This window comes from Dechloromonas sp. CZR5, from assembly GCF_008711155.1.
Taxonomy (GTDB): domain Bacteria; phylum Pseudomonadota; class Gammaproteobacteria; order Burkholderiales; family Rhodocyclaceae; genus Azonexus.
Window position 1 is genome coordinate 618,979 of sequence record NZ_VUYQ01000001.1, and the last position, 424,127, is coordinate 1,043,105.

Genomic DNA, 424,127 nt, shown 5'->3' on the forward strand with positions numbered 1-424,127 from the left:
GTCGGGTATTCAAGGTGCGGAGGAGCCCTCGGTTCTCGCGGATGGCATCAAACAGGCGCTTGCCTCATTGGGGGGGTGAATCAATGCAAACAGCCGCTCGTGGGCTAACGGCCCAATGCATGGAATCCGTCGAACTGGCCAAAAGCTATCTCCTGCTGAACCATGGGCCTGTGACATTGGTTTCCAGCGCGCATGGTGACCGTCGAAATGTCATGGCTGCGTCGTGGGCCATGCCGCTGGATTTCTCGCCACCGAAGGTCGCTGTAGTGATTGATGGTCGCGCATACACTCGGGCGCTTGTTGAAGCCAGTGGCGAGTTTGTACTGTGTATTCCCTCCCGGGCTATCGCCGACCAAGTGCTTGCGGTGGGCAGCCAGAGCGGGCGCGAGGTCGACAAGTTTGCCGCACTCGGTGTCGGGGCCATCCCCGCAAGTCAGGTGCAGGCGCCACTCATTGATGGCTGTGTGGCCTGGCTCGAATGCAAGGTGATACCCGAACCGAACAACGAGAAACGCTACGACCTGTTTCTTGGAGAGGTCGTGGCTGCGTGGGCTGACCCGCGCGCCTTCAAGGATGGACGCTGGGTATTCGAAAGCGAAGACTTGAAGACCATCCATTACATTGCTGGCGGAAACTTCTTTGCTACTGGCGAGGCTTTCGAGGCGACTACGCCGTTGGCAAGCTCTGCCGAGTCGATTGAGTTGGCCTAGAATGCACCTTCCGAATGCCCGGGTCACCGGGCGCAACGCGAATTGAACTATGACTAAGACACTTTCCCTCGTATTGGTGGGCTTCCTGGCAACTGTCGCGACCGAGATGGCAATTGCCGATGACCATCATCACTCGCATCGCTTTTCCAAGGACGTGGATGCCTTTCATGCTGCTCTGGCGCCCATTTGGCACGCCCCGCAGGGCAACGAGCGCCTCCAGTCCGCGTGTGCAAAGGCGGGTGAGATGGAAGGGTTGGCAAAGGGCATTCGTTCGACAGATGCGTCTCGTCTGGTGAGTTCCGTCGTGACGCTGAAAACCAAATGCCAGGGTGACCCAGCGGCGGTAGAGCTTGCTCTTGGCAACGTACACGATGCCTTTCACCAACTTATTGAGCACAAGCCAGCTGGCAAGGCTGGCTGAGAACCGGACTTGGCAAGAGCGTGATCAATATGGAACGCTGCCCGTGGTGCGAAGGTTTCGACCTCTATCGCGCGTATCACGATACCGAGTGGGGCGTCCCGCTCTACGACAATCGAGCCCTGTTCGAGCTGCTCATCCTTGAAGGGGCACAAGCCGGCCTGTCCTGGTCGACTGTGCTGAAGAAGCGTGAACACTATCGAAAGGTGTTCGATGGCTTCGTTCCTGACCTGATTGCCTACTATGGCGATGAGAAAGTCGCAGCGCTGCTGGCTGACCCTGGAATCATCCGCAACCGGGCAAAAATTGCTGCGACCATCCGGAACGCCCAGGCTTACTTGGCGCTACAGGAAGCAGGGCAGTCATTCAGCGACTTTCTCTGGAAATTCGTGGATGGTGCGCCCATCCAAAATACCTGGGGCGCGCTCTCGGAAGTGCCGGCCAGGACGCCCCGTTCGGATGCAATGAGCAAGGCCTTGGGCAGGGCGGGATTCAAGTTTGTCGGCTCGACGATTTGCTATGCCTTCATGCAGGCCTCAGGGATGGTCAATGACCATCTGGTTTCCTGTCCGCGGCACCTGGAAGTTCAGGGGGGGCGCCAAGGCTGATTGTGGTCATGGTGTGATACCTTCCTGCCTCCTTAAATTTTACGAGTAACGCCAATGTCTAAGCCCTCTCGCTCCCGCCGTCTTCGCAAAAAGCTTCACCTCGACGAGTTCCAGGAACTGGGCTTCGATGTCGAAACTGAACTCAAGGCGCCTCTGGAAGGCAATGCCGAGGAAGAACTGTTGATTGCGTTCGTTGAAGGCGTGATCGAGCCGCGTGGCCTTATTTATGGCGGTAGCGTTGATTGTGGTTACGTCTGCAAGGCCGGTGGCGGTTCAGCGACGGAAGAAGACCGTAGTGCGGTGAAGCAATGGCTCGAAGGTCGTTCCGAGTTTAGCTCGGTGACCGTTCGGGAACTCTCCGATGCCTGGTATGCCAGTCTGACTGCTTAATGAGCCGTTCGGCAGCGGGCGACCGGTTTATGCCCGCTGCAATCCCTCGGCGTTAAGCAGGAGGGATGCGTTTATCTGTTTCGCAACGAATCAACTGGCACCGCGCAGCAACACGCAAGGCCACTGGAACAGTTCCGGAAATGCGCCAAAACATCCTCGCCAAGGTCGAAGGAAAATAGACATGCATGAAATCATCTGCCCGCACTGCGGCAAGGCGTTCAAGATCGACGAAGCAGGTTATGCGGATATCCTGAAACAGGTTCGCGATGGCGACTTCGAAAAGCAGTTGCATGAACGTCTTGAGCTAGCCGAGCAGGATAAGCGCAATGCCATTGAGCTGGCCCAAGCCAAGGCTACCGGCGAGTTGCAAAAGGCGGCCTCTGCCAAGGATGCCGAGATCCAGGAACTGAAAGCCAGGCTCGATGCCAGCGAAGTGGAACGGAAACTGGCCGTCAATGAAGCGCTCAGTGCCGCAGAAAAAGACCGGGTAGCGCTAGCCGGTTCTCTGGAGAAGCTGCGGCACGAGAAGGAAACCGCGTCGCAGCTGGCGGAAGCCAAGCTCATGAACGAGCTACAGAAGGCTGCCGCAGCTAAAGACGCCGAGATTCAGGAGCTTAAGGCCAGGCTAGGGGCCGGCGAAGTTGCGAAAAAGCTGGCGATCACCGAGGCTGTTGGCGTGGTTGAGAAGGAGCGCGACGAACTCAAGAATGGACTTGATCGCGCTGCACTCGAAAAGCAGCTTGCCGAGACGGCGCTCAAGGACAAGTACGAAACGCAGCTCAAGGATCGCGACGAGGCCATCGAACGCCTGCGGGACATGAAGGCGAGGTTATCGACCAAGATGATTGGCGAGACCCTTGAACAGCATTGCGAGATCGAGTTCAACCGCCTCCGGGCTACAGCGTTTCCGAAAGCCTATTTCGAGAAGGATAACGACGCCCGGACGGGAAGCAAAGGCGACTACATCTTCCGCGATTTGGATGAAGCGGGCACGGAGATCGTCTCGATCATGTTCGAGATGAAGAACGAGGGTGACGAAACGGCGACCAAGAAGAAAAATGAAGATTTCTTCAAGGAGCTCGACAAGGATCGCACCGAAAAGGGCTGCGAATACGCTGTGCTCGTTTCGCTGCTTGAGCCGGAGAACGAGCTTTACAACGCCGGGATCGTCGACGTGTTTCACCGCTATCCGAAGATGTATGTGGTCCGGCCGCAGTTCTTCATCCCGATCATCACGCTGCTTCGCAATGCGGCCATGAATTCGTTGAAGTACAAGTCGGAGCTGGCATTGGTGAAGGCGCAGAACATCGATATCACCAATTTTGAATCCCAACTTGACGACTTCAAAACCGCATTCGGACGAAACTGGCGCCTGGCATCGGATGGTTTCGAAGAGGCAGTCAAGCGAATCGATGAGGCGATCAAGGACCTCGAAAAAACGAAGGAAGCGCTGCACAAATCCGCCAACAACCTACGCCTCGCCAACGATAAAGCCGAAGACCTGACAGTAAAGCGGCTGACGCGTGGCAATCCGACGATGGCAGCCAAGTTCGCCGAACTTGAGGTGCCCTCGGGAACAGGGCCAGAGGCACCCCAGTAAAGTTCGCATTTGCCCTCTTTCTTTGAAAGAAGAATGGCCGGTCATGATTGCAGACCGGCCATTTTCATTGGAAAGAGCGATGGCAGCTACGGCCGATTTCCTGCCCCATATCTGAAAGCCAGCTACACCCAACGCCAGCCAGGCTCCACCCAGGCCCGCCCGGCCCACAGCTCGCAGGATTGACGCACCAGTTCCTCCAGCGAGCCTTCGCTCGCATAGGTCTGGCGTATCTCGCCGGCGCCGTTTCGTGCCTGTAGAACCTCGGTACGGAGCAGGTTGAGGGCTTCGGTTGCCCCCAGATCGTAGGCGTGCATTTCAATGGCGGCCATGGTGCGGATGATGTCGTCGCCGATGTTGCGTTGTTCGGCAGTGCCGGGAACGACCAGCGTGCCGTCGTATCCGAAGCGGCAGGCCTGAAAGCGGTTGAAGGTGTAGACCAGGTAATCGTCTTCGCGCGGTTCCGTCGGTTTTTCTTCGAGCAGGTAGCGCGCCACTGCCTGGGCGTAGGCGGCGATCTGGGCGGCGCGTTCGACGGTCCGGGGCGTGTCCATCACCCGGAGTTCGATGGTGCCGAATTCGGGCTTGGGGCGGATATCCCAGTAGAAATCCTTCATGCTCTTGACCACCCCGGTGGCAATCATCTTGCGGTAGTAGGCATTGAACTCATCCCAGCTCAATACAAACGGTGCCCGGCCGCTGAGCGGAAAGGCAAAGACGGAATTGAGGCGGGCGGACTGGAATCCGGTATCGATTCCCTGCACGAAGGGCGAGGCGGCCGATAGCGCGATGAGGTGGGGAATGTAGCGGTTGAAGGCGTGCAGCAGCCAGAGCGCCCGGTCCGGGCAGGTGCAGCCGATGTGCACATGCTGGCCGAAGATGGTGAACTGCTTGGCGAGGTAACCGTAGAGCTGCGACAGCTGGTGGAAGCGCGGCGCGTCGAAAATGGCTTGTTTTCCCCAGTGCTGGAAGGGGTGGGTGCCGCCTCCCGAGAGCAGTATGCCCAGGCGGTCGGCCTGATGGACCAATTGGTTGCGGATGCTGCGCAATTGGCCCAAGGCGTCCTGGTAGTCCCGACAGATGCCGGTCGACAGCTCGATCATCGAGTCGGTGATTTCCGGCTTGACGTCGCCCGGGTGCTCGCGGCCAGCCATTTCACGCAGCAGGTCCGGTGCGGCGCCGATCAGGTCGTAATCCTGGCCGCCGACAATCTGCAATTCCAGCTCGATACCGAGGGTCAGCGCTTCCGATTTCGAAAAATCGGGCAGGTTGTTGTCGATCTCGTTATTCACGACGTTCTCCGCTCCATTTGAGGCACAGCGCCACGATGATCGGTCCGGCCAGCTCCATGATCGCGGCGGCGCTCATCGCGACCGGGATCAAAGTGGCTTGCAGTTCGGGGTAGATGTGTCCGAGGTCGGAGGCCGCCACCATGACCGGTCCAGCGGCCGGCGACAGGGCGAGGCCGAGCAGCAGTCCCTGGCGCCAGCTGATGCCGGCCGGGCGGGCGAACAGCAATACGCCGCCCAGCTTGGCCAGGCTGCGCGCCCCGATCAGCAACAGCGCCAGGGCGCCGCCGGTCAGCAGGTGCTCCATCTTGATCTGGATACCGACGACGAGGAAGAGCAGGACGACGAGAACCCCGCTGACCGAGCCGAAATGCTCGGGGAACACCCAGGCCCGGCGCTCACCGTTACGCAGCACGATACCGGCGAACAACATGCAGAGCGTGACTGGCAGGCGCAGCGCCTCGATCAGGCCGATGGTCATCAGGACGATACTGAGCAGGATGATCGAAGCGTATTCGTCGCGCAGCGTCAGCCAGTGGCGCAGCCGGCTGATGGTCATGGCCAGCAGCTTGCCGACGATCAGGCCGGCCCCGAGCAGGTACAGCGGATGCGAAATGGCCAGCACCCAGTCGCCGCTGTAGTGCTGGTGCAGCATGCCCATGGCCAGATGGATGGTGACCACCGAGTAGATGGTATTGAGCGCCGTCAGCACGAGCAGGCGGGTACTCACCTGGCCTTGCGCATTGCTCTCGGTGACCACGCGCATGATCACCGCCGGCGAGGTGGACATGCCGATCGCCGCCAGCAGCGCGGCAGGCTCGGAGGCAATGCCAAGGTAGCGGCTGATCGCGAAGATGGCGGCGAAAGCGGCCAGCGATTCGCCGAAGCTGGTTGCCAGCAGCCAGCGGTTGTGGCGCAGCCAGCGCAGGTCGACGCGGCTCCCCAGCTCGAAAAGCAGGATCGCCAGCGCCACGTTGAGCCCCCAGCGCAGCCATTCGTCGTGTTCGGCGACCAGGCGGTCGCCGGCGACCGTGGCAACCAGCATGCCGACCATCGGGTAGGCCGTGATCCGCGGCAGCCCCAGGTAGCGGCGCACCCACTCGCCGGCCAGCGCGGCCAGGGCCACGGCGAGGGCGATCCAGAGCGGCGAGCTCAGCACGAGGGGCCAGGCGGGCAGGAAGAACGCCAAGGGTTCGTTGATCGACGACATATTGAACGCATCCGGAATCATGCTCGTCTACCGGCGGAGAACATCTTTTCCCGAACGGAGACGATCCGCCCGGACTGGAGGCAAGGCATGAAACGAACGCTGAAGATCGGCCTGTCGGCCCGCCTGTTCCATCCGCGCCCCGGCGCTACCGGGCTGGACAGCAAGACGCTCCAGTACCTTGAGCAATCGGTGGCGCAATGGATCATGGCGCGGGATGTTCTGGTCTTCATGGTCCCCTCCATTACTCAAGATGGGATGCTCGATCGAAGTTCGGTTCGTCTGAGCGATTACGCGCAGCATCTGGACGGACTGGTCTTGCAGGGCGGCGCCGATGTCAATCCGATGGCCTATGGCGAGACCGCACTTCACCCGGAATGGGCCGGAGATCGGACCCGTGACATGTATGAGATGGAATTGCTTTTTGAGTTCCTCGAAAGTCGCAAACCGGTGCTCGGAATTTGTCGCGGCGCCCAGCTCATCAATGTCGCCATGGGCGGTTCGCTGTACCAGGACATCCGGACGCAAGTCCCCGAATCCATCGAGCATGTGGCCGATAGCTACGACCACCATACGCACGAGGTCGTCCTGGAAGAGGGCGGCTGGCTCGAAAAGCAGCTGGGGCAAGCGCCGCAGCGAAAAATCATCTCCATCCACCATCAAGGGATTCGCACCCTGGGACGCGATCTCACCGTCGAGGCCCGCGCCGTCGGCGACGGCATGATCGAGGCGATTCGCGGCACCGGGCGAGGCTTCCTGCTGGGGCTGCAATGGCACCCGGAATTTCGCCGCCCCGGCGACGAGGATGTCCTCGACTGCATGCCGCTGCTGGAACGCTTTCTCGAAGCCTGCCGCGCCGGCCACTGGCTCTAGCGTCCTCTTTTTCCGGCCGCACCCTTGCGGGGAGGGCTGCCCGCGACATGCTCGTTACAAGCCTTGGCGCAGTTGACCTGCGGCAATACGCAGCCACAGGGCAGGCCTATAATCGGATTGACTAATGACCATGTGGTCAGTAACCGATTGGGTGGTTTATGAGCCTCGCGCGTTCCGGACGGGTTGTGTTGGGTGTGGTTGTGGTGGCGCTGCTTGCCGCGGGTGCCGTCTACGTTGTTCAGCATCGTCCGGGCGGCTTGCCGGCCGGTTTTGCGTCGGGCAACGGTCGGCTGGAGGCGGTCGAGGTCGATGTGGCGACCAAGATGGCCGGCCGGTTGGCCGAACTGGGGCCGCGCGAGGGCGATTGGGTCGAGGTCGGGGCGGTGGTCGCCCGGCTGGATGCCGACGATCTGCGTGCCCAGTTGCGGGCGGCCGAGGCGCAGGTAGTGCAGGCCCGGCGGGCGGTGGATGAAACGCGGGCCGGGGCGCGCAAGTCGAAGGCCGATGCCGCGCTGGCCGGCAAGACGCTGCAGCGTTCCGAGGAATTGGTGGGCCGCGGCTTCATTTCGCGCAACAAGCTCGATACCGACCAGACCGGCATGGAAGGGGCGATGGCCGGCATGGCGCAGGCGCAGAGTCGCCTGGCCGGCGCCGATGCGGCGGTGGCGACGGCGCAGGCGCGGGTCGATAGCCTGCAGGCCACGTTGAACGATACGTCGCTGAAGGCGCCGATCTCCGGCCGCGTGCTGTATCGCCTTGCCGAGCCGGGCGAGGTGCTGGCGGCCGGCGGCAAGGCGCTGACGCTGGTCGACCTGTCGGACATGTTCATGACCCTCTATCTGCCGACCGACAAAGCAGGACTGGTGGTGCTGGGTAGCGAGGCGCGGATCGTGCTGGATGCGTTGCCGGGTGAGCCGATTCCGGCGACCGTCAGTTTCGTGGCGCCCAAGGCGCAATTCACGCCGCGCGAGGTGGAGACGCGCACCGAGCGCGAAAAACTGATGTTCCGCATCAAGCTCAAGGCCGATCCGGCCTGGCTGGCGGCGCATCGCGACCTGGCCAAGGGCGGCATGCCGGGTATCGGCGTCGTTCGGCTCGATGCCGGTGCGCCGTGGCCGTCTACGTTGCAGCTCAAGGGGCAGTAATCCGCCATGGACCGTGCACCGGTCGTCCGATTGTCCGGAGTCAGCCAGCGCTACGGCGAGGCCGTGGCGCTGGAGGCCGTCGATATCGCCCTGCCGGCCGGCTGCATGGTCGGCCTGATCGGGCCGGACGGGGTGGGCAAGTCGTCGCTGCTGGCGTTGGTGTCGGGAGCACGGCAGATTCAGCAGGGCAGGGTCGAGGTGCTGGGCGGCGACATCGGCGAGCGGCATTTTCGCGCTTCGGTGCAGCCGCGCATTGCCTACATGCCGCAGGGGCTGGGCAAGAACCTGTATCCGACGCTGTCGGTTTTCGAGAACGTCGATTTCTTCGGCCGGCTGTTCGGGCAGGGTAAAAAGGAACGCACGGCGCGCATCGCCGAGTTGCTGAGCAGCACGGGGCTGGCGCCTTTTCGCGAGCGCCCGGCAGCCAAGCTGTCCGGCGGCATGAAGCAGAAGCTCGGCCTGTGTTGTGCGCTGATCCACGATCCCGACCTGTTGATCCTCGACGAACCGACGACCGGTGTCGATCCCTTGTCGCGTCGTCAGTTCTGGGCGCTGATCGACAGTATTCGCGCCCGCCGTCCGGGCATGAGCGTGCTGGTGGCGACGGCCTACATGGAAGAAGCCGAGCGCTTCGACTGGCTGGTGGCGATGGATGCCGGGCGGGTGATCGGTTGCGGCACGCCGGCCGAACTGCGGGCGCAGACCGGGCAGGCGACGCTCGACGGCGCTTTCATCCGGTTGTTGCCGGAAGCGCGTCGGCAGGCTCACCGCACGCTGAGCATTCCGCCGCGCGTGCCCGACGGTGCGCTGCCGGCCATCGAGGCGGAGGGGCTGGTGCAGCGCTTCGGGGATTTCACTGCTGTTGACCACGTGAGTTTCCGCATCGAGCGTGGCGAGATTTTCGGTTTCCTCGGCTCCAACGGCTGCGGCAAGACGACGACCATGAAGATGCTGACCGGCCTGCTGCCGCCGACCGAAGGCATTGCCCGGCTGTTCGGCAAGGCGGTCGATGCCGGCGATCTGGAAACCCGAAAGCAGGTCGGCTACATGTCGCAGTCCTTCTCGCTGTACGGCGAGTTGAGCGTGGCGGCCAATCTCGACCTGCACGCCCGGCTGTTCCACCTGCCGGACGACCGGCGCGGCCCGCGCGTCGCCGAGATGATGCGGCGTTTCGGGCTGGAACCCTACGCCGATCAGGCAGCGGCGGAGTTGCCGCTGGGCATCCGCCAGCGCCTGTCGCTGGCGGTTGCCGTGGTGCATGAACCGAAGCTGCTGATCCTCGACGAGCCGACTTCCGGCGTCGATCCGGTGGCGCGCGACCAGTTCTGGGCGTTGCTGGTCGAGTTGTCGCGCGAGCAGGGCGTTACCATCTTCATATCGACCCATTTCATGAACGAGGCGGAGCGCTGCGACCGTCTCTCGCTGATGCATGCCGGCAAGGTGCTGGCCAGCGACACGCCGGCCGGCTTGTGCGCGGCGCGCGGCGAGGCGACGCTGGAAGCGGCGTTCATCGGCTATCTGGAAGCGGCGACGGGGGCGAGCCGGGATGCGCCGGAGCCTGTCGGCGCACCGCCTGTCGAAGCGGGAGGCGGGCGCCCGGCGGGGCGGGGCAACGGCGCAGCGCGACCGGGGGGCTTCAGCTTGCGCCGCTTGCTGGGCTATGCCTACCGGGAGGCGCTGGAGCTGCGGCGCGACGTGATCCGGCTCGGCTTCGCGCTGCTCGGTTCGGTGATCATGATGTTCGTGCTCGGCCACGGGCTGTCGTTCGATGTCGAGGGGCTGCGTTTTGCCGTGCTCGACCGCGATCAGAGCCCGGAAAGCCGCGACTACATCGCCCATGTCGCCGGGTCGCGCTACTTCGTGCAGCGTCCGCCGTTGCTCGACGAAGCCGATCTCGACCGGCGCATGAAGAACGGCGAGGTATCGCTGGCCATCGACATCCCGGCCGACTACGGGCGCGACCTGCGGCGCGGCCGCAGCCCGGAGATCGGGGTGGTGGTCGATGGGGCCATGCCTTACCGGGGCGAGACGATGCGCGGCTACATCGAGGGCATGCACCGCGACTACGTGGCGCGCCTGCTGCGCGAACAGCTCGGCGACAGGGCTTCGGCGGCCTTCGACATCGAATCGCGGTATCGCTACAACCAGGATTTCAAGAGCGTCTATGCCATGGTGCCGGCGGTGATTCCGCTACTCATGCTGCTGATACCGGCCATCCTGATGGCGCTGGGCGTCGTTCGCGAAAAAGAGCTGGGGTCGATTACCAATCTGTATGTCACCCCGGTGACGCGCTTCGAATTCCTGGTCGGCAAGCAGTTGCCCTATGTGGCCGTGTGCATGGGCAGCTACCTGCTGATGATGCTGGAGGCGACGCTGGTGTTCGGCGTGCCGGTCAAGGGCAGTCTCGCCGCCATGACGCTCGGGGCCTTGCTCTACGTGACCGCCACCACCGGCCTGGGGCTGTTGATGTCGACCTTTACCCGGACGCAGATCGCCGCCCTGTTCGGCACGGCCATCGTCACCATGCTCCCGACCCTGCAGTTCTCCGGGCTGACCACGCCCGTCGAATCGCTGCAGGGGGGCGGCTACTGGATCGGCCAGTTCTATCCGGCGACCTATTTCATCCTGATCTGTCGCGGCGCCTTCACCAAGGGCCTGGGCTTTGCCGACTTGTGGCCGTCGCTGCTGGCGCTGGCGGCCTTCATCCCGGTGCTGACACTGGTCAGCGTGGCCTTGCTCAAGAAGCAGGAGCGTTGAGATGGGCGGCTTTTCGCTGAGCAACATCTTCCGCCTCGGCCTCAAGGAACTGCGCAGCCTGGCCGCCGACAAGGTGCTGCTCGGCCTGATCGTCTGGGCCTTTTCGGGGGCCATCTACGAAGCGGCGACCGGGGTGTCGCAGCAGCTGAACAACGCGCCGGTGGCGATTGTCGACGAGGATGCCTCGCCGCTGTCGGCCCGCCTTGCCGGGGCGCTTTACCCGCCGTACTTCCGGGCGCCGGAGCTGATTCGCCTCGATCAGGTGGATGCGGCGATGAACAGCAACCGCTACGCCTTCGTGCTGGTCATCCCGGCCAATTTCCAGCGCGATCTGGCGGCCGGCCGCCAACCGGAGATGCAGCTCGTCATCGACGCCACGCTCGTCAGCCAGGCCTTCATCGGCGCCGGCTACATCACCCGCATCGTCAGCGGCGAGGTGGGCGAATACCTGACCGGGCGTCGCGATGCCGCGCCGTCGCCGATCCGCATCGCGACGCGGGCGCGTTTCAATCCCAACCTGACCGGGGTGTGGTTCGGCGGGGTCATGGAGGCGATCAACAACGTCACCATGCTGACCATCATCCTGGTCGGCGCCGCCTTCATTCGCGAGCGCGAACACGGCACCATCGAGCATCTGCTGGTGATGCCGCTCAGGCCGTTCGAGATCATGATGGCCAAGATCTGGGCCAACGGGCTGGCCGTCCTCATCGGCGTGGCGTTCGCGCTCGGCGTGATGGTCCGGCATGTGCTGGCGGTGCCGATAGCCGGATCCCTCGCGCTGTTTCTCGGCGCAGCGACGCTCTACCTGTTCGCGGCGGCGTCGATCGGCATCTTTCTCGGCACCATCGCCCGTTCGATGCCGCAGCTCGGCCTGCTCATCATCATGACCATCGTCCCGCTGCAACTGCTGTCCGGGGGCGTGACGCCGCAGGAGAGCATGCCGGCTGCCATCCAGAACATCATGGCGGCCACGCCGACCACTTATTTCGTGCGCATCGCGCAGGGGATTCTCTATCGCGGCGCCGATCTGGCCGATATCTGGCTGGACATGCTCCTGATGACGGGCGTCGGTGCCGTGTTCTTCAGCATCGCGTTGTTCCGCTTCCGCAAGGCGGTAACCCAGACGCAGATTTGAACGATGTCGGAAATTGTTGATGTGCATCATGGGCGACCGTGGGCAATCGGCCGAACATTGGTCCGGCTTGTTCAACCATATGGGTATGGTCCAAGTCGACATGTTTTTCCTCAGATATATGTTTACGGCGACTGCGGTCGCCGCCTTTTTTGGGACTGCCTGGGCAGCCGATACGGCTGAGCGGCAGTTTGTCAGTCTGGCCGAGTTGTCAGGCGAGCGCATGCACGCCCAGGCGGGGAAACGCATCGAGGTCGATGTCGATCTGAGCGGCCCCGAACTGGAGGTCGAAGTCAGCGGGGAGCGGGCGAGCATCCGCTATCGCATGAGCTTCAACCAGATCGCCGAGGGGTGGAGCTGGCAGCCGCTGGCCGACCCGCAGGTCGAGGACTACTACCGCTTCAAGTTCCTGCCATTGCAGTCGGTGCTGGTCGAGCGCGGGGAGTATGCCGGCGAGGACAAGATCGGCACGACGCAACAGATGGCGGTGCGCTGGCGTTACGACTATTTCCTGGCCTTCGACAATCTCTACGATTTTTATCCGCGCAAGGTCGATGACGATGCGGGGTTCCTGGCCGAGGTGCCGTCAGGCCTGGTCGGGCATGTTGGCCTGCGCGCCAGGGCGACGCTGGTCGAGCCGGTGATCAGCGAAAGCACGACCTTCTGGAAGGCCATCTACAGCCGTCCCGTCGATTTCACGCTGAAGAAGCGCTATCTGGTCGGCCATCTCGACGAAGTCGATTTCGTTGATACCGACAGCGGCAAGGTCCTGTGCCGGATTCTGCCCGGTCAGGGGCGCTGCTCGGTCAATTGAGCAAGGCCGGCGCATCGGCCCAAGCGGATGCGCCGTGCTTGTCTAGCGATAGACGAGGACCGGCACCTTGGAGTGGGTCAGCACCTTGTTGGTTTCGCTGCCGAGCAGGAAGCCGCTGATGCCCTTGCGCCCGTGGGAAGCCATGAAAATCAGGTCGCAGCCCGATTTTTCCGCGGCCTCGATGATCGCTTCGTAGGGCACGTCGCTGGTTGCCGAAGTCTTGCTGCATTCGACGCCTTGTTCGGCGCACAGCGCAGCGACTTCGCCAAGGTATTCGTCGGCCTGCTGGTCGGCGAGCTGGGCGAATTTCTCCGGCGTCGTCGGGTCGATCAGGGCGCCTTCGCCAAAGTAGGCGATCGGGTATTCCGGCTTGGCGAAAAAGACCGTGATCCGCGCGCCGGCTTCCTTGGCGAACGATACGGCGCGCTTGGCCGTGGCCCGCGACAATTCCGATCCATCGGTCGGGACGAAGATATGCTTGAACATACTGTACCTCCTGAGTTGGTCTGTGTGCGGCCAATCCGGCAATCCGATCCGGCAATCGGCCGGGCTTCGGGGAAAACGCCAGAATGACCACCAGCGTTGCATTTCGCCTTGTTGAGGATCATGCTACGCCAAGTCGGGAGGATTTCAAACATGCGTCTTGTATTTCTCGGTGCTGCCGGCGAAGTGACCGGCTCCTGCACGCTGGTCGAAACCGGCGATGTGCGCTTTCTGGTCGATTGCGGCATGTTCCAGGGCGGGCCGGAAGCGCGCCGGAAGAATCAGCGTGCCCTCGATCTCGGTTTCGATGTGCGCGGGATCGATTTCGTGCTGCTGACCCACGCCCACATCGACCATTCCGGCCTTTTGCCCCGCCTGACCATGCTCGGCTATCGCGGGCCGATCTTTGCCACCCGGGCCACCGTCGATCTGCTGGAAGTGCTGCTGCCCGATAGCGCGCACATCCAGGAGAAGGAGGCGGAGTGGCAATTGCGCCACCGGCACCGGCGCGGCAAGGGCGAACGGGGCATTCCCGCCCCCTTGTATTCCGTCGCCCAGGCGCTGGCCTGTCTGAAGCAATTGCAGCCGGTCGACTATGGGCGGGCAGTCAGGGTGGACGACCAGGTCAGCGTCGTTTTTCGCGATGCGGGCCACATCCTCGGTTCGGCCTCGCTGGAGGTGACCGTCAGCGGCGAAGGGAAGCCGCGGCGCCTGGTCTTCTCCGGCGATCTCGGCATGTCCGGCCGGCCGGTGCTGCGCGATCCGGAACCGCCGCCGGCCGAGGCGGACGTGTTGCTGGTCGAATCGACCTATGGCGACCGCCTGCACCGTTCGCTGACCGAAACGGAAGACGAGATCGTCGCCGCCATCGAACGGACGCGGGCAGCCAAGGGCAACCTGATCATTCCCGCGTTTGCGGTCGGGCGAACGCAGGAGATCATCTACATGCTGACCGACCTGGTGCGTCGCAAGCGCCTCTCGCCGCTGAAGATCTACGTCGATTCGCCGATGGCCAATGCGGCGACGCGCATCACCCTGGCGCATCCGAACCTACTCGACCAGGAAACGCGCGAATTGCTGGCCTGGCAGCAGGCGCATCCGGACAAGGTGAGTATCGAGTTCGTTGCCGACGTCGAGCGTTCGAAGTCGCTCAACGACATCCGCAGCGGGGCGGTGATCGTGTCGGCCAGCGGCATGTGCGAAGCAGGGCGTATCAAGTACCACCTGCGCGAAAACCTGCCGCGCAGCGAATGCGCGGTGCTGATCGCCGGCTTCCAGGCCGCCGGAACGCTGGGCCGTCGCCTCGTAGACGGTGCCCGGCTGGTGACCATCTTCGGCACGCAGGTTCCGGTCCGGGCGCGCATCTACACGGTCGGAGGCCTGTCGGCGCATGCCGATCAGGCGGCGCTGCTCGAATGGCTTGCCGGATTCCGCAAGCCACCGGGGCGAACCTTCGTTGTGCACGGCGAGGCGGGGGCCTCGGCGAACTTTGCCAAAGCCATTGGTGAGCGTCTGATGTGGTCGGCAGTTGACCTTCCGCAATCCGGCGCATCGTACACGTTGTAAGATAACTGACTATCAGGTCATTAAGAGGTTTCATCATGTCCGGTAATTCGAATGGCAAGCACAACGCAGTCGATATCCGCAGCGAAAGCCCGATGGAAACGTTGGGCAACGCGGTCAGCAAGGCGATCGATCCCTATGGTGTGACCACCTCGATGCTGGCGGCCCAGATGGCTTGGCTGATGCATCCGCAGGAGCTGGCGCGGGCTGCCAATGCCCTGTCGGGCGATCTGCTGGCCTTGCAGTCGCATGTCATGCGCCGGGCGCTGGGTATCCCGTCTGAGGACGTGATCAAGCCCCACGCCGACGACGCGCGCTTCGCCGATCCGGTGTGGACCGAATCGGCCAGTTGGGACATCGTCAAGGAATGGTATGTCGCCTTCACGCGCCGCCTCGAGGACATGTTCTTCGAGACGCCGGGTCTGTCCGACAAGGAGCGCCGGCGTTCCGCCTTCTGGCTGCGCAATTGGCTGAACATGGTGGCGCCGACCAATTTCTTCTGGCTCAACCCGGTGGCCATGCGTCGTTTCGTCGAAACCAACGGCGAAAGCCTGCGCAAGGGCTGGGAGCATTTTCAGCGCGACCTCAAGGCCAAGAACATCCTGATGGTCGAGCCGGATGCCTTCACGGTCGGCGAGGATCTGGCAAGCACGCCCGGCAAGGTCGTTTTCCGCAACCGGCTGGTCGAACTGATCCACTATGAACCGACGGCCGCCAAGGTGCGGGCGATGCCCATCGTGATCATCACGCCGTGGATCAACAAGTTCTACATCCTCGACCTGACGGCCCGGAAGAGCATGGTCAAGCACCTGACCGACCAGGGCTTCTCGGTGTTCATCACGAGCTGGAAGAATCCCGGTGCCGACATGGCGGATGTCCGCTTCGACGACTACCTGCTCGAAGGCGTCAACGAGGTGGTGCGGGTGGCCGGTGAATTCTGCAAGCAGCCCAAGGTACATCTGGTCGGCTACTGCATCGGCGGTACGCTGGTCAGCACCTACATGGCCTGGGCCAACAAGCGTTTCGGCCGGGACGAGATGCCGGTCGCGCACTGGACGCTGTTCACGACGCTGACCGATTTCGCCCATCCGGGCGACATCGACGTCTTCATCGACGAAGCCTGTATCGGCGCACTGGAGGAGTCGATGGCCAGGAAGGGCTACCTCGACGGCAACGAGATGGCCTCGTCCTTCCGCATGCTGCGTTCCAATTCCCTGATCTGGCATTACTGGGAAGCCAGCTACCTGCTCGGCGAGCCGCTGCCGCCGTTCGACGTGCTGTTCTGGAACATGGATACGACGCGCATGCCGCAGGCGATGCATGCCTACTATCTGCGCGAGTTCTACCTGAACAACAACCTGATCAAGCGCGACAAGCTGACGATTGCCGGCGAATCCATCGACCTGGACTGCATCGTCCAGCCGCTCTATGCCGTGACCGCGGAGGATGACCACATCGCTCCGTGGAAGCAGTGCTATCGCATCCGCAAATACATCAACGTCGAGGCGCCGGTGCGCTTTGTGCTGTCGACGTCCGGACACATCTTAGGCATCGTGAATCCCCCGGCCAAGCCGCCCAAGCGCGCGTACTGGATCGGCGAACCGGCACGTAACGAACATTGGGAACACTGGTTCGAGCGGGCCGATAAGCGCGCGGGGACGTGGTGGGAGGATTGGGTGGCCTGGCTGAGCGAGCGAACCGGCGAACTGGTCGAGCCTTACCCGGCGGCCAATCGGAAGTTCCCGTCCCTCGGCAACGCGCCGGGAACCTATGTGTTCGAAAAGTAGCACTTGACTCCTTTGCGCGGGCTGGTTCTATTTCGTCCGAATTGGTACATTGCCGGCTGACGAAACCCATGTGAGGTATTCATGACAACGGCTCTGGTCTCAGCTGCGCGCAAGGCCCCGCAGGCTGGCGTCGACTTGATGCGCATTGTCCGCATCAACGAAGAAATCAAGTCGGTCGTCAATGTCGCGTTCAAGATCAACATCATGGCGCTCAACGCCATTTTCCTTGCCAAGCGGGCCGGAACGGCGGCCCGCGGCTTCGGCGTGCTGTCGAACGAATTGCGGGTCTTCTCGCAGGATCTGCGGGATTGCATGTCGTCATTGACCGGGCTGGTGCATGCCTGTGTCGACGATGTGTCGCGCATGCTGCAGGATATCCGGCATACCCGCTTGCTGCGCCAGGCAGTGGCGATGTCGTCCAAACCCGAAGTGGCCGCCGTGCTGGCGGCGCGCGAGGTCGAGAACGAGCGGCATGCGCAGAGCCTTTCCGGGCAGCGCCGGCAGCTCAAGCGGGCGCTCGAGGAAGCCTTCAGGATGGTCGAACTGGGCGGCGTGCTGGCCAAGTCGGCAAAGATAGAGGCCGCCTACGGCCAGTCGTTTGCCGTGCCGCTCTCTCAGGTTTCCAGCGAGTTCGATGGCGTCGTCGAGGAAATCCGCGTGTCGCTGGAATCGCTACGCCATTCGGCGTTTTTTGCTACGAAATAACCCAGGGAGGGGGCGTGAAAACAACAAGAACAATCTTTCAGGACGGCGACCACAAGTGGATCGCGATCGTGCGCGATCCGGAGAAGCCGAATCATCTGATCGACACCAACGAATACCTGATTACCCATGGCGGGCAGGGGATGCTGCTCGACCCGGGCGGCGCCGAGGTGTTCCCTGCCGTTTTCTCAGCGCTGTCGGCCGAATTCGACCCCTCGGCGCTGGCCGCTGTCTTCGCTTCGCACCAGGACCCGGATACCTGCTCCTCGCTGGCGCTCTGGCTGGAATTCAATCCCGCCATGCGCTGCCACGTCAGCTGGTTGTGGCGCGGCTTCATCCCGCATTTTGGCGGGAACGCCGATACCTTCGTCAGCATTCCCGACGAAGGTGCCGATATTTCCCTGAGCGGCCTGACCCTGCGCGCGGTGCCGGCGCACTACCTGCACTCGTCGGGAAATTTCCATATTTACGACAAGACCGCCCGGATGCTGTTCTCCGGGGACGTCGGCGCTGCTCTCCTGCCGCCCGGCGAGGATGGCCTGTTCGTCGAGCATTTCGACAAGCACATCCGCCATGCAGAGGGCTTCCATCGCCGCTGGATGGGCTCCAACGAGGCCAAGCGCCGCTGGTGCGAGCGCGTGGCCCAGCTGGATATCGACATGCTCTGCCCGCAGCACGGAGCGATCTACCAGGGTGAAGACGTTCAGCGCTTCATCAACTGGTTCGACGAATTGCAGGTCGGTATCGTTAACGGCTGAATCTTTCCGGATTTGACGGTGGTCAAAGAGCATTCACCGGGCATCCCGTGAGAATGGCTCCGACGGAACCCACAGAGAGAAAAAAACACATGACCACCATACGCAGTTTCATGACCGACGATCATCGCCGTTGCGATGATTTTTTCGCCGAGGCCGAGCAGGCCATCGGCAAGAAGAATATTGCGGCTGCCCGTGCCGCCTTCGAACATTTCCAGTCATCGGTATTGGCGCATTTCGAATGCGAGGAGAAAACCCTCTTCCCGACTTTCGAGGCCAAGACCGGCATGACCATGGGGCCGACCCAAGTGATGCGCATGGAGCACCAGCAAATGCGCGACTTGCTCGACGATGCCCGGAATGCCATCGAATCGGGCGATATGGACGATTATCTCGGCCTTGCCGAAACCTTGCTGATCATGATGCAGCAGCACAACATGAAGGAAGAGAACATTCTCTATCCGATGTGCGACCAGCATCTCTCGGCAGAATTGCCCGCCGTTCTCGAACGGCTGGAAATGGAGCTGCGCGACGAATGAGCCACCCGAAGACCCCGCATGTCGTGGATGCACGCTACATGGAGCCTCCCGGCCCTTTCGTGGCAACCATGGAAATGCTCGATACCCTGAAGGATGGAGAGAAAATGCTGCTCCTGCTCTTTCGCGAGCCGCATCCTCTGTACAAGGTTCTGCGCCAGAACGGTCATGACTACGAAACCGAGCTGATGCCCGATGGCACATTCGAAATCCTGATTTCACGCTGACCGGGCATCGGCTGCTTTCACGCTGCAACGATGCAAGCCTTGCTGTCCTTTGAAAACGCGCCGCCTTTCGCGGCGCCGTTGCGTTTCTTCCTGACCGCGCCGCTGTTCGCCGTCCTGGCCGGCCTGCTGCTGGCCTGGAACGGCCCGCAGCTCATGGCGTCGCGCTGGATGCCCGGCGCCCTGGCGGCCACCCATCTGGTGACGGTGGGTTTCATGCTGCAGGTGATGCTGGGCGCCCTGATCCAGATTTTGCCGGTGGTCGCCGGAGCCAACCTCCGGCACCCGCTGCGCGTGGCCCGCATCGTCCATGTCGGGCTCAGCGGCGGGGGGCTGTTGCTGGCTGGCGGTTTTCTGACAGCCCCTTCCGGAATGCTGGGCGTTGCCGCACTGCTGCTGGGTGCCACCCTGCTGTATTTCTTGGCGGTTTGCATCCAGGCATTGGCGGGTGTGCCGTCGACCAGCCCGACCATCCGGGGTCTCAAGCTGGCGTTGGTCGGGCTTGCCGCCGTGGTCGGGCTCGGCATGGCGATGGCCTTCGCGTTGACCTACGGCTGGTCGGTTCCGCTCACTGCGCTGGCCGACCTCCATGCCGGCTGGGGTTTGGGCGGCTGGGCCGGGGTGTTGCTCGTTGCCATGGCCTATGTCGTCGTGCCGATGTTCCAGTTGACTCCGGGTTACCCGGCGCGGCCGAGCTGGTGGTTCCCGGTGGCCATGCTTATCCTGTTGCTGCTGTGGAGCGGCGGCGTGCTGGGGAATCTGGGCGGATTGGTGCAGTTGAGCCAGGGGCTGGCGGCGGTTGTCGGTATCGCCTTCTGTGTGTTGACGCTGCGCTTGCAGGGAAAACGACGCCGGGCGCGGGCCGATGTCACCTACCGCTACTGGCAGCTTGGCCTGGTGGCAGGCGTGCTCGCCTTGCTGATGCTGTTGATCTCCTCGCTGTGGCCGGCGGCCAGCGAACTGGACGGATGGACGATCGGTTTCGGCATCCTGATCGTCGCCGGGGGTTTCATGCCTTTCATCACCGGCATGCTCTACAAGATTTCCTCGTTTCTCTCCTGGCTGCATCTGCAGAATTTCGGCCAGGCAAAAATACCGGCACCGGCCATGAACAAGATTTTGACGGATACCGATTGTCAGCGGCAGATGGTCGCCTACGTCGCGGCGCTGGCGCTGTTGCTGGCGGCGGTGATCGTGCCGGACTGGCTGGCGCGACCGGCCGGACTGGCGTTTGCGCTGGCCAATGCCTGGCTGTTCTGGAACCTGGCCAGCGCCGTCCGGCGTTATCGTCGGGCGCAGGCCGAGATGGCGGAAAAACTGGCGGCCTTATGAGTTACCTGGCGATCAAGCACCTGCACGTGACCTGTGTCGTGCTCAGCGGCCTGGGGTTCTGCCTGCGCGGCATCTGGATGATGCGCGAATCGCCGTGGGCCAGGCATCGCCTGGCCCGGATACTGCCTCATGTGATCGATACGCTGCTCCTGGGCAGCGCCTTGACCCTGGCCTGGATGAGCGGCCAGTACCCGTTCGTCAGCGGCTGGCTGACTGCCAAGCTGTTCGGGCTCATCGGCTACATCCTGCTCGGCATGATGGCGCTCAGGCGCGGCCGCACCCGTGCGCTACGCATCCGCTTTTTTGTCCTTGCGCTGGGTACCTACGCCTATATCGTTAGCGTTGCGCTGTCGCGCAATCCCCTGGTCCTGTTTTGATTTGAGGGAGCCGCCCCGCCGCCGGGGCGGCTCCCGGCCTACATCCGCCCCAGCTTGCGATACAGGGTATTGCGGCTGATGCCCAGTTGCCGGGCGGCCGACGAGATATTGCCGCCCGCCGCTTCCAGCGCGCGCATCGCCGCCTGCCGGCTGATCGCATCGAGGCTGTTCGAACCGTCGAGCGGTGCGGCAGCCCAGGGGTCGTGGGTCGGGGCAGGGGTTCCCCGGCTGAATGGCGAGGCCTCGAACAATTCCTCGGGGAGGTGGGTTTCGCCGATCAGCGTTTCATCGTCGTCGAGCAGGGCGATGGCGACCCGGATCACGTTGAACAGCTGACGGATGTTGCCCGGCCAGGCATATCCCTCGATGGCCTGCAGCGCACCTTCCGAAAAACGTACCGGTGCGCAGCGCGAGGCAGTTTCGGCGGCGGCCAGCTTGGAGACCAGGGTGCGGATGTCGGTACGCTCGCGCAAGGCGGGCAGGGTGACGCTCATGCCGTTGAGGCGGTAGTAGAGATCCTCGCGGAAGGTGCCGCGGGCGACTTCTTCGCGGAGTTTGCGGTGGGTGGCGCAGACCAGTGAAATGTCGACCTGGATCGAGCGGGTGCTGCCCAGCGGCGTCACGCAGCGCTCCTGAAGGACGCGCAGCAGGCGGGCCTGCAGGTTGAGCGGCATGTCGCCGATTTCGTCGAGAAATAGCGTGCCGCCATGGGCCTGCTGGATCTTGCCCGGTGCGCCTTCCTTGCGGGCGCCGGTGAATGCGCCGCCCTGGTAACCGAACAATTCGGACTCGATCAGCGACTCGGGAATGGAGGCGCAGTTGAGCGCGACGAACGGTGCATCGCGTCGCGGCCCGCTGTTATGGAAGGCTTTGGCGAACATTTCCTTGCCGGCACCGGATTCGCCCTGGATCAGGATAGGGATGTCGCGGTCGAGCATGCGACGGGCGCGGTCGATGGCTGCCTGGAGACGGATGTCGCCGGTGTTCAGGGTGTCGAGCGTCAGCTTGGGCGCGCTGCAGCTCTCCGGCCGGCGGGCGGGGCGCACCGGCGGCAACTCGTCATAGACGCGGCCGGCGACGCTTTGCGGCGGCAATTGCCCGCGCAGCTGGAGATGGAAGGGTTTGCCATTGACGCTGATCTCGCAGGTCGCCTGCGGATTGGAGCGCAGACGATCGACGAGGGCCGCCAGGTTGCTTTCGAAGACCATCGAGAAGTCGCGGCGCACGGCGTCGACCTGGCGGATGCCGAGCAGGTCGAGGCCATTGCGGTTGATGGCCAGTACCTGACCGTCCGGAGAGACGGCGGCCATGCCCTCCCTGGGGCTGCCCAGGTAGTCGGCGCGGCCGTGGAAGCAGACCAGTATGTCGCGGGCGTGAACGGTTTCGAACAGGCGCTTTTCGACGATGGCGGACGACAGCCGGACGAGGCCCAGCGTATGGCGCTGATGGCTGCGGTAGTCGCCGGAGATGTCGAGCACCCCGATCAGCCGGCCGTCCGGTCCGAAGATCGGGCTGGCGCAGCAGGTCAGGAAGCCGTTGTTCTCGAGGAAGTGTTCGCTGCCCAGGACGGCAATCGAGGTTTCCTCGGACAGCGCGGTGCCGATGGCGTTGGTGCCGCGCAGATTCTCGTCCCACGAGGCGCCGGCGAGGATCGCGACGCGGTCGGCGCGGCTGACGAAATCAGGGTCGCCGACCGTTTCCAGCAGCAGGCCGTTCGAGTCGGCCAGGATGACCATGCTGCCCGAGTCGCGAATCTGCTCGAAGACATGTTCCATGATGGAGCGCCCCTGGGTGAGCAGGAGGCGGTTGCGTTCCTGTTCGGTCTTGAGCGCCACGCGATCCATCGCGTCCATGGCCGGAGCGTAGTTCGCGTCGCCCAGGCCGAAGCGGCGGCAGCGCTCCCAGGAACGCAGGATGACCGGGTCGACCAGCCCGTCCGGCAGGTTGCCCTGATCGAAGAATAATTGCCTTGCCTGCCGCAGACGCTGGTCGTGCGCGTCGGGCAGTCGTTGAATTTGTCCCATCTCTCCTCCGGATGCTCCAGATTTTTTTATTGTGTTGTTGCAAAACGTAACAGCTGCACTTTTTATTAGCAATGCGGCGAGCAGTGCGTACCCTCTTTGAGCAAGTGGCGTGCCAGACGTTCATGCTATTGCTCATTTTCTCCGAATTTTCCCGTCAAGGGCGAAATGTCAGGGTTGGCGCGTCGCGACATCGCGCCTGGCACAGGGTTTGCAGAAGGGGAGTCATTACGGCGGTAACCGGACCTCAAATCAAGGAGACAATGTGAAACACGCTTCCCGTACCCTCTGCGCCCTTGTCGCAGCCTTGTCCATCGGCATTGCAGTTCCCCGGGCATTTGCCCATGGCGACGTCGTGCCGCAGGCGGTCGATACGACCGGCCTGAAGAATCTTGGCGCCGACTTCCAGTCGGCCAACCCGTATCGCAAGGACAAGACGGCCATCCGTATCGGCGACTCCGCCTACAACCAGAACTGCGCCCGCTGCCACGGCCTGGGCGCCATTTCCGGGGGCATTGCGCCGGATCTGCGCTACCTGCCGCTTGGCGATGAGGGCGACGAGGTCTTCCTGCCGCGCATCCGCAAGGGTTCGGTTCGTGACGGCCGCGTTTACATGCCGCCGTTCGAAGGAATCCTGTCGCAGGAAGCAATGTGGGCCATCCGGACCTGGCTGGAAACCGTCCATGAAGACTGATCGCCGCCTTTGGCTGAAGGCATGCGCCGCCCTGCCGCTGGCCACCTGCCTGCCGGCAGCGGCGGATGCGCTGGAGTCGGTCCGCCAGCGCGGTCGCCTGCGGGTGGCGGTCTATAACCAGTTTCCGCCGTACTCGATGGCGGGGGGCAAGGGCATCGATGCCGACATTGCCCGGGCGATTGCGGCCAAACTGGGGGTGAGCGCCGAGGTGGTCGGCTACAACGCCGACGAGGACATGAACGACGACCTGCGTAACATGGTCTGGAAGGGGCATTATCTCGGCGCCCAGCCTTCCGACGTGATGATGCATGTGCCGGTCGACGAGTATCTGGCGCGCGCCAACGACAAGGTGCGGATCTTCGGCCCCTACCATCGCGAAACCCTGGCCCTGGCGCGCAATCCGGAGCGCATTCCGAAAGCGCCGTCAGGCTCGGCCGCCGTGGCGCTGGAGGTGTTCACCCGCGAGAAAATCGGTGTCGAGACTACTTCGCTGGCCGACTCCTTCTTGTTGTCGGTGCTCAACGGCCGTCTGCGCGACAACGTCGTGCATTTCAAGACCGTGGCCGAAGCCGCGCAGGCCATGGCCGACGGCCGCGTTTCCGCCGTGCTCGCCCAGCGTGCCGAATTGGAGTCCGCCTTGCAGGGGCAGACCCGGATGCTCATCGATACGCCGCATTTGCCCGAATTGAAGATGGATGGCTGGCTGCTGGGGATGGCCGTCAAGGTCGAGGAGCAGGCGCTGGCGGAGGCCATTGGCGCCGCCCTGGCCGAACTCAAGCGGGACGGCAGCATCGGCGAGATCTTCAAGCGTCACGGCATTTCCCACCAACCGGTCTGAGCGTTCCCATGCGACTTGCTTCCCTTCTTTGCGCGGCCGTGCTGGCCGCCTTCGGCGGTTCGGCCACGGCCGGCCCGCTGGCTTATGTGCCCAACGAAAAATCGGCCACGGTCAGCGTCATCGATACCGCCACCGACCAGCGGCTGCGCGATATTCCGCTCGGCGAGCGGCCGCGCGGCATCGCTGCCGGGGGCGGGCGGCTCTATCTGACCGATGGCAAGACGGGCAGTCTGCTGATCGTCGATGCGGCAGCAGGCAAGCTGCTGAAAACCGTGCGCATCGGCGATTCGCCCGAGGGCGTGAGCCTCTCGCCCGACGGCAGGATGCTGGCGGTGGCCGTCGAGGACGACAACAGCGTTGCCTTGCTCAATGCGAGCGACGGTCGCCCGTCGGCCCGCATCAAGGTCCAGGGGAAGAATCCGGAACATGCGGTGTTCAGTCCCGACGGCCGCTGGCTGTACGTCAGCGCGGAAGAGGCCGAGCAGGTCGATGTGATCGATGTGGCCGGCCGCCAGCAGGTCGCCAGCATCCCGGTCGGCAAGCGCCCGCGCGGGATCGGTTTCCTGCCCGATGGCAGCCGGGCCTACGTCGCCAGCGAACTGGCCGGCAAGGTCTATGTCATTGACGTACGGCAGCGCCGGGTGGTGGCGGAGATTGCGGCCGGACAGTATCCGAACGGGATCGCCATCCATCCCGATGGCCGGCGGGTGTTCGTCTCCAACGGCCGCGATCCTTCGGTGATGGTGATCGACGTGGCCGGCAATGCCGTCGTTGCCACCATCGAGGTCGGCAAGCGCCCCTGGAACATGGCGCTGACGCCCGACGGCAGCAAGCTCTATGTCGCCAACGGCCGTTCCGGTACGGTTTCGGTGATCGATACCGCGGACATGAAGAAAACCGCCGACATCGATGTCGGCGAACTGCCCTGGGGAGTGAGTATCCAATGAGCGCACAACGCTATACCCTGCCGGCGATCCTGCTCCACTGGGGGCAGGCGGTCGTCGTCGTTTGGCTACTCTGGCTGGGGTGGACCATGGTCGACTTGCCCAAGGGGGCGGAACGCAGCGCCGCTTACGGCCTGCACAAGTCGCTCGGCCTCCTGGCCATGGGCCTGGTCATCGTGCGTCTGCTATGGCGCGCGCGGCATCCGGCACCGCCGGCGCTGTCGGTTGGCGGCGAGGGCCGGCTGGCTGCGGCGGTGCATCATCTGCTCTACGTTTTTCTGGTGTTTGCCCCGGTTGCCGGTTACCTGGCGTCGTCCTTCACCCCGTATCCGCTGAAATTCTTCGGCCTTGAGATGCCGAAGCTGGGCTGGCCGGATGAGGGCCTGAACGCGACCTTCAAGCAGGTGCACGTGGTATTCGTATGGAGCGGGGCAGCCTTGATCGCGCTGCACATTGCCGGAGCGCTCAAGCACGCCGTGTGCCGCGACGGCACGATTGCCCGCATGCTGCCCGGCCGGTTGTTCAATAAATGAACAATGTGCTCCATGCTGGAGCAGTGTTGCTCTCACGAAAGTCATAGCGGCGCCGGCCTGGAATGCTCTGGGATAGAAGAAAGCCACCTTCGCGGTGGCTTTCTTTCGACGCTCGTTGGTTATGCATCGTTTGCGCTGGCCGGCCGTGCCGCGACCTGCCGCACGATGTCGATCAGTTCCTCGGGGTCGAAGGGTTTGGCGAGATGGGCTTTCATGCCGGCGGCCAGGCAGCGTTCGCGCTCAACGGCAAAGGCGTGGGCGGTCTGGGCGATGATCGGGATATCGGGGGCCAGCTGGCGGATGATTTCGGTCGCCGCATAGCCGCCCAATCCCGGCATCTGCAGGTCCATCAGGATCAGGTCAAAGCCCCGGGGGCCGGTTTGCCGGACGCAGTCGACCGCTTCCTGGCCGCCTTCGGCCAGGGTTACCCGGGCGCCGGCTACCGAGAGGATTTCTTCGAGAACCAGACGGTTGATCGATTCGTCATCCACGGCCAGGATGGACAGGCCGACCAGTGCCTGCGTGTCGGCTGTCATGGTGTTTTCCGGCTGCCGGGGGCTTTCGGAGGTGAGGTCGTCGGACTGCGTCAGCGGAATACGGAAGATGGTGCGAGTACCCTGCCCGAGGGTGCTGTCGATCGAGATGTCGCCGCCCATCAGCTCGAGCAGGCGTTGGCTGATGACCAGGCCCAGCCCGGTGCCGCCGTATTTCCGGCTGGACGACGAGTCGGCCTGATAGAACGGGGTGAACAGGTTGGCGAGTTGTTTCCGGCTCATGCCGATGCCGGTATCGAGGGTGGTGAATACCAGTTGTCCGTTTTCCTGGCCGACGCTGAGCGCGACGCTGCCGGACTCGGTAAATTTGACGGCGTTCGACAGCACATTGAGCAGTACCTGGCGGATACGCATCTCGTCCCCCATGCAGGCGGCGGGCAGGTCGCTCGCCAGGTCGACGGTCAGCGACAGCCCCTTGGCATGGATGCGATCCTCGAGCAGTTCGACGCTCTGGCGAATGATGGTGTGTATATCGAAACGGGCCAAGTGGACCTGCATCTTGCCGGCTTCGATCTTGGAAAAGTCGAGGATGTCGTTGATCACCCCGAGCAAGCGCTTGCCGGATGCATTGATCTTGGCGAACGCATCCCCGGCTTTCACGGGGTTATCGATATGGCGCATGCCGATGGCGGCAAAGCCCATGACCCCGTTGAGCGGCGTGCGGATTTCATGGCTCATGTTGGCGATGAATTCGCTGCGCGTGCGGGCCAGCTGCTCGGCAGCCCGCAGCGCGCGTTCGCGAGCCTCGTTCGTCGCCTGTTGCTGGCTGGCGTCGATGAAACTGGTGACTGCGCCGACGATTTCGCCGTCCTTGGTCATCGGGTGGGTGGCGTAGATCACCGGTATGGGCTTGCCGTCGGCCCGCCAATACACTTCGTCGGTGACGCGAACCTCGGCGCCGGTGCGCAGCGAGCGGTAGCTCGGGCAATCGTCCGGCGAATAATGGCTGCCGTCACGATGACTGTGATGCAGCAAGGCGTGGGCTGAGCGGCCGACCATCTGCTCGGGGTCGGCGTAGCCGAGAATGGCGCAGGCAGCCGGATTGGCAAAGCGGATGATGCCTTCCGGGTCAATGCCATAAAGTCCGTCGGCGCTGGAGTTCAGGATCATGCTGGCCTTGGCTTCGGTCTCCAGCAGGGCCGCCGTGCGGGCGGCGACAAGCGCTGCCAGGTTGTTGCGGTGCTCCTCGAGTTCCCTTTCCGTGTGCAGGCGTTCCGAAATGTCGCGAAAGACGTTGACCGCACCGATCGTCTTGCCTTCGACGCGCAATGAGGACACCGTGTATTCGACCGGGAAACTGCTGCCGTCCTTGCGCCAGTAGACATCCTCATCGACCGTTCGCGGTATTCCATCGTTCAGCGTGGTGCGTATCGGGCACTCGTCGAGTGGATAGGCGCTGCCATCCGGGCGGTGATGGTGGGTGGCCTCATGCAGCGAAAGACCGATTCCTTCGTCGCTTTCCCAGCCGAGCATGCTGCGGGCGGCCGGATTGATGAAGGTGATCCGGCCCTCCAGGTCAATGCCGCAGATGCCGTCACCGGCTGCGCCGAGGATCAGCTCGCTGCGCTGCTTGGCCGCTTCGGTTTCCTGATGCTGTTGCCGCAGGGCGCCGTTCAGCTGCGACATCTGGCGTTGCGCGCCTGCCTGCCGGTCCAGGCTCCGGCTCAACTCCCAGGCAAGCAGCAGCGTACCGATCATCAGGGCCAGCACGATGGACATCGGCGTCAGCAGTTCGCGGCGCATTTCCTCCATGTAGTCGTCCCGCGCCAGGCCGATCACGAGGTGGATCGGGTAGTCGCCCAGTTTCCTGAACTGGTAGTTGCGCTCGATGCCGTCAATGCCGGAAACGGCCCGGTACTTCGCCTCGCCGACCTCGGATGCCAACAGTTCCCCCAGGCGCTGGGATGGGGTGGTTGCACCGGAGCGGGCGCCGTTGGGGTCGGCCTTGGCATAGCGGGCGATCAGCGTGGTCCGGGTCCACAGGCCGGAGTTGCCGCGCGGCCCGAGGTCGAGTTGCGACAAGCGGTCGACGAAATAGCTGACGGGTATGGCGGCGTAGACGATGCCCCCGAACGAGCCATCCGGTTTGTTGTGGCGGCGGGCCAGGGCGATGATCATCTGGTTGCTGATCTTGCCGAGCATCGGCTCCGAGACGAACAGCCCGGCATGCGGTCCGGCCAACTTGAGATTCAGGAAATGCGGGCGGTCGCTGATGTCTACGGGCACCCGGGGGAGCGGGGCAGACGGACTGGCGGCGACATGCCAAATCCGGCCATCGGCGTCGCTGACCCGCAGGCCGAGCGTTTCCGGGACATGTTTGCCCAACATGGTGAGGAGATCGAGCGGGTGGTCGTCGTGGTTCGTACCTTCCTGCGCATCGCTTTCGATTTCGTCCACCACCGTCGCCAGCGCGAGGTCAATTTTCTGGAAGGTGCCGGCAATGCTGCCCTCCAGGATGCGCGCATAATTTTCGGCCTGACGGTTGGCCTGTTCTTCCGATGCCATCGTCCGGTCGCGCAGCACCCAGATGCCGAACAGCAGCAACGTTGCATTGATCAACAAGATGCCGATCCATAACGAACGGCGGAAACGTGAATCGAATCCCCGCGCGGGGTAATCCTTCTTGTAAGTGGGGCGCTTCACCGTGTCATCCCTTGTCGGCGCGATACGCCATCATTTCGCGCGATCTATCAGAGTATTCTCATTTTATGGTGCGATGTCAGTATGTCATTGATTAAAACCAAAGTCATAGAATGTCTGCATCAATCGGGCGAGGGATGTTGTTTGCCTGCAATGGCGCGGTGTTTCGCACTTCTGGGGCATTGGGAGGCGATGCGAGCGGGCGTTGTGCTTGCCGGTCCGCACGGCTAAAAAAAACCGGGCGCGTGGCCCGGTTTCCGAGGTTTCCCATCCAATGGCTGGTGCCATTCTGCTGGACGAGGGGGCTGTTCTCCCGGAATCTTGAAAGCGGATGCCGGGTTTCCGTCAGTCCAGCGAGAGAATCCACTGGATGGCGGCCTTCAGATCGTCGTCGCCGATCTTGTCGGCGGGGTGCGGGATCATCGGCACTTCGCCCCAGTTGCCCTTGCCGCCTTCGCGGACCTTGCCGAACAGCAGGGCAGGCGCCTTGGCGTCGCCCCTGTATTTGGCGGCGACTTCCTTGTAGGCCGGCCCGACGCGCTTCTGGTCGACGGCGTGGCAGGCCACGCAGCGCGCCTTCTTGACGATGGCTTCCGAGGCCTGGACCGAGGGCGTGGCGATCAGGACGGCCGCTGCGGCCAGGCCGAGCAGCAGCGCGTTTTGCAGTTGCTGGTTCATGAATGTTTCCTTGGATTAAACGAGACCGGCCGCCTGCAGTTCGGCCCATTCGGCATCGGTGAACAGCCGCGAGCGGGTGTGGAAAGCCTTGCCGGTATTGCCTTCGAGCGAGAAGGTGCCGCCTGATCCGTCGATCACGTCGATGATCAGTTGCGTGTGCTTCCAGTACTCGTATTGCGAGGCGCTGATGTAGAAGGGGACGCCGCCGATTTCGCCCAGATGGACATCGTAGGGGCCGATGGTCAGGTCGGTGGGCAGATAGCAGTTGGCGGCGCTGTTGTCGCAGCAGCCGCCGGACTGGTGGAACATCAGTTCAGGTCCGTACTGTTGTTTCAGGAGGGCGATCAGTTCCAGCGTGGCCGGGGTGGCGATGACGCGGTCAACCATGTTCTTCTCCCCAGAATGAATCCGAAAAAGGGGGGCGGTTGCCCGCCCCGTGAATTGCCCGCAAAACAAGGGGCCGTGGAGGAGATGCTCTGAGGCGCCGTCCAGGCGCCGCCATGCCCCGGGATAAGGGCGTGGCAGCCGGGCGGCGCTGGATTGCTTGCTTAGAAGAAGCCCAGCTTGTTCTCGGAGTAGGAGACGAGCAGGTTCTTCGTTTGCTGGTAGTGGTCGAGCATGACCTTGTGGGTCTCGCGGCCGATACCGGATTCCTTGTAGCCGCCGAAGGCAGCATGCGCCGGGTAGGCGTGGTAGCAGTTGGTCCATACGCGGCCGGCCTGGATGGCGCGACCCATGCGGTAGGCGACGTTGCCGTTGCGGCTCCAGACGCCGGCGCCGAGGCCGTAGATGGTGTCGTTGGCGATGGCCAGGGCTTCGGCTTCGTCCTTGAAGGTCGTCACGGCGAGCACCGGCCCGAAGATTTCCTCCTGGAAGATGCGCATCTTGTTGTGGCCCTTGAACAGGGTCGGCTGGATGTAGAAGCCGTCCTCCAGGTCACCGCCCAGGTGGGCGCGGCCGCCACCGATCAGGCACTCGGCACCTTCGTCCTTGCCCAGTTGCAGGTAGGACTGGATCTTGGTCATCTGCTCCTGCGAGGCCTGGGCACCCATCATGGTGTCGGTGTCGAGCGGCGAACCCTGCTTGATCGCGGCGACGCGTTTCAGCGCACGCTCCATGAAGCGGTCGTAGATCGATTCCTGGATCAGCGCGCGGCTCGGGCAGGTACATACTTCGCCCTGGTTGAAGGCGAACAGCACCAGGCCTTCGATGGCCTTGTCGAGGAAGGCGTCATCCTTGTCCATGACGTCGGCGAAGAAGACATTGGGCGACTTGCCGCCCAGTTCCAGTGTGGCCGGGATCAGGTTGTTGGCGGCGGCCTGGGCGATGACGCGGCCGGTCGAGGTCGAGCCGGTGAAGGCGATCTTGGCGATGCGCTTCGAGGTGGCGAGCGGCATGCCGGCTTCGCGGCCGAAACCGTTGACGACGTTGAGCACGCCGGCCGGGAGGATGTCGGCGATCAGTTCCATCATGATCAGGATGGAGATCGGGGTCGATTCGGCCGGCTTGAGCACCACGCAGTTACCGGCGCCGATAGCGGGGGCCAGCTTCCAGGCGGCCATCAGGATCGGGAAGTTCCACGGAATGATCTGGCCGACGACACCGAGCGGCTCGTGGATGTGATAGGCCATGGTGTTTTCGTCGATTTCCGAGATGCCGCCTTCCTGTGCGCGCAGGCAGCCGGCGAAGTAGCGGAAGTGGTCGACGGCGAGCGGGATGTCGGCGTTCAGGGTTTCGCGGATCGGCTTGCCGTTATCAACGGTCTCGGCGTAGGCCAGCAATTCCAGGTTGGCTTCGATGCGGTCGGCGATCTTGAGCAGGATGTTCGAACGGGTCGTCGCGTCGGTCTTGCCCCACTTCGGGAAGGCGGCGTGGGCGGCGTCCAGGGCCAGCTCGATGTCTTCGGCGGAGGAGCGGGCAACCTTGGTGTAGGGCTTGCCGTTGACCGGGGTGACCACGTCGAAGTACTGGCCCTTGACCGGGGCGACCCACTTGCCGCCGATGAAGTTCTCGTAACGATCCTTGTAGGCGATCTTGGCGCCGGCAGTACCGGGGGCTGCATAAATCATGTTTGTCTCCTGTTTTCTGGATGGGAGTTGCGAACGGTTAACTCGAAGCCGGCAGACTTGTCTTGCGGACTGGGGATCTGCGATGACTTGTGCCAGATAAGGCGCATGGGGCATGCCAACCCGCCGGCGCCTGCCGGTGTATATGAAAAATTGCTATTTTTCAGTGGGTTGCACTTTGTTTTCGGCGGACCTTTCGCCCCGGCGTTGTTCGTCGATTGTTGCTCGATGGAGCATTTGTTTCAAAATGGAGCAACAGCCATGAAGCTTGCGTATTTGTTTGTTTTGGCGATTCTGGTTGCGCCCATTGCCGCCCGGTGAGAGCATGTCGCTTGCTCCAAGAGCGGGCGATAACAACAATGAAAAGGATCTGTTCATGAACTGGTCGGGGGCCGGGATTCGCGTCATCCGTGGCAGAGGGCTGAAGCTCCGGTTGTGGATTCTGGCGTTGCTGCCCATGGCGGCCTTGCCGGTACTCGCGGCCTTCCTGATCCTGGTTGGCCATTACTCGGGCGAACGCTTGCTGCAAAATCAGGTGCAGGCCGACCTCGCAGTTACCCATGACCATCTGCACTATATCCAGACTGAAGCGCTGGCTTCGCTGACGTCTCTCGCCAATTCGCCCAGGATCCTTGGCCTGGTGGAAGGCAAGAACAATGACATTTCGCTGAACGAGGTGCTCGCGTCGCGGCAGGAAAACATCGGTTTCGATTTTCTCGCGGTGCTCGATGGCGAAGGCAAGGTCGTTGGCGCCAGCGAAGGATTCCAGGCCGGCGAATCCTATGTCGAGATGCCGCTCGTTCGCGACGCGCTGTCCGGAGGTGGCCGCATTTCGGGACTGGAGGCCGTATCGGCCGATACCCTGAAACGATTGTCCGCTGCGCTTCCTGCACGTGCCCGGCTGGAGGTGTTCGATACACCGCTGGCAACGCCCAGCGCCGTCACTGTTGAATCTCGGGGCCTGCTCGTTGTTGGCGCCGCGTCCATGCCCGAGGGCGCGAGCAAGCATCGATTCGTGGTGGTGGGTGGTTTTCTGCTGAATCGGCACACCCGGTTCGTCGATTACCTGGCGCAGATCGGCTCGGCCGGCCAACTGCGCAGCATGGGGATTTCGGAAACGGTAACCTTGTTCCTTGGCGATGTGCGTATCGCCACGACCGTGCGACGTCAGGATGGCGAGCGGGCGGTAGGGACGCGGGTATCGCAGGCCGTCAAGGAACAGGTGCTCGATCGGGGCGAGCCCTGGTTGAGCCGTGCATTTGTCGTGAACCATTGGGCCGTGACGGCCTACGATTCCATCCTGGATTACTCGGGAAAGCGTATCGGCATGCTCTACGTCGGTATTCCGGAAGCGCCGTTCGTGGACTTCCGCTGGAAGGTGCTCGGGGTGCTGGTCGTGTTGCTTGCCGTGATTTCGTTGCTCGCCACCTTGCTCAGCTGGCGTTTGGCGCACGGCATCATCGAGCCGCTGGGGCGTCTCGAGTCGGCCATGCGGGCCGTCCACAAAGGGGAACTGTCGGTGCGGGTCGGTCCCATGCCGGGAGACAATGAGCTGGGGCGCCTCGGGGCCCTGTTTGATCAGTTGCTCGACACCATCGGACGGCAAACGTCCGATTTGCGCCGCTGGGGCGAGGATCTCGACGAAAAGGTCGCGCAGCGAACCCGCGATCTGGCAGCTGCCAACGAGCAACTCGCCGCCGCCCGCAAGCTGGCCGAAGATGCAAATACCACCAAGAGCGCCTTTCTGGCGACCATGAGCCATGAAATACGCACCCCGCTCAATGCCATTACCGGCATGGTGCACCTGCTGCGCCGCGAATCCCTGCCCGAGACCGTGCGGAACAAGCTGAACGCAGTCGGGATCGCCAGCCAGCATTTGCTCGAAATCATCAGCGCCATTCTCGACTTGTCGAAGATCGAGGCCGGGAAGCTGAGCCTGGAGGTGGTGGCGTTCAACCTTAACGAACTCGTGAGACATATCGTCAGCATTTTTGCCTTGCAGGCGAAAGCCAAGGGACTGGACCTGGTTGCCGACGCGGCGCTCGGCGATGCGCTCGTGCTGGGCGACCCGACCCGGGTCAAGCAGATCGTGATGAACTTCGTTTCCAACGCCATCAAGTTCACCGAGCGGGGCGGCGTCGCCATTCGCCTGCGCACCCTGGATGAAGATGCACAGACGGTGACCGTGCGTGTCGAGGTGCAGGACAGCGGGATCGGGATTGCCGCCGACGTGCAGGGCAGGCTGTTCAACGCTTTCGAGCAGGCGGACAATTCGACGACCCGTCAATATGGTGGAACCGGCCTCGGGCTGACTATATCCAGAAAGCTGGCGGCCTTGATGGGCGGGCAGGTCGGGGTCGATAGCATCCCCGGCGAGGGCAGCGTTTTCTGGTTTGTCGTGTCGCTGCGCAAGGCCGGCGAGGAGGGTGTCGACCTGCCGTGCGGCAGCCTGTCGCAAGTACGTGAAATGCTGGGCGGAACCTATGCCGGAGCCAGGATACTGGTGGTCGACGACGAACCGATCAATCGGGAAATTTCGCAGGAAATCCTCAGCGAAATCGGTTTCGAAGTCGATACGGCCGCCGATGGTGAGGAGGCTGTTTCGCTCGCCACCGGCAAGCCTTACGACCTGATCCTGATGGACATGCAGATGCCCCGCATGGACGGCCTGGAGGCCACGCGGCAAATCCGCAAGTGCCAGCCCGGGCTGGCTTTACCCATCCTGGCCATGACGGCCAACGCCTTTTCCGAGGACAAGGCACGCTGCCTGGAGGCCGGGATGAACGACTTCATCAGCAAGCCGGTCGAACCCGAGCTGCTCTTCAGGCTTCTGCTGAGGTGGCTTGCGGCCGGAAGGGGGGAGTCCGGCGTGTCGGAGAGGAATCACCTGCCAAGGTGATCGGAGCCCCGGAGCAAAGTTGCACTCAAGTGCGGTTTGCTCGGGACAGGGCAGGCAGTAGCCGGCGTCACCTTGCCTCGAGCAGGCGGTTGATATATCCAAGTACCTCCACTGCATCGAGAATGGACATGTGATCCTCATCGAAACCGCGGACGCTGGCAGCCTGATTCTGGGCTTCGGGCCGCAACTGACTGCTCAGCGAAACGGTGCCGTCGCTACTTCCGCTTCCGACCACTGCGTTGTTGCGGTACCCGAAGAGCAAGTGGTGCGCTACCCCGGCCGGTGGCGGTTCGGCAAACAATGTTCGCAAAAAGCGGCTGCTGGGAACCATGCTGCGCCAGACCGGGATGACGGCCGGTGCGTAGTCCACGCCGCTACGCGCCGCTTCATGTCCGCCAAATGGCGAGGAAATGGAGATGAACGATCGCAGGTAGCGGCAGGTATCCGTTCCGGCGCAGGTTTTGAGGTAGCCTCGGCTGACCAGCCCTCCCATGCTGTGGGCGACGATGTGCAGGTCATTGAAGCCATAGCGGTGATGGAGTTCGCTCAACAGGCCGAACATGCCGTCTCCCATGGCGGAGAGTTCGAATCCCGATGGGTAGTACAACACCCAGGGCTGAAATCTGCTGCGATCCAGACTGCCTGCAAGCATGGCAAAGCTGCGAGGCGAGCCGTTGATGCCGTGCACGAACAGGACCGGTGTTTTCCCGGGGGCGTATTCATCGAGGAAATACACCCCGGCATAGCCTTCTTTCATGAAACGCCAGGGCTGCCACAGGCCTATTCCCGCGATGTCGTCGTCGAAGCGTGGATCGCCGAGGTGAGCCGGGGTACCGAGTTGGACATCGATGCTTCCGGAGTCTGCGCCGCGCAGGTCGAACAGATTGCCGAAGGCGGGCAATGGCCGCTCGGCTCGGGGCGTCAGTGTCAGTTTCAGGTTTTCGATCTGGGCGCCGGCACCAAAGCTCTCCGGCAAGCGAAGCCAGGCATGCGGTTCGCTCTCCTGAAACTGAAAGTCGTTGTTGAGATCGTTGAAGGCGAAGAGGTAGCGTGAAACACCCCGGGTGAACAGCGAAAAGGCGCCAGCCCGCTCATAGACACGATAGGTATGGACATGCGCCGAATCGGGTTTCTCGAGCGTAACCAGAACGATGGGGCAGTCCGGGCACGACTCGGACAGTGCCTCGCCCGCGATGCGTCCAAGTTGCGAGCGCGACTCCTGCATGTCCTTGTGCAAGGCAGAGAAGTTCGTGCAGCCTGCCATGCTGAAAAATAGTAGTAAGGCCCACTGCCGAATCACAGTTTCCATCTCCCTTGACGGTTCGTTTCTCGATTCATGGCATGTCGCAAGAATACAGCGCTGCCCGTCGAATCCGTTTTTCCGCAAGAGGAAAGTACGAATGACATTGTCGGCAGTGTGGTATTTTCGTATTCAGCTTGCTTATCAACGCTCGTTGGAGTTAATGACCATGTCCCGACCGCTCAAGGTGCGTGCATGTACAGGCCCCCTCGTCGTCGCTGCGCTGCTTGGCCTCGCCGCCTGCAAGGAAGAGGCGAAGCCGACGGCCCCCCGGGTTCCCGAGGTGGTTGTCGAAACCGTGGTCGCTCAGACCACCCCGCTGACCGTTGATCTGGTTGCCGAAATCAGGGCTTATCGCGAAGTCGATCTCTATCCGCGTGTCTCGGGGCAGATCGTCAGGCAGAATTTCAAGCCGGGCCAGAAAGTTCGCGAGGGCGAGTTGTTGTTCAGTATCGACCCCCGCGCCTACGACGAAGCCATCATTGACGCCCAGGCCAAGCTGGCCGAAGCTGAGGCTGTTCTTGCCCGTGCCCGTCAGGATGTGACGCGCTACGCGCCCCTGCTCCCCGACAATGCCATCCCGCGCCAGACCTACGATCAGGCTGTCGCTTCCGAGCAGCAGAATGCCGCCGTCGTCAAGGCGCGCCGGGCGGCGCTTGAAAAGGTCCGGCTCGACCGTTCGTACGCCGATGTGCGCTCGCCCATCGCCGGCCAGGTCGGCCTGCAGAAAATCGAGGTCGGCGGCTTGGCCAGTGCCGGGCAAACGGTTCTGGCGACGGTGTCCACTCTTGACCCGGTGGTCGCCTATTTCAGCATTCCGGAAGTGGATTACATCGCATTTGCCCGACGTCACCTTTCGGTCAAGAAAGACGGGAAATCGCCCATCGCCTTGCTGCTTGCCGATGGCAGCACCTATGCCCAAAGCGGCACGCTGGATTTTGCCGATCGCGCCCTGGACGCAGCGACGGGCACCCTGACCCTGCGCGCCGTCTTCCCCAATCCCGAGGGGCTGTTGCGGCCAGGCATGAACACACGGGTACGCATCGTGTATGAAGTGGCGCAGAACGCTTTGCTGATACCGCAGAAGGCCGTCACCGAGCTGTTGGGCAAGCGGTTCGCCAGTGTTGTTGGCGCCGGCGACAAGGTCGAGCAGCGGCCGATCAAGACCGGCGCGCGCATTGGAGAAAAATGGTTGGTCGAGGATGGCCTGAAAGCCGGCGAAATCATCGTTGTCGATGGGTTGCAGAAGGCTCAACCGGGCACCGTCGTCAAGCCGCTCGCCGCAACCAGGCCGTAAGGGGGCGCCATGGCCAGGTTTTTCATCTTCAGGCCGGTATTCGCGATTGTCACGGCCATCGTCCTGACGCTGGCCGGCATCATCGCCGGCCTCGGTCTGCCAATTGCCCAGTACCCGCAAATCACCCTGCCCACCATCCGGGTCAGCGCCATTTACCCCGGTGCCAGCGCGGAGGTTGTCGAGCAGGCGCTGGCACAACCCATCGAGGAGCAGGTGAACGGCGTGGAGGGCATGCTCTACATGAGCTCGCGTTCTGCCGGCAACGGTGGCTACAACCTCGACATCACCTTTGGCCTGGGAACCGATGCCGACATCGCTGCCGTGCAGGTCCAGAACCGTGCTTCGCAGGCCAATGCCCGCCTGCCGTCGGAAGCGATTTCAGCCGGCATCACCACCAAGAAGCAGACGCCGGACGTGCTGATGTACGTAGCGCTGGTGTCGCCCAACGGCACCTATGACGAACTGTTCCTGTCGAATTACGCGACGATCAACATCGTCGAGGCGATCAAGCGGATCAAGGGCGTGGGCAATGTCAGCCTGTTCGGTGCCGAATTCGGCATGCGCCTCTGGCTGAGGCCGGACCGGATGGCCAGTCTGGGTGTGACGCCCCACGACGTCTATCGTGCCATCCAGGAGCAGAACGCCCAGGCGCCGGCCGGGCAGGTGGGCCAGATGCCTGCCCCCAAGACCCAGCAGTTCCAGTATGGCATCGAGGTGCGCGGCCGGCTGGCCGAAGTGAGCGAGTTCGAGGAAGTCATCGTGCGGGCCAAACCGGATGGTTCGTTCGTCCGTCTTCGCGATATTGCCCGCGTCGAGCTGGGTGCCAAGGATTACGTCTTCCAGTCGCGCCTGAACGGCCAGCCGGCTGCCGCTTTCTCGGTCAATCTGACGCCGGATGCCAGCGCCATCGAAACGGCCGATCTCATCAATGCCGAGCTGAAGCGGCTGTCGACATCCTTCCCGGCTGATATGCGCTACGACATGGTGCTCGACAACACCGTGTTCGTGAAGGCTTCGCTGGAAGAGGTCAAGCACACCTTCATCGAAGCCCTGGTGCTGGTGCTGGTGGTGGTTTTCCTGTTTCTGCAGAGCGGGCGTGCGACGGTCATCCCGATGCTCGCCGTGCCGGTTTCGCTGGTCGGCACCTTTGCCGCCTTCACCCTGCTCGGCTTCACCATCAACACACTGACCCTGTTCGGCATGGTGCTCGCCATCGGTATCGTCGTCGATGACGCCATCGTGGTGGTCGAGGCGGTCGAGCACCATATGGAGCACAGTGGCCTGAACGCCCGGGATGCGACGCTGCGGGCCATGGAAGAAGTGTCCGGGCCGGTTGTCGCCATCGCCCTCATTCTCGCGGCGGTGTTCGTTCCGGTTGCCTTCCTGGGGGGCATTTCCGGCGTGATGTACAAGCAGTTCGCCATTACCGTCGCCGTATCCACCGGCCTCTCGGCCTTTGTCGCCCTGTCGCTGACACCCGCTTTGTGCGCCCTGATGCTCAAGCCGAAGGACAAGGAAAAACAGGGCAAGAGCCTTGCCGGCCGTTTCTTCTCGGCATTCAACCGCGTTTTCGATCGCATTACCGCGGGCTATGGTCGCAAGGTCCAGGGCATGATCCGGCGCAGCCTGCTGTCGCTGGCCCTGCTCGGCATCCTGATCTTCGCGGCCTTCGGCCTGATGAGTCGGGTGCCCGGCGGCTTCGTGCCGGCGGAGGATCAAGGCTATTTCCTGGGCAGCGTCCAGTTGCCGGCGGCCGCGTCGCTGAACCGGACACAAGCCGTTACCGAGAAGGTCGATGCCATTCTCAAGGGCTACGAGGCGGTCGACAAGCGGCTGATCATCAATGGCTACAACATCCTGAACGGTGCGCCCCAATCCGACAGCGCGCTGTTCGTGACCACGCTCAAGCCCTGGTCGGAGCGCGCCGGCGATTCGCTGAAGACTGTCCTGCTCGGCACCTACATGCAGGGCGTCAAGCTGCCCGATGCCGTCGTGCTCGCCTTCAACCCGCCGCCCATTCCCGGGCTCGGTGCGACCGGCGGCTTCTCGTTCAAGTTGCAGGACCGTTCGGGAGGAACGCCGCAGGATCTGGCCAAGGTGGCCGATGATTTCATGGCGGTCGCCCGCCAGCGTCCGGAAATCGGCAGCATCTACTCCAAGTTCGATCCGCGCACGCCTGCCTTCCGGCTGTCCGTCGACCGCGAAAAGGCCAAGAAGCTGGGTGTTCCGGTGTCGGACATCACCAATGCCCTGCAAACCTTCCTCGGCGGGCTGAATATCAACGACTTCAGCCGTTTTGGCCGCACCTACAAGGTCACCATGCAGGCAGAGCCGGAATATCGCAGCGATATCCAGGGGGTGGGGCTGTTCCATGTGCGCAATGGCGACAACCAGATGATTCCGCTGTCCACCTTCGTCACGCCGATGCCGATCAGTGCGCCGTCGGTCATGGAGCGCTACAACCTGTACCGGACTGCCGAACTCGGCGGCAATCCCGGCCCGGGATACAGTTCGGGCGATGCCATCCGTGCCATGGAAGAGGTGGCGGCAACCACGCTGCCCTCCGGCTACGGCTTCGAATGGTCGGGTATCAGCCGCCAGGAGAAGGAGTCCGCCGGCAAGGCCCCGGTCGTTTTCGGCCTTGCCATCCTCTTCGTGTTTCTTTTCCTCGCCGCCCTGTACGAGAGCTGGGCGGTGCCCTTCGCGGTGCTCTTCGCCGTGCCGCTGGGCGTCTTCGGCGCCATGATCGGGCTGTGGGCGACCGGCCTGAGCAACAACATCTATGCGCAGATCGGCCTGATCCTGCTCATCGGCCTGGCCGCGAAGAACGCCATCCTGATCGTCGAGTTCGCCAAGATGAAGCGCGATGAGGGACTCGATGCCACCAGTGCTGCCATCGAAGCGGCCAAGCTTCGCCTGCGGCCGATCATCATGACTTCCTTTGCCTTCATCCTCGGCGTCGTTCCGCTCATCCTCGCGGCCGGCGCGGGGGCGGCCGCCCGGGTGTCGATGGGCATCACCGTCTTTTCCGGCATGCTCGCCGCCACCTTCCTGGCGATTTTCATGGTGCCGGTGCTGTTTGTCGCCGTCGATCGCTTGGTCAAACGTTTTTCGAAGCCTGTGGCCAACCCGCCGGAGGTGACGCCATGACCTGCAGCCTGCCTTTTGTCGCTGCCCTGATCGGCCTGTTTGCAGCCGGTTGTGCGGTTGGGCCGGATTACCGGCGCCCGGAACTTCCCCTGCCGGAAAAGTATGCCGCCAGCGAACAGTCTGCCGACAAGGCCTCGTTTGCCGACAGCAACTGGCGCGAAGTGTTTACCGACCCGCAACTGCAGGCGCTGATCGACGAAGCGCTGGCGGCAGGGCCGGATGCGCTGCTCGCGGCCGCCCGTTTGCGTGAAGCGGAAGCATTGGCCGGAGTCACCCGGGCGCCGCTGTTCCCGCAGGCATCGCTGAGCCTGAATACGTCGCCGACGGTGCACCGCTCGGGCGAGCAATTTACCTCCAGTTTCATGGGGGGGGCCGGGATCTCATGGGAAATCGACCTGTGGGGACGCTACCGGCGTGCCAGCGAGGCAGCCCAGGCCGAACTGGTGGCCAACGAGGCGGCCCGCGACGGCATGAATGCCTCGCTGGTGGCGCAGGTTGCCCGCGCTTATTTCACGCTGGCGGCCTTGCACGACACCCTCGCGATCACCGAGCGCAGCGCCCGCAACCAGGGCGATGTGCTGGGCCTGATCAAACGTCTCTCGGCTGCCGGCATTGCCTCCGCAGCGGAAGAACGGCAGCAGGAAAGCGCCCTGGCGGCAACCGAAGCGGCCATTCCCACGTTGAAGCGACAGATCGCCGAAACCGAGACGGCAATCGCTCTGCTGCTGGGCCGCCATCCCGGCCGCCTGCCGGTCTCCGGCCCACCTGCACTGGCATTGCCGGGCTTCGTTCCGCCCGGCTTGCCGTCCCGCCTCCTTGAACAGCGCCCGGACATCCGCCAGGCCGAGGCCCGCCTGGTGGCAGCCAACGCCCGCGTCGGCGAGGCCAAGGCCCTGTTCTTCCCGAACCTCTCGCTGACCGCGATGTTCGGCGGCGTGAGCACCAGTTTGGCCGATGTGGTCCATGGCCGTGCGCCGAGTGTCGCCTCGCTCGGTCCCAACCTGCTGATGCCCCTGTTCGCCGGGGGGCGGATCTATTTCAACAAGGCAGCCGCCGAGGCACGACTGGAGCAGGCCCTGATCGGCTACCGCAAGACGATCGACAACGCCTTGGGCGAAGTGGCCAACGGCTTGGCCGCCTACGAGACCAGCAACGAACTGATGGATGTTCAGGCGCGCCGTGTTGTGGCGGCGCGGGAGGCAATGCGTCTTGCCGACCTGCGCTTCCGTTCGGGTACGACCAGCTTCCTCGAGGTTCTCGATGCCCAGCGGCAATTGCTCTCGGCTGAAACGCAGGAGGTGCAGGCGCTTCTCGAACGGCGGCAGGCGCTGATTACGGTCTATCTCGCGCTGGGCGGCGGCTGGCAGTCAACTGCCCGCTAAAGCAAGGGGCGGGCATGGATGCAGTCCATACGCTGGGGAGCATTCGACGGACCCTGTTGCTCAGGCTGCTGGGCGTGTGGCTTGTGGTGATGCCCCTGGCGGCGGGCGTTGGCTACTGGGTTGAGGTCGATAAATTCGAGGAAGGGCTGGTTGCGCTGGCCATGCAGCAGTTGCGCAGTCTCTCTCCCGAAATTCAGGACGGGGCGTCCGCCCATGGCTCGCCGCTAGCGGATCGGACGCGCGACTTTGTCGGCAGGAACTACGTAGTGATCCGCGTCTTCGATGCCCACGGGGCGCTGCTCCGACAAATCGACAATCCGGCCCGGCTTGCCCTGTCGCAGTCGCTCCTGGCGCAGGCCTCGCCGCTTGAAGCGGATGGCCGGCGTCACTTCGATAAACTCGTCGTCGATGGGGTGACGATCATTCGAATCATGATCCGGCTGCCGGATGAAAGCGGTGGCCAGGGTCGGATGCTGGAAGGGGCTTTCGCGCTGGACCCCCTGCAACTCGAACAACAACGCGACAAGCTGTGGCGTTTCCTCGGTGGCATCGTGCTGGTCAGTCTGACGACCGTGCTGGCGATCTATCCGGTCATTCTTGCGTTGAATCGGGGTGTCGTGCGTGCATCACGCGACATCCTGCGCGGTAATGTCGAAACCGCCGCCGTGCTGGGCACCGCCATCGCCAAACGTGATTCGGATACCGGCGCACACAATTACCGGGTCACGCTCTATGCCGTGGCGCTCGCGGAGCGGCTGGGCCTTGATCGTGGTCAGATACGCAACCTGATTCTCGGTGCCTTCCTTCACGATGTCGGAAAGATCGGTATTCCCGATGCCATCCTGCTCAATCCGGGTCAGCTTGACGATGCGGAGTTTTCAGCCATGCAGCGGCATGTCGAGTTGGGACTCGACATCATCGCCGGCTCGCACTGGCTTGCCGCCGCCGGCGAGGTCATCGGCAACCATCATGAAAAGTTCGATGGAAGCGGCTACCCCCGGGGGTTGCGCGGCGAGGAAATCCCGCGGAACGCGCGGATTTTTGCCATTGTCGATGTCTTCGACGCGTTGATGTCGGAGCGCCCCTACAAGGCGCCGCTGAGCCTGGAAACGGCCTTGGGCATCCTTCGTGACGGACGAGGCAGTCATTTTGATGCTGCTTTCGTCGATGTCTTTACCGAGATTGCCGAAGGCATTCATCGCGACATCAGCGGTTTGTCCGAAACGGCGTTGAGCCAGATGCTGGCCGATCAGCTTCCCCATTATTTCTTCCTGCGGGAAGACATGGCGTAATGCGATCGGGTGCGGGCGTAGTCGAGGCGGCGAGAGCCCGTTAAAAAGCCCTCCGGCTTTCGCGGGAGGGCTCTGCTGGTCAGGTCGGCGCAATCAGTTGATGGCGGCCCACTTGCCATCCTTGAACTGGTAGAGGGAAATGCCGCCAAAGCGGTTGTCGCCCTTGGCGTCGAAAGCGATGGTGCCGGTGACGCCCTTGAAATTCACCTTCTGCAGCATCGGCAGGTACTTGGCCGGTTCGATGGAGTTGGCAAGCTTCATGGCTTCGATCAGCGCATTGGCAGCGTCGTAGGCGTACGGGGCATAGAGCTGGATGTCGGTGTTGAAGCGCTGCTTGAAGCGACTCTTGAACTCGGCGCCGCCCGGCATCTTGTCGACCGGCAGGCCGGCCTGGGTGCAATAGACATCGCCCGACATGGCCTGGGCGGCGAGCTTGAGCATTTCGCTGGTGCACACGCCGTCGCCGGCAAGGAAGCGGGCATTGATGCCGAGTTGCTTGATCTGCTTGAGCATCGGCGCGCCCTGAGCATCCATGCCGCCGTAGAAGATGGCGTCGGGCTGTTTGCTCTTGATACGGGTGAGCAGGGCGGTGAAGTCGACGGCCTTGTCGTTGGTGTATTCGCGGGCGATGACCTGCACGCCTTGTTTCTTGAGGTTTTCGGCCAGCGCGTCACCGAGGCCCTGACCGTAGGCGGTGCGGTCGTCGATGATGGCGATCTTCTTGGCGTTGAGCACGGTGGCGGCGTACTTGGCCATCACTTCGCCCTGCTGGAAATCGTTGGCGATGACGCGATAGGCGATCTTCAGGCCTTGTTGGGTGAGTTTCGGGCTGGTGGCGGACGGCGTGATCGCCGGGATGCCGCCCTGCTCATAGACGGCTGCCGCGGGAATGGAGGTTCCCGAGGTGACGTGGCCGACGACGCCCTTGGCGCCGGCGTCGACGACGCGCTGGGCAACGATGGTGGCCTGACGCGGGTCGCCCTGGTCGTCTTCCGACATCAGCTCGAAACGCACCTTCTGGCCGCCGATGGTCACGCCCTTGGCGTTGGCATCGTCCAGCGCCAGGCGGGTGCCGTATTCCTCGTCCTTGCCGACGTGGGCAATGGGGCCGGTCAGCGGGCCGGCGAAGGCGATCTTGGCAACCGTCTGGGCATAGACGGCGGCCGGAGCGGCCAGGGCGCCGATAGCGGCGATGGCGAGAGTGATTTTTTTCATGTCTTGTCCTTGGTGTGTTGTCCGATACCGTCGCGGCGCATGCGTGGTGCACCGGTACAGGGCCTGCGTGTGGTGAGGTGGCGAGAGGAATTGTACTGGAAGCGTCACGGAAGAAAACCGCCGCCCCGAGCCGCCGGCATGCGCTGCTCCATTGGCCGGTTCGACGGGGGTTGGAAATTTGCAATGTTACATAACTGAGAATATCTGTAACTGATTGTGTTGGTTTGTAACTATTCGTAATTATTGATTATGGGGAGACGGCTAGAATCAAATGAAAAATGCACACTCAGGGAGAAAGCTATGTCTATCAAGTCGCGTTTGTTGTTGCTGATCGTAGTGGCCTTGTTGGGACTCGGTTCGCTGGGCGGCGTCGGTTTTGCCGTCAAGCGGATGCTGTCGGGTGCATTGGAGGAAGCGGTCAAGGTTCGTCTGCCTTCCATCGTCGGACTGGAGATGCTCAACGAGGCGCAGACCGACCTGGTCCGCCGTTCGCTGCAAGTCGCGATTTGGGAAAACGATTATGCCCCGCAGGCCAGGCAGCATTTCCGGGAGGCGCTGGGGGCCAAGGGCTCTGCCTGGGAACGTGCGGACAAGGGCTGGCGGCTGTATGAGAGCACCCATCAAACGGCGGAAGAGAGAGTGCTGTGGGAGAGTTTCGTGGCGGCCTGGGCGACATGGAAGGCCGCCGATGCCAAGGTAACGGCGGAAATGCAGGCGCTTGCCGACATCCAGGGGGAGTTGGCGCAAAAGGAGGCTTTCAAGCGTTTTTATGCAGCCTTCCATGCCCAGGAAAAGTCGTACTACATCGCCGAGGAAAAATTGAACAGGGTGATTGAGATCAACGAACACATTGCCCGCCAGGCGGCCGAAGAAGCCGCCAAAACGGAAGGGCAGGCAGGTTGGGCGATCACTTGGGTATTGGCACTCTGTGTCGCCCTGACCGTCGGGCTGGGGGTATGGATTTACCGGAGCATCATGCGTCCCCTGAACGCAATGCAAGAGACCATGAGCAGGGTCGGCAGCGAACTGAATCTGCGCGAACGCGTTGACGCCGGGAGTCGCGATGAGATCGGCCGGACGGCTGAAGCCTTCAATGTGCTGATCGGGCAGCTGCAACATTCGTTCGGGGAGATATTCGAACGAATGGGAGAGGTAAGGCGGGAGGTTTCCCACCTCGCTACCGCCGCGCAGGAGATGTCATTGGCCACCGCACACCAGGCTTCGGCGGCCGCTTCCATGGCTGCTGCGGTAGAGGAAGTGACGGTCAGCATCAATCATGTCTCCGCAAGCGCTGCCGATGCGCTGGCGCTATCGCAGGAAGCCGAGAAGCGCTCCAGCGATGGCATCGCGAATATCGAGCGCTCGGTGGCCGGCATGGGGGAAATCTCCGATGCGGTGGCCGGGGCCTCCAGTGCCATTGCCGCGCTGGGGAAGCAGTCCGACGAGATTTCGGCCGTGGTTCAGGTCATCAAGGATGTTGCGGACCAGACCAACCTGCTGGCGCTGAATGCGGCCATCGAAGCTGCCCGGGCCGGCGAGCAAGGGCGCGGTTTTGCCGTGGTGGCGGATGAAGTGCGCAAACTGGCCGAACGCACCACGCAATCCACCGGCGAGATTGCCGGGATGATATCGGCCGTACAACGGAGCAGTCAGGCAGCCGTTTCCGGCATGCAGCTGGTTGTCGACCAGGTTGCGCAAGAACAGGAGCTGACCCGTTCCGCGGGGACGGAAATTGCCGCCATCGGCGGGGAAACCCAGCGTGCGGCAGGGGCTATTTCCGAAATCAACGAAGCGCTGCGCGAACAAAGCACGGCCAGCAACGAGATTGCCTCGCACGTCGAGTCCGTTGCCCAAATGACCGAGGAAAATCATGCCGCGAGCGAGCGCACGGCCGAAGGTGCGAAGCGCGTCGATCAACTCGCGGAGGTCGTTCTTGCAACGCTCGGGCGATACAAGCTGTGACCGGGTCGTGCTGACGCCCCTTTGCCGGGCGTAGCACCGATCGTGCGATTCGGCGGGCCGGCCGACCCCCGTGCGGGATCGGCCGGTCAAGAGCCTACTCGCGGTAGAAGCCGACGCCGATCAGGCTGCCGTTTTCGCGGCGGATGAAGGTACGCTTGTTCTCCACGGCGTTGGTGACCGGGTTGCGCCAGACGTAATCGACGCTGCCTTCTCCCTTGTCGCGGGCGAGTTCGAGCATCTCCCTGACCAGCGGCTTGCCTTCCACGTCGTGCAGGTCGCCGGCATCGGTTCCAGTCCATTTCGGGTTCATGCCGTGGGCCTCGAACTTGCCGCTCGCCAGATTGACGGCGAAGACATACAGGTCGTCGCGCACGAAGGGGCCGTTCCGGTCGTTGAAACTGGCCAGTGCCTTGGTCATTCCCTGGCGGCGAATCTGGTCGCTGGCGGCGTCGAGCAGCTTGCGCGCATCGTCGGCACTGGAGCGCGGCGCGTAATAGCCGACCCCGATGATGTAGTTGCCTTCACGATGCAGCCAGGCATGTTTCGGTTCGACATGGTTGCTCTTGCGATTGAGCCAGACGTAGCGGATGCGTGCCTCGGCCTGTTTTTCGGTGACCGCGATCATCTCGCGGAAGAGCGGCAGGCCGGCGGCATCGACCGTATCCAGCACGTTCAGGCCGACCAGTTCGACCGGCGCGGCGCCGCTGGCGACGTAGGTTCCCTTGGTATCGATCACGTAAACGTACAGGTCTTTCCTGACGAACGGGCCGCTGCGGTTGTTGAAAGCCTTCCAGGATTTTTCCGGTCCGTTGGCCTGCAGGTATTTGACGGCCTGGTCGAAGAGGGCGCGGGCCTCGCGCGGGGTGGCGTGGTCGGCGGCGAAGGCGACGGCGCTGGCGGCGGCCAGGCTGAGCGCGGCAAGGGTGCGGTGAATGCGGTATTGCATGGGCAGGTCTCCGGTTCTGGATTGGGTTGGTTTGTTCGGTGTTCAGGCGATGCCGGGGCGGTGCATATCCACCAGGCCGTGGCGGGCGGCAAAATGGAGCAGCTTGAAATCGCTGTCGGCATCCAGCTTCTGGCGGATCAGCGACAGGTAGTTGAAGATGGTTTTCGGACTCAGGTGCATGGCGTCGGCAATGTCGCTGGCTGTCTCGCCGTGGGCGAGCAGGCGCAGCACCTCGAACTCGCGCGGAGTCAGCTGGTGCAGCGGAGTCTCGCCATCGATCGCCTCGCCGGCCAGGATGTCGGCGATATCGGCCGAAAAGGCGCGGCGGCCTGCCGCCACGCGGCGGATGGCGTCGATGACCTCGTCCGGCTCGCAATACTTGGTCAGGTAGCCGTGGGCGCCGCTTTTCAGCGCCTGCGTGACGTGGCCGGCGCTGTCGTGCATCGACAGCACCAGGATGCGCAAAGTCGGGAGGCGGGCGAGCATGCCGCGAATCGCCTCGATGCCGCTGCTGCCCTTGAGGCTGAGGTCAACCAGCGCGACATCCGGCAGGGTGCGGATGACCAGCGCGTTGGCTTCGTCGGCGCTGGATGCTTCGCCCACCACCTCGAAACCGGGTTCCGCCGACAGCAAGCGGCGGTAGCCGGTGCGGACCACGGCGTGGTCGTCAATCAATACGATGCGCATCATTCCTTCTCTCCTTTCCTTCCGTTCGCCGTCCCGGCCAGCGCCGGCAATTCGGCCGACAACCGGAGACCGCGGCCCGGCAGGCTGTCCAGCTGCAAGTGCCCACCGGCCATCTCCAGCCTCTCGGTCATGCCGAGCAAGCCGCCGCGCCGAGCCGGACCCGCCTGCGGCAAGCCATCGCCGTCGTCCTCGATGCTCATCCGCAAGCGCTCCGCATCGGCGGCGACAAGGACCGTGCAATGCCGGGCGCCGCTATGGCGGACGACGTTGGTCAGGGCCTCCTGCAATATCCGGTAAAGCGTCAGGGCTGCCGTTTCATCGACTTCCGGCCAGCGTTCCGGTAGTTCCATTGCAAATTCGATGCCGGTTTCGCGATTCCGCCAGCCGTCGAGCAGTTCGCGCAGCATGGCGGCCAGCCCCGAAGCATCAAGGCCGTGCGGGCGCAGGGTCTTGAGCATGGCCCGCAGCTGGCTTCCCGAGTGGCGGATGTCGCGCCGCAGGTCGGCCGCGCATTCGGCAACGGCCGCGGCGTCGAGGCGGGCGGCATGGCGTTCGAGATGGGCCGCGGTGGCGTTGATGGCGGTCAGCGTCTGCCCCATCTCGTCGTGCAGGTCGCGGGCCAGCGTACGGCGTTCCTCCTCCTGCACCGCGATCAGCTGGCGGGCGAGGGCGCGCCGGGCCGCGTGCGCTGTGCGTAGCGCCTCGGCCAACCGTTCGATGGCGCCGGCCACCTGGCGGAATTCACGCAGGGCGAAAGAGGGCAGCGCGGGGTCGAATTCGCCGCTGGCCAGGCGGTGCAGCCCGCTTTCCAGTTCGCGTACCGGACGCAGGGCACGGTCGGCCGCCCACCAGACGGCGAGCAGGGTTGCTCCAGAATAGAGCAACAGGGTGATCAATAAACGAACAGTGTCCCCCAGCCGCTCCTCGATTTCCGACGCCGGGTTGGGGGCGATGATCAGGCGATGTTCGCCGACGCGTATCTCGTGCCCCGGTCCGGCTTCCGGCACCAGGCCGAGCCTTACCAGCAGCGGCGAGGCTTCCTGCGCTGCGGGCGCTCCGGCACTGCGGATGCTCAGGTGCCGCAGGTCGGCGTCGAGCAGCCGCTGCGGCAGGTCGGGGGCGGCGCCGTCGGCGGCGAGCAGCACGTCGACCAGGCGCGACGAGGCCTCGACCTCAGCCCCGATATCGGCGCGCAGGGAGTACAGCTGGACGATCAGTGCCATCGCCAGCAGGCCGCCGAGCAACAGGCCTAGCCAGCCAAGCAGGCGGCGTCGCAGATCCATGGACTCTCCTCGTCGATTGTTTTGGCAATCCATTGCAGGTTCCGTACCCGCGTCCGACGCGGGCGGCCAGAAGCCCGGGAATTTTTCCCGATCGACGGGGGAGGGTCTCCCGGGACGGCGCAGCGAAAGGACTCCTAGACTGGCCTCGCCTGTCGGCAAACGCTGGCAGCCCCCACGGGGACGATACGAACACCTACCTGGAGACAAGGAAAAACATGATGAACACGCACTGCCCTTCCCGCCGGACGCTGCTTGCTGCCCTGGTCACGGCCACGGTCTGCACCTCCGCGTTGGCCGGCAAAACGGTGAGCTGGGAAGACATCCTCAATGACGACAAGAGTACGCAGGATGTCCTCTCCTATGGCCTGGGCCTGAAGGCGCAGCGCCACAGCACCCTGGCCAAGGTCAACACGAAGAACGTCGACAGCCTGGTGCCGGCCTGGAGCTTCTCCTTCGGCGGCGAAAAGCAGCGCGGGCAGGAGGCGCAGGCCCTGGTGCACGACGGCGTCATCTACGTCACCGCCTCTTACTCCCGCATCTTCGCGATCGATGCGCGGACCGGGAAGCGTCTCTGGGAATATGAGGCCCGCCTGCCGGACGACATTCGCCCATGCTGCGACGTGGTCAATCGAGGGGCCGCCATCTATGGCGACAAGATTTACTTCGGCACGCTGGACGCGGCCGTCATCGCCCTCAACAAGGACACCGGCAAGGTGGTTTGGCGCAAGAAATTCGGCGACCACAAGGTCGGTTACACGATGACCGGCGCCCCCTTCGTCGTGAAGGACCAGAAGAGCGGCAAGGTGTTGGTGGTGCATGGTTCGTCGGGCGACGAATTCGGCGTCGTCGGCTGGCTGTTCGCCCGCGATCCGGAAACCGGCGACGAAGTCTGGGCCCGTCCGATGGTCGAAGGCCACATGGGCCGCCTGAACGGCAAGGACAGCACGACGACCGGCGATCCCAAGGCGCCGAGCTGGCCGGATGGGCCGGACGGCAAGAAGGTCGAGGCCTGGCATCACGGCGGCGGCGCGCCGTGGCAGACCGCCAGCTACGATGTGGACAAGAACATGGTGGTCATCGGTTCCGGCAACCCGGCGCCGTGGAATACCTGGCACCGCACCAAGGAAGGCGACGACCCGCGCAACTGGGACAGCCTGTTCACCTCCGGTCAGGCCTATGTCGATGCCAGCACCGGCGAGCTGAAAGGCTTCTTCCAGCACACCCCGAACGACGCCTGGGACTTCTCCGGCAACAACTCGGTCGTCCTCTTCGAGTACAAGGACCCGAAGAGCGGCAAGCTGGTCAAGGCCTCGGCCCACGCCGACCGCAACGGCTTCTTCTTCGTCACCGACCGCGAGAAGCTCTCGGACGGTTCGGGCTACCCGAACAAGCCGACGTCGCTGATCGGTGCCTGGCCGTTCGTCGAGGGCATCACCTGGGCCAAGGGCTTCGACCTCAAGACCGGCAAGCCGATGATCGTCGACGGCCAGCATCCGCCGAAGCCGAAGGAGGGGGCCGACAAGGGCGATTCGATCTTCGTCTCGCCACCCTTCCTCGGCGGCACCAACTGGATGCCGATGAGCTACAGCCCGCAGACCGAGTTGTTCTACATCCCGGCCAACCACTGGGCGATGGACTACTGGACCGAAAAGCTGACCTACAAGGCCGGCTCCGCCTACCTCGGCCAGGGCTTCCGCATCAAGCGGCTATTCGACGACCACGTCGGCACGCTGCGCGCCATCGACCCGAAGACCGGCCGGATCGCCTGGGAGCACAAGGAGAAGTTCCCGCTCTGGGCCGGTACCCTGACCACCGCCGGCGGCCTGGTATTCACCGGCACCTCCGACGGCTACGTCAAGGCCTTCGACGCGAAGAACGGCAAGGAACTGTGGAAGTTCCAGACCGGCTCCGGCGTGGTCTCCGTGCCCATCACCTGGGAAATGGACGGCGAGCAGTACCTCGGCATCCAGTCCGGCTATGGCGGCGCCGTGCCCCTGTGGGGCGGCGACATGGCCGACCTGACCAAGCAGGTGACGCAGGGCGGCTCGATGTGGGTGTTCAAGCTGCCGAAGATGGCCAGGAAATAGCGCTCCCCCGCGCCGCGAGCGACCTTTCCCCGCTCGCGGCGTTCAACCGGCGGGGCCGGTGCTGCATGGACACCGGCCCTGTCACCTCTTCTTCAAGCATCACTTACCGATCGGAAACCGCCCACAATGCGCCGCCTGCTTTTCATTGCCCTGTTGCTCCGACTGCCCATGGCCCTCGCGCAGGAGGGCGGGCCGCCGGTCATCAACGGCTGCGGTATTTGGCCGCACACCCAATGTCGCGGCGTCGACCTCCGCCACGCCAATCTGGCGGGTAAAAACCTCGCTGGAGCCGATTTTTCCGGCGCCAACCTGGCACGTGCCAACTTCACCGGAGCCAATCTGGCCGGGGCAAACTTCGATGGCGCCGACTTGACGGCCGCCAGGCTCGTCAAGGCCGCCGCACCGACGGCCACCTTCCGTGGTGCCCGCCTGGTGGGCGCCGATCTCGAATTCGCCCGCCTGTTCCGCGCCGATTTCAGCGAGGCCGACCTGACCGGTGCCAATCTGGAGGCGGCCAAGGCCAATTTCGCCTGGTTCATCGGCGCCCGGCTGACCAATGCCAATCTGCAGGAAGCCAAGTTCTTCACCGTAAATTTCCGCAAGGCCGACCTGACGGGTACCTTCCGTCGCTTTGCCGTTTTCCACGAAGCCGAATTCGAGGGTTGCACCGGCTGCCCGACCGACTGGTGACCGCCATGAAAAAATTGCTCGTTACTGCAATGGCCGTTCTTTTGGCGGCCTCGGCCTTGGCCGATGAAGTTGCCGTGGCTCCCACCGTGTTGCCCGACGGCCTGCCGCCGCTCGGCGAAACCTGGCGCAGCGAAAACCCTTATCGCGGCAACCCCGAGGCCGTTGCCATCGGCCAGAAAGCCTACAGCCAGGCCTGCGCCCGCTGCCATGGCGCCGACGCCAGCACCAACGCCGCCCCGGCGCCCGATTTGCGCAACCTCAACCGCTTCTGCCGACGGATAAGCGATGCCGAACTGAACGCCGCCTGCATGCGCGACAACGATGCCTACTTCGCCAAGACGGTCCGCAACGGCAAGGTCATCGTCGGCGTCACCCACATGCCGCCCTGGCAGGGCGTGCTCAAGCAGGAACTGGCCTGGGCCATCCAGACCTTCATCGAGTCGAGGAAAACCGGCCGGGAGTGAAACAGGGTTCTTTCCGGGAGCGAGGTTCCCGGCATCCCTCGTGTGCTGGCCCCGCTGGCCGGCAGGCATGGCGGCCATGTTCGTGACGGTTGCGCCGCCGGTTCAGCCGTATTGCCGAATTTCCCCGGCGATCAGGCGGTAGTACCAGAAGGATTCGTCGCTGGCCAGGCGTTCGCCGAAGCGGGCGGGCGACATCCCGGTAACCTTGCGGATCTGGCGTCCCATGTGCGATTGGTCGGCAAAGCCCGCGTCGGCCGCTATGTCCGCGAGGTTTGGCGAGCTGCCGTTGCCGCCGGCAATGCGCCGGATGAACGCCTCTTCGACGCGGGTGAACAACTGCAGGTCGCGATAGCTCTGGCCGGTCCAGTCGCGGACAAGGCGTTGCCAATGGCGCAGGCTGCGCCCAGCGCTGGAGTGGGTGGCCCGGGTTGCCACCGAGCGTACCCAGTCGCCGATATACGGTACCGGGCTGGGCCGGAGCGGCCCCTTCCACAAGGGCTGAATTTCCTTTTCGAGAAGCGCAAATGCGTCGGCGGCGCCGGCCGCAAGGACGGCCTGGCAAGCCTGGAACAGGGCAGTCGGTGCCACCGCTTCCAGAGGCAGGTGCCGGTCCAGGAAGTTTTCCACGGGTTGGCCGATGAGGCGTTTGACGGCTTCCGGATACATGCCGACGGACAGGGCGTGTACAGGCCCCGGGGACCAACTGGCCGCAGGGCCGCGCTGCGGGCCGGACAGGGTGATTCTGGGCAAGGCCGGGCCGAGCGCGAATCGGTTTTCCTGTGCCTCGCCTTCGAGCATGTGCAGCGTGCCTTCGAAAACCCACGAGATCACCGCCATCGGCGTTGCCGGGTAGTAATTGAGGCGTTCCAGGTCGTCCAGCGAACAGCCGCGCGTATCGCGCTCGATGCCGGCCATCAGGCAAGCTCCGAGGGTCGGGGAGGGAACGTGCAGGCGGGAGAGCGGTGTCTTCACGGATGTCGTTTGCGTTCTAGCAGGGTAGCGGCGAGGCGGGCAGGATGGCGCAGATCGAAATCCGCGAGTACATGATCATGAAGACGATAGTTCAGGGACGCCTGTCGCACAAGCTGCGCAGCATGGCGGTGTCGGCCGGTTGCCTGTGCCGCGTGGCGCTGGGACGGGTATTGGGCAGACCGTTGGTGAAGGGATGGCCGTTTCTGTTCGAATACGGCACCCGCTACACGCGTGCCCAGTTCAACCATGCCTTTCGTATCAGCCATGACATCACCGAAAGCCGGGCCTACTTCGACAGCGTCTACGGGATGACCGAAACCTATCCTGACGTTGACGTCCGCGAAACCGGCGACGGCGAGCCACGCGGCACCTGGTTCCTGCCGCAGGTGCGCCACAGCGACGCCACCTTGCTGCACTTTCACGGTGGCGGCTACACCTTCTACGCCGGGGTATCGCGCCATTTCGCCGCCTGCCTGGCCCACACGCTGGGGGTTGCCGTTTTTGCGCCGGATTACCGTTTGACGCCCGAGCATCCGCATCCGGCACAACTCGACGACGGCCTGGCCGCCTACGCCTATGTGCTGGCGCACGGCACGCCCCCTGAAAAGCTGGTGCTGTGCGGCGACTCGGCGGGCGGTCACCTGGCGCTGATGGTGCTGGCGAGACTGCGGGACGCCAATCTGCCGACACCCGCGCTTACCGTGGGCATCAGTCCGTGGACCGATATCGGGCGGCGCGGTGCCAGCCAGTTCGGCAACGATCCGTACGATCTGGTCCAGGGCTACATGACCCTGCAGTTCGCAAAGTGGCTCAAGGGCGGGCAGGCGCTGAGCGACGCCGCCTTGTCGCCGATCGGGCAGGACTATCGATCCCTGGGGCCGATCTACCTGCAGGCCGGGGGGCGGGAAATCCTGGTCGACATGATCCGCGATTTCGCGAGCATGGTCATCGCCCAAGGCGGCAATATCCGTCTCGACGTCTGGCCGCAAATGAATCACGAGTTCCACGCCTACGGCGCCTACCTGCCCGAAAGCCGCGAAGCCCTGGCCTGCCTGCGCCGGGCCATCGCGGCACATGTCGGGAAAAAGGGCCGCTTCGTCCCGAATGAGGGAACGGAGCCCGAGATCTCGCCCCTGCCAGCCGGGGAGGTGAAGAGTGCCGGATTCCGGACGTACCGTACCGAACAAGCGCAAAACGACCTTTAGGCGACCGGCCCAACGCCGGAAAATGTCAACAATCTATGACTGCGCCATGCGGTGCAGCATTACAATCACGGCATATGCGCATGCCAATTGGTGCATTTGCCCTCCGGGGCTAAACCAGCCCCGTATTGCAAGCGCGCCGGGTATCGCTGGGTTAATCGCCGAGGTTTAGGAATGCGTCATCAAAGATATCCAACAATGGCAATCACGACCTGTCCATTATTGGAAATAAATATCCATATTTGGCAACAAATGGCCAGATATGGATATATGAAGGTGTTGTCTACTTCTAGTTAGAACGCATCATGTTCTCGCGGCCCACACGCCTGAACCTCTCCACATGCCACGCTCGTTCCGTGGTTGTATCCAGCCTCACCGCCCAAGGTACCGGCTCACAGCATCAATAAAAAGTTAGTGTCATACGGCCCGCGCCTGAGGGCGCGGTCAGGCTGCTTCTGCTCCACGCCCGGCTCCCGCTCGCTTCATTGCAAAAGCTCCATTGGCAGTCTCAGCCTCGTTGCACACGTTCAAAGAGGCGTCTATTCTTATGGCATGTCGCGTTGTCGCCGTACTACATTCTCAGCCAAGGGGCACACATCAAATGCGTCCTAACATTCCAATCCACCGGACTGTCTGCAAGCGGCGCTTCGCGCCACTCGCAGCCATCCGGTGATTTAGCACGTTAGGCATGCAATCGACAGTCGTAATCTTTAAGAGAAAGATCAAAGATGTCCAAGCGGAAAAAGGAGCCAACGCAGTCGAGCAAGGAAGATATTTTTGGGAAAGCTGCGTTCGATATTGAGCATGCGTTAGGGATGTATGCCTTTAGTTTTTGCACAATCCCTGCCGAGGGGATCTATGACAAACAAGCCCTTGCACCGCTAATGAGCGTCATTGAAACTTGTCACATATACCTTATCGGCTATACGCCGAAGATCGATTTCATTGACGCCCAACAGAAGGGTAGAACGCTAGAACTGAAATTTACGGCACTGGGGAGGGAGCACGTAGTTTCGTATGAACTCCCACCAGAACTATCACTGAAGGCGGACGGCGAACTGCATTACTTGGAAGATGCACATGGTCAGAGATATTGGCCAAACGAACAGGAAATGTCGGCACGGCTTATCTCTGAATCAAAAGCAATCAACTTTGAAGTCAAGTATGTGGGGCAGGCCTATGGCCAAGATGGCTCGAGAAATGCGATAGATCGACTGCTTAAACATGAAACCCTTCAGAAAATCGCTCTGAAGGGAGTTCCCGAAGGTTATAGGCTGTCATTGCTGCTATTAGCAATTCAGCCAAACAATCAGTTGATAACAACGATGAATCCGTTTGCCAAGAACGATGCCGATGGAAGCGCTCGGATTCAGTCTGGATTGGAAAAGCTATTCAATACATCTGAAGAGGAGCGCGTTTCGCTTTATGAAGCAGCTCTTATTAGGTACTTCTATCCAGAGTTCAACAAGGAGTTCAAGGACAGCTTTCCGTCAACAAACTTAAAAATCCTTCAGAATTGTTACAACAAAGATTTCTGTTCTGTAGTGGCAGAGATTTGCTTTGACGAGCTCCCTTTCCGGTTATGGTCACAGACCATCGAGCCCGCCCTCTACCATATTGCTAAGCACAACTTACACAAAGGTGAAGACAGAAGAATGTTTTTTGGGTGTTAAGTTTTCTCCCCGCGGGGATCGTCATATGGGCCATTTGCCTAACCCTCCGCTCCAGAGGGACGCTTCGCCGAAAAGCGGCTCGCGCCCCTGAGCTAGAACGTTATACGTCAGGAGCCCTGTATGTTCGGCCGTAAAGGAATCGAGCTAGAGGAGCCGCCTTTGTCACGTGACGCTGGGGCATTTGAAATATTGCGAGTGTGGGGAGGTGATAACTTGCCCCAGCAGTATTCATTGAAAACAGTCAGGGACGACCCCGGAGCATGGGGCTTAATGCTTGTGGATATTGCTCGGCACGTTGCCAAAGCTTACGGAAATACCGGCGACTTCTCTGAAGAAGCGGCATTGAAACGAATTAAAGAGCTATTTGATGCTGAGTGGGCTTCACCAACCGATACGCCGCTTCAAGTCAAATAAGCATGCTACGTATAACATCTCAATCCACCGGACCGTCAAAAGCTTCGCTTTTGCTGTCCGATGATTTACAACGTTGGGCGTCATAATGATGAAGGCTCTCGCTGTAATCGCTCTATTTGGCTTCAGTTCAGTAGCCACAGCCTGTTATGTGCCACCGCCAGAGCTATTCCGAGACCATGCTGCATTGGTCGATGAAGCGAAGATGATTTTTGTGGCTGAGGCCAAGGCCAGTGGTAACAATCCAAAAATGTGCCAACTTCATATAGTCCGCGCGTTGAAAGGCATCGCCCCTGCCACTCTCCCGATTAATTGCCGTACGCCTTCTAGTAGTGACTGGCTAACCGATTTTTCGGCTCATTCAGATACGGCTTTTTGGCAACGGCGTAGTGGTCGTCTCGGCATAGCTGGCAACTGCACTCTTGTTTCTCCGTCTTTTCAGCTTGGTCACCACTATTTGGTCATTCTTGGCGTAGAGCCTGACACCAAGCAGTTTGAAGAAGTCGCTGGGCCAACAGATCGCTGGCTTATCTTTGTCCAAAATCGTCTGCAGGAATCGAAGCCATGACGCCCAACATCACAATCCACCGGACCTCCGGCAAGCTGCGCTTGCCTCCGTCCGGTGATTTTCAACGTTGGGCCTCTTTAACCTATAGGAGCTGATCGATGGGCGCGAAAACTTGGATGCTCGTACTGGCAAACTTCAATGCACGTGAGGCACTCGCTGCCAAGCCTCCTTTGGATCGGGAGGCAACTCAGAAACTTGCCAATACCCTATTTCCTGGCGAAAAACTCGAACAAATCGGCGATGGTGACCTGTCCTATACATGTCCGCCGGATGATGAAGTGCATATAGGCTGCTTTCCGGGGGTATCAGTCGTCGCGGCCAAAGAATTTGGCATCGATTACCCATCAAAGTTACCTCAGAGGTTTATTGATGCAGGTGGCAACGGAATGGCCACGCTTCACGCGATGCATAGCGTGGTTGATTGGTTTGCGTATGCGACATGGGCAAACGGAAAGCTAGTGCGCTCCCTGAGTCTGTCTCCGGATAGCGGCATCATGGAGGACATCGGACAGCGCCTGCCCTTTGAAGAACCGTTCTGGTCAGGAGGGCATCCAGCTGTTGATGATGACGAAGAAGCGGATGCTTATCCATTCCCGTTTCACCCCCTAGATCTTGGGGAGGCAACTTTGAAAGATCAGTTCGGCTATCAGCTTGAGGGCTATATCGATGCCTCGCTGCTTGAACCTGAGTCAGTTCCGCTAGTTCGCTATAAACGTTCCCGCTCGCCGTGGTGGAAGTTCTGGTGAGAGGCCCAACCCATCATTCCATCGGACCTGCGCGAGAAGCAGCGCAGTCCGCTCACTTCTACGTTGGGGGGCTTAGGGTGCGGCGTCCAAAGCGTGTTGATTTGGTATCCCTGTTGAGCGGAGTGCTGGCAGTCCCGCTTGCTGTTCTTGCCATTCATCTGCGGTCAATTCGGGTTCCTGGTAGTTCCAGAGTTCTCGGTTGGCTGGACAGCCTTGGCTTCGTTAAGCAGCCGCCTCCCGAAGCACCTTCCATTATTGTCATTGATCTTCCGTCTCACGGAATACCCGGTGTTGCCCACAACCGAATCGTAAGCATCAGTGATGTTCCGGAGATGTCCGATGCCGGTCACTTCGCAATAAACGACGAAAATGCAATCTTGTTTCTCGTTGCTCTGAGTGCTGTGCTTGCGCTAATTGCAATGGTTACTGCTATCTGGGCAGAGCATCGGCGAGAACCAACTCTTTACCTCAGTGTGGGCTACATTTGTGGCGCACTTGCAATCGCACAGGTCTGGATGCTGGCCGGCTTCGTGTTCGGGATCATCGGTGTAACTGCAGTGCTTGTCTTGAGGCATCGGCGTGAACACTAAGCGCCCCCCAACCCATCATTCCACCGGACCTGCGCGAAAAGCCGCGCAGTCCGGTGAATTCAAACGTTGGGCAGCATGAACGACATTATTTCTACCTTCATGTCTGCGCTTCAGAAGGAATATCTGAAGAAGCAGGGGTATACGAAAAAGAGATTTACCTACTCTCGCTTGATGGATGGCTATACGGAGCGTGTGCGATTGAGAGGTTCGCCTTGGAACCACCCAGAAAGACCATGGAGCTTCAGCATCGATTTCGGCGTAGAGATTGAGGGACATCCATCAACGGAATTGGAGTTTCCTCACACCCACACTCACGCTGCGCTTGAAAGAATAGTCAAATCAGCAACCGGTGACTACGCGATCCAACATAACCCTAGTTTGAATCTTGCAGCACAAATCATGGATCGTCTCGACCCATTGCGCCAACAAGTCCGAGTGCCTGACCAATCAAAATTGCTAGCTGAGATTGCATCCCATATCGAACAAGCAAGTGAAATGGTAAATGCTGTACGAGATGAGGTGCAGAGGCTTTGCTTGTCAGACAGCTTCGATGACCGGCGCTTCGCAATTGTGAAAGCACTCGCCCGCGAGTCCTCCCAATGATTTGCCTCCTGCCCAACCTTACTGTCGAGCAGACCTGCGCGAAAAACCGCGCAGTCTGCTCACTTCAACGCTAGTCGGTCACATCACCTCTTCCCTTTTCCCAAGAGATCTAAATGCATGTTGAACACCGAATCGTAATCGCTGCCTCCCCCGAAGTAATTTTCCGGATATACGAAGATGTTCAGAACTGGCATACGTGGGACCCGGACACGAAGCAGGCATTTCTTGATGGTCCGTTTCGTGCCGGTAGCCGCGGCCGTATCACGCCTCCCAAGGGTATGACGGTGCCTATGCTTCTTACTCAAGTTGAGCCCGGCAAGTGCTTCACGGTTGAGTCGAAGATTCCCTTGTTTCGCATGCTGTTCGAGCACGAGCTTGTTTCTCAGGAAGGGGCAACGGAGGTCATCCACAGGGTTACATTCTCCGGCCTCCTGTCCTTTGTTCTGGGTCCCATGCTGTCCAGGCAACTGAATTCGGGCCTTCCGGTCACACTAGGCAAGCTAAAGGTTCTCGCAGAGGGCGCTGGTGCTGCCTGATAGTCACTTTCGTCGTTAGGCCTTTCGAAACACAAGGCGCCAAATGTTCACAGACCCGGCCATTGCATACGAGGCGTACGCTCAAGAATTCTTGCGGGCTCGTGATGCATCCACGATTGGCTCTTCGGTTGTCGAGCAATGGGCACGCACGCTGCCAATGGGGGCGGAAGTCATTGAACTTGGTTGTGGCGCCGGGTATCCCGTCACACGAACGCTTCATGCCGCTGGGCTGAAGCTATGGGCCATCGACAGCTCCGTCTCTCTTGTGGCGGAGGTCAATCGACGTTTTCCTTCAGTCCCGGTTCAATGCGAAAAGGTACAAGGCAGCAACTTCTTCAACCGGACTTACCATGAGGCGGTGGCTGTCGTTTGCCATTCGCTCGGGCGGGCGCGCTATGAATCCTGCTTGAATGCCGTGGGCTTGCGTATCGTCGGCACGTTCGTCCACAAGGGGGAAAACAACTACTTTGACGCGGAGCGCACCAGTTGAATATCTGTTGTCTCCAGCCCAATTGTACGTTTAACGTGGATGCTCGGCGGGCCATGCCTTCGGCATTCTTGTGGGTTGCCTTCGTGCTCTCAACCCTTCAAGCTCCGGCCACCCCTGAGCCAACATGTTGTGGATTTTTATGATGCGCCTATTCCTACGCTTGTTACTCCTTGCCTTCTGGGCACAAATCGCACATGCGGACACATTGAGTGAGGCACTCGCCGCCAAAAGTCGCGGGGATTTTGCTGCCGCATACCCTCTTTGGGTAGAGTTGGCAGAGGGAGGAAACGACAAGGCTGCCATCGAGGTGGGGCTAATGCACCATCTGGGGCAGGGAGTCCCGCAGGATTATGCTTTGGCGATGGACTGGTATCTGAAAGCATTCCCCAAGAATGGCGATGCCCTGAACAATATCGGAGTGATGTACCGGGATAGTCTCGGCGTTCAGCAGAACAGAAAAATTGCCCACCTTCTATTCCTGACGGTCCATATGGCAGGCATGGGCAACCAAGCGACTGTTATGCGGGCCAACCGGAATTTGAGGCGGGAGATTTCTGAACTGCCTCTTGCCGAGCGTCAGGAATCGCTTTGCTATACCAGTCAGTATCTGATGGCGTATGTAAAGAGCAAAGGTGGTCTTGAAGGAATTCCGGAGAATCTGCGCGCCTCTCCCGAGCGAAAGAGAATCAAGGAGCTGAACTGGTGGCTTCCTGGGGAAATTGGCGAATACTCATGCCCACCAAATACCTAGCCCATCCTTCGATTGGAGGTGTGCAGAAAGTCGCGCAATCCGGGGGCTGCGACGGAATGCGCTCTACCAATCACTTCAAGCGGCTCTTCGCTGTGACGGGTTCAGCGCAGATGAAAAGGGAGCGTGATGACTGACATGGCAATCGACCGCCTCCCGGGGCACCCAATGCGTTCCAGCCTGCCAATCTGCAGGACTTCCAGCAAGCCGTGGTCGTCCGTGTTCGGTGACTTTCAACCTTGGCGTTCACAATAAGGAATCTCCATGCTTGCCAATTCGCTGTCCCCCTGCATCACCACCGCCAAGGTAGAGGAGTCCCGGGATTTCTACGTGACGCACTTTGGCGCAAAAGTCACTTTCGACTGTGGCTGGTACGTTAATCTCGAATTCGGAAAGGGCGCATCTCTTCAGTTCATGGCGCCCCAGCCCGGTCAGCCTGTGTGCAATCCTGCCGGCTTGACCTATAACTTCAGCGTTTCCGATGTCGATGCCGAGTTTCACGCCCTGACCGCCTCTGGTTTAATTGCCGTCATGCCGCTTGAAGATCATCCCTGGGGAGATCGTGGTTTTGCCGTCCAAGACCCCAACGGCATCGTTCTCTACATTTACTCCGAGCGCGAACCGAGTCCCGAGTTCAAGCCGCACTACAAGTCCTGAGGCCATGCCTGCCGACCGCATCTCAAAACTGCTCGAAGACATACGCCTTCTCGATCCTGAACGCTTCGAGCTTGTGCAGGCCCTGAGGCAGATCATTCTTGACCTGTCCCCATCCATCTCGGAGGAGGTGAAGTACGGCGGTATCCTGTTTGCCGCCACGAAGCCTTTTTGCGGGGTCTTTTCGTACGCAAAGCACGTTTCGCTGGAGTTTGGCGAAGGCGCGTCGCTCCCGGATCAATTCAAGGTACTTGAGGGCGAGGGCAAGTTTCGCCGTCATATCAAGCTGTCATCCGGGCAGGATATTTCCGGAAAGCATGTCCGCGAGTATTTGACTCTGGCCTTCAAGGCATCTTCCCAGCCGTGAGACCCGATCCATCATGACATGGCCCTTTGACCAGGCACCCAATTGCGCAACCTTCGTCACCCGTGGGGTGATAGAGAGCAACAACCCCATCCTGTTTGTTTCCCATGACGAGGATGACCACGGTTGGCAGTTCCATGACACCCTCGACGCACAGGCGGACGATGCACGCATCGTTTGCCTGAGCCATGTTCTGGACATCGACCCGACGATGCGCGATCTCGCCGATCTTCCTCCCGGTTGGGTGGCGTGGCGCCAGGATGAAAACAGTCCGTGGCAGCGAGAGCTTGCACCACCGGAAGTGTATGAGACCTGACATCGTGATCGAGGCCGCTCGCCCCGGCTACCCGCCGTTAGCCGCTCGATTCGCTGCCCTCACTTGCCCCGCCTGCCTCCATTGCTTGCCTGAATCATGAAATGCCTCGTCGTCATTGCGCACCCGAATACCGACAGCCTGTGTCATGCAATGGCTGAGTCCGCGATCTCGGCGCTGAGGGAAAAAGGTCACGAAGTGATTATCGAGGACCTCTATCTTTCCGGGTTCTCTCCCGCCCTCACGCTCGATGAGCGCCAAAGCTACTACCGTCCATCGTTTGCGTCGGCTGCCGTTCAAGAGCAAATCGACCGCCTGCTCTCCGCCGAGGCGTTGGTGCTGGTCTTTCCTACCTGGTGGTTTGGCTTCCCTGCCATATTGAAAGGGTGGTTTGACCGTGTATGGGCTCCCGGAATCGCCTACGATCACGCCACCGATTTCGGCCCAATCAAGCCAAGGCTCGATAATCTCGAAAGGGCTTTGGTGCTGACTTCGCTCGGCTCGCCGTGGTGGGTTGATCGCCTGGTGCTGCGGCAGCCGGTGAAACGTGTCCTGAAGACCGCGCTGTTGGGAACTTGCGCACCGAACTGCCGGCTTGAAATGCAATCGCTTTACAAGGCGGAATCTCTGACGCAACCTCAAGTTCAGTCATTCTGTTCGCGTATCGAGAAAGCCCTTTCGAAATGGTAGTTGTCACCCCTTGTCTACCGGCTGATCGCACGCTCAAAGCGAGATGCCGTAAACGGGGCGTCCCCGGCTTGACCCCCGGAGGAATGCATGCGCCGGGCTGAACTGGGGCTTGCCGCAATTTTGGGGGCGTTGTTTACTGCCTTCAATTTCTTGCCCGGCTCTTGGAGCGATCCGGCCCCCGTTCGCCTTCTTGCCGGAATCTTCGTCGTTGTCACAACCATGTTTTATCTGCACCTCGTCGATGACGACCGTCGTCCCCTGGTCGGCGCATGGCATCGAATCCTTGTCGGCTCGGCGGCGGGCATCACTGTTGCGGCTATCGCAGGTGCTTCGGTCGCGTTGTACGTGCTGCTCGCGCTGGTAGGGGCCATGCTTGGGTACATCGGTTTCCGGTGGCTGAAGCATCTCCCTCTCTAGCCACGCGTAGCCGGATACCGAAGGCATGGCAGCCAAGAAGGGTTACCATGCGGCGTTGCGGCTGATCGTCAGAATCGCAGGCAAGACGGGGAGTTCATGGATCGATGCCAGGTGCTCATGAGCGGGACTGAAATTCTGGAAACAGACGGGGTTGAGACCCTCTACGTACACGGCGCAACCGTCGGCGACCTCGTCGGATTCCTGCACCCGCAGGTTCCCTGGGTCTGGGTCATGGGCCACATGCCGAACACCCGCTTCGAGTGATGGGAAACCGCGCAGCCCATCCGTCAAGGTGGCCCTTCCATACCGGCCGAGTATCGTCTGATTGCGTATGATCTTTTGCTGCCAACCCTACGCTTTCTGGAGCTTTCATCCGAATTCGAGGGGCATGGCATTTCACTCATTCAAAGCCACCATCGCATGCCGAATGCGCTTGATATGGACCGAATTCCGGAAAATCAACGTTTGAAGATACTGCGCAGCAACGGTGCCTTCCTTCGCATCGAGCTTCCGCATGCCGTTGAAACGGCGCAGGTCCAGTGCTTTGAAAAGGCTTACCTGGCCAGTGTTGTCGCCTCACACAAGTCGTTCAGGCGGCCCCCCGAAGGCAGCGCTTGAGTTCGTCGTTGGCTGAGCAAGCTCGGGACGGGGAAATCCCTTTCATTTGCCGGATCGCATTAAACAATATTGGGGGCTGCCATGGGCGCTTGGGGAACGGGTCTATATTCCGATGACACGACGTGCGATGTCCGGGATCGCTACGTCCGGAACTTGAAGGACGGGCGCTCTTCCGACGATTCATGCCAGGAAATCCTGGATCGCTATGGCGATCTCCTTCGGGACACCGAAACCGCCTGCCTGGTTTACTTTGCGCTGGCTGACACGGCATGGCGATATGGCCGCCTCAACGAGGCCGTGAAGGACAAGGTGCTGTCGCTGCTCAAGTCAGGCGGCGACATCGTCGTCTGGGAACGCGATGCCCCCAGCGATGCCGCAGCGCGGCGCAGGACCCTCAGGGAACTGGAAAAACGTCTCGGTACTCCGCAGCCGGCCGCGAAGACGGTCAATGTTTCGCAACCGAAACCCAGGAAGATCCGTACCACTGAACCCATCGGCTCGGTCTTCTCGCTGGCGCTGCCCGGCCAAGGCTTCGCACTTCTCGTCCTGGTGGGATTCATGGAGCTTGAAAAGAGCATCGATCCCGTCTTTTCGGTCATGGCTCGGCGAATCGCTTCGTTGGCGGAATTGCCTGCCCAAATCACGGGTGACGACAAAACCCTGGCGTTTTCGAAGTCGTTTCCCCGCGTGTTCGAGCATGTTGCGATCCTTCCCAAGGATGAGCGAAGGAGCATCCTGTCCGAGCTCGAACGGGTGGAGGTATCCGCCGCGTCGCCTATGCCCTACGAACGGGAGAGTACGGTATGGCTGTCCGTCGGTCGTATGGCCAACGAGATCGATGCCCACCTGGCATCGGTACCGTCTCCCGAAGCGCCGATCGGCGCCCCCCAGGACGAGCCGAGGCCGGCAGCCTAATTAAAAAAACGGCCCGACTGCCGGAGCAGACGGGCCGTGGGGGTGAGGCGCTTGCGCGCCCCGAGGGAGAGCCGGTTTAACCCTTGTGCAGCTTGAAGACCCAGACGGAACCGCCCTGTTCGAGGTAGTTCACGCGCTTGGCGACGTCGCCGCCCCATAGCGGCACGGCGCCGCCCCAGCCGGTGGTCACGGCGATCATCTGCTCGCCGTCCTGTTCCCAGGTGACCGGCGGTGCGACGATGCCGGTGCCGGTCTGGAAGGACCACAGTTCCTTGCCGGTCTTGGCATCGACGCCCTTCAGGAAACCTTCCGGGGTGCCATAGAAAATCAGGCCGCCGGCGGTGGTCAGCACGCCACCCCAGAGCGGGGCGTAGTTCTTGTTTTCCCAGACGATCTTGCCGGTGGCCGGATCGACCGCGCGCAACACGCCGATGTGGTCGTCGTGGATGGCCTTGATGGTAAAGCCGGCGCCGAGGTAGGCCGCGCCCTTCTTGTAGGCGACCGGTTCGTTCCAGATATCCATCGACCACTCGTTGGCCGGCACGTAGAACAGGCCGGTCTGCGGGCTGTAGGCCATCTGTTGCTGGTTCTTGCCGCCGAGGAAGGACGGGGCCGAGAAGACGACCTTGCCCTTCTTGCCATCGGCTTCATCCGCCGGGTTGCCCGGACGGCCGTCCGCCGTGTAGATCGGGCGGCCGGTGTTCATGTCGAAGCCGCTGGCCCAGGTGATCTTCTTGACGAAGGGGAAGGCGTTGAGCAATTTGCCGTTGGTGCGGTCATTCACGAAGAAGAAGCCGTTGCGGTCGGCCTTGCCGCCGGCCTTGACGATCTTGCCGGTCTTCGGGTCCTTGTAGTCGAAGGAGACGAATTCGTTCACGCCGTCGAAGTCCCAGCCGTCGTGCGGGGTGTTCTGGTAGTGCCAGGCGATCTTGCCGGTGTCGGCGTCGATGGCGACGGTGGAGGACGAGAACAGGTTGTCGCCCGGGCGCAGGTGGCTGTTCCACGGGGCCGGGTTGCCGGTGCCGGCGAAGATCAGGTTGGTTTCCGGGTCGTAGGTGGCGCCGTTCCAGGTAGCCGCGCCGCCGGTCTTCCACAGGTCGCCGGTCCAGGTGGCGTTGGTGGTGCCGGAGATGCCGTTCTCGACCTTCTCGCCATCCTTCCAGGCGTAGCCCATGTGGCCTTCGACGGTCGGACGGGTCCAGATCAGCTTGCCGGTCTTCGGGTCGCGCGCATCGATGCGGCCGACGACGCCGAATTCACCGCCGGAAACGCCGGTGATCAGCTTGCCCTTGGCGATGATCGGGGCTGCGGTGGCGGAGTAGCCGGCGGCGTAGTCTTCCAGTTTTTCCTTCCAGACGACCTTGCCGGTGTCCTGGTTCAGGGCGACCAGCTGGGCATCCAGCGTGGCGAAGATGACCAGGTTGTCGTACAGCGCGGCGCCGCGGTTGATCACGTCGCAGCAGGGCATGATGCCGTCCGGCAGGCGGTGCTCGTACTTCCACAGCTTCTTGCCGGTCTTGGCATCCATGGCGAACAGGCGGCTGTAGGAGGCGGTGACGAACATCTTGCCGTTGTGGATGACCGGTTGGGATTCCTGGCCGCGCTGCTTCTCGCCGCCGAAGGACATCGACCAGGCGGGAACCAGGTTCTTGACGGTCTTGGTGTTGATCTGGTTGCTCGGGCTGAAACGCTGGCCCTGGGTGCCGAGGCCGAAGCTGACGACGTCGCCTTTGGTCGTCGCATCGTTCAGGATGTCCGCGTCGGTCACGACGGCGGATGCCTGACCGCCGGCCAGCATCGCTGCGGCGAGCAGGGCGATGGCGCTCCGCTTGAAGGGGGTATGTCTGTGCATGGATTGTCTCCTTGGTTATCCAATTGGTTCCGGCCAGCCGTTTCCGGATGGTCGGAGTGTCCCGCCGGCGTGCCGCCTTCCTTTCCCTGAATCGGCGCACTGGCGGGAGGGGTATCCGCAAAGCCTGTGCCAAGTGAGCGGATATGCCCGAATCGTCCGTTGGCTGGGGAAAGGCGGCCGTTTCGCCGATTTTTGGCGTTGAGCACTTGTGTCTTGGCGCGCTGCTTCAAATGTCACCAGTTGCTCCAAAGTTGCACACCTCGTTTGGGGGGCTGCGCGGCGATTTTTTGCCTGTAGCCCCGGAAGGGCCGTCATTCGGTGCTTTGAGCGTGGCGAGGCGGGATTGGCATGCCGCTTGCACAACAGTTCCGCAAACAGCCCCGTAGGGCGGATTGGAGCGAGACAGAGACATGAAATACCCCCTGACCATTGCGGCCATTGCGCTGGCGGCCCTGATGTCGCCGGCCGAAGCCGCCGCCCTCAAGGACGGTGGCGACCCGCTCGCCTCGGCGCGCTGGACGGACATGGAAAAAACCTTCCTGGCCGGGGCCCCCGTGCTCTTCGATCCGCGCGTCAAGGTGGTCGCCCCGTCGACTGCGGAAAACCCGATGCAGGTGCCGGTGACCGTCGATGCCACGGCGCTGCCGGGGATCGTCGAGGTCGTGGTGTTCGCCGATTTCAACCCCATCGTTCAGGTGCTGCGCTTCTTTCCCGAGGAAGCGCCGGCCTATCTCGGGTTCCGCGTCAAGCTCCAGCAATCTTCCCCGGTGCGGGCCGCCGTGAAGACGAGCGATGGCGTCTGGCATGTCGGCGGCACCTGGGTGAACACCGTCGGCGGGGGCTGCACGGCCCCGTCGGCGGCAGCCGCGTCGCCGGAATGGCAGAAGCGCCTCAACGAGGTGAGCGGCCGCCAGTGGTCGCAGGGGCCGAATGCCGGCCGCGTCCGCCTGCGCATCGTGCATCCCATGGATACCGGCCTGGTGGCCGGTACGCCGGCCTTCCACATCGAGGAAATCAACTTCACCGATACCGCCGGCCGGCGCCTGATGCGCGTGCAGACCTACGAGCCGGTCAGCGAAAACCCGGTGTTCACGCTGCAGCGCGGCGTCGGCGGCGGCGCGCTCGAAGCCAGCGGCCGGGACAACAACGGGAACCTCTTCAAGGCAAGGATAGAGCAATGAAGCGCCTGCTCTGCCTCCTGCTCGTTCTGCTGGCCGGCAGCCTGGCCGCCGACGACTTCGACTATCGGCTCGTGGCGCAGCCGGTGGCCAGGGATGTCTATGTCTTCATCGGCAAGACCGAGGATTTCGACACCATCAACGGCGGCAACATCGTCAACACCGGGTTCATCGTCGGCACCGACGGCATCGTCGTCATCGACAGCGGCCCGTCGCTGCGCTACGGCCAGCAGATGCGCCGGGCCATCGCCCGGGTCAGCGACAAACCGGTGCTGCTGGTCATTAATACCCACCACCATCCCGACCATTTTCTCGGCAACCAGGCCTTTGCCGATGTACCCATCGGCGCACTCGCCGATACGCGGCAAGGCATCGCCCGGGACGGCGACGCTTTTGCCGAAAACCTGTTCCGGATGAGCGGCAACTGGATGAAGGGCACCGAGGTACAGGTGCCGAACCGCACATTGAGTGCCGGCAAGCTGGCGGTGGCCGGTCGTTCGCTGCGCCTGATCGCGCTCGACGGACATACCGGGGCCGATCTTGCGGTCTTCGACGAGCAGAGCGGCACCTTGTTCGCCGGCGACCTCGCGTTCAACGGCCGGGCGCCGACCACGCCGCATGCGCAGGTGGCTCATTGGCTGGCCGCCCTCGATCAGCTGGAAAAACTCACCCGCGAATCCGATTTCTCGGTACTCGTGCCGGGGCACGGCGCCGTCACGCACGATGCCGCGCCGATCCGCCAGACCCGCGACTGGCTGAACTGGCTGACTGCCAGCCTGCGCGAGGCGGCCCGCGCCGGGCTGGATATGAACGAAGTATTGGCCCGCCCCTTGCCGCCGGTCTATGACGGTTTGCCCGTGGGGGCGGCCGAATACCGCCGCTCGGTCGGCCATCTGTTCCCCGCCTTCGAGCAGGATGCTCTGGAGTCCGGCCGGTGAATGCCTGGGAACATCGCCGTTTCCGCGTCATGCTGGGCCTTTCGGCGCTGCTGCATGGCGCGCTGCTGGCGATGGTCGCCGGGCCGCGCCCGCCGAGCCAGCAGCCTGCGCTCATGGCGTCGATCCGCCTGATCGATGCGTCGCCTGCTGCGCCAGCCGCCGCGCCGGCGGCGATTTCCCCGAAAGCCCGGCTGGATGAACCGCGCATCGAACGCACCGTGCCTCCCCATCCGGGCAGGATTGCCAGGCCGGCCACCGCATCCCTCCCGGCACCGGCTGCCGGCCCTGTCGATGCACCGGTCTCCGAGCCGCTTCCGGCGCCGGCCAGCGCGGCCCCGATGGCCGCAGCGGCAGGCGAAGCCACGCGCCCGGCGGCGCCTTCGGCACCCGCCCAGTCCGACATGCTGGCCAGCTACCGCCAGCGTCTGACCGAGCTGTTCGCGCGCGGCTATGAATATCCCCGCATCGCCGCCCTGCGCGGCTGGGAAGGGGAGGTCCGCCTGCGTCTGAAAGTCGCCCGCAAGGGCAACCTGCTCGGTGTGCATCTCGACCGCTCGAGCGGTTTCGCCGTTCTCGACCAGCACGCGCTGGCCCTGCTCGAAGGCCACGGCAACCTGCCGCCCTTCCCGGAGGCGCTCGAGGGCAGCGAAATCCAGGTCATCGTTCCAATCAACTACAAACTCAGAAAAACGACATGAAGAGACAAAACCATCAACCGAAGCTGCTGGCGGTCGCGCTTGCGGCAGCCTTCGCGCCCGCCTGGGCGCAGCAAGCCGTGACCACCGCCCCCGTCGAGATCGTGGGCACCACGCCACTGGCCGGCATAGGGGTGCCGCGCCTGCACCTGCCGACCAATGTCCTGTCGCTGGATGACCGCCGGCTGGAGGAAATCGAGAGCCTGAACATCGCCGAGCAGTTGCAGCGCCAGGCGCCGGCCGTGACGATCAACGAAATCCAGGGCAATCCCTACCAGGCCGACCTCAACTACCGCGGCTTCACCGCCTCGCCGCTGCTTGGCACCGCACAGGGACTGTCGATCTACGTCGACGGCGTGCGCGTCAACGAACCGTTCGGCGATACCGTGAACTGGGACCTGATTCCCCATTCGGCGATTGCCGGCATCGACCTGATCCCCGGTTCGAATCCGGCTTTCGGCCTCAACACCCTGGGCGGGGCGCTGGCCATCCGCACCAAGAGCGGCTTCTCGCATCCCGGCGGCAAGCTCGAACTGTCCGGCGGCAGCTTCGGACGCAGCAATACCGAGCTGGCGTGGGGTGGCAACAACGGCACTGTCGGCTGGTATGCCGCCGGCGACTGGTTCCGCGAGGACGGCTGGCGTGATTACTCGCCCTCCGACGTCAAGCAGTTCTTCGGCAAGCTGTCGTTTCGCAACAGAGCCGGCGAGGCCGACCTGACCCTGACCCAGGCACGCAGCCGGCTGATCGGCAACGGCCTGGTGCCGCAGTCCCTGTTCTCGGAGCGTCGCGCGGCCATCTTCACCCACCCCGACCAGACGCGCAACGACCTCACCCAGCTCGGCCTCAACGGCAAGCTGTGGCTGGGCGACAACCAGAGCCTGAGCGGCAACGTCTATGTTCGCAAGACGCGGACCCGCACGCTGAACGGCGACATGAACGACGACTACGAGAACGACTGGCCGATCGATCCGAATACGCCGAGCGGCGCCCATAACCGGACGCAGACGCGGCAGATCGGCACCGGTGGCGCGGTGCAGTGGAACCTGACGACCAATGCGCACCAGCTGGCGCTCGGTGGCTCGTGGGACCAGGCCCGCATGCGCTTTGCACAGACGCGGCAGCTGGGCTCGCTGAACGATTCGCGCGGCATCGACCAGCTGCTCGTCGAGAACGAGGAAAACCGGCTGTGGGGGACCACCCGCACGGCCAGCCTGTTCGCCACCGATACCTGGTCGATCACCCCCGTACTGCACCTGACGGCCTCGGCGCGCTACAACATGAGCCGGGTCACCACGCACGACGAGCACAACCCGAACCCGCCCAACCTCGACGGCGATCACAGCTACCGCAAGCTCAACCCGGCCCTCGGCCTGAGCTGGCAGGTGCTGCCGGCGCTCAACGCCTACGCCGGCTTCAGTCAGGGCAACCGCATTCCAACCCCCATCGAACTCGGCTGCGCCGACCCGGCCAACCCGTGCACCCTGCCCAACTCGATGGCCGCCGATCCCTACCTGAAGCAGGTCGTCTCGCGCACGCTGGAAGCCGGCCTGCGCGGCAACCTGCCGGGCGCTACCCAGTGGAATGCCGGGGTCTATCGCACATTGAACACCGACGACATCCTGTTCGTCGGCACCTCGACCAGCGCCGGCTACTTCACCAATTTCGGCAAGACGCAGCGCCAGGGCTTCGAACTCGGCCTCAACGGCAGCCTGAGCGCTGTCGACTGGTTCGCCAGCTACAACTGGCTGCACGCCACTTTCCGCTCCAGTGCCTGCCTGCTGGCCGAGAACAACAGCACGCGCGGCACGGCGGCGGAATGCACGGGGGGCGGTCAGGACGACGAAATCTTCGTGAAGAAGGGCAATCGCCTGCCCGGCTTGCCCGAGCACAGCGCCAAGTTCGGCCTGAGCTGGCGGGCGACCGACTGGCTGCGCGTCGGCGGCGACGTGCAGGCTTTCTCCAGCCAATACGTACGCGGTAACGAGAACAACCAGCACCAGGGCGGCACCGCCACCGATGCACTGGGCAATACCCGCACCTTCGACGGTCCGGGCAAGATCGGCGGCTACGCCATCCTGAACCTCAATGCCGAGGCCCGGCTCGGCGGCGGCTGGCAGCTCTTCGCCAAGGTGAACAACCTGTTCGACCGCCGCTATGCCACGGCCGGTGCGCTGGCCGAGAACCCCTTCGTCGCCGGCAGCTTCCAGACCAACCCGGACGACTGGCGTCGCCAGACCTTCGTCGCGCCGGGCGCACCGCGCGCCGCGTGGGTCGGCGTGCGCTACATTTTCGGCGGCAAATGACCATGCCCGGGCCGTTTTCGCTTCCCTCTCCGGGCCAGGCCGGCCTGCACACGCGTGTCGGCCTGGTGCTGAGCGCGCTGGCGGCCAGCCTATTGCTGGTGCTGGGCGGCCTGTGGCTGCACGCCACGCGCAATGCGGTGCATGAAGAAGTCGAGGCGGCGACGCGGGTGTCGGAGCAATGGCTGAGGGTGGTGATCGGCGAATTGCAGGCGTTGCCGCCGGACGTGCGCGGCGAGCGCTTGCTTGCCGTGGCGACGGGCATCGGCCGGGTGCGCGCCAACGTGCTGACGGTGCACGATGCGGGCGGTCAGTTGCGCCATGTCTCGCCGCCATCGCCCTACAAGGCCGGCCGCGAGGCTCCGGGGTGGTTCGCCGACCTGCTCTCCAGCCCGTTGCCGCCGCGTCATTTGAGCATGGACGGTTACCGGCTGAGCCTGCTGCCGGATTCGTCGCGGGCAGTGCTCGACGCCTGGGACGAATTGCAGGGCATGGCCGGCTGGGCCTTGCTGGCGCTACTGGCGCTGTTTGCCGGCGTGCGCCAGGCGCTGGGCCGGGCGCTGCGACCGCTCGATCAGGTCATGCAAGCGCTGGACCGTACCGGGCGCGGCCGTTTCGATACGCGGCTGCCGCAGTTCGCTTCGCCCGAGCTCGGCCGCCTGGCGCGGGCTTTCAACGGCATGGCCGACCGGCTGAAGGCGGCGGTGGACGACAACGTCCGGCTCGAGACGGCGAGGGAAGTGGCCGAGCAAATGCAGGCCCGGGTCGAACTGGAGCGTCGCGCCGAGCGCGAGAGCATCGCCCGCGAACTGCACGACGAGTTGGCGCAAGGCATCACGGCGGTACGCGCGCTGGGCGGCGCCATCGCGCAGCGCACCGCGGAGCAGCCGGCGCTGCACGGTCACGCGCAGAGCATCGTCGCGGTGACCGGCGAGATGCAGAACGGGGTCCGGCGCATCCTGCATCGCCTGCGTTCCAAGCCGGACGATCTGTCCGTGCGCCTGGCACAGTACATCGAGGCCTGGCGCGGGCAGCACGGTATCGCGCTGGACAGCCGGATTTCCCTGCCCGATGGCGCGATTGACGACGAGCTGGCGCAAGGGGTGCTGAGGATCGTGCAAGAAGGGCTGACCAACGTTGTCCGCCATGCGCGAGCCAGCCGGGTCGAACTGACCGTGCTGGCGAACGACGCGGAATGGCGGGTCCGCCTTGCCGACAACGGTTGCGGCGCCGGCCAGGGGCCGTCGGAGCAGGGCGGTTGCGGGCTGGGCTTGCGGGGTATGCGCGAACGGGTCGCCTTGCTGGGCGGCCATCTGGAATTCACCAGCCCGGCAGGGGGCGGCTTCGTTTTCGAGGCGCGTCTGCCGGTCGATGCGAGGAGGGTGGTGTCATGAATCTGCAAGGTGCCCGTGTGCTGCTGGCCGACGACCATGCCATGGTCCGGCTCGGTTTTCGTCTGCTGCTCGAAGGGGCAGGCGCCCAGGTCGTCGCCGAGGCCGACACCGGCGAAAGCGCGGTGCGCCTGTACGCCGAGTGCAATCCCGACGTGACGGTGATGGATGTGTCGATGCCGGGCATCGGTGGCCTGGCGGCGCTGGAGCGGCTGCTGCTGTGGGATGGCAAGGCCCGCGTGCTGATGCTCTCGGCGCATCACGACGACATCGTGCCGGTGCGTGCCCTCAAGCTCGGCGCCCGCGGCTACCTGTGCAAGCGGGCGTCGCCGGAGGAATTCCTGAGGGCGGTCGGCGAGGTGCGCCGGGATCGTCGCTATCTCGATCCCGAATTGGCCCAGGCCGTGGCCCTGGCGCAGCTGTCGGGCTCGGCCAACCCGGTCGGAGCGCTGACCGAGAAGGAACTGGCCGTCTTCCTGAAGCTGGCCGAGGGGCGTTCGGTCAACGACGTGGCGAGTGATTTCTGCCTCAGCCCGAGCACGGTCGGTACGCATCTCTATCACATCAAGCAGAAACTCAACGTGCAGAACGCCGCCGAATTGACGCTGGTTGCCGTGCGCAACGGCCTGATCGAATCCTGAACGGAGCAGCGGTGACCGCCGACTTCTTGTATCCCGAAGTGAAACCGCGCTGCGCGCGGCGCATGGCCGTCGGCGACGGCCATTATCTGTATGTCGAGGAAGTGGGGCCGACGGATGGCTTGCCGGTGCTCTTCCTGCATGGCGGCCCGGGCAGCGGCTGCACCGCGGCGCAACGCCGGCTGTTCGATCCGCAGCGCTTCCGCGCGGTGCTCATCGACCAGCGCGGGGCCGGGCGCAGCCAGCCGCTGGGTGCACTGAACGAGAACACGACCGCCGATCTGGTCGCCGATCTGGAAATCGTGCGCGAGGCGCTGGGCATCCCGATGTGGATCGTCTTCGGCGGCTCGTGGGGCAGCCTGCTGGCGCTGGCCTATGCCCAAATCTATCCGGAGCGCGTGCTCGGGCTGGTCCTGCGCGGCATCTTTCTCGGCTCGCAGGCGGAAATCGCGTCGTATGCCGGCGGCGGGAATCCGGGCGCCCGGCAGGCCTGGCTCGCCTTCTCGCGGGCGTTGGGGATGGCCGCTTCCGGCGACCTCCTGCTGGCTGCCTGCGCAGCACGCGTGCTGGGCGAGGATGCCGGCGAGGCCGAGCGGGCCAGCCGGGCCTGGCTGGATTACGAGCGCGCCTTGCTCGACGAGGCGCCGCTCGGCCGCTTGCCCGATGCCCGGGAGTTGGCCAAGGTACGCATCCAGATGCATTACCTGTCGCGGAACTGCTTCCTGAGTCCGGGCCAGTTGCTGGCCGGTGTCGAACGCCTGCGTCATTTGCCGGCCGCCATCGTGCAGGGCTTGTCCGATCCGGTCTGCCCGCCATATACGGCGCAGGCTCTACATCAGGCCTGGCCGGAAGCGACCTGGTTCCCCGTCGCCCAAGCCGGCCACGGCGGCCTGTCGCCGCCCATCGCCCGGGCCTGCATCAAGGCGCTGGGCTGGGTGGCCGAGTGTGTCGAGGTCGTCGGCTGAGGCGTTTCTAGAAACAGCTCATCCGGCCGCGCCTTTGCGAGCGGCGCATGACGGCCCGCCAGCGGCTGCGCACGTGATAGACCAGCCCGCGCTGTACCTGCCGACTGCGCCGACGCAAGCTCGCCAGGGCCGCATGCAGGCGCTGGTAAGCCGGATGGGCGTGCAGGCGGTAGAAGACGGCCGACTTGAAGCGGGTGATGGCCGCGTAGCTGCGGGCAAACCAGCCGATCTCCAGCAACTGCCGCCTGGTCAGCGTGAAAATGCGGGCGAGCAGGGCCGTTCCGACGATTTTCGCCGCCATGAAGGTGAGTATGCCGAGCAGCGGTGCGCCATGGGCGAGAAAGTACAGGCCGGCCAGCTTGAACGGCAGCAAGGCCACGCCGGGCACCATGAACAGGGCGAGTGCCACGTAGCGCGGCGCGCCGGCAACCCATGCGTCGATCTGGCGCAGCAGCGGCCACCGGGCCAGCCAGGCCATGGCGCCCTGCAACGGCTCCCACAGCCATTCCCAGAACCACAGAATGAAGGCGGCAAGCAGGATGAACGGCGTGGTCAGGGCGCGCTTCAGGCGGTGTTCCATGACGGAAATCTCGAACGGGACGCCATAGTATATGGAGGGCTGCCTTGCCGTTTGTCGGCTTTGCGTGACGGCGCGTGATCGGAAGGGGCTGGTTCCAGTCTTCCATGACCGGAAGCGCTTGGCGAAAGAAAGGGGTTAGCATGGCAGTTTCACGCCATGCCCGGAGTGGGCCGGGCAAATTTTCAGGCAACGTCGGGAACATTGGGGAGAGGTACGGAGTCCGAGATGGCACACGATCACGGCTTCCTGCAAAAATACACATGCTGACTATCGAAATCGTTTCAGACGTCGTTTGCCCCTGGTGCTTCATCGGCTTGCGGCGCGTCGACGCGGCCATCGAACTGGTACGTCGGGATTTTCCGGACGTTCACTGCCGCAAGCGCTGGCTGCCGTTTTTCCTGAACCCGGATACGCCGCCGGAAGGCGAGCCCTACCTGCCTTTCCTGATCGCCAAGTTCGGCAGTCGCGAAAGGGTCGAGGAAATCTTCACCCGGGTTCGCGATGCGGGGCAACCGTATGGCCTGACGTACGCTTTCGAGAAAATTTCTTTGCGCGCCAACACCTTGCAGGCACATCGCCTGATCCATTGGGCGCAGCAGCGGGGCGATGCCGAGTGCCTGGTCGAGCGCCTGTTCGCCGCCCAGTTCCAGCGCGGCGAACATGTCGGCGATGTCGGCCTGCTGGTGGCCATTGCGGGCGAATGCGGTTATCCGGCCGACGAGGTCGCCGCCTACCTTGCTTCCGATGAGGACAGCGAATTGCTGCGTGCCATGGAAGCCGAGATACGGGCGGTGGGCATTCGCCAGGTGCCGACGTTCATCGTCGACCGCCAGCGCGTGGTGGTCGGCGCCGAAGATCCAGCAATACTGGCCGAAGCGATCCGCGAAACCCTGGCCCGGGACTGAATGCCGCACGGGGCTCCCGGCGGCCAGCTCAACGAAAAAGGGCCGACTTGCGTCAGCCCTTCGCCGGTACGTTGCTTTCCGGGTGATCAGAAGGCGTATTTCACCCCAATCTGGATCAGGCGGGGCATGCCGACCTGGATGCCGCGGGTGCGGTCGACGATATAGGTCTTGTCGAACAGGTTCTTGCCGGTGACAAAGGCCGACAGGGACTTGTCGAAACGATAGTCGAGGGCGGCGTTCCAGACGGTGTAGGCCGCAATCTCGCCCTTTTGCCCATCGGCCGTCGGCGCAACCGTGTTCGCAAAATCGGAATACTGGCTGCCCACGTACTGGGCTTCGATCTGCCCCTTGAACGGACCGATGCCATAGCCGAGTGCGGCGGTCAGCGTATGCTCCGGCGCGTAGGCCTGGCGCTTGCCCTGAACGCCGACGACGGCTCCGTTCGCCACGTTGCGGAAGGCTTCGGTCTGCTCCGCCGTGGGCAGCCAGGTGTAGGCCACGCGGCTGAACACGCCATTCGACAAATTGGCATCGGCGGCCAGTTCGAGGCCTTCGAACAGTGCCTTGCCTTGCGAGAGCGGTGTGCTGCCACCGGCAATCGATCCGACGGCGATCAGGTTGTCATACTTGTTGCGGAAGTAGGCGGCCTGGACGGAAACGCCCGGCAGCGGCTGCGTGCGCACCCCGAATTCGAAGTTCAGCGATTTTTCGTAGTCCACATCGGTGACCGTCCCCGTGCCGCCGATCAGGTCTTCCACGCGCGGCGGGGAAAAACCTTTGTGCAGGCTGGTGAATACGGTCAATGTCCGCATCGGGTTCCAGGTTGCGCCTATCCCCGGCGTAAAGGCATGCACGCTGGATTCACCGGTCTGGCCGGTCAGGCGATTGGTGCGCTCGGCCTTGATCGATTCGTAACGGGCGATCGGCGTCACGCTGAACGAGCCGATATCGAAGCGGTTGGCGATAAAGCCGGAATAGGCGCTGGTCTTGCGCAGATTGCTTTCGACCAGCGTGCCGGTCCGCGCCGTCGGGGCGGTGCCGTTGATCTGCCGGCGATCCTGCTCCTCGAAGTGCGCCCGGACGCCGGCCTGGAACTCGCCCAGGCCGTGTGCCACGGTCAGGCGAGGCTCGATACCCCAGGTTTCGTAGGAGCGCAGGCGCCCCTGGGTGGAGTTGCAGGCATCGGGATTGACGGCGACACCGGCCAGCCGCGACGGATTCAATGCCGCACATTGACCGTCCTGGCTGTTGCTTGCCTGACGCCACCAGTCGCGATCGAACTTGGAGTAATACAGGCTGGTGGTCAGTGTGCTGGTGTCGCTGATCAGAAAGTCGTGCGTGGCCGAAAGACCCGTCCGCTCGGCCTCGAAACGATCGTTCTTGAACGGGTTGTAGCGGGCGCCCTGGCGGTCGTATTCGGCCTGTGTCAAACCGGAATAGGTCAGCATCGAGTCTTCCTTGTAGAAGTTCGCGCGCAGCGTGATCGCATTCCGGTCGCCGAGCATGGCACCGTACTTGACATTGAAATCGTCCAGCTTGTGGTTCATGTTGTCCCGGGCGCCGTCGCCTTCCTTGTGCCCGTAATCCAGGCTCAGGCCGCCGCCGCCGACATTCACCTTGCCGTTGACGAAGCCGCGATTGCCGACGACGCCCTGGAGATACCCGCCAAAGTTCTGGCGCGGCGCCGGTGTGATGTAGTTCACCACGCCGCCCACCGTCTGCGGCCCGAACATCAGCGAACTGGCCCCTTTCAGGACTTCGATGCGCTCGTAGCGGTCCACCATCGGATGGTAGTAGCTGGCATTGTCGCCATACGGCGCATAGGCCAGCGGCAACCCATCCTCGAGCAGGGTGATCTTGGTCGAACGGGTCGGATTCAGGCCGCGCATCGCAATGTTGGGGCGCAGGCCGAAACCTTCCTCGTCGCGGGCGTGAACGCCGGGCACCTTGCGCAGCGCCTCGTTCACGGTGAAGACGTGGGCATCCTCCAGCTCTTTCTTGCCGAGAATCTGGCCGGCACCGCCCAGCGTCGGGAGGTTTTCCTCGCCGCCGATGACCTTGACGGTCGCCAGCATTTTTTCAGGGGGGCTTTCCTTGGCATGGGCAGCCGGCAAGCAGGCATAGGCGGCGGCAATCGCCAGCACGAGCGGCGTGGGAGAAAAATTTTTTCTCGACAAGCAGGACTTCATTTTGACTCTCCAGAGACAGTTTTTTTTGATGCTGGCTGGCTGCCTGGAGAACTCGGTGGGTGGCTGGCTTGCGATAGTGTTGGAACAGCAGTCTGAAATTGTAAATGAAAGTAAATCTCATTTCAATTTAGAGGTCTGCATCCGCCTGACTTTTCGGATACCTGCGCGGAAGGGGCGGCTGGCGGCGGCCTCGTCCCTTCCATCGGGTCTTGCCGGATCGCGATGTTCCCCGCTGCCGGTCGCGGTATTCAAGCGCTCGCCCGGGCCGGATCAGGGAACGGGCACGGTTGAAAAAAATGGATACAAATCGTCGCACAAAGACAACGTGAAAAATCGTGCTTTGGCATGAAACTAAAGCCCATCGTGAGCCTCGAGGAGATTCCCATGCACTCTGATGAAATCCGGAAAGCCCATGTCGTGGCAGCTTTCATGATGACCGCGAGGCGTTATTTCGGCCTGGTGCCGGCAGCGCAATCGACGGTGCGCCGGGGCGGTCCCCATGGCCGGCTACGTCCCGTCTTTCGTTCGCTTCTGGTCGTCGGTTCGCTCGGGACTGCACTGGCGCAGCCGGTATTCGCGATGGAAACGATGCGTTCCGCCACGACGCACGGCGCCGCGAAAAAAAGTGCGCCCAAGCGCGAGACCGCATCGCCCGGAGTGCCTGGCGTCCCGGCTCGCACCGAAGACGAATCTTCCCGTGGTTGATTCATTTCAGGAGGAAAACAGAACATGAAAGCATTGAAGATGACGGTTGTCGCGGTCGCCGTTGCGGCCGCGCTGGGTGGTGCCTATTCCTTCGGACAACTGCAGACGGTCGCCAGCGCGCATGCCGTGCCGTCGGCTGCCGTATCGCCGCAGAATGAAGCACAACCGGGCGTTGCGCCGCTTGCACTGCCCGACATGCGCGGCATCGTTGCCGCCAACGCTCCGGCGGTCGTGAATATCAGCGTCAGCGGGACACGCAAGACCGCAGCCGGCATACCCCAGCTTGATCCGGACGATCCGCTCTATCAGTTTTTCCGTCGTTTCGGCGGGCAGGTGCCGCAGGGCAAGACGCCGGTGCAGGGAATGGGGTCTGGATTCATCGTCAGTGCCGACGGCACGATCCTGACCAATGCCCATGTCGTCGAGGACGCCGACGAAGTGACTGTCAAACTGAACGACAAGCGCGAGTTCAAGGCCAAGGTTCTGGGTGCCGACAAGGCCAGCGACGTGGCCGTGTTGAAGATCGACGCCAAGGATCTTCCGTTCGTTCGCATCGGTACGTCGGCGCCGACGAAGGTCGGCGAATGGGTGCTGGCCATCGGCTCGCCCTTCGGTTTCGAGAGCAGTGCCAGCGCGGGCATCGTGTCGGCCAAATCGCGCTCGCTGCCGGACGGAAGCTATGTGCCGTTCATCCAGACCGACGTCGCGGTCAATCCCGGCAACTCGGGCGGCCCGCTGTTCAACATGAACGGCGAGGTGATCGGCATCAACTCGCAGATTTATTCGCGCAGTGGCGGGTATCAGGGCTTGTCCTTCGCCATTCCGATCGAGGTGGCGATGAACGTTGAGCGGCAGATCGTGACCACCGGCAAGGTCCAGCGCGGCAAGCTGGGCATCAGCATCCAGGAGGTCAACCAGGCCTTGGCCGACACTTTCGGTCTTGCCAAGCCGGCCGGCGGCCTGGTTTCTTCCGTGGAAAAGGGCGGCCCGGCAGCCAGGGCCGGGATCGAACCCGGGGACGTGATCATCGGCATCGACGGCAAGGCGGTGAATTCAGCCGGCGATCTGCCGGCGGCCGTGGCCCTGAAAAAACCGGGCGAATCGACCCGCCTGCAGATCTGGCGCAAGGGCAAGGCACAGGATATCGAGATCAAGGTCGGCAGCTTCGGCGAGGAGAAAGTCGCCGCGGCGGAAGCGCCGAGCATCGACAAGGGGCGCCTGGGTGTCGCCGTCCGGCCGCTGACGCCGGATGAAAAACGCCAGGCCGGCGTGACAGCGGGCCTGGTCGTCGAACAGTCCGGCGGCTCTGCCGCGAAGGCTGGCATTCAACCGGGCGACATCATCCTGTCGGTCAACGGCCAGTCGGTCGGTAGCGTCGACCAGCTGCGCACCGCCATTGCCAGCGTGGGCAAGAAGGCGGCCATTCTGGTCGAGCGGGGGGAGTCTCGCATTTTCGTGCCGGTCGATCTCGGCTGAGGGCCGTTTTTTCGTACCGGCGCCCGCTCAGCTACCGTCCTTCTTTTTCAGCCGGTATTGCAACTGCGTCGAGGATGGCGTCGATCAAGGCCGCGGAGGCGCAGGGTTCCTTTTTCCGTTCGAGGCTGCCGGCCTGGGAAATCTGCGCTTCGCTGAAGTCGCTGGCGGCGACGTTGGCGAACAGGTGCTCGAGTTCGATCCAGCCGCCGTTGGGGGCGAGGATGAGGCCGCGCTCGATCATGTTTTCCAGTTCGCGCACGTTGCCCGGCCATTGGTAGGCCTTGATGGCCTGCATGGCCTTGTCGCTGATGCCGAGCAGCTTCTTCTCGTAAAGCGTGCAAAAGCGGGCGAGCATGGCTTCGATGAGCAGGGGGATGTCGGCGATGCGTTCGCGCAGTGGCGGAATCTGGATGGGATAGACGCTGAGCCGGTAATAGAGGTCGGAACGGAAGCGCCCGGCCTTGACTGCGGCCTGCAGGTCAACGTTGGTGGCGGCGACGAGGCGGATGTTGAGCTTGCGCACCCGGTCGTCGCCCAGACGCTCGATCTCGCCCTCCTGCAGCACGCGCAGCAGCTTGGCCTGGGCGGCGAGCGGCAGTTCGCCGATTTCGTCGAGGAACAGCGTGCCGCCGTCGGCCCGCTCGAACTTGCCCATGCGCGAAGTCTGGGCGCCGGTGAAGGCGCCCTTTTCTACGCCGAATAGCTCGGATTCGATCAGGTCGTTGGGCATCGCTGCGCAATTGACCGCCACGAACGGACCCTGCTTGCGGTTGCTCATCTGGTGAAGGGTGCGCGCGAAACGCTCCTTGCCGACACCGGTTTCACCGAGCAGCAGCACGGTAACCTGGGTGCCGGAAGCACGGGTCACCAGATCGTGGGCGTGCTGGAAGCCCTTGGAATTGCCGACCAGCTGCGGTGTCTGCGTCTGTTGCGAGATGGTGGTGCGCAGATAGTCGACCTGGTGGCGCAGTTCCAGCAGGTGATTGAGCATCGAATCGGATTCGAAGTAGCTGGCATGCTGGTCGGCATCGTCCCACTCCTCGAGCGGCTTGCCGACGATGCGGCAGTGATTGTGGCCGCAGGCGACGCATTCGACTTCCTTGAACAGGATGAAACGGCCCATGAAAGCCGAGGTGTAACCCGAGGCGTAGCCGATCTGCGACCAGCACACCGCTTCCTCCGACTGGCCCAGTTCGCGCAGGTGGATGTCCTGTTCCCAGGAGTTCTCCCACAGGAATTCGCCGTAGAAATTGCCGCTGTCGAAATCGAGCTTCATGTCGATTGGCGTGACGCGGACGATGCCTTCCAGCATGTGGAGTTGCGGACCGGTGAAGAAGGCGTCCTGCATCGACTGATGGCCGCGGATGCGCTTGGCCAGTTCGGCATCGCAGACGCCGGCGGCATAACCCATGCGGGTGAGCAGGCGGCGGGCGTGTTCCTTGCCGACCGAGCCGACCAGTTCGCGGCGCAAGGCGCCGAGTGCCGAGGTGTGCATGAGCACCATGCGGTTCTCGGCCAGCCAGATCGTGCCGTCCTTTTCGCAAAACTTGACCAGATTGCGCAGGTCGTTCGATTCCGGGTAACGGATGGTTGTCATCTTGTCTCTCTGTTACGAATGGCCCTCGTTACCGGGGTGATCCGCTTTGTTTTCTGTACGGCTGCCTGCCGGTTGGCTCGAGCAATTTTGCTCCGGTAACCGATAATTTTCTCGAGATTATTTCACGGTTTTGTTTGCCGTGGGGGGCGAAATCGCGCGCCATTCATATGGCATGGCCGCATGCAAAGCGGGGAAGCGGCTGCTTTGTCCGGCGTCTTTCAGGTAACAAAAACAGACAGCCGGCAGTTGATCATTTGATTGCCTTAATCGAAATTTATTCATCAAATCGTAATGATGCAGTGCGGAAAAATGGCTGCTGGTTTTTTGTGATTTCAATAAAAACAGATGCTTAACCCATTGGCACGCTCCTTGATAAAGAGATGGCCGGCAGCGATGGGCGCTGCGCCGCTTTCAGGAGATGGACGATGGGGCAACAAGAAAGGCAGGGGGGGGCGTTCGATGCGGGGCGTCGCTACGTTCGCGTCTGTAATCGTCGTCCGGACGGTTTCATCGAATTCGAGTTCTCGATCGGTGATCCCGAACTGGCGGTCGAGCTGATGTTGCCCGAATCCGCATTTCATGAGTTCTGCTTGGCCAACGAGGTCATCGTGCTCGATCCGGCGACGTCGGATCAGGGCGACTGGGTTTCCCGGTTGAACGATGCCTCGCGCCAGGGATTTGAAGACGCAGTCTGAACACACCATCCCGCTCGCGGGAATAACGAGAGGAGACCTACATGCAGATTGATCTGCGCACCGTGGCCATCAAGCCCTTGCGCCACACCTTCGACCACCTGGTCGAGCGCTTCGGCGACAAGCCGGCCAGCCGTTACCAGGAAGGCAGCTACAACATCCAGCAGGAGCATATCTTCCACTACCGCCCGACCTGGGATGCGGATCGCGTGCTGTTCGACAAGAAGCGCACCAAGATTCAAATGAAAGACTGGTATGCGCTGAAGGACCCGCGCCAGTACTACTACGGCGCCTACACCATCGCCCGGGCTCGCCAGCAGGATGCTGCCGAGTCGAGCTTCGAGATGATCGAGGATCGTGGCCTGGCCGAGCTGATTCCGGCCGATCTGAAGCAGATCGCCCTGGATGTGCTGGTGCCGATGCGCCACGTCGAATGGGGCGGCAACATGGGGAATTCCTACATCACCGCCTACGGCTACGGCACGGTCATTACCCAGCCCTGCCTGTATCACGCGATGGACCACCTGGGCGTCGCGCAGTACCTGACCCGTATCGGCCTGGTGCTGGATGGCCCGGATGCGCTCGATGCCGCCAAGGATGCCTGGATGTCCGGCGCGCTGTGGCAGCCGATGCGTCGCCATGTCGAGAACATGCTGGTACTGGATGACTGGTTCGAGATTTTCGTCGCCCAGAACCTGGTGCTCGAAGGCCTGCTCAACCCGATGCTCTACGACTATCTGGACGCCGAATTCTCGGCCAAGGGCGGCACGGCCATCTCGATGATGACCCGCTTCATGGCCGAATGGTCGACCGAAACGGCCAAGTGGATCGATGCGCAGATCAAGACGGCTGCCGCCGAATCGCCCGAGAACAAGGAGCAGCTCGGTGCCTGGGTCAAGCACTACCGCTCGGCTACCCGCGAGGCGCTGGCACCGATTGCCCGGCGTGCCTTCGGCGACCAGGCCGACGACGTGCTGGCCGATCTCGTATCCGAATTCAACGCCCGCTGCGCCAAGCTCGGCCTGGCGGTCTAGGAGTTTCCATGTCTACCGTATTCATCGCCTTTCAAACCAACGAGGACACACGTCCCATCGTCGAGTCCATCCTCGCCGACAACCCGCATGCGGTGCTCGACGAGCAACCGGCCATGGTCAAGATCAATGCCGAGGGCCAGCTGGTCATCAAGCGCGAATCCATCGAAGAGCGCATCGGCCGCAATTTCGACCTGCAGGAATTGCAGATCAACCTGATCACCCTGTCCGGGAATATCGACGAAGACGACGACCAGTTCACGCTGGCCTGGAAAAACTGAGGAAGGAGACTCTCATGGACATGAAAGCCAACAAGAAAAAGCTGGGCCTGAAGGAAAAATACGCCCATATGACGCGCGGTCTGGATTGGCAGACCACCTACCAACCGATGGACAAGGTGTTCCCGCAGGCCACCTTCGAAGGCATCAAGATTCACGACTGGGAGAAGTGGGAAGACCCCTTCCGTCTGACCATGGACGCCTACTGGAAATACCAGGCCGAGAAGGAGCGCAAGCTCTACGCCGTGCTCGATGCCTTCGCCCAGAACAACGGCCACCTCGGCATTACCGATGCGCGCTACCTGAATGCGGTCAAACTGTTCCTGACCGGCATCTCGCCGCTGGAATACGTCGCCCACCGCGGCTTTGCCGCCGCCGGCCGCAACTTCCCGGGCGTCGGCCCGCGCGTTGCCTGCCTGATGCAGTCGATCGACGAGATTCGTCACGCCCAGACCCAGATTCACGCCCTGTCGAACTACAACAAGTTCTACGAAGGCTTCCACGCCGGTGCGGCCCACCAGATCGAACGCATCTGGTACCTCTCCGTGCCCAAGTCCTTCTTCGACGACGCCTTTTCGGCCGGCCCCTTCGAATGGATGATCGCCATCGGCTTCTCCTTCGAGTACGTGCTGACCAACCTGCTGTTCGTGCCCTTCATGTCCGGTGCCGCCTACAACGGCGACATGGCGACCGTGACCTTCGGCTTCTCGGCGCAGTCCGACGAAGCCCGTCACATGACCCTGGGCCTTGAGTGCATCAAGTTCATGCTCGAGCAGGACCCGGATAACCTGCCCATCGTCCAGAAGTGGATCGACAAGTGGGCCTGGCGCGGCATCCGCGTGCTGACCCTGGTCGGCATGATGATGGACTACATGCTGCCGAAGCGCGTCATGAGCTGGAAGGAAGCCTGGGAAATCTACTTCGAGCAGAACGGCGGCGCCCTGTTCAACGACCTGGCCAAGTACGGCATCAAGGTGCCGGACTGCATCACCCAATGCACGGTCGACAAGGAGCACATCTCCCACCAGGCCTGGTGCACTTTCTACCAGTATGCCCACGCCTCGGCCTTCCACACCTGGCTGCCGAACGCCGAGGAAATGGACTGGCTCTCCGCCAAGTACCCGAATACCTTCGACAAGTACTACCGGCCGCGTTACGAGCAGTGGCGCGAAATGGCCGACAAGGGCGAGCGTTTCTACAACAACACGCTGCCCATGCTGTGCCAGGTCTGCCAGATCCCGATGGTGTTCACCGAGCCGGACGACCCGAGCAAGATCTGCTATCGCGAGTCCGATTACCAGGGCGAGAAGTACCACACCTGTTCGGACGGCTGTAAGCACATCTTCGACGACGAGCCGGAGAAGTACATCCAGGCCTGGCTGCCGGTGCACCAGATCTACCAGGGCAACTGCTGGCCGGAGGGCACCGACCCGACCGCCGAGGGCTTCGACCCGATGGCCAAGGTCCTCGAGTGGTATCACATCGAGAACGGCAAGGACAACCTCGACTACGAAGGCTCAGGCGACCAGGCCAACTTCGCCGCCTGGCGTGGCGCGGCCACCCAGAACACCTGATCGACCACAACCGGCGGAGGGCGATTGCGCCCTCCCGACAAGAATTTAGGAGACGAACATGGCTGTCAAAGCCCTTAGCGAATACAACTTCCCGGCTGCCGATACGCAGGACAAGTTCCACGGCAACCAGCTGCTCTACGTCGGCTGGGACGACCACCTGATGTTCTGTGCGCCGTTTGCCTACTGCATTCCGCCGAGCACCAAGTTCTCGGAGCTGGTCGAGAAGCATCTGCCGCATTCCTTCGGGCCGCACCCGGAATGGGCCAAGGTCGATGTCAGCAAGATCGTCTGGCTCAAGTCGGGGCAGCCCTTCCAGCCCGACATGAACAAGACGCTGGCCGAGCAGGGCCTCGAGCACAAGACCGCGCTGCGCATGCAGACGCCTGGCCTGAACGGCAACGGCACCTACTTCTGATCCGAGGGCGGCATGAGCTACGAACTGACCATCGAACCGCTTGGCCAGACCATTGAAGTCGAGGATGGCCAGACCATCCTCGACGCCGCCCTGCGCGCCGGCATCTATCTGCCCCATGCTTGTTGCCACGGCCTGTGCGCAACCTGCAAGGTGCAGGTGACCGACGGCGAGATCGATCACGGCGAGGCATCGACCTTTGCCCTGATGGACTTCGAGCGCGAGGAGGGCAAGTGCCTGGCCTGCTGCGCCCGACTCGAATCGGACGTGGTGATCGAGGCCGAGATCGAGGACGATCCCGATTCGCTGAACCTGGCGGTCGAGGATTACGAAGGCGAGGTGGTCAGGATCGAATCGTTGACGCCGACGATCAAGGGCATCTGGCTCAAGCTGGACCGGCCGATGAAGTTCCAGGCCGGCCAGTACGTCAATCTGGAAATCGATGCGCTGGGCGGCCAGTCGCGCGCCTTCTCGCTGGCCAATGCGCCGCAGACCGATGATGTCGTCGAGCTGAACGTGCGCATCGTGCCCGGCGGGCAGGTCACGACCTGGCTGCACGAGCAGCTGAAGGTCGGCGACCGGCTCAAGTTCAGCGGCCCGTATGGGCGGTTCTTCGTCAAGAAGTCGGCTAATGTGCCGCTGGTCTTCATGGCCGGCGGCTCAGGCCTGTCCAGCCCGAAGTCGATGATCGAGGACCTGCTCAGCGAAGGCTGCGAATTGCCGATGACCCTCGTCTATGGCCAGCGCAGCCGCGCCGAGCTGTATTACGACGCCGAGTTCCGGGCTTTGGCCGAGAAATACGCGAATTTCACCTACGTGCCCTCGCTTTCCGAGGAGCCGGCGGGTTCCGACTGGGACGGCGCGCGCGGTTTCGTGCATGAAGCGGCCAAGGCGCACTTCGACAACGACTTCCGTGGCCACAAGGCCTACCTGTGCGGTCCGCCGGCGATGATCGAGGCCTGCATCACGGCGCTGATCCAGGGGCGGCTGTTCGAGCGCGACATCTACATGGAGAAATTCTTCTCCGCGGCCGACGCCTCGCAGCAACTGAAAAGCCCGCTGTTCAAGAACATCTGAGCGGGAGACAGAGCGGCCATGATCTATTTCAACGTGTTGATCGAGGAAACCGGCGAAACCTATCGCTGTTCACCGCAGGAGTCGTTGCTGGCCGGCATGGAGCGGCTGGGCAAGAAGGGCATCCCGGTGGGGTGCCGGGGCGGCGGATGCGGCGTGTGCAAGGTGGAGATCACCGCCGGTACCTATTTCAAGCGGGTGATGAGCCGCGACTACGTCAGCGTCGAGGACGAGGCAGCGGGCCGGGTTCTGGCCTGCCGGGTACGGCCGACCAGCGACATCACGCTGAAGGTGCTGGGCAAGATGGCGAAGAACGTCTGCAGCACCCGGCCGGCCTTGCCGGCGGCGGTGTAGGGCGGAGCGGGCGGGAATGGCGACTCAGGCCTGTCGCCTCTCGTTCAGCTGGTCGGCCGGAATCGCCTGGACGGAACGGAAGGTCAGGCGGATGTGTTCGGACAGGATATCGGCGGCCTTGTCGGCGTCGCGGTTCATGGCGGCATGGAGCAGGGCTTCGTGCTCGTTGTGGATGTCGCGCGGAATGGGCTGCAGGTAAAGCGACATGCGCCGATAGCGTTCGGCCTGCTGATAGAGGATGGACAGGAAATGCTTCAACCAGCGCGACGGGCAGGCGGCAATCAGCACCTCGTGGAAGATGCGGTTGCGTTCCTCCCACTCTTCCCGGTCTTCGCTGCCGATGCGTTTTTCCTCGGCCTTGGCCAGACGGTGGAAGGCGGCGAGCAGATTGGCCTCCCAGGCATCGTCGCCCATGGCGATGGACTGGCGCAGGGCGTCGCATTCGAGCATGACGCGGGTCTGGGTGATGTCCTCGAAATCCTCGAGCGACACCGGGGCGACACGAAAGCCTCGCTGCCCCTGGCTGACGACGAGGGCATCGGAGATGAGCAGGGAGAGCGCCTCGCGCAGGGTGCCGGCGCCGACGCCGTAGTTGTCCTTGAGGTGCTCGACGCGGAGCTTCTCGCCTGGTGCCAGGCGGCCTTCGATGATGTCGCGCCGCAAGGCGCGGTAGGCCGATTCGACCAGGGTTTTCGGCTCGGTGGCGAGGATTTCGGCAGGTGGGCTGATGTTCATGATGTTTGAATTGTCGGTAGGCCGCGGTTCCAAAATTCTAACCCGATAAACGAAATTTTCGGGTGAATTTAAAAATCTCGAGAAAATGTATTGACATCGAGATTGCTTGTAAATATCGTTACGTTAAATCGATTGCATGGATTTTTATGCGATCACCCCACTCAAAAAACAGGAGAAGACAAATGGCAATGACTGGCGTACTGCGTCCCGGACACGCTCAAATGCGGGTTCTCGACATCGAAGAAAGCGTTGATTTCTATTCGAAGGTGCTGGGCCTGATCGAAACCGGTCGCGATGCACAGGGCCGCGTTTATTTCAAGACCTGGGAAGAGCGCGATCACAGCAGCGTGATCCTGCGCCAGGCCGATACCGCCGGTATCGATTTCTTCGCCTTCAAGGTGGACAGCGATGCCACGCTGGCCAAGCTGGAGAAGGATCTGAACGCCTACGGCGTCGCCACCAAGCGCATCCCGGCCGGCGAACTGCTGGAAACCGGCGAGCGCGTGCGCTTCACGCTGCCGACCGGCCACGACATCGAGCTGTATGCCCACAAGACCGCCATCGGCAACGAGATGGGCGAACTCAATCCGGAAGCCTGGTGCGCCAGCGCCGAGAAGGGCATCGCCCCGATCCGCCTCGACCACTGCCTGCTCTACGGTCCGGACATCGAGAAGGCCCAGGCCATCCTGCAGGACGTGCTCGGCTTCTACCTCGTCGAGCACATCGCCCTCGATGACAACCAGGACCTGGCCATCTGGCTGTCGTGCTCGACCAAGGCTCACGACATCGCCTTCGTTCGCCATCCGGAGCCGGGCAAGCTGCACCACGTTTCCTTCCTGCTCGAAACCTGGGAGCAGGTGCTGCGCGCCGCCGACATCATGTCGATGAACCGCGTGTCCATCGACATCGGTCCGACCCGTCACGGCGTCACCCGCGGCACGACGATCTACGCTTTCGACCCGAACGGCAATCGCTTTGAAACCTTCTGCGGCGGCAACTATGCCTATCCCGACCAGAAGCCGACCAAGTGGACGATGGATGAAGTCGGCGCCGCCGTGTTCTATCACGACCGCAAGCTGAACGATCGCTTCCTGACGGTGGTGACCTGATGCAAATCGCCGTCAGCACGCCGGGAATCACGGCCGAGGCAGCTTCCACCGCCTGTGCGGCGGCAGTTGCCTTCGCGGCAGCGAAGGGCTGGAAGATCAATGTCGCGGTCGTCGACCGTGGCGGCAATCTGATGGCCTTCCTGCGCCAGCCGGGGGCCTTCATCCACTCCATCGACATCGCCATCAACAAGGCCTACACGTCGGCCAGCTTCGGCTTTCCGACCAAGGCCTGGATGAGCGCCATCGGGCACGACGACGGGATGAAGTTCGGCTTCTCCAACCAGCCGCGGCTGATCGTGTTTGGCGGCGGCCTGCCGGTTCCCGGTGAGGGCGGCGAATGGATCGGCGGCATCGGCGTCTCCGGTGCCTCCGAATCCGAAGACGAGGAATGTGCGCGTGCGGGGCTGGCCGCCATCGGGCTGGCCTGATTCCGGCAGAACAGCAAACCCAACAAGGATAACAAGGGCAATGAAACAAATCCTGAATTTCATCAATGGCAAATTTGTCGCCACCGGCAAGCAGTTCGAGAAGCGCACGCCGCTCGACAACAGCGTGATCGGCATGGTGCACGAAGCCGGCAAGGCCGAGGTCGATGCCGCGGTCAAGGCCGCGCACGAGGCGCTGGAAGGCCCGTGGGGCAAGATGACCGTGGTCGAGCGCACCGACATCCTGAACAAGGTGGCCGACGAGATCAACCGTCGCTTCGACGAGTTCCTCGAAGCCGAATGCGCCGACACCGGCAAGCCGAAGAGCCTCGCCTCGCATATCGACATTCCGCGCGGTGCCGCCAACTTCAAGATTTTCGCCGACGTGATCAAGAATGCGCCGACCGAATTCTTCGAAATGGCCACCCCGGATGGCAAGGGCGCCATCAACTACGCCATGCGCCGCCCGGTCGGCGTGGTCGGCGTGGTCTGCCCGTGGAACCTGCCGCTGCTGCTGATGACCTGGAAGGTCGGCCCGGCACTGGCCTGTGGCAATACGGTCGTCGTCAAGCCGTCGGAAGAAACCCCGTCTACCGCCACGCTGCTTGGCGAGGTCATGAACGCCTGTGGCGTGCCGAAGGGCGTCTATAACGTGGTGCATGGCTTCGGCCCGAATTCGGCCGGCGAATTCCTGACCACCAACCAGGACGTCAACGCCATCACCTTCACCGGCGAAACCCGCACCGGCGCCGCCATCATGAAGGCCGCCGCCGAGGGTGCCCGTCCGGTCTCGCTGGAAATGGGGGGCAAGAACCCGGCCATCGTCTTCGCCGACGCCAACCTCGATGTCGCCATCGAAGCCACGCTGCGTTCCTGTTTCGCCAACTGCGGCCAGGTCTGCCTGGGTACCGAGCGCGTCTATGTCGAACGTCCCTTCTTCGAGACCTTCGTCGCTGCGCTGAAGGCCGGTGCCGAAAAGCTCAAGCTGGGTGTGCCGAGCGACCCGAGCACCAACATGGGGCCGCTGGTCAGCCAGGAGCACCGCGACAAGGTGCTGTCGTACTACAAGAAGGCGGTCGACGAGGGCGCCACGGTCGTTACCGGTGGCGGTATTCCCGAGATGCCGGGGGAACTGGCCAACGGCGCCTGGGTGCAGCCGACCATCTGGACCGGTCTGGACGACAACGCCGCCGTGGTGCGCGAGGAAATCTTCGGACCCTGCACGACGGTCATGCCCTTCGACAGCGAAGACGAAGTGATCAAGCGCGCCAACGACACCACCTACGGCCTGGCCGCGTCGATTTTCACGCAGGACGTCAATCGCGCCCATCGCGTGGCCGGGAAGATCGAAGTCGGCCTGGTCTGGGTGAACAGCTGGTTCCTGCGCGACCTGCGTACCCCGTTCGGCGGTGCCAAGCAGTCGGGTATCGGTCGCGAGGGCGGCGTGCATTCGCTGGAGTTCTACACCGAGCTCAAGAACGTCTGCATCAAGCTGTAAGGCGATCCGGACATTGGCCGCCCGGCGGCCGATTCAACAGAGGAAAGATCACGATGGACAAAGCACAAATTCTCCAACTGGGCGACGAACTGTACGAGGCGCTGGCTGGCGGCAAGACGGTGAGCCCGCTGACCTCGCGCGGTTTCGACATCACCATCGAGGATGCCTATCACATCCAGCAGCAGATGATTGCGCGTCGCCTGGAAAAAGGCGAAAAGATCATCGGCAAGAAGATCGGCGTCACCAGCAAGGCAGTCATGAACATGCTCGGCGTGCATCAGCCGGACTTCGGCTACCTGCTCGACGGCATGGTGTACAACGAGGGCGAGTCGATTGATATGTCGACGCTCATCCAGCCGAAAGCCGAGGGCGAAATCGCCTTCCTGCTCAAGAAGGACCTGCAGGGTCCGGGCGTGACGGCCGCCGATGTGCTGGCCGCCACCGAAGGCGTCATGGCCTGTTTCGAGATCGTCGACTCGCGTATTACCGACTGGAAGATCAAGATCCAGGACACCGTCGCCGACAACGCTTCCTGCGGTGTTTTCGTGCTCGGCGACCAACTGGTCGACATCAGCAAGGTCGACCTCGCCCTGTGCGGCATGGTGCTCGAGAAGAACGGCGAAATCGTCGTCACCGGCGCCGGTGCCGCGACGATGGGCCACCCGGTCAATGCCATGGTCTGGCTGGCCAATACGCTCGGCCAGCTGGGCATCGCCCTGAAGGCCGGCGATATCGTGCTGTCCGGTGCGATGGGGGCGATGGTTCCGGTGGGCAGGGGCGACAACCTGCGGGTCAGCATCGGCGGTATCGGCGGCTGCTCGGTACGCTTCGTCTGAGCGGATCGCCCTATATGGATCTCCGGATTTCCGGCAAGACGGCAGTCGTCAGCGGTTCCACCGCCGGCATCGGCTTCGCCATCGCCAGCGAACTGGCCCGCGAAGGTGCCAGCGTGGTGATCAACGGACGCAGCCAGGCCGGTGTCGATGCGGCGGTGGCCCGCTTGCGTTCGTTGCCCGGCGATGTCCGGGTCCGCGGCGTGGCCGCCGATCTGTCGAGTGCCGCCGGTTGCCAGGTGTTGTTCGACGCCTGTCCGCAGGCCGACATCCTGATCAACAACCTCGGCATCTTCGACCCGAAGCCGTTCGCAGCCATCGCCGACGACGAATGGCTGCGCTTCTTCGACATCAACGTGATGAGCGGCGTCCGTCTGGCGCGCCACTACCTGCCGACCATGCAGGCCGCCAACTGGGGGCGCGTCGTGTTCATTTCCAGCGAGTCCGGCATCAACACGCCGGGCGAGATGGTGCACTACGGCATGACCAAGTCGGCCCAGCTGGCCGTGTCGCGCGGCCTCGCCCAGAGTTGTGCCGGCACCGGCGTCACGGTCAATGCCGTGCTGCCCGGTCCAACCCGTTCGGAAGGCGTCGCCGAGTTCTTCGGCAAGCTGGCTGCCGACTCCGGCATCGGCCTCGATGAAATGGAGCATCGCTTCTTCGCCGAAGCCCGGCCGACCTCAATTATCAAACGCATGATCGATCCGGCCGAAGTCGCCGCGTTGGTCGCCTACGTCTGCAGCGCCCGCGCTGCCGCGACGACCGGCGCCGCGCTGCGCGTCGAGGGCGGCATCGTTTCCACCATTTGTTGAATATCCCCTCAAGGAAAATTCCATGACCCAGAAAATCAAATGCGCACTGATCGGCCCCGGCAACATCGGCACCGACCTGCTCTACAAGCTCAAGCGCAGCCCCTTCCTCGAACCGGTGTGGATGGTCGGTATCGACCCCGAATCCGAAGGTCTCAAGCGCGCCGCCGACATGGGCCTCAAGGTCACCGCCGACGGTGTCGACGGCTTGCTGCCCCACGTACTCGCCGACAATGTCCAGATCGCCTTCGACGCCACCTCGGCCTACGTCCATGCCGAGAACACCCGCAAGCTCAACGCGCTGGGTGTCCTGATGATCGACCTGACGCCGGCCGCCATCGGCCCCTACTGCGTGCCGCCGGTCAACCTCAAGGAGCATGTCGGCAAGCGCGAAATGAACGTCAACATGGTCACCTGCGGCGGCCAGGCCACGATCCCCATGGTTGCCGCGGTTTCCCGCGTCCAGCCGGTTGCCTACGGTGAAATCGTCGCCACGGTGTCGTCCAAGTCGGCCGGTCCGGGCACCCGCAAGAATATCGACGAATTTACCCGTACCACGGCCGGGGCCGTCGAGAAGGTCGGCGGCGCCAAGAAAGGCAAGGCCATCATCATCATCAACCCGGCCGAACCGCCGCTGATCATGCGCGACACCGTGCACTGCCTGACCGAGAGCACCCCGGACCAGGAAAAGATCACCGAATCCATCCACGCCATGATCAAGGAAGTCCAGAAGTACGTCCCGGGCTACCGCCTGGTCAATGGTCCCGTCTTCGATGGCAACCGCGTTTCCGTCTTCATGGAAGTCCAGGGACTGGGCGATTTCCTGCCGACCTACGCCGGCAACCTCGACATCATGACCGCCGCCGGTGCCCGCACCGCCGAAATGTTCGCCGAAGAAATGATCAAGGGCACGCTCACCCTTGAGCCGGTGAAGGCCTAAGGAACAGGAGAAAAACAAATGACTCTCAAAGGCAAGAAAATCACCGTCCACGACATGACCCTGCGTGACGGCATGCACCCCAAGCGTCACCTGATGACGCTGGATCAGATGGTCAGCATCGCCACCGGCCTCGACGAAGCCGGTATTCCCCTGATCGAAGTCACTCACGGCGATGGCCTGGGTGGGTCATCGGTCAATTACGGTTTCCCTGCCCACACCGATGAGGAATACTTGGGTGCAGTGATCCCGAAAATGAAGCAGGCCAAGGTCTCGGCCCTGTTGTTGCCCGGCATCGGCACCGTCGATCACCTGAAGATGGCGCGCGAACTCGGGGTCAACACCATCCGTGTCGCCACCCACTGCACCGAGGCCGACGTCTCCGAGCAGCACATCACCATGGCCCGCAAACTGGACATGGACACGGTCGGCTTCCTGATGATGGCCCACATGAACAGTCCGGAAGGGTTGGTCAAGCAGGCGAAGCTGATGGAATCCTACGGCGCCAACTGCATCTACGTCACCGATTCCGCCGGTCACCTGCTGCCGGAGACCGTCAAGTCCCGCCTGAGCGCGGTGCGTGAAGCCCTGAAGCCGGAAACCGAACTCGGCTTCCACGGCCACCACAACCTGGCCATGGGCGTCGCCAACTCCATCGCCGCCATCGAAGTCGGCGCCAACCGGATCGACGCGGCGGCTGCAGGCCTGGGCGCCGGGGCGGGCAATACGCCGATGGAAGTCTTCATTGCCGTGTGCAGCCTGATGGGCATCGAGACCGGTGTTGATGTGGCGAAGATCACCGATGTGGCCGAAGACCTCGTCGTGCCGATCATGGACTTCCCGATCCGCATCGACCGCGATGCGCTGACCCTCGGCTATGCCGGGGTCTATGGCTCCTTCCTGCTCTTCGCCAAGCGCGCCAGTGCCAAGTACGGCGTGCCGGCCCGCGACATCCTGGTCGAACTGGGGCGTCGCGGCATGGTCGGCGGCCAGGAGGACATGATCGAGGATACCGCCATCACCATGGCGCGCGAACGGGGGCTGCTCGCATGAACCGCACGAGGAAATCCACCATGAGTGTTTTGAAAGCTACTTCCAAATTGGCAACGCATGCGATGGCCTCCCACTCGCGGGCGTGCGCATCCCCGTTCCGGGGCCCCTGCTTACTGCTCGGAGAGGCGGCATGAAACTGAATCAGAAAACCATCGCCGAGCTGGCTGAACTGCTCGAAAACGCCGAGCTGTAGGCCCACGATGTCGTCAAGATCACCGATGCCCATCCCGACATGGACTGGGACGACGCCTACGCCATCCAGAACGAAATCCTGCGTCGCAAGCTGGCGCGCGGCAACCGCGTCGTCGGGCTGAAGTGCGGCCTGACCTCGCGGGCCAAGATGAAGCAGATGGGTGTCGAGACGCCGTGCTTCGGCTTCCTGGTCGACTATTTCACCGTGCCGGATGGCGGCGAGGTGAAGATCGCGGAACTGATCCACCCCAAGGTCGAGCCGGAAATCGCCTTCGTGCTCAACCGGCCGCTCCGGGGACCGGGTTGCCATGTCGGTGCCGTGCTCGCCGCGACTGATTTCGTGATGCCCGGCATCGAGGTCATCGACTCGCGCTACCGCGATTTCAAGTTCGACCTGAAAAGCGTGATCGCCGACAACTGCTCGTCGTCGCGCTATGCGCTGGGCGGCATGGCGGTGCCGGTGGCCGGACTCGACCTGCGCACGCTGGGCGTAGTCATGGAGAAGAACGGGCAGGCCGTCGCTATCGGCGCCGGTGCGGCCGTGCTCGGTCACCCGGCGGCGGCCATCGCCATGCTGGCCAATCATCTCGGCGCCCGTGGCGAAGAGATTCCGGCCGGCACCATGATTCTCTCCGGCGGGGTGACCGAAGCCGTCGCCGTGGAGGCGGGAGACCACGTCAATCTGCGCATCCAGTCCCTGGGAAGCGTCAGCATCAAATTCGCCTGAGGAGATCGCCATGCCCTTTGCACAAATCTACCTGATCGAAGGCCGTAGCGACGAGCAGAAGAAACTGCTCATCGAGAAGGTCAGTGCCGCGATGTCCGAAGCATTGGGGGCGCCGCTGGAAAACACCCGGGTGTGGATACAGGACGTGCCCAAGGTCCAGTGGGGTATCGGCGGCAAGACCGCCAAGGAGCTCGGGCGCTAGGCTGACCGTAGCGGGCCGGGGACGAGCCTCGACCCGCCGGGCGATACCGGGCCGATAGCGGACGGGTATCGGGAAAACGACTGAATGGCAGGGGCGGTATTGGCCGATGCAGGCCATTATTGAGCCAATAAAAAATATCGAGATTTTCTGTAATTAACGGGATCGAATGCAAATCCCGGAATAAGCAGAAAACGGAGCAAATCAAGGGTGTGCCGAAAGCACGGCCGCCCGGTCAGGAGGAGGTTTTATGAGGCGGATTTCTGCCGTACGACCATTGCCGCTGGGTCTGGCGATGATGGGTCTTTGGCTGTCGGCCTGCACGCAGGCGCCGGATATGTCGGGCATTGCCTCGGAACGCGAGCGTTCGGTGAAGCGCTATGACATCAGCCAGGCGATTGCGGCCAACGACAAGGTGATCGTGGTCGGCACGCAAAGCGGTGTCGTGCTGGTTTCCGCCGACAAGGGGGCCACCTGGAGGCGGCAGGCACTGGGCCGGACATCGTTGATCGATATTGCCGTCTGCGCCGACAAGACCTTCGTCGCCATCGACCATTACCACAAGCTGTGGTCGGCCGATGCCGAAGGCAAGGTCTGGCACTCGGTCAAGCTCGAGCAGCCGCGCACGCCGCTGGCCGTGGCTTGCAGCCCGCAGGGCGGCTGGTGGGTGGCCGGCACCAATGCGGTGATCGCCGGCAGTACCGATCAGGGCAAGAGCTGGCAGGTGACCGATCTGGGCGAGGATACCCAGATCACCACCATCCAGTTCGTCAACGACAAGCAGGCGGTGGCGCTGGGCGAGTTCGGCCTGACCGTGCGGTCTGATGACGGCGGCGCGACCTGGAAGAAGGAGCCGAAGATTCCCGGCGACTTTTATCCCTACGCCGCACTGTTCCGCGACGCCCGCGAAGGCTGGGTGAGCGGTATCGCCGGCCAGATGCTGCATACCCGCGATGGCGGCCAGACCTGGCAGAAACAGGTCAATGCCACGCAGGCTGCGCTGAACCGCCTGTTCATGCACGACGGCGTGCCCTACGGCGTCGGCAGCGGCGGCATCGTCGCGCGTCTCGAAGGCGACAGCTGGCGCAACGTGCCTTATCCCGATCCGCTGCCGATGTTCCTCGGCGGCGGCGCTTCCCTGCCCGGCCAGGCGGCCATCGTCATCGGCGGCCCCGGCGGCCTGCTGCGCACCGTCGGCACGGCGAACAACAAATAAACCCGGGAGCAGACAAGAACATGGTTAGCAAACTCCGTCATTCCATTACCCACCGCCTGCATCAGGGGGAGGAGTGGATTTTCCGCAATCCGAAGATCGTGCTGTCGCTGGTCCTCGCCGTGACGCTGCTGTTCGGCATGGCGCTGCCCAAGCTGCGGGTATTCACCGATTTTTCCGACCTGCTGCCGCAGAACCACGGCTATATCAAGGTCTACAACCGCCTGAAGGAGAATTTCGGCGGCGCCAACATGCTGGTGATGTCCATCGAGGTCGAGCAGGGCACCATCTTCAACGATGAAACCCTCAAGCTGATCCACGAGGCGACGCAGGGCGTGGACAACCTGCCGGGCGTCAACCACAACCTGGTTTCCAGCCTGACCCACCGCACGGCGCGCAAGGTCTTCCTCGACGACCAGGGCGGCTTCGCTTCCGAGTCCTACTACGACCCGCTCAAGCCGACCCGCACCGTCGCCGAACTGGAGCAGTTGAAGAAGGATGTCATCGCCAACCCGACCATCTACGGCCTGCTCGTCTCGCCGGACATGAAGGCGGCGCTGATCAAGGCCCAGCTCAACGAGGGTGACATCGATTACCCGACCACCTTTGCGGCGCTGCAGGAAGTGCGCAAGGCGCTGGCCAAGCCGGGGCACCAGATCTACGTCACCGGTAATCCGGTCCTCACCGGCTGGGTCTATACCTACCTGAACCAGATCGTCGAGATCATGGCCTATACCCTGGCCCTGCTGGCGACGCTGCTCATCGTCTATTTCCGTCGTTTCTACGGCATTGCCCTGCCGCTGCTCGGTATCGCGCTGTCGTCGATCTGGGGTCTCGGCTTCATGGCGGCGATGGGCATCAACCTCGAGCCGCTGTCACTGCCGATCCCCTTCCTGATTGCCGCCCGTGCCACGTCGCACGGCGTGCAGCTGGTCGTCCGCTACTACGAGGAACTGGCCATCGTCCATGACGGCAAGAAGGCGGCCCGCAATGCCCTGGATGCCCTGTTCCGTCCGGGATCGCTGGCCATCATCGTCGATGCGGTGGGGATCGCCGTGCTGGTGCTCGGTGCCGCACCGTTCAACCACAAGCTGGGTATCGCGGCTGGTTTCTGGGGTTTCTCGGTCATCTTCACGGTGCACTTCATGGTGCCGCTGGCCCTGACCGTGTTGCCAGCGCCCAAGAAGCACGAAAACGGCAACGAGTGGATGCGCAACTTCCTCGGCAAGACCATGTCGCTGACCGGCGGCACCGAGGGCGGCGCCCGCTCCATCCTGATCCTGACCTTGATCGGCGCCATCGGCGGCAGCTACCTAGTCGGCAAGGTCCAGCTCGGCGAATCCGAGCCGGGTTCGCCGCTGCTGCACCGCGACCACGACTACAACATCTCGACCAAGGCGATCAACACGCGCTTCCCTGGCTCCGAGGAACTGCACGTCGTCGCCCGCACCGACGAGAAGGGCGGTATCAAGCGTCCGGAAGTCATGGCTGCCATCGAACGTTTCCAGGCGCACATGCTGTCCGACCCGCAACTGGGCGGCACCAAAGCCATGCCCGGCGTCGTTCGCGTGGTCAACAAGCTGACCCACAACGACGATCCGCGCTGGATGCAATTGCCCGATACGGCCGATGAAATCGGCGGCCTGATGTTCGCCTACATGGCCTCCAGCCCGATTCCCGGCGCCTTGAAGGAGTTCGTCACGCCCGACGAGGACGAGGCCGACATGGTGTTCTATTACAAGGATCATCAGGCCGACACCATCAACCGCGTCGTCGCGCTGGCCGAGGAGGGCATCAGGCAAATCGAGAAGGACGTGCCGGGCCTGCACATCGAGCTGGGCGGCGGCATCATCGGCGTCACGGCGGCAGGCAACCAGGCGCTGCATACCGATCACATGATCATCATCCCGGCGGTCATGATCCTGGCCTTCGTCATCGTCATGGTCTATTACAGCTCGGTGCACGCCGGCTGGCTGATGATCCTGCCGATGCTGTTCTCGACGCTGATGACCTATGCCTACATGGGGGCGCTCAACATCGGCATCAACGTGAACACGGTGCCGGTCATCGCCGTCGGGGTCGGGGTCGGCATCGACTATGCGGTGTATTTCATGGACCGCATCCGCGAGGAATTCGCCAAGCTGCGCGACATCAAGCAGGCGGTCATCGAGGCGGTCGCCACCACCGGTTCGGCGGTCAGTTTCACGGCCGCCACCCTGATCGCCGGCGTCGTGATGTGGATCTTCATGTCCGACCTGCGTTTCCAGTCGGATGCCGCCGTCCTCCTTTCTTTCATGCTCATCGTCAATGCGATCGCCGCCGTGCTGATCGTGCCGTCGTGGTGCGTGGTCTTCAAGCCGAAGTTCGTGACCGCGGTCCATTACGACGAAGACGGTGTGCTGGAAAACGATTAACAACACTCCGGCTCGACCGGGGGGAACAGCAAGCACTTTTCTGACAACCATTGGGGGTATAAATCCATGGAGACATCCTTGAAAACGGGAAGGCGCCTGTCGTTGCTGGCGGCGGCGCTGACTGCCTCTTTCGCAACGCAGGCGTGGGGCAGCGAACTTCCATCTCTGGGCGAAGATTCCTCGCCCTGGCAGGTCGACCTGACCTACGAAAACCACACGGTCAAACGCGAGCACACCGGTCTGGCCAAGTTCCGCAACACCATGCAGGCCGAGTTCGACAAGCGCGCCGGCAACGGCTGGGGCATCCACGGCATCCTGCGCGGCAGCTGGGACGGCGTGTATCGCATGAACAGCAAGGAGTACGGCAACGATGCCGGCGGGGCGATTACCTCCCAGTCGACCGTCAACGGCAGCCAGGTCACCGTTCCTTGGGGTGTCGGAGCACCGCCGGCGCCACCATTCAACAATCCGCTGGGGGGCATCCTGCAATTCCCGGCCACCTATCCCAACAATCCGAACCAGGGTTTGCGCGTACTGGGTGATCGTTGGCACGGCACTGATGGCGGCGTCGGATTTGCCGTACCCGTTCGTCCCTGCGACGTTGACAGCCGTGGTTGTCGCGACTTCGGGGGCTACGGCAACAAGACCTTGTCCGAACTCGAAATGCCCGAGTTCAACGACCGTCTCGATTTCATCCGCGAACTGTATGCCAAGAAGTCATTCAGTCTTGGTGACGGCAAGGAACTGTTCGTCAAGATCGGTAAGCAGCAGGTCGTCTGGGGGCGTACCGACCTGTTCCGTGTCCTTGACGTGATCAACCCGGTCGACTTCTCCCGCAACAACATCTACGACGAACTGTCGGATATCCGTATCCCGATGTGGATCGCCCAGGCCGAGTACCGAATGGGTGCCAGCGACTGGATGCAGGACCGCAACTTCCAGCTGGTCTGGAACTTCGACAAGTTCCGTCCGAACAACCTGGGCCAGTGCGGCACACCGAACGTGATTCTCGATGCCGGTTGCTTCTTCCGCGGCATGGCCAATCTGTGGGACAACGGCGGGACGGTTGCCAATTTCGCGAACATCGCACCGGGTACCTTGCTCGCCACCAACTTCGGTCCCGGCCAGATTGGCTTGAAGGATGTGCATCTGCCGGAGTGGAGCCTGTCCAATACCCAGTTGGGCGCCAAGTACGAAGGCGTGACCATGAATGGCCTGTCCTTCTCGCTGAATGCACTGACCTATCGTTCGCAACTGCCGTCTCTGCATGGCGGCAAGCGCGCAACGAACTCCTTCACCGGCCAATACCAGAACGCCTGGCCCTACCTGATCTCCTTCGACATGCACTTCCCGCGGGTCAATCTGGTCGGTGGCTCGATGGACTTCCAGCTTCCGGCTGTTGGTGCCGCTGTGCGCATGGAAGCGGCTTATACGCAGGGTGAGGAATTTGCCAACACCATGCGCGAGGAGCTGTATTCCAAGAACGATGTTTTCCGCGCCGTGGTCGGGGTGGACCGCCCAACTTTCATCCCGTTCATCAGCGAAACCTCGGCGACGCTTATCTCGGCCCAATTGTTCTACCAGCACATCTTCAATCACGAGTGGAAGCAGGAGAAATTCGGCCCGGTCGGTATGCCGGACTGGGAAAACAATTTTATCGGCACCTTGTTGATCAAGGGCTTCCTGAGAAATGGAACGGTCAGCCCGCAGATCATCTTCGCGCATGACTTCCGTGCCCAGGCCTCAGCCGTTGCGCCGCAGGTGGAATGGAACTACACCAACGACTTGAAGATCACCATCGGTGCCAACTACAAGATCGCCGACGGACGCGATCACTGGAAGTTCGACGACTGCCGCGCCTGTAATCCGTTTGCCCCCTTCACTGCGCCGAATGGCGATCCCAATCCGAATGCCAGCTATTCGCGCGGCTTTGGCGGCATGGAACCTCTCGGTCGCTTCCGCGCCGGCCCGATCGGTGCCGCGTTCAAGGAAAACGACATTTTCCTGCGTGTTAACTACAAATTCTGATCCAACAGAGGAGACATAGTATGAAAAAGCATTTGATCGCCATGGTGCCGCTGCTTGCGGCCGGCGCGATGGGTATTGCCCAGGCTTCCACCGAAGCCGATGTCGAAAATTCCTTTAACCCGTACAAGGCCGGCCTGCCCAGCTTCCCGGGCCTGACCGCGGGCACCGTGATCAACAAGGCCAATGCCGACCAGTTCAAGGACGTGCTCGGCGCCGGCGTCTACAAGCTGATCAAGGAAGGCCTGTTCGAAATGAAAGTGGGGGCAACCACCCAGTTCACCATCTCGAAGGCCTATATCGACGCCACCAAGGCCAACCTGGGCAAGACCAAGCTGGGCGCCAAGGCGGGTGACAACCTGACCGGCTACGTCGCCGGCCGTCCCTTCCCGGAGGAACCGGACGTCAAGGATCCGCGCGCCGGCGAAAAGCTGGCCTGGAACTACAAATACGGCGTGAACTGGGGTGATGGTGCGATCATTTCGCCGTTCTTCTGGAAGTACAAGAACATGCAGACCGGGCAGGTGGAAAAGACCATCAAGTACGACTTCCACTTCCTGAACTTCATGCACCGCACCAAGGATGCGCCGGTTCCGGAAATCACCCCGAACCCGTCGGGCATCTTCCGCGCCATCTACGTTAAGGCCCACGAGCCGCAGGATCTGAAGAACACCCAGTTGCTGATCCAGCGTTTCGAGGATGACGCCAAGCTCGACGATGCCTATCTCTATCTTGGCTTCCAGCGTCGCGTCCGCCGCCTGGCACAAGGGCAGGTGACCGATTCCTTCCTCGGCTCCGACCTGATGATCGAAGACTTCGAAGGCTATAACGGCCGTGTTTCCGACATGAAGTGGACCTACAAGGGCACCAGGAACGTGCTGTTGCCGATGTGGAACCACAACGAACTGAAGCTGGCATCCGACATGCCGGCCGAGGCCGACGGCTACAAATACGTCGATTTCGCCGGCCAGGGCAAGTGCTTCCATGAAGGCACCTGGCAGCTGCGCAAGGTCTATGTGCTCGAAGCCGCTCCGGTCAACACCAATCACCCGGTCAGCAAGCGCGTCTTCTACATGGATGTCCAGCTGGGCAACCTGAACGGCGCCAACGAAATCTACGACCGCAAGGGCGAGCTGTGGAAGGTGTTCATGGTCGGCAAGTCGCACGCCGACTCCCACCTGCCGGTCAACAAGGGGGCCGGTATCGGTATTGACGATGCCTTCTCGATGGTCGACCTGCAGTCGAAGCACTGCACCACCGGCCAGTTCAAGGGCCAGGTCGATCCAAAGAAGAATCCGCCGGGACTGTTCCAGGTGCAGAACCTGCGCGGCGGCGACTGATCTTTTTTCCTGCACCCGAACGGGTGTCTCTGCGGGCGGGGAGCCCTACTGCGTTGGGTTCTCCACCATCCTTCAGGGGGCTTCGGCCCCCGTTTTTTTGCGCCTTGCACCCGCCGACGGCGCTTCTCGCTCAGGCCTCTGTTTCCCGGTGATCCGCAGGCCCGACCCGCGAAGCAGTGAATATTTCACGCTTCATGCAAAACTTCGTCCAACTATTACTTTTGGACTATTTTTCGTGCCCTCGTGAGCGTATCCTTTGTGTGAGTGCTTTTTGTCATGACAGGGTTCCGCAAGATAATGAAGATATTGCTGGTCGACGATTCGCGCGCCGTTGCCATGGTGACGCGCGCTCGCCTGGAATCCTTCGGTCACGAGGTATGCCACGCCTTCGACGGGCAGTCGGCGATCGAACTGTTTCAGGTCGAGGTGTTCGACCTGATCCTGATGGACATCGAGATGCCGGGCATGAACGGCTTCGAGGCAACCACCCGTATTCGTACCCTGGAAGGCCACGAGCCGTGGGCGTGGACGCCGATCATCTTCGTCACCGCCACCGATACCGACAGCAATCTGGTCACCGCCATCGAGGCCGGTGGCGATGATTTTATTTCGAAGACCGTGTCGGAAGCCGTGCTGCAGGCCAAGATGAAAGCGATGTCGCGGATTGCCGGGCTGCGTACGAGGCTGTCGCTGGCCAATTCGAAGTTGCAGGACCAGGCCAACCGCGACGGCCTGACCGGCCTGCTCAATCGCCGCGCCATGGATTTGCAGGTCGACACGCTGTGGGAGCTGGCAACCCGTGGCGATCGGCCGTTCAGCCTGCTGATGGTCGATGTCGACCATTTCAAGAAATACAACGATCACTACGGCCATCTGGCGGGCGACCATTGCCTGCGTGCCGTTGCCTCCTGTATCGACTGCTGCGTGCGGCAAGCCCATGAAGACCGGACGGCATTCGGCGCCTTTGTCGCCCGTTACGGCGGCGAAGAGTTTGCCGTGGTCATCCCCGATGTTCCGGCCGGGGTCCATGCCGGCCTGGCGGCAAGCCTGGTCGAGGCGGTCCAGGCACTGCGCCTGCCGCACGAGACGAACGGCGATTTCGGCGTGGTAACCATCTCGGTCGGCGGTGCCTGCCTCGAACCGGCTGACGGCGAAATCAGGACGCTGTTCCGCCAGGCCGACGAACTGCTCTACAAGGCCAAGGCGGCCGGCCGAAACCGGGCCGAGGTGCGCTGATTCATCGTTTCGCAGGGTTGGCGGGGCGCCGATAAAGGGGCTGCACTCCTGCTATCGGCGAGCATCACGGCGAGCGGCGTGGGCCGGTATCTCGTTCAGATCGGTACCCAGCACATGCTGGTGCCACCAGTCGAGCAGAAAATCCAGCAACTCCTGCGGCACATTGATACCGAGGGATGCTTGCAAGCAGTGGTTGGCGATGAATTCCTGAAAGCGCACATGTTCCTTGGTGTGATTTGCACTCAAGGCCATGCCCATGGATGCAAGCATCAACTCCTCGTGTACCAGGGTTTCGAACGCGTGAGCGGTTAGTTCGTCCAGGATGTCGGTCATCGCCTCCGTGTTGACGGGCTGGTTTCGATGACGGTACAGGCGGTCGATCAGAACGGCGAGTCGACGGCTATCCGTATGAAGGAAGGGGGGCGGCAGCAGGAAGGGGGTGTCGCGTATGGAACTTTCGCTCATGGCTGCCCGATATTCGTTAAATTTCTTTACTCAACTTGGGGTCTTTACGTACCATTCGCTCGAGATAGTCTTTCCCGTTTTGTTTGCTGTGGTCGTAGAGCCCGCGACGGGGTGTGCCGTCGCTGTCGTAGCGACTCGGCCAGATAGTTTGCGGGGAAACGCCGATGACTTCGGCAAGAATGGCCTGCGCTTTGGGTAAAGGGCGGTGTAGCGCCTCGGCGAAGTAGGTTCGGCTGACTGCATGTCGACGTGCCAGTTCGCGCAGGGTGTAGCCAGCCTTCTCGACGGCTGCCTTGATGTCAGCTTTGTGCCAGTCCGGAAGGGCTGGTTTTTTTGGGTTTTTGAACGTTGTCATGTACACGTTTTGTATTGAAAAATTACGACACTTGAGAATTTCTTGGGTGGCGTTCCGCTTGTTGTGCGGATTTCGTGATTTTTCATGGCTTCGCGTTGGGTTGACATATGAATTATTGCATACTTTTTAAATAACGCTGTATGAAAATGAAATTCGGTGACCGCTTTCGCCTGGTTGTTGGCGAGCATCCATTTGCCTGGGTGCATGCCAGGCATTTTCCGAAGGCGACGATCCAGAGCTTTTTGACGTGCAAGATCCGGCCGCAGAAGGCCAATCTGGACAAGCTGGTCCAAGTGACCGGCATTCCTGAAAGCTGGTGGCTGAGCGGTGAGGGAGAACCTCCCTTGGAGAGGGGGGCGATCTTGCGAGCCGAGGCATTGCGGGCGGACTACGTTGTAGCCGAGACCGGCGGAGCGGTGGGGGAGGCGGCCGTCCTGCCCGAGGAGCTGGCACTCTCGGTGTCATACGCCACGCGCGTGCTACGGGTGGTGCAAGCGGCGTCGTGGTTTCCGGCAGGCTACGACGATGCCAGGATATCGGCCTTGATTACCCGGGCTCTCGGTTTGCTGGCCAGTTGTGCCGCTGGCGATCGGAAGCGCCTGGAGCGCTTGCTCGAGGGCGATACTGCGGTCGAGGCCGCTCTGCGCTTGGCCCTTGCGGCAGAGAGTCTGGAGGAATAGTTTTAATACCGTGTGTGCCAGCTCGCCGCCGAGGAGGTGGGTTACGCTGTGTTGCGGCACTGCGAGCTGACCCTGAACCCGTCGTTTGCGAGCGGGTTGTGAGGGCGGGATGGAGCATCCTCAGTCAGTGCTCGTTGATCGGCGCCCCGCCTTGATCTCGGCGCGTCGCCCCTTCTCCGCCAGCCGCCGCTTGATCGAACCGTTTGTCGGCTTGGTCGGCCGACGTTTGCGCGGTAATACGGCCACGCTATTCACCAGCTGTTCCAGTCGGCGCAGCGCCTCGGTCCGGTTCTTTTCCAGGCTGCGGAATTCCTGCGCCTTGATGATCGCCACGCCGTCCTTGGTGATCCGCTGGTCGCCCGACTTCAATAGACGCGCCTTGATTTCCGGCGGCAGCGATGAGCCCGGAATGTCGAAACGCAGGTGAACGGCATTCGACACCTTGTTGACGTTCTGCCCGCCGGCCCCCTGCGCGCGGATGGCGGTGAATTCGATTTCGGCGGGCGGGATGGCGAAGGTGGTCGGCATGGTGGAGGCTGCGCATCGTACACGCTGGGTGGCGATGCCTCTGTATGGGCGGATGCCTGGTTTATCCGGAGGGAAGTGCCGTGTCGAAACCGGCTATCCGCACGTCGACCGTCATCGACAGTTTGCTCAGCGCCGCCGCCCGGGCGCGGCCTTCGGGGCTGGCACGGTAGAGGTGAGGGGTCATCGCCAGCAGGTCGGCAATCTGCTCCTGGCTGTCGAGCGCCAGCGTGAAGCGCACGGTTTCGACTTGCGGCGCGCGGAAGCCCGGCGGCGCGGCGGTGTCGGACGGGCGCTGCGGCTTTAGCGTCGGGTAGATGATCTCGCGCAGTTCGCGCAGGTGGTCCGGGCCGGCGTCGACCTGGATCAGCCGCCCGCCCGGCTTGAGGGTGCGGGCGAATTCGGTGTAGACCGGGAAGCCGAACAGGCACAGCACGCGGTCGAGGGTGCCGTCGAGTACTGGCAGGCGGGCATTGGTGCCGACCACCCAGTTCGGGTGCGGGTCTTGTTTGGCGGCGGCGAGGACGGCCCATTTGGAGATGTCGAGGCCGAGAATGGCCAGCGACTGTCCCGGTCCGCTCGCGGTGGCGGCCAGCTGGCGCAGGTAGTAGCCTTCGCCGCAGCCGGCGTCGAGACAGGCGGCGTTTGCCGGCAGGTCGGCCAGCGCGGCGCGGGCGACGGCTTCGGCAATCGGCTGGTAATGGCCGGCATTGAGGAAGCGGCGGCGGGCGGCGACCATCTCCTTGCTGTCGCCGGGGTCGAGCGAGCGCTTGTGTTGCACCGGCAGAAGATGCGTGTGTCCTTGGCTGGCGACGTCGAAGCTGTGGCCCGTAGCGCACTTCCACGTACCGCCTTCGCGGTGCAGCGGCGCACCGTCGAGGGGGCAGGCGAGGGCAGTGAAGGGCTGGATGCTCATGGGCTTCGCTGTGCGGGAGGCCGTCAGGCCGCCAGTTTGGCCTCTTCGCGGACGCGCTTGGCTTCGTCGAGCAGGTAGCGCTGGTAGTCCTCGAGGTCGCCGTCGAAGGGGCCGACGCCACCCTTGGAGACCAGCCAGAATTCGTCGCATACCGAGCGGAGCAGGGCGCGGTCGTGGCTGACCAGCATTACCGTGCCTTCGAATTCGTTGAGGGCGACGGCCAGCGCCTCGCGGGTGGCGAGGTCGAGGTGGTTGGTCGGCTCGTCCATCAGCAGCAGGTTGGGGCGTTGCCAGACCAGCATGCACAGCACCAGCCGCGCCTTTTCGCCGCCGCTCATGGTGCCGACGGCCTGCTTGACCATGTCGCCGCCGAAATTGAAGGTGCCGAGGAAATTGCGCAGCTCCTGCTCGCGACCGGGCAGGTTGCGGATGCCGGCGGCCAGCGCCTCCTTGGCCAGGCGCGTCATGTGTTCGAGCGGTGTGTCCTGCGGGCGCAGCACGTCAAGTTCCTGCTGCGCGAAGTAGCCGATGTTCAGGCCCTTGCCGACGGTGACTTCGCCGCTGATCGCCTTCAGGTCGTTGGCGATGGTCTTGACCAGCGTGGACTTGCCCTGGCCGTTGGCGCCGAGGATGCCGATGCGCTGGCCGGCCATGACCGAGCGGTTGATGCCGCGCACGATGACGGTCGGCGGCGTGCCGGCGGGGGCGTCCTCGGGCGGCGGGTAGCCGATGGCGGTATCGACCATCGACAGCATCGGGTTGGGCAGGTTCTGCGGTTCCTGGAATTCGAAGCTGAACTCGGCCTCGGCCAGCACCGGCGCGATCTTTTCCATGCGGTCCAGCGCCTTGACCCGGCTCTGCGCCTGCTTGGCCTTGCTGGCCTTGGCCTTGAAGCGGTTGATGAAGGACTGCAGGTGGGCGATCTTCTCGGCCTGGCGGGCCGCGGTGGCCTGCTGCAGCACGATCTGCTCGGCGCGCATGTCCTCGAACTTGCTGTAGTTGCCGCCGTAGCGCACCAGCTTGGCGTTGTCGATGTGCAGCGTGACGCCGGTGATGGCGTCGAGGAATTCGCGGTCGTGGCTGATCATGACCAGCGTGCCCGGGTAGCGCTTCAACCAGGCTTCGAGCCAGACCAGTGCGTCGAGGTCGAGGTGGTTGGTCGGTTCGTCGAGCAACAGGATGTCGGACGGGCACATCAGCGCCCGGGCCAGCTGCAGGCGCATGCGCCAGCCGCCGGAAAAGCTGTTCACCGGGTTGTGCAGCTCGCTGACCTTGAAGCCGAGGCCGAGGATCAGCGATTGGGCGCGCGCTTCGGCATCGTGTTCGCCGGCATCGTTGAGCGCCATGTAGGCTTCGGCCATGCGCATGCCGTCGTCGCTCGCCTCGGCTGCGGCGACTTCGTTGCGGGCGGCGAGCAGCGGGGTGTCACCGTCGATGACGAAGTCGGTGGCGCTCTGCTCGGTTTCCGGCATGTCCTGCGCCACCTGGCCCATGCGCCATTGCGCGGGAATCGAATAGTCGCCGCCGTCCTCGTGCAGGGTGCCGTTGAGCAGGGCGAACAGGGTTGATTTGCCGGCGCCGTTGCGGCCGACCAGGCCGACCTTTTCGCCGGGGTTGATGGTGACTGATGCCTTGTCGAGCAGTGTCTTGGTACCGCGGCGCAGCGTGACGTTGCGGAGGATGATCATGCGTGAAACTTTCGGGGAGGGTCGGGCCGCCTGGTTGCGTTTCCGACAAGGGGCGAGATTGTATCTGATTGATCTCGCGAATGTTTTTTCTGATGTCCGTTTTGCTTGAAATCGGTCATCGAAACTGCTTCCGGCGGCTTGCCCGCGGCCGGCTTTTCTTCAATCGGCCAGTCGCTCCATCTGGCGTGGCGCCAGACCGACCAGGATCAGTTGCGTTCCCGCATCGCCGTTCCACCACACCGCCACCCAGCCGGTACCGTCGGCGTCGATACGCTCGATGGCGCAGCGGGCGCCGATCAGGTCCATGAACATCTCCAGTCGGTCTTCTTCCAGTTCCGGGTCGGGCGATATGTCGAGGACAAGAACCATGTCACCGACGGCGACGCTGCGGCCATTGACGTCTTTGGTTGTGAATTGCATGGCGGCCTCCTGGCGGGGGCTGTCAGCCGTGTTGCAAAACCGACAGCGGACCGGCGTTTGACCGCAGGTTTGCGACAAACGTGCCACGCCATGTCATTCGGGCGTTGACCGGCGCCCTGCACGATAGCTTCCGTAGCGGCCGGATTTCGGGCCATGGCGCCTCCGGCGGTGCGCCCGGCGGAGCGGGCGCATGCGGAGGGCCATGGGGGGCTATCGACTCGCGCCTTCAGAGATACCTTGCGAACGCGCTCCGCCCTGCATAGCTGGCAGCCCCGCCCAGGGCGCTTTCGATCAACAGCAGGCGGTTGTACTTGGCGACACGGTCGGAGCGCGACAAGGAGCCGGTCTTGATCTGTCCGCAAGCGGTAGCCACGGCCAGGTCGGCGATGGTCACGTCTTCCGACTCGCCGGAGCGGTGCGAAAACACCGCGGCGTAGCCCGCCGTCCTGGCCATCTGCACGGCAGACAGGGTTTCGCTGAGCGTTCCGATCTGGTTGAGCTTGATCAGGATGGCGTTGGCAATCCCTTTGTCGATCCCCTCCTGGAGGATGGTGGGGTTGGTCACGAACAGGTCGTCGCCCACCAGCTGGACACGGCGCCCCAGGCGGTCGGTCAGCATGCCCCAGCCGGCCCAGTCATCCTCGGCCATGCCGTCCTCGATGCTGACGATGGGGTAATTGCCGACCAGATCGGCCAGGTAATGGCTGAATTCGGCGCTGGACATGGCGCGGTCCTCGCCCGCCAGGGCATACCTGCCATCCCGGTAGAACTCGGAGGCGGCGCAGTCCAGCGCCAGGCCGATCTGTGTCCCGGGGTGGTAACCGGCCATGAGAATGGCTTCGACGATGAGGTCCAGCGCCTCGCGAGTGGACTTCACGTTCGGCGCGAAGCCGCCCTCGTCACCGACGGATGTCGGGAAGCCCAGGCTGTCCAGCAGCTTCTTCAGGGTATGGAAAACGGTCGCCCCGGCCCGTAGGGCATCGCCGAAACGCTCGAACCCGTAGGGCACGATCATGCACTCCTGAAAATCGAGCGAATTGTTGGCGTGTGCGCCGCCATTGATGATGTTCATCATGGGCACCGGCAAAACAGGCGGGGCGCTGGTCATGGCGGCATGCAGTTCGAGGCCTCGCGTTGCGGCGTTCGCCTTGGCAACCGCCAGCGATACGGCGAGGATGGCGTTGGCGCCCAGGCGCGACTTGTCGGGCGTGCCGTCGAGTTCGATCAGTTGCCGGTCGATGGCGGCCTGATCCGCCGCTTCCCGGCCGATCAGCGTTTCCCGGATTTCGCCATTGACGTTGGCGACGGCCTGCAGGACGCCCTTGCCCAGATAGCGGGACTTGTCGCCGTCGCGCAGTTCGAGTGCCTCGCGGCGGCCGGTGGAGGCGCCGGAAGGCGAGATTGCGAACCCCCGGTTGCCGTCGGCCAGGACGACCTCGGCCGCGACGGTGGGATTGCCCCGGGAATCCAGCAATTCGTAGCCCCGGATATGCTTGATGCTTGCCATGTATGCCTCGTCAAGAATTCAGTTGATGTGCGCAATGCGCAGCAGGTTGGTCGTTCCCGGCGTGCCGAAGGGCAGGCCGGCGACGATGGCGATGGCCGCGCCGGGCCCGCCGAAACCTTCGGCATGCGCCGTATGGCAGGCGAGATCGCTCATTTCGCGGACATCGAGCACGGTCGGGCAGAGCACCGGATAGACGCTCCACGCCAGCGCCAGCCGGCGTGCCGTGGCCAGTTCCGGCGTCATGCCGATGATCGGCGCCTGCGGGCGCTCGCGTGCCATGCGCAGGGCCGAGTACCCGGAGGTGGTGTAGGCCACCGAGGCGGCGACCGGGAGCGTGCTGACGGCGCAACGCATGGCCGCCCCGATCGCATCGGCCGCGTCCGGGCGGGATGGCGTGCGCGTCGCGTCCAGCCCTTCCCGGTAGTGCGGATCGGCTTCGGTGTGGGCGATGATGCCGCTCATCATGCGTACCGCCTCGACCGGATAGCGCCCGGAGGCCGATTCGGCCGACAGCATGACCGCGTCGGCCCCATCGTAGATCGCGGTCGCCACGTCGGACGCTTCGGCGCGTGTCGGTACCGGCGCCGAAATCATCGATTCCAGCATCTGGGTCGCGACGATGACCGGCTTGCCGGCCTTGCGGCAAGCGCGGACGATGCGTTTCTGGATCGTCGGCACCTGTTCGGGGGGCATTTCGACGCCGAGATCGCCACGGGCGACCATGACCGCATCCGCTGCCTCGACGATGGGGTCGAGGCTGAGAATGGCCATCGGCTTTTCCAGCTTGGCCACGATGCCGGCCTGATCCTGCACGATGGCCTTGATCTCGCTGATGTCCTCGGCGCGCTGGACGAAGGAGAGCGCCACCCAGTCCACGCCGAGCGCCAGGCCGAAGGCAAGATCGGCCTTGTCCTTGGCGGTCAGCGCGGACAGCGGCAGGACGACGCCGGGCACATTGACGCCCTTGCGGTCGGATACCGTGCCGCCGGCGATCACCCTGGTCTGCGCAAAGTCCGGGCCGCACGCCTCGACGCGCAGGCGGACCCTGCCGTCGTCGATGAGCAGATCGGTGCCGGCCTCCAGCGCGGCGAATATTTCGGGATGCGGCAGCGGTGCGCGAGCGGCGTCGCCCGCCGTCGCCGTATCGAGATCGAGCCGGAAAGCGGCGCCTTCTTCGAGCCGCACCGGCCCGGCGGCAAAGGTGCCGAGGCGCAGCTTGGGGCCCTGCAAGTCGACCAGGATGCCGACCGGGCGGCCCAGTTCACGCTCGATGCGGCGGATGAATTCATGGTTGCGCCGGTGATCGTCGTGGCTGCCGTGGCTGAAGTTCAGCCGGAACACGTCGGCTCCGGCTTCGAACAGCGCGCGAATGGTGTCCGGATCCGCACTGGAAGGCCCCAGGGTGGCCACAATCTTGGCATTGCGTTTTCTGTACATGGTCTGTCGCTTGGGTGAATGGCTCAGGCTTCTGCCCGGCCGGTGATCAGAATGGCCCGGAAATCGTTCACATTGGTCAGCGTCGGGCCGGTGATGACGGAGTCGCCCAGGGTGCCGAAAAAGCCGTGGCCGTCGTTGGCGTCGAGGCTCTCTCTGGGGCGCAAGCCTAGCCGCCATGCCCGCTCCAGGCTGTCCGGAGCGAGGAAGGCGCCGGCGATCTCCTCCTGGCCGTCGACGCCATCGGTGTCGCCGGCCAGCGCATAAACCCCCGGCTCGCCATCGAGGGCGATGCCCAAGGAGAGCAGGAACTCGACGTTGCGTCCGCCGCGCCCGTCGCCGCGAACGGTAACCGTGGTTTCGCCGCCGGAGATCAGCACGCACGGGGTCTTGAACGGCAGGTCGTGGCGGGCGACCTGGCGGGCCAGCGCGGCGAGCACCTTGCCGACATCCCGCGCCTCACCCTCGATGCTGTCGCTCAGGACATACGCCGGAATGCCGGCCCGCGATGCCACCTCGGCTGCCCGGGCAAGCGCCATCTGCGGCGCGGCGACGATGCGGGTGATCGCCTGCGCCAGCCGCGGATCGTCCGGCTTGACCGACTCGCCTTCGCCGCTCTCGAGCACCCGGCGCACGCTATCCGGCAGGGCGATGTCGTAACGGCGGACGATGGCGAGCGCATCGGCGCAGGTGGTCGGGTCGCCGACGGTCGGTCCGGAGGCGATGTCGCACGGATTGTCGCCCGGTACGTCGGAAATCAGCAGGGTGACCACCTTGGCCGGATGGCAGGCCGCGGCCAGCCGCCCGCCCTTGACCTTCGACAGGTGGCGGCGTACGCAATTCATCTCGCTGATCGTTGCGCCCGAGGCCAGCAGGGCGCGATTGACCGCCTGCTTGTCGGCCAGCGAGATGCCGTCCAGCGGCAGGGCCAGCAGCGCCGAGCCGCCGCCGGAAATCAGGCAGAGGACGGTGTCGTCGGCAGTCAGGCCGGCGACGCGGTCGAGGATGCGCTGTGCCGCCGCCAGACCGGCTGCGTCGGGTACCGGATGCGCCGCTTCGACGATCTCGATGCGCTGGCAGGGCACGCCGTAACCGTAGCGGGTGACCACCAGGCCGCTCAGCTCGCCCGGCCAGTGTTGTTCGACGGTCCGTGCCATGGCGGCGGAGGCCTTGCCGGCACCGATGACGACCAGCCGTCCCCGGGGCGGTTCAGGCAGATGCTCCGGAATGCAGCGATGGGGCTGGGCCGCTTCGATGGCGGCCTGGAACATCGAGGCCAATAGATCGCGCGGAGGAGTGGCGTGATTCATGACAAAAAACCCTTGAAAGTTTCGATGGCGGCGCAGTGCATGCTCCGCGCCGCCGCTCGTTCAGCGATTGACCACCTTGGCCGGTACGCGCAGCACCAGCATGGCGCCCAGGAAGAGTACACCGGAGAGGACGTAGAGCGCGACTGTGGTGCCGCCGGTGGCGTCCTTGATCCAGCCGACCAGGAAGGGGCTGACGAAACCGGCTATCTGGCCGAGGGAGTTGATCAGCGCCAGGCCGCCGGCTGCGGCGGCGCTGCCCAGGAAGGCGGTCGGCAGCGGCCAGAACATCGGCAGGCCGGCCAGGGCGCCCATGGTGGCGAAAGAGAGGCCGACGAGGGCCAGTGTCGTGTTGCTGCCCGCCTGGGTGGCCAGCATCAGGCCGAACAATCCCATCAGCAGGGGAGCGCTGAGGTGCCAGCGGCGTTCCTTGCGGGCATCGCCGGAGCGGCCGATCCAGATCATGAAGATGCTCGCGCAGAGGTAGGGGATGGCGCTGATCCAGCCGACCATGGCGGGCGTTTGGAAACCGAGCGACTTGACGATGGTGGGCAGCCAGAAGTTGATGGCGTACACGCCCATCTGGATGCAGAAGTAAATCAGGCCGAGCAGCCAGACGTTCTTGTTCTTCAGCACGCTGGCGAAGGTGTCGGACGCCGTGCTGGTTTCCCGGCGCAGCTTCTCGTCCTTTTCCAGTTCGGCGCGGAGCATCGCCTTCTCATCGTCGCTCAGCCATTTTGCCTGGTCGATTCCGTCGTTGAGCAGGAGATAGACGAGGAAGCCAAGCACCACCGTCGGCAGTCCCTGGAGCAGGAACATCCACTGCCAGCCGGCCATGCCGCCCTGGCCGGCGAAGGATTGCATCATCCAGCCCGACAGCGGGCTGCCCAGCACGCCGGAAATCGGGATGGCCGACATGAACAGGCCCATGATGCGACCGCGCCGGGAAGCCGGGAACCAGCTGGTGAAATAGAGGACGATGCCCGGAAAGAAGCCGGCCTCGAATACCCCGGTGATGAAGCGCAGGGTGTAGAACTGCTCCGGTGTCTGGACGAACATCAGCGAGGCCGAGGCGGTGCCCCAGGCGACCATCAGCGTCCCGATCACCTTGCGTGCGCCGAGCTTGTGCAGCAGCAGATTGCTCGGCACGCCGCTGAGGACGTAGCCGATGAAGAAGATGCCGGCGCCCAGCCCGTAGATCGTTTCGCTCCATTTCAGCGCGTCGAGCATCTGCAGCTTGGCGAAGCCGACGTTTACCCGGTCCAGATAATTGAACAGGTAACAGACGAAAATGAACGGAATCAGGTGGAAGGTGACCTTCCGGTAGGCATTTTCCAGGGTGCTCGGATCGCCCCCTCCGGCGACGGACAGCGCGCCGCTTCCAGCAGTAGTCATGTTTGTCTCCTTTTCGATGATGGTGCCCTGAGGCAACGTCATCGTAGAAGGCAGCGTGTTTTTGGGCATTGGGCAAAAACACAAAAATTAAACATCGGTTAATTTATTTATTGTTCAAATGCACTATTCTTGCGGGAAGAATTTCTTGCGAGAAACAAGCATGATGATCGCTCCCGAACTGGCCCAGGAAATCGTCGAACGGGCAATGCAGGTACTGCCGCTCAATGTCAATGTGATGGATGCACGCGGCATCATCATCGCCAGCGGTACCCCTGAAAGAATTGGCGACCTGCATGCCGGCGCCCAGATGGTGCTGGCTCGCGGCGCTGCCGTCGAAATCGACCATGCGGCGACGAGCAGCCTGCCCGGTGCCAGGGCCGGTATCAACCTGCCGCTCTATGGGCGCGGCGAGATTTGCGGCGTGGTCGGCATTACCGGCACGCCGGACGAGGTTCGCCAGTTCGGGCAACTGTTGCGCATCACCGCCGAGATGATCATCGAACAGGCCTTGCTGACCGGCGAACTGCAGCGCGAGCGGCGCTACCGCGAGGAGTTTGTCTTCCAGCTGCTGAAACGCACCGGCGTTTCGCAGGAAAGCATGGCGGCCTGGGCGGCACGGCTAGGCATCGATCTCAGCCAGCCGCACACGGTCACGGTGCTGCACGTTGGCGCCGACGACACCGAGCCCGACCGCCAGCTTCTCGACCTGCAGCGCGCCCAGGGCGAACTGCTGAACCGCTGGGAAGACCTGCCCACCGCTGTGCTTTCCCCGTGCGAACTGGCGATTCTGGAACCTTTCGAGCGCTCGGAGCATCCCGCCGAATGCGCGCGCCAGGCACTGCTTCGCCTGAGCGAGCTGAACGCCCTTGTCGAGCAGCGACTCGAACTCGACTACATGCTGACGTCCGGTGTCGCCTTGCCGGGAATCGCCGGCGCCTCGGCTTCCTACCAGTCCGCCGCGACCACCTTCGCCATTGCCCGGCAGCGCGGCGTCAAGCGCCCTTACGCTTCCTTTTACGAGCATACGCTGCCGGTGCTCCTGGTCGACCTGGACCTGGGCTGGAAAAAGGAACAATTCCTTGCCCCCTTTGCCCGCCTGACCGGCGATGATCCCAAATCGGTCGTGCTGATCCGGACGCTCCGTGCCTGGTTCGCCAACAACCGGCATCCGACACTGACCGCCAAGGCGCTGCATATCCACCGCAACACGCTCGACTACCGGCTGCAGAAAATCGGCGAGATGACCGGCATGAATCTCGATGCCATCGACGACACGCTGTTGCTCTACATCGGCATGCACTTGAGTGCGCCGTGAGGCATCGGCAAGCACGATGTCGGCAGGCCGCTTTGCCGACCCGGCCGGGCTTCCTCGCTGCCCGGTCGAGGCAATCAGCGTAGTTCGTAGCCGAATGACCTGATCACGTCCTGCGCCTTCTGACCCTTCAGGTAAGCGAGCAGCGCGGTGGCGGCCGGCTTGTCCTTGCCCCTGGCGAGGATCACCGCATCCTGCAGGATCGGGTCGTACAGGTTGCCGGGTACCACCCAGCCCGAGCCGGAGCCGAACTGACCGTTCTTGATGACCTGCGAGTAGGCGACGAAGCCCAGCTCGGCGGCGCCGGTGGAAACGAACTGATGCGTCTGTGCGATGTTCTCGCCCTGCACCAGAAGCGGTTTCATGCTGTCGGCAACGCCCAGCTTGCCCATCGTCTGCATGGCGGCGGCGCCGTAGGGCGCGGTTTTCGGGTTGGCGATGGCGAGATGCTTGAAGCCGCCTTTTTTCAGGATGTCGCCGTTGCCGTCGATCAGCCTGGGGTTGGCCGACCACAGCACCAGTTTGCCGATGGCGTAGGTGAAGGGCGTGCCGGCTACACCCAGGCCTTCCTTGACCAGGCGGGCCGGTGTTTCGTTGTCGGCCGAGAGCAGTACCTCGAACGGTGCACCGTTGGCGATCTGGGCGTAGAACTTGCCGGTGGCGCCGAACGAGAGGCTGGCCTTGTGCCCCGTGTCGCGTTCGAAGAGCACGGAGATGACCTGCATCGGGCCGGTGAAGTTGGCGGCAACGGCGACCTGGACTTCGTCGGCATGGGCCGTGGCAATGGCCAGCAAGGAAAGGATCAGGGTGCTCAGGCGTTTCATGGGGCGTTCTCCGGGATAAGGGTCAGGAATACTTGCAGAGGATGACGGCCGACGCCTTGAACACGGCGCAGGCTCGTTCACCGACGGCCAGGCCAAGGCGCTCGACACTGTCATGGGTAACCACGGCGCACACCGACTTGCCGCTCTTCATGGCCAGGGTGACTTCGGAATTCACCGGGCCGTCGTGGATGCGGGTGATTTCGCCCCACAGGTGGTTGCGGGCGCTGGTCTTCACGCTGGGGTCGTTGAGCAGCAGGACGGACGATGACTTGACCAGCGCGTTGATTTCCATGCCGATGGCCAGGCCCAGGCTTTCCGCCGAATCGCCGGTGATGACGGCGACGATTTCGTTGTCGTCGTCGAGCTTGAGGCGCACCTCGAAATCGACCTCTCCCTCGCGCAGGCCGACGATGTGACCGGCGAACTGGTTGCGGGCGCTGGTCTTCATCGACATGCGCTTGAGCAGTTGCCGAAACTGCTTGAAATCGCCGGCCTGGCCATCGTTCATGCTTTCAGTCAGGCGGTCGAGGGCAGCCTGGTATTCGGCTTCCAGCGCCCGGTAAAGGGCGACGATCTTGCGGCCGTAGTCGGTGAGTTGGGTCCCGCCGCCATGCTTGCCGCCGGTCGAGCGGAGCACCAACGGTTGTTCGGCCAGGTTGTTCATCGCATCGACCGCATCCCAGGCCGCCTTGTAGGAGAGCGGCACGGCTTTTGCCGCTTGCGAGATGGAGCCATGCTGGGCTATGGCTTCGAGCAGGCGAATCCGGGTATCGCCGAGAAAGGTGCCGAACTCGGAGTCGACTTCGAGTTTGCCGCGCAGGCGATGCAGGATGGTGTCCATGATCAGGTCCGTTTGTTTATATACGCTACACTATAGCGCAATGCGAACGTCCCGGAAAAACAGGTGGCGCTATGGTTTAAATCGCTGAACGGTATTCGGTACATTATGTTCCAGAGCAAGCCGGAATCGTTGTTCGTATTGGTATATAGCGAAAACCGGGCCACAATGCCCGACAACTCAGGAGAAAAGGAATGAACGTCAGCGCGCGCAACACATTCAGCGGCAAGATCACCGCCTTGACCGACGGTGCGGTCAATGCCGAGGTCGAAATCGGCTTGTCGGGAGGCGACAGGATTGTCGCAATCGTGACGGCAGGCAGCGTCAAATCGCTGGGCCTGGCCGTCGGCAAGGACGCCGTCGCCTACGTCAAGGCCCCTTGGGTCATGCTGCTGGCCGGTCCGCAGAACGTGAGGTTCTCGGCCCGCAACCAGCTGTCCGGCACGGTGAGCAGCGTGCAGAAGGGTGCCGTCAATACCGAAGTCGGCATCCAGTTGCCAGGGGGAGCGACTGTGTATGCCGTGGTGACCAACGAAGCGGTCATGGAGCTCGGCCTCAAGGCAGGGGTGGCGGCGACGGCGCTGATCAAGGCCAGCCACGTGATCCTCGGTGTCCCGGCCTGACGCGACGGCAGCGTTACGCAGGGCGGCCATGTGCCGCCCTTTTTCTGTGTCCGGTGCCGTCATAGCGAATGCAGGAAGGCAATCAGCGCCCGGCGCAGGCTGGCTGGGGCGGCGGCATAGCGCTGGCGCGCTTTCTCCGCTTCGCCGCCGTGCCACAGAATGGCCTCCTCGAAATTTCGTGCCCGGCCGTCGTGCAGGAAACCGACGTCTTCGTTGATCGCGGCCAGTAACCCCAATCCCCACAAAGGCGCGGTGCGCCATTGCCGGCCGCCGGCCAGGTGGTCGGGGCGGCTGTCGGCCAGTCGCGTGCCCATGTCGTGCACCAGCAGGTCGGTATAGGGCGCGAATTCGCGCTGGGCGAGTGCCGGGTATTGCGGGTTGTCGCCGGTGCGCATGTTTGGGCGATGGCAGGCTGCACAGCCGAATCCGGCAAAGGCCACGGCACCGCGGACGACGAGCGGCGAGGTTTCGTCGCGCCGGGGCGGTGGAGCCAGGTGGGCGACGTAGAAGGTGATGTCGTCGAGTTGCGCCGTCGACAGTTCCGGCTGGCCGCCGTTGGGCGCATGCCGGCAGGCCGCCTGCGCCGGGGTGCAGTTTTCGTCGGGGAACAGGTCGGAGGTGATGCTCATGTCGCCGGCAAAGGCGCCGGCAATCTGCTGGCGCAGGTTGGGGGTGTTGGACTTGAGCCCGAAGCGGCCGACGACCGTGGCACCGGTTTGCCGGTCCACGACCCGGTTGACGCTGCCGCGAATGCCGTCGGGTCGGAGTTCCCCGGCCATCGCTTCCAGTGCGCTTGGGGGTACGGCGTCGAGCAGGCCGAGGCCGGCGACGTGGGGCGACACGCGCAGCGAAGCGAGGACCGGCCCCAGCTTGCCGTAGGCGAGTTCGACGAATTTTGTCCGTGGCTCGCGCAATTCGACGCGCGTGCCGTCGGCCAGGCGCACCGTATGTGTGCGCCAGCGTATCTGCATGCGGCCTTCGCCAGGCACGCCGGGGATGCCCTCCTCGTTGAGTTGGTCGCCATAGACCGGGTGAGGTCGCGGGGCTTCCCGGGGCGTGCGGCCGGGGACGGACAGCCGGACGAGCATGGACTGCATGCGTTCGTCCGGGTGGCTCGGCGCGCCGCCGCGCCCGTTCTTGGCGTGGCAGGAGATGCAGGCCAGGCGGTTGTAGAGCGGGCCGAGGCCGTCGACTTCGCCGTCCCTGGCCGGGGCGATGACCCAGCTTTGTCGGAAGAGGCTGCGGCCGCGCAGGAATCGCTCGGTGTCACCTGCCGACAGCCCGGATAGCGGCCGGGTCAGGGTTTCGCGGTCAATGGCCGGCTCCGCCATGGCGGCGGGGATTGTGCCGGCGAGGAGCAGGGCGGCGAGAAGCTGGCTTGCTGATTTCATGCGCCGATCTCATCGAGTTGCAGGCGGGCTTGCGTGCGTCGCTCGCGGCAGGTTTCCCGCCAAGCCAGTTCGAGCGGTGCCAGCGGGCGCTCACCGTTGCCTTCGAGCCGAACGCCGATCTGGCGCTGGATGTCGGGTAGATTGGCGGTTGCCTCATCGATGGGCGGCCGGCCAAGCAGCGCACGGATGGCGCGGGTATCCTTGCCACCAGTTTCGGCCTGGCGGGTACGTTGCCACAGGGCTTGCAGTTCGTCCTGGGGGTCGATCAGCATGTGCTGGAAGATCGCCGCCGTGGTCGTCAGGCGAGGGCGGGCGGCGTCGCTGTCGAATTGCAGGCCGCCCTGGCGGGCCGCGATAAAGGGATCGAAGCTGCCGGCCGGCACCTGGGCGTAGGCGTCCGGGCGAACCGCCAAGCGGCGGATGTCCGGGTGGGCTAGTAGCCGTTGGCCGGTCGGCGACAGTATGAAATCGACGAATGCCGTAGCGCCGCGCGGGTTGGGAGAGTGTCTGGTGACCGCGATATGGGCCGGGTTGAGGCCGGTATGGCGGGGATAGACGAAGCGGATGGGCGCACCGTTGGCGATTGCCGAGTTGACGAAGAAATCGATGGAGATGCCGACGGCGCAGCTGCCATTGGCGATTTCGTCGGTCACGAAGCTCGATCCGCGTTCGATGAAGCGGGCATTGGCGGCAATTTCGCTCCACAGCGTCCAGCCACGCTCCCAGCCCAGGGCCTGGAGCACGATTTCGACGATGGGCGGAGCGAAGCCGACGCGTGCGGGGACCGGCATGGCGATTAGTCCGGCCAGGCGAGGGTCGGCCAGGTCGGCCCAGTCGGCGGGTGTTGGAATGCCTCGGGCGGCGAGCAATTCCGGTGCGATGGCGAAGCCGAAACCGGCGACTTCGGTCGCCGTGTAGAAACCTTCCGCATCGCCGAGGGCGGTGTTGCCGATACGTCGGGGGAGCTGGCTGTGGTTTGCCGGGAGCTTTTGCCAGGCGCCGCTGGCGGCCAGGCGCGCGAAGCTGCGCGGCGAGGCGGACCAATAGATGTCGGCCTTCCCCTGGTCGGGTAGGCTCAGAGTGTCGTAGGCGTCGTTGGGCATGCGCCAGATCACTTGCATCCGGTATTGCGGCCGCTCCTTCTCGAAGGCGGCCTGGATGCGGGAGACGAATTCGTCCGGGTAGCTGGTGATGACGGTGACGGTGCTCGGGGCGGCCATGGCGCCGCGGCTACCGGCCAGGGCCAGGGAGGCCGCGCCGAGGAAAAACAGGCGGCGGGAAGGATCGGCGGGGCGGGTCATGCGCAGGCTCCGGAAAGCGCCGGCGCATGCTTGCGGCGACCGGCTGGGTAGTGCGATAGCCCGGCAAACCAGGCTTCCAGTTCAGGGCGTTCGGGAGGCAGTTCAAACGCTTGCCGGCCAGTGAAGCGCCGCCAGGCCGGCAGATGCCGGGGCGGAACGATGGTTAGTATCGGAATCTGCCGGCTCATCAGGTCGAGCATTTCGGCCGCAAACCCATGGCCATGCGCTTCCAGGGTCGAAAAGCGGTTGAAAATGGCGAGATCGGCGCCATGGATAGGGATGCGTCGCATGACGGCACTGGCCTCGGCGATGCCGCCCGTATCGATGCGGCACGATATCGAGTGGGTGCCGAGAAACCGGCTGATCGGGTAGAGCCGGCCGTCGTCAAGCGCCACCAGGCGGATCTGTTTCGAGCCCTGGGTCTGGTAGATCTCCTGGACCAGTCCACCGATGCGCCATCCCTGGTTGATCTGGGCGATAGCGAAATTGGCGACGACTTCGTCGCAATCCGTCGTCGCGTCGGGGACGACGGCAGCGATGGCGAAACGGGTAGCTCCGGTCATGGGTGTTCCGTCAGAAGCGATAGTTGGCGTTGGCGAACCACATGCGACCCGGATTTGGGAACCCGTAGTCCAATTCATAGTTCTTGTCGGTCAGGTTGGTGACGCCAGCCTCAAGACTCAACTGCGGCAATGGGCGATACACCGTCTTCAGGTTGATGATCGTGTAGCCGTCGATGCGCACGGTATTCGAGGCCCAGCGCCCGGTGTTGTATTCGACGTAGGGAATCACGTCGACCTGCGCCAGCGGCTTGGCGATGGCATAGGCGATGAACTTCTTGTCGGGGATGCCGGTCAGTCGCGTCGACGGGTTGCTGACGTTGTCCATGTTGAGGTAAGTGAAGTTGCCGCCGACCTCCAGCCAGCTCGCCACCGGCGTGCGCAGGCTGAGTTCGATGCCGCTGGTGTGCACCTCGCCGACGTTGCGCATCTGGCACTTGGCGGTGGTCGAACACTGGGCGGCGACGGTGCCGACGAAGACCGACTGGATCTTGTCCGAGATTTCGCTGTAGAACAGCGCCGCTTCGGCCTTGGCGCCGACCCACGGGCTGCCCTGGTAGCCGATTTCGTAGTTGATCGATGCTTCCGGCTGCAGGTTGGGGTTGGTGTCGTAGGTGCCGAGCTTGCCGGAGTAGCGGTCCTTCAGCGTCGGCAGCCGGGTTTTCTGGGCCACCGTTGCGTAGAAACGTGTGTTTGGCGCGAAGTCGTAGAACAGGCCGATCTGGCCGTTGTCCGCCTTCTGCTTGTCGGGCAGGGCGTAGCTGCCGCCGTTGGCTGTGCTCTTGAACACCATTTCCGGCCGCAGTTCGTGATGGGCGTAGCCGACGGAAAGCAGCCATTTTTCGGCCAGCTGGATGTTGTCCTCGGCGGCGATAGAGAACAGAGTGTCCTTGAATTCGGCGCCGAGCACGGCCAGAGCATCGGTTTCCTGGTGGCGGTCGCTACGGTAGTGGGTGACCAGGCGGAGGGTGTTGTTGGCGATGCGCGTCGACTCCAGTTCGACCGAGCCACCGGTGGTCCTGTCGTCGTAGAGGCTGCGGCCAGTGCCGACCGAGCCGCTGCCGGAGGTCTTGAGCACGTTGTAGTTGCCGTTGGTATAGGTGGCCAGCCCGTTCTTGAAGGTGTCCACGTAGAGCCGGGTCTTCAGCGTTTCGTGCTGGCCGAGGGCGGTTTTCGACAGGAAGTAGAGGCTTTCCTTGTCCCAGGATGGCCATTGCCAGTAGCGGGCGCTGGCCGGGATGGTATTCGGTGGCTGGCCTTTCTCGCCATCCTGCTTGACATAGCTCAGTGCGTATTCGTCGGTGGCGTTCGGGGTCAGACCCAGCTTGAGCGACACGCGGCTGTCCTTGCGATAGGAATTGTCGCGATGGCCGCCGTTTTCGCTGGCCGTTGACTGGAAGTCGGAGGACAGCGGGAAGTAGTCGGAGTCGATATAGGAAGCCCCGGCCTGCAGGTACCACAGACCCTGATTGGTACCGACATTCACCGCCGCCTTGCGCTCGTTGCCCGAAGCGAAGCCGATCGTCGCATCGCCTTCCAGCTTTTCGCGCGGCTTGCGCGAGATCAGGTTGATGGCGCCGCCGATGGCGTTCGGGCCGTAGGCAACCGAACTGAAGCCTTTGACCACCTGGATGGCGGCCAGGTCGAAGGTCGAGAACCGATTGAAGTCGACGTAACCGTCGTATGGCACGTAAACCGGAATGCCGTCGATGTAGAGCGGCACCTGGCGCACGTCGTAGCCGCGCACGTTGATCATCTTCTCGTTGCGGGTGCCGTTGGTGACGCTGATGCCGGGCAGCAGGTTGACTGCGTCGGCGACGTTTTCCCGATTGAAAGTCTGCATGTCCTGGCGGGTGACGACTGAGGCGACCTGTTCCTCGCCGACTTCGCCCACTTGCACTTTCCGGGCGCTGACCTGGATGGTACCGAGCTCGAAAGCCGGTCCGGCGGCCAAGCCGCTGCCTGCGCCCAACAGGTTGGTCATGACGGCGGCCAGGGTGGTTCGTCGGGTCGACCGGGATTTGTGGTTCAGCATGGAGTCCTTCCTGACTGTGGCAAATTGGCTGATGACAGTGAATGTGTTGGCTCGCCTTCCGGCAGGATGATTTCGATGTGCTGGTCGGGAAAACGGACGAGCAGTTCAAGTTCGCCACCGAGAGCGGTGACGTGGCGGCGCAGCGTCACCAGATGCATGTCGGCCTGGTTTTCGAGTTGCGCTACCTGCGGCTGGGAAACCCCGAGTCGGACGGCCAGTGCGGCCTGTGACAGGCCGAGCAGGCGGCGCAATCCGCCCAGGCTGACCGACGGAGTCTGATCGGTGCGGCAGGTTGGAGCTGACAGGATGGAGGTCTCGCAGGGTATCGCTCGGCGATGCCGTAATGGTGTGGAAGGTGGGGTGGCGTTCATCGTGGAGTGACCAGAAGAGGTTTCAAGGCTGGGTTTTTTGCTTCTTCCGTGTACCGTCCAGAGACGGAGGGTTGAGCCTTTTGAAGTCTTCCATGGGTCGTTATGTTTATTTGTATATATCGATTTTTGCTGTAATTTCTAATGATCGGTTATTAATTAATGTGTTGCGTTAGGTTATGTATCGATATGTATGTAACTATACAACGATATCGATGGGTTCGCATGGGCGGCATCGTATTTCGGCATTGAGCTTGCATATTCAGGTTGCTTTCCGTACATGAAAGGTCGGGCGCTGGGCAGTCAGGCGTACGCTCGGCGAGGCAATGTCGCCGCCGTCTCATGATTTTCTGTAGGCAACTCAGGCGATCGTTTGGAGGTGAATGACGGGCGAAGCCGGAACAATCGCTCCTGGGGCAGCCGCGCGCCTGCCGAAAAAAATACAGGAGACAACATGAATACCCATCTTTCCGCACGGATTGCCCGGCCCAGCCGGATGGTCGCCCTGCTGGCCGTCACCTTTCCCGGGCTGGCCATGGCCGATGCCGTGGTGAACCTCGACACGGTCGTCGTCACCGGCAGCCGCGTCGAGCACAACAGCTTCGATCTGCCGGCGGCCATCGACGTGGTCGATGCAGCGCGCATCGGCGCCGACCAGGCCCGTGTCAATGTTTCGGAAGCGCTGGCTTCCGTGCCCGGCATCACGGTCCAGAATCGCCAGAACTACGCGCAGGACCTGCAGATTTCCTCGCGCGGTTTCGGCGCCCGCTCGGCGTTCGGCGTGCGCGGCATCCGCCTGGTGTCCGATGGTATCCCGGCCTCGATGCCGGACGGCCAGGGGCAGGCTGCCACCTTCAACCTGGATCGTGCCGAGCGCATCGAGGTCATGCGCGGACCGATGTCGGCCATCTACGGCAACCACGCCGGCGGGGTGATTCAGATGTTCACGCCGGATGGCAAGGGGGCGCCGAGTGTCGAGGGCAGTTTCGCGGCGGGCAGCTATGGCACCTGGAAGACCAATCTGAGCGCCCAGGGCGAGGTCGGCGGCCTCGGCTACGTGATCGACGCGTCGCGCTTTGCCACCGACGGCTATCGCGACCGCAGCGCCGCCGAACGCGACCAGACCCTGGTCAAGCTGACCTACCGGCCGAGCCAGGACGGCAAGCTGACCTTCATCGTCAATACCTTCAGACAGGATGCCCAGGATCCGCAGGGTCTGCAGTGGTCGGAATTCAAGGCCAATCCACGCGGCCTGGCATGGGATGCGGCGCGCAACAACTATCCGGTGCTGGCCTACGATACCCGCAAGAGCATCGACCATACGCAAGGCGGCCTGACCTACGAGCATCGCTTCGGCGACCACAGCGTCCAGCTATCCACTTATGCCGGTCAGCGTTCGACGACGCAGTACCAGTCCATTCCGGTGGGAACCCAGACCTCGTCGGCCCGACAGTCCGGCGGGGTGATCGATTTCGACCGCCAGTTCGCCGGTTTGGCTGGCCGGTGGACCGGGCGTTTCGGCTTGGCCGGCGGCCGCCTGACGACAACGCTCGGGTTCGACTACGAGCAGGCGACCGACGACCGGCAGGGTTACGAGAATTTTGTCGGCAGCGGAACGCCCGCCAACTGCATCGCCAACATCTGCGGCGTCACCGGCCGCCTGCGCCGCAACGAGGAAGATCGCGTCGCGACCTTCGATCAGTATGCCCAGGCCGAGTGGCAGGGCGAGCGCTGGGTGTTCAGCGGCGGCCTGCGTCACAGCAGCATCGCCTTCCGGGTCGATGACCGCTATCGCAGCGGCGTCAATGGCGATGACGGCGGTCGTGTGAGCTACGACAAGACGACGCCGACCGTTGCGGCGATGTATCGGGTCACCGATACGCTCAACATCTACGCCAGCGCGGCGCGCGGATTCGAGGCGCCGACCTTCAACGAAATGTTCTATTCCAGTGGTGGCGGCTCCTTCAATTTCTCGCTCAAGCCGGCGACCAGCACGCACCTCGAAGTCGGTGCCAAGGCCATGCTCGGTACCAACAGCCGCCTTGACGTGGCGCTGTTCGATATCAAGACGCAGGATGAACTGGTCGTGCTGTCCAGCACCGGCGGCCGGACGGCCTACCAGAACGCCGGCAAGACGGAACGGCAGGGCGTGGAAGTGGCACTCGATAGCCGCTGGGGCGAGCAGGTGAGCAGCCGTCTGGCCTACACCTTCCTCGATGCGCACTATGCCGAGAACTTCTCGACGTCCACCGGCATCGTCTCGGCCGGCAGCCGGCTGCCCGGTATCGCCGCCCACAACCTGTTCGGCGAACTGGTGTGGCGGCACAAGCCGAGCGGCTTCCACGCCGCCATCGAAGGTATCGTCCGCGACAAGGTGTACGTCGAAGACAGCAACCTGCGCCAGGCGGCGCCCGGCTACGCCATCGCCAACCTGCGCATCGGCATCGACCGCAAGGTCGGTCCGCTGAGCCTGCGCAGCTTCGTCCGCCTCGACAACGCTTTCGATCGCCAGTACGTCGGTTCGGTCATCGTCGGCGACAGCAACAACCGCTTCTACGAGTCGGCACCGGGTCGCAACTGGCTGGCCGGCGTGAGCGCCCGTTACGCATTCTGATTGTTTCCTTTCCCGGTTCGCCCGGCTGCGTGCCGGGCTTTTTTTTGCCTTTTTTCGTTGTTCCGTTTTGAGTCAGCGGCGGAGCAGGTGTCCAGAAAATGAGCGTCGGCGAAACAGTTCGCACGCCTCCCGCCGATTGTCATTTGCAGCGAAAGTTCAAGGCCCGGTGAGGGTTTCGGGTGTTTTTGGGTGATTTCCGCGATGCCTGGCACAGGCTTCGCAAACAGATGGGCTCCATGCCATCGGATCGGATGGCAGCGGGGGAAACAGCCCGGAGCGCGTCTTCGGGCGGCACATATCAACGAAAACATCTGGAGACTTTTCATGAAGAAAATCCCGTCCGTTCGTCCTTTGGTTCTCGCTCTGCTGGCCTGCGGCAGTACCGGCAGCCACGCCGTCAGCTTCACCCAGAACGATGTCACCATCGACATCAACGGTACCGTCAACGGCTTCTATGTCGTTCGCGATGCCAAGACTACCGACCGCATCACCGGCCAATCGACCACGACGACCAATAGCGAACTGACCAACGGCCTGCTGCCGGGCTGGATCAACTTTGTCGCCACCACCCAGGCCAAGGGCCAGGATATCAAGGCGCACATCAGCTTCGCGCCGGGCATCAACAACAACTCGCAAACGGTTGGCTTGCCGATCGGCAATAACGCCGACGGCGCCGGTACGACCAACCCCTACAGCCAGATCGACACCCGCAACGTCTATTTCCAGTTCGGCAACAGCAGCTGGGGCACCCTGAAATTCGGCCGCGACATCGGCCTGTTCGGCCAGAACATCATCCTCTCCGACATGACGCTGCTCGGCGTCGGTGGTACCAGCAACGCCGGCATTCCGTACAACACCACCTTCGGCATGATCGGCCACGGCTACATGTACACCGGATTCCAGCCGCAGATCACCTATTCGACCCCGAACATGGGCGGCCTGCAGGCGTCGGCCGGTATCTTCCAGCCGAGCAAGTTTGCCGGCGACGAAACCAAGACGCCAGGCTTCCAGGCCAAGATCGACTACGACTGGAAGGGCGCCATGCCGGGCAAGGTGTGGGGCGGCCTGGTGACGCAATCGACCAGTTGCTCGGTGAATCCGTGCACCACCAAGTCGTTTACCGGCACCGGTTATGAAATCGGCGCCAAGGCAGGCATCGGCAATTTCGAAGCCGTTGCCTATGCCTTCAAGGGAACCGGCCTCGGCTTGTCCACCGTCGGTGCCCAGTTCTTCGGCGGCAGCGACGGCAATGGCAACAAGACCGATTCGACCGGTTATTTCCTGCAGGGTACCTACAAGTTCGGCGATACCAAGTTCGGTATCAACTACGGCCAGAACAAGGACAAGGACGGCTACACGCTGACCAGCAGCCGCACCATCAACAGCGTGCTGCGTGCAACGCCGGACAACCAGATCAAGAACCGCGCCGTGACCGTTGGCGTCTATCACTCGCTCAACAAATACATCACCCTGGTGGGCGAATACAACGACGAGCGCATCACCAACGTTCTCGACACCAACTTCGATAACAAGAACCGTACCTTCTCGGTCGGTGGCCTGATCTTCTTCTGATTGTCGTTCCCGAAAGTCCAAGCTTCTTGCGTCAGATGTTTTCCTCGCATCTGTTCAGGGCACCCCTTGGGGTGCCCTTTTTTCTCGTGGCGTTCGCCGTCGCGCTGGCGGTGTTTCCCGGCTCGGCGACGGCGGCGGAAGGCATTGCCGTGACCGAGATCGATGGAAGCGACTTCCAGTCCGCGCACGACGCGCTGGTCGAAGCAATCGAGGCGGAGGGCATGGTGGTTGGTGCCGTCCTTCCTTTCGGGGAGATGCTGGAACGTACCGGGAAGCCGGCGCGGGAACACGACGCAGGGCCATACCGCCGTGCCGAGCTGGTCCAGTTCTGCAGCGCCGCGCTGGCGCATAAGATGGTTCGTGAAGATGCCGCGCAGATCGCCTTCTGCCCGCTGTCCATCGCGATCTACGTGCCGGCAGCCAATCCGTCAGGTGTCGTCATGGCCTATCGCAAGCCGGGGAGCGAGTCGCCAGCCCGGGCGCAGGCCGGCGATCTCTTGGAGCGTCTGGTGACCCGCGCGGCGCGGCTGGCCAGACTGCGCTGGTGATCCGGGGCGCCGGTCAGCGCTGGTGATTCATCAAGGCCTTGAGGCCGCTGACGTTCAGTATCCGGATGTGCTTCTGCTGGACCGCGATGTGGCCTTCTTCCTGGAATTTGGAGAAGGCGCGGGAAACCGTTTCCAGTTTCAGGCCGAGATAGGAGCCGATTTCCTCGCGCGTCATGCGCAGATAGAACTCGGCATGCGAAAAGCCGCGGGAAGTGAAGCGCTGCGACAGATTGAGCAGGAAGGCGGCCAGCCGTTCCTCGGCGCGCATGGTGCCGAGGAGCATCATCACGCCATGGTCGCGGACGATTTCGCGGCTCATGACCTTGTGGAAGTGATGCTGCAGCGTGTGAATTTCCCGCGACAGGACTTCCAGGCGCGAGAAGGGGATGGCGCAGACTTCACTGTCTTCGAGCGCAATGGCGTTGCAGGTGTGATGTTCGGTGCTGATGCCGTCGAGGCCGAGCAGCTCGCCGGCCATCTGGAAACCGGTTACCTGGTCGCGGCCGTCCTCAAGCAGCACGTCGGTCTTGAAGAAGCCGCTGCGGATGGCATAAATGGAATCGAAACCCTCGCCGGCACGGTAGAGATGGTCGCCTCGTTTGATGCGGCGGCGGGTCGATACCAGGTCGTCCAGCCGCTCCAGTTCCTCAAGACTCAGCCCAAGCGGAAGGCATAATTCGCGCAGGTTGCAGTTCGAGCAGGCGGTCTTGATGACGGATAGTGAAACTTCCTGATTCAGCGGGTGTGTTGGGGGCATTGGCAACCTGCGTTGGCTTGATCCATGTCAACCACAGAATGATGCCTGCCGAACATAATCCGGGCAACATTTCGTGGTTTGTATAATGAATTTCACAACTGAAAATCTCGTCTTCGATCCGCAGATCATTCGCCGTTTTGACGTCAACGGCCCTCGCTACACATCCTATCCGACTGCTGATCGTTTCGTCGAAGCATTCGATGCGGAGGCTGCCAAGCTGTGGCTGGGCAAGCGCAACATCGGCGGAATCAGCAGGCCGCTCTCATTATACTTCCACATCCCTTTCTGTAACACTATTTGCTATTACTGTGCCTGCAACAAGATCATCACCAAGGATCACGGGCGCAGCGCCAAGTACCTGAAGTACCTGGCCAGGGAGCTGGATATGCAGGCGGCTGCGCTGGAAGGGCGCGATGGCGAGCATGAGGTGATCCAGTTGCATTGGGGCGGCGGCACGCCCACATTCCTGTCACATTCTGAAATGCGGCAGCTGATGGGTGAGACCCGCAAGCATTTCAAGCTGCTCGACGGCGGCGAGTATTCCATCGAAGTCGACCCGCGCAAGGTCGATTACGAGACCGTTGCGTTGCTCGGCGAACTCGGCTTCAACCGCATGAGCGTCGGTGTCCAGGATTTCGACGAAAAGGTGCAGGTCGCCGTCAATCGCGTGCAAAGCGAGGAAGAAACCGCGCTGGTCATCAACGCGGCGCGCGCCAACGGGTTCAAGTCGGTATCCATCGACCTGATCTACGGCTTGCCGCACCAGACGGTGATGGGTTTCAACCGTACCCTCGAACGTGTGCTGGCCATGGACCCGGATCGCCTGTCGATCTACAACTATGCACATATGCCGAGCCTGTTCAAGCCGCAGCGCCGGATCAACGAAACCGACCTGCCGTCGGCCGATACCAAGATGCAGATTCTGGCCCTGGCGATCAAGAAGCTGACCGAGGCCGGTTACGTCTATATCGGCATGGATCATTTTGCCAAGCCGGACGATGAACTGGCCGTCGCCCAGCGCCAGGGGCGCCTGCACCGCAACTTCCAGGGCTATTCGACCTATGCCGACTGCGACATGCTGTCCTTCGGCATCTCGTCGATCAGCAAGGTCGGGCCGAGCTACTACCAGAACGTCAAGACCGCCGACGAGTACTACGACCGCATCGACGCCAATGTCCTGCCGGTGTTCCGCGGCATCGAGCTGACGGCCGACGACATCCTGCGCCGTTCGATCATCCAGGCGCTGATGTGTCATTTCGAGCTATCCATCGAAAGCATCGAAAGCGCCCACCTGATCGACTTCCGCAAGTATTTCGCGGCCGAGCTGGAGGACATGAAGGAAATGGAGCGTGCCGGCCTGCTCAAGGTCGAGCGTGAATGGATTTCCGTATTGCCGCCGGGGCGCATGCTGGTTCGCGTGATTTCCATGGTATTCGACCGTTACCTGCGTGAAGGGCGGCAGCGGGCGAACTACTCGAAGGTGATCTGATCGCCTGACACGAGACGAACGGGCAGGTTAAACTGCCCGTTTTGCTTTTTAGTCCCGCCGTCCGATGCCTGATACCGGTTTTCTCGCCCTGTTCCTTGTCGGCCTGCTCGGCGGCACGCACTGCGTCGGCATGTGCGGCGGCATCGTCGGCGCCATGTCGATGGGCGGCAAGGCCGGGTGGGGAATGCATTTGGCCTACAATGGCGGGCGCATTCTCTCCTACGCTGCTGCTGGCGCCATCGCCGGAGCACTCGGCGCGGCCAGCATGGGGCTCGAAGGCCAGGTGCCGGCCCGCATGGTGCTCTACTTCATCGCCAACCTGATGCTGGTCGCGCTCGGGCTCTATCTGCTCGGCATCTCCGGCGCGCTGGCCTTCACCGAACGAGCCGGCCAGGGGCTGTGGCGTCGCCTGCAGCCGCTGACCCGGCGTTTCCTGCCGGTACGGAGCATCGCCCAGGCTTTTCCGCTCGGCCTGCTGTGGGGCTGGCTGCCTTGCGGCCTGGTCTATAGCGCCTTGGCCACGGCACTGGCTGCCGGGTCGGCCGGTCGCGGCGCGGCCGCGATGCTGGCTTTCGGGCTGGGTACTCTGCCCAATCTGCTGCTCGCCGGTCTGCTGCTGGCGCGGCTGAACGAATTCGTCAGGCGGCCGGTCGTGCGTACCATCTCCGGGCTGTTGGTGCTAGGCTTCGGGCTATACGGATTCTTCGGCCTGATGCGCTTGTCGGGCTGGATTTAATATAGGTTTCGTCATGAAAATCTTGTTGCCGGCGGATGGTTCGCCATGTTCGCTACGCGCCGTTGACCAGTTGATCGCGACCATCGACTGCTTGCGCGAAGTCCCGGAAATTCACCTGCTGCACGTTCATTTGCCCATCCCCATTGGCCGCGTTCAGGCGCATGTCGGCAAGGACACGCTGCATGCCTATTATCTGGAAGAGGGGCAGGCGCAGTTGCTGGCCGCGCAGCAGAAGCTCGACGCCGCCGGACGTTTTCATACCACGCATATCCATATCGGTCAGCCGCCCGAGGTCATCTGCAAGATGGCCGGCGAACTTGGTTGTGACCTGATCGTGATGGGTACCCATGGGCGCAATCCGCTTGCCGGGCTGGTCATGGGGTCGGTGGCGACGCGCGTGCTGCACCTGGCGCCTTGCCCCGTGCTGCTGGTCAAATGAGTGATACCGAATCGGGCCGGGTCGTCGAGTTTTCCATTGGCGGCATGACCTGTGCCGCCTGCTCGGCGCGCCTGGAAAAGGTGTTGAATCGCCAGGCCGGCATGCAGGCTACGGTCAATCTGGCGGCCGAACGGGCGCGGGTTCGGCTCTCTGGGCAGGCCGACGAGGCCGCCGTGGTGACTGCGGTGGCCAAGGCCGGTTTCGTGGCCCAGGTCGTCGATGCGCAGACCCGCGAGCGGGAAAAGGCCGCCAAGCAGCATGCCTATCAGCGGGAGATCCGGCGTTTCTGGATTGCCGTGCTGCTGACCTTGCCCTTGGTCGGGCAGATGCTTTTCATGTTCGGCGAACACGGTCACGGGAACGAGTTGCCCCGCTGGCTGCAACTGCTGCTGGCGACCCCGGTGCAGTTCTGGATTGGCTGGCGTTTTTACGAGGGAGCCTACAAGGCCCTGCGCGGTGGCGGAGCGAACATGGACGTTCTGGTTGCACTGGGCACCAGCATGGCTTGGGGCTTTTCTGCCGTGGTGACCATTTTCGACTTGCCGCAACACGTCTATTTCGAGGGCGGGGCAGCGGTCATCACGCTGGTCCTGCTCGGCAAGCTGCTCGAAGCACGGGCCAAGGCGCGGACTTCCGAGGCCATCGAGTCGTTGATCCTTCTGCAGCCGAAGACTGCGCGGGTCGAACGGGAAGGACAGTGGGTCGACATGGCCGTCGATGCCTTGATGCCGGGCGATATTTTTCTGGTCAGGCCCGGTGAACGTGTTCCGGTCGACGGCGAGGTGGTCGACGGGGAGTCTCGCGTCGACGAAGCCATGCTGACGGGCGAGAGCATGCCGGTCGGGAAGGGTGCGGGCGACCCGGTTTTCGCCGCCACCTCGAACGGGCAGGGTGCCTTGCGCTGCCGGGCGACCGGGGTCGGGGAGCATACGCTGCTGGCCGGCATCATCCGGATGGTTGGCGAGGCGCAGGGGTCCAAGGCGCCGGTCCAGCGGCTGGCCGACCGGATTTCTGCCATTTTCGTCCCGGTCGTCTGCGCGATTGCCTTGGCGACTTTCGTCGGATGGTGGCTGTATTCGGGCGAGTTTGCCGAGGCGCTGGTCAATGCCGTCGCCGTACTGGTGATTGCATGCCCTTGCGCCCTGGGCCTGGCGACGCCGACGGCGATCATGGTCGGCACCGGCCAGGGTGCAAAGGCCGGCATCCTGGTCAAGAACGTCGAGGCGCTGGAACGGGCCGAGAAAATGAAGGTCTTGGCCGTGGACAAGACGGGAACGCTGACTTGCGGCCTGCCTCAGGTGACGGATAGCGACGCGCGTGGCATGCCGGCCGGCGAAGCGCTGCGCCTGGCGGCGGGATTAGAGCAAAACTCCGAGCATCCCTTGGCGCGCGCCATTCTCGCAGCTGCAGCCGGTGAAGCCATCGAGCCTGTAAGCGGTTTCAGGGCCTGCGCCGGCCAGGGGGTGGAAGGTGTCGTGGCGGGGCGCTCGCTGCGCCTGGGGGCGCCGGAATGGCTGGGGCTCGAGAATGACGGCATGGTCCGCCACTGGCAGCAGGAAGGAAAGACAGTCGTCGTGCTGGCCGAAGGGGTCGAGATACTGGCTATTTTTGCCATCGCGGACGCCTTGCGTCCGACATCGCGGACAGCAATCGAAAGATTGCGTCGACGCGGTATACGCGTGGTCATGCTTACCGGAGACAACCCGAGAACGGCGGCAGCCATTGCAGCGCAGGCCGGCATCGAGGAATTCAGGGCCGGTATCCTGCCCGGCGACAAGGCGAGCGCCGTGAATGAGCTCAAGGCGGGAGGCAATCTGGTCGGCATGGTTGGCGACGGCATCAACGATGCACCTGCCCTGGCCGCGGCCGATGTCAGCTTCGCCACGGGGGCCGGTTCGGATGCGGCCATCGAGGCGGCCGATCTGACCTTGATTCGTAGCGACCTGCTCGGTGTGGATGAAGCGATTTCCTTGTCAGCTATTACTTTGGGCAAGATTCGTCAAAATCTTTTCTTTGCTTTCATTTACAATGTGACCGGAATTCCGCTGGCTGCCTTGGGTTTGCTCAACCCGGTCGTTGCAGGCGCGGCCATGGCGATGAGTTCGGTTTCGGTGGTTTCGAATTCCTTGCTGCTCAAGCGTTGGCGGCCGCGGAACCCAATGGATTACTCGGGGGCGTTCGATGGTCGGCACTGACGATCGTGAGCTTTTCGGGAAAGCGGATGTCGATAGTGGCGAGGAATTGGCAGATAGCACCGTGACGATGAACAATCAAGAAACAATGTTCCGTGATGCGATGGAGGCGGCCCAGGTGGGTATCTTCATCATTCAGGATCAGCGTTTCAAGTTCGTCAATCCTTTCCTGGCAGGCTTGCTGGGCTATTCGGTCGAGGAGATGATCGGCCGGATGGGTCCGCCCGATGTCGTCGCACCCGAATGCCAGGGGCTGGTTTACGAGCAGATGTCGTTGCGTGCGGCGGGTGCTGTCGGGCACGCCTATGAATTGACCGTTGTCCGCAAGGATGGTTCGACATTCCCGGCCACGGTCCAGGGCTCGCCGGCGGTGATTGGCGGTCGTCAGGCTTCGGTTGGAACGATTGTCGACATTTCGATGCAAAAATCCGCCGAGCAGCGCATACGCGAACTGGCCGACTACGATGTGCTGACCGGCCTGCCCAATCGCCGACTGCTGCGTGAGCGCTTCACCCAGCTGCAGGCTGTGGCTGAGCGGGAGGAAGCGGAGCTGGCGCTCATCTTCCTCGATCTCGATCATTTCAAGCGGGTGAACGATTCGCTGGGGCACAGCGTCGGGGACGAGTTGTTGTGCGAAGTCGCGCGTCGCCTGGGCAGTGTGGTTCGCCGCGTCGATACCCTTGCCCGCCTGGGCGGCGATGAATTCATCTTTGCCATGCCTGGCTTCCATACCGCGGCAGCGGCCGATGTCGCGCGACGGCTGATCGATGTCTTCGCCCGGCCTTTCGAGGTGGCCGGACATGAGTTGACCGTGACGCCTTCGCTGGGGATCAGCATTTATCCGCATGACGGTGACGATCTGGAAACCTTGTTACGCAATGCCGATACGGCGATGTACCGCGCCAAGGAGATCGGCCGCAACGCGTTCCAGTTCTACTCGAGCGAGATGAATTCTTCATCGCTGGATCGCCTGTTGATGGAGAGCAATTTGCGCCGCGCGCTGGCGCAGCGGGAATTCGTCCTGCATTACCAGCCGCTGGTCAATCTCGAGAGCGGCCTGATCATTGGCGTCGAGGCACTGATCCGCTGGTTGCATCCGGAATTGGGGGTCATCCTCCCGGATCGCTTCATCCACGTTGCCGAGGAGTCCGGCCTGATCAACCCGATCGGCGACTGGGTGCTGTGCGAGGCTTGCCGTCAGGCCCAGGCATGGCGCGACGAAGGGCTGCCGCCGATCACCATGGCCGTCAATGTGGCACCCGTGCAGTTCCGGCAATCGGGATTCATCGAGGTGGTTGCCGGCGCCCTGGCCACTTCGGGGCTTGCGGCGGGCCGGCTGGAACTGGAACTGACGGAACGTACCGTCATGCACGATGCCGATGCCACCATGGGAACCTTGTCGGCGCTGCATCGCATGGGAGTGGAGTTGTCGCTGGACGATTTTGGTACGGGCTATTCGTCGCTGGCTTATCTGAAGCGGTTTCCGGTCGGCAAGCTGAAGATCGATCGCTCCTTCGTCAATGACCTGGAAACCGATCCGGACGACTGGGCGATTGCCTCGACCATTGTCAGCATGGGGCGCAGCCTGCGCATGACCGTGCTTGCGGAAGGTGTCGAAAAACCCGAGCAATTGGCGTTATTGCGTAAAATGGGATGCGACATGGCGCAGGGCTATTATTTCAGCCGTCCGGTTTCGGCGGAGGGCATGGCCGACATGCTGCGTCGCCAACCCTTCATTCACGAGTAATCCGACTATGGAAAATACGATCATCAAGATCGGTGGCATGAGTTGTCAGGGCTGCGTCAGGAATATCGGCGGCGTGCTGACCGGGCTGCCCGGAGTGGCGTCGGCCGACGTCTCCCTGGAGTTGGCCGAGGCCAGGGTGGCGTTCGATCCGCAGGTCGTGGCGCGTGCCGCGCTGGTGGATGCCATTGAAGACGCCGGCTTTGATGCCGAATAGGTGTTTTTGCCAAAAATAACCAGCTTGACTCGAGAGAACAGCCGTGCCGGATGAATCCGTCAGATTGACCCAGCTTTCCCATGGTGGTGGTTGCGGTTGCAAGATTGCGCCCGCCGTTTTACAGAAGATCCTCGGCGAAATGACGCCCGGCATCGTGCCGCCCCAACTGCTGGTCGGTACGGAGACCAGCGACGATGCGGCGGTCTATCAGATCAATGCGCAGCAGGCGATCGTCGCGACGACCGATTTCTTCATGCCCATCGTCGACGATCCGCGCGATTTCGGGCGAATCGCCGCCACCAACGCCATCTCGGACGTCTACGCCATGGGCGGTACGCCGCTGTTTGCACTGGCGCTGGTCGGCATGCCGGTCAACGTGCTGCCGCTGGAAACCATCGGCAAGATTCTTCAGGGTGGCGAAGATGTCTGCCGTGCGGCCGGTATTCCCATCGCGGGTGGACACACCATCGATTCGGTCGAGCCTATTTACGGGCTGGTTGCCATCGGCCTCGTCAATCCGGCGCACCTGAAGCGCAACTCCGGCGCGAAGGCCGGCGACAAGCTGATTCTGGGCAAGCAGCTCGGGGTTGGTGTTTACAGCGCGGCGCTCAAGAAGGATCGGTTGCGCGCCAGCGATTACGAGGCCATGGTCGAGACGACCACCCAACTCAACACCCCGGGGCCGGTTCTCGCCTGTCTGGACGGGGTGCATGCGGTGACCGATGTCACCGGTTTCGGCCTGGCCGGCCACCTGCTCGAGGTGTGCAAGGGCAGCGGTCTGCGGGCCAGGGTCAATTATGCCGACCTGCCCCTGTTGCCGCGGGCGCGGGAATTCGTCCAGGCCGGCCTGATGACGGGGGCGTCGGGGCGGAACTGGGCGAGCTATGGCGACCGGATACGCCTGGCGGCCGATCTCGAGGCGCCGGCGCAGACCCTGCTGACCGATCCCCAGACCTCGGGTGGCTTGCTGGTGTCCTGTGCGCCGGATACCGTGACCGAAGTGCTTTCAATCTTCCTGCAACATGGCTTTTCGCATGTGTCGGTAATCGGCGGGATGGATGAAGGCGATCCGGGTGTCGACGTAGTCTGATCCCTTTTTCTTCGGCAAATAAACAACGCCTTTTTCGTTTTGACCAAGGCAGACGATGCATCGGGTTGCCTTGGTTTTGTTAATGAGATATATTCTCATTATCGTTATTGATCGTGTTCTGCCGTCCGAGGGGGATATTCTCGTGGCTGATACGTAGACGAACCCAATGTACGGCAAGCCAGCCTTTATGCCAGCCAGCCAATTTTGACTGACTATAAAAAAGGCCTGCACGTGAAAACTCAACACCACCCGGGGCGCAAGGCTCCGCTCGTCCCCAATTTGTCGGGGAAGCCCGTATTGCTTGGCCGCCGGCTGCCGCTGACGGCAGCCGTGACTACGGCACTGCTTGCCATGGGCGGCAATGCCTGGGCCGAGGATGACAAGACCCTGAATGCGGTGACGGTTACCGCGACGCAAGAGCAGCAGGATGGCTATCGCGCCACCAAGACCCGGGTCGGCAAGGTGGTGCAGGACCCGCACGATGTGCCGCAGGCCATCACGACCGTGACCCGCGCCCTGATCGAGGAACAGGAAGCCAATTCGCTGCGCGAGGCGCTGCGCAACGTGTCCGGGCTGAGTTTCAACGCCGCCGAGGGCGGACGTGCCGGCGACAACATGAACCTGCGAGGTTTTTATACCTTCGGCGACATGTATCTCGACGGTATCCGCGATACGGCCCAGTACAACCGCGAGTTGTTCAACCTGGAACAGGTCGATGTGCTGCGCGGCGCGGCCGCCATGCTCTTCGGTCGCGGCCAGGCGGGCGGGGTGATCAACCAGGTCAGCAAGACGCCGATGCTGTACGGCATCAACAAGGTCGGCGTCGGTGTCGGTACCGATGGTTTCCGGGAGGTCAAGGCCGACCTCAATCAGCGGGTCGGCGATACCACGGCCTTCCGGCTCAACGTCATGAACCGCGACGAAGGCAGCGCGCGTACCAATCCGTATACCGGCGTCGAGCCGGAAATTCATCGCATGGGCTTCGCGCCGAGCATTTCCTTCGGGCTGGGCACCAACCACGAAGTCAACCTGAGCCATATGTGGCTGAAGACGCAGGACAGGCCGGACTACGGCATCCCGTTCAGTGGCAAACGCCCGAACGAGGCGATGGCGAAGGCCGGCAACTATTACGGCGTCGCCTCCAGTTTCGACGACAGCGAAACGAACGTCTCGACGCTGAACTACCTGTTCAAGATTTCACCGGATACACAGTGGCGCACCGTGCTGCGCGCTGCCAACTACAAGCGCTCCTATTGGGCGGTGGCAGGGCAGGGCACGCTGACTGCCAACAGCACGCAGCAGCAAGCCAAGACCCGTCAGTTCAATACCGACAACTATGTGCTGCAGAGTGACCTGAATACCGCCTTCACCGTATTCGGCATGAAGAACGAGTTGATCACCGGTGTCGAATACCTGTACGAGGACTCGATCCGCTGGGGCTTGCGCAACCTCGGCACGGCCAACAACCCGCTGTACAGGCCAGGTGAATTCACGACGGCGGCGCCGGCGACCTACAAGGGCGAGACCTATAGTGCCTATGTGCAGGACACCCTCGAGTTCGTACCCGACTGGAAGCTGACGCTCGGCATCCGGCGCGACATCATGAAGTCCGACTATTTCACGACGACGGCCTTCAGCGGCAACTTCGGCGAGAACAGCTACCGTACCGGCCTGTCCTGGCAGCCGACCGCAGCACAACACTACTATGCCGGTTGGAGCGATTCGTTCAGCCCGACAGCCGATCTTTACCAGTTGTCCGGCAGCCAGTACCCGGCGGAGCGCTCGAAGGTCCTCGAAGTTGGCGGCAAGTGGTTGCTGGCCGACGGCAATCTGTCGCTGCGCACCGCGCTGTATCGGGCCAACAAGGATTGGGAGCGCAACACCGATCTCGAATCGACGGCGAGCATCCTGACCCGCAAACGCCGCTCGGACGGTTTCGAGCTTGAGGTTGCCGGCCGCGTTACCGACAACTGGGAAGTGTTCAGCGGCCTGTCCTACATCAACGCCGAAATCCTCGATGTCGCACCGTACAACGCTGCCAATCCCAACCAGAGCGGCAACGTCAACTTCATCGGCCAGTCGCCGCGCAACACGCCGAAGAAGACCTTCAACCTGTGGACGACCTATCGCTTGCCGTACGGTTTCAAGGTTGGCGGGGGCATGGAGTACAAGAGCCGCCGTTACGGCGCGGCGCCTACCGGTACCGCTCCCTTCAACCCGAACTGGGTCGATTCCTACGTGCGTTGGGACGCGATGGTTTCCTACGATCAGCCGAAGTACACGATCAAGTTCAACGTCCAGAACGTTTTCGACAAACTCTATTACGACGCACTGTATGACAGCGGCGGCTTCACCGTGCCCGGCCAGGCCCGCCGTTTCATCCTGAGCACCGAATACAAGTTCTGATCGCGCCGGAGTACCCATTCATGAAAAAACAACTGACCCTGATCGCGCTGGCCGCGCTGGCGAGTTTCGCAGCGCAGGCCCAGGAAAAAGTCCTCAACCTGTATTCCGCACGCCACTACCAGACGGATGAAAAGCTCTACGACAATTTCACCAGGCAGACCGGCATCAAGATCAACCGGATCGATGGCAAGGAAGACGAACTGATGGAGCGCATTCGCAACGAAGGCGCCAACAGTCCGGCCGACGTGTTCATTACCGTCGATGCGGCGCGCCTGGCCAATGCCGAAGCGCTGGGCCTGTTCGCGCCGGTCAAGTCGAAGCTGCTGGAGAGCCGCATTCCGTCCCATCTGCGCACCGATTCCTGGTTTGCCTTCTCGACCCGGGCCCGCGTCATCATCTACAACCGCAATGCGGTCAAGGCCGAGGACGTCGCCACCTACGAGTCGCTGGCGGATCCGAAGCTGAAGGGCAAGCTGTGCAGCCGTTCCGGTTCGCATCCCTACAACCTGTCGCTGGTCGCCTCGCTGATCGCGCATGACGGCGAAGCCACGACCGAGGCGTGGGCCAGGGGCGTGGTTGCCAACTTTGCCCGGGCGCCGAAGGGCGGCGATACCGACCAGATCAAGTCGGTCGCCCTGGGTGAGTGCGGCGTGGCGGTGTCGAATACCTACTATCTGGCTCGCCTGATCCGTTCCGACAAGGTCGACGAGCGGCGCATGATGGAGCGCGTCGGCATCGTCTGGCCCAATCAGGCCAATCACGGCACCCACATCAATATCTCCGGCGCTGGCGTGGTAAAGACCTCGAAGAATGCGGATGCCGCCGTCCGCTTCCTCGAGTACCTGGCCAGCGACGAGGCGCAGCGCTACTTCGCCGATGGCAACAACGAATGGCCGGTGGTGGCCGACGTCGCGACCGGCAATCCGGCGCTCGAGGCGATGGGCAAGTTCAAGGCCGATGCCCTGCCGATCGGATCGCTGGCCAAGAACATCGTGGCGGCCCAGAAGCTGCTCGATCGTGCCGGTTATCGCTAAGGAGAATGCAGATGCCAATCACCATGAGCAGACGCCATTTCGTCAAACTGCTGGGGGCCGGCGGCTTGCTTGCCCAGGCCGGCCTGGCCTGTTCGGCCGATGAAAATCCGCAGTCGGCACTGATTGCCGCCGCCTGGCGCGGGCCGAATCCGGGCGATACGTATTACGCCGGCGTCCTGGCCGCCGACTGGGTGCGGAAGAAACTGGAAATCCGTCACGCGGTGGCGTTGCCGACGCGTCCGCATGGCCTGTATCCGGAGGCGGACGGCAGTTTGCTGGTGGTCGGCGTGCGCCCCGGCGCGTGGCTGATGCGTATCGATGCGGCGGGCGTGGTCAGCCGGCAGATCAATCTGGAGGACGAAGCGTCGTCGGCGCGCCTGAACGGCCATGTCATCCCCAGTTTGAAGGGCGACCAGCTCTACACCACCGAAACCGATTTCAAGACGGGTCGCGGCCGGATCGGCGTGCGCGACCGTGTCACCCTCGGCAAGCTTGCCGAATGGGAAACCCACGGCCTGGAACCGCACCAGTTGCTGCTCGACGGCGACGGCAACCTGATGGTCGCCAATGGCGGCATACCGCGCACGCAGGGAGACAAGAAATACGACCTGCATCGCATGGATTCGTCGCTGGTTCGCCTGGACGGCAGCAGCGGCAAACTGCTGCGCCGCTGGAAGCTGGATGATCCCCGTCTCAGCATGCGGCATCTGGCCTGGAGCCATACCCGCTCCGGCGAGGCGTACCTCGGGGTAGCCATGCAGGCCGAGCACGAGGATTCGGCACAGCGCGCCAACGCGCCGATTCTGGCCGTGCTGGATGGCGACAGCCTTATCGCTCCGGCACGTTCAGGCGACGGGGCCGGCTACGCGGGCGACATCGCCGCCGCGTACAACGGCGGGTTCGCACTATCGAGCAACCAGGCAGGTCTCGCCCAACTCTGGCATCCGGGAGCGCCGGACAAAATGGTGCCCATTGTCGAACTGCAGGAAGCCTATGCATTGACCGAATGGAAAGGCCCTCAACCCGGGGGCGGGGTTCTCCTGGCCACGGGCTTGGGCCTGGTGCGCTGGCATCCGACCGCCAAGGCGTCTTTCCTGGCCTGGCCGAAGCCGATGGCGCTGGATAACCATTGGGCGCTGATCAGCGAGGTTTGATGGGCTCGCAGGGTTTTCCGGACGAAAAAAAAGGAGCCTCTGGCTCCTTTTTTTGGTTATCCGTTGCTTCAGGCGGCCTGGCGGGCAAGCTTTCCCGGCTTGGCCGATCCGCCGTGCACTTCGCGCAGGCAATCGTGGGCGCAGGAGGCGCAGCGGCCGCAGTCGCGGGTGACGCCGAGTTCGCGGCGCAAATCTTTCAGCGTACGGGCACCGCCTTGTGCGGCTTCGCGGATTTGCCTGTCGGTAACAGCCTTGCAAACACAAACGTACATGAACGATCTCCGCTCGCTACGGTAATGAGAACTGTTCCCAGTTTATTTGAATGAGAATGAATGTCAATAACTATTTAGGGCGATGGCTGGTGATTGTGTTTTGACCGTCCCGTTGCGGGCGCCGGGTATCGCATTCGTCAATGCTCGGACTGGCAACGATGGCGATGCTGCATTTTGCGTGGACAAAAAAAGCCGCAACAGTCGTTGCGGCCCTGATGTCGTTGCCGAGGGGGCGAATCAGTCGCCGCCCGGCTCCATGTGTGCCTGCAGGTAGTTCGGCAGGGTCACGTTCTCGATCAGGCTCTGCTGGGTTTCCAGCCAGTCGATGGCCTCCTCGCAGTGTTCCAGCAAATCTTCGAGCAGTTCCCGGCTGACATAGTCCTGCAGTTCCTCGCACAGCGCGATGGCCTCGATCAGCAACGGGCGCTGCGTCTCCCGCTCGTACTTGAGGTCGCCTTGCAGGCATTCGACGACGTTTTCGCCGATCAGCAGCTTGCCGAGGTTCTGGAGGTTGGGCAGGCCTTCGAGGAAAAGGATGCGTTCGATCAGTTCGTCGGCTTCCTTCATGACGCGGATCGACTGCTTGTATTGGTAGTCGTTGAGTTTTTCCAGCCCCCAGCTGCGGAACATGCGGGCATGCAGGAAATACTGGTTGATCGATGTCAGCTCGTTCTTCAGTACCTTGTTGAGTACGTCGATGATTTTCTTGTCGCCTTTCATCGTACGCTCCTCAAGCCGGGTTGCCCGAGCCCATCTGGCTCTGCTGGTAGTTTTCGAGGCCGACCAGATCGATCAGCCGGAGCTGTTTTTCCAGGTAGTAGGCGTGATCCATCTCGGTATCCTCGAGCTGTATGCCGAGCATGTCGCGGGTCACGTAATCCTGGGCTTTTTCGCAGGCGGCCATGGCTTTCTTCAGTTCGCCGACGACCTTGTATTCCACGGCGAGGTCCGATTTGAGCATGTCGGGGACGGTCTTGCCGATCTTCAGGGCTTCCCGCTTGGAGAGGTCCGGCTTGCCTTCGAGGAAGAGGATGCGCTGGATCAGGGCGCGGGCATGCTGGCGCTCATGGTCGGATTCGTGGATGGCCTTGTCGGCCAGCTCCCGCAAACCCATGTCGGCATACATTTCGCCATGGATGAGGTACTGGTCCACGGCAGTCAGTTCGCCGGCCAGCAATGCGTTCAGGATGTCGATGATTTTCTTGTCGCCCTTCATGGCTTTCTCCTTGGGGAATCAGTTTTCCAGAATGGCATAGGGGGTTGTGGAAAGCAAGGCGGGAGAAGCGCCCGTGCTGCCCGAAACGCTAGCGGTCGGCAGCAGCCGGAGGCGTTCGTCCATGCATGACGATGCGGGCCACGAACCAGATCGCCAGCAGGTTCGCAGCGACGGCCACGTAGCCGACCAGCGGATAACCGACGATCTTCCCGCTGCCGTCGAGGCCGGTCAGGAAGCCGGCCAGCGTCGTCGCCAGGCCCATGGCCAGCGACTGCACGGTGCCGTTCAGCGACATGAAGGTGCCGCGCAGCTTGGGCTGGGCCGATGAGGCGATGATCGCCATGGCCGGGATCATGCGTCCCGAGACGAGCACGAAAAAGGTCGTGCTGAAGATCAGCCAGATGCCCAGTGGCAGGGTTCCGGCGTGGGTCACGGCCAGGAGCGGCAGCATCGCCAGCAGGGCGATCCGGCGATAGACCTCGATCTTGCCGTAGCGGTCGGCCCAGTGGCCGATCAGCCGCGCACTGATGAAGGTGGCAGTACCGCCGACCAGATAGACGATGGGAATGTCAGCCTGCGCGATGCCGACGTTGTTCACCGCATAGACGGTGATGTAAGGAATGATCGTGAAGCCGGAAAAGATGATCAGCGCCGAGAAGAGCAGGGCGCGCAGATGGTTGGCGTCGCGCAGCACATTGAAGGTTGCCGACAGCAGGTGGCCGCGCTTTTCCTCGTCCATGTGGTGGCGCAATTCGGGCAGGAAGCGCATGCCGACGACGATGAACAGCACGCTGAGCACGGCGATCAGCGCAAACGGCGCCCGCCAGCCGAGGTGGTTGGCCAGCCATAGCGACAACGGCACGCCGGCAATCGTGGACAGCGAAAAGGCGCTGGACACCACCCCGCTGGCCCGGGCGCGCCGGGAGAAGGGAATGGCGTCGCCGATCATGGTGTGGATCAGCGCGCCCATGATGCCGCCGAAGACGCCGGCCAGACCGCGGGCAATGAGCAGCGTGGCAAAGCCCGGGGCCAGTCCGCAAGCCAGCGTGGCCAGCCCGAACAGCGCAAAGCAGGCCAGCAGGACGCGCTTGCGCTCGAAGAGGTCGATGAAGGTCGCCGCCAGGATGCCGGATACCGCCGCACTGAAGCTGTAGGAGGCGACCAGCAGACCGAACTCGTGGGTGCCGATGCCGAAGGCCTGCATCAGGATCGGGCCGAGCGGCATCATGATCATGAAATCGAGCACGTGGCTGAACTGGATTCCGGCCAGCGTGAGCAGGAAGAAACGTTCGGCACGGGGCGTCAGGGTGGCGGTCATCGACGGATTCGGTGGGCGAAGGGAGCAAGGATACGCGGTGCGGCGCGGCGCGGTACACTGCAGCCCCTTCCGTCACACGAAAACACGAGAAAATCCCCATGCCCACTTTGGTTGACCGCGTTGCCGCACACATCAAGGCGCGATTCCTAGCCGAAAGCTCCGGCCACGACTGGCATCACATCAACCGCGTCTGGCAGCTGACCCGGCGGATCGCCGCGCAGGAAGGCGCGGACAGCGAAATCGCCGAACTCGGCGCGCTGGTGCACGACATTGCCGACTGGAAGTTCCACGGCGGCGACGACAGCGTCGGCCCGCGCGAAGCCGAAAAGCTGCTGCGCAGCGAAGGCGCGAGCGAGGCGGCGATTGCCGCCGTGGTCGACATCGTCGCTACCATTTCCTTCAAAGGTGCCGGCGTCGTCACCGCGATGCGCACGCTGGAAGGGCAATGCGTGCAGGATGCCGACCGCCTCGATGCCATCGGCGCCATCGGCGTCGCCCGCTGCTTTGCCTATGGCGGGCATGCCGGGCGTCTCCTGCACGATCCCGACGAGCCGCCCGTGCTGCACCAGAGCGCAGCCGCCTACAAGGCCTCCAAGGGTGCCAGCCTCAACCACTTCTACGAAAAACTCTTCCTGCTCAAGGACCGGATGAACACACCGACCGGCCGCGCCATGGCGGAGCAGCGCCATCGCTTCATGGAGGAATTCGTGGCGCAGTTTCTCGCCGAGTGGAACGTTGCCGGCTGAGACCGGCGTTGGGCGCTCGCCGGCCCGCCCCCGGGCGAGCAGGGGCAATCGTGATTATTTCGCCACGAAGGTATCCGGCATCTGCAGGGCCACCACTTCGCCGCGTGCCGTCGCCACGCCCTCGGCGTAAACCGTCACCTCGACCACCACCTTGCGGCCCTTGATTTCCTTGACCTGGCCGCGCAGCACCAGTTCCGGACCGAGCGGCGTCGGCTTCAGGTAGCTGACCTGCAGCGAACCGGTCACGAAGCGGAAGGCAGGCAGGCTGTCCATGGCGCGATTCTCGGCACGATACATCGCGGCAGCGGCTGTTCCGGTGCCATGGCAGTCGATCAGCGAGGCGAGCAGCCCGCCATAGACGAAGCCGGGGATCGCCGTATGTTCCGGGTGCGGCTGAAAGCGGGTGACCGTTTCGTCGCCCTCCCAGAAGGTCTTGATCTGGTGGCCGTGTTCGTTGTTGCGGCCGCAGCCGTAGCAATGCGCGAGATTCTCCGGGTAGTAGTCCTGAAAGGCCTGCATGCTGTCTCCTCGTTGTTCTGTGCAAAAAGGCATCGTAGGCGAGGCGCCGCCGGGTGGCTACTGCCGGAGAGGACAGGATTCGTGCAAGTTCCGCCAGCCCCGTATCGCGTGCCGCATGCCTTGGCGGATGCAACGCGAGGGAACGCTTGGCGGGCCGGCCCGTCCAAATACCGGGTCATCGAAATCAAGGAGCATGTCATGCAGGCACCGTTGCATACCCTGAACAACCTGTTCGCCCAACTGGGTCTGCCGAGCGGCGATGCGGCGATTGACGCCTTCATTGCCAGCCATCGTCCATTGGACAACGGCATTGCGCTCTACCGGGCATCCTTCTGGAGTGCCGCGCAGCGGAATTTTCTCAAGGAGGAAATCATCGGGGATGCCGACTGGGCCGCAGTGATCGACGACCTCAACGGACGCCTGCGCTAGGCCGGACGTTTCCGGCAGCCGGGGCTGCCGCTTAGTTGCTGTCGGCGTCGGCCACCAGCTTGCCGCCCGAGGCCATCACCCGCTCGCCGAGCGCCTGCACCATGGCCTGCGCTTCCTCGGCGGCTTCCTGCATCTCCTCGGCGGTCAGCGGCCGGGCCAGCGCTTCCAGTTCGATGCGCTGGATATTCGGGCATTTCTCGACCACTCCGTGCAGGATCGAATCCACCTTCTTCGCTCCCAGGCCGAACAGCACCCTTTCCAGCACGAACAGGCGAACGACGATGATCTCCTCCGGGCTTTCCGCACTGGCTTGTACCGCCTGGATTTCCTTGCGCAGATAGCCGCGGAACTTGAGCGGCGTGATCTCGGCGGGAACCTGCAGGACGGAGGAGCGGAACTGGCCTTGGATCATGATCGGCAAAAGGACGGAAAGCGGCGATTCTCGCAGAAGGACGGGGGAGGGGAAAGCCTGAATGCAGGTCGCTACATCGAAATCGTCCGGCCGGAAGGCGGTAGGCGATAGACCTCCATTTCCGTATCCGGTGCCAGCGAATTCAGGAACAGGCTGAAGAGGGAGATGAACAGGCCGGCGAAGAAGGCCGTCCAGAAGCCGGAAATCGTGAATCCGCGCACCAGTTTGGCGACCAGCAACAGCATCAGCGCGTTGATGACCAGCAGGAAGAAACCGAGCGTCAGGAACGTCAGCGGTAGCGTCAGCACGACCAGGATGGGCCACAGCACGGCATTCGCGAAACCCAGCAGCAGCGCCGACACGATCAGCGCCGACTTGTCCGAGAAGCGGATGCCGTTGAAGACGAGGCTGGCCACCCACAGCGAAAGCGCGGTGATGCCCCACTGGATCAGGAAGCCGGTCAGGTTGGCGAGCATGGTTTTTCCGATTGAGCGAAGCGGTCATTATCGGGCAAGTGCATCGATGTCGGAACGGATGCTCGCCTCGCCATACGGCTTATCGTCAGCCGCCAGGAACTCCATGGCCTGTACACTGCCTTAAGCCCATCTTTTTACGGAACCCAGTCATCAATCATGAAAATTGTCGTCAGAGCCTTCTTCAAAACGCTTCGCATCATCCTGGGCCCCTTCATGCTGTTCGGCGAATTCGTCACCCGGCCGAAGGCCATGTCGCGGCCGGCAGCGAGTCAGGCCGAGGTCGATCGGCAGTGCGCCGGCATCGTTCTCTACCAGTACAAGACCTGCCCGTTCTGCATCAAGGTGCGCCAGGAGATGCGGCGTCTGGCGCTCAACGTGCAAAAGCTGGATGCGCAACAACCGGGCGCCAACCGCAATGATTTGATCAATGGCGGCGGCAAGGCAAAAGTGCCCTGCCTCAAAATTACCGATCCGGCCGGCAATACGCAGTGGCTGTACGAATCCGGCGAGATCATCCAGTACCTGCGCCGCCGTTTTTCCACCGCCTGACACACCCGGCCGATACGGAACGATCCTTCTGTCAGCTAGTTTGAGCAGCAGCCTCGGCTTCTTTCAAGCCAGGCTGCTGTTTCATTCACACTCAAACCGCCGGTTCAGGCAATGCCGTGCTTCGCGTTGTAGTTGGCCAAAGCCTTGGCCAGCTGCCCGGTCGGTTTCGCCGGGTCGCCCAGGCCGAATTCGGCCTGCAGCGAGGTCATGTTGGTGTCGATGTACGCAATGACGCGCGACAGGTTGTCCAGGCGGTTATTGATGAAATTGCCGGCCGAATTCAACAGCTCGGCTGCCTTGGCGAAATGGGCGGTGAATTCGTGCAGCGCACCGATGGCGGCCGACTTGCCGCTCGCCAGCGCCGCATCCAGCCGGGCGTTATCGACGGTTGCCAGCTTGGTCACCGGATCGATGCTCAGGCCCAGTCCGGCCATGCCGCGCAGCCCGTCCTTGGCGCCATGGAACGGGTTGGCAACGCTCTGCTCCAGTTCCCACTGCGCCACCCTGGCCGCCTGCGTGCCGGCGAGCAGACCGCCATCCTTCAGTTCGCTGCCGAAACGCTGCATCCAGGCGTTGTAGGCATCGGCAAAAGCCTGCACGCGGGCGCGGATTTCCTCGCTGCCGGAAGAGGTATCGACGCCGCCCAGCTTGATGGCCTCCTGCTGCAGCGTCGACACGTAGGCCTTCATGTCGCTCATTTCCGACGACTCTGCCTTGTAGGCCACGGCCCGGGCGTTGATGTTCGTCATCATCCGGTAGGCTGACTCCGGGTCGAACAGCGCCATGTTGCGCCCCGTGGCTGAAATGCCATTCGTGCCGCTGACGCCGGCCGCACTACCCAACAGGGCATCCAGCGCCGAATTGCCGGAGGTTTTGCCGGCCCCGAGAATATCGGCAAAATTTGCCCCGCCTGCCGCTTTGCCGGAACCTGACGCGGAGCTAGCCAGCGTATTGAGGGCTTGCGACTGAATGCCGGCCATCTGCAACTTCAGCGCGGACGAGAAATCCACCGCGTCCGCCGAGCCAGCGGCCGGTGCCGCCTTGCCACCCTGGAGCTTCGAGAAATCGAAACCCTTGCTGTTGATTTGATTGATCGACATATCGCCTCCTGCTGTCTGGAAGGCCAAAGGCCTTCGTGATGCTTCATGTCGGGGTGCAAGCAACAATCACACCTGTTGTAGAGGTGGCGTTGGATTGTGTAGTAGGCCAGTAGAGCCTCCCGTCCGGGGCTGCTTGCGGAACAACGAATCCGAAAATCGGTTGGGGAAGGGGGTTAAAAGGAGCGTATGGAGTGGCTATCTGCTTTTCTAAAAAGGTATTTCAAATTCATCGTCAAAGTCGAGTTCTAACTTTTGGGGTTCGGGTAGCGGTGGGGTGTCAGGCGTATCGGCCAGAACCCATTCGATCATCCATTTTTCAAGCTGAGAAATAGTTGCATGGTTCTTGAGCGGCTTTAACCATGCATTTCTTTCGTCGGAGCTCATAATTTGGGCCGAGTATAGAATTGCCCTCCTATCCCACGAAGCATAGTTAAATAACGAGTCTTTTTGTTCTCTTACCCACGCAAGGTTCCGCGTACAAACAGCGGCTCGCGCGAGATAGGTTATCCGCTTATTTGAATGTAACACCTGACGTAAATTTCGGTCTTTTGCAAGGTGTGGGTGTTTGCTAATTAGCCATGAAAACCATTCGTTTGTCCCTGGTGTTTCAAGTAAACGTTGATTTTCTAAGTGTATAATTGTTTTGGTTAATGATTCTGGGTCGCATGTATCTATTATTGAGTCGAGATATAAAGCGACATCGTTGATAACTGGGCGAAAAAAATCGCAATTATCCATAAGTATTTCGGCGATATCTGGAATTCTATGAGCCCTGGCTCTTCGAATAATTGCCCGAGCAACGCCTAAGTCTAAATTTTCAAATTTAAGTATTCTTTGGATAGCATCCGTTAAGCGTTCACCAATGTCTGTGCGGACACTTTCTATAACATCTTCAACTTGAAAGGTGTACGGGTTAATAACTTCGATTTCATGCAGGATATCTAATTTTTCAAGCTGATACTGATTGTTTAGCTCAGATTGGATGAATTCTTCCGAGCCAATGATTTTTGTTTTGTCGCTGACGAGCCCGAGACGATGGTTTTGATGAAGATATAGCGTGAGGTTTTGTAAAATATTATCAAGGTGGAGGGTGGTGTTTGAAAATATTCGAATGTCGTCTACATATCTAACATGGTCGACATTTAAATTCATGATGAACTGATCAACATCAATAAGAGCAGCCTCACTCATAACAATGCTTGCTGCGGGTCCAACTGGGATTCCCTGCGATGCTTTCGAGTTAATCCCAAGCAAGAAATTTTCCACCGATTTTCCAGCATTTTCCGTAGAAGCCATCGATAGTGCGTTACCCAATCGATGAAGATAAATTCTGTTGTAGAAATCTGAAATATCTGTAACTAATACATATTTGTAAATCTTGGCCAGTTCTTCACATCTAATTCTGTAATCAGAAAACCCAGAGCCTTTGACAAAGAATCCTTTTGCGTCTGGAGATATGCGGTATGAGCAAGCAACATTTTCCCGAGCGGGAATTCGATGTTCTTCTATTTTTATCGATAAACTGCGAGCGACAGCTGTGTAACAAATAGCATCAAGTGGGTCCATTTGATGAACTATTCGATATCCGCCGCGTGGTTTCTTCCAGGGAATTGCTAAAGGCGGAACATTTGATGCAAGTTTTGTTTTGTCCATCGCTTTAAAGTCATCCCAGCGATGCCAAATGCACTCGAACTCAAATGGTTTCGGGAAGAAATCGGAGTCGTAGTATGCGGTCAAGTGTCTTCGCGCAAAATCTAAAGACTCATCGGTCAGTAACTCATGTAAAGCCATAAGTGTCGCTTTCTATTGATGCAACTCTTGGTCCAATAAGTTGCGGGCTAGTTCTGCTCGACTATTACCAATTCCCTTGTTGCCCGCGTCATCGCCACATACAACAACCGCGCCCCCTCATCCTTCCGCGCCTCATCCATGTTGCTGCGCTCAACTCCGGGTATCGCCACCAGCGGAAACTCCAGCCCCTTGCAGCTATGCATCGTCAGAAACTTCACGGTGTCTTCCTTTTCGGCGAAGGTAATGTCGTCCTGATAGGTGACGGGGATGCCGGCTTTGCGTAGTGTCGCCAGCACCGGTTTGCCGATGCCGTAGTCTCGGTAAATGACGGCCATGTCGCTCCACGGGGTGCCGGTCTTGTGGGCTTCCTTGAGGTGTCGGGCGATGTAGTCGGCTTCTTCCTGTAGCGTCGGCAGCTTGATGACCAGCGGTTTGGGGCCGTGGCGGCCGGCGCTGATGGGGGCGACGAGGGGGATTCCGTCTTCGTCCGAGGCGCTGGGCTTGAGCAGGTCGCAGGCGATGCCGCTGGCGAGTTCGAGCACTTCCTGCGTGTTGCGGTAGTTGATCTTGAGGATGGTGGTGCGGCCCTGGGCCTGGATGCCGAGGCTCTTGAAGCTGATCTTGCCGCGTTTGTCGCGGCCGTAGATGGATTGGGCGTCGTTGTAGAAACAGCGCAGCCAGTCGTCTTCGAGCTTTTGTTCGAGGCGGTAGGCGAGGCGGCGTTCGCCACCCGTCATGTTCGAAACGCAGGTTCCGATTGCCGGAATCAGTGCAGCCAAGAACTCCCCCTACTGTTTTTGTATGTTCTTGGCGTTTGATTATGTCATGCGTTCATGCTGCATGAGTGTGAAAAACTTGGCGAAAGGCGCTTCAGGTGTGGAAAAGCGCAACTTGCCTGATTTTCGCGGCAATTTGTGCTGCCTTGTTGGCTTGAGCACGGGATTTCGTGCCAGATGTGGGGATGGTCGCGCCGGTTATTGGAAGGTCGCGCGGAAGGCAATAAGGGGGCGGCCCCTTATTGCCCTGAAGGCTGTTGCTGTTAGCGTGCGCGAATCGCCTTGGCTCGCAGTTCGGTGCAGTACGACGTACCGACGAAGCCGTAGGACCAGCGTTCCTGCACCTCGACATCGGTGATGAAATCGCCGCCGGCCTTGGCTTCAAGCTGGCTGTAGGCGGATTCCAGGCGACCATTGATGGCGATCGGGATGAACAACAATAGTTGGAAACCGCAGGCTTCGGCCGTAATGGTGCGGGATTCGCCGGTCGGTACCTTGCCGGATACCGGGCTGCCCAGCATGACGGGCTTGCCGGCACAACCGGCCAGCAGGGCCAGAGCCATCGTCGCGGTGGCAATACGTAGCGTCAGCTTGTTCATTTGACGGCCTCCCCGCTGATGGTGACACAACGGGCGGTGCCGATCAGCCACCAGAACCAGTCTTCTTTCATCGTCACATTGGTGAGCGACTTGGCGCCCGGCACTTTGTTGAGGGCGTCGATATAGGCATTCTCGACCCGGCTGTTCAGGCCCATCGGAATGACGTAATAGGCGGTTGCCACAATGCCCTGGCTGCCGCAGGCCTGGCCGCTGGTCTGGCCCAGGCTCTGGTAGTTATCCGGCGGCGTCGGTGACACCTTGGTAAAACCGGACGCACAGGCACCCAGCAACAGTGCCATCAGCAGCGGCGCTGCGACGGTGACGCATTTTTTGAAATTCATCTTCCCTCCCTGGTTTTCGCAATCGATATGAATACGGAGCTATCAAACGAATGCCGTATTCATACGTGATTGTGCGCGTCAAACGACCGCCAGGCAATCGTTTCCAGTTGTAGCGATGACTTCGGTATGCCGGAATTCAACAGCTTGGTTGCTTTGGCGAAATGGGCGTTGAATACGTGCAGTGCACCGATGGCGGCCGGATACGTTTGTTGCGGCCGAAAAAGTTATGGCCGGGTTTGGCGGAAGCGTTCGAAGCTTGGGTTCATTGGCCGCCTGAACGGGGCTGGATAGGGCTTTCAGCGAAGACCCGGCTAAACATCGGAACCAGCAACTTGTTGCCAGTCTCGCTGAGATGGTCGTCATCGTTATAGATCGGCTGCAAGTCGCGGCTGCCATAACAGCGCTCGGTATCGCACAACTGCTCGGTCGGGTCGAGAATGGTCACGCCGCACAGTCGTCCCGCCTCATCCTGGGCTTTCCATACCCAGTGGTTTCGAGCCAGATATTCTGTCCGGGGAATGGAAACATCCTCGCGAAAACCGAATCCCAGTCGCCGCGACAGAACCTTGGGTACATCAAAACCCATTTCCGGAATCGGGCGAACCAGATAAACCTTGCGCCGTTTTGCCGCATGGCAGGCCGTTTGTACGATAGCGTTGGCATATTCCGCGAAGATCCGCTCATCACGCTGCTCATAAGGTATCGAAAAATAGACGTCGGGCCGCGAAGTTGGCTTGCCGTCTTCATTGGCACCAAACACATTCGCGGCATAACGATTGACAATGACGACGGGCATATCCGCCGGTAGTTCGTCGAGGCGTTCCGCTGCCCACTGAATGAAGCCCTCGCACGAATAGTCATTCTTTTGCCGTGCCTTCGCTTCCGGGATGGCTTTCAGGCCCAGCACATACGTGCAACCGCTATACGACCATTGCACGACACCGGCCTGCTGCCCGCCGGCTGCGGAAAGCGCCGTGACGGTCGCTGACGTGTGACTGTCGCCCAGCGCGAGGACCCGCCATTCTTCGCCGCCCCAGACGCACGATGGGGATTGGCGCCCGCTCATGGTGTGGCATTGATCCCGCCTTGGGTTGACGTTGGATGACGCGGCCGCGACGCTTTCCACTTCCGGTCCAAGCCGTCCTTCGATTCCTTGCGCCAGCCGAACCGCGACAGCCAGCGAGGCAGGAACGGCAACGGCGACGCTGGCAACGCCCCAGAAACGTCGTGGAGACAAGCGGCCCATATAGCGCCTTATGGGCAGCTCGACCCATTGGCAGGAAGCGTGGCCGAGCAGAAAGGTGGCCGCGATCCCTGCCGCGATGGCCAATGGATTGTGCCGCTGTTCGACGAACGCCAGGGCTACCACCATCGGCCAGTGCCATAGGTACAGCGAGTACGAACGATCGCCAAGCCATTGCGCCGATGGGAAGGTGGTCCAGATTGAGCGCTCTCGGTGGGCGCCCAGAATCATCATGGCCCCCAATACCGGAATGGCTGCCCGCCAACCCGGCCACGGAGTGAGGCCATCGAAGAGCAGGATGGAGAGAACGATCAGCACGAACCCGGAGAACTCCAAGACCGCTTTCGCCCGGACTCCCAGCGCCAGATGCCTGGCCAGCAAAAACACCAATCCGCCGGCCAGCATTTCCCAGGCGCGTGCCGGCAGAAGATAGAAGGCGCTGCTCGACGATTCGGCGGTAAGCAGCACCGAGGCAGCGAACGATAGCGCCCCGCCAAACAGGACGACCAACAATTGCGCGCTACGCCCGGGCCGCAAGCGCCATGTAGTGGCCAGGACGATGGGAAGCAGCAGGTAGAACTGCCATTCGACAGACAATGACCACGTGTGCAGAAGCCATTTGTCGTGGGAGGCGACATCGAAGTAGCCCGCCTCGCTCCAGAACTTGATGTTGGAGAAGAAGCCCAGGGCGGAAATGACATGGGTCGCCAGTGTTTTGTAATCCAGCGGCGCCAAAACGAGATAGCCGATCAAAAGCATGACCGTGCATAAAACCAGCAACGCCGGCACGATTCGTCTCACGCGTGCCGCGTAAAACGACAGTACGGAAAATCCGCCGACTTCGAGGCCTTTGATGACAATGGACGTCATCAAGTAGCCGGAAATCACGAAGAACACGTCGACGCCGATGAATCCACCGGAAAATCCGGGTAATCCAAAGTGGTACAGGATGACCGCCATCACGGCCCAGGCCCGCAGACCATTGATATCCGAACGAAACGTCATCGCGACCTTGGTTTCAAATATTCAGTTTGTATGGATTATAAGTTACACGATCCGATCGATATTCAAGCAAGAAGTCGGCTTTTTGCAGGATGAACAAGGCATTCAGTTAGTGCGATCTTCCGCGCCGGGGATGAGCGCATCTGGCCGATTGCAGCCAGATTCCCGGTTACTGTCCGGTTCGTTTCCCCATCGCCTCCCCAATCATCTCGGTAAAACGCCGTGCCGCCGTTGCCGGTATTCCGGGAGCGTAGGCCGCCAGCAGGCGGGCGGGCGGCAAGGAGGGGAGGGAGTGGCCGCCAAACTGGGTGATTTTGGCCATCTCCGGGCCGAGCAGGCTTTCCGGCAGTGCGGTGATGCCGAGGCCGCAGCGGACCGCGTGGCTGAGGCCGGTGACGCTGTGGCCGGTGTAGGCGAGTGACCATGCTTGGCCGGCGCGGGCCAGGGCGGCGCTGATGGCGAGGCGGAAGACGCAGTTTTCGCCGAACAGGGCCAGCGGCCGGCCGGCCTCGTCGGGGGCGCTCAGGCTGTCGCGGTAGGCGCTGCCGGCCATCCACGCCAGCGGTTCCTGCCACAGCACTTCGCTGTCGGCCGGAGCGCTGTCGCCGCAGTGCTTGTAGAGCGCGACGTCGAGCGATCCGGCGGCGAGCGCCTGCTGCAGGGCCTGCGAGGTGTCGGCGTGGAGGGTCAGGCGCAGGCGCGGATAGAGCGTGCGGAAATGCGGCATGACGGCCGGGAAGACGCTTTCCATCAGCTCCTCGGGCAGGCCGATGCGCAGCGTGCCGATTTCGGCGTCCTGGGCGACGGTGGCGTAGGCTTCGTCGTTGAGACGCAGGATTTGCCGGGCGTAGGCGAGGAGCGCCGCGCCTTCGGCTGTCGGGCCTTCGACACGCCCCTGCACCCGTTGCAGCAGGGTTTGCCCGAGAACCTGTTCCAGCCGCTTGATCTGCAGGCTGACGGCCGATTGCGTGCGGCCGAGCTGGGCGGCGGCGGCCGAGAAGCCGGCGCTATCGACGATGCAGGCAAAGGCGCGGAGGGCTTCGATATCGAGATGGCGGCGTGGCATCATTTCTATTCGTTGTTTTGAACCGTTATTAAACAATTTTTGTAATGTAAGGGTAGTCGCTACAGTCTCCTTGACGCAAGTTCATTTCACCTCAAGGAGAACCGCATGCCCTTCATTCGCATTACCCTCGGCAAGGCCGTCAGGCCTTCGCAACAGCAAAGCCTGGCCCGCCGGGCAACCGACCTGATCGCCGCCATACTGCACAAGCGGGCGGAGGTGACAGCGGTTCAGGTGGTGATGGCCGGGGCCGACGCCTGGTGCATCGCCGGCGACGTCGTGCCGGCCGTACAAACGCCGTCGCACGTCCAACTATTCATTACCGAAGGCACCAATACGCCGGCCGAAAAGGCGGAGATGATCGTCGCCCTGCATCGCGTGCTCGAGGAAACCTGCGGGCCATTGCCGGAAGCGAGCTATATCGTCATTCACGAAGTACCTGCCGGTAACTGGGGTTATGGCGGACTGACCCAGGCGGCACGCCAGCAGGTGCGGCAGGGTCTTTGAGGCATGGCGACCCTGGCGATGCGCGGCGCGCCGGCCGATGACCGCTGGTTGGCGGTGGCCTTCGTTACGCTGTCCGGCGCCGGCTTTGTCGGCGCCCGTCTTGGGCTGCCCCATGCCGAACCGTTTGTCTTTCTGGCGCTGCGCTTCGGGATTGCCGCCATCATCCTCGCGGCGATAGCCGTTGCCATCGGCAGGGATGTGCCGCGCGATCCGTGGCAATGGGGGCATATCGTCGCCGCCGGCCTGCTCACCGTGGGCGTTTTCTCGGCCGGCGTGTTCTATAGCATTGCCGGTGGCGTCTCGCCGGCCTTGTCAGCGTTGATCGTTGCCCTGCATCCGATTGTGGTCGCCGTGGCGGCGCCAGCGCTGCTCGGCGAGCAGGTGGGGGCACGGCAGTGGCTGGGCTTGCTGCTCGGGCTGGGCGGCGTGTTTCTGGTCGTCGGGCACGGGCTGGTACTCGATCCGTCCCTCGGCTGGCCGGTCGCCTGTTCCTTCATCGGGTTGTTCGGCATGTCGGCCGGCAACCTGTACCAGAAGGCGCGTTGTGCCGACATGCCCCTGTTTGCCGGCAGTGCGGCGCAGTGCGCCAGCTGTGCGCTGGCCTGTGGTCTGGGTGCGGCGGCGTTCGAAAGCGGGCACATCGCGTGGACCGGTGAGTTCCTCATGGCGGTAGGGTGGATGGCGATCGTCGTCTCGGTCGGCGCGGTCAGCATTCTCTATGTGCTGATCCGGCGCGGCGAGGTCAGCCGGGTGGCCGGGCTGTTCTATCTCATCCCGGTGGTTGCCGCCCTGGCCGCCTGGGCGCTGTTCGGGCATGGCCGTGGCCGGCAGCGGCATGTTGCTGGTGACGCGGCGGCCGGGGTGATTCGGTTTTCCGGCCGCCGATGGCCTTACCAGACGAAGAAGACCAGGCTCCACAAGGTGGCCATCAAGGCCACGGGCAGGGTCATGGCAAGACTGGCAATGCTCTTGCCGAGGAAACCGGCGGCGGAGCGGCGTACCAGTTGCAGCGCCAGCCAGAGCGCTCCGGCGGAGCCCAGGCCGAGCAGCGCGATGCGGAAGGTCGGCAGCCAGCCGAGCCACAGGTGTTCGGCCTTGAGGTGGGTGACGGTCAGCATCGACAGGCCGAGGATGACGCTGGCGGCGGCCATGGGAGCGAGTGCGAGGGCGAAGCGCTGCCAGCTCAGGTGTTCGGTCTTGAGCAGGCGGGCGGCGATGGCGGGGCCGACGAGGAGCAGGCTGCCGAGCAGGAAACCGCCGCCGATCAGGTAAGTCAGGATCAGCGCGCCGTCGAGCCAGGTGAACAGGTCGTTGGCTTCCGGGTAGTGGGTGAGCAGCCACCACGGCACGTCGTTGTCGAGCAGGGCGAAATGGTCGCGTTCGACCAGCCATTCGGCGATGGCCAGCTTCATGTGCAGGAACCACGGGCTGACCGTCCATTGGAAGGCGGCGGTGGCGACGCCGAGTACGCCGTAGACCAGGGTCAGCACGTCCGGCGTCTTGGCCGGGTTGTTGAAATCGAGCACTTCCGAGAAGGGCGAACGCCAGGACAGGGCGATGGCGTCGCGCTGGCCGGCACAGCGGCCGCAGCTATGGCATTCGCCGGCGCTGGTCATGCGCCGGATGTCGACCAGCGGTGCGCAATTGACCGGCTGGACTTCGCCTTCGTAACGATCCCAGGCGGTGCGGTCGACCTTGTAATGCAGCGGGGCAATCTTGGCCAGTACGGCGAAGACGCCGGAGGCCGGGCACAGGTAGCGGCACCAGATGCGCTTCTCGCGGCCGTAGAGCAGGCCGATGACGACGGCGGCGACGGTCGATCCGCCCAGCACCAGCAGGGCGGCCTGCGGGTATTCGTAAACGCTGACCAGCTGGCCGTAGACGGTGGTGCAGATGAAGGCGACAAAGGGCCAGCCAGCCCACTTGAGCCAGCCGGGCAGCGCCTTGCCGCGGCCGTACCGGCTGATCCATTCGGAAACGAAGCCTTCGGGGCAGAACAGGCCGCACCAGACGCGGCCCATGGTCACCGTGGCGATCATCACGCCCGGCCACCACAGGCCCCAGAAGCAGAACTGGGCGAACAGGCGAAGGTTGTCCCAGATGTGGGCGTCTTCCGGCGGCAGCGGCAGGAAGGCCGGAATGATCACCAGCCCGGTATAGACCACGACGACCAGCCATTGCACGGCGATGATCGGGCCACGATGCTTGCGCAGCCACAGGCCGAGGGCTTGCAGCCGGCTGCGCGGCTGGCTCGGGTGAAAAGTCAGGATATGCTCAGCCACGGGAAGTCCTCCGCCAGGCGAACAGCACGACACCCCAGTAGGTGGCCCAGACCAGCAGTTCGGACAGCGACGGACGGGCGCGATAGCCGGAGAAGTCGGCGATCAGCTTGCCGCCCTTGGTGGTGTCGTCGAGCAGCAGCGAGGTATCCCACACCGGGTCGAGCAGCGGCGGCAGGTAGCCGGCGCCGATCAGCCGGTCGAGGGCGGCGACGAGCAGTGCCGAGGCCAGTACCAGCAGCAGGATGGACGACAGGCGCAACAGCAGGGCGATGTTCAGTTTGGCCAGGCTCTTCGCGGTGACCCAGGCGGTCAGCGCGGCGACGGCCAGGCCGGTGACGGTGCCGAAGGCGAGAGCGCTCAGCTCGCCACCCTGGGCCAGGCCGTAGAGGAAGATCACCGTTTCGGCGCCTTCGCGGGCCACGGCCAGCGCCGCCACCACAGCCACCCCGAAGTGGCCGGATTTCTCGGCGGCGGCGGCGAGGTCGGCATGCAGGCGGGCCTTCATGGTTCGGCCGTGCTTGCGCATCCACAGCACCATCTGGGTGATCAGGCCGGCGGCGACGAACAGCGTGGCGGTCTGGAACAGGTCCAGCGCCTCGCCGGTCAGCTCGTCCTGAACGCCGAGCAGCGCCCAGCCGAGCAGGCAGGCGAGACCGACGCCGGCCCCCAGACCGAGGAACAGGGCGCGCTTGCCCTTGCCCGTGTCGTCGTTGGCCTGCAACCAGGCGTAAAGGATGCCGGCGATCAGGAAAGCTTCGAGGCTTTCCCGCCAAACGACAAAAAATGCGTTACCCATGCTGTGCTCCGTATTTGCTGGCTTGGTGGTCGGTTACGAGAAAGACCACGGTTTTCATATGGCTGGCTGCGGATGGCTTATTTGGCGACGATGCGGGCCTGTCCGGTTTCCGGGTGGAAGTCGTCGAAGAACTTGTAGGTCCCCGGCTTGAGCGGGAAGAACACCATGCTGCGGGTGACGCCTGGGGCGAGCACGAGCTCCTTCTTCAATTCCAGGCTCTCGAATTCCGCCGCGCCCGGTCCTTCGTTCTTTATTTCCAGGCGGAAACGGGTGTTGGCGGGAACCTCGACGGCCTCGGGGATGATGTGGCCGTTCTTCATCAGGACCTTGAAGGTCGGCATGTCGTCGGCGACGGCGCAGCCTGCTGCGAACAGCAGGGCCAGCGCGGCGGAATGGAGAGCGTGTTTCATGTCTTCCTCAATAGGAAATGTTGGCGCGGACCGCGAAGACCTTGACCGACTTGGCATCGGCATTCCCGCCACCGTTGGTGACGTACTGGAAGTCCGGCGACAGTTCGAATTGCGGCGACAGGCGGTAGCGGTAATAGATTTCCATCACCTTCTCGGCCCCCTGTGGGGTGAACGCATAGGCCAGCTGGCTCTGGTTGTCGTCCAGCCAGGCCGATTGCGCGCTGGTACGGTAGGCCTTGCCGGCTTGCAGCCAGGCGCCGGCGATACCGATGGCGTCGGCCCCCCGGTTCCAGTAGCCACCCGAGAATTCGGCGCCGACCGTGGCGGCCTGGTTGAAGGACAGCTCGCCCTTGATCATCTTGCCGTAGCGGGCGAAGACGGTGACGCCGTCGCCAATGCGCTGGTCGATGGAGACGCCGATGCCGGTGTGGCGGGCGGTGTCGCCGGTGTATTCGATCCCCTGGCTGCGGTTCCAGCCGTACAGGCGGTAATTGCCGGGCAGGCCGTCGAAGCGCAGCTGTTTTTCCACCTGCGCCATCAGCAACGGCGACGCCAGGCTGTGCTGGTAGTTGGCGCCCTTGCTGCCGGCGCCGAAAACGCCGAACGATACGCGCCACGGTTGCGGCTTGTCGAACCAGTTGAGGTAGGACGCGACGAAGCCCGGCTGGAAGCCGTTGGCATCCACCCCGACTTCGCGGCCGGCATCGAGCAGCGGGTTGTGCAGGAAGACGGAATTCAGGAATTGCTTCGACTCGTCGCCGGCACCCTTGTTCTGGTCGAAGAAGCCGAAGATGTCCATCTTGCCGAAGGTCAGCTCCAGCGTTTCCCGCGAGTAAGGCTTGAAGCCGAACAGCGGCAGGGGAATGGCCGCCTGATACCAGGCCTGGCCGAGGATGGTTACCGAATCGTCCGGGCTGGCGCCGGAGGCGCGGAAGGCAAGTGCGTTCGGGGTGTTGGCGAACAGCCGAAGATTCGAGAAGGGGGCGTTGAGACCGAGGCCCTGGCCCATGCGCAGGTGGGCGAACAGCTTGTGTTCGATGTCGCCGACCGGCTTGAGCGGCAGCTCGACCGAAATGTCGGCCCGGTAGTTCAACTGGCTGGTACCGTTTTCCACGCTATCCGGCAAACCGATGGCCTTCTGGCCGACGGTAGCCAGCGAAGCGCCGACCTTGATGCCTTCGAGGCCTTCGGCGATCTTCTGGGCCTTTCTCATGTTCAGCTGGTCTTTTTCCACCCCCTTCAGGCGCACCGTCAGTTCCGGCTCGTTCTCCGACAGGCGGGGGCTGTCCAGCGCCTGGGCGACCCTGGTGTTCTCGCCCTTCAGCGACTGGACTTCCTTTTCCAGCTCGGCATTGCGGGATTCGAGCTTTTCCATGCGTTCCATGAGCTTTTGCAGCATGGCGGCGTCGGATGCGGCCAGTGCGGGCATGGCCAAGCCCGCCGCGACCAGCGCAGCGGTCAGTTTGGCGAGCTGCATGGCTTAGTACCCGCCCTTCTTGCCGATACCGACATAGGTGAATTCGTATTCGACTTCGATGGGCTTGAACCACGGGCGAACGCCGGTGGCGCGGTCGGTGTGGCGGCCGAAGTGGGCATGCGGGTTGGCCGACGGCGGCAGGACGTTGTACTTCACCTTGTACTTGCCCGGACCGGCCAGTTTCACGTTGTCGCCGTAGTGCGGGCCGTCGTTGGCGACCATGGGCATGAATTCGCCGGCGACCTTGTAGTCGCTGCCGATCTTGGTGACTTCGAACTTGACGACGAGGTAGGGAATCCACGCGCCTTCCTCGAAGCCGTTCGGGTTGTTGGCCAGCGCGTGAATATCGGCCTCGAGGTGGATGTCGGAATCGGACGCCTTGCGCATGTGGCCTTCCGGTTCCATTTCGACCGGTTGCAGGTAAACGGCGGCGATTTCCATACCGGCCCGTTGTTGCGGCACGCCGATCGGGTATTCGATGGCGAGGGCCGGTGCGGACAGCGTGGCGACCAGCGCGAGGCCGGCGATGAGTTTCTTGGCGAATTGCATGACTTGCTCCCTGAACTCCCCTGGCTGGCTGCCTTGAACTCGTCCGCTATCTGATGTGGCGGATCTTCTGCGGGCAATCTGGCTTGAGGATGACTGCGTTGATGAAAATGACTGAAAAATCGTGCTTAGCGTTGCTCGTTACCGGGTTGAGTGACGAAACCGATCTTGGTGAGACCGGCCCGACGAGCTGCGCTCATCGTTTCGGCGACCGTTTCGTAGCGCGTATCCCGGTCGGCCTTGAGGTGCATCTCGACATTGGCGTCCTGGGCCACGGCTTCGCGGAATTTCTGCTCCAGGCCGTTGCGGTCGACCGTGGCGTTGCCGACATAGATCAGGTTCTCGCCGGTGATCGACACCTGCAGCGTCATCGGCTTTTCCGGCGTCGGCGTGCTGGCGGCGCGCGGCAACTCGACCGGGACCGAGTGCGTCATCAACGGCGCGGTGATGATGAAGATGATCAGCAGCACCAGCATCACGTCCACCAGTGGCGTCATGTTGATTTCCGCCGTCGGCATCTGGCTGCCGGTCGAATTGAAGGAACCGATGGCCATGTTATGCGGCCTCCGTGGCGGCACGGGCGCGCATCGGGTGAATCTGGGCGCTGTTGGCGACGAAGGGCTTGCCGACGGTGAAGAAGGCGTGCAGGTCGTGGGCGAAGGCGTCGAGATCGGCCAGCACGACGCGGTTGGCGCGGGTGAAGGCGTTGTAGGCGAAGACGGCGGGCAGCGCGACGGCGAGGCCGGCGGCGGTCATGATCAGCGCCTCGCCGACCGGGCCGGCGACCTTTTCCAGCGCCGCCTGGCCGGACAGGCCGATGGCGACCAGCGCGTGGTAGATGCCCCACACCGTGCCGAACAGACCGACGAAGGGCGCGGTGGCGCCGGTGGTGGCGAGCAGGGTCAGGCCGTTCTCCATGCCGGCCTGGGTGGTGGACAGCTGCTGGCGCAGGGCGCGCTCCATCTGCTCGGCCGGGTCGAAGCGGGACGCCAGGCGGCCGGTGACGGCTTCGCATTCGTGGTTGCAGCAGTTGGCCTGCTCGGCGAGCTGGGCATAGGGGCTGTCTTCGCCGCCCTGGCGCAGCTTTTCGATGCCTTCGGCGACGCTGGTCGCCGCCCAGAAACCGGCAACTGCCTTGGCGGCACGGCGGGTGCGATACCAGTCCCAGGCCTTGGCCAGGATCAGGTACCAACTGGCGATCGACATGGCGGCCAGGACGTAGGCGACGCTATGCGAGACGATGTCGCCGGACGCCCACAGGTGGGCGAAGCCGAAGGCGTTTTGTGCGGTTTCCTGCATGTTATTGCTCCAATTTGAAAATGATCGGGACCAGTACCCAGCTCTGCACGGCGGTGTCGCCGCGCTTGGCGGGAATGAATTTCCAGTTGCGGACGGTCTTCTGTGCCGAATCGTCCAGGCGCTGGCTGCCGGATGAGGTCTTGATCTCGACGTTGTCGGCCGTACCTTGCGCGCTGACCGAGACGCGCAGGATGACCTTGCCTTCTTCGCCCATGCGCCGGGACAGCGGCGGGTAGGGCGGGGCCGGGTTCTTGAGGTAATCGGCATCGAAGCGGGCCTGGACGACGGGCTCGGGAGCCGGTGGGGCGGGCGGCGCGGGTTTGATTTCCGGTGGCGTGGCAACGGGTGCCGTCGGTGCCGGGGCGCTACTTTGCGTGGCTTCGATGACCGGGACCGGCTGGGGGCGTTGCGGTGTCGTTTGCTGGCGTACCGGTTGTGGCTTGACGACCGGCAGCGGCTTGGTTTCGGGCGGTTTTTCCTGCGCTGGCTGGATCAGGTCGACGACCAGCGGCATTTCCATGATCTGCGGTACGACCGTCTTGCTGGCCATGACAATCAGGATGACCCCGATGTGGGCGCCGACAACGATCCCGAGAAGACCGCCGCGGCGGGCTGTGGGTGGGCGGGAGAGGGCGTAACTCATAGGTTTTGCTTCAGTGTCGCCCCATAGCACGGCAAAAAACCCTTGGCTTGCTGGCGTTCGGCTTGCTGGCTGTGGGAACGAGAGGTTTACAACGGAGGGAAACTACTTGGTCAGGATCAGCTTGTTTTCACGAGTCACACGCAGCAGGTAGCGCTGGCCGGCGTGTTCGATTTCAACGGCCGGGGCGCCGCGCATGAGTGTTCCGCTATCGATGCGCGGGCGCTGGGCGCCGGGGAGGCTGGCCAAGGTCGGGGCGGGCGGTTTGGGCTGGTTGTTCATGGCGCTAAAAACAAACGAGAATGGTTTGCATTATTTAGTTAATGAGAATTATTGTCAACAAATGTTTGGGCATTACGAGAGTTGCCGGTATCTCCGGGTTCAACCGGTCGCGGCGCCTGTCGTTTCTTCGCCGCACAGGTCGGCGAGAATCCGCCCGAAACCGGAGACGCCGCCGCGTTTGACGAAGAGGCAGGGCTTGCCGGTCCGCTTGCATTGCTCCTTTACCCGCCAGTAGGCGTTGTGGCTGATGCAGCCGGACTGGCAGATGACCAGGTCGGCTGCCGCCAGCGCGCCGTCGATCCGGTGCAGGCTCTCTTCCAGTCCGCCGTCGTGGTGCAGGAAGCGGCCGCCCTGGCGCTCGACCGCATCGCGGTAGGCATCCATGGCGCCGGAGCGGCCGCCGACACACAGCACGCACTTGCCATCGAGCGATTCGGCGGCGCTTTCTCGCAGCGATGCCGCGTTCGGTATCGGTGGTTTCACGGTATCCACGGGGCGGTCAGCCGTATTTCCCCGTTCGTCAAGCTGGCGGCTCAGACGTTCCAGCATGTCCGCCTGGTCGCGGCATTGGGCGACCAGCGCGCTGGCCCGTGCTTCGGCATCCTCGGCGCGGCGGGCCAGGGCTTGCCGCTGGCGCAGATCGGGAATGCTGTCGCGCAGCTTGGCCAGATCGGCCGACAGGCGGGCAATGCAGGCATCCCGTCCGGCCTGCTCGGCGCGCAGTTCGGTCAGCCGTTCGCCCAGGGCCCGGGTCTCGCTGGCCTTTTCGTTGCGGGCCGCTTCGGCATCCTGGCGCAGGGTGTCGACCTGGCGGCGCAGTTCGGCATTTTCCGCTCGCAGTGCCTGCAGCGCCTTGAGGTCGGTGCGCGTTCCCGTGCCGACCTGATGCTGGATCATGTGGATGTCACCGTAGATTTCGTGCTCCAGCAGGCTGTCGCAGGCCGGGTGTGTCCACGCCGCCCATAGTGCGCCGGGCAGTTCCATGCCGCTGGCCACGGCTTCCTGCCACAGGCGGCGCACGCCTTCTGCTGTTTTGCTGGTGGCAAAGCGGCGAACGGTCAGGGCGTAGCGTTTTTCCAGCGTTTTATGCAGCAGCTCGGCGAGTGCCGTGCGGCTCTCGCAGGCGCCGACGGCGGTCGTGTGCAGCACGAAGTCGCTGGTGTCGCGGGGCAAATGCATGACTTTATTCATCAAGGTGCGCAGCTCGTTCACCGCGAAGCAGGTGCCGACGACCGGGCAGTGGAATTTATGGGGGATATCCCAGAGATGGCGGCGACGGGATGAGTTCACCGTCTCCGGCTGCTCGGCCTGCGGGCGATTGAGAAAGCCGGTATCGATTTCCGGGGCGGGGGCGTTTTTGGCGGCGAACAGGCCGCCGGCGACATGAAACGGGTGATCGGGCATGGTCAGACTCCGGGCAAGGCAATTGGCTGGCTGACCGGGGTTCCCGGGGGGCTGGCTGAGGGATCAGGTGTTGGCGTCTTCGGAGACGCGGGTTTGCAGATGGTCGAGCGCACGAGCCCGCGCCGTGCGCAGGCGTTCGCACTCGCCATGGGCGATACGCAGGCTGCGGTTGAGGCGGCAGACCCGACGGGCGGCATCGATCAGAGCGTCGTTTTCGGCACGCAAGGCCACCAATTGCTGGCCGAGGGCGACGATGGTCTGTCCATTTTCGAGTTCGTCCAGGCGCTGGCGCAATTGCCGCTTTTCCTCGGTCAGGCGATTGATCTCGTTGGTTAGCGTCACGCTTTCGCGAACGCCTTTGATGGCCGCTTGCCGCAGCGCCTGGCGGGCTTCGCGAAGGGCCTTGCGCAGCCGGGTTTCCGCTGCGCCTTCCGGGTCGCTGTCTGCGCCTGAGCGCGCCAGGATGCTGCGATCCTTAAGCGGGGCAAGCATGGCGATTCTCCTGGCAGGACAGGCGAGCGCTGGCTCGTTCGCAGAGCTTGCGGGTGTCATCGTCGATATCGTCTGCATCGCAGATCTGGTCGAGCAGGCGGGCGGCGTTGTGCGCCGAGTGGATGCAGCCGGTTTCTTCGTGCAACAGCAGCAGGCTCAAGGCACCGGCCCATATTTCGCGGGAAGGCATGGCGTGCTCCTCAGGCCGGAAAGGCGATGACCAGCGCTGCGCCGAGCAGCAGGGCGGCAATCGAGACGTGAACGATCAGGCTGTTCATGGCACCTCCAATAGATGAGAACTATTCTCATCATAAAGATTTTTTCTTGGTTTGCAAATGAGAATTGTTACTGTTTGTGACAGGTGGATGCCGATCATTGCGATCATGCTTCTCAACGCTACTCGCCGGCTACCGGGGACTGCCAGGGTATGCCGCGATGATCAAGGCTGCATGCGGCTTTCCGGGTGGTTTCGGCATCTTCAACCCCATCCTGATCTGATCGCCAATCAATCGCCAGTTACCGGTGTTTTCGACGTGTGTAACAGAGTTGAAAAATTGAAAACGAAATGTCGAAAATATAGAAATTTATCAACTTGTCAGGTTTTGGTCAGTAAGCAGCCTCAATATCGGATCAGTATCTATTACTTTAGTAATTGATAATTAGAAGCTGGCAGATTGCTGGCACGAGGTTTAGCTGGAAACATTGATCGAGGAGGCATTATGCTGAAAAACATGGCTATCGGACTGCGCCTGGCGCTGAGTTTCGGTCTGCTGACACTGCTGGTTGCCATTATTGCCGGCGCCGGTATTTATCAAATGTCTCAAATAAATGAAAAATACAATGAGATAGCCAACGTCAATACGCCGGAAAAGGAATTGGCGCTGCGTTTGCGCATCATTCTCGACGGTCGGGCGCTGCTCGGTAACGAGGTGGTACTCGCCCACGATGCCGCCGGTCGGACGGCCGCGATCGAACGGCTGGCCAAATTGCGTGAGGAATTCAGTACGACGCACGATGCCCTGGAAAAGATGTTCAAGGAAACCGGTGGTCTGCCCAAGGAATTCGCGCAGCTGGAAAAGGTGATGGTGGCCAACAAGGAAGCCCGCGCCATGGGCGACAACATGGTCAGCGCCGCAGTCGCCGGCAAGGAGAACGAAGCGCAAAGCATCGCGCTGGTCGTGCGCAAGGATCTGAACAAGGTGCGCGACGAACTCGAGGCACTCTCCAAAATCGAGGACGAGTTGAACGCCGAGGCGATGAAGGAGGCGCTCAGCGCCTACAACACCGCCAAAACCCAGATGAGCACGTTGCTCGTCGTCGCGCTGATCATTGCCGTGGGCGGTGCGCTATTCATCACCCGTTCGATCGTCACGCCGGTTTCCCAGGTGCTGCAGGCCGTCGAATCGATTGCCGCCGGCGACCTGACGGTGACGCTTGACCCGCAAGGCAAGGACGAGATCGCTCGCCTTGAAGCAGGGGTCAAGAGGATGAGCGAAGCCCTGCGCAACGCCATCGGTCAGGTCCGTACCAGCGCCGACCGCGTGGCCTCGACCTCGGGCGAGCTGAGCGGTGCGGCGCAACAGGTGCGCAGCAGTTCCGAAGAACAGTCCGAATCCGCTTCGGCCATGGCTGCAGCCCTCGAACAGATGTCGGCCAGCATCAGCCACGTCGCCAGCCTGTCGGGCGATGCCCGCCAACTGGCCCAGACCGCCAGCGAAGGCGCCACTGCCGGGGCCAACCAGATCGCCGCCCTGATCGCCGAAATCGGCCGCCTGTCGCAAACCATGGAAGAAAGCGCCGCCAGCGCCCATGAACTGGGCAGCGAATCGGAACGCATTTCGACCATTGTCAGCGTCATCAAGGACGTTGCCGACCAGACCAACCTGCTCGCCCTCAATGCCGCCATCGAAGCCGCCCGTGCCGGCGAAATGGGCCGCGGCTTCGCCGTCGTCGCCGACGAAGTGCGCAAGCTGGCCGAGCGTTCCGCCACCTCAGCTCAGGAAATCACCCAGATGGTGAACACCATTCAGGGGCGCAGCCGCAGCATGACCAACAGCATGGAAGCTACCGTGACGCAGATGCGCGAAGGCATGGAAAAGGCCCGCCATGCCGGCGAATCCGTCCGCGAAATCGATGAAGGTGCGCGCCGCGTCACCGGCGTCATCGACGATGTCGCTTCGGCACTCAGCGAACAGTCAAGCGCCAGCCAGGAGCTTGCCAACCGCGTCGAGAACATCGTCCAGATGATCGAGGAAAACCACACCGCCGTCGGCGCCGTCGCCGGTTCGGCCCACGAACTGAGCGGGCTCTCCGACGGTCTGGTCGAAGCCGTTGCGCGCTTCCGCACCGCTTGATCCAGCGACCCGGGCTACCCGCCCGGAAGTCTCCTCTTGCCGCCCTTCGGGGCGGCTTTTTTTTGTGAAGATACAGGCTGCATCGGCCGAACGGCCAAGGACCTCAGTCCGCCGGTATCAAGCTCCTACTTCGATGAAGGAGGAGGCGAGCGGAATGCCGATGCTCATGCGGCCTGGGTCGGAGAGGCGAGCATGGAAAGAGCGACGGCTTCGGCGACCTTGATGCCGTCCACGCCCGCCGACAGGATGCCGCCCGCGTAGCCGGCCCCTTCACCTGCCGGGTAGAGGCCGCGGGTGTTGATGCTCTGGAAATCGGGGCCACGCTTGATGCGGATGGGGGATGAGGTGCGCGTCTCGACGCCGGTGAGTACGGCATCGGCCATGGCGAAGCCCTTGATCTGGCGGTCGAAGGCGGGGATGGCCTCGCGCAGGGCTTCGGTTACGTAGGATGGAACGCAGCTCGCCAGGTCGGTCCAATGGACCCCCGGCTGATAGGACGGTTCGACATTGCCTTGTGCCGTGGATGGACGGCCGGCGAGGAAATCACCGATTTTTTGCGCCGGGGCGCTATAGTCGCCACCGCCGGCGACGAAGGCTGCCGATTCCCAGTGGCGCTGGAAATCCATGCCGATCAGCGGGTACTTCTTGAAATCGCCGGGGAAATCGGCGGGATCGATATTCACGACCAGCGCCGAGTTGGCGTTGCGTTCGGCACGGGAATACTGGCTCATGCCGTTGGTCACGACGCGGCCGGGTTCCGAGGTGGCGGCGACGACCTGGCCGCCGGGGCACATGCAGAAGCTGTAGGCGGCACGCCCGTTCTTGCAGTGGTGCACCAGCTTGTAGTCGGCGGCGCCGAGGATTTCGTTGCCGGCATTGGGACCGAACCGGGCGTGGTCGATCAGCGTTTGCGGGTGTTCGACGCGGAAGCCGATGGCGAAGGGCTTGGCTTCGACGTAGACGCCACAGTCATGGATCATCTGGAAGGTATCGCGGGCGCTGTGGCCGACAGCGAGCACGACGTGGCGGCTCATCAGGCGCTCGCCGCCGGCGAGTTCGACGCCGAAGACCTGCCCATCCTCGCGCAGCAACTTGTCCACCTTGGCCTCGAAGCGGATTTCGCCGCCCAGGTCGACGATGGTCTGGCGGATGTTCTCGACCATCTTGACCAGCCGGAAGGTGCCGACGTGCGGCTTGCTGACGTAGATGATTTCCTCGGGGGCGCCGGCCTTGACGAACTCTTCCAGCACCTTGCGGCCGTAGAAGTTGGGATCTTTGATCTGGCTGTACAGCTTGCCGTCCGAGAACGTGCCGGCACCACCTTCGCCGAACTGGACGTTCGATTCCGGATTCAGCGTGTTCTTGCGCCACAGGCCCCAGGTGTCCTTGGTTCGCTCGCGGACGATCTTGCCGCGCTCCAGCACGATGGGACGAAAACCCATCTGGGCCAGGAGCAGGGCGGCCATGAAGCCGCAAGGGCCCATGCCGATGACGATGGGGCGCTCGGAGAGTCCGGCCGGCGCCTGGGCGACGACCTTGTAGGCCATGTCCGGCGTCGGGCTGACGTTGCGGTCGCCGTGCAGGCGCTTGAAGACGGCCGCTTCGTCGCGCAGGTCGCAATCGAGCGTGTAAATCAGCGAAATCGCCGATTTTTTGCGGGCATCGTAGCCGCGCCGGAAAATGCTGAAGCCCAGCAGCTCGCCATCGGCAACGCCCAGGCGCTGGAGGACGGCCGGGCGCAGGGCGTCTGCGGCATGGTCAAGAGGCAGCTTCAGTTCGGTGATGCGCAGCATGGGTTTTCCTCAGCGGACCTTGAACTGCTTGTGGCAGGACTTGCAGCTGTCGTGCACCGCGTCGTAGGCCTTCTCGATACCGGTCTTGTCGCCGCCCTGGACGGCAGTCTGCAGCTTGTCGGTGGCGGCGATGAAGCCTTGCTTTTCCTTCTCGAAGGCTTCCGGCTGGTTCCACACCTCCGGCGTCGCCTTGGTCGGCGGGTAGTTGGTGTCGGGGCCGAAGTGGCTCCACGGCAGATCGCGCTTGGCGACCAGTTCGGCCGTGAATTTTCCGAAACGCTCGGCGTCGTACGAGCCCTTGCGCAGCATCACGCCCATCGGTTCGAAGGACTTGATGATCTCCTTGAAGGCTTGCTGGCGCTGCTTGACCGGCTGCCCGGGGCGGGTGTCCTCGGGCTCGCCGCAGGCGGCGAGCAGGGTGACGGACAGGATGAGGGCGGCACGTAAGACGGCGGGCATGGGCGGGGGGTGTCGTGAAATCGGGAGGCGACGATTATACGTGCTGCCCGTGGGCCGCAGGAAACGCCCGGTGCTGCCGGCCGTGGCAGCGTTACGTAGTAGCCACAATTTTTCGTTTCAACATGCGGATATAGATTCTGTATTATGAAATGACGGCCTGCCGTGGAGATTGGTGGCGCCATTGAACAGCTTTCCGGAAAGGGTGATTGTGAGTCGTTTTCAGTCAAGGTGGATACGTGCCGGCCTGGTTGGGCTGACAGTTTTGTTCTCGTCGGGTGCCGTTCTTGCCGATATCAAGGTGGTACAGATTGCGCCGCTCAGCGGGCCGCTGGCCGATACGGGCAAGTTGCTCCGGCAGGGAGCCGAACTGGCCTTCCGCGAAGCCAACGACAAGGGGGGTGTGCTCGGCCAGAAAGTCGTGCTCGAATCGCTGGATGACGGCTACAAGGTGGAGGAGACGGTACGTCTGGCCCGCGAGGTCGCCAGAAGGGCGGACAAGCCGGTGGCGCTGCTCGGTCTGGTCGGTACCGGAAACATGGCGGCGCTCCTGAAACAGGGTGTTGTCGACGAGGCGGGCCTGCCCATCGTTGGGGTGCGCACCGGCGCCGTCAATATGCGTCAGCCGGGGCACCCGCTGGTATTCCATCTGCGGGCAAGCTATGAGCTGGAGATGGAGAAGCTGGTCGAAATGGCTTCCGCCATCGGCAGTCGCCAGTTTGGCGTTTTCTATCAGGACGATCCCTTCGGCCATGATGGTCTGGAGTCGGCGCGCAAGGCGCTTGGCAAGCGCAACCTGACCCTGGTGGCGAGCGCCGGGTACGCCAAGAACACGACCCAGGTCGACGCAGCGGTCGATACCCTGCTCAAGGCAAGCACCGTGCAGGCTATCGTGATGGCCTCGAATACCCAGGCCACGGCGGCCTTCGTCCAGGCCTATCGGGCGCGTGGCGGCGTTGCCCAGCTCTATGCGCTATCGGTCAACAACGACCGGGAGATTGTCGAGCGGATCGGTGCCGAACGGGCGCGCGGACTGGGCATCGTCCAGGTGGTGCCGTTTCCGTTTTCCGGGGTGATGCCGCTGGCGCGCGAGTATCAGAAGGCACTGGGCAGGCGGCACCCGGGGGTGCAGCCGACGGTGACCGGGATGGAAGGGTTCATTTATGGCAAGGTGCTGCTCGAGGCGCTCCGGCGGGCCGGCCCGCAACCGACGCGCGAGGCCGTGGTGAAGGCCCTGGAAGGCGTGCCCTTCGAGCTGGGCGGCCATGTCGTCGATTTTTCGGCGCAGAGCCACGAGGGCAGCCAGTTCGTCGAACTGACGATCATTGGTGCCGGCGGCAAACTGATGCGCTGATGGCCGGGCTACCGCAGCCCGGGTCGGTTGCTCAGGTAACGACGTAATCGATGACTTCAGGCACCGTGCTGCGGGGCGTTTCGCCGACCAGTTCGCAGACCGATGTTTCGATGCCGTGGCACATCGAGGCGAGGGCCAAATCGTTCGGTTCGGTGCCGAAGGGTTCCTCGATCTGTTCGCCGATGACATCGAGGGCAAGGAAAGTGTAGGCGATGAACGGCGCGACGACGGCGGTCAGCCAGCCGATCGAGGTGCTGAGACCGATGGGCAGCAGCAGGCAATAGACCATGACCGTCCGGTTCATCAGTACGCGGTAGGTGTACGGAATCGGCGTGTTGGCGATCCGCTCGCAGGCGCCGGAGGCCTCGGTGAGCAGGTTGAGGTTGCGATCCATGGCCAGCAGCTGCAGGTCGCTGATCGCGCCAGTGCGTTGTGCGGCAGCGAGTTCGCGCCCGAGGACGAGGAGCAGTGCGGAAGGCGGGAAGCGGGCGGCGCAGACGTGCTCGACGAGCGCCGGGTCGAGCCGGCTGGCCAGGTCGGCCCGGGGATCGGTGCGCCGCAATTGGTGCTTGAGGGCGTAGGCGAAGGCGGCCAGCGTGCGCGCGATGCGCTGGTGCAACTCGATTTCAGGAGGCGCGAAGCTGACGATTTCGCGGGTCAGCGAGCGCGCGGCGATGAGCAGGGCGCCCCACTGCTTGCGGGCCTCCCAGTAACGCTCGTAGCTGACCGAGTTGCGAAAGCCGAGGAAGATGGCCAGCGCGACCCCCATCAGCGTGAAGGGCGGGATGGAGAGCGCCGAGGCGGCATGCGCGTTCATCCACCAGTCCAGGCTGAGGACGCTGGCGATGGATACCGCCAGGACGAGCAGCAGCCGGGTGGCGATGTACGGGAGTACCGAACCGCGCCAGACGAAGAGCAGGCGGAACCAGTGGAGGTGGGGGCGAACGATCATCGGGCGGGCAAGGGGAAGGGTAAGAAAGGGAAGCGGGGGAGGGTCAGCGCGTTTCGTCCACGACCATGATCAGCCGGGCTTCGATGTCGGCGACGATGCGCGCCGCCTCGCTGTCGCTGCTGCATGCTTCGGCCAGTGCCTGCGGGCGGACGAGGCCGATGCGGGTGGTGCCGTTTTCGGTGAATACCGAGATACGCCAGGGGAGCGCCAGGCCCAGGCGCATGTCGATCGCCAGCAGGTCGGCGGCGTAGCGGTAATGGATGACCTCGTGTACCTGGCAATCCTCGTCGATATCGATTCCCCGCCGCTGCAGGAGTTCGCCGATGTCCTGGCGATGCAGGATGCTGAAACCCAGGCGCTCGACGACCGGCCCCAGGTCGAAGTTGGCTTCGTAGAACGACTTGCTGCTTTCGACGATGTAGAACACGACTTTTCCTTGGATTGGGCTGCGGGCAGCAGGATAGCGGAGGCTTGCCGATCGAACAATCGGCCTCTGGCGCGCTGTTCAGTCGCAGGACGCTGGGCAGCGGTCGACGGCGAGCCGGAAGGCGTTGCGGCCGCCATGCTTGGCAAGGTACAAGGCGCGGTCGGCGTTTTCCAGCAACTGGCAGATATCCTGGCCGTGCGTGGGGTAGATGGCGATACCGATGCTGGCGCTGACCGGGCTGCATATCCCTTCGTAGGGTTCGGCCAGGCGCGTGACGAGGCGCTGGGCGGTTTCCTCGGCGCTATCGCGGTCGGCATCGACGAGCAGGATGGCGAACTCGTCGCCGCCCATGCGGGCCGCCGCGTCCGAGGCCCGGATGGCCGACTCGATACGGCGGGCGACGGCTTCGAGAAGGTGGTCGCCGGCGGGGTGTCCCTCTTCGTCGTTGACCACCTTGAAATTGTCCAGGTCGATGGCGAGTACCGCCAGGTGGCCGTTTTCGCGTTCGGCAACGGCGAGCTCATGCTGGAGGAGTTCGTAGAAGAGGGCGCGGTTGGCCAGTTCGGTCAATGGGTCGTGATAGGCGCGGTGATGGACCTCTGCCATCAGGTGCGAGGCCTGCACGATGGCTTCGCCGACCGCTTCGGCTTCGTAGAGCTGTATCCGCGGCGGGGCGAGCGGCTTGCCGTCGCGCAGGGCAAGCGCCGCATCGTTGAGGTATTCGACTGACGACAGCACGCGGCGGGTGATCACCGCGGCCAGCCAACTGCCGGCAACGATGAAGAACAGCGCGGTCAGGCCGATGCCGGTGAACAGGCGAACCATCTCGGCCTCGATCAGCGACTTGGGGGCGCCGGTGGCGACGCTCCAGTTCCAGCGCGCCGAACGGGCGTATGCCGTGGTTACCTCGGTACCGTCCTCGGTCGTTGTCGACAGGGAGCCGTGCATGTCGTCCTGCAGCCGCTGGCGCAAATCGGGCAGCGCTTTCCGGCCGACGAACTGGTCGGCATCGCGGGAAATCGCAACCAACGTTCCGGCACCGTCGATGACCGCGGCCAGCCAGCCGTCCGGAATCGGCTGACGGTTGAGCAGCTGGTTCAGTTGTTCGGGCAGGAATCCGACGACCAGGGTATAGATGATCGTGCCGTCCCCTCCATAGACCGGTACGCCCAGGGCAATGGCCTGTTTCCCGGCAAGGGGGGTGATGAACAGATCGGTCAGGACGGTTTTTCCGGATTCGAATATCTCCGCCAGTTGCGTCGGATTGCCGCTCTCCGGCAGGGGGGCGCCATAGGGGCGCAGGGTATTGAGGACTTGCCTGCCCTGCTGGTCGATCAGGATGTAGGCGTAGGCCGGCTGGGATTTGATGGCCGCGCTGGCGATTTCATGAAAGCGCTGCAGTTCGCCGCTTTTGAGCGGTTCGGCGGTAGCCAGCACGCGCAGGCCGGATTCCATGGCGGCCAGTTCGCGATCAAGCTCGACGAGGATCTGGCCGGCCAGGCGCTCCGTCTCGCTGGCGACCTGGCGCTTTTCCAGTTGATAGTTGGTCAGGACCAGATAGGAGCTGAGCGCGACGCCGGGCAGCACGCAGATGAGAACCAGGACGAGCAGGCTGGTGCGCAGCGAGACATGGCGCGGCTGGACAGGGGCATGGGTATGCGCCACCCCGCACGGCGCTGTCGTCGTGCTCTCTCTGTCGTGCTGTCTCTCTACCGCTGGCTTTCCGGTCACTGGGCCCTCCTGATGGGAAACCAAAAATGGAGTCACCGAACCGTGTCATCCGCTTGCATTGCCATTGTCAGGCTAGGCTTGGCTGAGATTTACGTCAATCCTGCCAAAAGTAGGAGTCTGGCAATTTTGCATCGTGCGAAAAAAAACGGCCAAGGGTGTAACAAATCCGTATTTCTGCCGACCAATCATTCGAGCGAACCAACCATGCGCTCGCGATATCCCAACCACTACGGAGAAAATCATGAAAAAGCAAAACCTCGTTTCCCTGAGCGTCTGTTCGCTGCTTGCTGCCGCCACCTTCGGTTCGGCTGCTCAGGCTGCCGACAATCCGTTTGCCGCCAAGCAATTGAGCGCAGGCTATCAACTGGCCCAGGCCGACAAGAAAATGGATGGCAAATGCGGCGAGGCCAAGTGCGGCGCCGACCGGAAGGGCGGCATGGAAAAGAAGAAGGACGGTAAGTGCGGCGAAGCAAAATGCGGTGCCGACAAGAAGGGCGCCGACAAGAAGAAGGATGGCAAGTGCGGCGAAGCCAAGTGCGGGGCCGACAAGAAGTAAGCCATGGACAGGGCGGCGCCCGCCAGTTGGGCGGCGTGGCCCGGACAGAGAGACAACAAGGAGTCATCATGAATCATCGCCCCCTCGGTGGCGCAGGACTCGGCTTTCGTCGGGAGCTGATTGACGAGCTCCGGAACGGCGTTCCGGACGGTATCGATTTCTTCGAACTGGCGCCGGAAAACTGGGCCGGCATGGGCGGCCGCTCCGCCAGGGATCTGCGCTATTTCACCGAGCGCCATCCCTTCGTCTGTCATGGTCTTTCCCTGTCGCTGGGCGGGCCGGCGCCGCTGGATGAGGCGCTGCTGCGGCAGATCAGGGCGTTCATGTCCGAGCACGGGATCGGTCTCTATACCGAACACCTGTCCTGGTGCGCCGACGACAGCCATCTCTACGAATTGCTGCCGATTCCGCTCAGCGAGGATGCCGTGCGCTGGACGGCCGGGCGCATCCGCCAGGCCCAGGACATCCTCGGCTGCCGGATCGGCATCGAGAATGCTTCGTACTACGTGGCGCCGCCGGGGGCGGAGATGAGCGAGGCGGAATTCATCTCGGCCATCGTTCGCGAGGCGGATTGCCTGCTGCATCTCGACGTGAACAACATCTACGTCAATAGCCGCAACTTCGGTTTCGATCCCGTGGCCTTCCTGCACGCGCTCCCGCTGGAGCGTACCTGCTACATCCATGTCGCCGGCCACTATGTCGAGGCGGACGGTTTGCTGGTCGATACGCACGGCGCCGAGGTGATCGATCCGGTCTGGTCGCTGCTGGCCGAGACTTATCGGCGTATCGGCAGCGACATTCCCACCTGCCTCGAGCGCGATTTCAACATCCCCGGCCTGCCGCAACTGGCGGCCGAGGTTGGCCAGATTGCCCGTCTGCAGAAGCAGATGCGCGATGCCGAAAGGCAGGTGGCGTGATGCAAGCGGATTTCCAGCAATTTCAGCGGGCCTTCGGGAGCCATCTGCGCGATCCGCATCACGTACCGCGTCCGGCCGGAACGCCGGAACGCCGGGTTGGCGTCTATCGCGAACTGGTATTCAACAACCTGTGCGGTTTCGTCGATAGCTGTTTCCCGGTTTGCCGCCAACTGCTGGGCGATGCGCGCTGGCGTCGCCTGTGCCGTACTTTCCTGCGCGACTGGCCGATGCACTCGCCCTGGTTCCGCGACATTCCCCGTGAATTCGTCAGCTATCTCGGCGACGCCGGCATCGCTCAGCCCTTGCCCCGCTGGCTACCCGAACTGGCGCATTACGAGTGGGTCGAACTGGCGGCGGACGTGATCGACGTGCCATGGCCGGATGCCGATCCGGCGGGTGACCTGATGGAATCTGTCGTGGTGCTGAATCCGGTCTTGATGAATCTGGCCTATTCATGGCCGGTCCACCAGATCGGCGAGGACTATCGCCCGCGCAAGCAACAGCCGACCCATCTGCTGGTCTATCGCGACGGCGACGACAAGGTGCGCTTCTCGGAGATCACGCCGCTTACCGCACACCTGATCGATATCCTGCGCGCGGCCGAAGCACCGACCGGCAGGCAGGCCCTGCTGCGCCTGGCCGACGAACTCGATTACCCCGATCCGCAAAAACTGCTCGTTTTCGGCGCCGGGCTGTTCGGCGACCTGCTGCGCCAAGGTGTCATCCTGGGGAGTCAATCATGAAGCACTGCCTGCTGCGAACACTCAAGACCATCGATCTGCTGGGCTTGTGGATCGGCCTGCTCAGCCTGCGCATCCTGCTCGGCTGGGATTTCTTCGAATCCGGCCTGGAAAAGTTCCACGGCAGCAACTGGTTTGCCGACATCCAGGATCGTTTTCCCTTCCCGTTCAATGTCGTTCCACCGGAAATCAGCTGGCAGATGGCTACCTGGTTTGAGCTGGCGGGCGGTGTCGCGCTGGTCGTCGGCCTGGCTACCCGGTTTTTTTCAATCTCGCTGATCGTCCTGACCGTGGTTGCCATCGCCGCCGTGCATTGGCCGGAGGGGTGGAGCAGTTTCGGCGAGCTGATGCAAGGCTATGTCTTTACCGACAACGGGCAGGGAAATTTCAAGCTTCCGACGCTTTTCATTGGTATGCTGTTGCCGCTGCTGCTGCTCGGCCCCGGTAAATTGTCGATCGATGCCTGGATTCGGCGGCGTTGCAGCGAAAATCCTGCCAATCTCCTGAATACATCGACCTCCCTTGTCCGACAAACTGTTAATCGATGATCAATTCGTCGCAGAAGTCCGCCGCGACATGCTGAAGTTTGCCCAATTGCAACTCCGCGATGCAGCCCTGGCGGAGGACGCCGTGCAGGAGGCGCTCGTCGCCGCCCTGGCCGGGGAGCGCAGTTTTTCCGGGCGCTCCGCCTTGAAAACCTGGGTGTTCTCGATCCTGCGCAACAAGATCGTGGATTTGATCCGCGTGCAGTCGAGAACGACCAACGTATCCGCACTGGGGGACGACGAGGCCGATATGGATGCGACCTTTGAAGCGCTGTTCAAGGACAACGCGCACTGGCGGCCGGAAGCGCGCCCGTTCGGTTGGGGCGACCCGGCCGAAACGCTGCGCGAGGAGCGTTTCTGGGAGGTCTTCGAAACCTGCCTCAATCATCTGCCGGAGAAGACAGCCCGCGTTTTCATGATGCGCGAGTTCCTGGAATTCGAGACGGACGAAGTCTGCCGTGAATTGAGCCTTACCGTCAGCAACTGCAACGTGATCCTGCATCGCGCCCGCAACGGCTTGCGCCGCTGTCTGGAGGGGAGCTGGTTTGCACCTGGGGTCAGCGCATGTTGACCTGCAAGGATGCGACGCGTTTGATGTCGGAGTCACAGGATCGCCCGCTGAGCGTGAGCGAGAAACTGCAACTCGAAGTGCATCTGGCGATGTGTCGCGGTTGCAGCAACTTCCGCGAACAGATGAATTTCCTGCGCTTGGCCTGCCGCCGCTTCATGCAGCGGCGAAATGGAGACGACGACGGTTCGTCGTCGTCCTGACGCAGCCGGGCAGGTCAGCCCAGCGACTTCTCGATCGCTTCCAGCAATTTCTGCGCCCGTTCGCGGTTCTTCGCGATAGCCGCGGCACGCGCATCGACGTCGGCGCTCTCGGCGCGCGATGCTTCCAGCAAGGCCTCATGCGGCGTCATGCCGCCCAGCGCCGCTTCCAGCATGCGTTCGGCTTGTTGGTCGATGTCCTGCTCAGACATGCGTTGCTCTCCCTGCATTTCAATGGCTCGGCTTTTTACCAGAAAAAAGGCCCTGCGGGTAACGCAGGGCCTTTTTTTCGGCTGAGACCTGATCTTAGCGCTTGGTCATTGCGGCGATGTTGGCCTGGGTGGCGTCGGCAAACTGCTTGGCCACGGCATTCATGTTGCCAAAGGCCGAGTTGGCGGCAGCAACGGCGCTCTGGATGGCGGCCACGGCGCCTTCGGAACCGACCGGAGCAGACTTGGCGGCCAGGTCGACCATCTTGGTGACGGACTTCTGGAATTCGCCGAACTGGGCTTCGACCATCTTGGCCAGTTCCTGCTGGGTCTGGCTGGTGATTTCGTAGACCGACTTGCCGTAGGCGACGGCCTTGTCGACGGCCGGCTGGGCCAGCGACTTCTGGGCGGCGAAAGCGGCTTGCGGATCCTTGGCGGTGAGCACGGTCTGGACGCCGGAGGCGGTGTCTTCCAGGGCGCTGCGGGCGGTGTTCAGGTTCAGGGCGGCGATACGCTCGGCAGAGGCGAGGGCGGTATTGGCGACGGCCAGCAGGGAGTCTACGGTGGCCTTGTTGGCGGCGGCGAACTGTTCGGCATTGATGGTCATGGCGGTTCCTAGATGGGGTAATGAATGAAATCAGCGCCAGTATAGAGCACTTTCTGCATAAATTGTGCACTGCAGCAAAATTGCTTTCGGATGGTGCTCAAGGGACGCAAGCCTTGCCTGGAAATACGGCGTCGTCAGCGGGGTCGATTCGCCCCCGTTTGGTGCGTTGCGGCGTCATCGGGCTTTCATGAAGTGCATGGCAGCATCCGAATCGGGACAAACCACGGGTTTCCGGGATGGTTCGCCTTTTGCTTTTTACCAGTCAGTCATTCTGTCCGGAGCCGCAAGTGTCCATTCACGTCGCCCTCAATCACGTCACGCACTATTCCTATGACCGCCTGGTCAATCTGGGTCCGCAGATCATTCGTCTGCGTCCCTGCCCGCATTCCCGGACCCGCATTCTGTCATATTCCCTGAAGATCACGCCGGAAACCCATTTCATCAACTGGCAGCAGGACCCACAGGGCAATTACCTGGCTCGCCTGGTGTTCCCGGAAAAGACTCGCCAGTTCCGTTTCGAAGTCGATCTGGTGGCCGAGATGTCGGTCATCAATCCTTTTGACTTCTTCCTGGAGCCGCATGCCGAGGAGTTTCCCTTCCGGTACGAAGACTGGCAGCGCCACGAACTGACGCCTTATCTGTACAAGGTCGCCGGTGGAGCGCTGTTCGACCAATACGTGGCGGGCATTTCGCGGGAAAAGAAGCGCAGCGTCGATTTCTTGGTCGCGCTGAACGCCCAGGTACAGCGTGACATCGGCTACACCATCCGGATGGAGCCAGGGGTACAGATGCCCGAGGAAACGCTGACCAGGAAGACCGGTTCCTGTCGCGACTCGGCCTGGCTGCTGGTGCAGATCCTGCGTCACCTCGGCCTGGCCGCCCGCTTCGTCTCCGGCTACCTGATCCAGCTGACGCCGGACCTCAAGTCGCTTGACGGGCCGTCCGGTCCGGACGCCGATTTCACCGACCTGCATGCCTGGGCCGAGGTCTATCTGCCGGGCGCCGGCTGGATCGGCCTCGACCCGACGTCCGGCCTGTTCGCCGGCGAAGGCCATATCCCGCTGGCCTGCACGCCGGAACCGGCCTCGGCTGCCCCGGTGACCGGTGGCATCGACGAGTGCGAAACCGAGTTCTCGCACCACATGCAGGTCACCCGCGTTTGGGAAGCGCCGCGCGTCACCAAGCCCTACACCGATGAACAGTGGGCCGAAATCGAAGACCTCGGCCATGCCATCGACACCCGGTTGCAGGATATGGACGTGCGCCTGACCCAGGGCGGCGAGCCGACCTTCGTGGCCAGCGACGATCCGGATGGGGACGAGTGGAACACCGCCGCGCTCGGGCCGACCAAGCGCTTCTATGCGGCCGAACTGTTCCATCGGCTACGTGAAAAATATGCCCCGAATGGCCTGATGCACTTCGGTCAGGGCAAGTGGTACCCCGGTGAGCAGTTACCGCGCTGGTCGCTGAACTGCTTCTGGCGCAAGGATGGCGAGCCGATCTGGAATGCGCCGTCGCTTTATGCCGACGAACGGAAGGACTACGGTGCCACGGCCGAGCAGGCCGGCCGGTTTCTGAAGCGCGTTGCCGAGCGTCTGGGGGTGACGGCGGAGCATGTCTTCCCGGCTTACGAGGACGTCTATTACTACCTGTGGCGCGAGCGCCGCCTGCCGGGCAACGTCGATCCCTTCGATTCGCGGGTCGACGATCCGCTGGAACGCGAACGGCTGATGAAGGTGTTCACGCAGGGCATGACCCACACCGTCGGCTACGTGCTGCCGATCATGAAGAATGCCCACGACGGTTGGCAGACCGGACCGTGGTTCCTGCGCAGCGAACGCTGCTACCTGTTCCCCGGCGATTCGGCTCTCGGCTATCGCCTGCCGCTCGATTCGCAACCGTGGACGGCGAAAAGCGACTATCCCTACGTCAATCCGCAAGATGCCGAGATGGCGCAGGCACCGCTGGCCAGCCACGCCGAGTACATGGCGGCAGCCATGGGGCAGCGGCCCGGCCGGAGGCCCGCCTCCGCCCGGATGCGCCTGCAGGCGCCGCCCTTTGGCCGGGACGGGCCGGACGGCAAGGGGCATCCGTGGGAAAAGCCGACCGATACCGTGCCCGGCTTCAAGGAGTCGGCGGCCTGGGTAACCCGCCTCGCCATGTGCGCCGAACCGCGCGACGGCAAGCTGTACATCTTCATGCCGCCGACGCAGAGGCTGGAGGACTACCTCGAAGTCGTCGCCGCCGTCGAAGCGACGGCCGAGGAAATGCAGATCCCGGTGATCCTGGAAGGCTACGAGCCGCCAGCCGACCCGCGCCTGACCCATTTCCGCGTCACGCCGGACCCCGGTGTCATCGAAGTCAATATCCATCCGGCCAAAACCTGGGAGCAACTGGTCGACCAGACCACCCACCTCTACGAGTCGGCCTACTTCACGCGCCTGACCACCGAGAAATTCATGATGGATGGCCGCCATACCGGAACCGGTGGCGGCAACCATTTCGTGCTCGGCGGCGCCACGCCCAACGATTCCCCCTTCCTGCGCCGGCCGGATCTGCTGCGTAGCCTGATCGCCTATTGGCACAACCATCCCAGCCTGTCCTACCTGTTTTCCGGTTTGTTCATCGGCCCGACCAGCCAGGCGCCGCGTATCGACGAGGCGCGCAACGACAGCCTGTACGAGATGGAAATCGCCTTCAGGCAGATTCCGGCGGCCGGTGCCGGTGTGGCAAATTCGATCCCGCCCTGGCTGGTCGACCGCGTGCTGCGCAACCTGCTGATCGACGTGACCGGCAACACCCACCGCGCCGAGTTCTGCATCGACAAGCTGTATTCGCCGGACGGCCCGACCGGCCGCCTCGGCCTGCTCGAACTGCGTGCCTTCGAAATGCCGCCGCACGCCCGCATGTCGCTCGCCCAGCAATTGCTGTTGCGCGCCCTGATCGCCCGCTTCTGGGACGAGCCGTATGCGCCGCAGCGTCTGGCACGCTGGGGCACCGAACTGCACGACCGCTTCATGCTGCCGCACTTCGTGGCGCAGGATTTTGCCGACGTGATGGCGGAAATGCAGCAGGCCGGCTTCGCCTTCAAGCAGGAATGGTTCGCTCCGCATTTTGAGTTTCGCTTCCCGAAGTACGGCGATTTCGCCGTCAAGGGCATCGAGTTCGAACTGCGCCACGCGCTGGAACCGTGGCACGTCATGGGCGAGGAGGGGGGCGTCGGTGGCACGGTGCGCTACGTCGATTCCTCGGTCGAGCGCGTCCAGGTCAAGGTCAGGGGCATGGCGCCGGATCGCTACGTACTGACCTGCAATGGCGAGCCGGTGCCGCTCACCGCCACCGGCATCAACGGCGAATTCGTCGCCGGCGTACGCTACCGGGCCTGGCAGCCGGCTTCCTGCCTGCATCCGACCATCGGTGTCCATGCGCCGCTGGTGTTCGATATCGTCGATACCTGGATGCACCGCTCTCTGGGCGGCTGCCAGTACCATGTCGCCCATCCGGGCGGCCGCAATTTCGATGTCCTGCCGGTCAATGCCTACGAGGCTGAAAGCCGCCGTCTGGCGCGCTTCTTCCGCTTTGGACATACGCCGGGAACGGTGCGGGCGAAACCGGTAGAAGCCAGCGCCGAGCACCCGTTTACGCTAGACTTGCGGCGTTTTTGACCCAGAATAAACGCGCCAGGCGCACATCCGGGCCGGAGGAACGATCTTCCCGGCCCGACTGTGCCGGATAAGGCTCAATGGCCCGCACGCTCCTCGCCATCTACCCTCAGAGTGCCCGCCGCTACGACGAAATGTTGTCGGCGGACGGTAACGTGCGTCCGCATTGGCGGCAATTTTTCGGCCATCTCGATTCGGTGGCGCCGGAAGAAATGCGCCAGCGCCTGGAGTTCGTCGACCGCCGCATCCTCGAAAATGGCGTCACCTACAACGTCTATGCCGCGCCCGATGGCGCCGACCGGCCGTGGGCACTCGACCCGCTGCCGCTGATCATTCCTCCGGACGAATGGGCCGAGGTGTCTGCCGCGGTGGCACAGCGTGCCGCACTGCTCAACGCCATGCTGGCCGACCTGTATGGCGAACAAACGCTGCTCGCCGAGGGCTTGCTGCCACCGGCCCTGATCTACGGCCAGCACGGTTACCTGTGGCCCTGTCACGGCATCAAGCCGCCGGGTGGCGTCTGGCTGCACAATTACGCCGTCGATCTGGCCCGCTCGCCCAACGGCCGCTGGTGGGTCATCGCCGACCGCACGCAGGCTCCCTCGGGAGCCGGTTATGCCCTGGAAAACCGCCTGATCGTGTCGCGCGTCTTTCCCGAAATGTTCCGCGACCTGCGCGTCCAGCACGTCGCCGGTTTCTTCCGCGACCAGCAGGAGGGCCTGACCGGGCTGGCTCCGGTGGAAGGCGACGAGCAGCCGCATATCGTGCTGCTGACGCCCGGGCCGTACAACGAAACCTATTTCGAACATGCCTACCTGGCGCGCTACCTCGGCTACCCGCTGGTCGAGGGACAGGATCTGACGGTGCGCGGCGACACCGTCTACCTGAAGACCCTGCGCGGCCTGAAGCGGGTGCATGTCATCCTGCGCCGGCAGGACGACAGTTATTGCGACCCGCTCGAACTGCGCGGCGAATCGGCGCTCGGCATTCCCGGCCTGCTCAACGTGGCGCGGGCCGGTCGGGTGGTCATCGCCAATGCGCTGGGCAGCGGCCTGCTCGGTTCCGGCGCCCTGATGGGCTTCCTGCCGGCCATCTGCGAGCGCCTGCTCGGCGAAAAACTGCTGATGCCGTCGATCGCCACCTGGTGGTGCGGCGAGAAGCCGGCGCTGGACTACGTCAAAAAGCATTTCGACGATCTGGTCATCAAGCCGGCCTACCCGACGCAGCGCATGGACCCGGTGTTCGGCCACGAGTTGAAGGGTGAGGAGCGTGCCGACATGCTGCGCCGCATCGAAGCCCGGCCGCATGCCTACGTGGCGCAGGAGATGGTCCAGCTGTCGCAGGCACCGACCTGGAGCCGCGCCCACGAACGCCGGCTGCTGGCTAGGCCGGTCGGCATGCGTGCCTACGCGGTGACGACGCCGGACGGTTATTCGGTGATGCCGGGCGGACTGGCCCGGGTCGGCACTGCCGGCAACACGCGCATCATCTCGATGCAGCGCGGCGGCGCTTCGAAGGATACCTGGGTGCTGACCAATGGTCCGGTCAGCGATTTCTCGCTGCTCAAGCCCTCCGTCGGTGTGCGCGACCTGATCCGCGCCGGCGCCAACCTGTCGTCGCGTGTCGTCGAAAACCTGTTCTGGCTCGGCCGCTATTCGGAGCGTTTCGACGACAGCGCCCGCATGCTGCGCGTTGCGCTCGGGCGCGTCGTGGTCGCCGGCGGCGGCAAGACGCCGGCAGTCGCCGCCGCCATGGAGCTGGCGCGGCGGGTCGGCGTTCTGCCGGAGCCGGACGAGGACAGCCCGGTCAAGGACGGCAGCGAACATGTGCTGCTCGAAGCCATCTACGATCCAGAGCAGCCGGGCAGCCTGGCCGGCAACATCCGCAGCCTGATGTGGGCGGCGACCCATGTCCGCGAACGCCTGTCGCTCGACCACTGGCATTCGCTGAACAGCCTGCAGCGCGACCAGCAGTCGGCGCTGAAGAAACATCCGACGCTGACCGAGGCCATCGCCTTTCTCGACCGCGTGCTCGGCGTCTCGTCGTCGCTGACCGGCTTCGCCATGGACAACATGACGCGCGACGACGGCTGGCGTTTCCTGATCATCGGCCGCCGCCTGGAGCGCCTGGCTTTCCTGGCGCAGTCCATGGCCCATTTCCTGACCATGGAATCGGCAGACGGCCCGGAATCGCTCGAATGGCTGCTCGACCTGATGGATTCGATCATCACCTACCGCTCGCGCTATTCCCGCGCGCCGGAGTTGCTGCCGGTGGTCGATCTGCTGGTTTTCGACGACAGCAATCCGCACGGCGTGCTGTTCCAGGCCAACGTCCTGATGCGCTATCTCGACCGCATGACCCGCGAACTGGAGGCCGATTTCGACGGCGACCTGGCCGGGGTGGTCGAACGGCTGCGTGCCTTCGATCTCGGGAAGCTGGAGCATCTGCCGTTCAGCCGCAGTCACCGCAGCGCCCCGTGCATCGAACTCGCCGCACTGCTGCACGAGCTCGACCTGGCCGCCAATCAGTTGTCTGACTGGTTGGGCATGCGCTACTTCACCCACGTCGGCGACGTCAGCCGGCAGACCATGGCGCTCTAAAGCCTATGCCCGCCGTTCGCTATCACGTCCTGCACGAAACCCGCTACGACTACGGCAGCCCGGTGGCGCTGTCGCAGCAGCAATTGCATCTGTCGCCACGCATCCTCGCCTGGCAGCAGGTCGAGGAGCAATGCGTCGACATCGAGCCGACGCCAAGCTGGCGGCGCGACGGCCTCGACGCTTTTGGCAACCCGGTCACCTGGGTCGCTTTCCACGCGCCGCACGACCGCCTGCTCATCCGTTCGGTGATGACCATCGCCGTCGAACCCCACCTGCCGGATGCCCTGGACGACTCGCCGCCGTGGGAGGACGTGCGCGATCTCCTGGCCTACGACTCGAGCAGCCCGTCTGCCGAAGCGCTCGATGCCGCGCGTTTCCTGTTCGAGAGCCCGCATGTCCGCGTCAAGCACGAACTGGCCGACTACGCGGCCGACTGCTTCCCGCCGGAGCGGCCGCTGCTGCTCGGTGTACAGGCCCTGATGGCCAAGATATTCAGTGAATTCACCTTCGATCCGGAAGCGACGACCGTGTCCACGCCGGTCCTTGAGGTGCTGGAAAACAAGCGCGGCGTCTGCCAGGACTTCGCCCACCTGATGATCGCCTGCCTGCGCGCGATGGGACTGGCTGCCCGTTACGTCAGCGGCTACCTGCTGACCCGGCCGCCCCCCGGCAAGCCCCGCCTGATCGGTGCCGATGCTTCGCATGCCTGGGTGTCGGTCTATGCGCCGGGCAGCGCGACCGGCTGGGTCGATTTCGATCCGACCAACAACCTGCTGCCCGACACCGAGCACATTACGCTCTCCTTCGGGCGGGATTTCTCCGACATATCGCCGCTGCGCGGCATCATCCTGGGCGGCGGCGGGGCCGAACCCGAGGTGGCCGTCACCGTCTTCCCGATCGGCGAGGAGAAAATCCCGGAGGCGCTCTCGGCAGCGATCGAAGGCCGGGGAGCCCGGGCGTGACGCGTCGGCGCATCGCCATCGTCGGAGGCGGCCCGGCCGGCCTGATGGCGGCCGACGTGCTGTCGGCCGACGTGCTGTCGGCCGACGGCAGTCTGCAGGTCGATGTCTACGATGCCATGCCCTCGGTCGGCCGGAAGTTCCTGATGGCCGGCAAGGGCGGAATGAACATCACCCATTCCGAACCGCTGGCCGATTTTGTCGGGCGCTACGGCGCGCGCGCCGGGGTGGTTGCGCCCTGGCTGTCGGTCTTCGGGCCGACGGCTTTGCGCGACTGGATACATGGCCTGGGCATCGATACGTTCATTGGCACCTCCGGCCGGGTTTTTCCCACCGAGATGAAAGCGGCGCCACTGCTGCGCGCCTGGTTGCACCGCTTGCGCGGGCAGGGGGTGCATATCCACGTGCGTCATCGCTGGCTGGGCTGGCACGACGGGCAGCTGCGCTTCGCCACCCCGGCCGGCGAACTGGCCGTCGCCGCAGATGCCGTACTGCTCGCCCTCGGCGGCGGCAGTTGGGCCAAGCTCGGTTCGGACGGCACCTGGGTGCCCGTGCTGCGCGACGCCGGCATCCCGGTGGAAACGCTCAAGCCGGCCAACTGCGGATTCGATGTCGACTGGTCGCCGCATTTCCGCGAGCGTCATGCCGGGCAGGCGGTCAAACCGGTGGTGGCGACGGCGGGCGAACAGACCCGGCAGGGCGAGTTCAACATTACCGGCAGCGGCCTTGAAGGCGGTTTGATCTACGCGCTGGCGGCCGACCTGCGCGATGCGCTGGCGCGCGACGGCCGGGCGCTACTGCATCTGGATCTGGCGCCGGGGCGTACTCGGGATCGCTTGGCTACGGACCTGGCCAGGCCGCGCGGTCGCGATTCTCTGGCCAACCATCTGCGCCGCAGAGCCGGGATCGAAGGCGTCAAGGCGGCGCTGCTGCGCGAGTTGTGCACACCCGAAACGCTGGCGTCGGCATCGGCGCTGGCCGCCGCGATCAAGAATCTGCCACTGCCCGTGACGGCTACCCGTCCGCTCGACGAGGCGATCAGCTCGGCCGGCGGCGTCAGTTTCGCGGCGCTCGACGCCGACCTGATGCTGCGCGAGATGCCCGGGGTGTTTTGTGCCGGCGAGATGCTCGACTGGGAGGCACCGACCGGCGGTTATCTGCTGACGGCGTGTTTCGCCAGCGGGCAAGTGGCTGCCCGGGGCATGCTGGGGTGGCTGCAGCGCAGGGATTAAGGCGTCTTTGGGCCGTAACGGTCCAGATAATCGAGTGCCGCCTCGAAATCGAAGGAGGAGACCAGGCTCTCGAACTGCGCATGGTGAACCCCGAAGGCTTGCTTGAGAAGGCTCGCTTCCTGCCTGACCCTGTCCTGGACGCTCATTTCGCCTTGTTGCAGTTCGCGGCGGATGTGTTCGAGCACGTTCCGGATGGCCTCGTCGTCCACGGCCGGCCCTGTCGTGCCGGCATTTTCGTGAAGGGTCGACAGTTGTTCCTGCAGAGCCTGATAAGCGGATTCCGCACGCTCGACGAGGGGTAGCAGCTCGAGCAGGTCGCGACCTTCCTTGATGGACATTTCGAGGGTCAGCGCGGCACGGTTGACTTGGAGCGCACCGAGGGTTGCGGAAACCCCCTTGAGCGAATGGGCCAGTCGCCTCGCCTCGTCGAGGTTGCCATCGGCCAGTTGTTCGCGGATGCGGGTGAAGTCGTGGCCGTGGGTTTCGGTAAACTTGCCGAGCAGGCGGATATAAGAGTCTACACGGCCGCGTACGGCCCGCAGGCCGAGGTTGCTGTCCAGCCCGACAATGCCGGCGAGGACGGTGATCTGTTCCGGCGTTCCCTGGACGGCCGCAGCCGGCTTGCGGATGGGCAGCCAGCGGGCGAGGGTGGCATAGAGGACGTCGGGGGCGACCGGCTTGGCGATATGGTCATTCATGCCGGCTGTCATGCAGATATCGCGGTCTTCGTCGAAGGCGTTGGCGGTCATGGCCAGAATGGGCACCTGTTGCCAGCCGGGGAGCAGGCGTATCTGCCGGGTGGCCTCGAGGCCGTCCATGACGGGCATCTGCATATCCATCAGCACCAGGTCGTAGGTGCCACGGAGGGCGCAGTCGACCGCTTCGGCGCCGTCGCGGGCCAGGTCGACGACGAGTCCGGCACCTTCCAGCATGTCGCAGGCCACTTCGGCATTGATGACGTTGTCTTCGGCCAGGAGTACCCGGGCGCCCTGCTGGTGGTGGGCGGGTGGCATCGTTGCGATCTGCGGTCTTTGCCGGTTTTCGGTGCCGCGTTTCAGGCGTGCCGTGAACCAGAAGGTGCTGCCTTTGCCCGGCTCACTTTCGACACCGATATCGCCATGCATGGCCGCCGCCAGCCTTTTGCTGATGGCCAGGCCCAGCCCTGTTCCGCCGTAGCGGCGGGTGGTCGAGGTGTCGCCCTGTTCGAAGGGCTGAAACAGCCGGGACAGATGCTCCGCCGTGATGCCGATGCCTGTATCGCTGACTTCGCAACGAATCAACACCTCATCCGTGTCTTCCTCGAGAAGGCTGGTACGCAGCTCTATCCGTCCTTGTTCCGTGAATTTGATGGCATTCGACAGGAAGTTGATCAGGATTTGCTGAACCCGCATCGAGTCTCCCCGCACGACGGCGGGAATGGCCGGGTCGACTTGGTGGATGAGGGGCAGGTGCTTGGCTTCGGCGCGTGTCGCAACCAGTTCGCAGGTCCGCTTGCAGACGTCATCGAGGGAGAAATCGCTGTCTTCGAGAACCAGCTTGTCGGCTTCGATCTTCGACAGGTCGAGGATGTCGTTGATGATGGCCAGCAGATGCTGGGCCGCATCGCCAACCTTGCTCAGGCGCTCGTATTGTTCCTTGTCGTGGGTGTTGCGCTGCGCGAGATAGGTCAGGCCGATGATGGCGTTCATCGGGGTGCGGATTTCATGGCTCATGTTGGCCAGGAAGGTGCTCTTGGCGCGGCTCGCCGATTCGGCCTCGTTCTTGGCACGCATCAGCTCTTCGGTCCGTTCGTCGACCAGCTGTTCGAGGTGCTGGCGATAGGTTTCGAGTTCGGACTGGATGCGTTTCTTCTCGGTGATGTCTTCCTTGATGGCGAGGTAGTGCGTTATCCGACCATCCGGCTGGCGAACCGGCGAAATGATCGCCATTTCCTCGAAAATCGACCCATCCTTGCGTCGATTGATGAACTCGCCATGCCAGACCTCGCCACGCTGCAGCGTTGTCCAGAGCTCGGCCGGCGGCGCTGCCTCCAGCGTGCCGGGGTTGAGCAGTCGGGGGTTCCGGCCGATGACTTCGTCCCGCGTGTAGCCGGTATTCCGGACAAAGGCTTCGTTGACGTACTCGATCTCGGCCTGCGTGTTGGTGATGATGATGCTGTGCGGACTCTGCTCCATGGCCAGGGAGAGCTTGCGCAGTTGCTCTTCCGCTTCGCGCCGTTCGGTGATGTCCTGGACCGTACCGACGGCCGACAGGGCATTGCCGGATTCGTCGAACCGGATGTTGGCGCGCTCGCGAACCCAGCGGATCGAGTGGGCTGTCAGGATGCGGTGTTCGCTGTCGTAGGGTTCTCCGCGCAAGGCTTTCTGCCAGTCGGCAAGGACGCGCTGGCGGTCGTCGGCGTGGATGCAATTGACGAAGTCGGCCAGCTTCAGGGGTTCGCCCTGAGTCCGCCCGAAAATCCGGTATACCTCGTCGCTCCAGCTCAGCCGGTCGTTCGCAATATCCAGTGTCCAGCTGCCCAGATGGGCGATGGCCTGCGCTTCGCGCAGCGCTGCCTCGTTCTGGCTCAGTCGTTGCTCGAACTGCTTGCGCTCGGTGATGTCCTGGCTGGTGCCGAAGAGCCGGCTGACCCGGCCATCGGTCCCGATGAGCAGTTGGCCGGCCGTGTGTATCCAGCGCTCTTCGCCGCTGTCGCGACGGATGGTCCGGTATTCCGAATCGAAGGGTTGGCGATTGCGGAAGACGTGGTCGCGCGAGTACTCGGCAACCTGTTCGCGATCGTCCGGGTGAACCAGCGCCAGCCAGCCGCGGGTGTCCAGCGCTTCGCCCGGGGCGATGCCGAGTATCTCGTTGTGCGTCGGCGAGCCGATCAGCACGTCCCGGTCCGCTTCGAATGTGAAATGGCCGATCCGGGCCAGGCGCTGGGCTTCCAGCAGCATTGCTTCGCTGTGCGCCAGGGTGCGGCGCGAACGCTGCATGGCAATGCCGAGTTCGATTTCGCTGGCGATGTGTGCCAACAGCGCCACCTCTTCGTCGTCGAAGGCATCGCTAGCCGAGGCGTCGAGGTTCAGGCTCCCGAATACCTTGCCGTCGATCCAGAGCGGCAAACTGATCGACGAACGGGTGCCGCCAGCCTTGGCTATCTCCCGCCAGCGCGCCAGCGCAGGGTCCGGATCGATGTCCCGGGCGACGAAGGGGCGGCCATGCCGTATGGCCCGGCCGATGGTTCCCTGGCCGTTCCATTCATCGGCCCAGGTGGCGTTCAGATTGAGGAGATCGGGCCTATGGTTGCCGGAGTGGGCGAGCGGCAGGATGCCTCTGGCCGGGTCGTGCATCGCTTCGCCAACCCAGGCCAGCTGGTAGCCGCCGGTTTCGACAATGATGGTGCAGACATCGGCCAGCATTCCCGGCTGGTCGTGGTGGCGGACAAGCGCCTGGGAAACGGCGTTCATCAGGCGCAGCGCGCGATTCTGGCGGTCGATCTTGTCCTTGTCGTTCTGGCGTGCAGTGATGTCGTTGACGACCCCGGCCGTCAGGCGCGGGCTTCCATCCGACAGGCGTTCGGTGACGCAACGCCGGTCCTCGATCCATAGCCAATGCCCATCGTCGTGCCGCACGCGGTATTCAAGGCACTGGGCTTCGGTCGTGCCTTGCGCGGCTGACAGGCAAGCGCTGTCCAGCGCCTCCCGGTCGTCCGGATGAACGCGGTCCATCCAGGCTGCCAGCGTTCGCGGTGCGGCGCCGGCCGCGCACCCCAGTATGCGCAGCACGCCCCGGCTCAGCTGGTAGCGGTCGATGTCGTGCTGGTACTCCCAGCTTCCGGCGCCCCCGCCATCGAGCGCCATCTGCAGGTGGGCTTCCAGGCGAAGGAGGTCGCGTTCCTGCTGCGCCTGCTGCAGGGCGTGTTCCATCCGCTCCAGGGCCAGTTGCTCAAGCAGGCGTCGCTGGTTGACCACACCGGCGATCTGACCGGACTTGCTCAGCACGACCATGTGTCGCAGCCGGAAACGGGTCATTGCTTCCATGGCGCCCGTCACCGACATGTCGACTGACACGCTGCGCAGCGGCGCACTCATCGTTTCGCGCAGGGTCAGGACCTGGGGGGCATCGTGCTGCGCGAGCAGGCGCGGGATATCCCGCTCGGTCAGGATGCCGATCGGCATGTCGCCTTCGCTGACGATCAGATAGTCGGCGCCCTGTTCGATCATCTGGGCGATGGCCTTGTCGAGTGCCGCCTCGGGAGGGAGATGCGGCACTTCGTGATCCATGATGCCTGCCAGCGTACGCACATGCCGGAAAGCCGAGCTACCCAGGTACATGCGGAAGTCGGTGTCGCTGACGATCCCGGCTATCGCTCCGGTTTCATCGAGGACAACCAGGTGGCGGATCTTCTTTTCCTCGGTCAGCCGTCGGGCGCTGACCAGGTCGAGATCGACGGGCGCGCTGATCAACGGTTGGGACATGATCGTGCCGACCGGCGTGTCGCCTGGCGTACGGGCGTGAAAGGCGCAAACAATGTTGCTTTCGGTCACGATGCCGACCGGAATCCCCTCGGCGAGGACGATGACGCAGGATATCTGCTCGTCCGACATCTTTCGCACAGCCTGCTGCAGAGTCGCCTCCGGCGGCAAGGTGTGGACTTCGAGGCTCATGATCGAGCCCAGGGTTGAGGAAGGGGCGATGGGCATGGGAGGGGGAAGCGGGGGGGGGCTGCGTTCAGTAAGCCACACCGTTAGCGGATACGCTCCGGGTCTCCGGTGGGTTTCTCCAGGCGCTGCGGCGAAGCGGCATGTCTTACTCTGCGTAGGCCTTGGCAATGGCAACGAAGGTTTCGAAATCGCAGACGAAGGCTTCGACGATATCCGGATCGAAATGAATTCCCTTGCCGTCCAGTATGATCCGGTGGGCATGCTCGAAGGAGAACGCCGGCTTATAGACGCGTTTGCAGGTCAGGGCGTCGAATACGTCGGCGAGCGCCATCAGGCGCGCGGCGATCGGGATGTCGTCGCCGGCCAGCCCGTCCGGATAGCCGCTGCCGTCCCATTTTTCGTGGTGCGAGCGGGCAATCATCTTGGCGATGGCGAGAAACTCGACGGGCTTGTCGGCGTCAGCTTCGGCCTGGGCAATGGCGTTGCTGCCGAGTTCGGCGTGGGTCTTCATGATTTCCCACTCTTCCGGCGTCAGTTTGCCGGGTTTGAGCAGGACGTGGTCGGGAATGCCTACCTTGCCGATGTCGTGCAGGGGGGCGGACTGGACCAGGGCATTGATGGTCCGCTGGTCGAGGTAGTGGGCAAAGCGCGGGTGCTGGCACAAGCGCTTGGCCAGGGTCAGGATGTATTCCTGCGTCCGACGCAGATGCTTGCCGGTTTCCGGGTCGCGGGTTTCGGCCAGGCGGGCGAGGGCGTGGATGCTGACTTCCTGGATCAGCTGGTTTTCATGCATCCGGCGGGCCACCTCATTTTCGAGGAAGGCGTTCTGGTTGCTCAGGAAGTCTCTTGCCGCCTTGAGTTCGAGCTGGGTACGCACCCGGGCGAGGACGATGCTCGGGCGGATCGGCTTGGTGATGTAGTCGACGGCACCCAGGTCGAGGCCGCGCTCTTCGTCGGAGGTTCCGTCCATGGCGGTGACGAAGATCACCGGAATGTTGCGCGTGACCCCGGATGCTTTCAACTCGCCGAGAACCTCGAAGCCATCCATTTCCGGCATCATCACATCGAGCAGAATGAGGTCGGGGGTCGGATCGGCCATCGCGATCTGGATGGCGCGTTTTCCCGAATTGGCAGCCCGGACTCGATAAGTCGGCTGCAGCAGTTCGCCCAGAACACTGAGATTCTCGGGCGTGTCGTCGACGATCAGTATGGTCGGTGGGCGGATATCCATGCGCAAGTCCAATCGCCCTTGAGTGGCGAGTTTGCGAGAATTATCACATTACTGTAATAGTATTGCCAGCTTTAATCTTTGTTAAATTCTCGCTCCGGCGGGGCGGACGGGCGGGTCACTTGCCGACAATACGGCGGTAGATTGCGAAACGATTCCGGTCGATCTTGCCACTGTCCACCGCTGTGGTCAGCGCACAGCCGGGTTCGCGGTCATGCTGGCAGTCGCGGAATCGGCAGTGGCCGAGGTATTCCCGGAATTCCGGGAAGGCGTTTTCGATTTCCTGGCGGTCGAGATGACCAAGACCGAATTCCTGCAGACCCGGGGAGTCGATCAGGTCGCTGTCCGCATCCAGGTGATAGAGCGTGGCATGCGTGGTGGTGTGCTTGCCGGAATCGAGCGCCTGCGAGATTTCGCGTGTCGCGGCGTTGGCTTCCGGGATCAGTGCATTGACCAGCGTCGATTTGCCCATGCCGGACTGGCCGACCAGGACGCTGGTCTTGCCGGCCAGGTGGGGGCGCAGGTCTTCGGCGTGGTCGCGGGCCGACAGTTCGAGGATCGGATAGTCGAGCGCCGCCAGGGTGGCCAGGCGCGCGCGGGCCGCCGGCAGCTTGTCTGCCAGGTCGCACTTGTTGAGTACGATCAGCGGCGCGATTTCCTCGCTTTCGGCGGCGAGCAGGGCGCGGGCAACCAGTTCGTCGGAGAAGGCCGGCTCGGTGGCGACGACGATGACGATCTGGTCGACGTTGGCGGCAATCAGTTTCTGGCGGATTTCGTTGGAGCGATAGAGCAGGCTGCTGCGTGGCTGGATCGCCTCGACGACGCCCTGGTCGTCCGAGGTGCGCTGGATGTCGACGCGGTCGCCGCAGGCGATTTCACTTTTCTTGCCGCGCGGAAAACAGGGCAAGCGGGTGCCGTCGGGCAGTTCGACCATGTATTGCCGGCCGTGCGCGGCGATGACTCTGCCTTCCATCAGCTGGCGGCCCCCTGCAGCTGCAGGTGGGCAATGCGTTGCGCAGCGGGCGGGTGCGAGTCGTAGAACAGCGAATGCAGCGGGTCCGGGGTCAATGTCGAGGCGTTGTCCCGGTATAGCTTGACCAGCGCGTGGATGAGATCGTCGGCGGCGGCATGCTCGGCGGCATAGGCATCGGCCTCGAACTCATGCCGGCGCGACAGCCAGCTCATCAACGGTGTCAGCGGGAAGGTGAATACCGGCATGACCAAAAAGAACAGGATCAGCGCCAGTGCCGTATTCTGCGCGTCGACGCCGAGGCCGGCGTAGAACCACGGGGCGTCGATCAGTTGGCCGAGCAGCCACAGGAACGCAAGCGAGCCGGCAAACATCGTGATCATGCGCTTGAGCACGTGTTTTTTGCGGAAATGGCCCAGTTCGTGGGCGAGCACGGCTTCAACCTCGGGCGGGTCGAGGCGGGTGAGCAGGGTATCGAAAAAGACGATGCGCTTGTTGTTACCGAAGCCGGTGAAGTAGGCGTTGCCGTGGCTGGAGCGCTTCGAGCCGTCCATGACGAAAAGGCCGGAAGAACGGAAGCCGCAGCGGACGAGCAGGGCCTCGACCCGCGATTTCATCTCGCCTTCCTCGAGCGGCGAGAACTTGTTGAACAGCGGCGCGATCCAGGTCGGATACACGAACATCAGCAGCAGGTTGAAGGCTGACCAGAACAGCCAGACGTAAAGCCACCAGTTTTCGCCCATGGCACCCATCAACCACAGTATGGCGAGGATGACCGGGGCTCCGATCAGGGCGCCCAGCAAGGTCTGTTTGACCAGGTCGGCGAAGAACAGGCCCGGCGTCATGCGGTTGAAGCCGTGGCGGGCTTCGACGACGAACTGGCTGTAGAGGGACAGCGGCAGGTCGACGAGGCCGGAGATGAGCATCAGGCTGAAGATCATGGCCAGGCCGTAGAGCAGGCCGTCGGCGCGCGGCATCCAGAACTCGTGCAGTCCGGCCAGTCCGCCGCCCAGTGTCAGTGCCAACAGCAGGCCCGCATCGACGAAGATGCCAGCCACGGCTGCCTTGCTACGATCGACGGTGTAGTCGGCCGCCTTCTGATGGGTGGGCAGGGTCACCGTATCGGCGAATCCGGCAGGCAGCGAGGCGCGATGCGCCGAGACGAAGCGGATGTGCCGGATTTTCAGCCATAGGCGGACGGCCAGCGTCAGGGTGAAGAAGAGGAGAAAGATCAGGGTGAAATTCTGAGTCACGAAGGTCGGGCCGAGCTGTGCGAAAATCGGGGTTTTCAAGGAATCGGGCAATTATATGGCAGGCAATGCAAACAACCTCGTCTGGCTGGACATGGAAATGACGGGTTTGAATCCGGATGGCGACCGGATCATCGAGATGGCGATGGTCGTGACCAATTCCGAACTGGAAATGGTTGCGGAATCCCCGTCCTGGGTGGTTCACCAATCCGACGCAACGCTGGCCGCCATGGATGATTGGAACCAGAAAACCCACGGCCGTTCCGGCCTGATCGACAAGGTCAAGGCCTCGACCCTGGACGAGGCAGCCGTCGAGGCAGCAGCACTGGAGTTTCTGCAGAAATATTCACTGGCCGGCCACTCACCGATGTGCGGCAACTCCATCGGCCAGGATCGCCGTTTCATGGCGCGCTACATGCCGACGCTGGAAGCCTTCTTCCATTACCGCAACCTCGACGTCAGCACCCTGAAGGAACTGTGCAGGCGCTGGCAGCCCGAGGTCTACAAAGGCTTCAAGAAGAAGAGCAAGCACACGGCCATGGCCGACATCTACGAGTCCATCGACGAACTCAAGTACTACCGGGAGCATTTCCTGAAGGGCTGAGGATTCAGCCAGACTGTGCTCGTCAAGCGGCGGGCACAGTCCTCAGCGGCGGTAAAGGCGGAATTTTTCCTTACGGTCGCCCGGGCGGCTGCCCTCCCAGACCTTGGTCCATTGGCCGCTGGGTGCCGCCAGCTCACGGCGCGTGTCGCCGACCACCAGCAGCCAGTCGCAGGCCTTGCCAGCCTTCGAGTCCTCGGCAACCGGTTCGATCTCGACGAAGTAGGACATTGAAGCCAGCTGCGTGTCGCTCAGGCCACGCTCGGCCAGGCAGCCGTGGTTGTCCGGCAACGCTTTGGCGATGGCCTGGGCGACAGGACGGTAGGTTTTCCCGTAGTCGAACCAGGGCAGGATCAGGCTGGTCGCCAGCAGCCATAGTGTCGTGAAGCCCAGCGTCCAGTGCGTCAGGCTACGGTACGGCGAGCGCGGAGCGGTGACAATCAGCCATAACCACCAGAGGGTTGCGGCGATGCCGATGACCAGGGCTAACCAGTGAACCTGCCCGACGAAACCGGGGCGCAGGATGACCGCCCGCTCGGCCAATTTGGTCGGCCAGCCCAGCGCCATGGCCGACCAGCCGATCCAGACGACCACCGCGAACAGGCTGAAGGTGGACATCGCGAACCAGTCGAAGGCGCTCGCCGCGCCACGCCGCAAGGCCAGCGCGCCGGGGGTGGCGAGCAGGGCGAGCGGCGGAAGGAGGAGCAGGGTGGGTATTTCGCGCGGCCGGAAGGCCCAGGCCAGCAGGAGCAGGGTGATGGTGAAGAAGGCCAGCGGCAGCAGGAGATTCGGTGTCTGCAATTCCCTGCGCCGGATCCACAACGTCCATGCTGCCAGTGGCATGGCGGGGAAGGCGAACCAAGGGATCATGCCGATGAAGCGCCCGAGGCCGGTGAACGAGAACGGGGTGTTGAAAGGTGCCAGTTCGGTCGCCAGCCAGCCATGGAAGCGGGCTGGCTCCAGGCTGAGCACGAGCAGCGGCCAGGGTAGAATCAGCGCAGCGGCAATGGCCAAGCCGATGAGCAGGGTGTGCAGGGCTTTCGGCCGATCCGGCGATAGCCACCAAGCCACCGGGGCGATGGCGAGCAGGGGCAGGGTCGGGGCGATGCCGGTGCCGAGCAGGCAGGCGGCAACGGCAAGGCCGTAGAAGATGCCGGTCAGTCGTGGCTTGCGGCCGATGGCCGCCAGGGCGCCGAGGCCACCACCGTAGGCGGCCAGCGCAATCAACATCGGCTGCGCGTCGTGGGCGTGGAAAAGCAGGCCGGCACAGCCGGCGAGCAGCATCGGGCTGGCCGCCGCCGATTCTTCGCCGTAGAGCTCGCGGCTGGCGTAATAGAGTCCCATCAGGGCCAGCGTGACCCAGATGCCGCTGGCGATGCGCATCGCCTCGTGCAATGGCAGCAGCCAGCCGAAAGCCTTGCCGGTCAGCGCGGCGCTCCAGTAATAGAGCGGCGGTTCGTTGAAGACGCGGCCGGCCAGGTCGGGTGACAGCCAGTCGCTGTAATGCAGCATGTGCCAGGCGGCACCGATATGGATGGCGTCCTCGCCCTTCCACGGGTCGCGACCGAACAGGCCGGCCAGCACGTAGAAAGCCAGCATGGCGGCCAGCATCCAGCCTGACGGGGGCAGGCGGATGCCACGACGGATCAGGGCGGAAATGTCAGGCATGTCGTCCGGAAATGAAAAAGGCAGCCCACAGGCTGCCTTTCGAGACGGCGAAAATCAAGCCGATCAGGCGGCAGCCTTGCCGCGCATGGCGCCGAACTTCTGGTTGAACTTCTCGACGCGACCGGCGGTGTCGACGATCTTCTGCTTGCCGGTGTAGAACGGATGGCACAGGGAGCAGACTTCAACGTGGAAGGCATCCTTGGTCATGGTCGACTTGGTCGTGAAGGTGTGGCCGCAGGAGCAGGTCACGGCGACGTCTTTGTAATTCGGGTGGATATCGGCTTTCATCTTTTGTCCTTTAAACGAGCGACCGGCGGATGTGGCCGATCTGGGAAGCCCGCGATTATCCTCGAAAAAACGCGGGCTTGCAATATGTTTGCTGTAGCCGCGACGCATGGCGTCACAACACACCGCAGGTTTGTTGCGGCGTAGGCTAACTTCGCGAGCGAAGTTAAGCCCCCGCCCCGGGGGGGGCGGCCGCAGCCAAAGCTGCCGATGCGTTGCGGCTTTAGCCGCGACGCATGGCGTCAAAGAACTCCTGGTTGCCCTTGGTCGATTTGACCTTGTCGAGCAGGAATTCCATCGCTTCCAGATCGTCCATCGGGTAGCACAGCTTGCGCAGCACCCACATCTTCTGCAGGACGTCCGGCTTGAGCAGCAGTTCCTCGCGGCGGGTGCCGGAGCGATTGACGTTGACCGCCGGGTACATCCGCTTCTCGGCCATGCGGCGGTCGAGGTGGATTTCGGAGTTGCCGGTGCCCTTGAATTCTTCGTAGATCACTTCGTCCATGCGCGAGCCGGTGTCGATCAGCGCGGTGGCGAGGATGGTCAGCGAGCCGCCTTCCTCGATGTTGCGCGCAGCGCCGAAGAAGCGCTTGGGCTTCTGCAGGGCGTTGGCGTCGACACCGCCGGTCAGCACCTTGCCGGAGGCCGGCTGCACGGTGTTGTAGGCGCGGGCCAGGCGGGTGATGGAGTCGAGCAGGATGACCACATCCTTCTTGTGCTCGACCAGGCGCTTGGCCTTCTCGATGACCATCTCGGCGACCGCGACGTGGCGGGTAGCCGGTTCGTCGAAGGTTGAGGCGACGACCTCGCCCTTGACGGTGCGGGTCATTTCGGTGACTTCTTCCGGACGCTCGTCGATGAGCAGCACGATGAGCACGACTTCCGGATGGTTGGCAGTGATGGCGTGGGCGATGTTCTGCAGCATCACGGTCTTGCCGGTCTTTGGCGGGGCGACCAAGAGGCCGCGCTGGCCGCAGCCGATCGGGGCGATCATGTCGATGACGCGGCTGGTGATGTTTTCGTCGGACTTGATGTCGCGTTCGAGCTTGAGGTGACGCGTCGGGTGCAGCGGCGTCAGGTTCTCGAACATGATCTTGTTCTTGTTCGCTTCCGGCGAGAAACCGTTGATACGCTCGAGCTTGGTCAGTGCGACGTAGCGCTCGCCGTCCTTCGGGGTGCGGATTTCACCCTCGACCGTATCACCGGTGCGCAGGTTGAAGCGACGGACCTGCGACGGGGAGACGTAGATGTCGTCCGGGTTGGCCAGGTATGAGGTGTCGGCCGAGCGAAGGAAGCCGTAGCCGTCGGGCAGGACTTCGAGGGTGCCGTCGCCGTAGATGGTGTCGCCATTCTTGGCCTTGGCCTTGAGGATGGCGTAGATCAGCTCCTGCTTGCGCATCCGGTTGGCATTCTCGATGCCGAGTTCGGTGGCCATATCCAGCAGTTTGCTGACGTGTAATGTCTTGAGTTCGGAAAGTTGCATGTGGGAGTGTGTGGCGCCGGTTAACGAACGGGCGATTACCCGGAGGCCGGGGCGCAGATTGCAGAAGCTTGGGGGAGGAGAATGACGCCGGACAGCTTGCCTGTCGCGTCTGCCTGAAGGTGCAGGACGCACCTTCAGGGCGGGAGACTACGGAGATTACAGGTTGCTGTCAATAAAGGCAGCGAGTTGGGACTTGGACAGCGCGCCAACCTTGGTTGCTTCGATATTGCCGTTCTTGAAGATCATCAGGGTCGGGATGCCGCGGATGCCGTATTTGGCCGGGGTGGCCTGGTTGTCGTCGATGTTGACCTTGGCGACCTTCAGCTTGCCGGCGTATTCGTTGGCGACTTCGTCGAGGATCGGAGCAATCATCTTGCAGGGGCCACACCATTCTGCCCAGTAGTCGACGAGAACCGGCTGCTGCGATTGCAGCACTTCGGCTTCAAAGGTGTCGTCGGTGACGTAATGGATGTGCTCGCTCATGGTTTCCTCATGGGATGGAATGTAGGGATGGGGGCGCCGGCTAACGGCGACAGGAAGGTTGGCGTGATGCTAGCGAAAAAAAATGCCTTAGGGAAGCGTTAGCGGTCTGCCGGGAAAGGAGTTGTCACGGAGCGGCCGTCGCGATGCGGTGCTGTTTCTGCGCGGGCAAGACGGGGGCTAGGCGCCCGTCTTGAGCAGGTTGGCGAGTTCGACGGCTGTCTTGACCTGCATCTTGTCGAAGATATTGGCTCGGTGTACCTCGACGGTGCGCATGCTGATGTTGAGTTCGTCGGCGATGACCTTGTTGAACTTGCCGGCCAGGATCAGTTCCATGATCTGTCTTTCGCGGGTGGTCAGGCGCGCCACGCGCGAGCGGACGGAGTCGACGGCCGCCGTGGCTTCTCGTTGCTGGGCGTTCAGGGTCAGGGCCTGTTCGATGCGGTCGGCGAGATCGTTGTCGTTGACAGGTTTTTCGAAGAAATCGAACGCCCCTTTTTTCAGTGCGCCCACGGCCATCGGCACATCGCCGTGGCCGGTCAGGAAAATTACCGGCAGTGTCGAGTGGCGTTCGCATAGCCGGTCGAAGCAATCGAGGCCGGTCATGCCGCCCATGCGCATGTCGAGAACGATGCATCCGGCCATCTCCGGCGTCCACCGTTCGAGAAAGTCCTCGGCGGAGGGATAGCTGATGCTGTGCAGGCCCCGCGACTTGAGCAGCCAGGCAAGTGCGTCGCGAATCGCCTCGTCGTCGTCTACCAGATGGGCTGGGGCGTGGTTCATGGTCTTTCCAGGGGCAAGGTGAAGGTGAATATCGTACCTCGCCCGGTGTGTGAATTGGGGTTGTCGTCGGCCCACAGTCGGCCGCGGTGGGATTCAATGATCGACCGGCAGATCGACAGGCCGATGCCCATGCCGTCCTGTTTGGTGGAGAAGAAGGCGGTAAAGAGTTTTTCGCGGTTTTCGGGGGCGATACCGCAGCCCTGGTCGGCAACGCGGACTGACAACTCGTGCTCTCCCTGCTCGACGCGCACGGACAGGATTCGGTCTGGTTCCTCGTTGTCCGACATCGCCTCCATTCCGTTGCGCATCAGGTTGAGCAGGACCTGTTCCAGCATCAGGCGATCGGCGGGGATGGGCGGCAGGTCGGGGATGTGGGTCTCTATCCGGATGCGATGTTTGCGGGCATCGGCTTCGATGAAGCCCAGGCAGTCGTCGACCACTTCGTTCAGCGAACAGGGCGCGCGCTTCGGTTCGCTTTTGCGGACGAAGTCGTGGACACGCCTGATGATCTTCCCGGCACGTTGGGCCTGGGTGCCGATTTTTTCGAGGGCCGGTTTGATGTCGTCGATGGAGCATTCCGGACGCCCCAGGAGGTTGAGGCAGCCGGTGTTGTAGCTGGCGATGGCAGCCAGCGGCTGATTGAGTTCGTGGGCCAGCGTCGAGGCCATTTCGCCCATGGTCACGAGGCGGGAGGTGAACTGTAGCTGCGCCTGCTGCTGCCGGGCCAGTTCTTCGGCATGCTTGCGTTCAGTGACGTCGAGCACGGAGGCCATCCAGCCGGTGTGCTTGCCGTTTCCGTCGATCAGTTTGGCTTCGTAGACGAGGGCGTGGAAATGTTTTCCGTCCTTGCGTTGAAAGGTCATTTCAAAACCGTCAGGTGGTGCCATGCCGGCCATGACCGCCTGGTGCATGGCAAAGGTTTCGTCAATCTGCTCGGGAATCCAGTAAGGCATCGGTGGCGTGGTGCCGACCAGTTCATCGCTGTTGAATCCGGTCATCCGGCAGAAGGCTGGATTGACGTAGATGACCTTGCCATGGAGGTCGCGGGCGCGCATGCCGACGGTCAGGGAGTCTTCCATGGCTGTCCGGAAGGCGTGTTCGCCGCGCAAGGCTTCTTCGGCGCGGGTTCGTTTGCGCATCAGGTCGCGGACCAGCCAGAGGCTCCAGAAAACGCCACCGGCAAGCAGGATGATGGCGGTCGACAGGATGCGCGGGAGCAGATTTTCGCCGCTCTGGTAGCTGGTGACGCGTAACTTGAGACCTCGTCCCGGCGGGTCGAAGGGGATTTCATAGCTTTGGGCGCTGTTTCCTTCGACACTGGTTTTGGCGGCGTACTGGATATCGTTGTCGTCAATGATGACGACCTTGTATTTTTGCGTGAACCACCAGGGAACCTGGCTGTTGAGCAGCGTGTCCAGCGGGAAGACGGCGGCCAGCATCCCCTTCAGGCGGCGTCCGTCGAAAATGGGGATCATCAGTTCGACGAAGGCACGCTTGCCGTCGGCGAAGAAGGGTTCGCTGTATCCCGGTTTGCCGAGCTGTTTGGCCAGGTCAAAGGCCTGGCGCGTGTAGGCGAGGCCGAAAGCCTCGATTTCCTGGTCCGGCAAAGTCGAGCTCGGCAGTGCGTCGATGACGCGGTTTGTCCCGTCCAACCACAGTATTTGCGATATCTCCGGCGTGTTCGTGAGCATGTGAGCCGCGCGGAGGCGGAAGGTGCGCGAGGGCTCCGGCTGCTGGGCCAGGTCGACCGCCAGCTGTTGCAAGTGATCCTCGCTGCCGTTCAGGTGAAAGCGCAGGTTCTGCTCGAGCCAAAGGACGTCCTTGATCAATGCGGTCCGTTCTTCCTCGACTTCATTGCGCTGGAGGAGCCAGAGCAGGACGATCAGGGCGATGACCAGCAGTACGATGCCGAACTTCGGCAAGGCGAGCAGTAGGCGCAGGCGTCGGGAGCCGCCGGGGCCGGGCAAAGGCAGGGTGGTCATCGTGCGCATCGTATACCAATCGCCAGCAACCCGAGCCATTCGTGTTTTCCACAATTCGGATCACCACAATAGGCAGGTGGGGAGGGGGTGTTCATACTCCGCGCCACTACAAATCCGTGGGGGATGTCTCGTGAAGAAAAGCATTTTCAAAAGCCTGTATGTGCAGGTTCTGATCGCCATTGCGCTGGGTGTGGCGCTCGGGCATTTCTATCCGTCGGCCGGTGCCGACATGAAGCCGCTGGGCGATGCCTTCATCAAGCTGATCAAGATGATCATCGCCCCGATTATCTTCTGCACCATCGTCGTCGGCATCGCCGGCATGGAGGATATGAAGAAGGTCGGCAAGACGGGTGGCTACGCGGTTCTGTATTTTGAAGTCGTCAGTACCATCGCGCTGATCATCGGCCTGATCGTGGTCAATGTCTGGGCGCCGGGCTCCGGCATGAACGTCGATCCTGCATCGCTCGACACCAAGGGGCTCGACAAGTATGTCGGTCCGGGCAAGCTGCAATCGACGACCGAGTTCCTGATCAACATCATCCCGACCAGCGTGGTGGACGCCTTTGCCAAGGGCGACATGCTGCAGGTGCTGTTCTTCTCCATTCTCTTCGGCTATGCCATGCATGCTTTCGGTGAGCGCGGCAAACCGGTGTTCGATTTGATCGAAAAGCTGTCGCATGTGCTGTTCGGCATCGTCGGCGTGATCATGAAGGTGGCTCCGATCGGTGCCTTCGGTGCCATGGCCTACACCATCGGCAAGCATGGCGTGGGCAGCCTCGTCCAGCTGGCCAACCTGATGGGGGCTTTCTACCTCACCTGCGTGATTTTCGTGGTTGGCGTGCTGGGAACGATCGCCAAGGTGCACGGTTTCTCCATCTTCAAGCTGATCAAATACATCAAGGAAGAGTTGTTCCTGGTGCTTGGAACGTCCTCGTCCGAATCGGCACTGCCCCGCCTGATGGCCAAGATGGAAAATGCCGGTGCCCAGAAGTCGGTGGTCGGCCTGGTCGTGCCGACCGGCTATTCGTTCAATCTGGACGGTACGTCGATCTACCTGACCATGGCCGCCGTATTCATCGCCCAGGCGACCAATACGCCGATGGACCTGTCGCAGCAGATCACCTTGCTGATCATTTTGCTGCTCACGTCCAAGGGAGCTGCCGGGGTGACGGGTTCCGGCTTTATCGTGCTGGCGGCGACGCTGTCGGCCGTCGGAACGGTGCCGGTTGCCGGGTTGGCGCTGATCCTTGGCATCGATCGTTTCATGTCGGAAGCGCGTGCCCTGACCAACTTCATCGGCAACAGCGTGGCGACCCTGGTCGTTGCCAAATGGTGCAAGGCGCTTGACGTCGAGCGCATGAATGCCGTTCTCAACGACGAGACCGACGATGAGGCCGACAACCCGGAACTAGTGCTGGACGATGCGCCGGATGTGCTTATCCCCCATGTGCCGCGCCCGATTGTCGAGCACCACTAGGCGTCCGACGCGACCAGGAAAAACCGCCGGCAAGTCCGGCGGTTTTTTTGTTGACCATCGCTGGCTAGCTTCTTGTCAGTTTCCGGTCAGCTGTGGATAACCACAATACTCAGCGATTTCTCCTTTCGTAATACTTGTATCTAGTCGTAATTTGCGACAGTTCAACTGGAGGAGAGAATATGAAGATTTCCAAACTGCTTGCCGGCCTGTTCGTCTGTGCCGCTTCGTTTGGCGCCTATGCCCAGCAGCCGATCGTCATCAAGTTCAGCCACGTCGTGGCGGCCGATACGCCCAAGGGCAAGGCTGCCGAGATGTTTGCCAAGAAAGCCGGCGAACTGACTGGCGGCAAGGTCAAGGTCGAGGTCTATGCCAACTCGACGCTGTACAAGGACAAGGAAGAGATGGAAGCGCTGCAGCTGGGTGCTGTCCAGATGCTGGCGCCGTCGCTGGCCAAGTTCGGTCCGCTGGGCGTCAAGGAGTTCGAGGTTTTTGACTTGCCGTTCATCTTCAGCAGCTACGACGATCTGCGCAAGGTGACCAATGGTGCAGTCGGCAAGCAGCTGCTGACCAAGCTGGAGCCCAAGGGTATCCGTGGCCTGGCTTACTGGGACAATGGCTTCAAGTCGTTCTCGGCGAATACGCCGATCAAGACACCGGCCGACCTGAAGGGCAAGAAGCTGCGTATCCAGTCGTCCAAGGTGCTTGAGGAGCAAATCCGCTCCGTCGGCGGCATGCCGCAAGTCATGGCGTTCTCCGAGGTTTATCAGGCGCTGCAGACCGGCGTGGTCGACGGTACCGAGAACCCGATTTCCAACCTCTATACCCAGAAGATGCACGAAGTGCAGAAGCATCTGACCCTGACCGAGCACGGCTATCTGGGCTATGCGGTCATCGTCAACAAGAAGTTCTGGGACGGTTTGCCGGCCGATATCCGCAAGCAACTGGATGATGCAATGGAGCAGGCGACCCGCTACGCCAACCAGATCGCCAAGGTCGAAAACGACGCGTCTCTGGAGGCTGTGAAAAAGAGCGGCAAGACTACGGTTTACGTACCGACCAAGGAAGAACGCCTGGCTTTCAAGAAGGCGATGGTGCCGGTCCATCAGAAGATGGAAAGCCGTGTCGGGAAGGAAGTGATCCAGGCGGTATACAAGGACATCGGCTTCAAGCCGGATAGCCTGTAAGACACACGGCAGCAACGGTCGGGGGCGAAAGCCCCCGATTCAAAAACGGGGGTACACACCATGTTAAACAAGGCGCTCAATCACCTAGAAGAGCTGCTGGTCACGTTCCTGATGGGCGCGGCCACGCTGATCATCTTCATTTCGGTGGCGCACCGCTATATGGCCGGGGTCGATATTCCCGGTCTGCAGGACTGGCTGCTGACTTTGAATTTCAGCTGGGCCCAGGAGCTCTGCATCATCATGTTCGTCTGGATGGCGAAATTCGGCGCCGCCTATGGCGTTCGCACGGGCATCCACGTCGGCGTCGACGTCCTGATCAACCGTCTGGACGACGGCATGCGCCGCCGGTTCATCCTGTTCGGCCTGATGGCCGGCGCGCTGTTCACCGGCATCGTCGCCACGCTCGGCGGGCATTTCGTCTGGGAGAACGGGGCGCACTACGCATTTTTCAATACCTTCGGCATCCATGCCGAGGATATCTACGAAGGGCCTACGACACCTGACCTCGAATGGCCGACCTGGGTCGTTTACAGTGCCATTCCGCTCGGTTCTTCGCTGATGTGTTTCCGTTTTCTGCAGGTGGCGTGGAGCTTCCTGAAAACGGGCGAACTGCCGCACCACGATCACGGCCACGTCGATGGCCTCGAGGATGAGGTGCCGCCGGTCGACTTCGACCCCTATGGCATGGATGACAACCTGCACATGAAAGACTTGAAGCACACCATGGTTGGCGAACGCCGTTCGGGTGAGGAGCGTCGCACCCATGCCAGTCCCGCCGCCGATGAGCGTCGCGGCGGTGCCGAGCGTCGTCAGGTATCCGACAAGCAAGGAGACCAGCAATGAACGCCCTGGTAATTTTTGGTTTGCTGGCCATTCTCATGCTGACCGGCATGCCGATCTCGATTTCGCTCGGCCTGACCGTGTTGACCTTCCTGTTTACCATGACGCAGGTGCCGCTGGAGTCGGTGGCCCTCAAGCTGTTCACGGGGATCGAGAAGTTCGAGATCATGGCGATTCCGTTCTTCATTCTGGCCGGCAATTTCCTGACGCACGGCGGGGTGGCGAAACGGATGATCAACTTCGCGACGTCGATGGTCGGTCACTGGTACGGCGGCCTCGGTCTGGCCGGCGTGCTGGCTTGCGCCTTGTTCGCTGCCGTGTCGGGCTCCAGCCCGGCTACCGTTGTGGCCATCGGTTCCATCCTGCTACCCGCCATGGTCAAGGCCGGATTCCCGAACAAGTTCGGTGCCGGTGTCATCGCCACGTCGGGTGCGCTGGGTATCCTGATTCCGCCGTCCATCGTCATGGTGATGTACTCGGTGGCGACCAATACCTCGGTCGGTGCCCTGTTCATGGCCGGTGTCATCCCGGGCCTGGCCTTGGCGGGTGTCCTCGGTGGCGTCACTTGGTATCGTGCCAAGAAGTTCAACTACCCGCGTCAGCCCAAGGCGACCTGGGGCGAGCGTTGGCAATCATTCCGCGCCTCGGTCTGGGGGCTGCTGCTGATCGTGGTGGTGATGGGCGGTATCTACTCCGGCATCTTCACGCCCACCGAAGCGGCGGCGATGTCCGCGGTCTACGCCTTCATCTGCGCGGTTTTCATCTACCGTGACATGAGTCTGAAGGATGTGCCGAAGGTGTTGTTGAACTCGGCCAACATGTCGGCGATGCTGCTCTACATCATCACCAACGCCGTACTGTTCTCCTTCATCATGACCAACGAGAACATCCCGCAGGCCTTGGCCGACTGGATGCTGGGCAACGGCCTGGGCGTGATCACCTTCCTGCTCGCGGTGAATATCATCCTGTTGCTGGCCGGCAATTTCATGGAGCCGTCGTCGATCGTCCTGATCTTCGCCCCCATCCTGTTCCCGGTTGCCGTTGCGCTGGGTATTCACCCGGTACACTTCGGCATCCTGATGGTGGTGAATATGGAAGTCGGCATGTGCCATCCGCCGGTCGGTCTCAACCTGTACGTGGCCTCCGGCATCACCAAGATGGGCATTACGGAACTGACCGTTGCCGTATGGCCGTGGTTGCTTTCGATGCTGGGCTTCCTGGTCGTGGTCACCTACTGGCCAGATCTGTCCCTGTGGCTGCCGCGGCAGCTGGGCATGCTCTAACGCCATCACCCGCTCTTGCCAAAGCCCCGGACCAGTCCGGGGCTTTTTGCTGGGGGCGGCTGTGGCACAATCGACCCCCTTATTCCCCAAGCCAGTCCCGTAATGAAATTTGCCCTGTCGTTGATTGCACTGATCCTTGTTGCCGTGATCGTCCCGTTTCTGCTGCCCGGAGTGGCCAAGCAGGAAGGTGTAGATCCGAATAGCAATCTGCCCTGGCAGATACAGGTGGATGGGCAGGGCGGGAGCACGGTCTTTGGTCTTCGCCCCGGTGCAAGCACCTTGGGCGAGGTCAGGCAAAAGCTGGGAAACGAGCTTGACGTGGCAATCATCGCCGAGCCGAACGAGGCAGGGGCGCTGGAAGCTTACTATGCTCAGGTTTCGCTCGGTTTCGTGCTGGCAAGGGCCATCATTACCCTGGAGGCGACGGAGCAAACCGTGATTGCCTTGCGCGAGCGGGCGTTGAAAGCCAAGCGCATGGAAAGCACGACCCGCAAGATCACCCTGCACCCGGATGATCTGCTCGCGGTCGATGCCATGCCGATCAGGGCCATCAGCATCATTCCCACGGTCAATCTCGATGAGGCGACGGTCGTGCAACGCTTCGGTCAGCCCGGCGAGCGCCTGGTCGTGTCGGACAAGCGTGTGCATCTGCTTTATCCCGAGAAGGGGTTGGACGTTATTGTCGATGCCGATGGCAAGGAGTTGCTGCAGTACGTCGCTCCCCGCAATTTTGCCTGGCTGCGTGAACCGCTGACCAAGGCGGCGGTCGAAAAGCAGGCCGGGCGGTGAGGCGGGCGCTTGGGCGCCGAGTCTGCTAAAATGATCCGTTTTTCAACTGACTAGCTTTCTCGGAGCAAACCCATGGCTATCGAACGCACCCTTTCCATCATCAAGCCGGACGCCGTCAAGAAGAACGTTATCGGCCAGATCTATTCCCGTTTCGAAGGCGCCGGCCTGAAGGTTATCGCCGCCCGCATGACCTGGTTGTCCGAGCAGGAAGCCGGCCAATTCTACGCCGTGCACAAAGAGCGTCCCTTCTTCAAGGATCTGGTCTCCTTCATGACCTCCGGTCCGGTCATGATCCAAGCTCTGGAAGGCGAGAACGCCATCGCCAAGAACCGTGAACTGATGGGCGCCACCGATCCGAAGAAGGCCGACAAGGGCACCATTCGCGCCGATTTTGCCGAATCCATCGACGCCAACGCCGTCCATGGTTCCGACGCTCCGGAAACCGCTGCCGTGGAAGTTGCCTTCTTCTTCCCGGGCATGAACACCTATTCCGGCCGTTGATTTTCAGCCGAAGTAGCAAGCGATGACCGTCAATCTGCTGGATTTCGATGTCGATGGCCTGACCGCCTGGTTTGCCGAGCAGGGCGAGAAGCCCTTCCGCGCAAAGCAGGTGCTGCGCTGGATGCACCGTTCCGGCGTGGCGGACTTCGATGCCATGACCGACATCGCCAAGAGCTTGCGTGAAAAGCTCAAGGCGAGGGCGGTCGTGGCGCCGCCTGCCGTGGTTTCCGACAAGTTGTCGGACGACGGTACGCGCAAGTTCCTGATCGATGTCGGCAACGGCAATGCCGTCGAAACGGTGTTCATTCCCGAAGACGATCGCGGAACGCTCTGTATTTCCACGCAAGCCGGCTGCGCACTCGACTGCGCCTTCTGTTCGACCGGTAAGCAAGGCTTCAACCGCAACCTCACGGTGGCGGAAATCATCGGCCAGCTGTGGCAGGCCAACAACGCGCTGGGCGCGGTCCACGGCGACGAGCGGGTGATCTCCAACGTCGTCATGATGGGCATGGGCGAGCCGCTCGCCAACTTCGAAAACACCGTCGCCGCGCTCAAGCTGATGCTCGACGACAACGCCTACGGCCTGTCGCGCCGCCGTGTCACGGTGTCGACATCCGGCCTGGTGCCGGTGATGGATCGTCTGCGCGAGGAATGCCCGGTGGCACTCGCCGTGTCGCTGCACGCGCCGAACGACAAGCTGCGCGACGAACTGGTGCCGATCAACCAGAAATACCCGTTGAAGGAGCTGATGGCTGCCTGCCAGCGTTACCTGGAAAAGGCGCCGCGCGACTTCATCACCTTCGAATACACGATGATCGACGGCATCAACGATTCCGAAGGCCATGCCCGCGAACTGCTGGCGCTGGTCAGGAACGTGCCGTGCAAATTCAACCTGATTCCCTTCAACCCCTTCCCGGGGTCGCCGTTCAGGCGCTCGCCGGCTGAGCGGGTGCGCCGCTTCGCCGATATCCTGATGCAGGCCGGCATCGTCACCACGACGCGCAAGACGCGCGGTGACGATATCGATGCCGCCTGCGGCCAGTTGGCGGGGCAGGTCAAGGACAAGACCAAACGTACTTCCGGACGCGTGATATCCCTGGTGGAGGCCCGATCATGACAATTCAATCCCTGAAGCCCTGGGTGCTTGCCTTCGGGCTGGGTATCCTGAGTGTTCTTCCGGTCCATGCACAGCAATACCAGTTCAACAACAATTCGGGTACTCAGGAGCAGAAGACGACGGATCCGCGCAATCGTGCGAGGATTCATACCGAGCTAGCTGCACTCTATTTTCAGGCCGGCAGCTATGCCGTTGCTCTCGATGAGTTGCAAATCGCGCTGAATGCCGATTCAAGCTATTTCCAGGCGTACAGCATCCGTGGCCTGGTGCGTACGGCGCTGAAGGAAAACGACAAGGCCGAAAGCGACTTCCGGCGTGCGCTCGACTTGGCGCCGAATGATCCGGAAGTGAACAACAACTACGGCTGGTATCTCTGTGAGACTGGAAAAGAGCGCCAGTCCATCGCTTATTTCCTGAACGCGCTGAAGAGCCCGCTCTATGAAACGCCGGATCGCGCCTACACCAACGCGGGCTCCTGTGCCTTGAAGGCCGGCGATCTGGACGGGGCGCAAAACTACCTGCTCAAGGCCCTGCAGATATCCCAGGACGGTGCGATGCAGGCGCGATATGAGTTGTCCAAAGTATTTTATCGTCGCGGAATTCTTGAAGAGTCACGCATCTATTTGAACGACGCCTTGAAGATGATGGAACCGCCGACTGCCGAGGCACTCTGGCTGGGGCTGCGCGTCGAGCGCAAGCTGGGCAATCGTGCGGCGGAAGGCAGTTTTGCCTCGCAGCTGCGCAGCCGCTATCCCTCTTCGGCGGAGTATCAGGAGTTCCTGAAGGGTAATTTTGAATGAACGAGCAGGTCAGTAGTCAGGAATCGATGAGCGATGAAACACCCGTCGTCGTGACGGAAACGCCGGTCGGAGAACAGTTGCGTCTGGCACGCGAAGCGCGGGGTTTGCAGATCGGCGATATCTCGCAGACGCTCAAGCTGGGGCAGCGCCAGGTCGAGGCACTCGAAAGCGGTGACTGGAACGGGCTTCCGGGGCATACGTTCATCAGGGGCTTCGTGCGTAACTATGCGCGATTGATGCAGCTTGATCCGACGCCGATGATGGCACAGCTCGACCGTACACTGGAAAAACCGGTCAGCAATCTGGGCATGCAGGATACAGGTCCGGCGCCGATGCCGGATAGCGGTAGCTCGGGGGCGTCCCGTCGCGACCGGCAGTTCGTGTTGTTTGGCGTCGCTCTGGTCGTTCTGGCCGCTCTGGCTTATACCTTGATGCCGGCCGATCTGTCGGCCTTGCGCACGACGGCGCAATCCCTGCTGGACTCGTTTGCACGCAAGGACGTTGCGGAACAGGTCGCTACGCCTGCCGCAACCTCGCCTCAACCGGCTCCGGCGAGCGAACCCGTCTTCCCGCCGGGAGCGACACAGCAGCAGGTCATGTACCCGCAAGTCCTGGCGCCTGCCGAAACGACGCCAGCTCCTGCGGCTCAGGGTGGGGCAGGCCAGGAGGCTGCTCCGGCGCCTGCTGCAGCCAGTGCAGCACCGCAATTGCGCTTCCTGTTCGACAAGGAATCGTGGATCGAAGTACGCGATCGTGACAATAAGGTGGTTTTCTCGCAGCGCCTGAATGCGGGGGCCGAGCAGTCCGTTTCCGGTCAGGGCCCTCTGTCGTTGACCATTGGCTATGCACCGGGCGTTCGCTTGTTCTGGCGCGGTCAGACGGTTGATCTGGCGCCGCATACCAAGGGCGATGTCGCCCGCCTGGTTCTGGAGTAATCGGTGAGTGCCTTTAGCAAGCGCCTGACTCGGGCCACCCGCATTGCGCACGTCGGGATCGGCGGCTCTTCGCCGGTCGTTGTCCAGTCGATGACCAATACCGATACCGCCGACTACCTGGCCACCGCCATCCAGTGCGCCGAACTGGCGCGGGCCGGTTCCGAGCTGGTGCGCATCACGGTCAATACGCTGGAAGCTGCAGCTGCTGTGCCGAAGATTCGCGATCATCTGGACAAGATGAATTGCAACGTACCGTTGATCGGCGACTTCCATTACAACGGCCATCGTCTGCTCACCGAGCATCCGGCTTGCGCCGAGGCGCTGGCCAAGTACCGCATCAACCCGGGCAACGTCGGCTTCGGCAAGAAGAAGGATGAGCAGTTTGCCCAGATGGTCGAGCTGGCCTGCAAGTACGACAAGCCGGTACGCATCGGTGTGAACTGGGGTAGCCTCGATCAGGAACTGCTGGCCCGTATCATGGACGAGAACTCGCGCCGTGCCGAGCCGCTCGATGCAACCGAGATGATGCGCCATGCCATGGTCACCTCGGCGCTCGAATCGGCGGCCAAGGCCGAAGAGGTCGGCCTGGCCGGCGAAAAGATCATTCTTTCCTGCAAGGTGTCGAGCGTGCAGGATCTGATCGCCATCTATCGCGAGCTGGCGCGCCGTGCCGACTACGCGCTGCACCTAGGCCTGACCGAGGCCGGGATGGGTTCCAAGGGTATCGTTGCTTCGACGGCAGCCCTGTCCGTGCTGCTGCAGGAAGGTATCGGCGACACCATCCGCGTATCGCTGACCCCGGAACCGGGCGGCTCGCGTTCGCAGGAAGTCATCGTCGCCCAGGAAATCCTGCAGACCATGGGCCTGCGCGCCTTTACGCCGATGGTCGCGGCCTGTCCCGGCTGCGGCCGGACGACCAGCACGTTTTTCCAGGAACTGGCCGGCGAGGTGCAGGATTTCGTCCGCGCCAAGATGCCGGAATGGAAGCTGCACTACGATGGCGCCGAGAACATGACGCTGGCCGTCATGGGCTGCATCGTCAATGGCCCCGGCGAATCGAAGCATGCCAACATTGGAATTTCGCTGCCGGGCACGGGCGAAGCACCGTCGGCCCCCGTCTATGAGGACGGCGTCAAGACTGTGACGCTGAAAGGTGACAACATCGCCAGCGAATTCAAGGACATCATCGAGCGCTACGTCCAGCGCACCTACAAGAAGAAACTGCAAGCATGAGTCAAACCCTCCAGTCCGTGCGCGGGATGAACGATATCCTGCCGGACGAAGCCGAATTCTGGGAACTGTTCGAAGACACCATCCGTTCGTGGCTGAAGGGCTACGGCTACCGGCCGATCCGCATGCCGATCGTCGAGCCGACACCGCTCTTCAAGCGCGCCATCGGCGAAGTGACTGACATCGTCGAGAAGGAGATGTATTCCTTCGAGGACAGCCTGAACGGCGAGCAGCTGACGCTGCGCCCGGAAGGTACCGCCGGTTGCGTGCGCGCCGTCATCCAGCATGGCCTGGCCAACCAGGTGCCGCGCCGTCTCTACTACATCGGCCAGATGTTCCGCCACGAACGTCCGCAGAAAGGCCGTTACCGCCAGTTTCATCAGGTTGGCGTGGAATCCATCGGCTTTGCCGGACCGGATATCGATGCCGAAATGATCCTGATGGGTGCCCGCTTGTGGGCGGACCTGGGTCTCGACGGCATCGAATTGCAGATCAACAGCCTCGGCCAGTCGGAGGAGCGCGCCCAGCATCGCGCGGCACTGATCGCCTATTTCGAGGAGCATGCCGAGATTCTCGACGAGGACGCCAAGCGCCGTCTGTACACCAACCCCTTGCGTATTCTCGACACTAAGAATCCGGTCCTGCAGGACATGTGTTCCGCTGCGCCCAAACTGATCGATTACCTCGGTGAAGCCTCGCTGGCCCACTTCGAGGGCGTTCAGCGCGTATTGCGCGACGCCGGCATTCCGTTCGTCATCAATCCGCGCCTGGTGCGCGGCCTCGACTACTACAACCTGACCGTCTTCGAGTGGGTGACCGACAAGCTCGGTGCCCAGGGTACGGTCTGTGCCGGCGGGCGTTATGACGGCCTGGTCGAGCAGCTGGGCGGCAAATCGACGCCGGCCTGCGGCTTCGCCATGGGCGTTGAACGCCTGATCGCGCTGATCAAGGAATCGGGTGGCGAACCGGCGGCACCGGCTCCGGACGTTTATCTGGTGCATCAAGGCGAGGCAGCTTCCCGTCTTGCTTTCCGCGTCGCTGAGGGCTTGCGCGATCATGGTATCGACGTGCTGCTGCACTGCGGTGGCGGCTCCTTCAAGTCGCAGATGAAGAAGGCCGACGGTAGCGGTGCCACTTTCGCCGTGGTTATCGGTGACGACGAGGCGGTCAATGGCGAAGCCCAACTGAAGTCGCTGCGCGAAGAAGGCGTGGAGCAACGTAAACTGAAAGTCGATGATCTGGCAGAGGCCATCATCGGCCAACTGATTGATTCGGACGAAGAGGAATAAGCAGCATGGCGCATTACGACCTCGAAGAACAGGAACAGATCGATACCCTGAAAACCTGGTGGAAGATGTATGGCAACCTTATCACCGGGGTGGTCATGGCTGCTTCGCTGGCCGTCGTCGGCTGGCAGGGCTGGAACTGGTATCAGGGTGGGCAGTCGGCCCAGGCGGCAGCGATCTACGGCGTGCTCGAGCAGGCGGCCGGCGTCGGCGATGCCCAGAAGGTCAAGGCCGCTGCCGGCGAACTGGCCGAAAAGTTCGGCCGTACCACTTATGCGGCGCTGGGCGCCATGGTCGCCGCCAAGCAATCATTCGATGCGGGTGACCTGAAGACGGCCAAGACCCAGCTGGTCTGGGTGGCCGAAAACGGCAAGAACGAAATCCGCGATCTGGCCCGCTTGCGTCTGGCTGCCGTGCAACTCGACGAGCAGGCCTACGACGAAGCCTTGAAGCAGTTGGAGTCCAGTCATGCTGCGGCGTTCGATACGCGCTTCCTGGAGCTCAAGGGGGATGTGCTTACGGCTCAGGGAAAGAAGGCTGAGGCGCGTGCTGCCTACAAGTCGGCCCTGGAGAAAATGGCCGACAAGCAGTCTTCCGGCCGCGAACTGCTGCAGCAAAAACTCGACGCTCTGGGCGAGGCCGCCTGATGTCACGCCACCTGATTCTTCTGCTCGCCACTGCCGGCCTGCTGTTGGGTGGCTGTACAACCATTTCTTCCGGTCTGGATGCGATCAACCCGTTTTCCAGTTCGGCGCCGAAAATGCCGCCGTTGTCGCCCATCAAGGCGACGGCCGATATCCGCACAGCCTGGTCAGTCAACGTCGGCAAGGCCGGGGACTATGTCTTTACGCCGGCCGTCGTGGATGGCGTGGTGTATGCCGCCAGCGCCAAGGGAACGATCAGCCGGATCGAAGATGGAAAAGTCGTCTGGAAGGTTGAAGCAGGGCAGGCCTTGTCAGCAGGCGTAGGTGCCAATGGCAAGTTGGTCGTGGTTGGAACCCCGAAGGGTGAAGTCCTGGCGTTTTCCGCCGATGACGGCAAGGCCGTCTGGAAAGCCAGGGCATCGAGTGAGATTCTTGCGGCGCCGGTGGTGGGTGACGAGGGCGTCGCTGTGAAGAGCGGCGATAATCAGGTGTTCCTGTTCGATGCGCTCGATGGCGGTCGCAAGTGGGCCTACCAGCGGGCGACTCCGCCGCTCTCCGTGCGTAGTGCCGGGTCGCCGGTTTTTGCAGACCGCTACCTGTTCGTCGGCTACCCCGGCGGCAAGTTGGTCGCGCTGGCCTTGCAGAACGGTGCGCCGGTCTGGGAGGGTGCCGTCGCGTCGCCCAAGGGGGCAACGGAACTGGATCGGGTCGCCGATGTGGTCGCCACGCCGGTGGTCGATGGCCGTCAGGTCTGCGCGGTGGCCTTCCAGGGGCGGGTTGCCTGTTTCGACATGGGGCAGGGGGGCGCCATGGTTTGGTCGCGCGATATCTCGTCGGTCAGCGGCCTTGTCATGGATGGGCGCTATCTGTTCATAACCGACGACAAGGGAATCGTCTACGGTCTGGATCGCCTGTCCGGAAGCAGCCTGTGGAAGCAGGACAAGCTGAAGAACCGTCGCCTGTCCGCGCCGGTCATTCGCCGCGGCCTCGTGACCGTGGCTGACGGTGAAGGCATCATTCATTTCCTGTCGCGTGAAGATGGAAGCTTCGCGGCTCGCCAGGCAACCGATGGCACGCCGGTTCGCGCGCTGTTGCAAGCGTTGGGCCCTGCCGTGCTGGTTCAGACAGTCGGCGGGGAAGTCCGCGCATTCGAGGTGCAATGAAACCTACGCTCGTCCTGGTTGGCCGTCCCAATGTCGGCAAGTCCACACTCTTCAATCGCCTGACCAAGTCGCGCGACGCAATCGTCGCCGACCTGCCGGGCTTGACCCGCGATCGTCATTACGGTCACGGCAAGCTGGGCAAGAAGCCTTATCTGGTGGTCGATACCGGCGGTTTCGAACCCTTGGTTAAGGACGGCATCTTGCACGAGATGGCGCGCCAGACCGAGCAGGCCATCGCCGAAGCCGATGCAATCATCTTCGTCGTCGACGGTCGCACCGGCCTGACGCCGCACGACAAGGAAATCGCCAATAAACTGCGTCGCATCGACCGGCCGGTTTTCGTCGCGGTCAACAAATCCGAAGGCATGAATGCCGGGATGGTCGAAGCCGACTTCCATGAACTGGGTCTGGGGGAGCCGAACGCTATTTCTGCCTCGCATGGCGAAGGTGTTCGTGGCTTGGTCGAAATGGCGCTGGAGAGCTTCCCCGAGCCGGAGGACGATGAGTGGCATTCCGATGCGGTCCGGGTCGCCATTGTCGGCCGCCCCAACGTCGGCAAGTCCACGCTGATCAATACCTTGCTCGGTGAAGAGCGTGTCATTGCTTTTGATGCGCCGGGGACGACCCGCGATTCGATCGAGATCGATTTTGAGCGTGGCGGTCATAAATACGTGCTCGTCGACACGGCCGGTATGCGCAAACGGGGTAAGGTTTTCGAGGCAATCGAGAAGTTCTCGGTGGTCAAGACCTTGAAGTCCATCGAGGATGCCAATGTCGTGATCCTGATGATGGACGCCCAAGCCGACGTTTCCGATCAGGATGCCCATATTGCCGATTTCATCGTGCAGTCCGGGCGGGCACTGGTCGTCGCAGTTAACAAATGGGATGGCCTGGATGCCTATACCCGCGAGCAGACCCGCCAGATCCTGCAGCGCAAGCTGAAATTCCTCGATTTCGCCAAGTTCCATTTCATCTCGGCGCGCGAGAACATCGGTCTGGGAAATCTCTTCAAGTCGGTCGATGCGGCTTATTCGGCTGCCATGGCTAAGATGTCCACGCCGCGCCTGACGCGTGTGCTGATCGACGCGGTGGCCAAGCAGGCGCCGGCCAAGCACAATATGTTCCGCCCGAAGCCGCGCTACGCCCACCAGGGGGGTTCCAATCCGCCGATCATCGTTGTGCACGGCAATGCGGTCGATCACATTACCGACAGCTATCGCCGGTATCTCGAGCATACGTTCCGCGAAGCGTTCAAGTTGCAGGGGACACCCTTGCGCATCCAGTTTGTGGCGGCAAAGAACCCGTTTGCCGACAAAGACAAGAAATAATCTGCAAATTTTTTGGCATCACCCCCCAAATTTGGGTACATTAGGACCCTCATAACAACTACCACCATGGAGTCCACACCATGAGCAACAAAGGGCAACTGTTACAAGACCCCTTCCTCAACGCGCTTCGTCGCGAGCATGTCCCAGTCTCTATTTATCTGGTGAACGGCATCAAGCTGCAGGGCCAGGTCGAGTCTTTCGACCAATACGTCGTTCTGCTCAAGAACACGGTTACTCAAATGGTGTACAAGCACGCCATTTCCACGGTGGTGCCGGCCCGTCCGGTCAACCTCCAGCAGGAACAGGCGGCCGAATAATCTGCCCCTGTTCAGCACCCCGCCGTTCTGGCGGGGTTGCGCTTCTCTCTCCCGGAAACGCCCATGATTGAACGACCCGCCGCCGGTGAACGTGCGGTGATCGTTCAACTCGACTTCGGTCAGCCCGATCTCGAGGATCAACTGGAAGAAGTTCGCCTGCTGGCCGAGTCGGCTGGCGGTATCGTGGCAGCCGAGGTTCGCGGACGGCGTCAGAGTCCCGATCCCAAAACCTACGCCGGCAAAGGAAAGGTCGATGAAATCGCTGCCATGCTGGCCGCCGGTGATGCCGATCTGGTGATTTTCAATCACGATTTGTCACCGGCGCAGCAACGCAATCTTGAGCGGGCATTGAAATGCCGCGTCATCGATCGCACCAGTCTGATTCTCGATATCTTTGCCTTGCGCGCATCCAGCGCCGAAGGCAAATTGCAGGTCGAACTGGCTCAGCTTGAGCACCTGTCTACCCGCCTGGTTCGTGGCTGGACACACCTCGAGCGGCAGCGTGGCGGTATCGGCATGCGTGGTCCCGGTGAAAAGCAATTGGAAACCGACCGCCGCCTTTTAGGTAATCGCGTCAAGTTGCTGAAGGACAGGCTGGCCAAGCTGACGCGTCAGCGAGGGGTTCAGCGCAAGGCCCGAATGCGCGGCGATGTGCTCAGCGTATCGCTCGTTGGTTACACCAATGCCGGAAAATCCACCTTGTTCAACGCATTGACCCATGCCGGGGTATATGCGGCTGACCAGTTGTTCGCAACCCTCGACACCACGTCGAGAAAGCTTTGGATTGCCGGTGCCGGGAATATCGTCATTTCCGACACTGTCGGTTTTATCCGGGATCTGCCGCACTCGCTGGTCGATGCATTTCATGCGACGCTGGAGGCGGCGGCTGATGCCGATGTCTTATTGCACGTCGTCGATAGTGCCAGCCACGCACGGGATGAACAGATGAACGAAGTGAACAAGGTGCTGTCCGAGATCGGTGCCGAGCGTGTTCGGCAGATTGTCGCCTGGAACAAGATCGATCTGACTGACGCCTCGCCGGGAGTCGATCGGGACGAGTATGGTAATATCGCGCGCGTTCGTGTCAGTGCGCGCTCCGGTGAGGGACTCGATCTGCTGCGCGAGTCGTTGGCCGAATATGCGCGTGCCAAAGCCGAGGCCCGACAGAAGGCATTGGCTGAAGCAGAACGCGAAGCTCACAACGAATACATTAACTGAACCCGACTATTCATGATTCCGACCCTTGGTATTTTCATGTCGCTCAATGACCCGCAGTGGGGCAATCGTGGTGGCGATGACGGTGACAAATCCGGTGGCAATGGTCCACGTCGCCCCAATGACGGCCCGCCCGATCTGGAAGATCTCTGGCGTGACTTCAACCGCAAGCTGAACGGCATGTTCGGCAACAAGCGCGGAGGTGGAGGCGGAAATGGCGGTGGCGACGGCCCGCGGATGCCGCAAATCGATTTCAATCCGCGCTTCCTGGGGGGCGGTATCGGCTTGTTGATCGGTCTGGCAGCAATTGTCTGGCTGGCTTCCGGGTTTTATATTGTCGACGCCTCGCAACGTGGCCTGGTTCTCCAGTTCGGCAGCTTCAAGGAGGCGACCGAGCCCGGTTTGCGCTGGCGTTTGCCCTATCCGATCCAGTCGCACGAACTGGTCAACCTGACCGGTGTGCGGACCATTGAAATCGGCTACCGCGGCAGCGAGCGCAACAAGGTGCTCAAGGAAGCGCTGATGCTCACCGATGACGAGAACATCGTGAACATCCAGTTTGCTGTCCAGTACATTCTCAAGGATCCGGTCGATTACCTGTTCAACAACCGTTCGACCGATGAAGCGGTGATGGGCGCGGCCGAAACCGCCGTTCGCGAGATCGTCGGCAAGAGCAAGATGGACTACGTGCTGTATGAAGGCCGTGAGCAGATCGCGACCCAGGCTGCCAAGCTGATGCAGGACATCCTGGATCGTTACAAGAGCGGCATCCTGATTTCCAAGGTCACGATGCAGAACGCCCAGCCGCCCGAGCAGGTACAGGCGGCGTTTGACGACGCCGTAAAGGCCGGCCAGGATCGCGAGCGCCAGAAGAACGAAGGCCAGGCCTACGCCAACGACGTGATTCCCAAGGCCAAGGGTACGGCCGCTCGCCTGCTGCAGGAAGCCGATGGCTACAAGCAGCGCGTGATTTCGACTGCCGAGGGCGATGCTTCCCGTTTCAAGCAGGTGGTCGCTGAATACGCCAAGGCACCGGAAGTGACCCGCCAGCGCATGTATCTGGATACCATGCAGCAGATTTTCGCCAATACCAGCAAGGTGCTGGTCGACGCCAAGGGGCAGGGCAATCTGCTCTATCTGCCGCTCGACAAGCTGATGCAGGCTACCGCAGCGGCGTCGGCCGCCCAGGTGGCGCCGGAAGCCTCGGTGGCCCCATCAACTGCTCGTCCATCGGCACCTTTGTCATCCGATGCGCCACCGCAGATGGAAAGTGCACCCAAGGTCGGGGGCGGTTCGTATTCGTCTACTTCGCGCGACGGTTCGTTGCGTTCGCGTGATCGGGAGGGTCGTTGATGAGCTCGCGCATGAATTTGTTGGGCGCGCTGGTCGCGACCGTTTTGGTGGTGCTGGCCATGTCGATGTTTACGGTCGACCAGCGTCAGTACGCAGTGGTTTTCCAGCTTGGCGAAGTGAAGCGGGCTATTTCCGAGCCGGGACTTTATTTCAAGGTGCCGATGGTCCAGAATGTGCGCTACTTCGAAAAGCGCATCATTACGCTGGATAACGCCGAGCCGGAACGTTTCATCACGTCAGAGAAGAAGAACGTCCTGGTCGACTCCTACATCAAGTGGCGCATCGTCGATCCCAAGCTGTATTACGTTTCGGTGGGAGGCGATGAGTCGCGGGCCAAGATTCGTCTGAACCAGACCGTCAATGCCGGCTTGCGGGAGGAGTTCGGCAAGCGCACGGTGCATGATGTCGTTTCCGGCGAGCGCGAGAAGATCATGGATGCCATGCGCGAGAAGGCCGATGCGGATGCCCGCAAGATTGGTGTTCAGATTGTCGATGTCCGCCTGAAGCGCGTCGAGTTGCCGACAGAAGTCAGCGAAGCGGTCTATCGCCGCATGGAGGCCGAACGCAAGCGCGTCGCCAACGAGTTGCGCTCCGAAGGTTCTGCCGAGGCCGAGAAGATTCGTGCCGATGCCGATCGTCAGCGCGAAATCATCATCGCCGAAGCCTACCGTGATGCCCAGAAGATCAAGGGTGAGGGCGATGCCAAGGCGACCAATACCTATGCCCAGGCTTTCGGCCAGAATCCCGAGTTCTATGCCTTCTACCGCAGCCTTGAAGCGTATCGCGGCAGCTTCAAGAACAAGAATGACGTGCTGGTCATTGAGCCAAATTCTGAATTCTTCAAGTACATGAAGAGTACCGGGCGTGGAAACGACAAGGCCAAATGACCTCGACGCTGCTTCTCGCCTTCGCGCTGATGCTGGTGCTCGAAGGCGCCATGCCTTTCATTGCGCCGGCGGCATGGCGTGAAACCTTTCGCCGTCTCATTCAATTTTCGGATGGGCAGATTCGCTTCGTCGGCCTGACGTCGATGCTGATCGGCCTGATCCTCCTGATGCTTTTCTCATGAACTGGCTGTTACCTGAATACCTCGCCGATGCGCTGCCCGCTGAGGCGGCACGCATCGAGCGTTTGCGCCGCACGGTGCTTGATCATTTCCGCAGCCGCGGTTTCGAACTGGTCATGCCGCCCATGCTGGAATACCTTGAGTCGCTGCTGACCGGGGCCGGGCAGGATTTGAAACTGCGTACCTTCAAGCTGGTTGACCAGTTGTCCGGCAGGACACTGGGTGTGCGCGCCGACATCACGCCACAGGCAGCACGCATTGATGCGCATCTGCTCAACCATCAGGGGGTCACCCGCCTGTGTTACTGCGGCAGTGTGCTGCATACCCTGCCGGCAACCATTTCAGCCGGTCGCGAACCCTTGCAGATTGGTGCCGAACTTTACGGTTACGCTGGCATCGCTGCTGATCTGGAGGTGGTTCGCCTGATGGCCGGGGCCTTCGACAAGATCAGCTTGCCGCTCAATCGCATTGACCTGGGGCATGTTGGCATCTTCCGTGCGCTGGCCGCAGCGGCTGGCCTGCCACAGGAGGCCGAAGAAAACCTGCTTAGCCTGTTGCAGGCCAAGGATGCGCCGGGACTGGCCGATGCCTGTGCCGACGTTGCCTCGCCCTATCGCGAGGCGCTGCAGCGTTTGCCGTATCTCTATGGCGGTGTGGAGGTGCTTGATGAGGCAGCCCGGACCCTGCCGGATCTGCCGGCTATTCGTGCGGCATTGGAGAGCTTGCGCCACATTGCGGCGCAGGCGCCGACACTGCCGCTTTCATTTGATCTGTCGGATCTGCGCAGCTATCACTACCACAATGGGGTGATATTTGCTGCTTACTGCTCCGGTTATCCGACGGCGATCGCGTCCGGTGGTCGTTACGACGAGGCAGGCAAGGCATTCGGGCGGGCTCGTCCTGCCACGGGTTTCTCGATGGATCTGCGCGAAGTTGCGCGCCTGGTACCGGCCGGCAAGAACATTGGCGCCATCCTGGCGCCGCATGTCGGCAAGGATGGACGGCTGGCGGCCCATATCGCCGCGCTGCGCGATCAGGGCGAGATCGTCGTCGAGTTGCTGCCTGGCGAAACCGCCTGCGAAGGGCCGTTCTGCGACCGCAAATTGGTGCTGGTCGGCGAACACTGGATTATTGAAGCAATACAAGAGGACTAAAAAAATGGCCAAGAATGTCATCGTGGTAGGTACCCAGTGGGGCGATGAGGGTAAAGGCAAGATCGTCGACTGGCTGACCGATCACGCCAGTGGCGTCGTTCGTTTCCAAGGCGGTCACAATGCCGGCCACACCCTGGTTGTCGGCGAGAACGTCTACAAGCTAAATCTGGTACCGTCCGGCATCGTGCGCGATGGCGTCGATTGTTATATCGGCAACGGCGTCGTGCTCGATATCCATCACCTGATTTCCGAAATTGCCGAGCTGGAAAAGGGCGGTATCGACGTTCGTTCGCGGCTGAAGATCAGCCCGGGATGTCCGATCATCCTGCCGTACCATTCGGCGATCGATAAGGCCCGCGAGGGCGCCAAGTGCGCCGACAAAAAGATTGGTACGACCGGCAAAGGCATTGGTCCGACCTACGAGGACAAGGTGTCGCGTCGCGGCCTGCGCGTGTACGACCTGTTCCATCCCGAGCGTTTTGCCGAAAAGCTCAAGGAAGTCCTTGAGTATCACAACTTCGTCCTGACCCAGTATTTCAAGGCCGATCCGGTTGATTTCCAGATGGTCTATGACCAGGCGATGGCCGATGCCGAATACATCAAGCCGTTGGTGGTCGACGTCTCTGCTGCGCTGTATGACGCCAACAAGGCTGGTCAGAACATGCTGTTCGAAGGCGCCCAGGGTACCCTGCTCGATATCGACCATGGCACGTATCCGTTCGTTACGTCCTCCAACTGCGTGGCCGGCCAGGCGGCGGCTGGTGCCGGCATTGGTCCGGGCATGCTGCATTACGTGCTGGGGATCACCAAGGCCTACTGTACCCGTGTCGGTGGCGGTCCGTTCCCGAGCGAACTGGATATCGATACCGAAGGCACGCCGGGCCACCAGATGTTCAGCGTCGGCAAGGAGTTCGGTACGGTGACCGGGCGCAAGCGTCGTTGCGGCTGGTTCGATGCGGCCCTGCTGCGCCGTTCGGCCCGCATCAACGGATTGACCGGGCTGTGCATCACCAAGCTGGATGTGCTCGATGGTTTGAAGGAAATCAAGATCTGCACCGGTTATCAACTGGGCGACAAGGTGGTCGATCTGTTGCCGATCGGTGCCGATGATGTGGCGCGTTGCGTACCCATCTATGAAACGATGCCGGGCTGGGAAGGAACCACCTTCCGCGTCAAGCGCTGGGAAGACCTGCCGGTCAATGCTCAGGCCTATTTGAACCGGCTGGAAGAGCTGTGCGAAGTGCCGATCGCCATCGTGTCGACCGGTCCGGAGCGCGACGAGACCATCCTCAAGCAGCATCCGTTCAAATAATCAGTATCCTCCGGATGCAATGAACAACGGGCCCGGTGGGCCCGTTTTGTTTTTTCAGCGGGCCGGTACGGCCTGCCAGCCTTCCGGGCAGGCATTGGTGTAGGGGTAGTACTGGTCGGACGAGGCGCAGTAGTACCAGACGCTGCTGCGCGCAGGCGGTGCGGCATAAACAGGGGCAGGGGGGGCGTAAACCGGCGCCGCGTAGACCGGGGCCGGCCGGGCGTAGGCGTTGCTGTACGCTGCGGCACCGATCGCCATGCCGGCGATGGCGAGCACGGCTGCGGGGCCGACCCAACCGCCGCCACGGTGCTCGTGACGCTCATACATCGGCATGGGGGGGCGAAAATCGCCATGGTGGCGCCCCCAGTCGGCCTGTGCCGACGTGTTGAGGGTCATGGCAAGGGCGGCAGCTAGGCAGAGGGTGGCGGTCTTCTTCATGATTTGGCTCGTGATTGTCGTTGGGACAAGCCAAATAACGCCTCGGGACAGCGGGCGATTACCAGTGCTGTGTACGCTTCTGTGAGCAAATGTTACAGCCGCCGTCGGGTGCGAGAAGATCAGCGCAGAAATGAAAAAAGGCTTCGATTGCTCGAAGCCTTCAATCAAAATCGCTGGTGCCCAGGAAGGGACTCGAACCCCCACGGAGTTACCCGCTAGTACCTGAAACTAGTGCGTCTACCAATTCCGCCACCTGGGCACAGGTGCGAAGAGCGCGCATTTTACATGATTTTTGCCCGCTGTAAACATTTTTCGTGCCGAGATTGCATTCGGGGTTTTGTAGGCCCTGTGAGACAATTCGCTCAGTCGTTCGGCGGAAGCCGAAAAGAAAAAAGACTTCGATCACTCGAAGCCTTCAATCAAAATCGCTGGTGCCCAGGAAGGGACTCGAACCCCCACGGAGTTACCCGCTAGTACCTGAAACTAGTGCGTCTACCAATTCCGCCACCTGGGCACAGATGCGAAGAGCGCGCATTTTAGAGGAAATACCGTTAATGTCAAGAAAGAAGCTGTCCAAGGTCCGTCGGGCCGATCCGTTTTTCGAGCGCGAATCCGCTCGCTATGATTTCCCCCTGCCATCGCGCGAATATGTTTCGCAAATTCTGGCGGACGAAGGGCGACCGCTCGGTTTCATCGAGCTGACCGAATTGCTCGATATCGCGGGCAGCGAGCGTGAAATGTTCCAGCGCCGTCTGGGGGCCATGGAGCGTGAAGGTCAGCTGATGCGCAACCGCAAGGGCGCCTATATCCTGCCCGAGCGGGCCAGCCTGACGCCGGGCAAGATTCAGGGCCATCCGGATGGTTTCGGTTTCCTGATTCCTGATGATGGCAGCGCCGATATCTTTCTCGACCAGCACCAGATGGGCAAGGTACTGCATGGTGATCGGGCGCTGATTCGCGTTGTCGGCATTGACCGCAAGGGACGCCCCGAAGGCAGCATCGTCGAAGTGACCGAGCGGGTGAACACGCGAGTGGTTGGCCGGGTCTTTGTCGAACACGGCGTGGTGGTCGTGGTGCCGGAAAACAAGCGCATTTCGCAGGACATCCTGGTGCCGCCGGAGAAGAAGGCCAAGGACAAGCCGCAGTCCGGGCAGGTGGTGATGGTCGAGATCATCGAGCAGCCGAGCAAGTTTTCGCAGCCTATCGGCCGAATCATCGAGGTGCTGGGCAATTACGCCGATCCGGGCATGGAAATCGAAATCGCGCTGCGCAAGCATGACCTGCCATTCGAGTTTTCGAAGGCGGCGCTGGATGAGAACAAGAAACTGCCGGACAAGGTGCGCAAGACGGATCTGAAAGGCCGCGAGGATTTGCGCGAGCTGCCGCTGGTCACCATCGACGGCGAGACGGCGCGCGACTTCGACGATGCAGTGTTCTGCGAGAAGAAGGGCCGCGGCTGGCGGCTGGTGGTGGCTATCGCCGACGTGTCGCATTACGTCAAACCAGGCATGGCGCTCGACAAGGAGGCGCTGGAACGCGGCAATTCGGTTTATTTCCCGCGCCGGGTCATTCCCATGCTGCCGGAAAAGCTGTCGAACGGCATCTGTTCGCTGAACCCGGATGTCGAGCGAATGGCGATGGTGTGCGACATGGACATCAGCGCGGCGGGCAAGATCGGCAAGTACCGCTTCTACCCGGCTGTCTTCCGTTCGCATGCCCGGCTGACCTACAACCTGGTGTGGTCGTGGCTGTCGGGCGAGAAAAAGCCCGAAACCGAAGCCCATCAGGCTGTTCTGCCGCATGTGCAGAATCTCTACAAGTTGTTCGGCGCCCTGCACAAGGCGCGGGCCGAACGTGGCGCCATCGATTTCGAGACGACCGAGACGATGATGCTGTTCAACGAGCAAGGCAAGATCGAGAACATCGTGCCGGTCGTACGCAACGACGCGCACCGCATCATCGAGGAATGCATGCTGGCTGCCAACGTCTGTGCCTCGGCTTTCCTCGAAAAGCACAAGCAGACCTGCCTGTATCGCATCCACGAAGGTCCGTCCGAAGACAAGTTGCAGAACCTGCGTACCTTCCTTGGCGAATTCGGACTGGCGCTGGGGGGCGGCGATGATCCGCGCGCCAAGGATTACGGCATCCTGCTCGAGAAGGTCAAGCAGAGGCCCGACTTTCAGCTGTTGCAGACGGTGATGTTGCGCTCGCTGAAGCAGGCGATGTACAGCCCGGACAACGTCGGCCACTTTGGTCTGGCCTATGAGCATTACACCCATTTCACCTCGCCCATCCGGCGTTACCCGGACCTGCTGGTTCACCGCGCGATCAAGGCCGTGCTGGCGGGTGAGCAATACGTTCCTGAGCGTGAATGGGACGATATCGGCCTGCAGTGCTCGGCTACTGAACGTCGGGCCGATGAGGCGACGCGCGATGTCGAGAACTGGCTGAAGTGCTTCTTCATGAAGGAGCGCATTGGCGAGGAGTTCGAAGGGACGATTTCGGCCGTGACGGCCTTCGGTATCTTCGTTGCGCTCGACGCCATCTACATCGAAGGTCTGGTGCACGTCTCTGAATTGGGCTCGGATTACTTCCAGTTCGACAACATCAAGCACCAGATGCTGGGTGAGCGGACAGGTCAGCGCTTCCGCCTGGGCGACAGGGTGCGGGTGAAACTGGTCAGGGCCGATCTGGAATCGAACCGGATCGATTTCGTCCTGGCTCAGGAGACGCGCGGGCCGCTATTGAAGAAGCAGGCAAGCAAAACGGCTGCAACAAAGGCAACGGCGACGCTGCGCAGGGTGGAGGATAAACCGGCATCAACCAAGGCGAAGCCCCGCAAGGCGGTTGCCAAGGGGACTCCCAAGGCCGGATCAAAGAAAGCGCCGACCCCGAAAGCCAAGCCGGCATCCCGCAAGGCTCCCGCTAAGACGCCGACGAAGCGACGTTGAACGCCCGATCGTCGTCAATGGTGGGTCGGGTCAAGCAGATCCGCTGCCTTGGCGACGATGGGGGATATTTGTGCTTCGTCGATGCCTGGCAGCTGTTCTGCCAGCCATTCGAGCGTGGCGCCGGGGATGATGTGTTTGGCTTCGGCAATATCCGAGGGAAGGGCCGGACTGCTGCTGCCTTCGGTCAGAATGTGCCGGGCGGTGTCGACGCACAGTCGCGACAGATTGGATCGTGTGTTGTCGATACCGCGAATCAACTGGGTCAGCAGGGGTGGAAGATGCCAGATCGTGGCGCATTTCAGGGTTAGGTCTTTGAAACGGAAGCCGCAGGTGTCGACCTGGGCCTGAACGGAGCGTGGCGATTGCCCTGAATGAAGCGCGACCAAGGCGTTCTTCGGAACATCGGGCGCAAAGGACCAGAGCAGCAGTTCGCCAATTTCCGACAACAGCGCAGCCATCGCAATTTCGTCGGGCGAGATGTCGGCCCGCGCCGTTCCCCAGCGCAGGGCGAGAAGACTGGCGATGTGAGAGCGCGCTTCACATTCGGCCAGTCCGGATGCCGATTCGTCGGTTTCCGGACAATTCAGCAACAGTTTGTGGAAAGTGTCAGTTCCCAGTTGCATGACGGCGGCGAGTGGCGTCGTGGTGTCGTGCCCGAGGCGTTGCACGCGATGGGCTTCGGCTTCGCGCAAGAGTTTCAGGCAAAGGAAGGGATCGGCGGCGGCAATGTCGGCCAGGTCGCGTGCTGCCAGTTTTTCGCCCTGCGCAGCCTCCAGTTCGAGCAGGCGTACTTTGGAGCGCGGCATGCATGGCAATTCGCGGTTGCTCAAATAGGCAGCCCACTGATCCACACCCCAGCGTTTCTGGTTTTCTGTAAGCACCTGATCTCCTGTCCGTGCCGATGGATCATTATCGGCAATATCGCCCAAAACCTGAGCTTCCGCTTGAAGCTGCGCGCTGCGTCAGGAGGTCATCGTTCAATGGAACCTCCAATTGACATTTTTTTACATTTCGACACCGTAATTATGCATAAAATGTAATGTTTGAACTGAGAGGGTTTGCAATGACGAAGCAACGAACGGCTCCAGTCCCATTCCTGGAAGGGGTGACCGTTGATGAGCTTCCCGACGTCATTGCTTACTGGCGAAAGGCGGGCGTTTTGCCCCCCCAGTTGGTCACCGGTCACCGGTTGATCGACAGGGAGCACCGCTTTCTGATCGATGCCATCGCGAATCTGCAACGTGTCTGCAAGAGTGTGACGGATTTCAAGGATTGTAGTTCCTGCGGTCACCAGCAACAGGCACGTTGCGAAAACAATCTGGTTGCCCTGCTGGGGGATGTGTTCGCCTTTATTCTGGATCATTTCAGGAACGAAGAGGAGATCATCCGGAATTCCATGCTGCTGGTGATCGATCGGGCGGTTTGCGAGGCACATATCGAGGACCATGCGGAAATCGCCGCCAAGGTGCAACAGATCGTTTCGGAACTCGATACCCGGCACGTGGTGAGCAGGATTCGCGAGCTCGATACCTTGCTGGCACGTTGGGTAACCAATCACATCGCCCTGCACGACATGTTGCTGTTGCGCTGGGTCACCCGCTACGAACCGCAGTTCGAGGCGCCCGACCGCTGACTGTTGGCGGCTCGAGATTTTCGGAGCGTGTCCCGGGCGCGGTAGAATCCGCCATCCCGAATTTTGAAAGCAGCCATGACCTCCCGCCTAATCTATGGCTTTCACGCCGTTATTTCCAAACTTCGCCATGATCCAGGCTCGATCAAGGAAATCATGGTCGATGCGACGCGCCAGGATGCGCGCGCCCGCGATCTGCTTCAGCACGCCGAGTTGCAGGGTATTCGCATCATCGCCACCGACAGCAAGCGGCTCGACGGCATGGTGGCTGACGGCAGGCACCAGGGGGTGGTGGCCCGTATCGAAGGGGGACGGAAAGCTGCCCATCTCGACGATGTGCTCGATACCCTGGAAGAACCGGCCTTCCTGCTCGTTCTCGATGGCATCACCGATCCGCGCAACCTCGGTGCCTGCCTGCGCGTGGCCGATGCCGCCGGTGCCCATGCCGTCATCGCGCCCAAGGACCGTGCGGTCGGCTTGACCGATGTGGCGGCCAAGACGGCCTGCGGAGCCGCCGAAACGGTACCTTACGTGATGGTCACCAATCTGGCGCGCACGCTGAGGGAATTGCAGGAACGCGACATCTGGGTCATCGGAACGGCCGGCGAGGCGCAAAGCGATCTTTATGCGGCCGAATGGCCCAAGGCGACTGCCTGGGTGATGGGGGCCGAGGGTGAAGGCATGCGCCGCCTGACTCGCGAAAATTGCGATCAGCTGGTCAAGATTCCCATGCATGGCAGTGTCGAGAGCCTCAATGTCTCGGTTGCGGCGGGTGTTTGCCTGTTCGAGGCCAGACGCCGTCTTTCCTGAGCGATGACCCATCGTCGGGCCATGTTGTTGATGGTGCTGGTGACGCTCCTCTGGAGTATTGCCGGCGTCGTCACACGCCATCTCGAAGCGGCTCGCGGCTTCGAGGTCACCTTCTGGCGCAGTTTCTTCACGGCTTTCAGCCTGTTGCTCGGCTTGCTTGTCGCCAAGGGGCGCGGCCTCTGGGATAGCTTGCGGCAAGGCGATCGCTGGTTGTGGATGTCCGGCATTTGCTGGGCCGTGATGTTTACCGCCTTCATGCTGGCGCTGACCCTGACCAGCGTCGCTAACGTGCTGGTCATGATGGCTTTGGGGCCGCTTGTGACGGCCTTGTTCTCCCGGGTTTTCCTGGGCTATGCCCTTCCCGGCGCAACGTGGCTGGCGATCGTCGTGGCCGGTTGCGGGGTGGCGTGGATGTTTGCGGGCGAGGCCGGAACGGGGTTTTCGCTGGCCGGCGTGCTGGTTGCCGGCTGCGTGGCGCTGGCGGGGGCTGCCAACTGGACGGTGCTGCAGGGGGCGGGGAAGCGCCGGCGTGTCGACATGATGCCGGCGGTGCTGATCGGCGCATGCCTGTCGGCGCTGGCGAGCCTGCCGTTGGCCTGGCCGGTGACGGCTTCCCTGCATGACGTTGGTTTGCTGGCCCTGCTTGGTGTGGTGCAACTGGCGCTGCCATGCCTGCTGGTCGTGCGCTTGAGCCGCGAACTGCCGGCTGCCGAGATCGCCCTGTTGGGGCTTCTGGAGGTCGTTTTCGGCGTTACCTGGGCCTGGCTGTGGGGCGGTGAAACACCGTCGCCGCAGGTTGTGACGGGTGGCCTGCTGGTTCTCTCGGCGCTGGCTGCCAACGAACTGCTCGGTTTCAGGCGCCGTCAGACAGCTGCGGCCTAGCGCTGCCTAGCGAGAGCGGGCGCGGTCCACGTCGGCACGGTTCGTCTCGTCGCTGTAGACCAGTCCGCTGCCGGGACGACTGCTGGCAAAACAGGCGACTTCCACGTTGGCCAGCGGCTTGCCCTTTTGCAGCACGTCCACGGCGCAGCGCCCGAATACGCGCTCTATCGTGTTCAGCAGATTGCGGGCATACGGTGTTTCCAGCTTGCCGTCGAGGATCAGGTTGGCTAGGAGAACGCCATCGGGTTTCAGCACCTTGCGGGTGCCGGCCCAGAACTCAAGGGTCACCAGGTGGCTGGGTATCGCGGTGTGTGAGCTATAGACGTCGACAACCAGCGCATCGAAACGGCGCTCCGTCGTGGCAACGAAGCGCCGGGCATCGTCGGCGATAAACTCGCCACGCACGGCATCCCGCAGGAAATGCCGTTCGGCGATGTCGCGGATTTTCGGATCGATATCGACATAGGTGTAGCGATTGAGCGGCTCCCGGTGCGACAGGGTGAAGCCGCCGGCCCCCAGAACCAGGATATCCCGCTCGCGATAACCGAGGTCGTCGAGCAGGATTTTGCGCAGATGCCGGATATAGCGCGTGTAGTGGGGCGGTTCGCTATCGTCGATCAACGAGGCGAGGGATTTGTTGACCATGAAGGCGCGTGGGTTCTGCTGGCCTTCGAGCACCACGCTGCTGACCTCATATTCCGCGTAGGCGGTATCGGCCGTGAGCGTTTGCCGGGTATTCAGTACGCCGGCGGCAATGAGGGTGGCCAGAGAGAGCGCTGCCATTCCGGGTTGCCGGCCGGCGAGCAGCAGGACGCCGATGAGCAGCCCGCCGCTGCAGGCAAGAATCGCCGCCGACACCCCCAGCCACTGCATGACCAGCAGGGACAGCGATAGCGAGCCGAGGAACGATCCCAGCGTCGACCAGTAGAGCGCCATGCCGCTGGCCTCGCCGCTGCGCTGGGTCTGCATCAGGTTGGTCAGAATGGGCACGGTCTGGCCAAGAAGCCAGGCCAGAGGGCAGAGGATGGCGGCGATGAAGCACAGGTAGGCGAACCAGGTCGGCTGCAGGTGGGCAAACATGCCGTCAACGCTGGTGCCGGCCAGTCCCAGCCCGGCCAGCATGGCCGAAATCAGAAAATTGCGGGCGACGATCCGGCGGTAGTCGGCGGCTACCCTGGCGCCGGATGCATAGCCGAGTGCCAGGGCGAGCAGGAAGAAGCCGATGGTCGGCGCGGTGACAACGATGGAACTGCCGACATGCGGTACCAGGCGGCGTAGCGCAATGACTTCGGCGCCGAGCGAGCAAAACCCTTCAATGAAAACGATGGTGTAGAGGAGGGCGCGCGACATCAGGCGGTTGTCCGGTATTTCCGCCAAGTGCTCCAGCTGAAGACGAGCAGGCTGATCCAGATCAGGCTGAAGCTGATCAGGCGGGCCGTTTGCAGCGGTTCATCGAACAGGTAGATGGCCGTCAGGAACTGCATGGTCGGGTTGATGTACATCAGCATGCCGACGGTCGCCAGGTCGAGGCGTTGCGTGGCGGCGGCGAAGGCCATCAAGGGCAAGGCCGTCATGATGCCGGCGCCGATCAGCCAGCCTGCCGTCGATGCGGAAGGGACGGCAAAGACGGTGTGGCCGGTTTGTGCCATCCACAGGGCGTAGAGAGCGCACACCGGCAGCATCCACAGCGTTTCCAGCCACAGGCCGGACAGCGCATCGACCGGTACCTGCTTGCGTACCAGACCGTACGTGCCGAAGGTGCCGGCAAGAAAGAGCGATACCCAGGGCAGGCTGCCCAGCGTGGCTACTTCGTTACCGATGGCGGCGATTGCCAGTGCAACCGATACCCATTCAAGGCGATTGAGCTTTTCCTTGAGTACCAGCAGGCCGAGGAGGATATTCACCAGCGGCGTCAGAAAGTAGCCGAGACTGGAAGCGACGACCTGCTGGTTGGCTACTGCCCACAGGAAAACGAGCCAGTTGCTGCCGACCAGAAGGGCGGCAAGAGCCAGCATGCCCAGTTGTCGTGGCGCCCTGACGATGGCGGCAACATTGGCCCAGCGGCCGCGCAGCGTCAGCAGCAGGCCGACGAAAACGCAGGCCCAGACGGCGCGATGCGACAGCACATCCATCGGTGGAACGTGCGACAGCTGTCGGAAATAGAGCGGAAAAAACCCCCAGATGCCATAGGCCAGCAGGCCGTAGCCGATGCCGGCCGCCGAGAAGGATGTACGCACGGGTTCAGTCCGGGGCGCCGAGCACGGCCAGCGTGGATGATTGATAGTCGCGCCGATACAGCACGACGAGCACGGCCAGCGCGAGCGCGGTGAGGACGATCGGGCTGAGCAGCCAGCCGGAGGCGGCCAGGCCGAAGTAGTAGGCGCGGATGCCCCGGTTGAAGTCGTCGCCCGCGAGGTTGTTGGTTCCCGCCAGCCGTCGCGCATAGGCATCGATACCCGCTTCGCCCGTCTTGCCCGCCGGTGCGGCGCCGACGAGGATGGAAAGCAGGTTGAACTGGCGCAGGGACCAGGTGAACTTGAAATAGGCAAAGACGAAGCTGGCGAGCAGCAGCATCAGCTTGACCTCGAGCAACTCCTGATTGCCGGCGCCGCCGAAGGGCAGGTCGGCGGTGACGCTGAGCAGCTTGTCCGCGGCGCCCAGTGCCGCGACAAGGCCGGCGATGATGTAGATGGTGGTGTTGGCGTAGAACGAGACCGAATTGACCAGATTGCCGATCAGCGTCGAGTCCATTACCCGTATATCGCGTTCCAGCATGCGGTAGGCCCAGAGCAGGCGGTACTGCTGGGTGGTGCCGATCAGTCCGTGGGCGCCCCGGCGGCTATGTTCGGAAAACCAGGCGTAGCCCGCCCAGCAGGAGAAGAAGGCGATCAACGCCAGCCAATCGACCACGGCAAGATGGGGCAAGGCATGCATTCCGGTATATTGCCACATCGCTGGAGCTGGCGATATTGGGGAAATCCGCGCTTTTTCCGTCATTCAAAGTGCTATTCTGAGCCTCGTATCTCGTCGCCGACAAGACGGGAACACCCGACAAGAGATTGATCTAGGCGCGTCGATAATGACAAAGATGCATCTGCTGACGCTCGGATTTCGCGATTCCGCAACGGAAGTGGCATTCGTTCGCCATATTTTGCCGCGACTGCGCCTGCAGGGCAGGGCAGCGATCATTCTGGGGGCTGTCGTTTATTTTCTCTACGGTGCGGTGGATCACCTGTTCGTTCCGGCCGATCTGCTTGGCGAGGTATGGCTGGTTCGCGTGCTGGCCTTGATCGTGCCGGTGAGCGTGCTGATCCTCACCTTCCTGCCATGGTTCGAAAGGCATAATCAGCTACCGCTCGGGCTGGTCGGCCTGTCGGCGGCGCTGGGGTTGATTGCCATGCTGTGGGGCCTGCCGCTCGAGAGTGCCGCTTACTGTTTTCCGGGCATGATGCTGGCAACGTTTTATACCTACAATCTGCTGGGCACCCGCTTCATCCATGCCTTGCTGATCAATGTTGCGGTGCTGCTTCTCTATAACGTGCTGTTTGGCGTCGTTCGTCAGTTTCCCGAAGCGGTGCTGCTCAGCCAGAATTTCTTCCTGGTCTCGGCCAACCTGATCGGTGGCGCGGCAGGCTATCTTGCCGAGTTTTACCGCCGACAGCTCTTCTTGCGCGAAGTGCAACTCGATGATGAACGTCAATTGCACTTGAACCGTTCGCTGCATGATCGCCTGACCGGGCTGCCCAATCGCGATCTGCTCGACGACCGCATCAATCAGGCGCTCGCCCTGGCGCGGCGCGATCAGGCGCGTCATGCCGGGTTTTTCATCGATCTGGACGGCTTCAAGAACATCAACGACTGCCTTGGCCACGACCATGGCGACCTGGTTCTGCGCTGCGTTGCCCGCCGGCTCGAATCGGTGATGCGCGAGACGGACACCATTTCACGCATTGGCGGTGACGAATTTTTCGTGCTGGTGCAGGATATCGGCTCCTGCGACGGGGCCGCGCATCTGGCGGAAAAGTTGATCGCGGTGATCGAACAACCGATTCCGGAGCTTCACGGTCGCCACCTACTGAGCGCCAGCATCGGCATCTGTCTTTTTCCGTACACGGGGCTGGCGAATACGCCGGACGGCATTATTCGCAGCGCCGATCTGGCCATGTACCAGGCCAAGGCGGATGGCAAGCGCTGCCACCGCTTCGCCGAAATGCCGGCGTGAGCGGAGGCGTTCCGACAGGCGGAAACTCCTGTATCCTGCTCGCCTTTGACCGATTGGGGAGATGACTATGGGACAAGCCAAACAGCGGGGCACCCTGGCGCAGCGGGTTGAGCAGGCGCAGGCCAAGGTCGAGGCGACTCGTCCGGAAAAGCTGGTTTGCAATCACTGCAGCGCCGACGTGACGCAGATCAATCCGGTGAGTACGCGCGGTCTGCGCGGCCTCGATGCGATCTGGGTCGGTCAATGCGAGTGCGGCCACACCACGTTTGCCGCTTCCGGCGACCCCAAGGCGGTCGAAGCCTTTTTCTTCGCGCTCAGCGAGAATACCGAACTGACGCTGGGCAGCCAGAGCAAGGACGGCAGCCAGCACGAGACGGCTGCCTGAGGTCTTGCCGGCTTCGGCGGCGCCGGCGACCCCGGCGCTTAGTGTGTTCCGGCGACTTCGGCGGCGCGCTGCTCGCCTGCTGCCGTGGCGCGACGAGGGATCAGGTTCTCGTCAAGCAGGCGCTCGATCCGGAAGAAGATTTCGTATCGCGAGAACGGTTTTTTCATGAAATCGTCGGCTCCGATACGGGTGCCGAAAAATTGCTCCATGGCCTGCTCGTTGCCGCTCATCATGATGACGGGGATGTCGCGAGTCATCGGGTCGCGGCGAATGGCGCGCAGCGCGGCAAAACCGTTCATGCCAGGCAGCACGATATCGAGAAAGATCAGATCCGGCTTGTGTTCACGCAGTTGTTCCAGTCCGGATTCGGCATCCTCTGCTTCCAGTGTTTCGTAGCCGGCCGAGCGCAGGAACTTCTTCAGCGCCGTCACGATGGTCCTGGAGTCGTCGACGATGAGTACCCGGGTGCCTTCTCGCGCATTGATACGGGTTCGCTTGCGCCGCTCGACGACGCTCTCGGTGACGTTCGGAAGCGTCGCTTCCTTTGCTTCGCCTTGCCCGAGCAAGGCCCGGATCTGATCAAGTATTCCCACCCTGTTTCCCCGTGAAGTTCGGTCGCCCGATGGCTGATTGAACAGGCAGCATTTTATGATCGAATCATTGCGCGCCGGAAGGCATGATCTCAAAAATGCCTGCATTTCGGATCGATATCGCGGAGTTCGTCCTGAGGATGAATGCTTCTAGGGGCGCTTTTGCCAGGTCCGCTCAGGCGGTGCCCCGGAGGGTCAGCGCATGCACGGTTTGCCCGGGGCGCAGATAACCATGCCCTGGCCGCCTGGCGGCGTGGTTGCCGGCGGTTCGGGTTTTGGCGGCCTTGGTTGAGGCTGGGGGTGCGGATAGTGAGGGTGGTGGGGATAGACCGGAGGAGCCACATAGACCGGTACATGAACGGTCTGTGCTGGTTCGGGCGGGCGAATCAGGTTGCGGCACTCGGCTTCCAGTTGTGCTCGCTGGGTTGCTTCGAGGGCGCGCTGTGCGACGTCGCGCAGGCAGGCATCGGGGTCGCCGTAGCTGCGCGGCGGATTCGCCGTGGCCGCCTGTTTCTGGCTTTGAAGCTGTCGCTCGGCGGCGATGTCGGCCCGCTGGGTGCTTTCGCGCTTCTCCACGTAATTGCGCATGCGTTCGACGTCGCGCTCGGCCTGCTGGCGGCTCGTCTCGGACACGGCCTCGTCGGGGCGTACGGCCAGCGTACCGCTGCCGCCCGGGCAGGGCGAGTTTGAAATCTCCGTCTTGCCGTTCGGCAGGCGGCATTTGTAGATTTCGGCACCGGCCGGCTGGGTGAGCAGCAGGCCGGCAAGAAGAGGCAGGGCTATCCGGTACATGGTCTTGTTATAGCTTAAACGCCGTACAAGACAATTCAGTTGACCGGATTTTCCGCCGTCTCGATTTCCGGCACCTGGCCGGATTTGTCGGTGAATCGATCGAGGTAGATATAGACGACCGGCGTCAGGTAGAGCGTCAGGAGCTGCGACAGCATCAAGCCACCGACCACGGCCAGACCGAGCGGTTGCCGCACTTCCGCACCGGCGCCGATGCCCAGGGCGATGGGCAGGGTGCCGACCAGGGCGGCCATGGTGGTCATCATGATCGGTCGGAAGCGGACCAGGCTGGCCTGGAAGATGGCGTCATGGGGCTGGGCGCCCTCCTTGCGCTGCTTTTCCAGGGCGAAGTCGATCATCATGATGGCGTTTTTCTTGACGATGCCGATCAGCATGATGACGCCGACGAAAGCGTAGAGACTGAGGTCGACCTTGAAGATGAGCAGGGTGATCAGCGCACCAAGACCGGCGGAGGGCAGACCGGAGAGGATGGTCAGCGGATGAATGAAGCTTTCGTACAGCACGCCGAGCACCAGGTAGACGACCAGCACGGCGACGAGCAGGAGGATGCCGAGCCCCTGCAGCGAAGACTGGAAGGCCTGGGCGGTGCCCTGCAGGCTGGTGGCCAGCGAGACCGGGACGCGGATTTCCTGCTCGAGCGCCTTGATGCGATCGACGGCATCGCCCAGCGAGACGCCGGGCAACAGGTTGAAGGAGATGGTGACGGATGGCAGCTGCCCTTGGTGATTGACGGTCAGCGCCTGTGTCTTGCGCGTGAAGCGGGCGACGGTATCGAGCGGAATCAGCTTGCCGTTGCCGCGCACGTAGATGCGCGACAGGACCTGCGGGTCGGCCTGGTATTCCGGTGCAACCTCAAGAATGACCTGGTATTGCGCCGTGGAGCCGTAGATGGTGGATACCTGGCGGGCGCTGAAGGCGCTCTGCAGGGCATCCTCGACCTGTCCGAAGGTGAGTCCGAGCGAGGACAGCTTGTCGCGGTCGATGTCGATACCGACCACCGGGCTGAGGTTGCTCAGGTTGTTGGTGACGTCGACGAAGCCGGGCAACTGGCGGATCTTCTGGGTCAGCGTGCCGGTCCATTCGTACAGCTCGTCCAGGTCGGTGTCCTGCAGCGTGTATTGGTATTGCGCTGCGGTGATCTGGCCGCCGATACGGATCACCGGCGGGTTCTGCATGTACACCTTGATGCCGGGAACCGCCGCCAGTTTGGGGCGCAGGCGCTGGATGATCTGGTCCGGCATCGATTTCCGCTCGCTGGCCGGCTTGAGGATCATGAACACCGTGCCGGTATTGGCTGTCGGGCGGATGCCGCCGGCGCCGACGGACGACATGAAGGAGGCGATGTCCGGTTCCTGGGCGACGATGTCCGCTACCGCACGCTGGTGGGCGACCATCGCGGTAAAGGAGGCATCCTGCGCCCCTTCGGTGAAGGCGATGATCTGGCCGGAGTCGCCGCTCGGGATGAAATCCTTGGGCACGTGCGTGAACAGGTAGCCGGTAAGCAGCAGCGTGGCGACAAAGCTGGCCAGGATGGTTCGCGGGTGGCTCATTGCCAGGCGCAACGTCTTCTCGTAGCCGGCATGGAGGCTTTCGAAGAAGCGCTCGAAGAGCTGGAAGACTCGGCCATGCGAATCCGGCTCGGCGTGGCGCACATAGCGGCTGCACAGCATGGGTGTCAGGGTCAGCGAGACGAAGCCGGACACCAGGATGGCAACGCAGATGGTGACCGCGAATTCGTGGAGCAGCCGGCCGACGATGCCCTGCATGAAGAGCACCGGAATGAACACGGCAATCAGCGAGATGGTCATTGAGATGATGGTGAAGCCGATCTCCTTGGCTCCCTTGATCGCCGCCTGGAACGGCGGTTCGCCGGCCTCGACGTGGCGGACGATGTTCTCCAGCATGACGATGGCGTCGTCGACGACGAAGCCGACCGACAGCGTCAGGGCGAGCAGCGACAGGTTGTCCAGGCTGTAGCCGAGCACCGACATGGCGGCAAAGGTGCCGACGACCGAGATCGGTAGCGCCAGGCTGGGGATGACGGTGGCCGAGAGATTGCGCAGGAAAAGCAGGATGACCAGGATGACCAGCACCGCCGACAGGATCAGCGTGAATTGCACGTCGTCGATGGCGTGGCGGATCGAATGGCTGCGGTCGAACAGGATATTCATGTTCACCGCGGCCGGCAGCTTGGATTGGAAGGATGGCAGGACGCGCTTGATGGCGTCGACCGTCTCGATGGTGTTGGCGCCGGGCTGGCGCTGGATGGCCAGCACGATGGCGCGCTTGTCGACGTTCCAGCTGGCGATGCGGATGTTTTCGACGCTGTCGATGGGGGTGGCCACGTCCTCCAGGCGTACCGGGGCGCCATTGCGCCAGGTGACGATGAGCGGCCGGTAGGCAGCGGCATCGTTCAGCTGGCCGTTGTCCTTGAGGGCGAAGGTCTGGCGGCTGCCGTCGAGCTGGCCGACGGGCTGGTTGACGTTGCCCTGGGCGATGGCCTGCTGCAGCTCGTCAATGCCGATGCCGCGGGCGGCGAGCTGGTCCGGGTTGGCCTGGACACGCACGGCGTACTTCTGCGAGCCGTAGATCAGCACCTGGGCGACGCCGGGGATGGTGGATAGCCGCTGGGCCAGCTGGGTTTCGGCGTATTCGTGGACCAGCGACAGGGGCAGGGTCGGCGACGACATGGCGATGTAGAAGATCGGCGAGTCGGCCGGGTTGACCTTGCGGAAGGAGGGGGGCGTCGGCATGTTGGGCGGCAGCTTGCGCTGGGCCGCCGAAATGGCCGACTGTACGTCTTGAGCCGCCGCGTCGATGTTGCGGTCGAGGGCGAACTGCAGGGTAATGGTGGTCGATCCCTGGGCGCTGGTCGATGTCATCGAGTCCAGCCCGGCGATGGTCGAGAACTGGCCTTCGAGCGGCGTCGCGACGGCGGCGGCCATGGTCTCCGGCGAGGCGCCGGGCAGGCTGGCGCTGACCGAGATGGTCGGGAAATCGACGGCCGGCAGTTCGGAAACCGGGAGCGAACGGTAGCCGATGATGCCGAAGATCAGTAGTGCCACCATCAGCAGGGTGGTCATCACCGGTCGCCGGATGCACAGTTCAGGTAGGGTCATGAATGTCCCTTATTTGGCCGGTGCGGCCGTAGCGGAAGGGGCCGCTCCAGCGGCCGGCTTCGCCATGACGGTGGCGCCCGGCGCCAGGCGCAGCTGGCCGTCGGTGACCACCGTTTCGCCGGCCGCCACGCCCTTGCCGATGGCCGTCATGCCCTGGTGGCTGGCGACGATCTCGAGTTTGCGGACTTCGACCGTGTCGTCGCCTTTGACGACGTACAGGAAATTGCCTTCGGCGCCCTGCTGGATCGCCTCGTTCGGTACGAGGACCACGCCGGTGGCCTTGTCGAGCATCATGCTGACGTTCAGGAACTGGCCCGGCGTCAGGCGTGCCTGCTTGTTGTCGAGCACCGCCTTCATCTGGACGGTGCCGGTGGTGGCATCGACCGCGTTGTCGATGAAGCGTGCCTTGGCCTCGAAGGCAACCTGTTTGTTCCCCGGCAACGCCAGTTGCACGGTCATCGGGCCCTTGCTGACCGCCCGGTGCAGGGTCTGCAGATGCCGTTCCGGGACGGCGAAGCCGACATAGAGCGGATCGACGCGATTGACGACCGCCAGCGCCGTGTCGTTGATCTTGACCGTCGAGCCAGGAAAGACCAGGCGAGCGCCGACGATGCCCGAGAAGGGCGCGCGCACGGCGGTGTAGGAAACCTGCAGGCGGGCCAGTTCGAGGGCCGCCTGGTCGGCCTTGAGCGTGGCGGCGGCGGCCACCTCGTTGGTGCGGATTTCGTTGACCTTCTCGTCAGAGACGAAGCCGCGCGCCTTCAGCCCCTGGTAACGCTCCAGGTCGGCCCGTGCCTTGGCGAGTTGCGCCTGGTCACGGGCCACCACGGCCTCGGCCTGCGCCACGCGGGCCTCGAAATCGGCCGGGTCGAGGCGAACCAGGACATCGCCCTGCTTGACGGATTGTCCCTCGGTGAAAGCGACCGACAGCACCTGGCCGTCCACGCGCGACTTGACGGTGACGCCCTCGTAGGCTTCGGCCCGCCCGACGACATTCAGGAACACCGGCATCTCGCCGCTCTCCGCCCGGGCGACGATCACGGGTACTGGCGGGGCGGTCTTGGCAGGGGCGGGTGTGGCCGTTTTCTGGACGGTCCACCACCAGACAGTGCCGCCGAACAGGGCGGCGATGACGAGGGTGGTGAGCGGTTTCTTGAGCTTGGGCATGGTCGAAGCAGCGGGGCGGTGGGAGCGAGTCGGGTGGCGTCCGGGACAGGGCACCGGTAGCGTGCCGTCCATTGGTGACGAATCCTAGCATGCCCCAGGGGCGGCGGCTTGCAGGCGCGGCGCTCGACCGGCGCATCGGGGACTCAGCCCTTCCCCGTGCGCATCGCGCCTACGCTGCGACAGGGGTTAGGCGAGTAGCCGGCGGAGGCCGAGCAGGATCAGGACGGCGGCCGATGCCCAGATCAGCCAGCGCGACAGCCAGGGGCGGCCGACGCGCAGTTCGCGGCCGAGCCGGCCGGCGAGGGGGACGAGGATGAGGATCGGCGTCATCGCGGCCCCGAGGCCGAAGGCCAGGCCGTAGCTGGCCCCGGAGAGGGCGCTGCCGCTCTGGGCGGCGAGGGCCAGCAAAGAGGCGAGCGGCGTGCACGGGGTAAGGGCCAGGGTGGCGCCCAGTGCGAAGGGGGGCGCGGCGTCGGCGCGGCGCTGAAAGCGCACGGGCTGGGCGGTCGGGCGCTTTGGTCGGCATCCGGCGACGTGGGCGCGTACGATGAGCCACAGCCCGGCGCCGATACTGGCGCCGCCGATCAACGCATTGCCCCAGGTGCCGCCCAGCAGCCGGGCGAGGTGCAGCCCGGCCATTCCGGCCGACGTGGCGAGCAGGGTGTACATCAGTACCCGGCCAGCGAGGAAGACAGCGGTATGGCGGAAGGCTTCCGCCGTGCCGCTGGAGCGGCCGAGCGCCCAGGTACCCATGAAGGGGAGACAGGTGACGGTGCACGCCGTCAGGCCCATCGAGACGCCGAGCAGCCAGACGGTGCCGAGACCGACATGGCCGGCCGCAAGGTCATCGAGCATCGGCCGCCTCGTCGCGCTGCATGAAACGTAACGGCTTGACGCTGCCATCCGGCAATTCGCTGCGTACCTTGTCCTTGTAGTAGGCGCGGCGCGACGAGAACAGGGCAAGCGGCCCCCATTTCAGCCGGATCGTCCCGTCCTGCGGGCAGTATTCGGCGCACCGTCCGCACAGCGTGCAATCCTCGGTATAGGCCTTGCGTCCGGCTTGCTGCGATATTTCCTCAATATCCATGGGGCAGGCATCGCTGCAGATGCGGCACTGACCGCAGTTGGCGTGCGCTGTCTTGACCAGGCGCAGCGGCGACAGGCGCTGGAACAGCGCGTTGAAGGCGAGCAGCGGGCAGATGCGGCAGAAGGGCTGGCGGATGGCCAGGCCGCCGACGATCATGAAACCGATCAGGAAGTCGGCGGCGGCGCCGAGCGCAAAGCTCCAGCCATCGCCGACGCGCAGGGCGAGCTGATCGGTGTTGCCGGTAAGCAGCGTGGTGGCGACGCGCGACGGGCAGATGTCGCAGTAGGGATTGCCAAGCGCATGAGGCGTCACGCCAAGGCCGGTGAGCAGGGGCAGCAGGAAGACCAGTCCGAGCAGAAGCAGCCACTTGACCGGACGCACCCGGTGCGCGGCGAGCAAGTCGGCGGACGTCAGTCGGCGCAGGCCGATCCCGAAGCGGCGACCGATCCGCCCGACGACTTCCTGCAGGGTGCCCAGGGGGCAGACCCAGCCGCAGAACGCCTTGCCGAGCACGAAGAAGAAGGCGAAGAAGGCGAGGAAGCTCATCAGCAGCGGCAGGATCATCGACAGGGTCAGTTGCTGGGCGCGCACCATCGCCTCGCCGATGCGATGGTGCAGGATGTGCTGGGTGGGGATCAGCACGCAGTAGCCCCCGTTCATCTGGTCGTAGGCGCAGGACAGCGCGGGCAAGGCGTTGGAGATCTTGCCGGCCATGTAGGTGCCGACCAGGACGCTGCCGTAGACGGTGACGAAGAGCATCGCCAGCTGGATCGCGAAGCGCAGCCGGGAGAGTGTGGGAATGAGGGTTTTCAACACGATGACTCCTTTGCGGGGCGACGGCGTAGCAGCGGCAAGGCGCCGAGCATGCCGGCAAGGCCGAAGACGGCCCCCCAGCCGAGGCTGCGGCCGCGTTCGCTGTCCGGTGCGTAGGTGTGGTTGAACGAGGTCACGAAATGCCGGCCCGCCTCCTGGCGCTCGGTGCTCAGCACGAATCCGGCCTTCGCCCGGGCATGCCCGTCACCCTCGGTATCGGGTGGAAAGTCGCGCGGGAAGAGGACGGTGGCGATGCCTTCGGTGTCCGTTGTGAACGCCGTTCGCGTGCCGCGCTCGGTTTCCATGCGGACGATCTGGCCGGCCAGGGGACGTCCCTCGTAACGAACGATGAAGCGCCATTTCTCGCTTTCGCGATAGCTGGCGTGCTCGCGCGGCAGCGGATCGGGGACGATCTCCAGTTCGTTCTTGATGCGGCGCAACAGGTCGACCGGAGCGGGGCCCGGGTTGCTCGCATACCAGATGGTCGAGGCGATCGCCACATGGGCAGGTGTTTCGGCACGGGCGCTCAGCCAGTGGTAATTGCCGGATTCCGGGGCCGGGCTGCGCAGGCGGGCGACGCCGGCCTCGACCGGAAAAGCCTGTTCGCCGCCGCGCGGGCCGAAGACGTGGATCTCGCTTGCATTCAGTCCGACCGGCCGGTACGGCGCCGTCGTGCGATCGCCGCGATTGCCCGCAGCGGCGACGATCAGCGCCTGCCCGGTCCATGGTGGGGCGGCGCTGCCCGGTGCGGCGGGGTGGCGGTCGTGCGACTGGGCGAGCGACAGGCTGCTGGCCAGTGCCAGGGCCAGCATCGATACGGTACGGTGCATGGCGTTCTCCTAGCGGAAGTCGTAGCGATAGGTCAGCATCAGCGCGCGCGGGGCGCCGACCGTGTAGGTGACCCGGCCGGTCGTGTCCTTCTTGGCTTCGGCGGCGTAACGCTGGTTGAACAGGTTGTCGGCGTTGAGCGTCAATGAATGCTGGTTCAGCTGGTAGCCTATCGAGGCGTTGGCTATCCATTCCCAGCCTTCGTATTTCTGCGTGTTGGCGCTGTCCATCCAGTACTCGCCCCAAGTGTTGGCCGACAGGCGTGCGCGCCAGCCGCCCTGCCTCCAGCCGGCGAAGACGCCATACTGGTGGCGCGGCACGAAGGGCAGCGCATTGCCCGCCCGTTGCTGGTTGACGGTGGCGGCACCGACGCGCACCGGTTCCGAGAACTCCGTATAGCGGTAGCGCGTATGGCTGTAGTAGCCGCCGATTTCCCAGTGCTTGTCCAAGGCGTAGCGACCGGCGAACTCGAAGCCTTTCTTGTCGGTCTTGCCCGCGTTGAGGTAGGTCGTCACGCCGCCGTTGCTCTGCTGCACGATGTCCTTGCTCACCGGGTTGACGTAGGCGCTGGCGTCGATGGACCAGTTGTCGGCGCGGGCCTTCAGGCCCAGTTCGTAGTTGCGGGCGACCGGGGCCTCCAGCGCCGGGTTGGTCGAGACCTCGCTGAACGAGGGAATCTGGCCCGCCTGGGCAGCCATCGCGAAGATGTTCAGGCCGGGTTGCAGGCGGTAGCTTGCGGCGATTTTGGGTGCCGGCAGATGGAAGGTCTTGCTGATCTGTGTCGATCCGGCGCCGGCGACGTAGCGGCCGGAAGCGTAGTCGTACTTGCGGAACTGCCGGTTGTTGTCGTCGAAGTCGACGACGTCGTAGCGCAGGCCGGCGTCGACGATCCAGCGTTCGTTCGGCCGCCAGGATTCCTGCACATAGACGCCCGTCAGCAGGGTCGTCGCGTCGTCGATTTCCGCGAGTCGTCCCCTGGCGTCGGATCGTGTGGCGACGATGCGGCCGCCTGCCGTGGCGACATCGCGGTACTCGTACTTGCGCGAATCGGGTGCGCGCTCACGGCGCGCCGTGACGCCAGCGACGAGCGTCCCTCCGGCATGGCGGTAGTTGCCTTCGATATCGACCCCGAGATTGGAAACCCAGGATTCTGTTTCGTTGATGAGTCCGGTGACCGGATGGTAGTGGTACCAGGTGTTGTAGTAGAGGCGGGGCTTGAAGGTGAAGTCGCCGCGGCGCATTTCCAGTCGGCTGTTGAGGAACCAGACCTTGGAGTAGCGTCCCGAGTGTTTCCAGGCCTCCGGGGTGCCGTTCTGCTTGCCGGTTCGCTTGAAGGTCTGGAACAGGGTCTCGTCGACTGCCCCGGGGAGCTGCATGTTGGATTCGGCGTAGGAAATCTCGCTCTCGATGACGTCCGATTCATTGATCTGGAGGCCGTGCTTGAGCGATGCCTGCGTCGTGTCGAAGCGGTTCCAGAAGCGCCAGTCATTGTCCATTTCGCGGCGGGTAACCGTCAGGGCCAGGGCCTGGCGGTCGTCGACCATGCCGCCGACGCGCAGGTGGTAGTTCTGCGTCCCCGACGTGCCGGCGCCGATCTTGAGATTGTTGGCCCGGTTGTCGAACACCGACTTGGAGATGATCTGGATGGCGCCGCCGGCGCTGCCCGCGGCAAACAGGTTGCCGGGACCCTTGGCGATCTCGATGCGCTCGATGTCCTGTGTGTCGACGAAATCGAGGCGGGTGAAGCTGTCGGGGTCGGAGAGAGGGACGCCGTCGCGCAGCACCTGGATTTCGCGGATTCCGAATGCCGCCTTGAGGCCGGCGCCACGGATGATCAGGCGGGCGTCGAAGCCGCCGTTCTTGCTGTCGACCAGCACGCCGGGAACCTCCTGCAAGGCTTCCTTGACGTTGAACATCTTCTTGTCGGCCAGCGTTTCCTTGCCGACGACAGCGATGGCCTGCGGTACCTCACCGGTGGCGCGCGTTTCCCGCGTCGCGGTGACCGAGACTTCGTCGAACACCTTGGCGACATCGCCCGCCAGTGCGCCGCCCGTTGCCAGCGAGCAGGCGCAGAGCACCCCGCAGGGCAGCAATCCCTTTTTCTGTTTCATGAACTCCCCTTGTGTCGTTTTTTGAAATTTGGGGAATGGTAGTGATCGCCCATGGGGCAGGGCAGTGACACGTTGTCACATGCGGCAACGTGTCGCAGAAATACGCATACTGCATGGAAATGACGGTCTTTCTGCGCGTTAACGCCCGGCAGTGGGGAAAAACGGGGTAACGGGATTAACGTCGGGGCAGTTGCTGTGCATAATCCGGTATTTTTCTGGCGGACGGTTTCGGGGCGGTCGCCGCCTGCTGCTTCAATCCGTGCCAATCCGCGCAGTACCTGGATCTGATTATGATTTTTTCATCTTTGGTGATGTCGTCGATAGCGACTCCCCGCGTCGGGAGTTTTTCTTGACGCTGCGTGTCCATCGACATCGGTCTGTATCCGGCGCTCTGCTGCGTCTTGGCGTGCTGGCTGCCGCTCTTGCCGGCCGGGTGGCACTGGCAGCAGGCCCGGCCGACCTGAGCGCCGTGCCCTTTGATCAGCTGGTCCAGCGCGAGGTCGTGTCCGCATCAGCGCTGGTGCGTCAGATCAGCAACTCACCGTCCGCCGTGGCCATCGTGACGGCCGACGACATCCGCGCCTATGGCTATCGCACCCTGGCCGATGTCATCAGCAGCATGCGCGGCCTGTATACGACCAATGACCGCCGCTATCAGTACATGGGCGGGCGGGGCTTCGGTGCGCCGGGGGACTATACCGGCCGCATCATGGTGCTTATCGACGGTTACCAGACGCAGGATCCGTTGTTCAACCAGGCCTACATCGACGAGTCGGGATTGATCGACCTGGCGCTGGTCGAGCGCGTCGAGTACGTGCCCGGCACCGGGTCGGTGATCTACGGCAACAATGCCATGCTGGGCATCATCAACATCGTCACCCGCAAGGGGAGCGATTTCAACACCTTGCAGCTTTCCAGCGAGGCGGGTAGCCACGATACCTATCGCCAGCGCGCGACTTTCGGCAAACGCTTCGATAACGGCGCCGACGTCCTGCTCTCGGCGTCGTCCCTGCAATCGCAGGGGCAGAATCTCCATTTTCCGGCCTACGACACCCCGGCCAACAATCATGGCTGGGCAAACGGGATCGACGACGAAAGGAACCGGCGCGTTTTCGGCAAGTTCTCCTACGAGGGATTCACGGTCGAGGCTGCACATGTCGAACGCCGGAAAACGGTACCGACCAAGCCGATGAAACTCGCCGTCTTCAATACGCCTTTTGTCATCGACGACGAAAACAGCTATTTGAACGTCAGCTACGAGACCGATCTGGGGCTGCACCTGTATTCCACATCGCGTCTATATTTCGGTCGCTATGCCTATGACAGCCAGCGGACCATCGACGATGCGGCTTCCAATGCCCAGCGCAAGCACCGGGCGGAATGGTGGGGCCTCGACCAGAAATTCGTCGGGAAATGGTTTGCCCATCATTCGATCATGTTTGGCATGGAGTATCGGAACGACTACAACCAGTATCTGAGTCGGTCGTACTGGTATCCCGATGGGCGGATCGATGCGGCCAGCAGCGTCAAGGACGCATACTCGCGAAACACGACCAGCTTCTACCTGGCCGACGAGTATCGCTTCCATGAGCGCTGGCGGCTCAATGTCGGCGCGCGCTACGACAAGGCCAGCGACCTGGAAGGCAACTGGAGTCCGCGCGTGGCGCTGATTTATCAGCCCGGTTTCCGGACCACGTTGAAGGCCAGCTATAGCGAGGCTTTCCGCATGCCCAATGCCGACGATCGCTCGTTCTACCTTTCGGGAACCGCACCCGAATACGTGGTGGCCAAGGAGTTTGCCATCCAGCACGACCTGGACCGGCGGATGCGGATGACCGGCACGCTCTACGAATACCGGCGCAGCAAGCAGCAGGTCTATATCAGCGATGGGCATTACGTGCCGACCGGTAGCAGTCTGGCGCGCGGCCTGGAGCTGGAGTTCGAGGCGCGCTGGGATAACGGCGTGCGCGCCCGCAGCAGCGGCGCCTGGCAGCACTCGACCGACATCGCCGGCCTGGATGCGGTGAATTCTCCCAACGTGCTGGGAAAATTCCAGGTTTCCGCACCGTTGCCAGGTAAGGGCGTGCGCGTCGGCATCGAGGCACAATACCTCGGTTCCCGCCTGACGGATGAACGCCGCCGCCTGGGCGGCGTAGCGCTGGCCAACCTGACTTTCTCCAGCGAACGGAAGTGGAACGGATTGTCGGCCTCGTTCAGTATCCGCAACCTGTTCGACCGCGACTACGAGGTCGTTTCACCCTTCACCTGGGCACCGGGAACCGGTATCGATGCTTTGCGCATGGATGGCCGGACCTACTGGTTCCAGATCAACTACGATCTCTGAGTCCGGTGATGCGAGCGCTTCTGCTTCTATTGGGGTTCTGGATCAGCCTGGCGGCCAACGCGCAGGGGGTGTCCGAACATGACATGAAGGCTGCCTACCTGTACAACTTCGCCCACCTTTTCGAATGGCCGGAATCGCGGCGTGCCAATTTCCACATCTGCATTCTGGGCGACGAAGAGGTGGGTGCAGCCATGCAGGGGTATGACGAAAAGCGGGTCAATGGCCAGCGCATGGTCATCGCCCGGCTGAGCACGACGACGCCTATCCGCCTGTGCGATATCCTCTACGTCGGGGCCGCCGCAGTGGGCAATCTGCCGAAAATCCGCTCGATGCTGGGCGGCCAGCCGACCCTGACCGTTGCCGACAGGGCTCCGCTGCAGTCGGTGGCGGTGGCGCTGGCGCTGGAAAACCAGCACCTGATGTTCGATGTCAATCTCGAGCATTGCGAGCGCGCCAGTCTCAAACCCAAGCTGATCGTTCTGGGGTTGGCGCGCTTGGTACGCAAGGCTGCTGAAGGCGAACCCAAGGGGAGTGCCGTTCCGCGCTAGGCGAAGGGTGCAGCAAATGATCGGATCCAAAAAAAACGCTTCCCTCGGGAAGCGTTTTTTCGTTGCAGCCATCCGGCAGTCGATCAGCGGATCATCCCGGCGCCGACGGTATTGTTGTTGCTCTCGTCGATGACGATGAAGGCACCGGTCGCCCGGTTATCCTCGTAGGCATCGACAAACAGCGGCTGGGCCAGCTTGAAGCGGACCTGGGCGATGTCGTTCATGGACAGCTTCTCGGCCGGCACCTTTTCCAGGGTGTTCACGTCCAGGCGGTGGTCGATGGCGGTGAGCTTGGCCTTGGAGTCGCGGGTGGTATGGCGGATCAGGTAGGTGCGGGCGCGGTCGAGCGGGGTTTCGGCCAGCCAGCAGACGGTGGCGGCGATTTCCTTGACGGCCGGCGGCACTTCGCTGGATTTGACGATCATGTCGCCGCGCGAGGTGTCGATTTCATCAGCCAGCAGCAGGGTGACCGATTGCTCGGTGCCGGCTTCGCCAATGTCGACACCGCCGATCTGCACGGCCTTGACGGTCGATTCCAGGCCGTTGGGCAGCACGGTGACCTTGTCGCCGACCTTGATCGAGCCGGATTCGACGCGGCCCATGAAGCCGCGGTAGTCGTGCAGTTCCGGGTTGGCGGAGTCTTGCGGGCGGCAGACGTACTGGACCGGGAAACGGAATTTCTCGGTGTGCTCGGTGTGCGCGGCCGGAGCGGCTTCGAGAATCTCGAGCAGGGTCGGGCCTTCGTACCAGTTCAGCGAGTCGCCGCGGTCGACGATCATGTCGCCGTTGAGCGCCGACATGGGCAGGAAGCGGATGTCGTCGATGCCGACCTTGGCGGCGAATTCGAGGTAGTCGGCCTTGATCTTCTCGTAGGTGTCCTGCGAGTAATCGACCAGGTCCATCTTGTTGATGGCGACGACCAGGTGCGGAATGCCGACCAGCGACGCCAGCTTGGAGTGGCGGCGGGTCTGGGTCAGCACGCCCTTGCGCGCATCGATCAGGATGATGGCCAGGTTGGCGGTCGAGGCGGCGGTGACCATGTTGCGGGTGTACTGTTCGTGGCCCGGGGCGTCGGCGATGATGTACTTGCGCGTGCCGGTCGAGAAGTAGCGATAGGCGACGTCGATGGTGATGCCCTGTTCGCGCTCGGCCTGCAGGCCGTCGGTGAGCAGGGACAGGTCGACCGCGCCCATGCCGCGCTTCTGCGAGGTCTTCTCGATGGCGTTCAGCGTGTCGGCGAGAATGGTCTTGGTGTCGAACAGCAGGCGGCCGATCAGGGTGCTCTTGCCGTCGTCGACGCTGCCGCAGGTCAGGAAGCGCAGCAGGCCGTGATCTTCAATTGGGTGGGCGCTCATCAGAAGTAACCCTCTTTCTTGCGTTGTTCCATGGAGGCTTCGCTGGTCTGATCGTCCAGACGCGTGGCGCCGCGCTCGGTGATGGTGGTGGTGGCGGTTTCGACGACGATCTTGGCGACATCGTCGGCATCGGATTCGACCGGCGCCGTGCAGGAGATGTCGCCGACCGTGCGGAAGCGCACCAGCTTGTCGATGATTTCTTCACCGGCCTTCGGCAGGTTGGTCAGCTCGCCGGAAACCAGCGGCACGTTGACCGGCACGATGGCGCCCTGGCGGATGACGACCGGGCGGGTATGGGCGAAGTAGATCGACGGCAGTTCGAGGCCTTCGCGCTCGATGTATTGCCAGACATCCATTTCCGTCCAGTTCGAGATCGGGAAGGCGCGGATGTTCTCGCCCTTGTGGCTGCGGGCGTTGTAGAGGTTCCACAGCTCCGGGCGCTGGTTCTTCGGGTCCCATTGGCCGAACTCGTCGCGGAAGCTCATGATGCGTTCCTTGGCGCGGGCCTTTTCCTCGTCGCGGCGGGCGCCGCCGATGCAGCAGTCGAAGCCGAATTCCTCGATGGCTTCGAGCAGCGTCACCGACTGGTGCTTGTTGCGCGATTCGCCTTCGTGCTTGAGGACGACCGTGCCGCGGGCCATCGAATCCTCGACGGAGCGTACGATCAGGCGTTCGCCCAGTTCGGCGGCGCGCTTGTCGCGGAACTCGACGACTTCCTTGTAGTTGTGGCCGGTGTCGATGTGCATCAGCGGGAAGGGGAACTTGCCGGGGCGGAAGGCCTTTTCGGCGATGCGCAGCATGCAGATCGAGTCTTTGCCGCCGGAGAAGAGCAGCACCGGGTTGGCACACTGGCCGGCCACTTCGCGCATGATGTGGATGGCTTCGGCTTCGAGCCAGTCCAGATGGGAGAGGGTGGAACGTTGGGTCATTGCTGGGTAATCCGCTGGGATTGTCGAATGGTCGCCATTGTAACAACACCTTAATGCTCAATTAAGAACAAGTGGGCATCTTGTTATTTCGAATTGTTATAAATAATTGATCTTCGACTTTGAACGTTCAGCAAACTATCGGGTCCGTTCTGTTACCCGACCAGGGGTGATGTTTCATCAATTACAAAGAGGAGATAAAGATGACCATGCGTGCCGGTTTTTTCATGAGCGCCATTGCGGCAAGCCTGTTGAGCGCCTGTGCCACGACGCCGGCGGGGCCGATGGCCAGCGCCGATCTGCAGGCACGTTCGGGAAGTGCGGTGAGCGGCAAGGTGACGTTGACCGAATTGAACGGCCGTTTGCGGGTCGAGGCGCAGGTTGCCGGCCTGACGCCGGGAGAGCATGGTTTTCACGTTCATGAGGCAGGGGACTGCAGTGCACCGGATGCCAGTTCCGCAAAAGGGCATTTCAATCCTGCCGGAAAGGCTCATGGGCATCACGCCGGGAGCGAACGGCACGGTGGCGACATGCCCAATCTGGTGGCCAACGCGGCCGGAGAGGCCCGTTTTTCCGGGGAAATCGAGGGGCTCAGCCTGAGCGGAGCGAGCGGCGTCATCGGGCGCAGCATTGTCGTCCATGCCGATCCTGACGACTACAAGTCACAACCCGCGGGCAACTCCGGCAAGCGGGTTGCCTGCGGCGTGATTATCGCCCGCTAGGAGCGCCCTTGCCTTGAGGGGGGCGGCGAATGCCGCTTCCCTTGGTAAAAAGCGCGTGGTGATGTCTGCGGTTTTTGCTAAATCTATTACTTAATGCATACAATCCATCTATTGGATAGTGCATCAGGTTATTGGAGAGAGTGTGAGCCGCCGCATACTATTTTTCGTCACGGGCGTTCTGGCCTGTGGGTTGGCGCTGGCGGCCTACTTTGCCGAACGGATCAACCAGGTTCAGCACGAAACCGCGATTCGGGCCTTTGTTCATAACGAACTCGGGCGGGTCCGCGATTCGCTCGAGGGGCACCTGAATGCGGATATCCAGCTGGTTCGCGGCCTGACCAGCCTGGTGGCGCTGACGCCGAACATCGACCAGGAGCGTCTGAATGTAGCTGCCAAGCCCTTGTTCGATGGGCGTTCGCAACTCCGTAGCCTGGCTCTGGCCCCGGGCATGGTTGTACGCATGGTTTATCCGGTGTCCGGCAACGAGAAGGCGCTGGGGCTGGAATATCGCGATATTCCGGAACAGTTTCCGTCCGTGGAGCGCGCACGTCAGAGTCGCCAGATTGTCCTGGCCGGGCCGTTCAAACTGGTTCAAGGGGGCGATGGGTTGGCGGCGCGTTTGCCGGTATACCTGCTGGATTCCGGCGGACGGGAGTATTTCTGGGGCTTGGTCAGCGCCGTGATTGATGTCGAGCGCTTGTTCTCCGTCAGCGGTTTGCGCGACGACAAGCTGCCGGTCGAAATCGCGATTCGCGGCAAGGATGGCGACGGAGCAAGGGGCGCTACGTTTTTTGGCAGCCCCGATGTGTTTGCCATGAATCCGGTGCTGGCCGATATCTATCTGCCAACGGGTTCCTGGCAGTTGGCGGCCATTCCCCGCGGTGGCTGGCAGAGTACGCCGGACAACGTCTGGCTGTTGCGCGGCGGGTTGCTGATGATTTCCATTCTGGTGCTGGGTTCTTTCCTCGCCTTGATTCGAGGATGGGGGCTGCTTGCGCAGGCGGGGGAACGTGTCGAGGCATCGCGTCAACAATTGTCGGCGACGCTGGAAAACACGCCCAATGTGGCTGTCCAGTGGTATGACCGCGCCGGCAAGGTCATTTACTGGAACAAGGCCTCGGAAAGCCTGTACGGTTGGTCGGCGGAAGAGGCTCTGGGCAAGACCCTCGATCAGCTGATTCTCGGCCCATCCGAGGCCGCCGAGGCTCAGCACGCCTCGGAGCAGGTCAGGGCGAGCGGCGTGCCGGTGGGGCCGCTGGAGTTCATGGCGCGTAATCGCGACGGGGAAACCATCTGGGTCGAGGCGACCAAGTTTGCCATTCCTGGCGACAACAAGGCGGAACCCATCGTCGTCTGCATGGATGTCGATATTACCGAGCGCAAGCGAACGGCTAGGCAACTTGCCGATTTCAATCGGGATTTCGAGGCGTTTCTGAACGAGACGGGCGACTTCATCTATTTCAAGGACACCGATGGCTGCATCCGCTTCTGCAGCCAGTCTGTGGCCGTATTGGCAAACTGCGCGAGCTGGCGCGAGATGGTTGGCAAATGCGATGCGGATTTCTTCGGCCCGGAGATTACCGCCCGCTACGCGGCATCCGACCGCGTCGTTCTCCGCGAGGGGAAGCCCATTCTGGGCGTCATCGAGTCCTACCGCGATGCCCGTGGCGATGAACGGCACTTCCAGACCAGCAAGTGGCCGCTGTTTGATGACAGCCAGCAGGTGGTGGGCGTGTTCGGCATCAGCCACGATATTTCCGATCGCATGCAATACGAGGCGGAACTGCATCAGCATCGTCAGGACCTCGAAAAGCAGGTGGCCAGGCGCACCGCCGAACTGGCACAAGCCAAGTCGGCAGCGGAGTCTGCCAGCATCGCCAAGAGCGCTTTTCTGGCCAACATGTCGCATGAAATACGGACGCCGCTCAATGCCATCACCGGCATGGCCCACCTGATCCGTCGCGAAGGGCTCATGCCCAATCAGGAGGCCAGGCTGGGCAGGCTCGAGCTGGCTTCGGAGCATTTGCTGGAGATCATCAACGCCATCCTCGATCTATCGAAGATCGAGGCCGGAAAATTCGTGCTCGACGAATCGCCTTTGCAGCCCGAGCGGTTGCTCTCGAATATCGTCGCCATCCTCGGCGATCGCGCGCATGCCAAGCAACTTCAGCTGGTTGTCGACTGCGGCGAAGCGTTTCCGCTGCTGATGGGGGATGCCACCCGCTTGCAACAGGCCTTGCTCAACTACGCAACCAACGCCATCAAGTTTACGGAAACCGGAACGGTGACGCTGCGGCTGAGGCGGCTTGATGAAAACGAGCAGGGTGTCCTGCTTCGTTTCGAAATCCAGGATACCGGCATCGGCATCCAGCCCGAGCAACTGCCTCGTCTGTTTGCCGCCTTTGAGCAGGCGGACAATTCGATTACCCGTCGTTACGGTGGTACCGGCCTTGGCCTGGCGATCACCCGGAAGCTGGCACAGGCCATGGGGGGCGAGGCCGGGGCGGACAGTGTGCCGGGCGAGGGAAGCACTTTCTGGCTGACGGCGCGCTTGCAGCGTTCGGTCGGAACGGACGATGCCAGAACGGAAATCGGTCAGGAAGAAGCGGCGGATATCGTCTTGAGCAAGAATTTCGCCGGTAGCCGCATCCTGCTGGTGGAAGACGAGCCGATCAATCAGGAAATCACGCTCGCCATGCTCGCTGCCATCGGCCTGGTTGCCGACATTGCCGAGGATGGCCTCGTCGCGCTGGACAAGGTCAAAGCGAACGACTATGACCTGATCCTGATGGATATGCAGATGCCGAGGCTGGATGGACTGGCCGCCACGCTTCGTCTGCGGGCCATGCCCCGGGCTGCGTCCGTCCCGATTCTGGCCATGACGGCCAACGCCTTTGCCGACGACAAGGAGCGCTGTCTGAACGCCGGGATGAACGATTTCATCGCCAAGCCGGTACGCCACGAAACCTTCTATGCCACGCTGCTCCGCTGGCTGGCCAAACCCGTGGCTTGAGCGCGCCGCTCCTTTCTGCCGCAGCGAAAAGGAGCGGGCCGAGGGGCCTCAGGCGCGGCTCTGGATTTCCTCGATGTAGCCCAGCGTGCCGGTCTTCAGGTTGCCGGCATTGCCTTCGTCGGTATCGATGTGCATGGCCAGCCGGAAGGCCGGATTCACGCGGACGACGACGTCGCCGAAGATCAGCTCGCGCTCGCCTTCGACGCGGACGCGGACGACGTAGTTGTCACGCACACGGAAGCGCATGGCGTCTTCCGGCGACATGTGGATATGGCGCTGGGCACAGACCACGCCGCGCTCGATCTGGGTGCTGCCATACGGTCCTTCCAGCGTCAGGCCGGGGGTGCCGGCCAGGTCGCCGGACTGGCGGATCGGCGGTTGCACGCCGAGCTTGAACTGCTCGGTCATGGCGATCTCGACCTGGGTCTCCTTGCGGGTCGGGCCGAGGACGCGGACATTGGCGATACGCCCCTTGGGACCGACCAGATGCACCTTCTCCTCACAGGCATACTGGCCCGGTTGGGACAGTTCGTGCATCGGCGTCAGCTGGTGGCCGGGGCCGAACAGCGCCTCGACGTCGGCCTGCGCCAGATGCACGTGGTGAGCCGAGATCTCGACCGGAATGGCCGGCGGTTCGTCAGCCTTGGCTTCGAGCAGCAGCTGGTTGCGTTCGATGGCGCGCAGGGCTTCCCAGGCAACCAGACGCTCGTCGTCGTTGGTGATGACCAGGATGGTGACCGGGGAATCCGCGGTCGAGATCACGACGTGCGAATCGATCGACGTCAGGTTGCGGTTCTTTTCCTCGTCCAGCTTGATACCCATGTAGCCGAGGCCCTGACAGGCCAGGCTGCGCACGGTGGCGCTCGTTTCGCCGATGTCGCCGGTGAACACCAGGACGTCGATGCCGCCCATCGCCGCCACGTAGGCACCGATGTTCTTGCGCACCTGGTAGCAGAATGCCTTGTGGGCGAGCAGGGCGCGGTGGTGGCCTTCGGCGGCCTGCGCCTCGATTTCGTGGATGTCGTTGGAGATTCCGGAAATGCCCTTCAGGCCGCTTTCGGTGTTGATCAACGCCGAAAGCTGTTCCGGCGTCATCTTGTGCTGTTCCATCAGGTGGATCATCACCGCCGGATCGATGCTGCCGGCGCGGCTGGGCATGATCAGGCCGTCGGACGGGGTCATGCCCATGGTCGTGTCGATCGAGCGTCCGTGATCGATGGCGCACAGCGAGGCGCCGATACCGAGGTGGCAGGAGACGATTTCCAGCTCGCCGAGCGGGCGCTTGAGCACTTCGGCGGCCTTCATCGACACGTAGCGGTGCGAAGTGCCGTGGAAGCCGTAGCGACGGATGCCGTGTTGCTTGTACAGGTCGTAGGGCAGGCCGTAGAGGTAGGCGTACGGCGCCAGCGTCTGATGGAAGGCTGTGTCGAAGACGGCAACCTGCGGCACGTTCGGGAATTGCTTGAGGGCGACCCGGATGCCGGCGACGTTGACCGGATTGTGGAGCGGGGCGAAGACAGCCAGTTCCTCGATGTCGGCGATCACGGCGGGGGTGATCACGGCCGAGCTGGAGAACTTGTTGCCGCCATGCACCACGCGATGGCCGATAGCCGTGACGTCTTCCGGGTGGAAGGTGAAGGCCTTGCCGAGCAGCGCCGTCGCCTCGGTCATCACCGAGAACAGGTCGGAGAGCTTGAACGGCGCATGGTCCAGCGTCTTTTTCTGGGTGCCGACGCTGACCGTGATGTGGGCGAACTGCTTGTCGGCATTGTCGATGATGCCGTGGATGTCGGCGCCGCTTTCGAGCGTGTCGTAGATGCCGAAATGAATCTGGCTGATGCCGACGTTGAGCGCGACGACCTTGCCCGGCGAGTTGGTGCGCATCGACAGCGCGTAGGGGTCATCCGACTTGCTGACGGCGCGGGCCTGGGCGGCGACGAGGTCGACCGACATGGCGCGCGTCCGGTCGGCGAGCAGGCGGGAAAGGTAACCGACCGCCTTGGGATTGGTCAGGATGTGGGTATTGAAGACCTCCTGCGGGATCATCAACACGAAGCAACGGTTGCCGGCGATGACGTCGGCGACGATGCGGTCGCCGGTGAGCAGGGACATGACGCCGAAGACGTCGCCGGCTTCGAGTTGGGAAATCACCGAGCGCGTGCCGGTGTTGTCGGTCATCGAAATCTCGGCGTGGCCCGAGATGACGACGCCGATGGCGTGGCCTTCGTCGCCGGTTTCGAGGATGGCCTCGTTGCCTTCATAAGTCGCCAGGCGCGACTTGATGACGATTTCCTCGACCTTGTCGGCCGGGAAGTTTTCGAACAGTTTCACCTGTTCGAGGAAAAAACGTTTCAGATCGATTTCGCTCATGCTGTTTCTCGCTTTGATGGCGTTATTTTATGGCTTCAAGACTACCATTTTGTTGCGCTGCAGCAAAGTGTTTGCAATATGTCTTCAGTCGTCATTCTCCATGCTGATGATGCGTCGATGAGCGGGGGCGGAAGGAAAAGGATGGAAAGAAATCCACTCCCGTTTTCGGCACAGTCGCTCTTTCGTCGTTAAGATGGCGAATTAGGCTAAACGTCATATTCGGAGGCGCGATGTCCGGCATAGCTTTTCGGGTTCGGCTTGGCGAAAGCCCGGTTGTGCTTTCTGCCGACGAGGGTTGCGTGGACTTGCTCGGTTTCACGGCGGATGACTTCACACGCGGCAGGGTGGCGCTATGCCAGTGCTTCCACGCCGGGGATGCCGATATCGTGGCGGTGCTGTTCGAGGATTCCTCTGGCGACACGGCGGGATGCTTCAATGCCCGAATGCGCAATGCGTCGGAGAAAATCCTCTGCGTCCGCGGCGAATACCGGAGATACGCCGTGGAATCCGGCCAGGCAATACTCGAATTGCGCCTGGAGTCGGCCGGGAACCTGTGGGGCAAGGAGGCATCCGAGCCGATGATGGCCAATTTTGTGGCCATGATGGAAAACACCGACGATTTCATCTTTTTCAAGGATCGCAACCACGTTCTGACCGGCGCCAGCCAGACGCTGGTTTCCATCGCACACCAGACCGCACATTGGCGCGATTTGTTGGGCAAGACGGATTACGACCTCTTCCCGGAAGCATATGCCGACATGTACTACCGGCTCGAGAAGCAGGTGTTTACGACGGGTCAGCCGGTGCAGGAGGTGCAGGCCTACCTGCGTACGGACGGTCGCAAGGGCTGGATCGACAACCGCAAGTATCCCATCCGGGACGATGCCGGGGAGATCGTCGGCCTGTTTGGTGTGGCGCGGGATATCACCGAGAAGGTGAACGCCGAGGAAGCCTTGCGCCAGGAGCGCGATTACCACCGGAACATCCTGGAAACCGTCGAAGCCATGATCATTGCCCTCGATCTCGATGGGCGTGTCATGTCGATCAACCGGAAGGCGGGCGAGGTGCTCGGCTATCGGCCAGAGGAACTGGTCGGCAAGGACTGGTTCGAAACCTGCCTGCGCGAGAGCGCCAACCCCGAAGGGCGAAGCAAGCTGTTTTATAGCGCTGTCTTCGGGGCCGAGACGCGGACGGATTATTTTGAATACCCGATCCGGACACGGGATGGCGAACAACGCCTGATCGCCTGGCACGCCTGTCCGATCCGCGATGCGGACGGGGTAGTCGTTGGCGCAGTAGGTGTGGGCGAGGATGTGACCCAACGCCGGGCGGCGGAAATGGCGGCGGAGCAGAAACTCAGGCTTTCGCAGCAGCGGTTTGCCTCGATGTTCCATGCCAGTCCGGTTGCCGCGTCCATCGTCAGGGTGAGGGATGGTTGTTTCGTCGAGGTCAATCGCAACTACGAACGTGATTTCGGCTGGACCGCCGATGAATTGCTGGGGCGCCGGTCAACCGAAATGGGACTTTGGTCTGACGGGGAGGACCGGCATCGCTGGGCCGTGCGCTTGCTGCAGGAGAAGCGCCTGGTCGATTGGGAAACCAGCTGGTTTCACAAGAGCGGCGCGCGCCGGCAGGTCAGCATTTCCGCTGAAGTGACGGAATTGGACGGCGAGTTGTGCATCCTCGGGTTCGTCATCGACGTCACCGAACGCAGGCGTGCCGAGCGGATTCTCCGCAATCACCATGCCGAGCTGGAACTCGAGGTCCGGGAACGAACGGCGCAGTTGGCCGAAGCAAAGGAGACCGCCGAGAAGGCGAGCCTGGCCAAGAGCGCGTTCCTGGCCAACATGTCCCACGAGATTCGGACCCCGCTCAATGCCATCGCCGGCATGGCGCACCTGATCAGGCGGACTGGCCTGAGCGACGAGCAGGGACGGAGGCTGGACAAGCTGGAGATGGCCAGCAGTCACCTGCTGAACATCATCAACGCGATACTCGAACTCTCGAAGATCGAGGCCGGCAAGTTCGTACTCGAGGAGCAGGCCGTCGACATGGCCGATCTGCTGTCGGGCGTGGTGACCATTTTCCGCGAGCGGGCGGCCGAGAAAGGGCTGGAAATCCTGGTCGAAACGGATGCCATCGATTGTTCGCTGCTCGGTGATTCGACCCGCCTGAGTCAAGCCTTGATGAACTATGTTGGCAATGCCATCAAGTTTACCGAAGCGGGGCGGATCACGGTCCGCATCCGGAAGGTCCGGGAGGACGAAGCAGCGGTGACAATACGTTTCGACGTGGTGGATACCGGGATCGGCATACCGCAGGAAGCTGTCGGTCGCTTGTTTTCAGCCTTCGAGCAAGCCGACAACTCGACAACGCGTCGCTACGGCGGTACCGGACTGGGCTTGGCCATTACCCAGAAACTGGCGCGCTTGATGGGCGGTGATGCAGGCGTGACCAGCCGCGAGGGCGATGGCAGCAGCTTCTGGTTCTCGGCGCGCCTGAAAAAGGCCGCGGGCGCGGCGCGGGTTGCCGCGACGGAGGATGAACCGGTTTTCGAAGTGCTGCAGCGGCGTTTTGCCGGTCGCCGCGTCCTGATTGTCGATGACGAGCCGATCAACCAGGAAATAGCCCAGCTGATGCTCGAGGAAGCCGGTCTGGTGATCGATCTTGCCGGCGATGGCGCTGAAGGCGTGGCGAGCGCCGGGCATAACGCCTACGATCTCATCCTGATGGACATGCAGATGCCGCGCATGGACGGCCTCGAAGCAACCCGACGCATACGGGGCATGCCCGGGCGGGCGCAGGTGCCGATTCTGGCCATGACTGCGAATGCCTTCGTCGAGGACAGGGCGCGTTGCCTGGCGGTCGGGATGAACGATTTCATCCCCAAGCCGATCGACCCGGACCACTTGTACGAACTCGTCGTACGCTGGCTGAAAGACGCGGCGGCTTAGGCGGGTTGCGTTGCGGGAAGAGTGGACTCGACCCGGTTTCGCCCTTCCGACTTGGCCTTATAAAGCGCCGAATCGGCTTCGGCGATGAGCGTCCTGATGTCGATGGCCTGGCCCCGGGCGGCCGAGACGCCGGCGCTGAGCGTGATCGACACGGGCAGGCCGGACGTTGCGTCGACGACCGCCTGGCGTACCTTTTCGGCGACCCGGTGCATGTCCTGAAGTGCCGTGTTGGGCGCCAGGATCAGGAATTCCTCACCGCCCCAGCGACAGACCATGTCGGAGCCGCGCACGGTGCTCTGGATCACCGTGCCGACTTGGCGCAGCACCTGGTCGCCCATGAGATGGCCGTGCAGGTCGTTGATCTGTTTGAAGTGATCGATGTCGAGAAAGGCGATACCGAGCGGCAGATTCATGCGGCGGCAGAGCTGCGCCTGGGTGTCGAGAAATGCGTTTGCTTCGCGGCGGTTGGGGAGCCCGGTCAGCGGGTCGAATGACGCCAGTTCCTGGAGCTGGAGCTCGAGTTGCTTGCGGTCGCTGATATCGTGAACCATGCCGACGACGCGGGCCGGCTCGCCGTTGGGAGCGAATTCGCAGACACGGCCGCGGTCGTGGACCCAGAGGTAGTGCCCGTTGCGGTTGCGCAGCCGATAGACGGCCTCGAAGCGGGCACGCTTGCCTTGCATGTGTTCGCTCAACACCCCCAGCACATCGGCGACGTCATCGGGATGAACGTTCAGCTTCCAGGTGTCCAGCACCGGAGCCATTTCGTCGGGGCCGTAGCCCAGCATGCGCTTGAGCTGCGGGCTGAAATACAGTTTCCCGGTCGCGACCTCCCAGTCCCACAGCCCGTCGATGGCTTCGTTCAGGGCGAACCAGAGCTGCTTTTCCCGGTCCTGGAGATCCTGCTGTTGCGCCAGCTGGCGCGACAGGTTGCGGGCCACGGAGAGGAAGTAGGGACGGCCCGCGTGCTCGAACGAGGTGGTGAGCACCTCCACTTCGATTTCGTGACCATCGCGATGCCGATGCCGCCCGATGAAGCGATAGCAATCGCTGGCACGAATGATTCCGGCGATTTCTGACCACTGCGGCAGGCCGTGGATATCCTTTTGCAGGCTGAGGACGCTGTGGTTCAGGATGTCGTCCCGCGTCATGCCGAGGCATTCCCAAGCGAGGCGGTTGGCCCAGACGATGTTCGAGGTGTCCGGGTCGATCAGATAGACCGCGTCGGCCAGATGCTCGAAGAGTGTCAGCGTATCAGGCAAGGGGCCGGTCGGGGGGAGGGCTACGGACTCGAGCATGACAATTGGAAATGACGCATGGGCGGGCTATTTTAGCGGTTTTTTTGTATTGCTGAAGGATGGGGGGCTTGTAGATGACGGAAGTTCAAACCACTTGGATAGGCGCTGCTCATTCCGTGCCGGCCGGTTGGCCCGAGGGATTCGGCACCGGGGCATTCTTGCGCACAACCGGCGGAGAGGCGGCGAGGCCGGCCGCTCCGCTCTTGCACTTGCCATCGGCCTGCGGCCGGTCGGCGATCAGAGGCCGCAGCGCGGGTTCCATCTCCTTCAGGATCTGCACGGGAAGCGCCGAGGTGAAGTCGTAGGCGGCAGCCTTGGCGCCGGGGACAAAGGCCGTGACGACGCCGTAGAAGCGGTCGCCGATGTAGAACGCGAAGGTTGCGGCGCGGTTCATGACCTTGGCGCTGCGTACGCCGCCGTCGGCCCCGATGACCTTCGAACGATGGTCGCCCGTTCCGGTCTTGCCGCCCACGGCCAGGGGCTTTTCCTCGTTGTCGCGGTAGGTGTCCTTGAGGCGCCGTGCGGTGCCGCTATTGACCACGCGCAGCAGGGCGCGGCGGGTGACCTGGGCGACTTCGGCCGGCATGACGCGCTCTCCGGGTTCCTGCTGGCGTTCGAGACGGGTTTCGAAGGGTGTGTCGGCGGCAAAATGCAGCTGATCGATGCGCACCGTCGGGCGGTGGATGCCGTCATTGACGACGATGCCCATCAGTTCGGCAAGGGCAGCCGGGCGGTCGGCCGAGCTGCCGATCGAGGTGGCCAGCGACGGGACCAGGTGCTCGAACGGGTAGCCCAGGCGCCGCCATTCTTCCGCGATGCGCTCGAAGGCGGCCACTTCGACGACGATGTTGATGCGTACCTGCTGGGCATGCTTGAAGCGAGGCGCGAACAGCCATTTCGAGGCGTCGCGGCGTGCTTCGACGCTGGCCGGCACGATATCCTTCAGCGTGGCTTTGGGGTGACTTTGCAGGTGGCGGACCAACCACAGTTCCAGCGGATGCACGCGGGCCAGGTAGCCTTGGTCGGCCAGGCTGTACTGGCGGGTGGCGTGGTTGTCGAACAGCTTGCGCAGGCCGGCATCGGTACCGGCCTTGTCGCCGAGTTGTTTGCGTATGAAGGCCGAGAAGCCGGCAAAGTCGCTGTTTGGCAGGACGCTCAGATAGGCCGCGGCCTGTGGAACCGGGCGGTTGGGGACGGAATCGGCGAGGACTTCCTGACGATCCTCCGGGGCCACGTCGCGGTACTTGTGCCAGTAGGTGCGCAGGAAACCGAGGCCCTCGCGTTCGGCGAAGCGGTTGAGGAAAGCTTGGCGGGTCTCGTCGTCGTCCTTGTCGCGCAGGCCGCGTGCCGGGGCGTCGGCAGCTTCGTAGGCGTGGTAATGGACGACATCCTGCATGATGCGGACGAAGGAGAGGTTGACCGACTGTTCCAGCGCTTCGGCGACGCTCGGGTTCTTGCCGTCGTCTTCGTGCTTGAAGTTGCCGAAACGGTGGATGCCGCCACCGGTGAAAAAGGTCTCGCCGGGGCTGGCCGGGTAGCGGCGCTCCATGGCTGCTTCGAGCAGGGCTTCGAGCGAGGTGTCCGGCTTGTTACGCAGAATATCGATGGCCCAGTTGCTCAGACGGTCGGCTGGATGGCGCGGCAGCTTGGCCAGCGCCTCGGCAGGCGTGCCGCTGTAGCGCTTGTGCAGGTCGGCGACGACCAGCAAATAGGAAACCAGGGTGCGGAATTTGGCACTGGAACCGAGGTCGAGCTTGGTGCCGGCATTGATGTCGAGCGGCTGGTCGAGGTTGTCGGCCTGGATGCGCAGGACATTGGCGGTCGGCGTGCGCTCGTACAGCGTGAGGCTGTAATTGACCAGCCTGGGGTCGCCATTGGCCAGCAGGCGGGCTTCCCTGAAACCGGCGCAGGCCAGGAAGGCCGGATCGGCCAGGCGATTCAGGACGCGCGTGACGGCCTGCTGGCTGGGACCGTCGAGGGTGGTGTGTACGCTCAGGTCGTAGCGGTCGAGGGTGTAGAGGTTTTCAACGTCCAGCAGGTCGCTGAGCGAGGTCCGGATGTCGTTGACCGCCTTGCGTTCGACGAAGGATACCTCGTCGCCGGGGCGTGCCTGGCGGGCCGGGTGGATGGTCACCTGCAACGCCGCTTCGCGCAGGTCGGCGGGGATCAGATGGTCTTCGGCAAGCAGGCGGATGTAGCTGTCGGTGAGCGCGTTGAGGCGGCCGCTGGTGTCGCCGAGCAGTCCGGAAGGGCGCCGCTGGGCGACGAAGAGCGACAGTGCCTGCTTGAAAGCGCGGGCCCGCTCGGTGAGGTCCGCGCCGGGGTCGTTCAGCAGCTGGTTAACCTTGGCAAAATCATGGCCGTACCAGGCCCACAGGCCATCGCCCAGGCCATTGACCTCGCCGTAGCCGGGAATGCCGCCGAGCGGTACGGAGTTGATGAAATCGAGCACGATGCGCCGGCGCGCCGGCAGGGTTTCTTCGCCATCCTGGTAGGCGCGCAGCGCAGCCGACATCATCTGGTGGAACTTGTCGTCGGTATCGTGCGTGCGGCCGCCCGGCGAGTGGCGGAATTTCTCGATCTGCGTCGCCAGCGTGCTGCCGCCGGCGCGACCGTTGCCGCCCAGATTGACCTGGCGCATGGCCTGTCCGGCCGCCACCCGGGTCAGGCGCCCCCAGTCGACGGCCGGGTTGCGTTTCGGCGTATTCGGGTCGAGCAGGTCGCGGTTCTCGATGAACAGCAGGGCTTCCACCAGCACGGGCGGGATGGCCTCGAAATCGGGGTACTGCAGGCGGGGATACTGGCTGTCGTACAGCGCCTGGTCGTGACGGTCGAGAATGGTCAGTCCGGCCCGCGATTTCTCGCGGTAGATCGCAAAATGCCCTTGCCCGACGATGTCGCGGAATTCCCGGGATTGCCGTGCCTGGGCGGTGACCGCGAAGCCGGCTGCGGTCATGCGGGGCAGGAAAGCCTTGATCTGGGTGTAACCGAGGCGCTGGTCGTAGGGGCCGGCGCCGGGCAACCAGATGCCCGGGTCCTCGCCGGGCTCGAGCTTCCAGGTGGACGCTTTCGACATCCGGTTGAAATAGCTTGCCTGGAAGTTCGATTCCTGCAACTCGATCCAGGCCAGTGTGCCGGCACCGGCGCCGAGGGCGAGAATCGTCAGTGAGAGATAGAGCTTCCAGCGGCGCGGCCGGGGTTGGGTATTTTCTTGTGGGGTGACGCTAACCATCTGAGGGGCGAGGCATGTTGGTTATGGGTAAGGACGACTGTTCAGATACTTGCCAGGCATGCTGCCTTGCGTTGATCGGTCTAGCCGGGCTGACCTGCTTTCGGTTTGACTCCATGGTAAATCGGTTTCGCATAACGTGTACGGCCAGCCCCGGCGCCGGACATGAAAAAAGTTGGCGGGATGCCGCGTTTGCCCGGGGGGCGTTTGCGGCAATCGTTTGAGTCCGGCTTCCGGTTCGCTCCCGGCGAGGGAGCTTCAATAGAGCGGCGCCGGAAGGGGAGGCCGGGTTTCCTGGCTGGCTGGCGTGTTGCCGAGCAGGAAGCTGACCGAGCGATCGACCACTTCTCCCGCGCGAAGAATACGTCGATGCCCCAAGCCGCCGGTGGGCCACAGGATCGCGCCGGGCCATGCCTGACTGGCCAGGCGACTGTTGGCGAACGGAACCTCGCGGTCGCCGTGGTCATGGATGAACAAGGCCGCTTGCTTCAATCGCGGAGCCAGGGAGAGCAGTTCGACTTCATTCCAGCGCAGGCCGATGCGCTGTTCGAGGCGGTACTGCATTGCCGAGCGAAGTATTTCCGGCAGCCCAAGCCGCCTGGCGAAAAAATGCGAGTAGGCGGTTAGCGAGGCCGGCGGAGCGATGAGCACGACCCGTAAATCGGGCGCGTTCAATTCGCGGCTGATTGCCAGTGCCAATGCGCTGGCGCCGAAAGAGTGGCCGATCAAGCCGGCCAGCGTGCCGCCTTCCGATTCGATCAAGCGAGCAACGTGACCGATGCTCGCGGCGAAATCCACGATGGTTGCCTGCCGGCCGCCGCTGACCCCATGTCCCGGCTGGTCGAACAGCCAGACCTGGAATCCTGCCGCTAGCAAGGCGGGAACGAAAGCTTGTCCCTGGCTGCCGCGACCGCCCCAGCCATGACTGAATATCACGGCGGGCGATCCACTGGGGCCGAAACGCCAGCAGGCCAGACTACCGTCGGCGTTCCGGATGGCTTGGTGTCGGCCTGACTGAAGGAATGGTGTTTTCTCCGCCTGACGGGAATGCCGAGGCGGCGTGATGAAGCGACGAGCGGTTGTTCGGGCAATCCAGCGCGGCGCCAGGCGAATGCCGATGCCGGCCAGTGCCGCACCGGCTGTGCGAACAATTAATGAACGAACGGTCGTGCTATTTTGTGGTGCAAGATCAAGCAGTGCAGAGGCGTTCATGAGGAGACTCCTGGGGAAGTGACTGTCAGGTGGTGCTGGCGGATGGCGATCGAGCGCAATCGATCAACCGTTGAAAAGCGGCTTTGGCCCGGTTACCTGTCTCGGCGTCCTGATAGAGGCTGTGGTTGCGATAGCAGGCGGCCACGATGCCGAACAGTTCAAAAGCGAACTGTTCCGGGGTGACGGCTCCGGAAAACTCCCCCGATTCGATGGCTGCCCGCACATTGCCAGCGACTTCGCGGTCCAGTCGTCGCATTTGGTGCGCAACGGCATCGCGCATCGGGCCTGGCTGATCGTCGAATTCGCTCATGGCGGACATCATCGGGCAGGCCTTCAGTCCGCAGCGCTCCGTCCATAGCAGCCAGTTGACGAACAGCAGGTTCAGGCGCTGTGTGCCGGCTGGCGCTGCGAGGGAAGGCAGGTAGGCGGTTTCGGTGAAGCGGCGGACCACCTCGTCGAGCGTGGCCAGCTGTAGTTCTTCTTTCGAACCGAAATGGGCGAACAGACCGCTCTTGGACATGCCCGTCAGGGCTGCCAGGCTGCCAATGGTCAACGCGTCGAAGCCCTGCGTCGCCGATTGCCGGACGGCAATGTCGAGAATCGCGGCACGGGTTTCCTCGCCTTTACGGGCGATGCGTTTGTGATGGCTGGGCATGAATCAATAATAGAACGACCGTGCTATTGATTCAAGCTGAAAGGATCGATTTGTGGAACGACCATGTCCAGCAGCCGCCAAGGCTGGCGCACATCGCTATTCGGCTGCCGCTGCAAGCACCCCGCGCCGGACACCGGAGGCAGGCGCTGGCCCGGGCGGCGCCGGGGTGGGGATTTACGAAGTCGCCTTCAAATGCAGGCCGCATTCCTTCGTGTCGGCATTTTCCCACCACCAGCGGCCGGCACGGACGTCTTCGCCGAGCGAAATGGCGCGGGTGCAGGGGGCGCAGCCGATGCTGGGATAGAACTTGTCGTGCAGGGCGTTGTAGGGCACGCCGTTCTGCTTGATGTAGGTCCAGACTTCCTTTTCCGTCCAGTTGGACAGCGGGTTGAACTTCTCCAGCTTGTTGCCTTCGTCGTACTCGCGGGTCGGCAGGCCGACGCGGGTGGCTGCCTGCTGGGCGCGCAGGCCGGTGATCCAGGCCTTCTTGCCGGCCAGGGCGCGTTGCAGCGGCTCGACCTTGCGGGCGTGGCAACAGGCCTTGCGCAGTTCGATGGAGTCGTAGAAAGCGTTGATGCCGTGCTGGCGCACGTAGTTCTCGACCGCGGCGGACTGCGGGAAATAGACCTTGAGCTTGAGATCGTAGTGCTTGTGCACGGCGGCCATCAGATCGTAGGTTTCAAGCGGCAGGCGGCCGGTGTCGAGGCTGAAAATTTCGATGGGCAGGCCGGATTTGACGATCAGGTCGGTCAGCACCATGTCCTCGGCGCCCAGGCTGTTGGCGAAGGTGGCCGGGGCCCATTGGCCGGCGATGTCGGTGAGCAGGGCATGCGCAGCGTCTGTCTTGGCGGCGACGCTGGCGGCGAGTTCGGGCGTGACGTTGAGCAGGCTCGGGTTCATGAGGGCTCTCGAAGAATCAGGCGCGGCGGCGGAAATAGGGTTGCGGCTGGTCGGTGGCGCCCTGGTAGGCGTCGCCGAACGGGCTGAAACCGCGTTCGATGGCGTAGGCCAGGTTCTTGCCGTCGGTCAGCGCGTAGCTGTCGAAACCGACACGCTTCATGAAGAACAGCTGGTCGTGCAGCACATTGCCGACGGCGCGCAATTCACCCGTGTAGCCGTAGCGCTGGCGCAGCAGGGCGGCGGTGGAGTAACCGCGGCCATCGACGAACTTGGGGAAATTGACGGCGATCAGCGCAAAGCGGGCGACGTCGGCGGCGACGTCCTCGACCTTGTCATCTGGTTGCAGCAGCAGGCCGAGGCGTTCGCGGCCGGCGAGTTCGCTCTTGCGCGCCTGCCAGACGGCGAGCGGGAAAATGACGTCACCAGCGGGCAGGGCAAGGGTTTCGGGCGTTTCGCCTTCGCCAATTTCCAGCGTTTTCCAGCTGTCGGCCGCCGCAGCGCCATTCTTGATCAATTGGGACATTATGCGGCCTCCTTCTGTGCTGCCTTGGCCTTGCCGTGGGCGCGGCCTTCGTAAACGCGGTTCTTGAACGGGTCGATGCCGATACGATCGAAAGTGTCGATGAAACGCTCGTCTTCGTGGCGGCTTTCCAGATAGACCTGAATGATCTTCTCGACGGCATCCGGCATTTCGTCGGCGGCGAAGGACGGACCGATCACCTTGCCGAGCTTGGCATCGTTACCCTGACGGCCGCCCAGGGTGACCTGGTAGAACTCGGCATCGTTCTTGTCCACCCCAAGCACGCCGATGTGGCCGACATGGTGGTGACCGCAGGCGTTCATGCAGCCCGAGATGTTGAGGTCGATCTCGCCGATGTCGAACAGGTAGTCGAGATCGTCGAAGCGGGCCTGGATGGCGTTGGCGATGGGGATGGACTTGGCATTGGCGAGGTCGCAGAAATCGCCGCCCGGGCAGCAGATCATGCCGGTCAGCAGGCCGATGTTCGGCGTTGCCAGTCCGGCCGCCCTGGCCTGTTGCCAGACTGCGTGGAGGTCGGTCTGCTTGACATCGGCCAGGATGATGTTCTGCTCGTGGCTGATACGCAGTTCGCCGAAGCTGTAGCGGTCGGCCAGGTCGGCGACGACGTCCATCTGTTCGGACGTGATGTCGCCCGGTGCGATGCCGTGCTTCTTCAGCGACAGGGTAACGGCGGCGTAGCCCGGCACCTTGTGCGCGTGGGTATTGCGCACCAGCCAGTTGAGGAAGGGCTTTTCGTCCGGCAGCTCGACGTCGCCGACAGTCTCGTAGGTCGGTGCGGTGAAATGGGCAGCAACGCGGTCGTATTCGGCCTGGGTGATGGTCATCGGACCCCCCTTGCCGTGCGCCCATTCGGCCTCGACCTGAGCGCGGAAGGCGTCGATGCCGAGCGCCTGGACGAGAATCTTGATACGCGCCTTGTAGGCGTTGTCGCGGCGGCCGTAGCGGTTGTAAACGCGGAGAACGGCTTCGCAGTAGGACAGGATGTCCTGCCAGGGCAGGAAGTCGCGGATCACTTCGCCGCGGATCGGCGTACGGCCGAGACCGCCGCCGACGATGACGGTGAAACCGACCTGGCCATCGACCACCTTGAGGTGCAGGCCGATGTCGTGGAACCAGGTGACGGCGCGGTCTTCCTTCGTGCCGGAGATGGCGATTTTGAACTTGCGCGGCAGGAAGGCAAATTCCGGGTGGAAGGTCGTCCACTGGCGCATGATCTCGGCCAGCGGGCGCGGGTCGATGATCTCGTCGGCAGCGACGCCGGCGAACTGGTCGGTGGTGATGTTGCGCAGGCAGTTGCCGGACGTCTGGATGGCGTGCACTTCGACCTCGGCCAGCTCGGCGAGAATTTCCGGCACATCCTCGATCTTCGGCCAGTTCAACTGCAGGTTGTGGCGCGTGGTGAAATGACCGTAGCCGCGATCGTACTTGCGGGCAACCGAGGCCATGGCGCGCAACTGGGCGGAGTTCAGCATGCCGTAGGGGACGGCGATGCGGAACATCGGCGCGTGGCGCTGAATATAAAGGCCGTTCTGCAGGCGCAACGGGCGGAATTCGTCATCGGCCAGTTCGCCTGCCTTCCAGCGGTGAACCTGGTCGCGGAACTGGGCAACGCGTTCGTTGATCAGCTGGCGGTCGATGGCATCGTATTTGTACATGAAACGTCCTTGGGTAAATCAGGCAAAAACCAGCTTGGTGCCGATCAGCACCAGCATGGAGGCCAGTATGCGGCGCAGGATGTGCTCCGGTACCTTGGCGGAAAGGTGGCTGCCGATCCAGATGCCGGGCAGCGAACCGAGCAGCAGTGCACCCAGCAGCGACCAGTCGACGCCGCCGAGCATCCAGTGGCCCAGGCCGGCGACCAGGGTCAGCGGCACGGCATGGGCGACATCCGATCCGACAATTTTAACGGGCGAAAGTTTGGGGTAGAGAAAAAACAGTGCGGCAACGCCCAATGCGCCGGCGCCCACCGACGAAATGGTGACCAGCACGCCGAGAATGGCGCCGACGGCGACGGTGATCTTGCCCAGGCAGCATTGGCGGAGCGGGGAATCTTCGTGCTTGCTGGCGTAGTCGCGCAGCTTGCGGCCAAACAGGATGGCGATCGCGGTCAGCATCAGCGCGAAACCCAGCCCGTGGGAAATGATGGCACCGATGGTGTTGCTGCCCTTGGGCAGTTGGGAGAGGACGAACAGGGTGATGGCGGCGGCCGGGATGCTGCCTGCGGCGAGGCGCCCGGTAATCGCCCAGTCGATATGCCCTTTGCGGCCATGCGCCACGGTGCCGCCGGCCTTGGTCATCGCCGCGTAGAGCAGGTCGGTACCGACGGCCGTGGCCGGATGCACGCCGAACAGCAGCACGAGCAGCGGCGTCATCAGTGAACCGCCGCCAACGCCAGTCAGACCGACGATGGCGCCGACGGCAAAGCCGGAAAGGGTGTAAAGGTAATCCATGGGGGCGCATCGTAGCAGTGCCGATTTGAATCAAAAAGAATATTGGGTTAGATTTATATAGCTGTTAGCTATTAGCGCTTGAGGGTTGGTGCTATGGCGAGCCGCGAATAACTCGATCCCGGGGCCGAAAATGAAACTCCAGCAACTCCGTTATATCGTCGAAATCCAGCGCCAGGGACTGAATGTCTCCGAGGCGGCCGAGACGCTCTATACCTCGCAGCCCGGTATCTCCAAGCAGGTCAAGTTGCTGGAGGACGAATTGGGGGTGGCCATCTTCGAGCGGAGCGGCAAACGCTTTACCGGGGTCACCGAGCCGGGCAAGGTAGTGCTCGGCATTGCCGAGCGCATCCTGCGCGAAGCCGAAAACCTGAAACGGGCCAGTGCCGAGTTCGCATCCGGGGACAGTGGTCGCCTGGTGCTGGCCGCGACGCATACGCAAGCGCGCTATGCCTTGCCCATCGTCGTGCGGGATTTTGTCGCCCAGCATCCGTCGGTCAAGCTGGAAATGCACCAGGGCAGCCCGACGCAGATCGCCGAATGGGTGGTGGCCGGCGAGGCCGATATCGGTATTGCCACTGAAGCGCTCGACCAGTACCCGCAGTTGATCACCCTGCCGGTACGCCAATGGAGCCATTGCGTGATCGTTCCGGAGAATCACCCGATTCTCAAATGCCAGCCCTTGTCGCTGAATGAACTTGCCCGCTGGCCCCTGATTACCTACGACACGGCATTTACCGGCCGTTCGCGCATCAACCGGGCTTTCGAGCGCATCGGAGCGCAGCCGAACGTCGCACTGACCGCTCTGGACGCCGATGTGATCAAGACCTATGTCGGTCTCGGACTCGGGCTGGGGATCATTTCCGCGCTGGCCGTCGATCCCCAGCGCGATTCGGGACTGGTCGCGCTCGATGCCAGTCACTTGTTCGAATCCAATACAACCCGCCTGGCGTTACGTCGAGGCACCTATCTGCGGCGCTACGATTTTGACCTGATCGGTTTGTTTGCACCGCACCTGTCACGACGCGTGGTGGAAATGGCCATGCAGGGTGGCGGGGATGAATATCAGCTATAACTTTTGTTATATTTCACAAGTGCGTGGTGAATGGTAGTCTCCGCTTCATATTTGGAGATTGACTCACCATGAACGCTGTCGCGGAAGAGAAGTTGTTGCCAAGCATGTTGGGCGGGGTCGATATTCCTCCCTGCCCGGCTATCCTGATCGCGCTGGATAGCGAACTCAAGAGGGAATTTCCGGAGCAGCGCGAAGTGGCCCGCCTGATCAGCCAGGATGTCGCCCTGGCCGGCCACGTGATGCTGATCGCCAACTCTCCCGCATTCTCGACCGGGCGCAAGGTGGATTCCGTCATGCAGGCGATCGCCGTGCTAGGCATGCAGAACGTGTTCACCATGGTGGTCGGCCACTTGCTGCAGGTCGCGCTGGCCAGCGGAAGCGACGTTGCGATGGATCGGTTCTGGGACAGCTCGGCACAATCCGCGCGGATTTCCGCCGAACTTGCCCGGCGCCTGCGCTGTGTGCGACCGGATGTCGCCTACACCTTCGGGTTGTTTCACGATTGCGGCATTCCCCTGTTGATGAAGCGTTTTCCGCAAACCAAGGAAGTGCTGGCCAAAGCCAATCGTTGCGATGAGCGCCGCTTCACGGATATCGAAGACAGCGAATTGGGAACCAATCACGCCGTGGTCGGGTATTTTCTGGCGAAGCGCTGGCATTTTTCCGGCGTGCTGGCCGAGGCGGTTCTCCATCACCATGACTATGCCATCCTCGGCAGGCCGGATGGCACGAGCGATACGGTGCGCGCCTTGATCGGGCTGGGGGTCCTTGCCGAGCATATTGCGCGCCTCCAGGGAGCCGGCGGCGGCGACGAGGAGTGGGACAAGGCCGCTCCGGCGGTGTGCGCCTACTTCAACCTGTCGCTGGGCGCCGTGGATGATCTGATCGAGGATATTCTCGACAGCATGGATTGATGATGCGTCGCGGGCCTCGCCTCATTTGCGCATGCGCGGGGCGGTATCTCTGAGTATCAGGCTGGGCGTCGAAAAGGGGGCCAGCCGTTCGAGGAAGTCGAGCAGTTCCAGTACCGGTGAGTTCCGGAAGAAGGTCGCGCTCGGGGTTTCCATCCAGATGCGGTCGGCCCAGGCGTGCAGTTCGTGCGGCTTGTCGCCGAAACCGTCGCCATCCAGATCGAACCCTTCATAGGTATCCCAGTTGTTGCCCCACCAGATATCGTTCATCGGGTCGCCGTCACCGATGATGGTGACCGGCCAGAGGTTGCTCTTGAAGGTGTTGTTGATGGCGATGTGTCCGCCCTTGGCGCCGTAGAAATAGATGCCGGTGATGTTGTGGGCGATGATGTTGTCGATGAAGACGATGCGGTTGATCGGGTTCATCGGCGAGTCGGCCATGATGCCGTGGGCGCAATGGACGATTTCGTTGCCCTGGATCAGGGCGGCCGAGGTTTCCTTGAGTGCGACGCCGGCACCCGAGGCATCCATGGCATGCAGGATGCGGTTGTTGCGGATGATCAGGCCTTCGGAATTCAGTGCGATGATGCCCGTCGAGTTCTTTTCGAGCAGATTGCCTTCGATCAGACTGCGGTGGGAGAACAGGAAATTGAAGGCGCGTCGGCTGTTGCGGATGGTGTTTCCGGTGTAGCGATTGCGCGGCGAATTGCTGACGGTGACATCCCGAATCTGCGCGATATCGTTGTTCTCGATGCGGTTCCCCGTGCTGTACCAGAGGCGGATGCCATCGCCTCGGTCGGCCGAGTCGACGGGGCGGGAGCGGATCCGGTTGCCGCGAACGACGCTGTCATTGCTTTTGTGCAGCGAAATGCCGAACAGCACGTTTTCGATCACGTTGTTTTCGATCAGCAGGCCGTTGCCTTCGGCCATGATGCCGCCGTCGATCGCGTCATGCGAGTCGCCGCTGTCGCGTATGACGAGGCCGCGCACGGTGACCTTGTCGGACTTGATGGTCAGTACCGTTCCTTTGCCGCCGCCATCGATGATGACCTTGCCCTGGGCTTCCAGCGTCAGGGGCTTGCTGATGGTCGCCGGGCCGCGGTATTGGCCGGCAGGAAGGCGCAGAACGCTGCCCGGCAGCGCCATGTCCAGCCATGTCTGCAGGGACTGCTCGGCAACGGCCGCCAGGGAAAGGCTGAGCAGCGGAAGAATCAGGAGAAATCGGAGGCGCATCGGGCGGGATTGTGCCGTTTGCCTTGGCGATTCGCCGCAATCTGTATCAAGTTTCTGCCGATCCGTCGGCTATTCCCAATACTCGGTCACTTCGCTGGCCCATGCCGTGGCGGCGAGCAGGGCGCGATTGACCATGTCCGGACTGACCCCGGCAGCCTGCGCTGTATCGGACATGCCTGACTGATTGAGTTCTTCGGATTGTTCGGCGACAGCCAGCAGCGGCGCATAGGGGCCGCTGCGCTCGAGCAGTGCCTGGCGGATTTCGTCGGCAATCGGCAGGGTGGCGAGAATGTCGGCAAGCGGGCGATGCAGCAGTCGATTGAGGCAAGAGAAGATGCCGGTCAGGAAAAACGGGTCGTGCGGCTGCCCCGGCATCAGGCGTTCAGCCAGGAGTTCCATCAGGCGGCCGCGGGTCAGCGCGTTCTCGACGAGCAACCAGTCGCTCATTTGCGGTTCACGAACGGAGAACAGCAGTACCGCCAGCCAACGGGTGAGACGCTGCCGGCCGAGAATGATCAAGGCCTGCTCGAGCGAGTCGATTCGGCGTGTCAGTCCGAGCATCGGTGAGTTGAGGTAGCGCAGGACGCGAAAGCTGAGTACCGGGTCCTGCTTCATCGCGTCGGCGATCTCGGCAGTCTCCGCATCGCCCTGGACGAGGCGCAGCAGGTTCAGCAATTGCGCTTTGTGCGGGTCGCCGCCCGGATCTTGCTGCAGGATGGCGGATCGTTCGGCAAATCGCCCATGGCAGGCTTCGAAATGCCATTGCAGGCAGAGCTGATGATCGTCGTCGGTGTCGATATTGCACGCCAGGAGATGGATGGCGTTTTCCCGGACGCCCGCCCGTACTGCTGCCGAAAAGTCGCGGATCGAGCCAGGCTCGCTGCCGGCCACGTCGATTGCGGCATAGTCGACCTTCTGAATGATCTTGGTGAATGCCGGATTCTTCGGTTGCCGGAACAGCCCGAACCGGTAGGCGCGTTCGCGCAGGCGCGCGATGGCGTCGGAAATCAGGTCGGCTTCGGCATCGGAGGCCAGCTGGATGAGCAGTACCACGTTGCTGCCGTTGAGCTGCTCGAGCACGGGAGCGTCGAGGCTGGCCGAGCTCAGTGGAATGTAGGCCGGGATCTTGTTCCACGCTTCGTCGCTGGCGAGCAGCGCGTCGAACAGGGCATTGTCGCGGGCGCGCTGCAGGTCGCCGGCGGCATCGGCTGTGCTCGAGGATTGCTGCAGCCGGAAGAGGTGGCCTGCCAGGCGATTGTTGCGATCGAATACGGCTTCGCGATGCAGGAAGGGAGGTTGGTCGGCACAGCCCGGGTTGCCGTTGCCGTCGTCGGCCGTTTCATTGTCGCTACGGCTGTCGGCCGATTTTCCGAACAGGTTTTTCAGGCGGCTGAACACGATGTCCTCTCCCAAAAAAGAAAATGCCCACCGAGGGTGGGCATTTTCCGGACCACACTGGGTGTGGTGATTTTCGCATGCGGTGTCGGGTTTTAGTCGACCTTTGCCTTGCTGCGCAGTTCCTTGACCAGATTCTCGATTTGCTGCTGGCCGGCACGCTGTTGAAGCTGCGGCTTGACCTGGTCGAACGGCGGCGGCGTGGCCGGGCGGGAGTCTTCGAGCTGGATGACGTGATAGCCGAAGTCGGACTTGACCGGGGTCTTGGTGTATTCACCCTTCTTCAGCTTGGTCAGCGCTTCGCCGAACGGCTTGACGTAGGCGGCCGGGGAACTCCAGCCGAGGTCGCCGCCCTTGTCCTTGGAACCCGGATCCTTGGATTGCTTGGCCAGTTCGGAGAATTTTTCACCCTTGTCGAGCTTGGCGATGATCGCCTTGGCGTCCTCTTCCTTTTCGACCAGGACGTGGCGGGACTTGTACTCGGTGCTGCCAAGGTTGTTCTTGATCAGCTCGTATTCGGCCTTCAACTGGGCTTCGCTGATCGGGTGTGCCTTGACGTAATCGGAAAGGAAGGCGCGGATCAGCACGGCCTGCTTGGCCAGTTCGATCTGTCCCTGGATGTTCGGGTTCTTGTCCATGCCCTTCTTCTTGGCTTCCTGGGCGAGGATTTCACGGCGAACCAGTTCTTCCCTGATGGCGTCCTTCAGTTCCGGCGAATCCGGCGTGCCCTGGGCCTGCTGTTCGGCAGTGAAGGCGTTGAAAACGGTTTGCGAAATCGGCTGGCCGTTGACCGTGGCGACAGCCTTGCCCTTTTCGGCAGCCAGTGCCGGGGCGGAAACGATGGCACCCGCGACGAGCAGGGCAGCCAAACGGGAGAGCTTATGCATGTATCTATCCTTGGGTGGAGAACAACCTGAAAATTATACTGCGCCGGGTATTTCCGCGCAGATGCTGAGTGCATGGATGGGGCCGCGCATCAGATCACCAGCCGCATCATAAATCAAGCGATGGCGGGCGACGGTGTTTTTGCCGGCAAAAACCGCGGCGACGATATCGACATGGTAGTGACCGCCGCCACTGCGGGCTCCCGCATGGCCGGCGTGCAGGTGCGAGTCGTCGCGAATGGTCAGGGAGACCGGTTGCAGCACGCTCAGGCGCTGGCGGAGCAGGTCGACCGTAGCGCCGCTCACCCGGGCAGTACCTTCTTGAATGGCTTGACGGTGACCTTTTCGTAGACGCCGGCTGCAATGTAGGGGTCGGCGTCGGCCCAGGCCTTTGCGGCATCGAGCGAGGCGAATTCGGCGATGATGACGCTGCCCGAGAAGCCGGCGGGTCCGGGATCCGGCGAGTCGATGGCGGGGCAGGGGCCGGCGAGGATCAGGCGGCCTTCCGCCTGCAAGGCCTGCAGGCGCTCCAGATGAGTCGGGCGCGATGCCAGGCGCTGCTCGAGCGTGCCGGCCCGGTCTTCACCGATGATGACGTAGAGCATTACTTTTCTTCCTCCATGTATTTGGACAGGAACATGCCTTGGGCGAGCACGAAGACCAGCATCAGGCCCATGCCGCCGAAGAGTTTGAAATTGACCCAGGTGTCGGTCGGAAAATTGAAGGCAATCACCAGATTGAGCACGCCCATGACCGCGAAGAAGGCGATCCATGACAGGTTGACCTTGGCCCAGACAGCATCCGGCAAGTTTAGTTGCTCGCCGAGCATGGCCTTCATCGGATTTTTCCTGAGGACCAGCGCGCTGAAAGCCATGCTGACGGCAAACACCCAGTAGAGGATGGTCGGTTTCCACTTGATGAAGGCTTCGTTCTGGAAAACCAGCGTCAGGCCGCCGAAGACGACGACCAGGCCAAGGCTGATCCACAGCATCTTGTCCACCTTGCCATGGCGGAAATGCACCCAGGCGATCTGGGCAACGGTGGCCGCGATGACGACGACCGTAGCGAGCAGGATCGGCGCCTGCTTGGCATCGACCAGAGCGGAGCCGAGCAGTGTGGCTACCCATGTGGCGGCGGTTTCGGGATTTTTTTCCGAATACTTGAAGGCCGCGAAAAAGAGAATGACGGGGAAGAGATCGAAGAGCAGTTTCATGGCGGGGCATTATATACTCGCAGCGATTACTCCCCTGCAAGCCGAATCTGCCATGCACACCGTCTTGATCATCGACGACAGCGACATCAACCTGACCCTGATCAAGGCCCTTGTCCTCAAGCTGGGCGAGTGCAGCCCGGTACTTTTCGACAATCCGCTCAAGGCGCTTGAGTGGTGCCGGGAAAACGTGCCCGATCTGGTCATCGTCGATTACATGATGCCGGAGATGGACGGACTCCGGTTCATCAGCGCCTTCCGCGCACTGCATGGCCGCAACGAAATTCCGGTGTTGATGATTACGGCCAACGACCAGAAGGATATTCGTTACGACGCCCTGCTTGGGGGGGCCAACGATTTTCTGACCAAGCCGATCGATCGCATCGAGTTTTCGGCACGGGCTCGCAACATGCTGTCGCTGCGTACCGGACAGAAGTTTCTGGCCGATCGCGCCAAGCATCTCGAAAAGCTGGTCGATGAGCGGACCAGCGACATTCGCGAGCGGGAAAAGGAACTGATTTTCCGGATGTCGCGGGCAGCCGAGTTCCGCGATCCGGAAACCGGCGCCCATATCCAGCGCATGGCGCACTACTCGCAGATTATCGCGCGCGGGCTCGATCTCAGCCCGGCCATGGGGAAGCTGATTCTCGAGGCTGCGCCCATGCACGATGTCGGCAAGATCGGTATTCCGGACTACATTCTCTTGAAGCCAGGCAAGCTGACGCCCGAGGAATTCGATGTGATGAAGGGGCACGCCAAACTCGGCTACGAACTGCTCAAGGACAGTGGTTCGGAAATCCTGCGTGCCGGCGCCGAGGTGGCGCTTTCACACCATGAGAAATTCGATGGATCCGGCTATCCGCAAGGTTTGAAGGGGAGCCAGATCCCCCTGTTCGGACGCATTGTGGCGGTCGCCGATGTCTTCGATGCATTGACTTCGGAACGCCCCTACAAGCGAGCCTGGTCCCTGGACGATGCCTGCCGCTTTCTTGAGGAAGGGCGGGGCAAGCATTTCGATCCGATGTGCGTCGAGGCTTTTCTCGCCGGCTGGGAGGATGTTCTGGAGGTGCGCCAGCGTTTTCGCGACGAGGAAATACCCCAGATCTGACCCGGATTGGGAGGGTGGTTCAGGAAAAAAACCAATGGAGAGAAAAATGGCAGGGCCTTTCGTTCTTGATCGCGTATCCATTCTCGACCGGCTGGGCGGGGACGAGGAAATCTATTCGATGATGGTCGATATGTTCCTCGACGATGTGGACGCCAACAGCGTCGCGCTGGCCAATGCGTTCGCGTCCGGCAAGGCGCTGGAGGTCCAGCGGGAAGCGCATACCATCAAGGGTTTGCTGGCCACTTTTTCCGATGACGATGGGGCTGCCGAGGCGCAGGATGTGGAAAAAAAGGCCAAGGCCGGCGAGCTGGACAGGCTGGACGATGCCGTCGGCAATCTCCAGCGACGTTTGCACGAAGTGGCGAATGCGCTACGCGCCGGGTAGCGTCAGGTAGCTTGCGGCACCCACCGGGCCGCCTGCCGGGGCGTGAGGGACGACGCCGAGCAGCGGGGCCCGCAGACGGGTCCGCAGCGCAGCCAGGTTTTCCTCGAAACGCGACATGTCCGGGTCGATCCGGTTGGCAACCCAGCCTGCCAGCGTCAGGCCGCGGGAGGCGATGGCTTCGGCGGTCAGCAGGGCATGGTTGATGCAGCCCAGGCGCATGCCGACAACCAGCAGGACGGGGAGCCCCAGTTCAACCGCGAGGTCGTCGAACCCCCTGTCTTCGCCCAAGGGGACGCAGAACCCGCCGGCGCCTTCGACAATGACCAGGTCGGCCTGCTGTCTGGCTTGATCGACCGTCTTCACGATCGTCGGGAAATCGATGGCAAGTCCGCTCTCGGCCGCCGCGATGTGCGGCGCAATCGGGGGGGCGAAGCAGTACGGATTGAGCAAGTCGTCCGGCAATGCAACGCTGTTGGCTGCCCGGATGCTTTCGACGTCCTCGTTTTTGCCGTCGGCATCGGTGCCCGCGGCAATCGGCTTCAGGCCGGCGGCGCGCAGGCCGTGGCGCCGGGCGAGGTGGAGCAGGGCGCAGGTGACGAAAGTCTTGCCGATCTCGGTATCGGTGCCGGTCAGGAAATACGCTGGACTCATACGTGGGCGATCAGGGTGATGACGTCGTAGGTGAGGGGCAGCCCGTCGGGCGTGCGCTGCGTTTCGTAGGCGGTTTCGGCTTTCTGGAAGGCGCTGCGGCTCATCAGGCTAGTCCTTCGGCCGCTGCCGACCTGATTGGCGCCGATGGCCTTGACGGCACGCAGCAGCGACTTGAAGTCCGCGTAGCAGGCAACCTGCGGGTATTGCTCGATCGAGATTGCCGCCAGTTCGGCATCGGCGGCCATGCGGCGGATATCCTCGATGCTGTGGAAAGGCAGGGTATGCCGATAATCGTCGACGCCGGCGAAAGCCTGTCGCAATTCATGGAAGGTGGCCGGGCCGAGGCTGGCCAGTGCCAGCGTACCGCCCGGTTTCAGGATGCGCCGGGCTTCGCCCAGGGTGGCCGGAAGGTCGCACCACTGCACGGCCAGACTGGACCAGAACAAGTCGATGCTTGCCGGGGCCAGCGGCAGGTGTTCGAGGTCGGCCGCCACGCGGCAGCACGGCTCGGCGACCTGGCGCAGCATGGCCGGCGACAGGTCGAGACCGACTATATGGGCTTGCGGGAAGCGCCGGCGCAGCAGCGGCAGCGCATAGCCGGTGCCACAGCCGGCGTCGAGCAGATAGCGTACCGATCCGCTGGGTAGCCGGTCGATCAGGTCGTGGCAGATATGGCGCTGGACGGCGGCAGCGCTATCATAGGTGCTCGCCGCGCGCTCGAAGGATTGCCGGATGCGTGCCTTGCTCGGTTTAGTCATTCAGGAAACGACGAGCCCTGGCCAAAAAATCGTCCGGGCGGGACATGAAGGGAGCGTGGGCGCAGTCGTCGAAGCAGGCGAGTTGCGCACCGGGAATCAGCGCGGCCAGGGCTTCGGCTGCACCCAGCGGCATCAGTGGATCGGCGGCGCCATGCACGAGCAGCGTCGGGCAGGCGACTTTGGCGGCGTCGGGGCGCAGGTCGACGTCGCGCAGCCAGTTCAGTCCGGCGATCAGCACGGCACCGGATGGCCGAGGGTCGGCCAGTTCGAGCAGTTCGGCGGTCACCGCCTTGGCGCGGGCGTCGCCGCGGTTGAAGCCGCCGACGAAGCGCGGCAGCATGGCCTCGACATCGGCGGCGATGCCGGCGGTGAACTCGGCCAGCATGGCCGGCGGCATGGCATGCGGCCAGCCGTCGCGCTGGACGAAGGAGGCCGTGCCGGCAACCAGGAGCAGCTTGCCGACCTTGTCCGGATGGCGCGCGGCGATGGCCAGCGCCATCTGCGCGCCGAGCGACCAGCCGCCCAGTGCAGTGCCAGGTTGCAGGCGAGCGGCATAGGCATCGATGGCCGCGTCGAAATCGTCGATCGGCACTTCGTTGCCGTAGCCCGGCAGGTCGATGATGCTGCCGCCCAGCGCGTTGACGGCGGCGGCAACCGGGCTGCGGCCGACGCACCAGCCGGGCAGGAAGACAAAGGGGGCGCTCATGCGAGTTCCTTCAGGGCGGAAAGCAGTTGGTCGATATCGTCGGCCGTATGGGCTGCCGAGATGGAAATGCGCAGCCGCGCCGTACCCTTGGGAACCGTCGGCGGGCGGATGGCGGGCACCCACAGGCCACGCTCCCACAGGGCTTTCGACAGAGCGACGGCGGCTTCGTTGTCGCCGACGATGTAAGGCTGGATGGCGGTGGCCGACGGCAGTAGCGGCTTGCCGGCCAGGCCGTTGCGCAACTGGGCGATACGGGCCATCAGATTGGCGCGCAGGGCATCGCCGTTGCGAATGATGTGCAGGCTTTTCGACAGCGCGCAGGCGGTCGCCGGCGGGGCGGCGGTGGTGAAAATGTAGCTGCGCCCCTTCTGCAGCAGGTATTCGATGGCCGTGTCCGAACCGGCGACAAAGGCGCCGCCGACACCGGCCGCCTTGCCGAGCGTGCCCATGAGCAGGATGCGCGGCGAGGCAGGCAGATTGAAATGGACCAGGCTGCCTTCGCCGTGCGGGCCGAGCACGCCGAAGCCGTGGGCGTCGTCGATGACCAGCCAGGCATCGTGGCGTTCGGCCAGTTCGAAGATGAGCGGCAGCGGGGCGAGGTCGCCGTCCATGCTGAACACGGCATCGGTGACAATGACCTTGCGTACCGCTGTGCTGGCGGCCAGCTGGCGTTCGAGCGCGGCGACGTCATTGTGCGGGTAGCGCTGCACGTCGGCGCCGTTGGCCTTGGCCAGCTGCATGGCGTCAATCAGCGAGGCGTGGTTCAACTTGTCGGCGAACACCGCATCGCCGCGGCCGGCCAGCGTCGGGGTGACGGCCAGGTTGGCCAGGTAGCCGGTGGAGAAGGTCAGGGCGCGCGGAAAGCCGGTAAAGTCGGCGATTTCCCGCTCCAGTTGCTCGTGCGGCGTCAGGTGGCCGCTGACCAGATGCGAGGCGCCGCTGCCGGCACCCCATTGCCTGGCCCCGGCGGCCATGGCAGCGGCGATGTCGGCATGGTTGGCGAGGCCGAGATAGTCGTTGCTGGCGAAATTGAGCAAGGGCTTGCCATCGACCGTGGCGACGCGCCCGGCCGGGGAATCCAGCACGCGGCGGCGGCGGGTCAGGCCGGCAGCTTCCATGTCGGCGAGCTCGGCTTGCAGGCGGTCCTCGATCATGACAGGGCCTCGTTCAGGGCACCGTCGATGGCCTTGGCGAGATGGGCAATCTCGTCGTTGCCGATGATGTACGGCGGCATCAGGTAAACCGTGTTGCCGATCGGGCGGATCAGGGCTTCGCGGTCGAGGGCAGCGCGGTAAAACTGGCGCGAGAAATGCGGGTTGTCGGTGGCGACATCGAAGGCGGCGATCATGCCGCGCTGGCGCAGGTGGCGGACCTGCGGATGCCCGGTCAGCGGGGCGAGGGCGTCGCCGAGGTGCCGGGCCTTGGCGCGGTTGGCGGCGATCACGTCGTCCTGCTCGAAGATGTCGAGCGTGGCTAGCGCGGCGCGGCAGGCCAGCGGGTTGCCGGTATAGCTGTGCGAATGCAGGAAGGCGCGGGCCACCGAGTCGTCGAGGAAGGCGGCGTAGAGGGTGTCGCTGCACAGCACGATGGAGAGCGGCAGGTAGCCGCCGGAGATGCCTTTCGACAGGCACATCAGGTCGGGGCGAATGGGGTTGCCATCAATCTCAGCCTGCTCGTGGGCGAAGAAAGTGCCGGTGCGGCCGCAACCGACGGCGATTTCGTCGCAGATCAGGTGTACCTCGTGGAGGTCGCACAGCTGGCGGGCGAGACGCAGGTATTCCGGGTCGTACATCGCCATGCCGGCGGCGCCTTGCACCAGCGGCTCGACGATCAGCGCGGCGATGCGCTCGCCGTGTTGTTCAAGGTGCTTTTCCAGTGCGGCAGCAGCGCGGCGGGCCACATCGGCCGGCGATTCGCCCGACTCGCCCAGCCGGAAATCGGGCGAGGGCAGCACATGCGCGGCGGCACGCACCAGTGGCGCGTAGGCGTCCTTGAAAATGGCGACATCGGTGACGGCCAGCGCGCCGACCGTTTCGCCGTGGTAGCTGCCGGCTAGGCACAGGAATTCGGCCTTCTCCGGCCGGCCGACATTGCGCCAGTAGTGAAAGCTCATCTTCAGCGCGATTTCGGTGGCCGAAGCGCCGTCCGAGGCGTAGAAGGCGTGACCGAGGGCGCCGCCGGTCAGGGCCGACAGGCGTTCCGACAGCTCGACCACCGGCTGGTGCGTGAAGCCGGCCAGCATGACGTGTTCCAGTGTTTCCAGCTGTTCCTTCAGCGCGGCGTTGATGCGCGGGTTGGCGTGGCCGAACAGGTTGGTCCACCACGAGCTGATGCCGTCGAGGTAGCGCTTGCCGTCGAAGTCGTGCAGCCAGGCGCCGGCGCCCCGGGCGATGGGCACCAGCGGCAGGTAGGCCGGCGAGCCGGACTGTGCGTGGTGTTGCATCTGGGTGCACGGATGCCAGACGGCAGCCTGGCTGCGCGCCAGCCAGTCTTCGTTCGACGACATGCCCATCAGTGCAGGATCTGCGATCCGGTGGCCGGCTGCTCCGGCATTTCGGTATGCACCAGCTCGCCCTCGCGGTTGGGGAAGAGCGGGGCGCCGCAGTCGTCGCAGAACTCCATCGGGAAATGATGGTCGAGGAAGAGCACTTCCTTGACGCCGGTTTCGCGCAGCACGGCCTCGATTTCGCCAGCGGCATCGGTGGCCTCGTCTTCGGCGCCAAGCAGCGGCCAGACGATGCCGTGATAGACCTCGTCGCCGGTCTTCGGGCCGAGGCTGACGCGGTATTCCTCCATCCGGCGGTCGTAGCAGGGGCCGACGACGGCGCGGATGTCGGCCGGCATCAGGCCGAGCATGGTCTGCAGGAAGGCGACCGAGGCTTTGACCGAATAGGGGCGCGACAGCTTGTCGGCATTGCGGCAGGCGGCGTGGTAGGCATCCGGCAGCAGCGGTTGCCAGGCACAGCCGGTGAGCAAGGGTTCGAGATTGGGGCTGCCCTGCTTGAGCCATTCCTTCAGCGCATGCTCCTTGTTGCCGTCCGCTTCGTTCCAGCGGAACAGCGGCTTGCCGCGCGGAATGGCGATGGTGCCGACGAGGTAGCGCACGTCGGACAGGAAGCGGTTGGTTTCCGGCATGCCGTTGGTGTCGATGCCGAGGTGGCCGCCGGCCAGGGCCGCTTCGCCCAGCTGCCTGGTCAGTTGCCAGGTGTCGCAGAAGCTGCGCGGCAGCTGGTCGGGGCTGAACAGGAAGTCGGCCAGTGCCAGCTTGGCATCGCCGCCGAAGACATGGGCGCCGAGTTGCACGGCCAGCGCCTGCAGGGTGCTCTTGGGCAGTGCGCAGGCAGGGATGGAGAAGCGCGACCAGGCGAGGACTGGGGCAGCGAAGAGCTGGATGTCGAATGCCTGGTCCTGGACCTCCAGGCGATGCGTTTCGGCGCGCGACTCGACCATGTCGGCCAGTTCGTCGTGGGCGCGCGGGTTGGCTTCGAACAGGCGGTCGAGGGCGGTGTTGATGTCGTCTTCGGCGCCGTTCTTGAGGAGACCATCGACGGTGTCGGCCAGTTGGGTTTCCCAGTAGCTGTCTTCCAGCTTGCCGCCGGATTCGGAAAGGCCGGTAGCCAGGCGTTGCAGTTCTGCCGCTTCGCGGGAAAGACGGTCGCGCGAACCAAAGCGGGTGCGTTTCATCGGTGATCCAGATAATACAAAAACGGAATTTTACCAGCCGCGTATCGGCTTGCGCGGCTCAATCGGTATCGCCGGGATGCTTCCTACCGGCGATACCGAGACCGCTCAATGGTTTTCCAGCCTGCTGTAGTCGAGGATGCCGAACTCGACCGGTCGCGCGGCCCGGTAAGCGTCATGGATGGCGTCGCTGGTCGGCCAGAAGCGACGGTCGGTTCGGCGTATGCCGTAGGTGTCGGTCAGGCGGACAAGATCGGCCTCGCTGCGCAGCGCCGCGACGGCGTCGGCGAAGCGGCCGGCATTTTGAGGCGTGATGGCGAATATCGCATTCGGATAGGCGCCGACGATGCCGTTCATGGCCAGCAACGTGTCTTCTTCCGGTAGCCGGCGGTCGGCTTCGCTGAAAATCTCGGCGACGTTGGTGTGGGCGCTGTTGCGGATCAGCGAAAAGACATGGGGCTTGCCGACGGCTGGCTGATAGACGATCAGGCTGTCCTCCGGCATCTGCGATGCGGCCAGGCCGCGGATGGCGGACAGTCGCCGCAGCGAGGCAAGATCGCTTTCCGGCAGCCCGCCGGCCTCCAGCTCCCGCGATCGGTCGCGGGATTTGACGGTGCGCTGGCCTAGCAGTTCATAGAGTTCGTTCAGCGTGTCCTTGCTGCGATAGCGGATGCCGGTTTCCAGCGGAAAGTAGCGGGCGGCGTCGGCGAGGTAGTCGTTGTGCGGCTTGCTGCGCTGGCGATACCAGTGGTCGAGAATCGGCTGACGATCCTTGATCGGCAGCAGGGCGAGAAAATTCAGCTCGCTCTCCATGCGCAGGAAGTCCATGTACAGGCGGGTTGCCAGCTGGTGCCCGATGTTGCCGTAAACGTCGAAGCCGGCGACCAGCAGGTAATGCATGCGTTCGAGCACCGGATAGCCGATGAGGAAGCTGGTTTGCGGCCGTTCGCCGGCCAGCCCCTTGATCACCGAGGCGCTGTCGAAATGCCGGAAGACGGTGAGCGCGACATTGGGGTTGGTGCCGTCGCCGTCCCAGATGTCGTTCAGCGTCGGGCGGGTGTCGCCGTACTTGAACTTCGCGGTGATTCGACTGCGCTCCTCGGTGTATTTGCGTTGCAGGCGGGAGTATTCATTCCAGGCGAGCAGGCCGGCCGTACTCTCGCGTTCGGCGGGGAGACGCAGCACCGGGCTGGCGGCATCGATGATCGCCTGCATGAATTGGGAGCTCTTGTCGTTGGGGGCGACGAAATAGACCCAGAAGTGATCGTTGATCGAGTTGAGCGCGAACTGGCCGCGGCAAACCGGGCCTTTCATGAAGCCTGCCAGCGTGAATTGCGCTTCGTCGAGCATCAGGCGATAGCGGGCGACGAGCGGCAGGTCGCGGAAGGTGACGAAGGGATTGGCCGCGCTTTCCGGATCGTAGCCGGGCAGGCGCGCCACGGCGTAGTCGGGTTTCAGGAACCAGTCGCGCAGACGTTCCATGCGCGCGGCGTCGAGCTGCATCGGCATGTGGGTCTTGGCGGACGGCGTGGATTCGATGCGGCGCAGGCGATACCACACGCGGTCGACACCCGGGTCGTCGTAGGGGCGGCGCGTGGCGATCAGATCGACGGGCTGGCCGGGCGGCGTCCGGCTGCGCACCAGTTCGAAATACGTGTCGGGCTGCTCGGCGAACCACAGCTGGCCGATGAACCAGTGTTCGTAGATGTAGCGGGCGGTCAGCCGGGCCTTGTTGCCGTCGGCATTGAGGAAGGCTTCCCAGTCGGCAACCTGGCGCAGCAGGGCGGCGGACAGCGGCGCAGCCGGGCTGTAGGGGGCACCGGCTTCGAGCCAGCGAGTGAGCGTCGCGTGTTCGTCAGCGGCGATGGGGTGCAGACCGAAGGGCATGCCGCGCGTGGGATGGCGGCGCGTGTATTCGTCCAGGCCTTCGGCCGGTACGCAGACTTGCGCACGGTTGAGCGAAAAATCGAGATCCGGGTCATTCAGCTGCCCGCCATCCGGTCCGGGGTGAATCTGCTTGAGGACGAGCAGGCGGGTCATCGCACTTGCTTCACGGTTGGCTTGCGCTGTCGGCTGGCGTTCGTTGAGAACCGGGAAAAAGCCCATGTCGCGCCATTGGGCGTTGGTCTGGGCGTCGATGCCGAGTCGTGTCGGCGCGCCGGCCAGCAGGCGGTCAGCAAACACGCGGTTGGTACTGGCGCCGCGTGTCAGGCCGCTGTAGCTGGCGAGGTTGAGCTGGCAGGGGGCGTCGTAGCAGGCATGGCAACTGACGCAACGATTGTCGAGTACGGGTCGGACATCTCGCCAGTAATCGGGGGCGCCGGTCGATACGGCCGGAAGGCGGTCGAAACGGGCCGGATCGGCCGGGCCGAAACGGTCGTCGAGACGTAGCGTGGCAACGGTAGCGCAGGCCGCGAGGAAGAGGAAAGGCAGTGGGGCGAATAAGCGCAAGAAAGTCTCCGCAGAGCAACGGGAAATGTGCACGTCATGCACACCGAGGGCAGCATCGTATCAAAATACGCGCTACTCGCCGGGGTAGTCGTCGATCCGCGCCGGGCACCAGCCGGCTGTTCGTCCGTAAGGACTGTCGCCGGTAGAATGTCGCGCAATTTCATCCCGGTATTTTTCGTAACGCAGCCATGCTCATCTTTCTTTCGCCAGCCAAATCGCTGGATTACAAAACGCCACCGCATGTGGCGGACTTTACCCAGCCCACTTACCTGAAACAGTCGGAGACCCTCATCAAGCAGTTACGCAAGCTGTCGCCGGCCGACATCGCGCAACTGATGAGCCTGTCCGACCCACTGGCGCTGCTCAATTTCGACCGTTATGCCGGCTGGTCCTTGCCCTTTTCACCGGAAAACGCCAAGCAGGCGGTGCTGGCCTTCGATGGCGATGTCTACGATGGGCTGGCGGCCAAGACACTGAGCGCCGACGACCTGGCATTCGCCCAGCAGCATGTGCGTATCCTGTCGGGACTCTACGGCATCCTGAAGCCGCTGGACCTGATGCAGCCCTATCGCCTGGAGATGGGAACGAAATTCGCCAACAAGGCCGGCAAGGATTTGTACGCTTTCTGGGGCGAAACCCTGCTCGATGCGATCAATGCCGAACTGGAAAGCATGTCGCGGCCGGTGGTGGTCAACCTCGCATCGGAGGAGTATTTCAAGGCGGCTGTCGGTCGCAAGATCCGGGGTGAGGTGATTCAGCCGGTGTTCGAAGACTGGAAGAGCGGCAAGTACAAGATCATCAGCTTCTATGCCAAGCGTGCCCGTGGCCTGATGACCCGCTATGCCGTCGCGAACCGGTTGGTCGATCCCGAAGGGCTCAAGGCCTTCGACAGCGACGGCTATGCCTACGTGCCGGAGGTCTCGGATGCGACGACCTGGGTATTCCGCCGCCGCGAAGGGTAAGCCTCTACAGCTTGAGCCTGAAGGTCCTGGCGATGGCCTCGACGGCCTCGCGGCTGTCCCATTCGTGGGCACCGTAATACTTGCCGAGCACCTTGCCGTCGGTGTCGACCAGAACGGTCAGCGGCAGGCGGTTGGCGCCCAGCATGTTCTCTAGTGGCCAGGGTTTGTCGTCGATGAACATCGGGAACGATGTGCCTGATTTCTGCAGGAACAGCCTGGCGTTTTGCGGGTAGTCGTCGGTCGATATGCCGATGACCGTGAATTGCCTGCCGTAGCGCTTGGCCAGCCGATCCAGCGAGCCCATCTCGGCCCGGCAGGGGCCGCACCAACTGGCCCAGACGTTGATGATCAGCGGTTTGCCCCTGAAATCCGAGGGCTTCTTTGTCGGTCCGTTCAGACCCTGCATCGGCAGGTCGCGCAGGGTGCTGCCGACATCGACCTCACCCGGGGTCTTGGCGTGGGCGGGGGATAGCACGGTCAGCGCGGCGACCAGGAAAGGGATGAACGGCTTCATGGAAATCCTGCAACGGGAAGTTGGCGGATTGTAGGGGATTCTGCCGGATCAGGCTTTCCGCGGTTCCAGCCACTTCAGGAGGGTGGTGAACAGCAGGTTCGGCTCGACCGGTTTGCCGATGAAATCGTTCATGCCGGCTTGCCGGCACTTGCTGCGATCTTCGGTGGCGGCGTTGGCGGTCATGGCGATGATCGGGACATCGCCGTAGCCGCCGATCGAGCGAATTTTCCGGGTGGCCGCCAGGCCATCCATCACGGGCATCTGGATATCCATGAGTATCAGGTCGAAATGCCGCGCCTCCGCCAGAGCGACGGCAGCTTCCCCATCGTCGGCGACGGTGACGGCCATGCCGGCCTCGCTGAGGTATTCGTTGATGATGCTCTGGTTGATGGGTTCATCTTCAACCAGCAGTACTTTCGTGCCGCCATATTCCCAGCGCAGGCGAAGGTCGGGTCGGGTATCGGGCGTGGCGGCAGGCTGCGGCGAGCGGGAAAAAATCGGGATGATCGCTTTCTGCAGGATCGCCTTGTTGATCGGTTTGACCAGCACCTCGGCAAATCCGGCGGCACGTGCCGACATGGCGATGCTGCTGTCTCCTGAGGCGGTGACGAGAATGCATGCCGGCGGGTGTTTCAGGTTCAGCTTCTGAATCGCGGCCAGGGTATCCATGCCGCTCTGGTCCGGCATCAGCAGGTCAAGCAACAGGATCGAAAACGGATCGTTCTCGGTATCCGCCTTCAGGATGGCCGCGATGGCTTCCTTGCCCGAGGCCACTGCCTCAGGGGACAGACCGATCTGGGTGAGCAGGTGAGTATGCACCATCTGCGTGATTTGCAGGTCGTCGGCAACCAGCGCCCGTCGCCCGGCCAGTTCCGGTTCGAGCGGAAGCGGTTCCTGATGTGCCTTGCCCAGGCGGGCGGTCATCCAGAACGTGCTGCCTTCGCCCGGCGTGCTGGTAGCACCTGTCTCGCCCCCCATCAATCCGGCAAGGTGGCGGGTGATCGCCAGGCCCAGGCCGCTGCCGCCAAACCGCCGTTGTGTCGTGGTGCCGGGTTGTTCAAATGCCTTGAAGAGCCTGGGCATGGCTTCGGCCGGGATGCCGCAGCCGGTATCCCGAACTTCGAAGCTGACCAGCAGCGTGGTGTCGGCTTCGTCCTCGATCTTGCCGCGCAGGACGATCGAGCCCTTGTCGGTGTACTTGACGGCATTGGCGAGAAAGTTGAGCAGGGCCTGTCCCAGTCGCGTGACATCGCCGTGCAGGACGGGAGGGAGATCGCCGATATCGATGACCAGCTCAAGCCCCTTGGCCTGCGCGCGCTTGACGACCACGTTGCTGATGCGTTGCAGCATTTCTTCCGGAGAAAAGTTGGCCAGCTCCAATTCCAGCTTGCCGGCCTCGATTTTCGACAGGTCGAGGACGTCGTTGATCACCTCCATCAGGTGGTCTGCCGCGCCGGCAATACGCGTCAGCTTTTCGGATTGTGTTGGCGTGATCCTGTCGCGGCGCAGCAGGTGCGTAAGGCCGATGATGGCGTTGAGCGGCGTGCGGATTTCGTGGCTCATGCTGGCCAGGAACTCGCTTTTGGCCTGGCTGGAGACTTCCGCTTGGGCGATCTGGGCTGCCAGGCGCCGGTTGAGATGCTTGATTTCCCGGGTCTTCTGCTTGAAGCGCCGGATCATGGCGAGCAAAGCAAGGCCGAAAGCCAGCCAGCTGATGGCGTACAGGATCGCTTTCTGTTTCCAGGGGGCCGGGAAGTCTTCGAGCGCCAGTCCGATGTCAAGGCTAAGCGGCAATTCGTCCAGTTTCCTGAAGTGATGCATGCGTTTGACGGAATCGACGGAGGAAACGGCTATGTACGATCCTTGATCCGCTCCGTCCTGTCCGGCCAGCGGTGTTTCACCGGGAGCCAGCATTTTTCCGGTTTGCTCACCGACGTCGGGAATGCGGGCAACCAGAAGGTCGTTGTCGGAAACAAGCGTGATCGACCCGCGCTTTCCAATGTCGACCTCGCTCAGGATGCTCTTGAAAACCTCGGTGCGCACGGCGGTTTGCGCAAGGCCGGCAAACCGGCCGTCAGGATGGTTGATGCGCCGGCTGAAGGTCATGACCCACTGACCGGAGAAGCGGGAGAGCATGGGGTCGGAAATGACCATGGGCAGCTTCCTGTCGCTTTTCTGGGCCTGAAAATAGGCCAGGTCGCCGACATTGAATCTCGGTAGCGTCCCGTCGTTTGCCGCACTGAACAGGACGGCGCCTTGCGCGTCGAGGATGCGCAGGCTGTTGGCCTGGCTTTCCTCAAGTGCCGCTTCTCGCCTCAGCAGATCGCGGTTTCCCTCCGCTCGCGTCCGCTGGAGGTTGCCAGCGACGACTGGTGCGTAGTCGTGCACCGCTTCACGCAGAACCACGTCGATCTTCCTGACGCTGGCGGCTAGCTGCTTCTCCAGCAGGCGGGCCTGGTTTTCGGCACTGGACAGCATATTGGCTCGTGCCTGGGCATAAGACTGCTGCAGGTCGTATCCGAGCAGGGCGGCGAGCGCCAGGGTCAATCCCAGCGCAATCAGCGACGGGCTGGAAGGCAAGTATCTGCGCGACGTAGGCGGCGACGGTTCGTGTCTCGTTTCCATGGCGGCTGGGGGCGTCATTGACCACGAATCATCCCCGAATGGGCGAGAGGTACTCGACGCTGAGTATGTTATTGGCGTAGCACGATAACATAGAGCGAGAGGCGGGGTGTGAGATATTCGGGACGCGCCGAGGCGCCTTGCCGTGCCGGGAAAAAAGCCCTTCCCGGGGTTGAAAAGGCTGGCCGGACAATGAGGTTTTTGGGGTTTGCTCAAACTGCGGCGTTCACCCCGGGCCCCGACGCCGGGGATCAGGCCGGCAGGGTGTCCTGTGGCAATCCGGATGGCGTGCCGCCGGCCATCTCGCCAAGGCGTTTCGAGGCGGCGGCCGGGCCGAGGATTTGAAAGGCAAGTCGGGTCCGTCCCCGCAGCTTGAGCAACGCCTTGTCCTTGCTGACCAGGATGTCGGCCTCGCAGCGGGCGGCGAGTTCGAGGAACTTCTGGTCGTCGCGGTCCTTGCAGCGCGGCAGGGGAGGCGCTTCGCCGTCGGGAACGAGCTGCACCAAACCGCTGTAGCGGGCGTAGCGCTCGCTGATCATGTCCGGTGTCAGCTTCAGTTGGGGGTAGGTCAGCACGCGTTGCAGTTCGTCCAGTGTGCGCTGATCGGCGAAGCAGGCGATGCGGCCGGCTTCCAGCGCGGCCATGATTGGCACGGCATCCACATTGGCCCAGTGGAAGAGGTCGAGGACGACATTGGTGTCTAGAACGATACGCAGCATGGGGGTGGATTATAATCGCCGCCTTTTCAAGCGCTTGCCGAAAGTTCGTCGATGTCCCGCATTCTTCTCGCCCCGATGGAAGGTCTTGCCGATCCGCTCATGCGGAACGTGCTCACGGCCGTTGGCGGCTACGATTGGGGAATCTGCGAATTCATCCGCGTCACCGAAAGCGTGCTGCCCAACCGCACCTTCCTGCGTACCTGTCCCGAATTGCACAACGGCAGCCTGACCGACTGCGGCACGCCGATGCGCGTGCAGTTGCTCGGTTCCGATCCGCATTTCATGGCGGCCAATGCGCGACGCCTGGTCAAGCACCGCCCGGCCGGCGTCGACATCAACTTCGGCTGCCCGGCACCCACCGTCTTCAGGCATCGCGGCGGCTCGGCGCTGCTTGGCGAACCTGAATTGCTGCACGACATCGTCAGCGCCGTGCGGGCGATGGTGCCGGCCGACATACCCTTCACCGCCAAGATGCGCCTCGGCATCGCCGATAGCGCCCTGGCCGTCGATTGCGCGCAGGCCATTGCGGCCGGCGGTGCCGATGAGCTGATCATCCATGGCCGGACCAAGGTGGACGGCTACAAGCCGCCGGCGCGCTGGGGCCAGATCGACCGCGTGCGGGCGGCGGTCAACATTCCCATCATCGCCAACGGCGAAGTGTGGACGGTGGCCGATTTCCACCAATGCCAACTCGAATCCGGCTGTGCCGACGTGATGATCGGCCGTGGTGCGCTGGCCGATCCGCTGCTGCCGCGCAAGGTACGCGGCGAGGAAACCGGCGGCTGGGAAGAACTTGTGCCCTCGGTCGCCACCTACTGGCGCGGTGTGCGCGAGCGGGTGCTGCCGGTGCATGCCGGCGGCCGCCTCAAGCAGTGGCTGATGTTGCTGCGTCGTCACTACCCGCAGGCCGAGGTGCTCTACCAGCAGTTGCGCCCGGTCAAGGCTGCCGAGGATATCGACAGCCTGTTGATCGAAGCCGGTATCGCCGACGATCTGCCGCTCGCCGCCTGAGCGGGCTAGCCGCCGCTCAGCGCCTGGACGATGCAGAGTTCGCGGTCCGGCCGCAGCGCGGTGTCCAGATCGAAGATCATTTCACCCGCATGGAAAATACGGATGTGGCGGCGAAGGCGCTGCTGTTCATCGACCATGCGAAAACGGATGCCGGGAAACTGGCGTTCGAGATCGGTGAGCACCGCTCCGACGGTGTCACCGTTCGCCTCGACTTGGGCGCTGCCGGTGTAGGCGTGCAGGGCGCTCGGGATCAGGACGCGCATGGCGGAACGGCGATCAGGCGACGCAGGCCGTTTCGACGGCATAGATTTCCGGCAAGTGCCGGGCGACGCAGGACCAGTGCGCACCTTCGTCGCGGCTGTGCCATAGTTCGCCGCTGGTGGTGCCGAAATACAGGCCGACGCTGGCTTCGCTGTCGGCGCACATGGCTTGTCGCTTGACGGTCCACCAGGCCTGCCCGGCAGGCAGGCCATTGTCCAGGCGCTGCCAGGTTTCGCCCCCGTCGCGCGTCGCATAGACCGCCGGCTGCCCCTGCGGGCTGGTCCGCGGCCAGACATCGGTGCCGTCCATCGGAAATACCCAGACGGTCCGGTCATCGCGCGGATGGATGACGACGGGAAACCCGACATCGCCGATATCCGCCGGCATGTTGCGGCCGATGCGCGTCCACCGGCGGCCGGGGCGGTCGAGACGGTAGATGCCGCAGTGATTCTGTTGGTACAGCCGATCCGGATTGGAGGGGCAGAGGCGCACGCAATGCGGGTCGTGGAAGGAGATTTCCCCGGAATCGAAGCCATCGACGATGTCCATGCCGTCGACGAGCGGCGTGAAAGTGTCGCCCCCATCACGCGATTCGTGGATGCCGCCGCCCGACATGGCGAAATAGAGGTGCCTGGGGTCGCGCGGGTCGACGATGATCGAGTGCAGCATGGGGCCGTCGGGCGTACCGTCCTGATAGGTGCCGAACCAGTGGCGGAACTGCGGATCGTCGTTGATCATCGAGAACGGCGCCCAGGTTTGTCCGCCATCCGCCGAACGAAAAAGACCCTGTGGCGAGGTGCCGGCATACCAGACACCTGGTTCGCTGGACGGGCCCGGTGTCAGCCAGAAGGTGCAACTGACGGCTCTGGCCGGTAAATCGTTGCGGGAGGGGCCGAAGGCAGGCGGGGTAGCCGCTTCCTGCCAGCTTTTGCCAAGATCGGTCGAGCGGAACAGGGTAGGGCCGAGGTGGCCGGTACTGGCCGAGGCAAGCAGGGTACGCCCGTCGCGTGGGTCAAGCACCATGTGGTTGATGATGTGGCCGAGAAAGTGCGGGCCATCGACCCGCCACGACTGGCGAGCGCTGTCCGTGTGATAGATCCAGGCGCCTTTCCGGGTGGCGACAAGCAGGGCGAGATGTTCGCGGGGAGGCCTTGGGGCGACCATGATCGTCTCCTCTCTGACGTGGTGAGTGGTGCACGCAGGTTTCATGGGAGGGAGCGTGTCGCCGCCAAATAGTTCCCCTTCCGTCCGGCAGGATCACCCATCGCCGGTCGAATTTTGCGACAATGGCGAGCCCGCCGGTCAAGCCGGAAAACTGGCCAGAAATGGAATCCACAAATGCCCGCCAACCGCGCCCGATCCTGCCTCCAATCCGTGTCGCAAAGGGTGTGATGGAAGGCAACTCCCGCTTCATCAGCAGCGCCCAGACCGGGCCGCACGACGATCTCGACGGGCTGGTCCGCCGCCATCTGGCGCACCCCTTCCGCAAGCCGATTCTCGACTACAACCGCGACGCCTTTGCCTTGGCCATGGTCGCCCGCGACGCCTGGAATCCTGCCGCCCCCCTTATTCTCGATGCCGGCTGCGGCGTGGGCTGGAGCACCCTGCGCATCGCCGAGGCCTTCCCCGACCACTTCGTACTCGGCGTCGACCAGTCCAGCGACCGCATCGGTCGTGGCAAACCCATGGAGCTGCCGGCCAACGCGCTGCTCGTCCGCGCCGATCTGGTCGATTTCTGGCGCCTGCTGGCGGAGAATGGCGTCCGTCTGGCCCGCCACTACAACCTCTATCCCAATCCCTGGCCGAAAATCGGGCATCTCGCCCGGCGCTGGCACGGGCACGCCGTGTTTCCCGTATGGCGCGAACTGGGCGGCGAGCTGGAATGCCGCAGCAACTGGCGCATCTATATCGAGGAAATGGCGCAGGCGCTGACCCTGCTCAATGGAAAGCCGGTGGCGGCCGAACCCTGGCATACCGATGACCCGATCACGCCTTTCGAGAAGAAGTATCTGGCATCGGGGCATGAGCTGTGGCGCTGCCGGGTGAGTCTGCCGTGAGCGTCTGCCAAAGCTGCGGCGCCTGCTGCGCCAGCTTTCGCGTCGATTTTCACCCAGCCGAACTGGCCGGCGGCGCCTTCGCCTGGGGCGAGGGCGTTCCCAGGGCACTGACCGTTCCCGTTACCGCCAGCATCGTCCGCATGCGCGGCACCGACGACCCGGCCCCCCGCTGCATCGCCCTGGCCGGTGAGGTTGGCGTCGCAGTCAGCTGTACCGTCTACGACGCACGACCATCACCGTGCCGGGAATTCGACGTGGAACACGCCGCCTGCAACCGGGCGCGGCAACGTTGCGGATTGCCGCCGCTCTAGGTCGGGCATCCGGTTGTGGCGGCAAGGCTGCAATTTGCAAGGCGAACCGGTGTTTTCTGGGTTTGGCAACAATCGGGATCAGGCCACGGTGTGCAGCGTTAGGCCATGTCCTACAGTTTGGTTTTCAGCCGGAAAGACGATGTGTATTTCGCCCGGCCATACTTTGCTCCCGGCAAATTCCAACCGATGAATAGGTCAATGAATCGCTTCGAGGTAACCGGCAAAGGCCGCCGATATAGCCAGTAGCCTCCCGCGTTGGCGTAGTAGAACCCTTGCTGGGTGTAGGGCGTGTCAAGGCAGCCAAATGCGCTGTAGCTGATCTTGTTTCCACCGTTACGGATCAGCCAGCGGGTACGGTTGATCCAAGACAGCGGGTCGGTGCCGATCAGGTGCTCCTGTTTCCAGCCGTCGTCACCGCTCAGATCGTTGTCGACGGTGTCGAGCCATTTGAACGGGCTACGCAAATGGCGACGGTCGGGGGTGACAAAACAGGCGGCAAGAGGGGAGATGACCGTGCACAGGATCGAGAACACCAGATTGACCGGGAGAAGCAGAAGCCAAAGGAATTTTTTCATCATCAAACGTGCCGATACGATGGAATAAGTGGGGGCCTACGGTCGAATTTTATGGCAGGCCCCCAAAAATACCGAATTGATCGTACTTTTTCCCGATAACCTGAAGCGCTATCGGCATCCCTCCAGCGATCCGCAGGTGATCGCCAGACGGCGCCCGTCCTGGCATTGGAAGGTCAGGGTTTCAACCGCTTTTCCATGGTTGCCAATGTCTGGACTCTCTTTCGCAATGCACTGTTTATCCCTGGCAAGCCTGCTGGCGGTGTAGTCGAATCGGGAAACAGGACGCAGTTGCTTGGTTGCGTATTGAGCATCCTGCTGATTTCCCGGCTGCCTGGTCGTCGCATTCGCATCAGTTGCGCCAGATATGGGGTCAAGCTCCGCATCGATCATGCTTGGATTCAAATTGAACATCGCGCCGGTCAGCGGATCGACAATCACCATGCCGACAACCCCGCCCAGCAAAATATTTGCGAAATACCACGGATTGATGCCGGGAGTTATATCGACGATTTTCGTTTGATAGCCTTCCTTGCTGATCTTCGCCTTATAGGCATGCGGGCTGAAATAGCCGACGCCGCGTTGTAGTTGTACCGTTCCCGCTGAGTCTCCGGCGGCAATTTGAGAGCCATTGGCATTGCTGATGCTGTAACGGGCACCTGGGGTTGTGCGGATTGAAACTTCCTGTGTAGTACCCGAAAAAATGGATGCGCATCCGCTGCAAAGCACGGCAACGGCAAGAAGTGGCGAAAACCTGTTCATGTTTGTCTCGAAAAAAGGGTCAAAACGCAATATTCCATGATAATTGCCTTTGATTGAATATGTCTAATGACATATGCCGTCTTGGGCAATCGGGGCGGTTCCGGATGTTCGTATTCCTGATCTGCGTTCAATCCGGCCTATCCAGCTTGGTGCTCAGCATGATGGTGGAGAAGGTTTCGATGACGCCCTTGATGGCGCGGAAGCGGTCGATGACGCTGTCGAGTTCTTCCGTGGAGTCGGTGCTCAGCATGGCGCACAGGTCGTAGCGGCCGCTGACCGAGAACAGTTTGCGGACTTCGTGGCGGCGCGAGATGGACTGGATGATCTCGTGCTCGCACTTGGAGTCGATGGAGATGAGTACCATCGCCCGGATGCCGGGGCCGCGCTGCGGGGTGGAAACGCCGATGGTATAGCCGGTGATGACGCCGGCGCCTTCCAGCGCCTTGAGGCGCAGCTGTACCGTGCTGCGCGCGCAGCCCAGTGCCTTGGCCAGTTTCACGACGGGCAGGCGGGCATTGACCTTGAGCAGGTCGATCAATTGGCGGTCCAGGGCATCGAGCGGCGTGGTGCTCATGGCGTTTCACTCAGTTTGTTTTGTTGTCGGTCATTATGACTGAAGTTTTTTTGCCGATTCAATCATTGTGATTGTTTTCGTCGGCCGAAGGCGCTTCCTAGAATGCCCTCATGCCACTGCTGAGCGCAGGGTCATTCACTTTCAGGAGGAGCCATGTTGCACAAGATCGTTTCCATTACCCCGGGCAAGTTGCTGTTGCGCGAGGAACTCGATGCCTATGATCCGGCGGCCGAGCCATGGCAAAAGCAGTTTGCCCGCCGCTATGTCCATCATTCCGAGATGAAGGGCATCCTCAACCATATCGAGGACGTCAACGAAACCGTCTACGACAAGTTCGCCGTGTCGGTGACGCCCTACATGGCGCAGCTGATGGATCGCGACGATCCGAACTGCCCGATCCGCCTGCAATACCTGCCCACCTTCCACGAGGAAGCCAAGCCGGGCTTCGCCACCATGCTCGACGAGCTGGGCGAAGAGGGCGACACCATTCCCGGTACCAGCGTCGTGCACCGCTACCCGCGCCGCGTGCTGTTCCTGGTCAGCAACACCTGCGCCACGCTGTGCCGCTTCTGCACCCGCAAGCGCATGGTATCGCGGCCGACCGGCTCGGTGCACAAGGACGAGATCGAGCGTTCCATCGACTACATCGCCGGCAACAAGGACATCGACGACGTGCTGCTTTCCGGCGGCGATCCGCTGACCTTCGACGACGAGCGCCTGGACTACATCCTCGGCCAGATTCGCAGCCGTGCGCCGCATGTCCGCTTCCTGCGCATCGGTTCGCGCATGGTGGTGCAGCTGCCGACCCGCGTCACCCCTGAACTGTGCGCCGTGCTGGAAAAGCATCGCGTGCAGATGATCAATATCCACATCAACCACCCCAAGGAAATCACGCCGCTGCTCCGTGAGCGGGTCAAGATGATCCAGAAGGCCGGCGTCATGATGGGTCTGCAGACGGTGTGCTTGCGCGGCGTGAACGACAACGTCGAGATCATGCGCGAGCTGTTCATGCAGGCCATCGAGATGGGCGTGCGTCCCTATTACGTGTACTCGACCGACATGGTCGAAGGCGCCCACCACTTCATCGTCCCGCATGCCCGCATGATCGCCCTGTACGAAGGCCTGCGCGGCTGGATCAGCGGGCCGGCGGTGCCGACCTTCATCGTCGATGGCCTGGGCGGTCTCGGCAAGCTGCCGATCATCCCCAGCTACGTTCGCGAGGAAGTGCGCCCGGACGGTCAGGGGACGACCATCAAGTGCCGCAACTACAAGGGCATGGAAGTCGAGATGCCGGGTCTCGGTGTCGAGTTCCGCGTGCCGAGCCAGAGCAACTGAGGGGGGCGGCATGAGCAGTGCAATGCAATCCGCCTACGGCACCCACCGCGTGATCGAGCCACCCGGCGTATTACCGCAAGGGGCGTGGAAGATCGACAACAGCATGGCGGTCGGCGAACGCGAGATCCTGATCGACGTGGTGGCGCTCAATGTCGATGCCGCCAGCTTCACGCAGATCAAGGGCGAGGCTGGCGGCGATGCCGGCCGGGTCGGTGAGATCGTCACCGACATCGTGGCCCGGCGCGGCAAGCTGCACAACCCGGTCACCGGGTCGGGCGGCATGCTGATCGGCCGGGTGCGCGAGATCGGCCAGGCGCTGGCCGGCAAGAGCGACCTCAAACCGGGCGACCGGATCGCGACGCTGGTGTCGCTGTCGCTGACGCCGCTGCGCATCGACGCCATTCGCGCCATTCACCTTGACCGCGACCAGATCGAGATCGACGGCCAGGCCATCCTGTTCGAGACCGGACTGTATGCCGTGCTGCCGGACGACATTCCGGAAAAGATGGCCCTGGCTATCCTCGACGTGGCTGGCGCACCGGCGCAGACCGCCCGCCTTGTCAAGAGCGGCAACACGGTCGTCGTCATCGGCGGCGGCGGCAAATCTGGCACCCTGTGCGTCTACGAGGCCAGGAAGCAGGCCGGGCCGTCCGGTCGTGTCATCGGTGTTTCGCCCTTCGCCAGCGATTGTGTGCGCATGCGCGAACTCGGCTGGGTCGACCATGCGCTGCAGGTCGATGCCGGCAACGCGGTGGCGATGATGGAGGCGGTGTCGGCCGTCACCGATGGCCGGATGGCCGACGTGACGATCAACTGCGTCAATATTCCTGGCACCGAGATGGGCAGCATTCTCGCTACCCGCGACGGCGGCCGCATCTACTTCTTCTCGATGGCGACCAGCTTCACGGCCGCCGCGCTCGGCGCCGAAGGCGTCGGCAAGGATGTCGAGATGATCGTCGGCAACGGCTACGCCCGAGGGCACGCCGAGCTGGCGCTGAACCTGCTGCGCGAGAGCGAGACGCTGCGCCGGCTGTTCGAACAGCGCTACGTCTGAGGGCATGGCGATGCGTGTCCTTCAATCCCGTTGTCGGCTGTGGAGGGGCATCCGCGAGGGCGGCATGACGACCCTGGCGGTCATGGGAATGAGCAAGAACACCGGCAAGACGGTGGCGCTCAATCGCCTGCTGGCCTCTGCCGCCGCCGACGACGTGGCGGTGGGCGTGACATCCATTGGGCGCGATGGCGAGGCGCTCGATCAGGTGTTTTCCATCCCCAAGCCGCCGGTGGTCGTGTGGCCCGGGATGTTGGTGGCGACGGCGCGCGAGACCCTGCAACGGGCCAAGGCGCGCTGCAAGCTGGTCGACGGCAGCGGCATCGACAGCCCGATGGGCGAGATCGTGGTCGTCAAGGTGCTCGACGGCGGCGAAATGGAAATCGCTGGTGCCTCGCGCGGCCACGACCAGCTGAACATCATTGCCCGGCTGCGCCAGTGCGGTGCCAGCCAGGTGTTTCTCGACGGTGCTCTTGGGCGCAGTCAGCATGCCTCGCCGGCCATCGCCGATGGCGTGGTGCTGGCGACCGGCGCGGCAGTCGGTGGCGGCATCCAGGATGTGATTCGCAAAACGCGCGACCGGCTGGCCATTCTCGGCATCGCCGAAGCCGATGCCCTCACCGTGGCGCGTTGCACGCCGGTCTTCGCCGAGGGCGGCGTCGGGATGTGGGATGCCGATGGCAAGGTGCTTTTCCGGGCCGCCATTCCCAGCCTCAATGCCGGTAGCGTGCTGCTCGCCAATGACCAGGCATCGCTGGCTGGCGTGGCGGTCAGCGGGGCGGTGGGGCGCCAGTTGTGGCTGGCGCTGGAGACGCTGGCCCGCCGTCACAAGGGGCTGTGGGTGGTGATCGCCGACGGCACGCGGCTCTTCGTCGATGCCGCCGACCTCGCTGCTTTCAGGGCGCTGGGCGGGCAACTGGTGGCGATGCGTCGTATCCGCATGGCCGGCCTGACGCTCAATCCTTTTTCGCCGCTGGGCGGCCATTTCGCCGCCCGTGAATTTCTCGAAGCCAGCAGGGCAGCCTTCGACGGGCTGCACGTCACCGACGTCCTGCTGGAACAAAACCAACAAGAGGAGCAACCGGATGGCTCATTTGCAGCTTGACCAGGCGCGGATCGACCGCGCCCGGAATTCGGCGCGGCGCATCGCCGGCCGGGTATTCGATGACATGGATCGTTCGACGACGACCACCGTGGAGCGGGCGACCCTGCGCCTGATGGGCATCGACGGCGTCGATGAAAACCAGGTGCCGCTGCCTAACCGCGTGGTCGACCACTTGCAGGAACAGGGTTTGCTGAACCGTGGCGCGGCGCTGGCCGTCGCAGCGGCGATGAACGAGCAGGGCTGGACCGCGCAGCAGGTGGCCGAAGCCGTCGCTGCCGGGCGTCTGGTACTCGATGGCGGCGGCGATGACACGGCGGCGCGCAACACGGCCGATGCACTGGCCGCTCAAAGTTGCGAGCACATCGCCGCCCAGCGGGCGCAGCGCGCCGCGCTGATCGGCAACAGCGGCGAGAATGGGGAGGTGGCGCAACCCTGGCTGTACCTGATCGTCGCCACCGGCAACATCTACGAGGACATCAAGCAGGCGCGGGCGGCGGCCGAGCAGGGCGCCGATATCGTCGCGGTGATCCGTTCGACCGGCCAGAGCCTGCTCGACTACGTGCCTTACGGCGCGACGACCGAGGGCTTTGGCGGCACCTACGCCACGCAGGAGAACTTCCGCCTGATGCGCGCCGCGCTCGACGAGGTAGGCGCCAAGGTCGGCCGCTACATCCGCCTGACCAACTACTGTTCCGGCCTGTGCATGCCCGAGATCGCCGCGATGGGCGCCATCGAGCGCCTCGACATGATGCTCAACGATTCGATGTACGGCATCATCTTCCGCGACATCAACATGCAGCGGACCTTCATCGACCAGTTCTTCTCGCGCATGATCAACGGCTACGCCGGGATCATCATCAACACCGGCGAGGACAACTACCTGACCACGGCTGATGCCGTCGAAGCGGCGCATACCGTGCTCGCCTCGCAGATGATCAACGAGCAGTTCGCCTACCTGTCCGGCCTGGCACCTGAACAGATGGGCCTCGGCCATGCCTTCGAGATCAACCCCGAACTGGAGAACGGCTTTTTGTGGGAACTGGCCCACGCTCAACTGGTGCGTCAGGTCTTCCCCGATGCGTCGCTGAAATACATGCCGCCGACCAAGCACATGACCGGCAACATCTTCAAAGGCCATGTTCAGGATGCGCTATTTAATATGGTCAGCACGGTGACGCAGCAGAACATCCACCTGCTCGGCATGATGACCGAGGCGATCCATACGCCTTTCATCCAGGACCGCTTCCTCGCCATCCAGAATGCCCGCTACGTCTTCGGCACCATGCGCGACCTGCATTCGGAAATCGAATTCAAGTCCGGCGGCCTGATTGAGCAGCGGGCGCAGGCCGTCTTGGCCGAAACCGAGTCCATGCTTGCCGAGATCGAACGCATCGGCCTGCCGTCGGCCATCGCCCAGGGCATGTTCGCCGAGATCAAACGCACGGCGACCGGCGGCAAGGGCCTCGACGGCGTGATTGCCAAGGCGCCCGGCTATTACAACCCCTTCCCGAAACGCATGCTGCAAGGAGGCCCACGCCATGGCTGAACAATGGATCAAACCCTATGGCGACACGCAGGATGACGGCCGGGTCCAACTTTCCTTCACGCTGCCGGTGCCGCTCGACGAGGTGTCGAAGGAGGGAGCCCGCCGGTTGGCGCTGGCCATGGGCCTTGATGAGCCAGCCGTGGTCCACGCCGAGGACATGGGGCAGGGCTTCTCGTTCTACGTCCTCTACGGGCAGAGCAAGCACCGTATCGACCTGTCCACCATCCAGGTCGCCAAGCCGGAATTCGAGGTGCTCGACAAGGAGGGCGTCAATGCATTGATCGCCGAAAAAATGGGGCGCAAGATGGTCGTTGTCGGCGCCTGTATCGAGACCGACGCGCATACCGTGGGGATCGACGCCATTATGAACATGAAGGGCTACAACGGCCACAAGGGGCTGGAGAGCTACCACGAGGTGCGCGCCATCAACATGGGGGCGCAGGTCGATTCCGAGGAACTGGTGGCGCGGGCCATCGAGGAGCGGGCCGACGTGATTCTGGTGTCGCAGGTGGTGACGCAGAAGAACATCCACCTCGACAACCTGACGCGGCTGTCCGACATTCTGGAGGCCGAGGGGATGCGCGAAAGGATCATCCTCGTCGTCGGCGGGCCGCGCATCAGCCATGAACTGGCCAAGGAGCTGGGCTACGACGCCGGCTTCGGGCCGAAGAGCTATGCCGAGGACGTCGCCTCGTTTGCCATCAACGAATGGATCAAGAGAAAGGCCGCCTGATATGGAAAGCCCGCAAACCCCGATCACCAGCCTGATCCGCCTGCGCATCGGCGCTCACGATGTGCATTACGCCGGCAACCTGGTCGACGGTGCCAAGATGCTCAACCTGTTTGGCGATGTGGCAACCGAACTGCTGATCCGCAGCGACGGCGACGAAGGACTGTTCGTCGCCTACGACAGCGTCGAGTTCCTGGCGCCGGTGAGGGCCGGGGATTACATCGAGGCTTTCGGTGAAATCGTCTCGCTGGGCAAGACCTCGCGCAAGATGCGCTTCGAGGCGCGCAAGGTCATCGCCGCGGCCGATGTGCCGGGCCAGCCCTCGGCAGCCGATGTGCTGGAAACGCCGGTGGTTGTCTGCCGGGCCAGCGGCACCTGCGTGGTGCCGGTCGAGTGCCAGCGCGGCGGTCGTCGATGAATCCGCTGATCATCACGGCCGCGCTGACCGGCGCCGAGGTCGGCAAGGAGCAGCAACCGGCCCTGCCGATCACGCCGGACGAGATCGGCGAGGCGGCGGCGGAGTGTGTCGCTGCCGGCGCAGCCATTGTGCATCTGCATGCCCGCTGGCCGGACGGCCGACCGACGCAGGATGCCGGCGTTTATCGCGAGATCATTGCCGCCGTGCGGTCGCGTTGCGACGCCATCATCCAGGTCTCGACCGGCGGTGCCGTCGGCATGAGCGCCGAGGAGCGTATGGCCCCGCTGGCGCTCAACCCGGAGATGGCGACACTATCGATGGGTTCGGTCAATTTCGGCGACGAGGTGTTTCTTAACCAGCCGGCCGATATCGAAACCTTCGCTGTCGCCATGCGCGAACGGGGTATCCGTCCGGAGCTGGAGATTTTCGACGCCGGCATGCTGGCGACGGCCAATCGCTGGCTGCAGAAGGGCAAGCTGCCGGCCAATCCGCATTTCGATTTCGTGTTGGGCGTGCCGGGCGGCATGCCGGCCACGCCTGAGGCCTTGCTCTACCTGAAGTCGCAGTTGCCGGCCGGAGCGACGTGGACAGTGGCCGGGCTGGGCGCTGCCCAACTCACCATGGGAACGCTGGGCATCATGCTCGGCGGTCATGTCCGGGTCGGCTTCGAGGACAACATCTATTTCAGCAAGGGGGTACTCGCCCACAGCAATGCGCAGCTGGTCGAACGTGTCGCCGGACTGGCGCGCACCCTGGGCAGACCCCTGGCAAGCCCCTTGGAAGCGCGAAAAATGCTCGGTTTGGTTTAATTGATTTACTAACTGTATATTTAGATAGATCAAAACGACATTTTTGTATGTAAAAAATCAACAATAAACTGTCATAAACTTACAAAACGTTCAGTGTTTGTGTCGTAATGACAAAATGTTATCTTTTTTGGTAGTAAAGTGGGGGTATACCCTACTAGGTCGGCAACCCCTTAAACCATAGAGTCGCAACGCGGTAATCCCCGATTCGACCAGCTGGAAGAGAAGGCGTCTTGATAAAAAATAGGGGGTTTTTCAGTTTCAAATTCACAGGAGGAGTTATGAAATTCATTAATCGATGGGTGGCGGCCGTTTCCGCCGTTGCGCTGCTGGCAGCGGGTGCAGCGGAGGCGCGCGACTGGGGGACGATCAAGGATTCCGGAACGGTGATTGCCGCCACGGAAGGCGCTTTTTTTCCGTTCAATTATTTCGAAGGGTCGAAACTGACAGGCTTCGAGGTCGAACTGGCTGAGGCCGTGGTCAAGCAGATGGGCATGAAGATCGAGTGGCGTGTGGTCTCCTTCGACGCGCAGCTGGCCTCCATTCGCCAGGATCGCTTCGATTTCGCCATCGCCTCGCACGGCTTCACCGAGGAGCGCGGCAAGGCGGTCGATTTCGCCAATCCGCACTACTGTACCGGCGGCCAGATCGCCGCCCACCCGAACGGTCCGCTCACCGTTGCCGCCCTGAACGGCAAGACGGTCGGCGTTCAGCTGGCAACCAGCTACTTCGACAACGCCAAGAAGATTCCCGGCGTTCAGGAGGTCAAGACCTACAAGGCCGACCCGGAAGCCTTCTCGGCGCTGAAGTCGAAAAAGGTCGACGCCTGGATTTCCGACAAGTGGCTGATCAAGTCCACGCTGGAAAAGAATGCCGACTCGGGCATCGTCGTCGGTGAACAGGTTTTCGTCGAGCGCGTGTCGATGATCCTGCGCAAGAACAACAAGGAACTGAAGGAGCAGTTGAACAAGGCGCTGGAAGAGGTCGTCAAGAGCGGCACCTATCAGAACCTGTCGCAGAAGTACTTCAAGACCGACATTTCCTGCCGCTCCTGATAGGTCCGAATCAACATGAATTGGACCAAGCAACATCCCGGACTGGCGATGTTCGCGGCGATGATCGGTCTCCTGCTGTTCCTGTGGGGGATGGCGGTGCCGCTGTCGTGGGCACCGGACCCCATCGGCCAGGCGGCGCAGCAGTTCGCCGAAGGCACGCGAATGACCGTCCTGCTGACCCTGATCTCGGGGACTGCCGGTGTCGTCCTCGGCGTTCTCGCAGGCCTCGGCAAGCTGTCGTCGGTGCCGCCCTTGCGCTGGATCAGCGAATTCTACGTCTGGCTGATCCGCGGTACGCCCCTGCTGCTGCAGATTCTCTTCGTCTGGCTGGCGGTGCCTACGCTGTTGCCCGATTCGATGCAGATATCGGACTTCGCCTGCGCCGCCATTGCACTGGCGCTGAACATCGGCGCCTACAACGCCGAATGCGTCCGCGCCGGCATCCTTGCCGTTCCGCACGGCCAGGTCGAGGCCGCACGGGCGCTGGGGCTCTCGCCGTTTCAGACCTTCGTCGATATCACCTTGCCGCAGAGCATGCGGGTGGCCTTGCCGGCACTGGCCAACAACCTGGCGTCGCTGGTCAAGGATTCCTCCCTGGCCTACGCGATCAGCGTGGTTGAACTGACCATGGTCGGTTACCGGGTGCAGGCCGAGAGCTATCAGCCGATCCCGGTATTCGTCACCATCGCCGTGATCTACCTGATATTGACCACCGCCTTCACCTCGCTCACGGCCGCGCTGGAATCCCAGCTCGATGTCGGCCGCAAGCGCTAGGAGCCTACGATGACCAGCACATCATCTTCACTGAAGCCGATCATCGAGGCACGCGACGTCGACAAGCACTTCGGCGCATTCCATGCGCTGAAGAAGGTCAATGCGACGTTTTACGAAGGCCAGGTCACGGCCATCATCGGGCCGTCCGGCTCGGGCAAGTCGACCTTCCTGCGCACCCTCAACCGGCTAGAAACGCACGATACCGGCTCGATCAAGGTCGACGGCATCGAACTCAACGACGACCTGAAGAACCTGGATGCCATCCGCCGCGAGGTGGGCATGGTTTTCCAGAGCTTCAATCTCTTCTCGCACCTCAGCATCCTGCGTAACGTTGCGCTGGCCCCGATGCGGGTCCGCAAGATGAGCAAGGAGGCCGCCGAGGCCAAGGCACTGGCGCTGCTGGAGCGGGTCGGGCTGAAGAACCAGGCCGAAAAGTATCCGGTGCAGCTATCCGGCGGCCAGCAGCAACGCGTCGCCATCGCCCGGGCGCTGGCCATGGACCCCAAGGTCTTGCTGTTCGACGAGCCGACCTCGGCACTCGACCCGGAAATGGTCAACGAAGTGCTCGCCGTCATGCGCGAGCTGGCGCACACCGGCATCACCATGCTGGTCGTCACCCACGAAATGGGCTTTGCCCGCGAAGTGGCCGACCGCCTGATCTTCTTCGATCACGGCACCATCCTCGAAGACTCTTCGCCCGGCGAGTTCTTCAGCAATCCCAAGCATGACCGGGCAAAAGCCTTCCTGACCCAGGTCAGGCACGGTTTCTAGGCACCATCCGAACCAAGTCAGGTCGGCCCCGGGGGGCTGGACGCACTGTTCAAACCAAGGAGGAGTTATGAAAGTAAAGAAAATTGTTGTCGCGCTGCTCGCTGCCGGAATCGGCGCAGGCGCACCGTTGGTCCACGCGGCGGACGCCGACCGCATCGCCCAGCTTGAAAAGCAGCTCAAGCTGATGCAGGCCCAGCTGGACGAAATGAAGAAGAATTCGGTTTCGGCCAGCGAAGTTTCCGAATTGCGCGACCAGATGAGCGCCCAGACCAAGGAGAACGTCGTCGTCGGCGACATCCCGAACTCCTTCCGGGTTCCGGGGTCCGACGTGTCGGTCCGTCTCTACGGCGTGGCCGAGCTGAACATGGTCCACGAGACCAAGGGCGACAACAGCAACAACGACTACTCGACCTTCATGCCCTACATGCCGCTCAACGGCTCCCGTGCATCCGAACGCAACGGCCAGACCTACCTGCACGCCCGTACCTCGCGTATCGGTATCGAAGGCGCAACCCCCAGCCCCTTCGGCATGATCATGGCCAAGGTGGAAGGCGACTTCAACAACGACCCGCGCACCGGCAACTCGGCGGTCTACGGTTCGACGAACAATATCTACACCCAGCAGGCGACCAACAGCTACGGCTTTCGTCTCCGCCATGCCTATGTGCAGACCCCGAACTGGTTGTTCGGCCAGACCTGGTCGACCTTCATGGACATCGACAACACCCCGGAAACCATCGACTTCAACGGCCCCATCGGCTCGACCTTCATTCGTCAGCCGCAGATCCGCTACACCTACGTGACGCCGCAGTACGGCAATTTCGCCGTCGCGTTGGAAAACTCGGTGAGCTATGTGATGGATGCCAAGACCTCCTCTGACGGTCCGTCTCTCGCTGCCACACCCGCCGGTTTCTCCAAGTCGCCAGATGTCGTCGTGCGTTGGGATAAGCCGTTTACCTGGGGCTCCCTCAGTCTGCGCGGCGTATCGCATGAGCATCGCTTGAACGGGGATGTCTGTGACGGTACGTTTAACGGCAGTTCGTGCAACACGATGTCGGTCAATACGTCCCGCCGTGGTTACGGCCTGGCCGCCAGCGGTCAGATCAAGACCTGGGGCGATGATTTCATCAGCTGGATCGTGACGGGCGGCGAGGGTATCGGCCGTTACTTCAACTATATCGAGGGTGCCGGCTACAACGTGGCCAGCCGCAGCATCGAAATGGAAAAGGCGATGGGCGTGGTTCTGGGTTACCAGCGCAAGTTCAGCGATAGCTTCCGCATGAACTTCGTGTTCGGTCATCAGCGTCACTTCGAGAACTCCTATACCGACTGGGCGAAGGCCAATGGTGTGGATTCCGGCCGCTACGGCATCAACCGCAACGTCAGCCAGTTCCATATCGGCGGTATCTGGAACCCGGTCAAGGTCATGGATATCGGTATCGAGTACATCTACGGCCGTCGTGAAACCCTGGCTGGCGAGCATGGCAACATGTCCCGCATCAACTTCCTGACGCGCTACAACTTCAACTAAGGCGGCCTGACCGAAACGGCGTCGCGCGCTTGCGCGACGCCGCATCGACCCGGTCGAGGGCCTGAACGCTACTCATGCAAGAACTGCTGTCGACCGTTTTCCTGCTGCTGCTGTTGCTCGATCCGCTCGGCAACATCCCCCTGCTGCTTTCGCTGCTGCGCGGTTTTTCGCCATCGGACCGGCAGCGCATCGTGCTGCGCGAGTCGGCGATTGCCGGTGGCGTACTCCTGATTTTCGTCTTCGTCGGCGACTGGCTGCTCGCCGCCATGCGCCTCTCCGAGCAGGCGCTGGAAATTTCCGGCGGCCTGATCCTGTTCATGATCGCCTTGCGCATGGTCTTTCCCGTCGGTTCCAGCGACGAGGCGGCAGACATGGATGGCGACCCGCTGATCGTGCCGCTCGCCATTCCCATGATCGCCGGCCCGTCGGCGCTGGCGACCGTGCTGCTCAACGCGCGCCAGACCGATCATCCGACGTCGCTGGTCCTGGCGATTGTCATCGCTGTTATCATCAACACCCTGATCCTGCTGTCGGCCGGGCGCCTTGCCCGGCTTTTCGGCAAAGCGGGCCTGGCCGCCATGGAGCGCCTGATGGGCCTGATCCTGACCACGATTGCAGTCCAAATGCTGATTTCCGGCGTCCGGGTCGCTTTCTCCCTGCCGCCTCAACCGATGATTCCCTGAAACACATGAGCCGTTCCGTCGCCAATGCCCTGATGCTCCTTGTCGCCCTGATCTGGGGGACCACCTTTGTCGCCCAGCAATTGGGGATGGCGCACGTCGGCCCCTTGACCTATACCGGCGTGCGCTTCCTGCTCGGCGCCTTGTTCGTGCTCCCCCTGGCCGTGCGCGAGTATGGCCGCCTGCAGGCGCGCGGCGTCCGGCTCGAGCGTGCCGACTGGTTCGCCTGGTGCGGCCTGGGCGTACTGCTGTTCCTGGGAGCGGTTTTCCAGCAGATCGGGATCATGGGGACCACGGTTTCCAACGCCGGTTTCCTGACTGCGCTCTACGTTCCCATGGTGCCCATTCTCGCCTGGCTGATCGATCGTCATGCCCCGCATCCCGCCGTCTGGCCGGCGACCATCGGCAGCTTCATCGGGACCTTCATGCTGTCGGGCGGGCGGTTTGACGCCCTGACCGTCGGCGATTACTGGGTCATCGCCAGCACGCTGTTCTGGGCCGCCCACGTTTTCTGGGTCGGTCGGGTTGCCGCGCACCGTGGGGCGCCGATCATGGTGGCCGTGACACAGTTCGTGGTCAGCGGCGTGCTGTCGATGCTGGTTGCGCTGGCCATCGAAGACATCGAACTGGCCGGTCTGGTCGAGGCCACGCCGGCCATACTCTACGGCGGGCTGCTGTCGGTCGGTGTTGCCTTCACGGTGCAGGTGATCGCACAGCGCCATACACCGGCGACGGATGCGGCCATTCTGCTCAGTTCGGAAATCCTGTTCGCTGCCCTGGCGGGAGCCCTTTATCTGGGCGAACGCCTTACCCCGCTGCAGCTTGCCGGCGGCGGCATCATTTTCGTCTGCATCCTGGGTGTTCAGGTGGCCCCGATCCTTCTTCGCAAGGTGGCCAAGCCGGCTTGACCCCCCGATTGTCGGCGCACTGACCGAAAGCCTTCACCTGTGCGGTGATTGATCGGTTGGCGACGAATCATTTGTCATCAATTGTCGTGGCAAATGTATAGAATGTCGCGAAAAGCACGACTGATCATCATGACAGGGGGAAGCATGCAGGCGCTCGCGGCAAATTACTACGAACTGCTCGGTATCGGGCAGACGGCGACACTGGACGAAGTCAAGGCAGCCTACGCCAGGCAGCTTGCAGAGTTTCGCGACATGCTGGCCCGGCGCGAACCGCCACCGGCGGAATCCCTGGATGCATTGCGGGAGGCCTTCAAGACTCTGAGCGACCCGCAGGCACGGGGAGCCTACGATGCCGGGCTCGATGCCGCTCCGCCGCTCTCGATCGCACCCGCCGAGCCCGCCGTGGCGGCACAGCACGCTGCCGAAGGACGCGAGGAGCGGTTCGAGTTTGTTGGCGAGGGTGGCGAGTATTTCCGCATCTGGATCGTCAACATTTTCCTGACCATCGTGACCCTCGGCATCTATTCGGCCTGGGCCAAGGTGCGCCGGGAACAGTATTTCCATCGTAACCTGATGCTCGACGGCTCGGGTTTCGACTACCACGGCAAGCCCATGGCCATCCTCAAGGGGCGACTCGTCGCTCTGTTGCTGGTTGGCGGCCTTTCGGCAGCGCAGCATCTCAGCCCGCTGGCTTACGGTATCGCTTTTCTTTGCCTGGTGCCGCTGGTTCCGTGGCTGGCCGTCAAGGCTTTCCGTTTCCGGGCCTACAACACCAGCTACCGGGGGCTGCACTTCAGTTTTCACGGTACCTACGGCCAGGCCTTCAAAGTGTTCGTCGGCTACGGCCTGCTGGCCATGGTGACCCTGTGGCTGGCTTTCCCGGTTTTTTATCGGCAGTTGCGAAAGTTCATTCTCGACAACACCTGTTTCGGCACCACGGCGTTCGATTGCTCGGTGACGACCGGGGCCATCTACCGGATTTTCCTGTTCCCCGGCTTCGTCATCCTGGCGCTGTTCGCAGCCATCGTCCTGGTCACCGCCATGGGTGCAGGCGGGGGTGGGGCGGGGCTGGCCGCCGCCGGCTTCATGATTCTGCTCATTCCCCTGTTGCTGGTCCTGCCGCAGGTGGTGCTGGTTCCCTATGTGGCGGCCCGCAGCAATAACGCGGTCTGGAGCGCCACCGCCCTTGGGCCTCACCGCTTTGCCAGCCGCCTGCCGGTCGGCGGGTTCATCGGCCTGACCGTGGTGAACTGGCTCGGCATCCTGTGTACCCTGGGTCTGTTCATTCCCTGGGCGAGGGTCAGGGTGGCTCGCTACCGTGCTGAGCATCTCACCCTGGCGGTCGATGGCAGCCTCGACGATTTTGTCGCCGGCGAAGCCGGGGCCGTGACGGCACTCGGCGACGAAGCCGCCGAAATGTTCGATCTGGATATCGGCCTTTGAAAGGTATTGCCGCCTTCTACTACGATGGACGGACGCCAGTCCGGCAGCCGGCCGAACTGTTCGTCATCGGCGATGAAATCGTCGGTCGCGGTGCTTTTGGCGAGCGGCGCGCCCGGCGCGGCGCCGTCGATATTTCCGAACCCTTGGGCCGCTCGCCGCGGGTCGTTCGCTTCGACGATGGCGGCCACTTCGAGGTGGCCGACCACGACGCCTTCAATCTCTGGCTCACGGCGGCTGGCTTCAGGGACTCGACGGTGGTGAACCTGCAAAGGCGCTGGTCGTGGGCACTCGGTTCGTTGCTGGGGGCAATATCGTTGATCGCGGCAATCTATGTCTGGGGGCTGCCGGCCTTCGGCAAGCTGATGGCGCCGAAGATTCCCGAGCCCGTTCTCCAGGCGCTGTCACAGCAGACCTTGAGCTTTCTCGACAGCAAATTATTGACGCCATCGCGCCTGAGCGAGGCGCGACGGGCGGAACTGACCGAATACGCCGACCGGGTCTTGCGACAGGGGCGCGACCTGCCGCCCCATCGTCTGCATTTCCGTTCCTCGACGCTGGGGCCCAATGCCTTTGCTCTGCCGAGCGGCGATATTGTGGTTCTGGATCAACTGGTCGAACTGGCCGGCAACGACGACGAAGTGACCGGCGTCATCGCCCACGAATTGGGGCACGTCGCCTATCGGCACGGGCTGCGGCAGTTGATCCAGTCCTCGGTGGTTTCCTTCGTGGTGGGCATCTATTTCGGCGATGTGTCGTCGATGGCCGCCAGTTTCGGCGCCCTGGCCCTCGAATCGCGCTACTCGCGCGAGTTCGAACTGGAAGCCGATGCCTACGCCGCCCGGAGCCTAAAGGGCGCGGGCCTGGGTACCGAGCCGCTGGCCACGATGCTGGAACACATGGAAAAGGCCCATCAGGAAAAGGGCAGGAAGACATCCCGCTGGGATGTTCTCTCATCGCATCCCGACACCGGCGAGCGCGTTGCCCGTCTGCGGGCCATGCGCTAGCGTCATTCCCGGCATACCGACGGCGGCCCTTGCCTCAATAAATCCGTCGCCGGCACGGGGCGACGGATTTACTTCAATCTGCCATTAAAAGCAGACAAAGAAACAAAGGATTTGCGACTTGTCGAGCGCAACGTCCAGGACTTCTCCATCGCTTTGGATGGTTACCTGCTTCTGGAACGTCGTCGGTTCCTTGATGAGATAAGACCAGTTGACCACGTGATCCTGTGTGCCGATATGCCTGTTTCCGGCAAACACATGCGTTTGGCCGACTACCTCTGGAACGCTGATCGTTTCGTTGTAGGTGAAACTCGCGATCAACATATATTCACCGGCAGGCAGGCGACTGAAGGAAAATCCACCTTCGTCGTCGAGAATCTTCGTACTCATGATGTGCTTGGCAATGTTCTCCGGAATATATTCCGGGGCTTTTTTGGTTGCCTTGACTTCTTCGTACCACGCTTTGAATTCCTTGCTCATCCAGATCAGGGCGACCGCTTCACTTCCCTTTGGCGGATATTGTTTGCTTGCCAGAAATCCACCTTTGTAATAAGCGCTGCCGCGGATGGTGGATTTCCCGAGGGGGCGGATTTCGGCAAGCGCCGAGTCCATATCCTGACCACCCGGTTTACGTCCGGCTATGCAATCGAGCATCGCCACACGCGCCTTATCCAGCCCGTCGTAGTCAATATCGACGATCGTCTCGGGAATGACTTCGCGTTGTATCGTCAGCTGGAGTTTTTCTTCGCTATCTCGCATCGATTGCAATAACTTGCGGATGTCGCTGGTGGCGATCATCAGGTTATAGGTCTTCGTGTCGGCTTGTTTCGGCATGATCACGCCTTTGAGGGTCGACTCCGGCAATCCCATCAAATGCAAGCCCAGCTGAATTTCCTTGGGCGATCGCGTCGGTGGAATATTCCGACCGGAGAACAAGAGCGCCGAGTAAGCCGCTTTGGCGGTGGGGCCGAATATCGCCAGGCTGTCCGCATTGCGTTTGCCCGGAATGAAGCGGATGGCGCAATTCAAACCGGGCGTGGATTCGTCATAGCGCAAGGCCCAGGCGCCGAGCTGGCTGCGCGTAATGATTTTTCCCTCGGATTGTTGGGCGTATGCGGCGGGCCAGGGCGCCAGCGTCAGGCCGATCAACACCGTGGCAAGCGTGAAGGAGGCGATGGATTTCGTCATTGGCGAGAACAGCGTGGTCAAACAGCGAGGCCGCCGGTAACCATGACCCGTCATGCAGAGGACATTGGAATTCTTGACACCGGAGAGGCTTGATTTGGCTTTGCATGCATTCATTTTTCATCCAATTCGCTAGCAGGCATCTGAAACACTGCCCTGCCAGTGCGGCAGGCAGAACTCAAACGGCTTGTTTCTCGGGATGCGAAGGACGCCTTGGGCACTTCGCAGGGATTCGTGGACGGGGTTCAGGCTTTGTCTCATCGCGCCGCACTCCAGGGAGTGATTGCTCCCAGTGTGCATATGCGCGTCAGATTGTAGCCTGTCATGCTCAGGACGAAGAACCGATCAAGCCTCTTCATCCAGGGGACCAGGGTTTGGCGGATTGGCTCGATGAAATTACTTTCGGCATATCGCTGCCTGGCAAGCTTACGTCTTGGCCGCGAGCGCGCATACCCGCCACTGCGGGTCGGCGATACTTGTTGTTTTGTGCAGCTAGGCGCCGCTGCCGCTGCGATAGGTGGCCAGATGGATACTGGTTTCCGTCGCCTGGATGCTGCGGATCAGGCGAATGCGCTCCAGCACGTCGGAAAGCTCGGTCAGGTTTTCGGCGCGCAGTTCGGCCAGCAGGTCCCAACGGCCGTTGGTATCGTGCAGCGATGCGACACCCGGTTCGCCGAGCAGGCTGGCGATCACCGAGCGGGTCTCGTTGCCGGCGACCACGATGCTCATCCAGGCGCGGATTTCGTTGGGTTGGGAGTCGGGACGCAACTGCACGGTGTAGCCGACGATGACGCCCTCGTTTTCGAGCCGGGCGATCCGGTTGGTGACGGTGCCGCGCGATACCTTGAGCTTGTGGGCCAGGGTGGCTACGCTGGTGCGGGCGTTGTTGCGCAACAAGGCGATCAATTGTTGGTCCAGATTGTCCATTTTGTCTATTTGCCAATAATAGGTGTCGTTATGTTCAACTAATTGTCGAAATAGTGCAATAGTTGCTATTTTGGTTGGCTTGCTTTTCGGGGATGATGTTTCCATCGAGATATAACAAAGACCGAGGAGCCACACCATGTCTGCCAACCATCGTATCCAGACCCGTTTCTTGAGCGCCGAGCGCGCCGCCCGCATGATCCAGCGCAAGGGTCTCGCTGTCTGCCTGGAAGGCATGTCGGCCTACATTGTCGATGATTTCCTGCGCTGGCAGGATTTCGAGAAGACGCCGCGCGTCGCCAATCATTCGCACGACGGCGTCATCGAGCTGATGCCGATTTCCGACCATAGCCTGTATTCCTTCAAATATGTGAACGGACACCCGAAGAATTTCCGCTTCGGCATGTCGACCGTGATGGCCTTTGGCGTGCTCGCCGACGTCGCCACCGGCGCGCCGACGCTGGTCAGCGAACTGACGCTGACCACCGCCCTGCGCACGGCCGCCATGTCGGCCGTCGCCGCCCGGGCGCTGGCCCGTCCGGACAGCCGTCGCATGGCGCTGATCGGCAACGGCGCGCAGAGCGAGTTCCAGGCCCTGGCTTTCCACCGCCTGCTCGGCATCGAGGAATTCCATCTTTACGATACCGATCCGGCCGCGACCGACAAGCTGCTCGCCAATCTGGCCGCCCTCGGCCTGCATGCCTGGCGTTTCGACAGCGCCCGCGAAGCCGTGCGCGGTTGCGATATCGTGACCACGGTCACTGCCGACAAGACCAACGCCACCATCCTGACGCCGGACATGATCGAGCCCGGCATGCACATCAACGGCGTGGGCGGCGATTGCCCGGGCAAGACCGAGTTGCATCGCGGCGTACTCGAGACGGCCAAGGTGTTCGTCGAGTACGAGCCGCAGACCCGCATCGAAGGCGATATCCAGCAGATGCCCGCCGAGTTCGCCGTGGTCGAACTGTGGAAGGTGCTGGCCGGACAGTCTGCAGGGCGCCTTGCCGAGAGCGATGTGACGGTATTTGACTCGGTCGGCTTCGCACTGGAGGATTATTCCGCATTGCGTTTCATGCGCGATTTGGCTATTGAGTTGGGTGTGGAGGACGAGATTTCGCTGATTCCCGCTTTGCCGGATCCGAAGAACCTGTTCGGCTTCATCCCGGCGGCGGACGATGTCCGCGTTCTTTCCCGTGCAGCCTGATTTGCCTTGGAGAGAAGAATGAGCATGCGACCGGTCAGCATCATTGGCGCCCCGACGGATATCGGCGCCAGCGTCATTGGCGCTCGCATGGGCCCGGAGGCCCTGCGCGTCGCGGGCATCGTCGATGCAGTGGCCCGCTACGGCTGTCAGGTGAGCGATTGCGGCGACGTGTCCGGGCCGCTCAACCCGCAGCAGGGGCCGGTGGACGGCTTTCGTCATCTGCCCGAAGTGGCCGAATGGAACCGGAAACTGCACGATGCGGTGTATCGCGAACTCAGCGCCGAGCGCCTGCCGCTGGTCATTGGCGGCGATCATTGTCTGGCCGTCGGTTCGATCAGCGCGGTTGCCCGGCATTGCCGCGAGCGCGGCGAAAAGCTGCGTATCCTGTGGCTCGATGCGCACGCCGACTTCAACACCTCGGCCATCACGCCGAGCGGCAACATCCACGGCATGCCGGTCGCCTGCCTGTGCGGCCACGGGCCGGCGGAACTGACCGGAATTGGCGGCCACGTACCGGCAATCAGCCCGGCCGACATCCGCCAGATCGGCATCCGCAGCGTGGACGAGGGCGAGAAGCGCTTCCTGCGCGAGCAGGGCGTCGAAGTTTTCGACATGCGCTACATCGATGAGGTCGGCATGCGTCACACGCTGGAGCTGGCACTGGCTGGCCTCGACGACAACACGCACCTGCATGTCAGCTTCGATGTCGATTTCCTCGACCCGGAGATCGCGCCCGGCGTCGGCACCACGGTACGCGGCGGCCCGACCTATCGCGAAGCCCAGCTGTGCATGGAAATGATTGCCGACACCGGCCGCCTCGGTTCGCTCGATATCGTCGAACTCAATCCGGCGCTCGACCATCGGAACATGACGGCCGAACTGGCGGTCGACCTGGTCGAAAGCCTGTTCGGCAAGAGCACGCTGCTGCGCCTTTATCAATCCTGACCTTCCGGGGCGGTGCGCCGGCACCTGGCGCAAGTCCCTCTGCTCCCTGTTGCGAAAGTGCCCACCATGAATGCCCCGAATCAACCGCATCTTCGTTTTGCCGAGCGCCGCGCCGAGATGGCGGCCCATTGCCGCACCGATGAGTCAAGCTGTGTTGCCGCGCTGACTGCCGAATACCGCGCCCGGCCGCTCGACGAAGCGGCCATCGCCCGGCGGGCCGGCGAACTGGTTGCGGCCGTGCGGGCGCAGCGCAAGACGGCGAGCGGGGTCGACCACCTGATGCACGAGTTTTCCCTGTCCAGCCAGGAGGGCATCGCCCTGATGTGCCTGGCCGAGGCGCTGCTGCGCATTCCCGATGCCGAGACGATGAACCTGCTGATCCGCGACAAGATCAGCAAGGGCGACTGGCGTGCCCACCTCGGGCAGAGCGGCTCGCTGTTCGTCAATGCCGCCACCTGGGGCCTGATGATCACCGGCAACCTGGTGGCGACGCACCGCGAGGCGACGCTGGGCAATGCCCTGTCACGCCTCATCGGTCGCGGTGGCGAGCCGCTGATCCGGCGCGGCGTCGAATTCGCGATGACCTTGCTCGGCCAGCAGTTCGTCATGGGGGAAAGCATCGAGAACGCGCTGGAACGCAGCCGCGGCAACCTCGAGCGCGGTTTTACCCATTCCTTCGACATGCTCGGCGAAGCGGCGCTGACGGCCACCGACGCCGAGCGCTATGGCGCGGCCTACGAGGCGGCCATCCACGCCATCGGCAAAGCGAACGGCCAGGGCGTGGTCGGCGGCGACGGCATTTCGGTCAAGTTGTCGGCGCTGCATCCGCGCTATGTCCGCGCCCAGCATCAGCGGGTGATGGACGAACTGTATCCGCGCCTGTTCGCGCTGGCGGCACTGGCTCGCGACTATGAAATCGGCTTCAACATCGATGCCGAGGAGGCCGACCGCCTGTCGATCTCGCTCGAGCTGGTCGAGCGCCTGGCCTTCGAGCCGCAACTACAGGGCTGGGAAGGGCTGGGCGTGGTGGTCCAGGCCTACCAGAAGCGGGCACCGCTGGTCATCGCGCATCTGGCCGACATCGCCCGCCAGGCGGGCCGGCGCATGATGGTTCGTCTGGTCAAGGGCGCCTATTGGGACAGCGAGGTCAAACGCGCCCAGGTCGACGGCCAATCCGGCTATCCGGTATTTACGCGCAAGGCGCATACCGACCTGTCCTATCTGGTGTGTGCCGGGCGCCTGCTCGATGTCGCCGATGTGATCTACCCGCAGTTCGCCACCCACAACGCCCATACGCTGGCCTGCGTCGAGCGCATGGCCGCCGACCGCGGCGTGAATGATTACGAATTCCAGTGCCTGCACGGCATGGGCGAAGCGCTTTACGGCAACGTTGTCGGCCACGGCGACGACGGCTTGCGCTGCCGCATCTACGCGCCGGTCGGGCGTCACGAGACGCTGCTGCCCTACCTCGTCCGCCGCCTGTTGGAGAACGGCGCCAACAGCTCCTTCGTCAATCGCATCGTCGACGAGAAGGTCAGTATCGACGAACTGGTCGCTTCGCCGCTGGATGTGGTCGATCGCTGGCAGGGCCAGCCGCACCCGGCGATCCCGTTGCCGGCCGATCTGTATGGCGCGGCACGGCGCAATTCGTCCGGGCTCGATCTGGCCGACGATCCGGAAATCGCCCGTCTTGGCGCCGAACTCGCCGCTTTGCGCGAGTGCAGTTGGGAGGCCAGGCCCCTGCTGGCGCACGGCGCCGGCGAGGGAGGGCTGGGTGAGGCGGTGTTCAACCCGGCGGACCGTGGCGACGTGGTTGGCCGCATCTATGAGGCCAGCGAAGCCGAGGTAGACATGGCGCTTGCCTCGGCCAGTGCCTTTGTCGCTCACTGGGCCGACGTCCCGGTCGGCGAACGCGCCCGATTGCTGCGCGCCTGTGCCGACAAGCTGGAAGGTGCCCGGGACGAGCTGATCAGCCTGTGCGTTCGCGAGGCCGGCAAGAGTTGGGGCAATGCCGTGGCCGAAATTCGCGAAGCCGTCGATTTCTGCCGCTATTACGCCGCCCAGATAGAGAAGCTGGACTCCCCGGTCGAGGCCCCCGGCGTTGTCGTTTGCATCAGCCCGTGGAACTTCCCGCTCGCCATCTTTACCGGCGAAGTCATCGCTGCCCTGGCGGCCGGTTCGCCGGTAATCGCCAAGCCGGCCGAACAGACTCCGCTGATCGCCGCTCTTGCCGTACGCCTGATGCATGAAGCGGGAATCCCGACGGCCGCCCTGCAGTTGCTGCCGGGGCGCGGCGAGACGGTCGGCGCCCGGCTGACCGGCGATGTGCGCGTGCGGGGTGTCATTTTCACGGGATCGACCGAGGTGGCGCAGATCATCAACCGCAGCCTGGCCCAACGCCCGGCCGATGCGCCGGAAGCCTTCCTGATCGCCGAAACCGGCGGCCAGAATGCGATGATCGTCGATTCGTCGGCACAGCCCGAGCAGGTGGTGCAGGATGTGATCGCCTCGGGTTTCGACAGCGCCGGACAACGCTGCTCGGCCTTGCGCGTACTCTGCGTGCAGGAGGAAATCGCCGACTGTCTGATCGACATGCTGCGTGCCGCCATGGGCGAGTTGCGCATGGGCAATCCGGCCGATCTGGCGACGGACGTCGGCCCGGTCATCGACGAAGCGGCGCGCGGCGTTCTGGAAGGGCATATTGCCGCCATGCGTCAGGTCGGACATCGCGTTCACCAGATTTCCCTGCCGTTGGGCTGCGCCCGGGGCTGCTTCGTGCCGCCGACCCTGATCGAAATCGATCGCCTCGATCAACTGGAGCGCGAAGTGTTCGGGCCGGTTGTCCATATCCTGCGCTTTGCCGCCCGTGACATGCTGGCCGTGGTCGACGCCATCAATGCCACCGGCTACGGCCTGACCTTCGGCATGCACAGCCGGATCGACGAGAGCATCGAGGCGGTGACCGGCCGCGTGCGCGCCGGCAATCGCTACGTCAATCGCAACATGGTCGGTGCAGTCGTCGGTGTGCAACCGTTTGGCGGCGAGGGCATGTCGGGTACCGGGCCCAAGGCCGGTGGACCGCTCTATCTGCCGCGTCTCCTGGCGGCACGTAATCCGGACCCGGCCGTTCTCGGGCTTCATCGTCCGGCGACCGGCAAGGGGCTGCCTGCTCTGGAGGGCTTTGCCGCCTGGGCATGCGATGCCGGAGAGATCGATCTGCAGGCGCTGTGCCGCGAATATGCGCTACTGACGCCGTGGGGGTGCGAGGCCGATCTGCCCGGGCCGACCGGTGAAAGCAACCGGCTCGATTTCTCGCCGCGCGGCGAGGTGTTTTGCCTGGCCGACAGCGAGGCCGGCCTGTTGCGCCAGATCGCGGCCGTCCTGGCAACGGGTAATGCCCCGGTGCTGCTGAGTCCCGCCGACACCACGCCCGGCCTGTATCGTTACGATGCGGTTGCCAAGGCCGTGCTGAGCCGCCTGCCGGAGACTTTGACAGCGGGATGGCGCAGTGCGGTGTTTGCCGAGGCCAGCCTGGCCGGCGGCGTGCTGCACGAGGGCGATGCCAAGGTCAGGCGCAGCCTGCAGCAACGGCTGGCAGCCAGCGACGGCCCGCTGGTGTCCGTGGTCATGCCGCTGGAGCAGGGGCGCTACCCCTTGTTCCGCCTGCTGTGCGAGCACGTTCAGACGGTTAATACCACCGCTGCGGGGGGCAACGCTTCGCTGATGGCTCAGGCCTTGTAATCGCTGGCGGCAGCGGGGATGACGCGGTTTATCCCCGTTTGCTCTGGGTAAGCCTGTGGATAAACACTGAGGTGTTTTTCTAACTTGTTGATCTGAATTGGATTTGCTTGTGCTGCCTCATTTTTGGGCAGTCCGGGGTGGTGGTGAATAAATGTTCTTTATCCCCGTTTCGGTCGGGTAAGTCTGTGGATAAGCTCGGGAAAGAAGAGCCAAGTCGCTGAACTGGAAAGAAAATCCGGGCTTGCCTAAAAAACAGGCAGCGTTCAGTTCTGCTTCCTGGCCTGCCGCTTTTTACGTCGGGCGGCATGCAACTGGGTTTCGATGAGTTCGGCCGGCAGCGGCTTGGAGAACAGATAACCCTGAAGGAAGTTGCAACCCAGTTGTGCCAGCGTTTCCTGCTGGGCGGCGGTTTCCACTCCCTCGGCGACGACCTTCATGCGCAAGCTGTGCGCCAGTGCCATGATTCCCTTGACGATGGCCACGGCATCGTCGTCCTGCGGAATGTCCTGGGTGAACGAGCGGTCGATTTTCAGGATATTGGCCGGCAGGTGCTTCAGGTAGGACAGCGAGGAATAGCCGGTACCAAAATCGTCGATCGAGATGTGGATGCCCAGGCTGCGCAATTCACGCAACAGATCGATGCTTTCGGCAGCTCGCGCCATCATGACGCTTTCGGTGATTTCCAGGACCAGAGAAGAAGCGGGCAACTCACTCTCGTTCAGCGCACTGAGAATGATATTGCGCAGGTCGGGCTGCTCCAGTTGCTTCGATGACAGGTTGATCGCCACGTACAGGTCGGCGATGCCGTTGTCCAGCCAGGCCTTGGCCTGCTGGCAGGCATTGCGCAGGACGCGTTCGCCAAGCGGCAGGATGAGGCCGGTTTCTTCGGCGATCGGAATGAACTCGGCGGGCGAGACGACACCCCGCTCGGGATGCAGCCAGCGGACCAGTGCCTCTACCCCGGTAATTCTGCCGCCGACCGTTTCGACAACCGGCTGGTAGAAGACCGTGATTTCGTCGCGTTCGAGCGCCCGCCGCAGGTCGGCCTCCATTTTCAGACGGCCGGACATGGCGGATTCCATCGCTGCTTCGTAGTAGCAGAAACCGCTGCCGCTGCTCTTGGCGCGATACATTGCGGTATCGGCATGGCGCAGCAGGCGGTTGATGTCCGGTCCATCCTGCGGGTAGAGCGCGATGCCGACGCTGGCGGTGACGACGATTTCCTGGCCGTCGATGATCAAGGGTGCCGAGACGGTGCGGCAGATGTTCTGGGCGACGCTGGCTGCGACGGCCGCATTGGGCAGGTCGTCGAGCAGTACGGTGAATTCGTCGCCACCCAGGCGGGCCACGCAGTCGTCGGAACGCACGCATCCCTTGAGGCGCTGGGCCATGGTGGCCAGCAGTTTGTCGCCCACTTCGTGGCCGAGGGTGTCGTTGATGAACTTGAAGCGGTCGAGATCCAGGAACAGTATGCCGAGCATGCTGGCATTGCCTTCCGCATGCTCGATGGCCCGGGTCAGGAAATCCATGAACAGCAGGCGGTTGGGCAGGCCGGTCAGCGTGTCGTTGTAGGCGAGATGGCGAACATGGCGCTCGGCCCGGGTGGCATCGATGATGCGGCGAACCCGCTGATTGACCACCGAGAGATGAATGGGCTTGGGGATGAAATCACTGGCCCCGGCTTCGAAGGCACGTTCGATCGACTGCCGGTCTTCGAGCGCGGTGATCATCAGGATGGGAATGTCCTTCCAGCGCGGGTGGCGCTTGAGCGCCGTGCAGGCGGCAAAACCGTCCATCACCGGCATCAGCGCGTCCATCAGGATGGCGTCGGCGGTGTTGTACTCCAGCCAGTCGATGACTTCGCTGCCGTCGCCCGCTTCCGCCACCCGGAAGCCGCTCCGGTACAAGGCGTGGCGCAGGGCCGACCGGGTGCTGCGGTCGTCGTCGACGACGAGGACGAGCGGCGCATCGTCGCGTACCGGTGGCAAGGTCGCCGTCGGTTCATCCAGTTCGGCCATCAGGGCCGGTTCGATGACGGCGAATTCGGTGCGCAGGCGCAGCAGCAGTTCGCTTGCCTCGCTCAGCGTGCCGGCTTCGGCCTGCAACTCCATCTCACGGGCAACGCCGGCCATGGCCGTCGCTCCCAGGTTGCTCGCGGCGCCCTTGATGATGTGGGAGATGTTGCGCAGCGTTGTTGCATCGCCCTGCGCAATACCGTTTTCCAACTCGATCAGATAGTTCGGGACGTCTTCGAGGAAAGGACGGATGGCCTCGCTGACCGAGGTGCCAAGTATCTCTCTCAGGCGTTTGAGCACCATGGTGTCGAGCGGCGAATTGCCGTCGGCCGAGTCTTGCGCTGCATTGGCCAGCGGCAAATGGTCGGCATGCCAGTTGAGCCATTGCCCCAGGCGGGAAGCGAGGGTATCCAGGGTCAGCGGTTTGGGCAGGTGGTCGTCCATGCCGGCCATCTTGCAGCACTCGATGTCGTCCGGCAGGGTGTTGGCGGTCATGGCGATGATCGGTATGCGGCGGGGGCTGCCCGATTCCTGGCTGCGAATCGCTGCGGTGGCCTGGAAACCATCCATTTCCGGCATCGAGCAATCCATCAGGATCAGATCCCACTCGCCTTTCCGCCAGGCTGCCACGGCTTCGATGCCATTCCTGGCAATCTCGCAGGTGCAGCCGAGCATGCGTAACATGCCGGCGGCGACCAACTGGTTGGTGGCGTTGTCTTCGGCAATCAGGATGCGGCCGCTGCGGCTGGGCAGCCGGTCGTTGTCCGGCTGCCGAAGCGGTACCGAGTTGCTGCGGATACACGGCGTGGTGAACCAGAAGTTGCTGCCTTCGCCCGGTGCGCCTTCGACGCCGATTTCGCCGCCAAGCAGGTGGGCGATCTGCTTGCAAATGGAGAGTCCCAGGCCGCTGCCGCCGTAGCGCCGGGTGGTCGAGGTATCGGCCTGGGTGAAGGAATCGAAAATGACCGACTGCAATTCCTTGGCGATGCCGATGCCGGTATCGCGGACGCTGAAGCGCAACTGCCGGTCTGCGTCTATGCACTCGACGGTCACCGTGACCGACCCCTGCTCGGTGAATTTGAGCGCATTGCCCAACAGATTGATCAATACCTGGCGGATACGGTCGGGGTCGCCGGTCAGGACCGGCGGAACGTCGGGCGCCACGCTGTCGGTCAGGACGATATTCTTCTGCACGGCTTGCGTGCGGAACATATTCATCACGCCATCGAGCATTGGCTGTATCTGGAAATCGGAAGCATCGACCTCCATCCGGCCGGCTTCCAGGCGCGAAAAATCGAGAATGTTGTTGATCAGTTCGAGCAGGTATTGCGAAGAATCCCAGGCCAGACCCAGCAATTCCTGCTGTTCGCGATTCATTCGGCTCAATTTCAGCATGTCGAGGGTGCCAATGACGCCATTCAGCGGCGTACGGATTTCGTGGCTGATCGTCGCCGCGAAATCGGCCTTCAGCTTGGCAAAGCGGAGTGCGCTGTCGCGGGCGGTGCGCAGCTCCTGTTCGCGTTGTTCGAGGGCTTCCAGCATGCTGTTGAAGGCATGGGCCATGTCGGCGACGTCTTGCGGACCGGACAGGTCGGCGCGTAGCCCGATTTCGCCTTTCTCGGCACGTGCCATGGTGTCCGACAGATTGGCCAGCGGCCGGGTCAGGCGCCGGGCGAGCGGGCGGAGGGCGAGGACGAAGAGTGCGGCGAAGGCGATCCCCGCCGCGAAATTGATGATGAAAACTTCCCGGACCAGCGTTTTCAGCGTTGCCTTGCTCTGTTCAATGATGACGAAACCGAGCAGCATGTCCTTGCGTTCGGTCGCTTCGAACTGGGTGTCGGGGCCGGAAACCGACCAGACTGGTCCCACAAAGCGCCAGCCGGCGGTGCTTTCAGCATCCAGGTAAGGGTCGTGTACATCCGGCTGCGGGATTTGCTGGCTGGCATCGATGCTGGGATTTCCCTTTTCGAGCAGGATGCGGCCATCGGCGTAGCGGATTTCTATCCGGGTCACATCTGGGAAAGCCGACGTAGCGGCCAGCGCTTCGGAAACGTTTTCCGTCGAGCCGAAAGCCAAGGCCAGCCGGCTTTGCGAAGCAAGGTTCCGGGTGATGCGCAAGCCGTCGTCCAGTTTGCCGTCATGAAGCTGGCGGCTACCTTGCCAGGATGTGATCAGGGCAGCGAGCAGCGAAGCACAGACGACGCCGACCGAAAACAGGATGGCCAGCTGGCTGCGAAAGGAGGTTTTCCTGAAGCGCTGCGGCAAGCCCGACAACCAAGCCATAGCGTACTTATTGTTCCGGGAAAAGGAGATCGAAGCCCTGTTGCTGGGCTTTCGAGGGGGTCAGGCCGAGATGGCTGGCTGTCCGCGTATTGAACGCGGTCAACACGTCGCGCAGCGGCAATACGCCGCGCGCCACGGGGCTGCCGCTTGCCATGCCGAGGGCTGAGCTGGCCAGGTTGCGGCCCAGTTCCACGTTGTTGGGGTACAGGGCAAACAGGGCTCCCCGCTTGACGTGGGAAACGTTGCTGGAAAATACCGGAATGCCTTTGGACCACGATTCCTGCAGCACCAGCGGCAGGACCATCGATTCGTCGACCGTGGCGCTGTCTTGCGGCAGCCAGAGCGCGTCGCGCTTCGCATCGGCGTGGGCGAAGATGTTCTGGTAGATCGTCAGGGCGCTCTTCAGGTCGCCGGCTTCCTGGGTAACCAGTTCGATGCCCTGGCTGCGCGCGGCGTCCTTGGCGAGTTTGATCAGCCAGGCATTCTGGCGCGGTTCGTAGACGACGAAGACGCGCTGGGTCTTGGGTGAGAGGGCCTTCAGGCGTGAGAACAGCAGCGCAGGATCGGGGGCCAGGCTGAGAATCGCGCTGGTTCGGACCTCGGTGTCGGGTACGGAAACCACACCGCTGGCAATGACGCCGAATTCCTTGTCGAGCGCACTGGCGGCCTTCAGGCCATTGCGGCCGAGGGCGATGACGACACGGATATCCTGCCGCTTCAGTTCGCCGGAAATCGTCTGGGCGTTGAAACTGCTGCCCACTGCGTAGCTGCTGACCTTGGTCTGGGTGCTTTCCTCGATTCCCTCAATGATCTTTGAAAAAACACTGCGATAAGGCTCGCCGATATCCGGGTAAAGCACGGCGATCGGCCCGATGTTGCCGCCTGCGGCGGCCAGCCGGATGGGACCGCCGCGCTGTGCATTGGCCTGCAGTAGCTGGCTGAGGCGGGGTTCTTCGAAATCTTTCAGGGTCAAGCGGATGATTTCGACCCCCGGTGTGTTTTCTATGCCACCGAGCAGGCTGGCAAAATTGGTCGGGCCGGCATCGTCCGTTTCGGCAAAGATCACGGCGATGCGCGTGATGCCAGCTTCCGCCTGGAGGGTACAGGCGACCAGCAGGAGCGTCAGGAAATGGCGGAGAAAACGCAATGTCATTTCGGGATTATAGGCTGTAACGGGCCTGAAGCCAGACTGTACGGCGCGGCATTGGCAGATCGTGGATGATGCCGGTGCTCGATGTCAGATCGATCTTGGACGGTTCTCGGATATCGGCATTGAACAGGTTGAATACCGAGGCGGAAAAATCCCATCCGGTTTTCTGCCGGCCGGTGCGCAAGGTCAGGTCTACCGACGTGTAGTCGGGAATCTGCGGCCGGTTGTCGCCAGCAGGCCGTGCCCGGTCGGCGACATAATTGACCTGGCCGCTCAGGCGCCAGTCCGAGTAGAGGCGCCAGTCGGCGCGGGTGTAGATATGGTGGCGCGGGGCGTAGCCGGCGTCCCGTTGCGTTGTCTGGTCGATGTTGCGCTGATAGGCGTAGTACCCGCTCAGGCGCAGGCTGCTGGAAGCATCCCATAGAATTTCGAGTTCGCCGCCGTTGCCTTTTTGCTTGCCGGTATTCCGATAGGTAACGCCCGATTGATTGATGATGTCGGATATATCGTGGTGGAAAACACTGACGGTGGCTTGCAAGTCGTGGCTGGCTTGCCAGGTTACTGCCGCTTCGAGTGTCTTAATCTTTTCCGGCATCAGAGACGGGTTGCCGAGTGCCACTGGGTTGCCTGTGGCATATTCCTCGACGAATGACGGTGCGCGGAAAGCCGTGCCGTACATCAATTTGGCGGTGAGGTCCTGACTGGCTTCCCAGACCAGGGCCAGGCGCGGATTGGTGGTGCTGCCGAAATCGGAATAGGCGTCGTAGCGCAGGCCGGTGGTCAGCGTCCAGGCGCGGGCAAAGCTCCACTCATCCTGTACATACAGGTAATCGACATTGCGCTTGTGGGGGGAAAGGTAGAGGTTGGCGCCGCTCGCCGAATACATCGGCAAGGGGGTCGGCAGCGGTCCTGGTATCTGCGTGAAATTCTTGGTTTCCCTGGTTTTGTAGATTTCCAGGCGATCATGGCCGAAGCCGAAACGGATGCGGTGGTCGGCAAAGCCGGTATAGATGCTGGTGGCCGAAAAGCGGGCTTGGCGTTCCCATTTGTCTGGATCGCCGACCATGCCGTCGGGGAAGGTGCCAAAGAAGGCTCCGCGCGGGAACAGCATGGCCGGCGTGGTGATCTCGTTGGCCAGGTTCATGAAGGAACCTTGCACGGTGAGACTGAGGTCGCGGGCGAAATTGGCATCGCTCCAGGTAAGGTCAGTCGTGAAGCGTTCGCTGCGAAAACGACCATTCGGATCGAGGGCGCCAGCGAGCCCGACACCGAACCCGCCGTTGTTGCGCAGCGTGTAGCCGGTCCGCCAGCGTAGCCGGCCGTAGCCGAGATCGAGTTGGGCATCGATATCATCATGGCTCATATTGACCGAACCGGGTGCCAGCGAAGCGGCGGGTCCTGCCCATAGTTTGTCGATCCCGGTCTGGGCGTCCTCGCTGATGGTGCGGCGCTGTCCGTCGGTGCTCCCGAACTTCAGGTAGCCGGCAATTTCGAGATCGCCGACGCGGCTGCCATGCTGGAGCCAGGTGTCCCAGGTGTTGAAGGAGCCAGCGCGCACGCCGAATGAAGTGCCGCCAATTTCACCGGCTGTCTTGGTGATGATGTTGATCGTCCCCGAAAAGGCATCGGCGCCGTAGAGAGCAGACCCGGGGCCGCGGATGACTTCGATGCGCGAGATGTTTTCGACGGGCAGGGCGACTGGCATGTCGTTGCGGTTGCCTTGGTAGACGCTGGTCATCGGAATACCGTTCACCATCATCAGAACATGTGGATTCGATTCGGTGAGAATGCCACGTATGCTGTAAGTGGCTCCATAAGCAAGTGTGGAGCGCGAAACATGCATGCCGGGAACCGACTCCAGCGCCTCGTCTACGGTTTTTGCGCCCATGTTGGCAATATCTTCGGCCGTGATGACGGTGGCGACCGAAGGTGCCTTGCTGATGTGCTGGCGAGTACCGGTAGCAATGGTTACGAAATTTTTGTCGCCGTAGACCAGCGCAAGATCCTCTTCCTCGACCAGCGATTGGGCCAGCACAAAACTGGTGCTGCCAGCAAGCAGGAGGCCGGAAAGCAGACGGGCATGAAACATGGTAAATCCCCCAGGTCCGATTTCTTTTTTTAAATTTTTGACGAATCTAAAGGAAAGCCCGCGCCTTGGCAATGAAAAGGGATGTTATCGACACTCCGGAACCCAGGAACGCCTTGGCGGACCTTGATAAATGAGGGCGGAGCAGCGCAGGGGAAAAGTCGCCTGTTCCGGGCGGTCGCATGCTTCGATGTAACAGGGCGGCATGCCGGCCAGAAATGCCGGAAGCAGATATAGGTAATATTCGCGTGATGTTAGGCCGATATCAAGGGCAAGCGCGGCAGCAAGCGCCGCATAGTTCATGCGCATGCGCCAACGACCGGTGAGCAGTATTTCCTCGATGGCGAAAACCAGCTTGACATGCTCACCGTCGGCCAGACCTTCGCGTTCGGCCAATGCCAGCACGACGGCGTTGCGTTCATCTGCCGCCGATTTGGCCACGGGGCGGCCGTAGCCGCCGATGCTGCGATTGATCCGCAATTCGTCGGCGACGACTTCTGCCAAGGGGCGCCCTCCGCGGACGGCCGTCATGGCTCGCGTCAGGAAATCGGCGATGGCGATGTCGATCTGACGGCCGTAGATGGCAGCTTCCGAGGTGGCGAGAGCGGCACTGATGCCGAGTATGCCGGTGCTTCGGGCACTGCCGGCAAGTGCGGCGACCCGGTTGTTCCACAGGCGCGGGTCGGGGTAGCTGGTGTTGACCCAGATGGCATGCAGGACCCTGAGCTGGGCGGGCGTATGCCGCCGGCCGCAGATGCCGAAGAGGTAGAGGTCCATCCACTCGGCATCGCGTAGATCAGCGTGCAGGTCGTGGCCGCGAAAGACGGCACGTTCGCCGGGAAAGCAGCCGCCCATCGTCGTCCGCAGCGGACCCTCCCAGGACTCCAGCGGGATTGATTCCATCATCGTGATTGCTCCTGATCGGTGTGTCGGCCTGGGTCGTTGGCGATGTCGATAGCGAAGAAAGGAAAGCGCCGGAAGCCGCTTTCACCTTGCTCCAGCGCATGCGCGGCGGCACCGGGTAGGCGCAGCAACAGGGTCAGCATTTCTCCAGCGGCCGGGTCAAGACCGAGGTCGCTCAGGGCAGCGGCGAGTACGCCGGTCATCGCCAGCGGCCGACCGGCGGCTTGTTCCAGTGTTTCCCGATGGGCGGCAAGCCAGGCGATGTGGCCATCTGCCAGACAGGTGGCGAGAGCGCTGAGGGTTTGTCTGACCGGGCGAGCGCAGCGCTGGCCGTAGGGAGCGAAACCGGGCGGGTGTTCGGCGTCCGGCCAGACCTGCATTCTGCCGGCGGCGGCTGGCGCTTGTAGTGCGTGTTGCCAAGCCTCGGGGCGGTCGCCGCAACTGGTCCACAGTTGCATGCACTGGAAGACCTCGCGCGCGCCGCCGGAAACACCGGCACCGGCAGCCAGCGCCGCCATCAGTGCGGCGGCAGCCGGTGAACCGCCGACCCCGGCGCACATCGCGGCATGTACCGAGGTGTCGCGCGGTCCAGGGTTGGCTACGGCGATGGAGAGGATTTCCAGGGCGCGGGCGATATGCGGTGCCGGGCGTTCGCCGCGAAACAGCAGGTAGAGATATTCCGGATAGGTGGCTTGCTCAAGCAGTTCGCCGTAGACGTCGTAGCCGCTGCAGTAACAGGTTTGCGCGGTGAATGCGTCGTCGTCTTCGGCATCTTCAGCCCACAATCGGCTGTGGATGACATTCCGTGCCGGTTCGGTATTCATCTGCGGAGTCCCTAGAGCAGGCTCATGCCGCCATCGACCACGATTTCCTGGCCGACGATGTAGGAAGCCTCGTCGCTGGCCAGAAAGAGGATCGTCCGGGCTACTTCATCCGGCACGCCGAAGCGGCCGCTTGGCGATTTCCGGGCGATTTCGTTCTGGATCGATGCGCTGACTTCCGGAGGCAAGCCGAGGCGGTCGAACATCGGGGTCGAGATTGGCCCGGGGCTGACGGCGTTGATGCGTATTTTTTGCGGAATGAGTTCGAGCGACAACGAGGCGACCAGCGAGCGCAATGCTGCCTTGCAGGCGCCATAGACGCTGAAGTTGGGCGATCCGAGCCGATTGGTGATCGAGGTCGTGACCACCACCGAACTGCCGGCGCGGAGCAGTGGCAGGGATTTTTGCAGCGTAAAGAAGACGCCCTTGAGATTGATTGCCAGTGCTTCATCGAAGGCGGCCTCGCTGACGGCCTGGAGAGGGGCTGGAGAGGCAGTTCCGGCGTTGAGGACGAGAAGGTCGAGGCCATCGAAATGTTGGCCGAGGTCAGCGAACAGGGTGTCGATGTCGCGAGGGCTGCCGGAGTCGCTGCAGTAAATCAGCGCGTCCGTTCCCAACAGGAAACGGGCCTTTTCGAGGCTCTCGGCGCTACGGCCGGTGATGGCGACGCGAGCGCCTTCGGCCTGAAAAAGCTGCGCGGTGGCCAGACCGATGCCGCTGCTGCCGCCAGTGATCAGGGCGGTTTTGCCGTGAAGTCTTTGCATGGTGTTTTCCTTAAATGTCGGTGCCGAGGATCTGCATGCGCAGATTCATGGGCGGGACTTCGTCTTCATCGATATAGACGTCGATCAGCGTCGGCCCCTTTTTTTGGCAGATGGCATCGATGTCGAGCGCGGCCATCTCTTCCGGTGAGCGGACGGTATAGCCGTCGGCGCCCATGGCGCGGGCCATGGCCGCGAAGTCGGTGGCTGGCAGCTGGAAGCCGATCTGTTCCGCACCGGCCAGGCGCTGGCCGTGCTTGACCATGCCCAGCGCCTGGTCGTTCAGAATGACGAAAATGACCGTCAGGCCTTCGGCGACAGCCGCCGAAATTTCCTGGCCGTTCATCATCAGGCTGCCGTCGCCGGTAATGCAGACCACCGGCACGTTCGGGTTGCCGGTAGCGGTGCCGACGGCCCCACCGATGGCCCAGCCCATGGGGGCGAAATCCATGGTCAGGCGCAGCCAGCCGGCCTCCGTCTGGCGGCGGCCGTTATCACGTCGCCGGCCGCCGCCACTCATGCGGCGCTCGCCGAGCCGACGATCGGACGGTCTCAGGTAGTGGGTGGACCAGGCGACGCTATTGCCGGCGTCGGCCAGGAAGCGGGTACTCGGCGGGAACAGGCGGCCAAGGTCGTACATCAGGCGCTGCGGCTTGATCGGGCTGGCCGGGCTGGTGTATTTCTCCGGATCAGCCAGCATAAAGTCATTACTGGGGGTGGGCAGCAGCGGTTCGCGGCTGTTGCGGTGGCGTCGGTATTCGAAGTCGCTGCTTTTGCGCGTTTTGTGGCTGCGCTCGATCAGGCGGTCGAAAATGCTGATCAGGCGGCCGCGCACGTGCAATCGGGCCATTGGGGAACGGGCCAGGTGTTCGGCCGATTCGTCGATGTGCACCAGTTTGCTGTTGAGCAAGGAATCGCTCCAGCCGCTGCTGGTCCATTCGTTCATGCTGGTGCCGACGGCGAGGATCAGATCGACGCTGTCGTCGTTGAGCAGGGCGCTGGCCGACGGATGGCCGGCAAAACCGAAGACGCCCCGGAACAACGGATGGTAGGGACTGACCAGCCCTTTGCCGTCGGGAGTGGTGACAAAGGGAATGTCGCGCTGGACGGCCAGCTGCAGGATGGTCCCGATGGCTTCGCCGCACCAGCCGCCGATCAGCAGGCGGACATTTGTCGACTGTTGGAGCAGGTCGACCAGTTGGTCGGTGGCATCGGCGTCAAGCAGCGAGGTCGGGCGGATCTTGTCGGCGATGTTGTAAGAAGGCTTGCTGACCGGGCTGGGGCTTTTCATGATGTCCAGCGGAATGGTCAGGTGCACCGGCCCGCGCGGTGCGCGCACGGCGCGCTGCAGGGCGGTGATCAGTTTCGATTCGATCTGTTCCGGGTGCGAGATCAGCGAGTTGTAGCGGGTGCAGTGGCGGAACATACCGAGGGTGTTGATTCCGGTGCATGCCGATTCCTGCAGAGCGCGCTTGCCGAAGGAGGGGAGTGATGGTTGGCCGGTGATGACCAGCATCGGGATGCCGTTGTCGAAGGCGCAGGCGACGCCAGTGATCAGGTTGGTTGCCCCGGGGCCGGAGGTGGCGCAGCAGACGCCGATCTTGCCGGTTTCGCGGGCATAGCCATCGGCCATGAAGGCGGCGCCGGCCTCATGGCGAGCGACGATGGGGCGCGGGCCGCCGCGTCGGCTGCTGCGCGCAAGGGCGTTGTAGAGCGGCTCGATGGCACCGCCGGGAACGCCGAAAACGTATTCGATACCCATTTGTTCGAGGTAGGAAACGATCAGGTCGGCGACCTGCGTTTCGTCTTCTGCCGGTGAGATGATGAGTGGTGTTTCTTCCGTTTCGTAATCGCAAGCGAGCGCAATGCGTGTGCTGTTCATTTGAGGTCCCTTGTTTGTTGGTTTTCGACCGGTACATCTGATCCAAGGGCGTGACTATCTACGACTTTCGTCATAGTCCATGTGAGTTATTTAACGCATTTGTCAAACTTGCCCGGAGTTTCCGGTGCACCTTCCTGACCGGCGAGGCAGGATTTTTCATCGCTTGCGCAAGGAGAATGGCAGCTAGATCCTTGATGGCATGGCGATTTGGTGGTGCTGCTTAATATTCGTGCGGTAAGTTGTTTTCTACCCGGCTCAAGGATTGCAATAGCCGCAGGATACCGGATCGGCCGTCATGACGCCGTCGCTGCGTTTGCGTGTTTCCCGATGCTCGCAGCGGAGACATTTCCAGATTTCCGCCCGATACTCGCGGGTGGGCAATCCACATTCGGCACAATGCAGCCCGGCCACCGTCTCGGCGGCAGAAAAGCCGGGTGTCGCGCAGTGAGGGCATAAGGACGCCAGTTTCTCCGCGAGGTTCAGCGCCGCCCGGCCGATGTTGACCATGCGCTCGGGGTGGCCGTGAGCCCGCAGGTCGCGCTCGACGAAAATCCTTGTTTCGGCGGACGACACCTGCTTTGCCCATGCGAAGGCGGTTTTCAGGGAGGGCCAGTCGGCCAGTCCCTTGCGCAAGCGCGGGTTATTCTCGCTGGAGGGACGAAGCACCAGGTGCTGCTCGGGGAAACCGATGCGTGCGGCGAACTCTTCCAGTTCCGCCCAAGTGACGATCCAGGCGTGGTCGTTGCTGGCCGGCCCTTGATAAATGCCGACCTGCTCGATATTCCGGACTTCGTCGATCAGTAGCATGACCTCGATATTCCATGGAAACAGGCCGGTATGGGGGTCGGGGCCGAAACTCCCTTCGCTGGCCAGGCCGAGAGAGGCCCCGCTCAACTCCATGGCAATGCGTGCCTTGCGGCGGGCAGCCTCGAGTTGCTTGCCGTAACGCGGAATATCCCGGGTGAAGGTGCCCAGTTGGTCGGTATCGAAACCGCCGATCCGTTCGACACGGCAACCCAGCATGTCGGCGAGGATGGGGGCGACAACGCGCTCCTTGCCATGCTGCGTCAGGAAGGCGATTCGTTGTCCGTGGTAAGGATGCTGCTCGGGCACAGCAGCGGTGCGACTGTCGGACACGGGTCAAGGCTCCGGCGTGGAAAAAAAGGTCGTTGGCGCACAATGCGACATGCCTTGGATAGCGGATCACCACTCGCCCGTGTGGCGAGCGGTGTCGATGGTATCCGGCATGCCCGCTGTCGGGCATGCCGTGACTGCCATGCCGCGCATGAGTGGCTGGCAATTGACCTTCAGTGCGGGTTTGCTATCGCTGCCAGACCTTCGTCTTTGGCCATGTCAGTGCGGAAAATTTCCCGCAGGCTGTCGCGCCGGTGCTTGTTCTGGCGTTCAAGGCGTCGGGCCAGCGAACGTTCGGCACGGTCGACCGCCCGGTTGATGGCGGCATACAGGTCGGACTCGGTATCCTCGATCACGATATCGCTGGTGCCGGGCAGGGCGATCTGTATGCGGCAGCACTTGTCTTCGCCGCCACGCGGACCGTTGATGTCGTACAGCCGCACGGCTACTTTCCGGACATCGTAGGTTGCCCAACTCAGGGCAAATCCCAGGCGGCGCTCGGCGTGCTCGCGCAATGCGGGAGAAAGCCCGAATCCTTGGGCACGAATGTCGATATGCATGATGCGCTCCTTTTGCGGTTGGGGAGCACTCATCCTAGAGCGATTCAATAATTCGAAATAGACGAAATTTTCAGATTTATATTTCGTTTTAATCGAATTATTCGCAACGGCCGGTATCGGGATAAGTAGCGTTTATCCCCGTTTTGCCGGGGTAAGTCTGTGGATAAGCTCTGGGCAGTTCGTGTAAGCGCTTGTCAGGAAAGCTATTTTCCTGGTGTGCTCAAATTTTGAGCGCTTCGATGTTGCAGTGCACATCAGGGCATGGCAAAACCCTGAAGATAAGCTATCATATATAAGACTCGCGAGCCGGCCTCGGGAAGCTAAAAGCCGAACCAATCGGCCGCCGCCATTGTCGTAAAATATTCGTTTCCCAGAGCAACCCTTTACGAAAGGAAGTCGCCGTGCTTGAAGCCTATCGCGCCCACGTTGCAGAGCGTGCAGCCCTCGGTATCCCCCCGCTGCCCCTGTCCAAGCAACAGACCACCGAACTGGTCTCCCTGCTGAAGAATCCGCCCGCTGGCGAAGCCGCCGCTCTGGTCGAGCTGATCACCCATCGCGTGCCGGCCGGTGTCGATGATGCCGCCAAGGTCAAGGCCGAGTTCCTGGCCAAGGTTGCCAAGGGCGAAGAAGCCTGTGCGCTGATCTCCAAGGAAAAGGCCACCGAACTGCTCGGCACCATGCTGGGTGGCTACAACGTCAAGCCCCTGATCGACCTGCTGGCTTGCGGCACCTGCGGCGCCGTTGCCGCCGAAGGTCTGAAGAAGACCCTGCTGGTGTTCGACTTCTTCCACGATGTCGCCGAACTGGCCAAGGCCGGCAACGCCAACGCCAAGAATGTCATGCAATCCTGGGCTGACGGCGAGTGGTTCACCTCCCGCCCGGCCGTGCCGGCTTCGCAGAAGCTGACCGTCTTCAAGGTCACCGGTGAAACCAATACCGACGACCTGTCGCCGGCTCCGGATGCCTGGTCGCGCCCCGACATCCCGCTGCACGCCCTGGCCATGCTCAAGAACCCGCGTCCGGGTATCGAAGCCGACGAGCCGGGCTCGCGCGGCCCCATCAAGCAACTCGAAAAGCTGGCCGCCAAGGGCAACCTGATCGCCTACGTCGGTGACGTGGTCGGTACCGGTTCTTCCCGCAAGTCCGCCACCAACTCGGTGCTGTGGTTCACCGGCGAAGACATTCCGTTCGTCCCGAACAAGCGTTTCGGCGGCGTCTGCCTGGGCTCCAAGATCGCCCCGATCTTCTTCAACACGATGGAAGATGCCGGCGCACTGCCGATCGAAATCGACGCCGGCCAGATGGACATGGGTGACGAGATCGAACTGAAGGTCGATCAAGCCACCGGCAAGGTTGTTGCCACCAAGAACGGCGCTACCATCGCCGAATCCCAGCTGAAGACTCTCGTCATCCTCGACGAAGTCCGCGCCGGCGGCCGTATCCCCCTGATCATCGGTCGCGGCCTGACGACCAAGGCCCGCGAATTCCTCGGCCTGCCGCAATCGACCCTGTTCCGCCTACCGCAGAACCCGGCCGACGACGGCAAGGGCTACTCGCTGGCCCAGAAGATGGTCGGCAAGGCCTGTGGCGTGACCGGCATCCTGCCGGGCACCTACTGCGAGCCGAAGATGACCACCGTCGGTTCGCAAGACACCACCGGCCCGATGACCCGCGACGAACTGAAGGATCTGGCCTGTCTCGGCTTCTCCGCCGACCTGGTGATGCAGTCCTTCTGCCACACCGCCGCCTATCCGAAGCTGGTCGACGTCAAGATGCACCGCGAACTGCCGTCCTTCATCAGCACCCGTGGCGGCGTTGCGCTGCGTCCGGGCGACGGCGTCATCCACTCCTGGCTGAACCGTCTGCTACTGCCGGATACCGTCGGCACCGGTGGTGACTCGCACACCCGTTTCCCGATCGGCATTTCCTTCCCGGCCGGTTCCGGTCTGGTTGCCTTTGCCGCTGCCACCGGCGTCATGCCGCTGGACATGCCGGAATCCGTGCTGGTCCGCTTCAAGGGCGAAATGCAACCGGGCATCACCCTGCGTGACCTAGTCAATGCCATTCCGCTGTACGCCATCAAGGCCGGCCTGCTGACCGTCGAGAAGAAGGGCAAGAAGAACGTCTTCTCCGGCCGCATCCTGGAAATCGAAGGTCTGCCGAACCTCAAGGTCGAACAGGCTTTCGAACTGTCCGATGCCGCCGCCGAGCGTTCCGCTGCCGCTTGTGCAGTCGCCCTGAACAAGGAACCGATGGTCGAGTACATGCGTTCGAACATCACCCTGATGAAGTGGATGATCGCCGAAGGCTATCAGGATGCCCGCACCCTGAAGCGTCGCATCAACGCCATGGAAGACTGGATCGCCAACGGCACGCTGCTCAAGGCTGATGCCAACGCCCAGTACGCCGCGGTTATCGAAATCGATCTGGCCGAAGTTACCGAACCGATCCTGGCCTGCCCGAACGATCCGGACGACGTCAAGGTCCTCTCCGAAGTCGCCGGCGCCAAGATCGACGAAGTCTTCATCGGTTCCTGCATGACCAACATCGGCCACTTCCGTGCCGCCGGCAAGGTCCTCGAAGGCAAGTCGGACATCCCGACCCGCCTGTGGATCGCCCCGCCGACCAAGATGGATGCGCTGATCCTGACCGAAGAAGGTTACTACGGCGTCCTCGGCAAGTCCGGCGCCCGCATGGAAATGCCGGGCTGCTCGCTGTGTATGGGCAACCAGGCACAGATCCGCAAGGGCTCCACCGCGATCTCCACTTCCACCCGTAACTTCCCGAACCGCCTCGGTATCGACACCCAGGTGTACCTCGGTTCCGCCGAACTGGCCGCCATGTGCGCCCTGGCCGGCCGCATCGTGACGGTTCCGGAATACATGGAGCAGATCAAGCTGGTCAACGCCAAGGCTGCCGAAGTCTATCGCTACATGAACTTCGACCAGATTCCCGAGTTCGTCGAAGTGGCGGAAACCGTCGAGATGTGATTTCGGATCGCGCCCCGAAGGAAGTTACCTTCAGGTGATAGCCAATGAAAAGCCCCCACCGGGAAACCGGTGGGGGCTTTTGCTTTCCGCATGGCACGTTTGTTATTTGCGGGAACGCGGGGTGTCCCGCCGACGATCCCGGTGAGTCACGTTGCCGGCCAGAGCAGTAGCGAAGCGCTCAGTCCGAACATCAGCAAGGCGATGCCGGCGTCAAGCACGCGCCAGGCGACGGGTTTGGCGAAGAGCGGAACGAGCAGGCGGGCACCGTAGCCCAGTGTGAGGAACCAGAGGAAGCTGGCCAGCACGGCGCCGGCACCGAACTCCCAGCGGCCGTCGCCGCGTTGGCCGCCGAGCATGCCGAGCAGCACGACAGTGTCGAGATAGACGTGCGGATTCAGGAAGGTGAAGGCGGCGCAGGTGATGAGCGCCCGCTTGAGGGATACCGTCTCGCCGTCGGCGAGCGTCAGCTGCTCGCCGAGCAGGGCGCGCCGGGCAGCATGGGTGCCGTACCAGAACAGGAAGGCGCCGCCGCCGTAGCGGGCAATGTCGAGCAGCAGCGGCTGGGTGGCGATCAGCGCCCCCAGGCCGGCGATCCCGGCAAAGATCAGCAGTGCATCGCTTCCGGAGCAAAACAGGGCCAGCGGCAGCACGTGCTGGCGGCGCAATCCCTGGCGCAACACATAGGCGTTTTGGGCACCGATGGCGACGATCAGGGCGGTACTGGTCAGCAAGCCGGTCAGGAAGTGTTCGGTCATGACTTTCTCGGGGAGCGGTGTTCGTGATGCGTTCACTTTGCATGCCGCGGATGATGAACTCCAGTTAAACTTTCTAAATATTCTTTAGAAATTTTTAATCATGAAGATTGATCATGCCCAACTCACGACCTTTGCCGTGGTGGTTCGTGAAGGCAGTTTCGATGCCGCCGCGCGGCGCCTGCATGTGACGCCGTCGGCGATCAGCCAGCGTGTTCGCCTGCTTGAGGAGCGGCTGGGGCAGATCCTGATCCAGCGCGGTTCACCCTGCCGGGTGACCGAGGCGGGGCAGCCCTTGCTGCGCTACGCCGAGCAACTGGCCCTGCTCGAAAGCGAAGCCTTGGCCGCGATGGGGGTGAGCGACGTGGAAGGCGGCGATTCGAGAGAACGGGAGCCGACCCGCATTCCCTTGGTGATCAACGCCGATTCCTTCGACAGTTGGTTCGGCGATGTTTTTGCTGCGCTGACCGAGCATCCGGAGATCAATCTGGAGGTTCGCGTCGAGGATCAGGATCATTCGCTGGCCTTGCTGCGCGACGGTTCGGCGATGGCCGGGGTGAGCGCCGCATCGGCGGCGGTGCAGGGCTGCCGTGTCGAGCTACTCGGCGCTATGCGCTATCGGGCGCTGGCGACGCCGGCCTATCTTGCCCGCCATCTGCCGCGTGGGCCTTCGGTGGAAGATCTGGCGAGAGCGCCGATGCTGGTGTTCAATCGCAAGGACGCGCTACAGGACGTTTACCTGCAGCGCCTGATCGGCCAAACGATCCGTCCGCCGACGCATGCCGCGCCGACGACCGGCGCCTTTGCCGAAGCGGTCCGGCGCGGTCTGGCTTGGGGCATGATTCCCGACCAGTTGTCGCGGGCCGACCGGGCGGCGGGGTCGCTGGTCGAGGTCGTGCCGGAACTGGTCCTTGACGTGCCCTTGTACTGGCATCGCTGGCGCATCGACTCGCAGGCAATCGACATCTTGACGCACCATGTGCGGGCGGCCGCCCGGGGTGCGCTGGAATGAGGTTGGCGGCGCCGCCCACCGTTGAATAGCATTTGCCCAATGCGCAGTTTGGGGGCATTCAGTTAGCCGGAGCCAGGCTGATCAGGCCCTTGCTGTCCCTGATCAGGGTGACGCCACGTCGGGTTTCGATCAGGCCGCCGGCGACGAAGTCGCGTATCAGACGGGCGATGACTTCGCGCGTCGTACCCAGATGAAAGGCCATCTGTTGCTGTGTCATGCGCAGTTCGCCGGCTGCCGAGGCATGCACCAGCATCAGGTTGGCCAAGCGCTGATTGAGTTTGTAGGCGTGGACCACCTCGAGTTCCGCCATCAGTCGGAATACCAGTGTCGAAAGCGTTTTGACCGTCAGGTCGCGGATCACCGGTTCTACGGCAAACAATTGGCGGTAGGTGGTGCCCGGAATCAGTGCCAGGCTGGTTTCTTCGACCGCTTGTACCCAGGCTGGATAAAGCAGGTCGTTGAACAGGCTGTTGAGTGCGAAGACACAGGTTTCCCCGGGTTCGATGAAGTACAGCGTCGCCTCGGTTCCGTTCGGTGCCATCGAAAAGACCCGCAATCGGCCTTCAAGGACGAAATAAGCCCCGGAGGTGCGTTGTCCCTTGAAAAGCAACGGGGCGGAAGAAGGACAGTGCCGGCTTATCATGCCTTCTTCCAGCAACTGTCGCCCCGCCTTGCTGAGCTGGCAAAAAGGGCTGAACGTTTCAATCTTCCCCATACGCCCTCCTTATCGTGCGTGCTGTCTCTTGTCCGTATTATCGGACGACCGGAGGAGGGTGGCAGCGGATTGTTGTCTTGCCGCGCGTAACGTGTCGCTGCTCAACGCCTCCAGAAAGGCGACGATGTCTCGGATTTCGCGGTCACTCAGTGGACTGCGGTCTATTTTGCCGAGTGAGCTGTTTTGATTGAGCCAGGTCATCAAACCGGTGGAGCGCCCGAGTTGGGCGCTAGCCATGATGCGCACGACTTCATCAAGTTTGTCGACCGAGCCGTTGTGCAGCCAGGGGCCGGTCAGCGCGACATTACGTAACGAAGGGATACGCCAGACGCCGCGCTGGCCGGCCTCGTCGAGCAGCTTGTACTTGCGTTCGTAGGCCGTCTCATTGGCCGGAAACAGGCGCCACGGTGTTTCGCCGCCCAGCAAGCTGGCATCGCTGAAATTCGGCCCGCGATGGCACAGCACACAGCCTACCGATTCGAACAGGGCCATGCCGCGCAACTGGGCTTGATTCAGCGCTTTGGGGTCGCCACGTACGAAACGGTCATATGGGCTGTCCGCTATGATCAGTGTGCGTTCATAGGAGGCAATGGCTTGGGCGATGCGTTCAAAACTGATCAGCTGGCCGTCGCCAAAAGCTTGGGCGAATTGCGTGCGGTAGCTAGTGTCCGCGTTCAGGCGACGCTCTGCTTCGGTGGGTGTCGGCATCCCCATTTCGATCGGGTTGAGAATCGGTCCCTTGGCCTGGGCTTCCAGAGAGGGCGCGCGTCCATCCCAAAACAACACGGACTGGAAGGCGGCATTCCACACGGTGGGTGCGTTGCGTGGCCCGGTCTGCTGAGCGATGCCGAGGGCTGTTGCACGGCCATCACCACCGGCCTTTTCGTAGAGATCGTGGCAGGACGCGCAGGACAGGGTGCCGTCGGCGGAAAGCCGTTTTTCGTAGAACAGGCGCTTGCCCAATTCAATCTTGACCGGGTTGGATGGATTGTCCGCCGGTTCCGGGGCGCGTTCCGGCAAGGTCCCCCAGACATATTCCCGTGGCCGGAAGGGGGCCGGGTTCAGGAAATCGGTTTTTTCGTCGGAGGCTTGGTGCGAATGCACAAAGCGGTTGTCGGTCAAACGATCTACCGTGTTTTCGGGCGATTCGGCGAGTATCAGCGCGACGCCAATTTTCAGGGTAAAGGCGAGAACCCCCATGCCCAAGGCCAAACTGAGCATCCATTTCCCGCCAGGACCAAGGCCGACAAAGGGGCCGAGTTCCTTATGCACCATCGTGCCCAAGAGCAGGGCGCCAATCAGGATTGCAGGGATGCCGATGTTCAGGATTTCCGATAATCCGTCATTCATGATTCGCTCCGGTCGGAATGGGCCGTTCATGGAACGGCCCGATGCGAGCTGGCCTTCAGGCCGTTACTTGGAAATGGGCTTGTCGGCGATTGAAGGTATCGCCCGGAGTAGCCGAGGTCACTTCGGTAATGCTGGAGAATGGCAGGCCGACGCGGGCATGTGCCCGACGTACGGCATCTGCATCCTCCGCCAGGTTCAGGCAGAAGGCGCGCCCGTCGCCGTAGCTGAGGTTGATGCGGATTGGAATGACGCCCTCGGCCAGGCATGCCTCCTGGTATTGAGCATAGAAGCCTTCAAACTGCTCGGGGGTCAGCGCTTCGGGGAAGCTACCGTTGGCTTTGTCATGGGTGTCGATGAAGTAACGCAGCGGTTTCATGTCCTTCTCCTCAAAATATCTACGGGATGTAGTGCGGGCAAAGTTAAAGGGTTTGGGTACAGCAATCTGTAGCAAAAGTTACTCTGCGGTCATGCGAATGGGGCTCCGTCGTTCTACTGCCCTTGCCGCTCATGGCGAAGCTTGCTGGCGGGGTTTCTCGACGGGTTAGTCGGCGGGTGGGACGTCCGAGGGAATTTCTCGGTCAAGCCAGCAGGGCGGATGCCTGGAAACCACTCAATCCACCGACTAGGCCGCCCTGCGGAGTGCACTTAGCGATTCAACGCACTGACGGCTTGTTCGGTCGTGAGGACACCGTTCGAGATCATGTTGAAATTGACCAAGGCTGCCTTGTAGGCATCGGCACCCGGAGCGCCTACGGCATCCTTGACGACATAGACCTTGAAGCCGTTTTCCATAAGGGCTCGCATGTGGGAGTCGACGCAGAGGTTGGCTACCATGCCACCCAAGACAACCGTATCGATGCCTCGGCTGCGCAATTGATAGACAAGGTCGTTGCTTTCCGGTCCGTACATCTTGTGCGGGGCGACAACGATGGTCTTGCCATCGTGGATATAGGGCTTGTAGCGTGCGAAGAAATCAGCCCCGGAACCTTCAAAATCCTTCGGGTCATTAAGCGCCGTACGATGCAAAGCTTTCATGTCGAGCAATTGGCGTTGCAAGGTGCCGGCATGGCTCCATGCGTTGTCCTGCTGCGTATAAACCAGCGGGTCTACTGCAAGCGCAATACCTTTCGACTTGGCTGTTTTCATTAATCTCTCGATATTGTCGATCGTACCCAACTCGTTGAGGTTGTCCTTGAGCAGGCCATATAGCTTTCCGTCCTCGCGCAGGAAATCGTTTTGGGGATCGGTAATGAGTACGGCAGTGCGAGCCTTGTCGAGCATCGGCGGGTTGTTTTCCTCAGCCAAAGAGGATTGGTTGGAAAAAATCAAGGGCAGTGCGATCACGAGCGCCACGAAACTATTTTTCATGGGAACTACCTTTCCTAGGTTGAGTTGAAAAATTGCGCCGAGGTTCATCCTCGGTAGCGGTGCTCATCGTAGGAGAAGGGTGGGGGGCGATCTGTAGCTTTAGTTACGCAGCCCGCGTTCTTTTCGGTTGTCCGATTTTTCTGCTCCCGGACGAAATGGCCAGATGCATTCGGGGGGGCTGAACTGGCGGTTGTTTAATGTAACCAAAGCTACAGAAGGTCGTTGCGTGTCTGTCTAGACTGGGTGCATCGAAGTAGAGGAGCGCCTCTGTGGATACATCTGACAATCAAGCCCGGCGTCGCGTAGCTCCCGTTTTTTGGGGAACGCCATCGTCAATTTTCACTTGCCTGTTTTGCGCCTGGTACGCCATTTCTCCATATTGGATTTCTGTCTCAAGGACGTTTGACGAAATGATCTCCGCAAGAGGGAAGGTATGTATCTGATTCGCAGCTATTACCCAGGCGATGCCGGGGAGGTCGACGCCTTGGCCGTCCTGGCATTTTCACAATACGCCTGCTTTTACGATGACTGGCCGGGTTTGCGGGAAAAACTCCATAACATGTCGAAGCTTGCTGAAACAGGTGATCTGTTTGTTGCCGAATGTGGTGGACGCCTGCTGGGGGCGGTTGCCTATATCCCGCCTGGCGCCAAGGCGGCGATATTTCGGCGTGAATGGGCCGTGATGCGCATGTTGGTGGTTGCACCGGATGCGCGGGGCAGAGGGATAGGGCGCGCGTTGCTCGATTTCTGCCTGGAGCGTGCTCGTTGGGATGGCGCGGCGGAGTTTGCTTTGCACACCAGTCCAATTATGAAGGACGCATTGCGGCTTTACTTGCGTGCGGGATTCCGCCTGTCGCATGAAGTGCCGCCTTTTCATGGCGTTCCGTATGGTGTTTATGTCCGCAGGATTGACGAAATTATGCTGAATCCTGCGGAGTGCTCAATCTCCATGGCGGGCGAGTATCTGGGGAGCGGGAATTGAGAATTGCAAATGTTCATTCCAGGGATTTGCCGGTATCGGCTACCCGGGTGGCTCCCTTGATCGATACCTTGGCTTCATCGGGGGATCTGCTCTGGCCCAAGCACATCTGGCCAGCGATGCGCTTTGATACTCCTCTCGGCCTGGGGGCGAAAGGAGGGCACGGTCCTGTTCGCTACGTAGTGGAGGCCTATGAGCCTGGTCGCTCCATACGTTTTCGCATAACAGCGCCTCCTTGCCTCAAGGGGGCGCATCACGGTTTCGAAGTGATTGACAACACGGAGGGCAACTCCCAACTGCGCCATTGTCTAGTGTTGGAGTGCTCAGGGAGGGCATGGGTATCATGGCCGCTCGCATGGCGACCTTTGCACGATGCCTTGATAGAGGATGCATTGGCCTCCGCCCAGATTGCACTGAATGTGCCTCCGGTGGTTACCCCGTGGTCACTGTGGGTGCGCATCGTGCGTTTTCTCGTTTCCGGTGGACAGGCGCCGGCTCAGGGATGGTCGCCCATTGGTCGCAGCTCGGAGAGAGGGGAGTCATCGTGACTTATGTCGCGGCGATTTATATTTATCCCGGGGTTGAGGTGCTTGATTTCGCTGGGCCGTATGAAGTCTTTACCACGGCAAATCGGGTATTCGCCCGTCAATACCCCGCTGAGGAAGCCCCTTTCGAGGTATTTACGATAGCCTCCCGGCAGGAGTTGATAAGGGCGCGGGCAGGCCTCCAGATCAAGCCGGATTTTATTCGCTCCAGGCATCCGGCGATCGATGTGCTCATTGTCCCCGGTGGCGTGGTTATGGATGAACTGCGGGATTCAGAACTCTCTTGCTGGCTTGCCGATATTCATCGACGAACGCAATTGACCGCATCGGTCTGTACGGGAGCGTTTCTGCTGGCCAAAGGGGGGATCCTGGATGGCCTGAGCGCCACAACACATCACGAGGATATCGCCGATTTGCGTGAGATGTTTCCCAGTGTACAGGTCGTAGAGAATAGGCGCTGGGTTGATCAGGGCAAAGTGGTGACATCAGGTGGAATTTCTGCAGGTATCGACATGAGCTTGCATCTGATTGAACGACTTGCGACCCGGGCATTGGCGCTGGCAACAGCCTGCCAGCTGGAGGTCGATTGGCCTCCCGGACAAGGAGAATGGCCGTTGACTGCTTCGAGGACGAGCGAATAATGCCGTGCGGTTTCGCGATTCAAAGCGTGGCTGAAGGCATGGCCTGCGAGATTGCAGAGATGCTCGGCGACTTACGATCGGAGATCGTGGCGCAGACGAATACTCAAGCATTCAACTTCGACAAGGCCGAAACCGCAACTCGGCTGGCTGAGTTTTTGTCGCGCGAAGCGTATTTCGTCTTTGTGGTGCGCGACAGTTGTGGATTGGCGGTCGGGTTTGTCGCCTTTTACGAGAGCCGGGCGCTATATGCGGAAGGGGAATTCGGGACGATTTCGGAGCTCTACGTGCGTCCCTCGTTTCGCAGCTTGGGTCTGGGGGCGCGCCTAATCGACCAGAGCAAAAACTTCGCCCTGGCGCGAGGCTGGAAACGCCTGGAGGTAACCACGCCGCCGTTGCCTTCGTTCGAGCGGACCCTGGCCTTTTATGAGCGGGAGGGGTTCAGTATTACCGGTGGTCGCAAGGTAAGGCTATTGCTGTGATCCGGCAAGCCATCGGCTTTGCCGGTGGTGTTTGACTTCCCGAACCGCCTCGGTATCGATACCCAGGTGGACCTCCGCTCCGCTGAACTGGCCGACATGTACGCCCTGGTCGGCCGATCGCAGGAAAATGAAAATCCCCGTCGGCTCAGTGGTAACGGATGACGGGGGGCGTTTTCCTGTTTGTCATTTCATTTCTACTCGAACAGTATAGCATCAAGCCATCCCAACCCGTGGAGGAGACATGATGACTACCGTTTATTTCGCTACCAACCGCAATCCCGTGCCCAAGAAGACTCCGCGGGATTTCGGGCCGGATTTTTCCTCGACCAATCTCGGCGACTTGCGCTTCGGCCAGGCTGAAGTTGTCGACGGTCAGCTCGATGCGGCGACCATCCACATTCTCCCGGACAACGCCGAGCAGGGCTCTAAGGCCCTGTTTGCATCGCTGCGGGCGAACATGCGGGCACAGTCGCGCGATGCGCTGCTGTTCATCCACGGCTTCAATGTCAGTTTTCGGGAGGCGGTCGAGTCGGCGGCGGCGCTGGTGAGCAGCCAGGGCAAGGCGGGCTACGAGCCGAACATCTTTGTCTTTTCCTGGCCATCGGACGGGGCCGTCACCGGCTATGGCAACGATCGCCACGATGCGGAGGCTTCCGGCTACGCGGTAGCGCGTGGATTGACCAAGCTGGCGGCATTCCTGCGCGATACCGATGCGGCGGTGGCCTGCGGTCAGCGCATCAACCTGATCGCACACAGCATGGGCAACTACGTGCTGCGCCACGCCTTGCAGCAGGCGCGCAAGATCGCCAACGGGGCTGCGCTGGCCCGCCTCTTCGACAATCTCATCCTTACCGCTGCTGACGAGGATGCCGATGCCTTCGAGCTGGATCACAAGTTCGGCCGCCTGCCTGATCTGGCGCAGCGAATCACCGTCTATTTCAACACTGGCGACCTGGCACTGCGGGTCAGTGATGTGACCAAGGGCAATCCGGACCGTCTCGGCCATGACGGCCCTGCGCAGCCGCATCAGGTTCCGGCCAAGGTGGTCATCGTCGATGTTTCCGACGTGGTTCACCAAGCCGTTGGCCATTCCTACCACATCACCTGCCCGCCGGTGGTGCAGGACATGGTGGCGGTGTTGTGCAACGAGGGATCGGAACGCATCGGTGGGCGCACTTATGTGCCCCACGCCAACAAGTTCCGTCTCGCCGTGTGATCGTTTTGGCCGGTTTTACCGGTCGATGGCAAGGAAATGAAAGCCCCCGTCGGGAAGCCGGTGGGGGATCGTTAGCCCACGACTACTACACCGAGAAGATTGTCTTCTGGGTGCCGATGCCGGCCCGACTCTCTCCGGAAAACTTGTTCTTCTGATCAATCGACTCGCTCAAAATCGTCTTCCATGACTTCCGCGGGGTCGAGTCCATCCAGTGCCGCCCATGTGGTCAATGCTTTGGCGTCCAGGCCCATCCAGGCATTGCGAGCTGCTGTACGGTGTTGGTTTTGTTCTTCGCCCTCGCTGAATTGAGCGAGAAGAGCATGCGCTGCGCCGATCGGGTAAGGGTGGCAATCGCGTTCGTAGTAGGTCAGTGCTTGCGTTACCGCCACCTTGGCGGCAGGGATGTTGCCTTGAATCTTATGAACACGGGCCATGCCAAAGTAGCAGTTGCCTTGCCCAATGGCGCTCTCGACTTTCTGGTAAAGCACTAATGCGGCGTCGTACCGCTGCCGTGCCGTGCAAAGGTCATTGCGTTTGAGGGCGATATTGCCGAGGCCGTTGATGCAGCCGGCTTCTCCAACGGGCTCTTTCACTTGTTTATAGATGACCAGCGCGGCTTCGAGATAACGCTGTGCCGGCTCCAGGTCGACCTGTCGCATGGCAAGGTTGCCCATATCCTTGGTGCAGTTGGCTTCACCAACCAGTTCCCCGGTCTTTTTATATAGCAACCGGGCTCTACGATATAGCTCGTTGGCTTTTTCATGATCTGCCTCAGCCATGGCGATGTCACCCAGATCGCTGATGCAGTTCGCTTCGCCGACAATATCGCCAACCTGCCGATACAGGGAGAGTGCAGCTTGGCAGTGCTGGCTTGCATGATTGTATTGGGCGCGGTTGGCTGCGATGGTGCCTAAAGCACGATAGCAGTGCGCCAGTCCAAGCGAAGATCTTCTTTTTTTGTAGAGAACCAAGGCTTGCTCATATTGTCTGCCGGCAAGCTCGTATTGGGAGCGTCGCAAGGAGATATTGCCTAAGCGATGCATGCATTCCGCTTCACCGGTCAGGTTTTTTCCCTTTCGGTAGAGTGAAAGAGCGGACTGATAGTGCCGGCTGGCATTGTTGATGTCGGAGTGAATGCTTTCAATTTCACCAAGCATGAATACACAGCCTGCCTGGCCTGTCGCGCTACGCTCTTTTTGATAGAGCGCGAGTGCTGCCTGGCATTGTTGATGAGCCATTTCCGAGTCCGAGTGTTTGTAGGCCAGACGGGCATAAGTCAGGCGGCAGCGCGCTTCGCCAAATTTATAGCCAATTTTCTGGGCGACTTCAGCCGCTCGCTTTAGCGGTTCCATGTGGCCCACACCACTGAAAGAGACGAAGCTTCCCCACGCTTCGGCGGCATTGATAGCGCCGATCGGTTTGTCAGCCGATAAGGCGTGCATCAGCATCGGCTCGATGTTGGGGGCTTCGATGGTAAGGCTTATGCTGGCGGCGTCCCCGCCGTTTTGACCGACTTTGGCACCGAGTTGGGCGGTCAGAACGACATAGTGTCCGGCCAGTTCTTCCAGTGCAGGCGCTTCCAGTGGATGGCATTTAAGGACGTAATCGCGAAGGGGGGCAAGCACTCTTAATCGCTCGTCTTCATCGTGAGCGAGCGCGGTTTGGCGCAGTATCGTTGCGGCCTGCATGCCTGTGTGCAGGATTGATTTGATATGTGAGTGGGCTACCCCGGCGGGCAAGTGGGCAAGTCGTTGCAGAAATTGGCGGGCCGTATCGTTCATTCGCGGGCCGGACCACGAAAGCTCGTAGGAGAGTTCGATGTTGGTGAGCCGGTCTTTCGCATCCGCGCGTTTCAGCATCGCGGTGCGTTCATCCTGCCAGCGTTGCCAAAGATTGGTGAGGTCGGGCTCGCCTTCGGCGAGCGGCGCTAGCAGCGTGATGGCCAAAGGGACGTGGTCGACCGCAGCAAGCAACGGTGCAAGATTGGTATCGTTAGCGAATTGTCGGCCAGCCAGTGTCAGAAAAAGTTCGCGCGCAGAATCCTGGCTGAGCGGGTCGGGGCGAAACGGTTCGCGCCAACAGACTCCCTGGGGGCGCTGATTGCCTCTTATGGTCACTATCAGCGCCAGGTCAGGGATATCGGCCAGTCGCCCAAGAAATTCCTCGACACCCAAGGTATCGGCTTCCCAGGGGGTTTCGGCATTGTCGAGAATGAGCAGGCTTGGGGCGCTCTCGAGCGCGATAAGCGCTGCGGCCTCGTTGTGCGTCCCCAGCCCGATACCCAATACGTTGGCAAGGGCTGCGGCAATATCGCTGCGGCTGCGCAGGCCGTCGCAGCGGACGAAATAGCGGCGAGCGCCATAGCGGGCTGCGATTGCGTTGTCGTGAGCCGCGCTCAGGGCCAGGTTGGTTTTGCCGATACCCGGAGGACCAAGGATGGGTAGCGGTTCCGGCGTGGCTGCAAGGAGCGCAGCGATTATTGCTGCATACTCTTCGTCACGACCTATGCAGCGCGGACGCGAGGGGAGACGAGCGGGAGTTGGCGCGGGTGCGGGCGCCGTTGCCGGGGAGATCGGTGGTGGGGCCAGGGAGCGCAGATAGGGAGCAAGATCGTTATGGTTTTTACCGTAATCAAGTACGAACAAGCGTTGTTCGGCGGGATGTTGCTTTTGCAGGTCGCTGACTTCCCCGCTGCGTGCCAGGCGGAAACGGCGGTATTCCGAGCCGGAAAAGACCTTGCCGGTCCATTGCAACAGGGCGCCAAAGTTGGGATCGTGCAATCCATCGCCGCAACCGACAAAAAGCAATGTTTTCAGGCTGGCGATGGCACGTTGCATGGTTTGGGCATGTTCGTTGCCCAGTATCTGATCGTAGGAACGGATGCCAAGGATGACTGATTCGGGTGCCTGGTAGTGGCCGTGCAGATGCAGGATTGCTTGCTCATCGCCCCGTAGCACGCGCTCGACGCGGGTGCCATCCTGCCAGGTGATTGCGGGGAGGCCGGTGATTTCTTCGATCAAATTGTCGTAGTTGGTTGTGGCGATGACCGCGCCCAATGCCTTCAAGGCGGACAAAATCTCGGCGTTTTCGATCGTTAAATGACCAACGCTCTCACGCAGCCAACGGCTGTATTCGCCACCCTGAGGCGCGCCTAGTTTGCTGGAGATTTTCTCGGCACTGGCCAGCAAGCCATCGAGATCGCCGGAATCGATATCCTCCAGTGCTCGCTTGTCCCAGCCAGCGGGCAGATTCGGCAGGAGATCGGTGCAGCGCTTTACCCCGTCGCGCAGAAGGCCGGTCCAGGAGGCGCAGGGCGCGTTGCGGGTGCTGGATATCGAAACACCTGCGCCCACGATCACAATGCACTGTCGCTTTGCAATTTCTTCTTTGAGGTCTTGGAATAAAGTGGTCATGCGGTTCGGCGGCAGAATGTCGAAATTTGAATTTTATCGATAATTCTGCGTTTGTCATATTTTTGGTGCCTTTTCTTCGAGTGGCAGGCAAACGCCAAGGATTGATTGGCTCTCGCCGTCACTCTTTGAACCTGACCCGCCGCTTCGGCTGCTGTGGATGTGCCACGTGATCGAGCGGCAGTTCATGCGTCTGTTTGACCTTCGATAGCGCGATATTGGTCTTCACCTGCGCGACGCCGGGCAGGGTGAGGAGCTTTTTCATCATCAGGTCGGAGAAGGCGGCCAGGTCGGGGGCGACGATGCGCAGCATGTAGTCGGCCTCGCCGGTGACGGCGAAGCATTCGAGCACTTCGGGGAGTGCGACGACCTGTCGTTCAAAGTCGCTGGCGCGGTTCTTGTCGTGACGCTCGAGAAGGACCTGGGCGTAGGCGATGACCCCGAGACCGAGCGCGGGTGGGTCGAGCAGGGCGGCGTAGCCGGAGATGACCTTTGCTTCTTCGAGCCGCTGGACGCGGCGGCTGATTTGCGAGGCGGAGAGGTTGGCCTTTTCTCCCAGTTCGGCATTGGTAGCCTGCCCCCGGCGCTGCAGCGCGGCGAGAAGTTGCAGATCGTAGCGGTCGATGAGGATTTCGCTCATGGTTTTCTCGTATATGCACAAAACGTGCGTAATTTACCGCAGATTGTCGATATGTTGAATGAATTGTGCGGCAATGGTGCGCAATAATTCCGTCGGTATCTCTTCCTGGAAAACCTCTTAATGAACCTCACCGAATCGCTTTTACATGCCCTCAAAGACAACGGCGCCCGACAGATTTTCGGCATCCCCGGCGACTTTGCGCTGCCTTATTTCCGCATCATCGAGGAGTCGCGCATCCTGCCGTTGCATACCCTGTCGCACGAACCGGGCGTTGGATTCGCGGCGGACGCGGCGGCGCGCATCGGGCGGGGCGATGGGCGCTCGCTGGGCGTGGCGGCCGTTACCTACGGCGCCGGGGCGTTGAACATGATCAACTCGGTGGCCGCGGCCTATGCGGAAAAGTCGCCGCTGGTGGTGCTTTCCGGCGGGCCTGGAACCGGCGAATCGAGTTCCGGTCTGTTGCTGCACCATCAGGCCAAGACCCTGGATTCGCAGTACCGCATCTTCGAGGAGATCACCTGCGACCGTGTCCGGCTCGACGATGCCGCGCGTGCGCCGGCCGACATTGCGCGCGTCCTTGGCAATTGTCTCAAGCACTCGCGGCCGGTTTACATTGAAATTCCGCGTGACATGGTGGCGATGCCTTGCGCACCGGTACCGCCGCTGGCCGAGCCGACGGTCGATCCGGATGCCCTGGCAGCCTGCGCCGAGGAAGTGTTGCGCCGGCTCGATGCGGCGGTGCGGCCGGTGCTGATGGTCGATGTCGAAGTACGCCGCTTCGGGCTGGAGGACAAGGTGGCCGAACTGGCGCATCGGCTGGCCTTGCCGGTGGCTACCTGTTTCATGGGGCGCGGCCTGCTCGCCGATGCCAATGCGCCGCTGGTCGGTACCTACATGGGCATCGCAGGCTTGCCCGAAGTGACGCAGCTGGTCGAGGATTCGGACGGCCTTTTCCTGCTCGGCGTGATCCTCTCGGACACCAACTTTGCCGTGTCGGAAAAGAAGATCGACCTGAGAAAGACCATTGTCGCCTGCGATGGCGAGGTGCGGCTCGGCTACCACATCTACCACGACATCCCGCTGGCCGCGCTGGTCGAGGCACTGCTGGCACGCACCGCGCCGCGGGCGGGCGGTTTCGACGTGAAACCCACGGTCTATCCGCGCGGCCTGACCGCCGATGAGGCAACGATTGCCCCGAACGATATCGCGATGGCGGTCAATGACTTGATGGATGAGCACGGCAAGCTGCCGATTGCCGCCGACATGGGCGACTGCCTGTTTACGGCCATGGATATCGAACAGACTGCCCTGGTCGCTCCCGGCTACTACGCAACCATGGGTTACGGCGTGCCGGCCGGGCTCGGCATCCAGGCGATGACCGGGCAGCGCCCCCTGGTCCTGGTGGGTGATGGCGCTTTCCAGATGACCGGCTGGGAACTGGGAAATTGCCGTCGCTACGGGTGGGACCCCATTGTGCTGCTGTTCAACAATGCAAGCTGGGAGATGCTGCGCACCTTCCAGCCGGAATCCGGGTTCAACAATCTGGACGACTGGGGCTTTGCTTCGATGGCCGCCGGCATGGGCGGGGACGGCGTGCGGGTGCATACCCGGGCCGAACTCAAGGCGGCGCTCGATGCGGCCATGGCGACGCGTGGCCGCTTCCAGTTGATCGAGATCATGATCCCGCGCGGGGTGCTGTCCCAGACCTTGCAGCGCTTCGTGGCCGGCGTCAAACGGCTGAACGCGAGCAAATAAATCACAACAACGAGGAGACAAGAAGATGAAGACAGAGCCAATGATGATCGATGGCCGGGCAGTTGGCAGCGACAAGGTGCTGGGGGTCGTCAATCCCGCGACCGGCGAGGTGTTCGCACAGGTGGCGCTGGCCGCACCGGCGCATGTCGATGCGGCGGTGGCCGCGGCGCAGGCGGCCTTGCCGGCCTGGAGTGCCTTGCCCGACAGCGATCGGCAGCAATTCATGCATGCCATCGGCAACGCACTTGAGGCTCACATGCCGGAGCTGATGGAATGGGTGACCCGGGAAAGCGGCAAGCCGCTGAACGGTCTGGGCGGCGTCGGCTCTGGCATGGAAGTCGGTGGCGCGATTGCCTGGACGCATGTGACGGCAGACCTGTCGTTGCCGGTGGAGGTCATTCAGGACAACGAAGTGGCCCGCGTCGAAGTACATCGCAAGCCGCTCGGGGTGGTCGGTTCCATTACGCCATGGAACTGGCCACTGCTGATTGCCATCTGGCACGTGATTCCGGCACTGCGTGCCGGCAATACAGTGGTGATCAAGCCGTCGGAATACACGCCGCTGGCGACGATGCGTTTCGTCGAACTGGCCAATGGCATCCTGCCCCAGGGGGTGCTCAATATCGTGACCGGCGGCGGTGATGTCGGGGCGGCAATGGTGGCGCACCCGGGCATCGCCAAGATCGTATTCACCGGGTCGACCGAGACCGGACGCCGCATCATGCAGGCTGCGGCGGGCAATCTGAAGCGGCTGACCCTGGAACTGGGTGGCAACGATGCCGGGATCGTGCTGCCGGATGTCGATGTGAAGGCCGTGGCGGAAAAGATTTTTGCCGCCAGCTTCCACAACAATGGCCAGACCTGCGCCTGCTTGAAGCGGCTCTATGTGCATGACAGCATCTACGATGCGATGTGCGCCGAATTGGCCCGCTTGGCCGACGAGGCGATCGTTGGCGATGGCCTTGATCCGGCAACGCAACTCGGTCCCGTACAGAACGCCAGGCAACTGGCGATCGTCGAGTCCCTGGCCGCTGATGCGCGCCAGGCCGGCGGCCGGTTTCTGTGCGGCGGCCATCGTCTTGAACGTCCAGGCTATTTCTTCGCCCCGACCATCGTTGCCGGGTTGAGAGACGGTTCGCGGCTCGTCGATGAAGAGCCGTTCGGGCCGATCCTGCCGGTCATTCGCTACGCCGATGTCGACGAGGTGATTGCGCGTGCCAATGCCAATCCGCAGGGGCTCGGCGGTTCTGTCTGGTCGGCCGATAGCGCCCGCGCGACACAACTTGCGATGCGTCTCGAATGCGGGTCCGCGTGGGTCAACGAGCATGGGGCCATTCAACCCGATGCGCCGTTCGGCGGCATCAAACAGTCCGGTCTGGGTGTCGAGTTCGGCCGCTACGGCCTGGAGGAATACACCTCGATCCAGACAGTGAAGATCATGAAATGAAATCGGGGTCGCCATCGCGTCTTGTTCGTTGATGGCGGGGAAGCACCGGTTTCCACCGGTGAGCTGATGGGGCGTGTGTCGCCAGCCGTTGGCCGGAGCCCTTTGGCGCAACCACCGTATTGCCGCATCTTGCCGGCAGGCTGGCGATTCCTGCCTGCCGGTCGATAACGGGCAGTCTTGCCCATTTCTTGCTGTACCCCAATAAGTAATGGAGACAATTTGAATGCAACGTAGAGATTTCTTGAAGAAAGCCTCCGTCGGCGCTGCCGCCGGGGCTGCCACGACCCTGGCCGCACCGGCGATTGCGCAGACCCAGCCTGCCATCAGATGGCGGCTCACCTCCAGTTTTCCCAAGAGTCTGGACACGGTTTACGGCGGTGCCGAACTGCTGGCTAACCGGGTGCGGGCACTGACGGGTGGCAAGTTCGACATCCGTGTCTTTCCGTCCGGTGAAATCGTTCCCGGCTTGCAGGCCCTGGATGCCGTGCAGCAGGGGACTGTCGAGGTGTGCCAGACCTGCTCGAACTATTACGTCGGCAAGGACAAGGCCTTCGCTTTCGGTACGGCGATGCCTTTCGGCATGAATGTCCGCCAGCAGAACGCCTGGATCTATTACGGTGGCGGCCAGAAACTGCTCGACGATTTTTACGCCAATTTCAACGTGCTTTCCTTTCTCGCTGGCAACTCCGGAGCGCAGATGGGCGGCTGGTGGCGCAAGGAGGTCAATACCGTGGCAGATCTCAAGGGCGTGAAAATGCGTATTTCCGGCCTGGGCGGTGCGATATTCGCCGAGCTCGGGGTGGTACCGCAGCAGATCGCCGGTAGCGATACCTATCCGGCGCTGGAAAAGGGCTCGATTGACGCCGTCGATTGGGTCGGCCCTTACGATGACGAGAAACTGGGCTTCTACAAGATTGCCAAGAACTACTACATGCCGGGGTGGTGGGAGCCATCGGCAGCGATCCATTTCTTTGTGAATCGCAAGGAGTGGGAGAAATTGCCCAAGGAATATCAGGAGGCGTTTCAAACGGCGGCGGCCGAATGCAACGTGAACATGCTGGCCGAATACGATTACAAGAACCCCCTGGCGCTGGGGCGACTGTTGCAACACGGTGTCAAGCTGCAGCGTTTTTCCGAACGCATTCTGGATGCAGCCCACAAGGTCGCTCTGGATTTGTACGCTGACGAGGCGGGCAAGAATGCCAATTTCCGCGCCATCTACGGCGAATGGGAAAAGTCCCGCAAGGGGCAGGCGGCGTGGTTCAGCGTGACCGAGACGCGAATGGACCAGTATCTGCAGGCACGCAAGTGATGCGTTGAGGCAATAGCAGTCGCACTCGACGGATCGTGGCAGGAGAGGCTGCCGCGATCCCGTTTCAGAAAACCGGTGCTGGCCGTAGCCCACCATCCGACTGTGCGGACTTGGTTCGGGTGTGGGGTACGGCTGGCCGGCGAAAGAAAATACCCGGGACGCCCGGCGTCGTCAGGGTGTGAGGGTTTCCGTAAGAGGGGCCGTTATATGGCCGGCCCGTTCAAGGCCGGCGGCGATGCAGCGGGCAGAGGCAACGGCGTCCGGCCCGTCGCCATGGACGCAGATGCTGTGGATTTTTGTGGGCAGCACCTTGCCACTCAGCGTGACCAGACCGCCGGCGTCGAGCATGCGCAGCACATGGTCGAGGCTGGCCTGCGCCCCGTGGATCATGGCACCGGGCTGGCTGCGTGGAACCAGTTGGCCATCGTCGAGATAGGCGCGATCGGCAAAGACTTCCAGGGCGACCGGCAGTCCGGCACGGGCACCGGCCTGGGCAAGTTGGGAGTGGGCCGGGGCAAGGAGAATCAGGTCGCGGCTGACGGCGGCGACAGCGCCAGCCACCACGTCGGCGAGGCGGGCATCGGCGCAGGCCATGTTGTTCAGCGCGCCGTGCGGCTTGACGTGGCTGACGGCATGCCCCTCGACGGCGGCCATCGCCTGCAGGGCGCCAATTTGGTAGATCAGCATGGCGGCGAGTTCGTCGGCCGGAACATCCATGCGGCGGCGGCCGAAGCCCTGCAGATCGGGGAAGGAGGGATGCGCGCCGATACTGACGCCGCGTTCTCGAGCGGCACGCACCGTCTGGCGCATGACCAGCGGATCGCCGCCATGAAAGCCGCAGGCGATGTTGGCGCTGCCGACGACATCGAGCAGGGCGCTGTCGCTGCCCATGCTCCAGGCACCGAAGCTCTCGCCGAGGTCGGCATTGAGGTTGATTTTCCGGTTCATTCGTCTCTTCCGTGGGTCAGTCGCGGATGGGGGGCTCGGCGCGCACCATGCCGTCGATCAGGTTACAGGTGTAGAGCGCCGTCTCGTCGAGGTAGCCGGCAGGGAGGTAGCTGCCGATGCCGTTTTTCCAGCGGGCCAGGCGCTCGGTTTCGCGACGCTGCAGGGCGAGCGCCCCGGGCAGGTCAACCGCCGCGAAGCGCAGTTCGTCGCCGGTTCGACACTGGGCCAGACGCGGCAGGTCGGCGCGGATGACGGTGGCGATCTTCGGGTAGCCGCCGACGGTCTGGCAGTCGGCAAGGAGCAGGATGGGCAAGCCGTTGCCGGGTACCTGCAGGGTGCCGGGGGTTACGGCATCGGAGACGATGTCGGCGTGGGCCGGGCTGCGGTGGGTGAGTGCCGGGCCATCCAGGCGCATGCCCATGCGGTCGCTGTCGCGGGTCACCCGGTACACGGCGGCAAGCAGGCGTTCCAGTTCGCCGTCGGCAAAGTGGTCGACCTGCGGGCCGGGGATGAGGCGGATCGGGCCTTCCGCGTGTTGCCAGGGCTCGGCGCGGTACTCGCGGTATTCGTTGCGGGCGAGGCGACGGCAGGGCAGCGCATCGCCGCTTGCCAGCAGGCGGCCGTCGATGCCGCCGATGGCGGCCCGCTGGTAGGTGGCTCGGCTGCCCAGTTGCGGCGCCACCTCGATACCGCCGCTGACCGCCAGATAGGCCGTGCCGCCGTCGACCGGACCGCATTTCAGGATGTCGCCGCTTTCCAGGGTGGCGCTGTGCCATGCCTCAAGCACCTGGCGGCTGCCGCCATGACGCAGGATGCTGGCCGACAGGGCGCCGGTCAGCGCAACGCGTAGCGGGCCCTGGCGGACCTTGAGGCTGGGGCCGAGGCCGCGGAGTTCGATGGCCGCCGCATCACCGGCATTGCCGACCAGCGCATTGGCACAAGCGGCGAAGAGCGGGTCGAGGAAGCCCGAGACGGCGACGCCCATGTGCCGATAGCCATGGCGGCCGGCATCCTGGATGGCGTTGCCGAGGCCGCCGTCGACGACGTCCAGCCAGCCGCTCATGCCGGCTCTCCGGACAGGAAATGCCGGCGCTGCAGGTCGCCGGTCGTCAGCGCCCGTTCGATCCGCGTGTATTCCGCGCGGTCGACAGCCTGCCAGCGCACGCAATCGCCCGAGGCGAGCAGGGCGGGCGGCTCGTCGCCGGCAACGAAGAGGTCGAGCGGTGTCTGGCCGAGCAGGTTCCAGCCGCCCGGGCTTTGCCAGGGATAGACCGCGCACATTTCTCCGGCGATGGCGATGGAGCGGGCGGGGACGAGCTTGCGCGGAGTGCTCAGGCGAGGGGTGTGCAGGCTGGCCGGCAGCCCCCCCATGTAGGGAAAACCGGGCATGAAACCGATCATGTAGACGCGGAACGCCGTCTGGCAGAGCCGTTCGATAACCGCCGCCGGCGTCATGCCGTGCCGTTCGGCCACCGCTGCCAGGTCGGGGGCGAAATCGGCGTCGAAGCAGGCCGGTAGCAGCCAGTGACGGCCCGTCAGGGTGGTCGCTTCGGCTGTTTGGGCGAGGGCCAGCAGGCGTTCGCCCAGCGCGAGCGGGTCGGATTCCGGGCGGAAATAGACAGTCAGCGAGCGGAAGGTGGGAACCGTGTCGGCCACGCCGGAAAAGGCCGGATCGTGGCGGCGGGCGTCGTCGACCAGGGCATCCAGCGCCATGACCCGGCCATGGACGGCCGGGTCGATGTGTCGGGCAAACTCGACGGTCCACGCGCCGTCGCCAAGCGCCAGCAGACGCGGTGAGTCGTACGGCAAGGAAGACATGACCGCGCTCAGCCCGCCATCTGTTCGGGAAGCCAGGTGATCAGGCCGGGGAAGAAATAAAGCAGCAGCACGGCGGCGACCATGAGCAGGAACATCGGGAAGGCATGCCTGGCGAGATAGGTGATTTCCTTCTTGGTCATGCCCTGCAGCACGAACAGGTTGAAGCCGACCGGCGGTGTGACCTGGGCCATTTCGACGACCAGGACGACGAAGATACCGAACCAGATCAGGTCGAATCCGGCCGCTTCGACCGTTGGCAGCAGCACGCCCATGGTCAGCACGACGATGGAAATGCCGTCCAGGAAGCAGCCCAGGATGATGAAGAAGACCATCAGGGCGACGATCAGCAGCAGCGGCGACAGGCCGAGGCTGGAAATCCATTCGGCGAGGTGGCGCGGCAGGCCGAGATAACCCATCGACAGGGTCAGGAAGGCGGCACCGGCGAGGATCAGCGCGATCATGCAGTAGAGGCGGGTGGCGCCGAGCAGGCTGTCGCGGAAATTCTTCCAGTTCAGCTCGCCCTGCACGGCGGCAATCACCATCGAACCGACGACGCCCAGCGCGGCGGCTTCGGTGGCGGTGGCCAGGCCGGTGTAGATCGAACCGAGCACGGCGGCGATCAACGAGACGACCGGGATCAGGTGGCGCGATTCGTAGAGCTTCTGCAGGAAGGTGAATGCCTGTTCGGCCGGTGGAATCCGGTCCGGATGCAGCAGCGCCCAGACGATGGTGTAGCCCATGAACAGGCCGGCCAGCAGCAAGCCGGGGATGACGCCGGCGATGAACAGCTGGGCAATCGACACGTTGGCCGTGACGCCATAGACGATCATGATGATCGACGGCGGAATGAGCAGGCCGAGCGTGCCGGCGCCGGCCAGCGTGCCGATGGCGATGTGTTCGGGATAGCCGCGCCGCTTCAGTTCCGGCAGGGTCATCTTGCCGATGGTGGCGCAGGTGGCGGCCGATGAACCGGAGACGGCGGCGAAGATCGTGCAGCCGATGATGTTGGTGTGCAGCAGGCGACCCGGCAGACGCTCCAGCCACGGGGCCAGACCCTTGAACATGTCTTCGGAGAGCTTAGTGCGGAAAAGTATTTCGCCCATCCAGACAAAGAGTGGCAGCGCGGTCAGCGTCCAGGACGATGAGGAGCCCCAGATGGTGACGGCCATGCTGTCGCCGACCGGGCGGGTGGTGAACAATTCCATGCCGATCCAGGCCACGCCGGTCAGCGCGAGGCCGATCCAGACGCCGGAACCGAGAATGAGGAAGAGGACGGCAATGAGCAGCAGGGTGATGGTCAGGTCCATGTCGGCCTCCTCATTCGATATGGGCCGGTTCGCCGTCGGGCGAAGCGTCGCGCAGGGTCTTGCCGGCGAGCAGCATGACGAGATCGTTCAGGAAGGCCAGGGCGAACAGCGAGGTGCCGACCGCCATGCCGATCTGGGGAATCCACAGCGGCGTGGCATCGAGGCCGGTGGAAATGTCGAAAAACTCGCGGCTTTGCAGGACCAGGCGAATCGAGAACCAGGCCAGGGCGCTCGCCAGGACGAGGGCGACGACATGGCAGAAGATATCCAGCCAGTGCTGCGCACGGGGCGGCAGCTGATTGAAGATCAGTGTCACGCGGATATGCTCGCCGCGACGTAGCGTCGGCGCGAGAGCCAGGAAGCCGGCCGCGGCCATGCAGTAGCCGGCGTAGGCGTCCGATCCCGGTAGGTCGAGCGCGGGAATGATGCGCCCGAAAATGCTGGCCAGGACGGCGAGCAACGTGGCGATCATGAACAGGCCGGCCAGATAGGCGGCCAGATTGAACAGGGTATCCATCAACTTGCGCATGGAAACTCTCCGAAAAAGGGCCTTTCCAGGAAAGGCCCTTTGAAATGCAATGCGGGAAGCGCCGGGAAGGCGGACGGGGCGTTACTTGCGGTAGGCGTCCAGCATGGCCTGGCCATCGGGGCCGGCCTGCTTGACCCAGTCGGCAATCATCTGCTCACCGACCTTCTTCAGGTCGGCCTGGAGCTGCGGCGAACCCTTCTCGATCTTCATGCCGTTCTTGGCCAGTTGCTCGAGATACCAGGTGTTCTTTTCCTGGCTGATTTTCAGGCCGCGCGCTTCGGCTTCGGCAGCGGCCTTGAGCAGCGCATCCTGGGTCGGCTTGTCGAGGCCGTCGAAAGCCTTCTTGGATACGATCACCAGATTCTTCGGCAGCCAGGCGCTGACGTCGTAGTAGTACTTGACCTGCTCCCAGACCTTGCTGTCGTAGCCGGTGGCGCCCGAGGTCATGAAGGTATTGACCGTGCCGGTGGCCAGCGCCTGGGTCAATTCGGCGGCCTGCACGGTGACCGGCTGGGCGCCGACCAGTTGGGCGATGCGGCTGGTGTTCGGGTTATAGGCACGCCACTTGGCGCCCTTCAGGTCGGCGGCCGAGTTGATCGGCTTGGCGCTGAAGATACCCTGCGGCGGCCAGGGCACGGCGTACAGGACTTTCAGGCCCTGCTTGGCGAGGTGGGCTTCGGTGGCGGACTTGGTGGCCTTCCACAGCTTTTCGGATTCGCCGTAGCTGGTAGCGAGGAAGGGAATGGAGTCGACGCCGAACACCGGGTTTTCGTTGGAGTAGCCGGAGATGATGATTTCGCCGATCTGGGCCTGTCCGCCCTGGACGGCGCGCTTGATTTCGTTGGCCTTGAAGAGCGAACCGCCGTCGTGGATGGTCAGCATCAGCTTGCCGCCGGTGGCCTTTTCAACGTCCTTGGCAAAAAGCTGGATGTTGGCGGTGTGGAAGTTCGATGTCGGGTAGCCGGTCGGCATGTCCCATTTCTGCTGGGCCAGCGCAGCGGCGGACGAGAACATCAGGGTGGTACCGAAGCCGAAGGCGGCGATGGTTTTCAGCATGGGAGTCTCCTCATTCTTTTGTGGATGGTCACCATATCCTGTAGCGAACCGGCCGGGATGGCGATACCCGATGCCGCAGGTCGGGATTCGAACATGGTGACGTGACGTTAAGAAAACGTCGATAAAAAGTCAACATTATATTCGCTATAATCGTCGGCAATATTCTGGAGAAAACGCATGGCCAATCGTCCCAAAGCCAAAACAAATCCCGTCGCGGTCCCGGTTCCGCCGGTCGGGCAGCGCATCGTTTCTTCGTCGCATCTGGTGTCGGAAAAGTCGCCGGAGCTGTCGGAGTTCGAATTCGGCCTGATCATCGCCTCCCATGCCTTCAACCGCTGGCTGATCCGCTGCATGGGGGCGGCCGGCGTCAAGGACATGGCGCCCGTCGATGTCCTGATCCTGCATCACATCAATCATCGGCGAACGGAAAAGCGTCTGGCCGATATCTGCTTCGTCCTCAATATCGAGGACACGCACGTCGTCAGCTATTCGGTCAAGAAGCTTTCGGGCATGGGCTTGCTGAGCGGCACGAAGCGCGGCAAGGAAGTGTTCTTTGCCACGACGGAAGAGGGAAATGCCCTTTGTCAGCGCTACCGCGAGGTGCGCGAAGCCTGTCTGATGCCCGGTTTTTCCGGGCAGGAAGAAGAAAACGCCCGTCTGGGCGATCTGGCGCGGGTATTGCGCCAGTTGTCCGGGCGTTACGATCAGGCGGCGCGAGCGGCAACCGCCTATTGAATATCCCTTGAAGCCGGAAATTACGCCCGGTCGTCGAGGATTTCCGTATCGGCGTGGTCGTAGGCCGGGCTGCATGCGCACAGCACGCGCAGGGGGACCGGCCAGGTGTTGTGGAGAGCGTGCGGGGTACCCGGCGGAATCAGGATGGTGTCGCCGACGCCGATGGCGAAAGTCCGGTCGCCGAGAATCATGGTGCCCTGGCCGGCGGTGACGTGGTACAGCTCTTCGGTGTTGTGGTGGCGATGAAGCAGGGTTTTCTGGCCGGCATACACCGTCGCCTCGGCCAGGCTCTGCGCCTGGTTGCCATGCTGCTGCGGGTGCATCAGTTCGCGGATTTCCGAGCCATCCTTGGTGGTGTAGGGGCGGGCATCGTCGTAACGGCTGAGATGGGTGGTCATGTTGTCTCCTTGGGGATTCTGGCGAGAAAGCGGTCGAGCTGGTTGCCGAAGGCCTGCCGGTCGGCCTGGCTGAAGGAAGACGGGCCGCCGGTTTCGATGCCGGCGCTGCGCAGTTCCTCCATGAAATTACGCATGCTCAGCCGTTCCTGGATAGTGGCTGTCGTGTAGAGCTCGCCGCGCGGGTTCAGGGCATGGGCGCCGCGCCCGATGACCAGCGAGGCGAGCGGGATGTCGGCGGTGACGACCAGGTCGCCGGCCGCCACCTGGTTGACGATGTGCTGGTCGGCGACGTCGAAACCGCTCGGCACCTGGATGGCGCGGATGAATTTCGACGGCGGCGTGCGCAGCATCTGGTTGGCGACCAGGGTGGTCTGGATCTGCCGACGCTCGGCGGCGCGGTAGATGATTTCCTTGATGACGCCGGGGCAGGCGTCGGCATCGACCCAGATTTGCATGTTACTTGGCCAGCGGTGCGAATTCGGCGGGAACCCAGGCGTACCCCTTGGCTTCCTTGCGGACATGGCCGACACCGGGGAAGGGCAGGTGCATGCCGGCAACCATCAGCTTTTCGCGGGCGGCCTTGTGAAAGATGCGCTTGCGCGTCGCCACGGCCTGCTTGGGATCGTTGTCGAATTCGAAAGCGACTTCCGGGCGGGCGAACTGCACGGCATGGTTATGCACCAGGTCGCCGAGGACGAGCAGACGCTGGTCGCCGCTCTGGAACAGGTAACTGGCGTGGCCCGGGGTATGGCCGTGGGTGTCCACGCTGCTGACGCCAGCCAGCAGTTCGCGGTCGCTGTCGAAGGTCTTCCATTTGCCGGCGGCAAGGTAGGGGGCGGCGGCATCGCGCGACATCTTGAAGAAGGGCTGGAAATCCTTGGGCGCCTGGTTGGCAATCGCTTCGCTCAGCCAGAAATCATTGTCCGCCTTGGCCGACCACACCTCGGCGTTGGTGAAGACACGCTGGCCGTCCGGGGTGACCAGGCCGTTGATGTGGTCGCCGTGCAGGTGGGTGACGAGCACGGTATCGACCTGCTCCGGGGTGTAGCCGGCCGCCCTGAGGTTGTCCACGATGTTGCCGAGGCCCGGCCCGAACAGCTTGGCGGCGCCGGCGTCGATCAGGACGAGCTTGTTGCCGGTGTTCACCAGGTAGGCGTTGACGGCGGTCTGTACCTTGGGGCCCTTCAGGAACTCGCGGGCAAGCAGGCGCTGGATGTCGCGCTTGTCGATGTTCTTCAGCAGCTTCTCGTCGAGGTCGATGGCACCATCGTAAAGGGCCGTCACTTCGAACTGGCCGAGCATCAGGCGGTAGTAGCCGGGTACCTGGGTTTTCTGCTGCGGCGCCTCGGCGACGGCCAGGCTGCTGCCGAGCAGGAAGAGGCCGGCAACGGCCAGGCGGCGGAAGGCTGTTTTCAGGGGAGAGGCGGTGAGGGTCATTCAGGGCTCCTGTGGGGTGGGAGAACAGCCGGGATGACCGATGCTGCGGGCAGTCGGAGATCGGCGGCGAAGGGGAGATATTGCCACGGAGTGCCCGGTTGACAAATGCATCATGGCGCCGTTTCATGGCTGCTTCCCCATTTCTTGAGCGGAGCGGCCTGCCATGGTTCGATCGATTGCACGCCTGCTGCCTGTGGGCGGCCTGTGGTTATGGCTTTCCCTGGGCAATGTGCTGGCGCAGACGGGCGACACGCTGCCGCCGGCGCCGGACTATCTGGGGGAAATTCGCCGGGGGGCTGACGGACGGCTGGTGGCTCGTCCGGAAGCGGCGCTTGCCATGGAGGCAGCCGTACCGGCCACGATGGTCGTCGGTCCCGGCGAGAAAATCGCCTCGATCACCGAAGCCGCCAAACTGGCGCGCGACGGCGACGTGATCGAGATCCGTCCGGGCGTCTATCGCGGGCAGCCGGCCGTCTGGACGCAGAACAACCTGGTGATCCGCGGTGCCGGCGAGCGGCCGGTCATGCTGGCCGATGGCAAGAATGCGGAGGGCAAGGCGATCTGGGTGGTGCGCGGCGGCAAGCTGCGGATCGAGAATATCGAATTTCGCGGAGCGCGGAGCGCCGACCTGAACGGCGCCGGAATCCGTTTTGAAAAGGGTAGCCTGACCGTGCGGGCTTGCGCCTTCTTCGACAACGAGATGGGCATCCTGACGGCGAACCGCGGCGAGTCGACTCTCGAGGTGATCGATAGCGAGTTCGGCGACGCGCCGCGTACCCAGGGCGATCTGCACCATCTGCTGTATGTCGGCGCGATCGGGAAATTCACGTTGCGGGGCAGCCGTTTCTCCAATGGCTATCTCGGCCATCTCGTCAAATCGCGGGCGCGCGAGAACCACATCCTGTACAACATGCTGGTCGATGGGGCCGGCGGCAAGTCGTCCTACGAACTGGAGTTCCCCAATGGCGGTGTCGCTTACGTGGTCGGCAATACCATCGGTCAAAGCGCCGGCACCGACAATCCGCGCCTGGTTTCCTATGGCGCCGAGGGGCCGAAATGGCCTGACAATGCGCTCTACATGGCGCACAACACCTTGATCAACGACGCCTACGCCGGTACTTTCGTCAACGTGCGTACCGACCGGATGGGCGGCGATGTCGAAGTCTGGTTGCTCAACAACCTGATCGTTGGGGTGGGCGATCTCCACAAGCCGGCGCAAGGCCGATTCGAAGGCAACCGTTTGGCGGCGCGGCACGAACTGGTCGAGATGGGCGGCATTCCGCTGAAACTGACCAGTCTGTCGCCGCTGCGCGGCATGGTCAGTCCGCCGGGGATGGCGCCGGCCATGGCGCTGTTGCCCGATGCCGAGTTCGTCTTCCCGGCGGGAACCCGCCGGATGCAGCCGGGCAGCCTGCTTGCGCCGGGGGCATTCCAGTAGCGCCTGTCTAGGTCGCTGCGGGCGCTTCCAGCGGGAGCGTCAAGGTGAAGGTGCAGCCTTGGCCGGGCCGGCTTTCAACGCGTATCTTCCCGCCGAGAATTCCGGTCACGATGTTGTAGACGATGTTCAGCCCGAGACCGCTGCCGCCTTTTCCGAAGCGGGTGGTGAAGAAGGGGTCGAAAACGCGTCCGAGGTTTTCCTCGGCAATGCCCGCGCCGTTGTCGTGGATGACGATCACCGCCTTGTCGCCCTCCTGCTTCGCGGACAAGTGGATTTCACCGCCTCGTTCCCCGTAGCCGTGGATCATGGCGTTTTCCAGCAGGGCGGAAACGGCCTGGTTCAGGCTGCCGGGGTAAGCGTTCATCGGGATGTCGCCGTCGATGTCGGTGGCGACTGTGCAATGGCCGCGTTTCAGGCTGGGGGTAAGCATGACTACCGTGTCATTCAAGGTTTCCTTCAGCATGAAACCCCGGCGGGCGTCGCTCGTCCGGTCGACGGCGGCACGCTTGAAACTGGCAATCAGCTGGGCCGCCTTGTCGAGATTGCGTTGAAGGATGTGCGTCGCATTATCGAGCTTGTCCATATGCTCGCGGAGGGTCGTTTTGCGGAGCTGGCCACTTTCGATTTCCGATTGCAGGGCCGCCGTTTCGTCGCTCAGGCGCGAGGCGACCAGGACGCAGTTGCCGATCGGCGTATTCAGTTCGTGGGCAATGCCGGCAACCAGCGCCCCCAGGGCGGCCAGTTTCTCTGCTTCAACCAGTTCCTGGCGGGTATCGGTCAAGGTCTGGACGGTTTGCTCCAGTTCCCGATTGGCGTTGGCCAGCGCAATGGTCCGTTCGTCGACCAGACGCTCCAGATTGGCGTTCAGGTTGCGTATTTCAGCGTCGACACGTTCTTGTTCGTGGCGTTGCTTCTCCTGCACGGCAAGCATGTCGTTGAATGCCTGCTCCAGCATGCCGATTTCACCCGTTGCCTGCAGATCTATCGGTGTTTTCTCGACCTGGTTGGTCAAGCGGGCGACGTGTTCGGTGAGGCGCGACAAGGGGGCCAGGGAGCGTTGCACCATGATCCACGCCAATGCCAGGATACCGAATCCGGCAATGGCGGCAAGAAAGAAGACCCGGTCGCGGGTTTCGCGAAACGGCTGCTCAGCTTCGGCGACGGGATAGTTGGCGGCCAGCAACCAGCCTGTGCTTTTCATGGTACGTATGCCGACAATCATTTTCGTGCCCGTGCTGTTGACGGTGACACCGCTCCCTTCGAAGTTCTCGTCGAGTCCTTTGTCGATGATCAGGTTCTGGCCGGGTTTGGCCGCGGTTTTCATGATCCGCGTCGGGTCCGGATGCATCAGCATGGTCCGCGACCGCGTCAGCAGGAAGAAATAGCCGCCTTGACCGATGCGGACATCCTTCAGCGAGGCCAGGAAGTTGCTGCCGTCGAGGCGCAGGGCGCCGGTGACGAATCCGCGATGTTCGCCATCCTTGCCAAAGATCGGGATGATCAGGGCGACCGCCGGGCAGCCGTTGCAGGATGGCGAGGGGTAGGGCTCGGAAAAGGTCGGCAGGCGTCTCTCCCGCGCGCGGTAGTCGGCATCCGGCGCCCCTGTCAGCTTGCCGAGGCGTTTGGCGGCGACAAGGGGGTCCGTCGTGTTGACACCCATGAGGATACGGTCCTTGTTGCCGATATAGAGCCCAAGGTCAAAAACGCCAAGCCCGGCCGATTGGGTGCCGATATAGGCATGGGCAACGCTGGCGTCGTCGAACGCCCTTGCCGGCGTATTCGCGGCAATGGTTTGCAGCATTTGTGTCGCCGCTTCGAAGCGGCTGTCCAGCATGGTCGCGTGGGTTTCCGTCAGGAGCGCGACATCCTGGCCGATCAGTCGCTGGAATCGTTCCTGCAGCGTATCCAGTACGACGTGCAGGATGACCGCCAGTGCGACGAAAAACAGCAGAACGACACCAATGGAGAAGCGTGTTTTGAGGGATTTGAAATACATACCGCTACCCTATTACCAAAGTGGTATAGGGCGTGGTGTTTTTTTGTTAAGAATTGCAGCCCATTGCCTCGCCCATTTTGATCGACCGGGCCGGCGACCAATCGGGATTGAAGGACAGGCGGTTTTGCGGAAAGAGCATGACGACCGTCGAGCCGAGCAGGAAACGCCCCATTTCCTCGCCCTTCCTGAGCACGATGTTCTGCTCGTCGTAGCGCCATTCGCGGATCACGCCCGGACGCGGTGGATTGACCGTGCCATGCCAGACCGTCGCCATGCTGCCGACGATGGTGGCGCCGACCAGGGTCAGCACGAAAGGGCCGCCCGCCGATTCGAAGACGCAGACGACGCGTTCGTTGCGGGCAAAAAGTCCGGGTACACCGCGGGCGGTGGTCGGGTTGACCGAAAACAGCGCGCCGGGGACGTAGATCATCCGCGTCAGCCGGCCGTCGCAGGGCATGTGGATGCGGTGATAGTCGCGCGGGCTGAGATAGAGCGTGGCGAAGCTGCCGTTCTCGAAGCGGGCGGCCAGTTCGCGGTCGCCGCCGACCAGCGCGGTGGTCGAGTAGGAATGCCCCTTGGCCTGGAAGATCTGGTCGCGCGCGATGGCGCCGAACTGGCTGATCGCGCCGTCTACCGGACACAGGAAATCGGCCTCGGCCAGCGGCCGGGCGCCATCTTTCAACGGGCGGGTGAAAAATGCGTTGAAGCTTGGGTAGCTGCCAATGTCCGGATTGGCCGCTTCGGCCATGTTCACGTTGTAGCGGCCGACGAACCAGCGGATGACCGAGGTCGTCAGCGAACCGGCTTCGGCCGAGGCCAGTTTGCCCGCCAGAACGGTAAGGGCCTGCTTGGGGATCAGGTATTGGGGGAGGACGGCAAGACGGTCGGACACGGGAGGCACCGGCAACATAAAGGGCGAACATTATACCGGGTGCCGTGTCTCCTTATTTTCGCGTCCGCGCGACCGGCCCGGATTGGTGGCCGGGCGGACATCGGCAACAGGTCGAGCGCCCGGGGGTGAATGCACTGCCCGGGCGCGGTGAGGACGTCTAGCGGCAGGCGTGCAGGCCGACGCGGTTGCCTTCGCTGTCGACGATCAGCGCGATGAAGCCGATATCCTGGCCCTGCGCATTCTTCCCCAGGGCCAGGCGGGGCATGGCGACCTGGCCGCCGGCAGCCAGCGTACGCTCCAGCGCCGCGTCCAGATTGTCCACGCTCAGGTAAATCAGCGTGCCGTTGTCGCGCGGTTCCAATTGCGGCATGGCGACCAGCGCGCCACCGGGCATGTTGTCGTCGTAGGCGAAGATCGCCATCGGATGGCCGCTGCAGCTTTCGCGGCGGAAAGTCGCGCCGAGCACGCGTTGGTAAAAAGCGACGGCGCGGTCGAGGTCGGTCGTGGGTAGTTCGAACCAGCAGATCGGGGTGTTCATGGTTTTCTCCTTGGGGTTGGGCGCCGGTTGCTTGCCGGCGTGGAGTGCATCATCCGCTCCCCCTCCTGACAACGTCGTGTCAGGAGACGCCGTGGGCCGCGCAAAGGCGCGTGCTATGCTGAAATCCAGCTGCCTTTCCCGGAGTCGCCGCCGATGCGTCCTGCCGACCGCCTGTTTCAGATCATTCTCATGTTGCGCCACGGCCGCATCGTCACTGCCCGGGCGTTGGCCGAGGTGCTGGAGGTATCGGAGCGCACCGTCTACCGCGATATCGCCGATCTCATCCGGGCCGGTGCTCCTATCGACGGCGAGGCCGGTGTCGGCTACCGCCTGCGGCGTGGCTACCAGGTGCCGCCGTTGATGTTTACCGCCGACGAACTGGCTGCCCTGGCCATCGGCGCCAAGCTGGTCCGCGCCTGGACCGATCCGGCGCTCGGCAAGGCCGCCGACGCCGCCATGGCACGCATCGAAGCCGTGCTGCCGCGAGATCTGGAAGAGCGCATCGCGGCCAGCAGTCGGCGTTACATCGCTCCGGACTGCCTGCAGCCTGAGCCGCTGCGCGAACCGATGGCCGCGCTGCGCGATGGCATGGAATCCGGACACAAGGTGCGTGTCGCCTATCGGCGCGGCGACGGGGCGTGTTCAGAGCGTATTCTCTGGCCGCTCGGCCTCGTCTTCTGGGGACGCTGCTGGACCCTCGGTGCGTGGTGCGAACTCCGCCAGACCTTCCGTACCTTCCGTGTCGACCGCTTTTCCGGTGTCGAACGGCTCGATGCCCGATTCGACGATCGCTATGGCCATCTGTGGGCCGAATATCTCGCCCGTGCTCGCGAGGAAGGCGAAAGCACGCCGCATTCTGGTACCGACCGGGCGGGATAGCGCAAAACCCGGAAATCATTCCGTCACATCCCGATACACGGCACTACGTTTCTGCTGACATCGCCGCCGCAACCTGCCGCGTTATTCGGCACAAGGCGCTGCGAAAAAGTTGGCAGCACCGAGTGCCGAATAAATCGACCTCTCAAGGAGAAACAAAATGCAAATTACCAAGACCCTGATCGCCCTGACCGTTGCCCCGGCTTCGCTTCCGCTTCTTTTGCCCAGGGCGTCGCCACCCCGGCCCCGGCAACCGCTGTAGCACCGGCCGGCAAATAAACCAGCCCGAAAAGACAAAACCCCCGGCCTCCAAAACCAGGGGGCCTATTTGGGGCGATAGTTTTCCGAGTCGGGCTTGGCGGCATTCAATCCAGGGAAGTCACACTATTCAATGCCAGTTTATTGGCATCAAATGGTCATGAACTGAATTGGAATTGTTTGCATATATCATCTATATTCATCTCAGCAGGGAAGGATGCCGTTTGCGGTAGGTCAGTTCGCTATATCCCATTCCATCGGGTATTCGTGGGGGATTCCATGGAAATCGAACGTCGTCGCATTAATGGATTGTCATTGCATTTTCCGGTGGGGGCACTTTTGGTATTGATGAGCCTTTCATCATGCACGGTCGTCAACCCGGTCCCATCACAAGAGGATGATTCGTTCTTCAGAAAAACTGCTGACTCCACCAAAACTGAAAGCGGCAAGTCCGCGCAGGACTGTTGTTGCAAGGCGAGCTATGCTGACCACTTGGGGGAAGAGATAGAAGCGGCCGATAAGCGACGGCGCGATTGGCTGGAGAAAGGAACCGAGCGTTTAAGGACATCGACCGCCTATAACGCCTTGCTTGTACCGCTGTCGGTATTTGTTGCGGCAAGAAGCATTGCCGATCCATCGGCTTCTCTGGTTCGGGATGCGTCAGCGATTGCGTTGGGGACATATGGCTTGCTGAGCTCAGGTGTTCCCGAGCGTGACAAGCTCTATCTTGAGGCGGCACGGCAGGCATCCTGTGCAATTTCGCTGTCAGCCGTGGATCTGTACGAAAAAGAACGAATAGAACGTGTTTCTAGAACGCGGGCATGCGACACAGGCTTGGTCTGTTCGGGTGTCGGTGGTGACGAACAAAGTACTCGGTCATGCTGCAAAGCGGGGGAAGCATCGACGGACAACGCCGAGGTCTCGCTCGAGAATCGGATCGCCTGCTTAGAGGGCAGCATCAAGGAGTTTACCCAGACGCGTGACGACTTATTGTCGAAAATGCCAGTCGGTAGCAGCGGGTCTGATACTTCGATTTCATTAAGCATCGGAGCGCGATTGCGGGAAGTCGGGGTGTTGCCGGGTAGTGCTGGCAGCGGCAATCGACGACAGAACTTCCTTGATCGTAGTCAGGCAAAAATTGATGATGCCGGAGCAAAACTGCTCCAACTCCGCTCACTGCGCAGCGAAATCCGCTACTCAGGCCAGCGATTGCGGAATCGTATTGGTTACATTAATCAACGCCTGATCGTTGCTCTTAACGATCGAACGCCAACGCTAACTGCTCCGAGCCAATTGGGTGCTGTGCGCAACGAGTTGGCCAATCTGGTGAATGCGCTTGAAAAGAAGAATGCCGAGAATGGTGCTACTGGCCAGTCGAAAAGAGGTGAGCGAAAAGGCTATGCTCAGGAGCATGTTTCAGCGCTTTCCAGCGACAAGGGGTTACTCTCCAAGTCGAGGGCTCTGGATAGTGCCTTGGTCAGTGCTCAGGATTGGCTGAGCGCCCATGAAACCCGAAAAAGGGAAATCTTGGCGGAGGTGAGCCGTGGCGGGTGTTCCGAAGAGTTGTTTGGTGAATTGTCTCCACTAACCATAAGAAGTACCGAGGTTAGAAAATGAGATGGCAGCAATGGGCGATATTGAACAGGGCCTTTGAGCGCCTGGGAAGGGGCATCGCTCGTTCCGGGCCGAGTTTGGAAGATGACTGGATTTCCGGTGAGGCATTGGATGCCATATTCATTGACTTGCCAGGTGCAGGGCAAGGGGCGGATTGTTGGGCATGTCATGTGGCAGTTGCAGAAAATATCCCCATTGCCAGTTTGCCCGATTATTGGTGTTTTGACCCGCAATTGCCTCCCGTTCGATTAAGGAAAGGCCGTGCTCCCCACGCTGTCGCGCAGTCTACCGTGAGGGTTCAGCGATTGAGCGGGGAGGGCGAACAGGGGACAGCAACCTGTCTGGTGCGGGACAAGTTGAATGCCAACCGAAACTATGTCATTACATGCGCTCATGTTGCGGCGCCGGACAAGCAATCGGCGTACCGAGATGAGTTTGCCCTTTCATTTAGCGGAAAGTCTTTCTCTGCTTACCTGTGTGAATGGGCACCGGTTCTTGGCGGAAAGGAAGATTCGATTGCCCCGATTGACGCGGCGCTTCTCGAACTCGATGCATCGGCCCTGAGCGAGTTGAGAGTACAGCTGTCGGCGCAGGACATGCCAGCCGGGGTTGATTCGGAGTGTGCATTCAACAAGAGCGTTGTGCTGCACAGCTTGCGGGGAGAGATCGCGGGTGCGCTCCGAAACAGATGGTCAGGCAAGGTTTTCCTTGCCGACGGTGACAAATTCCCCGATTACTTCTTGCGTGATGCCATTGGCTATCTTGCCTCCGATCAAACACTGCCGGGCGATAGCGGGGCTGCAATCTGGACAGCGGATCAGCGCTTGCTCGGGATGCATGTTGCGGCTATCGAATCGGGAGAGGCTTGGGGAGCCAATGCCGTGATGGGCCCCATTTCTCCCGTGCTCGACTGGTATAACGTCAAGCCTTATACGCGCTTCGATCCCGCGACTATTACCGAAGCCGATCGGCCTCTTGCCTCGTTGCGCCTTTCTAATCCTCCCGCTGGCTCAGGTATTTCACAGCAAATCGACTACGCCACGGAACTCGGTGTTCTGGCAAAAACGATTTGGGGGGAGGCACGCAATCAAGGACGAAAAGGCATGGAGGCCGTTGCCTGCGTGATGGCCAATCGCAAAAATGCCCGTCGTGGCAATTGCGATACTTTTTTTTCTGTGTGCCGTGCCTACCGCCAGTTTTCCTGCTGGAACGAAGGCGATCCTAACCGCCGCAAGCTTGATTTGATCGAGTCGGCACCGGATGCGGAATACCGGCTGGCAATGGAAATCGCGGCCGATGTACTGGCCGGCAGGCAACAGGATTTTACCTTTGGCGCCCAATACTACCTTACGCGTGCTGCCAGTCGGACAACCGATTGGGCGCGGGGGCATACACCGTGTTTTGAGTGGGGCGATCACCTGTTCTATAACGACGTCAGATGAATAGGAGCCAAGCATGAGCATGACACTGATTGAAGTCGCGATTGCCATGGCCCTCATCTACATGGTGGCCTCAATCCTTGTTACCACCTTCCAGGAGTACTTGTTCGGTAATCTGATCCGGACCAGGGTTTCGGTGTTGCACGACTTGTTGCTTGAGGCCTGTGGCAGAAACGTGATGCTCAAGGAGGGGGTGTTGAAAAATTCTTTGGTCTTCGCGCTGTCCAATGGGGACAAAGAAGCGGAAAGTAAGTTTCCGCGCAGCACCGGGCCAACCGAAATTCCTCCCGATATATTCGCCAAGGCCTATTTGATGGCGTTGAACGTGAAATATCCTGGGACGCACCCCAGTGAGCAATACCTCCCGTCGGCATTTGTCGATGCGCTCGCCGCGCAGCCCGCAGGGATCGACGCGCGTAACGTGCAAACACTCAAAGGATTGCTGCCAGGTACCGAGGGCGACTGGGGGGCGTTCGAACTAGCCATTGCCGATTGGTTCGCCAAGATCGGTGATCGATCCAAGGGATGGTTCAAGCGCCGAACGAGTTGGTGGACCTTGTTCATCGCGTCGGTGGTGGTGCTGCTGCTGAATCTGGATGCCTACAACATGCTCAACCGTCTCCTCGGGGACCCGGCGTTACGCGCGGCTCTTGCGGATGTCGGAGAATTGGCTTTCATTCAACGAGAATCGGATGCCGGACGGAGCGTCGACAGTAGTTTGACAAAAAGCCTGCCACCCGAAGGAAAGGTTTCAGCGGCGCTGACCGACGCTTACACCCGCTTGTATGCCGCGTTCAAGCAGGATAAGGAAATTGCGCAGTTGCAATACAAGCTTTCCGATGTCAGGCGCTATTGCGTTATAGATGGCTATACCGACGAGGCCAGCCTGGGTTTCAAGCCACCGCCCAACAAGAGTTCGGCGAGCAGGGCTTGTGCAGGTGGAAGTCCGTGTCAGAAGGATCAACTGGAGCAGTATTCTCAGAAGCTTTCCGATCCGCCCAGCTGGTTGACGATCATTCCGTATGCGATCATGCCAGCTATAGACAAGGCGTCGGTCGGTCTAACTAACCATAAGGTTTGCAAATACGACAACCAGAAGCAGGCAGTTTGCGAGGCGAGCGTACAGCCGGTAACTACGCAGGCGACACTGGAGCAGGTATACGGTTGCGTCAGCCACATTTCTGCGTGGGTTCGGGCATCCATGACTTCCAGTCGAGACCCCGCTGTGCAAGCTGCCATGCGCGAGGCGGCGGTGAAACTGGAGGAGTCCAAAACCGGTTTGGCGCAGCTCATTCAACTACATCAGCCCAAGAGTTTCACACGTCTATTCCGCGATCACCCGGAAGCGTTTTCCGAATGTCGAGAGCGCGCCAACTCGCTGGAGGACATCTCGCGATGCATGGGAAACGATGCATTGCAATACACCGCTCTGCCCTTCGGTCATCATCAGGGTAATTGGAGCGCCCAGTTCTGCAAGGTCAAGGTCGCATCTCCGGATGCTGCCTTGGACGGCAGTTTGGAAGCCGGAATCTGGCCCTGTAATCACCGGGTCGCGCGGCATGTCGGCATGGGCCTGCCGGCGATGGCTTTGCAATACAAGCCGATACCCGAAATATTCTTGTCGGTTGTCGTTGGAGGGGCGATTAGCGTGTTGCTGATCAGTCTTGGGGCTCCATTCTGGTTTGATGTGCTGGGTCGATTTGTTCGCTTGCGTGCCGCCGGCCGTATTCGTGACGACGAAATAAGCGCGGCCAAGGGTGGCGGTACTCTTCCCCTACCTGAGATCGCGCGGCGATCAGGTAGCAGTGGCACGCTTTCCAGTCCCGCTGTGAACGGCGTTGGCGGCGTTTCGCCAACGGCGCTCAATGCCTTCGAGGCCAGTTTGACCGGGCGCGAAGTCATGGCGCTCAAACAGCGGGTTGGAGCGCTGACGAACCCGGCGGCAATCATTGATGGCGAAACGCGGGCGGGGGTGGCCAAGTGGCTTAGTGAGCATGGGCGCCCAGCTGACGAGGCGCTGAGCTACGTGCTGTACAACGATATTGTCGGCCGTCCCCCGATTTCTGCCGGTGCGGTCAATGGCGCGGTTGCCACCCGTCCGCAACTGGGGCATGGCTATTTTCTGCTTTCGGGCCTGGCGAACAACTTGATGGCGGCAACCTCCTTCACGGGGCGTGTGCCACCCAATGAGACGAAATTCACCGACGATCTGCGGGCGTTGAGTGTGTTGTATCGCTACAAAGCAGATAGAGGTGCTAACCCAGGTGCGAAAGTGATCGATTTGCCCACGGTGATCGCGGCAACGAACAATCCGGCAAGTCTCGATGAAATGGACGAGAGAACGGTTGCTGCGGTGCTCCAGGGAGGAACAGCCTACCCCAGGACGACTGCGGCACCCTGGATGGACTGGGCATTTGGCGAACTCGGGCAATGCGAGCGTGGCGGGACGACGCGTGAGAGCAGCAATCCGCGGATTTGTGAATACCTTGACGTTGCCGCAGCGAAGCTCGGGGGGCAAGGTGACACGACGGCCTGGTGCGGCGCTTTCGTGGCTTGGGTGATGAACAATTACAGCGATGAATACCACAGGTCTAGCCGGACCCCGAGCGGCTGGCCGTCTCCGCAACCGTTGCCGAAAACGCCGGAGGGAGCAAAGAACTGGGCGGGCTGGGGAGCTAAAGACACGCGGTCTTCTCCGAAGTTGGGCGACATTGTCGTCCTGAAGTCCTCGCATGTCGGATTCTTTGTCGAGCAGGACGCCAGTTATGTCACCCTGCTTGGCGGTAATCAGGGAGATCGGGTCCGCCTGAGCCGCTTCCCAATGGGGGACGTTGAAGCTATACGGAGATAGCGGGCCGCTTTGGGGTTTTCGATGTCCCTGTTTTATCGACTTCTGGCCCACTTCGACCGGTCCCCCGCGCTCAGGAAGCTCCAGGCGACGATCCGGCTCTGTTTCTGGCCCTGGGCCATGTCGATGATGCGGACGTCCACGACGCGGGCCTTCTTGAGCACGGCCTGAATCGGGGTGAGATTGTCCGCCTTGGAGAGCAGCGTGGTGAACCACAGTGCGCGCTTGGGAATCTGCGTGCTCTGTTCGATCATGGTCTTGACGAAACCGCGCTCGCCGCCGTTGCACCACAGTTCGGTGCCGCCGCCGCCGAAATTGAGGCGGGCCTGCGTGGAGCCCTTGCTGGCACCGGGTTTGCCGAGGTTGTTCCATTTGCGCTGACTGACGGCCAGCACCTCGTCGGGCGAGGCGTGGAAGGGCGGGTTGCACATCGTGAAGTCGAAGTTCTCGCCGCTGCGCAGCAGGCCGGTGAAAATGTTGTCCCATACCGGCTGGTGGCGCAGTTCGACGTCGGTGGCGATCTCGGGGTTCTTGGCGAGAATGGCGCTGGCGTTGGCCAGCGCCGCCTCGTCGATGTCGGTGCCGAGGAAGGACCAGCCGTAGGCGGCGTGGCCGATCAGCGGGTAGACCAGGTTGGCGCCGGTGCCGATGTCCAGTCCGCGCACGCCGGGGCCGGTGGGGATGGCATTGCCGTCGGCGAGCAGGTCGGCCAGTGCGTGGATGTAGTCGGCGCGGCCGGGAATCGGCGGGCAGAGGTAGCCGGCCGGGATGTCCCAGCCCTTGACGCCGTAATGGTGCATGAGCAGTGCCCGGTTGAGCGCCTTGACGGCGGCCGGGTTGGCGAAATCGATGCTCGGCGTGCCGGCGGGTGTCGTCTTGATGTGCTTGGCCAGCGCGGCCGACGTGGCGGTCAGTACAGCCAGGTCGTAGCCATCGGCATTTTCGTTGCGGGGGTGCATGGCGGTGTTCCTTGAAACGGGCCGCCATTGTCCCACGCCGCGGCGATCAATGCTCCCGGCCGTCGATGCGGGCTTGCATCAGGATGGGGATGTAGCGCCAGGCGAGTATGCCGAAAGCGACGAGCCAGCAGCTTGCCGACGCGTGGATGATGCCGATGTAGGCCCCGGGTACGAACTGCGGCACGGCGACGCGGACGATGAGCGCCAGGATCATGATATACAGCACGGCGCGGTCGAGCCCGTCGAAGACGACCTTGCGGCCGGTGTGCCCTTTCGAGATGCGGATGATCATGGCTGGGATGACGCAGCCCATGGCGCCGAAAGTGAAGAGGTGTACCGAGACCGAGCCGATCCACACGAAGTTCATGGCGTGGCCCAGGGCTTCGACCAGCAGCTGGCCGACGATGGCCAAGTAGCCAATGTACATGATCCCGATGTCGATGCGCTTGAAGGCGAGATGCGGCTTCCAGAAAACGAAGCGGATGGCGAGCAGAACGGCCAGCGCCAGCGACAGGCCGGCGGTCAGCGGGCGGGGCAGGAAGGGTTCGAGAACCAGGAGCAGGCCGAGCAGCTTGATCGGCATGTCGAGTTTGGGTTGGCGCAGAATCTGGATCTGGAAGACTGCTTTCATGAATCCCGTCAGGGTGCGTTCGAGCATGACCAGGAAGGCCATGCGGAACAGCGCGATGCTCATTCCATAGCCGGCCGGAAAGTCGTTGCCGTAGAGCATCAGGTATTTGGCCACCAGGAAGGCCGGCAGCATGACCATGAAGAAAGCGTTGTCGCGGTAGCTGTCCTGGCTGCGATAACGGATCAGCGTCCACACCAGCATGGCGGCGATGCTGCCGAGAAAGGCGTTGTTGGCGAGCATGGCGACCGGCAACGGCCATTGGCCGCCGAAGCTCATGGCCAGCCGCTCGACGATCCAGGCTGTGGCGAGCAGCATCAGGGCCGGTCCGTGATAGCCGCGGATGTTGACCCAGTTCTTGGTCGAGGTGAGCAGGAAGCCCCCCAGTACCGCCCAGCCGAAGCCGAAGAACATCTCATGGGCATGCCATTGAACCGACGTGAACGGCGCGTTCGGGGCCGGCAGGCTGCCGCTGAACATCAGCGCCCAGGCGATGGGGAAGAGCATGCCGGCAAGGCAGGCGAGGGCGAAGAAGGGGCGGAAGCCGACGAGCCATAGCGGGTGGGTACGTGAAAACATGATGAACCGGAGGAGAAAAGTACGATCGAAGTGGCAAGTTTAACGACAGTCGCGAGTCGCAAACTTGATTTATACCGGGCTGGTCACGCATCGTTTCCCACAATGGCGTAAAATCCCATCCTTGGCCGATGGGTGAGGGGTTGTTCGGCTGATTTCCATAAGGACAATGATGAAGCGTGTGGATGATTTCCGCTTGCGGCTTGGCAAGCACGAGCTCGTGCCGATCATGATCGGCGGCATGGGGGTTGATATTTCGACGGCCGATCTGGCCCTGGAGGCAGCCCGGCTGGGTGGCGTCGGGCATATTTCGGATGCGATGATCAATACGGTTTCCGATCGTCGCTACGAAACCAAGCACGTCAAGGAAAAGCTCGCGCTCTACAAGTACAACGTCCAGAACGAGGACAAGTCGCCGGTCAAGTTCGATCTCGGCCGTCTCGAGGAAGCCACCCGGCTGCACGTCGAGGCGACCATGCGCCGCAAGCAGGGGAACGGCCTGGTCTTCATCAACTGCATGGAAAAGCTGACCATGAACGCGCCGAAGGAGACCCTTAAGGTCCGCATGACGGCCGCCATGGATTCCGGTATCGACGGCATCACGCTGGCGGCCGGCCTGCATCTGGGTTCCTTTGCCCTGATCGAGGATCATCCGCGCTTCCGCGATGTGCAACTGGGCATCATCGTCTCCTCGGTTCGCGCCCTGCAGCTTTTCCTGAAGAAGAGCGCCCGTACCAACCGCCTGCCGGATTACATCGTTGTCGAAGGTCCGCTGGCCGGAGGCCACCTTGGTTTCGGCATGGACTGGGCGCAGTACGACCTGGCTACCATCGTCGCCGAAGTGCTCCAGTACCTGCGGGACGAAAACCTGAATATCCCGGTTCTGCCCGCTGGCGGCATCTTCACCGGCTCCGATGCGGCCGGCTTCCTCGAAATGGGCGCCGCCGGCGTCCAGGTGGCCACGCGTTTCACGGTGACCAGCGAGTGCGGCTTGCCGGACGCGGCCAAGCAGGAATACTTCAAGGCCGACGAAGACGATATCGAAGTCAACCAGATTTCGCCGACCGGCTATCCGATGCGCATGATCAAGTCCAGCCCGGGCATCGGCGACGGTATCCGCCCGAACTGCGAAGCCTATGGCTATCTGCTCGACGCCAACGGCAAATGCGCCTACATCACCTCCTACAACCGCGAAGTCGCCGCGCATCCCGAAGCGCGGAAGGTCAAGGTCTGGGACAAGACCTGTCTGTGCACCCACATGCGCAACTTCGAAATCTGGACCTGCGGCCACCTGACCTACCGCCTGAAGGATACGACCCTCAAGCTTGAGGACGGCCGTTACCAGGTGCTGTCGGCGGAGCATGTGTTCAAGGACTACCAGTTCAGCACGGACAACAAGATCGCGCTGCCGACACCCTAGTCAGCTTGAGTGGTTGTCGCCTCACGCTTCCGGTGAGGCAATAAGTTCAAGTATCTGAAGTCTGGATGGACATGCAGTTTGCGCGAATGATGAAGGGGAGAAGACGGGGAGGTGCATTCAGGCGCTTGCTTGGCGCCTGCTGCCTTCTGGCGCTTTCTTCTCTCGTCGTCGCATCCGACGGTTCTTCGGCGTTCAGCCTGCAGGGTTTCGGAACATTCGGGATGGCCAGGACGACGAGCGATCAGCTTGAGTTTGTCCGTGACCTGTCGCAGCCGAGCGGTGTCAGGAAGCACTGGGATGGCCGCAACGACAGCGTGTTCGGCCTGCAGGGAAGCTGGCAGATCGATCCTCGCCTGTCGGCTGTGGTCCAGGCAACCACCAAGTACCGCTACGACCGCACGTACAACCCGGAGATCGCCTGGGCCTATCTCCGTTATGAACCGACGCCCAGTGCGACGCTACGCCTGGGGCGCCTGGGTACGGACTTCTTCATGATGGCCGACTCGCGCTGGGTGGGCTATTCCTACCTGACGGTACGTCCGCCTGGCGACTATTTCTGGTATTTGCCCTTCTACAGCATCAATGGTGGCGACGCCGCTTACGCCTTGTCCCTTGGTGAAAGTCTCGTTCGCTTCAAGGCCTTTTACGGTCTTTCCAATGGTCAGATTCCCTTGGCAGACCGCCAGTGGGATATCGACGGTTCGCCCATGACCGGCGCGTCGGTCGAGTATCAGTATGCGGCCTGGCAAATCCGGGCGAGCTACGCCAACATCACGTTCAAGAACGATCTGCCCATCAGCGATATCCTGCAGGCCTATTCGCCCGACCCGGCGGCTTCTTCGCGCTACCTCGCTTCCCGTGACCGGCGTTCGGACTACTATTCACTGGGCGTGGTTTACGATCAGGGGCCGTTGCAGGTGCAGTTGATGCTCAATCGCATCGAGCAGGGGAGCAACTCATTCGAAAGCTCGGAGGGGGGCTACCTGCTGGCTGGGTATCGGGTCGGCGAGGTCAAGCCCTATCTCGGCTATTCCTGGATTCGTTCGGTGCAGCGCAATACTGCCGGGCGCCAGGTCATCGAGGCGAAGATCATGGCGGATGCCCATGCGGATCAGGCTACCCGTATCGTCGGATTGCGCTGGGATCTGGCACGCAACATGGCGCTCAAGGCGCAATGGGATAGCATTCGTGGTGAGTCCACGTCGATCTTCCCCTATCGCAGCGATCCGGCCAGTGGCCAGTGGTCCGGACGCATGGACGTCTATACCGTGACCTTCGATTTTATTTTCTGAGGCCATGCCGATACGTCGCCTGATCCTTCTCTGCTTGACGACCTGGCTGCTGATGCTGGCAGGGGCGGCGCATGCTCAGCTGGTCGTGGTCGTCAATGCGCGCAGTGGCGTCGCCGCGATGTCGCGGAACGAGGTCATCAACGTTTTCTTCGGGCGTACCCGGCAATTCTTCAACGGGGTCGAGACGCAACCGGTCGATATGGCTGACAGCCACCCGGATCGGGCGCGTTTTTACAGCGCCCTGGTTGGCAAGGAGCTGTCCGAGGTCAATGCCTACTGGTCGAGGCAGCTCTTTTCCGGGCGCCAGCAGCCGCCAGTCAAGGCGGCAAGCCCCGAGGACGTGATGAAGCTTGTGCTTTCGCAGCCCGGCGGTATCGGCTTCATCGAACTGACCAAGGCGGATGCCCGGGTTCGTGTCGTGTACTAACTGCCGAAATAGGATCGATATTCATTGAACGTCGAGCTGATCGGCATGGTCATTATCTTTGTGATCATTGCAATAACTGTCATAAAGTCGATGTAGCCTTTGCAAGCGCCGCGGCATCCTGCATGATAGGAGCGCGGAACCAGCCCCGACAACAAAGGAGACAATCATGCAAAGAAGGATGATCAGCGAAATACTCACTGGCCGTACCCTGGTAACGGCCAGCAAGGATATGACCGTGCGCGCCGCCTGCCGCCAGATGACCGAAAGTAAGATCGGCGCCCTGTTGGTGGTGGACAACAACCGCATTGCGGGAATCTTTACCGAGCGCGACGTGTTGAACAAGATTCTGTCAGCCGGCGCCGACCCGGATGCTACCCGCGTCGATCAGGTCATGGTGCGCGATCCGCAGACCATTGGCGCCGACAAGCCGCTGGCCTACGCTCTCTACATGATGGCCGAAGGCGGATTCCGGCATGTGCCGGTGGTTGACCGGGATGGCGCGCCCGTCGGCATGGTATCGGCACGCGATGCGCTGGGCCAGGATATGGTCGATCTGGAGCGCGAGATGAAACATCTCAACGAGCTAGAGGGTTCTATCGGCTATTGATTGCCGGGCCAGCCAAAGCGCGCCAGTGTCGCGGCAAATTCGCCGGATACTGGCGCTTCGATTTTGAGCCGTTCGCCGCTGACCGGATGGTTGAAGCCAAGTCCGACGCAGGCCAGCAGCAGTCGCCGACAGTCCAGCGATTCGGCAAAAAACCGGTTGTGGCGGCCTTTGCCGTACGTGGTGTCGCCGATGATCGGGTGGGCAATATGTTTGAGATGGCGGCGAATCTGGTGGCGGCGTCCGGTGACCGGTTCGAGTTCAAGCAGCGCATAGCGGCTGGTCGGGTAGCGGTCGACAGCCACCGGAAGTTCGATTTCCGCCAGTTTCCGATAGTGAGTCAGGGCGTCCTGCGCTTCGATGCTGCACTGGTCGCCCTGGAATTCATAGGCATCGCGTTGCCTGCTCAAGGCATGGTCGATACTGCCGGCCGGTGGCGGATGGCCGCGTACGACAGCCCAATAGCGTTTATCGACCAGGCCTTGCTCGAATTGCCGGCCCAGCAGGCTGGCCATCCCGACATTCAGGCCGAAGAGCAGAATGCCTGAGGTTCCACGGTCCAGCCGGTGCGCAGGCCAGACGCGCTGGCCAATCTGGTCGCGCAGGATCTGGATTGCAAAGCGCGTTTCGTGGCGGTCGATTTCGGAACGATGGACAAGCAGGTTGGGCGGTTTGTCGATGACGACGAGGTGCTCGTCACGAAAAAGAATGGGCAGCGTTTCAGGCAAAGAAGCGATTCTTCGCGTCGTCGGGAATGAGCATGCCCGTCACGTGGGCGCGATCGAGCAATTCCCAGTAATAGCGGTAGGAGGCGCGATCATGAAGCCGCCCTTCGTGCTGGATCGGTCCCCAATCCTTGTCTTGCGCGGCAATCAGAATCTCGGCGGCGGTCTGGACCTCGGAGAAGTCGGGGCGCATGGCTTCGATGATCGGCACGATCTGGTTGGGGTGAATGCTCCACATGCGCAGATAGCCGAACTCGCGTCGGGCGCGCAACGCATCGTTACGGATGATTTCAATATCCTTCAGTTCGGTCGTGACGTTGTGCGACGGCACGATGCCATTGGCCAGTGCTGCCGCCGTGATTTCGCATTTGGCTCGCGCGATCAGCGGGTGGTCAAACTGACCCGGACTCTTCATGGCCGTACCGGGAATCGCACCATGGTGGCCGGATACGAAGTCCATCAGACCGAAATCGAGGCTCTCGACACCGGGCAGGGCGGCGATTTCCCAGACGTCGCGCAGGGCACCGTGCGTCTCGATCAGGACATGGACCGGGATCTGCCGCTCGATGCCGAAGCGGCGTTCGATATCACGCAGCGCTTCGATCTGTACCTGGACATCGCCCGAACTGCACGGCTTGGGCAGGGTGAGGAAAGGGAGTCGGTTGCCGGCGGTGCCAACCAGGATCTCCATGTCCTGCTGCCAATGAGGATGCGTGACGTCGTGCACACGGACGCCGACCCGGTTGAAGCGATTGTCGTCGCTGACGATCATGGCGGCGGCCATCTCGGCATGTTCGCGCTCGGCTCCGGCGTGGGCGCCATCTTCGCAATCGCAGGTGATGTCGAAAATGGGACCGAGTTCGTTTTGCAGCTGCAGCGCCTTCTTCATCAGTTTTTCCGAGCCGGCGTAATGATCGACGGCGGGCAGGATGGGGAAGGGCTTTTCGCCGGCGAAGAGAACGGCTTTCGGATGGCGCATGGCGGTCGTCAGAATCGAGCTATTGGTGGTTGGTAAAAACAAAAAGGCCGCAGTATTTTACCGCGGCCTTGCTTTGGCTAACTGCTAAAAAAGCAGTTGTCAGCTTGTCTTACAGCATGTCCTTGACTGCTTCGGCTTCGTCGGTCAGTTCCTTGAGCGTGATGTTCATCTTCTCGCGGCTGTACTCGTCGATTTCCAGGCCCTGGATGATCTTGAACGAACCACCCTTGCACTCGCACGGGAAGCCGTAGACGATGCCGGCCGGGATGCCGTAGGAGCCATCGGACGGAACGCCCATGGTGACCCAGTCGCCGGAACCGAGGACCCAGTCACGGACGTGGTCGATGGCGGCGTTGGCGGCGGAGGCAGCGGAAGACAGGCCGCGGGCTTCGATGATGGCGGCGCCGCGCTTGCCGACGGTCGGCAGGAAGACGTCGTTGTTCCAGGCGTGATCGTTGATCAGGGCCTTGACGTTGTCGCCATTGGACTCGCAGTTGCGGTAGTCGGCGTACATCGTGGGAGAGTGATTGCCCCAAACGACCAGCTTCTTGAAGGAAGAAACGGCGCGGCCGGTCTTCTCGGCCAGTTGCGACAGGGCGCGGTTGTGGTCCAGACGCAGCATGCCGTGGTAGTTGTTCGGGTTGGTGCGGCCAACCTTCTTGGCGGCGGCTGCAGCGATGTAGGCGTTGGTGTTGCACGGGTTGCCGACGACCAGAACCTTGACGTCTTCCTTGGCGTTCTCGGCAATGGCCTTGCCCTGAACGGTGAAGATAGCGCCGTTGGCGGTCAGCAGGTCTGCACGCTCCATGCCCTTGGTACGCGGACGGGCACCGACCAGCAAGCAGACGTCGGCATCCTTGAAGGCGACGTTCGGGTCATCGGTGGCAACCATGCCGGCCAGCAGCGGGAAGGCGCAGTCGTCCAGTTCCATCATGACGCCCTTGACGGCTTGCTGGGCCTGCGGCAGGTCGAGCAACTGAAGGATGACCGGCTGGTCTTTGCCGAGCATTTCGCCGGAGGCGATGCGGAACAGCAGGCTATAACCGATCTGGCCGGCGGCGCCGGTAACAGCAACGCGCATGGGGGCTTTGGACATAAATCGCTCCTGTATTGAAACAGCGTGGTTGAAATTGTGCGGGTTCTTTGTACGCCCAGCTTTGTTTTGACCTTGCGTGGCGAGCTGGAACAACAGACTGTTGATGTTAGAAGTTCGTTGTTTCCCTGTCAATTCATCATCTGTCTTATATAAGACAACTTTTCGTGGACGCTGCTTCCGAAATGTGCTGAAATTTCGCCCATGACTCGCGATGTTTCCCGTCCCGCTACTCGTTTGGCTTCCCCGACATTCAGTCCGCTCTATCGCCAGATCAAGGATTTCCTGATCCGCAGCCTGGAGCATGGCGAGTGGGGGCCCGGGGATGCCATTCCCAGTGAGGGGGAGTTGGCCGTGCGCTTCAATGTGAGCCAGGGAACGGTACGCAAGGCCATTGACGAAATGGCCGCGGAAAACCTGCTGGTTCGTCGCCAGGGTAAGGGGACGTTCGTTGCCACCCACAGCGATCCTCGCTCTTTCTATCGTTTTCTGCGTTTGGTGCCTGATGGCGGCAAGGCCATGCCGACCGTCAGCGATCCCTTCTATTGCGAAACGGTATCAGCGACCTCCGAGGTTGCCGGAGCGCTCGGTCTGAAGGCCGGCGATCGGGTCGTGCACGTCAAGCGGCTGCTTCGTTTTGGCGGCGACTCCGTTGTTTTTGATGAGATATTTCTGGTGGCCGAGTTGTTTAACGGCTTGACGCTCGAAGGCCTGCGCGCAGGCGAACGTTCCCTGTACAGCCTTTTCGAGAGTGAATTTGGCGTTCGCATGATCAACGCCGAAGAGCGTCTGCGGGCGGTGCCGGCCGACGGGCAGAGTGCGGAATTGCTGGGGGTGCAAGTGGGTGAGCCGTTGCTTCTGGTGGAGCGGACGGCCTATACCTATGGCAATAAACCGGTGGAGTGGCGTCGCGGCTTGTATTGCACACGACATCACTACTATCGGAACGAGTTGGGGTGAGAAGGGGGCATGCTTTCGAACTAGGTCGTAAAGCGCCCGGAGTGGCGTGTTTGGCCTGTTTTTGAATGTATAATTACCGCTCTTTTCGAACCACGTACAAGCGGATAACCGCATCTTTACGCGAGGGATGACGTTCATGGCAGAAATGACCATCAAGAAACGTCCAAAAAACTTGGACTTGACTACAATCAGGCTGCCGTTGCCTGGCAAGGTTTCCATTCTTCATCGCATCAGCGGTGTCGGATTGTTCCTGTGCTTCCCGGTAATGCTCTGGCTCTTCGGTGCCAGCCTGGGATCTCCTGAAAGCTTTGCCTCCTTCAAGGCAGTTGCCGGCATGCTGCCGGTAAAGGTCATTCTGGCCGGCTTGCTCTGGGCGTTTGTCCACCACTTCTGCGCCGGCATCCGTTTCCTGCTGCTCGATCTGCATGTCGGTATCGAGAAGGAGGCTGCCCGTCAGTCCGCTGCTGTCGTCTTTGCCGTCAGCATCCCGCTGACCCTGGTCCTGTGGGGGGTGCTGCTGTGATCAATCGTATCGTTGTCGGCGCTCATTACGGCCTGAAGGACTGGATTGCCCAGCGCGCCACCGCCGTCATCATGGCGGTCTATTCCGTGCTGATCGCTGCCGTGCTGCTGGTTGTTCGTCCGGGCACCTTCGAGGCTTGGCAGGGTATTTTCGCCAATGGCGTCATCAAGTTCCTGACTTTCCTCTTCTTCGTCAGCCTGTTCTACCACGCCTGGATCGGCGTGCGTGACATCTGGATGGATTACGTGAAGCCGACCGGCCTGCGCCTGTCCCTGCACGTTCTGACCATTGCCGCGCTGGTGGGCTACACCGCGTGGGCTGCTGCGATTCTCTGGAGGCTGTAAGCGTGAGTATTCCTGTTCTGAAGTTTGATGCGGTCATCGTCGGTGCCGGTGGCGCCGGTCTGCGTTCCGCGATCCAATTGTCCGAAGCCGGCCTGAAGACGGCCGTGCTGTCCAAGGTTTTCCCGACCCGCTCGCACACTGTTGCAGCGCAGGGCGGTGTGGCGGCTTCCCTGGGTAACTCCGAGGAAGATCACTGGACGTGGCACATGTACGATACCGTCAAGGGTTCCGACTGGCTCGGCGACCAGGACGCCATCGAGTTCATGTGCAAGAAGGCCAACGAAGTGGTCGTCGAGCTCGAGCACTACGGCATGCCGTTCGACCGTACCGACAATGGCAAGATTTACCAGCGCCCGTTCGGCGGCCACATGTCCAACTTCGGCGAAAAGCCGGTGCGTCGTTCCTGTGCCGCCGCCGACCGGACCGGTCACGCCATGCTGCACGCCATGTACCAGCGCAACGTCAAGGCCAACACCCAGTTCTTTGTCGAATGGATGGCTCTTGACCTGATTCGCGACGAAGAAGGCCACGTCCTTGGCGTTACCGCCATGGAAATGGAAACCGGCCAGGTTGTCATCTTCCATGCCCGCGCCACCATCTTTGCGACCGGCGGTGCCGGCCGCATTTTCTACTCTTCGACCAACGCCTTCATCAATACCGGTGACGGTCTGGGCATGGCGGCACGGGCCGGTATCCCGCTCGAAGATATGGAATTCTGGCAGTTCCACCCGACCGGCGTGGCCGGTGCCGGCGTGCTGATCACCGAAGGCGTTCGTGGGGAAGGCGGCATCCTGCGCAACTCCAGCAAGGAACGCTTCATGGAGCGCTACGCCCCGAACGCCAAGGATCTGGCGTCGCGTGACGTGGTTTCACGCGCCATGGCCACCGAAATCAAGGAAGGCCGCGGCTGTGGCGTCAACAAGGACTACGTCCTGCTCGACATCACCCACCTCGACCCGGCCACCATCATGAAGCGCCTGCCCGGCATTCACGAAATCGGCCTGCAGTTCGCCGGTGTTGACTGCCTGAAGGAGCCTCTGCCGGTCGTTCCGACCTGTCACTACCAGATGGGCGGTATTCCGACCCATTACTCCGGCCGTGTCGTGATGCCGCAGAACGGCGACATGAACGCCGTCGTCCCGGGCTTCTATGCCGGCGGCGAATGTGCCTGCGCTTCGGTGCACGGCGCCAATCGCCTCGGTACCAACTCGCTGCTCGACCTGCTGGTCTTCGGCAAGTCGGCCGGTGACTCCGCCGTGGAAGATCTCAAGGCCGGCAAGGCCCACCGCGACCTGCCGAAGGACGCCGCCGACAAGTCGCTGGCCCGTATCGCCGCCATCGACAACCGCAAGGGTGGTGCCAACGTGCACGAAACCCGCTTGGCCATGCAGCGCACCATGCAGGATCACGCCGGTGTGTTCCGCTTCGGCGACATGCTGAAGCAGGGCGTCGAGAAGATCCTCGAAGTCGAGAAGGCAGCCCGCCAGCTTGAGATCAAGGACAAGTCGCAAGCCTGGAACACCGCGCGTACCGAAGCGCTCGAAATGGAAAACCTGATCGAAGTCGCCAAGGCTACGATGATCTCCGCCGAAGCCCGCAAGGAATCCCGCGGCGCCCACGTGCGCGACGATGCGCCGGATACCGCCGAATTCCCGAACGGCCGCAACGACAAGGAATGGCTGAAGCATACGCTGTTCTCGCCGGTTGATAACTCGATCAGCTACAAGCCGGTGAACATGCAACCCCTGACCGTCGAGCCTGTTGCGCTCAAGACGCGCTCGTACTAATTGGAGTCCAGAATGAGCAAACGCATGGTTCAATTCAGCATCTACCGCTACGATCCGGACAAGGACGACGCGCCGTACATGCAGGACATCTCGGTCGAACTCGAACCGACCGACCGCAAGCTGCTGGACGCGCTGACCAAGCTCAAGGCCAAGGACGACGCGATTTCCTATCGTCGCTCCTGCCGCGAAGGCGTCTGCGGCTCCGATGCCATGAACATCAACGGCAAGAATGGTCTGGCCTGCCTGACCGACATCGACAGCCTGAAGCAGCCGATCGTGCTGCGCCCGCTGCCCGGCCTGCCGGTCATTCGCGACCTGATCGTCGACATGACCCAGTTCTTCAAGCAGTACCACTCGATCAAGCCGTACCTGATCAACAACGATCCGGCTCCGGAACGCGAGCGTCTGCAATCGCCGGAAGATCGTGAAGAACTGAACGGTCTGTACGAGTGCATCCTGTGCGCCTGCTGCTCCACGTCCTGCCCGTCGTTCTGGTGGAACCCGGACAAGTTCGTCGGGCCGGCCGGCTTGCTGGCTGCCTACCGTTTCATCGCCGATACGCGCGACCAGGCAACCAACGAGCGCCTCGACAACCTCGAGGATCCGTATCGCCTGTTCCGTTGCCATACCATCATGAACTGTGTTGACGTATGTCCGAAGGGTCTGAATCCGACCAAGGCCATCGGCAAGATCAAGGACATGATGGTCCGTCGTGCCGTCTGATGGAAAGAGCTGATTACGAACGTCTGCGTTGGCGTTGTATCCGTCGTGCATTGCTGGAGCTGGATATCACGCTGACGCGTTTTCTCGACGACGGTTTCGATAAACTGACTGAAGAAGAGAAAAAGGTGTTCGTGGAGCTCGCGGACATGGAGGATCACGAACTCTGGTACTGGCTGAGTGGCAAGACCGAGTGCGATGATCCTCGATTCGCCCCTGTCGTAGCGGCGATTCGTAAGAGTTGAGTAAGGTTTGCATTCTAAATTTTGAATGTTTACCGCTTTTTTGCTGTGCAGTGACAACCAACACCTGTAAAGGGAAGACACCATGACGACCGAACGCAAGGCAACTTTGACAATCGATGGACAGGCTCCCGTCGATTTCCCGATCATGTCTCCGACGCACGGCAACGACTGCGTCGATATTCGCACGCTCGGTGGCAAGACCGGTTTGTTTACCTACGACTCCGGTTTCCTCTCCACCGCCAGCTGCAAGTCCAAGGTCACCTTCATTGACGGCGACAAGGGCGAGCTGCTGTATCGTGGCTATCCGATCGAACAATTGGCTGAGAACTGCAACTTTCTTGAAGTGACCTATCTGCTGAAGAACGGCGAACTGCCGAACATCAAGCAGAAGACCGATTTCGAGACGACCATCAAGAAGCACACGATGGTGCACGAACAACTGACCAAGTTCTACTCCGGTTTCCGCCGTGACGCCCACCCGATGGCCGTCATGACTGGCGTGGTTGGCGCCCTGTCCGCCTTCTACCATGACGCCATGGACTTCTCCGACGTTGAGCACCGCAATGTCAGCTTCAACCGTCTCGTCGCCAAGCTGCCGACCATCGTCGCCATGGCTTACAAGTACAACACCGGTGCCCCGTTCATGTATCCGGACAACGATCTGGACTACACCGCCAACTTCATGCGCATGATGTTCGGCAATCCGTGCGAGAAGTACGTCCCGAACCCGGTGCTGGTCAATGCGCTGGATACCATTTTCACGCTGCACGCCGATCACGAACAGAATGCCTCGACCTCGACCGTCCGTCTGGCTGGTTCGTCGGGTGCCAATCCGTTCGCCTGTATCGCCGCCGGTATCGCCTGTCTGTGGGGCCCGGCGCACGGCGGTGCGAACGAAGCCTGCCTGCAGATGCTGGAAGAGATCGGCGACGTTTCGCGCGTTGGCGAATACATCAACCGCGCCAAGGACAAGAACGACTCCTTCAAGCTGATGGGCTTCGGTCACCGCGTCTACAAGAACTTCGACCCGCGCGCCAAGCTGATGCGCAAGGTCTGCGGCGATGTGCTGGCTGAACTGGGCCTGCAGAACGACCGCCTGTTCAAGCTGGCCATGGAACTGGAAAAGATCGCCCTGGAAGATCCGTACTTCGTCGAGAAGAAGCTCTACCCGAACGTCGACTTCTACTCCGGCATCGTTCAGAAGGCCATCGGCATCCCGACCGAGATGTTCACCTGCATCTTCGCGCTGGCTCGTACCGTCGGCTGGATGACCCAGTGGGAAGAAATGATCACCGATCCGGAATACAAGATCGGTCGCCCGCGTCAGCTGTACATCGGCGCCGCCAAGCGCGACGTGGTACCGCTCGCCCAACGCGGCTAAAGATAAAAGAGGGCGGCCGCGTGGCCGCCCTTTTTTTACCTGCGGAGATTTGTAGCGCCGCACGCAAGCAGCTACGAAAGAAAAATAACCCTAGTGGGGATGCCTATGACTACGATGAACCAATTGTTCGACAGCACGATGTTCTTCGGCGGCAATGCGCCGTTCGTTGAGGAGCTGTACGAAAACTACCTGAATGACCCGACCTCGGTTCCGGCCGAATGGCGCGACTATTTCGATCGTCTGGCCCAGATGCCGGGCTACGTTGCTCGCGACGTCGCCCATGCGCCGGTGATTGCAGCCTTTGCCGAGTTGGCGAAGGATGGCGGTTTCCGGCAGGCAGCGCCTGCTTCTGCCTCGACCGAGCACAAGAAGCAGTCTGCCGTCGGCCAACTGGTGACGGCTTACCGCTCGCTCGGTACCCGTTGGGCCGATCTGGATCCGCTCAAGCGTCTGGCCCGTCCGAAGATCGACGAACTCGAGCCGGCCTTCTACGGCTTCACCGATGCCGACCTGAACCAGACCTTCAGCGTCGGTTCCCTGAAGGGCCTGCCGGAAAACGCCAAGCTGGGCGATATCCTCGAGACCCTGAAGCAAACGTACTGCGGCACCATTGGTGTCGAGTACATGTACATGACGGATTACAACGAGAAGCGCTGGCTTCAGGAGCGCCTGGAAGGTATCCGTTCGCGTCCTTCCTACAATGCTGAACGGAAGAAGCGCATTCTCGAGCGCCTGACCGCCGCCGAAACCCTGGAACGCTACCTGCACACCAAGTACGTCGGCCAGAAGCGCTTCTCGCTGGAAGGCGGCGAATCGCTGATCGTCTCGATGGACGAAGCCATCCGTACGGGCGGCGCCCTCGGCGTTGACGAAGTTGTGGTCGGCATGGCCCACCGCGGCCGGCTGAACGTCCTGGTCAACACGCTGGGCAAGGCACCGTCGATGCTCTTCGCCGAATTCGAAGGCAAGAAAAAGAGCGACCTCTCCGCAGGCGACGTCAAGTACCACATGGGCTTCTCGTCCGACGTCTCTACACCGGGGGGCGCGTGCCACCTGACCCTGGCCTTCAACCCGTCGCACCTTGAAATCGTCAACCCGGTGGTTGCCGGTTCCGTCTATGCACGCCAGGTTCGTCGCGGCGAGGGCAGCAAGCAAAAGGTCATGCCGATCCTGGTGCACGGCGATGCTGCCGTTGCCGGCCAGGGCGTCAACCAGGAAATGCTCAACTTCGCGCAGACCCGTGGCTACGGCGTCGGCGGCGTGCTGCACATCGTCGTCAACAACCAGGTCGGCTTCACCACCTCCGACCCGCGCGACTACCGTTCAGGCCACTATTGCACCGACATCTTCAAGATGGTCGACGCGCCGATCTTCCACGTCAATGGTGACGATCCGGAAGCGGTTGCGCTGGTCACCCAGCTGGCCGTCGAATACCGCCAGACCTTCGGCAAGGATGTCGTCATCGACATCATCTGCTACCGCAAGCTCGGCCACAACGAGCAGGACGAGCCGATGGTCACCCAGCCGCTGATGTACAAGATCATCGCCAAGCACCCGGGTACCCGCAAGCTGTACGGCGACAAGCTGATCGCCGAAGGCACCCTGCCGGCCGAAGGTCCGGACGCGATGATTGCCGAATACCGCGCTCACCTCGACAAGGGCGAGCTGCTGTACAACCCGGTTCTCGCCGGCTACAAGCACCCGAACACCATCGACTGGACGCCGTTCCTGACCAAGAACTACATCGAGACCTGCGATACCACGGTGCCGATGAAGGAACTGAAGCGCCTGGCCAAGGGTTTGAGCACGATTCCCGAGGGCTTCACGCTGCATTCGCGCGTCAAGAAGATCGTCGAAGATCGTGCCGCCATGGGCGAGGGCAAGCTGCCGGTCGACTGGGGCATGGCCGAGAACCTGGCCTACGCCTCGTTGCTGGTTTCCGGCTACGGCGTGCGCATCTCCGGTGAAGACGTCGGTCGCGGCACCTTCTTCCACCGTCATGCTGCCTTCCACGACCAGAATCGTACGAGCTGGGATACCGGTACCTACCATCCGCTGAAGAACCTGCAGGAAAAGCAGGCCGGCTTCCAGTGCTACGACTCGGTTCTGTCCGAAGAGGCCGTTCTCGCCTTCGACTACGGCTACGCCTCGGCCAACCCGTACGAGCTGGTGATCTGGGAAGGCCAGTTTGGCGACTTCGCCAACGGCGCCCAGGTCGTGATCGACCAGTTCATCGCCTCCGGCGAAGCCAAGTGGGGTCGCGCCTGCGGTTTGGTCATGCTGTTGCCGCACGGCTACGAAGGCCAGGGTCCGGAGCACTCCTCCGCTCGTCCGGAACGCTTCATGCAACTGTGTGCCGAGATGAACATGGAAGTCTGCATGCCGACCTCGGCTGCCCAGGTCTTCCACATGCTGCGCCGCCAGGCCGTCCGCATGCAGCGCAAGCCGCTCATCGTCATGTCGCCGAAATCCCTGCTGCGTCACAAGGATGCGAGTTCTTCCCTGGAAGAACTGGCCAACGGTGAATTCAAGCGCGTCATCGGCGAAGTCGACGATCTGGACCCGAAGAAGGTCAAGCGCGTCATCCTCTGCTCAGGCAAGGTCTACTACGATCTGGTTAACGCACGCCGCGAAAAAGGTATCAAGGATATCGCCATCGTTCGTCTGGAACAGCTCTATCCGTTCCCGAAGGATTCCCTGCAAGCCGAACTGGCCAAGTATCCGAAGGCTACCGAGATCGTCTGGGCGCAGGAAGAACCGCGCAACCAGGGCGCCTGGTACTGGATCGCCTCGCGTCACCACCTCGACACCCAACTGGGTGCGAAGCAGAAGATGCTGCTGGTTTCCCGTCCGGCCTCTTCGTCCCCGGCGGTCGGCTACCTGGCCAAGCATAACGAGCAAACCAAGGCTTTGATCGAGTCCGCACTGGGCAAGATCGAGTACTAAAAACTACAGCAGAGTGGAGTCATACATGAGCATTATCGAAGTTCAAGTTCCCCAGTTGTCCGAGTCCGTCGCCGAAGGCACGCTGGCTTCCTGGAAGAAGAAAATCGGCGAAGCTGTTGCGCGCGATGAAATCCTGATCGATATCGAAACCGACAAGGTCGTTCTCGAAGTCCCGTCGCCGGGCGCCGGGGTGCTGGTCGAAATCGTCAAGGGTGACGGCGAAACCGTCGTTTCCGGCGAACTGATCGCCCGCATCGACACCGAAGCCAAGGCGGGTGCTGCCGCTCCGGCAGCCGAAGCACCGAAGGCCGCGGCTCCTGCCGCCAAGGCTGCTCCGGCAGCCGCCGCCACTGCGCCGGCTGGCACCGCCAGCCCGTCGGCCCGCAAGATCCTCGACGAGAAAGGTATTGCCGCTGCCGACGTCGCCGGTTCCGGCCGTGGTGGTCGCGTGACCAAGGAAGACGCCGTCGCTGCCGCACCGAAGGCCATTCCGGCTATCGCTGCCGCTCCGGCTGCCGTGTCGATCGCTGCACCGAATACCGGTGTTGCCCTTGGCGACCGCACCGAGCAGCGTGTCCCGATGACCCGTCTGCGTGCCCGTATTGCCGAGCGCCTGCTGCAGTCCCAGCAGACCAACGCCATCCTGACCACGTTCAACGAAGTGAACATGGGTCCGATGATGGCGCTGCGCAAGCAGTATGGCGAGAAGTTCGAGAAGGCCCACGGTGTTCGCCTGGGCTTCATGGGCTTCTTCGTCAAGGCAGCCTGTGCCGCCCTGCAGAAGTTCCCGATCCTGAACGCCTCGGTCGATGGCAACGACATCATCTACCACGGCTACATCGACATCGGTATCGCTGTCGGTTCGCCGCGCGGTCTGGTCGTGCCGATCATCCGCAATGCCGATCAGCTGAGCATCGCCGAGATTGAAAAGAAGATCGCCGAATTCGGTGCCAAAGCCAAGGATGGCAAGCTGTCGATCGAAGACCTGACCGGTGGCACCTTCTCCATCTCCAACGGTGGCATCTTCGGTTCCATGATGTCCACCCCGATCATCAACCCGCCGCAATCGGCCATTCTGGGCATTCACGCCACGAAGGACCGTGCCATGGTTGAGAACGGTCAAGTGGTCGTGCGTCCGATGAACTATCTGGCCATGTCCTACGATCACCGCATCATCGACGGCCGCGAAGCCGTCCTCGGTCTGGTGACTATGAAGGAAGCGCTGGAAGATCCGTCCCGCCTGCTGCTCGGCGTCTAATCGACGTCTGCCGGCGCCAGTGTCCCGACAAGGGCGCTGGCGCTTTTGCACATCTGAATTCTGAAAGGTTTGTCACATGTCCAAGCAATTTGACGTGCTCGTTATCGGCGGCGGCCCCGGCGGTTACATCGCTGCCATCCGCGCTTCGCAGCTCGGTTTTTCGGCCGCCTGCGCCGAATCCAATCCCTACGCCGACCCGAAGGGCGAGCCGCGTCTCGGCGGCACCTGCCTGAACGTCGGCTGCATCCCGTCCAAGGCGCTGCTGCACACCTCGCACCTGTTCGAGGAAGCCAACCACAGCTTCGAAGCTCAGGGCATCAAGGTTGGCAAGGCGACCATCGACGTGCCGACCATGAAGGCGCGCAAGGATGGCGTGGTCAATCAGCTGACCGGCGGCATCAAGATGCTGCTCAAGAAGAACAAGGTTACCTTCCTGCCGGGCCATGGCTCGTTCGTGGGTAAGGAAGGCGATTACTGGAAGGTCAAGGTCGGTGCCGAGGAAGTGCTGGCCAAGCAGGTCATCGTCGCCACCGGTTCCAAGGCCCGTCACCTGCCGAACCTGCCGGTTGACCAAAAGATCGTCATGGACAACGAAGGTGCCCTGAACCAGGAATCCGTGCCGAAGAAGCTGGCGATCATCGGTGCCGGCGTCATCGGTCTGGAAATGGGGTCGGTCTGGCGTCGCGTCGGTGCCGAAGTGACCGTTCTCGAAGCCATGCCGGACTTCCTGGCCGCCGCTGACGTCGACGTCGCCAAGGAAGCGCTCAAGCTGTTCACCAAGCAGGGCCTGAACATCCAGATGGGTGTCAAGATCGGCGACATCAAGACGACCAAGAAGGGTGTCTCGATCGCTTACGAAGACAAGGATGGCAAGGCCCAGAAGCTGGATGCCGACCGCCTGATCGTTTCCATCGGCCGCGTGCCGAACACCGACGGCCTGAATGCCGAAGGTGTCGGCCTCAAGCTCGATGCCCGCGGCTTCGTTGAAGTCGATGGCCACTGCCAGACCAACCTGCCGGGCGTCTGGGCCATCGGCGACGTCGTGCGCGGCCCGATGCTGGCCCACAAGGCTCACGAAGAGGGCGTCATGGTCGCCGAACTGATGGCCGGCCAGGCCGGTCACTGCAACTTCGACACCATTCCCTGGGTCATCTACACCTCGCCGGAAATCGCCTGGGTCGGCAAGACCGAGCAAGCGCTCAAGGCTGAAGGTGTCGAGTACAAGGCGGGCAAGGTTCCGTTCCTGGCCAACGGTCGTGCGCTGGGCATGGGCGATCCGTCCGGTTTCGTCAAGATTCTTGCCTGCAAGAAGACTGACCGTATCCTCGGCGCCCATATCATCGGTGCGAATTCCTCCGAAATGATCGGCGAGTGCGTTGTCGCCATGGAATTCGGCGGTGCCTCGGAAGACCTGGCCCGTATCTGCCATGCTCACCCGACGCTGTCCGAAACCATCCATGAAGCAGCGCTCGCCTGCGACAAGCGCACGCTGAACTTCTGATCGTCCGATAGCTCATCAAAAGGCGGGTTGCGGCAACGCACCCGCCTTTTTCTTTGGCAGAATACGTTTCCTCCCAAAACTGATTTCAGAAATGCCGCACAAAAAACTGAACGTTGCTGCCGAAGGCATGCTCGATGCGTACAAGGCCTTGCTCGATGCCCGCGGCTATATTGCCGATGCGGCCCAGATGACTGCGGCCATGGCCTTGCAGAACCTGTACGCCAATCTCCTGTCCTTCAAGGTTGACCGCAGTAGCACCTTCAAGCGCCTTCTCTCCCCGCCCAAGCCGCCCAAGGGCGTGTATTTCTGGGGGGGCGTCGGTCGCGGCAAAAGCTTCCTGATGGATTGCTTCTACGAGTCAGTGCCCTATCGCCGCAAGAAGCGCATTCATTTTCACGCCTTCATGCAGCAAATCCACCGCGATCTGGATAAATACAAAGGCGAGGCCGACCCGATGCTGAAGGTTGCCGAGCAGGTCGCCAAAGACGTCCGGCTGCTCTGTTTCGACGAATTCCACGTTTCCGACATTGCCGATGCGATGATCCTCGGCCGCCTCATGAACGGGCTGTTCGCCCACGGCGTCATCGTCGTCATGACCTCCAACTACCCACCGGACATGCTTTACCCCAACGGCCTGCACCGTGAGAGTTTCCTGCCCACCATCGCCCTGCTCAACAAGAACCTCGACGTTTTCGAGGTCGAAGCCGGCATCGACTATCGTCTGCGTGCGCTGGAGCAAGTCGAGATCTATCATCATCCGGCCGACGATGAAGCCGAGAAAAAAATGCTCGAATACTTCAAGATGGTGGCCGGAGAAGAGGGCAAGAAGGGTGGGAATATCGAAGTGCTTGGCCGTCACATCGACACCGTGCGCCGTGGTCACGGTGTCATCTGGTTCGATTTCCGGACCTTGTGCGGCGGGCCGCGGTCACAGAACGACTACCTTGAAATATCGCGCAGCTACCACACCGTACTCCTCTCCCACATTCCCAAAATGACCCAGCACCAGGCCTCGGAAGCCCGGCGCTTCACCTGGCTCGTCGATGTCTTCTACGACCACAAGGTCAAACTCATCGTAACTGCCGATTGTGCAGCCGATGCCTTGTACACCGATGGGACCCAGGCCGGGGAATTCAAGCGTACCGTCAGTCGTCTAACCGAAATGAACTCCAAGGAATATCTGGCGCTGCCGCATATTCCTTCCGAATGAGGAAATACCCATGAAAACGATGCTGAAATGCCTGCTTGCCGGCCTCATGGCCCTCTGGTTCGGCATCGTCGCCGCGCAGCAGATGGAAATCATTCAATTGCGCAGCAAGACTGCCGATGAAGTCATTCCGGCGCTGCTGCCGCTGCTCGAGCCGAACGGAACCCTGACCGGCATGAACGATCAGCTCTTCCTCAAGGCGTCGCCCCGCAACCGCGATGAAATCAAGCGGGCGCTGGCCGCCATGGACCGCCCGAGTCGACGTCTCATCATCCGCATTTCACAAAACCGGCAGGCCGAGGACAGCGCACGCGGCGGCGAGGTCAGCGGGCAGGTCACACTGGGCAGCACCCGGCGCAACAATGTCGGTGCCACTGTGTGGGACACCAAGAGCGTGCGCGGCGAGAGCGCCTCGCAGATGGTCCAGACCGTCGAAGGCGGCCGTGCCTACATCCAGGTTGGCCGCTCGCTTGCCGTACCGATGCGCCAGGTCGTTGTCGGGCCGGGCGGAACTTACATCAATGAAGGTACCGTCTATCGTGACATCGGTAGCGGCTTCTACGCCACGCCGCGCATCAATGGCCAACGTGTCACCCTGGAAATTTCCCAGCAGGCCGAAAATTTCGATCCCGCCTATGGCCGTGGCGGTGTCAATTCGCAACGCCTCGCCACCACCGTTTCCGGTACGCTCGGGGAGTGGATTGAGCTTGGTGGCAGCGGCCGACAAGCAGCCGGCCAGCAAGGCGGCGCCTTCAGCGTGGGCACCAGCGATGCCCGTGAAACTCGCTCCATCTGGTTAAAAGTCGAGGAAGCAGAATGACCGAAGAAATTATCCGCAAGCCGCGCCACATCGGGCACAAGATCGCCCTCGTCGGTGCCGCATTCTGTGCACTGATGATGATCCCCGCCATCATTGCCTTTGGCTGGTTCTTTTTCACCCGTGGCATGGCTGACACCTGGACACCGAGCATGGCAGCGGCCGTCTTTTTCTTTGGCTGCTGCGCCGGGGTGTTGCACGCCACCAGCGTACCGCAGCCCCAGTTGCCGCCTGAGAGCGAAGGCTGACATTCGCCGATTTGACGTACTTGTCAGTGCGGAATGCAGCTTGCCGCAACGGCACGAACGGCAGCCATGAAAAGCAAACTGGCCGGGCGGTTTGCCATGCAATCGGGCCTCGGCTGGTGACACCTCAGATACCGGTCTGAACGATTCGATCCGAATTTTTGAGACTCTTGCCGATGATTTCCCAGAAATGCCCGCGAATGTGGTGCGCCACGATTTCCAGATGTTGCAACCGGGAATAACTGGTGCCGGGCTTTCGGTAGGGGATTGCCGTGATACGTACGTCGAAAACGTGCGCTTCAATGATTCTCTGCGCTTTCCTGAATCGACGGATCAGTTGATTCAATGATTGTTCGCGAAGCCTCTGCACGCCGTCTCGATTGACCTCCCTTAACGAGCCGCGAGGCGGCTCCGGGGGGGCTCCCGCGGCGATCAGAGCGAGGTTCTTGGCGAAGCTCTCATGCCAGGCTACCAAATGTGCAAGCATGTCCTTCATGCTCCAACGGTGGTTTATTGGCAGCATCAGATCGAATGCAGGCACTCTGTATAGCTGAATGACGTCGTCAACCGCACGGCGAACGTCGTTCAAGGCGAATTCGATAGCCCTGTCTTCGGCTCTGCTCTCAGGGGAAGTCTTTTGATCCACGTCAGTCTGCTTCATAAGCATCTCATTGACGCCCCGGGTGATGGACTTGTTATACATGGCGCGATTGGGCCAATGCAATTGCCGCCTGAATGGCAGCGCGAGCTTGAGGGCTGTTTTTCCAGCACGTAGAACCGACGATAGCCGAGGCTTGGGAGACGATATCCAATGCATCTGCTTTGCTGAGGCAAGCCAGCGATTCAAATCCCATTTGTTCGAGCCGAGCCACTACCGTAGGGCCAACCCCCTTTACACCTAGCAAAGCCTTACGTTCTTCTGCTGGAAATGGCATGAGTATCTTCCGTGGATGGATGGCGAATGAAATCGATTTCCGCTTTCGAACGAATGATTCAGCGTGGAAACTAAATCATCACGGCGACCGCGGCCTGCGGCTTCCACTGCGCTCTCGGGACGATAAATCCCTTCCATTCGCTAGATAGCAGCTTTATACGCATACCAAATTAATGCCGATGCCAGTGACAAAGAAATCCAGCCTGGATGGCGACCTTTTGTACCGAGAAGAACCAGCATGCCACCGGCAAAGCAAGCAATCGCAATCGAGCAAATGAGTTCATGCACACTCAGCGGAGCACCGACCCCCACCTTGAAAACAGCAAGAGCAAAAACGAGACCAAATATGCTCGTAAGGTGCCAGCTAGCCCAGAGAATCCGGATGTTTCTCTCCTTCAACGGCGGTGCGCTCATACTCGGGACAATGCGCCCATTGCTGAGTTTCCGAAAAATCATGATTTCGCCAAGAATCGAATGTGCCACGGCGGTAAGCAGCAATATGAAGCTTGCAGCGATAAGCAGATATTGCATCTGGGCTCTCCTTTGGTGTGCAACAGCAGATGAGATTACGATGACCGTTGTGCTCATTGCCACCCAACGTGGCAGCGATGTCCTCAGTATCCCTCTAGGTGGGAGGGGAGGCATTTCATTGGCTGAGCCACGTGCGGCGGCTTGAGCGACTGGTTAGGCCGCATTTTCGCTGGAGGGGCAATAGACGACTTTGAACCGCTCACACGCAACTGGCATCGAGGGGCTCGGAATCCGGCCAATGCGGGCGCACTCTCTGGCGTAATAGGCTTTGTGAGTCTCACGCCAGTATTGGAGCGAGCCATCACCTTCGCCTTCGACGGCTGCAAACTCCGCAGTGACTTCGCAGAACGGCGTGATGTCGACTTGAGTTGTTTCGATTACGCATTTCGGCCGGCCATCCCAGGTTGTGACTACGGTGAGATCGCCTGGCTTTGGAACGGCCTGGTCTCCTGCCTCAAACGACCAGACAAGGCCGGCTGTGGCTCTCTTGATGCCGCGGACGACCAACTCAGCCAAGTGATTGGCACTCGGCTCGTTGTCGTCAAACACGCAGATCTCGAAGAAGCGAGCTTCGACATCTTCTGTCTGCGTAGCCTTGAAGGTGTTCCAGAACTGTTGAACGACAGGAGTCATTGGTGCTGTCATTGTTACGACCTAACGTTACAAATTACCGGACTGGCTGCGAGTCGCGCGAAGCGCTACTTGCAGCCAGTCCGGCGGATTGAGCTGATATGCAGCGCTTTGCGATAGCAGCCCCAACATAGAACCCCGCAAAGAACCAACCATACACGGCGAAAGCAATAACCCGATGGTCATGCCACGAACGCCAGAGTGCTTGCGTGTACGGCCACTGGACAGAGTCGGGCGACCAGATTGTGTAGTAGCCAAATATGAAATAGGCCAGCGGCCACAATAACACCGAGTAGCAATAGGTCTGTGAGAACTTAAAGCGTGGCTGTAAGTATCCCCCAATAAAACCAAGCAACAGGCTCAACGGCAGCGCCTTGATAGTGATTGCAATAGGAATATCGAGATCAGGGGAAAGTTCGCGAATAGCGTGCATCAACGGCGATGAAACAATGGCCGGCCACGCGGTGCTGGGAATGACGTTGAGGTTCCAATATGCCCACCAGACAAGGAATCCAAGTACCGCACCAGAAAATGCTGATAGGACGGGTTGGAGCGCGGATTTAAGACGCATGACGTTGAAAATCATCGGACGGAGGCAAGCGCAGCTGGCCGACGGTCCGGTGGAGCGGATTGTTAGGAATTGACTTTAAGTTTTGAAAAGCAGATATCGACAGTGATACCAACGAAGAGTGAAACGACAAAAACAACGGCAAAATTTTCATAAGACCTGATAGCCCTATATGTGGTCGTCCCCGCGACAATGACTAGGCCGATTACCCAAGAGGGGCGTGAAATAACTAAATTTGATTTGCAAATATGACATTCGGTGCGACCAGCCGAGCCTTTAAACATTGCCTTGAGCGGTAGAAGAAAATTAGAGCAACAAGGACAGCGTAATAGCATGCTGTGATTCCTAACGTTGAAAATCACCGGACGCAGGCAAGCGCAGCTTGCCGGAGGTCCGGTGGGTTGATGGGTTGGGCGTCATGTGCGCTGCCACACCTGAATGAGACCAAGCAAATGAACGCACCCGATCACAAGGCAAATGGCTGAAGTGACAAGCCAGAACGTTGTACTGTTGCCTGGGAAAGCGGGCTTGAGCAACGGGAAGGTAACTGCACGGAGCAAATAAACAGCGGTGATACCGACTAGTGCTAACCGTAGATACGGTAACGGAGGAAGAAGGCCGGCACCGGACAGGGCATAAATGCTCCAGACGGAAAGGACCGTGCCAATGACAAAAGCGACGAGTGGCGGATACCAATGGCCTGCTGCTGACATGCTGACGATAGGCTCGCCCGCACCAAGAAACCTGAAGCCGTCAGTCCCCCATGGAATGCATGCGAAATGAAGAAGCGCTACCCCAATACTGAGCACAGATCCCAATAGAAGTGGAAGGTTGTAGTTATGCATGGAGATGGCTGATAGCTCTGAATTAAGACGCCCAACGTTCAAAGTAAATGGCGTGCCGCTTGCGGCGCGTCCAAGCGCCCGCAGGGTGCGGGTTTGACCGGTGTTAGACATGGCAGTCGATTGGAAAAGCTGCCAGCGGTGGGACAAGGGGGTTGGCAGTAACTGCATTTCAGTGGATGAAACGGGACAAGGTAAGGGCTACCACAAGAAGCACTTGCAACCAAACGACTGAAATAAGCACCTTGCCGGGCTTGGGATGATGTTTCTGAAACTCTCGAATCATGCTCCAGTACGACTGACGAAAATTTGAGCGGTCAACGACGAAAAACTCTCGGTAGCGAGTACCGAAATAAAGATGTACACCTGCTGCACAGAGAAACAAACCAATTAATAACCAGTCGATGGGAGTCATGGTGGGCGCAGGAAATGTCTAACGTTTTAGGTAAGGGGCGGCCCGCTTGCGGGACGTCCCAGCAGCCGAAGGCTGCGCCTTGACTGATGGGATGGACTCCCCCGTCTTTTCATCGCCCAATAGGCGATGCCGGTGCTCATGGGGATGGGGATCGGTCTTCGACGAAAGGAGTCCGAAATGCATGCTACTACCGTTGCAGTTGATCTGGCCAAGAGTGTATTCCAGATTGCGGTTGCCGATGACAAATGGAAAGTTGTCGGGCAGGAACGGCTGACCCGCAGCCAGTTCGAACGCTGGTTCCACAACCGGGATGTGAGGCTGGTGATCATGGAAGCCTGCGGTTCAGCCCACCATTGGGGCCGTTGGTTCAAGCGACAGGGGATTGAAGTAAAACTGCTGCCGGCGGCCTACATCCGGGCCTACGTGAAGCGCAACAAGACCGATGCCGCCGATGCCTGTGCGCTGCTTGAAGTCGCGCGTTGTGCCCACATCGTGCCGGTCCAGGTGAAATCCGTCGAACAGCAGGCGCTGCAGGGATTGCACCGCATCCGTTCGCGCTGGATGGGGACACGCACTTCGCGCATCAATACGCTGCGCGGCTTCTGCCGGGAATTCGGGTTGAACGTGCCGCAAGGCGCCCGTACCGGCGTTGAAGCGATGAGCCGGGCACTGGCCGATCCCAACTCGGCCATTCCACTACTGATCCGCGAGTCGATGAAACTGCTGATCGAGGAAATCCGCCTGCTCGAACTGCGCATTGCCCAACTGGAGCGGGAACTGACTGCGCTGGCCCGGCAAAGCCCGGCCTGTGCCGAACTGCTGACCATTCCCGGCATTGGCCTACTCACGGCCACCGCGCTGGTCGCCGCCACGGGCGGCAGCGTCAGCCACTTCAAGGATGCCCGGCACTTTGCCAGCTGGTTCGGCCTGACGCCGAAGGAATTCTCCTCCGGTAACAGCCGCAAGCTGGGACGAATTTCCAAGAGGGGGGATCGCTATCTGAGGATGCTGCTGACGCATGGCGCTCGCGCCGTGCTGCGGGCGGCCGAACTGGCCAGGCGAGCCGGAAAGCCGCTCGATGGGCTGCGAACCTGGGCCACGGAGATTCAGGCACGGACCCATCACAACAAGGCGGCTTGTGCCCTGGCCAACAAGTTGGCCAGGATCTGTTATGCCGTGCTGCGCGATCACACACCGTTCGGTAGCCCGCAACCCCGTCAGGAAAAGAAGCTCACCCGTACGGCCTTTGCCATTGCCGCCTGAAAGGAGAAACCGTGTTCCTGTTTCCCCCCTCCCTGCGTTTGCTTTGAGACTGATCGCCCTTCATGGCTAATTGGGTCGCACCCACACGGATTGACGCCGATAACTCTGCCGGCAGCTTCATGCCTGCCGCTCGTACCGATTGGCGCTCCGTGGGCAGATTCCATGTCGGCATGGGTCATACAGAACCCACATCAGATGCCGGATATACGACTGCATGCGCTTCCATACCGCCAGAACTATCGATCAGTTTCCTTGTTTTTTGGGGGAGTCCATATACGCCATGTTAGGTGCGGACACTTGCCATACCCCAAGCGACGTGCAGGAACTGCTTGTGGGAGAAGCCATCGGCCACCTGCCCGAACGATGACGGGACAAGAAGAACGAAGACTGATGTTGGCTCCAACTCGCCGATATGGTGCCCCTCCCACCGTGAGGCTAATAGAAAGTGGGAATGCTCCGCACCTTCGTAAAAAACCGGATTGTCCAAACGCAACAGGTACCAAATGTGCGAGCTATCTGCGGAGCTAGGTGTGCCCTCGACAACTCCTTCGCGCGGCAAAAGGCCTGTGAAAGTTTCGTTTTGGTCGAAGTAATCAATATGGAGCCGCATAGCACCTAACGTTCAAGGTAACCGGCCTTGCGCGGCTTTATGCGCAGGGTCCGGTTGACCGCAGGGTTGGGCATCACTGTTTCCCGTTGTGTATAGACCTACAAGTGCCGTGCAAGTCTTCGTTGCGAAGTCTGCGGCCGGGAATATTGTGTTCTTGATTTCTGTTAGCTCGGCAATCGCAATTGGAATTCTTTCCCAGTTCGTCAGAATTTCGTGATGATCGACAAAGAAGCCATGTATTAAGCGATTTCTCTTTTCTAGGGCTGGCTTAAAAATCGTATCGACCTTGCCATCGAATTCCTTTCCGAGGGCTTTCTTGAGCTCTCCAATCAGCCGCCCTATTTCCATTCTTTCGAACTTCTTGAAAATCTTTTCATTGCCGTTGCCATGCTTCGCATGGTTTATCACTCGCTCGTTTAGCACGCATATATTCCAGAGTTGTTCCTCCAAAATACTGGACCAGTGCGCGGCTTCGCCAAACAGCCTATATACGTCAGAGATAGTCATCGGCTTGTGATGCCCAACGTTTAAATTCACCGGACTGCGCGGCTTTTCGCGCAGGTCCGGTGGAATGATGGGTTGGGCGTCCTCATTTCTGGAAGCGGTTCATGTCAATTAGCTCGAAGGTGCTCATCTTGTCGAAAGTGGAGGCATAGTTGTCCCAAAGGTTCTTTGATGTGCCTGCGATGGAAACGACAGCCACATCCATGCCATTGCTACCCCAAAAGAGTGAGTAGAGAATGTGATATGGCCCCTCCTCGGTTTCAAGGCAAACGCGTGTAAAGAGCCCTTGGCTGGTTTCATCACAAGTTTTGAGTACCTTGACCTCCTTCTTCTTGGTCCCCACAAAATCAAGAATGAATTCCTTAGCGGTCTTGCCTGCCCCCTGTTTCACTCCGACGAAGGTCTGGATACGAACACCAGTTGTGTATGGGCGATTGCCAGTGGTGTCTTCACGGGACAAGGTCCAAGTGTAGACCGATCCTTGATGCCCTTCGGCGTAGAACCAATCCTTTGGCCGAGGAATCTTGCCACCGGTTGGCTCAAGAACTTGAGTTTCAAATTCAGATGGCGGTTTCTGCGCGAAAGTTGAACACGAAATTAGCAGGAACGCTGCGGTGAGTGCTTTTATCATGGCTTCATGAGACGGTTGAGGATGGAGACGCCCAACGTTTGAGTTCAGGGGCCGGCGGAGGGCGAAGCCCGGAGCGAACCGGCAAGCGCAGCTTGCCGGCGGTCCCCTGGAACGAGAGGTTCGGCGTCATTGGGGTACCGCTGGCGGTTCATAGATTGACCACTCATGAGACAAAGGATCGTACGAGAGATACGGCATGTCTTGGGCATTCTCGGTGGTTACTGAGACCTTCTTGTTCGTACCTTTCGCAAGTGCTTCAAGAAACTGAAGGACTTCATAGTGGTCGGCATCGCTCTGGACTTCTCGTGGATCAAGATCGAGTTCGATTTCGTCTGGAACGAAGAAGTGACAGTTTGCTGTAACTCTTCCGAGTTTCACGCTCAAGAGATGCGCTCCGTCACGAGCCGTGAAGATTTTCTCTACCTCGGGTAATGGGCGGTCTTGACCTTCATACAAATACCGATAGCCATACTTTCCTGCGAGCGAGAGCAACAACGCCCAGTCGGTTAAGGCGGTGTCGAGCACGTAGACGTCACGTAGGGCGCCATCCTTCTCCCAGAGATCGCGCGGCTGAATGGGGGTGGGTCGAGTCATGACGCCGAACTTTAAAGATCACCGGCCTGCGCGCTTTTTGCGCAGATCCGGTGGAGCGATGAGTTGGGCGTCATTGTGCGAACACTCATCGATGGTCAATACGGTCAATGAACAGTCCAAGACGAGACATGCGACCACTGACCAACACCTTTTCACCTGCCTGCGGTGTATGCCCGGAAAGACGCCCTTCTAGGCAAATGCGAGAACCTACGCCCTCGAACTCCAAATGACCATATTGCCCACAACCACGGGAACTACGGGATGGTTGGTCAACTGAAATGACCCGGACCTCTACACGGTCTGACGGTGATCCGATGAGCGTAGTGTTAGGGTGCTGGGTCATGACGTCAGAGATTTTCTAACTGTCCACGTCGCGAGGAGATCGGGATCCTCTACTGTTTCTCCGGTGCTCCGGAGCGAATATGTTCCCGGTTTCGCAGCACAAACTGAATCGAGATTGGGCGGCATTAGCCAAGTTTCGCCGTCTCGCTTGCCCCGAAGTGAAATTTGAACACCATCACCTGAAACTGATTCAATGATGCCGTGCAGTTGCACTTGTTCGATAAACGAATCATCGTGCGCAAGATAAGTAAGGCCAATCAGGATGTACTTGCCGACATACGATTCGGCAAGCTCTTGATCGAATTCGGGCGGCGCACTACCGCCGTTCCATTCGTACATATAGTGCTCTAACGTTGCAGGCAAGGGGCGATCCGCTCGCGGGACGTCCCAGCGGCCGAAGGCCGCGCCTTGACCGGGATGTTAGGCTGCATGAGTGAGGCAGCGGCTAAGTATTTGCGCTTTATGGTACGGGCCATCGTTGCTCAAATCATGCTGTGGAATGTCGAACTGCACCCAATAGAAATAATCTTCGCCTTGAACTGTTTGAACAGGCTCAGGTGCACTTGAGATCACCCCTTCACAGTCGTTACGCCATCCCCCGCAGACGCCGGAAACGGAAACTCGCGTGCCGATAGGGAACTCTTGGCTCAAAGCGAAAGGGCAATATGGGTCGAGCAATTGTTTTCCTTTGATGCCTAACGTTGTAGGTAAAGGGCGCTGCGCGGCGCTTTATCGCGCAGCGTCCAGCGGAGGCCGAAGGCCGGAGCGGCTTTGACCGGAATGTTAGACACTGGCCCGCCCTTGTGCGACTGCCTCAAACTCGCTGATTGCGGCGACAACATTTGGGTGTGCTGCCACCCAATGGGTACCGAGAAACTGGGCGACAGTTTTTGAGCCAAGAATGGCAGACAGAGAGCCGTTTTTCGCAGCTTGAAGCAAACCATGGCAGGAATGCATAACCTCTTCGCTTTCAGCGGCTGAGGGTTCTCCTGCCTCAGCATGCCACTCACGCTGAACAGCGGAAATCTCTGCTTTGAACGACGAACCATCGGGGTTTTTGCAAGAAGTGACCATAACGAAGTACTGCCCACCGAGTTGTACCTCGTCGCAATAAATGTAGCGACCGATACTTCCCTTGCTTGCATAGGGGTCTAGGGCGGAACCTAATTCAGCCCAAGCTTGCTCTGTCAGAAGTACGCCGAATACTTTCTTTTGATTCATAGGACTGTCCATTCTTGAAAGCGCTAACGTGCAGCTAAACGGCGCGCCGCTTGCGGTGCGTCCGAGCGACCGAAGGGAGCGTTTTTGAGCGGAGTGTTAGAGCGCAATTTTGCCAAGAGATACCTCTTTGCCTGGATTAACCTGGGTGCCATAGCGAACCACTGCTGTTTTCCGAATGACGCCTTCACAGCTGACGATGACCTCGTAATTTTCTGGCTTTGGGGAAACTACAAAGTCTTCCGAAAAGGCTTGGCGTTCGATTGCTCTTTGCGCATGAGGCAGGCGCCCTCCTGATTCTGACAACAGATAAATTTCGCAATTTTTTGTTGGGACGGAAAGTTCGCCCGTGACGTAAAACATCCCCTCGCCGACAACTAGCCCGGTGCACCCACCGATGAGAACCGCAGGGGTGAGTGCAAGAAAAAGTAAGTAACGGAGAAACTTCACCTTGCGCTCTAACGTTTAGCTTGAGGTGCCGCCTGCCGGCAGCGCCGGCAGGCGGTCCCCTCGAAGCGATGGTTAGAGCCCGGGCCGCCGCAAACACAGAGATTAGCTTTCATACCAAGAAATCCAATCGGGCTTTGCACCGTCGTTGACGAAGAAATAGGCGAGCACCTTGTAGCACTGCTCGACGTTGACGCACCAAGCAAGAGGATATTCGTCTACCTGTCCGTTGGACAGCACATACGAAGCGGAACCTGGTTTGCTCTCCTCCGCTTGTGATACGAAACCGCTGTCAGCGCTAAATCGGAGATACATGAGAAATGCATTTTTACCGTTCCGAAGCATGCAAACGGACGGACCAGTCTCGATAGACAACCACAATTCAAATTGGTCGGTGCTATTGAACTGATCAAGTAGACCGCCAAGCTGCTCGACGGAAACGACTGACTGGGTGTGGTCATTGAAGGTGACGGTGAGCATGAGGGCTCTAACGTTGGAGGTAAGGGGCGCGAAGCCGGCTTGCCGGCAGAGCGTCCCTCTTGACCGAAGTGTTAGGTGTGGAAGAGGTTGTACTCACCGGAAAACCACCTTTCTCACCGCAACCAAGAGTTCATTGAACTGAGACAAAAGCTCTTTTTGCAACGAATTGCCACTCAACTGAATTGCTTGAACAATGGATTCCATTAGCAAAGCCCAGCCATCGGTAAGGCCGTTGATCGACGAGAGTCCATCTTTGAGAGCTTGGGCGGCTGTAGCTTGGCCTTGCTCTTGCAACTGAGCAGCCAAGTCGCGAATGTGTTGGAACAGCTCTTCGTTGGATGAATAGGCTCGCATGGGCGAAACACCTAACGTTGTAGGTAAGGGGCGCTGCGCGGCGCTTTATCGCGCGGCGTCCAGCGACCGGAGGGAGCGGCCTTGACCGCAATGTTAGGTGTTGAGCGCATGAAGAACCTGAATTGCCAAGGCACCGGCGCCAACACCAATGCCTCTATTGTGCTTTCCGAGGTTCTGACTGTCGGTCACGTCTCGCCATTCGTAGACCTCGGGTTCCGAATCTCCATTGTCGATTTCAAACTCGATGAATCTCTCATTTTGGGTAAGCAGAACTCCAAACATTCCTTGAATGCCAGGGTAGTCAATTTCGAGATCGATAACGACTGCCTTTGAGAGATCAACAGTTCGCTGCTGGGAAGCACGCAGCAGTGCCTCTGGCACAGGATGGGTGCGCCAGTACTCCGCAGTTTCGCGGAGTGAACGCAAGGTGCGTGCATTCTGCTGTTGCACGTTGAGTTGACGGGGCTTACGCACGACTGGAACGCCTAACTAGAAGTAGACGTCAAAAACGACGTATACCCTTTGCAACTGACGTATACGCTTATGAATGTAGCTTTCCAAAATCCTTCTTGCATATGGATTCTCATTCAATTACTGTGTTTATGTACAGTTATATTTGCAGGGGTTTTACGTCATGGATGCTGTTGCACCGACTTTGCTTGGCCGGGTTCGCGAGGTCATCCGCTACAAGCACTACAGCATAAGGACGGAACGTGCGTATGTCGAGTGGGTACGTCGATTTGTGGCATTTCATGGGCGCCGCCACCCGCGAGACATGGGAGCGGAGGAGGTTCGGGCCTTTCTGACGCATCTGGCGGTGGAGGCAGATGTTGCGGCATCGACCCACCAGCAGGCTTTGTCGGCGTTGCTCTTTCTGTACCGTGAGGTGCTTGAGGTGGATTTGCCTTGGCTGCTCAATCTGGCACGTCCCAAAAAGCCGAAGCGCGTCCCGGTCGTTCTGTCGCGTAGTGAAGTAGGGCGCTTGTTTGAAATGCTCGACGGATCTCATGCCTTGATGGCCAGGTTGCTGTACGGCACCGGCATGCGCTTGATGGAGTGCATACGCTTGCGCGTCAAGGATGTCGATTTCGAGCGTGGTGAAATAACGGTTCGGGATGGCAAAGGCGGCAAGGACAGGCACACGATGCTGCCGGAATCGTTGGCCGATCCGTTACGGCAACACCTGCTGCATGTCCGGGCTTTGTGGGGTAACGACCGGGCGGCAGGGGTTCCCGGGGTTTATTTGCCGACGGCCTTGGCGCGTAAATATCCCGGTGCGCCGGAATCGTGGGGGTGGTTCTGGGTGTTTCCGGCGTCCGCGTTGTCGGTTGATCCGCGCAGTGGCATTTCGCGTCGCCACCATGCGCAGGAGCAGACATTGCAGCGGGCGATCAAGCGCGCGCTGGGCGAGGCGGGGATTGTCAAACCGGCATCGACGCATACGCTGCGCCATTCGTTTGCCACCCATCTGCTGGAATCCGGCTACGACATTCGCACGGTGCAGGAGTTGCTCGGTCATGCCGATGTGTCGACAACCATGATCTACACTCATGTACTCAACCGGGGCGGGCGGGGCGTATGCTCACCGCTGGATCGAATGTGATTTGGGCTTGCCGGACGGCGGCGGTACACTGCCGGCATTGCGTTAAAGGCGGTTTGGCCGCCGGTCGAGGGTTTCGTTGAGCGATCTGTTTTCTCAGGATGTGCCGGGTATTCCGGCTGACCGCAGCCAGCCGGCCTTTGCGCCGCTGGCCGAGCAATTGCGGCCGCGGACGCCGAATGAGGTGATCGGCCAGCAACATCTGCTTGGGCCGGGCAAGCCGCTGCACCTGGCATTTGCCTCGGGGCAGCCGCATTCGATGATCCTGTGGGGGCCGCCGGGGGTTGGTAAGACGACGCTGGCGCGCATGATGGCCACACAGTTCAGTTGCGAGTTCATTGCCTTGTCGGCGGTGTTTTCCGGCATCAAGGAAGTGCGCGAGGCGGTGGCGCAGGCCGAGATGTGGCGGGCCCAGGGCAAGCGGACCATCCTGTTCGTCGATGAAATCCACCGCTTCAACAAGGCGCAGCAGGACGGTTTTCTGCCCTTTGTCGAAAGCGGCCTTTTCACTTTTATTGGTGCCACAACCGAGAACCCCTCCTTCGAGGTGAATTCGGCGCTGCTGTCGCGGGCGTCGGTCTATGTGCTGAAGTCTCTGGACGAAGGCGAGATGGGGCAGCTGTTCGACCGTGCACGCGATAAGGCATTGGCCGATCTCTCCTTTGACGACGATGCGCGGACGCGGTTGATCGGGCTGGCCGATGGCGATGCCCGTCGCCTGCTCAATCTGCTGGAGCAGGTGCGGACGGCGGCCCATGCGGCCCGGCAGGCAACGGTCGATGGCGCCTTCATCGAGGCGACGATGGCGCAGAACCTGCGCCGCTTCGACAAGGGAGGCGATGCCTTCTACGATCAGATTTCGGCCTTGCACAAATCGGTGCGCGGCTCCAGCCCGGATGGGGCGTTGTATTGGTTCTGTCGCATGCTCGACGGCGGTGCGGATCCGCGCTACCTGGCACGTCGCATTATCCGCATGGCCTGGGAAGACATCGGCCTGGCCGACCCGCGGGCCATGCAGATTGCCAACGATGCGGCAGAAACCTTCGAGCGCCTCGGGTCGCCGGAAGGCGAACTGGCACTGGCGCAGGCGGTGACCTACCTGGCGGTTGCGGCCAAGTCGAACGCCGGCTACAACGCCTACAACGCAGCACGCGCCTTCGTGAAGCAGGACGGTTCGCGGCCGGTGCCGGTGCACTTGCGCAATGCGCCGACCAAGCTGATGAAGGAACTGGGCTACGGCAAGGAATACCGCTACGCCCACGATGAGCCGGAAGCCTATGCTGCCGGCGAAACCTATCTGCCGGATGGCATGCCCGAGCCGCACTGGTACGACCCGACACCCCGCGGACTGGAGGGCAAAATCGGCGAGAAGCTGGCCCACCTGCGCGAGCTGGACCGCAAGGCCGGCAAGAAATAATGGACCTCGTCCAGACCATCGCCCTCTCTGCCGGGCTGGCCTGGGCGAGTGGCTTGCGCCTGTATCTAGTGCTCTTTCTGACGGGTGTGCTGGCCCATCTGGGCTATCTGCACCTGCCGGAATCCTTGCTCGTCCTGACGCATCCGCTGGTCATGGCCGCCTCGGGCGGCATGGCGCTGGCGGAGCTGGTGGCCGACAAGGTGCCGGCCTTCGATTCGCTGTGGGACAGCTTCCAGACCTTCGTTCGCATTCCGGCCGGCGCCTTGCTGGCCGCCTTTGCGCTGGGCGATGTCGACCCGGCCTGGATGGTGGCGGCAGGCCTGCTTGGGGGCACGATCACCGCCGGCACGCATTTCGCAAAGGCCGGCAGCCGGCTGGCGATCAATGCCTCGCCCGAGCCGTTTTCGAACTGGCTGGCTTCCTTCGGCGAGGAGGGTATGGTGCTCGGCGGCGTGTGGGCCATGCTCGCCTCGCCAGTGTTGTTCCTTATCCTGCTGGCGGTGTTCATGATCGCAGCAGTTCTTGTCATCCGTTTTTCGTATCGCCTGCTGGCCGGGCTTTTTCGCCGCCTGTCGCGTTCCGGGAACAGGGCTGCCTAGCGTCGCTCAGGCCAGCCCGGGGATGCCGGGTAGCACCCGTTGCAGCGTGGCCATGTCGAAACCCTGTGTTTCCTTCAGCATCCGTCCGAGCAGGCTGCGCCAGTCGACAGTGACGCGCAGGTCGCGGCCTTCGTTGAGTTGGCCGTCAGACAGCCCGGGAAAATCGCCGATCTGCCGTCCGCCCGCGATGGTGCCGCCGAGCAGCAGTGCCAGCCCGCCGTGGCCGTGGTCGGTGCCCCGCGTGCCGTTCTCGCGCGCGGTGCGGCCGAATTCGCTGCACACCAGCACCTGAGTGCGTCGCCATTCCGTCGCCCCCAACCCTTCTCGCAATGCAAGCAGCCCCTCGGTGAGCTGGGGCAGGCTGCGGCCGAGGGCGTTTTCCTCTTCGGCATGCGTGTCGAAGCCGCCGAGATCGATGAAGGCCATGCCCAGACGGGGCTGTTCCCGAAAGATGCGCGTCATGGTGGTCGCCGCCTTGGCAAAACCGGCGACCCCGGCGGCGCCACGTGAGGCCTTGGGGTCCATGCCGGTGGCGCGTTCCAGTTCAGCCTGGCTGGACAGGGCCTGCTCAATGGCCTTGCCGCTGCGTTGCTGGCTGTGCATGGCAAGAATCGCATCGAGCGTGCGGTCATGGCGCACCTGCAGCCCGCTGCCGGAGAGCGGCATCAATTCGGCATCGCCGCCTTGCAGGGTGAGCGGCGGGCTGGCGCTGAAGCCGATACTGCGCACGTGCGCCCCGGCCGCTTCGCCGGCACGGGCCAGAAAGCCCTGGCGGCCCTGAGTCTGGCCATTGCCGAGTTCGAGAAGATCCTGCGCCTGGAAATGGCTGCGGCTGCGGTCGGTGGTGCCGAAGCAGGGGGCGAAGGCCAGTTCGTTGGTAGCGTAGAGGTCGGCGAGGGCGCGACAGGCGGGATGGGCGGCAAACCCGCTGCCGGCGAGCGGGATGCCGTTGCTCAGGACTTCACGGCTCAGACTGGGGCGCAGGGACGGCAATTGGGGATCGGCGACGGGGGCGAAGGCGAACAGGCCGTCGAGCGCGCCACGCAGGAAAATGACGATCAGGCGGCCATCGCGAGGTGTGTCGGTTTCGAGCGCGAAGGCGGGACGGAGGGCGTTCCCGAGTCCCAACGCCAAGCCGGCACCGAGCAACTGGCGTCGTGTGGGGGATGCAGGGCGGTGCATGGCGAAATCTCCGTTTAACGGCGCATGAATTCAGGGCTGGCGAGCAGGGCGGCGATTTCTTCCCGCGGCGAGAGCCCGTTCAGGGCGGCACGGGTTTCCGGGGCCAGCGGCCCGACTGCCCGCCGGACGGATTCCAGATCGGGGCGGCACGCGGTGAAGTCGCTTCCGGCGTTGGTGGTAGCCAGAGGCACCGGGCGGCTGGCCAGTGTCTGGGCGAGTCGTATGCGCTTGGCCATGGCCGGTGACGACAGCCAGTCGGCCTCCTGGCTGCCATAACCATCCGGAGTCGAGCGCAGGAAGGGGGCTTGGCCGTGGTCCTGCGCCGTGCGCCACAGGAGCTGGCCGTTGCCGATGACCTGGCCGTCACACACGGCGCGCGCCACCGACAGCACATAGTCGACCGGCTCCTTGAATTTGCCGGGGTATTGCAGTGATTCGGCAAAGGCCGGGCTGTCGATCAGCGGGGCCAGCGTCGCGGAGATGCGGCCATCACTGTTGCGGAAGGCTACTGCCATGGCCTTGACCAGCTGGGGCGGCGGATCGTCGGCCAGGAAGCGATGGGCCAGTTTGCCAGCAATGTGTTCGGCGGTTTGCGGGTGGCTGGCCAGTTGCTCTAGCGCCTGGCGGATTTCGTCGATGCCGTGGCCGGTCGGGTAGCTACGCCCGAGCAGTCGTTTCTCACCGAAGTCGTGGCGGTTGGGATCGAAGAAGAAATAGCCGATCCGCTCGGCGCCGGGGGCGTTCAGCGCGTGTTCCGGAAGCCGGTTATTGATGACCCCGGCACCGGTGATGATGCGGGCCAGTGCCTGCACATCGCTTTGGGTGTAGCCGCCACCCACGCCCAGGGTATGCAGTTCGAGCAGTTCGCGTGCCAGGTTTTCGTTGATGCCGGCGTTATGGCCCATGCGTTCGGCGCGTTGGGCGAAGCGGGAGTCGGCGGCGACGGAGCGGTTGTTGTCGAGATAAATCTGCATCGCCGGGTGGAAGAAGCTGGCCTTGAGCAGTGCGGCGAAACTGTCCTCGCGCATGGCACGCTCGATCTGTCGGGCGTAGTCGGCGGCGAGGAACTTGTTGAGATGCTTGAGGCCGTGGATGGAGAAGTGGTTGAGCCAGAAATTGAGCAGCGCCTCATGGCCGGGATTGTCGGAATTGGCACTTTCGAGCAGGCGGTTGGCGCTGGCGGCGTTGAGCATTTGCCGGCCATCGACCTCGCGCTGGGAGCGCACGGTATCGCTACCGAGCGGTTGTGGGGCGGCTGGCTTGTCCATCCGTTCGGTACCGCCGGGGCCGTAGAGCGGCCACAGCTTGTCGAGCGGCTCGGCCGCCGGCGAGGCAGCAATCAGGGCGGTTACAGCCGCTGGGTAAGCCGGCGTGCCGCGAATCGCGCGATCCAGGTAGCGACGCGGTGTCATGCCGGTCGTGGCAAGCAGGCTGGCCCGGTCGGCGCCGTAGCCGAAGCGGTTGAGCAGGGCGCGGGCGGTGGTTTCGTCCATGGGTTGGTCGAGTCCGGCATGTGCCCTGGTAGCAGCAAACAGCGCGCCTATCAGCAGGGCCGCCATGACCTGGCGGAAGAGCAGGGGAGAGCAGTTCATGAATGAATCCTGCGATGAGCGGTGGCGAATTCAGAGCCATTGTGCCGGGATGAGCGCTCGACAGGTGTGTGCATTTGCAAGCAGTTGTTTCACGCCCTCTGCCTCAAGTTGGTGCCGCCGCCTCGCGTATAATTGCGCTTTTCGCCGACATTTCCGGTTGGCTGCGTTCTTAGGCGGTCACGGCAGTATTTCAGGACACATCATGCTCGACATTCAACAACTCCGAACTAATCTCGATGCCGTTGTCGCCGGCTTGGCCAAGCGTGGCAAGCCGATCGACTTCAGCGAATTCTCGGCACTGGAAGCCGAGCGCAAGACGCTGCAGACCCGTACGCAGGACTTGCAGGCACAGCGCAACAGCCTGTCCAAGCAGATCGGCATGTTGAAGGGCAAGGGCGAGGATGCTTCCGGGGTCATGGCACAGGTTGGCGCGCTGGGCGACGAGTTGAAAGCGTCCGAAGCCCGCCTCGGCGAGTTGCTGGAAAAATTCAATGCCATCCTGGCCACGCTGCCGAACATTCCGGACGAGTCCGTGCCGGTTGGCAGCGACGAAACAGGCAACGTCGAGCAGAAGCGCTGGGGCACGCCGAAGCATTTCGATTTTGTCGTCAAGGATCACACCGACATCGGCGAGGGGTTGAACCAGCTCGATTTCGCCACGGCCGCCAAGATTTCCGGTGCGCGCTTCTCGCTGCTCAAGGGCGGCGTAGCCCGCCTGCATCGCGCCCTCGCCCAGTTCATGCTCGATACGCACACGACGAAGCATGGCTACACCGAGGTGTATGCGCCGTACCTCGTGAATGCGGCCAGCCTGTTCGGTACCGGCCAGCTGCCCAAGTTCGAGGAAGACCTGTTCAAGGTGCTGCGCGGTGACCAGGACCCGCTGTACCTGATCCCGACCGCTGAAGTGCCGGTGACCAACATCGTGCGCGACGAAATCCTCGCTGCCGAGGCGCTGCCGTTGAAGCTCGTCTGCCATACGCCGTGCTTCCGCTCCGAAGCCGGTTCGGGGGGGCGTGACGTGCGCGGCATGATTCGCCAGCACCAGTTCGACAAGGTCGAGTTGGTTCAGGTCGTTCATCCGGACCAGTCGGCTGCCGCCCACGAGGAACTGACCAGCCACGCCGAGGCCATCCTCGAAGCGCTGGAACTGCCGTATCGCCGCATGGTGCTGTGCTCCGGCGACATGGGCTTCTCCGCCGCCAAGACCTACGACCTCGAAGTGTGGCTGCCGGCACAGGATACCTACCGCGAAATTTCGTCCTGCTCCAACTTCGGTGCCTTCCAGGCGCGCCGCATGCAGGCCCGTTTCCGCAACGAGAAGAACAAGCCGGAGCTGTGCCATACGCTGAATGGTTCCGGCCTGGCCGTCGGCCGCACACTGGTCGCCATCCTCGAGAACAATCAGCAGGCCGATGGCAGCGTGGTCGTTCCGGCGGCCTTGCGTTCGTACATGGGTGGCCTGGAGCTGCTGGAGCCGTTGCGCTGATCCTCGGCGTGCGCCGAAGGGTTTAACCGGATACCCGGCCCGATCCCCGCCTGCGGCAAGCAGCGCGGGGATTTTTTTTGTCAGTTGCTCGCGCTGGCGTTTATGGTCGGCAGCCTTGGCGGTCGATTCTCGGTGTCGTCGTCGGGTTCGCCGATGACCTTGGCGGCAGCCATGCGTCTGGTGTAGGACTTGCGGCGCTCTTCGACTTCCTGCACCAGGCGCTTCAGGCTTTCTGCCGTCTTGGGGGTGGGTCCGAAGGGCGGGGCGTTGCGCAGCAGGATGTCGTAGTAGCTGCGGATGTTCTCGACCAGGATGACCGCCTCGCCGCCGCGTGCCTTGCCGATCTTGAGCTGTTGCGCGATTTTGGGTTGCGATAGCTTGGGCAGGACCCGCTTCATCTCGTACCAGGCGTTGGGGTCAACCTTGAGCTGCCGGGCGAGGCTGCGTGCCGCGCCGAAGTGCCCGGGGCCGATGTTGTAGGCCGCCAGCGCCAGCCAGGTGCGGTCAGGTTCCTCGGCATCGTCGGGCAGCTGGTCCTTGAGCAGGTTGATATAGCGTGCCCCGGCCAGGATGCTTTCGCTCGGGTCGAGGCGATTGCTGACTTGCAGGCGGTCGGCGGTGTCTTCGGTCAGCATCATGATGCCGCGCACGTTGGTGTAGCTGGTGGCGTTCGGGTCCCATTGCGACTCGTGATACGCCACGGCTGCGGTTAGGCGCCAGTCGATTCCGGTCAGCACCTGGGCTGCCTGGAAATATTTGCGGTACTTGGGCAGGGTTGTTTCGACCGCACCGAGAAACCTGACGATGTCGGCCTGTTCGAGGCGTCGAACGTGGCCGAGATAGCGATCTTCCAGCCGGGCCAGCGTGCCGTCGCGCTGAACGCGTTCGACGAAGCCGTCGAGCCTAGCCTTGAGTTCTGCATTGGGGTGGCGGCCCAGTACCCAGGCCACCGGCAGGTTCTCGGTGAGGTTCAGAGAAGAGCGCAGGTTCGGTACGTGCTGGTTGGCCAGGTCTTCGACGCTTTCATCGAGGGCGACATATTCGATACGCCGGTTGCCAAGCTGTTCGAGCAGTTCGAAGACATCGGCTCCGTTGAATTCGACGACCTTGAGGTCCCGAATCCGCTGCGAGAGTGCACGCAGCGTTTCCGCCTGGCGCGAACCGGCCATGACATGAACCGTTTTGCCACTCAGTTGCTCGAGTTCGTTCAGCGGCAGGGTGGCTTCGTGCTGGATCAGGATGTCGCGGGTCAGGAAGATCGGCGGCGTCGTTTCGATCGACGCATCGCTGCCCGGCGACAGCCAGCCGGCCGCCAGGTGGTAGCGGGTGCCGGTGATCTGGGCTTCAAGGTTGTCCGGATCGGCAACGATATATTTGACCCCGACGCCCAGTTCCTGGGCAAAAACCTGGGTCAGGTCATATTCCAGTCCGCCGGGATTGCCGTTCTCATCGGTTGTGTAGGTCAGCGGGCCGGGACGGACGAGGACGACGAGGTCGTGCTGGGCTGGTGTGGGGAAGGGCAGGCGACCGAACATCTCGCCGCAGCCGGCGATAAAAAAAATGAAAGTCAGCAGTAATAGACGTTCTATCCGGCGCATCTGTTGTGCTATTATCTCGCTCCCGCGGAGAGGTGGCAGAGTGGTCGAATGTACCTGATTCGAAATCAGGCGTACTGCAAGGTACCGAGGGTTCGAATCCCTCCCTCTCCGCCAGGGACTGAAACAAGCCATATTGACCAGTCGAAAGACGTACGGTGAATGTGGCTTTTTTCTTTGGTGCTGTCCCGTTTGCCCATTCCGCAGGCTTGGAGGCGCGGAGTATAACCGAGTCGGACCGGGGGCTTGTTCGAACTCTGTAAAGCTTTGTGAATCCCGGTGCTGCGCCATCGCTCAAGCAGCGTATGACGGCCTTTTCGCAAGCTTACCCATAGTTGCCCGGGTCTTGGCATAATCGCGGCAATGCTTGCCTACATCGTCCGCCGCCTTCTCTACGCGCTGCCCATCCTGCTCGGGGTCAATCTCATCACCTTTGCGCTGTTCTTCGTGGTCAATACACCCGACGACATGGCCCGCATGCAACTCGGGGTCAAGCGCGTGACGCCGGAGGCGATCCAGAAATGGAAGGCCGAGCGCGGGTACGACAAACCCCTGTTGCTCAATGCCGAGGCGGGCGGCTTGGCCGTGCTGACCGAGACGGTCTTCTTCCAGAAGTCGGCCCGCATGTTCGTCGGCGATTTCGGGCGCGCCGAGGACGGTCGGGACATTGCCCGCGAGATCGGCAACCGCATGGGGCCGTCGTTGGCCATCGCATTGCCGACCTTCATTCTTGGCCTGTTCGTCACCGTGACCTTCGCGCTGACGCTGGCGTTCTTCCGCGCATCGGCCTTCGATTTCTGGGGCGTCGTGCTGTGCGTGGCGATGATGTCCATTTCCGGCCTGTTCTACATCATCGGCGGCCAGTATCTGATCAGCAAGGTGTGGCGGCTGGTGCCGATTTCCGGTTATGGCGGCGGGCTGGAGGCGTGGCGCTTCCTGATCCTGCCGGTGTTGATCGGGGTGGTTTCGGGAATCGGTTCGGGGACGCGATGGTACCGAACCGTCTTTCTGGAGGAAATCACAAAGGATTACGTTCGTACTGCTAGGGCAAAGGGAGTGTCGGAGGCCGCTATATTGTTCAGACATGTGCTGAAAAACGGAATGACACCGATCCTGACTCAGTCGGTCGTTGCAATTCCCGGCTTGTTTATGGGTTCTCTGATCATGGAGTCGTTTTTTGGAATTCCGGGGCTAGGGAGCTATACGATTGAAGCCATCCAGTCGCAGGATTTTGCGATTGTTCGTTCAATGGTCTTCATCGGAGCTGTGCTCTACATCGTTGCTTTACTGTTAACCGACATCTCGTACACGATTGTTGATCCTAGGATTCGACTGAGATGATTAATTTTCAGCCGGTCGTGCTTTGGTCCGATATTTTTGTCTGGCTGCTCGTGCTGTGTGCAGTGGTTTTTGCGCTAGCGGTTCGAAGAAGGGAGCATCTTCGCCAGCCTTGGGTGAAACTGGCCGCAAATCGTATAGCGATGGCCTCGGCCACCGTGCTTCTCGCCTTCGTTCTGATCGGCCTGTTCGATTCCCTGCACTACCGCGTCGCTCTGGAGGGCAAGCCGGGCCAGAAGACCCAATACGCGGTCGAGGTGCTGTCGGTGCTCGACGCGCTGGCGACCCCCTTGCGTACGCGCAACGAGAAAACCTATTCCGAACCCTTTGCCACCCGGCTGTATGCCAAGGAAACCGTCGATGTGCCGGGGCAGGGGACGGTGCGCGAGTACCCGCGCCTCAAGTACGGCGGCAAGCATCTGGCCGAGCACGAGGACGAAGTGGCGGCCGATGCCGGCTTTACGGCCTTCCGTGCCGGTGCGCTGGCTTTTTTGGGCTGGCTCGCGGTAGCCGGGGTGGTGTCAGGTGTCGTCGGGCATGGCGAAGCGCCGGGTACCGGCTGGCAGCGTATCTGGCGCGGTGAAACCGCCTTTGCGTGGGATGCGGTGCTCGTTGCCCTGGCGCTGATGTTGCTGGTGGCCGTGCCGCTATTCTGGCTTTCCGGGCAGTACCACGTGTTCGGCACCGACAAGGTCGGCCAGGATGTGCTGTACCAGATTCTGAAGAGCGTACGCACCGGGTTGATTATCGGCCTGGTCACCACGCTGGTCATGCTGCCGATGGCGGTCTTGCTCGGCATCGTCGCCGGCTATTATCGCGGCTGGGTGGACGATGCGATCCAGTACATCTATACCGTGCTCAATTCCATTCCCGGCGTGTTGCTGATCGCTGCCGCCGTATTGATGATGCAGGTGGTCATCGACACGAATCCGCAGTGGTTCTCGACTGCCGCCGAGCGCGCCGACCTGCGCCTGCTGGCGCTTTGCTTCATCCTCGGCATCACGTCGTGGACCGGCCTGTGCCGCTTGCTGCGCGGCGAGACGCTGAAGCTGCGCGAACTCGAATACATCCAGGCGGCACAGGCCTTCGGCGTCTCGTCGTGGCGCATCATCATCCGCCACATCCTGCCCAACCTGATGCACATCGTCATCATCGCGCTGGTCATGGATTTTTCCGGGCTGGTGCTGGCCGAGGCAGTCCTGTCCTATGTCGGCATCGGCGTCGATCCGACCATGACCAGCTTCGGCACCATGATCAACAATGCCCGCATGGAGCTGGGGCGCGAGCCGGTGGTCTGGTGGTCGCTGACAGCGGCCTTTGCCGCGATGTTCATTCTTGTGCTGGCCGCCAACCTGTTTGCCGATGCCGTGCGCGACGCTTTCGATCCGAGGGCTGCGTGATGCTGAAGGTCAATAATCTCCGCGTTGGCTTCACCTCGGGCAAGCGCCTGTTGGCCGCCGTCGACGGCATTTCCTTCGCCATCGCCAAGGGCGAAACTTTCGCCTTGCTCGGCGAATCGGGGTGCGGCAAATCGGTGACCGCGCAGGGCATCATGCGCCTGCTGCCGACGGCCGGACGGGTGCTTGGTGGCAGTGTGGCGATGGAGGGAGAGAACCTGCTGGCGCTGCCCGAAGCCGACATGCGCGCCTGGCGCGGCGGCCGGATGGCGATGATTTTCCAGGAGCCGGCAACCAGCCTCAATCCTGTGCTCACCGTCGGCCAGCAGATCGGCGAGGTGCTGGAGCGGCACCTCGGCATGACCGGTGCGGCGGCCACCGGGCGCATGGTCGAATTGCTGCGCCAGGTGGGTATCGCCGATCCGGAGCGGCGGTTGAACGAATATCCTTTCCAGTTCTCCGGCGGCATGAAGCAGCGGGTGATGATCGCCATTGCTCTGGCCGGCGAGCCCGAACTGCTGATTGCCGACGAGCCGACCACTGCGCTCGATGTGACCGTCCAGGCGCAGATTCTCGATCTGCTGGTTCGTCTGCAGGCCGAGCGTGGCATGGCCATTCTGCTCATTACCCACGATCTCGGTGTCGTCGCCCGCATGGCGCACCGCATCGGCGTCATGTACGCCGGGGAACTGGTCGAGGTGGCCAGCCGGGAGGCTTTCTTCAGCCAGCCGCGCCACCCCTACACCCAGGCGCTGTTCAAGGCATTGCCGGATATGTCGCGACGCGGCCAGCGTCTGACCACCATTCCCGGACAGGTGCCCTCGCTGGCTGCCATGCCGACCGGTTGCCGCTTCGCCGAGCGTTGCGCCCGCGTCATGCCGGTTTGCCGGGAGCAGTCGCCGGTCTGGCGCGACGAGCAGTCGCATGCGGTCCGCTGTCACTGGCAGGAAGCGGTCGTGGATGCCGATGTGGTGGGTGTCGGCCATGAAATCACCGATCTGTCTGTCTCTGCCGGCAAGGAGTTTCTGCAGGTTGCGGACCTGAAGGTCCATTTCCCGATCCGCAAGGGCTTGTTGCAGCGAACGGTTGGCCATGTTCGCGCAGTCGACGGCCTGTCGCTGGCCATCTTGCCAGGGCGGACCCTGGCGCTGGTCGGCGAGTCCGGTTGCGGCAAGACGACGGTGGGCAAGGCGCTGCTGCAGCTGATTCCGCCGACCGAAGGTTCGGTGCTCCTCGGCGGGCAGCCATTGGTCGGCCTTCGCGGGGCTCGCCTGCGCTCGGCGCGTCGCCATATGCAGATGATTTTCCAGGATCCCTTTGCCTCGCTCAATCCTCGCTTGCGGGTCGGCGAGATCATTGCCGAGGGGATGGATGCGCTGGCTGTGGTTGGTGATGCGCGCTCCCGGCGCGAAACCGTGGCGGCGCTGCTTGCCCAGGTCGGGCTGCCAGAAGAGGCCATCGACCGCTATCCGCACGAATTCTCCGGCGGACAGCGCCAGCGTATCGCCGTGGCGCGGGCGCTCGCTGTGCAGCCCAGCCTGTTGATCTGTGACGAGCCGACATCGGCGCTCGATGTGTCGGTCCAGGCACAGATTCTCAACCTGCTCAAAAAACTCCAGTCCGAACTCGGCGTAGCCTACCTGTTCATCACCCACAACTTCGCGGTGGTCGAATACCTGGCGCACGACATCGCAGTGATGTATCTCGGGCGGATTGTCGAGCGTGGCAGGGCCGAGGAGGTGTTACGCACGCCGAAGCACCCTTATACGCAAGCCTTGCTATCAGCCATTCCACTTCCGCGTCTGGAGGGTTCTACGGCCGTTATCCGGCTGTCCGGAGAAACGCCGTCACCGGCCAATCCGCCGAGCGGCTGTCATTTCCATCCGCGTTGCCCGCACGCCATGGATGTGTGCCGCAGCCGCTATCCTGAATCGGTGGATGTAACGGCAACGCAGCGGGTGAGTTGCCACTTGTTGTCCTGATCTACTTACTTGCGGGGCTTGTTGGCCGGTTTTGCAGTCTTGGGCGGGCTGCCTGCGGTCTTGCCGGAAGCGGCTTTCGGTGGTGCCTTGGCGGCAAGTCTGTTGGTGGAGGTTTTACCACTGCCAGCCTTCTCACTTTTTGCCGACGTTCCCTTGCCTGCCTTGTCGCTCTTGACGGCAAGCGGTTCGTCGCGCGTTGGGCATGCCTTGGCGCCTTTTTTGACCGGCTTGCCGCAGGCTCGTGCGCTCCGTTCGGGGGCGATGATGTGTTGCGGCGCTGCGGTATTGAGCAACGAGGCCAGGCCTGAGGAGTTTCCTGTGCCGGGGACGAGCAGGGTCGATCCGCTGCCAAGGCGTACTTTTTCGGAGAGGCCGTTGACGCGGGCCAGTTCGGCGGCGCTGGTATCGAAGCGGGCGGCAATCTGATCCAGGCGCTCCGCCGTGGTGACGATGTAGGCCTGCCATTGCGTCAGCGGCACCTTGTTGGCGTGCAGATTGCTGCGGAAGGTATCCAGTTTGTCGGCGGGAATGACCACCGGCGTATCCGGTTTGATGATCGGCCGGTTATGGGACGGATTCAGCCGCTGGAACTCCTCGACCGACATGTTGGCCAGTCGCGCAGCCGTCTTGACGTCGATCGGTTGCGGGCTTTCCAGGGTGGCGAAGTACGGTTCGTTCGGAATGAAAGGCAAGCCGAGGCGGGCGATTAGCCCCGGGTTGCCGAAGATGTTCTTCAAGGCCTGCAGCTTGGGAACATAGTGCCGCGTTTCGTTCGGCATGTTCAGGCTGGGGTAGTCGGTCGGCAGGCCGCGTGCTTCGTTTTTGACGATGGCCCGCTTGACGGCGCCTTCGCCCCAATTGTACGAGGCGAGGGCGAGATGCCAGTCGCCGTGCATGTCATAAATGGTCTGCAGGTAGTCGAGTGCGGCATTGGTCGAGGCAACGATGTCGCGGCGCTCGTCACGCCACCAGTTCTGTTCGAGATTGAAGCGCTTGCCGGTAGCCGGGATGAACTGCCACAAGCCGGAGGCGTGGGCGCGCGAATAGGCATTGGGGTTGAACGAGCTCTCGACCATCGGGAGCAAGGCCAGTTCGGTCGGCATGCCGCGCGCTTCAAGTTCCTCGACGATGTGGTGAGGGTAGGGGCGGCTGCGTTCGACCATGCGGCGCAGGGCGTCCGGACGGTTCTGGTACCACTGCTGATAGTGGAGGACCAGGTCGTCGTTGAGATCGGTCATCGCAAACCCGTTGCGAATCCGGTCCCAGAGATTGTTCTCGCGCACTGTCAGGTCGATGTTGACCGGGAGCACGGGAGCGCCCTGGATTTCTTGCACCGTCAGGGCCTCGTCTGCCGCTGCGACGGCTTGCTCGGGAGCGGACGGGATTTTCAGCGACGGGAAGATCGATAAATCGCCAAACTGTGCCACGGCGGGTGTCGCCAGCAGGCCCAGCGCGATGACCATCAATGTTTTGCGAATCCTGAGCAGAGGCGGTGAACTGTTGCTGTGCTGCATGTAGGGAGTGCCTGGCTCACGCAATTCTGGAGGGCACAATTATACCGTGTCGTTCGGGGCTGCTTCGGGAGAAACGGTGTAAAAAAACAGTAATAAAAAAACCAGCCGAAGCTGGTTTTTTTATTACTGGCGGAGTGGACGGGACTCGAACCCGCGACCCCCGGCGTGACAGGCCGGTATTCTAACCGACTGAACTACCACT

Annotated in this window: 393 protein-coding genes, 3 tRNA genes and 2 pseudogenes (1 of these 398 running past the window's edge); 216 read left to right on the forward strand and 182 right to left on the reverse strand. The window is 62.1% G+C overall.

All coding sequences use genetic code 11. The annotated features are described in order from the left end of the window. From F1002_RS03020 to F1002_RS03045, 6 genes are all read left to right on the forward strand, one after another. On the forward strand, positions 1-79 hold the end of the coding sequence (locus tag F1002_RS03020) for a DsbA family oxidoreductase (RefSeq protein WP_150427539.1). It extends 587 nt beyond the left edge of the window; 79 of the gene's 666 nt are visible here — the last part of the coding sequence; its start codon lies beyond the left edge, outside the window; it ends in the stop codon at positions 77-79. A gap of 40 nt (positions 80-119) precedes the next feature. Next, on the forward strand, positions 120-710 hold the full coding sequence (locus tag F1002_RS03025; RefSeq protein WP_150427540.1) for a flavin reductase family protein: 591 nt from the start codon (positions 120-122) through the stop codon (positions 708-710). Between the two features lie 49 nt (positions 711-759). Further along, positions 760-1,131, forward strand: a complete 372-nt coding sequence (locus F1002_RS03030; RefSeq protein WP_150427541.1) for a hypothetical protein — start codon at positions 760-762, stop codon at positions 1,129-1,131. Between the two features lie 29 nt (positions 1,132-1,160). Continuing rightward, positions 1,161-1,736: a DNA-3-methyladenine glycosylase I gene (locus F1002_RS03035; protein WP_150427935.1), complete on the forward strand. Its 576-nt coding sequence runs from the start codon at positions 1,161-1,163 to the stop codon at positions 1,734-1,736. A 54-nt stretch (positions 1,737-1,790) separates the two neighbouring features. Further along, positions 1,791-2,126: a YggL family protein gene (locus F1002_RS03040; RefSeq protein WP_150427542.1), complete on the forward strand. Its 336-nt coding sequence runs from the start codon at positions 1,791-1,793 to the stop codon at positions 2,124-2,126. A gap of 181 nt (positions 2,127-2,307) precedes the next feature. Continuing rightward, on the forward strand, positions 2,308-3,726 hold the full coding sequence (locus F1002_RS03045) for a DUF2130 domain-containing protein (RefSeq protein WP_150427543.1): 1,419 nt from the start codon (positions 2,308-2,310) through the stop codon (positions 3,724-3,726). 122 nt (positions 3,727-3,848) lie between these two features. Here the strand turns inward: F1002_RS03045 and F1002_RS03050 are convergent, their stop codons facing one another. Both F1002_RS03050 and F1002_RS03055 read right to left on the reverse strand, forming a co-directional pair. Continuing rightward, on the reverse strand, positions 3,849-5,015 hold the full coding sequence (locus tag F1002_RS03050) for a YbdK family carboxylate-amine ligase (protein WP_223879432.1): 1,167 nt from the start codon (positions 5,013-5,015) through the stop codon (positions 3,849-3,851). Further along, a complete protein-coding gene (locus F1002_RS03055) occupies positions 5,008-6,243 on the reverse strand; it encodes a cation:proton antiporter (RefSeq protein WP_150427544.1) in 1,236 nt (411 codons plus the stop codon). Before F1002_RS03055 ends, F1002_RS03050 begins: the two co-directional genes overlap by 8 nt. 66 nt (positions 6,244-6,309) lie before the next feature. Here F1002_RS03055 and F1002_RS03060 point away from each other — a divergent pair, with 66 nt between their 5' ends. From F1002_RS03060 to F1002_RS03080, 5 genes are all read left to right on the forward strand, one after another. After that, positions 6,310-7,092, forward strand: coding sequence for a gamma-glutamyl-gamma-aminobutyrate hydrolase family protein (locus F1002_RS03060; protein WP_150427545.1), 783 nt, complete (start codon positions 6,310-6,312; stop codon positions 7,090-7,092). Between the two features lie 158 nt (positions 7,093-7,250). After that, on the forward strand, positions 7,251-8,237 hold the full coding sequence (locus F1002_RS03065; protein WP_150427546.1) for an HlyD family secretion protein: 987 nt from the start codon (positions 7,251-7,253) through the stop codon (positions 8,235-8,237). Positions 8,238-8,243: 6 nt separating this feature from the next. Then, on the forward strand, positions 8,244-10,994 hold the full coding sequence (gene rbbA / locus F1002_RS03070; RefSeq protein WP_150427547.1) for a ribosome-associated ATPase/putative transporter RbbA: 2,751 nt from the start codon (positions 8,244-8,246) through the stop codon (positions 10,992-10,994). A 1-nt stretch (position 10,995) separates the two neighbouring features. After that, the gene (locus F1002_RS03075; RefSeq protein ID WP_150427548.1) at positions 10,996-12,129 is read left to right on the forward strand and encodes an ABC transporter permease; all 1,134 of its coding nucleotides are present in this window, start codon (positions 10,996-10,998) and stop codon (positions 12,127-12,129) included. A 118-nt stretch (positions 12,130-12,247) separates the two neighbouring features. Continuing rightward, positions 12,248-12,940: a hypothetical protein gene (locus F1002_RS03080; protein ID WP_150427549.1), complete on the forward strand. Its 693-nt coding sequence runs from the start codon at positions 12,248-12,250 to the stop codon at positions 12,938-12,940. A gap of 42 nt (positions 12,941-12,982) precedes the next feature. Here F1002_RS03080 and F1002_RS03085 read toward each other — a convergent pair whose 3' ends face one another. After that, entirely contained in the window at positions 12,983-13,426 is a 444-nt protein-coding gene (locus F1002_RS03085; RefSeq protein WP_150427550.1) for a universal stress protein, read from the reverse strand. 150 nt (positions 13,427-13,576) lie between these two features. Between F1002_RS03085 and F1002_RS03090 the strand changes: the two genes are divergently transcribed. From F1002_RS03090 to F1002_RS03125, 8 genes are all read left to right on the forward strand, one after another. Further along, the gene (locus F1002_RS03090; RefSeq protein ID WP_150427551.1) at positions 13,577-14,989 is read left to right on the forward strand and encodes an MBL fold metallo-hydrolase RNA specificity domain-containing protein; all 1,413 of its coding nucleotides are present in this window, start codon (positions 13,577-13,579) and stop codon (positions 14,987-14,989) included. A 35-nt stretch (positions 14,990-15,024) separates the two neighbouring features. Beyond that, on the forward strand, positions 15,025-16,773 hold the full coding sequence (locus tag F1002_RS03095; RefSeq protein WP_150427552.1) for an alpha/beta hydrolase: 1,749 nt from the start codon (positions 15,025-15,027) through the stop codon (positions 16,771-16,773). A gap of 81 nt (positions 16,774-16,854) precedes the next feature. After that, a complete protein-coding gene (locus F1002_RS03100) occupies positions 16,855-17,478 on the forward strand; it encodes a methyl-accepting chemotaxis protein (protein ID WP_150427553.1) in 624 nt (207 codons plus the stop codon). Between the two features lie 14 nt (positions 17,479-17,492). Continuing rightward, positions 17,493-18,233, forward strand: coding sequence for an MBL fold metallo-hydrolase (locus F1002_RS03105; RefSeq protein WP_150427554.1), 741 nt, complete (start codon positions 17,493-17,495; stop codon positions 18,231-18,233). 89 nt (positions 18,234-18,322) lie between these two features. Next, positions 18,323-18,769: a hemerythrin domain-containing protein gene (locus tag F1002_RS03110; protein WP_150427555.1), complete on the forward strand. Its 447-nt coding sequence runs from the start codon at positions 18,323-18,325 to the stop codon at positions 18,767-18,769. After that, positions 18,766-18,993, forward strand: coding sequence for a DUF2249 domain-containing protein (locus F1002_RS03115; protein WP_150427556.1), 228 nt, complete (start codon positions 18,766-18,768; stop codon positions 18,991-18,993). Before F1002_RS03110 ends, F1002_RS03115 begins: the two co-directional genes overlap by 4 nt. Positions 18,994-19,023: 30 nt before the next feature. Then, complete coding sequence (locus F1002_RS03120) at positions 19,024-20,322, forward strand: hypothetical protein (protein ID WP_150427557.1); 1,299 nt, start codon at positions 19,024-19,026, stop codon at positions 20,320-20,322. Next, a complete protein-coding gene (locus F1002_RS03125; RefSeq protein ID WP_150427558.1) occupies positions 20,319-20,699 on the forward strand; it encodes a SirB2 family protein in 381 nt (126 codons plus the stop codon). The genes F1002_RS03120 and F1002_RS03125 overlap by 4 nt, the downstream gene beginning before the upstream one ends. A 38-nt stretch (positions 20,700-20,737) precedes the next feature. On the opposite strand, the gene F1002_RS03130 is transcribed toward F1002_RS03125, so the two are convergent. After that, the gene (locus F1002_RS03130; protein ID WP_150427559.1) at positions 20,738-22,723 is read right to left on the reverse strand and encodes a sigma-54-dependent Fis family transcriptional regulator; all 1,986 of its coding nucleotides are present in this window, start codon (positions 22,721-22,723) and stop codon (positions 20,738-20,740) included. Between the two features lie 262 nt (positions 22,724-22,985). Here F1002_RS03130 and pedF point away from each other — a divergent pair, with 262 nt between their 5' ends. The 4 genes from pedF to F1002_RS03150 are packed head-to-tail and all read left to right on the forward strand — an operon-like array spanning position 22,986 to position 25,729. Beyond that, on the forward strand, positions 22,986-23,414 hold the full coding sequence (pedF, locus tag F1002_RS03135; RefSeq protein ID WP_150427560.1) for a cytochrome c-550 PedF: 429 nt from the start codon (positions 22,986-22,988) through the stop codon (positions 23,412-23,414). Beyond that, positions 23,404-24,252 (forward strand): ABC transporter substrate-binding protein, encoded by an 849-nt coding sequence (locus tag F1002_RS03140; protein ID WP_150427561.1) that lies wholly within the window; start codon positions 23,404-23,406, stop codon positions 24,250-24,252. Before pedF ends, F1002_RS03140 begins: the two co-directional genes overlap by 11 nt. Before the next feature lie 8 nt (positions 24,253-24,260). Further along, positions 24,261-25,199 carry a beta-propeller fold lactonase family protein gene (locus F1002_RS03145; protein WP_150427562.1) on the forward strand — a complete coding sequence of 313 codons (939 nt, stop codon included), beginning with the start codon at positions 24,261-24,263 and terminating at the stop codon, positions 25,197-25,199. Then, positions 25,196-25,729: a cytochrome b gene (locus tag F1002_RS03150; RefSeq protein ID WP_150427563.1), complete on the forward strand. Its 534-nt coding sequence runs from the start codon at positions 25,196-25,198 to the stop codon at positions 25,727-25,729. Before F1002_RS03145 ends, F1002_RS03150 begins: the two co-directional genes overlap by 4 nt. 119 nt (positions 25,730-25,848) lie before the next feature. On the opposite strand, the gene F1002_RS03155 is transcribed toward F1002_RS03150, so the two are convergent. From F1002_RS03155 to F1002_RS03170, 4 genes are all read right to left on the reverse strand, one after another. Then, the gene (locus F1002_RS03155; RefSeq protein ID WP_150427564.1) at positions 25,849-28,926 is read right to left on the reverse strand and encodes a PAS domain S-box protein; all 3,078 of its coding nucleotides are present in this window, start codon (positions 28,924-28,926) and stop codon (positions 25,849-25,851) included. A 342-nt stretch (positions 28,927-29,268) separates the two neighbouring features. Beyond that, the gene (locus F1002_RS03160) at positions 29,269-29,601 is read right to left on the reverse strand and encodes a c-type cytochrome (RefSeq protein WP_150427565.1); all 333 of its coding nucleotides are present in this window, start codon (positions 29,599-29,601) and stop codon (positions 29,269-29,271) included. 15 nt (positions 29,602-29,616) lie between these two features. Beyond that, on the reverse strand, positions 29,617-29,988 hold the full coding sequence (locus tag F1002_RS03165; protein ID WP_150427566.1) for a DUF779 domain-containing protein: 372 nt from the start codon (positions 29,986-29,988) through the stop codon (positions 29,617-29,619). A gap of 161 nt (positions 29,989-30,149) precedes the next feature. Then, entirely contained in the window at positions 30,150-31,670 is a 1,521-nt protein-coding gene (locus F1002_RS03170) for an aldehyde dehydrogenase family protein (protein ID WP_150427567.1), read from the reverse strand. A gap of 105 nt (positions 31,671-31,775) precedes the next feature. Between F1002_RS03170 and F1002_RS03175 the strand changes: the two genes are divergently transcribed. After that, on the forward strand, positions 31,776-31,988 hold the full coding sequence (locus F1002_RS03175; protein WP_150427568.1) for a hypothetical protein: 213 nt from the start codon (positions 31,776-31,778) through the stop codon (positions 31,986-31,988). A 55-nt stretch (positions 31,989-32,043) separates the two neighbouring features. Next, positions 32,044-34,566: a response regulator gene (locus F1002_RS03180; RefSeq protein WP_191090285.1), complete on the forward strand. Its 2,523-nt coding sequence runs from the start codon at positions 32,044-32,046 to the stop codon at positions 34,564-34,566. Between the two features lie 67 nt (positions 34,567-34,633). Here the strand turns inward: F1002_RS03180 and F1002_RS03185 are convergent, their stop codons facing one another. Beyond that, positions 34,634-35,830, reverse strand: a complete 1,197-nt coding sequence (locus tag F1002_RS03185) for an alpha/beta hydrolase (RefSeq protein ID WP_191090286.1) — start codon at positions 35,828-35,830, stop codon at positions 34,634-34,636. Between the two features lie 205 nt (positions 35,831-36,035). Between F1002_RS03185 and F1002_RS03190 the strand changes: the two genes are divergently transcribed. Genes F1002_RS03190 through F1002_RS03205 form a run of 4 tightly spaced genes read left to right on the forward strand, consistent with a single transcriptional unit; the run spans position 36,036 to position 42,987 of the window. Then, positions 36,036-37,163, forward strand: coding sequence for an efflux RND transporter periplasmic adaptor subunit (locus F1002_RS03190; protein ID WP_191090287.1), 1,128 nt, complete (start codon positions 36,036-36,038; stop codon positions 37,161-37,163). 9 nt (positions 37,164-37,172) lie between these two features. Next, positions 37,173-40,313 (forward strand): efflux RND transporter permease subunit, encoded by a 3,141-nt coding sequence (locus F1002_RS03195; protein WP_150427572.1) that lies wholly within the window; start codon positions 37,173-37,175, stop codon positions 40,311-40,313. Then, positions 40,310-41,695, forward strand: coding sequence for an efflux transporter outer membrane subunit (locus F1002_RS03200; protein WP_150427573.1), 1,386 nt, complete (start codon positions 40,310-40,312; stop codon positions 41,693-41,695). The genes F1002_RS03195 and F1002_RS03200 overlap by 4 nt, the downstream gene beginning before the upstream one ends. A gap of 14 nt (positions 41,696-41,709) precedes the next feature. Then, a complete protein-coding gene (locus F1002_RS03205; RefSeq protein ID WP_150427574.1) occupies positions 41,710-42,987 on the forward strand; it encodes an HD-GYP domain-containing protein in 1,278 nt (425 codons plus the stop codon). A 93-nt stretch (positions 42,988-43,080) separates the two neighbouring features. On the opposite strand, the gene F1002_RS03210 is transcribed toward F1002_RS03205, so the two are convergent. Continuing rightward, complete coding sequence (locus F1002_RS03210; RefSeq protein ID WP_150427575.1) at positions 43,081-44,202, reverse strand: branched-chain amino acid ABC transporter substrate-binding protein; 1,122 nt, start codon at positions 44,200-44,202, stop codon at positions 43,081-43,083. 300 nt (positions 44,203-44,502) lie between these two features. Between F1002_RS03210 and F1002_RS03215 the strand changes: the two genes are divergently transcribed. Further along, on the forward strand, positions 44,503-46,164 hold the full coding sequence (locus tag F1002_RS03215) for a methyl-accepting chemotaxis protein (RefSeq protein ID WP_191090288.1): 1,662 nt from the start codon (positions 44,503-44,505) through the stop codon (positions 46,162-46,164). A 94-nt stretch (positions 46,165-46,258) separates the two neighbouring features. Here the strand turns inward: F1002_RS03215 and F1002_RS03220 are convergent, their stop codons facing one another. Genes F1002_RS03220 through F1002_RS03230 form a run of 3 tightly spaced genes read right to left on the reverse strand, consistent with a single transcriptional unit; the run spans position 46,259 to position 49,080 of the window. Then, entirely contained in the window at positions 46,259-47,110 is an 852-nt protein-coding gene (locus F1002_RS03220) for a cache domain-containing protein (protein ID WP_150427577.1), read from the reverse strand. A 42-nt stretch (positions 47,111-47,152) separates the two neighbouring features. Further along, the gene (locus tag F1002_RS03225) at positions 47,153-47,800 is read right to left on the reverse strand and encodes a response regulator transcription factor (RefSeq protein ID WP_150427578.1); all 648 of its coding nucleotides are present in this window, start codon (positions 47,798-47,800) and stop codon (positions 47,153-47,155) included. After that, a complete protein-coding gene (locus tag F1002_RS03230) occupies positions 47,797-49,080 on the reverse strand; it encodes a sensor histidine kinase (protein WP_150427579.1) in 1,284 nt (427 codons plus the stop codon). Before F1002_RS03230 ends, F1002_RS03225 begins: the two co-directional genes overlap by 4 nt. A gap of 215 nt (positions 49,081-49,295) precedes the next feature. Here F1002_RS03230 and F1002_RS03235 point away from each other — a divergent pair, with 215 nt between their 5' ends. The 3 genes from F1002_RS03235 (at position 49,296) to F1002_RS03245 (ending at position 52,321) form a co-directional block, all read left to right on the forward strand. After that, complete coding sequence (locus F1002_RS03235; RefSeq protein WP_150427580.1) at positions 49,296-51,167, forward strand: methanol/ethanol family PQQ-dependent dehydrogenase; 1,872 nt, start codon at positions 49,296-49,298, stop codon at positions 51,165-51,167. A gap of 126 nt (positions 51,168-51,293) precedes the next feature. After that, the gene (locus tag F1002_RS03240) at positions 51,294-51,857 is read left to right on the forward strand and encodes a pentapeptide repeat-containing protein (RefSeq protein WP_150427581.1); all 564 of its coding nucleotides are present in this window, start codon (positions 51,294-51,296) and stop codon (positions 51,855-51,857) included. A 5-nt stretch (positions 51,858-51,862) separates the two neighbouring features. Then, the gene (locus F1002_RS03245; protein ID WP_150427582.1) at positions 51,863-52,321 is read left to right on the forward strand and encodes a c-type cytochrome; all 459 of its coding nucleotides are present in this window, start codon (positions 51,863-51,865) and stop codon (positions 52,319-52,321) included. A 102-nt stretch (positions 52,322-52,423) separates the two neighbouring features. Here F1002_RS03245 and F1002_RS03250 read toward each other — a convergent pair whose 3' ends face one another. Then, on the reverse strand, positions 52,424-53,293 hold the full coding sequence (locus F1002_RS03250) for a helix-turn-helix domain-containing protein (RefSeq protein ID WP_223879433.1): 870 nt from the start codon (positions 53,291-53,293) through the stop codon (positions 52,424-52,426). Between the two features lie 44 nt (positions 53,294-53,337). Here F1002_RS03250 and F1002_RS03255 point away from each other — a divergent pair, with 44 nt between their 5' ends. The 18 genes from F1002_RS03255 (at position 53,338) to F1002_RS03335 (ending at position 64,831) form a co-directional block, all read left to right on the forward strand. Next, complete coding sequence (locus F1002_RS03255) at positions 53,338-54,498, forward strand: alpha/beta hydrolase (protein ID WP_223879434.1); 1,161 nt, start codon at positions 53,338-53,340, stop codon at positions 54,496-54,498. 725 nt (positions 54,499-55,223) lie between these two features. Beyond that, positions 55,224-56,168 (forward strand): hypothetical protein, encoded by a 945-nt coding sequence (locus F1002_RS03260; protein WP_150427583.1) that lies wholly within the window; start codon positions 55,224-55,226, stop codon positions 56,166-56,168. A 120-nt stretch (positions 56,169-56,288) separates the two neighbouring features. Then, positions 56,289-56,582, forward strand: coding sequence for a DUF5076 domain-containing protein (locus F1002_RS03265; protein WP_150427584.1), 294 nt, complete (start codon positions 56,289-56,291; stop codon positions 56,580-56,582). 85 nt (positions 56,583-56,667) lie between these two features. Then, on the forward strand, positions 56,668-57,147 hold the full coding sequence (locus F1002_RS03270; protein ID WP_150427585.1) for a hypothetical protein: 480 nt from the start codon (positions 56,668-56,670) through the stop codon (positions 57,145-57,147). A gap of 98 nt (positions 57,148-57,245) precedes the next feature. Then, the gene (locus F1002_RS03275; protein ID WP_150427586.1) at positions 57,246-57,893 is read left to right on the forward strand and encodes a hypothetical protein; all 648 of its coding nucleotides are present in this window, start codon (positions 57,246-57,248) and stop codon (positions 57,891-57,893) included. Between the two features lie 113 nt (positions 57,894-58,006). After that, positions 58,007-58,483, forward strand: coding sequence for a hypothetical protein (locus F1002_RS03280; protein WP_150427587.1), 477 nt, complete (start codon positions 58,007-58,009; stop codon positions 58,481-58,483). Between the two features lie 75 nt (positions 58,484-58,558). Further along, a complete protein-coding gene (locus F1002_RS03285; protein ID WP_150427588.1) occupies positions 58,559-59,086 on the forward strand; it encodes a hypothetical protein in 528 nt (175 codons plus the stop codon). Between the two features lie 113 nt (positions 59,087-59,199). Next, positions 59,200-59,622, forward strand: a complete 423-nt coding sequence (locus tag F1002_RS03290) for an SRPBCC family protein (RefSeq protein WP_150427589.1) — start codon at positions 59,200-59,202, stop codon at positions 59,620-59,622. A gap of 43 nt (positions 59,623-59,665) precedes the next feature. Beyond that, a complete protein-coding gene (locus F1002_RS03295) occupies positions 59,666-60,112 on the forward strand; it encodes a class I SAM-dependent methyltransferase (protein ID WP_150427590.1) in 447 nt (148 codons plus the stop codon). A gap of 124 nt (positions 60,113-60,236) precedes the next feature. Next, complete coding sequence (locus F1002_RS03300; protein WP_150427591.1) at positions 60,237-60,863, forward strand: tetratricopeptide repeat protein; 627 nt, start codon at positions 60,237-60,239, stop codon at positions 60,861-60,863. A 261-nt stretch (positions 60,864-61,124) separates the two neighbouring features. Further along, positions 61,125-61,517: a VOC family protein gene (locus tag F1002_RS03305; protein WP_150427592.1), complete on the forward strand. Its 393-nt coding sequence runs from the start codon at positions 61,125-61,127 to the stop codon at positions 61,515-61,517. Between the two features lie 4 nt (positions 61,518-61,521). Further along, complete coding sequence (locus F1002_RS03310; protein ID WP_150427593.1) at positions 61,522-61,881, forward strand: DUF1801 domain-containing protein; 360 nt, start codon at positions 61,522-61,524, stop codon at positions 61,879-61,881. A 13-nt stretch (positions 61,882-61,894) separates the two neighbouring features. Next, positions 61,895-62,194, forward strand: coding sequence for a hypothetical protein (locus F1002_RS03315; protein ID WP_150427594.1), 300 nt, complete (start codon positions 61,895-61,897; stop codon positions 62,192-62,194). Between the two features lie 96 nt (positions 62,195-62,290). Beyond that, positions 62,291-62,881 carry an NAD(P)H-dependent oxidoreductase gene (locus tag F1002_RS03320; protein WP_150427595.1) on the forward strand — a complete coding sequence of 197 codons (591 nt, stop codon included), beginning with the start codon at positions 62,291-62,293 and terminating at the stop codon, positions 62,879-62,881. Positions 62,882-62,968: 87 nt separating this feature from the next. After that, a complete protein-coding gene (locus F1002_RS03325; protein WP_150427596.1) occupies positions 62,969-63,298 on the forward strand; it encodes a hypothetical protein in 330 nt (109 codons plus the stop codon). Between the two features lie 117 nt (positions 63,299-63,415). Then, positions 63,416-63,562: a hypothetical protein gene (locus F1002_RS20915; protein WP_191090289.1), complete on the forward strand. Its 147-nt coding sequence runs from the start codon at positions 63,416-63,418 to the stop codon at positions 63,560-63,562. A gap of 75 nt (positions 63,563-63,637) precedes the next feature. Beyond that, positions 63,638-63,916 (forward strand): hypothetical protein, encoded by a 279-nt coding sequence (locus F1002_RS03330; RefSeq protein ID WP_150427597.1) that lies wholly within the window; start codon positions 63,638-63,640, stop codon positions 63,914-63,916. Positions 63,917-63,997: 81 nt separating this feature from the next. Beyond that, entirely contained in the window at positions 63,998-64,831 is an 834-nt protein-coding gene (locus F1002_RS03335) for a hypothetical protein (RefSeq protein ID WP_150427598.1), read from the forward strand. 76 nt (positions 64,832-64,907) lie between these two features. Here the strand turns inward: F1002_RS03335 and F1002_RS03340 are convergent, their stop codons facing one another. Beyond that, positions 64,908-66,683, reverse strand: coding sequence for a PQQ-dependent methanol/ethanol family dehydrogenase (locus tag F1002_RS03340; RefSeq protein ID WP_150427599.1), 1,776 nt, complete (start codon positions 66,681-66,683; stop codon positions 64,908-64,910). Between the two features lie 410 nt (positions 66,684-67,093). Here F1002_RS03340 and F1002_RS03345 point away from each other — a divergent pair, with 410 nt between their 5' ends. From F1002_RS03345 to pip, 7 genes are read left to right on the forward strand one after another with little or no spacing between them, the layout of a single operon-like run. After that, complete coding sequence (locus tag F1002_RS03345; RefSeq protein WP_150427600.1) at positions 67,094-67,864, forward strand: quinoprotein dehydrogenase-associated SoxYZ-like carrier; 771 nt, start codon at positions 67,094-67,096, stop codon at positions 67,862-67,864. After that, positions 67,861-68,799 carry a quinoprotein relay system zinc metallohydrolase 1 gene (locus tag F1002_RS03350; RefSeq protein WP_150427601.1) on the forward strand — a complete coding sequence of 313 codons (939 nt, stop codon included), beginning with the start codon at positions 67,861-67,863 and terminating at the stop codon, positions 68,797-68,799. Before F1002_RS03345 ends, F1002_RS03350 begins: the two co-directional genes overlap by 4 nt. Beyond that, positions 68,796-69,497: an energy transducer TonB gene (locus F1002_RS03355; protein WP_150427602.1), complete on the forward strand. Its 702-nt coding sequence runs from the start codon at positions 68,796-68,798 to the stop codon at positions 69,495-69,497. Before F1002_RS03350 ends, F1002_RS03355 begins: the two co-directional genes overlap by 4 nt. Further along, on the forward strand, positions 69,494-71,800 hold the full coding sequence (locus tag F1002_RS03360; RefSeq protein ID WP_150427603.1) for a TonB-dependent receptor: 2,307 nt from the start codon (positions 69,494-69,496) through the stop codon (positions 71,798-71,800). Before F1002_RS03355 ends, F1002_RS03360 begins: the two co-directional genes overlap by 4 nt. Positions 71,801-71,802: 2 nt before the next feature. Beyond that, positions 71,803-73,191, forward strand: a complete 1,389-nt coding sequence (locus tag F1002_RS03365) for an ATP-binding protein (RefSeq protein WP_150427604.1) — start codon at positions 71,803-71,805, stop codon at positions 73,189-73,191. Continuing rightward, the gene (locus F1002_RS03370; RefSeq protein WP_150427605.1) at positions 73,188-73,829 is read left to right on the forward strand and encodes a response regulator transcription factor; all 642 of its coding nucleotides are present in this window, start codon (positions 73,188-73,190) and stop codon (positions 73,827-73,829) included. Before F1002_RS03365 ends, F1002_RS03370 begins: the two co-directional genes overlap by 4 nt. Positions 73,830-73,840: 11 nt before the next feature. Continuing rightward, a complete protein-coding gene (gene pip, locus F1002_RS03375; RefSeq protein WP_223879435.1) occupies positions 73,841-74,791 on the forward strand; it encodes a prolyl aminopeptidase in 951 nt (316 codons plus the stop codon). Positions 74,792-74,798: 7 nt separating this feature from the next. Here the strand turns inward: pip and F1002_RS03380 are convergent, their stop codons facing one another. Next, on the reverse strand, positions 74,799-75,371 hold the full coding sequence (locus F1002_RS03380; RefSeq protein ID WP_150427606.1) for a hypothetical protein: 573 nt from the start codon (positions 75,369-75,371) through the stop codon (positions 74,799-74,801). Positions 75,372-75,631: 260 nt separating this feature from the next. On the opposite strand from F1002_RS03380, the gene F1002_RS03385 reads away from it, so the two are divergent. Next, positions 75,632-76,276: a DsbA family oxidoreductase gene (locus F1002_RS03385; protein ID WP_150427607.1), complete on the forward strand. Its 645-nt coding sequence runs from the start codon at positions 75,632-75,634 to the stop codon at positions 76,274-76,276. 86 nt (positions 76,277-76,362) lie between these two features. On the opposite strand, the gene F1002_RS03390 is transcribed toward F1002_RS03385, so the two are convergent. Continuing rightward, positions 76,363-78,453 carry a TonB-dependent siderophore receptor gene (locus tag F1002_RS03390; RefSeq protein WP_191090290.1) on the reverse strand — a complete coding sequence of 697 codons (2,091 nt, stop codon included), beginning with the start codon at positions 78,451-78,453 and terminating at the stop codon, positions 76,363-76,365. Here F1002_RS03390 and F1002_RS03395 point away from each other — a divergent pair. The 3 genes from F1002_RS03395 to F1002_RS03405 are packed head-to-tail and all read left to right on the forward strand — an operon-like array spanning position 78,428 to position 80,646. Continuing rightward, positions 78,428-78,814: a hypothetical protein gene (locus tag F1002_RS03395; protein WP_150427609.1), complete on the forward strand. Its 387-nt coding sequence runs from the start codon at positions 78,428-78,430 to the stop codon at positions 78,812-78,814. The genes F1002_RS03390 and F1002_RS03395 overlap by 26 nt on opposite strands. Before the next feature lie 35 nt (positions 78,815-78,849). Continuing rightward, on the forward strand, positions 78,850-79,170 hold the full coding sequence (locus F1002_RS03400) for a hypothetical protein (protein WP_150427610.1): 321 nt from the start codon (positions 78,850-78,852) through the stop codon (positions 79,168-79,170). 24 nt (positions 79,171-79,194) lie between these two features. After that, a complete protein-coding gene (locus F1002_RS03405) occupies positions 79,195-80,646 on the forward strand; it encodes a DegQ family serine endoprotease (protein ID WP_150427611.1) in 1,452 nt (483 codons plus the stop codon). A gap of 31 nt (positions 80,647-80,677) precedes the next feature. Here F1002_RS03405 and F1002_RS03410 read toward each other — a convergent pair whose 3' ends face one another. After that, positions 80,678-82,243 carry a sigma-54-dependent Fis family transcriptional regulator gene (locus tag F1002_RS03410; protein ID WP_223879436.1) on the reverse strand — a complete coding sequence of 522 codons (1,566 nt, stop codon included), beginning with the start codon at positions 82,241-82,243 and terminating at the stop codon, positions 80,678-80,680. A gap of 425 nt (positions 82,244-82,668) precedes the next feature. On the opposite strand from F1002_RS03410, the gene F1002_RS03415 reads away from it, so the two are divergent. From F1002_RS03415 to F1002_RS03445, 7 genes are read left to right on the forward strand one after another with little or no spacing between them, the layout of a single operon-like run. After that, positions 82,669-82,938 (forward strand): phenol hydroxylase subunit, encoded by a 270-nt coding sequence (locus F1002_RS03415; RefSeq protein ID WP_150427612.1) that lies wholly within the window; start codon positions 82,669-82,671, stop codon positions 82,936-82,938. Positions 82,939-82,979: 41 nt separating this feature from the next. Beyond that, positions 82,980-83,969: an aromatic/alkene monooxygenase hydroxylase subunit beta gene (locus F1002_RS03420; protein ID WP_150427613.1), complete on the forward strand. Its 990-nt coding sequence runs from the start codon at positions 82,980-82,982 to the stop codon at positions 83,967-83,969. A gap of 8 nt (positions 83,970-83,977) precedes the next feature. Further along, positions 83,978-84,247: an MmoB/DmpM family protein gene (locus tag F1002_RS03425; protein ID WP_150427614.1), complete on the forward strand. Its 270-nt coding sequence runs from the start codon at positions 83,978-83,980 to the stop codon at positions 84,245-84,247. 14 nt (positions 84,248-84,261) lie between these two features. Next, positions 84,262-85,818 (forward strand): aromatic/alkene/methane monooxygenase hydroxylase/oxygenase subunit alpha, encoded by a 1,557-nt coding sequence (locus tag F1002_RS03430; RefSeq protein WP_150427615.1) that lies wholly within the window; start codon positions 84,262-84,264, stop codon positions 85,816-85,818. 58 nt (positions 85,819-85,876) lie between these two features. Continuing rightward, entirely contained in the window at positions 85,877-86,233 is a 357-nt protein-coding gene (locus F1002_RS03435; RefSeq protein ID WP_150427616.1) for a phenol hydroxylase subunit P4, read from the forward strand. Positions 86,234-86,245: 12 nt separating this feature from the next. Further along, complete coding sequence (locus F1002_RS03440; RefSeq protein WP_150427617.1) at positions 86,246-87,307, forward strand: NADH:ubiquinone reductase (Na(+)-transporting) subunit F; 1,062 nt, start codon at positions 86,246-86,248, stop codon at positions 87,305-87,307. 18 nt (positions 87,308-87,325) lie between these two features. Then, positions 87,326-87,658, forward strand: a complete 333-nt coding sequence (locus tag F1002_RS03445; RefSeq protein ID WP_150427618.1) for a 2Fe-2S iron-sulfur cluster binding domain-containing protein — start codon at positions 87,326-87,328, stop codon at positions 87,656-87,658. Positions 87,659-87,682: 24 nt separating this feature from the next. Here the strand turns inward: F1002_RS03445 and F1002_RS03450 are convergent, their stop codons facing one another. Further along, positions 87,683-88,393 (reverse strand): GntR family transcriptional regulator, encoded by a 711-nt coding sequence (locus F1002_RS03450; protein WP_150427619.1) that lies wholly within the window; start codon positions 88,391-88,393, stop codon positions 87,683-87,685. A 182-nt stretch (positions 88,394-88,575) separates the two neighbouring features. Here F1002_RS03450 and F1002_RS03455 point away from each other — a divergent pair, with 182 nt between their 5' ends. The 7 genes from F1002_RS03455 to dmpG are packed head-to-tail and all read left to right on the forward strand — an operon-like array spanning position 88,576 to position 95,057. After that, the gene (locus tag F1002_RS03455) at positions 88,576-89,502 is read left to right on the forward strand and encodes a catechol 2,3-dioxygenase (RefSeq protein ID WP_150427620.1); all 927 of its coding nucleotides are present in this window, start codon (positions 88,576-88,578) and stop codon (positions 89,500-89,502) included. After that, entirely contained in the window at positions 89,502-89,930 is a 429-nt protein-coding gene (locus tag F1002_RS03460) for a heme-binding protein (RefSeq protein WP_150427621.1), read from the forward strand. Before F1002_RS03455 ends, F1002_RS03460 begins: the two co-directional genes overlap by 1 nt. Positions 89,931-89,970: 40 nt before the next feature. Further along, a complete protein-coding gene (locus F1002_RS03465) occupies positions 89,971-91,425 on the forward strand; it encodes a 2-hydroxymuconic semialdehyde dehydrogenase (RefSeq protein ID WP_150427622.1) in 1,455 nt (484 codons plus the stop codon). 53 nt (positions 91,426-91,478) lie between these two features. Continuing rightward, positions 91,479-92,261 carry a 2-oxopent-4-enoate hydratase gene (dmpE, locus tag F1002_RS03470; RefSeq protein WP_150427623.1) on the forward strand — a complete coding sequence of 261 codons (783 nt, stop codon included), beginning with the start codon at positions 91,479-91,481 and terminating at the stop codon, positions 92,259-92,261. A gap of 14 nt (positions 92,262-92,275) precedes the next feature. Next, on the forward strand, positions 92,276-93,070 hold the full coding sequence (locus F1002_RS03475; protein WP_150427624.1) for an SDR family NAD(P)-dependent oxidoreductase: 795 nt from the start codon (positions 92,276-92,278) through the stop codon (positions 93,068-93,070). Positions 93,071-93,092: 22 nt separating this feature from the next. Then, on the forward strand, positions 93,093-94,007 hold the full coding sequence (locus tag F1002_RS03480) for an acetaldehyde dehydrogenase (acetylating) (RefSeq protein ID WP_150427625.1): 915 nt from the start codon (positions 93,093-93,095) through the stop codon (positions 94,005-94,007). An 18-nt stretch (positions 94,008-94,025) separates the two neighbouring features. Next, positions 94,026-95,057, forward strand: a complete 1,032-nt coding sequence (gene dmpG, locus F1002_RS03485) for a 4-hydroxy-2-oxovalerate aldolase (protein WP_150427626.1) — start codon at positions 94,026-94,028, stop codon at positions 95,055-95,057. Here the strand turns inward: dmpG and F1002_RS20920 are convergent. Beyond that, positions 95,023-95,283: a hypothetical protein gene (locus tag F1002_RS20920; RefSeq protein ID WP_191090313.1), complete on the reverse strand. Its 261-nt coding sequence runs from the start codon at positions 95,281-95,283 to the stop codon at positions 95,023-95,025. The two genes, dmpG and F1002_RS20920, sit on opposite strands and share 35 nt — an antisense overlap. Here F1002_RS20920 and dmpH point away from each other — a divergent pair. The 7 genes and pseudogenes from dmpH (at position 95,188) to F1002_RS03520 (ending at position 104,403) form a co-directional block, all read left to right on the forward strand. Then, positions 95,188-95,976: pseudogene (gene dmpH, locus F1002_RS03490) on the forward strand (2-oxo-3-hexenedioate decarboxylase). The gene F1002_RS20920 and the pseudogene dmpH sit on opposite strands and share 96 nt — an antisense overlap. A 10-nt stretch (positions 95,977-95,986) precedes the next feature. After that, entirely contained in the window at positions 95,987-96,178 is a 192-nt protein-coding gene (locus F1002_RS03495; RefSeq protein ID WP_150427627.1) for a 2-hydroxymuconate tautomerase, read from the forward strand. Positions 96,179-96,425: 247 nt separating this feature from the next. Then, positions 96,426-97,391: a YCF48-related protein gene (locus F1002_RS03500; protein ID WP_150427628.1), complete on the forward strand. Its 966-nt coding sequence runs from the start codon at positions 96,426-96,428 to the stop codon at positions 97,389-97,391. Between the two features lie 20 nt (positions 97,392-97,411). Then, positions 97,412-99,802, forward strand: coding sequence for an RND family transporter (locus F1002_RS03505; protein ID WP_150427629.1), 2,391 nt, complete (start codon positions 97,412-97,414; stop codon positions 99,800-99,802). Between the two features lie 78 nt (positions 99,803-99,880). After that, on the forward strand, positions 99,881-101,830 hold the full coding sequence (locus F1002_RS03510; RefSeq protein WP_370452093.1) for a DUF1302 family protein: 1,950 nt from the start codon (positions 99,881-99,883) through the stop codon (positions 101,828-101,830). Between the two features lie 20 nt (positions 101,831-101,850). After that, a complete protein-coding gene (locus F1002_RS03515; protein WP_150427631.1) occupies positions 101,851-103,167 on the forward strand; it encodes a DUF1329 domain-containing protein in 1,317 nt (438 codons plus the stop codon). A 297-nt stretch (positions 103,168-103,464) separates the two neighbouring features. Then, entirely contained in the window at positions 103,465-104,403 is a 939-nt protein-coding gene (locus F1002_RS03520) for a diguanylate cyclase (protein WP_150427632.1), read from the forward strand. Positions 104,404-104,454: 51 nt separating this feature from the next. On the opposite strand, the gene F1002_RS03525 is transcribed toward F1002_RS03520, so the two are convergent. Further along, complete coding sequence (locus tag F1002_RS03525; RefSeq protein ID WP_150427633.1) at positions 104,455-104,868, reverse strand: hemerythrin family protein; 414 nt, start codon at positions 104,866-104,868, stop codon at positions 104,455-104,457. A 16-nt stretch (positions 104,869-104,884) separates the two neighbouring features. Further along, positions 104,885-105,223, reverse strand: coding sequence for a helix-turn-helix transcriptional regulator (locus F1002_RS03530; RefSeq protein ID WP_150427634.1), 339 nt, complete (start codon positions 105,221-105,223; stop codon positions 104,885-104,887). A 140-nt stretch (positions 105,224-105,363) separates the two neighbouring features. On the opposite strand from F1002_RS03530, the gene F1002_RS03535 reads away from it, so the two are divergent. Further along, the gene (locus F1002_RS03535; protein WP_150427635.1) at positions 105,364-105,903 is read left to right on the forward strand and encodes a hypothetical protein; all 540 of its coding nucleotides are present in this window, start codon (positions 105,364-105,366) and stop codon (positions 105,901-105,903) included. Between the two features lie 120 nt (positions 105,904-106,023). Here the strand turns inward: F1002_RS03535 and arfB are convergent, their stop codons facing one another. From arfB to F1002_RS03575, 8 genes are all read right to left on the reverse strand, one after another. Continuing rightward, positions 106,024-106,431 (reverse strand): alternative ribosome rescue aminoacyl-tRNA hydrolase ArfB, encoded by a 408-nt coding sequence (arfB, locus tag F1002_RS03540; protein ID WP_150427636.1) that lies wholly within the window; start codon positions 106,429-106,431, stop codon positions 106,024-106,026. Between the two features lie 61 nt (positions 106,432-106,492). Then, on the reverse strand, positions 106,493-107,344 hold the full coding sequence (locus F1002_RS03545; protein WP_150427637.1) for a putative RNA methyltransferase: 852 nt from the start codon (positions 107,342-107,344) through the stop codon (positions 106,493-106,495). 23 nt (positions 107,345-107,367) lie between these two features. Continuing rightward, positions 107,368-109,032, reverse strand: a complete 1,665-nt coding sequence (locus F1002_RS03550) for an ABC-F family ATP-binding cassette domain-containing protein (protein ID WP_150427638.1) — start codon at positions 109,030-109,032, stop codon at positions 107,368-107,370. Between the two features lie 159 nt (positions 109,033-109,191). Next, complete coding sequence (locus tag F1002_RS03555) at positions 109,192-109,452, reverse strand: hypothetical protein (protein ID WP_150427639.1); 261 nt, start codon at positions 109,450-109,452, stop codon at positions 109,192-109,194. Between the two features lie 226 nt (positions 109,453-109,678). Then, entirely contained in the window at positions 109,679-110,959 is a 1,281-nt protein-coding gene (eno, locus tag F1002_RS03560; RefSeq protein ID WP_150427640.1) for a phosphopyruvate hydratase, read from the reverse strand. Between the two features lie 18 nt (positions 110,960-110,977). Next, positions 110,978-112,396, reverse strand: coding sequence for a pyruvate kinase (gene pyk / locus F1002_RS03565; RefSeq protein WP_150427641.1), 1,419 nt, complete (start codon positions 112,394-112,396; stop codon positions 110,978-110,980). A gap of 23 nt (positions 112,397-112,419) precedes the next feature. Further along, the gene (locus F1002_RS03570; protein ID WP_150427642.1) at positions 112,420-113,703 is read right to left on the reverse strand and encodes a glycerate kinase; all 1,284 of its coding nucleotides are present in this window, start codon (positions 113,701-113,703) and stop codon (positions 112,420-112,422) included. A 60-nt stretch (positions 113,704-113,763) separates the two neighbouring features. Then, positions 113,764-115,095, reverse strand: a complete 1,332-nt coding sequence (locus F1002_RS03575) for an MFS transporter (RefSeq protein WP_150427643.1) — start codon at positions 115,093-115,095, stop codon at positions 113,764-113,766. Between the two features lie 160 nt (positions 115,096-115,255). Here F1002_RS03575 and F1002_RS03580 point away from each other — a divergent pair, with 160 nt between their 5' ends. Beyond that, a complete protein-coding gene (locus F1002_RS03580; protein ID WP_223879437.1) occupies positions 115,256-116,410 on the forward strand; it encodes a sugar diacid recognition domain-containing protein in 1,155 nt (384 codons plus the stop codon). 74 nt (positions 116,411-116,484) lie between these two features. On the opposite strand, the gene modA is transcribed toward F1002_RS03580, so the two are convergent. Both modA and F1002_RS03590 read right to left on the reverse strand, forming a co-directional pair. Beyond that, positions 116,485-117,231, reverse strand: a complete 747-nt coding sequence (gene modA / locus F1002_RS03585; protein WP_150427644.1) for a molybdate ABC transporter substrate-binding protein — start codon at positions 117,229-117,231, stop codon at positions 116,485-116,487. 22 nt (positions 117,232-117,253) lie between these two features. Then, a complete protein-coding gene (locus tag F1002_RS03590) occupies positions 117,254-118,072 on the reverse strand; it encodes a TOBE domain-containing protein (RefSeq protein ID WP_150427645.1) in 819 nt (272 codons plus the stop codon). Between the two features lie 191 nt (positions 118,073-118,263). Here F1002_RS03590 and F1002_RS03595 point away from each other — a divergent pair, with 191 nt between their 5' ends. Continuing rightward, positions 118,264-118,692 carry a molybdopterin-binding protein gene (locus tag F1002_RS03595; protein ID WP_150427646.1) on the forward strand — a complete coding sequence of 143 codons (429 nt, stop codon included), beginning with the start codon at positions 118,264-118,266 and terminating at the stop codon, positions 118,690-118,692. A 59-nt stretch (positions 118,693-118,751) separates the two neighbouring features. Here the strand turns inward: F1002_RS03595 and F1002_RS03600 are convergent, their stop codons facing one another. Genes F1002_RS03600 through F1002_RS21470 form a run of 5 tightly spaced genes read right to left on the reverse strand, consistent with a single transcriptional unit; the run spans position 118,752 to position 124,350 of the window. Beyond that, positions 118,752-120,083, reverse strand: a complete 1,332-nt coding sequence (locus F1002_RS03600) for a di-heme oxidoredictase family protein (RefSeq protein ID WP_150427647.1) — start codon at positions 120,081-120,083, stop codon at positions 118,752-118,754. Beyond that, on the reverse strand, positions 120,080-121,384 hold the full coding sequence (locus tag F1002_RS03605) for an ABC transporter substrate-binding protein (protein ID WP_150427648.1): 1,305 nt from the start codon (positions 121,382-121,384) through the stop codon (positions 120,080-120,082). The genes F1002_RS03600 and F1002_RS03605 overlap by 4 nt, the downstream gene beginning before the upstream one ends. Next, entirely contained in the window at positions 121,381-121,947 is a 567-nt protein-coding gene (locus F1002_RS03610) for a DUF2478 domain-containing protein (RefSeq protein WP_191090291.1), read from the reverse strand. Before F1002_RS03610 ends, F1002_RS03605 begins: the two co-directional genes overlap by 4 nt. A 10-nt stretch (positions 121,948-121,957) precedes the next feature. Beyond that, positions 121,958-123,979 carry a TonB-dependent siderophore receptor gene (locus tag F1002_RS03615; RefSeq protein ID WP_150427650.1) on the reverse strand — a complete coding sequence of 674 codons (2,022 nt, stop codon included), beginning with the start codon at positions 123,977-123,979 and terminating at the stop codon, positions 121,958-121,960. After that, the gene (locus tag F1002_RS21470; RefSeq protein ID WP_150427651.1) at positions 123,973-124,350 is read right to left on the reverse strand and encodes an XRE family transcriptional regulator; all 378 of its coding nucleotides are present in this window, start codon (positions 124,348-124,350) and stop codon (positions 123,973-123,975) included. Before F1002_RS21470 ends, F1002_RS03615 begins: the two co-directional genes overlap by 7 nt. A 451-nt stretch (positions 124,351-124,801) precedes the next feature. Here F1002_RS21470 and F1002_RS03625 point away from each other — a divergent pair, with 451 nt between their 5' ends. The 3 genes from F1002_RS03625 (at position 124,802) to F1002_RS03635 (ending at position 129,081) form a co-directional block, all read left to right on the forward strand. Further along, the gene (locus F1002_RS03625) at positions 124,802-126,961 is read left to right on the forward strand and encodes a TonB-dependent receptor (RefSeq protein WP_223879438.1); all 2,160 of its coding nucleotides are present in this window, start codon (positions 124,802-124,804) and stop codon (positions 126,959-126,961) included. Positions 126,962-127,285: 324 nt separating this feature from the next. Beyond that, complete coding sequence (locus tag F1002_RS03630; RefSeq protein WP_150427652.1) at positions 127,286-128,533, forward strand: porin; 1,248 nt, start codon at positions 127,286-127,288, stop codon at positions 128,531-128,533. Between the two features lie 71 nt (positions 128,534-128,604). Beyond that, complete coding sequence (locus F1002_RS03635) at positions 128,605-129,081, forward strand: DUF302 domain-containing protein (RefSeq protein WP_150427653.1); 477 nt, start codon at positions 128,605-128,607, stop codon at positions 129,079-129,081. A gap of 13 nt (positions 129,082-129,094) precedes the next feature. Here F1002_RS03635 and fnr read toward each other — a convergent pair whose 3' ends face one another. Then, entirely contained in the window at positions 129,095-129,838 is a 744-nt protein-coding gene (gene fnr, locus F1002_RS03640) for a fumarate/nitrate reduction transcriptional regulator Fnr (protein WP_191090292.1), read from the reverse strand. An 85-nt stretch (positions 129,839-129,923) separates the two neighbouring features. On the opposite strand from fnr, the gene hemN reads away from it, so the two are divergent. The 10 genes from hemN to F1002_RS03690 all read left to right on the forward strand — a co-directional run bounded on the left by hemN (position 129,924) and on the right by F1002_RS03690 (position 142,339). Then, positions 129,924-131,327 carry an oxygen-independent coproporphyrinogen III oxidase gene (gene hemN, locus F1002_RS03645; RefSeq protein WP_150427654.1) on the forward strand — a complete coding sequence of 468 codons (1,404 nt, stop codon included), beginning with the start codon at positions 129,924-129,926 and terminating at the stop codon, positions 131,325-131,327. A gap of 64 nt (positions 131,328-131,391) precedes the next feature. Further along, positions 131,392-132,063, forward strand: coding sequence for a sulfite exporter TauE/SafE family protein (locus F1002_RS03650; RefSeq protein WP_150427655.1), 672 nt, complete (start codon positions 131,392-131,394; stop codon positions 132,061-132,063). Positions 132,064-132,076: 13 nt separating this feature from the next. Further along, on the forward strand, positions 132,077-132,502 hold the full coding sequence (locus F1002_RS03655; protein ID WP_150427656.1) for a universal stress protein: 426 nt from the start codon (positions 132,077-132,079) through the stop codon (positions 132,500-132,502). Next, positions 132,499-134,697 (forward strand): cation-translocating P-type ATPase, encoded by a 2,199-nt coding sequence (locus tag F1002_RS03660; RefSeq protein WP_150427657.1) that lies wholly within the window; start codon positions 132,499-132,501, stop codon positions 134,695-134,697. Before F1002_RS03655 ends, F1002_RS03660 begins: the two co-directional genes overlap by 4 nt. After that, positions 134,684-136,441, forward strand: coding sequence for a bifunctional diguanylate cyclase/phosphodiesterase (locus F1002_RS03665; protein ID WP_150427658.1), 1,758 nt, complete (start codon positions 134,684-134,686; stop codon positions 136,439-136,441). Before F1002_RS03660 ends, F1002_RS03665 begins: the two co-directional genes overlap by 14 nt. A 7-nt stretch (positions 136,442-136,448) precedes the next feature. Next, on the forward strand, positions 136,449-136,655 hold the full coding sequence (locus F1002_RS03670) for a heavy-metal-associated domain-containing protein (RefSeq protein ID WP_150427659.1): 207 nt from the start codon (positions 136,449-136,451) through the stop codon (positions 136,653-136,655). Between the two features lie 43 nt (positions 136,656-136,698). Next, positions 136,699-137,745, forward strand: coding sequence for a selenide, water dikinase SelD (selD, locus tag F1002_RS03675; RefSeq protein WP_150427660.1), 1,047 nt, complete (start codon positions 136,699-136,701; stop codon positions 137,743-137,745). Between the two features lie 231 nt (positions 137,746-137,976). Further along, positions 137,977-140,151 carry a TonB-dependent siderophore receptor gene (locus F1002_RS03680; protein ID WP_223879439.1) on the forward strand — a complete coding sequence of 725 codons (2,175 nt, stop codon included), beginning with the start codon at positions 137,977-137,979 and terminating at the stop codon, positions 140,149-140,151. Between the two features lie 20 nt (positions 140,152-140,171). After that, positions 140,172-141,185 (forward strand): Fe(3+) ABC transporter substrate-binding protein, encoded by a 1,014-nt coding sequence (locus F1002_RS03685; RefSeq protein ID WP_150427661.1) that lies wholly within the window; start codon positions 140,172-140,174, stop codon positions 141,183-141,185. Between the two features lie 11 nt (positions 141,186-141,196). Then, entirely contained in the window at positions 141,197-142,339 is a 1,143-nt protein-coding gene (locus tag F1002_RS03690) for a DUF1513 domain-containing protein (protein ID WP_223879440.1), read from the forward strand. Between the two features lie 68 nt (positions 142,340-142,407). Here F1002_RS03690 and F1002_RS03695 read toward each other — a convergent pair whose 3' ends face one another. From F1002_RS03695 to F1002_RS03710, 4 genes are all read right to left on the reverse strand, one after another. Next, positions 142,408-142,611, reverse strand: a complete 204-nt coding sequence (locus F1002_RS03695) for a (2Fe-2S)-binding protein (RefSeq protein ID WP_150427663.1) — start codon at positions 142,609-142,611, stop codon at positions 142,408-142,410. Between the two features lie 237 nt (positions 142,612-142,848). After that, positions 142,849-143,331, reverse strand: a complete 483-nt coding sequence (gene bfr / locus F1002_RS03700) for a bacterioferritin (protein WP_150427664.1) — start codon at positions 143,329-143,331, stop codon at positions 142,849-142,851. A gap of 10 nt (positions 143,332-143,341) precedes the next feature. After that, on the reverse strand, positions 143,342-143,827 hold the full coding sequence (bfr, locus tag F1002_RS03705) for a bacterioferritin (RefSeq protein ID WP_150427665.1): 486 nt from the start codon (positions 143,825-143,827) through the stop codon (positions 143,342-143,344). 88 nt (positions 143,828-143,915) lie between these two features. Further along, positions 143,916-145,145 carry an MFS transporter gene (locus tag F1002_RS03710; RefSeq protein WP_150427666.1) on the reverse strand — a complete coding sequence of 410 codons (1,230 nt, stop codon included), beginning with the start codon at positions 145,143-145,145 and terminating at the stop codon, positions 143,916-143,918. Between the two features lie 98 nt (positions 145,146-145,243). Here F1002_RS03710 and F1002_RS03715 point away from each other — a divergent pair, with 98 nt between their 5' ends. Then, entirely contained in the window at positions 145,244-145,891 is a 648-nt protein-coding gene (locus F1002_RS03715; RefSeq protein WP_150427667.1) for an HD domain-containing protein, read from the forward strand. 54 nt (positions 145,892-145,945) lie between these two features. Here the strand turns inward: F1002_RS03715 and F1002_RS03720 are convergent, their stop codons facing one another. After that, a complete protein-coding gene (locus tag F1002_RS03720; protein WP_150427668.1) occupies positions 145,946-146,410 on the reverse strand; it encodes a PaaI family thioesterase in 465 nt (154 codons plus the stop codon). Positions 146,411-146,608: 198 nt separating this feature from the next. Between F1002_RS03720 and F1002_RS03725 the strand changes: the two genes are divergently transcribed. After that, positions 146,609-146,839 carry a DUF2789 domain-containing protein gene (locus F1002_RS03725; protein WP_150427944.1) on the forward strand — a complete coding sequence of 77 codons (231 nt, stop codon included), beginning with the start codon at positions 146,609-146,611 and terminating at the stop codon, positions 146,837-146,839. A gap of 31 nt (positions 146,840-146,870) precedes the next feature. On the opposite strand, the gene F1002_RS03730 is transcribed toward F1002_RS03725, so the two are convergent. Beyond that, positions 146,871-147,251, reverse strand: coding sequence for a hypothetical protein (locus tag F1002_RS03730; RefSeq protein WP_150427669.1), 381 nt, complete (start codon positions 147,249-147,251; stop codon positions 146,871-146,873). 71 nt (positions 147,252-147,322) lie between these two features. Next, on the reverse strand, positions 147,323-147,727 hold the full coding sequence (locus tag F1002_RS03735; protein WP_150427670.1) for a phage holin family protein: 405 nt from the start codon (positions 147,725-147,727) through the stop codon (positions 147,323-147,325). A gap of 156 nt (positions 147,728-147,883) precedes the next feature. Between F1002_RS03735 and F1002_RS03740 the strand changes: the two genes are divergently transcribed. Then, complete coding sequence (locus F1002_RS03740; protein ID WP_150427671.1) at positions 147,884-148,276, forward strand: glutathione S-transferase N-terminal domain-containing protein; 393 nt, start codon at positions 147,884-147,886, stop codon at positions 148,274-148,276. Positions 148,277-148,380: 104 nt separating this feature from the next. On the opposite strand, the gene fliD is transcribed toward F1002_RS03740, so the two are convergent. The 7 genes from fliD to F1002_RS03775 form a co-directional block, all read right to left on the reverse strand. Then, positions 148,381-149,376, reverse strand: coding sequence for a flagellar filament capping protein FliD (gene fliD, locus F1002_RS03745; RefSeq protein ID WP_150427672.1), 996 nt, complete (start codon positions 149,374-149,376; stop codon positions 148,381-148,383). A 207-nt stretch (positions 149,377-149,583) separates the two neighbouring features. Continuing rightward, positions 149,584-151,167: an RNA-directed DNA polymerase gene (locus tag F1002_RS03750; RefSeq protein WP_150427673.1), complete on the reverse strand. Its 1,584-nt coding sequence runs from the start codon at positions 151,165-151,167 to the stop codon at positions 149,584-149,586. A 47-nt stretch (positions 151,168-151,214) separates the two neighbouring features. Then, positions 151,215-151,946 carry a 3'-5' exonuclease gene (locus F1002_RS03755; RefSeq protein WP_223879441.1) on the reverse strand — a complete coding sequence of 244 codons (732 nt, stop codon included), beginning with the start codon at positions 151,944-151,946 and terminating at the stop codon, positions 151,215-151,217. Between the two features lie 260 nt (positions 151,947-152,206). Then, a complete protein-coding gene (locus tag F1002_RS03760) occupies positions 152,207-152,542 on the reverse strand; it encodes a hypothetical protein (protein WP_150427674.1) in 336 nt (111 codons plus the stop codon). Further along, positions 152,539-152,883: a hypothetical protein gene (locus tag F1002_RS03765; RefSeq protein ID WP_223879442.1), complete on the reverse strand. Its 345-nt coding sequence runs from the start codon at positions 152,881-152,883 to the stop codon at positions 152,539-152,541. Before F1002_RS03765 ends, F1002_RS03760 begins: the two co-directional genes overlap by 4 nt. A 262-nt stretch (positions 152,884-153,145) precedes the next feature. Beyond that, positions 153,146-155,131: an acyltransferase family protein gene (locus F1002_RS03770; protein WP_150427675.1), complete on the reverse strand. Its 1,986-nt coding sequence runs from the start codon at positions 155,129-155,131 to the stop codon at positions 153,146-153,148. Positions 155,132-155,297: 166 nt separating this feature from the next. Further along, complete coding sequence (locus F1002_RS03775; RefSeq protein ID WP_150427676.1) at positions 155,298-156,197, reverse strand: LysR substrate-binding domain-containing protein; 900 nt, start codon at positions 156,195-156,197, stop codon at positions 155,298-155,300. Between the two features lie 102 nt (positions 156,198-156,299). On the opposite strand from F1002_RS03775, the gene F1002_RS03780 reads away from it, so the two are divergent. Then, positions 156,300-156,698, forward strand: a complete 399-nt coding sequence (locus tag F1002_RS03780) for a tautomerase family protein (RefSeq protein ID WP_150427677.1) — start codon at positions 156,300-156,302, stop codon at positions 156,696-156,698. 18 nt (positions 156,699-156,716) lie between these two features. Continuing rightward, positions 156,717-157,079, forward strand: a pseudogene (locus F1002_RS21475) (EamA family transporter); the annotation flags it as partial. Here the strand turns inward: F1002_RS21475 and F1002_RS21375 are convergent. The 13 genes from F1002_RS21375 to F1002_RS03845 form a co-directional block, all read right to left on the reverse strand. Beyond that, on the reverse strand, positions 157,011-157,535 hold the full coding sequence (locus F1002_RS21375; RefSeq protein ID WP_191090314.1) for a hypothetical protein: 525 nt from the start codon (positions 157,533-157,535) through the stop codon (positions 157,011-157,013). The pseudogene F1002_RS21475 and the gene F1002_RS21375 sit on opposite strands and share 69 nt — an antisense overlap. 53 nt (positions 157,536-157,588) lie before the next feature. Then, positions 157,589-158,980: a 4Fe-4S binding protein gene (locus F1002_RS03790; RefSeq protein WP_150427679.1), complete on the reverse strand. Its 1,392-nt coding sequence runs from the start codon at positions 158,978-158,980 to the stop codon at positions 157,589-157,591. Beyond that, positions 158,973-159,776 carry an FTR1 family protein gene (locus F1002_RS03795; RefSeq protein WP_150427680.1) on the reverse strand — a complete coding sequence of 268 codons (804 nt, stop codon included), beginning with the start codon at positions 159,774-159,776 and terminating at the stop codon, positions 158,973-158,975. The genes F1002_RS03790 and F1002_RS03795 overlap by 8 nt, the downstream gene beginning before the upstream one ends. Positions 159,777-159,853: 77 nt before the next feature. Further along, positions 159,854-160,186, reverse strand: a complete 333-nt coding sequence (locus F1002_RS03800) for a cupredoxin domain-containing protein (RefSeq protein WP_150427681.1) — start codon at positions 160,184-160,186, stop codon at positions 159,854-159,856. Between the two features lie 7 nt (positions 160,187-160,193). Then, positions 160,194-161,663 (reverse strand): carbohydrate porin, encoded by a 1,470-nt coding sequence (locus tag F1002_RS03805; RefSeq protein ID WP_150427682.1) that lies wholly within the window; start codon positions 161,661-161,663, stop codon positions 160,194-160,196. A gap of 3 nt (positions 161,664-161,666) precedes the next feature. Next, a complete protein-coding gene (locus F1002_RS03810) occupies positions 161,667-162,212 on the reverse strand; it encodes an iron transporter (RefSeq protein ID WP_150427683.1) in 546 nt (181 codons plus the stop codon). A gap of 125 nt (positions 162,213-162,337) precedes the next feature. Further along, complete coding sequence (locus F1002_RS03815) at positions 162,338-162,763, reverse strand: biopolymer transporter ExbD (RefSeq protein ID WP_150427684.1); 426 nt, start codon at positions 162,761-162,763, stop codon at positions 162,338-162,340. A gap of 1 nt (position 162,764) precedes the next feature. Further along, positions 162,765-163,508 carry a MotA/TolQ/ExbB proton channel family protein gene (locus F1002_RS21435; protein ID WP_150427685.1) on the reverse strand — a complete coding sequence of 248 codons (744 nt, stop codon included), beginning with the start codon at positions 163,506-163,508 and terminating at the stop codon, positions 162,765-162,767. 1 nt (position 163,509) lies between these two features. Next, positions 163,510-164,151 (reverse strand): energy transducer TonB, encoded by a 642-nt coding sequence (locus tag F1002_RS03825; protein ID WP_150427686.1) that lies wholly within the window; start codon positions 164,149-164,151, stop codon positions 163,510-163,512. 102 nt (positions 164,152-164,253) lie between these two features. Beyond that, positions 164,254-164,430, reverse strand: a complete 177-nt coding sequence (gene hemP / locus F1002_RS03830) for a hemin uptake protein HemP (protein ID WP_150427687.1) — start codon at positions 164,428-164,430, stop codon at positions 164,254-164,256. Positions 164,431-164,529: 99 nt separating this feature from the next. Next, positions 164,530-165,834: a DUF2325 domain-containing protein gene (locus tag F1002_RS03835; protein WP_150427688.1), complete on the reverse strand. Its 1,305-nt coding sequence runs from the start codon at positions 165,832-165,834 to the stop codon at positions 164,530-164,532. A gap of 63 nt (positions 165,835-165,897) precedes the next feature. Continuing rightward, a complete protein-coding gene (locus F1002_RS03840; protein WP_150427689.1) occupies positions 165,898-166,326 on the reverse strand; it encodes a hypothetical protein in 429 nt (142 codons plus the stop codon). After that, positions 166,310-166,516: a hypothetical protein gene (locus tag F1002_RS03845; protein WP_150427690.1), complete on the reverse strand. Its 207-nt coding sequence runs from the start codon at positions 166,514-166,516 to the stop codon at positions 166,310-166,312. The genes F1002_RS03840 and F1002_RS03845 overlap by 17 nt, the downstream gene beginning before the upstream one ends. Before the next feature lie 529 nt (positions 166,517-167,045). On the opposite strand from F1002_RS03845, the gene F1002_RS03850 reads away from it, so the two are divergent. After that, on the forward strand, positions 167,046-168,680 hold the full coding sequence (locus F1002_RS03850) for a methyl-accepting chemotaxis protein (protein ID WP_150427691.1): 1,635 nt from the start codon (positions 167,046-167,048) through the stop codon (positions 168,678-168,680). Between the two features lie 164 nt (positions 168,681-168,844). Here F1002_RS03850 and F1002_RS03855 read toward each other — a convergent pair whose 3' ends face one another. Both F1002_RS03855 and F1002_RS03860 read right to left on the reverse strand, forming a co-directional pair. After that, complete coding sequence (locus F1002_RS03855) at positions 168,845-170,473, reverse strand: NAD(P)/FAD-dependent oxidoreductase (protein WP_150427692.1); 1,629 nt, start codon at positions 170,471-170,473, stop codon at positions 168,845-168,847. A 9-nt stretch (positions 170,474-170,482) separates the two neighbouring features. Continuing rightward, a complete protein-coding gene (locus F1002_RS03860) occupies positions 170,483-170,932 on the reverse strand; it encodes a cytochrome c (RefSeq protein ID WP_150427693.1) in 450 nt (149 codons plus the stop codon). A gap of 208 nt (positions 170,933-171,140) precedes the next feature. On the opposite strand from F1002_RS03860, the gene F1002_RS03865 reads away from it, so the two are divergent. Continuing rightward, positions 171,141-172,283 (forward strand): ABC transporter substrate-binding protein, encoded by a 1,143-nt coding sequence (locus F1002_RS03865; RefSeq protein WP_191090293.1) that lies wholly within the window; start codon positions 171,141-171,143, stop codon positions 172,281-172,283. 31 nt (positions 172,284-172,314) lie between these two features. Here the strand turns inward: F1002_RS03865 and F1002_RS03870 are convergent, their stop codons facing one another. From F1002_RS03870 to F1002_RS03880, 3 genes are all read right to left on the reverse strand, one after another. Continuing rightward, positions 172,315-173,235: a bestrophin family protein gene (locus F1002_RS03870; protein WP_150427695.1), complete on the reverse strand. Its 921-nt coding sequence runs from the start codon at positions 173,233-173,235 to the stop codon at positions 172,315-172,317. Positions 173,236-173,278: 43 nt separating this feature from the next. Beyond that, positions 173,279-173,662 (reverse strand): DUF302 domain-containing protein, encoded by a 384-nt coding sequence (locus F1002_RS03875; protein WP_223879443.1) that lies wholly within the window; start codon positions 173,660-173,662, stop codon positions 173,279-173,281. 78 nt (positions 173,663-173,740) lie between these two features. After that, complete coding sequence (locus F1002_RS03880) at positions 173,741-175,393, reverse strand: sensor domain-containing diguanylate cyclase (protein WP_191090294.1); 1,653 nt, start codon at positions 175,391-175,393, stop codon at positions 173,741-173,743. Between the two features lie 241 nt (positions 175,394-175,634). Here F1002_RS03880 and F1002_RS03885 point away from each other — a divergent pair, with 241 nt between their 5' ends. The 6 genes from F1002_RS03885 to F1002_RS03910 all read left to right on the forward strand — a co-directional run bounded on the left by F1002_RS03885 (position 175,635) and on the right by F1002_RS03910 (position 178,922). After that, positions 175,635-175,949 (forward strand): hypothetical protein, encoded by a 315-nt coding sequence (locus F1002_RS03885; RefSeq protein WP_150427698.1) that lies wholly within the window; start codon positions 175,635-175,637, stop codon positions 175,947-175,949. A gap of 68 nt (positions 175,950-176,017) precedes the next feature. Beyond that, entirely contained in the window at positions 176,018-176,866 is an 849-nt protein-coding gene (locus F1002_RS03890) for a DUF692 domain-containing protein (RefSeq protein WP_150427699.1), read from the forward strand. Further along, entirely contained in the window at positions 176,866-177,609 is a 744-nt protein-coding gene (locus F1002_RS03895) for a DUF2063 domain-containing protein (protein ID WP_150427700.1), read from the forward strand. The genes F1002_RS03890 and F1002_RS03895 overlap by 1 nt, the downstream gene beginning before the upstream one ends. After that, positions 177,606-178,154 carry a DoxX family protein gene (locus F1002_RS03900; protein WP_150427701.1) on the forward strand — a complete coding sequence of 183 codons (549 nt, stop codon included), beginning with the start codon at positions 177,606-177,608 and terminating at the stop codon, positions 178,152-178,154. The genes F1002_RS03895 and F1002_RS03900 overlap by 4 nt, the downstream gene beginning before the upstream one ends. After that, positions 178,129-178,722: a sigma-70 family RNA polymerase sigma factor gene (locus F1002_RS03905; protein WP_223879444.1), complete on the forward strand. Its 594-nt coding sequence runs from the start codon at positions 178,129-178,131 to the stop codon at positions 178,720-178,722. Before F1002_RS03900 ends, F1002_RS03905 begins: the two co-directional genes overlap by 26 nt. Next, positions 178,716-178,922: a zf-HC2 domain-containing protein gene (locus tag F1002_RS03910; protein WP_150427703.1), complete on the forward strand. Its 207-nt coding sequence runs from the start codon at positions 178,716-178,718 to the stop codon at positions 178,920-178,922. Before F1002_RS03905 ends, F1002_RS03910 begins: the two co-directional genes overlap by 7 nt. Before the next feature lie 14 nt (positions 178,923-178,936). On the opposite strand, the gene F1002_RS03915 is transcribed toward F1002_RS03910, so the two are convergent. Both F1002_RS03915 and F1002_RS03920 read right to left on the reverse strand, forming a co-directional pair. Further along, positions 178,937-179,131 carry a hypothetical protein gene (locus tag F1002_RS03915; protein WP_150427704.1) on the reverse strand — a complete coding sequence of 65 codons (195 nt, stop codon included), beginning with the start codon at positions 179,129-179,131 and terminating at the stop codon, positions 178,937-178,939. 94 nt (positions 179,132-179,225) lie between these two features. Then, positions 179,226-179,735: a phasin family protein gene (locus tag F1002_RS03920; protein WP_150427705.1), complete on the reverse strand. Its 510-nt coding sequence runs from the start codon at positions 179,733-179,735 to the stop codon at positions 179,226-179,228. A 287-nt stretch (positions 179,736-180,022) separates the two neighbouring features. On the opposite strand from F1002_RS03920, the gene F1002_RS03925 reads away from it, so the two are divergent. The 4 genes from F1002_RS03925 to F1002_RS03940 all read left to right on the forward strand — a co-directional run bounded on the left by F1002_RS03925 (position 180,023) and on the right by F1002_RS03940 (position 188,188). Further along, complete coding sequence (locus tag F1002_RS03925) at positions 180,023-183,400, forward strand: DUF2126 domain-containing protein (protein ID WP_150427706.1); 3,378 nt, start codon at positions 180,023-180,025, stop codon at positions 183,398-183,400. A 77-nt stretch (positions 183,401-183,477) separates the two neighbouring features. Then, positions 183,478-185,997, forward strand: a complete 2,520-nt coding sequence (locus F1002_RS03930) for a circularly permuted type 2 ATP-grasp protein (RefSeq protein WP_150427707.1) — start codon at positions 183,478-183,480, stop codon at positions 185,995-185,997. A 5-nt stretch (positions 185,998-186,002) separates the two neighbouring features. Further along, the gene (locus tag F1002_RS03935; RefSeq protein WP_150427708.1) at positions 186,003-186,959 is read left to right on the forward strand and encodes a transglutaminase family protein; all 957 of its coding nucleotides are present in this window, start codon (positions 186,003-186,005) and stop codon (positions 186,957-186,959) included. Next, on the forward strand, positions 186,956-188,188 hold the full coding sequence (locus F1002_RS03940; protein ID WP_223879445.1) for a TIGR03862 family flavoprotein: 1,233 nt from the start codon (positions 186,956-186,958) through the stop codon (positions 188,186-188,188). Before F1002_RS03935 ends, F1002_RS03940 begins: the two co-directional genes overlap by 4 nt. Here F1002_RS03940 and F1002_RS03945 read toward each other — a convergent pair. The 4 genes from F1002_RS03945 to F1002_RS03960 all read right to left on the reverse strand — a co-directional run bounded on the left by F1002_RS03945 (position 188,185) and on the right by F1002_RS03960 (position 196,327). Then, the gene (locus F1002_RS03945; protein WP_191090295.1) at positions 188,185-192,840 is read right to left on the reverse strand and encodes a PAS domain S-box protein; all 4,656 of its coding nucleotides are present in this window, start codon (positions 192,838-192,840) and stop codon (positions 188,185-188,187) included. The genes F1002_RS03940 and F1002_RS03945 overlap by 4 nt on opposite strands. Positions 192,841-192,982: 142 nt before the next feature. Beyond that, positions 192,983-194,068: a two-component system response regulator gene (locus tag F1002_RS03950; protein WP_150427710.1), complete on the reverse strand. Its 1,086-nt coding sequence runs from the start codon at positions 194,066-194,068 to the stop codon at positions 192,983-192,985. A gap of 115 nt (positions 194,069-194,183) precedes the next feature. Continuing rightward, a complete protein-coding gene (gene rsgA / locus F1002_RS03955; RefSeq protein ID WP_150427711.1) occupies positions 194,184-195,038 on the reverse strand; it encodes a ribosome small subunit-dependent GTPase A in 855 nt (284 codons plus the stop codon). Then, complete coding sequence (locus tag F1002_RS03960) at positions 195,038-196,327, reverse strand: M48 family metallopeptidase (protein WP_223879447.1); 1,290 nt, start codon at positions 196,325-196,327, stop codon at positions 195,038-195,040. Before F1002_RS03960 ends, rsgA begins: the two co-directional genes overlap by 1 nt. Positions 196,328-196,343: 16 nt before the next feature. Here F1002_RS03960 and orn point away from each other — a divergent pair, with 16 nt between their 5' ends. Continuing rightward, entirely contained in the window at positions 196,344-196,889 is a 546-nt protein-coding gene (gene orn, locus F1002_RS03965) for an oligoribonuclease (RefSeq protein ID WP_150427712.1), read from the forward strand. A gap of 42 nt (positions 196,890-196,931) precedes the next feature. Here orn and F1002_RS03970 read toward each other — a convergent pair whose 3' ends face one another. From F1002_RS03970 to F1002_RS03995, 6 genes are all read right to left on the reverse strand, one after another. After that, a complete protein-coding gene (locus F1002_RS03970; protein ID WP_150427713.1) occupies positions 196,932-198,554 on the reverse strand; it encodes a glycosyltransferase family 39 protein in 1,623 nt (540 codons plus the stop codon). A 63-nt stretch (positions 198,555-198,617) separates the two neighbouring features. Beyond that, positions 198,618-198,842: a 50S ribosomal protein L31 gene (rpmE, locus tag F1002_RS03975; protein ID WP_150427714.1), complete on the reverse strand. Its 225-nt coding sequence runs from the start codon at positions 198,840-198,842 to the stop codon at positions 198,618-198,620. A gap of 220 nt (positions 198,843-199,062) precedes the next feature. Then, positions 199,063-200,322 carry a transcription termination factor Rho gene (rho, locus tag F1002_RS03980; protein ID WP_150427715.1) on the reverse strand — a complete coding sequence of 420 codons (1,260 nt, stop codon included), beginning with the start codon at positions 200,320-200,322 and terminating at the stop codon, positions 199,063-199,065. Positions 200,323-200,478: 156 nt separating this feature from the next. After that, entirely contained in the window at positions 200,479-200,805 is a 327-nt protein-coding gene (gene trxA / locus F1002_RS03985; protein WP_117608276.1) for a thioredoxin TrxA, read from the reverse strand. A 177-nt stretch (positions 200,806-200,982) separates the two neighbouring features. After that, complete coding sequence (locus F1002_RS03990; RefSeq protein ID WP_150427716.1) at positions 200,983-201,585, reverse strand: response regulator transcription factor; 603 nt, start codon at positions 201,583-201,585, stop codon at positions 200,983-200,985. Continuing rightward, positions 201,582-203,567, reverse strand: coding sequence for a PAS domain-containing sensor histidine kinase (locus tag F1002_RS03995; RefSeq protein WP_150427717.1), 1,986 nt, complete (start codon positions 203,565-203,567; stop codon positions 201,582-201,584). The genes F1002_RS03990 and F1002_RS03995 overlap by 4 nt, the downstream gene beginning before the upstream one ends. Before the next feature lie 130 nt (positions 203,568-203,697). On the opposite strand from F1002_RS03995, the gene F1002_RS04000 reads away from it, so the two are divergent. The 21 genes from F1002_RS04000 to F1002_RS04100 all read left to right on the forward strand — a co-directional run bounded on the left by F1002_RS04000 (position 203,698) and on the right by F1002_RS04100 (position 224,561). Continuing rightward, on the forward strand, positions 203,698-205,044 hold the full coding sequence (locus F1002_RS04000; RefSeq protein WP_191090296.1) for a dicarboxylate/amino acid:cation symporter: 1,347 nt from the start codon (positions 203,698-203,700) through the stop codon (positions 205,042-205,044). A 179-nt stretch (positions 205,045-205,223) separates the two neighbouring features. After that, a complete protein-coding gene (locus F1002_RS04005) occupies positions 205,224-206,228 on the forward strand; it encodes a TRAP transporter substrate-binding protein (RefSeq protein WP_150427718.1) in 1,005 nt (334 codons plus the stop codon). Between the two features lie 60 nt (positions 206,229-206,288). Beyond that, positions 206,289-207,071 (forward strand): TRAP transporter small permease, encoded by a 783-nt coding sequence (locus F1002_RS04010; RefSeq protein WP_150427719.1) that lies wholly within the window; start codon positions 206,289-206,291, stop codon positions 207,069-207,071. After that, complete coding sequence (locus F1002_RS04015; protein WP_150427720.1) at positions 207,068-208,351, forward strand: TRAP transporter large permease; 1,284 nt, start codon at positions 207,068-207,070, stop codon at positions 208,349-208,351. Before F1002_RS04010 ends, F1002_RS04015 begins: the two co-directional genes overlap by 4 nt. A 102-nt stretch (positions 208,352-208,453) precedes the next feature. Then, positions 208,454-209,140: a hypothetical protein gene (locus tag F1002_RS04020; protein ID WP_150427721.1), complete on the forward strand. Its 687-nt coding sequence runs from the start codon at positions 208,454-208,456 to the stop codon at positions 209,138-209,140. 72 nt (positions 209,141-209,212) lie between these two features. Beyond that, on the forward strand, positions 209,213-209,641 hold the full coding sequence (gene ndk, locus F1002_RS04025; RefSeq protein ID WP_150427722.1) for a nucleoside-diphosphate kinase: 429 nt from the start codon (positions 209,213-209,215) through the stop codon (positions 209,639-209,641). Between the two features lie 22 nt (positions 209,642-209,663). Beyond that, on the forward strand, positions 209,664-210,758 hold the full coding sequence (gene rlmN, locus F1002_RS04030; RefSeq protein WP_150427723.1) for a 23S rRNA (adenine(2503)-C(2))-methyltransferase RlmN: 1,095 nt from the start codon (positions 209,664-209,666) through the stop codon (positions 210,756-210,758). Then, entirely contained in the window at positions 210,755-211,558 is an 804-nt protein-coding gene (gene pilW / locus F1002_RS04035) for a type IV pilus biogenesis/stability protein PilW (protein WP_150427724.1), read from the forward strand. The genes rlmN and pilW overlap by 4 nt, the downstream gene beginning before the upstream one ends. Then, positions 211,555-212,493, forward strand: a complete 939-nt coding sequence (locus F1002_RS04040; RefSeq protein ID WP_150427725.1) for a helix-turn-helix domain-containing protein — start codon at positions 211,555-211,557, stop codon at positions 212,491-212,493. The genes pilW and F1002_RS04040 overlap by 4 nt, the downstream gene beginning before the upstream one ends. A 3-nt stretch (positions 212,494-212,496) precedes the next feature. After that, positions 212,497-213,726: a flavodoxin-dependent (E)-4-hydroxy-3-methylbut-2-enyl-diphosphate synthase gene (ispG, locus tag F1002_RS04045; RefSeq protein ID WP_150427726.1), complete on the forward strand. Its 1,230-nt coding sequence runs from the start codon at positions 212,497-212,499 to the stop codon at positions 213,724-213,726. Continuing rightward, entirely contained in the window at positions 213,723-215,012 is a 1,290-nt protein-coding gene (gene hisS / locus F1002_RS04050) for a histidine--tRNA ligase (protein ID WP_150427727.1), read from the forward strand. The genes ispG and hisS overlap by 4 nt, the downstream gene beginning before the upstream one ends. A 5-nt stretch (positions 215,013-215,017) precedes the next feature. Further along, entirely contained in the window at positions 215,018-215,656 is a 639-nt protein-coding gene (locus F1002_RS04055) for a tetratricopeptide repeat protein (RefSeq protein ID WP_150427728.1), read from the forward strand. Continuing rightward, positions 215,656-216,816 carry an outer membrane protein assembly factor BamB gene (bamB, locus tag F1002_RS04060; RefSeq protein ID WP_150427729.1) on the forward strand — a complete coding sequence of 387 codons (1,161 nt, stop codon included), beginning with the start codon at positions 215,656-215,658 and terminating at the stop codon, positions 216,814-216,816. The genes F1002_RS04055 and bamB overlap by 1 nt, the downstream gene beginning before the upstream one ends. Further along, positions 216,813-218,144, forward strand: a complete 1,332-nt coding sequence (gene der, locus F1002_RS04065) for a ribosome biogenesis GTPase Der (protein ID WP_150427730.1) — start codon at positions 216,813-216,815, stop codon at positions 218,142-218,144. The genes bamB and der overlap by 4 nt, the downstream gene beginning before the upstream one ends. Positions 218,145-218,224: 80 nt before the next feature. Continuing rightward, positions 218,225-218,461, forward strand: coding sequence for an RNA chaperone Hfq (gene hfq, locus F1002_RS04070; protein ID WP_011288708.1), 237 nt, complete (start codon positions 218,225-218,227; stop codon positions 218,459-218,461). Positions 218,462-218,524: 63 nt separating this feature from the next. Then, positions 218,525-219,679 (forward strand): GTPase HflX, encoded by a 1,155-nt coding sequence (gene hflX, locus F1002_RS04075; protein ID WP_150427731.1) that lies wholly within the window; start codon positions 218,525-218,527, stop codon positions 219,677-219,679. 36 nt (positions 219,680-219,715) lie between these two features. Next, on the forward strand, positions 219,716-221,029 hold the full coding sequence (gene hflK / locus F1002_RS04080; protein WP_150427949.1) for an FtsH protease activity modulator HflK: 1,314 nt from the start codon (positions 219,716-219,718) through the stop codon (positions 221,027-221,029). Between the two features lie 11 nt (positions 221,030-221,040). After that, positions 221,041-221,916: a protease modulator HflC gene (hflC, locus tag F1002_RS04085; RefSeq protein ID WP_370452097.1), complete on the forward strand. Its 876-nt coding sequence runs from the start codon at positions 221,041-221,043 to the stop codon at positions 221,914-221,916. Then, entirely contained in the window at positions 221,913-222,098 is a 186-nt protein-coding gene (locus tag F1002_RS04090; RefSeq protein ID WP_150427733.1) for a DUF2065 domain-containing protein, read from the forward strand. The genes hflC and F1002_RS04090 overlap by 4 nt, the downstream gene beginning before the upstream one ends. Further along, positions 222,095-223,249 (forward strand): ATP phosphoribosyltransferase regulatory subunit, encoded by a 1,155-nt coding sequence (locus F1002_RS04095; protein ID WP_150427734.1) that lies wholly within the window; start codon positions 222,095-222,097, stop codon positions 223,247-223,249. Before F1002_RS04090 ends, F1002_RS04095 begins: the two co-directional genes overlap by 4 nt. A 4-nt stretch (positions 223,250-223,253) precedes the next feature. Then, the gene (locus tag F1002_RS04100; protein ID WP_150427735.1) at positions 223,254-224,561 is read left to right on the forward strand and encodes an adenylosuccinate synthase; all 1,308 of its coding nucleotides are present in this window, start codon (positions 223,254-223,256) and stop codon (positions 224,559-224,561) included. 54 nt (positions 224,562-224,615) lie between these two features. On the opposite strand, the gene F1002_RS04105 is transcribed toward F1002_RS04100, so the two are convergent. From F1002_RS04105 to F1002_RS04115, 3 genes are all read right to left on the reverse strand, one after another. Further along, positions 224,616-224,999, reverse strand: a complete 384-nt coding sequence (locus F1002_RS04105; protein ID WP_150427736.1) for a hypothetical protein — start codon at positions 224,997-224,999, stop codon at positions 224,616-224,618. A 174-nt stretch (positions 225,000-225,173) separates the two neighbouring features. Further along, a tRNA-Leu gene (locus F1002_RS04110) sits at positions 225,174-225,258 on the reverse strand. A gap of 170 nt (positions 225,259-225,428) precedes the next feature. Beyond that, positions 225,429-225,513 (reverse strand) — tRNA-Leu (locus F1002_RS04115). Positions 225,514-225,553: 40 nt separating this feature from the next. On the opposite strand from F1002_RS04115, the gene rnr reads away from it, so the two are divergent. Beyond that, positions 225,554-227,950, forward strand: coding sequence for a ribonuclease R (gene rnr / locus F1002_RS04120; RefSeq protein WP_150427737.1), 2,397 nt, complete (start codon positions 225,554-225,556; stop codon positions 227,948-227,950). A gap of 14 nt (positions 227,951-227,964) precedes the next feature. Here the strand turns inward: rnr and F1002_RS04125 are convergent, their stop codons facing one another. Then, entirely contained in the window at positions 227,965-228,831 is an 867-nt protein-coding gene (locus tag F1002_RS04125) for an HDOD domain-containing protein (RefSeq protein ID WP_150427738.1), read from the reverse strand. Positions 228,832-229,013: 182 nt separating this feature from the next. Between F1002_RS04125 and F1002_RS04130 the strand changes: the two genes are divergently transcribed. From F1002_RS04130 to F1002_RS04140, 3 genes are all read left to right on the forward strand, one after another. Beyond that, entirely contained in the window at positions 229,014-229,583 is a 570-nt protein-coding gene (locus F1002_RS04130; RefSeq protein WP_191090297.1) for a bacteriohemerythrin, read from the forward strand. 75 nt (positions 229,584-229,658) lie between these two features. After that, positions 229,659-230,390, forward strand: a complete 732-nt coding sequence (gene rlmB, locus F1002_RS04135) for a 23S rRNA (guanosine(2251)-2'-O)-methyltransferase RlmB (RefSeq protein ID WP_150427740.1) — start codon at positions 229,659-229,661, stop codon at positions 230,388-230,390. Positions 230,391-230,393: 3 nt separating this feature from the next. Beyond that, positions 230,394-231,272 carry a DMT family transporter gene (locus tag F1002_RS04140; protein ID WP_150427741.1) on the forward strand — a complete coding sequence of 293 codons (879 nt, stop codon included), beginning with the start codon at positions 230,394-230,396 and terminating at the stop codon, positions 231,270-231,272. A gap of 6 nt (positions 231,273-231,278) precedes the next feature. Here F1002_RS04140 and F1002_RS04145 read toward each other — a convergent pair whose 3' ends face one another. Genes F1002_RS04145 through F1002_RS04155 form a run of 3 tightly spaced genes read right to left on the reverse strand, consistent with a single transcriptional unit; the run spans position 231,279 to position 234,206 of the window. Further along, positions 231,279-232,622, reverse strand: coding sequence for a fused MFS/spermidine synthase (locus F1002_RS04145; RefSeq protein ID WP_150427742.1), 1,344 nt, complete (start codon positions 232,620-232,622; stop codon positions 231,279-231,281). Continuing rightward, positions 232,622-233,509, reverse strand: coding sequence for an EamA family transporter RarD (rarD, locus tag F1002_RS04150; protein ID WP_150427743.1), 888 nt, complete (start codon positions 233,507-233,509; stop codon positions 232,622-232,624). Before rarD ends, F1002_RS04145 begins: the two co-directional genes overlap by 1 nt. 4 nt (positions 233,510-233,513) lie before the next feature. Further along, positions 233,514-234,206 (reverse strand): DUF599 domain-containing protein, encoded by a 693-nt coding sequence (locus F1002_RS04155; RefSeq protein ID WP_223879448.1) that lies wholly within the window; start codon positions 234,204-234,206, stop codon positions 233,514-233,516. Positions 234,207-234,351: 145 nt separating this feature from the next. On the opposite strand from F1002_RS04155, the gene F1002_RS04160 reads away from it, so the two are divergent. Then, positions 234,352-235,494, forward strand: a complete 1,143-nt coding sequence (locus F1002_RS04160; RefSeq protein WP_150427745.1) for a GGDEF domain-containing protein — start codon at positions 234,352-234,354, stop codon at positions 235,492-235,494. A 67-nt stretch (positions 235,495-235,561) separates the two neighbouring features. After that, the gene (locus F1002_RS04165; protein ID WP_150427746.1) at positions 235,562-235,879 is read left to right on the forward strand and encodes a hypothetical protein; all 318 of its coding nucleotides are present in this window, start codon (positions 235,562-235,564) and stop codon (positions 235,877-235,879) included. A 38-nt stretch (positions 235,880-235,917) separates the two neighbouring features. Here F1002_RS04165 and F1002_RS04170 read toward each other — a convergent pair whose 3' ends face one another. The 8 genes from F1002_RS04170 to F1002_RS04205 all read right to left on the reverse strand — a co-directional run bounded on the left by F1002_RS04170 (position 235,918) and on the right by F1002_RS04205 (position 246,404). Further along, positions 235,918-236,472, reverse strand: coding sequence for a PleD family two-component system response regulator (locus F1002_RS04170; protein WP_223879449.1), 555 nt, complete (start codon positions 236,470-236,472; stop codon positions 235,918-235,920). Between the two features lie 192 nt (positions 236,473-236,664). Continuing rightward, a complete protein-coding gene (locus F1002_RS04175) occupies positions 236,665-237,261 on the reverse strand; it encodes a DUF4124 domain-containing protein (protein WP_150427747.1) in 597 nt (198 codons plus the stop codon). A 35-nt stretch (positions 237,262-237,296) separates the two neighbouring features. Next, positions 237,297-240,398 carry an efflux RND transporter permease subunit gene (locus F1002_RS04180; RefSeq protein ID WP_150427748.1) on the reverse strand — a complete coding sequence of 1,034 codons (3,102 nt, stop codon included), beginning with the start codon at positions 240,396-240,398 and terminating at the stop codon, positions 237,297-237,299. Between the two features lie 9 nt (positions 240,399-240,407). Further along, complete coding sequence (locus F1002_RS04185; protein ID WP_223879450.1) at positions 240,408-241,637, reverse strand: efflux RND transporter periplasmic adaptor subunit; 1,230 nt, start codon at positions 241,635-241,637, stop codon at positions 240,408-240,410. Between the two features lie 114 nt (positions 241,638-241,751). Next, a complete protein-coding gene (locus tag F1002_RS04190; protein ID WP_223879451.1) occupies positions 241,752-242,468 on the reverse strand; it encodes a sulfite exporter TauE/SafE family protein in 717 nt (238 codons plus the stop codon). Continuing rightward, on the reverse strand, positions 242,410-243,468 hold the full coding sequence (locus tag F1002_RS04195) for a 4Fe-4S binding protein (RefSeq protein ID WP_150427749.1): 1,059 nt from the start codon (positions 243,466-243,468) through the stop codon (positions 242,410-242,412). Before F1002_RS04195 ends, F1002_RS04190 begins: the two co-directional genes overlap by 59 nt. Then, a complete protein-coding gene (locus F1002_RS04200; protein ID WP_150427750.1) occupies positions 243,462-244,295 on the reverse strand; it encodes a DUF4198 domain-containing protein in 834 nt (277 codons plus the stop codon). The genes F1002_RS04195 and F1002_RS04200 overlap by 7 nt, the downstream gene beginning before the upstream one ends. Positions 244,296-244,304: 9 nt before the next feature. Next, positions 244,305-246,404 (reverse strand): TonB-dependent receptor, encoded by a 2,100-nt coding sequence (locus F1002_RS04205; protein WP_150427751.1) that lies wholly within the window; start codon positions 246,402-246,404, stop codon positions 244,305-244,307. Between the two features lie 349 nt (positions 246,405-246,753). On the opposite strand from F1002_RS04205, the gene F1002_RS04210 reads away from it, so the two are divergent. After that, positions 246,754-248,748: a TonB-dependent siderophore receptor gene (locus tag F1002_RS04210; RefSeq protein ID WP_223879452.1), complete on the forward strand. Its 1,995-nt coding sequence runs from the start codon at positions 246,754-246,756 to the stop codon at positions 248,746-248,748. A gap of 8 nt (positions 248,749-248,756) precedes the next feature. Further along, positions 248,757-249,296 (forward strand): YfiR family protein, encoded by a 540-nt coding sequence (locus F1002_RS04215; protein ID WP_150427752.1) that lies wholly within the window; start codon positions 248,757-248,759, stop codon positions 249,294-249,296. Positions 249,297-249,379: 83 nt separating this feature from the next. Here F1002_RS04215 and cysN read toward each other — a convergent pair whose 3' ends face one another. Beyond that, a complete protein-coding gene (cysN, locus tag F1002_RS04220) occupies positions 249,380-250,651 on the reverse strand; it encodes a sulfate adenylyltransferase subunit CysN (protein WP_150427753.1) in 1,272 nt (423 codons plus the stop codon). Continuing rightward, positions 250,651-251,580, reverse strand: coding sequence for a sulfate adenylyltransferase subunit CysD (gene cysD, locus F1002_RS04225; RefSeq protein WP_150427754.1), 930 nt, complete (start codon positions 251,578-251,580; stop codon positions 250,651-250,653). Before cysD ends, cysN begins: the two co-directional genes overlap by 1 nt. 200 nt (positions 251,581-251,780) lie before the next feature. Between cysD and F1002_RS04230 the strand changes: the two genes are divergently transcribed. Both F1002_RS04230 and F1002_RS04235 read left to right on the forward strand, forming a co-directional pair. Then, positions 251,781-252,299 carry a superoxide dismutase family protein gene (locus F1002_RS04230; RefSeq protein WP_150427755.1) on the forward strand — a complete coding sequence of 173 codons (519 nt, stop codon included), beginning with the start codon at positions 251,781-251,783 and terminating at the stop codon, positions 252,297-252,299. Positions 252,300-252,441: 142 nt separating this feature from the next. Then, on the forward strand, positions 252,442-255,312 hold the full coding sequence (locus F1002_RS04235; protein WP_150427756.1) for a PAS domain-containing protein: 2,871 nt from the start codon (positions 252,442-252,444) through the stop codon (positions 255,310-255,312). 48 nt (positions 255,313-255,360) lie between these two features. On the opposite strand, the gene F1002_RS04240 is transcribed toward F1002_RS04235, so the two are convergent. Then, the gene (locus F1002_RS04240) at positions 255,361-257,682 is read right to left on the reverse strand and encodes an acetate/propionate family kinase (RefSeq protein ID WP_150427757.1); all 2,322 of its coding nucleotides are present in this window, start codon (positions 257,680-257,682) and stop codon (positions 255,361-255,363) included. 230 nt (positions 257,683-257,912) lie between these two features. On the opposite strand from F1002_RS04240, the gene F1002_RS04245 reads away from it, so the two are divergent. Next, complete coding sequence (locus F1002_RS04245) at positions 257,913-260,636, forward strand: PAS domain S-box protein (protein ID WP_150427758.1); 2,724 nt, start codon at positions 257,913-257,915, stop codon at positions 260,634-260,636. Here the strand turns inward: F1002_RS04245 and F1002_RS04250 are convergent. From F1002_RS04250 to F1002_RS04285, 8 genes are all read right to left on the reverse strand, one after another. Beyond that, complete coding sequence (locus F1002_RS04250; RefSeq protein ID WP_150427759.1) at positions 260,633-261,934, reverse strand: diguanylate cyclase; 1,302 nt, start codon at positions 261,932-261,934, stop codon at positions 260,633-260,635. The genes F1002_RS04245 and F1002_RS04250 overlap by 4 nt on opposite strands. A gap of 109 nt (positions 261,935-262,043) precedes the next feature. Next, complete coding sequence (locus F1002_RS04255; protein ID WP_150427760.1) at positions 262,044-265,166, reverse strand: transglycosylase domain-containing protein; 3,123 nt, start codon at positions 265,164-265,166, stop codon at positions 262,044-262,046. A 255-nt stretch (positions 265,167-265,421) separates the two neighbouring features. Beyond that, a complete protein-coding gene (locus F1002_RS04260) occupies positions 265,422-266,375 on the reverse strand; it encodes an alpha/beta hydrolase (protein ID WP_150427761.1) in 954 nt (317 codons plus the stop codon). A 25-nt stretch (positions 266,376-266,400) separates the two neighbouring features. Beyond that, on the reverse strand, positions 266,401-267,030 hold the full coding sequence (locus F1002_RS04265) for a TetR/AcrR family transcriptional regulator (RefSeq protein ID WP_150427762.1): 630 nt from the start codon (positions 267,028-267,030) through the stop codon (positions 266,401-266,403). A gap of 174 nt (positions 267,031-267,204) precedes the next feature. After that, positions 267,205-267,930: a phosphoadenylyl-sulfate reductase gene (locus F1002_RS04270; RefSeq protein WP_150427763.1), complete on the reverse strand. Its 726-nt coding sequence runs from the start codon at positions 267,928-267,930 to the stop codon at positions 267,205-267,207. Positions 267,931-267,946: 16 nt separating this feature from the next. Then, the gene (locus F1002_RS04275; RefSeq protein ID WP_150427764.1) at positions 267,947-268,453 is read right to left on the reverse strand and encodes a DUF934 domain-containing protein; all 507 of its coding nucleotides are present in this window, start codon (positions 268,451-268,453) and stop codon (positions 267,947-267,949) included. After that, positions 268,453-270,126 carry a nitrite/sulfite reductase gene (locus tag F1002_RS04280; RefSeq protein WP_150427765.1) on the reverse strand — a complete coding sequence of 558 codons (1,674 nt, stop codon included), beginning with the start codon at positions 270,124-270,126 and terminating at the stop codon, positions 268,453-268,455. Before F1002_RS04280 ends, F1002_RS04275 begins: the two co-directional genes overlap by 1 nt. A gap of 18 nt (positions 270,127-270,144) precedes the next feature. Further along, positions 270,145-270,921 carry a sulfite exporter TauE/SafE family protein gene (locus tag F1002_RS04285; RefSeq protein WP_150427766.1) on the reverse strand — a complete coding sequence of 259 codons (777 nt, stop codon included), beginning with the start codon at positions 270,919-270,921 and terminating at the stop codon, positions 270,145-270,147. 130 nt (positions 270,922-271,051) lie between these two features. Here F1002_RS04285 and F1002_RS04290 point away from each other — a divergent pair, with 130 nt between their 5' ends. Both F1002_RS04290 and F1002_RS04295 read left to right on the forward strand, forming a co-directional pair. Continuing rightward, entirely contained in the window at positions 271,052-271,993 is a 942-nt protein-coding gene (locus F1002_RS04290) for a CysB family HTH-type transcriptional regulator (protein ID WP_150427767.1), read from the forward strand. A 68-nt stretch (positions 271,994-272,061) separates the two neighbouring features. Beyond that, positions 272,062-272,907 carry an HDOD domain-containing protein gene (locus tag F1002_RS04295; RefSeq protein WP_150427768.1) on the forward strand — a complete coding sequence of 282 codons (846 nt, stop codon included), beginning with the start codon at positions 272,062-272,064 and terminating at the stop codon, positions 272,905-272,907. Between the two features lie 21 nt (positions 272,908-272,928). Here the strand turns inward: F1002_RS04295 and nosD are convergent, their stop codons facing one another. From nosD to F1002_RS04325, 6 genes are all read right to left on the reverse strand, one after another. Continuing rightward, complete coding sequence (gene nosD, locus F1002_RS04300; protein ID WP_150427769.1) at positions 272,929-274,137, reverse strand: nitrous oxide reductase family maturation protein NosD; 1,209 nt, start codon at positions 274,135-274,137, stop codon at positions 272,929-272,931. A gap of 69 nt (positions 274,138-274,206) precedes the next feature. Next, complete coding sequence (locus F1002_RS04305) at positions 274,207-275,535, reverse strand: EAL and HDOD domain-containing protein (protein ID WP_150427770.1); 1,329 nt, start codon at positions 275,533-275,535, stop codon at positions 274,207-274,209. A gap of 92 nt (positions 275,536-275,627) precedes the next feature. Next, on the reverse strand, positions 275,628-276,419 hold the full coding sequence (locus F1002_RS04310; protein ID WP_150427771.1) for a peptidyl-prolyl cis-trans isomerase: 792 nt from the start codon (positions 276,417-276,419) through the stop codon (positions 275,628-275,630). Positions 276,420-276,452: 33 nt separating this feature from the next. Then, a complete protein-coding gene (locus tag F1002_RS04315; protein ID WP_150427772.1) occupies positions 276,453-276,722 on the reverse strand; it encodes a BolA family transcriptional regulator in 270 nt (89 codons plus the stop codon). Next, entirely contained in the window at positions 276,719-277,021 is a 303-nt protein-coding gene (locus F1002_RS04320) for a YciI family protein (protein ID WP_150427773.1), read from the reverse strand. Before F1002_RS04320 ends, F1002_RS04315 begins: the two co-directional genes overlap by 4 nt. Further along, positions 277,021-277,629, reverse strand: coding sequence for a septation protein A (locus F1002_RS04325; protein WP_150427774.1), 609 nt, complete (start codon positions 277,627-277,629; stop codon positions 277,021-277,023). The genes F1002_RS04320 and F1002_RS04325 overlap by 1 nt, the downstream gene beginning before the upstream one ends. 52 nt (positions 277,630-277,681) lie before the next feature. Here F1002_RS04325 and F1002_RS04330 point away from each other — a divergent pair, with 52 nt between their 5' ends. Then, positions 277,682-278,734: an HD-GYP domain-containing protein gene (locus F1002_RS04330; protein WP_150427775.1), complete on the forward strand. Its 1,053-nt coding sequence runs from the start codon at positions 277,682-277,684 to the stop codon at positions 278,732-278,734. A gap of 46 nt (positions 278,735-278,780) precedes the next feature. Then, on the forward strand, positions 278,781-279,119 hold the full coding sequence (locus F1002_RS04335; RefSeq protein ID WP_191090298.1) for an Hpt domain-containing protein: 339 nt from the start codon (positions 278,781-278,783) through the stop codon (positions 279,117-279,119). On the opposite strand, the gene bioD is transcribed toward F1002_RS04335, so the two are convergent. From bioD to F1002_RS04370, 7 genes are all read right to left on the reverse strand, one after another. Next, entirely contained in the window at positions 279,105-279,770 is a 666-nt protein-coding gene (gene bioD, locus F1002_RS04340; protein ID WP_150427777.1) for a dethiobiotin synthase, read from the reverse strand. The genes F1002_RS04335 and bioD overlap by 15 nt on opposite strands. After that, positions 279,767-280,528, reverse strand: a complete 762-nt coding sequence (bioC, locus tag F1002_RS04345) for a malonyl-ACP O-methyltransferase BioC (protein ID WP_150427778.1) — start codon at positions 280,526-280,528, stop codon at positions 279,767-279,769. Before bioC ends, bioD begins: the two co-directional genes overlap by 4 nt. Beyond that, the gene (locus F1002_RS04350) at positions 280,521-281,234 is read right to left on the reverse strand and encodes an alpha/beta fold hydrolase (protein WP_150427779.1); all 714 of its coding nucleotides are present in this window, start codon (positions 281,232-281,234) and stop codon (positions 280,521-280,523) included. Before F1002_RS04350 ends, bioC begins: the two co-directional genes overlap by 8 nt. After that, the gene (bioF, locus tag F1002_RS04355) at positions 281,231-282,388 is read right to left on the reverse strand and encodes an 8-amino-7-oxononanoate synthase (protein WP_150427780.1); all 1,158 of its coding nucleotides are present in this window, start codon (positions 282,386-282,388) and stop codon (positions 281,231-281,233) included. Before bioF ends, F1002_RS04350 begins: the two co-directional genes overlap by 4 nt. After that, positions 282,385-283,746, reverse strand: coding sequence for an adenosylmethionine--8-amino-7-oxononanoate transaminase (gene bioA, locus F1002_RS04360; protein WP_150427781.1), 1,362 nt, complete (start codon positions 283,744-283,746; stop codon positions 282,385-282,387). The genes bioF and bioA overlap by 4 nt, the downstream gene beginning before the upstream one ends. After that, positions 283,746-284,918, reverse strand: coding sequence for a DUF2863 family protein (locus F1002_RS04365; protein WP_150427782.1), 1,173 nt, complete (start codon positions 284,916-284,918; stop codon positions 283,746-283,748). The genes bioA and F1002_RS04365 overlap by 1 nt, the downstream gene beginning before the upstream one ends. Positions 284,919-285,023: 105 nt before the next feature. Further along, positions 285,024-287,366, reverse strand: a complete 2,343-nt coding sequence (locus tag F1002_RS04370; protein ID WP_191090299.1) for a fatty acid cis/trans isomerase — start codon at positions 287,364-287,366, stop codon at positions 285,024-285,026. Positions 287,367-287,554: 188 nt separating this feature from the next. Between F1002_RS04370 and yaaA the strand changes: the two genes are divergently transcribed. Continuing rightward, positions 287,555-288,328 (forward strand): peroxide stress protein YaaA, encoded by a 774-nt coding sequence (yaaA, locus tag F1002_RS04375; RefSeq protein ID WP_150427784.1) that lies wholly within the window; start codon positions 287,555-287,557, stop codon positions 288,326-288,328. Positions 288,329-288,332: 4 nt separating this feature from the next. Here the strand turns inward: yaaA and F1002_RS04380 are convergent, their stop codons facing one another. The 3 genes from F1002_RS04380 to F1002_RS04390 form a co-directional block, all read right to left on the reverse strand. Then, positions 288,333-288,842 carry a TlpA disulfide reductase family protein gene (locus tag F1002_RS04380; protein WP_150427785.1) on the reverse strand — a complete coding sequence of 170 codons (510 nt, stop codon included), beginning with the start codon at positions 288,840-288,842 and terminating at the stop codon, positions 288,333-288,335. A gap of 48 nt (positions 288,843-288,890) precedes the next feature. Then, positions 288,891-291,467 carry a hybrid sensor histidine kinase/response regulator gene (locus F1002_RS04385; protein ID WP_191090300.1) on the reverse strand — a complete coding sequence of 859 codons (2,577 nt, stop codon included), beginning with the start codon at positions 291,465-291,467 and terminating at the stop codon, positions 288,891-288,893. A 248-nt stretch (positions 291,468-291,715) separates the two neighbouring features. Further along, positions 291,716-292,183, reverse strand: a complete 468-nt coding sequence (locus F1002_RS04390; protein ID WP_150427787.1) for a putative toxin-antitoxin system toxin component, PIN family — start codon at positions 292,181-292,183, stop codon at positions 291,716-291,718. Between the two features lie 51 nt (positions 292,184-292,234). Here F1002_RS04390 and F1002_RS04395 point away from each other — a divergent pair, with 51 nt between their 5' ends. Continuing rightward, positions 292,235-293,194: a tRNA-dihydrouridine synthase gene (locus tag F1002_RS04395; RefSeq protein ID WP_150427788.1), complete on the forward strand. Its 960-nt coding sequence runs from the start codon at positions 292,235-292,237 to the stop codon at positions 293,192-293,194. 5 nt (positions 293,195-293,199) lie between these two features. Here the strand turns inward: F1002_RS04395 and F1002_RS04400 are convergent, their stop codons facing one another. Then, entirely contained in the window at positions 293,200-293,457 is a 258-nt protein-coding gene (locus F1002_RS04400) for a MoaD/ThiS family protein (RefSeq protein WP_150427789.1), read from the reverse strand. Between the two features lie 13 nt (positions 293,458-293,470). After that, positions 293,471-294,619: a glycosyl hydrolase gene (locus tag F1002_RS04405; protein ID WP_150427790.1), complete on the reverse strand. Its 1,149-nt coding sequence runs from the start codon at positions 294,617-294,619 to the stop codon at positions 293,471-293,473. Between the two features lie 224 nt (positions 294,620-294,843). Here F1002_RS04405 and F1002_RS04410 point away from each other — a divergent pair, with 224 nt between their 5' ends. Both F1002_RS04410 and F1002_RS04415 read left to right on the forward strand, forming a co-directional pair. Then, positions 294,844-295,512: a tRNA (guanosine(46)-N(7))-methyltransferase TrmB gene (locus F1002_RS04410; RefSeq protein WP_223879470.1), complete on the forward strand. Its 669-nt coding sequence runs from the start codon at positions 294,844-294,846 to the stop codon at positions 295,510-295,512. Next, positions 295,509-295,823 (forward strand): YkgJ family cysteine cluster protein, encoded by a 315-nt coding sequence (locus F1002_RS04415; protein WP_223879453.1) that lies wholly within the window; start codon positions 295,509-295,511, stop codon positions 295,821-295,823. The genes F1002_RS04410 and F1002_RS04415 overlap by 4 nt, the downstream gene beginning before the upstream one ends. Positions 295,824-295,933: 110 nt before the next feature. On the opposite strand, the gene F1002_RS04420 is transcribed toward F1002_RS04415, so the two are convergent. The 3 genes from F1002_RS04420 to F1002_RS04430 all read right to left on the reverse strand — a co-directional run bounded on the left by F1002_RS04420 (position 295,934) and on the right by F1002_RS04430 (position 297,731). Continuing rightward, positions 295,934-296,401 carry a hypothetical protein gene (locus F1002_RS04420; RefSeq protein WP_150427793.1) on the reverse strand — a complete coding sequence of 156 codons (468 nt, stop codon included), beginning with the start codon at positions 296,399-296,401 and terminating at the stop codon, positions 295,934-295,936. Positions 296,402-296,506: 105 nt separating this feature from the next. Then, on the reverse strand, positions 296,507-297,157 hold the full coding sequence (locus F1002_RS04425) for a hypothetical protein (RefSeq protein WP_150427794.1): 651 nt from the start codon (positions 297,155-297,157) through the stop codon (positions 296,507-296,509). A 127-nt stretch (positions 297,158-297,284) separates the two neighbouring features. After that, positions 297,285-297,731, reverse strand: a complete 447-nt coding sequence (locus F1002_RS04430) for an Lrp/AsnC family transcriptional regulator (protein WP_150427795.1) — start codon at positions 297,729-297,731, stop codon at positions 297,285-297,287. Positions 297,732-297,884: 153 nt separating this feature from the next. Here F1002_RS04430 and F1002_RS04435 point away from each other — a divergent pair, with 153 nt between their 5' ends. The 15 genes from F1002_RS04435 (at position 297,885) to F1002_RS04505 (ending at position 312,888) form a co-directional block, all read left to right on the forward strand. Continuing rightward, positions 297,885-299,066: a KamA family radical SAM protein gene (locus F1002_RS04435; RefSeq protein WP_150427796.1), complete on the forward strand. Its 1,182-nt coding sequence runs from the start codon at positions 297,885-297,887 to the stop codon at positions 299,064-299,066. Between the two features lie 10 nt (positions 299,067-299,076). Next, on the forward strand, positions 299,077-300,120 hold the full coding sequence (locus tag F1002_RS04440; RefSeq protein ID WP_223879454.1) for an L-erythro-3,5-diaminohexanoate dehydrogenase: 1,044 nt from the start codon (positions 299,077-299,079) through the stop codon (positions 300,118-300,120). Between the two features lie 64 nt (positions 300,121-300,184). After that, positions 300,185-301,222: a hypothetical protein gene (locus F1002_RS04445; RefSeq protein WP_223879455.1), complete on the forward strand. Its 1,038-nt coding sequence runs from the start codon at positions 300,185-300,187 to the stop codon at positions 301,220-301,222. After that, complete coding sequence (locus tag F1002_RS04450) at positions 301,203-302,768, forward strand: lysine 5,6-aminomutase subunit alpha (RefSeq protein WP_150427798.1); 1,566 nt, start codon at positions 301,203-301,205, stop codon at positions 302,766-302,768. Before F1002_RS04445 ends, F1002_RS04450 begins: the two co-directional genes overlap by 20 nt. After that, positions 302,761-303,501 carry an OAM dimerization domain-containing protein gene (locus F1002_RS04455; RefSeq protein WP_150427799.1) on the forward strand — a complete coding sequence of 247 codons (741 nt, stop codon included), beginning with the start codon at positions 302,761-302,763 and terminating at the stop codon, positions 303,499-303,501. The genes F1002_RS04450 and F1002_RS04455 overlap by 8 nt, the downstream gene beginning before the upstream one ends. Before the next feature lies 1 nt (position 303,502). Further along, positions 303,503-303,916: a hotdog domain-containing protein gene (locus F1002_RS04460; protein ID WP_150427800.1), complete on the forward strand. Its 414-nt coding sequence runs from the start codon at positions 303,503-303,505 to the stop codon at positions 303,914-303,916. After that, the gene (locus tag F1002_RS04465; RefSeq protein WP_150427801.1) at positions 303,913-304,725 is read left to right on the forward strand and encodes a 3-keto-5-aminohexanoate cleavage protein; all 813 of its coding nucleotides are present in this window, start codon (positions 303,913-303,915) and stop codon (positions 304,723-304,725) included. The genes F1002_RS04460 and F1002_RS04465 overlap by 4 nt, the downstream gene beginning before the upstream one ends. A 278-nt stretch (positions 304,726-305,003) precedes the next feature. Then, positions 305,004-305,777: an ABC transporter substrate-binding protein gene (locus tag F1002_RS04470; protein WP_150427802.1), complete on the forward strand. Its 774-nt coding sequence runs from the start codon at positions 305,004-305,006 to the stop codon at positions 305,775-305,777. A gap of 15 nt (positions 305,778-305,792) precedes the next feature. Continuing rightward, positions 305,793-306,551 carry an amino acid ABC transporter permease gene (locus F1002_RS04475; protein WP_150427803.1) on the forward strand — a complete coding sequence of 253 codons (759 nt, stop codon included), beginning with the start codon at positions 305,793-305,795 and terminating at the stop codon, positions 306,549-306,551. Between the two features lie 39 nt (positions 306,552-306,590). Then, entirely contained in the window at positions 306,591-307,322 is a 732-nt protein-coding gene (locus F1002_RS04480) for an amino acid ABC transporter ATP-binding protein (RefSeq protein ID WP_255584453.1), read from the forward strand. A 67-nt stretch (positions 307,323-307,389) separates the two neighbouring features. After that, the gene (locus tag F1002_RS04485; RefSeq protein WP_150427805.1) at positions 307,390-308,853 is read left to right on the forward strand and encodes a DcaP family trimeric outer membrane transporter; all 1,464 of its coding nucleotides are present in this window, start codon (positions 307,390-307,392) and stop codon (positions 308,851-308,853) included. 74 nt (positions 308,854-308,927) lie between these two features. Beyond that, positions 308,928-309,536: a MarC family protein gene (locus F1002_RS04490; RefSeq protein ID WP_150427806.1), complete on the forward strand. Its 609-nt coding sequence runs from the start codon at positions 308,928-308,930 to the stop codon at positions 309,534-309,536. 5 nt (positions 309,537-309,541) lie between these two features. Then, the gene (locus F1002_RS04495) at positions 309,542-310,441 is read left to right on the forward strand and encodes a DMT family transporter (protein ID WP_150427807.1); all 900 of its coding nucleotides are present in this window, start codon (positions 309,542-309,544) and stop codon (positions 310,439-310,441) included. Between the two features lie 102 nt (positions 310,442-310,543). Beyond that, positions 310,544-311,884 carry a DUF898 family protein gene (locus F1002_RS04500; RefSeq protein WP_191090301.1) on the forward strand — a complete coding sequence of 447 codons (1,341 nt, stop codon included), beginning with the start codon at positions 310,544-310,546 and terminating at the stop codon, positions 311,882-311,884. Next, a complete protein-coding gene (locus F1002_RS04505; protein WP_150427809.1) occupies positions 311,881-312,888 on the forward strand; it encodes a M48 family metallopeptidase in 1,008 nt (335 codons plus the stop codon). Before F1002_RS04500 ends, F1002_RS04505 begins: the two co-directional genes overlap by 4 nt. An 84-nt stretch (positions 312,889-312,972) precedes the next feature. On the opposite strand, the gene F1002_RS04510 is transcribed toward F1002_RS04505, so the two are convergent. Further along, positions 312,973-314,094 carry a hypothetical protein gene (locus F1002_RS04510; RefSeq protein WP_223879456.1) on the reverse strand — a complete coding sequence of 374 codons (1,122 nt, stop codon included), beginning with the start codon at positions 314,092-314,094 and terminating at the stop codon, positions 312,973-312,975. Between the two features lie 468 nt (positions 314,095-314,562). Continuing rightward, positions 314,563-314,997: an Lrp/AsnC family transcriptional regulator gene (locus F1002_RS04515; protein WP_150427810.1), complete on the reverse strand. Its 435-nt coding sequence runs from the start codon at positions 314,995-314,997 to the stop codon at positions 314,563-314,565. A 136-nt stretch (positions 314,998-315,133) separates the two neighbouring features. Here F1002_RS04515 and F1002_RS04520 point away from each other — a divergent pair, with 136 nt between their 5' ends. From F1002_RS04520 to putA, 3 genes are all read left to right on the forward strand, one after another. Beyond that, the gene (locus F1002_RS04520; protein WP_150427811.1) at positions 315,134-316,201 is read left to right on the forward strand and encodes an ornithine cyclodeaminase; all 1,068 of its coding nucleotides are present in this window, start codon (positions 315,134-315,136) and stop codon (positions 316,199-316,201) included. An 18-nt stretch (positions 316,202-316,219) separates the two neighbouring features. Then, complete coding sequence (gene rocF, locus F1002_RS04525; protein ID WP_150427812.1) at positions 316,220-317,146, forward strand: arginase; 927 nt, start codon at positions 316,220-316,222, stop codon at positions 317,144-317,146. Between the two features lie 66 nt (positions 317,147-317,212). Next, positions 317,213-320,887 carry a bifunctional proline dehydrogenase/L-glutamate gamma-semialdehyde dehydrogenase PutA gene (gene putA, locus F1002_RS04530; protein WP_150427813.1) on the forward strand — a complete coding sequence of 1,225 codons (3,675 nt, stop codon included), beginning with the start codon at positions 317,213-317,215 and terminating at the stop codon, positions 320,885-320,887. Positions 320,888-321,150: 263 nt separating this feature from the next. Here putA and F1002_RS04535 read toward each other — a convergent pair whose 3' ends face one another. The 9 genes from F1002_RS04535 to F1002_RS04575 form a co-directional block, all read right to left on the reverse strand. After that, on the reverse strand, positions 321,151-325,185 hold the full coding sequence (locus F1002_RS04535; protein WP_150427814.1) for an EAL domain-containing protein: 4,035 nt from the start codon (positions 325,183-325,185) through the stop codon (positions 321,151-321,153). 7 nt (positions 325,186-325,192) lie between these two features. Next, on the reverse strand, positions 325,193-326,338 hold the full coding sequence (locus tag F1002_RS04540) for an ABC transporter substrate-binding protein (protein WP_150427815.1): 1,146 nt from the start codon (positions 326,336-326,338) through the stop codon (positions 325,193-325,195). A gap of 7 nt (positions 326,339-326,345) precedes the next feature. After that, positions 326,346-328,424: a TonB-dependent siderophore receptor gene (locus F1002_RS04545; protein ID WP_150427816.1), complete on the reverse strand. Its 2,079-nt coding sequence runs from the start codon at positions 328,422-328,424 to the stop codon at positions 326,346-326,348. A gap of 84 nt (positions 328,425-328,508) precedes the next feature. Further along, entirely contained in the window at positions 328,509-329,327 is an 819-nt protein-coding gene (locus F1002_RS04550; protein WP_150427817.1) for a citryl-CoA lyase, read from the reverse strand. After that, a complete protein-coding gene (locus tag F1002_RS04555; protein ID WP_150427818.1) occupies positions 329,324-330,148 on the reverse strand; it encodes a citryl-CoA lyase in 825 nt (274 codons plus the stop codon). The genes F1002_RS04550 and F1002_RS04555 overlap by 4 nt, the downstream gene beginning before the upstream one ends. 11 nt (positions 330,149-330,159) lie before the next feature. Then, the gene (locus F1002_RS04560; protein WP_150427819.1) at positions 330,160-330,909 is read right to left on the reverse strand and encodes an SDR family oxidoreductase; all 750 of its coding nucleotides are present in this window, start codon (positions 330,907-330,909) and stop codon (positions 330,160-330,162) included. Positions 330,910-330,919: 10 nt separating this feature from the next. Then, complete coding sequence (locus tag F1002_RS04565; RefSeq protein ID WP_150427820.1) at positions 330,920-332,788, reverse strand: thiamine pyrophosphate-binding protein; 1,869 nt, start codon at positions 332,786-332,788, stop codon at positions 330,920-330,922. 255 nt (positions 332,789-333,043) lie between these two features. Continuing rightward, positions 333,044-333,925, reverse strand: coding sequence for a DUF6671 family protein (locus F1002_RS04570; protein WP_223879457.1), 882 nt, complete (start codon positions 333,923-333,925; stop codon positions 333,044-333,046). 170 nt (positions 333,926-334,095) lie between these two features. Further along, entirely contained in the window at positions 334,096-334,482 is a 387-nt protein-coding gene (locus tag F1002_RS04575) for an HPF/RaiA family ribosome-associated protein (RefSeq protein WP_150427821.1), read from the reverse strand. 401 nt (positions 334,483-334,883) lie between these two features. Here F1002_RS04575 and acnB point away from each other — a divergent pair, with 401 nt between their 5' ends. Continuing rightward, the gene (gene acnB, locus F1002_RS04580) at positions 334,884-337,472 is read left to right on the forward strand and encodes a bifunctional aconitate hydratase 2/2-methylisocitrate dehydratase (RefSeq protein ID WP_150427822.1); all 2,589 of its coding nucleotides are present in this window, start codon (positions 334,884-334,886) and stop codon (positions 337,470-337,472) included. A gap of 146 nt (positions 337,473-337,618) precedes the next feature. Here acnB and F1002_RS04585 read toward each other — a convergent pair whose 3' ends face one another. Further along, positions 337,619-338,227, reverse strand: a complete 609-nt coding sequence (locus tag F1002_RS04585; protein WP_150427823.1) for a LysE/ArgO family amino acid transporter — start codon at positions 338,225-338,227, stop codon at positions 337,619-337,621. Positions 338,228-338,327: 100 nt separating this feature from the next. Between F1002_RS04585 and F1002_RS04590 the strand changes: the two genes are divergently transcribed. Then, positions 338,328-339,236 (forward strand): LysR family transcriptional regulator ArgP, encoded by a 909-nt coding sequence (locus tag F1002_RS04590; RefSeq protein ID WP_150427824.1) that lies wholly within the window; start codon positions 338,328-338,330, stop codon positions 339,234-339,236. A gap of 58 nt (positions 339,237-339,294) precedes the next feature. On the opposite strand, the gene F1002_RS04595 is transcribed toward F1002_RS04590, so the two are convergent. The 4 genes from F1002_RS04595 to F1002_RS04610 all read right to left on the reverse strand — a co-directional run bounded on the left by F1002_RS04595 (position 339,295) and on the right by F1002_RS04610 (position 342,717). Continuing rightward, positions 339,295-339,951 (reverse strand): Crp/Fnr family transcriptional regulator, encoded by a 657-nt coding sequence (locus F1002_RS04595; RefSeq protein ID WP_150427825.1) that lies wholly within the window; start codon positions 339,949-339,951, stop codon positions 339,295-339,297. 9 nt (positions 339,952-339,960) lie between these two features. Continuing rightward, complete coding sequence (locus F1002_RS04600; protein ID WP_223879471.1) at positions 339,961-341,226, reverse strand: cytochrome-c peroxidase; 1,266 nt, start codon at positions 341,224-341,226, stop codon at positions 339,961-339,963. 130 nt (positions 341,227-341,356) lie between these two features. Next, positions 341,357-341,677 carry a DUF4242 domain-containing protein gene (locus tag F1002_RS04605; protein ID WP_150427827.1) on the reverse strand — a complete coding sequence of 107 codons (321 nt, stop codon included), beginning with the start codon at positions 341,675-341,677 and terminating at the stop codon, positions 341,357-341,359. Between the two features lie 269 nt (positions 341,678-341,946). Continuing rightward, positions 341,947-342,717, reverse strand: a complete 771-nt coding sequence (locus F1002_RS04610) for a cysteine hydrolase family protein (protein WP_223879458.1) — start codon at positions 342,715-342,717, stop codon at positions 341,947-341,949. A 385-nt stretch (positions 342,718-343,102) separates the two neighbouring features. On the opposite strand from F1002_RS04610, the gene F1002_RS04615 reads away from it, so the two are divergent. The 4 genes from F1002_RS04615 to F1002_RS04635 all read left to right on the forward strand — a co-directional run bounded on the left by F1002_RS04615 (position 343,103) and on the right by F1002_RS04635 (position 346,529). Continuing rightward, entirely contained in the window at positions 343,103-343,651 is a 549-nt protein-coding gene (locus F1002_RS04615) for a GNAT family N-acetyltransferase (RefSeq protein ID WP_150427828.1), read from the forward strand. Between the two features lie 541 nt (positions 343,652-344,192). Continuing rightward, positions 344,193-344,834, forward strand: coding sequence for a DJ-1/PfpI family protein (locus F1002_RS04625; RefSeq protein WP_223879459.1), 642 nt, complete (start codon positions 344,193-344,195; stop codon positions 344,832-344,834). Further along, positions 344,834-345,313, forward strand: coding sequence for an N-acetyltransferase (locus tag F1002_RS04630; RefSeq protein ID WP_223879460.1), 480 nt, complete (start codon positions 344,834-344,836; stop codon positions 345,311-345,313). Before F1002_RS04625 ends, F1002_RS04630 begins: the two co-directional genes overlap by 1 nt. A gap of 241 nt (positions 345,314-345,554) precedes the next feature. After that, positions 345,555-346,529, forward strand: a complete 975-nt coding sequence (locus F1002_RS04635; protein WP_223879461.1) for an alpha/beta hydrolase — start codon at positions 345,555-345,557, stop codon at positions 346,527-346,529. A gap of 155 nt (positions 346,530-346,684) precedes the next feature. Here the strand turns inward: F1002_RS04635 and F1002_RS04640 are convergent, their stop codons facing one another. Beyond that, on the reverse strand, positions 346,685-349,942 hold the full coding sequence (locus F1002_RS04640) for an SIR2 family protein (protein WP_150427830.1): 3,258 nt from the start codon (positions 349,940-349,942) through the stop codon (positions 346,685-346,687). Positions 349,943-350,060: 118 nt separating this feature from the next. After that, positions 350,061-350,579, reverse strand: a complete 519-nt coding sequence (locus F1002_RS04645) for an Lrp/AsnC family transcriptional regulator (protein ID WP_046536747.1) — start codon at positions 350,577-350,579, stop codon at positions 350,061-350,063. A 120-nt stretch (positions 350,580-350,699) separates the two neighbouring features. Here F1002_RS04645 and ipdC point away from each other — a divergent pair, with 120 nt between their 5' ends. From ipdC to F1002_RS04660, 3 genes are all read left to right on the forward strand, one after another. Further along, positions 350,700-352,334, forward strand: a complete 1,635-nt coding sequence (ipdC, locus tag F1002_RS04650; RefSeq protein WP_150427831.1) for an indolepyruvate/phenylpyruvate decarboxylase — start codon at positions 350,700-350,702, stop codon at positions 352,332-352,334. 25 nt (positions 352,335-352,359) lie between these two features. Beyond that, the gene (locus F1002_RS04655) at positions 352,360-353,781 is read left to right on the forward strand and encodes an aldehyde dehydrogenase family protein (protein ID WP_150427832.1); all 1,422 of its coding nucleotides are present in this window, start codon (positions 352,360-352,362) and stop codon (positions 353,779-353,781) included. A gap of 223 nt (positions 353,782-354,004) precedes the next feature. Next, positions 354,005-355,093, forward strand: coding sequence for a TRAP transporter substrate-binding protein (locus F1002_RS04660; RefSeq protein WP_150427833.1), 1,089 nt, complete (start codon positions 354,005-354,007; stop codon positions 355,091-355,093). A gap of 171 nt (positions 355,094-355,264) precedes the next feature. Here F1002_RS04660 and F1002_RS04665 read toward each other — a convergent pair whose 3' ends face one another. The 6 genes from F1002_RS04665 to F1002_RS04690 all read right to left on the reverse strand — a co-directional run bounded on the left by F1002_RS04665 (position 355,265) and on the right by F1002_RS04690 (position 360,751). Then, on the reverse strand, positions 355,265-356,041 hold the full coding sequence (locus F1002_RS04665; RefSeq protein WP_150427834.1) for a LamB/YcsF family protein: 777 nt from the start codon (positions 356,039-356,041) through the stop codon (positions 355,265-355,267). A 16-nt stretch (positions 356,042-356,057) separates the two neighbouring features. After that, a complete protein-coding gene (locus F1002_RS04670; protein ID WP_150427835.1) occupies positions 356,058-357,104 on the reverse strand; it encodes a biotin-dependent carboxyltransferase family protein in 1,047 nt (348 codons plus the stop codon). Beyond that, positions 357,101-357,859 carry a 5-oxoprolinase subunit PxpB gene (pxpB, locus tag F1002_RS04675; protein WP_150427836.1) on the reverse strand — a complete coding sequence of 253 codons (759 nt, stop codon included), beginning with the start codon at positions 357,857-357,859 and terminating at the stop codon, positions 357,101-357,103. The genes F1002_RS04670 and pxpB overlap by 4 nt, the downstream gene beginning before the upstream one ends. Before the next feature lie 8 nt (positions 357,860-357,867). After that, positions 357,868-359,166, reverse strand: coding sequence for a TRAP transporter large permease (locus F1002_RS04680; RefSeq protein WP_150427837.1), 1,299 nt, complete (start codon positions 359,164-359,166; stop codon positions 357,868-357,870). A 10-nt stretch (positions 359,167-359,176) separates the two neighbouring features. Next, positions 359,177-359,695 (reverse strand): TRAP transporter small permease, encoded by a 519-nt coding sequence (locus F1002_RS04685; protein WP_150427838.1) that lies wholly within the window; start codon positions 359,693-359,695, stop codon positions 359,177-359,179. 81 nt (positions 359,696-359,776) lie between these two features. Further along, on the reverse strand, positions 359,777-360,751 hold the full coding sequence (locus tag F1002_RS04690; protein WP_150427839.1) for a TRAP transporter substrate-binding protein: 975 nt from the start codon (positions 360,749-360,751) through the stop codon (positions 359,777-359,779). 177 nt (positions 360,752-360,928) lie between these two features. Here F1002_RS04690 and F1002_RS04695 point away from each other — a divergent pair, with 177 nt between their 5' ends. Further along, complete coding sequence (locus F1002_RS04695) at positions 360,929-361,486, forward strand: winged helix DNA-binding protein (RefSeq protein WP_150427840.1); 558 nt, start codon at positions 360,929-360,931, stop codon at positions 361,484-361,486. Positions 361,487-361,506: 20 nt separating this feature from the next. Here F1002_RS04695 and F1002_RS04700 read toward each other — a convergent pair whose 3' ends face one another. Genes F1002_RS04700 through F1002_RS04710 form a run of 3 tightly spaced genes read right to left on the reverse strand, consistent with a single transcriptional unit; the run spans position 361,507 to position 363,321 of the window. Beyond that, positions 361,507-361,884 (reverse strand): cupin domain-containing protein, encoded by a 378-nt coding sequence (locus F1002_RS04700; RefSeq protein ID WP_150427841.1) that lies wholly within the window; start codon positions 361,882-361,884, stop codon positions 361,507-361,509. After that, positions 361,881-362,339, reverse strand: coding sequence for a YaiI/YqxD family protein (locus F1002_RS04705; RefSeq protein WP_150427842.1), 459 nt, complete (start codon positions 362,337-362,339; stop codon positions 361,881-361,883). The genes F1002_RS04700 and F1002_RS04705 overlap by 4 nt, the downstream gene beginning before the upstream one ends. 1 nt (position 362,340) lies before the next feature. Continuing rightward, a complete protein-coding gene (locus tag F1002_RS04710) occupies positions 362,341-363,321 on the reverse strand; it encodes an MBL fold metallo-hydrolase (protein WP_150427843.1) in 981 nt (326 codons plus the stop codon). A gap of 163 nt (positions 363,322-363,484) precedes the next feature. On the opposite strand from F1002_RS04710, the gene F1002_RS04715 reads away from it, so the two are divergent. After that, on the forward strand, positions 363,485-364,759 hold the full coding sequence (locus F1002_RS04715; RefSeq protein ID WP_150427844.1) for a hypothetical protein: 1,275 nt from the start codon (positions 363,485-363,487) through the stop codon (positions 364,757-364,759). 7 nt (positions 364,760-364,766) lie between these two features. On the opposite strand, the gene F1002_RS04720 is transcribed toward F1002_RS04715, so the two are convergent. The 3 genes from F1002_RS04720 to F1002_RS04730 form a co-directional block, all read right to left on the reverse strand. Continuing rightward, positions 364,767-366,755, reverse strand: a complete 1,989-nt coding sequence (locus tag F1002_RS04720) for an ATP-binding protein (protein ID WP_150427845.1) — start codon at positions 366,753-366,755, stop codon at positions 364,767-364,769. A 46-nt stretch (positions 366,756-366,801) separates the two neighbouring features. Then, a complete protein-coding gene (gene asd / locus F1002_RS04725) occupies positions 366,802-367,647 on the reverse strand; it encodes an archaetidylserine decarboxylase (RefSeq protein WP_150427846.1) in 846 nt (281 codons plus the stop codon). A 157-nt stretch (positions 367,648-367,804) separates the two neighbouring features. Beyond that, positions 367,805-368,185, reverse strand: a complete 381-nt coding sequence (locus tag F1002_RS04730; RefSeq protein ID WP_150427847.1) for a VOC family protein — start codon at positions 368,183-368,185, stop codon at positions 367,805-367,807. A gap of 153 nt (positions 368,186-368,338) precedes the next feature. On the opposite strand from F1002_RS04730, the gene F1002_RS04735 reads away from it, so the two are divergent. From F1002_RS04735 to F1002_RS04750, 4 genes are all read left to right on the forward strand, one after another. Further along, complete coding sequence (locus F1002_RS04735; protein WP_150427848.1) at positions 368,339-369,064, forward strand: YafY family protein; 726 nt, start codon at positions 368,339-368,341, stop codon at positions 369,062-369,064. 534 nt (positions 369,065-369,598) lie between these two features. Continuing rightward, the gene (locus F1002_RS04740; protein WP_150427849.1) at positions 369,599-370,936 is read left to right on the forward strand and encodes a hypothetical protein; all 1,338 of its coding nucleotides are present in this window, start codon (positions 369,599-369,601) and stop codon (positions 370,934-370,936) included. After that, complete coding sequence (locus tag F1002_RS21165) at positions 370,933-372,375, forward strand: cell wall hydrolase (RefSeq protein WP_223879462.1); 1,443 nt, start codon at positions 370,933-370,935, stop codon at positions 372,373-372,375. Before F1002_RS04740 ends, F1002_RS21165 begins: the two co-directional genes overlap by 4 nt. A gap of 13 nt (positions 372,376-372,388) precedes the next feature. Next, positions 372,389-375,223, forward strand: coding sequence for a hypothetical protein (locus F1002_RS04750; RefSeq protein ID WP_150427850.1), 2,835 nt, complete (start codon positions 372,389-372,391; stop codon positions 375,221-375,223). A 32-nt stretch (positions 375,224-375,255) separates the two neighbouring features. On the opposite strand, the gene rlmF is transcribed toward F1002_RS04750, so the two are convergent. Together rlmF and F1002_RS04760 are read right to left on the reverse strand one after the other, a co-directional pair. Continuing rightward, positions 375,256-376,179: a 23S rRNA (adenine(1618)-N(6))-methyltransferase RlmF gene (gene rlmF, locus F1002_RS04755; protein ID WP_150427851.1), complete on the reverse strand. Its 924-nt coding sequence runs from the start codon at positions 376,177-376,179 to the stop codon at positions 375,256-375,258. Between the two features lie 46 nt (positions 376,180-376,225). Further along, entirely contained in the window at positions 376,226-377,386 is a 1,161-nt protein-coding gene (locus F1002_RS04760; RefSeq protein WP_150427852.1) for an NnrS family protein, read from the reverse strand. Positions 377,387-377,555: 169 nt separating this feature from the next. Between F1002_RS04760 and F1002_RS04765 the strand changes: the two genes are divergently transcribed. The 4 genes from F1002_RS04765 to F1002_RS04780 all read left to right on the forward strand — a co-directional run bounded on the left by F1002_RS04765 (position 377,556) and on the right by F1002_RS04780 (position 381,129). Further along, positions 377,556-378,803: a nitronate monooxygenase gene (locus F1002_RS04765; protein ID WP_150427961.1), complete on the forward strand. Its 1,248-nt coding sequence runs from the start codon at positions 377,556-377,558 to the stop codon at positions 378,801-378,803. Positions 378,804-379,024: 221 nt separating this feature from the next. Further along, positions 379,025-380,095, forward strand: coding sequence for a hypothetical protein (locus tag F1002_RS04770; RefSeq protein ID WP_150427853.1), 1,071 nt, complete (start codon positions 379,025-379,027; stop codon positions 380,093-380,095). Positions 380,096-380,099: 4 nt separating this feature from the next. Then, on the forward strand, positions 380,100-380,522 hold the full coding sequence (locus F1002_RS04775) for a hypothetical protein (protein ID WP_150427854.1): 423 nt from the start codon (positions 380,100-380,102) through the stop codon (positions 380,520-380,522). Between the two features lie 166 nt (positions 380,523-380,688). Continuing rightward, positions 380,689-381,129 carry a cyclic nucleotide-binding/CBS domain-containing protein gene (locus tag F1002_RS04780; RefSeq protein WP_150427855.1) on the forward strand — a complete coding sequence of 147 codons (441 nt, stop codon included), beginning with the start codon at positions 380,689-380,691 and terminating at the stop codon, positions 381,127-381,129. On the opposite strand, the gene F1002_RS04785 is transcribed toward F1002_RS04780, so the two are convergent. The 3 genes from F1002_RS04785 to F1002_RS04795 all read right to left on the reverse strand — a co-directional run bounded on the left by F1002_RS04785 (position 381,123) and on the right by F1002_RS04795 (position 383,926). After that, a complete protein-coding gene (locus tag F1002_RS04785; protein WP_150427856.1) occupies positions 381,123-381,854 on the reverse strand; it encodes a tRNA pseudouridine(65) synthase TruC in 732 nt (243 codons plus the stop codon). The genes F1002_RS04780 and F1002_RS04785 overlap by 7 nt on opposite strands. Beyond that, a complete protein-coding gene (locus F1002_RS04790; protein WP_150427857.1) occupies positions 381,847-382,830 on the reverse strand; it encodes a CoA ester lyase in 984 nt (327 codons plus the stop codon). The genes F1002_RS04785 and F1002_RS04790 overlap by 8 nt, the downstream gene beginning before the upstream one ends. Before the next feature lie 109 nt (positions 382,831-382,939). Continuing rightward, positions 382,940-383,926, reverse strand: a complete 987-nt coding sequence (locus F1002_RS04795) for a malate dehydrogenase (protein WP_150427858.1) — start codon at positions 383,924-383,926, stop codon at positions 382,940-382,942. Between the two features lie 201 nt (positions 383,927-384,127). On the opposite strand from F1002_RS04795, the gene F1002_RS04800 reads away from it, so the two are divergent. The 13 genes from F1002_RS04800 (at position 384,128) to F1002_RS04860 (ending at position 397,860) form a co-directional block, all read left to right on the forward strand. Beyond that, positions 384,128-384,883, forward strand: coding sequence for a GntR family transcriptional regulator (locus F1002_RS04800; RefSeq protein ID WP_150427859.1), 756 nt, complete (start codon positions 384,128-384,130; stop codon positions 384,881-384,883). Positions 384,884-385,019: 136 nt separating this feature from the next. Next, a complete protein-coding gene (gene sdhC, locus F1002_RS04805; protein ID WP_150427860.1) occupies positions 385,020-385,406 on the forward strand; it encodes a succinate dehydrogenase, cytochrome b556 subunit in 387 nt (128 codons plus the stop codon). Beyond that, positions 385,403-385,750, forward strand: coding sequence for a succinate dehydrogenase, hydrophobic membrane anchor protein (gene sdhD / locus F1002_RS04810; protein ID WP_150427861.1), 348 nt, complete (start codon positions 385,403-385,405; stop codon positions 385,748-385,750). The genes sdhC and sdhD overlap by 4 nt, the downstream gene beginning before the upstream one ends. Before the next feature lie 2 nt (positions 385,751-385,752). Further along, positions 385,753-387,537 (forward strand): succinate dehydrogenase flavoprotein subunit, encoded by a 1,785-nt coding sequence (gene sdhA / locus F1002_RS04815; RefSeq protein WP_150427862.1) that lies wholly within the window; start codon positions 385,753-385,755, stop codon positions 387,535-387,537. A 12-nt stretch (positions 387,538-387,549) separates the two neighbouring features. Continuing rightward, positions 387,550-388,260: a succinate dehydrogenase iron-sulfur subunit gene (locus F1002_RS04820; RefSeq protein WP_066882612.1), complete on the forward strand. Its 711-nt coding sequence runs from the start codon at positions 387,550-387,552 to the stop codon at positions 388,258-388,260. Further along, a complete protein-coding gene (locus tag F1002_RS04825) occupies positions 388,260-388,502 on the forward strand; it encodes a succinate dehydrogenase assembly factor 2 (RefSeq protein ID WP_150427863.1) in 243 nt (80 codons plus the stop codon). The genes F1002_RS04820 and F1002_RS04825 overlap by 1 nt, the downstream gene beginning before the upstream one ends. A gap of 82 nt (positions 388,503-388,584) precedes the next feature. Continuing rightward, positions 388,585-389,883, forward strand: a complete 1,299-nt coding sequence (gltA, locus tag F1002_RS04830; protein WP_150427864.1) for a citrate synthase — start codon at positions 388,585-388,587, stop codon at positions 389,881-389,883. A gap of 99 nt (positions 389,884-389,982) precedes the next feature. Beyond that, entirely contained in the window at positions 389,983-392,829 is a 2,847-nt protein-coding gene (locus tag F1002_RS04835) for a 2-oxoglutarate dehydrogenase E1 component (protein WP_150427865.1), read from the forward strand. 25 nt (positions 392,830-392,854) lie between these two features. Then, positions 392,855-394,087: a 2-oxoglutarate dehydrogenase complex dihydrolipoyllysine-residue succinyltransferase gene (odhB, locus tag F1002_RS04840; protein ID WP_150427866.1), complete on the forward strand. Its 1,233-nt coding sequence runs from the start codon at positions 392,855-392,857 to the stop codon at positions 394,085-394,087. 76 nt (positions 394,088-394,163) lie between these two features. Continuing rightward, entirely contained in the window at positions 394,164-395,588 is a 1,425-nt protein-coding gene (gene lpdA, locus F1002_RS04845) for a dihydrolipoyl dehydrogenase (RefSeq protein ID WP_150427867.1), read from the forward strand. A 91-nt stretch (positions 395,589-395,679) separates the two neighbouring features. Next, the gene (gene zapE / locus F1002_RS04850) at positions 395,680-396,798 is read left to right on the forward strand and encodes a cell division protein ZapE (RefSeq protein WP_150427868.1); all 1,119 of its coding nucleotides are present in this window, start codon (positions 395,680-395,682) and stop codon (positions 396,796-396,798) included. A 10-nt stretch (positions 396,799-396,808) separates the two neighbouring features. Beyond that, positions 396,809-397,615 carry a type II and III secretion system protein gene (locus F1002_RS04855; protein ID WP_150427869.1) on the forward strand — a complete coding sequence of 269 codons (807 nt, stop codon included), beginning with the start codon at positions 396,809-396,811 and terminating at the stop codon, positions 397,613-397,615. Continuing rightward, positions 397,612-397,860 carry a hypothetical protein gene (locus tag F1002_RS04860; RefSeq protein ID WP_150427870.1) on the forward strand — a complete coding sequence of 83 codons (249 nt, stop codon included), beginning with the start codon at positions 397,612-397,614 and terminating at the stop codon, positions 397,858-397,860. Before F1002_RS04855 ends, F1002_RS04860 begins: the two co-directional genes overlap by 4 nt. A gap of 124 nt (positions 397,861-397,984) precedes the next feature. Here the strand turns inward: F1002_RS04860 and F1002_RS04865 are convergent, their stop codons facing one another. From F1002_RS04865 to F1002_RS04895, 5 genes are all read right to left on the reverse strand, one after another. Continuing rightward, a complete protein-coding gene (locus F1002_RS04865) occupies positions 397,985-398,518 on the reverse strand; it encodes a DinB family protein (RefSeq protein WP_150427871.1) in 534 nt (177 codons plus the stop codon). A 414-nt stretch (positions 398,519-398,932) separates the two neighbouring features. Further along, the gene (locus F1002_RS04875) at positions 398,933-399,322 is read right to left on the reverse strand and encodes a hypothetical protein (RefSeq protein WP_150427873.1); all 390 of its coding nucleotides are present in this window, start codon (positions 399,320-399,322) and stop codon (positions 398,933-398,935) included. Positions 399,323-399,475: 153 nt separating this feature from the next. Beyond that, positions 399,476-399,955 carry an ASCH domain-containing protein gene (locus F1002_RS04880; protein ID WP_150427874.1) on the reverse strand — a complete coding sequence of 160 codons (480 nt, stop codon included), beginning with the start codon at positions 399,953-399,955 and terminating at the stop codon, positions 399,476-399,478. A gap of 34 nt (positions 399,956-399,989) precedes the next feature. After that, positions 399,990-400,538, reverse strand: a complete 549-nt coding sequence (locus tag F1002_RS04885) for a hypothetical protein (protein ID WP_150427875.1) — start codon at positions 400,536-400,538, stop codon at positions 399,990-399,992. A gap of 996 nt (positions 400,539-401,534) precedes the next feature. Beyond that, positions 401,535-401,777 (reverse strand): hypothetical protein, encoded by a 243-nt coding sequence (locus tag F1002_RS04895; RefSeq protein ID WP_150427876.1) that lies wholly within the window; start codon positions 401,775-401,777, stop codon positions 401,535-401,537. 177 nt (positions 401,778-401,954) lie between these two features. Here F1002_RS04895 and F1002_RS04900 point away from each other — a divergent pair, with 177 nt between their 5' ends. Beyond that, the gene (locus F1002_RS04900) at positions 401,955-403,040 is read left to right on the forward strand and encodes an IS110 family transposase (protein WP_191090304.1); all 1,086 of its coding nucleotides are present in this window, start codon (positions 401,955-401,957) and stop codon (positions 403,038-403,040) included. Positions 403,041-403,662: 622 nt separating this feature from the next. On the opposite strand, the gene F1002_RS04905 is transcribed toward F1002_RS04900, so the two are convergent. The 9 genes from F1002_RS04905 to F1002_RS04950 form a co-directional block, all read right to left on the reverse strand. Next, positions 403,663-404,157, reverse strand: a complete 495-nt coding sequence (locus F1002_RS04905) for a hypothetical protein (protein ID WP_150427878.1) — start codon at positions 404,155-404,157, stop codon at positions 403,663-403,665. 82 nt (positions 404,158-404,239) lie between these two features. Beyond that, positions 404,240-404,785 (reverse strand): hypothetical protein, encoded by a 546-nt coding sequence (locus tag F1002_RS04910; RefSeq protein ID WP_150427879.1) that lies wholly within the window; start codon positions 404,783-404,785, stop codon positions 404,240-404,242. Between the two features lie 126 nt (positions 404,786-404,911). Further along, a complete protein-coding gene (locus F1002_RS04920) occupies positions 404,912-405,379 on the reverse strand; it encodes a hypothetical protein (protein ID WP_150427880.1) in 468 nt (155 codons plus the stop codon). A 339-nt stretch (positions 405,380-405,718) separates the two neighbouring features. Then, on the reverse strand, positions 405,719-406,060 hold the full coding sequence (locus F1002_RS04925) for a hypothetical protein (RefSeq protein ID WP_150427881.1): 342 nt from the start codon (positions 406,058-406,060) through the stop codon (positions 405,719-405,721). Positions 406,061-406,504: 444 nt separating this feature from the next. Further along, on the reverse strand, positions 406,505-406,942 hold the full coding sequence (locus F1002_RS04930) for a hypothetical protein (protein WP_150427882.1): 438 nt from the start codon (positions 406,940-406,942) through the stop codon (positions 406,505-406,507). 96 nt (positions 406,943-407,038) lie between these two features. Then, positions 407,039-407,389, reverse strand: coding sequence for a hypothetical protein (locus F1002_RS04935; RefSeq protein WP_150427883.1), 351 nt, complete (start codon positions 407,387-407,389; stop codon positions 407,039-407,041). Positions 407,390-407,491: 102 nt separating this feature from the next. Beyond that, a complete protein-coding gene (locus F1002_RS04940) occupies positions 407,492-407,866 on the reverse strand; it encodes an Imm1 family immunity protein (RefSeq protein WP_150427884.1) in 375 nt (124 codons plus the stop codon). A gap of 93 nt (positions 407,867-407,959) precedes the next feature. Next, on the reverse strand, positions 407,960-408,220 hold the full coding sequence (locus F1002_RS04945) for a hypothetical protein (RefSeq protein WP_150427885.1): 261 nt from the start codon (positions 408,218-408,220) through the stop codon (positions 407,960-407,962). 93 nt (positions 408,221-408,313) lie between these two features. After that, complete coding sequence (locus F1002_RS04950) at positions 408,314-408,694, reverse strand: hypothetical protein (RefSeq protein WP_150427886.1); 381 nt, start codon at positions 408,692-408,694, stop codon at positions 408,314-408,316. Between the two features lie 160 nt (positions 408,695-408,854). On the opposite strand from F1002_RS04950, the gene F1002_RS04955 reads away from it, so the two are divergent. The 3 genes from F1002_RS04955 (at position 408,855) to F1002_RS04965 (ending at position 411,836) form a co-directional block, all read left to right on the forward strand. Continuing rightward, on the forward strand, positions 408,855-409,823 hold the full coding sequence (locus F1002_RS04955) for an integron integrase (RefSeq protein WP_150427887.1): 969 nt from the start codon (positions 408,855-408,857) through the stop codon (positions 409,821-409,823). Positions 409,824-409,899: 76 nt separating this feature from the next. Next, the gene (locus F1002_RS04960) at positions 409,900-411,237 is read left to right on the forward strand and encodes a replication-associated recombination protein A (protein WP_370452105.1); all 1,338 of its coding nucleotides are present in this window, start codon (positions 409,900-409,902) and stop codon (positions 411,235-411,237) included. Beyond that, complete coding sequence (locus F1002_RS04965) at positions 411,237-411,836, forward strand: DUF4126 domain-containing protein (protein WP_150427888.1); 600 nt, start codon at positions 411,237-411,239, stop codon at positions 411,834-411,836. The genes F1002_RS04960 and F1002_RS04965 overlap by 1 nt, the downstream gene beginning before the upstream one ends. Positions 411,837-411,842: 6 nt before the next feature. Here the strand turns inward: F1002_RS04965 and F1002_RS04970 are convergent, their stop codons facing one another. Continuing rightward, positions 411,843-413,018 (reverse strand): DUF1501 domain-containing protein, encoded by a 1,176-nt coding sequence (locus F1002_RS04970; protein ID WP_150427889.1) that lies wholly within the window; start codon positions 413,016-413,018, stop codon positions 411,843-411,845. Between the two features lie 14 nt (positions 413,019-413,032). After that, positions 413,033-414,610, reverse strand: a complete 1,578-nt coding sequence (locus F1002_RS04975; protein WP_150427890.1) for a DUF1800 domain-containing protein — start codon at positions 414,608-414,610, stop codon at positions 413,033-413,035. Positions 414,611-414,812: 202 nt separating this feature from the next. On the opposite strand from F1002_RS04975, the gene serS reads away from it, so the two are divergent. Next, positions 414,813-416,099, forward strand: a complete 1,287-nt coding sequence (gene serS, locus F1002_RS04980; RefSeq protein WP_150427891.1) for a serine--tRNA ligase — start codon at positions 414,813-414,815, stop codon at positions 416,097-416,099. An 80-nt stretch (positions 416,100-416,179) separates the two neighbouring features. Here serS and mltF read toward each other — a convergent pair whose 3' ends face one another. Beyond that, positions 416,180-417,697: a membrane-bound lytic murein transglycosylase MltF gene (gene mltF, locus F1002_RS04985; protein WP_150427892.1), complete on the reverse strand. Its 1,518-nt coding sequence runs from the start codon at positions 417,695-417,697 to the stop codon at positions 416,180-416,182. Between the two features lie 26 nt (positions 417,698-417,723). On the opposite strand from mltF, the gene F1002_RS04990 reads away from it, so the two are divergent. The 4 genes from F1002_RS04990 to F1002_RS05005 all read left to right on the forward strand — a co-directional run bounded on the left by F1002_RS04990 (position 417,724) and on the right by F1002_RS05005 (position 422,411). Further along, positions 417,724-417,811 (forward strand) — tRNA-Ser (locus F1002_RS04990). 246 nt (positions 417,812-418,057) lie between these two features. Continuing rightward, entirely contained in the window at positions 418,058-419,035 is a 978-nt protein-coding gene (locus tag F1002_RS04995) for an ABC transporter permease (RefSeq protein WP_150427893.1), read from the forward strand. Further along, complete coding sequence (locus F1002_RS05000; RefSeq protein ID WP_191090312.1) at positions 419,035-420,432, forward strand: ABC transporter permease; 1,398 nt, start codon at positions 419,035-419,037, stop codon at positions 420,430-420,432. The genes F1002_RS04995 and F1002_RS05000 overlap by 1 nt, the downstream gene beginning before the upstream one ends. Further along, on the forward strand, positions 420,432-422,411 hold the full coding sequence (locus tag F1002_RS05005; RefSeq protein WP_150427895.1) for an ABC transporter ATP-binding protein: 1,980 nt from the start codon (positions 420,432-420,434) through the stop codon (positions 422,409-422,411). Before F1002_RS05000 ends, F1002_RS05005 begins: the two co-directional genes overlap by 1 nt. A gap of 5 nt (positions 422,412-422,416) precedes the next feature. Here F1002_RS05005 and F1002_RS05010 read toward each other — a convergent pair whose 3' ends face one another. Beyond that, complete coding sequence (locus tag F1002_RS05010) at positions 422,417-423,925, reverse strand: transglycosylase SLT domain-containing protein (RefSeq protein WP_150427896.1); 1,509 nt, start codon at positions 423,923-423,925, stop codon at positions 422,417-422,419. Positions 423,926-424,127: the final 202 nt, after the last annotated feature.

Coding starts and splice junctions, on each gene's coding strand:
- F1002_RS03025 (WP_150427540.1), top strand. CDS start 120: ATGGAATCCGTCGAACTGGCCAAAAGCTATCTCCTGCTGAACCATGGG.
- F1002_RS03030 (WP_150427541.1), top strand. CDS start 760: ATGACTAAGACACTTTCCCTCGTATTGGTGGGCTTCCTGGCAACTGTC.
- F1002_RS03035 (WP_150427935.1), top strand. CDS start 1,161: ATGGAACGCTGCCCGTGGTGCGAAGGTTTCGACCTCTATCGCGCGTAT.
- F1002_RS03040 (WP_150427542.1), top strand. CDS start 1,791: ATGTCTAAGCCCTCTCGCTCCCGCCGTCTTCGCAAAAAGCTTCACCTC.
- F1002_RS03045 (WP_150427543.1), top strand. CDS start 2,308: ATGCATGAAATCATCTGCCCGCACTGCGGCAAGGCGTTCAAGATCGAC.
- F1002_RS03055 (WP_150427544.1), bottom strand. CDS start 6,243: ATGATTCCGGATGCGTTCAATATGTCGTCGATCAACGAACCCTTGGCG.
- F1002_RS03060 (WP_150427545.1), top strand. CDS start 6,310: ATGAAACGAACGCTGAAGATCGGCCTGTCGGCCCGCCTGTTCCATCCG.
- F1002_RS03065 (WP_150427546.1), top strand. CDS start 7,251: ATGAGCCTCGCGCGTTCCGGACGGGTTGTGTTGGGTGTGGTTGTGGTG.
- rbbA (WP_150427547.1), top strand. CDS start 8,244: ATGGACCGTGCACCGGTCGTCCGATTGTCCGGAGTCAGCCAGCGCTAC.
- F1002_RS03075 (WP_150427548.1), top strand. CDS start 10,996: ATGGGCGGCTTTTCGCTGAGCAACATCTTCCGCCTCGGCCTCAAGGAA.
- F1002_RS03080 (WP_150427549.1), top strand. CDS start 12,248: ATGTTTACGGCGACTGCGGTCGCCGCCTTTTTTGGGACTGCCTGGGCA.
- F1002_RS03085 (WP_150427550.1), bottom strand. CDS start 13,426: ATGTTCAAGCATATCTTCGTCCCGACCGATGGATCGGAATTGTCGCGG.
- F1002_RS03090 (WP_150427551.1), top strand. CDS start 13,577: ATGCGTCTTGTATTTCTCGGTGCTGCCGGCGAAGTGACCGGCTCCTGC.
- F1002_RS03095 (WP_150427552.1), top strand. CDS start 15,025: ATGTCCGGTAATTCGAATGGCAAGCACAACGCAGTCGATATCCGCAGC.
- F1002_RS03100 (WP_150427553.1), top strand. CDS start 16,855: ATGACAACGGCTCTGGTCTCAGCTGCGCGCAAGGCCCCGCAGGCTGGC.
- F1002_RS03110 (WP_150427555.1), top strand. CDS start 18,323: ATGACCACCATACGCAGTTTCATGACCGACGATCATCGCCGTTGCGAT.
- F1002_RS03115 (WP_150427556.1), top strand. CDS start 18,766: ATGAGCCACCCGAAGACCCCGCATGTCGTGGATGCACGCTACATGGAG.
- F1002_RS03120 (WP_150427557.1), top strand. CDS start 19,024: ATGCAAGCCTTGCTGTCCTTTGAAAACGCGCCGCCTTTCGCGGCGCCG.
- F1002_RS03125 (WP_150427558.1), top strand. CDS start 20,319: ATGAGTTACCTGGCGATCAAGCACCTGCACGTGACCTGTGTCGTGCTC.
- F1002_RS03130 (WP_150427559.1), bottom strand. CDS start 22,723: ATGGGACAAATTCAACGACTGCCCGACGCGCACGACCAGCGTCTGCGG.
- F1002_RS03140 (WP_150427561.1), top strand. CDS start 23,404: ATGAAGACTGATCGCCGCCTTTGGCTGAAGGCATGCGCCGCCCTGCCG.
- F1002_RS03145 (WP_150427562.1), top strand. CDS start 24,261: ATGCGACTTGCTTCCCTTCTTTGCGCGGCCGTGCTGGCCGCCTTCGGC.
- F1002_RS03150 (WP_150427563.1), top strand. CDS start 25,196: ATGAGCGCACAACGCTATACCCTGCCGGCGATCCTGCTCCACTGGGGG.
- F1002_RS03160 (WP_150427565.1), bottom strand. CDS start 29,601: ATGAACCAGCAACTGCAAAACGCGCTGCTGCTCGGCCTGGCCGCAGCG.
- F1002_RS03165 (WP_150427566.1), bottom strand. CDS start 29,988: ATGGTTGACCGCGTCATCGCCACCCCGGCCACGCTGGAACTGATCGCC.
- F1002_RS03170 (WP_150427567.1), bottom strand. CDS start 31,670: ATGATTTATGCAGCCCCCGGTACTGCCGGCGCCAAGATCGCCTACAAG.
- F1002_RS03175 (WP_150427568.1), top strand. CDS start 31,776: ATGGGGCATGCCAACCCGCCGGCGCCTGCCGGTGTATATGAAAAATTG.
- F1002_RS03180 (WP_191090285.1), top strand. CDS start 32,044: ATGAACTGGTCGGGGGCCGGGATTCGCGTCATCCGTGGCAGAGGGCTG.
- F1002_RS03185 (WP_191090286.1), bottom strand. CDS start 35,830: ATGGCAGGCTGCACGAACTTCTCTGCCTTGCACAAGGACATGCAGGAG.
- F1002_RS03190 (WP_191090287.1), top strand. CDS start 36,036: ATGTCCCGACCGCTCAAGGTGCGTGCATGTACAGGCCCCCTCGTCGTC.
- F1002_RS03195 (WP_150427572.1), top strand. CDS start 37,173: ATGGCCAGGTTTTTCATCTTCAGGCCGGTATTCGCGATTGTCACGGCC.
- F1002_RS03200 (WP_150427573.1), top strand. CDS start 40,310: ATGACCTGCAGCCTGCCTTTTGTCGCTGCCCTGATCGGCCTGTTTGCA.
- F1002_RS03205 (WP_150427574.1), top strand. CDS start 41,710: ATGGATGCAGTCCATACGCTGGGGAGCATTCGACGGACCCTGTTGCTC.
- F1002_RS03210 (WP_150427575.1), bottom strand. CDS start 44,202: ATGAAAAAAATCACTCTCGCCATCGCCGCTATCGGCGCCCTGGCCGCT.
- F1002_RS03215 (WP_191090288.1), top strand. CDS start 44,503: ATGTCTATCAAGTCGCGTTTGTTGTTGCTGATCGTAGTGGCCTTGTTG.
- F1002_RS03220 (WP_150427577.1), bottom strand. CDS start 47,110: ATGCAATACCGCATTCACCGCACCCTTGCCGCGCTCAGCCTGGCCGCC.
- F1002_RS03225 (WP_150427578.1), bottom strand. CDS start 47,800: ATGATGCGCATCGTATTGATTGACGACCACGCCGTGGTCCGCACCGGC.
- F1002_RS03230 (WP_150427579.1), bottom strand. CDS start 49,080: ATGGATCTGCGACGCCGCCTGCTTGGCTGGCTAGGCCTGTTGCTCGGC.
- F1002_RS03235 (WP_150427580.1), top strand. CDS start 49,296: ATGATGAACACGCACTGCCCTTCCCGCCGGACGCTGCTTGCTGCCCTG.
- F1002_RS03240 (WP_150427581.1), top strand. CDS start 51,294: ATGCGCCGCCTGCTTTTCATTGCCCTGTTGCTCCGACTGCCCATGGCC.
- F1002_RS03245 (WP_150427582.1), top strand. CDS start 51,863: ATGAAAAAATTGCTCGTTACTGCAATGGCCGTTCTTTTGGCGGCCTCG.
- F1002_RS03255 (WP_223879434.1), top strand. CDS start 53,338: ATGGCGCAGATCGAAATCCGCGAGTACATGATCATGAAGACGATAGTT.
- F1002_RS03260 (WP_150427583.1), top strand. CDS start 55,224: ATGTCCAAGCGGAAAAAGGAGCCAACGCAGTCGAGCAAGGAAGATATT.
- F1002_RS03265 (WP_150427584.1), top strand. CDS start 56,289: ATGTTCGGCCGTAAAGGAATCGAGCTAGAGGAGCCGCCTTTGTCACGT.
- F1002_RS03270 (WP_150427585.1), top strand. CDS start 56,668: ATGATGAAGGCTCTCGCTGTAATCGCTCTATTTGGCTTCAGTTCAGTA.
- F1002_RS03275 (WP_150427586.1), top strand. CDS start 57,246: ATGGGCGCGAAAACTTGGATGCTCGTACTGGCAAACTTCAATGCACGT.
- F1002_RS03285 (WP_150427588.1), top strand. CDS start 58,559: ATGAACGACATTATTTCTACCTTCATGTCTGCGCTTCAGAAGGAATAT.
- F1002_RS03290 (WP_150427589.1), top strand. CDS start 59,200: ATGCATGTTGAACACCGAATCGTAATCGCTGCCTCCCCCGAAGTAATT.
- F1002_RS03295 (WP_150427590.1), top strand. CDS start 59,666: ATGTTCACAGACCCGGCCATTGCATACGAGGCGTACGCTCAAGAATTC.
- F1002_RS03300 (WP_150427591.1), top strand. CDS start 60,237: ATGTTGTGGATTTTTATGATGCGCCTATTCCTACGCTTGTTACTCCTT.
- F1002_RS03305 (WP_150427592.1), top strand. CDS start 61,125: ATGCTTGCCAATTCGCTGTCCCCCTGCATCACCACCGCCAAGGTAGAG.
- F1002_RS03310 (WP_150427593.1), top strand. CDS start 61,522: ATGCCTGCCGACCGCATCTCAAAACTGCTCGAAGACATACGCCTTCTC.
- F1002_RS03315 (WP_150427594.1), top strand. CDS start 61,895: ATGACATGGCCCTTTGACCAGGCACCCAATTGCGCAACCTTCGTCACC.
- F1002_RS03320 (WP_150427595.1), top strand. CDS start 62,291: ATGAAATGCCTCGTCGTCATTGCGCACCCGAATACCGACAGCCTGTGT.
- F1002_RS03325 (WP_150427596.1), top strand. CDS start 62,969: ATGCGCCGGGCTGAACTGGGGCTTGCCGCAATTTTGGGGGCGTTGTTT.
- F1002_RS20915 (WP_191090289.1), top strand. CDS start 63,416: ATGAGCGGGACTGAAATTCTGGAAACAGACGGGGTTGAGACCCTCTAC.
- F1002_RS03335 (WP_150427598.1), top strand. CDS start 63,998: ATGGGCGCTTGGGGAACGGGTCTATATTCCGATGACACGACGTGCGAT.
- F1002_RS03340 (WP_150427599.1), bottom strand. CDS start 66,683: ATGCACAGACATACCCCCTTCAAGCGGAGCGCCATCGCCCTGCTCGCC.
- F1002_RS03345 (WP_150427600.1), top strand. CDS start 67,094: ATGAAATACCCCCTGACCATTGCGGCCATTGCGCTGGCGGCCCTGATG.
- F1002_RS03350 (WP_150427601.1), top strand. CDS start 67,861: ATGAAGCGCCTGCTCTGCCTCCTGCTCGTTCTGCTGGCCGGCAGCCTG.
- F1002_RS03360 (WP_150427603.1), top strand. CDS start 69,494: ATGAAGAGACAAAACCATCAACCGAAGCTGCTGGCGGTCGCGCTTGCG.
- F1002_RS03365 (WP_150427604.1), top strand. CDS start 71,803: ATGCCCGGGCCGTTTTCGCTTCCCTCTCCGGGCCAGGCCGGCCTGCAC.
- F1002_RS03370 (WP_150427605.1), top strand. CDS start 73,188: ATGAATCTGCAAGGTGCCCGTGTGCTGCTGGCCGACGACCATGCCATG.
- F1002_RS03380 (WP_150427606.1), bottom strand. CDS start 75,371: ATGGAACACCGCCTGAAGCGCGCCCTGACCACGCCGTTCATCCTGCTT.
- F1002_RS03385 (WP_150427607.1), top strand. CDS start 75,632: ATGCTGACTATCGAAATCGTTTCAGACGTCGTTTGCCCCTGGTGCTTC.
- F1002_RS03400 (WP_150427610.1), top strand. CDS start 78,850: ATGCACTCTGATGAAATCCGGAAAGCCCATGTCGTGGCAGCTTTCATG.
- F1002_RS03405 (WP_150427611.1), top strand. CDS start 79,195: ATGAAAGCATTGAAGATGACGGTTGTCGCGGTCGCCGTTGCGGCCGCG.
- F1002_RS03410 (WP_223879436.1), bottom strand. CDS start 82,243: ATGACAACCATCCGTTACCCGGAATCGAACGACCTGCGCAATCTGGTC.
- F1002_RS03415 (WP_150427612.1), top strand. CDS start 82,669: ATGGGGCAACAAGAAAGGCAGGGGGGGGCGTTCGATGCGGGGCGTCGC.
- F1002_RS03420 (WP_150427613.1), top strand. CDS start 82,980: ATGCAGATTGATCTGCGCACCGTGGCCATCAAGCCCTTGCGCCACACC.
- F1002_RS03425 (WP_150427614.1), top strand. CDS start 83,978: ATGTCTACCGTATTCATCGCCTTTCAAACCAACGAGGACACACGTCCC.
- F1002_RS03430 (WP_150427615.1), top strand. CDS start 84,262: ATGGACATGAAAGCCAACAAGAAAAAGCTGGGCCTGAAGGAAAAATAC.
- F1002_RS03435 (WP_150427616.1), top strand. CDS start 85,877: ATGGCTGTCAAAGCCCTTAGCGAATACAACTTCCCGGCTGCCGATACG.
- F1002_RS03440 (WP_150427617.1), top strand. CDS start 86,246: ATGAGCTACGAACTGACCATCGAACCGCTTGGCCAGACCATTGAAGTC.
- F1002_RS03445 (WP_150427618.1), top strand. CDS start 87,326: ATGATCTATTTCAACGTGTTGATCGAGGAAACCGGCGAAACCTATCGC.
- F1002_RS03450 (WP_150427619.1), bottom strand. CDS start 88,393: ATGAACATCAGCCCACCTGCCGAAATCCTCGCCACCGAGCCGAAAACC.
- F1002_RS03455 (WP_150427620.1), top strand. CDS start 88,576: ATGGCAATGACTGGCGTACTGCGTCCCGGACACGCTCAAATGCGGGTT.
- F1002_RS03460 (WP_150427621.1), top strand. CDS start 89,502: ATGCAAATCGCCGTCAGCACGCCGGGAATCACGGCCGAGGCAGCTTCC.
- F1002_RS03465 (WP_150427622.1), top strand. CDS start 89,971: ATGAAACAAATCCTGAATTTCATCAATGGCAAATTTGTCGCCACCGGC.
- dmpE (WP_150427623.1), top strand. CDS start 91,479: ATGGACAAAGCACAAATTCTCCAACTGGGCGACGAACTGTACGAGGCG.
- F1002_RS03475 (WP_150427624.1), top strand. CDS start 92,276: ATGGATCTCCGGATTTCCGGCAAGACGGCAGTCGTCAGCGGTTCCACC.
- F1002_RS03480 (WP_150427625.1), top strand. CDS start 93,093: ATGACCCAGAAAATCAAATGCGCACTGATCGGCCCCGGCAACATCGGC.
- dmpG (WP_150427626.1), top strand. CDS start 94,026: ATGACTCTCAAAGGCAAGAAAATCACCGTCCACGACATGACCCTGCGT.
- F1002_RS20920 (WP_191090313.1), bottom strand. CDS start 95,283: ATGGGCATCGGTGATCTTGACGACATCGTGGGCCTACAGCTCGGCGTT.
- F1002_RS03495 (WP_150427627.1), top strand. CDS start 95,987: ATGCCCTTTGCACAAATCTACCTGATCGAAGGCCGTAGCGACGAGCAG.
- F1002_RS03500 (WP_150427628.1), top strand. CDS start 96,426: ATGAGGCGGATTTCTGCCGTACGACCATTGCCGCTGGGTCTGGCGATG.
- F1002_RS03505 (WP_150427629.1), top strand. CDS start 97,412: ATGGTTAGCAAACTCCGTCATTCCATTACCCACCGCCTGCATCAGGGG.
- F1002_RS03515 (WP_150427631.1), top strand. CDS start 101,851: ATGAAAAAGCATTTGATCGCCATGGTGCCGCTGCTTGCGGCCGGCGCG.
- F1002_RS03520 (WP_150427632.1), top strand. CDS start 103,465: ATGAAGATATTGCTGGTCGACGATTCGCGCGCCGTTGCCATGGTGACG.
- F1002_RS03525 (WP_150427633.1), bottom strand. CDS start 104,868: ATGAGCGAAAGTTCCATACGCGACACCCCCTTCCTGCTGCCGCCCCCC.
- F1002_RS03530 (WP_150427634.1), bottom strand. CDS start 105,223: ATGACAACGTTCAAAAACCCAAAAAAACCAGCCCTTCCGGACTGGCAC.
- F1002_RS03535 (WP_150427635.1), top strand. CDS start 105,364: ATGAAAATGAAATTCGGTGACCGCTTTCGCCTGGTTGTTGGCGAGCAT.
- arfB (WP_150427636.1), bottom strand. CDS start 106,431: ATGCCGACCACCTTCGCCATCCCGCCCGCCGAAATCGAATTCACCGCC.
- F1002_RS03545 (WP_150427637.1), bottom strand. CDS start 107,344: ATGAGCATCCAGCCCTTCACTGCCCTCGCCTGCCCCCTCGACGGTGCG.
- F1002_RS03550 (WP_150427638.1), bottom strand. CDS start 109,032: ATGATCATCCTCCGCAACGTCACGCTGCGCCGCGGTACCAAGACACTG.
- F1002_RS03555 (WP_150427639.1), bottom strand. CDS start 109,452: ATGCAATTCACAACCAAAGACGTCAATGGCCGCAGCGTCGCCGTCGGT.
- eno (WP_150427640.1), bottom strand. CDS start 110,959: ATGGCAAGCATCAAGCATATCCGGGGCTACGAATTGCTGGATTCCCGG.
- pyk (WP_150427641.1), bottom strand. CDS start 112,396: ATGTACAGAAAACGCAATGCCAAGATTGTGGCCACCCTGGGGCCTTCC.
- F1002_RS03570 (WP_150427642.1), bottom strand. CDS start 113,703: ATGAATCACGCCACTCCTCCGCGCGATCTATTGGCCTCGATGTTCCAG.
- F1002_RS03575 (WP_150427643.1), bottom strand. CDS start 115,095: ATGACTACTGCTGGAAGCGGCGCGCTGTCCGTCGCCGGAGGGGGCGAT.
- F1002_RS03580 (WP_223879437.1), top strand. CDS start 115,256: ATGATGATCGCTCCCGAACTGGCCCAGGAAATCGTCGAACGGGCAATG.
- modA (WP_150427644.1), bottom strand. CDS start 117,231: ATGAAACGCCTGAGCACCCTGATCCTTTCCTTGCTGGCCATTGCCACG.
- F1002_RS03590 (WP_150427645.1), bottom strand. CDS start 118,072: ATGGACACCATCCTGCATCGCCTGCGCGGCAAACTCGAAGTCGACTCC.
- F1002_RS03595 (WP_150427646.1), top strand. CDS start 118,264: ATGAACGTCAGCGCGCGCAACACATTCAGCGGCAAGATCACCGCCTTG.
- F1002_RS03600 (WP_150427647.1), bottom strand. CDS start 120,083: ATGAAATCAGCAAGCCAGCTTCTCGCCGCCCTGCTCCTCGCCGGCACA.
- F1002_RS03605 (WP_150427648.1), bottom strand. CDS start 121,384: ATGACCCGCCCCGCCGATCCTTCCCGCCGCCTGTTTTTCCTCGGCGCG.
- F1002_RS03610 (WP_191090291.1), bottom strand. CDS start 121,947: ATGACCGGAGCTACCCGTTTCGCCATCGCTGCCGTCGTCCCCGACGCG.
- F1002_RS03615 (WP_150427650.1), bottom strand. CDS start 123,979: ATGCTGAACCACAAATCCCGGTCGACCCGACGAACCACCCTGGCCGCC.
- F1002_RS21470 (WP_150427651.1), bottom strand. CDS start 124,350: ATGAACGCCACCCCACCTTCCACACCATTACGGCATCGCCGAGCGATA.
- F1002_RS03625 (WP_223879438.1), top strand. CDS start 124,802: ATGAATACCCATCTTTCCGCACGGATTGCCCGGCCCAGCCGGATGGTC.
- F1002_RS03630 (WP_150427652.1), top strand. CDS start 127,286: ATGAAGAAAATCCCGTCCGTTCGTCCTTTGGTTCTCGCTCTGCTGGCC.
- fnr (WP_191090292.1), bottom strand. CDS start 129,838: ATGCCCCCAACACACCCGCTGAATCAGGAAGTTTCACTATCCGTCATC.
- hemN (WP_150427654.1), top strand. CDS start 129,924: ATGAATTTCACAACTGAAAATCTCGTCTTCGATCCGCAGATCATTCGC.
- F1002_RS03650 (WP_150427655.1), top strand. CDS start 131,392: ATGCCTGATACCGGTTTTCTCGCCCTGTTCCTTGTCGGCCTGCTCGGC.
- F1002_RS03655 (WP_150427656.1), top strand. CDS start 132,077: ATGAAAATCTTGTTGCCGGCGGATGGTTCGCCATGTTCGCTACGCGCC.
- F1002_RS03660 (WP_150427657.1), top strand. CDS start 132,499: ATGAGTGATACCGAATCGGGCCGGGTCGTCGAGTTTTCCATTGGCGGC.
- F1002_RS03665 (WP_150427658.1), top strand. CDS start 134,684: ATGGTCGGCACTGACGATCGTGAGCTTTTCGGGAAAGCGGATGTCGAT.
- F1002_RS03670 (WP_150427659.1), top strand. CDS start 136,449: ATGGAAAATACGATCATCAAGATCGGTGGCATGAGTTGTCAGGGCTGC.
- F1002_RS03685 (WP_150427661.1), top strand. CDS start 140,172: ATGAAAAAACAACTGACCCTGATCGCGCTGGCCGCGCTGGCGAGTTTC.
- F1002_RS03690 (WP_223879440.1), top strand. CDS start 141,197: ATGCCAATCACCATGAGCAGACGCCATTTCGTCAAACTGCTGGGGGCC.
- F1002_RS03695 (WP_150427663.1), bottom strand. CDS start 142,611: ATGTACGTTTGTGTTTGCAAGGCTGTTACCGACAGGCAAATCCGCGAA.
- bfr (WP_150427664.1), bottom strand. CDS start 143,331: ATGAAAGGCGACAAGAAAATCATCGACGTACTCAACAAGGTACTGAAG.
- bfr (WP_150427665.1), bottom strand. CDS start 143,827: ATGAAGGGCGACAAGAAAATCATCGACATCCTGAACGCATTGCTGGCC.
- F1002_RS03710 (WP_150427666.1), bottom strand. CDS start 145,145: ATGACCGCCACCCTGACGCCCCGTGCCGAACGTTTCTTCCTGCTCACG.
- F1002_RS03715 (WP_150427667.1), top strand. CDS start 145,244: ATGCCCACTTTGGTTGACCGCGTTGCCGCACACATCAAGGCGCGATTC.
- F1002_RS03720 (WP_150427668.1), bottom strand. CDS start 146,410: ATGCAGGCCTTTCAGGACTACTACCCGGAGAATCTCGCGCATTGCTAC.
- F1002_RS03725 (WP_150427944.1), top strand. CDS start 146,609: ATGCAGGCACCGTTGCATACCCTGAACAACCTGTTCGCCCAACTGGGT.
- F1002_RS03730 (WP_150427669.1), bottom strand. CDS start 147,251: ATGATCCAAGGCCAGTTCCGCTCCTCCGTCCTGCAGGTTCCCGCCGAG.
- F1002_RS03735 (WP_150427670.1), bottom strand. CDS start 147,727: ATGCTCGCCAACCTGACCGGCTTCCTGATCCAGTGGGGCATCACCGCG.
- F1002_RS03740 (WP_150427671.1), top strand. CDS start 147,884: ATGAAAATTGTCGTCAGAGCCTTCTTCAAAACGCTTCGCATCATCCTG.
- fliD (WP_150427672.1), bottom strand. CDS start 149,376: ATGTCGATCAATCAAATCAACAGCAAGGGTTTCGATTTCTCGAAGCTC.
- F1002_RS03750 (WP_150427673.1), bottom strand. CDS start 151,167: ATGGCTTTACATGAGTTACTGACCGATGAGTCTTTAGATTTTGCGCGA.
- F1002_RS03760 (WP_150427674.1), bottom strand. CDS start 152,542: ATGAACAAGCTGACGCTACGTATTGCCACCGCGACGATGGCTCTGGCC.
- F1002_RS03765 (WP_223879442.1), bottom strand. CDS start 152,883: ATGAATTTCAAAAAATGCGTCACCGTCGCAGCGCCGCTGCTGATGGCA.
- F1002_RS03770 (WP_150427675.1), bottom strand. CDS start 155,131: ATGACGTTTCGTTCGGATATCAATGGTCTGCGGGCCTGGGCCGTGATG.
- F1002_RS03775 (WP_150427676.1), bottom strand. CDS start 156,197: ATGATGCCACGCCGCCATCTCGATATCGAAGCCCTCCGCGCCTTTGCC.
- F1002_RS03780 (WP_150427677.1), top strand. CDS start 156,300: ATGCCCTTCATTCGCATTACCCTCGGCAAGGCCGTCAGGCCTTCGCAA.
- F1002_RS21375 (WP_191090314.1), bottom strand. CDS start 157,535: ATGCCGCTGCCGGCCACGGCCATGCCCGAACAGCGCCCAGGCGGCCAG.
- F1002_RS03795 (WP_150427680.1), bottom strand. CDS start 159,776: ATGGGTAACGCATTTTTTGTCGTTTGGCGGGAAAGCCTCGAAGCTTTC.
- F1002_RS03800 (WP_150427681.1), bottom strand. CDS start 160,186: ATGAAACACGCTCTCCATTCCGCCGCGCTGGCCCTGCTGTTCGCAGCA.
- F1002_RS03805 (WP_150427682.1), bottom strand. CDS start 161,663: ATGCAGCTCGCCAAACTGACCGCTGCGCTGGTCGCGGCGGGCTTGGCC.
- F1002_RS03810 (WP_150427683.1), bottom strand. CDS start 162,212: ATGCAATTCGCCAAGAAACTCATCGCCGGCCTCGCGCTGGTCGCCACG.
- F1002_RS03815 (WP_150427684.1), bottom strand. CDS start 162,763: ATGGCCATCGGTTCCTTCAATTCGACCGGCAGCCAGATGCCGACGGCG.
- F1002_RS21435 (WP_150427685.1), bottom strand. CDS start 163,508: ATGCAGGAAACCGCACAAAACGCCTTCGGCTTCGCCCACCTGTGGGCG.
- F1002_RS03825 (WP_150427686.1), bottom strand. CDS start 164,151: ATGAGTTACGCCCTCTCCCGCCCACCCACAGCCCGCCGCGGCGGTCTT.
- hemP (WP_150427687.1), bottom strand. CDS start 164,430: ATGAACAACCAGCCCAAACCGCCCGCCCCGACCTTGGCCAGCCTCCCC.
- F1002_RS03835 (WP_150427688.1), bottom strand. CDS start 165,834: ATGCCCGATCACCCGTTTCATGTCGCCGGCGGCCTGTTCGCCGCCAAA.
- F1002_RS03840 (WP_150427689.1), bottom strand. CDS start 166,326: ATGCTTGCCCCGCTTAAGGATCGCAGCATCCTGGCGCGCTCAGGCGCA.
- F1002_RS03845 (WP_150427690.1), bottom strand. CDS start 166,516: ATGCCTTCCCGCGAAATATGGGCCGGTGCCTTGAGCCTGCTGCTGTTG.
- F1002_RS03850 (WP_150427691.1), top strand. CDS start 167,046: ATGCTGAAAAACATGGCTATCGGACTGCGCCTGGCGCTGAGTTTCGGT.
- F1002_RS03855 (WP_150427692.1), bottom strand. CDS start 170,473: ATGCTGCGCATCACCGAACTGAAGCTGCCTCTTGACCATGCCGCAGAC.
- F1002_RS03860 (WP_150427693.1), bottom strand. CDS start 170,932: ATGCCCGCCGTCTTACGTGCCGCCCTCATCCTGTCCGTCACCCTGCTC.
- F1002_RS03870 (WP_150427695.1), bottom strand. CDS start 173,235: ATGATCGTTCGCCCCCACCTCCACTGGTTCCGCCTGCTCTTCGTCTGG.
- F1002_RS03885 (WP_150427698.1), top strand. CDS start 175,635: ATGAAAAAGCAAAACCTCGTTTCCCTGAGCGTCTGTTCGCTGCTTGCT.
- F1002_RS03890 (WP_150427699.1), top strand. CDS start 176,018: ATGAATCATCGCCCCCTCGGTGGCGCAGGACTCGGCTTTCGTCGGGAG.
- F1002_RS03895 (WP_150427700.1), top strand. CDS start 176,866: ATGCAAGCGGATTTCCAGCAATTTCAGCGGGCCTTCGGGAGCCATCTG.
- F1002_RS03900 (WP_150427701.1), top strand. CDS start 177,606: ATGAAGCACTGCCTGCTGCGAACACTCAAGACCATCGATCTGCTGGGC.
- F1002_RS03910 (WP_150427703.1), top strand. CDS start 178,716: ATGTTGACCTGCAAGGATGCGACGCGTTTGATGTCGGAGTCACAGGAT.
- F1002_RS03915 (WP_150427704.1), bottom strand. CDS start 179,131: ATGTCTGAGCAGGACATCGACCAACAAGCCGAACGCATGCTGGAAGCG.
- F1002_RS03920 (WP_150427705.1), bottom strand. CDS start 179,735: ATGACCATCAATGCCGAACAGTTCGCCGCCGCCAACAAGGCCACCGTA.
- F1002_RS03930 (WP_150427707.1), top strand. CDS start 183,478: ATGGCCCGCACGCTCCTCGCCATCTACCCTCAGAGTGCCCGCCGCTAC.
- F1002_RS03935 (WP_150427708.1), top strand. CDS start 186,003: ATGCCCGCCGTTCGCTATCACGTCCTGCACGAAACCCGCTACGACTAC.
- F1002_RS03945 (WP_191090295.1), bottom strand. CDS start 192,840: ATGAGCCTCGAAGTCCACACCTTGCCGCCGGAGGCGACTCTGCAGCAG.
- F1002_RS03950 (WP_150427710.1), bottom strand. CDS start 194,068: ATGGATATCCGCCCACCGACCATACTGATCGTCGACGACACGCCCGAG.
- rsgA (WP_150427711.1), bottom strand. CDS start 195,038: ATGGAAGGCAGAGTCATCGCCGCGCACGGCCGGCAATACATGGTCGAA.
- orn (WP_150427712.1), top strand. CDS start 196,344: ATGGCAGGCAATGCAAACAACCTCGTCTGGCTGGACATGGAAATGACG.
- F1002_RS03970 (WP_150427713.1), bottom strand. CDS start 198,554: ATGCCTGACATTTCCGCCCTGATCCGTCGTGGCATCCGCCTGCCCCCG.
- rpmE (WP_150427714.1), bottom strand. CDS start 198,842: ATGAAAGCCGATATCCACCCGAATTACAAAGACGTCGCCGTGACCTGC.
- rho (WP_150427715.1), bottom strand. CDS start 200,322: ATGCAACTTTCCGAACTCAAGACATTACACGTCAGCAAACTGCTGGAT.
- trxA (WP_117608276.1), bottom strand. CDS start 200,805: ATGAGCGAGCACATCCATTACGTCACCGACGACACCTTTGAAGCCGAA.
- F1002_RS03990 (WP_150427716.1), bottom strand. CDS start 201,585: ATGAACCACGCCCCAGCCCATCTGGTAGACGACGACGAGGCGATTCGC.
- F1002_RS03995 (WP_150427717.1), bottom strand. CDS start 203,567: ATGACCACCCTGCCTTTGCCCGGCCCCGGCGGCTCCCGACGCCTGCGC.
- F1002_RS04005 (WP_150427718.1), top strand. CDS start 205,224: ATGAAGATTTCCAAACTGCTTGCCGGCCTGTTCGTCTGTGCCGCTTCG.
- F1002_RS04010 (WP_150427719.1), top strand. CDS start 206,289: ATGTTAAACAAGGCGCTCAATCACCTAGAAGAGCTGCTGGTCACGTTC.
- F1002_RS04015 (WP_150427720.1), top strand. CDS start 207,068: ATGAACGCCCTGGTAATTTTTGGTTTGCTGGCCATTCTCATGCTGACC.
- F1002_RS04020 (WP_150427721.1), top strand. CDS start 208,454: ATGAAATTTGCCCTGTCGTTGATTGCACTGATCCTTGTTGCCGTGATC.
- ndk (WP_150427722.1), top strand. CDS start 209,213: ATGGCTATCGAACGCACCCTTTCCATCATCAAGCCGGACGCCGTCAAG.
- rlmN (WP_150427723.1), top strand. CDS start 209,664: ATGACCGTCAATCTGCTGGATTTCGATGTCGATGGCCTGACCGCCTGG.
- pilW (WP_150427724.1), top strand. CDS start 210,755: ATGACAATTCAATCCCTGAAGCCCTGGGTGCTTGCCTTCGGGCTGGGT.
- F1002_RS04040 (WP_150427725.1), top strand. CDS start 211,555: ATGAACGAGCAGGTCAGTAGTCAGGAATCGATGAGCGATGAAACACCC.
- hisS (WP_150427727.1), top strand. CDS start 213,723: ATGAGTCAAACCCTCCAGTCCGTGCGCGGGATGAACGATATCCTGCCG.
- F1002_RS04055 (WP_150427728.1), top strand. CDS start 215,018: ATGGCGCATTACGACCTCGAAGAACAGGAACAGATCGATACCCTGAAA.
- bamB (WP_150427729.1), top strand. CDS start 215,656: ATGTCACGCCACCTGATTCTTCTGCTCGCCACTGCCGGCCTGCTGTTG.
- der (WP_150427730.1), top strand. CDS start 216,813: ATGAAACCTACGCTCGTCCTGGTTGGCCGTCCCAATGTCGGCAAGTCC.
- hfq (WP_011288708.1), top strand. CDS start 218,225: ATGAGCAACAAAGGGCAACTGTTACAAGACCCCTTCCTCAACGCGCTT.
- hflX (WP_150427731.1), top strand. CDS start 218,525: ATGATTGAACGACCCGCCGCCGGTGAACGTGCGGTGATCGTTCAACTC.
- hflK (WP_150427949.1), top strand. CDS start 219,716: ATGTCGCTCAATGACCCGCAGTGGGGCAATCGTGGTGGCGATGACGGT.
- hflC (WP_370452097.1), top strand. CDS start 221,041: ATGAATTTGTTGGGCGCGCTGGTCGCGACCGTTTTGGTGGTGCTGGCC.
- F1002_RS04090 (WP_150427733.1), top strand. CDS start 221,913: ATGACCTCGACGCTGCTTCTCGCCTTCGCGCTGATGCTGGTGCTCGAA.
- F1002_RS04095 (WP_150427734.1), top strand. CDS start 222,095: ATGAACTGGCTGTTACCTGAATACCTCGCCGATGCGCTGCCCGCTGAG.
- F1002_RS04100 (WP_150427735.1), top strand. CDS start 223,254: ATGGCCAAGAATGTCATCGTGGTAGGTACCCAGTGGGGCGATGAGGGT.
- F1002_RS04105 (WP_150427736.1), bottom strand. CDS start 224,999: ATGAAGAAGACCGCCACCCTCTGCCTAGCTGCCGCCCTTGCCATGACC.
- rnr (WP_150427737.1), top strand. CDS start 225,554: ATGTCAAGAAAGAAGCTGTCCAAGGTCCGTCGGGCCGATCCGTTTTTC.
- F1002_RS04130 (WP_191090297.1), top strand. CDS start 229,014: ATGACGAAGCAACGAACGGCTCCAGTCCCATTCCTGGAAGGGGTGACC.
- rlmB (WP_150427740.1), top strand. CDS start 229,659: ATGACCTCCCGCCTAATCTATGGCTTTCACGCCGTTATTTCCAAACTT.
- F1002_RS04140 (WP_150427741.1), top strand. CDS start 230,394: ATGACCCATCGTCGGGCCATGTTGTTGATGGTGCTGGTGACGCTCCTC.
- F1002_RS04145 (WP_150427742.1), bottom strand. CDS start 232,622: ATGTCGCGCGCCCTCCTCTACACCATCGTTTTCATTGAAGGGTTTTGC.
- F1002_RS04155 (WP_223879448.1), bottom strand. CDS start 234,206: ATGCATGCCTTGCCCCATCTTGCCGTGGTCGATTGGCTGGCGTTGATC.
- F1002_RS04160 (WP_150427745.1), top strand. CDS start 234,352: ATGACAAAGATGCATCTGCTGACGCTCGGATTTCGCGATTCCGCAACG.
- F1002_RS04165 (WP_150427746.1), top strand. CDS start 235,562: ATGGGACAAGCCAAACAGCGGGGCACCCTGGCGCAGCGGGTTGAGCAG.
- F1002_RS04175 (WP_150427747.1), bottom strand. CDS start 237,261: ATGTACCGGATAGCCCTGCCTCTTCTTGCCGGCCTGCTGCTCACCCAG.
- F1002_RS04180 (WP_150427748.1), bottom strand. CDS start 240,398: ATGACCCTACCTGAACTGTGCATCCGGCGACCGGTGATGACCACCCTG.
- F1002_RS04185 (WP_223879450.1), bottom strand. CDS start 241,637: ATGGACGGCACGCTACCGGTGCCCTGTCCCGGACGCCACCCGACTCGC.
- F1002_RS04190 (WP_223879451.1), bottom strand. CDS start 242,468: ATGGCAGCGTCAAGCCGTTACGTTTCATGCAGCGCGACGAGGCGGCCG.
- F1002_RS04200 (WP_150427750.1), bottom strand. CDS start 244,295: ATGCACCGTACCGTATCGATGCTGGCCCTGGCACTGGCCAGCAGCCTG.
- F1002_RS04205 (WP_150427751.1), bottom strand. CDS start 246,404: ATGAAACAGAAAAAGGGATTGCTGCCCTGCGGGGTGCTCTGCGCCTGC.
- F1002_RS04215 (WP_150427752.1), top strand. CDS start 248,757: ATGCGAGCGCTTCTGCTTCTATTGGGGTTCTGGATCAGCCTGGCGGCC.
- cysN (WP_150427753.1), bottom strand. CDS start 250,651: ATGAGCGCCCACCCAATTGAAGATCACGGCCTGCTGCGCTTCCTGACC.
- cysD (WP_150427754.1), bottom strand. CDS start 251,580: ATGACCCAACGTTCCACCCTCTCCCATCTGGACTGGCTCGAAGCCGAA.
- F1002_RS04230 (WP_150427755.1), top strand. CDS start 251,781: ATGACCATGCGTGCCGGTTTTTTCATGAGCGCCATTGCGGCAAGCCTG.
- F1002_RS04240 (WP_150427757.1), bottom strand. CDS start 257,682: ATGAGCGAAATCGATCTGAAACGTTTTTTCCTCGAACAGGTGAAACTG.
- F1002_RS04245 (WP_150427758.1), top strand. CDS start 257,913: ATGTCCGGCATAGCTTTTCGGGTTCGGCTTGGCGAAAGCCCGGTTGTG.
- F1002_RS04250 (WP_150427759.1), bottom strand. CDS start 261,934: ATGCTCGAGTCCGTAGCCCTCCCCCCGACCGGCCCCTTGCCTGATACG.
- F1002_RS04255 (WP_150427760.1), bottom strand. CDS start 265,166: ATGGTTAGCGTCACCCCACAAGAAAATACCCAACCCCGGCCGCGCCGC.
- F1002_RS04260 (WP_150427761.1), bottom strand. CDS start 266,375: ATGAACGCCTCTGCACTGCTTGATCTTGCACCACAAAATAGCACGACC.
- F1002_RS04265 (WP_150427762.1), bottom strand. CDS start 267,030: ATGCCCAGCCATCACAAACGCATCGCCCGTAAAGGCGAGGAAACCCGT.
- F1002_RS04270 (WP_150427763.1), bottom strand. CDS start 267,930: ATGAACCCGAGCCTGCTCAACGTCACGCCCGAACTCGCCGCCAGCGTC.
- F1002_RS04275 (WP_150427764.1), bottom strand. CDS start 268,453: ATGTCCCAATTGATCAAGAATGGCGCTGCGGCGGCCGACAGCTGGAAA.
- F1002_RS04280 (WP_150427765.1), bottom strand. CDS start 270,126: ATGTACAAATACGATGCCATCGACCGCCAGCTGATCAACGAACGCGTT.
- F1002_RS04285 (WP_150427766.1), bottom strand. CDS start 270,921: ATGGATTACCTTTACACCCTTTCCGGCTTTGCCGTCGGCGCCATCGTC.
- F1002_RS04290 (WP_150427767.1), top strand. CDS start 271,052: ATGAAACTCCAGCAACTCCGTTATATCGTCGAAATCCAGCGCCAGGGA.
- F1002_RS04295 (WP_150427768.1), top strand. CDS start 272,062: ATGAACGCTGTCGCGGAAGAGAAGTTGTTGCCAAGCATGTTGGGCGGG.
- nosD (WP_150427769.1), bottom strand. CDS start 274,137: ATGCGCCTCCGATTTCTCCTGATTCTTCCGCTGCTCAGCCTTTCCCTG.
- F1002_RS04310 (WP_150427771.1), bottom strand. CDS start 276,419: ATGCATAAGCTCTCCCGTTTGGCTGCCCTGCTCGTCGCGGGTGCCATC.
- F1002_RS04320 (WP_150427773.1), bottom strand. CDS start 277,021: ATGCTCTACGTCATCATCGGTGAAGACCGGGCCGGCACGCTCGAGCAG.
- F1002_RS04325 (WP_150427774.1), bottom strand. CDS start 277,629: ATGAAACTGCTCTTCGATCTCTTCCCCGTCATTCTCTTTTTCGCGGCC.
- F1002_RS04330 (WP_150427775.1), top strand. CDS start 277,682: ATGCACACCGTCTTGATCATCGACGACAGCGACATCAACCTGACCCTG.
- F1002_RS04335 (WP_191090298.1), top strand. CDS start 278,781: ATGGCAGGGCCTTTCGTTCTTGATCGCGTATCCATTCTCGACCGGCTG.
- bioD (WP_150427777.1), bottom strand. CDS start 279,770: ATGAGTCCAGCGTATTTCCTGACCGGCACCGATACCGAGATCGGCAAG.
- bioC (WP_150427778.1), bottom strand. CDS start 280,528: ATGACTAAACCGAGCAAGGCACGCATCCGGCAATCCTTCGAGCGCGCG.
- F1002_RS04350 (WP_150427779.1), bottom strand. CDS start 281,234: ATGAGCGCCCCCTTTGTCTTCCTGCCCGGCTGGTGCGTCGGCCGCAGC.
- bioF (WP_150427780.1), bottom strand. CDS start 282,388: ATGATCGAGGACCGCCTGCAAGCCGAGCTCGCCGACATGGAAGCTGCC.
- bioA (WP_150427781.1), bottom strand. CDS start 283,746: ATGGGCATGTCGTCGAACGAAGACTGGCTGGCGCGCAGCCAGGCTGCC.
- F1002_RS04365 (WP_150427782.1), bottom strand. CDS start 284,918: ATGAAACGCACCCGCTTTGGTTCGCGCGACCGTCTTTCCCGCGAAGCG.
- yaaA (WP_150427784.1), top strand. CDS start 287,555: ATGCTCATCTTTCTTTCGCCAGCCAAATCGCTGGATTACAAAACGCCA.
- F1002_RS04380 (WP_150427785.1), bottom strand. CDS start 288,842: ATGAAGCCGTTCATCCCTTTCCTGGTCGCCGCGCTGACCGTGCTATCC.
- F1002_RS04385 (WP_191090300.1), bottom strand. CDS start 291,467: ATGGAAACGAGACACGAACCGTCGCCGCCTACGTCGCGCAGATACTTG.
- F1002_RS04390 (WP_150427787.1), bottom strand. CDS start 292,183: ATGCTGCGTATCGTTCTAGACACCAATGTCGTCCTCGACCTCTTCCAC.
- F1002_RS04395 (WP_150427788.1), top strand. CDS start 292,235: ATGTCCCGCATTCTTCTCGCCCCGATGGAAGGTCTTGCCGATCCGCTC.
- F1002_RS04400 (WP_150427789.1), bottom strand. CDS start 293,457: ATGCGCGTCCTGATCCCGAGCGCCCTGCACGCCTACACCGGCAGCGCC.
- F1002_RS04405 (WP_150427790.1), bottom strand. CDS start 294,619: ATGGTCGCCCCAAGGCCTCCCCGCGAACATCTCGCCCTGCTTGTCGCC.
- F1002_RS04420 (WP_150427793.1), bottom strand. CDS start 296,401: ATGATGAAAAAATTCCTTTGGCTTCTGCTTCTCCCGGTCAATCTGGTG.
- F1002_RS04425 (WP_150427794.1), bottom strand. CDS start 297,157: ATGAACAGGTTTTCGCCACTTCTTGCCGTTGCCGTGCTTTGCAGCGGA.
- F1002_RS04430 (WP_150427795.1), bottom strand. CDS start 297,731: ATGAGCACCACGCCGCTCGATGCCCTGGACCGCCAATTGATCGACCTG.
- F1002_RS04435 (WP_150427796.1), top strand. CDS start 297,885: ATGTTGCACAAGATCGTTTCCATTACCCCGGGCAAGTTGCTGTTGCGC.
- F1002_RS04440 (WP_223879454.1), top strand. CDS start 299,077: ATGAGCAGTGCAATGCAATCCGCCTACGGCACCCACCGCGTGATCGAG.
- F1002_RS04445 (WP_223879455.1), top strand. CDS start 300,185: ATGACGACCCTGGCGGTCATGGGAATGAGCAAGAACACCGGCAAGACG.
- F1002_RS04450 (WP_150427798.1), top strand. CDS start 301,203: ATGGCTCATTTGCAGCTTGACCAGGCGCGGATCGACCGCGCCCGGAAT.
- F1002_RS04455 (WP_150427799.1), top strand. CDS start 302,761: ATGGCTGAACAATGGATCAAACCCTATGGCGACACGCAGGATGACGGC.
- F1002_RS04460 (WP_150427800.1), top strand. CDS start 303,503: ATGGAAAGCCCGCAAACCCCGATCACCAGCCTGATCCGCCTGCGCATC.
- F1002_RS04465 (WP_150427801.1), top strand. CDS start 303,913: ATGAATCCGCTGATCATCACGGCCGCGCTGACCGGCGCCGAGGTCGGC.
- F1002_RS04470 (WP_150427802.1), top strand. CDS start 305,004: ATGAAATTCATTAATCGATGGGTGGCGGCCGTTTCCGCCGTTGCGCTG.
- F1002_RS04475 (WP_150427803.1), top strand. CDS start 305,793: ATGAATTGGACCAAGCAACATCCCGGACTGGCGATGTTCGCGGCGATG.
- F1002_RS04485 (WP_150427805.1), top strand. CDS start 307,390: ATGAAAGTAAAGAAAATTGTTGTCGCGCTGCTCGCTGCCGGAATCGGC.
- F1002_RS04490 (WP_150427806.1), top strand. CDS start 308,928: ATGCAAGAACTGCTGTCGACCGTTTTCCTGCTGCTGCTGTTGCTCGAT.
- F1002_RS04495 (WP_150427807.1), top strand. CDS start 309,542: ATGAGCCGTTCCGTCGCCAATGCCCTGATGCTCCTTGTCGCCCTGATC.
- F1002_RS04500 (WP_191090301.1), top strand. CDS start 310,544: ATGTCGCGAAAAGCACGACTGATCATCATGACAGGGGGAAGCATGCAG.
- F1002_RS04515 (WP_150427810.1), bottom strand. CDS start 314,997: ATGGACAATCTGGACCAACAATTGATCGCCTTGTTGCGCAACAACGCC.
- F1002_RS04520 (WP_150427811.1), top strand. CDS start 315,134: ATGTCTGCCAACCATCGTATCCAGACCCGTTTCTTGAGCGCCGAGCGC.
- rocF (WP_150427812.1), top strand. CDS start 316,220: ATGAGCATGCGACCGGTCAGCATCATTGGCGCCCCGACGGATATCGGC.
- putA (WP_150427813.1), top strand. CDS start 317,213: ATGAATGCCCCGAATCAACCGCATCTTCGTTTTGCCGAGCGCCGCGCC.
- F1002_RS04535 (WP_150427814.1), bottom strand. CDS start 325,185: ATGGCTTGGTTGTCGGGCTTGCCGCAGCGCTTCAGGAAAACCTCCTTT.
- F1002_RS04540 (WP_150427815.1), bottom strand. CDS start 326,338: ATGACATTGCGTTTTCTCCGCCATTTCCTGACGCTCCTGCTGGTCGCC.
- F1002_RS04545 (WP_150427816.1), bottom strand. CDS start 328,424: ATGTTTCATGCCCGTCTGCTTTCCGGCCTCCTGCTTGCTGGCAGCACC.
- F1002_RS04550 (WP_150427817.1), bottom strand. CDS start 329,327: ATGATGGAATCAATCCCGCTGGAGTCCTGGGAGGGTCCGCTGCGGACG.
- F1002_RS04555 (WP_150427818.1), bottom strand. CDS start 330,148: ATGAATACCGAACCGGCACGGAATGTCATCCACAGCCGATTGTGGGCT.
- F1002_RS04560 (WP_150427819.1), bottom strand. CDS start 330,909: ATGCAAAGACTTCACGGCAAAACCGCCCTGATCACTGGCGGCAGCAGC.
- F1002_RS04565 (WP_150427820.1), bottom strand. CDS start 332,788: ATGAACAGCACACGCATTGCGCTCGCTTGCGATTACGAAACGGAAGAA.
- F1002_RS04575 (WP_150427821.1), bottom strand. CDS start 334,482: ATGCATATCGACATTCGTGCCCAAGGATTCGGGCTTTCTCCCGCATTG.
- F1002_RS04585 (WP_150427823.1), bottom strand. CDS start 338,227: ATGACCGAACACTTCCTGACCGGCTTGCTGACCAGTACCGCCCTGATC.
- F1002_RS04590 (WP_150427824.1), top strand. CDS start 338,328: ATGAAGATTGATCATGCCCAACTCACGACCTTTGCCGTGGTGGTTCGT.
- F1002_RS04595 (WP_150427825.1), bottom strand. CDS start 339,951: ATGGGGAAGATTGAAACGTTCAGCCCTTTTTGCCAGCTCAGCAAGGCG.
- F1002_RS04600 (WP_223879471.1), bottom strand. CDS start 341,226: ATGGTGCATAAGGAACTCGGCCCCTTTGTCGGCCTTGGTCCTGGCGGG.
- F1002_RS04605 (WP_150427827.1), bottom strand. CDS start 341,677: ATGAAACCGCTGCGTTACTTCATCGACACCCATGACAAAGCCAACGGT.
- F1002_RS04610 (WP_223879458.1), bottom strand. CDS start 342,717: ATGAACCTCGGCGCAATTTTTCAACTCAACCTAGGAAAGGTAGTTCCC.
- F1002_RS04615 (WP_150427828.1), top strand. CDS start 343,103: ATGTATCTGATTCGCAGCTATTACCCAGGCGATGCCGGGGAGGTCGAC.
- F1002_RS04630 (WP_223879460.1), top strand. CDS start 344,834: ATGCCGTGCGGTTTCGCGATTCAAAGCGTGGCTGAAGGCATGGCCTGC.
- F1002_RS04635 (WP_223879461.1), top strand. CDS start 345,555: ATGATGACTACCGTTTATTTCGCTACCAACCGCAATCCCGTGCCCAAG.
- F1002_RS04640 (WP_150427830.1), bottom strand. CDS start 349,942: ATGACCACTTTATTCCAAGACCTCAAAGAAGAAATTGCAAAGCGACAG.
- F1002_RS04645 (WP_046536747.1), bottom strand. CDS start 350,579: ATGAGCGAAATCCTCATCGACCGCTACGATCTGCAACTTCTCGCCGCG.
- ipdC (WP_150427831.1), top strand. CDS start 350,700: ATGAACCTCACCGAATCGCTTTTACATGCCCTCAAAGACAACGGCGCC.
- F1002_RS04655 (WP_150427832.1), top strand. CDS start 352,360: ATGAAGACAGAGCCAATGATGATCGATGGCCGGGCAGTTGGCAGCGAC.
- F1002_RS04660 (WP_150427833.1), top strand. CDS start 354,005: ATGCAACGTAGAGATTTCTTGAAGAAAGCCTCCGTCGGCGCTGCCGCC.
- F1002_RS04665 (WP_150427834.1), bottom strand. CDS start 356,041: ATGAACCGGAAAATCAACCTCAATGCCGACCTCGGCGAGAGCTTCGGT.
- F1002_RS04670 (WP_150427835.1), bottom strand. CDS start 357,104: ATGAGCGGCTGGCTGGACGTCGTCGACGGCGGCCTCGGCAACGCCATC.
- pxpB (WP_150427836.1), bottom strand. CDS start 357,859: ATGTCTTCCTTGCCGTACGACTCACCGCGTCTGCTGGCGCTTGGCGAC.
- F1002_RS04680 (WP_150427837.1), bottom strand. CDS start 359,166: ATGGACCTGACCATCACCCTGCTGCTCATTGCCGTCCTCTTCCTCATT.
- F1002_RS04685 (WP_150427838.1), bottom strand. CDS start 359,695: ATGCGCAAGTTGATGGATACCCTGTTCAATCTGGCCGCCTATCTGGCC.
- F1002_RS04690 (WP_150427839.1), bottom strand. CDS start 360,751: ATGCTGAAAACCATCGCCGCCTTCGGCTTCGGTACCACCCTGATGTTC.
- F1002_RS04695 (WP_150427840.1), top strand. CDS start 360,929: ATGGCCAATCGTCCCAAAGCCAAAACAAATCCCGTCGCGGTCCCGGTT.
- F1002_RS04700 (WP_150427841.1), bottom strand. CDS start 361,884: ATGACCACCCATCTCAGCCGTTACGACGATGCCCGCCCCTACACCACC.
- F1002_RS04705 (WP_150427842.1), bottom strand. CDS start 362,339: ATGCAAATCTGGGTCGATGCCGACGCCTGCCCCGGCGTCATCAAGGAA.
- F1002_RS04710 (WP_150427843.1), bottom strand. CDS start 363,321: ATGACCCTCACCGCCTCTCCCCTGAAAACAGCCTTCCGCCGCCTGGCC.
- F1002_RS04715 (WP_150427844.1), top strand. CDS start 363,485: ATGGTTCGATCGATTGCACGCCTGCTGCCTGTGGGCGGCCTGTGGTTA.
- F1002_RS04720 (WP_150427845.1), bottom strand. CDS start 366,755: ATGTATTTCAAATCCCTCAAAACACGCTTCTCCATTGGTGTCGTTCTG.
- F1002_RS04730 (WP_150427847.1), bottom strand. CDS start 368,185: ATGAACACCCCGATCTGCTGGTTCGAACTACCCACGACCGACCTCGAC.
- F1002_RS04735 (WP_150427848.1), top strand. CDS start 368,339: ATGCGTCCTGCCGACCGCCTGTTTCAGATCATTCTCATGTTGCGCCAC.
- F1002_RS04740 (WP_150427849.1), top strand. CDS start 369,599: ATGGAAATCGAACGTCGTCGCATTAATGGATTGTCATTGCATTTTCCG.
- F1002_RS21165 (WP_223879462.1), top strand. CDS start 370,933: ATGAGATGGCAGCAATGGGCGATATTGAACAGGGCCTTTGAGCGCCTG.
- F1002_RS04750 (WP_150427850.1), top strand. CDS start 372,389: ATGAGCATGACACTGATTGAAGTCGCGATTGCCATGGCCCTCATCTAC.
- rlmF (WP_150427851.1), bottom strand. CDS start 376,179: ATGCACCCCCGCAACGAAAATGCCGATGGCTACGACCTGGCTGTACTG.
- F1002_RS04760 (WP_150427852.1), bottom strand. CDS start 377,386: ATGTTTTCACGTACCCACCCGCTATGGCTCGTCGGCTTCCGCCCCTTC.
- F1002_RS04765 (WP_150427961.1), top strand. CDS start 377,556: ATGAAGCGTGTGGATGATTTCCGCTTGCGGCTTGGCAAGCACGAGCTC.
- F1002_RS04770 (WP_150427853.1), top strand. CDS start 379,025: ATGGCCAGGACGACGAGCGATCAGCTTGAGTTTGTCCGTGACCTGTCG.
- F1002_RS04775 (WP_150427854.1), top strand. CDS start 380,100: ATGCCGATACGTCGCCTGATCCTTCTCTGCTTGACGACCTGGCTGCTG.
- F1002_RS04780 (WP_150427855.1), top strand. CDS start 380,689: ATGCAAAGAAGGATGATCAGCGAAATACTCACTGGCCGTACCCTGGTA.
- F1002_RS04790 (WP_150427857.1), bottom strand. CDS start 382,830: ATGCGCCATCCGAAAGCCGTTCTCTTCGCCGGCGAAAAGCCCTTCCCC.
- F1002_RS04795 (WP_150427858.1), bottom strand. CDS start 383,926: ATGTCCAAAGCCCCCATGCGCGTTGCTGTTACCGGCGCCGCCGGCCAG.
- F1002_RS04800 (WP_150427859.1), top strand. CDS start 384,128: ATGACTCGCGATGTTTCCCGTCCCGCTACTCGTTTGGCTTCCCCGACA.
- sdhC (WP_150427860.1), top strand. CDS start 385,020: ATGGCAGAAATGACCATCAAGAAACGTCCAAAAAACTTGGACTTGACT.
- F1002_RS04820 (WP_066882612.1), top strand. CDS start 387,550: ATGAGCAAACGCATGGTTCAATTCAGCATCTACCGCTACGATCCGGAC.
- F1002_RS04825 (WP_150427863.1), top strand. CDS start 388,260: ATGGAAAGAGCTGATTACGAACGTCTGCGTTGGCGTTGTATCCGTCGT.
- gltA (WP_150427864.1), top strand. CDS start 388,585: ATGACGACCGAACGCAAGGCAACTTTGACAATCGATGGACAGGCTCCC.
- F1002_RS04835 (WP_150427865.1), top strand. CDS start 389,983: ATGCCTATGACTACGATGAACCAATTGTTCGACAGCACGATGTTCTTC.
- odhB (WP_150427866.1), top strand. CDS start 392,855: ATGAGCATTATCGAAGTTCAAGTTCCCCAGTTGTCCGAGTCCGTCGCC.
- lpdA (WP_150427867.1), top strand. CDS start 394,164: ATGTCCAAGCAATTTGACGTGCTCGTTATCGGCGGCGGCCCCGGCGGT.
- zapE (WP_150427868.1), top strand. CDS start 395,680: ATGCCGCACAAAAAACTGAACGTTGCTGCCGAAGGCATGCTCGATGCG.
- F1002_RS04855 (WP_150427869.1), top strand. CDS start 396,809: ATGAAAACGATGCTGAAATGCCTGCTTGCCGGCCTCATGGCCCTCTGG.
- F1002_RS04860 (WP_150427870.1), top strand. CDS start 397,612: ATGACCGAAGAAATTATCCGCAAGCCGCGCCACATCGGGCACAAGATC.
- F1002_RS04865 (WP_150427871.1), bottom strand. CDS start 398,518: ATGAAGCAGACTGACGTGGATCAAAAGACTTCCCCTGAGAGCAGAGCC.
- F1002_RS04875 (WP_150427873.1), bottom strand. CDS start 399,322: ATGCAATATCTGCTTATCGCTGCAAGCTTCATATTGCTGCTTACCGCC.
- F1002_RS04880 (WP_150427874.1), bottom strand. CDS start 399,955: ATGACTCCTGTCGTTCAACAGTTCTGGAACACCTTCAAGGCTACGCAG.
- F1002_RS04885 (WP_150427875.1), bottom strand. CDS start 400,538: ATGATTTTCAACGTCATGCGTCTTAAATCCGCGCTCCAACCCGTCCTA.
- F1002_RS04895 (WP_150427876.1), bottom strand. CDS start 401,777: ATGACTCCCATCGACTGGTTATTAATTGGTTTGTTTCTCTGTGCAGCA.
- F1002_RS04900 (WP_191090304.1), top strand. CDS start 401,955: ATGCATGCTACTACCGTTGCAGTTGATCTGGCCAAGAGTGTATTCCAG.
- F1002_RS04905 (WP_150427878.1), bottom strand. CDS start 404,157: ATGACTATCTCTGACGTATATAGGCTGTTTGGCGAAGCCGCGCACTGG.
- F1002_RS04910 (WP_150427879.1), bottom strand. CDS start 404,785: ATGATAAAAGCACTCACCGCAGCGTTCCTGCTAATTTCGTGTTCAACT.
- F1002_RS04920 (WP_150427880.1), bottom strand. CDS start 405,379: ATGACTCGACCCACCCCCATTCAGCCGCGCGATCTCTGGGAGAAGGAT.
- F1002_RS04925 (WP_150427881.1), bottom strand. CDS start 406,060: ATGTACGAATGGAACGGCGGTAGTGCGCCGCCCGAATTCGATCAAGAG.
- F1002_RS04930 (WP_150427882.1), bottom strand. CDS start 406,942: ATGAATCAAAAGAAAGTATTCGGCGTACTTCTGACAGAGCAAGCTTGG.
- F1002_RS04940 (WP_150427884.1), bottom strand. CDS start 407,866: ATGCTCACCGTCACCTTCAATGACCACACCCAGTCAGTCGTTTCCGTC.
- F1002_RS04945 (WP_150427885.1), bottom strand. CDS start 408,220: ATGCGAGCCTATTCATCCAACGAAGAGCTGTTCCAACACATTCGCGAC.
- F1002_RS04955 (WP_150427887.1), top strand. CDS start 408,855: ATGGATGCTGTTGCACCGACTTTGCTTGGCCGGGTTCGCGAGGTCATC.
- F1002_RS04965 (WP_150427888.1), top strand. CDS start 411,237: ATGGACCTCGTCCAGACCATCGCCCTCTCTGCCGGGCTGGCCTGGGCG.
- F1002_RS04970 (WP_150427889.1), bottom strand. CDS start 413,018: ATGCACCGCCCTGCATCCCCCACACGACGCCAGTTGCTCGGTGCCGGC.
- F1002_RS04975 (WP_150427890.1), bottom strand. CDS start 414,610: ATGAACTGCTCTCCCCTGCTCTTCCGCCAGGTCATGGCGGCCCTGCTG.
- serS (WP_150427891.1), top strand. CDS start 414,813: ATGCTCGACATTCAACAACTCCGAACTAATCTCGATGCCGTTGTCGCC.
- mltF (WP_150427892.1), bottom strand. CDS start 417,697: ATGCGCCGGATAGAACGTCTATTACTGCTGACTTTCATTTTTTTTATC.
- F1002_RS04995 (WP_150427893.1), top strand. CDS start 418,058: ATGCTTGCCTACATCGTCCGCCGCCTTCTCTACGCGCTGCCCATCCTG.
- F1002_RS05005 (WP_150427895.1), top strand. CDS start 420,432: ATGCTGAAGGTCAATAATCTCCGCGTTGGCTTCACCTCGGGCAAGCGC.
- F1002_RS05010 (WP_150427896.1), bottom strand. CDS start 423,925: ATGCAGCACAGCAACAGTTCACCGCCTCTGCTCAGGATTCGCAAAACA.